General features: G+C 74.5%; 331 protein-coding genes and 4 pseudogenes (2 of these 335 cut by a window edge). 205 read left to right on the forward strand and 130 right to left on the reverse strand.

Annotated elements, in window-relative coordinates; translation table 11 throughout:
- From OG767_RS14445 to OG767_RS14455, 3 genes are all read right to left on the reverse strand, one after another.
- Positions 1-798, reverse strand: the 5' portion of a protein-coding gene (locus OG767_RS14445) for a DegT/DnrJ/EryC1/StrS family aminotransferase (protein WP_405093867.1). Its footprint begins 516 nt before the window's first position; only the first 798 of its 1314 coding nucleotides appear in the window; the start codon lies at positions 796-798; its stop codon lies beyond the left edge, outside the window.
- A gap of 857 nt (positions 799-1655) precedes the next feature.
- Positions 1656-2660, reverse strand: coding sequence for an Acg family FMN-binding oxidoreductase (locus tag OG767_RS14450; RefSeq protein WP_405093868.1), 1005 nt, complete (start codon positions 2658-2660; stop codon positions 1656-1658).
- Between the two features lie 134 nt (positions 2661-2794).
- A complete protein-coding gene (locus OG767_RS14455; protein WP_405093869.1) occupies positions 2795-4024 on the reverse strand; it encodes a PucR family transcriptional regulator in 1230 nt (409 codons plus the stop codon).
- 83 nt (positions 4025-4107) lie between these two features.
- Between OG767_RS14455 and OG767_RS14460 the strand changes: the two genes are divergently transcribed.
- The 5 genes from OG767_RS14460 to OG767_RS14480 all read left to right on the forward strand — a co-directional run bounded on the left by OG767_RS14460 (position 4108) and on the right by OG767_RS14480 (position 11023).
- Positions 4108-5199, forward strand: coding sequence for a ferredoxin reductase (locus tag OG767_RS14460; protein ID WP_405093870.1), 1092 nt, complete (start codon positions 4108-4110; stop codon positions 5197-5199).
- A gap of 15 nt (positions 5200-5214) precedes the next feature.
- Complete coding sequence (locus OG767_RS14465; RefSeq protein WP_405093871.1) at positions 5215-6354, forward strand: fatty acid desaturase family protein; 1140 nt, start codon at positions 5215-5217, stop codon at positions 6352-6354.
- A 145-nt stretch (positions 6355-6499) separates the two neighbouring features.
- The gene (locus OG767_RS14470) at positions 6500-8014 is read left to right on the forward strand and encodes a glycosyltransferase (RefSeq protein WP_405093872.1); all 1515 of its coding nucleotides are present in this window, start codon (positions 6500-6502) and stop codon (positions 8012-8014) included.
- A 278-nt stretch (positions 8015-8292) separates the two neighbouring features.
- Positions 8293-9468, forward strand: coding sequence for an alanine--tRNA ligase-related protein (locus OG767_RS14475; RefSeq protein WP_405093873.1), 1176 nt, complete (start codon positions 8293-8295; stop codon positions 9466-9468).
- 67 nt (positions 9469-9535) lie between these two features.
- Entirely contained in the window at positions 9536-11023 is a 1488-nt protein-coding gene (locus OG767_RS14480) for an ATP-binding protein (RefSeq protein ID WP_405093875.1), read from the forward strand.
- 101 nt (positions 11024-11124) lie between these two features.
- On the opposite strand, the gene OG767_RS14485 is transcribed toward OG767_RS14480, so the two are convergent.
- Positions 11125-12561 carry a hypothetical protein gene (locus tag OG767_RS14485; RefSeq protein WP_405093876.1) on the reverse strand — a complete coding sequence of 479 codons (1437 nt, stop codon included), beginning with the start codon at positions 12559-12561 and terminating at the stop codon, positions 11125-11127.
- Positions 12562-12815: 254 nt separating this feature from the next.
- On the opposite strand from OG767_RS14485, the pseudogene OG767_RS14490 reads away from it, so the two are divergent.
- Both OG767_RS14490 and OG767_RS14495 read left to right on the forward strand, forming a co-directional pair.
- A pseudogene (locus OG767_RS14490) lies at positions 12816-13010 on the forward strand (helix-turn-helix domain-containing protein); the annotation flags it as partial.
- A gap of 15 nt (positions 13011-13025) precedes the next feature.
- Entirely contained in the window at positions 13026-16271 is a 3246-nt protein-coding gene (locus OG767_RS14495; protein WP_405094220.1) for a BTAD domain-containing putative transcriptional regulator, read from the forward strand.
- Here the strand turns inward: OG767_RS14495 and OG767_RS14500 are convergent.
- Positions 16259-17638, reverse strand: a complete 1380-nt coding sequence (locus OG767_RS14500; RefSeq protein ID WP_405093877.1) for a hypothetical protein — start codon at positions 17636-17638, stop codon at positions 16259-16261. The two genes, OG767_RS14495 and OG767_RS14500, sit on opposite strands and share 13 nt — an antisense overlap.
- Positions 17639-17878: 240 nt before the next feature.
- On the opposite strand from OG767_RS14500, the gene OG767_RS14505 reads away from it, so the two are divergent.
- The 8 genes from OG767_RS14505 (at position 17879) to OG767_RS14540 (ending at position 23985) form a co-directional block, all read left to right on the forward strand.
- The gene (locus OG767_RS14505; protein WP_405093878.1) at positions 17879-19690 is read left to right on the forward strand and encodes an acyl-CoA dehydrogenase; all 1812 of its coding nucleotides are present in this window, start codon (positions 17879-17881) and stop codon (positions 19688-19690) included.
- A gap of 308 nt (positions 19691-19998) precedes the next feature.
- Positions 19999-21189 carry a helix-turn-helix domain-containing protein gene (locus tag OG767_RS14510; protein WP_405093879.1) on the forward strand — a complete coding sequence of 397 codons (1191 nt, stop codon included), beginning with the start codon at positions 19999-20001 and terminating at the stop codon, positions 21187-21189.
- Positions 21190-21750: 561 nt separating this feature from the next.
- Complete coding sequence (locus OG767_RS14515; protein WP_405093880.1) at positions 21751-21969, forward strand: hypothetical protein; 219 nt, start codon at positions 21751-21753, stop codon at positions 21967-21969.
- Positions 21966-22154 (forward strand): hypothetical protein, encoded by a 189-nt coding sequence (locus OG767_RS14520; protein WP_405093881.1) that lies wholly within the window; start codon positions 21966-21968, stop codon positions 22152-22154. Before OG767_RS14515 ends, OG767_RS14520 begins: the two co-directional genes overlap by 4 nt.
- On the forward strand, positions 22139-22573 hold the full coding sequence (locus tag OG767_RS14525; protein WP_405093882.1) for an NUDIX domain-containing protein: 435 nt from the start codon (positions 22139-22141) through the stop codon (positions 22571-22573). The genes OG767_RS14520 and OG767_RS14525 overlap by 16 nt, the downstream gene beginning before the upstream one ends.
- Before the next feature lie 74 nt (positions 22574-22647).
- The gene (locus OG767_RS14530; protein WP_405093883.1) at positions 22648-22848 is read left to right on the forward strand and encodes a hypothetical protein; all 201 of its coding nucleotides are present in this window, start codon (positions 22648-22650) and stop codon (positions 22846-22848) included.
- Positions 22849-22947: 99 nt separating this feature from the next.
- A complete protein-coding gene (locus OG767_RS14535; RefSeq protein ID WP_405093884.1) occupies positions 22948-23499 on the forward strand; it encodes a YciI family protein in 552 nt (183 codons plus the stop codon).
- Positions 23500-23574: 75 nt separating this feature from the next.
- Entirely contained in the window at positions 23575-23985 is a 411-nt protein-coding gene (locus OG767_RS14540; RefSeq protein WP_405093885.1) for an SRPBCC family protein, read from the forward strand.
- A gap of 37 nt (positions 23986-24022) precedes the next feature.
- Here OG767_RS14540 and OG767_RS14545 read toward each other — a convergent pair whose 3' ends face one another.
- A complete protein-coding gene (locus OG767_RS14545; protein ID WP_405093886.1) occupies positions 24023-24382 on the reverse strand; it encodes a MerR family transcriptional regulator in 360 nt (119 codons plus the stop codon).
- Between the two features lie 58 nt (positions 24383-24440).
- Here OG767_RS14545 and OG767_RS14550 point away from each other — a divergent pair, with 58 nt between their 5' ends.
- Complete coding sequence (locus OG767_RS14550) at positions 24441-25361, forward strand: NAD(P)-dependent oxidoreductase (protein ID WP_405093887.1); 921 nt, start codon at positions 24441-24443, stop codon at positions 25359-25361.
- Between the two features lie 16 nt (positions 25362-25377).
- Here the strand turns inward: OG767_RS14550 and OG767_RS14555 are convergent, their stop codons facing one another.
- Complete coding sequence (locus OG767_RS14555) at positions 25378-25983, reverse strand: YdeI family protein (protein WP_405093888.1); 606 nt, start codon at positions 25981-25983, stop codon at positions 25378-25380.
- Between the two features lie 22 nt (positions 25984-26005).
- Between OG767_RS14555 and OG767_RS14560 the strand changes: the two are divergent.
- Together OG767_RS14560 and OG767_RS14565 are read left to right on the forward strand one after the other, a co-directional pair.
- Positions 26006-26227 (forward strand): annotated as a pseudogene (locus tag OG767_RS14560) (aminoglycoside phosphotransferase); the annotation flags it as partial.
- A gap of 144 nt (positions 26228-26371) precedes the next feature.
- The gene (locus OG767_RS14565; RefSeq protein ID WP_405093889.1) at positions 26372-26977 is read left to right on the forward strand and encodes a class I SAM-dependent DNA methyltransferase; all 606 of its coding nucleotides are present in this window, start codon (positions 26372-26374) and stop codon (positions 26975-26977) included.
- A gap of 21 nt (positions 26978-26998) precedes the next feature.
- Here the strand turns inward: OG767_RS14565 and OG767_RS14570 are convergent, their stop codons facing one another.
- From OG767_RS14570 to OG767_RS14580, 3 genes are all read right to left on the reverse strand, one after another.
- Positions 26999-28453 (reverse strand): IS110 family transposase, encoded by a 1455-nt coding sequence (locus tag OG767_RS14570; protein WP_405093890.1) that lies wholly within the window; start codon positions 28451-28453, stop codon positions 26999-27001.
- Positions 28454-28820: 367 nt separating this feature from the next.
- Positions 28821-29816, reverse strand: a complete 996-nt coding sequence (locus OG767_RS14575; RefSeq protein WP_405093891.1) for a HEAT repeat domain-containing protein — start codon at positions 29814-29816, stop codon at positions 28821-28823.
- 29 nt (positions 29817-29845) lie between these two features.
- Positions 29846-30112, reverse strand: a complete 267-nt coding sequence (locus OG767_RS14580; protein WP_107162431.1) for a helix-turn-helix domain-containing protein — start codon at positions 30110-30112, stop codon at positions 29846-29848.
- Positions 30113-30187: 75 nt separating this feature from the next.
- Here OG767_RS14580 and map point away from each other — a divergent pair, with 75 nt between their 5' ends.
- Positions 30188-31006 (forward strand): type I methionyl aminopeptidase, encoded by an 819-nt coding sequence (gene map / locus OG767_RS14585; RefSeq protein ID WP_405093892.1) that lies wholly within the window; start codon positions 30188-30190, stop codon positions 31004-31006.
- On the opposite strand, the gene OG767_RS14590 is transcribed toward map, so the two are convergent.
- Entirely contained in the window at positions 30939-32204 is a 1266-nt protein-coding gene (locus OG767_RS14590; protein ID WP_405093893.1) for an MFS transporter, read from the reverse strand. The genes map and OG767_RS14590 overlap by 68 nt on opposite strands.
- Before the next feature lie 91 nt (positions 32205-32295).
- On the opposite strand from OG767_RS14590, the gene OG767_RS14595 reads away from it, so the two are divergent.
- The 3 genes from OG767_RS14595 to OG767_RS14605 are packed head-to-tail and all read left to right on the forward strand — an operon-like array spanning position 32296 to position 34619.
- On the forward strand, positions 32296-33246 hold the full coding sequence (locus tag OG767_RS14595; protein ID WP_405093894.1) for a LysR family transcriptional regulator: 951 nt from the start codon (positions 32296-32298) through the stop codon (positions 33244-33246).
- Positions 33247-33281: 35 nt separating this feature from the next.
- Complete coding sequence (locus OG767_RS14600; RefSeq protein ID WP_405093895.1) at positions 33282-33920, forward strand: class I SAM-dependent DNA methyltransferase; 639 nt, start codon at positions 33282-33284, stop codon at positions 33918-33920.
- 18 nt (positions 33921-33938) lie between these two features.
- On the forward strand, positions 33939-34619 hold the full coding sequence (locus OG767_RS14605; RefSeq protein ID WP_405093896.1) for a hypothetical protein: 681 nt from the start codon (positions 33939-33941) through the stop codon (positions 34617-34619).
- Between the two features lie 21 nt (positions 34620-34640).
- Here the strand turns inward: OG767_RS14605 and OG767_RS14610 are convergent, their stop codons facing one another.
- The 11 genes from OG767_RS14610 to OG767_RS14660 form a co-directional block, all read right to left on the reverse strand.
- A complete protein-coding gene (locus OG767_RS14610) occupies positions 34641-35732 on the reverse strand; it encodes a winged helix DNA-binding domain-containing protein (protein WP_405093897.1) in 1092 nt (363 codons plus the stop codon).
- Between the two features lie 95 nt (positions 35733-35827).
- On the reverse strand, positions 35828-36058 hold the full coding sequence (locus tag OG767_RS14615) for a hypothetical protein (protein WP_405093898.1): 231 nt from the start codon (positions 36056-36058) through the stop codon (positions 35828-35830).
- A gap of 163 nt (positions 36059-36221) precedes the next feature.
- Entirely contained in the window at positions 36222-36590 is a 369-nt protein-coding gene (locus OG767_RS14620; protein WP_405093899.1) for a nuclear transport factor 2 family protein, read from the reverse strand.
- A 59-nt stretch (positions 36591-36649) separates the two neighbouring features.
- The gene (locus tag OG767_RS14625; RefSeq protein WP_405093900.1) at positions 36650-38329 is read right to left on the reverse strand and encodes a long-chain-fatty-acid--CoA ligase; all 1680 of its coding nucleotides are present in this window, start codon (positions 38327-38329) and stop codon (positions 36650-36652) included.
- A 90-nt stretch (positions 38330-38419) separates the two neighbouring features.
- Entirely contained in the window at positions 38420-38599 is a 180-nt protein-coding gene (locus OG767_RS14630) for a hypothetical protein (RefSeq protein ID WP_281940483.1), read from the reverse strand.
- Positions 38600-38700: 101 nt separating this feature from the next.
- Positions 38701-39411: a spermidine synthase gene (locus OG767_RS14635; protein WP_405093901.1), complete on the reverse strand. Its 711-nt coding sequence runs from the start codon at positions 39409-39411 to the stop codon at positions 38701-38703.
- A gap of 101 nt (positions 39412-39512) precedes the next feature.
- Complete coding sequence (locus OG767_RS14640; protein WP_405093902.1) at positions 39513-40121, reverse strand: class I SAM-dependent methyltransferase; 609 nt, start codon at positions 40119-40121, stop codon at positions 39513-39515.
- Complete coding sequence (locus OG767_RS14645; RefSeq protein ID WP_405093903.1) at positions 40060-40956, reverse strand: sulfite exporter TauE/SafE family protein; 897 nt, start codon at positions 40954-40956, stop codon at positions 40060-40062. The genes OG767_RS14640 and OG767_RS14645 overlap by 62 nt, the downstream gene beginning before the upstream one ends.
- A complete protein-coding gene (locus OG767_RS14650; protein WP_107162415.1) occupies positions 40953-41543 on the reverse strand; it encodes a rhodanese-like domain-containing protein in 591 nt (196 codons plus the stop codon). Before OG767_RS14650 ends, OG767_RS14645 begins: the two co-directional genes overlap by 4 nt.
- 84 nt (positions 41544-41627) lie before the next feature.
- Positions 41628-43028, reverse strand: a complete 1401-nt coding sequence (locus OG767_RS14655; RefSeq protein WP_405093904.1) for a rhodanese-like domain-containing protein — start codon at positions 43026-43028, stop codon at positions 41628-41630.
- A gap of 124 nt (positions 43029-43152) precedes the next feature.
- Positions 43153-43422 carry a metal-sensitive transcriptional regulator gene (locus OG767_RS14660; RefSeq protein WP_281940493.1) on the reverse strand — a complete coding sequence of 90 codons (270 nt, stop codon included), beginning with the start codon at positions 43420-43422 and terminating at the stop codon, positions 43153-43155.
- Between the two features lie 243 nt (positions 43423-43665).
- On the opposite strand from OG767_RS14660, the gene eccB reads away from it, so the two are divergent.
- On the forward strand, positions 43666-45048 hold the full coding sequence (eccB, locus tag OG767_RS14665) for a type VII secretion protein EccB (RefSeq protein WP_405093905.1): 1383 nt from the start codon (positions 43666-43668) through the stop codon (positions 45046-45048).
- A 102-nt stretch (positions 45049-45150) separates the two neighbouring features.
- Here eccB and OG767_RS14670 read toward each other — a convergent pair whose 3' ends face one another.
- From OG767_RS14670 to OG767_RS14690, 5 genes are read right to left on the reverse strand one after another with little or no spacing between them, the layout of a single operon-like run.
- The gene (locus OG767_RS14670) at positions 45151-45753 is read right to left on the reverse strand and encodes a class I SAM-dependent methyltransferase (RefSeq protein WP_405093906.1); all 603 of its coding nucleotides are present in this window, start codon (positions 45751-45753) and stop codon (positions 45151-45153) included.
- Between the two features lie 23 nt (positions 45754-45776).
- Positions 45777-46379: a phosphatase PAP2 family protein gene (locus OG767_RS14675; protein WP_405093907.1), complete on the reverse strand. Its 603-nt coding sequence runs from the start codon at positions 46377-46379 to the stop codon at positions 45777-45779.
- Between the two features lie 30 nt (positions 46380-46409).
- Positions 46410-47276, reverse strand: coding sequence for a carbohydrate ABC transporter permease (locus tag OG767_RS14680; RefSeq protein WP_405093908.1), 867 nt, complete (start codon positions 47274-47276; stop codon positions 46410-46412).
- Positions 47276-48235, reverse strand: coding sequence for a carbohydrate ABC transporter permease (locus OG767_RS14685; RefSeq protein WP_405093909.1), 960 nt, complete (start codon positions 48233-48235; stop codon positions 47276-47278). Before OG767_RS14685 ends, OG767_RS14680 begins: the two co-directional genes overlap by 1 nt.
- The gene (locus OG767_RS14690) at positions 48232-49623 is read right to left on the reverse strand and encodes an ABC transporter substrate-binding protein (protein ID WP_405093910.1); all 1392 of its coding nucleotides are present in this window, start codon (positions 49621-49623) and stop codon (positions 48232-48234) included. Before OG767_RS14690 ends, OG767_RS14685 begins: the two co-directional genes overlap by 4 nt.
- Positions 49624-49745: 122 nt before the next feature.
- Here OG767_RS14690 and OG767_RS14695 point away from each other — a divergent pair, with 122 nt between their 5' ends.
- The 3 genes from OG767_RS14695 to OG767_RS14705 are packed head-to-tail and all read left to right on the forward strand — an operon-like array spanning position 49746 to position 52943.
- Positions 49746-50783, forward strand: a complete 1038-nt coding sequence (locus tag OG767_RS14695) for a zinc-binding dehydrogenase (RefSeq protein WP_405093911.1) — start codon at positions 49746-49748, stop codon at positions 50781-50783.
- A gap of 1 nt (position 50784) precedes the next feature.
- The gene (locus tag OG767_RS14700) at positions 50785-51603 is read left to right on the forward strand and encodes a sugar phosphate isomerase/epimerase family protein (protein WP_405093912.1); all 819 of its coding nucleotides are present in this window, start codon (positions 50785-50787) and stop codon (positions 51601-51603) included.
- Entirely contained in the window at positions 51600-52943 is a 1344-nt protein-coding gene (locus tag OG767_RS14705) for an MGH1-like glycoside hydrolase domain-containing protein (protein WP_405093913.1), read from the forward strand. Before OG767_RS14700 ends, OG767_RS14705 begins: the two co-directional genes overlap by 4 nt.
- 30 nt (positions 52944-52973) lie before the next feature.
- Here OG767_RS14705 and OG767_RS14710 read toward each other — a convergent pair whose 3' ends face one another.
- On the reverse strand, positions 52974-53678 hold the full coding sequence (locus OG767_RS14710) for a CBS domain-containing protein (protein ID WP_405093914.1): 705 nt from the start codon (positions 53676-53678) through the stop codon (positions 52974-52976).
- Between the two features lie 167 nt (positions 53679-53845).
- A complete protein-coding gene (locus OG767_RS14715; protein WP_405093915.1) occupies positions 53846-55990 on the reverse strand; it encodes a molybdopterin-dependent oxidoreductase in 2145 nt (714 codons plus the stop codon).
- A gap of 224 nt (positions 55991-56214) precedes the next feature.
- Between OG767_RS14715 and OG767_RS14720 the strand changes: the two genes are divergently transcribed.
- The 10 genes from OG767_RS14720 (at position 56215) to OG767_RS14765 (ending at position 84750) form a co-directional block, all read left to right on the forward strand.
- Complete coding sequence (locus OG767_RS14720; RefSeq protein ID WP_405093916.1) at positions 56215-56607, forward strand: DUF2267 domain-containing protein; 393 nt, start codon at positions 56215-56217, stop codon at positions 56605-56607.
- A gap of 329 nt (positions 56608-56936) precedes the next feature.
- On the forward strand, positions 56937-60404 hold the full coding sequence (locus tag OG767_RS14725) for an AMP-binding protein (RefSeq protein ID WP_405093917.1): 3468 nt from the start codon (positions 56937-56939) through the stop codon (positions 60402-60404).
- On the forward strand, positions 60401-63664 hold the full coding sequence (locus OG767_RS14730; protein WP_405093918.1) for a thioesterase domain-containing protein: 3264 nt from the start codon (positions 60401-60403) through the stop codon (positions 63662-63664). Before OG767_RS14725 ends, OG767_RS14730 begins: the two co-directional genes overlap by 4 nt.
- Positions 63661-65967: a lantibiotic dehydratase gene (locus tag OG767_RS14735; protein ID WP_405093919.1), complete on the forward strand. Its 2307-nt coding sequence runs from the start codon at positions 63661-63663 to the stop codon at positions 65965-65967. Before OG767_RS14730 ends, OG767_RS14735 begins: the two co-directional genes overlap by 4 nt.
- Positions 65964-69476, forward strand: a complete 3513-nt coding sequence (locus OG767_RS14740) for an amino acid adenylation domain-containing protein (protein WP_405093920.1) — start codon at positions 65964-65966, stop codon at positions 69474-69476. The genes OG767_RS14735 and OG767_RS14740 overlap by 4 nt, the downstream gene beginning before the upstream one ends.
- Before the next feature lie 32 nt (positions 69477-69508).
- Complete coding sequence (locus OG767_RS14745) at positions 69509-74968, forward strand: SDR family NAD(P)-dependent oxidoreductase (RefSeq protein ID WP_405093921.1); 5460 nt, start codon at positions 69509-69511, stop codon at positions 74966-74968.
- A gap of 33 nt (positions 74969-75001) precedes the next feature.
- Complete coding sequence (locus OG767_RS14750) at positions 75002-75955, forward strand: TauD/TfdA family dioxygenase (protein WP_281940522.1); 954 nt, start codon at positions 75002-75004, stop codon at positions 75953-75955.
- Between the two features lies 1 nt (position 75956).
- Entirely contained in the window at positions 75957-76145 is a 189-nt protein-coding gene (locus OG767_RS14755; RefSeq protein ID WP_043324625.1) for an MbtH family NRPS accessory protein, read from the forward strand.
- Positions 76142-79264 (forward strand): non-ribosomal peptide synthetase, encoded by a 3123-nt coding sequence (locus tag OG767_RS14760; RefSeq protein WP_405093922.1) that lies wholly within the window; start codon positions 76142-76144, stop codon positions 79262-79264. The genes OG767_RS14755 and OG767_RS14760 overlap by 4 nt, the downstream gene beginning before the upstream one ends.
- The gene (locus OG767_RS14765; RefSeq protein WP_405093923.1) at positions 79264-84750 is read left to right on the forward strand and encodes an amino acid adenylation domain-containing protein; all 5487 of its coding nucleotides are present in this window, start codon (positions 79264-79266) and stop codon (positions 84748-84750) included. Before OG767_RS14760 ends, OG767_RS14765 begins: the two co-directional genes overlap by 1 nt.
- Before the next feature lie 92 nt (positions 84751-84842).
- On the opposite strand, the gene OG767_RS14770 is transcribed toward OG767_RS14765, so the two are convergent.
- The gene (locus OG767_RS14770) at positions 84843-85595 is read right to left on the reverse strand and encodes a GNAT family N-acetyltransferase (protein WP_405093924.1); all 753 of its coding nucleotides are present in this window, start codon (positions 85593-85595) and stop codon (positions 84843-84845) included.
- Between the two features lie 264 nt (positions 85596-85859).
- Between OG767_RS14770 and OG767_RS14775 the strand changes: the two genes are divergently transcribed.
- Complete coding sequence (locus OG767_RS14775; RefSeq protein WP_405093925.1) at positions 85860-86147, forward strand: DUF2277 domain-containing protein; 288 nt, start codon at positions 85860-85862, stop codon at positions 86145-86147.
- 116 nt (positions 86148-86263) lie between these two features.
- Here the strand turns inward: OG767_RS14775 and OG767_RS14780 are convergent, their stop codons facing one another.
- The gene (locus tag OG767_RS14780; RefSeq protein ID WP_405093926.1) at positions 86264-86872 is read right to left on the reverse strand and encodes a TetR/AcrR family transcriptional regulator; all 609 of its coding nucleotides are present in this window, start codon (positions 86870-86872) and stop codon (positions 86264-86266) included.
- 54 nt (positions 86873-86926) lie between these two features.
- Between OG767_RS14780 and OG767_RS14785 the strand changes: the two genes are divergently transcribed.
- On the forward strand, positions 86927-87694 hold the full coding sequence (locus OG767_RS14785) for an SDR family NAD(P)-dependent oxidoreductase (RefSeq protein WP_405093927.1): 768 nt from the start codon (positions 86927-86929) through the stop codon (positions 87692-87694).
- A 9-nt stretch (positions 87695-87703) separates the two neighbouring features.
- On the opposite strand, the gene OG767_RS14790 is transcribed toward OG767_RS14785, so the two are convergent.
- The 3 genes from OG767_RS14790 to OG767_RS14800 are packed head-to-tail and all read right to left on the reverse strand — an operon-like array spanning position 87704 to position 90122.
- The gene (locus OG767_RS14790; protein WP_405093928.1) at positions 87704-88921 is read right to left on the reverse strand and encodes a hypothetical protein; all 1218 of its coding nucleotides are present in this window, start codon (positions 88919-88921) and stop codon (positions 87704-87706) included.
- A gap of 42 nt (positions 88922-88963) precedes the next feature.
- Positions 88964-89476: an NUDIX hydrolase gene (locus OG767_RS14795; protein ID WP_405093929.1), complete on the reverse strand. Its 513-nt coding sequence runs from the start codon at positions 89474-89476 to the stop codon at positions 88964-88966.
- Between the two features lie 25 nt (positions 89477-89501).
- On the reverse strand, positions 89502-90122 hold the full coding sequence (locus tag OG767_RS14800) for a hypothetical protein (RefSeq protein ID WP_405093930.1): 621 nt from the start codon (positions 90120-90122) through the stop codon (positions 89502-89504).
- Between the two features lie 106 nt (positions 90123-90228).
- On the opposite strand from OG767_RS14800, the gene OG767_RS14805 reads away from it, so the two are divergent.
- Positions 90229-90966: a methyltransferase domain-containing protein gene (locus OG767_RS14805; RefSeq protein WP_405093931.1), complete on the forward strand. Its 738-nt coding sequence runs from the start codon at positions 90229-90231 to the stop codon at positions 90964-90966.
- Positions 90967-91031: 65 nt separating this feature from the next.
- Here the strand turns inward: OG767_RS14805 and OG767_RS14810 are convergent, their stop codons facing one another.
- Entirely contained in the window at positions 91032-91628 is a 597-nt protein-coding gene (locus tag OG767_RS14810) for a DUF4291 domain-containing protein (RefSeq protein ID WP_405093932.1), read from the reverse strand.
- 74 nt (positions 91629-91702) lie between these two features.
- Here OG767_RS14810 and OG767_RS14815 point away from each other — a divergent pair, with 74 nt between their 5' ends.
- Positions 91703-92197, forward strand: a complete 495-nt coding sequence (locus tag OG767_RS14815) for a type II toxin-antitoxin system PemK/MazF family toxin (RefSeq protein WP_405093933.1) — start codon at positions 91703-91705, stop codon at positions 92195-92197.
- A 60-nt stretch (positions 92198-92257) separates the two neighbouring features.
- On the opposite strand, the gene OG767_RS14820 is transcribed toward OG767_RS14815, so the two are convergent.
- The gene (locus OG767_RS14820; protein WP_405093934.1) at positions 92258-92893 is read right to left on the reverse strand and encodes a GGDEF domain-containing protein; all 636 of its coding nucleotides are present in this window, start codon (positions 92891-92893) and stop codon (positions 92258-92260) included.
- A gap of 220 nt (positions 92894-93113) precedes the next feature.
- Between OG767_RS14820 and OG767_RS14825 the strand changes: the two genes are divergently transcribed.
- From OG767_RS14825 to OG767_RS14845, 5 genes are all read left to right on the forward strand, one after another.
- On the forward strand, positions 93114-93371 hold the full coding sequence (locus tag OG767_RS14825) for a DUF397 domain-containing protein (protein ID WP_107155466.1): 258 nt from the start codon (positions 93114-93116) through the stop codon (positions 93369-93371).
- A gap of 105 nt (positions 93372-93476) precedes the next feature.
- Complete coding sequence (locus tag OG767_RS14830) at positions 93477-94364, forward strand: helix-turn-helix transcriptional regulator (protein ID WP_107155467.1); 888 nt, start codon at positions 93477-93479, stop codon at positions 94362-94364.
- Between the two features lie 94 nt (positions 94365-94458).
- On the forward strand, positions 94459-95304 hold the full coding sequence (locus OG767_RS14835) for an SAM-dependent methyltransferase (RefSeq protein ID WP_405093935.1): 846 nt from the start codon (positions 94459-94461) through the stop codon (positions 95302-95304).
- 72 nt (positions 95305-95376) lie between these two features.
- Entirely contained in the window at positions 95377-96798 is a 1422-nt protein-coding gene (locus tag OG767_RS14840) for a protein kinase domain-containing protein (protein ID WP_405093936.1), read from the forward strand.
- A 118-nt stretch (positions 96799-96916) separates the two neighbouring features.
- Complete coding sequence (locus OG767_RS14845) at positions 96917-97678, forward strand: DedA family protein (protein WP_405093937.1); 762 nt, start codon at positions 96917-96919, stop codon at positions 97676-97678.
- Here the strand turns inward: OG767_RS14845 and OG767_RS14850 are convergent.
- Positions 97663-99018, reverse strand: coding sequence for an alpha/beta hydrolase family protein (locus OG767_RS14850; RefSeq protein WP_405093938.1), 1356 nt, complete (start codon positions 99016-99018; stop codon positions 97663-97665). The two genes, OG767_RS14845 and OG767_RS14850, sit on opposite strands and share 16 nt — an antisense overlap.
- 219 nt (positions 99019-99237) lie before the next feature.
- On the opposite strand from OG767_RS14850, the gene OG767_RS14855 reads away from it, so the two are divergent.
- Together OG767_RS14855 and OG767_RS14860 are read left to right on the forward strand one after the other, a co-directional pair.
- Positions 99238-100074: a hypothetical protein gene (locus OG767_RS14855; protein ID WP_405093939.1), complete on the forward strand. Its 837-nt coding sequence runs from the start codon at positions 99238-99240 to the stop codon at positions 100072-100074.
- 16 nt (positions 100075-100090) lie between these two features.
- Positions 100091-101062 carry a pirin family protein gene (locus OG767_RS14860; RefSeq protein ID WP_405093940.1) on the forward strand — a complete coding sequence of 324 codons (972 nt, stop codon included), beginning with the start codon at positions 100091-100093 and terminating at the stop codon, positions 101060-101062.
- A gap of 293 nt (positions 101063-101355) precedes the next feature.
- Here the strand turns inward: OG767_RS14860 and OG767_RS14865 are convergent, their stop codons facing one another.
- On the reverse strand, positions 101356-101625 hold the full coding sequence (locus OG767_RS14865; protein ID WP_107155473.1) for a DUF2795 domain-containing protein: 270 nt from the start codon (positions 101623-101625) through the stop codon (positions 101356-101358).
- Between the two features lie 143 nt (positions 101626-101768).
- Between OG767_RS14865 and OG767_RS14870 the strand changes: the two genes are divergently transcribed.
- Entirely contained in the window at positions 101769-102176 is a 408-nt protein-coding gene (locus OG767_RS14870) for a DUF2267 domain-containing protein (protein ID WP_405093941.1), read from the forward strand.
- 370 nt (positions 102177-102546) lie between these two features.
- Here OG767_RS14870 and OG767_RS14875 read toward each other — a convergent pair whose 3' ends face one another.
- Positions 102547-103704 (reverse strand): CaiB/BaiF CoA transferase family protein, encoded by a 1158-nt coding sequence (locus OG767_RS14875; RefSeq protein ID WP_405093942.1) that lies wholly within the window; start codon positions 103702-103704, stop codon positions 102547-102549.
- A 245-nt stretch (positions 103705-103949) separates the two neighbouring features.
- Between OG767_RS14875 and OG767_RS14880 the strand changes: the two genes are divergently transcribed.
- From OG767_RS14880 to OG767_RS14895, 4 genes are all read left to right on the forward strand, one after another.
- On the forward strand, positions 103950-104984 hold the full coding sequence (locus tag OG767_RS14880) for a TerC family protein (RefSeq protein ID WP_405093943.1): 1035 nt from the start codon (positions 103950-103952) through the stop codon (positions 104982-104984).
- 63 nt (positions 104985-105047) lie between these two features.
- On the forward strand, positions 105048-105638 hold the full coding sequence (locus OG767_RS14885; protein WP_405093944.1) for a sulfite oxidase-like oxidoreductase: 591 nt from the start codon (positions 105048-105050) through the stop codon (positions 105636-105638).
- 1 nt (position 105639) lies between these two features.
- Positions 105640-106398, forward strand: a complete 759-nt coding sequence (locus OG767_RS14890; RefSeq protein WP_405093945.1) for a ferredoxin reductase — start codon at positions 105640-105642, stop codon at positions 106396-106398.
- Between the two features lie 17 nt (positions 106399-106415).
- Entirely contained in the window at positions 106416-106709 is a 294-nt protein-coding gene (locus tag OG767_RS14895; protein WP_107155648.1) for a DUF6510 family protein, read from the forward strand.
- Positions 106710-106725: 16 nt separating this feature from the next.
- Here the strand turns inward: OG767_RS14895 and OG767_RS14900 are convergent, their stop codons facing one another.
- The gene (locus OG767_RS14900; RefSeq protein ID WP_405093946.1) at positions 106726-108414 is read right to left on the reverse strand and encodes a glycosyltransferase; all 1689 of its coding nucleotides are present in this window, start codon (positions 108412-108414) and stop codon (positions 106726-106728) included.
- A 170-nt stretch (positions 108415-108584) separates the two neighbouring features.
- Positions 108585-109241 carry a C39 family peptidase gene (locus OG767_RS14905; RefSeq protein ID WP_405093947.1) on the reverse strand — a complete coding sequence of 219 codons (657 nt, stop codon included), beginning with the start codon at positions 109239-109241 and terminating at the stop codon, positions 108585-108587.
- A gap of 273 nt (positions 109242-109514) precedes the next feature.
- Here OG767_RS14905 and OG767_RS14910 point away from each other — a divergent pair, with 273 nt between their 5' ends.
- A complete protein-coding gene (locus OG767_RS14910) occupies positions 109515-110042 on the forward strand; it encodes a GNAT family N-acetyltransferase (RefSeq protein WP_405093948.1) in 528 nt (175 codons plus the stop codon).
- 12 nt (positions 110043-110054) lie between these two features.
- On the opposite strand, the gene OG767_RS14915 is transcribed toward OG767_RS14910, so the two are convergent.
- The gene (locus tag OG767_RS14915) at positions 110055-111500 is read right to left on the reverse strand and encodes a M20/M25/M40 family metallo-hydrolase (protein WP_405093949.1); all 1446 of its coding nucleotides are present in this window, start codon (positions 111498-111500) and stop codon (positions 110055-110057) included.
- A 101-nt stretch (positions 111501-111601) separates the two neighbouring features.
- Here OG767_RS14915 and OG767_RS14920 point away from each other — a divergent pair, with 101 nt between their 5' ends.
- The gene (locus OG767_RS14920; RefSeq protein WP_405093950.1) at positions 111602-112900 is read left to right on the forward strand and encodes an NAD(P)/FAD-dependent oxidoreductase; all 1299 of its coding nucleotides are present in this window, start codon (positions 111602-111604) and stop codon (positions 112898-112900) included.
- Between the two features lie 11 nt (positions 112901-112911).
- On the opposite strand, the gene OG767_RS14925 is transcribed toward OG767_RS14920, so the two are convergent.
- The 3 genes from OG767_RS14925 to OG767_RS14935 all read right to left on the reverse strand — a co-directional run bounded on the left by OG767_RS14925 (position 112912) and on the right by OG767_RS14935 (position 116038).
- Positions 112912-114090 (reverse strand): AI-2E family transporter, encoded by a 1179-nt coding sequence (locus tag OG767_RS14925; RefSeq protein ID WP_405093951.1) that lies wholly within the window; start codon positions 114088-114090, stop codon positions 112912-112914.
- 105 nt (positions 114091-114195) lie between these two features.
- Positions 114196-114981 carry a spermidine synthase gene (locus tag OG767_RS14930; protein ID WP_405093952.1) on the reverse strand — a complete coding sequence of 262 codons (786 nt, stop codon included), beginning with the start codon at positions 114979-114981 and terminating at the stop codon, positions 114196-114198.
- Between the two features lie 85 nt (positions 114982-115066).
- Positions 115067-116038 (reverse strand): DUF2267 domain-containing protein, encoded by a 972-nt coding sequence (locus OG767_RS14935; protein ID WP_405093953.1) that lies wholly within the window; start codon positions 116036-116038, stop codon positions 115067-115069.
- 184 nt (positions 116039-116222) lie between these two features.
- Here OG767_RS14935 and OG767_RS14940 point away from each other — a divergent pair, with 184 nt between their 5' ends.
- Complete coding sequence (locus OG767_RS14940) at positions 116223-116537, forward strand: hypothetical protein (protein ID WP_405093954.1); 315 nt, start codon at positions 116223-116225, stop codon at positions 116535-116537.
- A 74-nt stretch (positions 116538-116611) separates the two neighbouring features.
- Here OG767_RS14940 and OG767_RS14945 read toward each other — a convergent pair whose 3' ends face one another.
- Positions 116612-116959, reverse strand: coding sequence for an STAS domain-containing protein (locus OG767_RS14945; protein ID WP_405093955.1), 348 nt, complete (start codon positions 116957-116959; stop codon positions 116612-116614).
- Between the two features lie 43 nt (positions 116960-117002).
- Positions 117003-117335: an STAS domain-containing protein gene (locus tag OG767_RS14950; RefSeq protein WP_405093956.1), complete on the reverse strand. Its 333-nt coding sequence runs from the start codon at positions 117333-117335 to the stop codon at positions 117003-117005.
- Positions 117336-117591: 256 nt separating this feature from the next.
- Here OG767_RS14950 and OG767_RS14955 point away from each other — a divergent pair, with 256 nt between their 5' ends.
- The 5 genes from OG767_RS14955 to OG767_RS14975 all read left to right on the forward strand — a co-directional run bounded on the left by OG767_RS14955 (position 117592) and on the right by OG767_RS14975 (position 121945).
- Positions 117592-119355 carry a PP2C family protein-serine/threonine phosphatase gene (locus OG767_RS14955; protein WP_405093957.1) on the forward strand — a complete coding sequence of 588 codons (1764 nt, stop codon included), beginning with the start codon at positions 117592-117594 and terminating at the stop codon, positions 119353-119355.
- Complete coding sequence (locus tag OG767_RS14960) at positions 119352-120404, forward strand: B12-binding domain-containing protein (protein ID WP_405093958.1); 1053 nt, start codon at positions 119352-119354, stop codon at positions 120402-120404. Before OG767_RS14955 ends, OG767_RS14960 begins: the two co-directional genes overlap by 4 nt.
- Before the next feature lie 78 nt (positions 120405-120482).
- A complete protein-coding gene (locus tag OG767_RS14965) occupies positions 120483-120830 on the forward strand; it encodes an STAS domain-containing protein (RefSeq protein WP_405093959.1) in 348 nt (115 codons plus the stop codon).
- 70 nt (positions 120831-120900) lie between these two features.
- Positions 120901-121347 carry a response regulator gene (locus OG767_RS14970; protein ID WP_405093960.1) on the forward strand — a complete coding sequence of 149 codons (447 nt, stop codon included), beginning with the start codon at positions 120901-120903 and terminating at the stop codon, positions 121345-121347.
- Between the two features lie 121 nt (positions 121348-121468).
- On the forward strand, positions 121469-121945 hold the full coding sequence (locus tag OG767_RS14975; RefSeq protein ID WP_405093961.1) for an ATPase: 477 nt from the start codon (positions 121469-121471) through the stop codon (positions 121943-121945).
- A gap of 16 nt (positions 121946-121961) precedes the next feature.
- Here the strand turns inward: OG767_RS14975 and OG767_RS14980 are convergent, their stop codons facing one another.
- Positions 121962-122798 (reverse strand): hypothetical protein, encoded by an 837-nt coding sequence (locus OG767_RS14980; protein ID WP_405093962.1) that lies wholly within the window; start codon positions 122796-122798, stop codon positions 121962-121964.
- Between the two features lie 353 nt (positions 122799-123151).
- Here OG767_RS14980 and OG767_RS14985 point away from each other — a divergent pair, with 353 nt between their 5' ends.
- Positions 123152-124102, forward strand: a complete 951-nt coding sequence (locus tag OG767_RS14985; RefSeq protein ID WP_405093963.1) for an endonuclease/exonuclease/phosphatase family protein — start codon at positions 123152-123154, stop codon at positions 124100-124102.
- Positions 124103-124111: 9 nt separating this feature from the next.
- Here OG767_RS14985 and OG767_RS14990 read toward each other — a convergent pair whose 3' ends face one another.
- Positions 124112-124540: an OsmC family protein gene (locus tag OG767_RS14990; RefSeq protein ID WP_107155495.1), complete on the reverse strand. Its 429-nt coding sequence runs from the start codon at positions 124538-124540 to the stop codon at positions 124112-124114.
- A gap of 64 nt (positions 124541-124604) precedes the next feature.
- Positions 124605-125552 (reverse strand): serine/threonine-protein kinase, encoded by a 948-nt coding sequence (locus OG767_RS14995; protein ID WP_405093964.1) that lies wholly within the window; start codon positions 125550-125552, stop codon positions 124605-124607.
- 135 nt (positions 125553-125687) lie between these two features.
- Here OG767_RS14995 and OG767_RS15000 point away from each other — a divergent pair, with 135 nt between their 5' ends.
- Positions 125688-125912, forward strand: coding sequence for a hypothetical protein (locus OG767_RS15000; protein WP_405093965.1), 225 nt, complete (start codon positions 125688-125690; stop codon positions 125910-125912).
- 35 nt (positions 125913-125947) lie between these two features.
- Here OG767_RS15000 and OG767_RS15005 read toward each other — a convergent pair whose 3' ends face one another.
- On the reverse strand, positions 125948-126745 hold the full coding sequence (locus OG767_RS15005) for an alpha/beta fold hydrolase (protein WP_405093966.1): 798 nt from the start codon (positions 126743-126745) through the stop codon (positions 125948-125950).
- Positions 126742-127635: an SDR family oxidoreductase gene (locus tag OG767_RS15010; RefSeq protein WP_405093967.1), complete on the reverse strand. Its 894-nt coding sequence runs from the start codon at positions 127633-127635 to the stop codon at positions 126742-126744. Before OG767_RS15010 ends, OG767_RS15005 begins: the two co-directional genes overlap by 4 nt.
- Before the next feature lie 123 nt (positions 127636-127758).
- Between OG767_RS15010 and OG767_RS15015 the strand changes: the two genes are divergently transcribed.
- The 5 genes from OG767_RS15015 to OG767_RS15035 all read left to right on the forward strand — a co-directional run bounded on the left by OG767_RS15015 (position 127759) and on the right by OG767_RS15035 (position 134433).
- On the forward strand, positions 127759-128505 hold the full coding sequence (locus OG767_RS15015) for a response regulator transcription factor (protein WP_405094221.1): 747 nt from the start codon (positions 127759-127761) through the stop codon (positions 128503-128505).
- Complete coding sequence (locus OG767_RS15020; RefSeq protein WP_405093968.1) at positions 128483-129976, forward strand: sensor histidine kinase; 1494 nt, start codon at positions 128483-128485, stop codon at positions 129974-129976. Before OG767_RS15015 ends, OG767_RS15020 begins: the two co-directional genes overlap by 23 nt.
- A gap of 45 nt (positions 129977-130021) precedes the next feature.
- On the forward strand, positions 130022-132376 hold the full coding sequence (locus OG767_RS15025) for an ArnT family glycosyltransferase (RefSeq protein ID WP_405093969.1): 2355 nt from the start codon (positions 130022-130024) through the stop codon (positions 132374-132376).
- A 3-nt stretch (positions 132377-132379) separates the two neighbouring features.
- Positions 132380-133603 carry a glycosyltransferase gene (locus tag OG767_RS15030; RefSeq protein ID WP_405093970.1) on the forward strand — a complete coding sequence of 408 codons (1224 nt, stop codon included), beginning with the start codon at positions 132380-132382 and terminating at the stop codon, positions 133601-133603.
- 92 nt (positions 133604-133695) lie between these two features.
- A complete protein-coding gene (locus OG767_RS15035; protein ID WP_405093971.1) occupies positions 133696-134433 on the forward strand; it encodes a helix-turn-helix domain-containing protein in 738 nt (245 codons plus the stop codon).
- Positions 134434-134554: 121 nt separating this feature from the next.
- Here OG767_RS15035 and OG767_RS15040 read toward each other — a convergent pair whose 3' ends face one another.
- Complete coding sequence (locus tag OG767_RS15040; RefSeq protein ID WP_405093972.1) at positions 134555-134953, reverse strand: VOC family protein; 399 nt, start codon at positions 134951-134953, stop codon at positions 134555-134557.
- 180 nt (positions 134954-135133) lie between these two features.
- Here OG767_RS15040 and OG767_RS15045 point away from each other — a divergent pair, with 180 nt between their 5' ends.
- The 4 genes from OG767_RS15045 to OG767_RS15060 all read left to right on the forward strand — a co-directional run bounded on the left by OG767_RS15045 (position 135134) and on the right by OG767_RS15060 (position 140174).
- Positions 135134-135283, forward strand: coding sequence for a hypothetical protein (locus tag OG767_RS15045; protein ID WP_343441732.1), 150 nt, complete (start codon positions 135134-135136; stop codon positions 135281-135283).
- A 4-nt stretch (positions 135284-135287) separates the two neighbouring features.
- A complete protein-coding gene (locus tag OG767_RS15050) occupies positions 135288-136703 on the forward strand; it encodes a class I SAM-dependent methyltransferase (protein ID WP_405093973.1) in 1416 nt (471 codons plus the stop codon).
- Positions 136696-138738 (forward strand): sulfatase-like hydrolase/transferase, encoded by a 2043-nt coding sequence (locus tag OG767_RS15055; RefSeq protein WP_405093974.1) that lies wholly within the window; start codon positions 136696-136698, stop codon positions 138736-138738. The genes OG767_RS15050 and OG767_RS15055 overlap by 8 nt, the downstream gene beginning before the upstream one ends.
- A gap of 152 nt (positions 138739-138890) precedes the next feature.
- Positions 138891-140174, forward strand: coding sequence for a citrate synthase (locus tag OG767_RS15060; protein WP_405093975.1), 1284 nt, complete (start codon positions 138891-138893; stop codon positions 140172-140174).
- 178 nt (positions 140175-140352) lie between these two features.
- Here the strand turns inward: OG767_RS15060 and OG767_RS15065 are convergent, their stop codons facing one another.
- Positions 140353-141750, reverse strand: coding sequence for a glycosyltransferase family 4 protein (locus OG767_RS15065; RefSeq protein WP_405093976.1), 1398 nt, complete (start codon positions 141748-141750; stop codon positions 140353-140355).
- 293 nt (positions 141751-142043) lie between these two features.
- On the opposite strand from OG767_RS15065, the gene glgX reads away from it, so the two are divergent.
- From glgX to OG767_RS15105, 8 genes are all read left to right on the forward strand, one after another.
- The gene (gene glgX / locus OG767_RS15070; RefSeq protein WP_405094222.1) at positions 142044-144164 is read left to right on the forward strand and encodes a glycogen debranching protein GlgX; all 2121 of its coding nucleotides are present in this window, start codon (positions 142044-142046) and stop codon (positions 144162-144164) included.
- Between the two features lie 2 nt (positions 144165-144166).
- Positions 144167-146467, forward strand: a complete 2301-nt coding sequence (gene treY / locus OG767_RS15075) for a malto-oligosyltrehalose synthase (protein WP_405093977.1) — start codon at positions 144167-144169, stop codon at positions 146465-146467.
- Positions 146464-148197: a malto-oligosyltrehalose trehalohydrolase gene (treZ, locus tag OG767_RS15080; protein ID WP_405093978.1), complete on the forward strand. Its 1734-nt coding sequence runs from the start codon at positions 146464-146466 to the stop codon at positions 148195-148197. Before treY ends, treZ begins: the two co-directional genes overlap by 4 nt.
- Positions 148198-148732: 535 nt before the next feature.
- Positions 148733-149380 (forward strand): maleylpyruvate isomerase family mycothiol-dependent enzyme, encoded by a 648-nt coding sequence (locus OG767_RS15085; protein ID WP_405093979.1) that lies wholly within the window; start codon positions 148733-148735, stop codon positions 149378-149380.
- 62 nt (positions 149381-149442) lie between these two features.
- Positions 149443-150114 carry a class A beta-lactamase gene (gene bla, locus OG767_RS15090; protein WP_405093980.1) on the forward strand — a complete coding sequence of 224 codons (672 nt, stop codon included), beginning with the start codon at positions 149443-149445 and terminating at the stop codon, positions 150112-150114.
- Positions 150115-150139: 25 nt separating this feature from the next.
- A complete protein-coding gene (locus OG767_RS15095; protein WP_405093981.1) occupies positions 150140-150751 on the forward strand; it encodes a DUF6518 family protein in 612 nt (203 codons plus the stop codon).
- Positions 150752-150828: 77 nt separating this feature from the next.
- Complete coding sequence (locus OG767_RS15100; RefSeq protein ID WP_405093982.1) at positions 150829-151938, forward strand: FAD-dependent oxidoreductase; 1110 nt, start codon at positions 150829-150831, stop codon at positions 151936-151938.
- 162 nt (positions 151939-152100) lie between these two features.
- On the forward strand, positions 152101-153000 hold the full coding sequence (locus OG767_RS15105) for a hypothetical protein (RefSeq protein WP_405093983.1): 900 nt from the start codon (positions 152101-152103) through the stop codon (positions 152998-153000).
- 47 nt (positions 153001-153047) lie between these two features.
- Here OG767_RS15105 and OG767_RS15110 read toward each other — a convergent pair whose 3' ends face one another.
- The gene (locus OG767_RS15110; RefSeq protein ID WP_405093984.1) at positions 153048-154526 is read right to left on the reverse strand and encodes a glutamate--cysteine ligase; all 1479 of its coding nucleotides are present in this window, start codon (positions 154524-154526) and stop codon (positions 153048-153050) included.
- Between the two features lie 224 nt (positions 154527-154750).
- On the opposite strand from OG767_RS15110, the gene OG767_RS15115 reads away from it, so the two are divergent.
- The gene (locus tag OG767_RS15115; protein WP_405093985.1) at positions 154751-155092 is read left to right on the forward strand and encodes a DUF3817 domain-containing protein; all 342 of its coding nucleotides are present in this window, start codon (positions 154751-154753) and stop codon (positions 155090-155092) included.
- A gap of 47 nt (positions 155093-155139) precedes the next feature.
- Here OG767_RS15115 and OG767_RS15120 read toward each other — a convergent pair whose 3' ends face one another.
- Entirely contained in the window at positions 155140-155688 is a 549-nt protein-coding gene (locus OG767_RS15120) for a hypothetical protein (RefSeq protein WP_396774382.1), read from the reverse strand.
- A 143-nt stretch (positions 155689-155831) separates the two neighbouring features.
- On the opposite strand from OG767_RS15120, the gene OG767_RS15125 reads away from it, so the two are divergent.
- The 4 genes from OG767_RS15125 to OG767_RS15140 are packed head-to-tail and all read left to right on the forward strand — an operon-like array spanning position 155832 to position 159800.
- Positions 155832-156956, forward strand: coding sequence for a Vms1/Ankzf1 family peptidyl-tRNA hydrolase (locus OG767_RS15125; RefSeq protein WP_405093986.1), 1125 nt, complete (start codon positions 155832-155834; stop codon positions 156954-156956).
- The gene (locus tag OG767_RS15130) at positions 156949-157833 is read left to right on the forward strand and encodes a thiamine pyrophosphate-binding protein (RefSeq protein ID WP_405093987.1); all 885 of its coding nucleotides are present in this window, start codon (positions 156949-156951) and stop codon (positions 157831-157833) included. Before OG767_RS15125 ends, OG767_RS15130 begins: the two co-directional genes overlap by 8 nt.
- Positions 157834-158697: a thiamine pyrophosphate-dependent enzyme gene (locus tag OG767_RS15135; RefSeq protein WP_405093988.1), complete on the forward strand. Its 864-nt coding sequence runs from the start codon at positions 157834-157836 to the stop codon at positions 158695-158697.
- 56 nt (positions 158698-158753) lie between these two features.
- Positions 158754-159800, forward strand: coding sequence for an iron-containing redox enzyme family protein (locus OG767_RS15140; RefSeq protein WP_405093989.1), 1047 nt, complete (start codon positions 158754-158756; stop codon positions 159798-159800).
- Positions 159801-159814: 14 nt separating this feature from the next.
- Here the strand turns inward: OG767_RS15140 and OG767_RS15145 are convergent, their stop codons facing one another.
- Positions 159815-160024 carry a CDGSH iron-sulfur domain-containing protein gene (locus OG767_RS15145; RefSeq protein ID WP_405093990.1) on the reverse strand — a complete coding sequence of 70 codons (210 nt, stop codon included), beginning with the start codon at positions 160022-160024 and terminating at the stop codon, positions 159815-159817.
- Positions 160025-160185: 161 nt separating this feature from the next.
- Between OG767_RS15145 and OG767_RS15150 the strand changes: the two genes are divergently transcribed.
- Positions 160186-161601 (forward strand): hypothetical protein, encoded by a 1416-nt coding sequence (locus OG767_RS15150; protein ID WP_405093991.1) that lies wholly within the window; start codon positions 160186-160188, stop codon positions 161599-161601.
- Between the two features lie 254 nt (positions 161602-161855).
- Positions 161856-162989, forward strand: coding sequence for a SigB/SigF/SigG family RNA polymerase sigma factor (locus OG767_RS15155; RefSeq protein ID WP_405093992.1), 1134 nt, complete (start codon positions 161856-161858; stop codon positions 162987-162989).
- A 118-nt stretch (positions 162990-163107) separates the two neighbouring features.
- On the opposite strand, the gene ctaD is transcribed toward OG767_RS15155, so the two are convergent.
- The 5 genes from ctaD to OG767_RS15180 all read right to left on the reverse strand — a co-directional run bounded on the left by ctaD (position 163108) and on the right by OG767_RS15180 (position 169152).
- Positions 163108-165111: a cytochrome c oxidase subunit I gene (gene ctaD / locus OG767_RS15160; protein ID WP_405093993.1), complete on the reverse strand. Its 2004-nt coding sequence runs from the start codon at positions 165109-165111 to the stop codon at positions 163108-163110.
- A gap of 88 nt (positions 165112-165199) precedes the next feature.
- Positions 165200-165931: an ATP-binding protein gene (locus OG767_RS15165; protein ID WP_405093994.1), complete on the reverse strand. Its 732-nt coding sequence runs from the start codon at positions 165929-165931 to the stop codon at positions 165200-165202.
- Between the two features lie 216 nt (positions 165932-166147).
- Entirely contained in the window at positions 166148-166600 is a 453-nt protein-coding gene (locus OG767_RS15170) for a DUF4383 domain-containing protein (protein WP_405094223.1), read from the reverse strand.
- A 388-nt stretch (positions 166601-166988) separates the two neighbouring features.
- A complete protein-coding gene (locus tag OG767_RS15175; protein ID WP_405093995.1) occupies positions 166989-168143 on the reverse strand; it encodes a glycosyltransferase in 1155 nt (384 codons plus the stop codon).
- Between the two features lie 28 nt (positions 168144-168171).
- Positions 168172-169152 (reverse strand): glucosyl-3-phosphoglycerate synthase, encoded by a 981-nt coding sequence (locus OG767_RS15180; protein WP_405094224.1) that lies wholly within the window; start codon positions 169150-169152, stop codon positions 168172-168174.
- Positions 169153-169372: 220 nt separating this feature from the next.
- Here OG767_RS15180 and OG767_RS15185 point away from each other — a divergent pair, with 220 nt between their 5' ends.
- From OG767_RS15185 to OG767_RS15215, 7 genes are all read left to right on the forward strand, one after another.
- Positions 169373-170386, forward strand: a complete 1014-nt coding sequence (locus OG767_RS15185; RefSeq protein WP_405093996.1) for a Gfo/Idh/MocA family protein — start codon at positions 169373-169375, stop codon at positions 170384-170386.
- Complete coding sequence (locus OG767_RS15190; protein ID WP_405093997.1) at positions 170379-171467, forward strand: zinc-binding dehydrogenase; 1089 nt, start codon at positions 170379-170381, stop codon at positions 171465-171467. Before OG767_RS15185 ends, OG767_RS15190 begins: the two co-directional genes overlap by 8 nt.
- A gap of 43 nt (positions 171468-171510) precedes the next feature.
- Positions 171511-173256, forward strand: a complete 1746-nt coding sequence (locus tag OG767_RS15195) for an ABC transporter ATP-binding protein (RefSeq protein WP_405093998.1) — start codon at positions 171511-171513, stop codon at positions 173254-173256.
- A gap of 109 nt (positions 173257-173365) precedes the next feature.
- Positions 173366-175660, forward strand: a complete 2295-nt coding sequence (gene secA2 / locus OG767_RS15200; RefSeq protein WP_405093999.1) for an accessory Sec system translocase SecA2 — start codon at positions 173366-173368, stop codon at positions 175658-175660.
- Positions 175661-175845: 185 nt separating this feature from the next.
- A complete protein-coding gene (locus tag OG767_RS15205; RefSeq protein ID WP_405094000.1) occupies positions 175846-176586 on the forward strand; it encodes a GAF and ANTAR domain-containing protein in 741 nt (246 codons plus the stop codon).
- A 76-nt stretch (positions 176587-176662) separates the two neighbouring features.
- Complete coding sequence (locus OG767_RS15210; protein ID WP_405094001.1) at positions 176663-177160, forward strand: DUF2231 domain-containing protein; 498 nt, start codon at positions 176663-176665, stop codon at positions 177158-177160.
- 252 nt (positions 177161-177412) lie between these two features.
- On the forward strand, positions 177413-178174 hold the full coding sequence (locus OG767_RS15215; RefSeq protein ID WP_405094002.1) for a class I SAM-dependent methyltransferase: 762 nt from the start codon (positions 177413-177415) through the stop codon (positions 178172-178174).
- Here the strand turns inward: OG767_RS15215 and OG767_RS15220 are convergent.
- Both OG767_RS15220 and OG767_RS15225 read right to left on the reverse strand, forming a co-directional pair.
- The gene (locus OG767_RS15220) at positions 178152-179126 is read right to left on the reverse strand and encodes a DUF3500 domain-containing protein (RefSeq protein ID WP_405094003.1); all 975 of its coding nucleotides are present in this window, start codon (positions 179124-179126) and stop codon (positions 178152-178154) included. The two genes, OG767_RS15215 and OG767_RS15220, sit on opposite strands and share 23 nt — an antisense overlap.
- 37 nt (positions 179127-179163) lie before the next feature.
- On the reverse strand, positions 179164-179556 hold the full coding sequence (locus tag OG767_RS15225; protein WP_107155535.1) for an ankyrin repeat domain-containing protein: 393 nt from the start codon (positions 179554-179556) through the stop codon (positions 179164-179166).
- Between the two features lie 67 nt (positions 179557-179623).
- Here OG767_RS15225 and OG767_RS15230 point away from each other — a divergent pair.
- The 11 genes and pseudogenes from OG767_RS15230 to OG767_RS15280 form a co-directional block, all read left to right on the forward strand.
- Positions 179624-179779 (forward strand): annotated as a pseudogene (locus OG767_RS15230) (signal peptidase I); the annotation flags it as partial.
- An 87-nt stretch (positions 179780-179866) separates the two neighbouring features.
- Positions 179867-180319: a cysteine dioxygenase gene (locus tag OG767_RS15235; RefSeq protein ID WP_405094004.1), complete on the forward strand. Its 453-nt coding sequence runs from the start codon at positions 179867-179869 to the stop codon at positions 180317-180319.
- 47 nt (positions 180320-180366) lie between these two features.
- The gene (locus OG767_RS15240; RefSeq protein WP_281940676.1) at positions 180367-180858 is read left to right on the forward strand and encodes a rhodanese-like domain-containing protein; all 492 of its coding nucleotides are present in this window, start codon (positions 180367-180369) and stop codon (positions 180856-180858) included.
- A 52-nt stretch (positions 180859-180910) separates the two neighbouring features.
- Complete coding sequence (locus OG767_RS15245; RefSeq protein ID WP_405094005.1) at positions 180911-181501, forward strand: winged helix-turn-helix domain-containing protein; 591 nt, start codon at positions 180911-180913, stop codon at positions 181499-181501.
- Between the two features lie 290 nt (positions 181502-181791).
- A complete protein-coding gene (locus OG767_RS15250) occupies positions 181792-182400 on the forward strand; it encodes a winged helix-turn-helix domain-containing protein (protein ID WP_405094006.1) in 609 nt (202 codons plus the stop codon).
- Between the two features lie 101 nt (positions 182401-182501).
- A complete protein-coding gene (locus tag OG767_RS15255) occupies positions 182502-183131 on the forward strand; it encodes a uridine kinase (RefSeq protein WP_405094007.1) in 630 nt (209 codons plus the stop codon).
- A 175-nt stretch (positions 183132-183306) separates the two neighbouring features.
- Positions 183307-183705: a TraR/DksA family transcriptional regulator gene (locus OG767_RS15260; protein WP_405094008.1), complete on the forward strand. Its 399-nt coding sequence runs from the start codon at positions 183307-183309 to the stop codon at positions 183703-183705.
- Between the two features lie 108 nt (positions 183706-183813).
- A complete protein-coding gene (locus OG767_RS15265; protein ID WP_405094009.1) occupies positions 183814-183999 on the forward strand; it encodes a hypothetical protein in 186 nt (61 codons plus the stop codon).
- Positions 184000-184004: 5 nt separating this feature from the next.
- On the forward strand, positions 184005-184433 hold the full coding sequence (locus OG767_RS15270) for a DUF2267 domain-containing protein (protein ID WP_405094010.1): 429 nt from the start codon (positions 184005-184007) through the stop codon (positions 184431-184433).
- Positions 184434-184629: 196 nt separating this feature from the next.
- Positions 184630-184932 carry a hypothetical protein gene (locus OG767_RS15275; protein ID WP_107155543.1) on the forward strand — a complete coding sequence of 101 codons (303 nt, stop codon included), beginning with the start codon at positions 184630-184632 and terminating at the stop codon, positions 184930-184932.
- Between the two features lie 3 nt (positions 184933-184935).
- Entirely contained in the window at positions 184936-186213 is a 1278-nt protein-coding gene (locus tag OG767_RS15280; RefSeq protein ID WP_405094011.1) for a cupin domain-containing protein, read from the forward strand.
- Positions 186214-186293: 80 nt separating this feature from the next.
- Here OG767_RS15280 and OG767_RS15285 read toward each other — a convergent pair whose 3' ends face one another.
- The 5 genes from OG767_RS15285 to OG767_RS15305 form a co-directional block, all read right to left on the reverse strand.
- Positions 186294-186965, reverse strand: coding sequence for a hypothetical protein (locus OG767_RS15285; RefSeq protein WP_405094012.1), 672 nt, complete (start codon positions 186963-186965; stop codon positions 186294-186296).
- Positions 186962-189634, reverse strand: coding sequence for an FtsK/SpoIIIE domain-containing protein (locus OG767_RS15290; RefSeq protein WP_405094013.1), 2673 nt, complete (start codon positions 189632-189634; stop codon positions 186962-186964). Before OG767_RS15290 ends, OG767_RS15285 begins: the two co-directional genes overlap by 4 nt.
- Positions 189627-190505: a hypothetical protein gene (locus OG767_RS15295; protein ID WP_405094014.1), complete on the reverse strand. Its 879-nt coding sequence runs from the start codon at positions 190503-190505 to the stop codon at positions 189627-189629. The genes OG767_RS15290 and OG767_RS15295 overlap by 8 nt, the downstream gene beginning before the upstream one ends.
- A gap of 10 nt (positions 190506-190515) precedes the next feature.
- Positions 190516-190776 carry a hypothetical protein gene (locus tag OG767_RS15300; protein ID WP_030504016.1) on the reverse strand — a complete coding sequence of 87 codons (261 nt, stop codon included), beginning with the start codon at positions 190774-190776 and terminating at the stop codon, positions 190516-190518.
- 186 nt (positions 190777-190962) lie between these two features.
- The gene (locus OG767_RS15305; RefSeq protein ID WP_396774438.1) at positions 190963-191340 is read right to left on the reverse strand and encodes a hypothetical protein; all 378 of its coding nucleotides are present in this window, start codon (positions 191338-191340) and stop codon (positions 190963-190965) included.
- 113 nt (positions 191341-191453) lie between these two features.
- On the opposite strand from OG767_RS15305, the gene OG767_RS15310 reads away from it, so the two are divergent.
- Genes OG767_RS15310 through OG767_RS15320 form a run of 3 tightly spaced genes read left to right on the forward strand, consistent with a single transcriptional unit; the run spans position 191454 to position 194560 of the window.
- Complete coding sequence (locus OG767_RS15310; RefSeq protein ID WP_405094015.1) at positions 191454-194006, forward strand: ATP-dependent Clp protease ATP-binding subunit; 2553 nt, start codon at positions 191454-191456, stop codon at positions 194004-194006.
- 30 nt (positions 194007-194036) lie between these two features.
- Positions 194037-194210 (forward strand): hypothetical protein, encoded by a 174-nt coding sequence (locus OG767_RS15315; RefSeq protein ID WP_281940697.1) that lies wholly within the window; start codon positions 194037-194039, stop codon positions 194208-194210.
- The gene (locus OG767_RS15320) at positions 194210-194560 is read left to right on the forward strand and encodes a DUF3140 domain-containing protein (RefSeq protein ID WP_405094225.1); all 351 of its coding nucleotides are present in this window, start codon (positions 194210-194212) and stop codon (positions 194558-194560) included. The genes OG767_RS15315 and OG767_RS15320 overlap by 1 nt, the downstream gene beginning before the upstream one ends.
- A gap of 52 nt (positions 194561-194612) precedes the next feature.
- Here the strand turns inward: OG767_RS15320 and OG767_RS15325 are convergent, their stop codons facing one another.
- The 3 genes from OG767_RS15325 to OG767_RS15335 are packed head-to-tail and all read right to left on the reverse strand — an operon-like array spanning position 194613 to position 196523.
- The gene (locus OG767_RS15325) at positions 194613-194849 is read right to left on the reverse strand and encodes a hypothetical protein (RefSeq protein WP_405094016.1); all 237 of its coding nucleotides are present in this window, start codon (positions 194847-194849) and stop codon (positions 194613-194615) included.
- Positions 194850-194869: 20 nt separating this feature from the next.
- Positions 194870-195856 carry a LysR substrate-binding domain-containing protein gene (locus OG767_RS15330; protein WP_405094017.1) on the reverse strand — a complete coding sequence of 329 codons (987 nt, stop codon included), beginning with the start codon at positions 195854-195856 and terminating at the stop codon, positions 194870-194872.
- Positions 195857-195905: 49 nt separating this feature from the next.
- Positions 195906-196523 (reverse strand): hemerythrin domain-containing protein, encoded by a 618-nt coding sequence (locus OG767_RS15335; protein ID WP_405094018.1) that lies wholly within the window; start codon positions 196521-196523, stop codon positions 195906-195908.
- A 132-nt stretch (positions 196524-196655) separates the two neighbouring features.
- Here OG767_RS15335 and OG767_RS15340 point away from each other — a divergent pair, with 132 nt between their 5' ends.
- Positions 196656-197975, forward strand: coding sequence for a M20/M25/M40 family metallo-hydrolase (locus OG767_RS15340; RefSeq protein WP_405094019.1), 1320 nt, complete (start codon positions 196656-196658; stop codon positions 197973-197975).
- A gap of 61 nt (positions 197976-198036) precedes the next feature.
- Entirely contained in the window at positions 198037-198690 is a 654-nt protein-coding gene (locus OG767_RS15345; RefSeq protein WP_405094020.1) for a hypothetical protein, read from the forward strand.
- Between the two features lie 54 nt (positions 198691-198744).
- Here OG767_RS15345 and OG767_RS15350 read toward each other — a convergent pair whose 3' ends face one another.
- The gene (locus OG767_RS15350; RefSeq protein WP_107155556.1) at positions 198745-198936 is read right to left on the reverse strand and encodes a DUF5703 family protein; all 192 of its coding nucleotides are present in this window, start codon (positions 198934-198936) and stop codon (positions 198745-198747) included.
- 82 nt (positions 198937-199018) lie between these two features.
- Complete coding sequence (locus OG767_RS15355) at positions 199019-199990, reverse strand: aldo/keto reductase (protein ID WP_107155557.1); 972 nt, start codon at positions 199988-199990, stop codon at positions 199019-199021.
- Between the two features lie 162 nt (positions 199991-200152).
- Between OG767_RS15355 and OG767_RS15360 the strand changes: the two genes are divergently transcribed.
- Positions 200153-201205: an LLM class F420-dependent oxidoreductase gene (locus tag OG767_RS15360; protein ID WP_396774447.1), complete on the forward strand. Its 1053-nt coding sequence runs from the start codon at positions 200153-200155 to the stop codon at positions 201203-201205.
- A complete protein-coding gene (locus tag OG767_RS15365; protein ID WP_107155559.1) occupies positions 201202-202038 on the forward strand; it encodes an undecaprenyl-diphosphate phosphatase in 837 nt (278 codons plus the stop codon). Before OG767_RS15360 ends, OG767_RS15365 begins: the two co-directional genes overlap by 4 nt.
- 57 nt (positions 202039-202095) lie before the next feature.
- Here OG767_RS15365 and OG767_RS15370 read toward each other — a convergent pair whose 3' ends face one another.
- On the reverse strand, positions 202096-202677 hold the full coding sequence (locus OG767_RS15370; RefSeq protein WP_405094021.1) for a hypothetical protein: 582 nt from the start codon (positions 202675-202677) through the stop codon (positions 202096-202098).
- Between the two features lie 410 nt (positions 202678-203087).
- Here OG767_RS15370 and OG767_RS15375 point away from each other — a divergent pair, with 410 nt between their 5' ends.
- The 4 genes from OG767_RS15375 (at position 203088) to mshC (ending at position 206609) form a co-directional block, all read left to right on the forward strand.
- Positions 203088-203801, forward strand: coding sequence for a histidine phosphatase family protein (locus OG767_RS15375; protein WP_405094022.1), 714 nt, complete (start codon positions 203088-203090; stop codon positions 203799-203801).
- A 96-nt stretch (positions 203802-203897) separates the two neighbouring features.
- On the forward strand, positions 203898-204488 hold the full coding sequence (locus tag OG767_RS15380; RefSeq protein WP_405094023.1) for a DUF3090 domain-containing protein: 591 nt from the start codon (positions 203898-203900) through the stop codon (positions 204486-204488).
- On the forward strand, positions 204485-205303 hold the full coding sequence (locus OG767_RS15385) for an SCO1664 family protein (RefSeq protein WP_405094024.1): 819 nt from the start codon (positions 204485-204487) through the stop codon (positions 205301-205303). Before OG767_RS15380 ends, OG767_RS15385 begins: the two co-directional genes overlap by 4 nt.
- 67 nt (positions 205304-205370) lie before the next feature.
- The gene (mshC, locus tag OG767_RS15390) at positions 205371-206609 is read left to right on the forward strand and encodes a cysteine--1-D-myo-inosityl 2-amino-2-deoxy-alpha-D-glucopyranoside ligase (protein WP_405094025.1); all 1239 of its coding nucleotides are present in this window, start codon (positions 205371-205373) and stop codon (positions 206607-206609) included.
- Between the two features lie 65 nt (positions 206610-206674).
- On the opposite strand, the gene OG767_RS15395 is transcribed toward mshC, so the two are convergent.
- Together OG767_RS15395 and OG767_RS15400 are read right to left on the reverse strand one after the other, a co-directional pair.
- Entirely contained in the window at positions 206675-207466 is a 792-nt protein-coding gene (locus tag OG767_RS15395; RefSeq protein ID WP_281940721.1) for a GntR family transcriptional regulator, read from the reverse strand.
- Positions 207467-207579: 113 nt separating this feature from the next.
- Entirely contained in the window at positions 207580-208449 is an 870-nt protein-coding gene (locus OG767_RS15400) for a PAC2 family protein (protein WP_030504102.1), read from the reverse strand.
- Positions 208450-208701: 252 nt separating this feature from the next.
- Between OG767_RS15400 and metH the strand changes: the two genes are divergently transcribed.
- Entirely contained in the window at positions 208702-212205 is a 3504-nt protein-coding gene (gene metH, locus OG767_RS15405) for a methionine synthase (RefSeq protein ID WP_405094226.1), read from the forward strand.
- A gap of 100 nt (positions 212206-212305) precedes the next feature.
- On the opposite strand, the gene OG767_RS15410 is transcribed toward metH, so the two are convergent.
- Positions 212306-213475 carry a helix-turn-helix domain-containing protein gene (locus OG767_RS15410; protein ID WP_405094026.1) on the reverse strand — a complete coding sequence of 390 codons (1170 nt, stop codon included), beginning with the start codon at positions 213473-213475 and terminating at the stop codon, positions 212306-212308.
- Positions 213465-213650 (reverse strand): hypothetical protein, encoded by a 186-nt coding sequence (locus OG767_RS15415; RefSeq protein ID WP_405094027.1) that lies wholly within the window; start codon positions 213648-213650, stop codon positions 213465-213467. The genes OG767_RS15410 and OG767_RS15415 overlap by 11 nt, the downstream gene beginning before the upstream one ends.
- Before the next feature lie 244 nt (positions 213651-213894).
- On the opposite strand from OG767_RS15415, the gene OG767_RS15420 reads away from it, so the two are divergent.
- Positions 213895-214593, forward strand: coding sequence for an XRE family transcriptional regulator (locus OG767_RS15420; protein ID WP_405094028.1), 699 nt, complete (start codon positions 213895-213897; stop codon positions 214591-214593).
- Positions 214590-215060, forward strand: a complete 471-nt coding sequence (locus OG767_RS15425) for an NUDIX hydrolase (protein ID WP_405094029.1) — start codon at positions 214590-214592, stop codon at positions 215058-215060. Before OG767_RS15420 ends, OG767_RS15425 begins: the two co-directional genes overlap by 4 nt.
- Here OG767_RS15425 and OG767_RS15430 read toward each other — a convergent pair.
- A complete protein-coding gene (locus OG767_RS15430; protein ID WP_405094030.1) occupies positions 215057-215602 on the reverse strand; it encodes an HD domain-containing protein in 546 nt (181 codons plus the stop codon). The two genes, OG767_RS15425 and OG767_RS15430, sit on opposite strands and share 4 nt — an antisense overlap.
- A gap of 92 nt (positions 215603-215694) precedes the next feature.
- On the opposite strand from OG767_RS15430, the gene OG767_RS15435 reads away from it, so the two are divergent.
- Positions 215695-216165, forward strand: a complete 471-nt coding sequence (locus OG767_RS15435) for a hypothetical protein (RefSeq protein WP_405094031.1) — start codon at positions 215695-215697, stop codon at positions 216163-216165.
- Between the two features lie 122 nt (positions 216166-216287).
- Positions 216288-217790 carry an FAD-binding oxidoreductase gene (locus OG767_RS15440; RefSeq protein ID WP_405094032.1) on the forward strand — a complete coding sequence of 501 codons (1503 nt, stop codon included), beginning with the start codon at positions 216288-216290 and terminating at the stop codon, positions 217788-217790.
- Position 217791: 1 nt separating this feature from the next.
- Here the strand turns inward: OG767_RS15440 and OG767_RS15445 are convergent, their stop codons facing one another.
- The gene (locus tag OG767_RS15445) at positions 217792-218547 is read right to left on the reverse strand and encodes a helix-turn-helix domain-containing protein (protein WP_405094033.1); all 756 of its coding nucleotides are present in this window, start codon (positions 218545-218547) and stop codon (positions 217792-217794) included.
- A gap of 232 nt (positions 218548-218779) precedes the next feature.
- Here OG767_RS15445 and OG767_RS15450 point away from each other — a divergent pair, with 232 nt between their 5' ends.
- Both OG767_RS15450 and OG767_RS15455 read left to right on the forward strand, forming a co-directional pair.
- Positions 218780-219445 (forward strand): DUF4097 family beta strand repeat-containing protein, encoded by a 666-nt coding sequence (locus tag OG767_RS15450; protein ID WP_405094034.1) that lies wholly within the window; start codon positions 218780-218782, stop codon positions 219443-219445.
- Between the two features lie 31 nt (positions 219446-219476).
- Positions 219477-220280 carry an alpha/beta fold hydrolase gene (locus OG767_RS15455; RefSeq protein ID WP_405094035.1) on the forward strand — a complete coding sequence of 268 codons (804 nt, stop codon included), beginning with the start codon at positions 219477-219479 and terminating at the stop codon, positions 220278-220280.
- A gap of 58 nt (positions 220281-220338) precedes the next feature.
- Here OG767_RS15455 and OG767_RS15460 read toward each other — a convergent pair whose 3' ends face one another.
- From OG767_RS15460 to OG767_RS15470, 3 genes are all read right to left on the reverse strand, one after another.
- A complete protein-coding gene (locus tag OG767_RS15460) occupies positions 220339-221274 on the reverse strand; it encodes an alpha/beta hydrolase family protein (RefSeq protein ID WP_405094036.1) in 936 nt (311 codons plus the stop codon).
- Between the two features lie 2 nt (positions 221275-221276).
- Positions 221277-221612, reverse strand: coding sequence for a YnfA family protein (locus tag OG767_RS15465; RefSeq protein ID WP_405094037.1), 336 nt, complete (start codon positions 221610-221612; stop codon positions 221277-221279).
- 99 nt (positions 221613-221711) lie between these two features.
- On the reverse strand, positions 221712-222371 hold the full coding sequence (locus tag OG767_RS15470) for an HNH endonuclease family protein (protein ID WP_405094038.1): 660 nt from the start codon (positions 222369-222371) through the stop codon (positions 221712-221714).
- Between the two features lie 61 nt (positions 222372-222432).
- Between OG767_RS15470 and OG767_RS15475 the strand changes: the two genes are divergently transcribed.
- A complete protein-coding gene (locus OG767_RS15475) occupies positions 222433-222579 on the forward strand; it encodes a hypothetical protein (protein ID WP_405094039.1) in 147 nt (48 codons plus the stop codon).
- A 52-nt stretch (positions 222580-222631) separates the two neighbouring features.
- Positions 222632-222811 carry a hypothetical protein gene (locus tag OG767_RS15480; RefSeq protein WP_281940737.1) on the forward strand — a complete coding sequence of 60 codons (180 nt, stop codon included), beginning with the start codon at positions 222632-222634 and terminating at the stop codon, positions 222809-222811.
- Between the two features lie 84 nt (positions 222812-222895).
- Here OG767_RS15480 and OG767_RS15485 read toward each other — a convergent pair whose 3' ends face one another.
- Positions 222896-223312, reverse strand: a complete 417-nt coding sequence (locus OG767_RS15485) for a hypothetical protein (protein WP_405094040.1) — start codon at positions 223310-223312, stop codon at positions 222896-222898.
- 56 nt (positions 223313-223368) lie between these two features.
- Here OG767_RS15485 and OG767_RS15490 point away from each other — a divergent pair, with 56 nt between their 5' ends.
- From OG767_RS15490 to OG767_RS15500, 3 genes are all read left to right on the forward strand, one after another.
- Complete coding sequence (locus OG767_RS15490; protein WP_146179871.1) at positions 223369-223866, forward strand: hypothetical protein; 498 nt, start codon at positions 223369-223371, stop codon at positions 223864-223866.
- Between the two features lie 85 nt (positions 223867-223951).
- Complete coding sequence (locus tag OG767_RS15495; protein WP_405094041.1) at positions 223952-224701, forward strand: neutral zinc metallopeptidase; 750 nt, start codon at positions 223952-223954, stop codon at positions 224699-224701.
- 115 nt (positions 224702-224816) lie between these two features.
- A complete protein-coding gene (locus OG767_RS15500) occupies positions 224817-225455 on the forward strand; it encodes an HAD family hydrolase (protein WP_405094042.1) in 639 nt (212 codons plus the stop codon).
- 52 nt (positions 225456-225507) lie between these two features.
- On the opposite strand, the gene OG767_RS15505 is transcribed toward OG767_RS15500, so the two are convergent.
- The 3 genes from OG767_RS15505 to OG767_RS15515 all read right to left on the reverse strand — a co-directional run bounded on the left by OG767_RS15505 (position 225508) and on the right by OG767_RS15515 (position 229762).
- Positions 225508-228054: an ABC transporter permease gene (locus OG767_RS15505; protein WP_405094043.1), complete on the reverse strand. Its 2547-nt coding sequence runs from the start codon at positions 228052-228054 to the stop codon at positions 225508-225510.
- Entirely contained in the window at positions 228054-228821 is a 768-nt protein-coding gene (locus OG767_RS15510; protein ID WP_405094044.1) for an ABC transporter ATP-binding protein, read from the reverse strand. The genes OG767_RS15505 and OG767_RS15510 overlap by 1 nt, the downstream gene beginning before the upstream one ends.
- Before the next feature lie 257 nt (positions 228822-229078).
- Entirely contained in the window at positions 229079-229762 is a 684-nt protein-coding gene (locus OG767_RS15515) for a response regulator transcription factor (RefSeq protein WP_107155581.1), read from the reverse strand.
- A 453-nt stretch (positions 229763-230215) separates the two neighbouring features.
- Here OG767_RS15515 and OG767_RS15520 point away from each other — a divergent pair, with 453 nt between their 5' ends.
- Positions 230216-231502 carry an IS256 family transposase gene (locus OG767_RS15520; protein ID WP_405094045.1) on the forward strand — a complete coding sequence of 429 codons (1287 nt, stop codon included), beginning with the start codon at positions 230216-230218 and terminating at the stop codon, positions 231500-231502.
- A gap of 480 nt (positions 231503-231982) precedes the next feature.
- On the opposite strand, the gene OG767_RS15525 is transcribed toward OG767_RS15520, so the two are convergent.
- On the reverse strand, positions 231983-232900 hold the full coding sequence (locus OG767_RS15525) for a RecB family exonuclease (RefSeq protein WP_396774483.1): 918 nt from the start codon (positions 232898-232900) through the stop codon (positions 231983-231985).
- A gap of 82 nt (positions 232901-232982) precedes the next feature.
- Here OG767_RS15525 and OG767_RS15530 point away from each other — a divergent pair, with 82 nt between their 5' ends.
- The 3 genes from OG767_RS15530 (at position 232983) to OG767_RS15540 (ending at position 235788) form a co-directional block, all read left to right on the forward strand.
- Entirely contained in the window at positions 232983-234125 is a 1143-nt protein-coding gene (locus OG767_RS15530; protein ID WP_405094046.1) for a M50 family metallopeptidase, read from the forward strand.
- On the forward strand, positions 234122-235066 hold the full coding sequence (locus OG767_RS15535; protein ID WP_405094047.1) for a tRNA (adenine-N1)-methyltransferase: 945 nt from the start codon (positions 234122-234124) through the stop codon (positions 235064-235066). Before OG767_RS15530 ends, OG767_RS15535 begins: the two co-directional genes overlap by 4 nt.
- A gap of 149 nt (positions 235067-235215) precedes the next feature.
- Complete coding sequence (locus OG767_RS15540) at positions 235216-235788, forward strand: hypothetical protein (RefSeq protein WP_343447548.1); 573 nt, start codon at positions 235216-235218, stop codon at positions 235786-235788.
- A 103-nt stretch (positions 235789-235891) separates the two neighbouring features.
- Here OG767_RS15540 and OG767_RS15545 read toward each other — a convergent pair whose 3' ends face one another.
- A complete protein-coding gene (locus OG767_RS15545; RefSeq protein ID WP_107155586.1) occupies positions 235892-236185 on the reverse strand; it encodes a ferredoxin in 294 nt (97 codons plus the stop codon).
- A gap of 177 nt (positions 236186-236362) precedes the next feature.
- On the opposite strand from OG767_RS15545, the gene arc reads away from it, so the two are divergent.
- The 8 genes from arc to OG767_RS15585 all read left to right on the forward strand — a co-directional run bounded on the left by arc (position 236363) and on the right by OG767_RS15585 (position 244213).
- Entirely contained in the window at positions 236363-238144 is a 1782-nt protein-coding gene (gene arc / locus OG767_RS15550) for a proteasome ATPase (protein WP_107155587.1), read from the forward strand.
- 141 nt (positions 238145-238285) lie between these two features.
- A complete protein-coding gene (gene dop, locus OG767_RS15555) occupies positions 238286-239803 on the forward strand; it encodes a depupylase/deamidase Dop (RefSeq protein ID WP_405094048.1) in 1518 nt (505 codons plus the stop codon).
- Between the two features lie 106 nt (positions 239804-239909).
- Positions 239910-240116, forward strand: a complete 207-nt coding sequence (locus tag OG767_RS15560) for a ubiquitin-like protein Pup (protein ID WP_073836803.1) — start codon at positions 239910-239912, stop codon at positions 240114-240116.
- 5 nt (positions 240117-240121) lie between these two features.
- Positions 240122-240790: an endonuclease VII domain-containing protein gene (locus OG767_RS15565; protein ID WP_405094049.1), complete on the forward strand. Its 669-nt coding sequence runs from the start codon at positions 240122-240124 to the stop codon at positions 240788-240790.
- Complete coding sequence (prcB, locus tag OG767_RS15570; protein ID WP_199199544.1) at positions 240709-241548, forward strand: proteasome subunit beta; 840 nt, start codon at positions 240709-240711, stop codon at positions 241546-241548. Before OG767_RS15565 ends, prcB begins: the two co-directional genes overlap by 82 nt.
- Positions 241549-241611: 63 nt before the next feature.
- On the forward strand, positions 241612-242445 hold the full coding sequence (gene prcA / locus OG767_RS15575; RefSeq protein ID WP_405094050.1) for a proteasome subunit alpha: 834 nt from the start codon (positions 241612-241614) through the stop codon (positions 242443-242445).
- A 124-nt stretch (positions 242446-242569) separates the two neighbouring features.
- Positions 242570-243928 carry a Pup--protein ligase gene (pafA, locus tag OG767_RS15580; RefSeq protein WP_107155591.1) on the forward strand — a complete coding sequence of 453 codons (1359 nt, stop codon included), beginning with the start codon at positions 242570-242572 and terminating at the stop codon, positions 243926-243928.
- 60 nt (positions 243929-243988) lie between these two features.
- Positions 243989-244213, forward strand: a complete 225-nt coding sequence (locus tag OG767_RS15585; protein ID WP_405094051.1) for a hypothetical protein — start codon at positions 243989-243991, stop codon at positions 244211-244213.
- A gap of 19 nt (positions 244214-244232) precedes the next feature.
- On the opposite strand, the gene OG767_RS15590 is transcribed toward OG767_RS15585, so the two are convergent.
- Both OG767_RS15590 and OG767_RS15595 read right to left on the reverse strand, forming a co-directional pair.
- The gene (locus OG767_RS15590; RefSeq protein ID WP_405094052.1) at positions 244233-245318 is read right to left on the reverse strand and encodes a DUF3866 family protein; all 1086 of its coding nucleotides are present in this window, start codon (positions 245316-245318) and stop codon (positions 244233-244235) included.
- Between the two features lie 44 nt (positions 245319-245362).
- A complete protein-coding gene (locus tag OG767_RS15595; protein ID WP_405094053.1) occupies positions 245363-246352 on the reverse strand; it encodes a cation diffusion facilitator family transporter in 990 nt (329 codons plus the stop codon).
- A gap of 126 nt (positions 246353-246478) precedes the next feature.
- Between OG767_RS15595 and OG767_RS15600 the strand changes: the two genes are divergently transcribed.
- The 5 genes from OG767_RS15600 (at position 246479) to tatC (ending at position 250226) form a co-directional block, all read left to right on the forward strand.
- Positions 246479-247477 carry a YafY family protein gene (locus tag OG767_RS15600; RefSeq protein ID WP_281940772.1) on the forward strand — a complete coding sequence of 333 codons (999 nt, stop codon included), beginning with the start codon at positions 246479-246481 and terminating at the stop codon, positions 247475-247477.
- Entirely contained in the window at positions 247474-248484 is a 1011-nt protein-coding gene (locus OG767_RS15605; RefSeq protein WP_405094054.1) for a helix-turn-helix transcriptional regulator, read from the forward strand. The genes OG767_RS15600 and OG767_RS15605 overlap by 4 nt, the downstream gene beginning before the upstream one ends.
- A gap of 15 nt (positions 248485-248499) precedes the next feature.
- Entirely contained in the window at positions 248500-248742 is a 243-nt protein-coding gene (locus OG767_RS15610) for a hypothetical protein (protein ID WP_405094227.1), read from the forward strand.
- A gap of 189 nt (positions 248743-248931) precedes the next feature.
- Positions 248932-249252 (forward strand): Sec-independent protein translocase subunit TatA, encoded by a 321-nt coding sequence (gene tatA, locus OG767_RS15615; RefSeq protein WP_405094055.1) that lies wholly within the window; start codon positions 248932-248934, stop codon positions 249250-249252.
- 20 nt (positions 249253-249272) lie between these two features.
- Positions 249273-250226, forward strand: coding sequence for a twin-arginine translocase subunit TatC (gene tatC / locus OG767_RS15620; protein WP_405094056.1), 954 nt, complete (start codon positions 249273-249275; stop codon positions 250224-250226).
- Positions 250227-250305: 79 nt separating this feature from the next.
- On the opposite strand, the gene OG767_RS15625 is transcribed toward tatC, so the two are convergent.
- Positions 250306-251190: an ABC transporter substrate-binding protein gene (locus OG767_RS15625; protein ID WP_405094057.1), complete on the reverse strand. Its 885-nt coding sequence runs from the start codon at positions 251188-251190 to the stop codon at positions 250306-250308.
- A 150-nt stretch (positions 251191-251340) separates the two neighbouring features.
- Here OG767_RS15625 and OG767_RS15630 point away from each other — a divergent pair, with 150 nt between their 5' ends.
- Positions 251341-252039, forward strand: coding sequence for a hypothetical protein (locus OG767_RS15630; RefSeq protein ID WP_405094058.1), 699 nt, complete (start codon positions 251341-251343; stop codon positions 252037-252039).
- A gap of 103 nt (positions 252040-252142) precedes the next feature.
- A complete protein-coding gene (locus tag OG767_RS15635; RefSeq protein WP_107155602.1) occupies positions 252143-252793 on the forward strand; it encodes a fasciclin domain-containing protein in 651 nt (216 codons plus the stop codon).
- A 58-nt stretch (positions 252794-252851) separates the two neighbouring features.
- On the opposite strand, the gene OG767_RS15640 is transcribed toward OG767_RS15635, so the two are convergent.
- The gene (locus OG767_RS15640; RefSeq protein WP_405094059.1) at positions 252852-253598 is read right to left on the reverse strand and encodes a hypothetical protein; all 747 of its coding nucleotides are present in this window, start codon (positions 253596-253598) and stop codon (positions 252852-252854) included.
- A gap of 95 nt (positions 253599-253693) precedes the next feature.
- Here OG767_RS15640 and OG767_RS15645 point away from each other — a divergent pair, with 95 nt between their 5' ends.
- Entirely contained in the window at positions 253694-254620 is a 927-nt protein-coding gene (locus OG767_RS15645) for a diacylglycerol kinase (protein WP_405094060.1), read from the forward strand.
- Here the strand turns inward: OG767_RS15645 and OG767_RS15650 are convergent.
- Together OG767_RS15650 and OG767_RS15655 are read right to left on the reverse strand one after the other, a co-directional pair.
- Positions 254583-255509, reverse strand: a complete 927-nt coding sequence (locus tag OG767_RS15650; RefSeq protein WP_405094061.1) for an EamA family transporter — start codon at positions 255507-255509, stop codon at positions 254583-254585. The genes OG767_RS15645 and OG767_RS15650 overlap by 38 nt on opposite strands.
- 99 nt (positions 255510-255608) lie before the next feature.
- Positions 255609-256373, reverse strand: a complete 765-nt coding sequence (locus OG767_RS15655) for an HAD family hydrolase (protein WP_405094062.1) — start codon at positions 256371-256373, stop codon at positions 255609-255611.
- Positions 256374-256459: 86 nt separating this feature from the next.
- Between OG767_RS15655 and OG767_RS15660 the strand changes: the two genes are divergently transcribed.
- Together OG767_RS15660 and OG767_RS15665 are read left to right on the forward strand one after the other, a co-directional pair.
- Entirely contained in the window at positions 256460-259240 is a 2781-nt protein-coding gene (locus tag OG767_RS15660) for a DEAD/DEAH box helicase (RefSeq protein ID WP_405094063.1), read from the forward strand.
- Between the two features lie 166 nt (positions 259241-259406).
- A complete protein-coding gene (locus OG767_RS15665) occupies positions 259407-260360 on the forward strand; it encodes an MHYT domain-containing protein (RefSeq protein WP_405094064.1) in 954 nt (317 codons plus the stop codon).
- 248 nt (positions 260361-260608) lie between these two features.
- On the opposite strand, the gene OG767_RS15670 is transcribed toward OG767_RS15665, so the two are convergent.
- Positions 260609-261532 (reverse strand): 5'-3' exonuclease H3TH domain-containing protein, encoded by a 924-nt coding sequence (locus OG767_RS15670; RefSeq protein WP_405094065.1) that lies wholly within the window; start codon positions 261530-261532, stop codon positions 260609-260611.
- Positions 261533-261631: 99 nt separating this feature from the next.
- Between OG767_RS15670 and OG767_RS15675 the strand changes: the two genes are divergently transcribed.
- Both OG767_RS15675 and OG767_RS15680 read left to right on the forward strand, forming a co-directional pair.
- Positions 261632-262708 (forward strand): DUF4037 domain-containing protein, encoded by a 1077-nt coding sequence (locus OG767_RS15675; RefSeq protein WP_405094066.1) that lies wholly within the window; start codon positions 261632-261634, stop codon positions 262706-262708.
- A 172-nt stretch (positions 262709-262880) separates the two neighbouring features.
- Positions 262881-265457: a discoidin domain-containing protein gene (locus OG767_RS15680; protein WP_405094067.1), complete on the forward strand. Its 2577-nt coding sequence runs from the start codon at positions 262881-262883 to the stop codon at positions 265455-265457.
- Positions 265458-265523: 66 nt separating this feature from the next.
- On the opposite strand, the gene OG767_RS15685 is transcribed toward OG767_RS15680, so the two are convergent.
- From OG767_RS15685 to OG767_RS15710, 6 genes are all read right to left on the reverse strand, one after another.
- Positions 265524-266276 (reverse strand): glycosyltransferase family 2 protein, encoded by a 753-nt coding sequence (locus OG767_RS15685; RefSeq protein WP_405094068.1) that lies wholly within the window; start codon positions 266274-266276, stop codon positions 265524-265526.
- A 60-nt stretch (positions 266277-266336) separates the two neighbouring features.
- On the reverse strand, positions 266337-266999 hold the full coding sequence (locus OG767_RS15690) for a YdcF family protein (RefSeq protein WP_405094069.1): 663 nt from the start codon (positions 266997-266999) through the stop codon (positions 266337-266339).
- A gap of 75 nt (positions 267000-267074) precedes the next feature.
- Positions 267075-268517, reverse strand: coding sequence for a cellulase family glycosylhydrolase (locus OG767_RS15695; protein ID WP_405094070.1), 1443 nt, complete (start codon positions 268515-268517; stop codon positions 267075-267077).
- A 136-nt stretch (positions 268518-268653) separates the two neighbouring features.
- Entirely contained in the window at positions 268654-268944 is a 291-nt protein-coding gene (locus OG767_RS15700; RefSeq protein WP_281942650.1) for a BON domain-containing protein, read from the reverse strand.
- Between the two features lie 23 nt (positions 268945-268967).
- The gene (locus tag OG767_RS15705) at positions 268968-269504 is read right to left on the reverse strand and encodes an STAS domain-containing protein (RefSeq protein ID WP_405094071.1); all 537 of its coding nucleotides are present in this window, start codon (positions 269502-269504) and stop codon (positions 268968-268970) included.
- Positions 269501-269815, reverse strand: a complete 315-nt coding sequence (locus OG767_RS15710) for a hypothetical protein (protein ID WP_405094072.1) — start codon at positions 269813-269815, stop codon at positions 269501-269503. Before OG767_RS15710 ends, OG767_RS15705 begins: the two co-directional genes overlap by 4 nt.
- Before the next feature lie 177 nt (positions 269816-269992).
- Between OG767_RS15710 and OG767_RS15715 the strand changes: the two genes are divergently transcribed.
- The 4 genes from OG767_RS15715 to OG767_RS15730 all read left to right on the forward strand — a co-directional run bounded on the left by OG767_RS15715 (position 269993) and on the right by OG767_RS15730 (position 273553).
- Positions 269993-270667, forward strand: coding sequence for a response regulator transcription factor (locus OG767_RS15715; RefSeq protein WP_396774536.1), 675 nt, complete (start codon positions 269993-269995; stop codon positions 270665-270667).
- A complete protein-coding gene (locus OG767_RS15720; protein ID WP_405094073.1) occupies positions 270664-272013 on the forward strand; it encodes an ATP-binding protein in 1350 nt (449 codons plus the stop codon). The genes OG767_RS15715 and OG767_RS15720 overlap by 4 nt, the downstream gene beginning before the upstream one ends.
- The gene (locus tag OG767_RS15725; RefSeq protein WP_405094074.1) at positions 272010-272615 is read left to right on the forward strand and encodes a GerMN domain-containing protein; all 606 of its coding nucleotides are present in this window, start codon (positions 272010-272012) and stop codon (positions 272613-272615) included. The genes OG767_RS15720 and OG767_RS15725 overlap by 4 nt, the downstream gene beginning before the upstream one ends.
- Before the next feature lie 128 nt (positions 272616-272743).
- Entirely contained in the window at positions 272744-273553 is an 810-nt protein-coding gene (locus OG767_RS15730) for a SigB/SigF/SigG family RNA polymerase sigma factor (protein WP_107155617.1), read from the forward strand.
- A gap of 60 nt (positions 273554-273613) precedes the next feature.
- Here OG767_RS15730 and OG767_RS15735 read toward each other — a convergent pair whose 3' ends face one another.
- Positions 273614-275644, reverse strand: a complete 2031-nt coding sequence (locus OG767_RS15735; RefSeq protein ID WP_405094075.1) for a glycosyl hydrolase family 28-related protein — start codon at positions 275642-275644, stop codon at positions 273614-273616.
- A gap of 206 nt (positions 275645-275850) precedes the next feature.
- Between OG767_RS15735 and OG767_RS15740 the strand changes: the two genes are divergently transcribed.
- Positions 275851-276861 (forward strand): LacI family DNA-binding transcriptional regulator, encoded by a 1011-nt coding sequence (locus tag OG767_RS15740; protein WP_405094076.1) that lies wholly within the window; start codon positions 275851-275853, stop codon positions 276859-276861.
- Here the strand turns inward: OG767_RS15740 and OG767_RS15745 are convergent.
- Positions 276858-277139, reverse strand: a complete 282-nt coding sequence (locus OG767_RS15745) for a winged helix-turn-helix transcriptional regulator (protein WP_405094077.1) — start codon at positions 277137-277139, stop codon at positions 276858-276860. The genes OG767_RS15740 and OG767_RS15745 overlap by 4 nt on opposite strands.
- Positions 277136-277540, reverse strand: a complete 405-nt coding sequence (locus tag OG767_RS15750) for a VOC family protein (protein WP_219469847.1) — start codon at positions 277538-277540, stop codon at positions 277136-277138. Before OG767_RS15750 ends, OG767_RS15745 begins: the two co-directional genes overlap by 4 nt.
- Before the next feature lie 218 nt (positions 277541-277758).
- Between OG767_RS15750 and OG767_RS15755 the strand changes: the two genes are divergently transcribed.
- From OG767_RS15755 to OG767_RS15830, 16 genes and pseudogenes are all read left to right on the forward strand, one after another.
- On the forward strand, positions 277759-279135 hold the full coding sequence (locus tag OG767_RS15755) for an ABC transporter substrate-binding protein (RefSeq protein ID WP_405094078.1): 1377 nt from the start codon (positions 277759-277761) through the stop codon (positions 279133-279135).
- A gap of 57 nt (positions 279136-279192) precedes the next feature.
- On the forward strand, positions 279193-280152 hold the full coding sequence (locus OG767_RS15760) for a carbohydrate ABC transporter permease (protein ID WP_405094079.1): 960 nt from the start codon (positions 279193-279195) through the stop codon (positions 280150-280152).
- A 3-nt stretch (positions 280153-280155) separates the two neighbouring features.
- On the forward strand, positions 280156-281043 hold the full coding sequence (locus OG767_RS15765) for a carbohydrate ABC transporter permease (RefSeq protein ID WP_405094080.1): 888 nt from the start codon (positions 280156-280158) through the stop codon (positions 281041-281043).
- Between the two features lie 58 nt (positions 281044-281101).
- Complete coding sequence (locus OG767_RS15770; RefSeq protein ID WP_405094081.1) at positions 281102-282727, forward strand: glycoside hydrolase family 13 protein; 1626 nt, start codon at positions 281102-281104, stop codon at positions 282725-282727.
- A 157-nt stretch (positions 282728-282884) separates the two neighbouring features.
- Complete coding sequence (locus OG767_RS15775) at positions 282885-285770, forward strand: discoidin domain-containing protein (RefSeq protein ID WP_405094082.1); 2886 nt, start codon at positions 282885-282887, stop codon at positions 285768-285770.
- Between the two features lie 99 nt (positions 285771-285869).
- A complete protein-coding gene (locus OG767_RS15780) occupies positions 285870-290156 on the forward strand; it encodes a discoidin domain-containing protein (protein WP_405094083.1) in 4287 nt (1428 codons plus the stop codon).
- Between the two features lie 140 nt (positions 290157-290296).
- On the forward strand, positions 290297-291712 hold the full coding sequence (locus OG767_RS15785) for a DNRLRE domain-containing protein (RefSeq protein WP_405094084.1): 1416 nt from the start codon (positions 290297-290299) through the stop codon (positions 291710-291712).
- A 542-nt stretch (positions 291713-292254) separates the two neighbouring features.
- The gene (locus OG767_RS15790; protein WP_405094228.1) at positions 292255-293403 is read left to right on the forward strand and encodes a helix-turn-helix domain-containing protein; all 1149 of its coding nucleotides are present in this window, start codon (positions 292255-292257) and stop codon (positions 293401-293403) included.
- Positions 293404-293538: 135 nt separating this feature from the next.
- Positions 293539-293703 carry a hypothetical protein gene (locus OG767_RS15795; RefSeq protein ID WP_405094085.1) on the forward strand — a complete coding sequence of 55 codons (165 nt, stop codon included), beginning with the start codon at positions 293539-293541 and terminating at the stop codon, positions 293701-293703.
- Positions 293693-293864, forward strand: a pseudogene (locus tag OG767_RS15800) (helix-turn-helix domain-containing protein); the annotation flags it as partial. The gene OG767_RS15795 and the pseudogene OG767_RS15800, both read left to right, overlap by 11 nt.
- An 897-nt stretch (positions 293865-294761) precedes the next feature.
- On the forward strand, positions 294762-297311 hold the full coding sequence (gene lanKC / locus OG767_RS15805; RefSeq protein WP_405094086.1) for a class III lanthionine synthetase LanKC: 2550 nt from the start codon (positions 294762-294764) through the stop codon (positions 297309-297311).
- Positions 297312-297386: 75 nt separating this feature from the next.
- Complete coding sequence (locus OG767_RS15810) at positions 297387-297506, forward strand: SapB/AmfS family lanthipeptide (protein ID WP_269692070.1); 120 nt, start codon at positions 297387-297389, stop codon at positions 297504-297506.
- 41 nt (positions 297507-297547) lie between these two features.
- Entirely contained in the window at positions 297548-297667 is a 120-nt protein-coding gene (locus OG767_RS15815) for a SapB/AmfS family lanthipeptide (RefSeq protein ID WP_269692070.1), read from the forward strand.
- 41 nt (positions 297668-297708) lie between these two features.
- On the forward strand, positions 297709-297828 hold the full coding sequence (locus OG767_RS15820; protein ID WP_269692070.1) for a SapB/AmfS family lanthipeptide: 120 nt from the start codon (positions 297709-297711) through the stop codon (positions 297826-297828).
- Between the two features lie 64 nt (positions 297829-297892).
- A complete protein-coding gene (locus OG767_RS15825; RefSeq protein WP_405094087.1) occupies positions 297893-299560 on the forward strand; it encodes an ABC transporter ATP-binding protein in 1668 nt (555 codons plus the stop codon).
- Positions 299557-301371, forward strand: coding sequence for an ATP-binding cassette domain-containing protein (locus OG767_RS15830; RefSeq protein ID WP_405094088.1), 1815 nt, complete (start codon positions 299557-299559; stop codon positions 301369-301371). Before OG767_RS15825 ends, OG767_RS15830 begins: the two co-directional genes overlap by 4 nt.
- Here the strand turns inward: OG767_RS15830 and OG767_RS15835 are convergent.
- From OG767_RS15835 to OG767_RS15845, 3 genes are all read right to left on the reverse strand, one after another.
- On the reverse strand, positions 301267-301878 hold the full coding sequence (locus tag OG767_RS15835) for a LuxR C-terminal-related transcriptional regulator (RefSeq protein WP_405094089.1): 612 nt from the start codon (positions 301876-301878) through the stop codon (positions 301267-301269). The genes OG767_RS15830 and OG767_RS15835 overlap by 105 nt on opposite strands.
- A gap of 114 nt (positions 301879-301992) precedes the next feature.
- On the reverse strand, positions 301993-302625 hold the full coding sequence (locus OG767_RS15840) for a LuxR C-terminal-related transcriptional regulator (RefSeq protein WP_405094090.1): 633 nt from the start codon (positions 302623-302625) through the stop codon (positions 301993-301995).
- A 109-nt stretch (positions 302626-302734) separates the two neighbouring features.
- Positions 302735-304126, reverse strand: a complete 1392-nt coding sequence (locus tag OG767_RS15845) for a PLP-dependent aminotransferase family protein (RefSeq protein WP_405094091.1) — start codon at positions 304124-304126, stop codon at positions 302735-302737.
- 28 nt (positions 304127-304154) lie between these two features.
- Between OG767_RS15845 and OG767_RS15850 the strand changes: the two genes are divergently transcribed.
- Both OG767_RS15850 and OG767_RS15855 read left to right on the forward strand, forming a co-directional pair.
- The gene (locus tag OG767_RS15850; RefSeq protein ID WP_405089245.1) at positions 304155-305087 is read left to right on the forward strand and encodes a DMT family transporter; all 933 of its coding nucleotides are present in this window, start codon (positions 304155-304157) and stop codon (positions 305085-305087) included.
- Between the two features lie 36 nt (positions 305088-305123).
- The gene (locus tag OG767_RS15855) at positions 305124-305945 is read left to right on the forward strand and encodes a CPBP family intramembrane glutamic endopeptidase (protein WP_405089246.1); all 822 of its coding nucleotides are present in this window, start codon (positions 305124-305126) and stop codon (positions 305943-305945) included.
- On the opposite strand, the gene OG767_RS15860 is transcribed toward OG767_RS15855, so the two are convergent.
- The 3 genes from OG767_RS15860 to OG767_RS15870 are packed head-to-tail and all read right to left on the reverse strand — an operon-like array spanning position 305920 to position 307420.
- A complete protein-coding gene (locus OG767_RS15860; protein ID WP_405089247.1) occupies positions 305920-306327 on the reverse strand; it encodes an arsenate reductase ArsC in 408 nt (135 codons plus the stop codon). The genes OG767_RS15855 and OG767_RS15860 overlap by 26 nt on opposite strands.
- On the reverse strand, positions 306324-307061 hold the full coding sequence (locus tag OG767_RS15865) for an aquaporin (RefSeq protein WP_405089248.1): 738 nt from the start codon (positions 307059-307061) through the stop codon (positions 306324-306326). Before OG767_RS15865 ends, OG767_RS15860 begins: the two co-directional genes overlap by 4 nt.
- Positions 307058-307420 carry an ArsR/SmtB family transcription factor gene (locus tag OG767_RS15870; protein ID WP_405089249.1) on the reverse strand — a complete coding sequence of 121 codons (363 nt, stop codon included), beginning with the start codon at positions 307418-307420 and terminating at the stop codon, positions 307058-307060. Before OG767_RS15870 ends, OG767_RS15865 begins: the two co-directional genes overlap by 4 nt.
- Positions 307421-307499: 79 nt before the next feature.
- Between OG767_RS15870 and OG767_RS15875 the strand changes: the two genes are divergently transcribed.
- Together OG767_RS15875 and OG767_RS15880 are read left to right on the forward strand one after the other, a co-directional pair.
- Positions 307500-307916, forward strand: a complete 417-nt coding sequence (locus tag OG767_RS15875) for an ArsI/CadI family heavy metal resistance metalloenzyme (protein WP_405089250.1) — start codon at positions 307500-307502, stop codon at positions 307914-307916.
- Positions 307917-308128: 212 nt separating this feature from the next.
- The gene (locus OG767_RS15880; RefSeq protein ID WP_405089251.1) at positions 308129-309709 is read left to right on the forward strand and encodes a polysaccharide lyase family 1 protein; all 1581 of its coding nucleotides are present in this window, start codon (positions 308129-308131) and stop codon (positions 309707-309709) included.
- A gap of 48 nt (positions 309710-309757) precedes the next feature.
- Here OG767_RS15880 and OG767_RS15885 read toward each other — a convergent pair whose 3' ends face one another.
- The 5 genes from OG767_RS15885 to OG767_RS15905 all read right to left on the reverse strand — a co-directional run bounded on the left by OG767_RS15885 (position 309758) and on the right by OG767_RS15905 (position 316133).
- Complete coding sequence (locus OG767_RS15885; RefSeq protein WP_405089252.1) at positions 309758-311485, reverse strand: cellulose binding domain-containing protein; 1728 nt, start codon at positions 311483-311485, stop codon at positions 309758-309760.
- A gap of 19 nt (positions 311486-311504) precedes the next feature.
- Positions 311505-312923, reverse strand: a complete 1419-nt coding sequence (locus tag OG767_RS15890; protein WP_405089253.1) for a non-reducing end alpha-L-arabinofuranosidase family hydrolase — start codon at positions 312921-312923, stop codon at positions 311505-311507.
- Between the two features lie 139 nt (positions 312924-313062).
- Entirely contained in the window at positions 313063-314127 is a 1065-nt protein-coding gene (locus tag OG767_RS15895) for an SRPBCC domain-containing protein (RefSeq protein ID WP_405089254.1), read from the reverse strand.
- A gap of 47 nt (positions 314128-314174) precedes the next feature.
- On the reverse strand, positions 314175-315491 hold the full coding sequence (locus OG767_RS15900; RefSeq protein WP_405089255.1) for a low temperature requirement protein A: 1317 nt from the start codon (positions 315489-315491) through the stop codon (positions 314175-314177).
- Between the two features lie 12 nt (positions 315492-315503).
- Positions 315504-316133 (reverse strand): TetR/AcrR family transcriptional regulator, encoded by a 630-nt coding sequence (locus OG767_RS15905; protein WP_405089256.1) that lies wholly within the window; start codon positions 316131-316133, stop codon positions 315504-315506.
- Between the two features lie 122 nt (positions 316134-316255).
- Here OG767_RS15905 and OG767_RS15910 point away from each other — a divergent pair, with 122 nt between their 5' ends.
- Both OG767_RS15910 and OG767_RS15915 read left to right on the forward strand, forming a co-directional pair.
- A complete protein-coding gene (locus tag OG767_RS15910) occupies positions 316256-317893 on the forward strand; it encodes an MDR family MFS transporter (protein ID WP_405089257.1) in 1638 nt (545 codons plus the stop codon).
- 85 nt (positions 317894-317978) lie between these two features.
- A complete protein-coding gene (locus OG767_RS15915; RefSeq protein WP_405089258.1) occupies positions 317979-318830 on the forward strand; it encodes a phosphatase PAP2 family protein in 852 nt (283 codons plus the stop codon).
- 28 nt (positions 318831-318858) lie between these two features.
- Here the strand turns inward: OG767_RS15915 and OG767_RS15920 are convergent, their stop codons facing one another.
- Complete coding sequence (locus OG767_RS15920; protein ID WP_405089259.1) at positions 318859-320937, reverse strand: cellulose binding domain-containing protein; 2079 nt, start codon at positions 320935-320937, stop codon at positions 318859-318861.
- A gap of 227 nt (positions 320938-321164) precedes the next feature.
- Between OG767_RS15920 and OG767_RS15925 the strand changes: the two genes are divergently transcribed.
- The 7 genes from OG767_RS15925 to OG767_RS15955 all read left to right on the forward strand — a co-directional run bounded on the left by OG767_RS15925 (position 321165) and on the right by OG767_RS15955 (position 327419).
- Positions 321165-321917, forward strand: a complete 753-nt coding sequence (locus OG767_RS15925; protein WP_281940874.1) for a lytic polysaccharide monooxygenase — start codon at positions 321165-321167, stop codon at positions 321915-321917.
- A 140-nt stretch (positions 321918-322057) separates the two neighbouring features.
- Positions 322058-322621, forward strand: a complete 564-nt coding sequence (locus OG767_RS15930; RefSeq protein ID WP_405089260.1) for a DUF305 domain-containing protein — start codon at positions 322058-322060, stop codon at positions 322619-322621.
- Positions 322622-323069: 448 nt separating this feature from the next.
- Entirely contained in the window at positions 323070-324659 is a 1590-nt protein-coding gene (locus tag OG767_RS15935; protein ID WP_405089261.1) for a DHA2 family efflux MFS transporter permease subunit, read from the forward strand.
- A 191-nt stretch (positions 324660-324850) separates the two neighbouring features.
- Complete coding sequence (locus OG767_RS15940; RefSeq protein WP_405089262.1) at positions 324851-325078, forward strand: hypothetical protein; 228 nt, start codon at positions 324851-324853, stop codon at positions 325076-325078.
- Between the two features lie 36 nt (positions 325079-325114).
- On the forward strand, positions 325115-326197 hold the full coding sequence (locus tag OG767_RS15945; RefSeq protein WP_281940907.1) for an NYN domain-containing protein: 1083 nt from the start codon (positions 325115-325117) through the stop codon (positions 326195-326197).
- A gap of 14 nt (positions 326198-326211) precedes the next feature.
- The gene (locus OG767_RS15950) at positions 326212-326685 is read left to right on the forward strand and encodes a molybdenum cofactor biosysynthesis protein (RefSeq protein WP_405089263.1); all 474 of its coding nucleotides are present in this window, start codon (positions 326212-326214) and stop codon (positions 326683-326685) included.
- A gap of 167 nt (positions 326686-326852) precedes the next feature.
- Positions 326853-327419 (forward strand): sigma-70 family RNA polymerase sigma factor, encoded by a 567-nt coding sequence (locus OG767_RS15955; protein ID WP_405089264.1) that lies wholly within the window; start codon positions 326853-326855, stop codon positions 327417-327419.
- 104 nt (positions 327420-327523) lie between these two features.
- Here the strand turns inward: OG767_RS15955 and OG767_RS15960 are convergent, their stop codons facing one another.
- From OG767_RS15960 to OG767_RS15970, 3 genes are all read right to left on the reverse strand, one after another.
- On the reverse strand, positions 327524-328261 hold the full coding sequence (locus OG767_RS15960; RefSeq protein WP_405094229.1) for a zf-HC2 domain-containing protein: 738 nt from the start codon (positions 328259-328261) through the stop codon (positions 327524-327526).
- A 287-nt stretch (positions 328262-328548) separates the two neighbouring features.
- The gene (locus OG767_RS15965; RefSeq protein WP_405089265.1) at positions 328549-328818 is read right to left on the reverse strand and encodes a hypothetical protein; all 270 of its coding nucleotides are present in this window, start codon (positions 328816-328818) and stop codon (positions 328549-328551) included.
- The gene (locus OG767_RS15970) at positions 328815-329198 is read right to left on the reverse strand and encodes a hypothetical protein (RefSeq protein ID WP_405089266.1); all 384 of its coding nucleotides are present in this window, start codon (positions 329196-329198) and stop codon (positions 328815-328817) included. The genes OG767_RS15965 and OG767_RS15970 overlap by 4 nt, the downstream gene beginning before the upstream one ends.
- Before the next feature lie 180 nt (positions 329199-329378).
- Between OG767_RS15970 and OG767_RS15975 the strand changes: the two genes are divergently transcribed.
- The 3 genes from OG767_RS15975 to OG767_RS15985 all read left to right on the forward strand — a co-directional run bounded on the left by OG767_RS15975 (position 329379) and on the right by OG767_RS15985 (position 331200).
- Positions 329379-330179: a helix-turn-helix domain-containing protein gene (locus OG767_RS15975; protein ID WP_405089267.1), complete on the forward strand. Its 801-nt coding sequence runs from the start codon at positions 329379-329381 to the stop codon at positions 330177-330179.
- On the forward strand, positions 330170-330361 hold the full coding sequence (locus tag OG767_RS15980) for a DUF397 domain-containing protein (protein WP_405089268.1): 192 nt from the start codon (positions 330170-330172) through the stop codon (positions 330359-330361). The genes OG767_RS15975 and OG767_RS15980 overlap by 10 nt, the downstream gene beginning before the upstream one ends.
- A 206-nt stretch (positions 330362-330567) precedes the next feature.
- The gene (locus OG767_RS15985) at positions 330568-331200 is read left to right on the forward strand and encodes a dihydrofolate reductase family protein (protein WP_405089269.1); all 633 of its coding nucleotides are present in this window, start codon (positions 330568-330570) and stop codon (positions 331198-331200) included.
- Positions 331201-331207: 7 nt separating this feature from the next.
- Here the strand turns inward: OG767_RS15985 and OG767_RS15990 are convergent, their stop codons facing one another.
- Positions 331208-332107 carry an EamA family transporter gene (locus OG767_RS15990; protein WP_405089270.1) on the reverse strand — a complete coding sequence of 300 codons (900 nt, stop codon included), beginning with the start codon at positions 332105-332107 and terminating at the stop codon, positions 331208-331210.
- 150 nt (positions 332108-332257) lie between these two features.
- Between OG767_RS15990 and OG767_RS15995 the strand changes: the two genes are divergently transcribed.
- Positions 332258-332638, forward strand: a complete 381-nt coding sequence (locus OG767_RS15995) for a VOC family protein (protein ID WP_405089271.1) — start codon at positions 332258-332260, stop codon at positions 332636-332638.
- Between the two features lies 1 nt (position 332639).
- Here OG767_RS15995 and OG767_RS16000 read toward each other — a convergent pair whose 3' ends face one another.
- The 5 genes from OG767_RS16000 to OG767_RS16020 all read right to left on the reverse strand — a co-directional run bounded on the left by OG767_RS16000 (position 332640) and on the right by OG767_RS16020 (position 335794).
- Complete coding sequence (locus tag OG767_RS16000) at positions 332640-333431, reverse strand: shikimate dehydrogenase family protein (protein ID WP_405089272.1); 792 nt, start codon at positions 333429-333431, stop codon at positions 332640-332642.
- Positions 333428-334000 carry an NADPH-dependent FMN reductase gene (locus OG767_RS16005; protein ID WP_405089273.1) on the reverse strand — a complete coding sequence of 191 codons (573 nt, stop codon included), beginning with the start codon at positions 333998-334000 and terminating at the stop codon, positions 333428-333430. The genes OG767_RS16000 and OG767_RS16005 overlap by 4 nt, the downstream gene beginning before the upstream one ends.
- Complete coding sequence (locus OG767_RS16010) at positions 333997-334938, reverse strand: ROK family protein (RefSeq protein WP_405089274.1); 942 nt, start codon at positions 334936-334938, stop codon at positions 333997-333999. Before OG767_RS16010 ends, OG767_RS16005 begins: the two co-directional genes overlap by 4 nt.
- Before the next feature lie 7 nt (positions 334939-334945).
- The gene (locus tag OG767_RS16015; protein ID WP_107161132.1) at positions 334946-335299 is read right to left on the reverse strand and encodes a DoxX family protein; all 354 of its coding nucleotides are present in this window, start codon (positions 335297-335299) and stop codon (positions 334946-334948) included.
- 63 nt (positions 335300-335362) lie between these two features.
- Complete coding sequence (locus tag OG767_RS16020) at positions 335363-335794, reverse strand: type II 3-dehydroquinate dehydratase (protein WP_107161134.1); 432 nt, start codon at positions 335792-335794, stop codon at positions 335363-335365.
- Between the two features lie 183 nt (positions 335795-335977).
- On the opposite strand from OG767_RS16020, the gene OG767_RS16025 reads away from it, so the two are divergent.
- From OG767_RS16025 to OG767_RS16045, 5 genes are all read left to right on the forward strand, one after another.
- Positions 335978-337135, forward strand: a complete 1158-nt coding sequence (locus tag OG767_RS16025) for a DegT/DnrJ/EryC1/StrS family aminotransferase (protein WP_107161136.1) — start codon at positions 335978-335980, stop codon at positions 337133-337135.
- On the forward strand, positions 337132-338253 hold the full coding sequence (locus OG767_RS16030; protein ID WP_405089275.1) for a Gfo/Idh/MocA family protein: 1122 nt from the start codon (positions 337132-337134) through the stop codon (positions 338251-338253). Before OG767_RS16025 ends, OG767_RS16030 begins: the two co-directional genes overlap by 4 nt.
- A gap of 34 nt (positions 338254-338287) precedes the next feature.
- Positions 338288-338977, forward strand: coding sequence for an HAD-IA family hydrolase (locus OG767_RS16035; protein WP_405089276.1), 690 nt, complete (start codon positions 338288-338290; stop codon positions 338975-338977).
- A gap of 275 nt (positions 338978-339252) precedes the next feature.
- The gene (locus OG767_RS16040; RefSeq protein WP_405089277.1) at positions 339253-340251 is read left to right on the forward strand and encodes a papain-like cysteine protease family protein; all 999 of its coding nucleotides are present in this window, start codon (positions 339253-339255) and stop codon (positions 340249-340251) included.
- Positions 340252-340305: 54 nt separating this feature from the next.
- Positions 340306-340836 carry a hypothetical protein gene (locus tag OG767_RS16045; protein ID WP_405089278.1) on the forward strand — a complete coding sequence of 177 codons (531 nt, stop codon included), beginning with the start codon at positions 340306-340308 and terminating at the stop codon, positions 340834-340836.
- Between the two features lie 24 nt (positions 340837-340860).
- Here OG767_RS16045 and OG767_RS16050 read toward each other — a convergent pair whose 3' ends face one another.
- Both OG767_RS16050 and OG767_RS16055 read right to left on the reverse strand, forming a co-directional pair.
- Positions 340861-341868 carry a 3-dehydroquinate synthase family protein gene (locus tag OG767_RS16050; protein WP_405089279.1) on the reverse strand — a complete coding sequence of 336 codons (1008 nt, stop codon included), beginning with the start codon at positions 341866-341868 and terminating at the stop codon, positions 340861-340863.
- Positions 341865-342641, reverse strand: a complete 777-nt coding sequence (locus tag OG767_RS16055) for a hypothetical protein (RefSeq protein ID WP_405089280.1) — start codon at positions 342639-342641, stop codon at positions 341865-341867. The genes OG767_RS16050 and OG767_RS16055 overlap by 4 nt, the downstream gene beginning before the upstream one ends.
- Positions 342642-342825: 184 nt before the next feature.
- On the opposite strand from OG767_RS16055, the gene OG767_RS16060 reads away from it, so the two are divergent.
- Genes OG767_RS16060 through OG767_RS16070 form a run of 3 tightly spaced genes read left to right on the forward strand, consistent with a single transcriptional unit; the run spans position 342826 to position 359870 of the window.
- Positions 342826-357360, forward strand: a complete 14535-nt coding sequence (locus tag OG767_RS16060) for an SDR family NAD(P)-dependent oxidoreductase (protein WP_405089281.1) — start codon at positions 342826-342828, stop codon at positions 357358-357360.
- Between the two features lie 29 nt (positions 357361-357389).
- A complete protein-coding gene (locus OG767_RS16065; protein ID WP_405089282.1) occupies positions 357390-358952 on the forward strand; it encodes a bifunctional 3-(3-hydroxy-phenyl)propionate/3-hydroxycinnamic acid hydroxylase in 1563 nt (520 codons plus the stop codon).
- A 30-nt stretch (positions 358953-358982) separates the two neighbouring features.
- Positions 358983-359870 (forward strand): class I SAM-dependent methyltransferase, encoded by an 888-nt coding sequence (locus tag OG767_RS16070; RefSeq protein WP_405089283.1) that lies wholly within the window; start codon positions 358983-358985, stop codon positions 359868-359870.
- A gap of 52 nt (positions 359871-359922) precedes the next feature.
- Here the strand turns inward: OG767_RS16070 and OG767_RS16075 are convergent, their stop codons facing one another.
- Entirely contained in the window at positions 359923-360678 is a 756-nt protein-coding gene (locus tag OG767_RS16075; protein WP_405089284.1) for a thioesterase II family protein, read from the reverse strand.
- A 230-nt stretch (positions 360679-360908) separates the two neighbouring features.
- On the opposite strand from OG767_RS16075, the gene OG767_RS16080 reads away from it, so the two are divergent.
- The 8 genes from OG767_RS16080 to OG767_RS16115 all read left to right on the forward strand — a co-directional run.
- On the forward strand, positions 360909-366344 hold the full coding sequence (locus OG767_RS16080; RefSeq protein ID WP_405089285.1) for an SDR family NAD(P)-dependent oxidoreductase: 5436 nt from the start codon (positions 360909-360911) through the stop codon (positions 366342-366344).
- A gap of 21 nt (positions 366345-366365) precedes the next feature.
- On the forward strand, positions 366366-380261 hold the full coding sequence (locus OG767_RS16085; RefSeq protein WP_405089286.1) for a type I polyketide synthase: 13896 nt from the start codon (positions 366366-366368) through the stop codon (positions 380259-380261).
- Positions 380258-381139 (forward strand): metallophosphoesterase family protein, encoded by an 882-nt coding sequence (locus OG767_RS16090; protein WP_405089287.1) that lies wholly within the window; start codon positions 380258-380260, stop codon positions 381137-381139. The genes OG767_RS16085 and OG767_RS16090 overlap by 4 nt, the downstream gene beginning before the upstream one ends.
- A 194-nt stretch (positions 381140-381333) precedes the next feature.
- Entirely contained in the window at positions 381334-405003 is a 23670-nt protein-coding gene (locus tag OG767_RS16095; RefSeq protein WP_405089288.1) for a type I polyketide synthase, read from the forward strand.
- A gap of 21 nt (positions 405004-405024) precedes the next feature.
- Positions 405025-434586 carry a type I polyketide synthase gene (locus OG767_RS16100; protein WP_405089289.1) on the forward strand — a complete coding sequence of 9854 codons (29562 nt, stop codon included), beginning with the start codon at positions 405025-405027 and terminating at the stop codon, positions 434584-434586.
- 298 nt (positions 434587-434884) lie between these two features.
- A complete protein-coding gene (locus OG767_RS16105) occupies positions 434885-445210 on the forward strand; it encodes a type I polyketide synthase (RefSeq protein WP_405089290.1) in 10326 nt (3441 codons plus the stop codon).
- 23 nt (positions 445211-445233) lie between these two features.
- Positions 445234-459996 carry a type I polyketide synthase gene (locus tag OG767_RS16110; RefSeq protein WP_405094230.1) on the forward strand — a complete coding sequence of 4921 codons (14763 nt, stop codon included), beginning with the start codon at positions 445234-445236 and terminating at the stop codon, positions 459994-459996.
- A 49-nt stretch (positions 459997-460045) separates the two neighbouring features.
- On the forward strand, positions 460046-461373 hold the 5' end (the start) of the coding sequence (locus tag OG767_RS16115; protein WP_405094231.1) for a type I polyketide synthase. 10063 nt of this gene lie beyond the right edge of the window; only the first 1328 of its 11391 coding nucleotides appear in the window; it begins with the start codon at positions 460046-460048; the stop codon falls past the right edge of the window.

Genomic DNA, 461373 nt, shown 5'->3' on the forward strand with positions numbered 1-461373 from the left:
TTCGCCGTCCGGGAAGTGCCGGCGCAGCCGCCCCTCGTACGCCCCGGACAGCGCGACCGCCCGGGCGAACAGCGCGCTGTCGTCGGTGATCAGGAAGCCGCCCTCGCCGCAGTTGAGCGCCTTGTCGGACTGGGTGCTGAACGCCCCGGCGGCGCCGAACGTGCCGAGCTTGCGGCCGTTGAGCTCGGCGCCGAGCGCCGGCACGGCGTCCTCGATGAGCGGCACGCCCATCTCGGCGGCGAAGGCGGCCAGGGCCTCGACGTCGGCGGCGAAGCCACGCATGTGGACGACCATGATGGCCCGGATGTCCGGTCGCCAGCGGCGGCGCAGGTCGTCGAGGTCCATCCGCAGGTCGTCGTCGACCTCCACCAGGAATGGCCGGCACCCGGCCAGCACAATGGCGCTCGGAGTGGCGACGAAAGTGAATCCGGGACAGGCGACCAATGACCCGGCCGGCACCCCGGCGCCCATCAGGGCGAGGGCAAGTGCGGCAGTGCCGCTGGAAACGGCGAGCGCGTGCCGGGTGCCGAAATAACGGCACAGTTCGTCCTCGAACCGCCCGCATTCGGTTTCTTTCTGCGCGCGATGGTCGTATCGGAAGTAGAGATGGCTGCGAATGGCCCGAATTGCGGCGTCCTCGTCGTCGGGGTGCACGAATACCGCGCCCTTGTCGTAGGTGGGCCACGGCGTGTCCCGCACCGGCCGGCCGCCGTGCAGTGCGAGCGGTTCTTCCAGCTCAGCGCTGTGCGAGGCCGGCCTGGGCCGGCTCGCCGCGGGAGCGTCGTTGTTCCCGTTCACCGGCGGACTCCTCGAGGCGAGCGGTGGATTTCCTATTCCTTCGATAGGATTTACCGAGCGCGCGCCGGGCAGGGTCGCCCGGCGGAATCTCGCGTCCGGCGCGATCCCGTCGAGGGGTGGGAAAAGCCACCAGATCCGACATTGGCGTTAGGTGGATCCAGTGACCATCATGATTGCCCCCGGACTGGCGGCCGTCAACATGCGATTGGGAATGTGCACAAGGGTTGCTGACAGTGACAGTGGACAATAAGGAATAGTTCCTGGTGGGCGCTCGCCGGCGCCGCCGGCGCCGCCTGTACCGCCCGCCCCGGAGGCGATCGTGTCCGGCGTGGACCAGCAGGGTGCCCGCCGGTCGCTGCTCTCGTGTTACCCAGGGTGAGGGCGGCGGTGGGGATGGTGTTCCGCCGCGGCGCCCCTTTGCTCTGCACCCACGGACGCATCGGTGACCGAGCGCTACCGCTGCGCCCGTGGCTGCAGAGCAAAGGGGCGAGGGGTGGATCCCGACCACCGAGTGCGCCGGAGGATGTCCCCTGGTCAGCGCGATGCGTCGCGAGACGACACACGGCGCGCGTTCAGTCCCTGATCACGTTGAGTAATTTTGCGGGCAGGCACAGAAATCTCACGGAATGTAATCGCCTGAGGGTCGCGGTTTCTCGGCACCGGCTCCCGGCTCCCGGCGCCACGGCGCCACGGCACCGCGGCGTCCCTGGGCGTGGCCCTGCCCCGGTTCGCCCGGGACGGCCGGCCGGTCGCGTTCCTCGTCCCGTGGGCGGTAGCCGTCGTCGCGATCTCCGGCTCCAACCTCTGGACGGCGTTCCGTGAGCCGGGACGCGGAGCGCGTGGTGACGCCGGGCAGGTCACTCCGCCGGCGCTACCACCTCGATGACGTCGGCCGGCGCGCGGCGCGGGGCCGGCGGCAGGTCGGCGTCCGGTCCCCAGCCGACGCGCACCACCAGGTAGGGCTCGCCGATGCCGGCGAGCAGGTCACGCATCATCCGGCGCGGCCAGGCCAGCTCGATCGCGTCGCTGAGCGGCGCGCTGGCCAGGCCCTCGGCGGTGGCGGTGAGCAGCAGCGCCGACAGTGCCTCGCCGCCGCGCAGCCAGGCCGCCGGGTCGTCGCGCTCACCGAACAGGATCAGGTACGCCGCGCCCCGGTCGAAGTCCGCGCCGGCGGTCAGCCCGGCCGCCCCACCGGGAGCGTGGTCACGCAGCGGCACCCGCCGTGGTGCGGGCCGGACCGCGGTGGCGGTGGGCACGCCGTCGCCGCTGCCCGCCGGGCGGTTGGTCCAGCGGCGCAACTCCTCCCGGTACGCCGGGTCGGCCAGCTCGGCGTCGGCGGCGCGGCCGGTGGAGACCGCCAGCATCGGCATCTGGTCCGGGCGGACCACGTGCAGGTGCGCGCCCTCGGCCTCGACCGCGTCCCCGAGCCGGGCCAACACCGGTTCGGGGACCGGGCGGTCGCCGTACGCGCGCCGGTCGGTGCGGCGGCGCGGGATCGCGTCGACCAGCCGGCCGGCCGGCACGTCCAGGGCGGTCGGGCCGGTGGTGCGCAGCCGGGCGAGCAGCGTCGGGTCGGCCCGGTCCGGCAGCCGCTCGACGTCGACCGTCCAGCCGGCGGCGGCGAGCGAGACGCGGGCGTGGTGCAGCGCCGCGCCGCAGCTCAGGACCAGCAGTCGACCGTCCGGGTCGGTGTGCGCGAGCTGCCGGTCCGGGTCCGTGCGCAGCTCCAGCGCGTCCGCGGTGACCCGCCAACGCCAGGGCTGGGTGTTGAACACCGAGGGAGCGTGCAGGGACTGCCGGGCCGCCGCCTCCAGCACCCGTACCGTCGGGTTCTGTTCGGTACGCGTCGATGACCGGTCCATGGCGGCGCCTCCTCGTTGCTCGTCCCCTTCCGAGGTTGCCGGCCGCCGTACCCCCGGGACAGGGCCGGAGGGCCCGACCGGCCGGGACCCTGCGTCCCGAGTGTTGACAGGGGGCCCCTGCTCTGCCGGAGGCGTTAAGCGGGGGCCCCTCCTTGCGCGGGTGGGACCGCGAGGGCGATGGTCAGGTCGAGGATGGTGGCGGGGTCGTGCAGGCGGTCGCCGAACAGTTCGCGGAGCTTGCCCATCCGGTAGCGGACGGTCTGCGGGTGCACGAACAGGTCCGCCGCCACGTCGTCGCGCCGCCCCTGGTGCAGCAGCCAGGACCGCAGCGTCTCGGCGAGCCGGTGCGCGGTGGCCGGGGGAAGCGCGGCGAGCGGCGCGAGGGCCTGGGTGCGCAGGTCGGCAAGCGCTTCCGGGTCCATGCTGAGCAGCAACGCGGAAAGGTGACACTCGGTGTCGACCGGCCCGGCGTCCGGCTCGCCGAGGCCGAGCGTGAGCGCCCGGGTGGCCCGCTGGTAGGACGCGGCGACCCGGTGCCACGGGCGGGCCGGGCCGAGCACCGCCCGGTGCCCGTGCAGCAGCCGGACGAGTTGACGGCGTCGTCCGCCGTGCGCGTCCGGCACCAGCAGCACCGCCAGCTCCTCGGCCGGGTTCATGCCGGGCAGGTCCTCGCCGCTCTCCAACGTCTGCGGGCCGAGCAGGGCGAGCACCGCGCGCAGGTGCCGGCGGGGCAGCAGCACCACGGTCAGCGTCTGGGGCGGCGGCCAGTCGGCCCGTTCCGCGCTGCGCCGCAGCGACTCCTCCGGCTCGCCGGCGAGCAACTGCTGGGTGAGCCGTTCCAGGTCGCGGCGGCGGACCCGGCCGGCGCTGGCCAGCTCGTCGGCGTGCCCGGCCACGCTGGCCGCGGACAGCTCGTCGATGTACGCGAACATCAGCTCGGCGAACTCGGCCACCGTCTCGGCGGCCAGTCCGCTCCGGACCGTGGTGGTGGAGACCTCCCGCCAGGCCACCCGGGCACCCACCCGGTACGCGGCCAGCAGCGCGTCCATGCTCCGCCCGGCGCGCGCCTCGCCGCTGCCCAGCGCGTACGCTGCCTCCAGCGCGGGGGCCAGGGGAGTGCTCGGGTCGAACGCCTGGGTACCCTCGATGAGCTGGAGGAACGTGCCGAGCGCGATGCGTACCGCGTTCTCGATCTTCTCCCGCATGGTGCCGGTGAGCGCGCCGGAGTAGTCAGTCACCTCGGCGGTGATCGCGCTGACCGTCCGCTCGGCGACCATGGGCAGCCGGTCGCGCAGCAGCGCCGCGACGCCGGCGTCGAGATCGAGATGGGCGGCCCGCGTCCCGGTCCCGGTCTCCCGCGTCATGTTGTTCCCTTCGAACAAAAACCTGTGACCTTTTCACCTTTGCTGGTCAAGATGTTATGCGATTCCGCAGCCACGCTGGTCATATGACCACAACTGCGCCCCGCCGCTCCCAGAAGGCATCCTTCCGGGACAGGCTGCTGCGGCTGGCCGGCACGGTCACCACCCCGCTGCTGCCGGGCGACTACCTCGACATGATCGCGCCGCTGCGCGCGGGTGCCCCGCTGCGCGGCCGGATCGTCGCGGTCCGCCCGGAGACCCGCGACGCGGCGACGCTGGTGATCCAGCCGGGTCGCGGCTGGCACGGCCACCTGCCGGGGCAGTACGTGCGCCTCGGCGTGGACGTCGACGGCGTACGCCAGTGGCGCGCGTACTCGGTCACCTCGGCGCCGGGCGCGGCGGACGGCCGGATCAGCGTGACGGTCAAGGCGATCCCGGACGGCAAGGTCAGCAACCACCTGGTCCGCCGGATCCGGCCCGGCACGATCGTCCAGCTCGACCAGGCGCAGGGCGACTTCGTGCTGCCCACCGCGACACCCGAGCGGGTGCTGTTCCTCACCGCCGGCAGCGGCATCACCCCGGTCATGGGGATGCTGCGGGCCGGGCTCACCGAACGGGCCGACGTGGTGCTGGTGCACTCGGCGCCCACCCGTAACGACGTCATCTTCGGCGCGGAGCTGCGGGCGCTGGCCGACCGGGGCGCGGTGCGGCTGGTCGAGCGACACACCGCCACCTCCGGCCTGCTCGACGTGGCCGAGCTGGACCACCTCGTACCCGACCACGCCCAGCGGCACACCTGGGCCTGCGGCCCGATCGGCATGCTCGACGCCGTCGAGGGGTACTGGACGTCGAACGGCGTCATCGAACGTCTGCACACCGAGCGGTTCCGTCCTACGGTGATTACGCCGGGCGACGGCGGCACGGTGACCTTCACCGGGGCGGGGGTGACCGTCGAGGCCGACGGCGCCACCACCCTGCTCGACGCGGGGGAGAACGCGGGGGTGCTCATGCCCTCGGGCTGCCGAATGGGGATCTGCTACGGCTGTGTCGTGCCGCTGCGGCAGGGCGCGGTACGCGACCTGCGCAACGGCGACGTCACCACGGCCGTGCCGGGAGACGGCGTGCGGATCCAGACCTGCGTGTCGGCGGCAGCCGGTACCTGCGACATCGAACTCTGACAGGGAGCCACCGACGTGACCGTGATCCAGAAGAAGGCCGACAACCCGATCGCCCACCTGAGCGCCGAGGACATCGAGATCATCGGCAAGGAACTGGACGCGATCCGGGACCGGGTCATCGCCGACCGGGGGGAGCGGGACGCCCGCTACATCCGCAAGGTGATCAAGACCCAGCGGACGCTGGAGATCAGTAGTCGCGCGGTGCTGCTGTTCTCGCTGTTCCCGCCGGCCTGGATCGTCGGCACGGCCGGCCTCACCGTCGCCAAGATCCTCGACAACATGGAGATCGGGCACAACGTCCTGCACGGCCAGTGGGACTGGATGCGCGACCCGAAGATCCACTCGACCACCTGGGACTGGGACCACGTCTCCCCGGCCGACCAGTGGAAGCAGTCGCACAACGAACTGCACCACCGCTTCACGAACGTGGTCGGCAAGGACAACGACCTCGGGTACGGCATCATGCGCGTGGACGAGGACCAGCCGTGGCACCCGATGCACCTGGGCCAGCCGGTGTGGAACCTGCTCAACGCCGCCTTCTTCGAGTACGGCATCGCCGCGTACGACATGGAGCTGGGCGACCACCTCAAGCAGAAGCGGCTCAAGGAGCCGGCGTTCCGGGCCAAGGCGAAGGCGGTCGGCCGCAAGATCCGCAAGCAGGTGCTCAAGGACTACGTGGTGCACCCGCTGCTCTCCGGCCCGTCGTTCCTGTCCACGCTCGCCGCCACGTTCACCGCGAACCTGATCCGCAACGTGTGGAGCCACTCGGTGATCATGTGCGGGCACTTCCCGAACGGCGTGGAGACGTTCGAGAAGACCTCCATCGAGGGCGAGACGCGGGGCGAGTGGTACCTGCGGCAGATGCTCGGCTCGGCCAACATCAGCGGCCCCCGCCTGCTGCACATCATGACCGGGAACCTGTCGTTCCAGATCGAGCACCACCTCTTCCCGGACCTGCCGAGCAACCGCTACCAGGAGATCGCCCCGCAGGTGCGGGCGCTGTTCGACAGGTACGGGCTGCGGTACACCACCGGCCCGCTGCCCAAGCAGGTCGCCTCCGCCTGGTGGAAGGTGATCCGCCTGTCGCTGCCCAACCGACGCGACCGCCGGCAGTCGGTCGCCCCGGGCCCGCTGGTCCCCTCCGGCGCGGCCTGACCGACCGGTGCACGGCGGGTGAATTCCCGCCCGCCGGCACCTGCACAACCGGTGTCCGCCCAGCTCAGCGCGGCTTCCGTGCGCTTCGGGACGGCCGCCGGCCCCCGTACACTCGCGCCGTCGAGCTGAGGGGGTGTGGTCGTTGATGCCGTACGACGCCGCGACGCCGCCGGCCGCCGGCCGGCGGGTGGTGATGCTTGTCGACAACGCGGTCGAGGGTGACTCGCGGGTGCAGAAGGCCGCCCGGTCCGCCGCCGACGCCGGCTGGGACGTCACGCTGCTCGGCTGCGCCCGGGTCGACGCCGAGCGTCGCTGGCGACTCGGCGCCGCCGAGGTACGCGTGCTGCCGCTCGACGCCCCCCGCGACACCCGACCGGCCGTCGGTGACCCGGGCGACGGCGTACCCGGTCCGCGCGACGACCTGCCTCGGCCAGTGGGCGGGATGTCCGGTCTGCGACGGCGGCTGGTGGCCCGGGGCGGTCTGCCGCTGCGCGCCGCCCGGCTGGCCCGCCGGCCGGTGGAGCACGCCCAGGTCCGCTACTGGCAGGCCCGGCTCGGTGACCGGGCCTGGCGTCGGCTGGAGCCCGGCCTCTGGGACTACGAGCGGGTCGCCGGCCCGGTCGTCGACGCGCTGCGCCCGGACCTGATCCACGCGCACGACTTCCGGATGCTCGGTGTGGCCGCCCGCGCGGTCGACCGGGCCCGGGACCGGGGCCGCGTCGTGAAGCTGGTCTGGGACGCCCACGAGTGGCTGCCCGGCGCCCGGCCCCGCCGCGACAACGCCCGCTGGCTGCCCGCCCACCTCGGCTACGTCCGCGAGTACGTCGGCCACGCCGACGCGGTCGTCACCGTCTCCGACACGCTCGCCGACCTGCTGGTCCGCGACCACGCCCTGCCCGAACGCCCCACCGTCGTGCTCAACGCGCCGGTCACCGCCACCGAACCGGTCTCCGCCGCCGAACCGGTCGTGGCCGCCGAACCGGTCACCGGGGTCGGGTCCGTCCCGGTCGACGCGGGCGAGGCGGACGACCGGGACGCACCCGACCTCCGGGCCCGCTGCGGCCTGACCGCCGGCACCCCGCTGCTGGTCTACAGCGGGGCGATGGCCGTCCAGCGCGGCGTGGACACCGTGGTCGAGGCGCTGCCCCGGCTGCCCGGCGTACACCTGGCCCTGGTCGTCGCCGACCCGGCCGCCGGCTACGTCCGGCAGGTCGTGGCGGGTGCCGCCCGGCTCGGCGTGGCCGACCGGGTGCACGTGCTGCCGTACGTGCCGCACCGGCAGCTCGTCGCGTTCCTCGCCGCCGCCGACGTCGGGCTCATCCCGCTGCACCACTGGCCCAACCACGAGATCGCGCTGATCACCAAGTTCTTCGAGTACGCGCACGCGCGGCTGCCGATCGTGGTCAGCGACGTCCGCACCATGGCCGACACGGTCCGGGCCACCGGCCAGGGTGAGGTGTTCCGTGCCCGCGACGCCGCCGACCTGGCCCGCGCGGTCCGGGCGGTGCTCGCCGACCCGGCCCGCTACCGCGCCGCCTACGACGGCCCGGACTCGCCGCTGTCCACCTGGACCTGGGAGGCCCAGGCCGCACGCCTCACCACCCTCTACCACCACCTACTAACCCCCACCCCCACCCCCACCCCCACCCCGCTGCCCTGAGCGCGCTGATTCACGGAAAGCGTGGCCATCCGGCCGCTGACAGCCACGCTTTCCGTGAATCAGTGCGAGGCGAGGGGTGGGTGTGGGGTAGCGTGGACGGCATGCAGGGTTGGCGATCTCTCACCGCCGCGGCCGCGCGAGCTTCCCGCTCGCCGGTTGCCGCCGCCTGACCTGCCCCATCCCACGCCGGCGACCGGAGACGGTCCGCCGGCGTCGTCGTGTGTCACGGCCACCGTCGGGTGGGCCGTCCGGTCGCCCGTACCCGGAAGGCACCCGCCATGACACCCGACGAGATCATCCGTACCTTCGGAGAGCACTACCATCGCCTCGGCCACTCCGACGCGCCGGAGAGTTCCCTGGTGCCGCCGCCCGGCGACCCGGTGCTGTTCACCACGTCCGGCATGCACCCGCTCACGCCGTACCTGCTGGGGCACCCGCACCCCGGCGGACGCCGCCTGGTCAACGTGCAGCGGTGCCTGCGCACCACCGACCTGGACGAGGTGGGCGACCGGACCCACCTGACCGTGTTCCAGATGCTCGGCTCCTGGTCGCTCGGCGACTACGACATCGCGACCAGCCTGCGCTGGGGCTTCGACCTGCTCACCGACGGCTACGGCATCGCACCGGGAAAGCTGCACGCGACGGTCTTCGGCGGCGACGAGCACGGACTCGGGCCGGACGAGACGGCGCGCGACACCTGGACCGCGCTCGGTGTGCCGGTGGAGGCGCTCGGCGCGGACAACTGGTGGTCCAACGGCCCGACCGGCCCGTGCGGCCCGGACTCGGAGATCTTCGTGTGGACCGGTGACGGCCCGCCCACCGGCACCCCGAGCGGCGACGACCGCTGGGTGGAGGTGTGGAACCACGTGCAGATGCGACACCACCGGCACCCCGACGGCCGGCTCACGCCGCTGCCGGTGTCCAGCATCGACACCGGCATGGGCCTGGAACGGCTGGAGATGGTGCTGCGCGGCGACCGGTCCGTGTTCACCGGCGACGGGCTGTGCCCGTGGGTGGGCGCGGTCCGCGACCGGTGGGGCCTGCGCGGCGCGGACCTGCGCGTGGTCGCCGACCACCTGCGGTCCGCGGTGGTCGTGCTGGGCGACGGGGTACGCCCGGGCAACACCGGCCGCGGGTACGTGCTGCGGCGGCTGCTGCGCCGCGCGTTGACCGTGCTGTGGCGCGACGACCCGACGCGGAGCCTGGACGAGCTGCCGCTGACCGGATACGACGACACGCTGCGTCGGTTCCGCCAGCCGGTCCAGCCCGGCCCGCTGCGGGCGGTGCTGCGCGACGAGGAGCGCCGGTTCCGGGGGCTGCTGCGGCGCGGCCGGCCGCTGGTGGCGCGGGTCCGGGCGCGCGGCCCGTTGACCGAACCCGACTACCACTGGCTGCACGACACCCACGGGCTGCCCCGCGACCTGGTCGACGCGCTGCTCGCCGACGCCGGCTGAGCGGTTGGCCGCCCGGCCCGGCCGGTGCCAGACTCGGGGCAGACATCGCCGCGAGGGAAGAGGCCCCATGACCGGGTACGACGTGCGGCCGGACGAGGAGTCGGTGCCGCTGCTGGGCGCCGAGGTGCGCATCGCCGACCCGGCCGGGCTGCTGGCCGCCGCCCAGAACGGGCCGGTGGAACTGCTGGCCGGGACCGACTTCCCCGCCCCGGTGCGGGAGGTCCGCTGCACCGTGCGCGCCGACACCGTCGACGGGCGGCCGGTGCACCGCTTCGAGGCGTACCTGCGGGTGGAGGCCGCCCCGGCCGGCCTGCTCGCCCTCGGCCTGGCCGGCCCGGTCGGCCTGCTGCTCGCCGAGCGGTTCGCCGCCCGCGCCGTCGACGGCCCGGCCGCCGCGGTGGGCCGGGCCGCCGCGGAGGCGACCCGCCGCCTGGGGCTGCGACCGGCCGGCACCGCGCTGGCCACGCCGCCGCGCGACCCGGCCGGCCGGGCCGTGCTGCGCGCCGCCGAGGAAGCCGGCGTGCGTCCCCGCGTCGAGCAGGACAACGGCACCGTACGCATCCGCGTCGACGTGCCCAGCGCCGAGGTGGGACCGGAGCACCTGCGCGTGGTGCTCGGCGTGCTGCTCCAGGCCGTCCGTGAACTGACCGGGGACACCCTGGAGCCGACGGTGCTGCGCGGGCGGACGTACCGGGTGGGGCGGCGACCGGTCGCGGCGCCGCGCGGCGCGACGGTGGCCGCGCCGCGCAGCGAGACGGTGACGCTCGACCAGGTCGGCGGCCTGGCCGAGGTGGTCGCCCGGTTCCGCGAGGTGGCGGTGTCGTTCCGGCACCCGGCCGCGATGGCCCGCTGGGGCGCGCGCCGGCCGCAGGGCATCCTGATGTACGGCCCGCCGGGCACCGGCAAGACCATGCTGGCCCGGGCGCTCGCCAACGAGGTCGGCGCGGACTTCGTGGAGATCCGCACGCCGGAGATCCTGGACAAGTACCTCGGCGGCTCCGAGCGCAACATCAAGCGCATCTTCCGCGACGCCCGCCGCTACCGCCGGCCCACCGTGATGCTCTTCGACGAGTTCGACTCGATCATCAGCTACGCGGGCGCCGGCGGCGACGCGGCCAGCCAGGCGGTCAACGCCGTCGCCGGCATCTTCAAGCAGGAGATGAACACGCTGTTCGAGGAGAATCCGGACGTCATCGTGGTGGCCACCACCAACTTCCCGCAGCGCGTCGACGCCTCGTTGATCCGCTCCGGCCGCTTCGACCTGAAGATCGCCATTCCGGCGCCGGACGACACCGGCCGCGCGGAGATCCTCACCAAGATGATCCGCGAGTTGATCGACCGGCACGAGCGGCCCGGCTTCCGGATGTTCGCCGACGACCTCGACCCGGCCGCGCTGGCCGCCGACACGGCCGGGCTCACCGGCGCGGACCTGCGCGAGGTGCTGCGTCGGGTGCAACTCGCCAAGGCGCTGCGGGAGGCCGCGGAGGGTGCGCCGCCGGCCCCGATCGGCCAGGACGACCTGCGGGAGGCCGTCGCCGGGCTGCGCCGCGGCTGACCGTGGCCCCGCTTCCGACCGACCGCCGCGGGACCAGGACCGGGCGCGCCGCCACGGCGGGATCCGGTGGTGTCCGGGTCCCGCCGTGGTGGGTGTGGTGGTCAGATGCCGTAGATGAATTGGGTGTCGACGGGGCCGCCGCTGTTGGTGTTGCGGAGGTAGACGGTGTTGTTGCTGGGGCGGCGGACGCCGGGGGTGGTGTTGGTGTTGGTGTTCCATTGGCCGGGTACGGCGATGTCGCCGGAGGGGCCGTGTCCGAAGATGAATTCGTGGTCGGTGGTGTTGGTTGCGGTGGTGGTGCCGTTGGTGAGGTACCAGGTGGAGGTGGTGGGGCGGAAGACGCCGACGGAGTCGTAGCCGTTGTTGTTCCAGTCGCCGGCGATGGGTTGGTCGCCGGAGGGGCCGTGTCCGAATTTGAATTCGTAGTTGGTGTCGTTGGTTGCGGTGGTGGTGCCGTTGGTGAGGTACCAGGTGGAGGTGGTGGGGCGGAAGACGCCGACGGAGTCGTAGCCGTTGTTGTTCCAGTCGCCGGCGACGGGTTGGTCGCCGGAGGGGCCGTGTCCGAAGATGAATTCGTGGTCGGTGGTGTTGGTTGCGGTGGTGGTGCCGTTGGTGAGGTACCAGGTGGAGGTGGTGGGGCGGAAGACGCCGACGGAGTCTTTGCCGTCGTTGTTCCAGTCGCCGGCGATGGGGATGTCGCCGGAGGGGCCGTGGCCGAATTTGAAGATGCGGGTGGCGTCGCCGCTGTTGGTGTCGCGGAGGTAGAAGGTGGAGTTGCTGGGTCGGAAGACGCCGATGGTGTCGATGCCGTCGCCGTTCCAGTCACCCGAGATCGGCACGTCCTCCGGGGAGACGTCCTCGAGGATGTTGTCGTAGCGGACCGGGGTGTAGAGCCCGGCGTAGCTGGACGACCAGGTCCGCTCGATCGTGTCCGAGCTGCCCGTCTGCTCGATCACCACCGGAGCGGTGTGCGCGGAGTCGCTCCACTTCACGAACAGCGCGACGTGGTTCTCGCTGGGATCCCCGGTGTGCCGGAGCAGCGCGTCGCCCGGGGCGAGGTCAGCACGCGCGATCGTGTGTGACCTGCTGTCCAGGTTTCCGGTCCAGAACGCGCTTCCCGAGCCGCCGAGGCCCCACGCCATCGCCACGAACCCCGAACAGTCGGTGCGGTAGTCGCCGTACTGGTTCTCGTAGCAGCGGCTCTGGCTGTAGGGGACACCACCCACGCTCAGCCAGCTGCGTGCCCGCTTGACCGCGTCCGATCGCTGCATGTCCTTGTCGGAACCGTTGTCGCCGCAGGGTGTCGGCGTGGTGCCCACCGCGGCGGCCGCTCCCACCCGCGGCGTCAGGCCCGGGTACTCGGGCAGGGCCGGATCACCCGGGACCGCGGTGACCACCAGCCCGGCCGGGTCCACCGCCGAGGTGCCCGGCGTCGCGGACGCCACAGTCGGCGTCGCGGCCAGGGCCGCGGCCAGCACCGCCACCGGCACCATCGACCGGCGGGCCCACCAGCCACTTCGTCGAGCGTATGAGTGCAAGATGTTCTCCTCGTCTGTTCCGGCGTGCTTGCCGCCTCGCCTTGCCCCAGAGTGTGAGGAGCGCTCCTGACGCCTGACTGGAGGGACAGATCCTGTAGTGAAACTCGTACTACGATCTTCCGGACAGAGGTAGGAGTCGGATCGTCACACCGCCGGCGGGCATCGATCGCCGGCTACCCGTCGATGAGCCAGCCGCCGGGGGCGCCGCGGGGCGGCCCTACGGGTTGACGATCATGCGTACGGGGGAGTCGACGATGGACGACGGGGGGAATGGCGGCCTCAGCGAGCTTCTCCGACGAGCCCGGGTCGGCCGCGGCCTGACCCAGGCCGATCTCGCGGACCGGGCCGGGGTCAGCGTCGGTGTGGTTCGTGACCTCGAACAGGGGCGTAGCGGGAGGCCACGAGGACGTTCCCTGCAGGCGCTCGCGGACGCTCTGGGCCTTCACCACGAGGACCGCGTGCGGATGACACAGCTCGCCCGGCCGCCGCAGCGGGAGCGACCGGAGGCGACCGGTCCGGCCCGGATCTCTGTGCTGGGGCCGCTGCTGGTCACCCGGAGCGGTCAGCCCACCGATCTCCGGACCGGACGGCACCGTGTCGTGTTGGCCCGCCTCGCGCTGACCCCCGGCCGCCCGGTGAGCCGCGCGGAGCTGATCCATCTTCTGTGGGGGGACACGCCGCCGACGTCGGCGACGAACGTGGTGCAGACCCACATCAGTCGGATCCGTCGCCTGCTGGAGCCGGCACCGCACCCGGACGGGCCCTCGTCGGTGATCCTGGGATCGGGCGGGTACCAACTGCGGGCCGATGCCGAGAAACTCGACCTGGTGGCCTATCGGTCCCGTCTTCTCGACGCGGGCGCGCCGGCCCTGCCCGCCGGGCGCGCCTTCGAGCTGCTCCTCGACGCGTTGGACATGTGGCGCGGCGACGACGCCGCCCAGGACGTGCCGGAACTCGCCGGTGATCCGTTGATCACCGCGCTGGCCGAGGAGCGCGTGGAGGCGGCCGTGCGCCTGGCGGCGCTCGGGGAGGTGGTGCACCGGCAGCGGCAGGTCCTCCCGCTTCTGCGCCGGCTGGCGGGGCGGTTTCCGTGGCACGAATCGTTGCACGCGCGGTTGGTCGTCGCGCTCGCCGCCTCGGGTCAGCAGGCCGCCGCGATCGAAGTCTTCGAGAGCGTCCGCCAGCGGCTCGCCGAAGAGCTGGGCGTCGACCCCGGCCGCGAATTGATCGAGGCGCGGCAGGCGGTGATCCGCGGCCCGGGGGATCGGAGCGCGGGTACGCCGGTGGACATCCGTGGTGCCGTCACGCCGCAGCAGGTGCCGGCGCCGCCGGTGGACTTCTGCGGACGCGCTCGGGAGCTGCGCGAGATCGAACGCGCGTTCCGCTATCCGGAGCACGGCTCACCCGTCGTCCGCGTCATCTCCGGCATGGCCGGCGTCGGCAAGACCAGCCTCGCGCTGAAGGCGGCCTGGGGGCTCCGGCGGGACTTCCCGGACGGGCAGCTCCACATCGACCTCCGCGGTGGCGACGACCGGCCGGTCGCGGTCGCGTACGGGCTCGCCCGACTGCTGAAGGCCCTCGGGGTCGAGGCGCGTGCCATCCCCGGTGACGAGGACGAGGCCGCCGCGCTCTATCGCAGCGTGCTCGCCGGCCGACGGGTGCTGATCGTGCTCGACAACGCGCACAACGCCGCCCAGATCCGCCTGCTGCTGCCGGGTCCGGGTGGAAGCGCGGTCCTGGTCACCAGCCGTAACCAGTGTGCGGAGTTGGACGGCGCCACCACGACGCTCCTGCCGGTGTTCACGTCGGACGAGGCGCTGGACCTGCTGCGGGTCAAGCTCGGTGCGGCCCGGGTCCACACCGAGCGCGGGGACGCCGAGGCCCTGGTCGACGCGTGCGGCCGACTGCCGATCGCGGTGCGGCTGATGGCGGGCCGGTTGTCGGGCGGATCGGGGAGCACGGTCGCCGAGGTCCTCCAGGGCCTGACCGACGAGCGGCTGCGGCTCGCCCGACTCAGCCTCGGTGACCGTACCGTGACGAGCAGCTTCGCCATCAGCTGCCGCGCCCTGCCGGCGGCGGCTGCCGAGGTCTTCCACGCCGCCGCGCTGATCCCCGGTGAGGACTTCTCGGCCACGGCGGTCGCCGCGCTGATCGGCGCGGAGCCGCGCGGTGTGCGGACGGCGCTGGAGCACCTTGTCGCGGAGAATCTGCTCCAGTCCGGCGGTACGGGCCGCTACCGGTACCACGACCTGCTGCGCCTCTACGCGCTGCGAGCCGGCGAGACCCGCGAGACGCCCGTCGACCGCGCCGCAGCCCTGGGCCGGCTCTACACCTGGTACCTGACGCGAACCGCATCGGCGATGGACCTGCTCTATGCCGACATGGTGCGGCTGCCGATCGATGTCGACCCGACCGGGCACCCGTTTCCCGACCTCGACGCCGCGACGGGATGGCTCAGCCAGGAGGCGGCGAACCTCTTCGCCGCGGTCGAGGCCGCCGCGGCTGACGGACACGGCGCACGGTCCTGGCAACTGGCCGACCAGCTCCGCGGCTACTTCTTCGTCTCGGGAGACGTGCTCGCCTGGCTCGCGACCGGGTCCGCCGGGCTCGCCGCCGCGGAGGCCGCGGGCAACATGCTGGCTCAGGCCGCCATGCACCAGACCATCGGGCAGGCGCACTGGGCGGCCGGGAAGCACCACCTGGCCGCCGATGCCTACCGCCGGGGTATCGAGGCCGCCCGCGTCAGCGGCTGGCTCGTCGGCGAGGCGTACCTGTCGCACAACCTCGGGCTCGTGCAGGCCGAGTTGGGCCATCCGGACGAGGCGCAGGAGCTCTACCAGCGGGCACTGACCCTGGGGGACGGGCCCGAGTTCCACCACGTTCGGGCGGTGACCCTGAACGACCTGGGCACCCTGTGCCACGAACGGGGGCAGCTCGCCGAGGCGGCCGGTTACCTGACGGCGGCTCAGCAGTTGAACGAGAGGTCGGCGCGCCATCCGTCGGCGATGGCCAACCGGCACAACCTGGCGATGGTCCTGCGACAGATGGAAGACTTCGAGCCCGCACGCGCCCACTTCGAGACCGCACTCGACCACTACCGTCGTACCGGGTCGACACTGCGTGAACTATCGGTGCTCGATGAGCTGAGCCAGCTCGACCGACAGTTGCACGAGTGGGTGTCGGCCGTGCGCAACGCCGCCGAGGCGTTGCGGCTGGCCCGGAAACTGCGCAACCTGCGGGCCGAGGCGGCCACCCTCAACACGCTGGGCTTCGCGCTGTTGGGAAGCCGGGCTGTCGATGACGCCCGTGCCCGGTTCACCGAGAGCCTGTCGATCAGCCGGAACCGGGGCTTCCGGTACTTCGAGTGCCAGGCGGCCATCGGCCTCGCTGAGGCCGCCCTGCTCGAGGGCGCCGCCGAGGAGGCCGACCGGACCGCGGGGGATGCCGTCCTCATCGCCTCCCGCAACGCCTACCGGGCACTGCACAGCGATGCCCTCATCGTGCGGGCGAAGGTGGCGATCCGCCAGGGTGAGCCGGAGACGGCCCGGCAGCACTGCGCGGCTGTCCGGGACCTGCTCGGGACGACGTTCCTTCCGGACCGGGAGCGCGAGTGCGGCGCGATCGAGGCGCGCTTGACCCCACTGCCGCCACGGCGGGATCCGGTGGTGTCCGGGTCCCGCCGTGGTGGGTGTGGTGGTCAGATGCCGTAGATGAATTGGGTGTCGACGGGGCCGCCGCTGTTGGTGTTGCGGAGGTAGACGGTGTTGTTGCTGGGGCGGCGGACGCCGGGGGTGGTGTTGGTGTTGGTGTTCCATTGGCCGGGTACGGCGATGTCGCCGGAGGGGCCGTGTCCGAAGATGAATTCGTGGTCGGTGGTGTTGGTTGCGGTGGTGGTGCCGTTGGTGAGGTACCAGGTGGAGGTGGTGGGGCGGAAGACGCCGACGGAGTCGTAGCCGTTGTTGTTCCAGTCGCCGGCGATGGGTTGGTCGCCGGAGGGGCCGTGTCCGAATTTGAATTCGTAGTTGGTGTCGTTGGTTGCGGTGGTGGTGCCGTTGGTGAGGTACCAGGTGGAGGTGGTGGGGCGGAAGACGCCGACGGAGTCGTAGCCGTTGTTGTTCCAGTCGCCGGCGACGGGTTGGTCGCCGGAGGGGCCGTGTCCGAAGATGAATTCGTGGTCGGTGGTGTTGGTTGCGGTGGTGGTGCCGTTGGTGAGGTACCAGGTGGAGGTGGTGGGGCGGAAGACGCCGACGGAGTCTTTGCCGTCGTTGTTCCAGTCGCCGGCGATGGGGATGTCGCCGGAGGGGCCGTGGCCGAATTTGAAGATGCGGGTGGCGTCGCCGCTGTTGGTGTCGCGGAGGTAGAAGGTGGAGTTGCTGGGTCGGAAGACGCCGATGGTGTCGATGCCGTCGCCGTTCCAGTCACCCGAGATCGGCACGTCCTCGGTGCGAGGGCCGGCGGCGTCCCAGAGCGCATCGACGATGATCTGCGCGTCCGGCGCCTGGACCTGGTAGCGGTCCGGGTAGGCCGACACCTGCACCGCCTGGCAGACCTCGCCGATCGGGGCGCTGGCCCAACTGCCGTTGGGATACTTCCGCACCATCGCGTCGAGGAAGGCGTTCGTGGCCGAGGCCGGGTTGAGCCGCTCGGCCCGGGTGCCCCACCACTCCTGCTGCTGGAACAGGCCGAGGCTGGTGTGGTCCACCTCCTCGCTGATGTTCTGCAGGTGGGTCTCGACGATCACGGTGGTGATCGCGATGACCGCCGCGCGCGACGCCAACCCCCGGGCCCGCACCGCCTCGACCACCTCCCGCGCGCAGGACACGCGGTACGCCGTCAGGTAACCCCGCATGTCCGAGTTCAGCCGCGAGTTCAGTTGGGTGGCGAGCGTCCCGTCGCTCGTGGTGGGACCGGCGGGATCGCACGCGGCCGTCTGGTACTGGGCGGTCAGCGGAGCGAGGGCCGGTGGCAGGTCCGGTCCCGACTCCGCGCCCAGGGCGGGCGACGCACCCAGTAGCGCGGATGTGGTCAGGGCGGCGGTGACGCAGAGGGCCGCTGCCGTGCAGGAGGGGTTCTTCACCAGTGATGATCCAATCGCCGAGGGTCCGAGGACCGGCCCGGTTCCTTCGACCGGGCGGTGCCCAGAGACTCGCGGAGCCTGCTGACGGCAGGCTGGCGCGACGCTTCCAGGACCCATCCCGTACTCGGCGGGCGCCGCGACGCGAGGCGGTGGAGGGTGCGCGGCCGGCCCCGATCGGCCAGGATGACCTGCGGGAGGCCGTCGCCGGGCTGCGCCGCGGCTGACCGGAAGGAGTCGCTCGTGTCCTCGTCCGACCTGCTGCTGTCCCGCCGCGACCTGGCGTTCCTGCTGTATGACTGGCTGGACGTGTCCCGGCTGACCGAGCGGCCCCGCTACGCCGAGCACTCCCGGGAGACGTTCGACGCGGTGCTCGACCTCGCCGCGCGGGTCGCCGCCGAACGGTTCGCCCCGCACAACCGCGCCGTCGACACCGCCGAACCCACCGTCGAGGGTGGGCACGTGCGTACGATTCCCCAGGTCAAGGCCGCGCTGGACGCGTTCGCCGGGACCGGGCTGTTCGCCGCCACCCTGGACGAGTCGGTGGGCGGCATGCAACTCCCGCACGCGGTGGCCGCCGCCGCGTTCGCCTGGTTCCAGGCCGCCAACGTGGGCACCTCGGCGTACCCGTTCCTCACACTCGGCAACGCCAACCTGCTGCTCGCCCACGCCGGTCCGGAACAGGTCGACACCTGGGTCCGGCCGATGGTGGAGGGCCGGTTCTTCGGCACCATGTGTCTGTCCGAGCCGCAGGCCGGCAGCTCGCTGGCCGACCTCACCACCCGCGCCGAGCCGCAGGACGACGGCACCTACCGGCTCACCGGCACCAAGATGTGGATCTCCGCCGGGGACCACGAACTCGCCGAGAACATCGTCCACCTGGTGCTCGCCCGCATCCCCGGCGGGCCGCCCGGCGTGAAGGGCCTGTCCCTGTTCATCGTGCCGAAGGTGCTGCTCGACGAGGACGGCTCGCTCGGCCCGCGCAACGACGTGGTGCTGGTCGGGCTCAACCACAAGCTCGGCTACCGGGGCACCACCAACACGCTGCTCAACTTCGGCGAGGGCGTGCACCGCCCGTACGGACGGGCCGGCGCGGTCGGCTACCTGGTCGGGCAGCCGCACCGAGGGCTGGCGCTGATGTTCCACATGATGAACGAGGCGCGTATCGGCATCGGGGCCGGTGCCACCGCGCTCGGCTACACCGGCTACCTGAAGTCCGTCGCGTACGCCCGGCAACGGCCGCAGGGCCGGCCGGTCGCCGACAAGGACCCCACCGCGCCGCAGGTGCCGATCGTCGCCCACGCCGACGTACGCCGGATGCTGCTGGCCCAGAAGAGCTACGTGGAGGGCGCGCTCGCGCTGGTCCTCTACTGCGGACGGCTGCTCGACGAGGAGAGGACCGCGCCCGAGGGAGCGGACCGGGAGCGGGCGCACCTGCTGCTGGAACTGCTCACCCCGATCGCCAAGAGTTGGCCGTCCCAGTGGTGCCTGGCCGCCAACGACCTGGCCATCCAGGTGCACGGCGGGTACGGCTACACCCGCGACTACGACGTCGAGCAGCACTGGCGGGACAACCGGCTCAACGCCATCCACGAGGGCACCCACGGCATCCAGGCGCTCGACCTGCTCGGCCGCAAGGTCACCATGCGCGACGGCGCGGCGCTGGAACTGCTGCTGGAGACCATGCGCGCCACGGTGAACCGGGCCTGGAAGGCGGACGGGCCGGCCGCCGAGATGGCCGGGCGGCTCGGGACGGCGCTGGACCGGATCGCGGTGGTGACCCGGCGGCTCTGGGCGACGGGCGATCCGGAGCTGGCGCTGGCGAACGCCTCGGTCTATCTGGAGGCGGTCGGGCACGTGGTGATCGCCTGGATGTGGCTGGAGCAGGTGCTGGCGGTGGAGGCGCTGGGGTCGCCGGAGGGGGATTTCTTCGCCGGGAAGCGGGCGGCGGCGCGGTACTTCTACCGGTGGGAGCTGCCGAAGGTGGCGGCCCAGTTCGACCTGCTGGAGAGCCTGGACCGCACCACACTGGACATGCGGGAGAGTTGGTTCTGATCCGCCGGCGGTATGGTGCCGGCCCGGATGCCCGTTGTGGCGTCACACTGCGTGACGCTCCCCCGAGGACTTGGGGTGGAGAGCGATATACCCTCCTGTCATACTTATGACTTGATGTCATATCGCTTGCGAGGAGAGCCTTCTACCGGTGCCGCTCCCCAAACAGGCGCCACCTCATCGACGTTGTCGGTGTGCCCGCGTGAGGCTGTCTGCGCGGTCAGACGATGCGGATATCTCGGGGAAGTCGCTCAATTGGTAGGCTGAATAGCTGCCAGATCTCAGCCCCTCATCCGGGAGGCAGGCGACACGTGGCCAGGAAGGCCGACACGATCGGAGCCCGGATCCGCTACTGGCGGATGCGCCGTGGCGGGATGAGTCAGGCCGTCCTCGCCGGGCTTGCCGGGGTCAGTCAGCCATACATCTCGCAGGTCGAGTCCGGGCGCAAGACGATCGACCGACGATCCACGCTGGTCGCCGTCGCAGCCGCGTTGCAGGTGACGGTTGCGGATCTTCTCGGTCAGGGCACCGAGACCGGCGATCCGGCCCGTGAGCGCGCAGCCGAGTGCGTGCCGGCGATCTGGTCGGCGCTCATCGAGATTGAGGACGGCGCGCGGCGGTTGTCAACCCGCAGTCCGGAGGAGTTGACTGCCGGCATAGCGCGTAGCGACCAGTTCCGGCACCGTTCGAACTTTCCAGCCATGGCCCAGTTGCTGCCGGGTTTGCTGGTGGAGGCTGCCGCGCGAGGAGGGCCGGAACTCGTTCAGGTGGCGTACCAGGCGTCGGCGTGCCTACGGCATCTCGGGTATCGGCATCTGGCGTTGAACGCGGCGCGGGTCGCCGTGTCAGCCGCCGAGGACGTCGAGGAGGCGGCGTGGCTGGGCGCGTCCCGCTTCGCGTACGCGCAGAGTCTGCCCATCGAGTCGGCGTCGCTGGCGGCCCGGGCGGCTGATCGCTCGCTGGCGGAACTCCAGTCCGCCGCCGCTGACGAGCGGGTCCGGCAAATGCTCGGCCAGCTACACCTGTCGGCGGCACTGGCCTCGACGGTCAGCGGTCGACTGGACGTCGCCCGTGACCACGTGACCGAGGCGGCTCGGGAGGCCGCCACCCTGGGGGATCCCGAGGACGGCATGGGATTCAACGGCTGCGGATTCGGGCCGACCAACGTGGCGCTGTGGGAGATGTCCATCGCGGGCGAGTCGGGAGAGCCGGGCCGTGTCATCGAGCTGTCCCGAACCGTGCGGCCCCAGGTCCTGGCGGCGTCGATCCGGCAGATGTCGTACTGGCTCGACCTCGGTCGTGCGTTGGCCGATTCCGGTCGCCGGGACGCCGAAGCGCTTGCGGCCTTCATCCGCGCCGAGCAGGCCGCGCCGGTGCCGTTCTCGCTCAACCCGCTCGCCCAGGATGCCGTCCTCGCGATGGCGCAGCGGGCCAAGCGTCGGGCCATCCCCGACGAACTTCGTCTGCTGGCTGGACGGCTCGGCATCACCGTGGCGCTATAACCAGGTGTAATTCCCCGAACACGGTCAGCTCTTAACGTCTGTCTCAGGCGATGCGGATGCTTCGCTCGGGCCGGGTGCGGCGTCACCACAACCTCTGAGGAATGGTCGCCGCGCCCCAGCAGACGGAGGTGGCCATGGGTGGTCGGAGGGGCCAAGCCGGAGGTGACAGGGGTCAGGAGATCCAGGCCGCCGAGTGGGAGGCCGCCAGGCGGCGGCTCCTCGCTCTGGCCCGATCGGATCACCCCCAGCGCTTCCCGCTGGCCCCGGATTGCAGCACTCGCACGGTCGGGAACGCCGAGCGCTCCGTGCGCCGCCTCTTGCCCTACGAGAGTTACCTGCTCGCGGTGGCACTGGGACTCGTTCGTCGCCATCGGCCGACCTGGTCATGGCGGAAGTGGAGATGGTTGTGCCGTTGTGGCGGAGAACTGCCGTGCCGGAACTGCCACCGGATACCGATCAGTCGTGGTCACTGGCCAGCGCAGGAGGACCGGTGAACGTTGCGGGGCGTCGGGCGTGGCGGGCGCTGTTGACTCCGTACCCCTGGTGGAAGGCGGCGCTGGGGTGAGCGCGCACGGGCCGGTGCTGCCAATCTGGATGTGCGGTGGGTGCGACGCGCCGTGGCCGTGCGCGGAGCGGCGGCGGGAGCTGCGGGCCGAGTACGAGGGCGCGTCGGTCTCGTTGGCGATGTATCTGGGGGCGCAGTTGGTGCGCGCGACGGCGGATCTGAGTTGGGCGCCGGCGGGGGCGTTGCACCGGCGGTTCCTGGGCTGGCTGCGGTGAGCGTGCTGCGGGCGGGGGACGAGAAGTTCCACTACAGCGACGGGTCGCACCGGTGGATCCCGCCGGATCCCGACTACGACCAGGCGGTGTGGGGCGAGCAGGTGCGCCAGCACAAGCTGGGGCACCTGCGCAACGAACGGCCGAGGGCGGACGGGAGGAGGCCGGCACCATGCCCGAGAAGGTGATGGTCACCAAGGCGCTCTGCTACGTGGTGCGGGCGGGGCGGTTGCTCGTCTTCCGGCACACCGATTTCAGCTACGAGGAGGTGGGTCTCCAGGTGCCGGGCGGCAGCGTCCGCGCGGGGGAGGACCCGGCGGACGCCGCGCTCCGGGAGGCCCGCGAGGAGACCGGGCTGCGGGCCTTCACCGTCGTGCGCGAGCTGGGAGTGATCGAGTACGACATCAGCCCGCTTCGCTTCGAGATCCAGCGTCGGCACGTCTTCGAGCTGGCACTGCACGAGGCGACGCCCGAGCGGTGGGCGAGCCGGGAGGACCACGACGGTGAGCGGGAGCCCACCCGGTTCGAGTGCTTCTGGATCCCGTTGCGGGCGGCGCACGTCCTGCAGTCCGGCCAGGGTGCCCTCGTCGGCCGGTTGTTCGAGTGACCAGGAAACCAATGGCGGTAACGGGAAACTGCGCGGAGCGGGTACAAGAGGCGGAGCCGGGGTACTGCCGACGCATGGCTGAACTTCCCACACACATCCTGACCGACGCGGGTTTCACGACCGACGAGGCGGATGCCATCGTCAAGGCCCTGGTGGCGGGTGACAACCTGCACGGCGACACGAACGCCGCCGAGCCGATCAACATCGACGACCTCCCGCCCGAGAAGAAGGAGGCGCTCGACCGGTTCAACCTGGCGGTCGCCGCTGACGCCTGAGCCGGCTGCCCCCGCCTCCATCCAGTGCCCGGGGCGCCATCCGTAGCCGGGTGGCGTCCCGGTTGGCTCACGGCTCGACGCCGGTCGAGACTGTGGCGCATGGAGTTCCTGTGTTACCACCGCGACCGCCCCGGTTCCGCCGCCCTTCGGGAGGAGCTGCGGGATGAGCACTGGTCCTACATGGACCGGTACGCGGACGCGATGATCGCGCGTGGGCCGACACTGGCCGACGACGGCGTCACGCCAACCGGGAGCCTGCACATCGTCGACGTGGCCGGTCCCGCCGCCGCCCGCGCCTTCGCCTTCGACGAGCCGAATTATCAGGCCGGCGCATACCGCGACGTGCTGCTGCGCCGCTGGCGCAACACGCTCGGGCGCACGATGTGGGACTTTCCGGGCGGCAGCGCCGGCGGCAACCGGTACCTGGTGCTGGGCCTGGGCGCCGGGCCGGCGGGCGACCTGACCGTACCGGACCGTCCGGACGAGCTGGTCGCGTACGGGCCGCTGCTGTCCGACGACGGAACCCGGTGGTTGGGCACCGCTGCGGTGGTCCGGGCCGCGGAGCCCGGCGCGGCCCGCGCCGTCCTGACCCCGAGCCGGTACGCCGGGATCGAGGTGCACAACTGGCAGTTCGGCGGGCGGCGCGGGTAGTCCGGCCAACGCGGCGGGTCGGGGTCGGTAGGCTGCGTCCCTGCCTGCCTCAGCGACGCGAGGGGAACGCCCGTCATGGCCATGGTCCGTGTCGAAGCCGTCGTCGACGCGCCCGCCCGGCAGGTCTGGGACGCTGTCGCGGATGTCGGCGCGGTGCACCGGCGACTGCTGCCCGGCCGGGTCGCCGACGCCCGGCTCGACGGTGACGTCCGAATCCTGACCATGCCGGACGGACATCAGATCCGGGAACTCATCCTGGGCGTCGATCACGACCTGCGCCGGATGGCGTACGCGGTGGTCGAGGGGCAGCGCCTGCCGTTGACCTACCACCACGCGGCGTTCCAGGTGCTCGACGAGGGCCGCCGCAGCCGGCTCGTCTGGCTGACCGACGTCCTGCCGCACCACATGGCGGACGTGGTGCGGCCGCGGGTGGAGCGGGGGATCACGGAGATGAAGGCGGCCCTGGAACGCGACGCGACGTCGTGACGGGCTGCCGCGTGTCCGGATCGGGTCCGGACCGCGGTCAGTGACGGTCGGGGGCGCCCTGGATGATGCGGTCCAGGATGGCGCGTGCCGTCGTGAGCTTCTCGATGGACCCGGTGAGGCGGTGGCGTTCCTCGGCCAGGGCATCGAGAAGTTCGGGGCAGGTGGGCGCCAGCACCGTCCGGTCGTCGGGGATGCAGGGCAGGATCTCGGCGATGGCGGTGGTGCCCAGGCCGGCGGAGAGCAGCAGTTGGATGTGCCCCACGACGCGTACGGCCTGTTCGTCGTAGTCCCGGTACCCGCTCGCGTGCCGGTCGGGCCGCAGCAGCCCCTGTTCCTCGTAGTAGCGCAGGGCGCGGGGGGTGGTGCCGGTCTGCCGGGCCAGTTCACTGATCCGCATGTCCGGAGCCAAACAGGACTTGACCTTCACGTCAACGTGAAGGTTTACCGTCGCTGCTGTGACAGACCATGACATCCCCATCGACCAGCGGTCCACCGTCGCCGTCCTGGGCCTCGGCCCGATGGGCCGGGCACTCGCCACCGCCGCGCTCGCCGCCGGGCACCCGACGGTGGTGTGGAACCGTACGCCGGGCCGGGCCGACCCGCTCGTGGCGCGGGGAGCCGTGCTCGCGCCCTCGGTGGGCGACGCGGTACGGGCGGCCCCGGTCACGATCGCCTGCATGATCGACTATGCCGCGGTCCGCGCGAGCACGTCCGACCTCACCGACCGGCCCGCAGGCACGCTGGTCAACCTGAGCAGCGGGCACGCCGCAGAAGCCCGCGCCATGGCCGACCTCGCCGCACGGCGTGGCGTCGACTACCTGGACGGCGCCATCCTGACCCCGGCGCCCACGATCGGCACACCCGCCGCGACGATCCTCTACAGCGGACGGCACGCGCTCTACCAGCGGCACCGAGCTCTGCTGGACGCGTTCGGCGGCACCGGCATCCACCTCGGCGACGACGTCGGCGGCGCGGCGGCGTACGAGACGGCGCTGCTCGACCTGTTCGCCATGTCCGTCGGTGGGCTTGCGCACGCCTTCGCCCTGGCCGTCGCCGAGGGCATCGCACCGGCCGCATTCGCCCGCTTCGCCAAGGGGATCGGCGGGCTGCTGCCCGATCTCACCGACCGGTTCGCCGCTCAGCTTGCCGCCGGGCAGTTTCCGGCCGACGTCTCCAGTGTCGCGTCGGCGGCCTCCGCGCTGACGCACGTGCGGGCCGCCGCCGCCGTGCACGGAATCGACGCCGCCCCGCTGGAGGCCGTCCACCGCATCATCGAACAGGCGGTCGCGGCCGGCCACGGCGGCGACAGCTACGCCCGGCTCGCCCAGCAGCTCGCCGGAGCCGGAGTCGACGACGTGGCCCCGCGGGCGGGCTGACACGTCGACCGCCGGATCACCCGGTGGTCGGAGGTTTCGCCTTCTGCGGATGGGGCGTCTCGTGGCGGGCCAGCATGGCGACGAACTCGCGGATCTTCCGCTCCCGGGTCTCGGCCCGTTTGACCGCGTTGAGCCGGTGGATGAGCGCGAACCGGTTGGTGCTGGTGAGGACGTCGAACATGGCCTGGGCGGCCGGGTCGGCGGCGACGGCGGCGAGCAGGTCGGCCGGCACCTCGGCCTCCGAGGGCGGGGCGTAGGCGGCGGCCCAGCGCCCGTCCGCCTTCGCGGCCTCCACCGCCGCCCGGCCCGAGGGTCGCATCCGCCCCGCCGCCTCCAGCCGGGCCACGTGCTCGACGTTGCGTCGGGACCAGGAGCTGCGGGGCCGGCGCGGGGTGAACCGGATCCAGGAGCTCTCCTGGTCGCGCTTGCGGGCCTGCCCGTCGATCCAGCCGAAGCACAGCGCCTCGTCGACGGCCTGCTGCCAGGTCAGCGTGGTGACCGTGCCGCCCTTGCGGGTCAGGGCGAGCCAGACGCCGGGTGAGGTGGCATGGTGGGCCGACAACCACGCCCGCAGCGCCTCGGCGTCCGCGACGACCAACTCTTCCAGCTCGATGCCCGGCATGACGGAAGGCTAACCCCTCGGTATGACACACGAGATCACCGCCGACCTGGTCCGGGAACTGCTCCACGACCAGCATCCCGATCTCGCCGATCGACCGCTCCGGCCGGGTGCGCGGGGATGGGACAACCAGTTGTGGCGGCTCGGTGACGACCTGGCCGTCCGGCTTCCCTGGGCGACCGCGGCCGCCGACGCGTTGCTGCGCAAGGAACACCGCTGGGTGCACGCCGCGCCCGCCCCGGCGCCTTATTTCACGGAAATAGTGGCTAACTGGGCCCCGAAGGCCACTCTTTCCTTGAAACAGGCGCGTGGGGCGGCGCGTGGTGGGAACGCCGCACTCCGCCGGGTCGGCGCCGACGTCCCGGCCCGGCCCGGCCCGTAGGGTCGGCGCATGACGACCGAACAGGTCCGCCGGGCGTACGCGGCCATGGCGGACCGCTACATCGCGTTGTTCGGCACGAGTGGCCAGGTGCACGCCGACGACCTCGCGTTCCTCCGGCGGCACCTGACCGGCCGGCCCGGCCCGGTGCTCGACCTGGGCTGCGGGCCCGGCCACCTCACCGACTTCCTCCGCGCCCACGGCGCCGACGCGACCGGAGTCGACATCGTCGCGGAGTTCATCGCCCACGCCCGGGCCGCCCATCCGACCGGTCGCTACCTGCTCGGGTCGATGACGGATCTCCCGGTCGCCGACCAGTCGGTCGCCGGCATCCTGGCCTGGGGTTCGGTGATCCACCTGCCCCCGCCCGACCTGGACCGGGTGCTCGCCGAATTCCGCCGGGTGGCCGCGCCGGGCGCGACCGTGGTGCTCGGGATCTTCGTCGGCGAGGAGGTCGCCGCGTTCGACCACAAGGTCGTCACCGCCTACCGCTGGCCGGTCGACGCGTTCGCCGAGCGGCTGGCCCGGGCCGGCTTCACCGAGGTGGAGCGCCTGCACCGGCCCGGCGACGCCACCCGCCGGCCGCACGCCGCCGTCGCGGCGGTCGCCGCCGGCTGATTCCCTATCGGGGATCGGCTGTCAAGGTGCCGGTTGCTTGACCTTGTGGGTGGGCTGGTTGGACGATCGTTGGTGGGGAAGGTCGCCTCGTTTGTCGGCGCTTCGCGCGTCTGACCTGACATGTCCCGTGAGGACTCGTTGAGGGGCCTTCCCCGCCTTCGGGCTGGTGGGTTTGGTGCTGCGTCGGCGGGCGCGGACGTCGGCGGGGACGGTCCACTGCTCGGCGATGATCGTTTTCGCCTCGTATGGGGTGACCGGTGTGCCGTCGGTGTCGCAGATGACATAGGGCATCCGGCGGTGCATGACGGTCCAGGCGCGTTCGGCGAGGCGGCTGGCGACCACGCAGAGGGCTTTGAGGTGTTCGGCGCCGCGTTCGACCATCTGCGTGTAGTAGACCTTCGCCAGTTGGGGGTCTTGTTTGCGGGCGTGGTCGGCGGCGCGGATCAACGCGGCGCGGGCCAGCCGGGACCCGGCCTTGGACATCGGTTGACCCTTGCGGTCGGTGTTGCCGGTTTCCGACGCGCGGGGGGCGAGGCCGAGGTAGGACTTGAAGTGCGCGCCGGAGGGAAACCGGTCGGCGTCGCCGATGACTGTGGCCAGGATCGGGCCGCCGACGGTTGCCAGGCCGGGCAGGCTGCGGGCGAGTTGGCCTGGGTCGGCCCACCGGTAGGCGTCCTCGCGCATGGCGGCGTGTGCGGCCAACTCCGTGTCGATCGCGGCGAGCAAACGCACTTCGGTGGCGACTTCGGCGGCCAGGTCGGCGAACGCCACCGCGGGGTGATCGCCGTAGAGGTCAACCGCGGCGCGGGCCGCGGTGATCCACTGCTGTGCGCGGGCGGTTCCCTGATGGTTGTTCGACGCCTTGACGATCACTGCGTTCAGCCGGGCGGTTCCGGCTTTGAGCAGGGCCCGCGGGTCGGCCCACCGGGATAGCACCGCCATGTCGGCCCTGCCCAGGTCCCCGGTCAACGGGGTCAGCGGCATCAATTGCCGGACCAGGTCCTTGATCCGTACCTTGTGCTCCGAGGCGGCCTGCGTCAGCCGGTCACACGCCCGCACCCGCCGGTCCAACGCCGCCTGCTGCGCCGTGGGCAATCGCAGCGGCTGGACCCCGTTCGGATCGACCAGCGGCAGCCGAGCCAGGGTGTCGGCGTCGATGCCGTTGGACTTGGCATGCCGGGACAGGAACCGGCGCAGGTCTGCTGCCTTCGCCGAGGACACCCGGAACACCGTGTGTCCCCGCGAGACGAAGAACACCGCCACCGGCAGCCACGCCGGGCCGGTCGGCTCGATCACCACCTCCAACCGGGTCCCGTCCGCCGCCCCCGCCAACGCCGCCTGCTCGATCGCCGACAGACTCTCCACGCTCGGTTCACACCGTCGCCGACAGACCTGCCGGCCAGCCTCGTCGAGAACCCGGACCGTGTGCGCCGAGGCGATACCCAGATCAACGCCTACCAGCCGCCGCTGCACCATCCCTACCCCTTCCCGCTGACCAGTCACCATCGACTCCGGCAGCCCGAGTAAGCAGACGTCTCTATCGGCCACGGTCCCAAGGAGGCAGAGCGCCCTGACGACGGCTCCCACTCATGCGCTGCAACCGGACCCGGCCTCGACAGGGCCGGCCCACTTCCCTCATCCGGGGCATCCGTGGCCAGACCAGCGATGGCAATCAGTCGGACGAGGCGAAACCCTCAGAGCCGTACTCAACGCCACTCACCGGACCAACCGGGATGCTCATGCAACCCCAGGACCACCGGGCTGATCAAGCACCGGAGTCCTTTACATGAGCCGCCCGTCGTCAGTTGGGTGCCGCCCGCCCCAACGACGCGCCACCCCGCCGTCAGGACGCCGGCTCGGAGTTCCGGAGCGCCGCCGACGCCGTCGCCCGTACGGTCGGGTTGCTGTCCTCGCTCAGGTGGGCGAGCAGCGGTCGGGCCGGTGGCCAGCGTGGCAGCGCGGCGGCGAGGACGCCGGCGACGGCCGCCCGCACCCACCAGTCCGGATCGTCGACCCGGGACCGCAGCGCGTCCGGTGGCACGCCGAGCAGGCCGAGGCCGCGCACCGCCCCGGCGCGTACCGACGACTCGGGGTCGTCGAGGAGCACGCCCAGCGCGGCTGCCGCCACCGGGACGCGGTCGGAGTGCGCGGCGCGGCGGCCGATCGCCTCGCCCAGCACGGTCCGGACCGGCCAGGCCGGGTCCGCCGTCAATTCGACCAGGTGGTCCACCACCGCCGGCGGGGCGGACCAGGCCAGCAGCAGCACGGCCTGATCACGGACCCAGGCGTCCGGGTCCCGCAGCGCGGTGACGACCAGCGCGTACGCCCGCGGGTCGAGGTGGACCGCCGGCAGCGCGCCGAGCGCGGTCCGCCGGATCTCCGGGTCGGGGTCGGCCGCCGCCGCGCGCAGCGGCTCCAGGTCCGACGCCTCGAACATGTGCCCGAGCGTCTCCAACGCGGCCCGCCGGAGGTACGGGTCGCCGTCGTCGAGCAGCGGCAGGACGACCGCCCGGCAGGCGGGCGGGTCCGCGCGGGTGGCCAGGCCCACCGCCATCCCCAACTGTTCGCCGTCGTCGTCACCGTCGCGCAGCGCGTCGGCGTAGAGCCGCAGCAAGCGGGGGAGCACGTCGGCGCCGGACAGCCGGGCCAGCAGGTGGGCCATCAGGTTCCGGCCGTACCCGTTGCGCTCGTGCACGTAGCGTTCCAGCTCGGTCCGGGCCGATGCCGCGGTGGCAGGGGCGCCCGCCGCGGCCAGCTCCCGCAGGAGCGGCCACGGATCGTCGTCCCGGCTGCCGTCGGGGTCGTCGTCGACGATGCGCAGCAGATCGGCCAGCGTCACGCGGACCTCCGTCGGCGCGGGCCGGGCGGTCAGGACGCCTGGCGGACGGGCGTGTCGGCGAGCCAGGTGTCGGCCAGCTCGGCGAGCGGGACGTCGAGCGCCTGACTGAGGCAGACCACGGTGCCGAACGCCGGCGCGGGCAGCCGGCCCGCCTCGATCTTGCGGAGCGTCTCCGGGGAGATGCCGGCCGCCAGGGCCACCTCGCCGAGGCTGCGGCCGGCTCGCGCGGATCGCAGGGCGACGCCGAGGCGTCGGCCGGCGGCGATCTGTTCGGCGGTGAGTGGCTGGCGAACCATGGCAGCAGGATATCCCCTCGGGACGCCCGCAGCGGGCGTGGTATAAAAATACCGGACCGGGAGAGGGAGGCTGTCGTGATCGAGCTCAAGTCCGCCGAGGAGATCGGCCGGATGGCGGTGACCGGCCAGTTCGTCGGTGAACTGCTCGCCGAGCTGAAGGGCGTCGCCGCGGTCGGCGTCAACCTGATGGACATCGAGCACCACGCCCGCCGCCGGATCGCCGAGCGCGGCGCCGAGTCCTGCTACTGGGACTACGCCCCGTCGTTCGGCCGGGGCCCGTTCCGCAACGTGCTGTGCCTGTCGGTCAACGACGCGGTGCTGCACGGCCTGCCGCACGACTACGTGCTGCGCGACGGCGACCTGCTCAGCATCGACATGGCGGTCGGCATCGACGGCTGGGTCGCCGACTCCGCGCTCTCGTTCGTCGTCGGCACCCCCGACCCGGCCGACCTGAAGCTGATCGAGGCCACCGAGGTCGCGCTGGAGGCCGGCATCGCCGCCGCCCGGCCCGGCGGTCGCCTCGGCGACGTCTCCGCCGCGATCGGCGAGGTCGCCCACGCCTACGGCTACGGCGTCAACGGCGAGTTCGGCGGCCACGGCATCGGTCGCACCATGCACGAGGCCCCGCACGTGGCCAACAGCGGGCGCGCCCGCCGCGGCATGAAGCTCACCCCCGGCCTCACCATCGCCATCGAACCCTGGCTGTGCCGCACCACCGACAAGATCAGGGTCGACGAGGACGGCTGGACGATCCGCTCCGCCGACGGATCCCGCACCGCCCACTCCGAACACACCGTCGCCGTCACCGAGTCCGGTCCGCAGGTCCTCACCCGCCGTCCCACCGACGCCGCCACGCCGGGCGACCCCACCCGGAAGCCCGCCGCCGCCTCCTGAGCCGGGCCCGGACGGAAGTCCCGCCCGGCAGCAGCAGCGGGGTGCCGAGCAGCAGCACGCCGGAGACGGTGATCGCGGCGAGCGGGCCGGTGAGCGAGGCGAGGCCACCCCAGACCACCGTCAGCGTGGCCGACGTGAGCCGGCTGCCGACGCTCCACGCGCCGAGCACCCGGGCGACGTGGTCGGTGGGGGTCCGCCGCAGCCGCTCGGTGGCGTAGATCGGGTTGAACACGCCCATCGCCACGATCAGCAAGCCCTCGACCACGATCACGGTGACGAGCCCGCCGACGCCGGGTCGGACGAACGCCAGCCCGAGCGGGAAGACCGACCGCAGCCAACCGCTGACGGTCAGCACCCGCCGCCCGCCGTACCGCCGCACCAGGCGGGGGGAGAGGCGCGCGCCCACGAAGCCGCCCAGCGCCGGCACGCCGAACGCGAGACCGTACTGCCAGGCCGGGAACGCGTACTCACCGAGCAGGAGCACGGCCAGCAACGGGACGGTGGCCGTGATCAGGCCGTTGACCAGTACCGAGTTGAGGAACAGCCGCCGCAGGACCGGATCGCGGCGGAGGAACCGCCATCCGCCGAGCAGATCCGCGCCGCGCGGCGTCGCCGCCCAGGCCGTCGCCACGTCGCCGCCGGAGATCCGGTGGACCGCGAGCGCCGACAACAGGTAGCTCAGCGCGTCGGCGGCGACGGTGACGACCGGGCCGAGCAACCCGACCAGCGCGCCGCCCAGCGGCGGGCCGGCCGCCGTCGCCACCCAGGCCGTGCCCTCCAGGCGACCGTTCGCGACCAGCAGCCGGTCGGTGGGCACGAGATGCTTCAGGTACGCGCCGGACGCGGCCGTGAACGCGATCCCCGCGCTCCCGCAGACCACCGCGACGACCAGCAGGTGGCCGAAGGTCAACACCCCGAGCACGTACGCGACCGGCACGCTCGCCGTCGCGGCGAACCGGACCAGATCGGTCCCGATCATCACCGGGCGCTTCGGCCGGTGCTCCACCCACGGCCCGAGCGGAAACGCCACCACCGCCGTGACCGCGAGGCCGGCCGCCTCCAGCAGCGACACCGCGAACGCCGACGAGTGCAGCTCCCGCACCGCGAGCAGCGGGAACGCGCCGAACGCGAGCCACGTGCCGTACGTGCTGACCGCGTACGCCGACCACAGCCGGTGGAAGTCCTGATCCCGTGCCACCGCCGCATCAGACCGGTCGCCGGCGCGCGTGATCAAACAACCGCGCCCGGGCGAGCCACAACCAGCGGTTGGACGGCCATAGGCTGAGCCGGTGGACTCCGAGGCAGTGCGATCGTTCGTCCGGGCCGCCGACGTCGGGCAGTTCCAGCATGCCGCCGACGAGCTGGGCGTCACCCAGCAGGCCGTCTCCAAACGGGTCGCCGCGCTGGAACGTGAGTTGGCGGTCCGCCTGTTCACCCGCACCGCCCGCGGCGTCGACCTGACCCCCGACGGCCGGGCGTTCCTCCCGCACGCCCGCGGCATCGTGGCGAACGCCGACCGGGCCGTCGCCGCGCTCCGGCCCGGCTCCCGGGCGCTGCGCGTCGACGTGCTCGGCCTGCGCAGCGCACAGGCCGTCGTCCTGCACGACTACTGGCGCGCCCACCCCGGCACCCGTCTGGACGTGGTCACGCTCCGGGTCGACGACCCGCACCGGGTGGCCGCCGCCGTCCGGGCCGGCGACCTGGACGCCGCGTTCCGCTCCGTCACCGACCCGGCCACGTTGCCGCCCGACGTCCGGATGATCCACGCGTTCGACTCGCCGCTGGAACTGCTCGTCGGTCCCCGGCACCCGCTCGCCGCCGCCCGCACCCTCACCCCGGCCCACCTGCGCGGGCTGCGCATCTGGGTGCCCGGCATCGTGGCGCACAGCGAGTGGTCGGAGTTCTACGACCAGCTCGCCACCGCCTTCGACCTCCGCATCGACGCGGCCGGCCCGAACTTCGGCGACGAGGTGCTCCTCGACACGCTGGCCGACGCCGCCGACGTGGCCACAGTGGTCGGCGCGCGCGACAGGTACCTGTGGCCGGCGAGCCACGACCTGCGCCGCATCCCGATCCGGAACCCGACGCTCGCGTACCCGATCTCGCTGATGCTGCCCACGACGAACCCGCACCCGGGTCTCCGGGCGATCGTCGACCACCTCGCGGCCCTGACGCCGCCGCCCGACCCGGTGTGGCGACCGTCCTGGGCCGCCGTCACCCCGGCGGCGGGCCGGCGCTGACCCGGCTCCGGCGGGCGCCGGTTACCCTGCGGCCCGTGGACGTCTCCGACTGGCTCGCCGACACCCGTGCCTCCTACGACACGGTGGCGGTCAGCTACGCCGACCTGCTGCGGGACGCGCTCACCGAGGAACCGTTCCAGCGGGGCATCCTGGCGCTCTTCACCGAGCTGGTGCGGGCCCGGGGCAGCGGGCCGGTCGCCGACGTCGGCTGCGGCCCCGGCCGGATCACCGGCCATCTGCACGGGCTCGGCCTGGACGCGTTCGGCGTCGACCTGTCACCGAGCATGATCGAGGTGGCCCGGCGGGACCACCCCGGGGTGCGGTTCGCGGTGGGTTCGATGACCCGCCTCGACCTGGCCGACGAGTGCCTGACCGGGCTGCTCGCCTGGTTCTCGCTGATCCACGTCCCCGACGACGAGGTGCCCACGGTGCTCGCCGAGTTCCGCCGCGTGCTGCGGCCCGGCGGCGTCGTGCTGCTCGGCTTCCACGCCGGCGACGGCAGCCGGCTCAAGACCGAGGGGTACGGCGGTCTGCCGATGCGCGTCCACGTGCACCGCCGCCCGCCGCAGCGGGTCGCGGCCTGGCTGGACGCCGCCGGCTTCACCGTCGAGGCGGAGCTGACGCACCATCCGGCCCCGGGTGTCGAGGGCGGGTTCGTCTTCGCCCACCGGTGACGGCGGTACCGTGCCCTGGTGTCCGCCACCTCGGTGACGTCGTCCGCCGTCACGTCCGCGTTCGACTACTACCTGCTCTGCCCGGCCGGTGCGCCGATCGCGCCGCTCGGGCTGCTGGTGGAGGAGTTCGTGCTGGCCGGCGACCTCTCGGCGACGCGCCTGCGGACCGCCGGTTGGACCCCGGCGGACGGCGGCTGGTGGAGTTCCGCCGCGTTCACCCGCGCGGTCCGCGCGGACGCGGACGTGCGGGCCCGGCTGCGGGCGGTCACCCGGGCCGACGCCGAGGAGGTCTACCTCCGGCTGGGCGGCGGGACGCTGCCGGGCGAGGACGTGTTGCGCGGCCACTTCCGGGACGACGTGTCGTTGGCGACCGCGGCGCCGCTGCGGCTCGGCGGCGGACCGCCGGTGTGGCGGGTGCTGTTCGCCGGGGACCTCGACAACGGGCGGCTGGCCGGCCTCCGAACCGCCCTGCGGCTGTCCGACGGCACCGGGCCGGGGGTCGCCGGCAGCGGGCGACTGCGCGTCGACGACACCACCTTCCGCTGGGACCTGCGCCGCGTCGCCGGCGGGGTGGCGTGGTGCCTGGACGTGACCGCCGAGCCGGCGCAACCGGACGCGCTGCGTCCGCTGCTCCGCCGGCTCACCGACGTGGTCCGCCGGCACGGCCTGGTGCCCGCGACGATCGAGTGCTTCGCCTGACCACACCCGCCACGGCTCCCGTCAGTCGGCGAACTCGACCCCGGCGAGCGCGGCCGAGCGGTGCGCGGCGAGGCGTTCGGCCTGCTCGACGACCGCCCGGCGCCGGCTGTCGGGGAGCTTCTGCCACGGCTGGACGGCGACCGTCAGCTTCGCGCCGGACTTGCGGGGCCGCCAGGTGCCGACCAGGTCGCCGTCGACCAGGACCGCGCCGGGACGACCCAGCACCGGCCACAACTCCTTGGCCCGGGCCGGGTCCGGCACCAGCGTCGCCCGGTCCTTCGCCTGGAGGAACAGGTCGTACGGGCCGAGCAGCCGGGTCACCGTGCCCCCGGCCGTCGCCGTTGCCGTCTCGTCCTCGGCCAGGAGCCAGCGCGTCTCGCCGTCGACCGGCACCTCCACCACGTCCTGCGGCCAGCGCGCCCGCACGTCCTTGACCGGGGCGTCGAGGTAGTCGGCCACGTGCTTCGGCGTGGCCGGGCCGAGCAGCCGGAGGTAGGCGCGGACCAGGTCGAACCGGTCGCCGGGGTCCGCCGCCCGGCGGAAGCCCGGGATGCGGCGCAGCACCGGTGGCGACGTGCCGGGCGTCAGCTCCAGCCCGGCGCGCACGGCGGCCAGCCGAAACGGCATCTCGAAGAGGTGGGTGGCCTGGCACGGCCGGCAGAACCGCAGGTAGGGCTCGGGGAGCAGCGCGGCGAGGCGGGCCGAGACGTCGCCCTTGACGGTCGGCTCGGCGACGATCGCGCGCATCCGCCCGGCCACCTCGTCGAGTGCGGCCACGATGCCGATGCCGGCCGCCTTCAACGGCTTGGCGGCGTCGTAGATGCGCTTGCCGGCGTCGGCGTCGGTGAACGGCTCGACCGCGGCCGCCACCCGGCCGACGTCGGCGCGGCGGTAGAGGTGGGGCGCGCCGCGCACCGTCCACAGCAGGACCACCTCGTCGTCGGGGAGCGCCGACGCGTCGACCCCGCGCAGGGCCAGCGCCCACCGGGCGCCGTCCGGGCCGGTGTCCTGCACGCCGAGGTCGAGCACGGCGGTGTCGGCGAGCGTGCCCTCGACGCGGTCGAGTTGCTGGGCCCGTACGCGGAAGCTCATCACCTGACGCCGGTCGACCATCACCCCAGCCTAGGCGTCGGCACCGACACCGGTTGCGAGACGCGACCGGTGTCGGCGCGACCACCACCGCGCCGCCCGACCGGCGGGCGGCCGGTTCAGTGCGCGCGCTGGCCGGTGACCGGCGTGGAGGTCGCGCTCTCGCGCGGACCGCCCGAACGCTTGAGCGCGAACACCCCGCCGCCGATGAGCACGGCGCTGAGCACGATGCCGACGAGGTTGCCGTCGGTGAGACTGCTGAACGCCATGAGCAGACCGATGATCACCGACACCCCGCCGACGAGCCGCAGGAGGTAACGCCCGACCGCCTTGCCCCGTGAATCCATCATGGACCGCCGTCTACCCGGGGTGCCGACGCGGCAAACCGCTCACCGGACGCGGCGCAACACCGTCAACGTGGCCGCGCCGGCCGGCTCGACCACCGTGAAGCGGAAGTCGGCGGGCACGCTGGTGGCGAACAGGCGGTCACCGACATGTGCACCTGACGGGCGGTCAGGGCCCTGGGCGGATCTCCATCTCGGCCACCAGGCCGTCGACGAGGCGGTAGACGTGCGTGACGGTGTGGTCCGCCAGCTCGACGCCGGCCCGGTCCCGCACCACCTGGCGGACCGACACGGCGACCCGGCCGTCGGGTTCCACCGCGAAGGCGGTCGGCGTCACCGACGGGTCGAGTTCGGCCCACTGCCGCCGCCAGTAGTCGCCCACCTCGGCCCGGCCCCGGAGCACCCCACCCTCCCAGCCGTTGGGCCAGGAGACATCCGGCGTCATGGCCGCCAGCAGGGTCGGCACGTCGCGTTCGTTGAACGCCGCGTAGAGCGCCGTGAGCCGGGCCTGTGCCGGGTCGGATCCGAGGGTCGTCATCCCCCGAGTGTGGCCCGCGCGGACCGGTCGCGGCCGGTGACTTCGCGCTGGGCAGAACGTCAGCCGTCGGCGAGGAGCCGGTCGCGGACCTCGCGGCGCAGGATCTTGCCGATCTGGGAGCGGGGCAGGTCCTCGACCACCACGATCCGGCGGGGCACCTTGTAGCCGGCCAGGTGGGTGCGGCAGGCGGTGCGGATCGCCTCCGGGGTGGCGGCCACGGCGGGGTCGAGCACCACCGCGGCGACGACCTCCTCGCCATCCGCGGTGGGCACGCCCACGGCGGCGGCCTCGCGGACGCCGGGTACGCGGCGCAGCGCGTCCTCCACCTCGGACGGGTAGACGTTGAAGCCGCCGGTGATGATGAGTTCCTTGATCCGGTCGACCACCGTCACGAAGCCGTCGGCGTCCATGGTGACGATGTCGCCGGTGCGCAGCCAGCCGTCGGGCAGCAGCACCTTCGCCGTCTCCTCGGGCCGGTTCCAGTAGCCGGTGAACACCTGCGGGCCGCGTACCAGCAGCTCACCGGCCTCGCCGGGGGCGCGGTCGCGGCCCGGGTCCTCGGGGTCGACGATGCGTACGTCGGTGGACGGGAACGGCACCCCGACCGTGCCGGGCCGGCGGGTCGGCGCGACCGGGTTGCCCAGCGTGATCGGGGACGTCTCGGTCATGCCGTAGCCCTCGACCAGCAGCCCGCCGGTCACCGACTCCCACAGCTGGACGGTGGTCGGCGGCAACGCCATCGCGCCGGAGATGGCGTACCGGATCGAGGTGAGGTCGACGCCGCGCTCGCGGGCGGCGGTGGCCAGCCGCGCGTAGACCGGCGGCACGGCGGGCAGGAACGTCGGCGGGCGGCGGCGGGCCGCGTCGAGCACCTGGTCGGCGTCGAAGCGGGGGAACAGCACCAGCGTCGCCCCGATGCCGACGGCGAAGGTGAGGCAGAGCGTCAGGCCGTAGGCGTGGAACAACGGCAGCACCGCGTACACGGTCTCCGCGCCGTCGCGCAGGCCGGGCACCCAGGCCCGGCCCTGCGCGGCGTTGGCCCGCAGGTTGCGGTGGGTGAGCACGGCGCCCTTGGGCTCGCCGGTGGTGCCGCCGGTGTACTGGAGCAGCGCCACGTCGTCGACGCCCGGGCCGGGATGCGCGGCGGGCAGCGGTGCGGCGGCGGCGACCAGCTCCGACCAGGCCCGCGCGCCGGGCGCCGGGCCGGTCATGGCCGCGCGGGCGGCCCGGACCTTCGGCAGCGGCAGTCGCAGCGCCCACCGCTTGAGCCGGGGCAGCGCCGCGGTCAGGTCGACCGACACCACGGTACGCACGGCGCCGCGTCCCGCCACCAGCGGCGCGACCTTGTCCCACGCGATCGCGACGGCGGCGCCGTGGTCGGTGAGCTGCCGGTCCAGCTCGTCGGCCGTGTAGAGCGGGTTGTGCTCGACGACCACCGCGCCGAGGCGCAGCACCGCGTAGAACGCGACCACGTGCTGCGGGCAGTTCGGCAGCACCAGCGCGACCCGGTCACCGGGTCGGACGCCGAGTCGGCGCAACGCCTCGGCGGCGCGGGCCACCTGGTCGGCGAGTTCGGTGAAGGTGGTGGTGGCGCCGTAGAAGTCGAGCGCCACCCGGGGCCCGAACCGGCCGGCCGCGTCGGTGAGCAGGTCGACGAGGGAGCCGTCCGGTTCCGGGACCTCGGCCGGCACGCCCGGCGCGTAGCTGTGGGTCCAGGGCCGCCGGTCGGTCGCGTCCATCGCCGTCTCTCCTCGCTGCGCGGATGACGGCCCCAGCCTAACTTGACCGGCCGGTAACCTACGTTGGCGTAAGTTGCCGGGTTCGTCACATCAGCGGTGCGACGCCGAGTGCCGGTGCGCTATTCGCCGGGTCTTCACGATCGCGAAGATGACGACCGCGGCCAGCGCGACCACGCCGATGATGATGAGCCAGCGGACCGCCTCCAGCAGCAGCCCGAGCAGGATGAGCACGCCGGCGACCACGCCGACCACCCAGAGCAACGCGCGCATGTCGGTGCCTCCCGTCTCCTCCGGTCGGCCGCGCGCTTTCCCACATCCCGGCCGGACATGCCCGGCCCGACATGCCCGGCCGGACCTGTCGCCGGCGGACGTCAGCGCCGGGCCACGTAGACGGTGTTCGCCGCCTCCCGCCCCTGCAACGGGTTGGGGAACCGGACGACGTGCGCGACCGAGGTCGGGAACACCTCGGTCAGCGTCCGCTGGAACGCCGAATCCGGCGGGTCGTTCGACCAGAGCGCGAAGACGCCCTCCGGGTGCAGCAGCGCGGCCAGCCGGCGCAGGCCGTCGACCGTGTAGAACGGCGCGTGGTCGGGGTGCAGCACGTGCCGGGGGGAGTGGTCCACGTCGAGCAGCACCGCGTGGAACCGCCGCCCGGGCTCGTCCGGGTCGAAGCCGCCGCCGGCCACCGCGGCGAAGAAGTCGGCCCGCACGAACCGGGTACGCGGATCCGCGGCCAGCCCGGCGGCGAACGGCAACAGCTCCTGCCGGTGCCAGTCGATCACGTCCTCGATCGCCTCGACCACCAGCATCGAGCGCACCCGGGGGTCGGCAAGCGCGGTGCGCGCGGTGTAGCCGAGCCCGAGCCCGCCGACCACCACGTCCAGTTCCTCCCCGGGCAGCGGCGCCAGCCCCAGCCGGGCCAGCTCGATCTCCGCGACCGGGAACGCGCTGGACATGAGGTACTCGTCGCCGAGCTTCACCTCGTACACGTCGGCGTCCAGCGCCGGGTCGCGACGCCGGCGCAGGCTGATCTCCCCGATCGGCGTCTCTCGCCAGGCCAGTTCCTCGAAACGCGTGCCCACCCGGTGTCCCCTCCGCCGATCCGTTCCCGGATGCTACCGGCCGCCCGCGACCCGGCCGGCGGGAACGGGCCGGTCCGGCCGCCTCGGTCGGCGGGTCCGCCTCAGTCGGCGGGTCGGGTGGCCACCACCACGGTGTCCAGCGCGTCGACCGTGCCGCCGTCGGCGGTCGGCACCGGCCGGCGGGCCGTCTCGGCGCGCCCGATGCGCAGCCCGGCCAGCCCGTCGACCACCGCCTCCGGGGTGAGCAGCACGCTCGCGTCCTGCGGACCCCCGGTGCCGGCGTCGAGGTTGGCCAGGTCGTGACCGACCACCACCAGCGTGCCGCCCGGGCGCAGCGCCGACCGGGCCGCCGCGAGCACCCCGGCGAAGTCGGCGGCGGGCAGGTGCAGATAGCTGATCAGCACCAGGTCGTAGCTGCCCGGCACCGGCCGGTACGCGGTCACGTCGGCGACCCGCCAGTCGACCGTGACGCCCCGCGCGGCGGCCAGCTCACGCCCCCGCTCGACGGCCATGGCCGAGAAGTCGACCGCGTTGACCCGCCAGCCCTGCCCGGCCAGCCACACCGCGTTGCGCCCCTCGCCGGCGGCGACGTCCAGCGCGGAGCCGGGACTCAGCCCGGACACCGACTCGACCACGAAACGGTTGGGTTCAGCGCTCCACACCAGTCCCGACGCGTTGGCGTACCGCTCGTCCCAGGCGCTGCTGTCCACTGTGTCCCCTCCTTCGGCGGCCCCACACCGCCACCGTGACCGTACCGGCTGCGACAAGAATGACCAGCCCGAGTCCCGCGAGCGGCGGCAACTGCCGGGCCAGCACGAACCCGCCCATCGCCACCACGAACCAGCCGAACGACAGGCGGAGCACGTGCTCCGGGATCCGGCCGGCGAGCCGCCCACCGAGCAGGCTGCCGACGATCGCGGCGACGGTGACCGCCGCGGCCAGCGTCCAGTCGATCCGCACGCTGGACAGGTAGCCGGCCAGGCCGGCGAACGACTTCATCGCGATGACCACCAGCGACGTGCCCACCGCCACCGGCATCGGCAGGCCGCCGAGCAGCGCCAGCGCGGGCACGACCAGGAACCCGCCGCCGGCGCCGACCAGGCCGGTGACCAGCCCGACGACCACGCCGTCGAGGATCACCCGCAGCGTCGGCAGCTCGCGCGGCGTGGGCCGCCCCTCGACCGGGCGTCGGCCCCGGATCATCGCCGCGGCGGTGGCGAGCATCATCAGCGCGAACGCGGTGAGCAGCACGCCCGCCGGGACGAACCCGGCCAGCCGGCCGCCGGCGTACGCGCCGGTCATGCCGGCCGCGCCGAAGATCAGCCCGGTTCGCCAGCGGACCCGGTGGGCGCGGGCGTGCGGCAGCACGCCGACCGCGCTGGTGGCGCCCACGACGAGCAGCGAGGTGGCGATCGCCTCCTTGGCCGGCAGGCCGGCGACGTAGACCAGCAACGGCACGGCGAGGATCGACCCGCCGCCGCCGAGCAGGCCCAGGCTCACGCCGATCAGCACCGCGCCGGCCAGCGTGAGCACCAGCGCGGTCACGACCGCCGCCCGGCGTCGTCGCGGAGCCGGCCGACGACGGTGTCCAGGTCGCAGCTCGCGCCCCGGTTGTACGGCAGCCGGCCGAGCAGCATGCCCATGGCGCAGGTGTTCGAGACCGCCGCGACGGTGAGACCGGCGCCGATGGCGCCCGCGACCCACTTCAGGCCCGGCACGAACACCGAGCCGAGCACGCCGGCCAGCACGATCGAACCGGCGACCAGGCGGACCTGACGCTCCAGCTCCCAGCGCGGCCGGCCCTGGACGACCGGGGCGCTCGCGGCCTGCCAGGCCAGCATGCCGCCGTCGAGCACCCGGAGGTTGGGCAGGCCGACGGTGGCCAGCGCCCGCTCCGCCTGGCCGGCGCGGGCGCCGGAGCGGCAGATCAGCACCACGTCCTCGTCCAGGTGGGCGCGCAGCTCCGCGCGGTGCTCCCGGAGCAGGTCCAGCGGCACGTTGTAGGCGCCGGGGATGTGCGTGGCCTCGAACTCGCCCGGGGTGCGGACGTCCAGCAGCCGGGGCGCGCGGCCGGCGGCGATCAGCTCGCCCAGCGTCGCCGCGTCGACGGTCGACGGGTTGGTGGTGGTCATGTCTGTTCTCCTTCGGTGGTTTGCGGGCAGGGGTCGTCGCCGGCCGGCGCGTCGCGCGCCGGCCGGGCGGGGTGGCAGGGCGGGTCAGCCGGTCGGGGCCATCCGGACGCCGGCGGACTCGGCGCGGCCGAACGCGTCGTCGATCAGCACCACGTCGCGGCCGGCGTTGGCCAGCAGGGACGCGGCGGCGGTGGCCCGGTAACCGGAGCCGCAGTGCACCCAGACCGTCCCGGCGGGTACGTCGGTGAGCCGGCCGGGCAGGTCGGGCAGGGGGACGTGCACCGCGCCGTCGACGTGCCCGGCCCGCCACTCGTTGCTCATCCGGACGTCGAGCACGACCTGCGGGGCGGGCAGTCCGGCCGGGGTGTCGCCGGCCTGCGCGGCGGCCAGCGCCGCGAAGTCGGCCACGGTCAGCTCGCGCAACTCCGTGCGGTCGCCGGCCCACCGCCCGGGGTCGCCGGTGGCCTGCGCGGCCGGCCGGTCGATGCCGATCCGGACCAGCTCCCGCTGGGCGTCGGCGACCTGCTCCGGCGTCTCCGCCAGGAGCGTGATCGGCACGCCCCACTCGATCAGCCAGCCGAGCCAGGTCGACATCGGCCCGTCCAGGCCCAGGCTGACGGTGCCGGCCAGGTGCGAGGCCGCGTACGCCTTGCGGTGCCGCAGGTCGACCACCCACTCGCCGGCGGCGATCCGGCGGCGCAGCTCACCGGCGTCGGCGCGGGCCACCGGCGTGAGGTCGACCGGGGCGGGGCCGGCGGCGTTGGCCACGCCCATGTGCGCGTAGTAGGCCGGGTAGGCGTCCAGGCCGGCGAGCGTCTCGGTGACGAACCGGTCGGCGGCCAGCCGCAGCACCGGGTTGGCCGCCTTCTCCCGGCCGATGGTGGACTCCGGGGCGTCGGCCTGGCTGGCCGAGCAGAAGCTGCCGAAGCCGTGCGTCGGCCACACCTGCGCGCCGTCGGGCAGCAGGTCGACCAGCTTGCGGGCGGAGGCGTGCTGGTGGTGGGCCAGTTCGTGGGCGTGCCGCTGGCCGAGCAGGTCGGTGCGGCCGGTGGTGCCGAACAGCAGCGACCCGCCGGTGAACACGCCGACGGGGGTCCAGCCGCCGTCGCCCGCCTCGTCCAACACGTACGACAGGTGGTGGAAGGTGTGGCCGGGGGTGCCGACCACCCGCAGCCGCAGGCCGTCCGACACCGGCACCACGTCGCCGTCGGTCACCGGCATCCGGTCGAAGCCGACCTCGTCGGCGGCGGCCACCAGGTAGTGGGCGCCGGTGATCCGGGCCAGCTCCAGGCCACCGGAGACGTAGTCGTTGTGCAGGTGCGTCTCCACCACGTGGGTGATCCGCACCCCCTGCGCGCCGGCCAGGTGCAGGACGCGGTCGATGTCGCGCTGCGGGTCGACCACGACCGCCACCCGGCCGTCGGACGCCAGATAGCTGCGGTCGCCGAGCGAGGACGTCGCGATGACTGTCACCTCGGTGCTCACGTGCGTTCTCCTCTCCTCGTCCCACATACCCCCGGGGGTATGTGGGAGGCAGACTCCGGCCCGGTTCCGGGCGCGGATTACCCGCCCGCGTCGCGATCAGGCGGCGCGGGCGGAAGTCGGTGGGTCAGGCCAGGGCGAGGAAGAGCTTCTCCAGCTCCTCCTCGGTCATCTCCGGTTCCTCGCCCGCCCGGCGGGCGGCGCCGCAGTGGCGCATACCGGAGGCGATGATCTTGAAGCCGGCCCGGTCGATGGCCTTGGAGACGGCGGCGAGCTGGGTCAGCGCGGCGCGGCAGTCCTCGCCGTTCTCCATCATCTCGATCACGGCGTTGAGCTGCCCGCGGGCCCGCTTGAGTCGGGTCAGCGCGTCACTGGTCATCTCGGGTCGAAGCTTCACGTCCCACCTCCTGCCCCCACCATACCCCCGGGGGTACCCCACCCGCCACCGCCCCACCCGCCCGGGCTCCGACCACCCCCCTTCCCGGTGATCAAGGGATGTGCGTCACCGCGGGCGGCCGTCCTGGACGCGAACTCCTTGGTCAACTCCGTGGGGCGGGGGCGGGGGCGGGGGCAACGCAGGGTGGGCGGGGGATCGACGGAGCGCTTATCCTGTGCGGCGACTATCCCGGTGGAGGGCCCGATGGCGTCGCGGCAGGACCAGCTGCACTCGTACCAGTTCACCGTGCAGCGGGCGGTCGCCGCACTGGTGATGCGGGAGACCGATCCGGCGCAGTCGCCGTTTCGCCGGTTGGCCGGCGCCGGCCTGGCCAGCGTGCTGGTCGCGGTGATCGCGCTCGGCGGGGTGGCGTTGTACGGCCTGTTCACCGGCGGCGGCAGCTCCTGGCGGGACACCGGCGCGGTGATCGTGGAGAAGGAGTCCGGCGCCCGGTTCGTCTACCGCGACGAGAAGCTGCACCCGGTGCTCAACTACGCCTCGGCCCTGCTGATCATCGGGGCGGAGCGGCCGAAGACCGTGCTGGTCACCCGCCGGGCCATCGACGGGGTGCCCCGTGGGCTGCCGCTCGGCATCGCCGACGCGCCGGATTCGCTGCCCGCGCCGAACCGGCTGGTCGGCGACGGCTGGACGCTCTGCTCGTCGGTGACCGTGGAGGCGGGCCGGCCCGAGGCCCGCTCGGCGCTGCTGATCGGCCGGGCCACGACCGGTGGGCGGACGCTCGGCGACCAGGGCCTGCTGGTCCGTCACCCGGACGGCGGCCTGCACCTGCTCTGGCACGACCGGCGCTACCTGCTGCGCGACACCGACCGGGTGCTCGCCGCGCTGGCCGCCACCCGGGAACGGGCCGTCCCGGTCGCGGCGGCGTTGCTCAACACCGTGCCGGCCGGCGCCGACCTGGTCCCACCGCCGGTGGGCGCGCTCGGCGCTCCCTCGGCGCGGGTCCCCGACGCCACCGTCGGCGACGTCTACCTGGTGCGCAACTCCGGCGGCGGCCGGCAGTACGCGGTGGTGGCGCGCGACGGGCTGGCCGGCATCACCGAGTTGCAGGCCGCGCTGCTGCTGGCCCGCACCGGGCAGGGCGAGCCGGCGCCGATCACGCTCGGCCGGTTCGCGGCGCTGCCGAAGCTGCCCGACCTGGTGCCGGCCGGGCCCGACGCGCCGCCCGCCGTACCGCCCCGGCTCGCCACCGCCGATCCGGGCGCGCTCTGCGCGCGGGCCGGTGACGACACCGGCGTACGCGAGATCCGGCTCGGCGTCACCGCACCGGACCCGGCCGCCGCCACGCGTACCGCCGGGGGTCGGGGTGGGCTCGCCGACCAGGTCGTGGTGGAGCCGGGGCGCGGCGCGCTGGTGGAGGCGGTGGCCGCCCCGGGCGCGACCGGCGGCACGGTGTGCGTGGTCACCGACCTGGGCCGGCGGTACGCGCTGGCCGGCGCGGACGTGCCGGGCATGCTCGGCTACTCCGGGGTGCGGCCGGTGCGGCTGCCGGCGGGCCTGGTGGACCTGCTGCCGGCCGGCAGCCCGCTCGATCCGGCAGCGGCCCGCGCCGTGGCCGCCCCGGCCTGACCGGGCACAACCCGGGCGCGGCCCAGCCCGGCACGAGTCAGGCCGGCGTGACCGAGGCCGGGCGTGACCGAGGCCGGTGCGGTCCGGGCCGGGCGGGCCGGCTCAGGCCGGGCGGCGCAGCACGGTCACCGCGAACCCGGCGTCGTCCTGCCAGGGGCGCAGGTCCCAGGTGGCGAAGCGGTGCTCCCGGCGCAGGCCGGCAGTGACCGCGTCGGCGTCCAGCTCGGCGACCGGGTAACCCCGGTCGGTGCCGAAGCCGACCACCACCACGCCGTCGGGACGCACGTGCGCGGCGATCCGGGCCAGCACGGCGCGCTCGGTGCCGGGGGCGACGAAGGTCATCACGTTGCCGGCCACCACGGCCGCGTCGAACGGCTCGGGCTCGCCCTGTGCGGGCAGGTCCAGCTCGGCCAGGTCGGCGACCAGGAACCGGGGACCGGGGTGGTCGGCGCGGGCGGCCTCGACAAGCGTCGGGTCGGCGTCGACACCGACGACGGTGTGGCCGCGGTCGGCCAGCACGGCGGCGACCCGGCCGGTGCCGCAGCCGGCGTCGAGGATCCGCGCGCCGGGTGGCACCAACGCGTCCACCAGGCGGGCCTCGCCGGCCAGGTCCGCCCCCTCGGCGGCGAGGCGGCGGAACCGGTCGACGTACCACTGCGAGTGGCCGGGCTTGGTGTCGGTCACCCAGCGGGTCGGCTTGCTCATGGGCCAACCGTAACTGATCTTGTTCAGGTCAGCGCGAGGAACGTGGCGGCGGCCAGCGGCGCGCCGAGCGCGGCGCCGGCCAGCACCTGCGGCCCGGTGTGGTCACGCAGCCGCACCCGGGACCAGCCGACCGCCGCCGCCAGCGGCCAGCCCAGGTGCGCCACCGGCCCGAGCAGCAGCACGAGCACGGTCACCGTGGCGGCGGCCACCGCCGCGTGGATGCTCAGCTTCCACCAGTGGTTGACGAGCGTGCAGGCCGCGCCCACCACGAAGATGACCACGAGCACCGCGAACAGTTCGGCAGGCGCGTCCAGCGCCGCCAGCAGCAGCAACCCGACCGCCACCGAGGCCAGACCGATCGACAGCGGCCGGGCCCGCTGCCGGTGGTCGCCGACGTGCCGGTCGGTGAGCCGACCCCGGCGTACGCCGTGGACGATCACCCCGACCGGGATGATCGCGCAGCACAGCAGCGCGGTGCCGCCCCAGAGCAGGAACTGGGCCGGGGAGCGGCTGACCCGGGCGGCGGCCACCAGCGGCAACGCGGTCACCAGGACGCCCGGTGCGAACACCTCGGTGAGCAGCCGGGCCAGCCGCGCGCCGGCCGGGCGCTCCCGTGGTGATCGCACCGGGTCATCCTGGCATGCCGCCGCCCCGGCTCAGCCCTTCTCGGCCCCACTGGTGAGGCCCTCGGTGAGCAGCCGTTCGCCGGCGAAGAAGAGCACCACGATCGGCAGGGTGAGGATGACCGAGCCGGCCATCAGCACCGTCTTGGGCACCTCGACGCCGTCGGCGAGCAACGACAGCCCCAACGAGACGGTCCACCGGTCCGGCCGGTCGACCAGGAACAGCAGCGCGAACAGGAACTCGTTCCAGGCGATCATGAAGTCGTAGAGCGCGACCGCCATCACCGACGGCGCGGCGAGCGGCAGACTGACCCGGCGGATGATGCCGAGCCGGCCGGCGCCGTCGATCGCCGCGGACTCCTCCAGGCTGACCGGGATGGTCTCGAAGTAGTTCTTGAGCATGTAGACCGAGACCGGCAGCGTCTGCGAGATGTAGACGAGCACCAGCCCGAACAACGACCCCCGCAGCCCGGCGCGGCTGAAGACCACGAACAGCGGGATCGCGATGACGATCGACGGGAACAGGTAGACCGCCAGGAACAACGCGCTGACCTGCCGGCGGCCGAAGAACCGCAGCCGGGAGACCGCGTACGCGCCGGGGATGGCGACCACCAGCGTGAGCGCGGTCGCGGCCAGCGCTACCAGGCCGCTGTTGCGGATGAACGTGAGGAAGCCCTGGCCGCCGCTCTCCACCGACTTCAACACCTCGGCGTACGTGGCGACGGTCAGCTCGCCGAACGGCACCCAGAGCGAGCCGGGGTCGAGCAGCAGGCGCTCGATCGGGCGTACCGACAGCACCAGCATGTACCAGAACGGCAGCAGCGTGACCAGCAGGAAGCCGGCGATCACCAGCCGGCGAAGCCAGCGCAGGCTGACCGTCTCGATCCGGTCCCGGTCCATCACGCCTCCCGTTTCGCGCCGAAGAAGCGCAGGTAGATGGCCACGAACACGAGCAGCACCACGGCCAGTACGACCGCCTGGGCGGCGGCGGCGCCGATGTCGGTACGCGCGGTGAGGAACTGGTAGACCCGGACGCTTACCACCTCGGTGCCGGCCGAGCCGCCGGTCAGCAGGTAGACGTCGTCGAACTTGTTGAACGTCATGATGAACCGCAGCACGCCGAGCAGCGCGATCACGGGCATGAGCTGCGGTAGCAGGATGTGCCGGAAGCGCTGGGTCGGGGTGGCGCCGTCGACCCGGGCGGCCTCCTCCAGCTCCGCCGGCACGGCCTGGAGCCGGGCCAGCAGGAACAGGAACGCGAACGGGAAGTAGCGCCACGCTTCGAACGCGATCACCGTCCACAGCGCGGTGGACTCCTGGGACAGGAACGCCACCGGGGCGTCCCAGCCGAGGAAGCGCCGTCCCCAGTCGTTGACGATGCCGAGCTGCGGGTCGAGCATCACCTGCCAGACGAACGTCATGGCGACCACCGGCGCCACGTACGGCAGCAGCATCGACGCGCGCACCAACGTACGGCCCCGGAACGGCCCCCGGACGGCGAGCGCCGCGACCAGGCCGACCACTATCGAGCCGGCGGTGCCGCCGACGCTGTAGACCACCGTGGTCCAGAGCGTGTCGGCGAACCCCGGGGTGTGCAGCGCCCGGTCGATGTTGTCCAGCGTCAGCTCGCCGAACAGGCCGGTCTTGCGCAGCGTCGCCAGGCGTACCCGCTGGAAGGCCAGCACCACGGTCCAGACGATGGGTATGCCGATCACCGCGAGCACGACGAGCAGCGTCGGCGCGACCAGCGCGAGCCCGGCGCGGGACTCCCGGCGGCGCAGCGTCAGCGGGCGGCGGCCGGGCCGGCGGGGCCGCTGCGGGCTGGGGGAGCGGCCGGCCTCCGGCGCGACGGTGGTCAATTGACACCCTTGGCGATGGCCTCGACGTCCTTCTTGGCGCGCTCGGCGGCGGCCCGGGCGTCGGACTTGCCGCCGACCACGTCCGCGAGCGCCTTCGGCACCGGCAGCTCGCCGAGGATGGCGCCGACCAGCTTGCCCTGACCCTGGGTCAACCCCCAGCGCTGGAACGTGTCCGGGCTCTTGCGCAGCGTGGCCAGCACGTCGTCGCCGTAGACGTCGGAGAGCGGCTTCCTGGTGTCCACCCCGGCCGGGCTGGTGTTCCACAGCGTGCGGAACTTCTGCTTGTCCTCCGGCGTCCCGGTGCGCACCGGGAACCGCCCCTCGGGGGACATGCCGAACCAGCGCGGGTAACCGTCGGAGAGCATGTACTCCACGAAGGACGTCGCCGGGTCGGCCGCGCCGTCGAGCACCGCCCAGGAGCTGACCTCGCCGTACTGGGCCGGCTCGGTGCCGTTCGGGCCCTTGATCGCGGTGACGAAGCCGCTGTTCTTCGCCAGCCACGCCGGGTCGGACTGGCACTGCGGGCAGGTGGGCCGCGCGTCGTCGCGCAGGCCGGCCAGCTCGTCGAGGACGAACGGCGACCAGATCAGCATGGCCGCCCTGCCGGCGAAGTAGGTGGCCCGGGTGGTGTCGACGTCCTGCGCGCCCTTGACCGAGTTGTTCCGCATCAGGTCGCCGTAGAACCGGAACGCCTCCACGCACTCCGGCGAGTCGAGCGTGACCTTGCCGGCGTCGTCGGTGAGCTGGCAGTTGTTGGCCAGCGCGAGGTGCTCGAAGGTCTGCTGGGTGAACACGTCGCCGGGGGCGGTCGCCGCGGTGATGCCGGCGACGCCGCCGGTGTTCAGCTTCGCCGCGGCGGCGGCGATCTTCTCGTACGTGTCGGGGGCGGGCAGGCCGGCGGCGTCGAACAGGTCCTTGCGGTAGACGAGCAGTTGGCCCCAGCCGTCGCTGGGCACCGCGAGCTGGGTGCCGCCGTCGCTGGTCAGCTCCAGCGCCCGGGGGGAGAACGTGTCCCGCCCGAGCTTGTCCACCACGGCCTTGTTGGCGTCCGGCTCCAGCAGCTCGTTGGCGGCGAGCGTGCGGACGCCGGCGAGCGACACCGAGCCGACCACGTCGGGCAGGTCGCCGGCGGCGGCGCTGGACGCGATCAGTGACGGGAACTGGTCCTCGTTGACGGTGACCAGGTTGACCTTCACGCCGGTCCTCGCGGTGTAGTCGGCGATGATCGCCTTGGTGGCGGTGACCCGGTCGGCCACGTCCTCCAGGCTCCAGACGGTGATCTGGGAACTGTCGGATTTCTGCTCGTCGTCGCTGCAGGCGGTCGTGCCGACCCCGGCCAGTGCCAGGATCAGGCTCGAAGCGAGCAGCCGTGTGGAGGGTGATGGCATCGGCGGCACTCCTTCTCGAAAATACACGGCACGCCATCAATACCCGCAGATTCATCAATCTAATCACATATGCCCATTTTTTGGGTTAGGATTGAGGCCGGCACTTTCCTCGGAGCGACGCCATGGCCAACTGGGTTGTCTCGCTCGCCGGGCCCCGGAGCATCCGCCTGGAGCCCTGCCCCCCGGACCGGCTCGGCCCGGGTCAGGTCCGCGTCCGCACCTGCTACTCCGGCATCTCCGCCGGCACCGAGCTGACCCTCTACCGGGGCAGCAACCCCCGGCTCCACAAGGACTGGGACGCCACCGCCCGGATGTTCGTGCCCCGGCAGGCCGCGCCCGCGTACCCGGTGGTCGGCTTCGGCTACGAGGAGGTCGGCGAGATCGTCGAGGTCGCCCCGGACGTCGCCGACCGCCTCGCCGGCCAGCTCGTCTGGGGCATCTGGGGGCACCGCGCGGAGGCCGTGCTCGCCGCCGCCGCGACGCACCCGCTCGCCCCCGGCCTCGACCCGCTCGCCGCCGTCTTCGCCCGTCCCGGGGCCATCGCGCTGACCGCGGTGCTCGCCGGTGACCTGCACCTCGGCGACTGGGTCGGCGTCTTCGGCCAGGGCGTGATCGGGCTGCTCGGCACCCGGCTCGCGGTGCTGTCCGGCAGCCGGGTGGTGGCCGTCGACCGGGTGCCCGGACGACTCGCGCACGCCACCCGCCTCGGCGCCCGCCGGGTCGTCGACGCCGCCGGCGACTCGGCCGCCGCCGCGCTGCGGGCGGCCACCGACGGTCGCGGCGCCGACGTCTGCCTGGAGCTGTCCGGCGCGTACCCGGCGCTGCACGAGGCGATCCGGGCCACCGCGCACGCCGGCCGCGTCGTCGCCGCCGGCTTCTACCAGGGGTACGCCCACGGGCTGGAACTCGGCGAGGAGTTCCACCACAACCGGATCCAGCTGGTGGCCGCCCAGGTCTCCGGCCCCGACCCGGCCCCCGGCACGGCCGGCCGGTGGTCCGGGACGCGGATCGCGCACACCTTCATGGACCTGGTGGCGGAGGGCAGCGTCGACCCGCTGCCGCTGGTGAGCCACGTCGTCGACGCGGGCGCGGTGGCCGACGCGCTGGCGTTGCTCGACCGCGGTGACGGTGACGTCCTCCAAGTGGTGCTGAGGTTCTGACATGGACATCCCACTGGCCTGCCAGGAGCAGTTGCTCCCCGGCGCCGACCTGATCGACAAGTACGCCCTCGCCGTCTCCCTCGGCTACCGGGGCATCGAGCTGCGCGGGCGGGGGGAGCTGGCGTTCGCCAGGCGGCTGCCGGAGCTGCGCCGGGCCCGCGCCGCCGGGGTGGTGACGCCGACCGTCTGCGTCGAGATGGACCACTTCATCGGCGACTTCGACCCGGCCCGCTCCCGGGACGCGGTGCGCAACCTGCGCTCCCAGCTCTCCGTGATCGCCGAGCTGGGCGGCGTCGGCGCGATGACGCCGGCCGCCTGGGGCATGTTCTCCCGCCGGCTGCCGCCGCACGAGCCGCCCCGGTCGCCCGAGGCCGACCGGCGGGTGCTCGTCGACGCCCTGGGCGAACTGGGCGAGCACGCCCGGTCCGAGGGGGTCACCCTGTTCCTGGAACCGCTCAACCGGTACGAGGACCACATGGTCAACCGGCTCGACCAGGCGGTCGACCTGTGCCGTGCGGTCGGGTCGCCAGCGGTCCGAGTGGTCGCCGACACCTACCACATGAACATCGAGGAGGACGACCCGTGCGCCGCGCTGCGCGCCGCCGCGCCGTACCTCGGGCACGTGCAGGTCAGCGACTCCAACCGGCACCAGCCCGGCGCCGGGCACCTGGACTGGGCCGCGCTGCGGGACACGCTCGCCGGGATCGGCTACCCCGGCTGGCTGGCGCTGGAGTGCCGGCTGCGCGGTGAGCCGGTCGCCGCGCTGCGCCAGGCCGCCGCCGTGCTGACCTCCACCCGGCCCCGGCGGGCCGCCGCGTGACCGGCAGCCTGGCGGCCGGCGTACGGGCCGGCGCGGAACGGGACGCCCGACTGCGTCGGCTCGCGCTGGCCACGTTGGACGCCAACTGGGAACACGACCACACCGTCCCGTCCCGCACGCTCTACCCGCACCAGTGGAGCTGGGACTCGGCGTTCATCGCGGTCGGGCTGGCGCACGTGCGACCGGACCGGGCCTGGCGCGAGCTGCGTACGCTGTTCGCCGCCCAGTGGGTCGACGGGCGGGTGCCGCACATCGTGTTCAACCCGGCGCCGCACCTCGGCCCGTACTTCCCCGGGCCGACGTTCTGGGACTCGGCGTGCGCCGACGGCGCGCCGTCGGTGGCCACCTCCGGCATCGTCCAGCCACCGGTGCACGCGCCGGCCGCCTGGCTGGTGCACCGCCGCGCCCCCTCCGAGGCGTCGGTGGCCGCGCTGCGCCGGCTCTATCCCCGGCTGGTCGCCCAGCAGCGCTACCTGACCGGGCGGCGGGACGTCGGCGGCGGCGGCCTGGCCGCCATCGTGCACCCGTGGGAGTCCGGCCTGGACAACAGCCCCGCCTGGGACACCCCGCTGGCCGCGGTGCCGGCCGACGAGGCGGTGATGCGCGCGTACCGCCGGCACGACACCGCGCACGCCGACGCCACGCACCGGCCCACCGACCTGGACTACGCGCGGTACGTCGCGCTCGTGGACAGCTACCGGGCCGGCCGCTACCGGGACGAAGGGCTGCTCGGGCGGCACCCGTTCCTGGTGGAGTGCCCGCTGGTCAACGCCGCGCTCGGGGTCGCCGAGTACGCGCTGGCCCGGATCGCGACGGTCATCGGCGCCGACCCGTGCCCGCACCGGGACCGGGCCGCCCGCCTCACCGAGGCGCTGGTGAACCGCCTCTGGGACCCGGTCACCGGCACGTTCCGGCCGCGTGACGTCCGCACCGACCGGCTCGTCGGCCCGCGTACCGTGCTCGGGCTGCTGCCCCTGGCCCTGCCCGACCTGCCGGAACCGCAGGTGCGGGCCGTGCTGGCCGAGGCGTGCTCGTCCCGGTTCGGCCTGGCGGCCCGGATGGACCGGCCGCTGCCCACCTACGACCGCACCGCGGCGGGCTTCGAACCGCTGCGGTACTGGCGCGGGCCGAGCTGGGTGAACACCGGCTGGCTGCTCTGGCAGGGCCTGCGGACCCACCGCCGGGCCGACCTGGCCGCCGGGCTGCGGGAATCCCTGCTCGACCTGGTCGACGGCGCCGGCTGCCACGAGTACTTCCACCCGGACACCGGCGCCGGCCTCGGCTCGCCGGCGTTCAGTTGGACCGCCGCGCTGGTGCTGGACGTGCTCGCCGAGGGCTGACCCGCCCCGGTCCGGCCGCCGGCCCGGTGGTCAGGCGATGCCGGCCGGCATGCCGCCGCCGAGCCGCAGCGCCGACATCGGCGCGTCGTCGGTCGCGTAGCCGAGCGCGTCGACCACCTCGACCACGCCGCTGACCTGCCGGGTCAACCGCAGCGCCAGGTGCACCGTGGACCAGCGCTCCACCTGCCCGGTGAGCGTCACCACGCCGCCGTGCACGGCCACGTCCACCACGCCGTCGCGCACGCCGAGCGTGCGGCGCAGCACCTCGTCGACCACGTCCCGCCGGATGTCCGCATCCGGGCGCAGGTGCACCTTGAGCAGGTCGCCGCGGGTCACGATGCCGACCAGCCGGCCCAGGTCGTCGACCACCGGCAGTCGCTTGACGCCGCGCGTGTCCATCAGCCGGGCCGCCTCGACGAGCGTGGCGTCCGGCGCGACGGTGACCGGGGGAGCGGTCATCAGGTCGGCCGCGAGCGTCGCGCCGGCCTTCGCCCGCGCCTCCCGGCGGTGCCGGTCGGGCCGGAGCCGCCGTTCGTGGGGCTGTCCGGACAGCTCCACCTTGTACATCAGGTCCGCCTCGGAGACCACCCCGAGGACCCGCCGGCCGCCGTCCACCACCGGCGCCGCCGTGACGTGCCGGTCGGTCAGCAGGTCGACGATCTCCCGGTACGCCGTGCCCTCCCGTACCGTCGCCACGTCGGTGGTCATCACGTCCTGCACCTGCCACGTCCGCATGTCGACCTCCCGGTGTCCGCGACGCCGCGCTCCGGCGCCTCCGGCAGCTCCCGCTCGGCGCGTCTGACGCCGCGCCACGACCTGGCGCTACCGTCTCCGACGTTAGGCGGCGGTGGCCGCGACGAGCAGGGGCGCACGGACCCGCCGACCGGGCCGTAGGTCCCGGCTCAGCCGAGGGGCGCGGCGGCGCCGGCGTCCGTGGCCGGCCCGGTGGCCGGGTCGACGGCCGGGTCGACGGGCGGGTCGGTGGTCAGCAGGTCGGCCGGCACCGGCTCCACCTCGACCCGGCAGTCGTGGAACGTGGGCGCCCCACCCAGGTCGGCGTCGCGGACCGCGGTCACCGCGTTCACGGTGGACCGACCGGGGCTCAGCCGCGCCCAGTACGCCTTGTAGGTGAACGCCAACCCGGGCCGGGTCGCCTCGTCCACCGCGACCGCGGCCAGGAACGCGCCCCGGTCGTTGTGGACCCGCACCGCGTCGCCGTCGGCCAGGCCGCGCGCCACCGCGTCGGCCGGGTGCAGGTGCACCCGGGGCGGGCCGGCCTGACGGGCATGCCAGGGCAGCGAGGCGAACGTGGAGTTCATCAGGTAGCGGCCGGCCGGGGCGAGCAGCACCAGCGGGAAGCGCCGGGCCAGCGCCGGGTCGGCGGCCTCGACCGGTGGGGTGTAGCCGGGCAGCGGGTCCACCCCGAGCCGGGCCAGGGCCGGGTCGTGCAGCCGGGCCCGCCCGTCCGGGGTGGGGAAGCCACCGTCGGCGAACGGCGCGGTGCCGACCGGCACGCCGGTGAGCCGGGCGTACGTGCGGTCGCGTAACTCCTCGAACCCGATCGGCGAACCGGACAGCAACTGCCGGGCCAGGTCCTCGTCGCTGTCCCGGAACGCCGGGTGGTCGATGCCGAGCGCCGCGGCGATGCGCCGAAAGATCTCGGTGTTCGGCAGCGCCTCGCCGGGCGCCCGGGTGACCGGCAGGTTCAGCGTCGTGTAGTGGTGCCCGTAGGAGGTCTGGAGATCGAGGTGTTCGGGCTGCATGGTGGCCGGGAGCACCACGTCGGCGTGGTCGCAGGTGTCGGTCCAGCGCTGCTCCAGCACCACGGTGAACAGGTCGGCGCGGCGCAGGCCGGCGAGTAGCCGGGTCTGGTCCGGCGCGGTGGCCGCCGGGTTGGCGTTGAACACCACCAGCGAGGTCACCGGCGGGTCGGCCTCCCCGGTGAGCACGGCGGCGAGGCGGCTCATGTTCACCGACCGGGCCGGCGGGGCCGGCATGCCGGCGGGGCGGATCACCGGGCCGTTGTCGACCGGGTGGTGCCCGCTGGTGGTCACCAGCGCGCCGCCGCCGGCGTACCGGAAGTCGCCGGTGACCAGCGGCAGCGCGCAGATCGCCCGGATCGCTTGGCCGGCGCCGGCGTGCCGTTGCAGGCCGAGGCCGGCGCGTACGGCGGTGGGCCGGGTGGTGGCGATCCGCTCGCCGAGCCGGCGCACCGTCTCCGCGGGCAGCCCGCACTCGGCGGCGGCGCGTTCCACCGGCCACTCGTCGAGCCGGGCGGACAGCTCGGGCCAGCCGACGGTGTGCGCGGCCAGCCACGGCTCGTCGGCCGCCCCGGCGTCGCGGACGTGCCGCATCAGCCCGAGCGCGAGCGCCGCGTCGGTGCCGGGCAGCGGCGCGACGTGCTCGTCGCTGCGGGCGGCGGTCTCGGTGCGCAGCGGGTCGATCGTCACCAGGTACGCGCCGCGCTCGCGGGCCTGCTGCACGAACGGCCACAGGTGCAGGTTGGTGGCGAGCGGGTTGGCGCCCCACAGCACGATCAGCCGGGCGTCGACGATCGACTCCGGCTCGAAGCCCACCGCGCGGCCGTAGACGGACCGGGTGGCCGCGTTCGCCGCCGCCGTGCAGATCGTGGTGTCCAACCGGGACGCCCCGAGGTACGCGAACAGCCGCGGCCCCATCGTCCAGCCCTGGACCAGCCCCATCGTGCCGGCGAAGTAGTAGGGCAGCACCGACTCCGGCCCGTCGCGTTCGATGCTGGCCCGCAGCCCGGCCGCCACCCGTTCCAGCGCCTCCGCCCAGCTCGCCGGCCGGTAGGCGACCGGACCGACGCCCTTGGGGCCGGTGCGGATCCAGGGGGTGGTCAGTCGGTCCGGGCCGTTGACCGCGTCGAGGTAGCGGTTGACCTTGCCGCAGAGCGCGCCCCGGGTGAACGGGTGGTCGCGGTCGCCACGCAGCGCGACGGCCCGACCCTCCTCTACGGTGAGCTGCCAGACGCAGGTGTCGGGACAGTCCAGGGGACAGGCGCCGGGATGGGTGACGGTGGCCATGCGCGGATGCTACCCACCCCGCCCTCCCCGCCCCTCTCCTCGCTGATCCTGCAGTTGCTGCCCGCGAGACGTCGGATCGGTCGCTTTTGCCGGGGCGGCAAGTGCAAGATCGCGGGCGGGGTCGGGGCGGGGGCGTTTGGTGGAGGTGGGGGTGGGTACTCGCGGGGGCCGGCGGGGCGGGGGGTTCCCGGGATGTCGGCGACCGGCTGCCAGGGGAGGGCGGGATGCGGTTTCCGCTGTTCGTCGACGCGGTGGCGCGTCGTGCCGAGCTGCCCACCGACGACGCGGCGACGATCTCCCGCGCGGTGTTGCAGACCCTCGCCGAGCGGATCACCGCCGACGAGTCGGCCGACCTGGCCGCCCAGCTCCCCGACGACGTCGGCGGCTACCTCGCGACGACCGGGCCGCCGGCGACCGGGGCCGCGGTGGACTTCCTCTACCGGGTGGCCGACCGGGCCGCGGTGGACCCGGCGCTGGCCGAGGTGGGGACGCGGGCGGTGCTCGCCACGCTTCGGGAGACGGTCACGGTCGGCGAGTTCCAGGATCTGGTGGCGCAGCTACCCCGGGGGTTCGACGCGATGGTGGACCCGCTTCCGCGTCCGCCGTACGATGTCTGAGCAGGGCTCCCCGCGACCCGGGTCGAGCTGCGGCGCGGCCGCCCATGAGGCGAAGATTTCACCGCTCAGAAGTACTTTCACCGTAAAATAACTCGCGAGTAGCCATCTACGCTGAAAATCGTCTACGCGCTAGAGGGATGATCGGACGAATTCCTCCGTCCCAGGTACCAGGGGTCGTCCCCCCTTCGGCTCGACCCGGATCGATCCTCTTCCGGTCGAGAGATTGAGCTTTATTCTGCTTCCAATGTGAAGTCCTGGGGGGGATCAATGGTCACATTCGTCGATTGCTGCTGCGCGCCCGCCGTCAGTGGAGCACATTCCGTTTCCTGATGGCAGAGACGATGATCATCAATCGTTTCAGCGCGGTCGCAGCGGTCCACGGTGGCCGTCCGGCCCTGCTCGGCGAGACCCACGAGGTCGGTTACGCCGAGTTGGCCGAGACGGCCGGGGGGTACGCTGCCGTGCTCGTCGCCGCCGGTTTCCGGCCCGGCGACCGCATCGCGCTGCTCACCGCGCACGGCGCGCCGACCGTCGCCGCGCTGCTCGGCACGCTGGCCGCCGGCTGCGCGTACGTGCCGCTGGACCCGGGTTTCCCGGTCGCCCGGCTGCGACACATGGTCGCCGCCGCCGACGTCACCGCGGTGGCCTGCGCCGCCGAACACCGCGAACTGGCCCTGACGGTGGCCGACGGTCGTGCCGTGGTGCCCCTGGACGAGGTGCCGCCGGCCCCGCTGCGCCCGGTGCCGGTCGACCCGGACGCGCTGGCGTACGTGCTGTTCACCTCCGGCTCCACCGGCGTGCCCAAGGCGGTCGGGCAGACCCACCGCAACCTGGCCCACGTCGTCGACAACCAGATCGACGCGCTCGACGTCGGCCCGGCCGACCGGCTCAGCCTGCTCGCCTCGTTCAGCTTCGACGCCGCCATCCCGGACCTCTACCCGGCGCTGCTCACCGGCGCTGCCGTCGTCCCGGTCGACCTGCGCCGGCACGGCCTCGCGTACGCGGTGGAGCAGCTCGACCGGCACGGCGTCACCGTGCTGCACTGCACGCCGACCGTCTACCGCTTCCTGCTCGACACGCTCGACGACCGGCGGCTGGCCACCGTGCGCGCGGTGCTGCTCGGCGGGGAACAGGCCACCTGGGCCGACGCGGCCCGCGGCCGGGACCGGTTCGCCGGCGACTGCGTGCTGGTCAACGGCTACGGCGCCACCGAGATGACGTTCGCCGCCCGGCACGTGCTTCCGCTGTCCGAGGTGGACCCGGCCACCGTCGGGCCGCTGCCGGTCGGCCACGCGTTCCCCGGCTACCACCTCGACCTCGCCCCGGGCACCGGCGAGATCGTGGTCCGCAGCCGGCACCTCGCCCCCGGCTACCTCAACCAGGACAGCGACCGGTTCGCCACGGACGCCGACGGGACGCGGTCGTACCGCACCGGCGACCTCGGCGCGCGGCTGCCCGGCGGGGAACTGGTCTGCCTGGGCCGGCTCGACCGGCAGGTCAAGGTGCGCGGGCACCGGGTGGAGCTCACCGAGATCGAGACCGTGCTCGCCGCCCAGCCCGGCGTCGCCGGGGTCCGCGCCATCGCCCGCGACGGCGAGCTGCTCGCGTACGCCCGCCCGGCCGGCGCCCGCCCCGACCCGGCGGCGCTGCGCGCGGCGCTGGCCGCCGCGCTGCCCGACTACGCCGTGCCGCGCGCGGTGGTCGTGGTGGACGAGTTCCCGCTCACCGTCAGCGGGAAGGTCGACGAGCGGGCGCTGCCCGACCCGGTCGTCGAGGTGCCCGCCGGGGCGGCGCCGGCCACCGACACCGAACGCGTCGTGCACGACATCTGGTGCGCGGTGCTGGGCCGCCCGGCGGTCGGCCGCACCGACAGCTTCTTCGACGTGGGCGGGCAGTCGCTGCTGCTGGGCCGGGTGCAGCAGCAGATCGCCGAGCGGTTCGGCGTCCGGCTGCCGATGCTGCGCCTGTTCGACCACCCGACCGTGGCCACCCAGGCGGCGCTGCTCGACGCGCCGCCGGAGGCGGTCCGCGCCCCGGTGCTGCCCGCGCCCGCCGCACCGGTCAGCGCGTCCCGCGAGTACACCGGCGACGAGATCGCCGTGGTCGGGATCGCCGGCCGGTTCCCCGGCGCGCCGGACGTGGCGACGTTCTGGTGGAACCTGTGCACCGGGGTCGACTCGGTGCACGACCACACCGACGAGGAGCTGGCCGCGCTCGGCATCGGGCCCCGGCTGCGCGCCGACCCCCGGCACGTCCGCGCCGCCGGCCGGCTCGACGGGGTGGCCGACTTCGACGCCGAGTTCTTCTCCTTCGGCGCTGACGAGGCCGCCCGCACCGATCCGCAGCACCGGCTCTTTCTGGAGACCGCGTGGGAGGCGCTGGAGGACGCCGGGCACGATCCGCAGCGCTTCCCCGGGCTGGTCGGCGTCTACGCGGCCACCTCCGCCAACCGGTACTTCCTGTTCCATCTGATGGACAACCCGGCGGTGGTCGGCGACGTCGACCCGGACGACTGGGAGGCGCGGCTGGTCGGCCGGCAGTTCCCCGACCACCTGCCCGGCCAGGTCGCCTACCGGCTCGGCCTGACCGGGCCGGCGCTGGCCGTGCAGAGCGCCTGCTCCAGCTCGCTGGTCGCGGTCTGCCTGGCCGCGCAGAGCCTCGCCGACTACCAGTGCGACCTGGCGCTGGCCGGCGGATCCACGGTCATGTGGCCCCGGCACCGGGCCACGCCGGGCGGGCTCGCCTCCCCGGACGGCCGGTGCCGTGCCTTCGACGAGGCCGCGGAGGGCTCCGGGTTCGGCTCCGGCGCGGGCGTCGTCGCGTTGCGCCGGCTCGCCGACGCGCAGGCCGACGGCGACCGGATCTACGCGATCCTGCCCGGGTGGGCGGTCACCAACGACGGCCCGGACCGGGCCGGTTTCGCGGTGCCCGGCCCGGCCGGGCAGGCCGCCGCCGTGGCCAACGCGCTCGCCACCGCCGAGGTCGCCCCGGGCGAGGTCCGCCTCGTCGAGGGGCACGGCAGCGGCACGCCGCTCGGTGACGCCATCGAGGTGGCCGCGCTGCACGAGGTGTACGCCGGCGCCGCGCCGGCCGAGACGTGCGCGCTCGGCTCGGTGAAGACGAACATCGGCCACCTCGACGCCGCCGCCGGCGTCGCCGGGCTGATCAAGACCGTGCTGGCCGTCCGGCACGGCGTGATCCCGCCGAACCTGCACTTCACCCGCCCGCACCCGGAGATCGACCTGGCCGCCGGCCCGTTCTACGTGCCCACCAAGGCCCGGGACTGGCCGGACGGCGGACGCCGGGTGGCCGGGGTGAGCGCGTTCGGCCTGGGCGGCACGAACGCGCACGTGGTGGTGGAACAGCCGCCGCCGGTCGAGCCGGCCGACCCGCCGGGGGAGGGGCCGTGGCTGCTGCCGGTCTCCGCGCGTACGCCGGCGGCGTTGCGGGCCGCGCTGGTCCGGCTGCGCACCCACCTGGCCGGCACCGCGCCGGCGCTGCCCGAGGTGGCCGCCACGCTGGCGCTCGGCCGCCGGCCGTTCGCGCACCGTGCGGCGGTGGTCGCCGCCGACCTGCCCGCCGCGTTGTCCGCGCTGGACGTGCTGCTCGACACCGACGCCCGGCTCGCCGGTGACGCCGGGCCGCTGCGCGAGACGGCCGCCGACTGGGTGGCCGGCCACGACATCGACTGGGACGCCCTGCACCCCGAGGGCACGGTCCGGCGTACCGGGCTGCCCACCTACCCGTTCCAGCGCCGCCGGCACTGGATCGACCCCGTGCAGAGAGGTCCGCGGTGAACTGGTTCGCCTCCACCGGAAGCCGCCCCGAGGCGCCGGTGCAGTTGTTCTGCCTGCCCTACGCCGGCGCGGGCGCCAGCGCGTTCCGGCACTGGCCGGCCGCGTTCGGTCCCGACGTCGAGGTGCTGCCGGTGCAGTTGCCCGGCCGGGAGAAGCGGATCAGCGAGGACCCGCACTTCACCGTCGCCGAGGTCACCGACGCCATCGCCGCCCGGGCCGACCGCCCGTACGCGATCTACGGCCACTCGATGGGCGGCCGGCTCGGGTTCGACGTGGTCCGCAAGCTGCGCCGTACCGGCCGTCCGCTGCCGCTACGGCTCTACGTCGGGGGCGCCCGCGCGCCGCACATCACCGAGCCGGGCGGCTTCATCGGGCTGTCCCGGGTCAGCGACGACGAGCTGCTGCGCCGCCTCAGCGACGGCGGCGGCCTCCCCGCCGAGGCGTTCAACCACCCGGAGCTGCTGGAGCTGATGCTGCCGCTGCTACGCGCCGACTTCGGCCGGGTCGACGACTACCGCCACGTCCCGGAGGATCCGCTGCCGGTGCCGATCGTGGCGTTCGGCGGCGACGCGGACGCGGCGGTCACCCGCGCCCAGACCGCCGCCTGGGGCGAGCACACGGCGGCCGGGTTCACCATGCACGAGCTGTCCGGCGGGCACTTCTTCCTGCACGACCGGCTCGCCGAGATGGCCGCGCTGATCCGGGCCGACCTGGCCGCCGCGCCCGGCGCCACGACCGCCGCGCCCGGCGCCACGACCGCCGCGCCCGGCGCCACGACGACAGCGCCCGGCGGCCTGACCACCGCTACCGGCACCTCGACCACCGCGCCCGGCGTCGCCGCCGCCGGGCCCGGCACCTCGACCGCCCGCGCCGGAACCCCGGACGCGGGTCCGGGCCCGGTGCGCGCCGTCGGCCGCGGGACCGCCGGCGGTGCGCACCGGGTGCCGCTCGGGGACACCGGATGGTCCGTGTGGCGCGACGCGATGCTGCGGACCACCGGCTTCCCCGCCGACGGGCTGGTGGCGCTGAGCGCGCCCCGGGCCGCCGCCGCCGCTGACGCGCTGCTGGCCACCGGCACCGGCGAGGAACGGTTCGACACGGAGTTCGACGAGGCGGTGCGCGCCGGCGCCGCCCGGCTCAGCGCGTTGGCCGCCGACCCGCTGCTGCGCGAGGCGGTCACCTGGCAGAACCGGGGCGCCCTGGTCGCGTTGGACGGGCTGGCGCGTGGCGGCGCCGACGCGCCCCGCAACGTGCGGCGACGGGACCGGGAACGGGCGCTGCTGAAGTACTGGCAGCGCTACTGCGGCAAGAACGAGACGGTCGGGTTCTTCGGGCCGGCCTGCTGGGTCACCGTCGACCCCGACCAGCCGGAGGTTGCCCTGGTCAACCCCGGGGAAGGGCTGACCGGGCGACGGTGGGTGTGGTTCGAGTCCTGGGCGCTGGCCGCGTACGCCGACCGGCTCGGCGCGGACCTGGCGGTCCGCCGTTGGTGGCCGCCGATGCTCCGGCCGCACCTGGCGATCCGGGACCGGGACGTGCTCCGGCCCGGCCGCCCGCCGCTGACGCTGACCCCGGTCGAGGCGGCGCTGCTGCGGGCCGCCGACGGCCGCCGCCACGCCGCCGCCCTGGTCACCGACCCGGCGATCGGGCTGCGCCGGCCCGAGGACGGCTACGCGCTGCTCGACCGGCTGGTGGAACGGGAGCTGATCACCTGGGACGCGGCGCTGCCGGTGAGCCCGGACGCCGAGCGGGTGCTGGCCGAGCGGATCGCGGCGATCGGTGACGAGCCGGCCCGCGCCACCGCCCGCGCCGGCTTCGACCGGCTGTGCGCCGCCCGCGACGCGGTGGCCACGGCGGCCGGCGACCCGGACTCGCTGCGCGCCGCGCTGGACGCCCTCGACGCCACGTTCACCGAGCTGACCGGCGTGCCGGCGGTGCGCCGCGCCGGCCAGATGTACGCCGGCCGCACCATCTGCTACGAGGACACCGCCCGCGACCTGGACGTGGTCTTCGGCGCCCCGCTGCTGGCCGAGCTGGCCGCCCCGCTCGACGTGCTGCTGCGCGCCGCCCGCTGGCTGGCCAACGCGCTCGCCGACGCGTACCTGGCGGTGCTGCGCGGCCTGCACGACGAGCTGCGCGCCGAGTCCGGTGGCCCGGTGGCGCTGGCCGACCTGTGGTTCCTGGCCCAGGGCCTGTTCTGGGGCGGCGGCGAACGGCCCGTCGACGCGGTCGCCGCCGACTTCGCCGCCCGGTGGGCCGGCCTGTTCGGCCTGGACACGCTGCCCGCCGGCACCACCGACGTGCGGCTGCGCGCGGCCGACCTGGCCGAGAAGATCGACACGGTCTTCCCGGGCGACCGGCCGACCTGGTCCAACGCCGCCATGCACAGCCCCGACCTGCAGATCTGCGCCACCGACGAGGCGGCGCTGCGGCGCGGCGACTACACCGTGGTGCTCGGCGAACTGCACGCGGCCTGGTCCTCGTTCGACTGCGCGGTCTTCACCCCGTCGCACCCGGACGTGGAGCGGCTGCGCGACGCGCTGGCGGCGGACCTCGGTGAGCGGCGGGTCCGGCTGCTGTTCCCGGCCGACTGGCCGCGCCGCACCAGCCGCACCGCCGAGTCGCTGACCGGCCCGACCGACCGGCAGCTCGCCTTCCTCGACGCGCCCGGCGCGGACCCGGCCCGGGTGCTGTCCACCGTGGATCTCACCGTCGACGACGTGGCCGGCGAACTGGTCGCCACCGCCTCGGACGGGCAGCGCTGGCCGCTCGCGGAGATCTTCGCCGAGCCGTTCAGCGCGCACGCCGTGGACGGCTTCAAACTGGTCGCCGCCGCGCCGTACACGCCGCGGATCACGGTGGACCGGCTGGTGGTGGCGCGGCAGACCTGGCGGACCACGGTCGGGGAGAGCGGCCTGGCCGCCGTCACCGGCGAACGGCAGCGGTTCCTGGCCGTGCGCGACTGGCGTCGCCGGCTCGGGCTGCCCGAGCAGGTCTACGTCAAGCTCGGCACCGAGACCAAGCCGTGCTTCGTGGACCTGGCCGCGCCGGGGTTCGCCGCGATGCTCTGCGCGCTGGTGCGCGCCGCCCGGGTCGACGGCGGCGACGACGTCTCGCTCACGGTCAGCGAGATGCTGCCCGGCCCGGAGCAGGCGTGGGTGCCCGACGGCGCGGGGCGCCGCTACTTCAGCGAGCTTCGCCTGCACCTCACCGACACCGGAGCGCTCGGCACCGACAGCGGAGTGGAGGACGCGCGATGAGCCATCTGCTGCCCCTGGGCACGACCGGCTGGTCGGTGTGGCGCGACGTGGTGCTGCGGACCGCCGGGTTCCCGGCCGCCGGTCTGGACCGGTTCGCCGCGCCCGGGTGCGCGGTCGCCGCGGACGCGCTGCTGGCGGGCGCGAGCAGCGCCGAGGTGTTCGACAAGACGCTGCGGGAGGCGTTCGCCGAGTCGTCCGCGGTGGCCGGCGAACTCGCCGCCGACCCGCTGCTGCGCGAGGCGGTCACCTGGCAGAACCCGGACATGCTCATCGCGTTGGACGGTCTGCTGCGCACCGACCCGCAGGTGCGCAACGTGCGCCGGCGCAAGCGGGAGCTGAGCCTGTTGCGCTACTGGCAGCGGTACTGCGGCAAGGCGGAGACCATCGGCTTCTTCGGCCCGGTCTGCTGGGGCACGTTCGACCCGGCCGTGCCCGGTGTACGGACCGTGCCGGGCGCCGCGCTGGTGCGCCGCCGCCGGGTGTTCTTCGAGGCGTGGGCGCTCATCGCGTACGCCGACCGGCTCGCCGACGACCTGGCGGTGCGCCGCTGGTGGGCGCCGGCGCGGCAACCGCACCTGACCGTGGTCGGGCGGGAGCTTCGCTGGCCGCTGCACCCGCCGATCGCGCTGACGCCGGTCGAGGCCCGGCTGCTCGCCGCCGCCGACGGGCGTACCCCGGCGGTCGAGCTGGCCGAGCGGCTGTACGCCGAGGGCGCGGTACACGGCGTCGACGACGTCTACCTGCTGCTCGACCGGTGGGTGGAACGCGGCCAGTTGAGCTGGGGCGCGAACCTGCCGGTCGCCCCGGACGCGGAGGACGTGCTCGCGGCGCGGATCGCCGCGATCGGCGACGAGCCGGTGCGCGCCGCCACGGCGGCCGAGTTCGACCGGCTCCGCGCCGCCCGCGACGAGGTGGCCGCCGCGGCCGGCGACCCGGACCGGCTCGGCGCCGCGCTCGCCGCGCTCAACGCCGGGTTCACCGCCGTCACCGGCCGTCCGGCCACCCGCAACAGCGGACAGATGTACGCCGGCCGCACCATCTGCTACGAGGAGACCGCCCGTGACCTGGACTTCCAGGTCGGCGCCGCGGTCACCGAGGCGCTCGCCGAGCCGCTCGCGGTGGTGCTGCGCACGGCCCGCTGGTTCACCGTCGAGGTCGCCGAGCGCTGCGCCGGGCTCTTCACCGAGCTGCACGAGGAGCTGGCGACCGGCGGAGAGCCGGTGCGGCTGGCCGACCTGTGGCTGCTGGCCCAGGGCACGCTGATCGCGTCGGACGGCCCGATCGCCGGGGCCGGCGCGGAACTCACCCGCCGGTGGGCCGAGCTGTTCGACCTGCGTGACCTGCCCGCCGACCAGGCGGAGCTGCGGGTCCGCGCGGCGGACCTGGCCGGGCGGGTGGCGGAGCTGTTCCCGGCGTCGGGGCCCGGCTGGCCGTCGGCCCGGCTGCACAACCCGGACGTCCAGCTCAGCGCCGCGTCCCCGGAGGCGGTCGCGCGGGGCGACTTCCTGCTCGTGCTCGGTGAGCTGCACCCGGCCACCGTCGCGTTCGACAGCGCGGTGCTCAGCCCGTTCCACAGCGACCCGGCGGCGTTGCGCGCCGACCTCGACGCCGACCTGGGCCCGGTGCGGCTGCGGGTGCTGTGGCCGGAGAGCTTCCCCCGGCGGACCACCCGCACCACGTACGCGCTGACCGGCCCGGCGGACCGCCAGCTCGGCATCGACACCGCGCACGGCGCCGACGCCGACCGCCTGGTCCCGGCCACCGCGGTGCTGGTGGAGCGCGCCGGCGACCGGCTCACCGCGGTCTTCCCCGACGGCGCCCGCTGGCCGCTGATGGAGGTCTTCGCCACGCTGCTCGGCTCGCTGCTGCTGGACGCGTTCAAGCTGTTCGGCGCCGCGGCGCACACGCCCCGGATCACCATCGACCGGCTGGTGGTGGCGCGGCGCACCTGGCGCACCACGGCCGGCGCGTGCGGGCTCGGCGGTCACGCCGACGAGACCGCCCGCTACCTGGCGGTACGCCGTTGGCGGGCGGCCACCGACCTGCCCGAGCGGGTGTTCGTCAAGATCGGCACCGAGATCAAACCCTGCTACGTGGACCTGACCGGCCCGCTGTACGCGCAGTCGCTCTGCGCCATGGTGGACGCCGCGCTGCGCACCGGCCCGGACGTGCCGGTGGTGGTCTCCGAGCTGCTGCCGGCCCCCGACGAGGCGTGGGTGCCCGACGCCCGGGGCCGCGGCTACGTCAGCGAACTCCGCCTCCAGATCACCGATCCGGCCGAGCACCTGGGAGCACACCGGTGACCCACACCCTGACCGTCAGCGCCGTCTCCGGGCCGGACCTGCCCTGGCCGGACGCCACCCTCGCCGACCTGATCACCGACCGGGCGGCCCGCGTCCCGGACGCGGTGGCGGTACGCCAGTGGGACACCCGGCTCACCTACCGGCAGCTCGTCGACCGGGCCGCCGGGGTGGCCGCCGCGCTGCGCGCGCACGGTGTCGGCCGCGGCGACCGGGTCGGGGTGTGCGGCGCGCGTACCCCCGACCTGGTGGTCACCGTGGTCGGCGTGCTGCTGGCCGGCGCCGCGTACGTGCCGCTGGAGCCGGGCGGCCCGCGTGACCGGCTGCGGGAGATCGTCCGCGACGCGGACATCCGGGTGGTGGTCGGCGACGCGGCGGCGGCCGAGTTCGGCGACGAGCCCGGCGTCGAGGCGCTCGGCCTGCCCGACCCGGCCCCGCTCGCGCCCTGCCCGGCCCGCCCCGGCGACCCGGCGTACGTGCTGTTCACCTCCGGCTCCACCGGCCGCCCCAAGGGCGTGCTCACCACGCACCGCAACGCGGTCCAGTTCGTCACCGGCGTCACGGCGCTGACCGGCGCGGACGCGACCACGCGCAGCCTCGGCATCGCCTCGCTCGGCTTCGACGCGGCCACCATGGACCTGTTCGTGCCGCTGATCCTCGGCGGCACGGTGCAGCTGCTCGGCGCCGACGACCGGGCCGACCCGGTGCGGCTCGCCCGGTTCGTCGCCGCGCACGAGGTGAACTGGGGGTTCGTCACCCCCACCGTGCTGGCCCTGCTCGACCCGGCGGACCTGCCGTCGTGGCGGGTGCTGCTCTGCGGCGGCGAGGCGGTCCCGGCCGAACTGGCCGCCCGCTGGGCGCCCGGCCGGCGGTTCCTCAACGGCTACGGCCCGACCGAGACCACCGTGCTGGTGGTCCTCGGCGACCTCACCCCGGCCGACGCCGACCCGGCGCCGATCGGCCGCCCGCTGGCCAACCACCGCGCGTACGTGGTCGACGCCGACCTGCGGCCGGTGCCGCCGGGGGAGACCGGTGAGCTGCTGATCGGCGGGCCGGGTCTGGCCGACGGCTACCTCAACCGGCCCGGCCTGACCGCCGAGCGGTTCGTGCCCGACCCGTTCGGCGCGGTCCCCGGCGAGCGGCTCTACCGCACCGGCGACCTGGTCCGGCAGGCGCCGGACGGCCGGATCGTCTACCTCGGCCGGGCCGACCGGCAGGTCAAGGTGCGCGGCCAGCGCATCGAGCTGGGCGAGATCGAGGCGGTGCTGGCCGACCACCCCGGCGTCGAGCGGGCCGCCGTGGAGGCGCTGCCCGGCCCGGCCGGCACCGAGCTGGTCGCGTTCCTCACTCCGGCCGGCGCGCCGGACGACGACGCGCTGCGGGCGTACGCCGAGCAGCGGCTGACCAGCGCGATGCTGCCGGCCCGGACGGTGCGGCTGGCCGCGCTGCCGGCCAGCCCGGTCACCGGCAAGCTGGACCGGTCCGCGCTGCGCGAGCTGGCCACGGCCGCCGCGCCGGCCCACGACGTGCCCGACGACCTGCCCGACGGCGGCGACCCGGTGGCGGCGGCGGTCCGGCGGGTCTGGACCCGGCTGCTCGGCGCGGCCCCCACCCCGGACGCCGACTTCCTCGCCGCCGGCGGCAACTCGATCGCCGCGATGCGGCTGGTCGCCGCGCTGCGCGCGGAGACCGGCCGGCAGGTGGACACCCGGGTGCTGTTCACCGACCGCACGTTCGCCGCGCTGGTGGACCGGGTCCGGGCCGCCGACCCGGCCGGCGGCGACGGGCTGACCACCGGTAACCCGCCCACGCTGTCGCCGCCGCAGCGGCGGCTGTGGTTCATGGACCAGCTCGCGCCGTCCAGCGCGCCCTACAACATCGCGGTCGCGCACCGGCTGCGCGGGCCGCTCGACACCGGCGCGCTCGGCGCCGCGCTGCGCGCCGTGGCCGAGCGCCACGACGTGCTGCGCTGGCGCATCCCGCAGCAGGGCGGCGTGCCGTACGCGGTCCGCGAGGAACCGACCGACGTGGCCGTGCCGGTGGTCGACCTGACCACCGCCGCCGACCCGGACACCGAGCTGGCCACCATGCTCACGGCCGGCGCCGGGCACGCGTTCGACCTGGCCACCGGCCCGCCCTGGCAGGTCACCGCCTACCGGCTCGCGGCCGAGGAGCACGTGCTGGCGGTGACCGTGCACCACGCGGTCTTCGACGGCTGGTCCGAGGCGCTGCTCTACGACGAGCTGGCCGCCGCGTACGCCCGCGCGCTCGGCCGGCCGACGCCGGGCCGCCCGCCGCTGCCCGCCACGTACGCCGACTACGCGGTCTGGCGGGAAGAACGCGACAGGCGTCGGGGCGAGGCCGACCTGGCCTGGTGGACCGGGCACCTGGCCGGCGCGCCGACCGTGCTGGAGCTGCCCCGCGACCGGCCCCGCCCGGCCGTGCAGACGTACGCCGGCGCGGAGGCAGCGGTCCGGCTGGACGCCGCCGCCGACCGGGCGGTACGCGACCTGGCCGCCCGGCGCGGCACGACCGTCGCGGCGGTGCTGCTGGCCGGCTTCGGTGAGCTGCTGCGCCGGCTCACCGGCGGCGACGACCACGTGCTCGGCGCGATCGTCGCGGACCGGCGGCTGGCCGCGTTCGACGAGGTGATCGGCTTCTTCATCGACACCGTGCCGGTGCGGGTGCGCGCCGGCGGCAGCTTCGCCGCGCAGGTCGACCGGTGCGCCGCCGAGCTGCACGAGGTCACCGCGCATCCGGGCGCGCCGCTGGAACGCCTCGTCGAGGCGCTCGGCGTCGGCCGGGACACCTCCCGCGCCCCGCTGGTGCAGGTGCTGTTCAACGTGCTCAACTTCGTCCCGCCCCGGCTGGCGCTGGCCGACCTGACCGTCGAGCCGGTGCCGGTGCCGAAGCCCGGCTCGCCGTTCGACCTGACCGTCTACGTGGTGGAGCGGGACGGGCGGGCCGGCGTCGAGGTGGTCTACAACCCGGACCTGTTCGACGGCGACCGGATCACCGCGCTGCTGGCCGACCTGGCCGCCCTGGTCGGCGCGCTCGCCGCCGACCCGGACGTGCCGGCCGGTGAGGTGGCCCCCGAGCTGCCCCGTCCGGCGGTCCGGGTGGCCGCGTTGGGCGCGATGACGGTGGCCGCCGCCGAGCCGGCCCGGGCGCCGCTGCCGGTCGGGTCGGACGCGCTCACCGGGACCGAGGAGCTGATCGCCGGCATCTGGCGGGACGTGCTCGACCGGGAGACGGTCGGCGTCACGGACAACTTCTTCGACATCGGCGGCCACTCGATGGCGCTCGCCGCCGTGCACGCCCGGCTCGTCGAGGCCACCGGCCGCTCGATCACCATGCTCGACCTGTTCCGCCACCCGACCGTGCGGGCGCTCGCCGCCAGCCTCGACGGCGCCGCCGACCGGCCGGAGCTGGCCCGCGCCGCGATGCGCGCGGCCGCCCGGCGGGGCCGCGCCCGCCGTACCCCGCCACCCCGCCGACCGCACCAGCCGTGATGCCGCAACCCCTTGTGAATGAAGGACCTCCCATGCAGAACGACATTTCCGCCGCCGACGACGGCGTCGAGCCCATCGCGATCGTCGGGCTGGCCGCCCACCTGCCCGGCGCGGCCGACATCGACGAGTTCTGGCGCAACCTGGTCGACGGGGTGGAGTCGACGACCGAGCTGACCCGCGAGGAGCAGCTCGCCCGGGGCGTCAGCGCCGACGAGGTCGACGACCCGAGCTGGGTGAACCGGGCCCCGCTCGTCGACGGCTACGACGAGTTCGACGCCGGCCTGTTCGGGATGACCGCCCGCGAGGCCGAGACCACCGACCCGCAGCACCGGCTGTTCCTGGAGACCTGCTACACCGCGTTGCAGGACGCCGGCTACGACCCGGGCCGCTACGAGGGCGCGGTCGGCGTCTACGCCGGCAGCGGCGGCACCACCTACCTCAACCGCTACGTGCTGCGCAACAAGCGCGTCGGCGGCAACCCGCACGGCGCGGTCTCCATCGCCACCGGCAACTCGCCGAACTACGTGGCCACCAACGTGTCGTACCGGCTGGACCTGCGCGGCCCGAGCATGACCGTGCACACCGCCTGCTCGACCTCGCTCGTCGCGTTCCACCTGGCCTGCGAGGCGCTGCGCAACGGCGAGTGCGACATGGCGCTCGCGGGCGGCGTCAACATCGAGCTGCCGCACGCCGGCTACCTGGGCATGGACGGCTTCACCTCGCCGGACGGCCGGTGCCGGCCGTTCGACGCCGACGCCAACGGCACGGTGTGGGGCAGCGGTGTCGGCGTCACGCTGCTCAAGCGACTCTCCGACGCGATCGCCGACGGCGACACGATCCGCGCGGTGGTGCTCGGCAACGCGATCAACAACGACGGCGCCGGCAAGGTCGGCTTCACCGCCCCCAGCATCGACGGGCAGATGGAGGCCGTCGCCCAGGCCGTCGGGCTGGCCGGGATCGACCCGCGCACCATCAGCTACGTCGAGGCGCACGGCACCGGCACCGCGCTGGGCGACCCGATCGAGGTCGCCGCGCTCTCCGCCGTCTACACCAAGGACACCGACGACCGGGGCTGGTGCGGCATCGGCTCGGTGAAGTCCAACATCGGCCACCTCAGCCAGCCCTCCGGCATCGTCAGCGTGATCAAGACGGTGCTGGCCATGGAACACGGGCTGATCCCGCCGACCATCAACTACGAGTCGCCGAACCCGGCCATCGACTTCGCCGACACCCCGTTCTACGTGGCGAACACGCTGACCAAGTGGGACGCCGAGGGCGGGCCGCGCCGGGCCGGGGTCAGCTCGTTCGGCATCGGCGGCACCAACGCGCACGTGGTGCTGGAGGAGGCGCCGGCCGCGTACCGGTCCGAGCGGCGGGTGCGTCCGGCGCACCTGCTCCAGGTGTCGGCGAAGACCCCGACCGCGCTGGACACCGCCGTGCGCGACCTCGCCGACCACCTGGAGCGCGCCACCGCCGGCGGCCCCGACCTGCTCGCCGACGTCGCGCACACGCTGCGCGTCGGCCGTCAGCGGTACGCCCACCGCGCCGCCGTGGTCGCCGGTGACCCGCAGACCGCCGCCGCCGCGCTGCGGGACAAGCGCAAGGCGCACCGGGGCGTCGCCGACGGTCCGGCCCCCCGGGTGGCGTTCCTGTTCAGCGGGCAGGGCTCGCAGTACGCCGGCATGGGCGCCGAGCTGTACGCCGAGGACCCGGCGTTCGCCGCCGCCGTGGACGAGTGCGCCGAGCTGCTCCGCCCCGAGCTGGGCCTGGACATCCGGGACCTGATCCTGGGCCGGGACCCGGAGGCGGCGACGAAGCTCACCGAGACCCGCTGGACCCAGCCGGCCCTGTTCACCGTCGAGTACGCGCTGGCCGCCGCCTGGCGGGCCGCCGGCGTCACCCCGGCCGCGATGGTCGGCCACTCGATCGGCGAGTACGTCGCCGCCACGCTCGCCGGCGTGCTCGACCTGGCCGACGCGCTGCGGGTGGTGGCCGCCCGGGGCCGGCTCATGCACGCGCTGCCGGCCGGGTCCATGCTGGCCGTCACGCTCGACGAGTCGGCGGTGGCCGAGCGGCTGCCCGAGGGCCTGTCGGTGGCGACCGTGAACGGCCCCGGCACCTGCGTGGTGGCCGGCGAGACCGCGCTGGTCGAGGCGTTCGCGGAGAGCCTGGGCAGCAAGCAGAAGTCGAAGCTGCTGCGCACCTCGCACGCGTTCCACTCGCCGATGATGGACCCGATCCTGGACGAGTTCACCGCGTTGATGGCGAGCGTGCCGCTGCGCGCGCCGGTGGTGCCGTTCGTGTCCAACGTGACCGGCACCTGGATCACCGAGGCGGAGGCCACCGACCCGGCGTACTGGGCCGCGCACCTGCGCCGGCCGGTCCGCTTCGGCGCGTGCGTGGCCACGCTGCTCGCCGAGGGCACCTGGGCGCTCGTCGAGTGCGGCCCCGGGCGGCAACTGGCCAACCTGGCCCGGATGCAGGTCGCGAAGGCCGGCGAGGCGCAGCGCGCGCTCACCCCGCTGGGCAGCCTGCCCGGCCCGGGGGAGCCGGTCGGTGACCTGGCCACGCTGCTCGGCACCGCCGGCGCGCTCTGGTGCGCCGGCGTGCCGGTGACGCTCGCCGTCGACCCCGACGCGCGGCGGGTGCCGCTGCCCACGTACCCGTTCGAGCGTCGCCGCTACTGGGTCGAGCCGGACCCGGTGGAGCAGGTGGCGGCGGCCCCGGCCGAGACCGGCCCCCGTCCGCTGCCGGAGTGGTTCGCGGTGCCGGTGTGGCGGCAGGCCGCGCCGGCCCGGACCGTCGAGCCGCTGGGCCGGTGCCTGGTGCTGGCCGACGGTCCGCGCGGCGAGGCGCTCGTCGCGGCGTTGCGGGCCGCCGGCGACGACCCGGTCGAGGTACGCGTCGGCGGCGTGTTCGCCGCCACCGCCAACGGCTTCCGGCTGCGCCCCGGCGTCCGCGAGGACGCCGAGGCGCTGGTCGCCGCGCTCGGCGCGGACCTGCCCCGGCGGATCGTGCACGCGTTCGCGTTGGACGGCGAGCCGGCCGGCACCGACATCGCCGCCGCCTGGGCCGCCCAGGAGCGCGGCTTCTTCGGCGCGCTGCACCTGGTGCAGGCGCTCGCCGGCGCCGGCCTGACCAGCGACGAGGCGGGCGTCCGACTCGACCTGGTCACCGCCGGCATCGGCGACGTGCGCGGCGACGACCTGGTCCGGCCGGAGCACGCCGCGCTGGCCGGTCTGGCCCGGGTGCTGCCGGCCGAGCTGCCCGGCCTGACCGTCCGGCTGCTCGACGCCGACCCGGCGGCGCGCGGCGTGGCCGCCCTCGCGGTGGAGCTGCGCAGCCCGGTCGACCCGGAGCACCCGGAGGTGGCGCTGCGCCGCGACCGGCGCTGGGTGGGCGGCTACGAGCAGGTGACCGTGGCCGCCGAGGACGAGCCGGGCGTGCTGCGCGAGGAGGGCCGCTACCTGATCACCGGCGGGCTCGGCGGCATCGGCGTCACGCTGGCCGAGGACTTCGCCCGCCGGGCCCGCGCCAAGCTGGTGCTGCTGGCCCGCTCCGGTCTGCCCGAGCGCGACGACTGGGACGCGCACCTGGCGGTGCACGGCGGCGCCGACCGGGCCGGCCGGGCCATCGCGGCGATCCGCCGGATGGAGGCGGCCGGCGCCGAGGTGCTGGTGCTCGCCGCGGACGTCACCGACGCGGACGACCTGCGCCGGGTACGCGCGGAGGCGGAGCGCCGGTTCGGCGGCCTGGACGGCATCGTGCACGCCGCCGGTCTGCCCGGCGGCGGCATGGCCGAGGTCAAGGAGCGGGCCGAGGCGGAGCGGGTGCTCGCCCCGAAGCTGGCCGGCACGCTGGCCCTGGCCCAGGTCTTCGGCGACCTGCCGCTGGACTTCGTGGTGCTCTGCTCGTCGATCACGGCGGTGATCGGCGGCTTCGGTCAGGTCGACTACTGCGCCGCGAACAACGTGCTGGACGCGTTCGCGCGCTCCGGCGCCGGGTTCCGCGCGCCGGTGGTGTCGCAGAACTGGGGCGGCTGGGCGGAGGTCGGCATGGCCGTGGAGACGGCCGCGCCGGCCGCGTTCCGGGCCGCCGGTCGGGACACCCTGACCAGCCCGGTCACCCACCCGGTGCTGACCACCATGGTCACCGGCCCGGACGGCGTCGTGCTGCACGGCCTGGTCGCGGCCGACACCCACTGGCTGCTCGACGAGCACCGGATCGGCGGGGTGCCGGTGGTGCCGGGCACCGCCCACCTGGAGTCGGTGCGCGCCGCCGTGGTCGCCGCGCTGCCCGCGCCGACCCCGGACGCCGCGGTGGAGCTGCGTGACGTGGTCTTCCTGGAGCCGTTCTCGGTGCCGGACGGCACCGTCGCGCAGTACCGGGTGGAGCTGGCCCCGACCGAGGAGGGCGTGGACTTCACCGTGGCCAGCCTCGCCGCCGGGCGGCTGCGCGCCCACGTGCGGGGCACGGCCGGCTGGACCACCGAGCCCGCGCCGCCGGCCGCCCCGGCCGAGGTGGCCGGCCGGCGGGTCGACGACGACGCCTCGTTCGGCCGGGGCCGCACCAGCATGCTCACGTTCGGGCCGCGCTGGGCGGCGCTGGCCGAGCACCACCTCGCCGACGGCGAGGAGTTGGCCCGGGTGGAGGCGCCCGCCGCGGCGCTGGCCGACCTGCCGTCCTGGGGGATGCACCCGGCGCTGCTCGACGTGGCCACCGCGTTCGGCCGGGGGCAGGGCGACGGCACGTACCTGCCGCTGTCGTACGGCCGGATCACGGTGCGCGGGACGCTGCCGGCGACGTTCCACAGTCACCTGCGGCACCGGCCGGCCGCCACCGACGAGGTGGTCGCCGCCGACCTGTCGCTGCGCGACCCGGACGGTCGGGAACTGGTCGCGATCAGCGACTTCGTGCTGCGCCGGGTCGACCAGAGCGCGGTCACCGGCAACCTCGCCGAGGCCCCGGCGACGGCCGACGCGCCGGACGCGGTCACCGAGGACATCCGGCCGGTCGACGGCGCGGAGGCGTTCCGCCGCAGCCTCGGCGCGGGCCTCGGCGCGCAGGTGGTGATCGCCACCCGCACGGTCGCCGACATCCGGCGTCGGGCGGCCCGGGTCACCACGGACAGCCTGGCGGAGGAGGCCGACGCCCCGGTCGTCGCGTCGGCCGCCACCGGCGGCGGCTCGGCCGCCCCGCGTACCGAGCTGGAGAAGACCGTCGCCCAGGTGTGGCAGGACGGCCTCGGCGTCACCGACGTCGGCGTGGACGACGACTTCTTCGCCCTCGGCGGCAACTCGCTGGTCGCCGTGCAGCTCATCGCCGCGATGCGCAAGGCGACCGGGGTGCGGCTGCCGATGCGCAGCCTCTTCGAGACCCCCACCGTGGCCGGCCTGGCGGCCCGGATCGAGGAGCTGCGCGCCGAGGCGCCCGCCGACCAACCGGCCGCCCCGGCGGCGATCCCGGCCATTCCGCGGCTGCCCCGCGGCTGACATCCCCCCGACGGAACAAGGAGACACCGCACCATGAGCGAGACAACCGCCACGCTCCCGGTGGTCGTCGAGAACGACGGCCGGGCGCTGACCGACCTGATCGCGGCCCGGCGCGCCGAGCTGCGGGACACGCTCGTCGCCAGCGGCGGGCTGCTGTTCCGCGGCTTCGACCTCGGCGGCGTGGACGGCTTCGACGCCGCCGTGCGCGCGCTGGCCGGCGAGCCGCTGACCTACACCGAGCGTTCCTCGCCCCGGCACTCCATCAAGGGCCGGGTCTACACCTCGACCGACTACCCGCCGGACGAGGAGATCTTCCTGCACAACGAGAACTCGTACCAGGCGCGGTGGCCGTTGACGTTGTTCTTCTACTGCGTCACCCCGCCGGAGACCCGGGGCGCCACCCCGCTGGCCGACGTGCGCCGGGTGTACGAGCTGATCGACCCCGCGGTCCGGGAGGAGTTCGTCAGGCGTCGCTGGATGCTGATGCGCAACTTCCACGGCGACTTCGGCACCCGCTGGCAGGAGGTGTTCAACACGGAGAGCCGGGCCGAGGTGGAGGCGTACGCGGCGGCCAACGGCATCACCGTGGAGTGGGTCGGCAAGGACGGCCTGCGCACCCGCGCGGTCCGGGACGCGGTGCACCACCGGCCCGGCTCGGACACGCCGCGCTGGTTCAACCACGCCACCTTCTTCCACCTGAGCACGCTGCCGGCGGACTACCAGGAGGGGCTGCTGGCCATGTTCGGCGCCGACGGGCTGCCGTCGAACACCTACTACGGCGACGGCGGCGAGATCCCCGCCGACGTCATGGACCACCTGCGGGCCGCCTACCGGGCGGCCACGGTCCGCTTCGACTACCAGCGCGACGACGTGCTGGTGGTCGACAACATGACCGCCGCGCACGGCCGGGAGCCGTTCACCGGCCCCCGCAAGATCGCCGTGGCGATGGCCGAGGCGTACACCCCCGACACCGCTGGAGCGAACTGACATGGCCGAATCCCGATTCCTGGTCGTCCGCAACGACGAGGAGCAGTACTCGATCTGGTCGGCCGACCGGGAGCTGCCCGCCGGCTGGCACGACACCGGCTTCGCCGGCAGCCGCGAGGAGTGCCTGGCCCACGTGGACGAGGTCTGGACCGACATGCGCCCCCGCTCGGTACGCGAGGCGCTCTCATGAGCCAGCAGGAGTGGACGTTCCCGGCCTCGTACGCCCAGGAGCGGGTGTGGATGGCCAACCAGCTCGACGCCCGCTCGCCGGTGTTCAACGTCTCCATCCCGTGGGCCTTCCCGGCCGGCGTGGACGCCGAGGCGGCGAGCGACGTGGTCAACCGGATCGTGGCCCGGCACGAGACGCTCCGGACCCACCTGCGGGTCGACGACGGCGCGCTGGTGCAGGTGGTGCGTGCCCACGAGCCGGTGCCGCTGCCCACCACCGACCTGAGCCACCTGCCGGCCGACGAGCGGCTGGCCGAGTTCGAGCGGCTCCGCACCGACCTGGCCCGCACCCCGATCCCGCTGGACGCGCCGCCGCCGTGGCGGGCCCGGCTGATCCGCCTCGACGACGCCTGGGCGCTGGCGTTCGTGGCCCACCACGCGGTCTTCGACAGCCACTCGGCGGTGCTGTTCCACGCCGAACTCGCCGCGTTCTGCGAGGCCGCGCGCACCGGCGCCGAGCCCGCCGTGCCGGAGCTGCCGATCCAGTACGCCGACTTCGCGGTCTGGCAGCGCCAGCAGCTCACCGGCGCGGAACTGGACCAGCAGCTCGCGTTCTGGACCGGCCACCTGGCCGGCGCCCCGGCGGTCACCGGCCTGCCGCTGGACCGGCCCCGCCCGGCTCAGCTCGGCTTCGCCGGTGACGAGGTGCGCTTCACGCTGCCCGACGGGCTGCTCGACCGGGTCGGCGCGCTGGCGCTCGGCGCGCAGGCCACCCCGTACATGGTGCTGCTGGCCGGCTTCGCGGCGCTGCTGTCGCGGATCTCCGGTGAGACCGACGTGGTGGTCGGCGTCTCCACCGCGGGCCGTGACAACCCGGAGCTGGCGTCGCTGATCGGAATGTTCGTCAACCCGGTGGCGCTGCGCTGCGACGTCTCCGGCGACCCGACCTTCGCCGACCTGCTCGGCCGGGTGCGCAACGGTCTGATCGACGCCATGGAACACGGGCAGACCCCGTTCCAGAAGATCGTCGAGGCGGTGGACCCGCAGCGTGACCCGTCCGTGCAGCCGATCTTCCAGACCGCGCTGAACTGGATCCCGGACTCCGGCCTCGACCCGATCGAGCTGGGCACCACCAAGGACGACCTGGCGTTCGACATCACCACCGGCGAGTGCCGCCTGGTCTACCGGACCGCGCTGTTCGACCACGCCAGCGCCGAGACGGTGGCGCGGCGCTACGTGCGGCTGCTCACCGCCGCGGTGGCCGAGCCGGAGCGCCCGGTCGGCGCGCTGCCGCTGCTCACCGACGACGAGCGGGACCTGGTGCTGCGCGCCGGGGCCGGCGCCACGCACGACCTGCCGGCGGCCACCGTCACCGACGAGGTGCAGCGGCAGGCCGCCGCCACCCCGGACGCGCCGGCGTTGGTCTGCGACGGCGTGACGCTCAGCTACGCCGAGCTGAACACCGCCGCGAACCGGCTGGCCCGGCTGCTGGTGGCGCGTGGCGCCGGCCCGGAGACCCGGGTCGCGCTCGCCCTGCCCCGCTCCTGCGAGCTGGTGGTGGCGATGCTCGCGGTGCTCAAGTCCGGCGCCGCGTACGTGCCGGTGGACACCGCGTACCCGGCCGGGCGGATCGCCTACCTGCTGGCCGACGCCGCTCCGGCGCTGGTGGTGGCCACCGCGGACACCGCCGCGTCGGTGCCCGGCGACGCGCTGGTGCTCGACGGGGAGATCGGCGCGGACCAGCCCGGCGACGACCTCACCGACGCCGACCGGGTCGCCGCGCTGCGTCCCGACCACCCGGCGTACGTGCTGTACACCTCCGGCTCCACCGGCCGGCCGAAGGGCGTGGTGGTCGAGCACCGGGCGGTGACCGCCTACCTGGCCTGGGCCCGGGCGACCTACCCGGGGCTGGCCGGCACCGCGTTGCTGCACTCGCCGGTCTCGTTCGACCTCACCGTCACCGGCCTGCTCGGCACGCTCACCGCCGGCGGCACGGTCCGGCTCGCCGCGATCGACTCCCCGGCCGCGCGGGCCGGTGGCCGGCCGTCCTTCCTCAAGGTCACCCCGAGCCACCTGCCGCTGCTCGACGGCGAGCTGTCGCCGACGGTCGACCTGGTGATCGGCGGCGAGGCGCTCAGCGGCGAGCAGCTCGCCGGCTGGCGGTCCGCGCACCCCGACGTGGCGGTGGTCAACGAGTACGGCCCGACCGAGGCCACCGTCGGCTGCGTCGCGGCCCGGATCGCCCCCGGCGAACCGGTCCCGCCCGGCCCGGTGCCGATCGGCACGCCCACCTGGAACACGGGCGCGCTGCTGCTCGACGCCGCGGGCCAGCCGGTCCCGCCGGGCGTGGTCGGCGAGCTGTACGTCACCGGCGCGCAGCTCGCCCGCGGCTACCACGACCGGCCCGGCCTCACCGCCGAGCGCTTCCTGCCCTGCCCGTACGGCCCGCCCGGCGCGCGCATGTACGCCACCGGCGACCTGGCCCGCTGGCGTCCCGACGGCACGCTCGACTACCTGGGCCGCCGCGACGACCAGGTCAAGGTGCGGGGCATGCGGATCGAGCTGGGCGAGGTCGAGGCCGCGCTGCTCGCCCACCCGGACGTACGGGCCGCCGCCGCGGCGGTGCGCACCGACGGTGGCGAGCCGACGCTGGTCGGCTACCTGGTCGGGCCCGCCCATGAGGACTCGGTCCGCGCCGAGCTGGCCCGCGAGCTGCCGGCGCACCTGGTGCCGGCCGCCCTGGTCCGGCTGGACACGTTGCCGTTGACGCCCAACGGCAAGCTGGACCGCGCCGCGCTGCCCGCCCCGGCGGCCACCGAACCGGCCGAGGACAGCTACGTCGCCCCGCGTACCGAGGCCGAGGCGCTGGTCGCCGAGGTGTACGCCGACATCCTCCAGGTGGAGAAGGTCGGCGCGCTGGACGACTTCTTCGCGCTCGGCGGCAACTCGCTGCGCGGCATGCGGGCGATGGCCCGGATCCGCGCCGAGGTGGACGTCGACCTGCCCATGCGGGCGCTGTTCTCCAGCCCCGTGGTGGCCGACCTGGCCGGCCAGATCGAACAGCGGATCGCGGCCGAACTCGACGGCCTCTCCGACTCCGAGGTCGCCGCGCTGCTCGCGGCGGAAGAGGGAACCAACTGATGACCGACCTGAAGGATCCGGCCCGCGAGGCGGCCCGGCAGGCGCTGATCGCCAAGCGGTTGCGCGCCCGCCAGTCCGCCCCCGCGGCCCGGATCACCCCCCGGCCCGACGGCGCGCCGGTGCCGCTGTCCTACGCCCAGGAGCGGGTCTGGTTCATGGACCAGATCGCCCCGGGCGAGGCCGCGTACCACATCGCGGTGCCGCTGCGGGTGCGTGGACCGCTCGACGTCGACGCGCTGCGCGCGGCCCTGACCGCGCTCGCCGCCCGGCACGAGTCGCAGCGCACCCGCTTCCCGGCCGACGCCGACGGCCGCCCCACCGTGGTGGTCGCCGACACCCCGGACGTGCCGCTGACCGTGGTGGAGGCGCCCGACGAGACCGCCGCGCAGGCGCTCGTCGACGCCGCGGCGGCCGAGCCGTTCGACCTGGCGCACGGCCCGCTGCTGCGCGCGCTGCTGATCCGGCTGAACGTCGAGGACCACGTGCTGTTCCTCGGTCAGCACCACATCGTCGGCGACGGCTGGTCGGTGGACGTGCTGCTGCGCGACCTGATCACGCTGTACTGGGGCGGCGAGCCGCCGGCCCTGCCGATCCAGTACGGCGACTTCGCCGTCTGGGAGGCCCAGGAGCTGGACGGTCCGCAGGCCCGGGCGCACGTCGACTACTGGAAGCAGCGCCTCGCCGGCATCACGCCGCTGGAGCTGCCGCTGGACCGGCCCCGCCCGGCCACCCAGACCTACCGGGGCGACTTCGTCGAGTTCCAGCTCGACCCGGCGGCCACCGAGGCGCTCAACGCGCTCACCCGGGACAGCGGCGGCACGCTGTTCATGACGCTGCTGTCGGCGTACCAGGTGCTGCTGGCCCGGCACGCCGGTCAGGACGACTTCGCGGTCGGCGCGTCGGTGGCCGGCCGGTCTGCGCCGGAGCTGGAGAACGTGGTCGGCATGTTCATCAACATGCTGCCGCTGCGGGCCGAGCTGGCCGGGGACCCGACCTTCACCGAGCTGCTGGCCCGCACCCGGCGCAACGTGCTCGACGGCTTCGAGCACGCCGAGGTGCCGTTCGCCAAGGTGGTGCACGAGCTGGGCCTGCCGCGCGACGTGAGCCGCTCGCCGGTGTTCCAGACCATGTTCGTGCTCCAGAACTACGAGATGGGCCGCTTCCGCGGCGTGTCCCGCTCCGACGAGGTCACGTTCGAGTGGACCCCGATGGAGTTGCAGGCCACCCGGTTCGACTTCGAGCTGCACGCGGTGGAGACCGTCGACGGGCTCTGGGGCAAGCTGGTCTTCAACACGGACCTGTTCGACCGGGCCACGGTCGAGCGGATGGCCCGGCGGTGGACCGCGCTGCTGGACGCGATCGTCGCCGCGCCGGACACTCCGGTGTCCCGGCTGCCGCTGCTGTCCGACGTCGAGCGGGAGCTGCTCGCCGGCTGGAACGACACCGCGGCGGACTTCCCCCGCGACGAGACGCTGCACGGCCCGGTCGAGGAGCGCGCCGCCATCACCCCGGACGCGGTCGCGGTCACCATCGACGGGACCAGCCGCACGTACGCGGAGCTGAACGCCGAGGCCAACCGGATCGCGCACCGGCTGCGCGCGGCCGGCGTGGGCCCGGAGACGCTGGTCGGGGTGTGCGCGGAACGCTCGGTGGAGCTGGTCGCCGGCCTGCTCGGCGTGCTCAAGGCCGGCGGCGCCTACCTGCCGCTGGACCCGGAGTACCCGGCGGACCGGCTGGCCTTCATGGTCACCGACGCGGACGCGCCGGTGGTGCTGGTCCAGTCGCACCTGCGCGACGTGCTGCCGGCCACTTCGGCCACCGTGCTCGACCTCGACGACGCGGCGGTCTGGGCCGACCAGCCGACCACCGACCCGACGCCGGTGGCCGGACCGGAACACCTGGCGTACGTCATCTACACCTCCGGTTCCACCGGCCGCCCGAAGGGGGTGCCGAACACCCACCGGGGCATCGTCAACCGGCTCGACTGGATGCAGCGGACCTACGGTCTCGGCGCCGACGACGCGGTGCTCCAGAAGACACCGGCCAGCTTCGACGTGTCGGTCTGGGAGTTCTTCTGGCCGCTGCGCACCGGCGCCCGGCTGGTGCTGGCCAAGCCCGGCGGGCACAAGGACGCCGGCTACCTGCGCGACCTGCTGGTGTCCGAGCGGATCACCACCACCCACTTCGTGCCGTCGATGCTGACCGTGTTCCTGGCCGAGGAGGGCGTCGAGGCGGCCACCGCGCTGCGGCGGGTGATCTGCTCCGGCGAGGAGCTGCCGCTGACCTCGGCGGTCGACTTCACCGCCCGGCTGCCCTGGTGCGGCCTGCACAACCTGTACGGCCCGACCGAGGCGGCCATCGACGTCACCTCCTGGGCGTGTGAGCCGGACCGGCTGGCGCAGGTGACGAGCGTGCCGATCGGCGCGCCGATCGCGAACCTGCGGCTGCACGTGCTCGACGCGTCCGGGGCGCAGTGCCCGGTCGGCGTCGCCGGTGAGCTGCACATCGGCGGCGTCGGCCTGGCCCGCGGCTACCACCGGCGGCCGGCGCTGACCGCGGAGAAGTTCGTTCCCGACCCGTTCTGCGGCGAGCCGGGGGCCCGGCTCTACCGCACCGGCGACCTGGCCCGCTGGGTCGTCGGGCCGGACGGCGCCGGGGTGATCGAGTTCCTCGGCCGGATCGACCACCAGGTCAAGCTGCGCGGCCTGCGCATCGAGCTGGGCGAGATCGAGAGCGCGCTGCGCGAGCAGCCCGACGTCACCGAGGCCACGGTGATCGTCCGCGAGGACAGCCCGGGCGACAAGCGGCTCACCGCGTACCTGGTGGGGGCGGCCGAACACGCCGCGCTGAAGGCGGCGCTCAAGGACACGCTGCCGGAGTACATGGTGCCGGCCGCGTTCGTCACGCTCGACGCGCTGCCGCTGACCCCGAACGGCAAACTCGACCGCAAGGCGCTGCCCGCGCCGGTGGTCACCCGCGAGGCGTCGGTGGCGCTCGTCGAGCCGCGGGACGACACCGAGCGGGCCCTCGCGGCCATCTGGTCGGAGGTGCTGGGCGTGGAGACGCTCGGCATCGACGACGACTTCTTCGACCTGGGCGGGCACTCCATGCTCGCCACCCAGGTGGTCGCCAAGATCCGCAAGGCGGAGCTGGGCGGCCGGGCGGTCGGCGTGATGGACCTGTTCCAGAAGCGCACCATCCGGGACCTGGCCGCGTTCATCTCCGGTGACGCCACCCAGGAGGGGCCGCGCCGGCTGCTCTACGAGCTGACCAAGCCGATCCCGGTGGCCAAGCGGGTGCTGACCTACGTCTGCGTCCCGTACGGCGGCGGCAGCGCCATCGTCTACCAGCCGCTCGCGGACGCGCTGCCGGCCGGGTACGGGCTGTGGTCGCTCGCCATCCCCGGCCACGACGTCGGTCTCACCGAGGACGCGCTGCCGTTCGACGAGCTGACCACCCGGGTCGCGGACGAGATCGTGGAGCGGGTCGAGGGCCCGATCGCGCTCTACGGCCACTGCGGCGTGGGCAGCGCGATCGTCGCCGAGGTGGCCCGCAAGGTGGAGGCGGCCGGCCGGGACCTGGCCGCCGTCTACATCGGCGCGATGTTCCCGTTCGCCCGCCCGAAGGGCCCGTTCGCCGCCGCGCGCAACCGGCTGGAGCAGCTCCGCAGCAACAAGCACTACGCGAGCTGGCTGAAGTCGATGGGCGTGGACACCGACGAGCTGGACCCGGAGCAGGCCGACCGGATCATCAGCAACATGCGGGCCGACTCCCGCGCCTCGGAGGAGTACTTCACCCGGCTGCTGGACCGGCAGGCGACGAAGCTGCGCGCGCCGATCATCTCGGTGGTCGGCTCCGAGGACCCGGTCACCGACTACTACCGCGAGCGGTACGCCGAGTGGCAGTTCCTCAGCGACACGCTCGGGCTGGTGGTGCTCGACCAGGCCGGGCACTTCTTCCTCAAGTACCGCGCCGAGGAGCTGGCCGAGATCGTCACCCGTACCCACCCCGCGGTGGTGGCCGGTGACCTCACCGGACTGGATCCGGCGGCCCGGGGCGAGGACGCCGGCTGGGCGGTGCACGACATGCTCCGGGTCGGCGCGGACCGCAAGCCGACCACCACGGTCAAGCCGAGCATGGGCCGGTTCCTGGCGGTCACGATCGGGCAGCTCGTCTCCAGCACCGGGTCGGCGCTGACCGCGTTCGCGTTGCCGATCTGGCTGTTCAACCGCACCGGCTCGGTGGCCGACCTCGGTCTGCTGTGGGCGTTGGCGCTGATCTGCGGCGTGCTCATGCTGCCGGTGGCCGGCGCGCTGGTCGACCGGGTCAGCCGGCGCCGGATCATGATGCTGGCGAGTTCCGTGGCCGGTTCGGTGCAACTGGTGCTGGCCGCCCTGCTGTGGACCGACAACCTGGTGCTCTGGCACATCTACCTGCTGGTGGCGTTCAGTTCGGTGGCCGGGTCGTTCCAACGGATCGCGTTCCAGTCGGCGGTGCCGCAGCTCGTGCCGAAGCGCTACCTCGGGCACGCGATGGGCATCACCCAGCTCTCCACCGGTGTGGCCACGCTGCTCATGCCGGCGTTCGCCGCCGGCCTGCTCGCCGCCATCGAACTCAAGGGCATCCTGATCGTGGACGTGGCCAGCTACGTGGTCGCGGTGCTCACGCTGGCCGTGGTCCGCTTCCCGGACCTGCTCGGCTGGCGGCCCCGGGAACGGCTGCTGGTGGCCATCGCGAACGGCATGCGCTACTCGTGGCAGCACCGCGGGTTCCGGCTGATGCTCGGCTACTTCGCGCTGGGCAACATCTTCCTGGCGCCGGCGCTGGTGCTGACCACCCCGCTGGTGCTGTCGTTCGGCAGCCCGACGCAGGTGGCGCAGGTCGCGCTCGCCGAGGCGGTGGGCGCGGTGCTCGGCGGCGTGCTGATGTCGCTGTGGGGCGGGCCGCGCAAGCGCCGGATGATCGGCGTGCTGATCGGCAACCTGGGCACCGCGATCGGCTGCGTGCTGATCGGGCTGGACGCCTCGATCGTGATGATCTGCGTGGGCTTCTGCTGGCTGGCCATGGCGATGACCACCGCGCAGTCGATCTACGCGACCATCGTCCAGGTGAAGGTGCCGCAGCGTTTCCACGGTCGGGTGTTCAGCCTGAACCAGACCATCTCGTGGTCCACGCTGCCGATCGGGTTCGCGCTGCTGGCGCCGGCCGCCACCGCGCTGTTCGAGCCGATGCTCGCCCCGGGCGGGTCGCTGGCCGGCAGCGTGGGCGAGGTGATCGGCACCGGTCCGGGCCGGGGCATCGGCTTCGCGTACGTCTGCTTCGGGGTGATCCTGATCCTGATCACCCTGGGCGGCTTCGGGATCCGGTTGCTGCGTCGCTTCGACCTGGAGGTCGAGGACTCCCTGCCGGACGACCTGATCGGCGCCCAGGAGCGGGAGAAGCGCCTGGCCGCCAAGGCGGAGACCCGGGAGGCTGTCCCGGTCTGACCGGGCCTGTTCCCACCCCACGCGGTTGATCAAGGAGTTCGCGTCGGTTCCCGAGCCCGGGGCCGACGCGAACTCCTTGATCGTCGGGGGGTTCAGTTCATGACGAGGTAGAGGCGCTCACCGGCGGGCCGGTAGCCGACGCGCTGGTACACCCGCCACGACTCCGCGCCGCCGGCCTCCAGCCAGGCGACCTCGGCCCCCGCGGCGAAGAGCCGCCGGGTCGTCTCGGCGGTGATCGCGCCGGCCAGCCCCCGGCGGCGGTAGGGCTCGCGGACGGCGATGCCCGCCACCTCGCTCACCCCGTCGGTGGGCCGGGCCGCCCCACCGCCACCCAGGCAGGCGCCGGACCCGGCGACCGCCATGACGGCCACGCCGCCGGCCCGCTGCTGGCGCCGGAGTCGGGCGACGTCCGCGGCGGAGGCAGACGCGGCCTCCCCGAAGGCGTCGTTCTGCGCGCCGATCAGCGCGGCCCGCTGCTCGTCGTCGCCCGGTTCGACCAGTGCGACGTCGTCGGGCGTGGGTGGTGTCCGCAGGGTGTCGGGCACACAGAGCAGGTAGGTGTGCCGGGCTTCCGGGACGAACCCGGCGGCGAGCAGCAGCGACTCCAGGGCGGGGGCGCAACTGGCGACGTACTCCAGGCGGGGGCGACGACCCGCCGCCCGGAAAGCGTCGATCAGCGCGGTGACGTCGGCCGCGGTGACGGCCTCGCCCGGACGCGGCGTGGCGTAGTTGATGTGCGGGCTGACCGTGGTCGGGTCGATACCCACCACGAACGGCCCCACTTCCAGGGCCGCGGGTCGCGTCGACAGGGTGGCGACGACGCTCCGTTGGACGCGAGCATCCATGATCAACTTAGCACCTCGAGGCAGGAGAGAAACGACGGTGGACGGACATGCGTCGGACCGCCGAACCGTTGCCGTACGGCGCGACGGGTCATCCGTCGCGCGGTCGACACTCAGGCGGCCGCTCGGCCTACCTGGATCACAGGCGTCATTCCCTCATGCGCAGTGCCACGCCGATCGCGTGGTCGGGCAACGGTGCCGCACCCGGCGGCGGCCTGTCAAGCCTCGGTCGGTGCGGGTGTCGGTGCGGGCTGGCATGGTGGAGGCATGTGCCGGAACATTCGCGTGCTCCACAACTTCGAGCCGCCCGCGACCGATGACGAGATCGAAGCCGCCGCCGTGCAGTACGTGCGCAAGGTCAGCGGCGCCACCCGGCCGTCCGCGGCCAACCAGGCGGCGTTCGACGAGGCGGTCCGTGCCGTCACGGCGGCCACCCGGACCCTGCTGGACAGCCTCGTGACGACGGCGCCGTCCAAGGATCGCGAGGTGGAGGCCGCGAAAGCCAAGGCGCGTGCCGCCGAGCGGTACGGGCCCCGGGCCGCGACCTCCGGCTGACGGCTCCCGGTCGGGCGTCGCGGCCCCGCCGGCCGCGTGGCCGTTCCGACGTGCGGCTCGGGGCGAACGCCCAGGCCGATCTCGGACCAGCCGCATCCCGTCGACCAGGCCGGTGGTCAGGAGTCGCCGGTCCGGAGGGTGTCGTCGCCGAAGGCCGCCGCCAGCGCGGTCGCGATCAGGTCGGGCAGGTCGCTGCGGCCGTCGTCCTGCGCCCACCGCACCAGCGCGATGTGCATGGCGGCCAACGCGGCGCCGGCCGCCGCCGCGGCCCGGAACGCCGCCTCCGGCTCGCCGGCCTCGTCCCCGAGGCCGGCCACGATGGCCTGTTGCAGCGCGTGGTGGTTGTCCAGGTGCCGGGCCCGCAGCGCGGGCGTCGAGATCATCAGCCGCAGGCGGGCCAGCAGGAACCGGTCGTCCTCCGTGACCAGCGCCCGCGCCGAGTCGATGAGTGCGCTGCCGATGCGACGCACGAGCGGCTGGCCGGCCGGCGTGGCGGCGATCCGGGCCGCCACCAGCGGGCCGTTCTGGTCGACGAGGACGAGATCCTCCTTCGTGGGGAAGTGCCGGTACACCGTCATCGGCGACACGCCCGCCGCGTCCGCGACGTCGTTGACCGTCGTGCCGTCGTACCCGCGCTCCGCGAACAAGCGCACCGCGTGCGCCTGGATCATCCGCTGCGTCTCCGCCCGGCGCTGCGCGCGCAGCGTGGAGTGCCGCTCTCTCATGTGGTAGACACTATCGTAGTGATAGTGACTACCATATTGGGAGCGGCTAACATCATGACTGAGCTGAGGGGCCGGACCGCGCTGGTGACCGGCGCGTCACGCGGCATCGGGCAGGTCGTCGCGACCCGGCTGGCCGCGCGCGGAGCGGCCGTCGTGGCGCACTACGGCACGGACCGCGGCGGCGCCGAGGCGACGGTCGAGCGGATCACCCGGGCCGGCGGCACGGCGTACGCCGTGCGCGCGGAACTCGGCGTGGACGGCGACGTCGAGACGCTGTTCACCGGCGTCGAGGCCGCCCTGGCCGGCCGGCCGCTCGACATCCTCGTCAACAACGCGGCGGCGCCACCGGTGGGGCCGCTCGGCGCCACCACCCCGGCCGCCTTCGACCACCTGTTCGCGGTCAACGTCCGCGCGCCGTACTTCATCATCGAGCGGGCGTTGCCGCTGTTCCGCGACGGCGGCGGGCGGATCGTCACGGTCTCGTCCGCGGCGACCCGGATGGCGAACGCCACCCAGACCTCGTTCGCCATGACCAAGGGCGCGGTCGAGACGATGACCCGGACCCTGGCCAACCAACTCGGCGCGCGGGGCATCACGGTGAACGCGGTCGCGCCCGGCGCCACCCGGACCGCCACCAACGGCCCCGCGTTCTCCACGCCCGGCCTGGTCGAGCTGATCATCGGCATGACGGCGCTCGACCGGCTGGGCGAGCCCGACGACATCGCCGACGTGGTCGCCTTCCTCGCCTCGGACGCCGCGCGCTGGGTCACCGGGCAGGTCATCGACGCGAGCGGCGGCCTGTTCCTGGGCCCGCGCGCCTGACGGTCAGCCTCACCCGGCCTCGTCGGCGGGGACCTCCGCCGGGTCCGTGACCCACGCGGAGTAGACGGGCAGGGCGTGCCACGGACCGCCGGCGGTGTCCGTGGCCACCGCCACCACCGCGTACGGGTGGCCGAAGCGCAGGTCGGCGACCCGGGCCACGCCCTCCGGAGGCAGCCCGGCCACCATTCCGAACGCGGTCACCGCGGCGGCCTCGAAGCCGTAGCGACCGAACCGGGCCACCGCCGACTGCGCCGCGGAGAACGGCGGCTCGGCCAACCCGAGCAGTCCCCCCAGCGCCCGCGCCGCCGCGTCGAAGCCGAACCCGGCCGCCGTCAGGTCGTGCCGGCTCTCCGCCGCCCAGCACGGCAGCACGGCGGTGGCGCGCTCCTCCCGGCCGTCCCGGGCGAACGTCCGGGTCGGCTGCTCGCGCACCGTCCAGAGCGGGCTCTCGCCCAGCGGCAGGTCGAACAACGACCGCTGCCCGGGCACCGGCCCGTCCGGCACGTCGGCGACGGTCACGGCCACCTGCTGCGCGGCGGCCAGCACCACGTCGGACGGCACCTGCGGCGCGGCGGCCACGGACACCACAAGCATCCCGGCGCCGTCGTCGCCCGCGCGCGCCGGCGCCACGTGCACCGCGACGTCACCGGCCCGCTCGGTGCCCACCACCGCGCAGCGGTGCCCGACCGGGGGCGTCCGCAGCACCTGCCGCAGCCGGTCGGCCCACGCGCTGCCCGCGCCCAGCTCCCCGGCCGGCGCCAGCTCGAACGGGTCGGCCCAGGACACCCGGGTGGCCAGCGCGCTCGCCAGGACGAGCAGCGTCTCCGGCGCGACGTCGACCGGGAACCGCCGCACCAGGCCGCCGGTGCGTTCCCGGGCCCACGCGTCCAGCGCCGCCTGGTCCGGCAGTGGTCCGCGCTCGGTCTGCTCGGGCAGGCCGGCCCGCCACCGGGTCAACTCCTCGAACGGTGTCCGCTCCCACAGCGCGGTGGCCGCGGCGACCATCGGGTGCGGCGCGGCCAGCAGCGCCCGGGCCGACGCGGCGGCGTCGTCCGGGTCGACCCCGAGCGCCTCGCCGAGCGTCGCCCGGGCCTGCCCGGTGGCGGCCGGACCGGTGAGCGCCAGCAGCAGCCAGGCGCCCAGCGGCGACGCGACGTGGTGGGTGTCGCCGGCGGCGGTGTGCAGCCGCTCGGCGTACCGGGCCAGGGGGGTGTGGAGTGGATTCACCCGTCCCACTCTGCCGGTTGACGCGCCCGTCGGCACGCCGGCTCAGGACCACAGTTCGAACGGCTCGTCGATCTCCTCGCCGGCCAGGAACGTCGGCAGCAGCTCCGGCAGTCGGCCGGGATAGCAGCGCGGCCGCTCCGCGAGCACCTCGGCCACCGGCCACCAGCGGAATCCGAAGTAGTCCTCCACCTCGTAGTCCATCCGCTGGGCGCCGTCCACATCCGGCCCCGGCCCGGGCAGCCGCACCGGCACCACCACCTCGTCCTGGAGGTGCCGGCGCTGCCGGTGCCGGAAACTGGCCCGCCGCCGCCAGGTGGGCGCGCCTATTTCCTCCGGCGCGACCACGATGCCCGTCTCCTCGCGCAGCTCGCGCACCGCCGCCTCCCGGTACGTCTCACCCGGGTCCAGCCCACCGCCCGGCAGTTCCCACCACACGCCCAGGTCGGAATGCTCCGGGTCGCGGGTGTGGAACAGCAGCAGCCGGTCGGCGGCGTCGAGCACCACCAGCCGCACGGCGCGGCGCTCGAACAGCGGCAGATCGCGTGGCAACTCCATGCCGGGCAGCGTAGACAGGCCCCGCTCAGCGCTTCCGGGAGCGGAAGGGGACCCGCGTGACCCGTGCCGCCACGGTGGGCGCGGCCTGTTCGGCGCCGCAACGGGGACAGCGCACGCGGACCCCGGGCGGCCGTCCCGGCGCGCGCAGGCGCTGGCCGCACCGGCAGGCGAACACCACCGACCGCACCATCCGCAGGTACTCCGCCCGGTCCCGCCGGGGCCACCGGCCGTGGCAGCGCCGGCACAGCCGCGGCGGAAAGCTGTGGTACCAGGCCATCGCGGCGGCGCCCGCGAGCATCAACGCCCCGGACACCGCGAGGCCCAGCGGCGCGGCCAGGGCCGGCAGCGCCGCCGCCGGATCACCCGCCCACGCGGTACGCACCCCGACCGCGACGAGCAGCACGACCACGGGTACGCCGAGCACGGTCGCGGTGAATCCCCACCCGAACACGATCACGCCGAGCACGAACACCGTCGTGGCCCGCCGCGGCGCCCACCGTGCCACGCCGTACCCACCGCAGCGCGGACAGTCCGGCGGGGCCGGATGCGGCACGGACCGCAGCACCCTCGGGGCGAGCCACCCGAGAAGCAGCTTCATCAGCTCCTCGGCCAACTTCGTGACAAGCGCCTGAAGGAATGCACCCACGGTCGTCCCCCTCACCCCTCTGCCATCGTGGCGACCGGAGGCGGGTGGGCCGAGCGTGGCGCGTGACGGTCATCCGACACCGTCCGGATCTGGGAGGATGGCGGCCATGTCGCAACTGTTCGGGGAGACGGCCGGCACGTACCACGAGGCCCGACCGGGCTACCCGACCGCGCTCGCGGACGCGATCCGCGCCTACCACGGCGGCGCGCCCGGCACCCTTGTCGAGATCGGCGCCGGCACCGGGCTGGCCACCGCCGTGCTGCTCGGTCTCGGCGCGACCACGACCTGCGTCGAGCCGGACGCGCGGATGGCCGGCGTGCTCGCCGAGCGGTTCCCGGGCGTCCACGTGGTGACCGCGAGCTTCGAGCAGTGGCCCCCGCCGGCCGGCGGCGTCGACGTGCTGGCCTGCGCGATGGCCTGGCACTGGCTCGACCCGGCCACCCGCAACCGGCGCGCGCACGACGCGTTGCGTCCCGGCGGCACGCTCGCCGTCCTCAGCCACCGCTACGCCTACGTCGAGGCGGCGCAGGCCGAGGCGATCCGCGCCGCGTTCACCGCCGCCGACCCGGACGACCGGGGCGACCGGGCCGACGGCTGGTTCCACGACGACATCGTCGACAGCGGCTGCTTCACCGACCTGCGACTGTCCCGGTTCCGCCGGTCGGTGCCGCTGGACACCGCCGCCTACCTGCGGCTTGTCGACACGTTCTCACCGCAGTTGCGCCGCCCGCCCGAGCTGCGTGAGCGGGTCCGCGCCGCGGTCGGCGCCGCGGTCGACGGCTTCGGCGGCACGGTCCTGCTGGACCTGCGCACCACGCTCGTCCTGGCCCGCCGCCCGGGCTGACCGCCACCCGGACCGCCGTCGGGGTGTCGCTGGTCCGGCCCGGCCCGGCCCGCCGGCCCGGACGGTCAGTCGGCGTCGATCACCCGGGCCACCTCCGGCGGCAACGGGTACGGCCGTTCCCGCGGGAGCAGCGCTGCCGCGCCGGCCTCGTCGCCGGCGGTGAGCCGACCGTGCACCGACCGGGCCAGCGCGGTGACGTCGGTGAGGCCGACCAGCCACTCGTCGACGTACCGCCGGACCGCCTCGCCGGAGAGTCCCACCTGCACCGACCGGTGGGACAGCGGGGCCAGCAGCAGCGACCGTTCCGGGTCCCACTGCACGCGGACCGGGCTGGCCCGCAGGGCCCGACGCCAGGCGTCCCGGTCCGGGTGCAGCCGCGGGTCGTGGTCGCTGAGGCAGGCGTGCCGAAGCGCCCACTCGAACCCGGCGCGGCTGATCTCGACCGCGAGCACCCGTTCCTGGCCGGGCTTGAGCGCCCAGCCGCAGCGGTACATCATCCAGCGGAACGACGGCTTGATCCAGGTCATCCGCTCCCGCTTGAACGGCGGCACGAACCGGCCGGCGGCCAGCGCCGCGTCGGCGATCTCCGCCGGGTACGCCTGGTAGACGGTGACGGTGCCGTCGGTGAAGGCGGCCCGGATCTGGTGGCGGGGAACGGTCACCGCTGCATGGTGGCGAACCGGGCGGTGGGCCGCCACCGGTTTCCCCCGCGCGCCGACCCGCTAGGCTGCCGGCCGTGGCAGGTCTGTTGAGGAACGTGGCGTCCCGGCTGGGTCGGATCACCGGGGGCGCCGCCGCGCCGGCCCGCCCGGGCGGGCCGATCCCGGCCCAGGTCGCGCGCCGGCGCCAGGTCAGCGCGTTGCAGCGCCGCGAGCTGTCGTACGCGCCGGAGCCGGACGGGCAGGCCGACCCGGGGGAGATCGTCTGGACGTGGGTGCCCTACGAGGACGACCCCCGGCAGGGCAAGGACCGGCCGGTGCTGGTGGTGGGCCGGCAGAGCCGCACGCTGTTCGGGCTGATGTTGTCCAGTCAGGGCGAGCGGGACGGCCAGCGGCACTGGCTGTCGCTCGGCCCGGGGGAGTGGGACCGGGACCGACGGCCGAGCTGGGTCCGCCTGGACCGGGTGCTCACCATGCGCGAGGACAGCATCCGCCGGGAGGGCGCGGTGCTGGACCGGCCCCGGTTCGAGCGGGTCGGCCAGGCGCTGCGCACCGGCTACGGCTGGCGCTGAGCCACCGGTCCGGAGTCCACGCCCGCCCGGAGGACCGGCCGGCGCTGACCGTGGGGCGGGTCAGTGCTCGGCGACGAGTTGGCGTGGTGGGCGGACGGCACCGAGCGTCTTCGCCTCGTACATGGCGGCGTCGGCGCGGCACAGTGCGTCCGCGAGCTGGGCGGGGCCGTGCACCGGGGCGAGCCCGACCGAGGCGGTGACCCGGATGCTGCGCCCGCCGAGCGGGATCGGCGCGGCCAGCGCCTCGCAGAGCCGGCGGGTGGCGTGCTCGATCCAGCGCCGGTCGGCGGTGGGACTGGCCAGCAGGCCGGCGAACTCGTCACCGCCGAGTCGGGCCACCAGGTTGTTGCCGGCGAAGGCGGCCAGTCGTTGGGCCACGCTGACCAGGACCTGGTCCCCGGCGGCGTGCCCGTAGCGGTCGTTGACCTGTTTGAAGCCGTTCAGGTCGAGCACCACCGCCACCAGCGGCTGCCCGGCGGGATCGGTGAGCAGGGTGGCGGCCAGCCGGAAGAAGGCGCGGCGGTTGGGCAGCCCGGTGAGCGGGTCGTGGCTGGCGGCGTGCCGCTCGGCGGCCAGCTCCGCCTGGAGCAGTTCCAGCTCGGCCTCGGCGCGTACGGCCCGGCGGCGGAGCTGCCAGGCGGAGAGCAGCGCGCCGGCGGCGGAGATGCCGGAGGCGACGGTAATCGGATCCGGCACGCGCCCTCCTCACCAGTCCCCGGCCGCGCGCAGCGGCTTCCGAGGGCCGGGTTCAGGTCACCGAAAGTGAGCGACCCGGCACACCGTAGTTCGGTTATCATGCTCGCTGTCCATTGCAGATGCAATAGCAGATGCACGTGCATTCCAAACCTCAGTCGACAGACGTCGCCACCCACCGCACCTCCCCGCGGCCTCGGCTGGCTCTTCCCGAAGGACGCCCATGCAATCGCCCCCGAATGGCGTACCCGTGACCGAGTTGCCCCCGATGCAGTGGTTGAAGAGTCGCCGCAGCAATCCCAGCGGAAACTGCGTCGAGCTGGCCGAGCTGCCCGGCGGCAGCGGCATCGCGGTACGCAACTCCCGCCACCCCGACGGGCCGGCGTTGATCTACACCGTGGACGAGATCGAGGCGTTCGTGCTCGGCGCCCGGGACGGGGATTTCGACCACCTGATCCCGCCGTCCCGTGGACGGGACTGATTCCACCGTCCGGAGGAGTTCACCTCACTGTCGGTTCATGGCATGCTTACTCGTCGGCCGGGAGGGCACCCGGTCGGGGAGCAGCCGGGATGCGAGGGCGGTCAGGTGGTCACGGTGCCCGTCGAGGGTGGACCGACAAGTGGTCCCACGGTGCTGCGCATGCTGCTCGGCGCGCAGCTGCGCCGCCTGCGGGAGGGCGCCGGGGTCAGCCGGGAGGGCGCCGGCTGGGAGATCCGCTCCTCCGAGTCCAAGATCAGCCGGATGGAGCTGGGTCGGGTCGGGTTCAAGGAACGCGATGTCGCCGACCTGCTCACGCTCTACGGCGTCACCGCGCCGGACGAGCGCGCCGCGCTGCTCAAGCTGGCCCGGGACGCGAACAGCCCGGGCTGGTGGCACCGCTACGGCGACGTGCTGCCCGCCTGGTTCCAGTCCTACCTCGGGCTGGAGGCCGCCGCCGCGCTGATCCGCACGTACGAGGTGCAGTTCGTGCCGGGCCTGCTGCAGACCGCCGCGTACGCGCGAGAGGTGATCCTGCTCGGGCACCGCGGCGCCGCGCCGATGGAGCTGGACCGACGCGTCGACCTGCGGATGGAGCGCCAGGAGCTGCTGCGTCGCGCCAACCCGCCGCAGCTGTGGGCGGTGCTGGACGAGGCGGTGCTGCGTCGGCCGATCGGCGGCGCCGCGGTGATGCGCGAGCAGTTGGACGCGCTGATCGAGGCGACCGCCGCGCCGCACGTGCGGCTCCAGATCGTCCCGTTCACCGCCGGCGGGCACGCGGCCGCCAGCGGCGCCTTCAGCATCCTGCGCTTCGGCGACGAGGACCTGCCGGACATCGTCTACATCGAGCAGTTGACCAGCGCCATCTACCTCGACAAGCGCGACGACCTCGACTACTACGCCGAGGCGATGGAGCGGCTGTGCGTCGAGGCCGCGCCGCCGGAGCGCACCCCGGAGCTGCTGGCCCGGGTCCGCGACGAGCTCTACCCGGCCTGACCCCCGCCGCGGCGGGCTATACCATGACCGACGACCGGAGACAGTGGACGCACGTCCGCCCCGCAACGGTGGCGTGCGAGTCGTGGAGGCGGCCTTGACCAGCGAGACGAGCGGCACGGCGACCGAGCCGGGCCACCCGGCCGACCGGATCGACACCTCGGTGGCCCACCCGGCCCGGCGGTACAACTACTGGCTCGGCGGCAAGGACAACTTCCAGGCCGACCGGGAGTCCGGCGACGCGATGGCCGCCGCCTTCCCGACGATCCGGCTCAGCGCGCTGGAGAACCGGCGGTTCCTGCGGCGCGCGGTCCGGCACCTGGCCGCCGAGGCGGGCATCCGGCAGTTCCTCGACATCGGCACCGGCATCCCGACCGCGGACAACACGCACGAGGTGGCCCAGGCCGCCGACCCGCGCGCCCGCGTGGTCTACGTCGACAACGACCCGATCGTGCTGGCCCACGCCCGGGCGCTGCTCACCAGCTCACCCGAGGGCGCCACCGCCTACCTCGACGCGGACCTGCGCGACCCGGAGAAGATCCTGGCCCACCCCGACCTGCGCCGCACGCTGGACCTGTCCGAGCCGGTCGCGTTGATGCTCATCGCGGTGCTGCATTTCGTGCCGGACCCGGACGACCCCTACGCCACGGTCGCCCGGCTGCTGGACGCGCTGCCGGCCGGCAGCTACCTGGTCGCCTCGCACGCCACCCACGACCACCTGCCGGTCCCGCTCGCGAACGAGGCGAGGGCGGCGGCCCGGGGCGGCCCGCACGGCACCATCAACCTGCGTGGCCGGGACGAGTTCGTGCGCTTCTTCGACGGCCTCGACATGGTCGAGCCGGGCGTCTGCTCGGTGGCCGAGTGGCGCGCCGACGGCGAGCCCGAGCCGCGGCCCTCGGCGGCCGACGTCAGCATGTACGGCGGGGTGGCCCGCAAGCCCTGACCGACGCGCCGCCCGGCCCGAGCCGGATGCGGGTTGGTGCGGCCCGGGGGTGGCCGGGCAGACTGGGGGATCATGTCGCCGTTCACGCCCGACCTCCGGCTGCACGACCGGTACATCCTGCGCGAGCGCATCGGGCTCGGTGGGATGTCCGAGGTGTGGCGCGCCGACGACGAGGTGCTGCACCGCCCGGTCGCGGTCAAGGCGCTCGCCGGCCGGCTCGCCGCCGACCCGCAGCTGCGCGCCACCATCCAGCGTGAGGCCCGCGCCGCCGCGCGGCTCACCCACCCGCACGTGACCCAGGTGTACGACTACGGCGAGGCCACGCTGCCCGGCGGGGTGGTCACGCCGTACCTGGTGATGGAGCTGGTGGCCGGTCAGACACTTGCCGACCGGCTGGCCGGTGGGCCGCTGGCCTGGCCGGACGCGCTCCGTACGGCCGGGCAGGTGGCCGCCGCGCTGGCCGCCGCGCACCGGATCGGCGTGGTGCACCGGGACGTGAAGCCGGCCAACGTGATGCTCACCGAGACCGGCGCGAAGGTGCTCGACTTCGGCATCGCCGCGCCGGCCGGCCCGCACCAACCGGCTGCCGGGCCGGCCGGCGAACCGCTGGCCGGCACCCCGGCCTACTTCGCCCCGGAACGACTCGATCCCGGGCCCACCCATCCGGCCGGCGACGTGTACGCGCTCGGCGCGCTGCTCTACCGCAGCCTCACCGGTCGGCCCCCGCTGCCGGTGCGGACCTGGGACGACGTGGTCGACCTGCGGGACCGGCGTCCCCCGGTGCCGCCGCTGCGGGTGCCCGGGCTGCCCGCCGACGTCGCCGACCTGGTGCTGGCCTGCCTTGCCCTCGATCCGGCCCGGCGACCCACCGCCGCCCGGGTCGCCGACCGGCTCGGCGCCGGCCGCCCGGTCGACCCGCCGACCGCGGTCCTGCCCACGGTGTCCCGGGTGGCGCACCCCGCCACGTTGATCGCGCGGCCAGCCGGGGCGGCCCGCCCGGTCCCGCCGACCCGCCCGGAGGTCCCGCCGAACCGGCTCACCGGCGTGCTGGTCGCCGGCGCGGTGGTGCTGCTGCTCGCGCTGGTCGGCGCGTTGGTCTTCGACAGCCGCTCCGGGACGCCGCGGGCCGCCACGCCGCCGGCCGTGGCCCCACCGTCCGCGCCCGCGTCGAGCAGCGCCCGCCCGGCGCCGACGCGCGTCGCGCCGTCGTCGGCGGCGGCCGAGCCGGTCACCGCCCGACAGCTCGCGGACCGCTTCACCGCCCTGCTGGACCGCGCCGAGGCGGCCCGGCTGATCGACCGCAAGACCGCCGACGACCTGCGGAAGAAGGCCGCCGAGCTGGACCGGGGCAAGCTCAGGGACCGCGCCAAGCGGGTCGAGGACCTGCACGAGCGGATCGAGGACGCGGCCGAGGACGACAAGCTCGACGGCGCCACCGCCGCCGCGCTGCGCCGACTGCTCGACGCCTACGACCGGTTGCGTGGCGGCGGCTGACCGGCCGGCGTCGGACGGTCCGGCCGGGTAACCGCGACCCGGCCGGGTGACCGCGGTTCGACCGTAACCGGTGCCGCTTTCCGTGGTCGCCGGCCGGGTCGCCCCGTACCGTGGTCGGATGATCGGAAACGCACAGCTGCTCGCCGGCCCCCGGGTGAGTGCCGCGCGGGCCGCGGAGCCGGCCGGCGAAGGACCCGTCGGCTGGGTCACCGGCCTGGTGGAACGCCTCGGCGGCCCCGGGGCCGGGCTCGCGGTGGCGCTGGAGAACCTGTTCCCGCCCATTCCCAGCGAGGTCATCCTGCCGCTGGCCGGGTTCACCGCCAGCCAGGGCCGGATGAGCCTGTTCGGCGCGATCGCCTGGACCACGCTCGGGTCGGTGCTGGGCGCGCTGGCGCTCTACTACGTCGGGGCGGCGCTCGGGCGGGACCGGATGCGCGCCCTGGCCGGCCGGCTGCCGCTGATCAAGCTGGCGGACGTGGACCGCACCGAGGCGTGGTTCCTGCGGCACGGCGTCAAGGCCGTGTTCTTCGGCCGGATGATCCCGATCTTCCGGAGCCTGATCTCGATCCCGGCCGGCGTGGAACGGATGCCGGTGCCGGTGTTCCTGCTCTTCACCACGCTGGGCAGTCTGATCTGGAACACCGCGTTCGTGCTCGCCGGCTATCTGCTGGGCGAGAACTGGCACGTGGTCGAGGCGTACGTCGGCACGCTCCAGAACGTGGTCATCCTGGCGGTCGTGGGCGGCGTCGGCTGGTTCGTGGTGAGCCGGGTCCGCCGCAACCGCCGGTCCACCCCGGACGCCCCGGAGGCCCCGCCCCGGTCGGGCACGGTCTACCGGGGCGGCTGGTACGGCACCGACGACGATCAGCAGGCCGGGTAGAGGCGGCGGGTGCCGGTGCCGGCGGTCCAGGCGGCCGGGTCGCTGAACCGGCAGCCGAAGCCCGGCGCCGCCACCGCCCGGGGGTCGGTGACCGGGTCGCCGGCCGGGCGCTGGCCGGTGCGTACCCAGCGGGTCAGGTCGTCCCAGGCGGCGCCGGCCTCGGCGGGGCTGAACTCGCAGTGCTGCGTGCTCCGCACCGCCCGCTGCACCAGCAGCCGGGACCGGCCGTGCCGGGCCACGTCGCGGGCGTACGCCTGCTCCATCCGGAACGGCACGAAGAGGTCACCGAGGCCGTGCAGGCTGAGCACCGGCACGGTGGGGCGGCCGGCGATCCGGGGCACCTCGGTCAGGCCGGGGGAGAGCCGCTCCCGGAGGTTCTCCGGCGCGACCCGCTGCACGGTGGCGTTCAGGTCCACCGGCTGGTTCGGGGCGTACCTGGTGAACAGGTTCGTGGCGAGCTGGCCGGGCCGCTGGGCGGGGGAGTCGCCGCCGTTGGTGGTGGCGATGCCGAACAGGAAGTCCTTCCACACCGCGAACGCCGCGTCCGCGCCCGGCCGGACGCCGCCGGAGCGGGCCACGGTGACCGCGCGCAGCTGCCTGCCGAGCGCGTTGGTGGTGTCCGGGCCGGTGGGCGTGAGGCCGGCCAGCCCGGTCGCCACCTGGATGCGGGGGACCGCGTTCGTCAGGTAGTCGGCCGGCGGTGGGTAGGCGCGCACGCCGGTCAGCGCCTGCGCGACCAGGTTGTAGTCGAGCAGGTAGTCGAACAGCTCCTGGTCGCCGAGCACTCCGCACATCGGCAGCGCGCCGGCGTAGTAGCCCGGGTACTGCTCCAGCGAGCGGCCGATGACGTGCCCGCCGAGGGAGACGCCGGCGATGAGCACCCGGTGCGGCCGTCGCACGGTGCGGGCGAACAGGTCGGCGAGGGCCCGGGTGCCGAGCACGCCGGAGCGGACGTCGTAGCCGTTGCGGTCGTACGAGGAGGACGCCCAGGCGTACCCCTGGGACAGCAGGCGCTGCCGCAGGTCGAACGCGGGCGGCTCGGGGGAGAGTTCGGTGCCCTGGCCGCGGTAGCCGTGCGCCCACATCACCAGGTCGCCGTTCCACTTCGCCGGGACCTCGACGACGTAGCCGGCGTGCGCGTGCACGCCCTGCCGGACGGTGGTGGCGGCGCCGTCCACGACCAGCGGCGGCAGCGGCGGGTTGACGATGGTGTAGCCGGGCAGCGGCTGGCTGCCGTCGTCGTGGCCGGCGGCGTGCGCGGGCGCCGCGCCGACCAGACCGAGCGCGAGCGCGAGCGCGGCGCCGGCGGCGAGCAGCCGGCGGGTGGGTGAGGTCTGCATCGCTGCTCCCCGGGGACGGGTGCCGCCCCGGGGCGCGGGACGGCGGGGCGGGACGGATGCCTACCGGCCGGTAGCGACCTGAACCTAGGCCCGAGGTTGAGGACTGTCAATCACTGACCGGTCGCTCGGTCGACCCGTCCGGCCACAGTGGCCGCCGGAATGAACCGTGGCGGAAACGGAGACGTATGACCCGGTGGGGACCGGCGAGAGGGGACGACCATGACGGCATCCGGGGACGACGCTGACCGGCCCGACACACGGTGGTCCGGCGCCGCCCGCTGGCTGTCCGCCGCCGCCGTGCTGGTGGTCGTGCTCGGCGCGGTGGCGGTCGCGGTGACGCTGTCCAATCCGGCCCGTCTCGGGGTGGTCTTCTCGGGCGGCCCGCCGCCCTCGCCGGCCGCCGACCCGGGCGGCTCCGGCGGTGTCGGCGGCGCCGAGGTGGCCGCCATCGAGACGCTCACCGCGCCGCGCGGGGACCGACGGCGGGCCGACTTCGAGCTGGTCGACGGCCTGACCAGCTTCACGCTGCGGGCCGCCGACCTGGGCGACGACCTGTACCGGATCGGCGCGCCGGACGACGCCGGCGTGACGCCCCGCCCGCGGGTGGACGGTGACCGGGTCCGGCTGCGGATCGTCGAGAACGGCCGCGCCGGGCCGGCCGCCGTCGAGGTGGTGCTCAACGCCCGGCTGACCTGGCGGGTACGACTTGTCGGCGGCGTGCGTGAGCAGCGGCTCGACCTGGGCGCGGCCCGGCTCGCGGGGATCGAGCTGATCGGCGGCGCGTCGCGTACCCGGTTGCGGTTGCCCCCGCTCGACGGCACGCTCACCGTGCGGATGACCGGTGGGGTCAGCGAGCTGACGGTGACCGTGCCGGGCGGGCCGCCGGCCCGGGTGCGGGTGGCGTCCGGCGCCGGCTCGCTGGCCGTGTACGACGAGCGCCGCGCCGGCATCGCCGCCGGGGACGTGGTCAGCTCACCGGGCTGGGACCGGGCGGCGGACCGGCTCTACCTCGACCTGGTGGCCGGCGCGAACGCGGTGAGCGTCACCGCGGACTGAGCGTACAGTTCGGGCGGTGGACCGTACCGAATCGTTGCCCGCGCAGACGCTCCCACCCGGCGTCGGCGCCACCGACCCGGGCAGCGTGCTGCTGCCCGGCCACGACGTGCCGCTGGGCCGCTACACCACGGTGCGTCGGCTGCTGCCGCAGCGGCAGCGGCGGATGGTCGGCGCGTGGTGCTTCGTCGACCACTTCGGCCCGGACGACGTGGCGCAGCGGCCCGGCATGGAGGTGCCGCCGCACCCGCACACCGGCCTCCAGACCGTCACCTGGCTGCTCGACGGCGAGATCCTGCACCGGGACAGCCTCGGCAACGTGCAACCGATCCGCCCCGGCCAGCTCAACGTGATGACCTCCGGCCGGGGCATCGCCCACTCGGAGCGCTCACCGCTGGTCCACCCGCCGCTGATGCACGGCGTGCAGCTCTGGGTCGCGCTGCCCGACCCGGCCCGGGCCGGCGACCCGGACTTCGCCCACCACGCCGAGCTGCCCCGGTGGCGCGACGGCGACCTGGAGCTGACGCTGCTCGTCGGGGAGTTCGGCGGGGAACGCTCACCGGCCGTCGCGCACACCCCGCTGCTCGGCGCGCAGCTCGAGGCGCGCGGTCCGGCGGCAGCCACGCTGCGGTTGCGCCCCGACTTCGAGTACGGGCTGCTGGCGATGTCCGGCTCGGCCGAGGCCGACGGGGTGGCATTCGCCCCGGGGTCGCTGCTCTACCTGGGCGCCGGCCGGACGGCGCTGACGGTGGGCGCCGCGCCGGGCAGCCGGCTGCTGCTGCTCGGCGGCGCGCCGTTCGACGAGCCGCTGGTGATGTGGTGGAACTTCGTCGGTCGCTCGCATGAGGAGGTCGCCGCCGCGCGGGAGGACTGGATGGCCGGTCGCCGGTTCGGCACGGTCGCCGACGACGCCGCCCCGCCGCTGCCCGCGCCCGCGCTGCCCACCACCCGGCTCAAGGCCCGCGACCGCAGCGGCGACGTCCGCGGCTGAGGCACGTGCCGCCGGACACACTTTCCGGAATCTCACCCGTTCGGCTGATGGCTCGTCGTATGATGATCGTGGCAGTGATGCCCGCCCGGTTCGGGCGAACATCCACCGCCTGGTGATCGCGACCCGGTTCGGGCGCGCACCGTCAGGGCCAGGTGTTGCGTGGCGCCCCAGGTCGCGGTTCGTGACCCGGGGCGCCCGCCTGTCGCCGGCCCCCCGGCCCCCCGGTGAGCCGCCGCGCCGCCGCGCACGGCGTCGCGCCCGGCCGCGACGCGACCGGGCGGCGCCGGACGGGCTCAGATGCGGCGCACGTGCTGCGAGACGCGGGAATGGTCGTCCCGGGCCTGGGCGGCCCGCTGCGACCGGCTGACCTCGGGGGCCGCGTCGATCCCGGCCGACCGCGCCACCTCGGTGCCGTTGGCGTAGTCCACCGGCGGCAACGCGCGCAACGCCCGCAACACGTCGGGCGGCGCGCCCTCCCGTTCCGCCTCGCGGATGACGTCGTTCTTCCCGGCCGGGTAGTCCAGCGCGGACAGGTACTCAAGGACGTCCGAATAGCTCGCCATGGGTCGGGCTCCTCGCGCCAGTCGTCGGGGTCGTGACCGCGCGGCGGTTACCCGCAACGCGGCGGCTCACGCCCCGATCTCCCGCGGTTTCCGTCGCGCCGTGACGGGTAGCCGCCCTGCGCGCACCGAAGGGGGTACCACCGATGGACCACCACATGTTCGTGGCCCGGGTCGCTCGGCTCACCGGCACCGCCGAGGACCGGTCCGCGACGCTCACCGCCGCCACGCTGGGGACGCTGGCCGAGCGGCTGACCGGCGGCGAGGTGCTGGACCTCGCCGCGCAACTGCCGAAGCCGCTGCGGGGGGCGCTCAACCCGCAGCCGCACACCGAGGCGGCCGAACGGTTCGGGGCGGTCGAGTTCGTCGCCCGGGTCGCCCACCGGGCCGGCTGCGACGAGAACACCGCCCGGGGCGCGGCGCGGGCGGTGTTCGCCACGCTGCACGAGGCGATCAGCGGTGGCGAGTTCGCCGACGTGGTGGTGCAACTGCCCCGGGACTACCGGGACCTGGTGGAGCCGGCGCTCGCGCCCGCCACCACCCGCCGGCGCTGACGCCGTCCGGCGCCGGCGGGTGGTGGCACCGTCCGGCGCCGGCGTTGGCCGGCAATGGCCGGCGTGGCCCACGCTGGATCCGGCCCGCGCCGAAGGTGGATACCGTCCGTCACGACGGCCGGGCCGGCGCGGTCACCCGGAACCGCCTTTGCTCTGCAGCCATGGGCGCATCCCACACCTGGAGTAACCACGCCGGCTCGATCGTCCGCCGCACGGGAACCCTTCGCGACCAGCTCACGGCCCCGATGCGCTGATGGCTGCAGAGCAAAGGGGTCAGCGGCTGCACCTGCCGCCCGTGCCGCGGGGCAACGGAGAGTGACCGCGGCGACAGTTGCGAAGAGTGAGGCGTCGCGGCTCGCGCGGCGCGCGCTCAGCCGACCGCGCCGGCGGCGCGCAGCGCGGCGATCCGGGCGGCGTCCACGCCGGCGTCGGCCAGCACCTCGTCGGTGTGCTCGCCCGGTCGCGGCGGCGGGCGGCGGACCGCGGTCGGCGTGGCCGAGAAGCGTGGCGCCGGGGCCGGCTGGACGACCCCGTCCGGCGCGACGAAGACGTCCCGGGCGGCCAGATGCGGATGCCGGGGTGCCTCCGCCCAGTCGAGCACCGGCGCCACGCAGGCGTCCGTGCCGGCCAGCAGCTCCGCCCACTCGTCCCGGGTCCGGGTCCGGAACAGCCGCGCCCAGGCCGCCCGCAACGCCGGCCAGTTCGCCGGGTCGTCGCGGTCCGGCGCGTCGTCGCCGTCCAGCGGGAAACCGGTGAGCCGGACCAGTTCGGCGTAGAACTGCGGCTCCAACGCGCCCACCGCCACGTAGCGCCCGTCGGCGCACTCGTACGTGTCGTAGAACGGCGCGCCGCCGTCGAGCAGGTTCCCGCCCCGCGGGTCCTGCCACAGGCCGAGGCCGCGCAGCGCGTGGATCTGGGTGGCCAGCACCGAGACCCCGTCCACGATGGCCGCGTCGACCACCTGGCCGGGCGCGCCGCCGCGGACCGCGTACACGGCCGCGACCACGCCCAGGGCCAGCATCATGCCGCCGCCGCCGAAGTCGCCGAGCAGGTTCATCGGCGGCACCGGACGCTCGCCGGCCCGGCCCACCCCGTGCAGCGCGCCGGTCAGCGCCAGGTAGTCGATGTCGTGGCCGGCGGTCCGGGCGAGCGGCCCGTCCTGCCCCCAGCCGGTCATCCGCCCGTACACCAGGCGCGGGTTGGCGGCGAGGCACTCCTCCGGGCCGAGACCGAGCCGCTCGGCCACCCCCGGCCGGAAGCCCTCCACCAGCGCGTCCGCGCCGGCCACCAGCGACAGCAGCAGCTCCCGGCCGTCCGGGTGCTTGAGGTCCAGCGCGACCGAGCGCCGGTTGCGGTTCAGCAGGTCGCCGGGGAACGCGCCGAACCCGCCGCCGCCCACCCGGTCCACCCGGACCACGTCCGCGCCCAGGTCGGCAAGCATCATGGCGGCGAACGGCCCCGGGCCGATGCCGGCCAGCTCGATCACCCGTACGCCGGTCAGCGGTCCGGTGTTGGTCACCCGCGTCACCCTAGGGCTCCGGACCCCGGCACGCCACGGCCCCGACCGCCCGTACAGCGGTTGACCAGGGCAATCATCCGGTCCTCGACTTGGCGTCCGGCTCCGGGTGGCCTAGCCTTGGAACCGCGAGGGGAGTACTTCCCACGAACCATTCCGGTCAGTACGGCGAGCCCCGGGGGCGAGCCTCGGGTGGTTGCCCACGAAATCGTGGGTGAAGGAGACCTCGAACATGACACGGTGTTCGAGGAGGCCCCATGACCGAAGTGTCCTACCTGTCCGCCGCCGGCCTGTCGTCGGTGGGCACACCCACACTGTGGGCGGTGACGATCGCCGGCGTGCTCGCGCTGCTGGTGCTGGACTTCCTGGTCACCCGCAAACCGCACGAGGTCTCCATCCGGGAGGCGCTCGGCTGGTCGGCCTTCTACATCGCCCTGCCGCTGGCGTTCGGCGCGTGGATCTGGTCCCGCTACGGCAGCCAGCAGGGGGTCGAGTACCTCACCGGTTACCTGGTCGAGAAGTCGCTCTCGGTCGACAACCTGTTCGTCTTCATGCTGCTGCTGGCCGCGTTCGCGGTGCCCGCCGTGCTCGCCCAGCGGGTGCTGCTCTACGGCATCGCCGGCGCGCTGGTGCTGCGCGCGATCTTCATCGCGCTCGGCGCCGCCGCCCTCCAGACGCTCGACTTCGCCTTCCTGCTCTTCGCGATCATCCTGATCGCCACCGCGGTCAAGCTGCTGCGCGACGCCCTCTCCGGGCACGAGCAGGAGGTCGACATCAACAAGATGCGGTCCGTGCGGCTGCTGCGCAAGGTCATGCCGGTGGTCGAGGAGTACCACGGCACCCGGATGACCATCCGGCAGCACGGCCGGCGGGCGCTCACCCCGTTCGCGCTGGTCGTGGTCGCGGTGCTGGCCACCGACATCGTCTTCGCGGTCGACTCGGTGCCCGCCGTCTACGGCATCACCGAGGACCCGTACCTGGTCTTCGCCACCAACGCGTTCGCGCTGCTGGGCCTGCGCGCGCTCTACTTCGTGCTGCACGCGGCGCTCAGCCGGCTGGTGCACCTCAGCTACGGGCTCGCCGTCATCCTGGCCTTCATCGGGATCAAGCTCGGCCTGCACTGGGCGCACGGCATCTGGAAGGGCGTGCCGGAGATCCCGACGCTGGCCTCGCTCGGTGTGATCATCGGAGTCCTGGTGATCGTCACCATCACCAGCCTCCGCGCCACCCGGGGCAGCGGCGACGGCGACCGCGCCGTCGTGCACGAGACGCAGGGCGGGGGCCACGCCTGACGCCTTGCCCCGGGAAGCGGTGTGCGGTCGCGGCCGGGGTGGTAGGACTGACGGGTGGGAATCGTGTCGCCGGGATTTCAGGGCCGGCCCCGTTCGTCCGCGCCGGACCTGCCACCGGGGCAGTACCTCACCGAGGACTTCCCGGTGCTCTCCGCCGGCCCGACACCGCGCGTGGCGCCCGACACCTGGGAGTTCGTGCTGACCAGCGAGACCGGCGCGGAACACCGCTGGTCCTGGGACGAGCTGATGCGCCTGCCGCAGGACACGCCGACGGTGGACCTGCACTGCGTCACCCGCTGGTCCAAGCTCGGCACCACCTGGCAGGGCGTCTCGCTGGACACGCTGCTCGACGGCGTGGACACCGACGCGCGCCACGCGCTGGCGCACTCGTACGGCGGCTACACCACCAACCTGCCCCTGGACGACCTGCGCGGCGGGCGGGCCTGGGTGGTGCACACGTACGACGGGCGCCCGCTGCCGGCCGAGCACGGCGGCCCGGCCCGGCTGCTCGTGCCGCACCTCTACCTGTGGAAGTCCGCCAAGTGGGTGCACGGCATCCGGCTGCTCGTCGACGACCGGCCCGGTTTCTGGGAGACGGCCGGTTACCACGACTACGGCGACCCGTGGCGCGAGCAGCGCTACCAGGGCGACTGAGGTGACCGCGCCGACCGCCGGCGGCCGGGCGGCCCCGCTGACCTGGCGGGTGGCCCGGCTGGTCGAGCGGCGGGTCGAGACGGCGACCGCCCAGACACTGGTGCTGGACGTGCCCGGTTGGCCGGGGCACCTGCCCGGCCAACACGTCGACCTGCGGCTGACCGCCGCCGACGGCTACCAGGCGGCCCGCTCGTACTCGCTCGCCGGCCCGGCGCGGGACGGGCGGATCGAGGTGACCGTGCAGCGGGTGACCGACGGCGAAGTGTCGCCGTACCTGGTCGACACGTACGCCGAGGGCGACCCGGTGGAGGTCCGCGGCCCGGTCGGCGGCTGGTTCGTCTGGCGGACCGACGGGGCCGCGCCAGTGCTGCTGGTGGCCGGCGGTTCCGGGGTGGTGCCGTTGATGGCGATGATCCGGGCCCGCCGGGCGGCCGGCAGCCGGACGCCGTTCCGGCTCATCTACTCGGTACGGACCGCGGACGACGTGATCTACGCCGACGAGCTGCGCCGCCGGGCCCGCGACGACCAGGGCCTGGACGTCGCGTACGTCTACACCCGGCGGGCGCCCGAGGGCTGGCGGGGCGAGCCGCACCGGATCGGGCTGGCCGACGTGAACAGTCACGGCTGGCCGCCGGCGCTGGAGCCGCTCTGTTACGTCTGCGGTCCGACCGGATTCGTGGAGACCGTGGCCGACCTGCTGGTGGGGCTCGGCCATCCGACGCGGCGGGTGCGGACCGAACGGTTCGGCCCGACCGGCTGACGACCCGAGGAGGGCGCATGACGGAACTGTCCTACCTGGACGGCAACATGCTCGACGGACCGCTGCGGGAACTCCTCGCGGTCGACCTGAGCGCCACCACCGGGCGGTGCGACACCTGCGGCATGACCGGCCCGATGGCCGGCCTGCACGTCTACTCGCACGCCCCCGGCCTGGTCGGGCGGTGCCCGGCGTGCACCGGCGTGATGGTGCGCCTGGTCCGCGCGCCGGAGCGGGCCTGGCTGGACCTGCGCGGCACCACGTACCTCCAGGTCCCCATGCCGCTGGAGCAGCGCCTCCGCCCCGCCCCCTGACCGGACGCGGCCGGCCTCAGGACGCGACGGTCAGGTGGTCCAGCTTCGCCGGCGCGGGTTCGGCGTGGTGGCCCGCGCGTTCGGGGACGCTCCCCGCCGGGACCACCCCGGGCCGGGGCGGCGCGCCCGCCGGCCGTGTCGCGCCGGAGAGGCGACGTCGTACCCGACTGACGAGCTGCCCCACGGTCACCGGCACCACCGACAGGACGAGCTGCCCGTTGCGCGGATCGACGGTCGCGGCCACCCCGTACAGCCGGGCGCCGTGCCGCAGCAGCCGGGGCCGGCCGGCGGCCAGTCGGGGCGCCCGGACCGGCGCGCCGCCGCGGCCGTGCCCGCCGTCCACGTCGGCGCGGACCGGATGCCGTTGGCCGCTGGCCGCGCTGGCGGCGAGGAGCCGGTCGACCGGGAAGTCGGTGCGCACGGTCCGCCCGGTCGGGTCGGTGGCGTCCAGCCGGGTGGTCCCGGCGACCGGGCCGGCCACCAGCCGGACCGGCCCGGCCTCCGCGGCGAACCGGGGGTACGGGCTGCGCGCGGTCACCGTCACGGTGTGCCCGTCGACCCAGCTCACCTCGACGGTGTCCAGCCGGGCCAGCCAGTCGGCGCGGACGTCGGTGACGTCGGTCCACGCCGCCGGAGCACCCGGGTAGCCGGCGTGCCACCGCCCGGCCGCCACCACCGTCGCCGGTACGCCCCGGTCGGTGTCCTGCGCGATGACCGCCAGCAACTCGTCGACGCCGCCGCCGGTCACCGCGCCCAGACGCAGCCGGGCCTCGATGTCGAGCCGGTTGCGGACGCCGTCGGTGACATGCTGGTCGACCAGCCGACGGACCGTCGCGTGGACCCGTTCCTGGGTGGCCCGGTCCAGCCGGCGGAAGTCGTCGCCGACCAGGTGGGCCAGCTCCAGCCCGACGTGCCGGCTCAGCACGGCGTCCCGACGCTCGCCGGCCGGGATCAGGTCGGCGACGAACGCGAACAGCCGCTCCACGCTGACCAGCCGCTGGTCGACCCGACTGTGGTAGGTGATGTTGCGGGCGTCCAGCCGGCGTACCGCGTGGTAGTAGTCGTAGTCGGCCAGCACCGAGATCCGGCGGGCGTGGTAGCAGGCCGCCAGCGTGAACGGCTGGTCGCTGAGGACCGGCATGTCCTCGGGGAACCGCAGCCCGAGCCGGTCGACGAGGTCGCGGCGGAACAGCTTGGTGTTCGCCAGCGACCAGGGCAGCGCCGAGTCGAACAGGCTCACGTCGACCGCGTTGCCGGCGGCGAACACGTCGGCGAAGACGTGCCGGCCGTTGACGCCGACGACCTTGCCGAGCACCACGTCGGAGCCGTACCGGTCGGCGGCGGCGACCAGTCGTTCCAGCGCCTCGGGGCCGAGCCGGTCGTCCGAGCCGAGGAAGAAGACGTACCGGCCGGTGGCCAGCTCCAACCCTCGGTTGCAGGGCGCGGCCGGGCCGCCCGAGTTGGCCTGGTGGATCACCCGCAGCGTGCCGGGGTGCCGGGCGGCGAGCCGGTCCAGCAGGCGACCGCTGCCGTCGGTGGACCCGTCGTCCACCGCCACGATCTCCATCCGGTCGGGCCCGATGGTCTGCCGCAGCAGCGAGTCGAGGCAGGGCCGCAGGTAGCGGAGCGTGTTGTAGACCGGCACGACCACGCTCACGTCGGGTCGGGTGGTCGGTGGGCGGTCCGTCGCCTCCTCGACTGCCACAGCTGATCCTCCGTTGGTCGCGCGGCTGGTCCGACGCGACCGAGCGTGGTGGAGCGACCGGTCCGGGTGACGACACCGACGTGACGGCCAGATGACCGGCAGGCAGCCGTTGGATACGCCGAACGGGCCCGACCCCCGGTGCGTGGGGGTCGGGCCCGTTCGGGTGTTGCTCAGCTGGTGCTGTAGCCGCGGGTGGCGATCCAGTCGGCGAGGTTGTCGATGCTCATCCGGTAGGAGGCCATGGTCGGGTCGGCGCTGTCGGCGATGGTGACGGTCCTGCCGTCGTCGCGGTAGCCGATGACGCTGATGTAGTGGCCGCCCTCGAAGGAGTGGGTGTTGCCGTCGGTGTCGGTGGCGGTGCCGGCGATGTTGGCGACCACGGCCCGGCCGGCGTCGACGGTGCGGACGACGTCGGCGCGCAGCTTGTCGGTCTGCTTGTCGTCGGCCTTGGGCGTGCTGATCTCGACCGACTTGTAGGCGTCCTTGGCGCCGGTCTCCTTGTTCAGCACGGGGGTGATGTCGTTGATGCTGTTGGTGCCGGCCTCGGTGGTGCCCATCTCCTTGGCCATGGTCTGCACGTCGATGTCCTTGCCCTGCACGGACAGCGCGTTGCGGGCGGCGGCGGGGCCGCAGAAGTAGAAGTTGGGCTGGGCCTCGTAACGCACGTTCAGCTCCCGCTCGCCGTGACCCTTGCGGTCGGTCACCACGGCGCTGGTCGGGCCGGTGGGGGCGGCGTGGGCGGCGATGGCGGGGCCGGCGACGCCACCGGCGGTCGCGGCGATGCCGGCAGCGGTCAGCACGGTCTTGCGCAGCAGGGTGGTAGCCATGATGGTTGCCTCCCAGGGGGAAGACGCGGCGGGTACCGCGTGCGGGGGACGTCTCGGGACAGGCCCGGCCGGCGGACGAGGGTGCCTGCGCGGTGCCCGGGATGCCGGCACGGGCGGGGCCACGGGGTGGCCGGGTGGGCCCGCGGTCTGCCCGGTACAACGCCCGCCCCCCGGCCCCGATTCCGCCGCGCCGGTGACCCCCGCCACCCCATATCCCCACGAATCGGACATCGGGTATGGATGTGGGTGGCGGATGGGTGAGAGTGGTGCCTCGTGAGATACCTGCGTAGTGACGGCCGCGTCGCGATCCGCCGCCCCCGTCCCGGCGACGAGGCGGAGTTCGTGGCCGCCGCCCGGCGCAGCCGCGACCTGCACCACCCGTGGCTGACCGCACCGGACGACGCCGAACGGTACGCGGCGTACCTGCGCCGGATCCGGCGGCAGGACACCTCCGGCTTCCTGTTCTGCGACCGGGCCAGCGGTGCGATCGCCGGGTACGCGAACATCGGCGGCATCGTGCGGGGCGCGCTGCGCGGCGGCTACCTCGGCTACGCCGCATTCCGCCCGTACGCGGGCACCGGGCACGCCTCGGCCGGGGTGCGGCTGGTGATCGCGCACGCGTTCGGCGCGCTCGGGCTGCACCGGTTGGAGGCGAACATCCAGCCCGGCAACGCGCCGTCGAAGCGACTGGCCCGCCGCCTCGGGTTCCGGCTGGAGGGGTTCTCCCCGGACTACCTGTTCGTGGACGGCGCGTGGCGGGACCACGAGCGCTGGGCGATCACGGCCCCGCCGACACCCTGACCGGACGGCGTCTCAGCTTCCCGGCTTCGGGAACGCGACCGGGCTGCGGTGCCCGGCCCGGTCCACCGCGCGTACGCCGAAGAACACGTTGTCCTTGGACAGGTCAATCGTCACCTCGGTGACGTCGCCGACCGCCAGCACCTTCTGCCACTCGGCGGCCGTGGTCTCCCGCCACACCACCTCGTATCCGGCCAGGTCCGGTTCGGGGCCGCGCTGCCAGCGCAGCGTGGTGTCGTTGGTCAGGTTCGTGGTGACCACGGTGACGCCCTTCGGCGTGCCCGGGGCCTGGGCGAGCGACCACAGCGCCGCGCCGTTCACCCGGGCCACCCGGGTGATGTAGTCGAAGTCGCAGAACTCCGGCAGGTCGCCGTACTGCACACCGTCGACCACCCGGACGTCCTGGTGCTGGTGGGCGAAGTCCTCGGCGGGCTCGGTGAACCGGCCGGCCGGCCAGCCCTCGCGCAGGAACGAGATGTGGTCGCTGCCGCGCAGGTAGCGGTCCCGCCGGTAGATCACCCGGACGTCCATCCCGGTCACGCCGTGGTCCGCCACGTCGGTGACGAACCGGGCGAGCTGCCGGGACGGGGAGTCGTTCTCGCCGCCGACGGACTGCCGCACGCTCGCCTCGGCCGGCGTCTCGGCGGTCGGCACGCCCTCGGCGAACAGCCGCACGGTCCGCGGGTCACGGGTGCCGTCGTCGGCGGTGCTGCTGCCGACGATGTCGTTGCTGAACATGCCCTGCACGTCCACGCCGGCCGCCTTCAACCGGCCGGCCAGGTACGCCGAGCCGTACAGGCCCTGCTCCTCGCCGGCGACGGCGGCGAGCACGATCGTCGCCTCGGTGCGCCGGCTCGCCAGCACCCGGGCCAGCTCCAGCACCACGGCCACGCCGGACGCGTCGTCGTCGGCGCCCGGCGCGTCGCTGACCGCGTCCATCACGTCGGTGGCGCGGGAGTCGTAGTGGCCGGTGATCACGTACACCCGCTCGGGCGTGACGTCGCCGCGCAGCGTGGCCACCACGTTGGTGATGGTGGTGGCGGTCGGGATCCGGGAGGCGGGCTCCTGCACGTACGACTGGAGTTCCACGGTCATCCGGCCGGCGGAGGCGGCGGCGTACCCGGTCAGTTGGGCGTGGATCCAGTCCCGGGCGGCGCCGATGCCGCGTACCGGATCGGTCTGGCTGGAGAGCGTGTGCCGGGTGCCGAACGCGGCCAGGCGGCGGACGGTGGCCTCGATCCGGGCCCGGTCGATCTCGCGCAGCAGCGCGGTCAGCTCGCGGTCCGGCGGCTGCGGCCGGGCCGGCCGCCCCGGACCGCGCGGCGCGTCGGTCGCCGCTACCGCCGGGCTCGCGGCGAGCGGCGTCGCGACGGCGGCGGCGGTGGCCGCGGCCGAGGCGGTGAGGAAGGTACGCCGGCTCGACCTCGTGGGTCGGCCCTCGGCGGTCTCGTGGTTTCCCATCCCGGCATCCTCGCGCCGGTCACGAGGAATGTCCATATCGTTCACCGTGGATGGACTGGCCGGGACGTTTGTCGGAGGTCTGCCCGGGAACGGCAGCAGACATGACGAAACCACGTGTGGTGATCGTGGGGGCCGGGTTCGCCGGGTACCACGCGGCCAAGACGTTGCGCCGGCTGGCCCGCGACCGGGCCGAGATCGTCCTGCTGAACACGACCGACTACTTCCTCTACCTGCCGCTGCTGCCCGAGGTCGCGGCCGGCGTGGTCGAGCCGACCCGGATCTCGGTGCCGCTCGCCGGCACGCTCGACGGCGTCCGGGTGGTGGTCGGCGAGGCCGACCGGGTGGATCTCCAGAACCGCTGGGTCGGCTACCGCTCCGCCGAGGGCGAGCACGGCCAGCTCGCGTACGACCGGCTGATCCTCTCCGTGGGCAGTGTCAACAAGCTGCTGCCCATCCCCGGGGTCACCGAGTACGCGCACGGCTTCCGCGGCCTGCCCGAGGCGCTCTACCTGCACGACCACGTGGTCCGGCAGGTCGAGCTGGCCGAGCTGACCGACGACCCGGCCGAGCAGCGGGCCCGCACCACGTTCGTGGTGGTCGGCGCCGGCTACACCGGCACCGAGGTCGCCGCGCACGGCCAGTTGTTCACCGACCGGCTGGTGGCCCAGCGCCCGCACCTGAACGTCCGGCCCCGCTGGATGCTGCTCGACGTCGCCCCGCGCGTGCTGCCCGAACTGGACCGGCGGATGTCCGTCACCGCCGACCGGGTGCTGCGCCGCCGTGACGTGGACGTGCGGATGGGCACCTCGGTCGGCGAGGCCACCCCGGACGGCGTGATGCTCACCGACGGCGAGTACGTGCCCACGTGCAGCCTCATCTGGTGCGTCGGGGTACGCCCCGACCCGTTCGTGGCCGAACTGGGCCTGCGTACCGAGAAGGGCCGGTTGGTGGTGGACGAGTTCCTCAACGTCCCCGGGTACCCGGAGGTGTTCGCCTGCGGCGACGCCGCCGCCGTCCCGGACCCGACCCGCCCCGGGCAGGTGTGCGCGATGACCGCGCAGCACGCCCAGCGGCAGGGCAAGCTGGCCGCGCACAACATCGCCGCCTCGTACGGGCAGGGCACCCGCAAGTCCTACCAGCACCACGACCTGGGCTGGGTGGTGGACCTGGGCGGCAAGGACGCGGCGGCCAACCCGCTGCACGTGCCGCTGTCCGGCCTGCCGGCCAAGGCGGTCACCCGCGGCTACCACCTGTTGGCGATGCCCGGCAACCGGCCCCGCGTCGCCGCGGACTGGGCGCTCGACGCGACCCTGCCCCGGCCGGCCGTGCAGCTCGGCCTCGTACCGGCCAACGCGGTGCCGCTGGAGAGCGAGTCGCCGGAGCTGGTCCGCCGGCCCTGACACCCGCAGGCTCATCCGCCGGCCGGCGGCCGGTCCCGCGCCACGGGATCCGGCCCGCCGGCCGGCTCCTTGTTCTCCCCCGGCGCACCGTCGCCCTGGGCCATGCCCTCGGCGGCGCCCGTGCCGTCGGCTGCGTCCGTGCCGTCGGCCGGGGCGCCCAGTGCCAGCCGCCCGGCCGGGACGAACTCGCGCAGCAGCACCTGCACGACGCCGGCCGCCGGGATCGCCAGCAGCGCGCCGACCAGACCGGCCAGCTCGGCCGCCAGCAGCACGCTGACCAGCACCGTCAACGGGTTCAGCCGGACCGCGCGGGCCATGATCACCGGTTGCAGCAGATGGTTCTCCACCTGCTGGTAGACCACGAAGAAGACCAGCACCACGACGCCGGCGGTGGGGGATTTCGCGAAGCCCGCGCCGGCCGCGACGATCGCGCCCAACGTGGCGCCGACCAGCGGGATCAGGTCGAACACGGCGACCACCAGCGCGATCACCGCGGCGAACGGCACCCCGAGCAGGAGCAGCACCACGAAGGTCAGGCCGCCGCAGATCAGGCTGATCACCAGGTTCCCGCTCAGGTAGCCGGTGACGATCCGGGAGGAGTCCCGCCCGATGCGCCGCAGCCGCTCGGCCGGGCCGTCCCCGACCAGCCGCAGCGTCGTCGCCACGATCCGGGGCGCCTCCAGCACCATCAGGTACGCCAGCACCACCACCGTGACCAACGCGGCGACGGCCTGCGCCACGCCCCGGACCAGCCCGACGGTCGGCTCGCCGAGCCGCGAGCCGTAGCGGCGCAACTGTCCGGGTTCGGCGTACCGGAGCAGGTGCAGGCGGTCCAGCAGCCGGCCGACCGGTCCCCGCCCGGCCTGGGCGTCGTGCACCAGCTCCGGCACCCGGTCGGCGAGCCGGCCCAGCTCGTCGACCAACGGCAGGACGATCACCGTGCCCAATGCCGCGAGCAGCACGAACGTGGCCAGGAAGACCAGCAGGGTGGCCAGCGCCCGCCGGTGCACCCGACGCTCCAGCCGGTCGACGAGCGGCTTGAGCGCGACCGCGAGGAACGCCGCGACCAGGCCCCAGACGAGCACCCGACGGGTCGCCCAGACCAGCGCCAACCCGACCACGGTGGCCAGCACCAGACCGATCACGATCACCGTCCGGCGGGCGGTGGACCGGTCGTCGGCGACGCTCATCCGGCGCGGCTACCCGCCCTGCCGGTGGAGAAACCCGGGGCTCACCCCGGGTTGGCGTCGGTCAGCCGGCGCGGCTCCGCCCTGCCGGTGGAGAGGCCCGAGGGCTCACCCCAGGTCGGCGTCGGTGACCGGCCAGGCGTCCGCGGCGAACGTGTCGAGTGCCGCCGCGTGCAGCACGGTGCCGGGCACCGGGTCACCGGCGACCCGCGCGGCGAGCCGGCGTACCGGCAGTCGCCCCGGCCGGAGCACGCCGGCGAGCACCACGTTGCCGTAGCGCCGGCCGCGCAGCATCCGCCGGTCGGTGAGCAGGCACACCTCGGCGAAGACGGCGCGCAGCGTGGCCACCTGCGCCCTGGTGTGCGCCAGCGGCGGCAGGTCGGTCAGGTTCACCAGGTAGACGCCGTCCGGGCGGAGCACCCGGGCCACCTCGGCGGCGAACTCGAGGGCCGCCACGTGCGCGGGCATCCGGGCCGCCCGGTAGACATCGCCCACCACCACGTCGTACGCGGCGTCCGGCGCCCCGGTCACCGCGTCGCGGGCGTCGCCCAGCGTGACCACCACCTCGGGCGGCAGCGGCGGCAGCTTCCGGCGGACCAGCTCGACCACTCCGGGATCGCGTTCGACCACCCGCTGCGCCGAACCGGGCCGGGTGGCGGCCAGCCAGCGGGGCAGCGTGAGCGCGCCGCCGCCCAGGTGCAGGGCGGTCACCGGCTGCCCGGGCGGGGCGCTCAGGTCGATCACCGTGGCGATCCGCCGCACGTACTCGAAGTGCAGGTGACGGGCGTCGGCGACGTCCACGTAGGACTGTTCGACCCCGTCGGCGAGCAGCGTACGCCCGGTGGGGCGGGCCGGGTCGACGACGATCTCCAACACCTCGGTGTCGCTCTCCACCTTCGGCACGCTACCGGCGCGCGTGCGGTGTCGAGCGGGGCCCCCGCCTCTACCGGAGGCGTTGAGCGGGGGCCCCTCCTTCGGGTCAGCCGGCGGCCATGCCGGCGCCGGCCTCGTTGATGGCGTCGTCGACGCGGTGGGCCAGGGCCACGTCCGCCGTGGTGACGCCGTCGGTCTGCTGGGTCCGGACGGTGAGCACCGCGTTGTCCGGGTCCGGCCGGCCGATCTGCGGACCGCGCCCGCCCTCGGCCCGGAGCCGGTCCAGCCGGTCCAGCACCCGGTCCAGGTTGCCGCCGGGCAACTCGATGGTGCGCACCAGCGAGCGCCGGTCACTGGACCAGTACGGCAGCGTGGCGAGCGCGTCGCGCAGCTCCGACTCGGTCAGCGGCGCGGTGGCGGAGCTGGCGCCCACCAGACCGCCGCCGTAGTCGGCCGGTCCGAGCAGGTCCCGCAACCCCTCGGGTACGCGCAACGACCCGACCAGTTCGGCGTCCGCGTCCGCGAGCGCGGCCAGGGTCGCCTCCGCCTGGTAGCGCGCCTGTTCCGGGGTGAGCCGGCTGCGCCGCCCGACCTCGGCCAGGAAGCCCGGCAGGTCCTGCCGCCGTTCGACGCCGTCCACCGGGACCACGTCGTGCAGCTTCACCGGCACGGCCGCGAGCAGCCGTTCCCGCTCCGCCTCGTCGAGCGCCCAGGCCAGGGCCAGCACGGTGGCCTCCGCCGCGACCTTCGCCTCGGCGAAGTCGACGCCGGCGCGCCGGCTCACGTCGTCGACGAGGTCCCGGTAGCCCCGTGGGACACCCCGGCCGGACGGCGGGTCCGGCAGCGGTCGCGGTCGCTCCGCCACCCCGACCGCGGGCGGCGCCGGCCCACCCCGCGTGCTGTCCGGCTTGTGTCGACCGGCCGGCGGCGGGCCGGACCGCTCGTGCTGGTCCAGCGAGGTGACCTGCTTGGACGCGCTCAGGCTGGCGCCGGTCTGGCTGGGTCGCCGTCCCTGCTCCCGGGCCTGGCGGGCGAGGGCCCGGCGGCGCTGGTTGTCGCCCTCCATCTGCTTGCGCATCGTCGCACCTCGTTCCTGGTCGGTTGCGCTTGCGCCGGTCGCCTTCCCGGTGCCGCCGGGAAGCTAACGACGTCCGGCGGGGCGACCGGCTTCATTCGCTGCGGGTGAGGGGCGGTCACCCGATGGCGTCGCACGATCGGGGCGGACCGGACAACTTCCGACGCACGCGGAAGGGCAGGTCGTCATGAAACGGATCGTGGAGATCGTCCCCGCTCGTCCCGGTTGGTACGCCCGCTGGCGCGTCGGCCCGGAGGTCACCCGCTGCTATCCGGTGACCCTCTGGGCGCTTCTGGAGGGCGCGGACGGCGGTGGACGCGAGGTGGTCGGCGTCGACTGCGTCGGGCAGTGGCCCGGCGCGGACGACGACGGGGCCGGAGATTTCGTCCGTTACCTGTTCCAGACGCCTGATTCCGGTGTGCCGGAGGACGCCGACTCGTCGGCGGTGGGGGAGCCGCGTGACGGCGCTCCCCGCCGGCCGGCCGTGGCGCCCGTCGTCTGAGCTTTCCTCCAGGCCCCCGGCCCCTGGTCCCAGGGTCGGGGGCCGCCCCCTGCCCGGGGCGCGACGCGGGTCGGTCAGCCCACCTCGCGGGCGCCGCCGGCCGCCGTGTGCGGCGGGGCGGTGAGCAGCTCGGCCAGGCCGGTGCGGTCCAGCAGCTGTCGGATCTGCGCGTTCACGCCGCGCAGGTGGATCGCGCCGGTGCCGGCACGGTGGATCAGCACCAGCGCGCTCAGGCCGGAGGAGTCGCAGAGCGTCACGTCGGTGAAGTCGAGCCACAGCTCCTGGTGGCCGTCGCGGCGCAGCCCGGCGGCGGCCTCGACGAGTTCCGGCGCGGTGTCGAAGTCCAGCTCGCCGGCCAGCCGGAGCCGGGCGGAGCCGGCGTCGAGCCGGTCCACCTCGATGATCAACAGCGGGGAGAGCACAGGACCATGTTCCCAGCCGCCGGTGGTCGGGAAACCTCCGGGGTCAGGCGGACGCGGTGGAACCGGATGCCCGGCCGTCGGCCGGCCGGCGGGCCAGCAGACCTGTCACGCCGGTCATGTCGAGGATGGTCGCCAGGAAGCGCGGGACCGCCCGGAGCTCGATGCCGGTGCCGGCCTGCTGCCCCTCGCGCCAGGCGTGCACGATCACCGACAGGCCGGTGCTGTCCAGGAAGACCAGGTCACCGAAGTCCAGCACCAGCCGGGAGGGACCCGCGGCGAGCAGGCGGTCGATCTCGGCGCGCAGCGGCGTCGCGGTGGCGTAGGCCAGGTCACCGCCGACGCGGACGATCGGGACGTCCGGGTCGGAACGGTCCACGGAGATGCTCAGCGGCGTCGCTTCGGGCTTTCTCCGTTGAGGAACCACCATCACGCCTTTCCGCAGGCTGCCGGTCTGGCAGGGACGTCCGGATCGTAACAACCCCACCGCCGGGGCGCTCGGCGTGTGTTCGCGGGCGAGGGCCGTCGTCGGGTGGCGCCGCGGGCATACCGGCGTAGGGTGGGGAGGCGAGATATGACCACACGCGCCACTTCCGGCGCTCCGCCGATGTCGACGAGGAGAGTGGGCTCAGCTGGTGACTGCTGCCGACGTCAGGGGTTCCGACCCGGGCGACGGACGGATCTCCACGCCGAGTGCCGACCGGGCTCGGGTGTGGTCCGCCGACGCTCTCACGACGTCTGCGCTCCCACCGCTGGCCCCTGACCACGACGCGCCGGTCGTCCCCGACTGGTCCGAGGTCGTGGAGCACTTCCGTGAGGGTCTCATCGTCTGCGACGCCGACGGCGTGGTGCGGCACGTGAGCCCGGTCGCGGAGCGGCTGGTGCCCGAGGTCGTGCCGGGCGAGGTGCTCGCCGCCGCCGGCGTCGCGGCGCTGGGCGGCGACGGTCGGGTCGAGTTCACCCACCACGACCGGCGGCTGCGGCTGCGCCCGGTCGCGCTCTCCCACGCCCGACGTTGCTGGTACGTGGAGGACGTCACCGAGAGCGTCAGCCGGGCCGACGCCCTGCTCGCCGAGCGGGCCCGCTCGTTGTTCCTCGCCGTGGTCGGCGAGAAGCTCGGCAACCCCCTGCACCCCGACCGGGCCGCCGCCGCGGTGGCGCGGCTGGCGGTGCCCACGGTGGCCGACGTGGCGGTGCTGGTGCTGGCCCCGCGTTCCGGCCGGGCCCGCTGGTGGCGGGCGGTACGCGCCGAGGACGAGGTGCCCGCCGTGGACAGCGGTGTGCTGCCCGCCGCCGCGCTGCCCGCGGCCATCGAGGCCGGTCTCGCCGGGACCGAGCCGCACGCGCTGGACTGGCTCGTCGAGCAGGCCGCCGAGGCGGGCTGGCTGCCCGGCCTGGACGTGACCGGCGCGACCGCCCGGGTGGTGCCGCTGCCGGGCCGGGACGAGCCGGTCGGCGTGCTGCTGGTGGCGCGCCGGGCCGGCCGCTGGTACGACGAGGCCGACATCGACCTGGTGCGCGCGTTCGCGGCCCGGGCCGGCGCGGCGCTGACCACCGCCATGCTCTACCGCGACCAGGCCGAGGTCGCCGACACGTTGCAGGCCAGTCTGGTGCCGGTCGAGCCGGCGGAGGCATCGGGCGTGCAGTGGGGCACGGCGTACCGGCCGGCGCAGGCCGGTCTGCGCATCGGCGGCGACTTCTACGGCTCGCACCGGCTGCCAGACGGTGGCTCGGTCTTCTTCCTCGGCGACGTGTCGGGCAAGGGCGTGGAGGCGGCCGTCTTCACCGGCCAGCTCCGTCAGTGCCTGCACGCGTTGCACCGGGTGGAGACGCAGCCGGGGCGGTTGCTGAAGCTGCTCAACGACGCGTTGCTGGAAACCACCCAGGCCCACGGGCAGGGCCGGTTCGCCACCATGGTGCTCGGGGTGGCCCGGCCGCACCGCGACGGCGGGCTGACGCTGACGCTGGCCGGGGGCGGTCACCTGCCGCCGCTGGTGTTGCGCGCCTCCGGCGAGGTCGAGGTGGTGCCGTTGAGCGGCATGCTGATCGGCGTGGTGCCGGACCCGCGGATCGGCGAGGCCACCGTGCACCTGGCGCCGGGCGAGACCTGCCTGCTCTACAGCGACGGCGTGACCGAGGCGCGGGGCGGGTGGCGCGGCGACGAGCAGTTCGGCGCGGACCGGCTGCTCACCGCCGTGACCGGCTGTCACCGGATGCCCGCCCCGGCGCTGGCCGAGCGGGTCGAGCAGGTGACCTGCGACTGGCTCGCCCACGGCGACCACGACGACATCGCGGTGCTGGCGTTACGGGCGACCGGTGCGGCCGGCCGCGCGTCCCGCCACCTGCACGCGGTGCCCGGCCCGACGAGCGCCGAACCGACGAGGGAGCTGCCCGAGTGACCGCGACGACCACCGCAGCCGACCCGGCGCACGCGTTCGCCGGCTATCTGGAGTGCCTGGCCGAGGCCGACGAACAGGGTGCGGTGGGGGTCGCCCGGGGGCTGCTGGAGGCGGGCGTGCCGGCCGAGCGGGTGCTGCTCGACCTGGTCGCCCCGGCGCAGGCCGAGGTGGGCGAGCGGTGGGCGCGCAACGAGTGGAGCGTGGCGCAGGAGCACGCCGCCACCCACATCAGCGAGCGGGTGGTGGCGGCGGTCGCCGCGTACGCCGATCCGCGCGTGACCCGCGGCCGGATCGTGATGGCCTGCATGGACGGTGAGTGGCACGCGTTGCCGGCCCGGCTGGTCGCCGAGGTGCTGCGGCTGCGCGGCTGGCAGGTGGTCTTTCTCGGGGCCAGCGTGCCGGCCGCGCACCTGGTGTCCTACCTGCACCGGTACGACGCCGACGCGGTGGCCCTGGCCTGCGCGCTGCCGATGCGACTGCCGCACGCGCACCGGATGATCGAGGCGTGCCGCCGGTCCGACGTGCCGGTGGTGGTGGGCGGGCGCGGGTTCGGCGTGGACGGCCGCTGGGCGCGGGTGCTCGGCGTGGCGTGGGCGCCGGACGCGCCGGCCGCGGCCGACCTGGTCGCCGACGACCGGGCGCTGCGCGCGACGCCGCCCGCGCGGCTGGACCACCTCGCCGACGACGAGTACGCCAGCCTGGTCAAGCGGCGGGGCGAGCTGATCGACAGCGCGCTCGCCGACCTGCGCGCGCGGGTGCCGGCGGTGGTCGACTACACGCCGGCGCAGCTCGACTCGACCGTGGGCGACCTGGGCTACATCGTCGACTTCCTGGCCGCCGCGCTCTACGTGGACGACGGGACGCTGTTCGCCGAGTTCGTCGAGTGGTTGGTGGAGATCCTGGTCAGCCGCGGTGTGCCGGCGAACGCGGTCGGCCTCACGCTCGACCACTATGGACAGCAACTGCGGGACTTCCCCCGCGCGGCCGGTTTCCTGGAGCGGGGGCGGGCCGTGGTGGGCGGCCGGGTGGCGGCGACGGCGGGCCGCTGATCCGGATCGGGCCGAATGCCCCCTATACTTGCTGCACTGCAAGGGTTGGCCTGCGGTGGGAGCGAGAGAGGGGCCACGGTGACGTTCACCGTCACGTCCGCCCGTTGGGACCAGGGCGTCACCTGCCTCCGGCTCGCCGGTGAACTGGACCTGAGCACGGCCGGGGAGCTGACCGCCGAGATCGACCGGCTGGTCGCCGACGGCCGCCGCGAGTTGCTGCTCGACCTCACCGAGCTGACGTTCTGCGACTCGACGGGCATCGCCGCCTTCGTCCGTGGGGACAATCTCGTCGCCGCCGACGGTGGCTGGCTGCGGCTCACCGGGGCGACCGGCCGGGTGGCCCGGGTGCTTCAGGTGACCGGGCTGGCCGAGGTGCTGCGCCACGACCGCGACACGGCCGACCCGACGCGGTCGGCCGGCTCCTGATCGGATAGATTTCCCCGCCAGCGTCCGGCCGCGCGGCCGGTGCCCTCCCCGAGACGAAGCAGGTAGCCCCATGGGTCAGCCCAGTCCGAGCCCGGTCCGCATCCTGGTGGTGGACGACGACCCGGGCGACGTCCTGATGATCGAGGAGGCCCTCGAGGAGTCGGACGTCGAGAAGGTCATCGACGTGGTCGCCGACGGCGAGGAGGCGATGGAGTTCCTCCGTCGCGAGGGCCGGCACACCGGGGCGCAGCGACCGGACGTCATCCTGCTCGACCTCAACATGCCCCGGATGGACGGGCGGCAGGTGCTCGGCGAGGTCAAGCGGGACGAGAACCTCCGGAGCATCCCGATCGTGGTGCTGACCACCTCGAACGCCGACACGGACGTGGTGAGCAGCTACACCCTCCAGGCCAACGCGTACGTGACCAAGCCGATCGACCTGGACGACTTCAACGACGTGGTGCGCCGCATCGACGAGTTCTTCGGCCGGGTGGTCGTGCTCCCCAAGCGCTCCTGACGACCCGCGCGTCCCGGTGTCCGGATGCTGAACATTTCCGGTGAACGGCCGCCGGCGGTCCGGCCCGCCCCGCAGGATCGTCAGGTGGGGGACGCACGCCGGCTGCCTGGGGGGCGACAGCATGAGGTTCTCGGTGGTGGAGGCCGGTTACGACCGGCGTCAGGTGGATGCCTGCCTGGACGAGCTGGATCTCCGGCTGCGCCGGCTGGCGGCGCGTGCGGAGGGCGTCGCGGGGGCGGGTCGGGAGTGGGACCGGATCCGGCTGGACGCCGGGCACCTCTGCGACTATCTGCGCCGCCGCGCCGCGCCGGCCGACCGGCCTGTTCCGGCCGGCCCGTCGGACGCCGACGTCCCGGCCGGACCGTCGGCCGCTGAGCGGGAGGCCGCCGACCTGTTGGCCCGGGCGCGCGCCGAGCTGGACGCCGCCCGCGAGGAGGCCCGCCTGGTGCGGGAGGAGGCGTACGCGGAGGCGCTACGGGCACGCCGCGAGTTCGAGGCCGCGCTGCTGGCCCGCCGCCACCGCGAGGCCCGGGTCGACGAGATCCTCTCCGGCGCCCGCGTGCCCGCCGACACCCCCACCGCCGCCGCCGGCCGGTGAGACGACGCTCCGGGCCTCAGGACAGCGCCGCCACCACCGCGGTGGCCCGCTTCTCGTGCTTCGCGTACGCGTCGGGGAACGCGGAGATCTGCACCGCCTGGGCCGCGCCGGTGACGCTCATGTCCGCCCAGCCCGGCACGTCGGCCAGCGCGGCGTAGAACGCCCGGGCCGCGTACGCCGGTCGCATGAGTTCGGCGACCGTGCCCCACCCGCTGCTCGGGCGCTGCTGGAACAGCCCGACCGAGTCGTGGTCGGAGCCGCTGCCCTGGTGCGGCTGGTCGAACGACTCGGGCAGCACGTCGCTGGCCAGGTTGTACAGGTCGCTCTCCTGCATGGCGGTGGCCACCGCCACCACCATCGCCCGGCGCGGCAGGCGCATGTCCCGGCCGACGTCGACGATGGCCTTCGCGTTGTCCATCTGCCGCTGGTCCAGGCCGGCGACGGGACGCGGGTGCTTCGGGCGGACCACCTTCCGCGGTGGCTGCTTCCGGGCCGGCGTCGGGCTCGGCGTGGCGACCGGGACGGGCGACGCCGGGACGACGGCGGGCGGCGCCACCCGGGTGAAGTCGCGGGAGGCGCGCTGCTCGACGGCGACCCGGTCGGCGAGCGCCTCGCGTACCTCCACGGTCGGCGGGGCGGCCTCGCCGACGCCGGCCACGCCGATCAGGCCGAGGCAGCAGGTGACGCCGGTGGCCACCGCGATCCGGCCGGGGACGGAGCGGGCCGCGCCGCGCCGGGGCGGCTCCGGGGCGCGGTGCCGTCCCACTCGCCGTTCGGCCGATGCCGGGTCGATCGTTCGGCCAACCGGGCGGTTCGCGGGCGATGACTGGGGGGCGCGGTGGTCGGGATGCACCCGCCGAGGCTAGGCAGCTTCTCGGCGCTTGCCATCGGGGTGGTTGGTGGCATGCGCCACAGTTTGCCGGAATCCGCTGCGGCATAACCGTCAGTGGATCACCAAACTGTCGAACCTCTGGTCTCCGTCAAGTCGGTCGTGACGGATTCGACGTGACGATCCGGACGCGTGACGGTCAGCGCGTCGCGGCGTGGCGACCTCCTCCGATCGGGGGAGGAGCCGCCGGTCGCCCGGCCACGTGATCGACTCCGACCCGCCGAGGCCGGCCGTCTGCACCCGCCACCGTCCCGGGGCCGGTGCGGGTACCGGAATCCGGCGCACCGGTCGCCCGGGCGCTCGATACGATTCCGACGGTGACGGAGCAGATGGTCGACGACCGGGCCGCCGGTGAGCCCGCCGGCCGGCGGGGACGGCGGGGCCTGATCATCGTTTCCTGCGCCGTGCTGCTCACCGTGCTCCTGGTCGGGCACCGGGCGGTGCCCAACGTGCACGGCCTGGGCAGCCTGGTGGACAGCGCCACCCCGCTGCTCGGTCTCGGCGTACCCCTGCTCGGGCTCGCGGCGCTGCTGCGCCGCTCCCGCCGCGCGCTGCTCGCCGTGCTGGTGCCGGCGCTGGTCTGGGCCGGGCTCTTCGGCCGGGCCTGGCTGCCCCCGGCGGCCGGCGCCGACGGGACCGCGGTGCGGGTGGCCAGCCAGAACCTGCGGGCCGGCAACCCCGACCCGGCCGCCACCGTCGGCGCGCTGGCCGCCGACGCCCCGGACCTGATCGGGTTGCAGGAGGTCGCCGACGGGGAGCGGATCGCGCCCGTGCTGGCCGGCCGCTACCCGCACCGGACGGCCGTCTCCACCGTGGCGCTGTGGAGCCGCTGGCCGATCCGCGAGACGCACGGCGTGGACACCGGCCTGGGCTGGGACCGCGCGCTGCGCGCCGTGGTGGCCGCCCCGCAGGGCGACCTGACCGTGTACGTCGTCCACCTCGGCTCCGCCCGCGCCGGCCACACCACCACCCGCGACGAGACGGTGGCGGCGCTGGCCCGTGCCGTCCGTGCCGACCCGGCCGATCGACTGGTGGTGCTCGGCGACCTGAACACGGCCACCACCGACCGGGTCTTCGACCCGCTGACCCGACTGCTCGGCGACGCGCAGGCCGAGGCCGGCCAGGGCTTCGGCTTCACCTGGCCGGCGGAGGTGCCGGTGACCCGCCCGGACCACGTGCTCTACCGGGGGCTCACCCCGACCGCCGCCGGCGTGGTGCACACGCCGGACACCGACCACCGTGCGGTGACCGCCGGCTTCCGATGGTGAGCCGGGCGCTCAGTGGCGGCCGTTCTCGGCCGGGGTGACCGTGAGCCGGTGCCGGCTCGGGTCACCGCTGGAGAACGGCCAGAGCCGGTCGGCGTACGCGACCAACTCGGCCAACTGGTCCCGGCTGAGCCCGGCCGAGGAGATCTCGGCGTGCACGTCGGCCCGGTAGCGGCCGTCGTCGTCGCGACCCAGCTTCGCCTCGGCGGTCACCTGCACGGTGTGCGCCTCGTCGGTGATCTCGCCGGCCGCCTCCACCGCGGCGTGGTGCAGGCAGGAGGCGAACGCGGCGGCCAACAACTGCTCCGGCGTCAGGCCGGAGCAGTGCGGCGCCAGCGGGGACGCCAGGGCGGAGGACAGACCGCCGTCGTCGGTGCGTACGTGACCGCCCGCCGCGGTCGCCGTGGCCGTCTCGGCCAGCCAGGAACTCGGATCCGGCATCGCGTTCCTCCCGTCACTCACCGGCCCGCGTTCCCGGCCGCCGACGAGCGAAACCGCAGTACGCTCAGCGGATCCGTCCGCTCGTGGCGGCGTCCAGGGCCATCGCCTCGGTCGCCTCGGCGGCGGCCCGCCCGGTCCACGGCGAGGTCTCGCCGATCCGCTGCCGGGGCAGTACCACGGTCATCGGCACGTAGATGCGGGCGTCGACCGCCTCGGCCAGCAGCAGCGCGGCCATCGGGCTGGTCGGCCGCGCGGCGGGGTCGGAGTCGAGGCAACGCTCGCACAGCTCGGCCACCTCGGCCGGCAGCCCGGGCACCTCCGGCAGCGGCCGGGGCGGCAGGCGGCGACGCGCGCCGAGCAGCTGGATGGTGCTGGCGGCGTCGTACGGCAGCCGGCCGCTCAGGCAGTAGTAGAGCAGCACGCCGAGCGCGTACATGTCGGCGGCCGGGGTGGCCGGCTGCCGGTCGAGCTGCTCCGGGGCGAGGTACGCCGGGGTGCCCACCACGACCCCCTCCGGGGTGTGGTCGGGGGCGCCGGCCGGGGTGGCGATGCCGAAGTCGAGCACCTTCACGCCGGACGGGGTGAGGATCACGTTCGCCGGCTTCACGTCCCGGTGCACGATGCCGTGCCCGTGCGCGGCGGCCAGCGCGGCGCACACCTCGGCGCAGACCCGCACCGCGATACGCCAGTCCAGCGGGCCGGCGCGCAGGTGCGCGGCGAGCGTCTCGCCCTCGGCCAGCTCCATCACGATGTAGGGCACCGGCCGGCCGTCCGGCAGCGTGGCGGTGCCGAAGTCGTGCACGCTGGCCACGTTCGGGTGGACCAGTCGCGCCGCCGAGCGGGCCTCGGCCTGGATCCGTTCCACCGAGCCGGCGTCGCCGTCCAGCCCCGGCGAGATCAGCTTGATCGCGACGGTCCGGTCCAGCACCCGGTCGTGTGCCCGCCACACCTCCGACATGCCGCCCACGGCCGCGCGCTGTTCGAGCTCGTACCGCCCGCCCAGCGTCCTCATCGACCACTCCCTGTTCTCGTCCGGTCCCCCCGGACCCGCTACCCGGGCTCCGAGCTGTGCAAACCGCCGGGAGCGGCCCGGTCGGCGGGGTAGCTTCGCGAGCGGGAGTGTCGACGTCGGAACGGAGAGTGAGCGGTGGCGCTGGTGCGCGTACGGTTCGTCGGCGGTCCGGCCGACGACGTGGCCCGGGACCTGCCGGCGGATCCGGACGGCGCGCCGCCGCGCCGGTGGATCCTGCGCCTCCCCGAGCAGTCGCCCACCGACGTGGCGGACCATCTCTACGAGCGGGGTGACCGGGCCGGCCCGGAGGGCTGGACGATGCGCTACGTGCGCACCGACCCGTTCGGCGCCACCGAGTGAGGCGGCGACGTGCCGGAGGTGGCGGCGCGGACGGTTCAGCCCGGCCGGACGCCGGTGGTGGCGAGGATGACCGAGGCGACCAGCTCCGGGTCGTCGTGCATCGGCACGTGCCCGCAGCCGGGCAGGTCCAGGTGCCGGGCGGTGGGCAGTCGGGTGCGGGCCAGCGCCGCCTGTCGGTAGGGCAGGATCCGGTCCCGGGTGCCCCACGCCACCGTCACCGGGACGGCGGGTGTGCCGGCGAACGCGTACCCCCGGCCGGCCCGGGCGACGGCGCGGAACGCGCGGGCCCGGCGCAGCGCGCGGGCGTCCGCGAGCGCCACGTCCGGCGTCAACCGGTCCGGCCGGGCCAGGATCATGCCCATCGCCAGGGCCCGCAGCGCCGGCGCGGCGAACAGGTGACGCAGCACCGGCTCGGGCAGCCGGGCCGCGCTGCGGTGCAGGCTGAGCACGGTGAGCGCCCAGCGCAGCTCGCGTGCGGTGCAGAAGCCGGCCGGCGACAGCGCGGTGGCCGAGGCGACCGCGCCGGTGGCGGCCAGCTCCAGCGCGATCGCCCCACCGAGGCTGTTGCCGGCCACGTGCGGCCGGTCCAGCCCGAGCGCGGCGAAGAGTTCCACCATGCCGGCCACCAGCCCGGGCATGTCGGCGGGCAGGCCGGCGGCGGGCACCGGGGAGCGGCCGAAGCCGGGCAGGTCGACGGCGATCACGTCGTGCGTCCCGGCGAGCCGGTCCAGCACCGGCAGCCAGGCGCCGCCGTGGTGGCCGATGCCGTGCAGCAGCACCAGCGCCGGCCCGGCGCCGCGCCGCTCGAAGGCCACCTCCACCGGGGCGGTCACGGCCGGACCTGCGGCGTGCTCACCCCGAAACCCCGGCCGAGCGCCCGGGCCTGCTCCTCGATCAACGGCACGGTGACCCGGGCGGTGCGCCCCACCAGGCGGTCGGCCAGCGGGCTGACCAGCAGCGACCGCACCGCCTGCACCGCGCCGACCGCCCGCGGCACGTAGACGCGGCGGCTGCGGCGCTCGATCGCCCGGACGAACGCCTCGGCGCACTCGGCCACCGTGGTGGTGCGCCGCATCGGCCAGGGCAGTTTCGCCAGTGCGGTGTCGAACGCCGGCAGGTCGGCCCGCGCCTCCCGGACCAGGTCGGTGTCCACCCAGGACGGATGGGCGGTGCCCACGGCCACCCCGCGGTGCGCCAACTCCAGCCGGATCGCGGTGCCGAAGTGTTCGACGCCGGCCTTCGAGGCGCAGTAGGCGGCCATGCCCGGCAGCGCGGCGAACGCCGCCGCCGACGATACGATCAGCAGGTAGCCGCCGCGGTCGATCAGCGCCGGCACCGTCGCCGCCGCCGTCCGCATCACGCCCACCAGGTTGACCTGGACGGTGTGCACCAGCGCCTCGACGTCGCCGACGGCGATGGTGCCCCGGTTCGCCACCCCGGCGTTGGCCACCACCGCGTCGATCCCGCCGAGCGCGGCGACCGTCCCGTCGACCGCCCGGGCGAGGGCGGCCTGGTCGGTGACGTCGGCGGTGAACCAGGCGTGCCCGGGGCCCAGCTCGGCGGCGAGCGCGGCGAGCCGGTCGGGTTCCAGCCCGACCAGCGAGAGCCGTGCGCCCCGGGCCGCGGCGAGCCGGGCGGTGTGCGCGCCGATGCCCCGGGCCGCCCCGGTCACCAGCACCACCCGGCCGGCCAACCGGCCGGTGGGACCACCGTCGATGGACATGCCGGCAAGTTACCACCGGGTAGCCCGCCGGGGAAGCCTCGATCGACCCACCGGGAGCCCCGCACAGCTGGTACACAGGAACGGGACAGCGCCGGTACAGTCGGCGCGCCCACGATGGGGAGCATGGTCATGAACGGGCAGGCCGCGCAGGGCCGGATCGAGCTGCGCCGACCGGACGGCGAGCCGGTGCGCGTGCTGGTGGTGGACGACGAGCCGACGCTCACCGACCTGCTCTCGATGGCCCTGCGCTACGAGGGCTGGCAGGTCACCACCGCCGGCAACGGGTTGTCGGCGATCAGCGCGGCCCGCCAGTTCCGGCCGGACGCCGTGGTGCTCGACGTGATGCTGCCCGACCTGGACGGCTTCCAGGTGCTGCGTCGCCTGCGCGAGCAGTCGCCGAGCGTGCCGGTGCTGTTCCTGACCGCCCGGGACGCGGTGGAGGAGCGCGTCGCCGGGCTCACCGTCGGCGGCGACGACTACGTCACCAAGCCGTTCAGCCTGGAGGAGGTGATCGCCCGGTTGCGCGCCCTGCTGCGCCGCTCCGGGTTCGCGGTCGCCGCCCGGGAGGAGGCGGTGCTGACCGTCGGTGACCTCAGCCTCGACGAGGACAGCCACGAGGTGCGCCGCGGCGACGCCCTGATCACGCTCACCGCCACCGAGTTCGAGCTGCTGCGCTACCTGATGCGCAACCCGCGCCGGGTGCTCAGCAAGGCGCAGATCCTCGACCGGGTCTGGAACTACGACTTCGGCGGCCAGGCCAACGTGGTCGAGCTGTACATCTCGTACCTGCGCAAGAAGATCGACGCGGGTCGCGCGCCCATGATCCATACGCTGCGCGGCGCGGGCTATGTCCTCAAGCCCGCGGAGTGACCACGGCGGGCGGCTGCGTCGCCGGCTGGCCGGCTGGTCGCTGCGCCGCCGCCTGGTGCTCTCCGTGGTGGCGCTGCTGGCGCTGGTCAGCGTCGGTATCGGCGGCCTGACCACGGTCGCGCTGCGACACTTCCTGGTCGGGCGGATCGACGACCAGCTCACCGGCGGCGAGTCCCGCCGGCACGTGCGGCAGCCCTCGCCGTTCGAGCTGCCGCAGGAGCGACCGAACGCCTTCCGTCCGGGGTTCCCGCCCGGCTACCCGGCCGAGTCCGTGGCGGCGCGGGTCGTCGACGGGAAGGTCGACCTGGCGTTCCGGCAGGCGGCCACGCAGCCGGCCGCGGTGCCGGTGGGGGAGGTGGCGCCCCTGGCTCGGCTCCGCCCCGACGACGCGCCGCGCACGGTCGCGCTCGCCGGGCGCGGTGACTACCGGGCGGTGGCCCGGCAGATGCCCGACGGCGACGTCCTCGTCTTCGCCATCCCGCTGTCCGAGGTCGACGAGACGGTCATGTGGATGGTCGTCGCCCAGGCCGGGGTGATCGGCGCCGGCCTGGTCATCGCCGGCGGCCTCGGCGCGCTGATCGTCCGGGGCACGTTGCGGCCGCTGAACCGGGTCGCGGCCACCGCGGCCCGGGTCGCCGAGCTGCCGCTGGACCGGGGCGAGGTGGCGCTGTCGGTCCGGGTGCCGGCCGCCGACACCGACCCGCGCACCGAGGTCGGGCAGGTCGGGGGCGCGCTCAACCGGATGCTCGGCCACGTCGCCGCAGCGCTCGCCGCCCGGCAGGCCAGCGAGACCCGGGTACGCCAGTTCGTCGCCGACGCCAGCCACGAGCTGCGGACGCCGCTGGCCGCCATCCGGGGGTACGCGGAGGTGGCCCGGCGCGGGCGGCAGGAGGTGCCACCGGACGTGGCGCACGCGTTGCGCCGGGTCGAGTCGGAGAGCACCCGGATGACCAGCCTCGTGGACGATCTGCTGCTGCTCGCCCGGCTGGACTCCGGCCGACCGCTGGCCGCCGAGCCGGTCGACCTGACCGCCATGGCGGTCAACGCGGTCAGCGACGCGCACGTGGCCGGCCCGGAGCACCACTGGCAGCTCGACCTGCCGGACGAGCCGCTCACCGTCACCGGCGACGGCCACCGCCTGCACCAGGTGCTGACGAACCTGCTCGCCAACGCGCGGGTGCACACCCCGGCCGGCACCACCGTCACCACCCGGCTGTCCCCCGCCCCGGACGGCGTGGAGCTGCGGGTCACCGACGACGGGCCGGGCGTCCCGGCCGAGCTGCAACCGGAGGTGTTCGAACGGTTCGCCCGCGGCGACAGCTCCCGCTCCCGCGCGCACGGCAGCACCGGCCTGGGGCTGGCCATCGTCGCCGCCGTGGTGGAGGCTCACCACGGCCGGGTCGAGGTGGCCAGCCGCCCCGGCCACACCGCGTTCACCGTCTGGCTGCCGGGATCCACAGCGGACGCATAGGTCGTTCACGGGGGTGGGTCAGCGGGCCCTTCGAGGCTTGCCGGCATGGACAGAACCGAGAGCCTGCTGACCGCGCCGACGGGTGGACCGTCCGCGACCGGGCCGGCCCCCACCCCCGTACCGGAGTCGGCCCCCACCGCGGCGGACCCGCCCGGCCACGACCCGCGCTGGGCGCGTCCGGCCCTGTTCGGCCTGCTGGTCGCCACCGGCCTGCTCTACCTGTGGGGACTGGGCGCCTCCGGCTGGGGCAACGCGTTCTACTCGGCCGCCGCGCAGGCCGGCTCGGAGAGCTGGCAGGCGTTCTTCTACGGCTCCTCGGACGCGGCCAACTCGATCACTGTGGACAAGACGCCGGCCTCACTCTGGCTGATGGCGCTGTCGGTACGCGTCTTCGGGTTGAGCAGCTGGTCGATCCTGGTGCCGCAGGCGCTGCTCGGCGTCGCCTCGGTCGCCGTGCTGTACGCGACCGTCCGCCGCTGGTACGGCCCGACGGCCGGCCTGCTCGCCGGCGCGGTGCTGGGGCTCACGCCGGTGGCCACGTTGATGTACCGGTTCAACAACCCCGACGCGTTGCTGGTGTTCCTGCTGCTGGCCGCCGCGTACGCCACGGTCCGGGCGGTGGAGACCGCGAGCACCCGGTGGATCGCGCTGGCCGGCGTGCTGGTCGGCCTCGGCTTCCTCACCAAGATGCTCCAGGCGTTCCTGGTGATCCCGGTGTTCGCCGTCGTCTACCTGCTGGCCGCGCCGACCGGACTCGGCCGACGGATCCGGCAACTGCTGCTGGCCGGGCTGGCGGTGCTGGTCTCCGCCGGCTGGTGGGTGGCGGTCGTGGAGCTGGTGCCGGCGAGCGCCCGCCCGTACATCGGCGGCTCGCAGCACGACAGCATCCTGGAGCTGACGCTCGGGTACAACGGCCTGGGCCGGATCACCGGCGACGAGGTGGGCAGCGTCGGTGGGGGCGGCCGGCCGGGCGGTGGGGGCGGCGGACCGTTCTCCGGCCAGACGGGTCTGCTGCGGATGTTCGACACCGAGGTCGGCGGGCAGATCTCCTGGCTGCTGCCGGCCGCGCTGATCCTGCTGGTGGCCGGCCTGTGGCTGGCCGGGCGGGCGGCGCGTACCGACCGGCGGCGGGCCGGCCTGCTGCTCTGGGGCGGCTGGCTGCTGGTCACCGGGTTGATCTTCAGCTTCATGTCCGGCATCTTCCACGCCTACTACACGGTCGCGCTGGCGCCCGCCGTCGGCGCCCTGGTCGGCATCGGGGTCACCCAGCTCTGGCGGGCCCGCACGGCGCTCACCCGGTCCGCTGCCGGCCACGCCCCGGCCGGGCGCGTCCCGGCCTGGGCCCGCTGGCGCGGATACGCCGCCACGCTGGTGCTGGCCGGCGCGTTGGCGGTCACCGCGTGGTGGTCCTGGCGCCTGCTCGGCCGCAGCCCCGACTGGCAGCCCTGGCTGCGCCCGGCCGTGCTGGCCACCGGCCTGACCGCCGCCGTCCTCCTGGCACTCCTCGACCTCCCGGTGATCAAGGACTTCCGGCCGGCCAGGGCGCCGCGCGATGACGCGAACTCCTTGGTCACCTCGGGCCGGGCGGGCCGGTGGTGGACGCGCGGGGTGGTGACCGGGGTGGCGGCGCTGGGGATGGCGGCGGGAGTGGCCGGGCCGGCCGCGTACGCGGTGCAGACCGCGGCGACCCCGCACACCGGTTCGATCCCGAGCGCGGGCCCTGACGTGGTGGGTGGCTTCGGGCCGGGCGGCCGGGGCGGCTTCCCCGGCGGGCGGATGCCGGGCGGCGGGGAGTTTCCCGGCGGCGCGTTCCCCGGCTTCCCGGGCGGCGGGAACGGTCAGTTCCCGGGCTTCCCGGGCGGCCAGAACGGCGCGTTCCCGGGTTTCCCCGACGGCGGCCAGGCACCCGGCACTCCCGGCGGTCCGAACGGCGGGACCGGGCCGAACGGCGGGACCGGGCCGAACGGCGGGACCGGTCCGGACGGCGGCGCGGGTCAGCGCGGCGGGCGCGGGCAACGCGGTGGCGGCATGGGCGGACTGCTCGACGCGCGCGAGCCGAGCGCCGAGATGACGGCGCTGCTCAAGGCCGACGCCGAGGACTACACCTGGGTCGCGGCCACGATCGGCTCGAACAACGCCTCCGGCTACCAACTCGCCACCGGCGAGCCGGTGATGCCGATCGGCGGCTTCAACGGCAGCGACCCGTCGCCGACGCTCGCCGAGTTCCAGCGGTACGTGGCCGACGGCCGGATCCACTGGTTCCTCGGCGGCGGCGGGTTCCGGGCCAACGGCGGCAGCAGCGCGTCGACCGAGATCGCCGCCTGGGTCGCCGAGCACTTCACCGCGACCACCGTCGACGGGGTGACCGTGTATGACCTGAGCAGCGGAAAGCAGGGCTGATCCATGATCCTCATGCCGGAGCCCCGGGCCGCCGTGCAGGCCCGGCCCACCGCCGAGGGCGCGGTGCTGGACGTGGTGGTCCCGGTCTACAACGAGGAGGTCGACCTCGGCCCCTGCGTCCGGCGGCTGCACGCGTACCTGACCGCCCAGTTCCCGTACCCGTTCCGGATCACGGTGGCCGACAACGCCAGCTCCGACGGCACCCTGGCGGTGGCCGAGGCGCTCGCCGCCGAGCTGCCCGAGGTCGGTGTGCTGCACCTGGCGGAGAAGGGCCGGGGCCGGGCGCTGCGGGCCGCCTGGTCGGTGTCGCCGGCGCCGGTGCTGGCGTACCTGGACGTGGACCTCTCGACCGACCTGGCCGCGCTGCTGCCGCTCGTCGCGCCGCTGCTGTCCGGCCACTCCGATCTGGCCATCGGCACCCGGCTGGCCCGCACCAGCCGGGTGGTCCGGGGTGCCAAGCGGGAGGTGATCTCCCGCGGCTACAACCTGCTGCTGCGCGGCACGCTGGCGGTGCGTTTCTCCGACGCGCAGTGCGGGTTCAAGGCGATCCGCGCCGACGTGGCAGCCGAGCTGCTGCCGCTGGTCCAGGACACCGGCTGGTTCTTCGACACCGAGCTGCTGGTGCTGGCCCAGCGGGCCGGGCTGCGGATCCACGAGGTGCCGGTGGACTGGGTGGACGACCCGGACAGCCGGGTCGACATCGTCGCCACCGCCCTGGCCGACCTGCGCGGCATCGGGCGGCTGGTCCGGGCGCTGGTCACCGGCGCGTTGCCGCTGGCCCGGCTGCGCGCCCAGCTCGGCCGGGCGCCGCTGCCGGCGCCCCCGGCCCAGGTGCCGGTCGGGCTGCCCGGCCAGCTCGTCCGCTTCGCCGCGGTGGGGGTGGCCAGCACGCTCGCGTACCTGGTGCTCTTCCTGCTGGCCCGCGGCCCGCTCGGCGCGCAACCGGCGAACCTGCTGGCGCTGCTGCTGACCGCGGTGGCGAACACGGCGGCCAACCGCCGGCTCACGTTCGGCGTCACCGGCCGCCGCCACGCCGGCCGGCACCACCTCCAGGGGCTGCTCGCGTTCGCGCTCGGCCTGGCCCTGACCAGCGGCTCGCTGGCCGTCCTGCACGCCGTCACGGTCCCGCCGCGCGCCGTCGAGCTGGCCGTCCTGGTGGCGGCCAACCTGGCCGCCACCGCGCTGCGCTTCCTGCTGCTCCGCCTGGCGCTGCACCACCGCCCCTGACCCGCACCTCGTCGATCATGAGGTTGGCGGCGCGACACGCCGCGGCGCCGGCCGCCAACCTCATGATCGACGGTGGGTGGCAGGGTGGACGGATGTACCGGGAACGGGCGGCGGTGGGGATTCCGGCGGCGGTGCGGTGGGTGAGCGTCTCGTCCGTCGCCGGGCCGGTCCGCGTGCTGCCGGACGGGTGCCTGGACCTGCTCTGGTCCAGTCGGGCCGGGCTGCTGGTGGCCGGGCCGGACCGGGTGGCCCAGGTGTCGTGGTCGGCGCCGGGGGAGCGGTGGATCGGGCTGCGCCTGCCGCCGGGCGTCGGCCCAGCCGTGTTCGGGGTGCCCGCCGAGGAGGTGCGGGACCGCCGCGTCCCGCTCGCCGACCTGTGGGGCCGCGCCGCCGTGGAGCCGGCCGAACGGATCCGGGCGGCCATCGACCCGGGCGGTGCGCGATGCGCCGCCGACTGGTCGGACGCCGGCGCCACGATCCTGGAGGAGGTGGCGCGGGCGCGGCTGCGGGCCGGCGGTGGGCCCGACCCGCTCGGCGCGCACGTGGCCGCCCGGCTGGCCGCCGGGGCCACGGTCGCGGCGACCGCCGCCGAGGTCGGCCTCGGCGCGCGGGCGCTGCACCGGCGCAGCCGGGCCCTCTTCGGGTACGGCCCGAAGACGCTGGCCCGCATCCTGCGCATGCGCCGCGCGCTGGAGCTGGCCCGGCGCGGCGTGCCGCTCGCCGAGGTCGCCGCGCGATCCGGGTACGCCGACCAGGCCCACCTCACCCGCGACGTGCGCGAGCTGACCGGAGTCCCACCGACCCGGCTGCTCACCTCGCCTCCCGACTGAGCGGCGGTTCCGGACCGTGCTGCTCGCCTCGCCTCCCGACTGAGCGGCGGTTCCGGAGCGCGCCGACGCGTGGCCCGACCGGGTCGCCGCACCGTCGTCCGGCGACGGCGGGCGCGTGCGGTCAGGCGGTCGGCAGCGGCGCGAACAGGTCCACACCGTTGCCGTCCGGATCGTGCAGGACCGCGTACCGCTGGCCCCAGACCGCGTCCCACGGCGGCAGTTCCCCGTGGTGGCCGGCGGCGGTCAGCTCGGCGTACCAGCGGTCCACCTCGGCCGGGTCGGCGCAGCGGAAGGCCAGGCTCATCCGCGGGCTGCCGGCGGGCGGCGTGAAGCCGGGATGGAAGCCGCGGATGGTTTCGACGGTGTCCCAGGCCAGCCGTACCCCGGTGGGAAGGGTGACCTCGACGTGCGGTTCCGTCTCGGCGTCGGCCGGGATCGGCAGCCCCAGCCGGCGGTAGAAGTCGAGGGTGCGGGCCATGTCGGTGACGACGGTCCCGACGAGATCGAACTGCGGTGTCATGCCACCACGGTAGGCGGCCCCGGGCCGGCCCGTCTTGAACGGATCGGACGGGGGAGGAGTGCCCGGTGTGGCCGCGCGTGTCCGGACAGGCGCGTACCGTAGGGGACAAGCCCGGCGTTGAGGAGTAAAGCTCGCGTTCCGGGCGGTGCTCCGATGACCGGCGAGGGAAGGAAAGCAGCCGTGACGCACCTGGCCTACCTGGACGCGGGATCCGGCAGTCTCATCGTGCAGGCGGTGGTCGGCGGGGTGGCCGGAGTGGCCGTGGCCGCCAAGCTCTACTGGCGGCGCCTGGTGACCCGGTTCCGTCGCCAGCCCACCGACCAGGGCTGACGGCATGACGGTTCCCGACACCGGCGTCCGTGTCGAACCCGGCTCCTTCCGCGACCCCGGCAACCAGGTCTTCCACCGGGCCGGGGAGGTGCTGCGCGGCCTCGACGAGCGGTCCGCCCGGGACTGGCGGGCGCTGTCCGCCAGCGACCTCTTCCGCGACCTCACCGCCGCCGGCCACCTGGTCGGCACCGAGGAACTCGTCCCGACCCCGGTCGACGTGCCCTGGGCCGCGGTGCTGCGGCACGACCGCATCCCGTTCGTCTCCCACCCCTACGAGTGGTCGTACGCGATGCTGCGCGACGCGGCGTTGCTGCACCTGGACGTGCTGCGCGCCGCGCTGGAGGCCGGCTTCACCACCAAGGACGGGTCGGCCTACAACGTGCAGTGGCGCGCCGCCCGGCCGGTGTTCATCGACGTCGGCTCGTTCGAGGCGCTGCGCGACGGCGAACCCTGGGCCGGCTACCGGCAGTTCTGCCAGACGCTGCTCTACCCGCTGCTCATCCAGGCCCACCTCGGGCTGGACTTCCAGCCGTTCCTGCGGGCCCGGATCGACGGCGTCGAGCCGGACCAGATGCGCCGCCTGTTCGCCGGCACCCGCCGCTGGCGGGCCGGGGTGCCCACCCACGTGCACCTGCACGGCGCGATGCAGGCCCGCCACGCGGACGCCAGCAGCAGCGACGTCCGCGCCCAGCTCCGAGCCGCCGGGTTCTCCCGCGAGCTGGCCCTGGCCACCGTACGCGGGCTGACCCGGCTGGTCCGCCGGCTCGACCACCGGCCCGGCGACAGCCACTGGGCGGACTACCAGCGCACCTGCGCGTACTCGGTGCCGGACCGGCAGGCCAAGGAGGACTTCGTCGACCGGGTGGTGGCCGCCACCGCCCCGCACTCGGCGTTGGACCTGGGCGCCAACGACGGCCGGTACGCCCGCATCGCGGCCCGACACGCCGCGTACGTGGTCGCCGTCGAGCAGGACCCGGGCGTGGTCGACGCGCTCTACCGCGCGCTGCGCGACGAGGGCGAGGGGCGGATCCTGCCGCTGGTGATGGACCTGGCCGATCCGTCGCCGGGCGGCGGCTGGCGCGGCGTCGAGCGGGCCGCGTTCGTCGACCGGGCGCGCGCCGACCTGGTGCTCGCCCTGGCCCTGGTGCACCACCTGGCGATCGGCCGAAACGTGCCGCTGCCCGACGTGCTCGACCAGCTCGCCGCGCTCACCGAGCCCGGCGGCAGCCTGGTGGTGGAGTTCGTCCACCCGGACGACCCGATGGCCCGCCGGCTGCTGGCCAACAAACCGGACGGCCTCTTCCCCGACTACCGGCGGGACGCGTTCGAGGCGCTGCTGGCCCGGCGCGGGCGGGTGGTGGCGCGCGCCGAGCTGCCCTCCGGCACCCGCACGCTCTACCAGGTGGTGGTGGGTGGCTGAGGGCACCCTCGCCCCACCACGGGACCGTCCGGCCGGCACCGGCGCGCCCCGGCGGCGGGGCCCGTGGCGGGCCGAGGCGGCGCGACTGGCCGAGGTGTCGGCGCTGGTCGGCCTCGTGGTCACCCAGCCGCTGTTGGACGTGCTCGGTCGCAGCCCCGACTTCTTCCTGTTCCACCGCGCCTCCCGGGCCGACGTGCTGCTCCTGGTCGCGCTGATCACGCTGGCGCCCACGCTGCCGTTCGCGGCGCTCGGCGCACTGGCGCTGCTCGGCGGCCGGGTCACCCGGGCGGCGGTGCACACCGTGCTGGTCGGGCTGCTGCTCGCCGCGCTCGCGGTCCAGGTGGGCCGCCACCTGACGCCACTTCGGGGCGTACCGCTGCTGGTGGTGGCCGGCGGGGCCGGTGCGCTCGCGGCGGTCGCGCACCGGCGGTGGCGGGCGCTGCGCCGGGTGCTGCGGGTGACCGCGGCCGGCCCGGTGGTCTTCGTCGGACTGTTCCTGTTCGCGTCGCCGGCCTCGGCGGTGGTGCTGCCCCGCGGCGACGGCGGCGCCGCCGGCACGGCCGGCGCGGGCAGCCACCCGCCGGTGGTCATGATCGTGCTGGACGAGCTGCCGCTGGTGTCGCTGCTCGGCCCGGACGGGGGGATCGACGCCGCCCGCTACCCGAACTTCGCCGCGCTGGCCGCCGGCTCGACGTGGTACCGCAACGCCACCGGCGTCAGCGGCTGGACGCCCTACGCGCTGCCGGCCATGCTCACCGGCCGCTACCCGGACCGGGCCGTGGCACCGCACTACTCGCAGTATCCGGACAACCTGTTCACCGCGCTCGGCGGCCTCTACCAGATCAAGGCCGAGGAGAGCATCACCCGGCTCTGCCCGCCCAGCCGCTGCGAGCAGCCGGCCAACCCGCAGCAGGGGATCGGCGTGCTGACCCGGGAGAGCGGCAAGCTGCTGCGCCAGCTCACCGCGCCGGTGGACAGCCGGGTCGACCCGGAGGACTCGTACCGGGAGCAGACCGCGGCCGAGGCCGGGCTGGACGCCGCCGAACCGGTGCCCGACGACCCGAAGTTCCGCTGGGACACGCTCGACGACAACCAGCCGGCCCGGTTCACCTCGTTCCTCGCCGGGCTGCGCCCCGCCGACCGCCCCACGCTGCACTTCCTGCACCTGCTGATGCCGCACTCACCGTGGGCGTACCTGCAGTCCGGGGCGCACTACGACGCGCCGGAGGACCTGCCCAACGACGGCGTCGGCTGGGTGGACGTGGCCCGCGCCCGGCACCTGGCCCAGCTCGGCTACACCGACCGGCTGATCGGCGAGACGCTGCGCACGCTGCGCGCCACCGGCCTCTACGACCAGGCGCTGGTGCTGGTCACCGCGGACCACGGGGTGAGCTTCCGCCGGGACTGGCAGGGCCGGGGGATGGACGCCATCACCCACGCCGCGAACGAGGTGGCCTGGGTGCCGATGTTCGTCAAGGAGCCCGGCCAGCGGGCCGGCCGGGTCGACGACCGCAACTGGGAACACGTCGACCTGCTGCCCACCATCGCCGACGAGACCCACGTCCGGGTGCCCTGGCGGATGGACGGCGTCCCGGCGAGGGCCGCCCCCCGCGCGCGGGCCGACAAGCGCTTCTACGACCGGCCCGGCCAGCCGGTGACGATCACCGGCGGGGTGCCCGCACCGGTGCCGTTGCCGGCCGTCGACCCGCTGGTCGGCACGCGGCTCTCCGGCGCGCCTTCCGGCGGCACGGCCACGGTCGCGAACCGGGCCGCGTTCGCCGCGGTCGACCCGGCGCGGGGGCTGCCGGCGTTGGTCTGGGGCAGCGTGCCCGACACCGTGCCGGACGGCACCCGGCTCGCGGTGGCGGTCAACGGCACGGTCGGCGCCGTGGTGCCGGTGGTGCCCCGGGACGCCGGCGGCCGGCGGTTCGCCGCGTTCCTCCCCGACGACCGGATCTTCGCTGCCGGCGCCAACCGGCTCGACCTGTACCGCCTCGACGCCGGCGGGACGCCGCGGCGGCTCGACCTGTCCTGACCGGCCCCGCGGCCGGTTTCCGCCCCGGCAAGTCGGGAATCAGTGACGCATACCTCACCTGCGAAACCATGCCGAGCGTTGTCCCCCATACCGTGATTACGGTAGAAGCGAAGGCAATTCAACGAAGATCTTGCCGGCGAAGCGAGGAACAGATGACGGAAGTCAAGCTCGACCACCCCGGTGGGCAGCTGTCGATGCCGGTGCAGTCCGCGGTCGAGGGCCCCGCCGGGATCGGGGTGAGCAAGCTGCTCAAGGAAACCGGGATGACCACGTACGACCCCGGTTTCGTCAACACCGCGTCCTGTTCGTCCGCGATCACCTACATCGACGGTGACGCGGGCATCCTGCGGTACCGCGGCTACCCGATCGACCAGCTGGCCGAGAAGTCCTCCTTCCTGGAGGTCTCCTACCTGCTGATCTACGGCGAGCTGCCGTCCCAGACGGAGCTCACCGAGTTCAGCGAGCGGATCCGGCGGCACTCGCTGCTGCACGAGGAGATGCGTCGTTTCTTCGACGGTTTCCCCCGCGACGCGCACCCGATGGCGGTGCTCTCCTCGGCCGTCAGCGCCATCTCCACCTTCTACCAGGACAGCCTGGACCCGTTCGACTCCGAGCACGTCGAGATGTCCATGGTGCGGCTGATGGCGAAGGTCCCCACCATCGCCTCGTACGCCTACAAGAAGTCGATCGGCCAGCCGCTGCTGTACCCGGACAACTCGCTCGGCTACGTCGAGAACTTCCTCCGGATGACGTTCGGCGTGCCGGCCGAGCAGTACGAGGTCGACCCGATCGTCGCCCGCGTGCTGGACATGCTGTTCGTCCTGCACGCCGACCACGAGCAGAACTGCTCCACCTCGACCGTACGGCTGGTCGGCTCCAGCAACGCCAACCTGTTCGCCTCCGTCTCGGCCGGCGTGAACGCGCTGTTCGGCCCGCTGCACGGCGGCGCCAACCAGGCCGTGCTGGAGATGCTCCAGAAGATCCAGGCCGACGGCGGCGACGTCCGCACCTTCGTGCAGAAGGTGAAGGACAAGCAGGACGGCGTGAAGCTGATGGGCTTCGGCCACCGGGTCTACAAGAACTACGACCCGCGGGCCGCGATCGTGAAGAAGGCCGCCCAGGACGTGCTCGGCCGGATGGCCAAGCCGGACCCGCTGCTGGACCTCGCGATGCAGCTGGAGGAGATCGCGCTCGCCGACGACTTCTTCGTCTCCCGGCGGCTCTACCCGAACGTGGACTTCTACACCGGCCTGATCTACAAGGCCATGGGCTTCCCGACGAAGATGTTCACGGTGCTGTTCGCGCTCGGCCGGCTGCCCGGCTGGATCGCCCAGTGGCGCGAGATGATCAACGACCCGGAGACCAAGATCGGTCGCCCGCGACAGATCTACACCGGCGCCCCGGAGCGCGACTACGTCCCCGCCGCCAACCGCTGACGCGTAAGGAGGGGCCCCCTGTTAACGCCTCAGGCATAGATGGGGCCCCTTCTCACACGACGGCCGACGCGAAGGCCGCCGACCCGATCGGGTCGGCGGCCTTTTCCGTGCTCCGGGGCGCGGGGTGGTGAGAAGGGGCCCCATCTATACCGCAGGCGTTAACCGGGGGCCCCTCCTTTCACCGCAGGCCGGCGGCCGTCAGGAGGTTGCCGGCGGGGAGAGGGGGGAGGGTGCGGCCGGCGGCCATCCGCTGCTCGGTACGGGCGGCGGTGAACGCCGGGTCGCCGGCGATCGCGGCGGCGTACGCGGCGGCCGTGCGGGACGCGATCGCGGCCCAGCCGTACCGCTCGTGCACCATGGCGCGGGCCCGGCGGGCCAGCGCGCGGGCCCGGTCGGTGTCGGAGAGCAGCGCGTGCACCGCCTCGGCCAGCCCGTCCGGATCCTGCGGGGCGAACGTCATCCCGGTGACGCCCGGCTCGACGATCTCGGCCAGCCCACCGGTACGCGACACCGCCAGCGGCGCGCCCGCGGCGGCGCCCTCCAGCGCGACCATGCCGAACGGCTCGTAGATGCTGGGCACCGCGAAGCAGTCCGAGGCGGCCATCACCGCGGGCAGGTCGGTGCCGCCGAGGAACCCGGGCATGCTGACCGTGTCGCCCAGCCCGAGCCGGTGCACCTCGGACTCCAGCTCCGCCTTGTACGGCCCGTCGCCGACGATCACCGCGCGCAGCCCGGGGTGCCGGTCCCGCAGCCGGGGCAGCCCGGCCAGCAGGTGCTGCACGCCCTTCTCGTAGACCAGCCGACCGGCGAACGTGACAAGCGGCCCGTCGGCGGCGAAGCGGGTCCGGGCGGCGGCGACCGCCGAGGCGGGCACCCGCCAGCGGTGCGGCTCGACGCCGTTGGGCACCACGTCGACCCGGGCCGCGTCCACGCCGAACAGCGCGCCGACCTCGTCGCGCATGTAGCCGGAGCAGACGATCACCCGGCCGGACTCGCTGGCCAGCCAGTGCTCGACGCCGTGGATGGTGCGGTTCATCTCCGCGGGCAGCCAGCCCTGGTGCCGGCCCGCCTCGGTGGCGTGGATGGTGGTCACCAGCGGCACGTCCAGGTGCTCACGCAGCGTCATGGCGGTGTGCGCGACCAGCCAGTCGTGGGCGTGGATCACGTCGTACGCGCCGGACTCGGCGGCGCGCAGCGCGGCCCGGGTGAGCGTGTGGTTGAACGCCATGGTCCAGGCCAGCAGCGACCCGGTGGCGAGCGGGAACGTGACCGGGTCCTCGGCGGCGCGGACGACGCGCACGCCGTCGGCGTACTCCTCCAGTGGCGCGCCCTCGGCGTGCCGGGTGACCACGGTGACCTCGTGCCCGGCGGCGGCCAGGGCGACGGAGAGCGCGTGCACGTGGCGGCCGAGGCCGCCGACGAGCACCGGTGGGTACTCCCACGACAGCATCAGGATGCGCCGCTTCCGGGACGCGGCGCCGGACTGCGGCGGCACGGTCGGGCGGGAGGTGAGGGTGGGCCGGTGGAGCCGGTCCGTCGCGGTGGCGGTAGGCGCGCCGACCCGCAGAGTGGTCACGTGTCGTTCTCCGTCCATGCAGGGTGGGACACGCCGGCATCGGTGGCGGCGGTGGGGCGGTGGTGGGGAATGGCCGAGCGGCCGGGTGGACACGCGCGGACGCGCGTCCGCGGTCCAGGAAAGTCCATTCGGCGCGAACCCGCACCTCGAAACGGTCGATCGTGACGGACGACACCAGAACCTTTCGGTTACCGTCCGAACGGGTGGATTGGCGGCGGGCACGGCGGGGCATCAACGGCGTGCGCGCCGGCCGCCCGTCCGGCGCGCTGACGATCATGGGCCGAAGGAGCGACATGCAGGTCTGGCCGGGCGAGAGCTACCCCCTCGGCGCCACCTATGACGGGATGGGCACCAACTTCGCGATCTTCTCCGAGGTGGCGGAGCGGGTCGAGCTCTGTCTGTTCGACGAGTGGGACATCGGCACCGAGCGCCGGGTCGAGCTGCGCGAGGTCGACGCGTACGTCTGGCACGCCTACATTCCCGGCGTCGAGCCCGGCCAGCGGTACGGCTTCCGGGTGCACGGCCGGTGGGACCCGGCCAACGGGGTGCGGTGCAACCCGCACAAGCTGCTGCTCGACCCGTACGCGAAGGCGGTCGACGGCGAGGTCTCCTGGGACCCGGCGGTCTACGACTACGAGGTGGGCGGCGACCCGGACCGGATGAACACCACCGACTCGGCGCCGTTCATGCCGAAGTCGGTGGTGGTGAACCCGTACTTCGACTGGGGCAACGACAAGCCGCCGCGCACCCCGTACCACCACTCGGTCATCTACGAGGCGCACGTGCGCGGGCTGACCATGCGCCACCCGGACATCCCGGAGGAGCTGCGCGGCACGTACGCGGCGATCGCCTCACCGGTGATGATCGAGCACTTCCAGCGGCTCGGGGTGACCGCGGTCGAGCTGATGCCGGTGCACGAGTTCGTGCACGACCACCGCCTGTCCGACCTGGGGCTGCGCAACTACTGGGGTTACAACACCATCGGCTTCTTCGCCCCGCACCACGGCTACTCCGCGCTGGGCCGGCTCGGCCAGCAGGTGCAGGAGTTCCGCGGCATGGTCAAGGCGCTGCACGCCGCCGGCATCGAGGTCATCCTCGACGTGGTCTACAACCACACCGCCGAGGGCAACCATCTCGGGCCGTCGCTGAGCTTCAAGGGCATCGACACGCCGAGCTACTACCGGCTGTCCGAGGAGGACCGGCGTTACTTCGTCGACTACACCGGCACCGGCAACAGCCTGAACGTGCGCAGCCCGCACTCGCTGCAACTGATCATGGATTCGCTGCGCTACTGGGTCACCGAGATGCACGTCGACGGCTTCCGGTTCGACCTGGCCGCCACGCTGGCCCGCGAGTTCTACGAGGTGGACCGCCTCTCCACGTTCTTCGAGGTGGTGCAGCAGGACCCGGTGGTCGGCCGGGTCAAGCTGATCGCCGAGCCGTGGGACATCGGCCCGGGCGGCTACCAGGTGGGCAACTTCCCGCCGCAGTGGACCGAGTGGAACGGAAAGTACCGCGACACGGTCCGCGACTTCTGGCGCGGCGAGCCGGCCACGCTCGCCGAGTTCGCGTCCCGTATCTCCGGCTCCGCCGACCTCTACCAGGACGACGGCCGCCGCCCGTTCCACAGCATCAACTTCGTCACCTGCCACGACGGGTTCACGCTCACCGACCTGGTGTCGTACAACGACAAGCACAACGAGGCCAACGGCGAGGAGAACCGGGACGGGGAGAGCCACAACCGCTCCTGGAACTGCGGCGTCGAGGGCGACACCGACGACCCGGGCGTACGCGCGCTGCGGGAGCGGCAGCGGCGCAACTTCCTGGCCACGCTGATCCTGTCCCAGGGCGTGCCGATGCTCGGCCACGGCGACGAGCTGGGCCGCACCCAGCACGGCAACAACAACGCCTACTGCCAGGACAGCGAGCTGGCCTGGGTGGACTGGGAGCGGGCCGACGACGAGCTGCTCACGTTCGTGCGGCGGCTCACCGACTTCCGCAACCGCCACCAGGTGTTCCGCCGTCGGCGGTTCTTCACCGGGCTGCCGGTCGGCGGTCGGGCCGCCGGCTCCGGCCTGCCCGACCTGGCCTGGTACACCCCGGACGGCCGGGAGATGACCGGCGAGGACTGGGGCAACGACTTCGGCCGCTCGGTGGCCCTGTTCGTCAACGGCGACGGCATCCCGGAGCGCGGCCAGTACGGCCAGCGCCACCGGGACAGCTCCTTCCTGCTGCTGTTCAACGCGCACGACGCGGCGTTGGACTTCACGCTGCCCGGGGAGGAGTTCGGGCCCCGGTGGGAGCTGGTGATCAGCACCGCGGAACCGGATCCGGAGAAGACGACAGTGGTCGAGGCGGGTGGCACGGTGTGCGTGCCGGACCGCTCGCTGCTGGTCCTGGAGAGGACGCCCTGACCATGCCCGACACCCCCCGTTCGACCTACCGCGTCCAGGTGCGGCCCGGCTTCGACCTGGACGCCACCGCCGAGCTGGTCGACTATCTGGCCGCGCTCGGCGTCACCCACCTCTACACCGCGCCGCTGCTCACCGCCACCCCCGGCTCGCAGCACGGCTACGACGTGGTCGACCACCGGTCGGTCAACCCGGAGCTGGGCGGCGAGGCCGGTCGGCAACGCCTGGTCCGGGCGCTGCGCGCGGCCGGGCTGGGCCTGGTCGTGGACATCGTGCCGAACCACGCCGGGGTGGCCCGGCCGGCGGCCAACCCGGCCTGGTGGGACGTGCTGCGGGCCGGGCGGGACTCGGCGTACGCGGACTGGTTCGACATCGACTGGGACCGCGGCCGGCTGCTGCTGCCGGTGCTCGCCGACGCCCCCGACGCGCTGGACGACCTGAAGCTGGTCGACGGGGAGCTGCGCTACCACGAGCACCGCTTCCCGCTCGCGGACGGCACCGGCGACGGCACGCCCCGCGAGGTGCACGACCGGCAGCACTACGAGCTGGTGGACTGGCGGCGCGGCGACACCGAGCTGACGTACCGCCGGTTCTTCGCCGTCTCCGACCTGGCCGGCCTGCGGGTGGAGGACCCGGCGGTCTTCGACGCCACCCACGCGGAGATCCTGCGCTGGTCCGACGCCGGGGACGTCGACGGCATCCGGGTGGACCACCCGGACGGGCTGCGCGACCCGGCCGGCTACCTGGCCCGGTTGCGCGCCGCCGCGCCGGACCGCTGGCTGGTGGTGGAGAAGATCCTGGAGTACGGCGAGGACCTGCCGGACTGGCCGGTCGACGGCACCACCGGCTACGACGCGCTGGCCGCCGTGTCCGGCCTCTTCGTCGACCCGGCCGCCGAGCCGGACTTCACCGCGCTCGACGGGCGGCTCACCGGCCGGCACACCTCCTGGGAGGACCTGACCCACGGCACCAAGCTGGAGGCCGCCACCCGGCTGCTCGCCGCCGAGCTGACCCGCCTCGCCGCACTCGTGCCCGAGCTGCCCCGCGAGCAGGTCCGGGACGCGCTGGCCGAGCTGGCCGCCTGCTTCCCGGTCTACCGCGGCTATCCGCCGGAGGGGGCCCGGCACCTGGCCGCCGCCCGCAGCGAGGCCGGCCGCCGCCGGCCCGACCTGACCGCCGTGCTGGACCAGGTCACTGCCCGGCTCCGGGACCCCGGTCACGAGCTGGCCGCCCGGTTCCCGCAGTTGACCGGCGCGGTGATGGCCAAGGGCGTGGAGGACACCGCCTACTACCGGTGGAGCCGGTTCGTCGCGCTCAACGAGGTGGGCGGCAGCCCGGCCCACTTCGGCGTGCCGCCGGCCGAGCTGCACCGGTTCGCCGCCGCCCGCCAGGTGCGCTGGCCGGCGAGCATGACCGGGCTCTCCACCCACGACACCAAGCGCGGCGAGGACGTCCGCGCCCGGCTCGCGGTGCTGAGCGAGCTGCCCGGCCGGTGGGCCGACCGGGTCACCGACTGGATGTCCCGGGCGCCGCTGGCCGACCCGGCGCTGGCCCACCTGCTCTGGCAGACCGCCGTCGGGGCCTGGCCGCTCGACCGGGACCGGCTGCACGGGTACGCCGAGAAGGCCGCCCGGGAGGCGTCGGTCAGCACGAGCTGGGCCGACCCCGACCCGGCCTTCGAGCACGAGATGCACGCCCTGGTCGACCGGATGTACGACGACCCGGAGCTGCACGCCCAGATCACCGCGTTCGTCGACGAGATCACGCCGGCCGGCTGGTCCAACGCGCTCGGGCAGAAGCTGGTGCAGCTCGCCATGCCCGGCGTGCCGGACACCTACCAGGGCACCGAGCTGTGGGAGAACTCCCTGGTCGACCCGGACAACCGCCGCCCGGTCGACTTCGCCGTACGCCGGGAGCTGCTGGCCCGGCTCGACGCCGGCTGGCAGCCGACGGTGGCCGCGGACGGCGCGGCCAAGCTGCTCGTGGTCTCCCGCACGCTGCGGCTGCGCCGCGACCGGCCGGAGCTGTTCACCGGCTACCGGCCGGTGCCGGCGCGCGGCCCGGCCGCCGCGCACGCGGTGGCGTTCGACCGGGGCGGCGCGATCGCGGTGGCCACCCGGCTGCCGGTGCGGCTGGTCCGCGACGGCGGTTGGCGGGGCACGACGTTGTCACTTCCCGTTCATCAGGTGACCGACGTGTTCACCGGCCGGGTCTACAGTGGTGAGGAGGTGCTCCTGGAAGATCTGTTGAGCACCTGTCCCGTCGCCCTCCTCGCACCCACCGACCCAGCGGAGGCCGCCGCATGACCGAGTTCACGGTGTGGGCGCCCGAGGCCGCCCGGGTGCGGTTGCGTCTGCCCGGCGTGGCCGACCACGACATGCGTCCCGGGCCGGACGGCTGGTGGCGGGTCGAGGCGCCCGACGCCGGGCCGGGCGCCGACTACGCGTTCCTGCTCGACGACGACGAGCAGGCGCTGCCGGACCCGAGGTCGGCCTGGCAGCCGGCCGGCGTGCACGGCCCCAGCCGGGTGTACGACCACACGGCGTTCCCCTGGACCGACACCGCGTGGACCGGCCGGCAGTTGCCCGGCAGCGTGCTGTACGAGCTGCACATCGGCACGTTCACCCCGGAGGGCACGTTCGACGGCGCCATCGCCCGGCTCGACCACCTGGTGGAGCTCGGCGTCGACCTGGTCGAGCTGCTGCCGGTGAACGCGTTCAACGGCGAGCACAACTGGGGTTACGACGGCGTCTGCTGGTATGCCCCGCACGAGCGCTACGGCGGGCCGGACGGCCTGAAGCGGTTCGTGGACGCCGCCCACGCCCGAGGGCTGGGGGTGATCCTCGACGTCGTCTACAACCATTTCGGGCCCTCCGGGGCCTACGCGCCGCGCTTCGCGCCGTACCTCACCGAGCAGAGCAACACCTGGGGCCGCACGGTCAACCTGGACGGCCCGCACTCCGACGGCGTGCGCCGCTACATCGTCGACAGCGTGCTGATGTGGCTGCGCGACTACCACGTCGACGGGCTGCGACTGGACGCCGTGCACGCGATGCCGGACGGCCGGGCCACCCACTGGCTGGAGGAGGTGGCGGTCGAGGTCGAGTCGCTGTCGACCGCGCTGGGCCGGCCGCTGTCGCTGATCGCCGAGTCCGACCTGAACGACCCGACGCTGATCACGCCGCGCGAGTCCGGCGGCTACGGCCTGCACGCTCAGTGGAACGACGACGCCCACCACGCGCTGCACACGCTGCTCACCGGCGAGCGGCAGGGCTACTACGGCGACTTCGGCTCGCTGGAGTGCCTTACCGACGTGCTGACCGGCGCGTTCTTCCACGCCGGCACCTGGTCCAGCTTCCGCAACCGCAGCCACGGCCGCCCGGTCGACCGGCAGCGCACGCCCGGCCACCGGTTCGTCGCCTACCTGCAGAACCACGACCAGATCGGCAACCGGGCCACCGGCGACCGGATCTCCGCCACGCTCTCGACCGGGATGCTGCGGGTCGGCGCCACGCTGCTGATGACCGCGCCGTTCACCCCGATGCTCTTCATGGGGGAGGAGTGGGCCGCGACCACGCCGTGGCAGTTCTTCACCAGCCACCCCGAGCCGGAGCTGGCGGTCGCGGTCGCCGCCGGCCGCCGACGCGAGTTCGCCGACCACGGATGGGCCACCGACGACGTGCCCGACCCGCAGGATCCGCAGACGTTCCTGCGGTCCCGGCTGGACTGGGCCGAGCTGGACAAGCCCGACCACCGCGAGATGTACGAGTTCCACCGGCGGCTGATCGCGCTGCGCAAGTCCTGCCCGGACCTGTCCGACCCACGGCTGCACCGGGTCGAGGTGCGCCACGGCGACCAGTTCCTGGTGGTGCGACGCGGCGACACGCTGGTGGTGGCAAACCTGGCGGAGCGACCGCAGCGGGTGAACCTGCCCGGGGCGGTACGCCGGGTGCTGCTCGCCTCCTCCGAGGGCGCCACGGTGATGCGCGGCGGCATCGAGCTGCCGGCGGAGAGCGCGGCGATCGTCGCGCTCTGACGTCTCGCCCCGGTCCTCGCGGCGGCGAGGCATGCCGTTTGCCGGTCTAGCTGCGCCGGCCGCCCGCTGAGGTCCGGCAGCACGTCAACGCACTGCCCGACCGGGAGTCGGGCGGGCAGGGGAGTCGACATCCTGCCTACGAACCTGATGGCCCGAACGGTGGCACCTAGCAGCCGGTCATCGGTGACCTTGGCCAACCGGAGAGCGATGGTCAGGTGGGTGACGCTGGGGAAGCGGTGTGCCGGCACGAGCGGGTGCACCGGCGGGAGGCGTGGCGACGTCTGCCGACCGAGTTCCGGGCCGCCTACCTGGTGGACGCCGCGCGGGCGTATGTCCGGATGGGTGATCCTCGCGGAGCCGGTCGCGCCGATCTTGGAGTTGTGGTGGTTCGCAAAGCCGACATGCGACGCTTTTCCTGGCACCACAACTCCAAGATCGACGAGAGGGGCGAGGCGGCGGCGAGGCGGCGGAGCGATGAGTTCGCCGGACGGGGGCGGTCTGAGTGGGGGGACGGGGCCGACAACTGGGGGTTTTCATGTCCGACACGCTGAGCCGGGACGAGTTGTGGGCGCTCGCGCACGCCGAGCGGGCCGCCCTCGCCGACGACCTGGCCGGGCTCGACGCGGCGCGGTGGGCGCACCGTTCGCTGTGCGGCCGGTGGACGGTGGAGCAGGTGGTCGCGCACCTGACCGCGGCGGCGAGCGTCGGCCGGGCCCGCTGGGTGGCCAGCGTGCTGGGCGCGCGCTTCGACTTCGACAAGCACAACGACCGTCGCCTGGCCGAGCACCGGGGCGCTGACCCGGCGGAGACGCTCGACCGGTTCCGTCGGATCATCCGCAGCACCACGTCCACGTTCGGCCCGACCGAGGCGTGGCTCGGTGAGGTGGTCGTGCACGCCCAGGACATCCGGCGACCGCTCGGGCTCGGCCGTACGCCGCCGGTCGAGGCCGTGACGCCGGTCGCCCGTTTCTTCGCCGGCCGGGACTTCACCGTGAGCGGACGCAGCGCCATCCGAGGGCTGCGGGTGGCGGCCACCGACGGACCGTTCGCCGCCGGCGCCGGCCCACTGGTCAGCGGCACCACGCTGGCACTGACCATGGCGATGGCCGGCCGGGCGGCATACTGCGATGACCTGACCGGGCCCGGCGTGCCCACGCTGCGTCAGCGGTGCGCCCCCGCCTGAGGACGGTCGCCCCCGCCTGAGGACGTCCACGCCGCCGGTGTGCCGGCGTGGAGAGGAGCACCATGAAGCACGTTCGGCGGGCAGCGGCGGCGCTCGCGGCCGGCGCGTTGCTGGCCGCCACGTCCGACGCCGACCTGGACCGGGTGGTGCGTTACCGGCGGGCGGACCTGGTGTCGTACTCGCCGGTCACCGAGCGGCACGTCGGGTCCGGGATGACGCTGCGGGCGGTCGCCGAGGCGGCGGTGCGGCAGAGCGACAACACCGCCGGCAACCTGATGTTCGCCGAACTCGGCGGCCCGGCCGGGTTCGAGCGCGCGTTGCGGGGCGTCGGCGATCGGGTCACCGACCCCGCCCGCACGGAGCCGGACCTCAACGAGACCGCGCCGGGCGACGTCCGCGACACCAGCACCCCCCGCGCGTGGGCCGGTTCCCTGCGGGCGTACGCGCTGGGCGACGTGCTGCCGCCGCCGGACCGGGCGGTGCTGCTCGACTGGATGGGGAGCAGCACCACCGGCGCGGGCCTGGTCCGGGCCGGTGCGCCGGCCGGCTGGCGGGTCGCGGTCAAGAGCGGCACCGGCGGGTACGGCACCCGAAACGACATCGCCGTGGTGTGGTCGCCGGACGCCGCGCCGATCGTGCTGGCGGTGCTCACCACCCGGGCCGACCGGAACGCGTCGCCGGACGACGCGCTGGTGGCCGGTGCCGCTGCGGCGGCCCTGGCCGCGATACGCTGACTGCATACCGAGTATGCTCGCCGGCATGCCGCCCACCCGTCGCATCCTGGCGCTCGTCGCCCCCCTCGCCGGTTTCCTGCTCGGCTTCCTCGACTTCGTCTGGATCACGAGGGTGCCGTACCCGTTCGCCGAACTCGGCAACTCCACCGCCACCTGGGCGGTCGCCGCGTTCGCGCTCGGCTGGTGGGTCCGGGTGGGCGAGCTGCGGGCGGCCGTGGCGGGCGTGGTCCTGCTGGTCGTCGCCGTGCCCAGCTACTACCTGGCGGCGGCGCTGCTCCAGGGTGACGACCTGGCCGTGATCACCGCGCCCACCTCGTTGCTCTGGATGGCGTCCGGGGTGCTCGCGGGCGTGGTGTTCGGCGTCGCCGGTGTCTGGGCCCGGTCGTCCGGGTGGCGGCGGGTGGTGGCGACCGCGCTGCCGGCGGCCGTGTTCGTCGAGGAGGCGCTGCGCTTCGCCGACCGGGCCCGCACCGGCTACTACCCCGGCGCCTGGTGGAACGTGGCCATCGACCTCGTGCTCGCCGCGCTCGTGGTCCTGCTCGTCGCCCGCGCCGCCCGGACCCGGTTGCTCGCCGCGACGGTGGCGTTGCCGCTGGCCGTGCTCGGCGCGCTGGTCTTCGCCGCCGTCTCCGGCTGAGGCCGACCTCGACGTCGACCACGCCATCGATTGACATTCGATAGCTAGCTAGCGAAACTCGATCCATGGATGATCGAGTGAGCGCGGACGTCCTTGTCGTCGGCGCCGGGTTGGCCGGGCTGCACGCCGCCACGTTGCTCGCCGCGCGCGGGCACGACGTGCTGCTGGTCGACCGTCGGCCCGCCCTGAGCCGCGCGATCCGGACGACCGGGATCTTCGTCCGGCGCACGCTCGACGACTTTCCGCTGCCCGCCGGGCGCCTGGGGCCGCCCATCCGGCGGGTGGTGCTCTACCCGCCCGGCCTGCGTCGTCCGGTGACCCTGGTCAGCGCGCGCGACGAATACCGGGTGGGCGACATGGCGGGCCTCTACACGGACGCCGCTCGCGCCGCCGGCGACGCCGGGGTGCGGATCGCGCTCGGCACCCGTTACGCCGGTCGCCGGGGGGACGCCTACGTGCTGACCGCTCCGGGTGGCCCGGTCGAGGTCCGGGCCCGATTCGTCGTCGGCGCCGACGGCGCCCGTTCCCGAGTGGCCCGGGATCTGCGCCTGGACCGCAACCGGCACCTTCTGGTCGGCGCCGAGGAGGTCTTCTCCGTCGCCCCGGGCGACGGGCCGCCCACGTTCCACTGCGTGCTCGACCCGACGCTCGCGCCCGGCTACCTGGCCTGGGTGGTCAACGACGGCCGGCACGCCCACGTCGGCGTCGCCGGCTACGCCGACCGCTTCCCCGGTGGCCTGCGGCACGCGCTGCGGCGGTTCGCCGCCTCGGCTCCCGGGTTGCCCGCCGGTGGCCGGCCCGACGAGGTGGAACGGCGGGGCGGGCCGATCCCGGTCGGTGGGGTGCTGCGCCGCATCGGCTGTCCGGACGGACTGCTGGTGGGTGACGCGGCGGGCGCGGTCAGCCCGCTCACCGCCGGCGGCCTCGATCCGTGCCTGCGGTTGTCGGCGTACGCGGCGGTCGTGCTCGACGAGGCGCTGCGCACGGGCCGCCGCGACGTCGTGAGCCGCTACGACGGCGCGAGCCTGCGGAGCCGGTTCCGGGGCAGGTTGACGCTGCGGCACGGGCTGGCCCAGGTGCGTACCCCGGCCGTCGCGTCGGCGGCGTTCACGCTCCTGCGTACGCCGCTCGGACGAGCGGCGGCCCGAGGTGTCCTCTTCGGCGACCGGTCGTTCCCCGCGCCGTGACCGGTGCCCGAGCCCCGGTACCTGCGGCGAGTGTCGACTACCCAACGTAGTCAGATCTTGGATATGCCCTGTTCGCCTTGTTACCTAACGTGATGGCGTCATTCCGGTACACCCGGCCCGTCGCCCACCATGCGCCTGGCCGGTAGGGAACAGGAGCAGCCCATGTCAGAGCACGTCAGACGCTGGCGCCACGCCACGGTCGTCCTCGCCCTCAGTGGCGCCGCCGCGGTCGTGGTGGTCGCCCCCGCCACCCCGGCCTCCGCCGCCGTCCCCGGCCTGGTGCGGATCTCCGCGGTCAGCGCCACCAACTCGACCGACTTCAAGACGGTCACCGCGACCTGCCCGGCCGGCAAGGTGCTCACCGGCACCGGCTACGAGGTCAACGGCGCCGCCGGTGAGGTGATCGTGGACGACCTGCGACCCAACGGTGGACCGGCCACCGCACCCACCTCGGTCACGGTCGGGGCGTACGAGGCCGACGCGTTCGCCGGCAACTGGAGCCTCACCGGGTACGCGATCTGCGCCAACCCGGTGCCCGGTCTGGTCCGGGCCACGGTGACCAGCGCGAGCAACTCCAACGACTTCCGCAGCGCCATCGTGTCCTGCCCGCTGGGCAAGGTGCTCACCGGCACCGGCTACGAACTCAACGGCGCGACAGGCGAGGCGGTGGTGGACGACTTCCGGCCCAACGGTGGCGTCGCCGCCGCGCCCACCGCGCTCACCGTGGAGGCGTACGAGGCCGACGCGTTCGCCGGCAACTGGAGCCTCACCGGGTACGCGATCTGCGCCAACCCGGTGCCCGGCCTGGTCCGGGCCGCGGTCACCACCGCGACCAACTCCAACGACTTCCGCAGCGCCGTCGCGGTCTGCCCGGCGGGCAAGGTGCTCACCGGCGCCGGCTACGAACTCAACGGCGTCACCGGGGAGGGCGTGGTCGACGACTTCCGCCCCAACGGCAGCAGCATCGCCCCACCCACCGCGGTCACGTCCGGCGCCTACGAGGAGGACGCGTTCGCCGGCAACTGGAACCTGACGTCGTACGCGATCTGCGCGACCGCGTAGGCCGCCCGCGGGCCGTCCCCGGTCACCGAGGGACGGCCCCGGACCGGTCAGGGGATCGGCCACTCGTGCACCGGGCGGTTGCTGTGCATCAGGTCGACGTAGTGGCGGACCACCTCGCGCAGCGCGGCCGGCCGGTCCAGGTGGTCGGCGGACTCCAGCCGGTGCAGCGTCTCCACCTGCCAGGTCGCGCCGTTGCGGCCGGTCAGGCAGCGCTGCTCGACGATGCCGAGCAGCCGGTCCCGCTCGGCCGGGTCGAGGCCCCACCGGTCCAGGCCGTGATGGGCGATCGGCAGCAGCCTGCGCAGCACCAGCTCGGTCACCGGCAGGTAGCCCAGGCCCGGCCAGAACACCTGGGCGTCGATGCCGTGCCGGGCGCAGGCGTTGAAGTTCTCCTCGGCGGCGCTGAACGACATCTGCGACCAGAGCGGACGGTCCGACTCGGCCAGCGCCCGGACCAGTCCGAAGTAGAAGGCGCCGTTGGCCACCGTGTCCAGCACGGTCGGGCCGGCCGGCAGCACCCGGTTCTCCACCCGCAGGTGCGGACGCCCGCGCGACACGTCGTAGACCGGCCGGTTCCAGCGGTAGATGGTGCCGTTGTGCAGGCGCAACTCGGCGAGTTTCGGCACGCCGCCGCTGGCCAGCGTCGCCGCCGGGTCCTCCGGGTCGCACACCGGCAGCAGCGCCGGGAAGTAGCGCACGTTCTCCTCGAACAGGTCGAACACCGAGGTGATCCAGCGTTCCCCGAACCACACCCGCGGGCGTACCCCCTGGGCTTTTATCTCTTCCGCCCGGGTGTCGGTGGCCTGCTGGAACAGCGGGATGCGGGTCTCCCGCCACAGCTCCCGGCCGAAGAACAGCGGGGAGTTCGCGCCGAGCGCCACCTGGATGCCGGCGATCGCCTGGGCGGCGTTCCAGTAGTCGGCGAACTGCGCCGGGCTGACCTGGAGGTGGAACTGGGTGCTGGTGCAGGCCGCCTCCGGCGTGATGGTGTCGGCGGTGGTGGCCAGCCGCTCCACCCCGCTGATCGCGATCGGCAGGTCCTCACCGCGGGCGGCGAAGATCTGCTCGTTGAGCAACGCGTACCGGGGATTGGCGGAGAGCGAGTCGGCGGTCAGGTGCTCCGGGCGCAGCGTCGGCAGGACACCGATCATCACCATGTGCGCGCCGACCGTCCGGGCCTTCTCCTCGGCGGCGTTGAGGCTGGCCCGCACGTGCTCCTCGAACTGGGCGGTGCCGGTGCCGGTGAGCCGGCGCGGCGCCACGTTGATCTCCACGTTGAACTGGCCCAGCTCGGTCTGGAACGCCTCGTCGGCGATCGCCGCCAGCACGTCGGCGTTGCGCATCGCCGGGTCGAAGCGCTCGTCGACCAGGTTCAGCTCGATCTCCAGGCCGGTCATCGGCCGCTCCACGTCGAACCGGGACTCGCGCAGCATCTCGGCGAAGACGTCCAGACAGCGCCGGACCTTCTCCCGGTAGCGGGCCCGATCCTCCCGGCTGAAGGTGCGTGCGCCGACGTCTTCGCCCATGGTCACCACCTTGTCACCGTTGGTCTTCCCAACCTCGCACGGAGCCACGGGTCAGGAAAAGGTCTAAGGAACCTTTTCTGTACCCCGAACCACCCCCACTCATCCTGCGGAGTGAAGGCCGGGCCCCCTTTTAACGCCTTCTGCATAGGCGGGGGCCCCGCTTAACAGTTCGCCGCCAGGTGGGCCGGCTACCATGGCCGCCGCGACGGAGAAGGAGTTGAGTGATGCGCGACGGGTGGATCCGGGCGTTCGTGTGGGCGGCGATCGCCGAGGCGTGCTCCTGGGCGGCGCTGCTGGCCGGCATGGCGGTCAAGTACGGGCCGCCGCGCAACGAACTCGGCGTGCAGGTGTTCGGCCCGATCCACGGCGCGCTCTTCGTCGCGTACGGGCTGCTGGTCCTCGTGGTGGCCCGACGGCGACGCTGGTCGCTGGTGTGGACCGGGCTGGCGCTGGCCAGCGCGGTGCCGCCGTTCGCCACCGTGCTGTTCGAGCGCTGGGCGCGCCGCCGCGGGCTGCTCGACGCCCCCGCTCCCGCCGAGCGTCCGCTCGCGAATGTCGGTGGTTAAGAGGGGGCCCCGCCTCTACCGCAGACGTTAAAAGGGGGCCCGTCCTTTCACGTCAGGGCGGAGCAGGCGGCGACGCCTAGCACCAGGACCAGGCCGAGGGTGGCCTGGAGCAGCAGCGCCGGGCCCAGGTGCGACCAGAGCGTCGCGGTACGCGGGGTGAGCAGCTGACCGGTGGTCAGGTTGACGATCCGCTCGATCCGGGGCGGCAGGTCCGCGTCGCGCTGCGGGCGCAGCGTGAGCTGCACGTGGTCACCGGGGTGCAGCGCGCTCTGCGGCAGGTGGCCGTGCAGTTCGACCTCGACCAGCCGGTCCGCGGCGTCGCGTACCCGGACCGGGGTGACCAGGAACTCGGGCCCCTTCTTCAGGTCCTTGAAGCTGCGCTTCGCGCCGCCACCGCCGCTGCTGAGCAACGCGCGGACCACCCGTAGCAGCAGCCCCACCACCCCCGCCGCGGTCAGCACCGTGACCAGCACCGGCTGGCCCACGCGCACCTCGCGGGCGTACCCCTCCATCAGCCGGACCAGCCGCCCGGTGACGATGCGCTCCGTCGGCCGGACGACGCGTCGGGTGTGTAGTTCCGTGTCCATGTTCACCACCGAGAGTTCCGTTCCGTGCACAGATGGTATCGGCCCTTCAGGTTGAACGACGTGAATGAACGAACGGTCACGCCCGACGGACCGGAAGGTGACATCGGCCGGGGCGCGGGTATGCGTGCGGCCGAGCTGGAAAGGGGTCGAGCATGCAGCTGTCCTTCCTGCGCCCGCTCTACGACCGTCCCGGGCCCTGGTGTTCGGTGTACCTGGACGCCTCCCGGGACACCCACGACTCGCGCCCACAGGTCGACCTGCGCTGGCGGGCCCTGAAGGGGGACCTGCTGGCCCAGGGCGCCGATCAGGTCACCGTCGAGGCGGTGGAGGAGGTGGTCCGCCGGCACCAGCCGATGCCCGGCGACTACGGCATCGCGGTCTTCGCCAGCCGGGGCCGGGTGGTGCTCACCGAGTACCTCTCCGCGCCGCCGCTGCGCGACCTGGCCACCTGGGCCGCGTTGCCGCACACCATGCCGCTTGTCGCCCAGCGCGGCGAGCAGGTCGCCTGGGTGCGGGTGCTGGCCGACCGCACCGGCGCCGACGCGATGGCGGTCAGCGCCGGCGGGGTGCCCCGGCGGGCCCAGGTGACGGGCCGGCAGAGCCGCCAGGTGCGCCGGGTGCAGCCCGGCGGCTGGTCGCAGTCCCGCTACCAGCGGGCCGCCATGGAGGCGTGGCACCACAACGCCGGCGACGCCGCCGCGGCCACCGCCGAGCTGGCCGACCGCGTCGGCGCCGACGTGGTCGTGGTGGCCGGCGACATCCGGGCCACCGGCATGATCGCCGCCCAGCTCCCGGAACGCTGGCAGGACGTGCTGGTCCGCACCGACGCCGGCTCCCGGGCCGGTGGCGCCGAGGACACCCTGATGGACGACCTCACCGTGCAGACCGTCGCCGAGGTCGCCGACCGGCGGATCGCCGCCGCGCTGGACCGGTTCGGCGTGCAGGAGGACGTCGGCGCCGGGCTCGACGCGGTGGTCGCCGCGCTGCAACGCAACCAGGTCGACACCATGCTGATCGTCGACGACGCGTCCGCCGACGGCGAGCTGTGGGTCGGCCCCGAGCCGACCGAGATCGCCACCGACCCGGCGCAGCTGGCCGACATGTCGGTGGCCGACCCGCAGAAGGTACGCGCCGACGCCGCGCTGCTGCGCGCGCTGATCGGCACCGACGCGGAGGTGACCGTGCTCGCGCCGGAGGAGGCGCCGGAACTGACCGACGGGGTCGGCGCGGTGCTGCGGTACGTCGACGCCGGCACCCCGGGGCGGGACGATGGCTGACCGTACCGTCGCCGACCTGGTGGTCGAGCGGCTACGGGCCTGGCGGGTGCCGCGCGTCTTCGGCTATCCCGGCGCGGCGCTCGACCCGCTGCTGGCCGCGCTCGACGACGCCGGCGGCGATCCGGCGTTCGTGCCGGCCCGGCACGAGGAGACCGCCGCGTTCATGGCCACCGGGCACGCCAAGTTCACCGGCGGGATCGGGGTGTGCCTGGCCACCCAGGGGCCCAGCGCGGTGCACCTGCTCAACGGCCTCTACGACGCGAAGCTGGACAGCAAGCCGGTGGTGGCGATCATCGGGGAGGACGTCAGCGGCCCGCTCGGCGGGGCGCACGAGGAGATCGGGCTGAGCCGCCTCTTCGGCGACGTGTGCAACCAGTTCGTCCGGTACGGCCGCACGCCCGACCAGGTGCCGGCGCTGCTGGACCAGGCGTTCCGGACCGCGGCGGCGACCCGCAGCCCGACCTGCGTGGTGCTGCCCCGGGCGTTGCAGGTGACGCCCGTGCCCGACCGGCTGCCACCGAATGCCGGCGTCATCACCGAGACGCCCGGCGAGCCGCTGGCCCGGGTGCTGCCGCACGACGCCGACCTGGACGCCGCCGCCTCGCTGCTCAGCGCCGGGCAGCGGGTGGCCGTGCTGGTCGGCCAGGGGGCGCACGGCGCGGCCGGGGAGGTCGTCGCGCTCGCCGACCGGCTCGGCGCGGGCGTGGCCACGTCGCTGCTCGGCAAGCCGGTGCTGGACGAGCGGCTGCCGTTCCACACCGGCGTGCTCGGCGAGGTCGGCACCACCGCCGCCGCCCAGCTCATGGGCGGCTGCGACACGCTGCTGCTGGTCGGCACGAACGATCCGTGGACCGACTGGTTCCCGCTGCCCGGCTAGGTGCGCACCATCCAGATCGACATCGACGGCCGGCGGATCGGCGCCCGCTACCCGGTCGACGTGCCCCTGGTCGGCGACGCCGCCGAGACGCTGCGGGCGCTGCTGGCCCGGGTGCCGGAACGGCGCCACGCGCAGTGGCGCGGCGTGGTGGAGAGCGCGGTGGACCGCTGGCGGACGGTCGCCGCCGACCGCGCCGCCGCCCCGGCCGAGCCGCTCAACCCGCAGCTCGTGCTCCGGGAACTGTCCGCCCGGCTGCCGCAGCGCGCGGCGGTCGCCGTCGACGTCGGCTCGGTCATCTACTGGTACGCCCGCCAGCTGGAACTGCCGCCGGGGGTGCAGGCCCGGCTCTGCGGCACGCTCGGCTCGATGGGATGCGCGCTGCCGTACGCGGTGGCCGCCAAGCTGGCCTGGCCGGACCAGCCGGTGCTGGCGCTGCTCGGCGACGGCGCGATGCAGCTCAACGGCCTGGCCGAGCTGATCACCGTGGCGCACCACTGGACGGAGTGGCCGGACCCCCGGCTGGTCGTGCTGGTGCTGAACAACCGCGACCAGTCCGGCGTGGGCGGCGGGCGTACGCCGGGCGACCGGCGACCCGACGTGCCGTACGCCGGATGGGCCCGGCTGCTCGGGCTGCACGGCGTCCGGGTGGACCGGCCGGACCTGATCGGACCGGCCTGGGACGAGGTGCTCGCCGCGGACCGGCCCAGCGTGCTGGAGGCGGTGGTGGACCCGGCCGTGCCGCTGGACGTGCCCGAGCCCGCGCTGGCCGACCTGCGCGGCCTGATGACGGACGGCGACGCGGCCCGGCGGGTGCGGGACCGGGTGATCCAGACCGAGGCCATCGCCGCCGAGGACCTCGTTTAGCCGGACCCGGGTGGGGCACTGCGACCAGGCGTTCGCCGGTCCCCGGGAGGTCCCGCTTGTCCATCGTCACCGATCGTCGCTACGGTCCCGCCCCGCTGCCGGCGGCCCGCGGGCCGGTCTCGGCCGCGCTGCTCACCGCGCTGCGCGGCTCGCCCGGCGCGTTGCCGGCCGGGTTGGGCGACCGGTTCGACGAGACGGCGGCGTCGCTGACCGACGAGGATCTCCAGCTCACCCTCTTCCTCTGCTACGAGCTGCACTACCGCGGGTGGCGGGGCGTGACCGACGAGTGGGAGTGGGAGCCGTCCCTGCTGGCGCTGCGGGCCCGGGCGGAGCGTCCGTTCGAGGCGGCGCTGCGGGAGCTGGCCGGGCCACTGCCGGCGGTGCTGCCGGCCGCCCTGCCGGCGACGCTGATCGACGTGGTGGCCGCGGACGACGGTCCCGCGCTCGCCGCCACCCTGCAACGCCGTGCCGACCTGGCGCAGTTCCGCGAGTTCGTCGCGCACCGCTCGATCTACCACCTCCGGGAGGCCGACCCGCACAGCTGGGCGTTGCCCCGGCTCGGCGGCCCGGCGAAGGCGGCGCTCGTCGAGATCCAGATGGACGAGTACGGCAACGGCCGGCTGGACCGGATGCACGCGGAGCTGTTCCGCGCCACCATGGACCGGCTCGGCCTGGACACCGGCTACGCCGCCCACCTGGACCGGGTGCCGGCGGTGACACTGGCGCTCAACAACCTGATGTCGCTGTTCGGGCTGCACCGGCGGCTGCGCGGGGCGCTGCTCGGCCACCTGGCCGCGTACGAGATGACCTCGTCGCTGCCGAACCGCCGGTACGGTAACGGGTTGCGCCGGCTGGGCTTCGACGCCGTCGCCACCCGCTTCTACGACGAGCACGTCGAGGCGGACGCGGTGCACGAGCAGATCGCGGCGTACGACCTGTGCGGCGGGCTGGTCCGCGCGGAGCCGGCGCTCGCCGGGGACGTGCTGTTCGGGGCCGCCGCCGCGCTGGCGCTGGACCGTCTCTTCGCCACCCACCTGCTGTCCGCCTGGTCGGCGGGGCGTTCGTCGCTGCGGCCGGCCACCGCCGCCCTGGCCGCCGCCTGAGCCATCCGCGTGGATCAGGGGGCGCGGAAGTCGGCGACCTTGTGGGTGCCGTCGCAGAACGGCTTGATCGCGCTCTTGCCGCAGCGGCACAGCGCCACCGTGCCCCGGCGCGCCGCGATCGGCTCGCCCTCCGGCGTGACCAGCGCGAAGTCGCCGCGCACCAGCAGCGGTCCGTCCCGGTACGGGGTGATGGTCGCCGCCGGGGCGCTCTGGTCGTCGGGCATGCGCGGTGCAGTGCCCGTCCCGCCGCGGCCCAAACCCGCACCCGGCGTGCCGTTGCGCCCGTGGCGGCGGGGGAGCGGCGCGACGGCACCCGACCGGGGATTGGTCCGGCGCGTGGGGAGATGACCCGTTTAGACCCCAGACGGACGGGAAGCCGGCCCGCGTGGTGAGCGAACGAGTCGAGCGCGGACCGGCGGCCGGGACCACGTTGCCCGGTGACCGGGCGGTCGCGGCGGGCAGCGCGGCCCGGATCCTGGTCGCCGCGACGGCCCGGGCGCTGCGCGGCGACGACTGCGGCGACCTCGGTCACGCCGGCTCGCTGTCCCGGCTCGGCGGGGCCCCGGAGGCGGTACGGCGCGTCGCCGCCGGCCGCGCGGCCGGTCGGGCGGCGCTCACCGCCGCCCAGGTCACCCGCGTCGACGCCGAGCGGGTGGCCGACTGGTTCGTCGCCCAGTACCCGGGCCGGCGCTGGCCCGGGGCGGTGCTCGGCTCGCCGCACGGTGCCGCGGCCCACCTCGCGGTGGTGCTCGGCGTGCCCTGGCTGCCCGCCGGCTTCGAACTCGCCGGGCAGTGGGGCCGGGGCGCGGTGGACCGCCCGGACGCCGCGCTCGACCACGGTGCCGCGCTGGCCGGCCGGCTGCTCGCCGGCAACCCCCGGGTGCACGTGCGGCAGGTGCACTGCCCGGCCAGCCGGGGCGTGGCGGTCGGCGCCGCGGTCACGCTCGCGGTCCGCTGGCGGACCCTGCCCGAGGCGTACGCGCGGTTCCTGGCCGACCGGCTGGAGCCGGCCGCGCCCGTGCTGCTGTTGCACGACGCGCGTACGTGGCCGGTGCGGGACGACGGCGGCGGCCACAGCTTCCAGGCCGGCTGCCCGGCCAGCGGCCTCGACCCGGTCGACTTCCACCCGGACGCCCCGGCGCTGCGCCACGTGCTGCGCGCGGCCGGCGGTGACGAGACGCGCTGGCGCGCCCCGGAGGTCACGGCGTCGGGGGCGTTCGCCGAACACGGCGTGGAGTCCGGTTTCGAGCACGGCGCCCGGGAGTGGGGCGACACCCGGGGCCACCCGCTGCACCGGGTGGTCGTGCCGCAGCCGGACGCGCTGAGCGCGGCCACCGCGGACCTCTACCGACGCTGGCTGCGCCGGGCCGGCAAGACCGGGGACCGGCTGGTGGTGGAGTGCGGCCGGCTGCTCGACCCGGGACAGGTGCTGCGCGCCGGCCTGGTGCCCTACTGGTGCGAGAACGCCACCCGGCGTCGGGTGCAGGGCGCCGAGTGGTGGCTCGCCGGCAGTGAGCCGTTCAGCTCGGTGGACGTGCTGCCGGAACCGCCCGGCCTGCGTTCGCCGGCGCTCGCCGGCCTGTCCCAGTGGCTGGCGGTGGCCGGCTTCGGGCGCCGGCGGCGCGCCCTGGACCGGGGCACGGCCCGCGGATACCCGGTCACCTCGGTACCGACCCGACGTGCCACGGAGGTGTTGCGCAACCAGCCCTGTGACCTGCCCGCGCCGCCGCCGATGCCGATGGCGGAGGCGCTCGCCGCGCTCCGGGACGCGGGCGCCCACCAGGGCCTGCTGGTCTGCTGAGCGCGGGCCACCACGCCGACGGGCACGGCCCGCCGGCCAACCTGGCGAAACATCCTCGCGAACCGACGGTCCGTGATTGAGTACCTACGGAGCGGGAAGACCGCTCGCCGCGACCCGGCCACGACGCCGCGCGGCGGGCAGCCACCGCTTCCGACGTATCCGTCACGTAACCAACTTCCTCACCCGGGACGTGGCTTGACCACGTGCGCAACCGGTTCCGGCCGGGCGGGGGATCTTCGGCGAGGGAGGCGCGGATGTTCGGACAGACCACCACACCCACCCCACCGACCACCGACCGGGGTCTGGAGGACCTCGACGCGGCGGCGCTCGCGTACGCGGCCCGGATCGAGGGGCTGCCACCCGAGCGGCGGCAGGAGGCACGGGACGACCTGGTCCGCTTCGCGTTGCCGTTCGCCGGGCGGCTGGCCCGCCGGTACCGGGGTCGCGGGGAGCCGTTGGAGGACCTGGAACAGGTCGCCCGCCTCGGCCTGGTCAACGCCGTCGACCGGTACGACCCGGAGCGCGGCTCGTTCACCGCGTACGCGGCGATCACCATCGTCGGTGAGATCAAACGACACTTCCGCGACCGCACCTGGGGCGTGCACGTGCCACGCCGGCTGCGCGACCTGATCCTCGAGGTGGGGCAGGCGACCGCGACGCTGACCAGCGAGCTGTCCCGGGCCCCGTCGGTCGCCGAGCTGGCCGAGCGGCTGGAGACGCCGGAGGAGGAGATCCTCGCCGCGCTGGAGTCGGCGGCCGGCTACAGCCCGGCCTCGCTCAACGCGCCGGTCGGTGGCGAGAGCTCGGCCGAGTTCGGGGACCTGGTCGGCGAGTCCGACAACGCGCTGGAGTCGGTCGACGACCGGGTCACGGTCAGCGGCCTGCTGCACCGACTGCCCTGGCGGGAGCGGCGGATCCTCGCCATGCGCTTCTACGGCAACCAGACCCAGGCCGAGATCGCGGCCCGGTTCGGCATCTCCCAGATGCACGTGTCCCGGTTGCTGTCCCGGGCGCTGACCTGGCTGCGCCAGGCGATGCTCGCCGACGCCCCGCAGCCCTGGCAGAACGGCACGGCCGAGGCGGAGCCGGCCAGGTCCCGGATCTCGGTGCGGCAGAACGGCGACCGGGTGGTCGTCGAGGTCGGCGGCGAGGTGGACCGGGCCGGCGCGGACCAGCTGCGCCGGGCGGTGCTGGAGGCGGTCACCGGGCAACCCCGCGAAGTGGTGGTCGACCTGGTGGGCGCGGGCGGCTTCGACGCCGGCGGGATCGCCGCGCTGATGGCCGGCCGGGACGCCGCCGCCCGGACCGGGGTGCCGTTGCGGCTGACCCGGGTGCAGCCCGCGGTGCGCCGCTCGCTCACCGCCGCCGGCCTGCCCGCCGCCGACTGAGCCGCCGTACGCCACACGCCGGCCCGTCGACGACGACGGGCCGGCACGGTGCGCGGCATCCGTGGTGTTAAGCGGGGCCCCCTGCTCTGCCGGAGGCGTTAACAGGGGGCCCCTCCTTTCAGTTCTCCGGGGTGTCGCCGTGCCCGCGCGGGTGCCGCCACCTTTCGTTCGGCTGGTCCTCGCGCGGGGCGCCGAGGGTCGTCTCCTCCGGCTCGTCGGTCTCCTCGAAGCTGGGGCGGCGTACGTCCTCGGGCTCCGGCACGTCCACCGGCCGGGCGCCGGACTGCGGCGCGGGCTGGTACTCGACGGCCTCCCGGGCCCCGTGCGCGCCCTCGGCGGCCGGCGACTCCTTCGCGTACCGCACGTGGTGGAACTCCTCGGCGAGACTCTGCGGCGGCTTGGTGGTGCGCTGCGGCAGGTCGCGGCCGAGGTCGGAGACGAGCGGGCCGTACTTGGCGTCGAACGCCGGCCGTTCCGAGCGGATCCGGGGCATCCGGTCGAAGTTGCGCAGCGGCGGCGGGCAGGTGGTGGCCCACTCCAGCGAGTTGCCGAACCCCCACGGGTCGTCCACGGTGACCATCGCGCCGTACCGCCAGGACTTCCAGACGTTGTAGATGAAGAACAGCGTCGACGCGCCGAGCACGAACGACCCGACGGTGGAGATCTCGTTGAGCCCGGTGAAGCCGTCGCCGGGCAGGTAGTCGGCGTACCGGCGGGGCATGCCCTCGTTGCCGAGCCAGTGCTGCACCAGGAACGTGGCGTGGAAGCCGAGGAACATGGTCCAGAAGTGCATCTTGCCCAGCCGCTCGTCGAGCAGCCGGCCGGTCATCTTCGGGAACCAGAAGTAGATGCCGCCGAACGCGGCGAACACGATGGTGCCGAAGAGCACGTAGTGGAAGTGCGCCACCACGAAGTACGAGTCGGTGACGTGGAAGTCGACCGGCGGGCTGGCCAGCAGCACGCCGGTCAGGCCGCCGAGCAGGAACGTGACCAGGAAGCCGACGGCGAACAGCATCGGCGTCTCGAACGTGAGCTGTCCCTTCCACATGGTGCCGATCCAGTTGAAGAACTTCACCCCGGTCGGCACCGCGATCAGGTAGCTCAGGATGCTGAAGAACGGCAGCAGCACCTGGCCGGTGGCGAACATGTGGTGCGCCCAGACCGCCATCGACAGCACCGTGATGGCGAGCGTGGCGAGCACCAGCCCGGTGTAGCCGAAGATCGGCTTGCGGGAGAAGACCGGGATGATCTCGGTGATGATGCCGAAGAACGGCAGCGCGATGATGTAGACCTCGGGGTGCCCGAAGAACCAGAACAGGTGCTGCCACAGCATCGGCCCGCCGGTGGTCGGATCGTAGACGTGCGAGTGCAGGATCCGGTCCGAGGCGAGCGCGAACAGCGCGGCCGCCAGCAGCGGGAACACGAAGATCACCAGCACGCTGGTGAGCAGCAGGTTCCAGGTGAAGATCGGCATCCGGAACATGGTCATGCCGGGCGCGCGGAGGGTCAGGATCGTGGTGATCATGTTGACCGCGCCGAGGATCGTGCCCAGACCGGAGACGGCCAGCCCGACCACCCACATGTTCGCGCCCACACCCGGCGAGTGCTGCGCGGTGCTCAGCGGCGTGTACGCGGTCCAGCCGAAGTCCGCCGAGCCCTGCGGCGTGAAGAACCCGCCCACCGTGATGGCCGCGCCGAAGAAGTAGAGCCAGTACGCGAACGCGTTGAGCCGGGGGAACGCCACGTCCGGCGCGCCGATCTGCAACGGCACCAGGTAGTTGCCGAACCCGAACACCATCGGCGTCGCGAACAGCAGCAGCATGATCGTGCCGTGCATGGTGAACATCTGGTTGTACTGCTCGGGGGAGAGCAGTTGCATCCCCGGCCGGGCCAGCTCGGCGCGGATCAGCATCGCCATGAAGCCGCCGATGATGAAGTACGCGAACGACGTGGCCAGGTAGAGCAGGCCGATCAACTTGGCGTCGGTGGTGCGCAGCAACCGCCACAGCGAGTTGCCCTTCACCGCCTCCCGGACCGGGCCGGGATATCCGCCGAACCGGGCCGGCGCGAGGATCGCCGGCCCGCGGTCGTGTGCCGGATCCGTGACTACTCGCTTGGGCATGGCATCTCACCCCAGGTGACGACAGACAGGACGGGCGCGCGTACCCGTCCCCTCTGCCCATGAAACCAGGCGAGAGCGGAGAATTCGGTCAGTTCGCCGGGAGCATGGCCCAGACGACCTTGCCGGCGCCGACCGGCGTGCTGCCCCAGCGCTGGGTCAGCTCCCGCACCAGCATCAGCCCCCGGCCGCCCTCCGCGCGGGGATCACGGCCGGTCGCCGCGTACGCCTCGGCGGGGCTGCCGTCCATCACCGCCACCCGCAGGTACGGTCGGCGCAGCGTCAGCGTGACGTGCATCGGCGTGCCGGCGTGCCGGACCACGTTGCCGACCAGCTCGCTGAGCACCAGCGAGGCCGGCCCGGCCAGCTCCGGCACGTTCCACCGGCCGCACGCCTCGGTGACCAGCTCCCGGGCCCGCCGGCAGGCCCCGGCGACCGGCTCCAGCCGGGCCCGCAGCCGGGGCGCCGCAGCGGTGCCGGCCAGCGCCGTCGCCTCCGCGCAGTCCCGGCGCACCGGCACCACCCGGCAGGCGGTGGTCTCGTTCAGCCAGGCGGCGGTCTCCCGGGGCGGGGCGGAGAGCACCATCGGCACCGCCGGCCAGTCGGCCGCCCGCCGGGCCGCCGCCGCGAACACGGACAGCGCCAGCGGGTCGGTGACGTCGATCTCCTGAAGGTCGACCACGAGCGCGTCCGGTTGCGCGGCGAGGCAGCGGTCCAGCACCTCGTGCACCGCACGCATCGTGCCCAGGTCGAGCAGCCCGGCCAGCCGTACGACGGTGACCGGGGACTCGTCGCGGACCTCGCACCTGATCCGGGTCGACATCGGGCCCTCGTTTCCAACTCGTCGGGAGGCTACCGACGTACCCGCCGTCCGAACCACCGAAACCGGCCATCCGGCGCGTCCCGTCGCAGCTCACGCCAGCAGCGCACCGCCGCCCGCCGCCCAGCGGGCTGCAGATTCACGGAAAGAGGGGCTATCCGACGCCGGATAGCCCCTCTTTCCGTGAATCTGCGTGGGGGGCGTTGGGGGTGGGTGGGGTCAGCGGTGGTGGTTGCGGCGGGAGGCGAGCAGGGCCAGCGTCAGCATGGCGGCGCCCAGCAGCAGGTGCAGCCATGTGTCGGCGCCGTTCACCGCCAGCACGTTCGCCTCGGTACGCCGGTCGACGGCCAGGCCGAACAGCCAGAGCACCAGGTAGACCGCGCCGCCGCCGAGCAGGAACGCCCGGGCGCCGGGGACCGTCCGGGACAGCAGCAGGCCGGCGACGCCGAACGCCAGGTGGACGACGTTCTGCACCACCGACACCTGGAACAGCCCGAGCAGTCGGGCGCCGGACGCCGGACCGGCGAACCGCAGGTCGGCGAAGGAACTGGTGACGCCCGGCACGAAGCCCAGCACGCCGAGCAGCAGCAGGAGCACCGCGACGCCGGAGGCGGCCCGGCGCACCGGCGCCCGGCCGTCGGCCGGGTTGCGCCGCGCCCGGGAGTGCGCCATCGAGTTCGTCACGCCGGCCTCCTCGCCACCGCGGGGAAGCCGACGGTTTCCCCAGCCCACCGGCGGCAAACGCCGACCCACCCGCGCCGAAGGCCGGGCCACGCCGACCCACCCGCGCCGAAGGCCGGGCCACGCCGACCGACCCGCGCCGAAGGCCGGGCCACGCCGACCGACCCGCGCCGAAGGCCGGGCCACGCCGACCGACCCGCGCCGAAGGCCGGGCCACGCCGACCGACCCGCGCCGAAGGCCGGGCCACGCCGACCCACCCGCGCCGAAGGCCGGGCCACGCCGACCGACCCGCGCCGAAGGCCGGGCCACGCGGGCCTGCCGGCGGCAAACGCCGGCCCGGCCACGGGAGGGCGGCCGGGCCGGCGGGGGTGCCGTCGATCAGGCGGGCTGCAACGGTCGTGCGGCGCCCTGGCGGACCCGGTCGTAGAGCGCGACGTAACGCTCGGCCATCCGGGCCGGGGTGAACCGGTCGGCCGCCTCGCGCCGGCACTCGTCGGCGTCCAGCCGGCCGGCGGCGAGCACCAGGTCGCCCAGCTCGTCCTCGTCGGCGGTGAGCAGGCCGGTGCGGCCGTGCTCGATCAGCTCCGGCAGGCAGCCCCGCGAGGTGGCCACCACCGGCGTGCCCAGCGACAGGGACTCGACCACCGCCGTGCCGCCCGGCTCCTCCCAGCGCAGCGGGAACAACGACGCGCGCGCGGAAGCGACCAGGTCGTCGCGCTCCTGCCCGGCCACCGTGCCGACCCAGCGCACCCGGTCACCGTCGACGTACGGGGCGACGTGGTCGTGGAAGAACCGCACGTCCGGGTTCTGCCGCGCCTCGTCGCCGGCCGCGGCCAGGTCCTCCGGGCGGTGGTACGGCCCGACCGGGCCGGCCAGCACCAGCCGGAAGCCGGCCTCCCGGGCCAGCCGGGCGCCAAGGTCCTGCCCCTTCCCCGGGTTGATCCGGCCGAGGATCACCACGTGGTCGCCCTTGGGCGTCCCCGGACGGCGGTCCGCGTCGACCGCCAGCGGGGTGGACAGGTGCACGTGGCCGACCGAGTGCTCCCGCAGCGCGCGGGGAGCGCGGGCGAGCTGCGAGGCCGACACCCCGTTGACCCGCACCCGGTCACCGCCGTCGAGGTTGCCGTACAGCTCCGGATGCTTGGCCAGGTCCCAGTGCAGGGTGTGCAGCACCGGCGGCGCGTCCGGGCCCATCGCGGCCAGCGTGGCCAGCCCGACCGCCTCCACGTGGTCGTGCACCAGGTCGATGTCGTCGCGGGCGTGCACCGCCCGCACCACATGCGCCAGGTGCGCCTGGGACACGCCGCAGACCTGGTTGTACGGCCGCTGCAACGCGTGGAACTGCCCGTCCGGGAAGACCGCGATCTTCTCGTCGACCGGCAGCGTGCTGCTCTCCACCGAGGCGAGCACCACCCGGACGCCGAGGCGGCGCAGCTCCGGCACCAGCGTGGCCACCACGTTCTCGATCCCGCCGTACCCGGGCGGTGGCACGGACAGCCACGGCCCGGCGTTCATCAGCACGGTGAGCGTCATGCGCTGCCTCTTCTCTCGGCTGTCGGAATCACGCGGCGACCCGGCGGCGCGGGACGCGGTGCCGCAACTGGGCCAGCGGCGGGCGTTCCTCGACCGAGACGTCGTTGACCACGATCTCCCGGTCCAGGTTGGGCAGCGCCTCCGAGCCGCCCCGACGGAACTGGGTGAGCAGCGGGGTCGGCATCGTCCCGGGCGCCGCCCAGCCGCGCCGCTGGAGCCGGGACCAGGCGGTCAGCATGATCTGCGCCGACATCCGGCCCAGCGCGGCGGTGTCCTGGTGCCGGTGCTTGCGCTCGCCCAGGTCGACCTGGGCCAGCGCGTCCAGCCCGACCAGCTCCAGCAGGTCGATGAGCATCGCCGTCTCGACGCCGTACCCGGTGACGAACGGCACCCGTTCCAGCACGGTGCGGCGGCCCGCGTACTCGCCGGCCAGCGGCTGCACGAAGCCGGCCAGCTCCGGCCAGAACAGGTTGAGCAGCGGCCGGGCCATCAGCTCCGTCACCCGGCCGCCACCGTCGGGCTCGACCCCGGTGGCACCGACCAGCGGCCGGTGGTAGAAGCCCTTGACGAACTCCACGCTGGGGTCGGTGAGCAGCGGCCCGAGCAGCCCGGTGACGAAGTGCGGCCGGAACTCGCGCAGGTCGGCGTCGACGAACGCGACCACGTCCCCCTCGGCCGCGGCCAGCCCGGCCCACAGCGCGTCGCCCTTGCCGGTGAGCCGCGGCAACCCGCGCGTCATCGCGTCCTGCCCCACCACCTCGGCGCCGGCCGCGCGGGCCACCTGGGCCGTCCGGTCGGTGGACCGGGAGTCCACCACGATCAGCTCGTCGACGAGCGGCACACGGTCCATCAGGTGCTCGCGGATGGTCGACACGATCGCGCCGACCGTGGCCTCCTCGTTACGCGCCGGCAGCACCACGCTGACCCGGCTGGTTCCCTTGGCCCGGACCAGCCGGTCGGCCGTCCAGTCGTCGGCCGCACTGGTGCGGTACGTGGCCCACGCCTCCACCACAGGTGAGACGATCGAATCTGACTCCCGCACGGGCACCCCCCATTGGTTGCGGAATCGCAAGTATGTGTTTCCCAGTTCCGGACCCGCGCTAACCGATCCTGCCCAATGGTGTGATCACGGGGATGAACGTCACGTTGCGCGCGAGGTCGCGTTTGCCGCGTCACCGCCGGGGGGAGTGCTGTCCGCAGTCTTTCAGTCACGTCGAGAGGGCGGCAGGATGCGGGTGGGACTGGTCGGAGCCGGTGGGGTGGCGCAACGCCACGCCCGGGTGCTCACGGGCTTCGAGGACGTGGAACTACTCGGCGTGACGGATGTCGCGCCGGAGGCGGCGGAGGCGCTCGCCGGCACGTACGGCGGCCGGGTCTTCGCCGACGTGGCCGAGCTGCTCGCCGCCGGCCCGGACGCGGTGTACGTCTGCGTGCCGCCGTTCGCGCACGGCCCGGCCGAGGAGGCGGTGATCGCCGCCGGCGTGCCGATGTTCGTGGAGAAGCCGGTCGCGGTCGACCTGGAGACGGCCGAGCGGGTCGCCGCGCTGGTGGAGCAGCGCGGGCTGCGCACCGGCGTCGGCCACCACTGGCGCTACCTGCGCGTGGTGGAGGAGGCCCGGCGGCTGCTCGCCGACCGTCCGGTGCGGATGGTCAACGGGGCCTGGCTGGACAAGGTGCCGCCGGTGGCCTGGTGGGCGCGGCGGGAGCGGTCCGGTGGTCCGGTGGTGGAGCAGGCCGCGCACGTGCTCGACCTGATCCGGGTGCTGGTCGGCGAGGTCACCGAGGTGACCGCGTACGGCGACGGCACCCCGCCGCCGGTCGACGGCGCCGACATCGACTCGGTGACCGCGGCCACGCTGCGGTTCGCCTCCGGCGCGGTCGGCACGCTCGCCGCGGCCTGCGTGCTCACCTGGAAGCACCGGGCCGGCCTGGAGATCCTCGCCGACGGGCTGGCGTTGTCGCTGGCCGAGGACGGCCTGACGATCTCCGACGCCGACGGCGAGCGGCACGTGCCCGCCGACCCGGACGACGCGCGGGTCGCCGTCGACCGGGCGTTCGTCGACGCGGTCCGCGGCGTCGGCGACGACGTCCGCGTCCCGTACGCCGAGGCGTTGCGCACCCAACGGCTGGCGCTCGCGGTGGCCGAGTCGGCGCGGACCGGCCGGCCGGTGGCGCTGCCGACCGGCCCGGCGGCCCGGCTCACCGCCGCGGTGGCCGACGCGGGGGTGACCGTCGATGCGTGACCGGGTGGTGGTGGTCAGCGGCCCGGGCCGGGTCGAGCTGGTCGAGCAAGACGCGCCCGAGCTGCGCGAGGGCACGTTCCGGGTGGAGACGCTCTACAGCGGCGTCTCCGCCGGCACCGAGCTGAGCTACGTCAAGGGCACCAACCCGTACCTGCACGTCACCTGGAACGCCGGTCTCGGCCTGTTCCAGCCGGGCGAGGCGAGCACCCCGTACCCGGTGACCCGGCTCGGCTACATGCAGGTCGGCCGCGTGGTGGAGAGCCGGACCCCGGCGGTCGCGGTGGGCACGGTCGGCGCGATGACGTACGGGCACCGCAGCGGCTGGGTGGCCGATCCGGTCGCCGAACGGTTCGTGCCGCTGCCCGACGACCTCGATCCGCTGCTCGGCGTCTACGTGGCGCACATGGGGCCGATCTGCGCCAACGGTCTGCTGCACGCCGCCGCCGACCTGTGCGGCACCGACGTCCGGACGCTGGGCGACGGGGTCCGTGGCCGCCGGGTGGCGGTGGTCGGCAGCGGCGTGGTCGCGCTGCTCACCGCGCTGTTCGCGCGCCGCCACGGGGCCGCCTCGGTGGTCGTGGTGGACCCCACCCCGGCCCGCCGGCAGGTGGCCGAGGCGCTCGGCCTGGAGACGCTCGACCCGGAGGCGGACGACCCGGCCATGGTGCTCAAGACGCGGTGGAACCATACCGCCGGGGACCGCGGCGCGGACGTGGTCTTCCAGTGCCGCGGCCAGGACTGGGCGTTGCAGCTCGCGCTGCGGCTGCTGCGGCCCCAGGGCACGGTGATCGACCTGGCGTTCTACCAGGGCGGCGCGGACGCGGTCCGGCTCGGCGAGGAGTTCCACCACAACGGACTGTCGCTGCGCTGCGCGCAGATCGGCCGGGTGCCGCGCGGGCTGGCCCCGACCTGGGACCGGGAGCGGCTCTCCGCGGAGACGGTGGAGCTGCTGCGCCAGTACGGCGACCAGATCCGCAAGCATCTCGTCTCCGCGGTGGTGCCGCTGGACGAGGCGCCGGCGCTGCTCACCGACCTGGCCGAGCGTCGCCGCTCGGAGCTGCAGGTGGTGCTGACCGGCTGACCGGGCGCCCCGGGCCGGCCCGGCGGCCGGCTACCGTTCGGTCATGACCGCCGACGCCGGCCCGACGCCGGGACTCGCCGCTCTGCTGCCCTACCTGCGCGCCCACCGCGGCACCCTCGTCGCGGTGGGCGCGTTGTCGCTCACCGGGGCCGCCGCCGCGCTGGCCCAACCGCTGCTCACCCGCACCGTGCTGGACCGGATCACCGCCGACCGCCCGGCCACCACGCTGGTGGTGGCGCTGGTCGCGCTGGTGCTGGTCGGCGCGTTGCTCGGCGGGCTCCGCGACTACCTGTTGCAACGCACCGCCGAAGGGCTCGTGCTGGGCCTCCGGCGGCGGCTCGCCGGCCACCTGCTGCGCCTGCCGATCGCCGAGTACGACCGGCGCCGCACCGGCGACCTGCTGTCCCGGGTGGGCGCCGACACCACGTTGCTGCGGGCGGTGGTCACGTCCGGCCTCTTCGAGACCGTCACCGGGGCGGTGATGGTGGTCGGCGCCGGCACCGCCATGCTGCTGCTGGACCCGCTGCTGTTCGGGGTGACGCTGGCGTCGGTCGCGGTCGGCGTGGGGTTCGCCGTCACGGTCGCCCGCCGGGTGCGCGGGCTGTCCCGCCGCGCCCAGGAACGGGTCGGCGAGATGACCTCCGCCGTCGAGCGGGCCATCTCCGCGGCCCGGACCATCCGGGCCAGCCGCGCCGAGGAGCGGGAGACCGGCACGGTGGTGGCGAGCGCGACCGCGGCGTACGACGCCGGGCAGCGGGTGGCCCGCGCCCAGGCGGTGGTGGGACCGGTCAGCGCGGTCACCGTGCAGGGCGCGTTCCTGCTGGTGCTGGCCGTGGGCGGGGCGCGGGTGGCGGCCGGGGCGATCAGCGTGGGCGACCTGGTCGCGTTCGTGATGTTCCTGTTCTTCCTGGTGCTGCCGCTGGGCCAGGCGGTGCACGCGTACACCCAGTTGCAGAGCGGGCTGGGCGCGCTGGCCCGGATCGAGGAGATCCTCACCGTGCCGGGCGAGAGCGCCGGCGACCGGCCCGGGCGGGTGGACGTGCCGGCCGCCGCCGCGCCGGCCCGGGTGGAGTTCGACCGGGTCGGCTTCGGTTATCCCGGTGGCCCGCCCGTGCTGCACGAGGTGAGCTTCACGGTGCCGGCCGGCACCCGCACCGCCCTGGTGGGCCCGTCCGGCGCCGGCAAGTCCACCCTGCTGGCGCTCGTCGAGCGCTTCTACGAGGCGGGCGAGGGCGCGGTCCGCCTGGACGGCGTGGACGTGCGGGAGCTGCCCCGGGACGCGTTGCGCGCCCGGCTCGGCTACGTGGAGCAGGAGGCGCCGGTGCTCGCCGGCACGCTACGGGACAACCTGCTGATCTCCACGCCCGGCGCCACCGACGACCGGTTGCGCGCGGTGCTCGACGAGGTCAACCTGGGCCACCTCGCCGACCGGACCGCGGACGGGCTGGACGTGCAGGTGGGGGAGGGTGGCGTGCTGCTCTCCGGCGGGGAGCGGCAGCGGCTGGCCATCGCCCGGGCGCTGCTGGCCGGGCCGCCGGTGCTGCTGCTCGACGAGCCGACCAGCAACCTCGACGCCCGCAACGAGGCGGCGCTGCGGCGGGCGATCGACGCGGTGGCGGTGCGCCGCACCCTGCTGATCGTGGCGCACCGGCTCTCCACGGTGGTGGACGCCGACCAGATCGTGGTGCTCGACGGCGGCCGGGTGGTGGCGGTCGGCACCCACGACGAGTTGACCACCACCAGCCCGCTCTACCGGGAGCTGGCCACCCACCAACTGCTCGTGGCCTGATCCGCCCGGACGGTCGGGAACCGGTCGGGCCGGTGATTTCCGGACACGGTCCGGCTCCGGCGGTGGGCGGGGGTCACAATCGGCTGCGGTTCGCGTACCGTTGCGGCTCATGGGTGTGTCGCAACGGTTCAAGACCAGGTTCCGCCGGTTCCTCCAGCGCCCGGGGACGACGGTCGACCTGGCCCCGCTGGAGAAGCTGCTGCCGGCGATCGAGTCCCGCGAGGCGGAGCTGGAGCAGCTCTCCGACGCCGAGCTGACCGAGGCCGCCGGCCGGGCCGAGAAGTACGAGGAGATCTGCGCGATCGGCCGCGAGGCGGCCCGCCGCGGGCTCGACCAGCGCCCCTACGACGTGCAGCTGCTCGGCGCCATGGCGCTGCTCTCCGGCAAGGTCGCCGAGATGGCCACCGGTGAGGGCAAGACGCTCACCGCGACCGTCGCCGCGTACGGGCACGTCCGGCTCGGCAACGGCCCGGTGCACGTGCTCACCGTCAACGACTACCTGGCCCGCCGCGACGCCGAGTGGATGCAGCCGGTCTACACGCTGCTCGGGCTCACCGTCGGGTGGGTCAACGAGGCGTCCACCCCGGAGGAGCGCCGCGCCGCGTACCGCTGCGACGTCACCTACGTGTCGGTCAGCGAGGCCGGCTTCGACTACCTGCGCGACCAGCTCGTCACCGACGTGGCCGAGCGGGTGCAGCCGCCGCTGAAGACCGCGATCGTGGACGAGGCCGACTCGATCCTGATCGACGAGGCGCGGGTGCCGATGGTGCTCGCCGGCGCGGTCCCCGGCGAGCAGGACCCGGTGCACGCCGCCGCCGCGCTGGTGCGTGGCCTGCGCAAGGGCAGGCACTACACGGTGGCCGAGGACGGCCGCAGCGTCGCCTTCACCTCGGTCGGCCTGGCCACGGTCGAGGCGAAGCTCGGCGGCATCGACCTGTACGACGAGGAGCACGTCGGGCAGCTCTCCGCGGTGAACGTGGCGCTGCACGCGCACGCGCTGCTGCACCGCGACGTCGACTACATCGTGCGGGACGACTCGGTCGAGCTGATCGACGAGATGCGCGGCCGGGTCGCGCAGCGCCGCCGTTGGCCGGACGGGCTCCAGGCCGCGGTCGAGGCGAAGGAGGGGCTGGACGCCAGCGCCGAGGGCGAGGTGCTGGGCACCGTCACCGTGCAGGCGTACATCGCGCTCTACCCGACGGTCTGCGGGATGACCGCGACCGCGGTGCTCGTCGGCGACCAGCTCCGGGAGTTCTTCGGCCTCGAGGTGGCGGTGATTCCACCGAACACCCCGTGCGTCCGGGAGGACGAGCCGGACCGGATCTACGCCACCCGCGCCGAGAAGGAGGAGGCGCTGGTCGACGAGATCACGCGCTGCCACCGGGCGGGGCGTCCGGTGCTGGTCGGCACGCTCGACGTGAAGGAGTCCGAGGGGCTGGCCGCCGCGCTGCGCGCCGCCGACGTGCCGTGCGTGGTGCTCAACGCCAAGAACGACGACGAGGAGGCCGGCATCATCGCCGAGGCCGGCGCGTACGGCGCGGTGACGGTCTCCACCCAGATGGCCGGCCGGGGTGTCGACATCCGGCTCGGCGGCAGCGACCAGTCCGACCAGGAGCGGGTCGCCGAGCTGGGTGGCCTCTACGTGATCGGCAGCGGCCGGCACGACAGCCGCCGGGTCGACGACCAGCTTCGTGGCCGGGCCGGCCGGCAGGGCGACCCGGGCGGGTCGGTCTTCTTCGTCAGCCTGGAGGACGACCTGGTCGTCAGGCACGCCGGCGACACCGTGCCGGCGTCGCCCCGGATGAACGCCGACGGCCTGGTCACCGACCCGCAGGTGGACTACGCGGTCGAGCACGCCCAGCGGGTCGCCGAGGGCGTCAACCACGAGATCCACCGCAACACCTGGCGCTACAGCCACGTGATCGAGCAGCAGCGCAAGGCGCTCGCCGAGCGGCGGGAGCGGCTGCTGACCTCCGACATCGCCGCGCTGATGCTGTTGGAGCGGGTGCCGGAGAAGGCCGGCGAGATGGACGAGGACCTGCTCGCCGAGGTGTCCCGTTCGATCGCGCTCTACCACCTGGACCGGCTCTGGGCCGAGCACCTGGCCGAGCTGTCCGAGGTGCGCGAGGGCGTGCACCTGCGAGCGCTGGGCCGGCTCGACCCGCTCGACGAGTTCCACCGCAGCGCGGTGCCGGCGTTCAACGCCCTGATGCCGGAGATCGAGACGCGCACCATCGCCACGTTCGAGGAGACCGAGTTCGACGAGGGGTGGGAGCCGGACGCGTCGAAGCTGGTGCGGCCGAGCGCCACCTGGACGTACCTCGTGCACGACAACCCGTTCGGCTCGGAGCTGGACCGGCTGATCGCCTCGGTGGGCCGGCGGCTCATCTCCGGGTCCCGCTGACCCGGTGCGCAGGGGCCCCTCCGGTCGGGCACGGCCGGAAGGGGCCCTTTTGCGCGGTTTCGAGGTCGGCCGGCGGGGGTAGTAGGCCGAGGCTCGGTCGAAGAGAGGACGAACATGGCACAGGCAACGGCGCCGGACGGGAACACCGCGTGGACGGACGCGGGGGCGGTGGGGGCCGTGGTGCGGTGAACCTCGACACCCGTCTACCCATGACCGACGACCTGGGCGTGCTGGAGACCGCCGCGCTGCTGCGCGAGCTGACCGCCGGCCTGATCGGTGTCGCGGAGTTCGACGAGGCGCTGGACCGCCTGGTCCGGATCGCCCGGGACGCGGTGCCCGGCGTGGACTGCTGCGGCTTCACCGCGTTGCGCGCCGGCGAGCCCGCCGGGGTGGCCGCCTCCGACCCGCGGTTCGCCGAGCTGGACGACCTGCGGCACGGCCCGGACACGCCGGCCCTGACCGCCATCCGCCGACGCGAAATGATCATCGCGGGCGGCCTGGCGGAGGAGTCGCGCTGGCCGACCTGGAGCATCCGCGCCCGCGCGCTCGGCGTGCACGGCGTGATCTCCGCGCCGGTCGACGTGGACGAGCAGGTCATCGGCGCGATCAACCTGTACGCGTCGGCGCCCGGCGCGCTCACGCCGAGTCACCAGCTCACCGCGATGCTGCTCGCCGAGCACGCGGGCCTGCTGCTCGCCGCGGTCCGCGACCGCGAGCGGGCGGTCGCCCGGGCCGGCCAGCTCGACGGCGCGTTGCTGGCCGAGGGTGTGATCGGGCAGGCCGTCGGCGTGATCATGACGCAGCGGGGCTGTCCCGCGGCGGAGGCGCTGGACGTGCTCCGCAGCGCGGCGTCCTCGTTGGACATCCCGCTGCGCGAGGTGGCCGAGCGGCTGGTGCTCACCGTCTCCCGTCCCCGGGACAACTGACCGACAGTCGTTTCGCCCCACCGGGGGTCGGGTAGCACCCTGGACTGGTGAACCGCGCCGACGTGGGGAGGACGCGATGGAGAGCCGACTTCGGGTGCAGGGGCACCCCATTCAACCGATGCTGGTGACGTTCCCGTTCGGGCTCTTCGTCAGCGCCGCGGTGTTCGACCTGGCTGATGTGGCGGGCGGTCCGGCCTTCCTCGGCGAGGTGGGCTACTGGACGGCGGTCGCCGCGCTGGTCGCCGCCGGGCTCGCCACGGTCGCCGGGCTGGTCGACCTGTGGGACGTGCGGATTGGCCGCGCCAACCGGACCGCCATCACGTTCAACCTGGTCAACGCCGTGATGGCGGCGATGTTCCTGCTCACCTGCCTGATCCGGGCGCACGCGCCGCAGCGCGGCGCGACCGGTGGCCAGCTCGCCACCGAGCTGGTGGCGCTGGCGGTGGGCGCGGTCGGGGTGGGCCTGGGCGCGCGGCTGATGCAGCAGTCCGACCGGGGCCGAGCCGCCGAGCCGACCGGCCTGGAGACGATTCCCGGGGCCACCGTCGAGATCGTCCGTCCACGCCCCTTCTGACCATCACCGGCAGCCTGTTCGGTGGCGGCGCCGGGCGGGTCGCGGCGGGCAGACAGGTGAGGTGAGCGCGGTATGCCTCCTGGTCATAATTATGACCAGGAGGCATACCGCTGGTGGGTGGACTGTCCTCCCCGGCCGTCACGTCGCGTGAGCACGTCGACCCGCACGCGCGGACCGGGAAGGGCCACGGCCCGGGGAGCGGCACGGAAATCGCGTTGCCGGCCGTCGTCCACCGGCGGCAGGCTCGGGCCCATGGTCACCGAACGCGGGTTCGACGAACTGGTCGCCGAGGCCGAAGCGGCGTCGGTCGAGGGATGGGGCTTCTCCTGGCTGGCCGGGCGGGCCACCGAGGAGCGCCCGCCGTGGGGCTACGCCCGTCTCCTCGGGGCCCGGCTGGCGGCCGTCGACGCCGCCCTGGACATCGACACCGGCGGCGGCGAGGTGCTGGCCGAGGCGGCGTCCGCGCCGCCACCGCTGCTGGTCGCCACCGAGGCCTGGCCGCCGAACGTGCCGGTGGCCCGGCGCAACCTGAGCCGCGTCGGTGGTCACGTCGTCCGGGTCGGCGACCGGCCGCCGCTGCCGTTCCGCGACGCGGCGTTCGACCTGGTGGTCAGCCGGCACCCGGTGGACACCCGGTGGGACGAGGTGGCCCGGGTGCTGCGCCCCGGCGGCAGCTTCCTCTCCCAGCAGATCGGCCCCGGCACGGTCCGGGAACTCAGCGAGGCGATCCTCGGGCCGCTGCCGCCACCGGAGCACCGCCATCCGGAGCACGCGGTCGCCGCCGCCGAGGCCGCCGGACTGACCGTGGTGGACCTGCGGACCGCCACGCTGCGTACCGTCTTCCAGGACATCGGCGCGGTGGTCTGGTTCCTGCGCAAGGTGGTCTGGACCGTGCCCGGCTTCACCGTCGACCGGCACCGGGCCGCGCTGCGCCGGCTGGACGAGCGGATCCGGGCCGAGGGGCCGTTCGTGGCCCACGCCCGGCGGTTCCTCATCGAGGCGCGTCGCCGGTGACCGGGCGGTGCGCGGCGGCGTGGTGCGCGGCCAGCACGTCGGCGCCGAAGTCGCCGGCCGGGCGGCGCAGCACGGTGTGCGCGTGGTTGCCGTCGTCGGTGGTGTTGTCGTACTCGATCAGCAGGTCGTCGCCCTGCACCCGGTAGTAGTGCCGCAGGCCCGGCTCCACCGGCCCGGCCCAGGCGAAGTGCAGCTCGCCGCCGTCGAGCCGGGCCGCCTCGCGAGCGGCCAGGTCGGCCGGGAGCCGGTCGAGGTAGAGCGCGACCAGGCGGTCGAGCAGCGCGCGCCCGGTCGGCCCGAGCCGGCCCCGGGGCACGCCGAGCGGGTCGAGCCGGCCGGGCGCGGTGGCCCGGGTGGCGCTGATGATGTCGGCCGGGGCCTCCTCGGCGATCACCGCGGCGGCCCGCCCGCCGGGGCCGAGCGCGTCCAGCAGTTCGCGGGCCAGGTCCTCCTCCGGGCCCAGCGGCCGGGAGACCGGGCGGCCGCCGTGCCGCACGGTGGCCGGGTTCGCGCCGAGGAAGATCGGGGCGGGGGAGACCCGGTCGTCGGCGACCGTCATGCTCACCGACAGGTGGTGCCCCTCGAACCGCCACGCCCAGCGGTCGTCGCGGGCCGGGTCGCCGAAGATCGCCACCCAGTAGTCACCGCTGTGCCGGCCGCGCCGCCAGCCCTCCGCCCGGTCCAGCACCTCTTCGAGCGCCACCACGGCCATGGCCTGCGCGTACGCGGCGGGGCTGAGCGCGGTGGCGAGCAGCCGGTGGGCGGCCTTGCGGGCGGCGACGTCGAGGTCGGCGACCGGGACGCCGGGCCGGGGCCGGGGCCGGTACTCCAGCCACCGGCGGGCCGGCGCGTCGTCGAACTCGTGCCGGGCGCGTCGCCGGGCCGGCTCGTCCAGCGCCGCCAGCAGCGCCGTGGCCGCGGTGCGCATCTGCTCGGGTACGGGATCCTCCACCGCACCTGTATACGCCCCGCGCGGCGGGCCCGGGTGCTCAGTCGCGCCCGAGCTGCGTCAGCATCTCCGGCAGCGTGAAGAACCGGGCGGTCTCCACCGCCGAGGGGGCGCCGTGGTCCGGGTCGGCGCCGGCGTCGAGTAGCGCCCGGACCGCTGCCGCGTTCTGCCGGAACACGGCCGCGGCCAGCGCGGTCTGCCCCCGGTCGTTGACCCGGTCCGGGTCGGCGCCACGGTCGAGCAACGCGGCCACGGTCTCCGGCCGGGCATGGTAGGCGGCCAGGATCAGCAGCGTGTCGCCCTTGGCGTTGGTCAGGTTGACCGGCAGTCCCGCGTCCACGTTGGCCGCCAGTTCCGCGGTCTCGCCGGCGCGGGCCAGGTCGAACATCCGGTGGGCGAAGGCGACGGTCTCGGCGTCCAGTTCGTCGGGCACCCGCCCAGGTTAGGGCGTCGCGGCCGGCGTCGCCTGGTAGCTTGCGCAGCCGGCACGGGAGGGCGACATGGACGATCGGGTGTACGTGGGCAACGCGGCGGTGGACGGGGCGACCGACGCGGGGTGGCTGCTGGGGCACTTCAAGCCGGCCGGCGACGTCCGGCACAGCGCCGAGGTCGAGGTGAAGTGGGGCGTGCACCCGGCGGGGGAGACCGCGTCCCGCCATGTGGTATTACCTACTAAACCTATAGGGTTTGCCGTCTAAAGTGTGTGAGCACGCTCCGCTCCGCACCGTGAGGACGCTCCGCCGATGACCAGCTCCGACCCGACCGACCTGCTCACCGTCGCCGCCCGTTGGGTCGACCCGACCGGCTGGCCGGTGCCGCTGTGCTTCGACCGGTCCGAACGGTGGTACGCGCGGCTGCACGCCGACGCCGCGTACGAGGTGTGGGCGCTGAGTTGGCTGCCCGGACAGGGCACCGACCTGCACGACCACGGTGGTTCGTCCGGCGCCTTCCTGGTCGTCGCCGGCGTGCTCGTCGAGGAGACGGTCAGCGGTGGCCGGCTGCGTCCGCACCGCCTCGCCGCCGGGGCCGGCCGGCGCTTCGGCGCCCGGCACGTGCACCAGGTCACCAACCGCTCCGCCGAGCCGGCGGTCAGCGTGCACGTCTACCGGCCCGCGCTGAGCCGGATGACCCGCTACCACCTCGACGCCGGCCGGCTCCGGGTCGCCGAGGTGGCCGAGGCCGGCGTCGCCTGGTGAGCCCGGCGACCCCGCCCCCGATTCCCGCCGAACGGAAGGACGCCACCATGGCGCAGAACCCCGCCCCCGCCGAGAGCTGTCCGGTCCCTCCGTCCGGCTCGCGCGGCATCGACGAGATCCTCGCCGCCGCCCGCGCCCGGCTGCGTCGCCTCGACCCCGAGCAGGCGCACCTCGCCCACCGGGGCGGCGCGCTGCTCGTCGACATCCGCCCGGCCGGCCAGCGGGCCGCGCACGGCACCGTGCCCGGCGCGCTCACCGTCGAGCGCAACGTCCTGGAGTGGCGCTTCGACCCGCGGTGCGCGGCCCGACTGCCGCAGGCGGTCGACTACGACGTACCGGTGGTCGTCCTCTGCCAGGAGGGCTACACCTCGTCGCTGGCCGCCGCCGCCCTCCAGGACCTCGGCCTGCACCGCGCCACCGACGTGGCCGGTGGCTTCGCGGCCTGGCGCATCGCCGGCCTGCCCACCCTCGGCCCCACCCCGCCGCCCCGACCCTCGTCCACCGCGCCCCCGGTCACCGCCGGCCGGGCGCTCCGCTGACCGTCCCGCCGCACCCGGCGGGGCGGGGCGACCGCCCGCACAGGAGGCTCCCATGTCCGTCGTCGCCCTCAACACCCGTCCGGCCCGCACCGGCCGCCCCGACCGGGCGCCGGCGCCCAGGCCGCGTACCGCACCGACCCTGACCATCACGCTCGACCTGAGCGCCGGCCCGCTCACGCCCGGCCTGGCCCGGCTGGCCGACCTGCTGGACGAGTTGGCCGCCTCCGGGGAAGGGCTGGTCCGGCCGGACGAGCACCGGGCCGCCCGGGCCGTGCTCGACCTGCGTCGCGTCCCCGCGCCACCGGCCGAGCCGACGCCGGCGTCACCGGCCACCGGGTCGGACGGGATACGCCTGCTCACCGGCACCCGACGGGTCCGGCACGGCGGCGTCGAGATCGGCCTGACCCGGATCGAGTTCGACCTGCTGCTCTTCCTCGCCGAGCACCCGCGCCGGGTCTTCACCCGACTGCAACTGCTCAGCAACGTCTGGGGCTACGAGCACGCGGTGGCCCGCACCGTGGACGTCCACGTCCGGCGTCTACGGGCCAAGTTCGGCCCGGACACGCCGCTGGTGACCACCGTCTACGGCGTCGGGTACCGGCTCGCCGACGACGCCCCGATCGAGGTGGACCGCGACGCCTGAGCCGGCCCGGACCGACCCGCGGCGCACCCGGACTCCGGGTGCGCCGCGTTCACGTCGCCGTCGCACCCGCCATTGTGAACCGGCCGGGGACCCCCCGTACCGGCGCGTGTCGTCGCTCTGCTGTAATCAACGGACCTCGTACGCAGAGCGAGCACTCGGCTCCGATGTGTTCGCCAATTGTCACATTCATGCAACGCAGTGGCCCCTTGACCCTCGCACAAGCGCCGGGAAGCATCGATGAAGCGGCGTCCCGGGCCGTGGGGAGATACCCGGACCAGCCAAGGAGGACCATGTCGGTCAGCCCCGCCTCGTCGCGCGCCGGATGGCATACGTCCCAACCAGCGGTCCCCGGCCGTCCGCCCGGCGGCCAGCGTCGCCCCGCCAACGCCGCCGCCACCCCCGTGCTCACCGTCACCCTCAACATCCCGCTGGCCTGCGAGGAGTCGCTCACCCCGGCCGCCCGCCGGCTCCTCGACGCGGCCCGCGAGCTGCTCGAACGCGGCGACGCGGTGGTCAGCACCGGCCCCGCCGCCGCGGACCGCCGACCCGACGTGCCGGCCGGGCGCGGCCCGGCCCGTCCGCTGGCCCCGACCATCCCGACGCTGCACATCCTGGCGTCCTCCCGGTCGGTGCTACGCGACGGCGAGCCGCTGCCGCTGACCCGCCTGGAGTTCGACCTGCTGCTGCACCTGGTCGCCCATCCGCGCCGGGTGTTCACCCGGCTGCAACTGCTCAACGCGGTCTGGGGGTACGAGCACGCCGGCGTCCGCACCGTCGACGTGCACGTCCGTCGGCTGCGCGGCAAGGTCGGGGTGGACGTCCCGCTGGTCACCACCGTCTACGGCGTCGGCTACCGGCTCGCCGACGACGCCCGGGTGACCATCGACCGCACCGGCTGACCACCGCGTCCGCCACCGTCGACCGCGCACCGGACGGAGCCCCGACCGCCCGGACGCGAACCGGTGGTGGACCGACGCCGCCAGCCGGGCAGGATGGACGGATGCGCGTCCGCCCGATCAGCCCCGACCGGCTCGTCGCCGAGCTGACCGGCCGCCTCGCCCGCACCGAGGCGTCCGGCCGGTTGCGGGTGGCCGTCGACGGGCCGCCCGCCGCCGGGCCGGACGCGCTCGCCGCCGCGCTCGTCGACCCGCTGCGCGCCGCCGGCCGGCCAGCCCTGCACGTCCGCGCCGCCGACTTCCTCCGCCCCGCCTCGGTCCGCCTGGAGCAGGGCCGCACCAACCCGGACGCGTACTACGAGGGGTGGCTCGACGAGCCGGGCCTGCGCCGCGAGGTGCTCGACCCGGCCGGCCCGGACGGCACCGGCCGGGTGCTGCCGTCGCTCTGGGACGCCGACGCGGACCGGGCCAGCCGGGCCGCGTACCAGGATCTGCCGGTCGGCGGGGTGGTCCTGGTCAGTGGCGCGTTGCTGCTCGGCGGCACGCTGGCGTTCGACGTCGCCGTGCACCTGGTGCTCTCCCCGGCGGCGCTGGCCCGGCGCACCGACCCGGCGTGGCGCTGGACGCTGCCGGCGTTCGCCCGCTACGCCGACGAGGTCGACCCGGCCTCCTTCGCCGACGTGGTGGTCCGCGCCGACGACCCGCGCCACCCGGCGCTCGTGGAACGGGCCTGACCAGGCGGTCCGAACTCACGGGAAAGTGCCAGGAAATCTCCGGTTTGGCCCGCCGGGGGCAGGGGTAATCGCCCGGCTCACAGAGCACGGGCGATCTCGCCCGTGCGTTCCCGTTCGGACCGGGCCGTCGGCATCGCCGCAGGGCTGGGTCGAGCCGCAGGAAAGGCAGGCAGCGATGCTCGTCCACGACACGACAGCCACGGGCCGCTCCCAGGCGGAGGCCGACCAGATCCGGCAGTCCCTGCGGTCCCGGTACGACGAGCTGACCGCGGAGTACGACCAGGCCGTGATGCAGAGTCAGGTGCTGCGGCTGGTCGAGGTCGGTGACACCGCCGGCGACGACCAGGCCGACAGCGGCACCAAGACCGCCGAGCGGGACACCGCACAGTCGCTGCTGCGCACCATCCTGGACCGGCGGGCCCAGTTCGAGCGCGCGTTGGCCCGACTCGACGAGGGCACGTACGGCTTCTGCGAGGGCTGCGCCGCGCCGATCCCGGTGGAGCGGTTGGAGATCTTCCCGTCGGCCACCTCCTGCGTGGCCTGCAAGCAGACCCGCGAGCGACGCGCGGCCTGAGGTTCCGCGCACTCACCCGCTCCGGGTGAGGCCGGCTCACCCGGCCGCCGCGCAGCATGGACGGTGCGCGCGGACGCACCGGCCCGCGCCCGACGAGGAGGTGGGGTCATGACGGTACGGGTGGTGGCGGATCGACGCCGCGGCGGCGTCCTGCACGTGGTCGGCAGCGCCGACGTGCCGCCGGAGCGGGGCGGGCGGCCCGGCCGGTTCAGTCCGACCCGGCTGTGGCGGGGGCCCAGCGGCCCACCGCGACGCGCCGACGACCGACGCTGGGAGACCGACACCCGGGGGTGAGCCCGATGGCTGAGCAGCTGATGTCCGCGTTCGAGTCCTCGCTGGACAAGACGAACGTGATCCTGAAGGAGATCGAGTCGGCGTACGGCTGGCCGCCGGAGCGCCGCAACCAGTCGTACGCGGCCCTGCGCACCGTGCTGCACCTGCTGCGCGACCGGTTGCCGGTGCCGGAGAGCGCCGAGTTCGCCCAGCAGTTGCCGGTGCTGCTGCGCGGCATCTACTTCGACGGCTGGCAGCCGGAGAACGTGCCGATCAAACTCAACCGCGACGACTTCCTCTACGAGGTCCGGCAGGGCTTCCCGTACGACGTGTCGGGCGGCCCGCAGCGGGTGGTGCAGGTGGTGCTGGACACGCTGCGCCGGCACGTCACGCAGGGCGAGTGGCAGGACGTGAAGTCCGCCATGCCGCGGGACCTTGCTCAGCTCATTCCCTGAGCCGGCGCCACCCCGGTCCGTCCCGCCCCCTCGGCGGGGCGGGCCGTCGGCGTCCGGGGCGACGCCCTTGAACGCGAACCGTCCGTGCGCCCGGGTTCGGGCGTCTACGGTGGGGTTAGAGACGATCGGACGTGGGGTACCACCCGCTGCACACGGACCCCGGGAACACGCGGGGCGGCACACCGAGGGAGCACCCATGGCTTTGAACGACGACGACATCCAGACCAGCGGCGGCAGCGGCCTGGAGGGCCCGGCCGACGGCGGTGCGACCCCGGGTCAGCACGACGGTGGCGCGGACGGTGGCGCGGAGGGTCCGGCCGACGGCGGCGCCACTCCGGGTCAGCACGACGGTGGCGCGGACGGTGGCGCGGAGGGTCCGGCCGACGGCGGCGCGACCCCGGGTCAGCACGACGGTGGCGCGGACGGTGGCGCGGAGGGTCCGGCCGACGGCGGCGCGACCCCGGGTCAGCACGACGGTGGCGCCGACGGCAGCGCCTGACCGATGAGCCGCACGCACGTCGACCCGCCGGGTGGCCACGGCCACCCGGCGGGTTCGTCCTCCGCCGACGCGGCGTTGGCCCGCTGCGTGGCGGTCGAGCCGGCCAAGTTCGCCGCCGACCACTGGGGGCGCAGCCCGCTGCTGTCCCGGGCCGCCGACCTGCCCAACCCGGACGGCTTCACCGACCTGCTCAGCCCCGCCGACGCCGACGAGCTGCTCAGCCGCCGCGGCCTGCGTACCCCGTTCCTGCGGGTGGCCAAGGACGGCCAGCTCGTGCCGGCGGCGCGGTACACCGGCGGCGGTGGCGCCGGCGCCGAGATCGGCGACCAGGTGCTGGACGAGAAGGTGCTGGCGCTCTACGCCGACGGTGCCACGCTGGTGCTCCAGGGCCTGCACCGCACCTGGCCGGCGATCGTCGACCTGGCCCGCGACCTGGGTGCGGCGCTGGCCCAGCCGTTGCAGGTCAACGCCTACCTGACGCCGGCCGGCAGCCAGGGCTTCGCCACCCACTACGACACCCACGACGTGTTCGTGCTCCAGGTCGACGGCCGCAAGCACTGGCGCATCCACCCGCCGGTGCTCGCCGACCCGCTGGAGCGCCAGCCGTGGGGCGGCCGGGCCGACGAGGTCGCCGCCACCGCCGACGGCCGACCCGCGCTGGACGTGGTGTTGGAGCCGGGCGACGCGCTCTACCTGCCGCGCGGCTGGCTGCACAGCGCCCAGGCCCAGGAGTCCAGCTCGCTGCACCTGACCGTGGGCATCCGGGCGCTGACCCGGTACGCCATGGTGGAGGAGCTGCTGGCCCTGGCCGCCGAGGACGCCCGGCTGCGCGCCGGCCTGCCGTTCGGTCTCGACCTGGCCGACCCGGACGCGATCGAGCCGGAACTCACCGAGACCGTCGAGGCGCTGCGCGACTGGCTGCTGCGGGCCGACCCGGCGGCGGTGGCCGCGCGGCTGCGGTCACGGGTGTGGCCGGCGGCCCGACCGGCCCCGATCCGCCCCCTCGCGCAGGCCGACGCGCTGGCCCGGCTCGTCCCGGACAGCCGGGTCGCGCTCCGGGACGGGCTGCGCTGGCAGCTCACCCGGACCGACGCCGGCACGGTCGCGCTGCGCCTGACCGACCGCACGCTCACGCTGCCCGGCACCTGCGAGCCGGCGCTGCGCGCGCTGCTCACCGGCGCACCCACCCGGGTGCGCGACCTGCCCGGCCTGGACGACGACGCCGACCGCCTGGTCCTCACCCGCCGCCTGCTCAAGGAGGCGGTCCTGGTCCCGGCCTGACCCACCTCGGTGATCATGAGGTTGGCCGGCCCCGCGACGGCGTGTCGCGCCGCCAACCTCATGATCACCGCGTCGGGCGGTCAGCGGGTGTAGGTGACCGTCAGCAGGAGCAGCGTGGTGGCCAGGCCGCTGGCAGCCACCAGGATCATCGGGCGGGGGGTCAGCACCGCGTGCCGGCGGTCGGCCAGCAGGCGGGCCGGCGCCAGGCCCACCAGCGGGCCGAGCAGCGTCACCACCAGCGCCAGCACGGGCAGGCCGACCGCCAGGTCACCGCCCGAGCCGGCGCCCAGCGCCCGCGCTCCGGTCCCCAGCAGGAACGCCACCAGCGCGCCGCCGACCCCGCACGCGATCAGCAGCGGGTTCACCGAGCCGGGCAGCTCGCCCGGCGTTCCGGTGCGGTCCAGCAGCTCCCGTACGCCGCGCAGCAGCGGCACCGGGTCACCGGCGGCGTCCCGTACCGGCCCGGGCGGGTCGCCCAGCCGCCGCGTGCCGCCGCCGAGCCGGGCCCGCAGCTGCGCCCACAGGTGCGTGACCTCGCCGTCCACCCGGTCCACCATCCGCTGGGCGTCGGCCAGCTCCGCCTCGGCGAGCCGGACCTCCTCGGTCGCCTCGGCCACCGCCCGGTCGGCGGCGGCGACCTGTTGGGCGTACCAGGTGTGCGCCTCGGCCCGCTGGGCGGCCACCCGGGCGGTCAACTCGGCGAGCCGGCGGATCTGGGCAGGGTACGTCTCACTGGAGACCGGTTCGTTCATCGGGAGGGACCATAAGGGATGATCACCTGTCCGGTGCGGTGCACCGCGCGGTCGAAGTAGAGACCGCGCCACGGTCGGGGATACCAGTCCGGCCCGCCGCTGCCCGGGTAGAGCGACGAGCCCAGCTCACCGCCCTGCACGTCGAGCGCCACCCACGCGCCGATCTGGTCCGTGCGCGCGCCGGCGCCGCCCAGGTCGGCCCGCATCCGGGCCACGCCGCGCCACCAGGCCAGCACGTGGGTCCGCCGCTCCGGGCCGTCGTGCAGGATGCGGCGCAGCTGCTCCAGCCCGGTCCGGGCGCCGGCCCGGCCGGCCAGCGCGCCGGCCGCCGCGTCCACCGCGTACAGCAGCAGGAAGTGCGGGGTACGCGGGGTGCCCGGCGCGCCCAGCCCGTCGCCCACCTCGGCCATCAGCTCGGCGACCGTCTCCTCGTCGTACCAGGAGGCGTCGCCGGCCAGGTCCTCGTAGAGCGCGCGGGCGGCCGGGTCGGCGTCCGGGTCGAGACAGGCGATGGAGAACCGGGCCGCGCCGGGCGGGTACTGCCGGGCCAGCGAGCGGGCGGCGGCGTCGAGCACCGCGCACGCCTCGTCCACCCGGGTGCCCAGCACGGCCAGGTTGCGGCCCGGCGCGCGGGGCAGCCGCAGCGCCGCCGAGCGCGACTGCACGTCGATGATCTCGCCGAGCAGCGCCACCGGACTGCGCGGCGCGCCCTGCTCCGGCGCGGTCAGGGCACGGAAGTCCGGCGCCTCGGCCAGCCGGGGGATCGCGTCGCCGTCGAAGAGCCGGGCCGGCGCGGCGTCCTGCGGGCGCATCCGCCACAGCCGGTGCTGCAACTCGCTCCAGGTCTCCCAGTCGCTCGCCGACGGGATGCGGGCCACCTCGTTGCCCTCGGCCAGGCCGGACTCGGCGTTGACCACGGCGTGGTGGCGGGGCAGCGACTGCGCGGCGTCGTTGCGTTCGGCCAGGATGCGCAGCGCCTTCGGCAGCGCGATCCGCAGGGTGAACTGGGCGACCAGCGCGGGCCGGCCCCAGAGCGCCTCGATGCCGCGCACGTCCTGGGAGGCGAGCACCAGGTGGATGCCCTGCGAGCGACCCCGCCGGGCCAGGTCCTCCAGCAGGTCGGCGGCCTCCCGGGCGACCACGTCCCGGCCGGCGAGCAGCGCCTGGAACTCGTCGACCACCGCGACGATCCGCGGCCAGTGCCCGGTCGGGTCCACCGCCCGCAGCTCGGCCAGCTTGGTGACCTCGTGCTTCTTCGCCGCGTCGGCCCGCCGGCGCAGCTCCTCGGCGAGGAACCGCAGCAGCGCCAGGCCGAACTCGCGGTCGGTGTTGACGTTGATGCCGACCAGCCGCATGTGCGGCAGCCAGCTCGGGTCGCGCCGACCCTGGGCGAACCGGGCGAAGGACACCCCCTCCTTGAAGTCGAGCAGATAGAACTCCAGCTCGGCGGGGGAGTAGCGGGCGGCGAGCGCGCCGATCCACGCGAAGATCAGGTTCGTCTTGCCGGTGCCGGACGGGCCGCCGATCAACGCGTGCGGCGGGTAGTCGCCGAGCGTCAGCAGCACCGGCCGCCCGTGCGGGCCCTCGCCGATCGGCGCGGTGAGCCCGTGCGCCGAGTCCTCCCGCCAGTAGTCGTCCGGCGGGGGCAGCAGATCGGTGAACGGCGTCGGCGGCGGGCCGGCGGCGACCCGGGAGGCGACCGTCCGGCAGGTCTCGGTGACCAGCGTGGGCGGTGGCGGGGCGTCGAGCACCACCGGCAGCCCGGCGATGCGGGCGTCGTCCGGGTCCACCACGATCCGGGTGACGGTCGGGTCGTCGGGCAGGTCGATGCCGCGGACCACCAGGTGCACCCCGCACGCGGCACCGGTGCGGACCACCCGGTCGAGTTGGCCGCGCTCGTGCCGGGACAGCTCGTCGCCGCCGAGCAGCACCGCCACCCGCCACGGCTCCGGGCGCCGGCCGGTGGCAGCGGCCAGCTCCCGCAGGGACGCGTACTCGCCGGCCAGCACCGTGGCGTTGATCCGGCGGATCTGCTCCACCAGGTCGTCCAGCAGCCGGCCCAGCCCACCCGGGCCGACGAACGTGAGCAGGCCGGCGGTGCCCAGGGGCGCGAACCCGGCCAGGCCGCCGCCCAGGTGCTCCGGGTCGTATCCGTGCAGCCGGACCGCGCCCGGGTCGGCCCGGCCGACGGAGCGCAGCAGCAGCGCGGGCACCACCGCGGCGAGGCCGTCCCGGTCGCCGCCGGCCAGGTGCGCGTGCCCGGCGTCGAGCAGCGGGACCAGCGCCGGCACCGGTTCGGCGCCGGTGATGCGTACCGTGCCGATCCGGACCGCGCCCGGCGGCTCGGCCCGGCCGGCGGGGGTGACCGTCCACCGGTCCCAGGGCGCGGACGCCGCGCCCGGCGCCTCCCGCTGGGCCGCGGCGGCGGCGCGGCGCGCCAGCTCGGCCAGGCGGGCGGTGTGCCGGGCGTCGATCTCGGCGAGCCGCCGGTCGCGGGCCGCGCCGACCCGGCCGGGCACCGCCGCGGCGGCGCGCCGGGTACGGGCCAGCCGTTCCCGGCCGGCGGCCAGCTCCGCCTCGGCGGCGGTGAGCCGGTTCCGGGTGGCGCCCAGGGCCTCGGAGAGCATGCCCCGGACCCGCGTCACCAGTTGGGCGCGGACGTCAGCCACGCGACGGCTCCCGTTCCTCGGTGTCCTTCGGCAGGTCCCGGCCGAGCCGGTCGAGCAGTACGCCGGTGAGCACCCCGGCGGTGACCGCCGGGTCGGCCGCGTGCGGCTGCTCCTGCCCGTCGTCGCGGCGCGGCGGGGGCATCCGGCAGATCCGGGTGAGCAGCGTGTCCAGCACCGGCGGCGGTAGCCCGGGCAGCAGGTCGCGGACCCGCCCGTCCAACTCGCGGCGCAGCCGGGCCAGGTCGTCCGCGCGGGGCGGGTGGCCGAGCAGCTCGCCGGCCAGGTCGCGCAGCATCGGCGGGGCGATCGCGGCCAGCCCCAGCCCGACGTCGGAGTGGGCCCGCCGCAGTTCGGCGTGCAGCCGGTCCCGGTCGCCGGAGCGGATGCCGGCCACCACCCGGCGCAGCAGCTCGTGGGCGTTCTCGACGCGCTCGTCCGGCTCGTCCGGCGCGCCCTCCCGCCCGCCGGTCAGCTCCGCCACCCGCACCGCCCACCAGCGGCGTACCGCCGGCTGTTCGCCCGGGTCGGGCGCCGGGCCGGGCGCGGGCGTCGCCTCGCCGCGTGGCGCGTCGTGCCGGGGTCGCCGCTCGCCCGTCGTCGCGGCCGGCGCGCCGTCGGCGGCCAGCCCGATCGCGGCCAGGTACGCGCTGAGCTGCTCCTGGGCCACGCGCAGCGCGTAGCCGGCGGTCTCGGCGTGCTCGGTGGCGGCGGTCAGCTCCGGCACACCCATCGGGTCGGCCGACTCCTGGCGCACCCAACGCAGCCGTTCCTGCGCCTGGCCGAGCTTCTCCAGCGCGGCGGCGAGCTGCGCCAGCGGCAGCTCCTCGGCGGCGGCGCGGACCTGCGCGCCGATGTCCTCGACGATGGACACGGCCGGCCCTTCAGAGCGTCGCGACGTAGAGCTGTGCCTGCTCCACCGCCACCAGTGTCGCGGCGAGGCACTCCTCCAGCTCCTGGCTGGCCTGGGTCAGCGAGGCCTGGGCCGCCTCGACGGTCTCGTGGCCGCTGCCCTCCAGCGCGCCGGCCAGGGTCTGCTGCGCCTCGGCCAGCTTCTCGCCGGCCGCCTGCACCGCTGTCTGGCCGTCACCGATCTGCTGGAGAGCGACATCGATGGCGGCCTTCAGCTCGGCGACGCTCGCCACAAGGACCTCCTGGGGGCAGGGGAGATCTCCATTACAACCCATCCCATCCGGTGGGCGAACATCCACCCTCGCGCCGTTCCTGCCCGGGTGTCCGATTGCGGCCCTGACGTGCGGGAAGGCCGGGCAGGGGCCGGGTCGGCGGTCCCGCCGGCGGTCGGTCTGGTCCTGTTGACGGGACTCGGGGCGTCAGCGGCCCAGCCAGCGCGGGCCGCGTACCTCCGCGCCCAGCGCGCTGACCCGGGCCCGCAGCTCCCGGTCCGCGGTGACCACCACCCGCCGGCGTTCCGGCGCGGCGGCGACCAGCTCCACCACGGTGTCGTCGCCGGACCCGGCCGCGGACACCACGTCGACCCCGGGCGTCGGCGCCACGTGCCGGGCCGCGCCCTCCACCACCAGCACCACCTGCACCGGCGGCGGCAGCTCCGGCGGCACGCCGGCGCCGGCCAGCGGGGCCAGCGCGTCGCGCAGCCGCACCGCCGCGCCGGCCCGGTCGCGCCACCAGCCGTCCGGCCGGGAGCCCACCACGTTCGCGCCGTCCACCACCAGCAGCGGTCTGCTCTCCATCCGCCCAGCCTGCCATCCGCGGGCGTTTGTCGCGCACACCGCCGGGTAGCCACCGCCGACCGTGCCGCGCGTGCCGCGTCCCGGTCGTGCCGACCGACTGCGGAGGACGAAACATGATGGGACCCGGCGACTTCGGCAACGACCCGTGGGACGAGTTCCTGGCCCGGTACTTCGGTCGGGGCGAGGGCGGTCGCCGGCCGGCCCACCGGGTGGACATCACCCGCCTGATGACCGCCGACGCCCGGGAGATGCTGGCCGACGCGGCCCGGCGGGCTGCCCAGAAGCACAGCAACGACCTGGACACCGACCACCTGCTCTGGGCCGCGTTGCAGCGTGAGCCGCTGCGGGACCTGGTCCGCCGCGCCGGCGCCGACCCGGACGCGCTGGTCAACGCGCTGGGCGGACGCGCCGAGGGGGGCGCGCCCGGCGGCGAGGTGCCGCCGAACCTGTCGCTCACCCCGGCCGCGAAACGGGCGCTGCTCGACGCCCACCAGCTCTCCCGCGCCATGGGGGCGAACTACATCGGCCCCGAGCACATCCTGATGGCGTTGCCGCTCAACCCGGAGTCGCCGGCCGGCCGGATGCTGGCCGCCGGCCGGATCCAGCCGGAGTCGTTGCAGGCGGCCAGCGCCGAGCGCGGCGCCGCCGGCGGCCCGCGCCCGGACCGCGGCACGCCCACCCTCGACCAGTACGGCCAGGACCTCACCGAGCTGGCCCGGATGGACCAGATCGACCCGGTGATCGGCCGGGCCGACGAGATCGAGCAGGCGGTGGAGATCCTGTCCCGGCGCACCAAGAACAACCCGGTGCTGATCGGTGAGGCCGGCGTCGGCAAGACCGCCATCGTGGAGGGCCTCGCGGAGCGGATCTGTGACGGCGACGTGCCGCAGACCCTGATCGGCAAGCGGGTCATCCAGCTCGACCTCTCCGGCCTGGTCGCCGGCACCCGCTACCGGGGCGACTTCGAGGAACGCCTGAAGAAGGTGATCGACGAGATCCGGGCCCACCGGGAGGAGCTGATCATCTTCCTGGACGAGATCCACACGCTGGTCGGGGCCGGCGGCGCCGGCAGCGAGGGCGGGATGGACGCGTCCAACATGCTCAAGCCGGCGCTCGCCCGCGGCGAGCTGCGGGTGATCGGCGCGACCACGCTCGACGAGTACCGGCGCACCATCGAGAAGGACGCCGCCCTGGCCCGCCGCTTCCAGCCGGTGCTGGTGCCCGAGCCGGACGTCGAGAACACCGTCGCCATCCTGCGCGGCCTGCGCGACCGCTACGAGGCGCACCACCAGGTCCGCTTCACCGACGAGGCGCTGGTCGCCGCCGCCGAACTCTCCGACCGGTACGTCACCGACCGGTTCCTGCCGGACAAGGCGATCGACCTGATCGACCAGGCCGGCGCCCGGGTCCGGCTGCGCACCCGCACCCCCGCCTCCGACGTGCGCGACCTGGAACAACAGCTCGACGAGGTACGCCGGAACAAGGAGCAGGCCGTCTCCGACGAGCAGTACGAACGCGCCTCCTCGCTGCGCGACAGGCTCGCCGAGCTGGAGGACCAGATCCGTCGCGCCCGCGGCGACGAGGGGCCCAACCACGTGCCGGAGGTCGGTCCGAAGGAGATCGCCGAGGTGGTGTCCCGGGCCACCGGCATCCCGGTCACCCAGCTCACCGAGGAGGAACGCGACCGGCTGCTGCGCCTGGAGGGGCACCTGCACCAGAAGGTGATCGGGCAGGACGACGCGGTCGGCGCGGTCGCCGAGGCGGTCCGGCGCTCGCGTACCGGGCTGGCCGACCCGAACCGGCCGATGGGCAGCTTCCTGTTCCTCGGCCCCACCGGCGTCGGCAAGACCGAGCTGGCCCGCGCGCTCGCCGAGGCGCTGTTCGGCGAGGCGGACCGGATGGTCCGGGTGGACATGAGCGAGTTCCAGGAGCGGCACACCGTCAGCCGGCTGGTCGGCGCCCCGCCCGGCTACGTCGGCTACGAGGAGGCCGGCCAGCTCACCGAGGCGGTCCGCCGCCGCCCGTACGCGGTGGTGCTGCTCGACGAGATCGAGAAGGCGCACCCCGATGTGTTCAACATCCTGCTCCAGGTGCTCGACGACGGCCGGCTCACCGACAGCCAGGGCCGGACCGTGAACTTCAAGAACACCGTCCTGATCATGACCAGCAACCTCGGTTCCGAGCTGATCACCGGCACCCAGCGCACGGTCGGGTTCGCCACCGGCGAGCCGGGCGAGCAGGAGTCCACCGAGCTGCGGGACCGGCTGATGCGCCGGCTCCAGGAGAACTTCCGCCCGGAGTTCCTCAACCGGATCGACGAGGTGATCATCTTCCAGCGGCTGGAGGCCGAGCAGCTCCGGGAGATCACCGGCCTGCTGCTGGAGGAGACCCGCCGCCGGCTGCACGCCCAGGACATCCAGGTCGAGATCAGCACCGCCGGCGTCGACTGGCTCGCCGAGCACGGCTACCAGCCGGAGTTCGGGGCCCGCCCGCTGCGCCGGGTGATCCAGCGCGAACTCGACAACCGGCTGTCCCGGATGCTGCTGGAGAACGAGATCTCGCCGGGGCAGAAGGTCACCGTCGACGCCCGCGACGACCAGCTCGTCCTCGACGTGTCCGCCGGTGAGCGCGGCTACTCGGCCGCCACCACCTCCCATCCCCGGTGAGGGGACGGGCGCAAGGATCGGAGGGCGGACATGACCGAACCCGAGGAGACCCGGGAGGACGCCGCGGCCGGTGAACCGATCGAGGCGCCGCCGACGGCGAACCCGTCCCGGGTCCGGGTGCCACCGGAGGGACTGACCCCGCAGACACCGAGCGGCGAGGGCGAGCCGGAACCGTCCGGGCCGCCGCCGGGAGAGGAGGCGTGATGGTACGCGAGGCGCGACTCGACCCCGAGGTCGAGATCATCTGGGACGACTTCCACGCCGAGGTGAACGTTCCCTCCGAACAGCTACGGCAGTGGCTGCTGACCCGCGGGTCGGGGGAGGAGGCGTTCGGCCCGGACCCCGACCTGGACCTGCCCGAACCCGGCCGGCAGATCCTCGCCGTGCTGCGCAAGCGCAAGGTGGACCTGACTCCGGAGGACATCGCGGTGATGCGCGAGGCGATCACCCGGATCCGGGAACTCGCCGCCGACCGGCCGGACCGGGGCGCCGCCGACGACGAGTGGCGGCACGCGCTGCTCGACCTCGGTCACGACGTGCTGGTGGAACGCTGACCCGTCGCTGGATGCCCGGGCGGACACCCCGCCCGGGCCGACCGGCTACGGCCTACTCGGACTCCATGCTGGGCAGCTCCAGGCCGGCGGCGTCGGCCGCGGCCTGCCGGTCCGTCCGCGCCCGCTCCTCCCGGCTGAGCAGGGTGGCGTACTCGGTGACGTCCGCCGGGTCCGGCACCTCGGGCAGCCGGCGCAGGAACGCCTCGACGTCGGCGGCGGCGGCGGTGTGCGCGGCGGCCGCCTGACGCAGCAGTTCCCGCTGGTCGGCGGCCGGATACAGATCAGTCATGCCGCCGGTGATACCCGCGTTCAGGCGGTTCGCACCCCACCCGTGCCGGTGGGCTGCACGCCGAAGTCCGGATGGCCCAACAGCCAGCCCAGATAGTCCGGATGGTTGGCCAGCGCGTCGGTGTACGCCGCCACCGCCTGCTCCAGCACCGGCTCGGCCACCACCGCGGCCGGCGCCTCCGGATGCCAGCCGAACAGCAGCCGCCAGCGCAGCGGCACCCCGGCCAGCCGGCGGGTCACCAGCCCCGCCACCGGACGGAAGGTAGCCTGGCACAGCGCCACCGCGGTGCCCGCGTCCACCAGGTCCAGCGCGGCCCGCACGTCCGCCTCGTACACCTTGCGGGGGGTGAAGCCGGCGCGCGCGCACGCGGCGGCGAAGCAGTCGCCGAAGCAGCCGTCGCCCGGCGCGGCCACCCACTGCTCCCGGCGCAGGTCGAGCAGGTCGATCTCGTCGCGGGCGGCCAGCGGATGGGTCTGCGGCAGCAGCACGAAGACCGGGTCGACAGCCACCTCCCGCCAGCTCAACCCGAACACCGGCGACGGCGTGGCGTCCCCGCACACCCCGGCCAGGGCGAAGTCGAGCCGACCGCCGGCCACCAACTGGGCCAGCTCGTCCACCGACCACGACGCGTACGTGGAGATCTGCGCGTCGGAGCGCTCGGCGGCGAGCCGGTGCACCAGCCGGCCCAGGATCGGGCTGTTCACCCCGCCGAACCGGTAGCGGCGCAGCGGGTCGCCCGCGCCCGCCAGCCGGGCCGCCTCGTCCTGCAGGCCCTTCATCGCCGGCAGCAGCACCCGGGCCCGGTCCAGCACCAGCTCACCCAGCGCGGTGGGCCGGGCGCCCCGGCGGTCCCGTTCGAACAGCGGCCCGCCGAGGACCCGCTCGATCCGCTGGAGCTGGGCGGTCAGCGCCGGCTGGGCCAACCCGAGCAGGGACGCCGCCTTGGTGACGCTCCCCGTCTCGGCGATCGCGCAGACCACCCGCAGGTGTCGCAGCTCCAGATTCATACGGTGACGGTAGGACCACGAACGGGTGTCCGGGAAGGGGCGGATCGGCTCAGGCCTCCCGGCGGGGCTCCAGGTCGGCCAGGCGGGTCCGCCGTCCGCTGACCGCGTCGCGCACCTTGTCCAGCACCCCCACCGCCGGCTCGACGATCTTGTTCCACGGCGGCGTGGCCGGGGTGCCCGGGTGCGGCCGGGTGGGCGCCGCCTCCTCCGCGATCTCCCACCGGTTGCCCAACCGGATCAACTCGGCGTCGCTGGCCACCTCGCGCAGCGGCGTGACCAGCGCGGCCACCCGGCTGACGTGCCGGCGGACCCGCTCCGCCACGTCGGCCAGCGCCGCGTCGTCCGGACCGGACAGCCCCTTCAACGCGGTCAGCAGCGCGGCGTCGGCCTCGATCTCCCGGGTGACCAGCTCGGCGCTCTCCGGCACCGCGGCCCGGGCGGCGGGGAAGAGGTACTGCTCCTCGGCGGAGAGGTGCCGCGACACCGCGGCGGTCAGCACGTCCAGCACCCGAGCGCGGTCGGCCGGGTCCAGCCCGGCGTCGGTCACCCGGTCGGCCAGGTCGAGCAGCGTGCGGTGCTCGGCGTCCACGAGGTCGGCCAGGCTCCGCCCACCCGGCCGGTACCGGTCGTCGGCGGCGGGTGGGAGCGGCGGCAGGGGGACGGTCATGGTGCCCTCCTCGTGGGTGGCCGGAATCGTGGTGGCCGGAATCGATGTTCGGCGTTACCCTGCCGCGCGTCGGGCGAAACCGGGCCGCACCGCGCCGGCCGCCGCGACCGGTCCGACTGGTATAAGGAAGCGATGACGACCTCCGCCTCACCCGAGCCCACCGACGAGGTCGTGGACCTCTGCCGGGACCTGCTGCGCATCGACACCACCAACACCGGGGACAACGACACCAGCGTGGGGGAGCGGCGCGCGGCGGAGTACGTCGCGGAGAAGCTCGCCGAGGTCGGCGTGGCCGCCGAGATCCACGAGTCGGCGCCCGGGCGGGCCAACCTGGTCGCCCGCATCCCCGGCACCGAGCCCGGCCGGGACGCGCTGCTGGTGCACGGCCACCTCGACGTGGTGCCCGCCGACCCCGACGAGTGGTCGGTGCACCCGTTCTCCGGCGAGATCCGCGACGGCTACCTGTGGGGCCGCGGCGCGATCGACATGAAGGACTTCGACGCCATGGTGCTGGCCGTGGTGCGCGACTGGCAGCGCGCCGGCGTCCGTCCCCGCCGCGACATCGTGCTCGCCCTCACCGCCGACGAGGAGGCCGGCAGCGACTACGGCGCGCACTTCCTGGCCCAGCGCCACCGGGGCCTGTTCGACGGCTGCACCGAGGCGATCGGCGAGGTGGGCGGCTTCTCCTACTCGGTCGACGAGCAGCGCCGGCTCTACCTGATCGAGACCGCCGAGAAGGGCATCGACTGGCTGCGCCTGCACGCCCGGGGGCGGCCCGGCCACGGCTCGATGATGCACGACGACAACGCGGTGACCGCGCTCGCCGAGGCGGTCGCCCGGATCGGCCGGCACCGCTTCCCGGTGGTGATGACCGACACCGTACGCGCGTTCCTGGCCGAGGTCTCCGACGTGCTCGGCATCGAGATCGACCCGGACGACCCGGAGACCGCGATCGCCAAGCTCGGCCCGATCGCGAACATCATCGGCGCGACGATCCGCAACACCGCCAACCCGACCCGGCTGGCCGCCGGCTACAAGGACAACGTCATCCCCGGCCGGGCCACCGCCACCATCGACTGCCGCAGCCTGCCCGGGCAGAGCGAGGAGCTGGAACGGCAGCTGCGGGAGCTGGTCGGGCCGGACATCGCGATCGAGTACGTGCAGCGCCAGCCGGCCCTGGAGACCACGTTCGACGGGGACCTGGTGGCGCAGATGTCCGCCGCGCTGCGCGCCGAGGACCCGGGCGCCCACCCGGTGCCGTACATGCTCTCCGGCGGCACCGACGCCAAGGCGTTCTCCCAACTCGGCATCCGCTGCTTCGGGTTCGCGCCGCTGCGGCTGCCGGCCGACCTCAATTTCTCCGGCCTGTTCCACGGCATCGACGAGCGGGTTCCGCTGGACGGACTACAGTTCGGCGTGCGGGTTCTCGACCGCTTCCTCCGCAACTGCTGACCGCGCCCGCCGCGGCGCCGTCGGCGCGGAACCTGCCCCCATCGCGAAGGGACTGCCTCACATGACCGACCAGCACGGTGAGCTGGACGCCGCCCTCGAGCGGGTGATCGACGCGGCCCGCGCCCACCTGGCCGCCGTCCGGGCCGCCCAGGGCCGGATCGACGACGACGCCGTCTGGCAGGCGTACGTCGCGTTGAACAACGCCTCCTTCGCCTACGACGAGCGGTTGCTCGACGCGTTCGGCGAGGTGACGCCCTGGGACGTCGAGTCGATCGACCCGGACGAGGCCGACGAGCGCTTCGGCGCGGTCGAGGGCGGCGAGCCCACCGACCCGCACCCCCGGGTGATCTCGGTGCGGCAGCGCCGCGACTACCGGGTCCCCAGCGTCGCGGCGCTGCTCCGGGTCGCCGAGGCGGCCCGCCGGGAGGGCACCCCGGAGGAGGACGAGCCGGCGCCGGTCGAGGGCGTCGGCGAGGCGGTGCTGGAGCTGTTGCAGAGCGGCGACGGCTCGCTGTCCGCGCTCGACGTGCCGGAACTGGAGCCGCTCGACGGCGTGGTCATGGTCAGCGAGGTCGGCACCCCGGTCGACCTGGAGTCGTTCGACGACGACGACCCGGTCGGCCCGTTCCAGCCGGCCGTCGACGACCGGCTGGTCGGCCGGCTCGACGAGCACCCGTTCCTGGAGGTCGACGAGGAGCACGACCACGCCCACTAGGCCGTGCTCGCCCCGGGGCCGCACCGCACGGCGCGGCCCCGGGGGCGGCCCGGCTCAGTACGACAGGCCGGGCTGCGGCTTGTTCACCACCCGGCGTCGCAGCATCACCTGCCGGGTGCCGTCCCGGTAGAGCCGCACCCGGGCCAACTCCCAACCGGAGAACTCCGCCTGGATCGCCAGTTGCGCCGCGGCGGTCAACCGATCGACATTCGAAGGCAACCGCAGCGGCGCGTACTCGTAGTCCATGGCATCCATGCTGCCCAGCCCGGCGGCGCTCCGCCACCCCCGGACGGTGACCCCGGTCGCCCCCGCCGCCGCCGGCGACCGGTCAGCCGTCCCGCTCCGGATACCCGATCGGCACCGCGGAGACGTCGTCCAACGCCGTGACGATCTCGTCCGGCAGCGTCATCCGTTCCACCTGGAGCGCGCCGAGGAGCTGCCCGACCGTGCGCGCGCCGAGGATCGGCGCGGTCACGCCCGGCCGGTCCCGGATCCAGGCCAGCGCCACCTCCAGCGGCGACACGCCGAGCCCGCCGGCGGCGATCGCCACCGCCTCCACGATGCTGGAGCAGCGGGGCTCCAGGTACCTGCCGACGAACCGGTCGAAGTGCGGCGACACCGCCCGCGAGTCCGCCGGGCGGCCGTTGCGGTACTTGCCGGTGAGCACCCCCCGGCCCAGCGGCGACCAGGGCAGCACGCCCAGCCCCATCTCGGCGCAGGCCGGCAGCACCTCGCGCTCGATGCCGCGCTCCAGGAGTGAGTACTCCACCTGGGCGGCGACCACCGGGGCGCGCCCCGGCCAGGCGGCCTGCCAGGCGGCGGCCCGGGCGGTCTGCCAGCCGGAGAAGTTCGACACACCGACGTACCGGGCCCGGCCGCTGGACACCGCGTGGTCCAGCGCGGCGAGCGTCTCCTCCAGCGGCGTGTCCGGGTCGTACCCGTGCGCCTGCCACAGGTCCACGTGGTCGGTGCCGAGCCGGCGCAGCGACGCGTCGAGCGTGCGCAGCAGGTGCCCGCGCGAGCCGTCCCGGCGTCGGCCGCTGCCCGGCCGCAGCCCCGCCTTGGTGGCGATGAGCAGCTCGTCGCGGTCCACCAGGCTGCCCAGCAGGGAGCCGATCACCGACTCGGCGTCGCCGTCGGCGAACACGTCGGCGGTGTCGACGAGGTTGCCGCCCGCGTCGAGGTAGCTCTTCAGCTGGGCGGCCGCGTCGTCGGCGTCGGTGTCCCGTCCCCAGGTCATGGTGCCGAGCGCGAGCCGCGAAACCGCCAGCCCGCTTCGGCCGAGCGGTCGCTGTTGCATGCGTGAACCTTATTTCGAAGCCGGCGTCACGGATATCCTCGCCGCAGTCAACTTCCCGCGCGACCGCTGGCGGGTGTGACGTGTTCGGGCGAGCCGGTCGTCGGTGGCCCCACCGGCATTGCGTAACCTGATGCGACCTGTGGTGCGGACGGTGGGAGGATCATGCGACTCGGGCTCAGCCTCGGATACCAGACGGCGTGGAGCACGCCCGCCGACCACCTGGCGCTCGCCCAGGAGGCGGACCGCCTCGGCTACTCGGTGGTGTGGGCCGCGGAGGCGTACGGCTCCGACTCGCCGAGCATGCTGGCCTGGATGGCCGGGCAGACGGAGCGGATCGACCTGGGCTCCGCGGTCATGCAGATCCCGGCCCGCACCCCGGCGATGACCGCGATGACCGCGACCACCATCGACGCGCTCTCCGGCGGCCGGTTCCGGCTCGGCCTGGGCGTCTCCGGCCCGCAGGTCTCCGAGGGCTGGCACGGCGTGCGGTTCGCCAAGCCGCTGGCCCGCACCCGGGAGTACGTCGACATCGTCAAGCTCGCGGTGGCCCGCAAGGAGGTCGCCTACGACGGCGAGCACTACACGCTGCCGCTGCCGGACGGGCCGGGCAAGGCGCTGCGGCTGGGCTTCCATCCGCCGCGCGCGCACATCCCGATCTACCTGGCCGCGGTCGGCCCGAAGAACCTGGAGCTGGCCGGCGAGATCGCCGACGGCTGGCTGGCCGTCTTCTACGCCCCGGAGTTCGCCGAGGAGCAGCTCGCCTCGGTCCGGGCCGGGCGGGCCGCCGCCGGCAAGGAGCTGGCCGGCTTCGACGTGGTGCCGTCCGTGCCGGTGGTGGTCGGCGACGACGTCGCCACCTGCGCCGAGCTGGTCCGCTGGTACGCCGCGCTCTACGTGGGCGGGATGGGCAGCCGGAAGCAGAACTTCTACAACCAGCTCGCCACCCGGATGGGCTACGGCGACGCGGCCCGCGAGGTGCAGGATCTCTACCTGGCCAAGCGGCAGCGCGACGCCGCCGCCGCGGTGCCGATGGAGTTCATCGACCGGACGTCGCTGCTCGGCCCGAAGGAGCGCATCGCCGAGCGGATGCGGGAGTACGCCGCCGCCGGCGTGACCACGCTGTCGGTGACGCTGTTCGTGGCCGACCGGGACAGCGGCGTGCAGACGCTGCGTACCGTCGCCGAGGCCCTCGACCTGTCCGGGGTCGGCGAGTGACCTGGATCGAGGCCATCGTCCTGGGCGTCGTCCAGGGGCTGACGGAGTTCCTGCCGGTGTCGTCCTCCGGCCACCTGCGGATCACCTCGGCGATCTTCTTCGGCCGCGACGCGGGCGCGTCGTTCACCGCGGTGACCCAGCTCGGCACCGAGGCCGCGGTGCTGATCTACTTCTTCAAGGACATCTGGCGGATCGTCCGGACCTGGTGCCTGGGCCTGGTGGACCGTTCGGTGCGCTCCAGCCTCGACTACCGGATGGGCTGGTACGTCATCGTCGGCACGATCCCGATCGGGATCCTCGGGCTGCTCTTCAAGGACCAGATCCGCACCGCCGGCCGCAACCTCTACCTCATCTCCTTCACGTTGATCTTCTTCGCCCTGGTGCTCGCGTTCGCCGAGTACTGGGGGCGGCAGACCCGCACGCTGGAGAACTTCCGGATGCGTGACGGCGTGGCGATGGGGCTGGGGCAGGCGATGGCGCTCATCCCCGGCGTCTCCCGGTCCGGTGGCACGCTGACCGTCGGCCTGTTCCTCAACCTCACCCGGGAGACCGCGGCCCGCTACTCGTTCCTGCTGGCCATTCCCGCCGTGGTGATCTCCGGCGTGTTCAGCCTGCCGGACGTCTTCGAGCCGTCCGCGCCGGGCACCGCTGCGCCGAGCGTGGCCCAGATGGTGGTGGCCACGCTGATCGCGTTCGCCATCGGGTACGCGGCCATCGCCTGGCTGCTGCGCTATGTCGCGCACCACACGCTCTACCTGTTCGTGATCTACCGGGTGGCGCTTGGCACGCTGGTGCTCTGCCTGCTGCTCACCGGCACGATCAGCGCCACCTGATCCGGTCCGGACACGCCGAAGGCCGGCACCCCGCCCGGGGTGCCGGCCTTCGCGGTGTCAGCTGTTCCAGTGCTCGGCGACGAGGTCGGCGGCCTGCTGCTCCCACTGCGCGTAGTGGTCGGGGTAGGCGCTGACCTGGACGGTCTGTGCGGCCTGGGTCAGCGGCATGTCCTGCCAGCCGTCGACCTGCTTGAGGCCCTTGAGGAAGGCCAGGGTGGCGTACTCGGGGTCGGTGATCTGCTCGACCGTGCCCCACCCGGAGGACGGGCGCTGCTGGAACAGGCCCTGCGAGTCGTGGTCGTTGCGGTCGCCGAGGTGGCCGAGGTTCTCCAGCTTCGACTCCTGCAGGGCGGTGGCGATGGAGACGACCGCGGCGCGCTCGTCCATGCCGGCCTTCTTGGTGGCGGCGATGATCGCCTTGACGTTGGCGGTCTGCTCGTCGTCGAGGTCGATGCGGGACTGGGCGCCCTGCACGCCGTGCGGGATGAGCGCGGCGGTGTCGAGCTTCGTCTGCACGGCCACGGCGCTCTCGCGCGGGGTGGGCGTGGTGTCCTGGTGGTTCAGCGGGCCGGCGGCCAGGCCACCGGCGACGGTCAGACCGGCGATACCGAGGATGCTCTTGCGCAGCATGGTGTTCATGGGGGCTCCGTTCGGGGGTCGACGCACCGGGTGGGGTGCGTGGCACCGTCAGGCGCTCGTCTCGGGGGATCCGGCCGGGCCACGGGGCGGGGGCCTCGTCGTGGCTGCCGAACCGGGTGCAACGACCGGCGCCCCACCGTCATTCCCGGGGTCTGCCCGGGGGCGGGACAGCTGCGCGGCCGTTCACCCGGTTACAACGCCGCCCACCCCCCGCCGATTCCGCCCGGCGGGTGTCACCCACCACCCCCGAACCGGACACCCACCCCAAACGGCCCGTCCGCCCCGGTGACCATGAAGTTGGCGGCGCGCGGTGTCCGTTTCGTCACCGTCAACCTCATGATCACCGTGGCGGCGACGTCGGGTGGGTGGGGCGGTGGTGGGTCGGCTGTCGGGGGTGGGTACGGCCTAGGGTGGTCAGCGTGGCGACCCTTCTGCTCTTGCGACACGGCCGGACCTCCGCGAACGCCGACGGCGGCCTGGCCGGTCGGCAACCGGTCGAGCTGGACGACACCGGCCGGGCCCAGGCCGCGGCCGTCGGCGGGCGCCTCGCCGGGTTGCCGCTCGCGGCGGTGGTGAGCAGCCCGCTGATCCGCTGCCGGCAGACCCTCGACCTGGCGTTGCCCGGCGTCGAGCCGGTGGTCGAGGAGGGCCTGATCGAGTGCGGCTACGGCGCCTGGGAGGGGCAGGCGCTGAAGAAGCTGGCGAAGGAGCCGCTCTGGCCGGTGGTGCAGCAGCATCCCAGCGCCGCCGCCTTCCCGGAGGGCGAGTCGATGGCGGCGATGTCCGCGCGGGCGGTCGCGGCGGTGCGGGCGTGGGACGCGCGCGTCACGGCGGAGCACGGGCCCGAGGCGGTCTGGCTGGCGTGCAGCCACGGCGACGTGATCAAGGCGATCGTGGCCGACGCGCTCGGCGTACACCTGGATCTCTTTCAGCGGATCGTGGCCGACCCGGCGTCGGTCACGGCGATCCGCTACACGCCGCTGCGGCCGTTCCTGGTGCGGCTCAACGACACCGGCGGCGACCTGTCGACGCTGGTCCCGCCGCCGCGCAAGCGGCGCCGGCGGGCGGTGCGGGCGACCGAGTCGGACGCGGCGGTGGGCGGCGGCGCGGGGGCGGCGCGGTGAGCCGGCCGGCCGCGGCGGCCCGGCGTGTTGCGCTCTGGGCGGATTCGGCGTCGGTGGGCTGCGCGGTGCTTCCGCGCTCCGGATAGGGTCGTGGGTATGACGCACCAGGTGCATGCGTTCGAGCCGCCGGAGCGGTTCGTCGCCGGAACGGTCGGCCCGCCTGGGGAGCGCACCTTCTTCCTCCAGGCGCGTGGCGGCGGCCGGCTGGTCAGCGTCGCGCTGGAGAAGGTCCAGGTGTCGCTGCTCGCCGAGAAGCTGGAGGAGTTGCTCTCCGAGGCGCAACGCCGGTTCGGGGTGAAGCTGCCGGAGGCCGCTCCGGTGGTGCTGGGCGACAACGAACCGCTCGACACCCCGGTCGACGAGGAGTTCCGGGTCGGCACGCTCGGCCTGGCGTTCGACGTGGACACCGCCACCGTGGTGATCGAGGCGATCGCCGTGGGCGAGGCGGAGGCCGAGGTCGAGCTGGGCGACGCGGAGACCGACGAGGTCGAGATCGACGAGGAGCCGGACGAGCCCGACGACGACCTCGACCGGCTCCGGGTGCGGCTGACCCCCGAGGCGACCCGCGAGTTCATCGAGCGCGCCAAGCGGGTGGTCAACGCCGGCCGGCCGCCCTGCCCGCTCTGCGGCCAGCCGCTCGACCCGGCCGGTCACCTCTGCCCCCGGCACAACGGCTATCACCGGTGACCTCGTCGGAGCTGCAACCCCGACAGGACGCCGCGCAGGCGCTGCGGCTGCTGACCGACGGCGAGCTGACCCTGGAGGGGCGGCTGGTCGACGCCTCCAACGCCACGCTGCGCGGCGCGGTCGCGCTCGGCGAGACCACCGCGCACTGTGTCTACAAGCCGGTCCGTGGCGAGCGCCCGCTCTGGGATTTTCCGGACGGCACGCTCGCCGGCCGGGAGGTGGCCGCCTACCTGGTCTCCCGGGCCACCGGGTGGGACCTGGTGCCGCCGACCGTGCTGCGCGACGGCCCGTTCGGTCCCGGCTCCTGCCAGCTCTGGATCGACGAGCCGGCGGACGCCGAGCCGCTTGTCGGCTTCGTCCCGGCCGGGTCGGTGCCGCCGCGCTGGTTCCCGATCGCCGCGGCCCGTGACGACGACGGGGCGGCCTACGCGCTGGCGCACGCCGACGACCCGCGGCTGGCCCGGCTGGCCGTGCTCGACGCGGTGATCAACAACGCCGACCGCAAGGGCGGGCACGTGCTCGTCGGCGCCGACGACCGCATCTACGGCGTGGACCACGGCGTCAGCTTCCACGTCGAGGAGAAGCTGCGCACGGTGCTCTGGGGCTGGGCGGGCCGCCTGCTCCCGCCGGACGCGGTGGAGATGCTCGACGCGCTGGCCGGCCGGCTCGCCGGCGCGCTCGGCGAGGAGCTGGCCGAGCACCTCACGCTCGGCGAGGTCGCGGCGGTCGCGGCCCGGGTGGAGCGCCTGCGGGCCGACGGCCGGTTCCCGCTGCCGCCGGAGGAGTGGCCGGCCATGCCCTGGCCGCCGATGTGAACCGGTGTCGTGTTGATCACCCGAGGGGTGGCACCCGAGCGCCTGACGGATCGTTAGGCTGGCGGTCATGGAGTCTTGGACGGGACACGAGGTGCCACGGCTGCCCGGTGAAGGCGTGCCGCTGAGGTTGTACGACTCGGCGCGGCAGGGCGTCCACCCCTCCCGGCCCGACGGCGTCGCCACGCTGTACGTCTGTGGCATCACCCCGTACGACGCCACCCACCTCGGGCACGCCGCCACCATGATCACGTTCGATCTGGTGCAGCGGATGTGGCGCGACGCCGGCCTGACCGTGCGGTACGTGCAGAACGTCACCGACATCGACGACCCGCTGCTGGAGCGCGCCGAGCGCGACGGCGAGGACTGGAAGGTCCTGGCCATGCGGGAGACGGCGCTGTTCCGCGAGGACATGGAGTCGTTGCGCATCATCCCGCCGGCGCACTACGTCGGCGCGGTCGAGTCGATCCCGGACATCGCCGACCGGGTGCTCGTGCTGCTCAAGGACGGCGCGGCCTACCGGCTCGACGACGGCACCGGCGACGTCTACTTCGACATCTCCGCCACCGGCACGTTCGGCTACGAGTCCAACCTGTCCCGGGCGCAGATGCGGGAGATCTTCCCGGAGCGTGGCGGCGACCCGGACCGCGCCGGCAAGCGGGACCCGCTCGACCCGCTGCTGTGGCGCGGCGCCCGCGAGGGCGAGCCGTCCTGGCCCGGCGGCGACCTCGGCCCCGGCCGTCCCGGCTGGCACATCGAGTGCGCCGTCATCGCGCTGAACCTGCTCGGCGACCGGATCTCCGTGCAGGGCGGCGGCAACGACCTGATCTTCCCGCACCACGAGTGCTCCGCGGCGCACGCCGAGCGGCTGACCGGCGCGGCGCCGTTCGCCGACCACTACGTGCACGCCGGCATGATCGGCCTGGACGGTGAGAAGATGTCGAAGTCCAAGGGCAACCTGGTCTTCGTGTCCCGGCTGCGCGCCGACCGGGTCGACCCGATGGCGGTGCGGCTGGCCCTGCTCGCCGGCCACTACCGCACCGACCGGTCCTGGACCGACGAGCTGCTCGTCGAGGCGCACGAGCGGCTGGACCGCTGGCGGCGGGCCGCCGCCGCGCCGTCCGGCCCGTCGGGCGAGGCGTTCCTGACCGAGCTACGCGCCCGCCTCGCCGACGACCTCGACACCCCGGGCGCACTGGCCGCAGCCGACACCTGGGCCGCCCAGACGCTGGCCGGCGCCCCCGACGACCCGTCCGCCCCCGCCCTGTTCGCCGACGCGCTCGACGCCCTCCTCGGCATCCGCGTGTAAGGAGGGGCCCCCTGTTAACGCCTCCGGTATAGACAGGGCCCCTTCTCACCACCCCATCGGGCGGATCAGCCGAGGACGAGGCCCGGGTCGGGGCTGGGGTCGGGGGCCGGGGCGGGGATCTTGTACTCCTCGGTGAGCGTGGTCATCGGGCCCGGCCAGGTGGCCTGGGCGACCTCGATCGGTTTGCGCCGCTCGTCGTACGCGACGTGCAGCAGGTGCAGCACCGGCGTGTCCGGGCGGATCTGGAGGATCTCCGCCTCCTCCCGGCTGGGCTGGCGGGCGCTGATGGTGTCCGTCGCGGTGACGTAGCGGCGGCCGGTGGCCTCCTCGGCCTCCTGGTAGAGCGGCCGGCCGAACGCCTCGGCCCGTTCCAGTGAGCTGCCGGCGGTGTCGGCGGGCAGGAACCAGGACGCGCCGACCTCGACCGGGGAGTCCTCGGTGCGGACCAGGTGCCGCCGGCAGAGCAGCTCGGTGCCGTCGGCGACGCCGAACGCGTCGGCGACCTCCGGCGGGGCGGCGGCGCGACCGACGGAGACGAGCTGCTGGCGGTACCGGGCGGCCAGGTCGGTGTGGTAGCCGCGGAAGCCGCCGTACCGGCCCCGGGCCAGTCGGTTGAGTCGGCGGCGGGTGCCCCGGACGTACGTGCCGGAGCCCGGTTTGGTGATCAGGATGCCCTCGACCCGGAGCTGGTCGACGGCGCGCTGGACGGTCTGCTTGGCCACGCCGAACAGCTCCGCGATGGCCGGGATGGACGGCAGTCGCTCGCCCGGCGCCCAGTCGCCGCGCCGCACCCGGTCCTTGAGCTGCGCGGCGATCTGCCGGTGCGGGAACTCGGCCGCGCCGGGGTTGATCTGCATGTCCGCCTCCTCAGAACAGCTAGGTTCCTAGGATGCCCTACCGGACGTGACGCCGCCACCCCGAACACACGAAAAGGCCGGGCCCACGGGGACCCGGCCTTCGAACGAACCAGCTACCAGGAACCCGCGGTGGGCCCGGCGGAACCGCCCCGACGGCGCAGGTACTTCTCGAACTCCTGCGCGATCTCGTCCCCGGTCAACGGCGTGATGCCCGCGTCGCCGACGCGTTCCTCCAGCTCACGCACGTACTCACCGAGCTCGGCGTCCTGCTCGGCGGCGCTGCGCACCCGCTGCTCCCACTCGGCGGCCTCCTCGGCCAGGTCGGCCATCGGCACCGGCAGGTCGAGCACCTCCTCGACGCGGTGCAGCAGCGCCAGCGTCGCCTTCGGGCAGGGCGGGTTGTTGGCGTAGTGCGGCACGTGCACCCAGAACGACACCGCGTCGACCTCGGCCCGGGTGCACGCGTCGTGCAACACCCCGACGATGCCGGTCGGCCCGTCGTAGCGGGTGGGGGTGAGCTGATAGCGCTTGGCCGCGTCGGCGTCGGACGCGCTGCCGCTGATCGGCAGCGGCCGGGTGTACGGCACGTCGGCCAGCAACGCGCCGAGCAGCACCACCCGCTCGACCTCCAGGCTGTGGCAGATCTCCAGCACCTGTTCGCAGAACGTGCGCCAGCGCATGCTCGGCTCGATGCCGCGGATCAGGACCACGTCCCGCTCGGTGCCCTCCGGGCTGGCCACCATGAACCGGGTGGTGGGCCACTCGACCCGGCGGGTCTCCCCGTCGGCCATGGTGATGGTCGGCCGGCTCACCTGGAAGTCGTAGAAGTCCTCCGGGTCCAACTCGGTCACCTGCCGGGCCTGCCAGACCTGTTCGAGGTGCTCCACGGCGGCGGTGGAGGCGTCCGCGGCGTCGTTCCAGCCCTCGAAGGCCGCGATCGCGACCGGTGAGCGCAGAACCGGCAGCCCGTCGAACTCGGTCACGCCGTCACCTCACCCTGCTCGTCGGGAGCGGTGCCGCCCTGTCGCACGGTCGCGTCCCTGATGTCCTTCACGTCCGCCAGCCTACGTGTCGCCGCCGGAGCCGGCCCGTCGGCCGCGCCGGTCACCCGGCCGGACCACTCGGCCGAACCGGATGAAAGGTACGCGGTGATCCGGCCGACATTATGTGGGATGGCGTGATGGGAGTGACCGTGGCGTCGCTCGGCGCACTAACCTGACCGGGTGGCTACTTCGTTGCGCGACCTTCTGGCGGACCGGATCCTCATCGCCGACGGGGCCATGGGGACGATGCTCCAGGCCGCCGACCTCACCATCGACGACTTCGACGGCCTTGAGGGCTGCAACGAGATCCTCAACGTCACCCGACCGGACGTGGTCCGTGGCGTGCACGAGGCGTACCTGGCGGCCGGCGCGGACTGCGTGGAGACCAACACGTTCGGCGCGAACCTGCCGAACCTCGCCGAGTACGGCATCGCCGAGCGCATCCGGGAGTTGTCCGAGGCCGCCGCGCGGATCGCCCGTGAGGCCGCCGACGCGTACACGACGCCGGAGCGGCCCCGGTTCGTGCTCGGCTCGATGGGCCCCGGCACCAAGCTGCCCACGCTGGGGCACGCCAGCTACGCCTCGCTGCGCGACGCGTACCAGGAGAACGCCGCCGGCCTGATCGCCGGCGGGGCCGACGCGTTGATCATCGAGACCTGTCAGGACCTGCTCCAGGTCAAGGCAGCGGTGGTCGGCTCGAAGCGGGCCCGCGACGCCGCCGGCCGGGACGTGCCGATCATCTGCCAGGTGGCCGTGGAGACCACCGGCACCATGCTGCTGGGCAGCGAGATCGGCGCGGCGCTCACCGCGATCGAGCCGCTCGGCGTCGACCTGATCGGCCTCAACTGCTCCACCGGCCCGGCCGAGATGGGCGAGCACCTGCGCTACCTGTCCCGGCACTCGCGCATCCCGGTGTCCGTCATGCCGAACGCCGGCCTGCCGGTGCTGACCGCCGACGGGGCGTACTTCCCGCTCGGCCCCGAGGAGATGGCCGACGCGCTGGAGCAGTTCGTCGACGACTACGGCGTGGGCCTGATCGGCGGCTGCTGCGGCACCACGCCGGAGCACATCCGGGTGCTGGTGGAGCGGCTCGGCGGGCGGCGCCCCTCGGTCCGGGCGCCGGAGCCGGAGGCGGGTGTCTCCTCGATCTACCACCACGTGCCGTTCGCCCAGGACGCCAGCGTCCTGATGGTGGGGGAGCGGACCAACGCCAACGGCTCGAAGGCGTTCCGCGAGGCGATGCTCGCCGCCGACTGGCAGGCCTGCGTGGAGATCGCCCGCAACCAGGCCCGCGATGGTTCCCACCTGCTCGACCTCTGCGTCGACTACGTCGGCCGGGACGGCACGCAGGACATGCGGGAGCTGGCCGGCCGGTTCGCCACCGCGTCCACGCTGCCGATCGTGCTGGACTCCACCGAGCCGGCGGTGATCGAGGCGGGGCTGGAGATGCTCGGCGGCCGGTGCGTGGTCAACTCCGTCAACTTCGAGGACGGCGACGGCCCCGACTCCCGCTACGCGCGGGTCATGCCGGTGGTGAAGGAGCACGGCGCCGCCGTCGTGGCGCTGCTCATCGACGAGGAGGGCCAGGCGCGTACCCGGGAGTGGAAGGTCCGGGTGGCCAGCCGGCTGATCGACGACCTGACCGACCGCTGGGGGATGCGCCGGGAGGACATCCTCATCGACGCGCTGACGTTCCCGATCGCCACCGGGCAGGAGGAGACGCGCCGCGACGGCATCGAGACGATCGAGGCGATCCGGGAGATCGTCGCCCGCTACCCGGGGGTGAACTTCACCGCCGGCATCTCGAACGTCTCGTTCGGGCTCAACCCGGCGGCCCGGCAGGTGCTCAACTCGGTGTTCCTGCACGAGTGCGTCCAGGCCGGTCTGAGTTCGGCCATCGTGCACGCCAGCAAGATCCTGCCGATGTCGCGGATCCCGGACGAGCAGCGTGAGGTGGCGCTGGACCTGGTCTACGACCGCCGCCGCGAGGGCTACGACCCGGTGCAGCGGTTCATCGAGGCGTTCGAGGGCGTCGACGCCGCGTCGGCGCGCGCCACCCGGGCCGAGGAACTGGCCGCGCTGCCGCTGGAGGAACGGCTCAAGCGGCGGATCATCGACGGCGAGCGCAACGGCCTGGAGGCCGACCTGGACACCGCGATGGCCGAGGGGCGCACGCCGCTGTCCATCATCAACGACCTGCTGCTCGACGGTATGAAGGTGGTCGGCGAGCTGTTCGGCTCGGGGCAGATGCAGTTGCCGTTCGTGCTCCAGTCCGCCGAGGTGATGAAGACCGCGGTGGCCTACCTGGAGCCGCACATGGAGAAGGCCGACGACGACGGCAAGGGCCGGATCGTGCTCGCCACCGTCAAGGGCGACGTGCACGACATCGGTAAGAATCTCGTCGACATCATCCTGTCCAACAACGGCTACGACGTGGTCAACATCGGCATCAAGCAGCCGATCAACGCGATCCTCGACGCGGCCGAGGAGCACCGGGCCGACGCCATCGGCATGTCCGGGCTGCTGGTCAAGAGCACGGTCATCATGAAGGAGAACCTGGCCGAGATGGCGTCGCGCGGCGTCGCCGAGCGCTGGCCGGTGCTGCTCGGCGGGGCGGCGCTGACCCGGGCGTACGTCGAGGACGACCTGCGGTCGATCTACCCGGGGCAGGTGCACTACGCCCGGGACGCGTTCGAGGGTCTGTCCCTGATGGACCGGGTGATGACGGCCAAGCGGGGCGGCGCGCCGGTGGTGGACCCGGAGCGGGAGGCCGCGCTGGCGGCCCGCCGGGAGCGTCGGGAGCGGCAGCGCGCGCAGGTGCGTGAGGCGCTGCCGGAGCTGGACGACGCCTCGGTCCGCTCGGACGTGGCGGTGCAGGTGGCGGTGCCCACGCCGCCGTTCCTCGGCACCCGGGTGGTCAAGGGTCTGCCGCTGGCCGACTACGCGGCGCTGCTCGACGAGCGGGCCACGTTCCTGGGGCAGTGGGGGCTGCGCGGCGCCCGGGGCGGCACGGGCCCGACGTACGAGGAACTGGTGGAGACCGAGGGTCGGCCCCGCTTGCGATACTGGCTGGATCGGCTGATCGCCGACCAGGTGTTGGAGGCGGCCGTGGTGTACGGCTACTTCCCGGCGTACGCCGAGGGCAACGACCTGGTGGTGCTGGACGAGAACGGGCACAGCGAGCGGGCCCGGTTCTCCTTCCCCCGGCAGCGGCAGGAGCGTCGGCTGTGCCTGGCGGACTTCTTCCGCCCGAAGGGCGACCAGTTGGACGTGGTGGCGTTGCAGCTGGTCACCGTCGGGCAGCCGATCAGCGAGTACACGGCGAAGATGTTCGCCGCGAACGAGTACCGCGACTACCTGGAGGTGCACGGCCTGTCGGTGCAGCTCACCGAGGCGCTCGCCGAATACTGGCACCGGCGTGTCCGGTCGGAGCTGGTGCTGCCGGGCGGTGGCACGGTCGCTGACGACGACCCGGCCGACCTGGCCGGCCTGCTGCGCAACGACTACCGCGGCTGCCGGTACGCGTTCGGCTATCCGGCCTGCCCGGACCTGGAGGACCGGGCGAAGGTGGTGCAGTTGCTCGGCGCGGAGCGGATCGGCGTGCAGTTGTCGGAGGAGTTCCAGCTCGTGCCGGAGCAGGCCACCGACGCGATCGTGGTGCACCACCCGGAGGCGAACTACTTCAACGCCAAGTAGCCCGATCTCGGCGCTTGATCCACTCCACATCGTCGAGGTGGCGGTATCACCGTCGCCCGCATATCACCATCTCCCCGAGCCGGTGTGGATCAAGCGGTGGTCAGGTCACGCCGAGCATCGCGGCGAGTTGGATGACGGTGACGGGGGCGTGGGAACTCCGGACCACCTCCGAGAGCACCGCGCGGGCGTGTGGCCGGTGACGTAGTTCGTCCGGTGCGAGGTGGGCGGCGTCGGCCAGGGCACGGCCCGCGCCGTCCGGTTGGCCGATCTGAAGGTACGCCCGGGCGGCCTGCACGAGATGGCCGGCGCGGTGCTCAGTGGCCAGCCACCGCCAGCCGTCACGGGTGCTGGCCTTCTCGTGCCAGGCGACCGCGTCATGGCCGGCTCCCAGGTCGAGGGCCGCGTGTGCCCGAGCCAGCATGACGGTTGTCGGCCCGAAGCCGGTCCGGAAGTGGTCGTGACCGTCGCCCACCCGGTCGGCGAGGGCATCGGCCTCGGTGAGCAGTTCTGCCACCTTCCGGTCGTCCCCGCGCCGGGCCGCTGCCAGCGCGGCCTGAATCAGCAAGGCTCCGCGCAGCGACGCATCGTCCGGAGCGCGGTACGCGGCGCGCAGCGCAGTCGACATGGCGGCACGGCTCCGATCGCACACTCGTAGCGCCTGACTGACCTGTATGGCGGCGATCGTGGTCATCTCCCGGTCGCCGGCGGCGACTCCCATGGCCCGGTCGGCGGCGAGCCAGGCCAGCTCACCGGCACCGAGCTTGGTCAGCAGCGAGGCGGTCACCCGATATGCCTGCATCAGCGGTGAGCGGCCGGGTCCGGGTTCATCCGCGTAGGTGTGCTGCGCCTGAACCAGCAACTCGGGGAGAAGCGCGGTCACCTGCGGGTAGCGCGCGTGCTGAAACGTCGTCCAGGCGTGTTCGACCGTGCGGGCCATCCGGTCGGCGGGCACCATCGGTCGTCCGGCCGGCTGGCCGAGGGCTACGTCGTACGTCGACAGTGCTGCGGCGATCCGGTTCACGCCTGCGGGCCTGTGGATCGTGTCGGCTGGCGAGTCGGCGCGGCCGAGTAACACGGCGGCGTCGATGCGCAGCACGCTGGCGACGTCGTAAAGAGTGGACACCCGGTCGAGGGAACGGACGCCGCGTTCGACCTTGTCCACCCAGCTTTTGGACTTGCCGAGGCGATCGGCGAACATCTGCTGGGACATCTTCCGCCGGCTGCGCCAGTGCGCTACCCGCCGGCCGATCGGCAGAGCGTCAGTCGTCACGGCGCCACCGTCGATCCGGCACCGCGCGGGTCGTCTCCTCGACCGGTACGCGATCCGCCTCGGCCTGCACAAGTAGCCGCCGCCTGGCGGCCTCCCGCTCGGCAGCCTGGATCTGCTCGCCCCGGTCCACCTCCGCACTGTGGTCACGCCGGGGTCTTCTTCTCGAACGTTCCATCGACTGCTCCTGGGCCCTGAGAACGGCGGCCCGCTGGCAGCCGTGTCGGACATCAGAATCTGTCGGGCTGTAGCGACGACTTCACCTCAGGTGATGGACGGCATGGGACGTCCTTGGTAGGTTCGATCGTCCCGGCAAGTCGTCCGCAGCTCTCCGACCAGGGGTTTCGATGCCGAACGACCGTCTTCGCAGTGGTTTGCTGAAGAAGGGGCTGACGCCAGCCTCGCTCGCCGGGGAAATCGGTGTGGATCCGAAGACCGTGGAGCGCTGGATCACGCAGGGCCGTAACCCGTACCCGCGTTACCGCCACACCATCGCGGAACTGCTGGACGAGAGTGAGTCGTACCTCTGGCCGGACGCCCTGCCGAAGCAGCGGGCGGTGCAGGTCAGCCAGTCCGAGGTCGTCCACATCTACCCGCGTCGCGGGGCCGTCCCGACGGACCTCTGGCAGCAGCTCCTCGAGAAGGCCACCCGGCAGGTCGGAGTCCTGGTCTATGGTGGCTTGTTCCTGCCTGAGTTCAACCACCGATGGGTGTCCACGCTGCGCGAGAAGGCGTTGGCTGGCACCCGGGTGGACCTGCTGTTCGGCGACCCGGACGGCAAGAACATCACCGAGCGCGGCGCCGACGAGGACATCGGCGCGGCCATGTCGAGCAAGATCCTCAACGCGCTGGCGTTCTACCGGGAACTGCGGGGCCTGGACAACGTCGGGATCTACTACCACGACACGATCCTCTACAACTCCATCTACCGCTTCGACGACGAGATGCTGGTGAACACTCACCTCTACGGCACACCGGCCGCCTATGCCCCGGTGCTGCACCTGCGCCGCATCGGCGGTGGGGAGTTGTTCGACGGCTACGTCGCGAGCTTCACGCAGGTGCTGGGGAAGAAGCGGGCCGTCTGGCCTGAGCGGTCGACGGCCAACGGGCTGGGGCCATGAGTCGGATCGACCACTTCGAGAACCCCGATGCGCCGAAGCCGAACAGCATCGTCGCTGCGGTGTCGGTCTTCGTGCAGGACGGGCAGGGGCGGGTGCTGCTCATCGAGCGCACCGACAACCACCTGTGGGCGCTGCCCGGTGGCGCCCAGGAGTTCGGGGAGTACATCGCCGAGGCGGCCGTCCGTGAGACGCGCGAGGAGACCGGGGTCGAGGTCGAGGTGACCGGCATCGTGGGGATCTACACCAACCCGAGTCACGTGGTCGAGTACAGCGACGGCGAGGTGCGGCAGCAGTTCTCCGTCTGCCTTCGCGCGCGCTACGTCAGCGGCCAGCCCGCACCGAGCGACGAGTCGTCGGAGGTGCGATGGTTGGCGCCCGGCGAGTTGTCTGATCTGACGATCCACCCGTCGATGCGGCTGCGGATCGACCACGGTCTCGAAGACCGGCAGCAGCCGTACATCGGTTAGGTCGCCAGTCGTTGTTCCGTGCGGCGGATGGCGTCGAGCAGCGGCGGCTCCGCCTTGGCCCAGAAGCGGGTCACCAGGTCGTCCGGGCCGTACCGGTCACGGATCTCCGCCAACCGCTCTTCCACGGTCAGGTCCTGACCGTCGGGCCCTGTCGTCATGTCGGCGTACCAGAGAGCGTCGGATGTCGGCGACTCCTCGAAGGGGAACTCCGCCATGAGGTCGGGCTTCATCCCTCTCTCCTCGGCCTCGTACGACGCGCAGGAGTGATGAGCGACCAGGCCCGCCAGACGCGGGGGAAAGCCCTGGCGGAGCAGCCATCGGGCGCCGTCGAGCGCGTGGAAGCCGGTGTCCGCGACGGCCGGGGCATAGCCGACGTCATGCAGCCACCCGGCAGCGGCGAGCAGTTGCGCGTCCTCCCCGACCAGCCGGCCAAGGCGCTCAGCCTTCACACCGACGGCGCGCACATGCTTCCACCTGCGCGGGAGCGCCACGGCCAGGCATCGCCCCGCAAGCCGCGCGGCGTGGTCAGCCAGAGGGGTCACGCTGCCAGGCTACGGGGCCGTCGAACACGTTGTCGGGATTGGGTTCGACCGCCTGAGTGGACATGATCGGCCCGGCTGGGGACCATGCGTGCGTGGCGGTGGAGGTGTGGACGGCGGTGACGTCGTTGGGCGGCGTGGCCATCGGCGGCGGGCTCTCCTATCTGGTGCAGCATTCGACCCAGCGGATGGCGGCCCGGACCGAGCAGCGTAAACAGGATCTCGCCCGGGCGGAGGCCCGGCGGGCCGAGCGGCTGGCGCTGGTGGAGCGGTTCGTCACGGTGGGGGCCGACGCCGAACGGTGCGCGTTCACCCGCCCCGACTGGTGGGAGGACGGCGAGGAGTGGCCGACGCAGACGCAGTCGGTGATGAACCAGTTCTGGGTCGCGGAGCGGATGATCCGCCTGCTGTTCCCGATCCCGGTGCACGACGCCGCCCGGGCGTACTTCCTGGTGCTCAACGGCGCCGTGTGGGAGGGCGTGCCGGAGGGGCAGGACCCGCGGGACCTGTTCGAGTGGCCGCGCCTGGCCTTCCTGGACGCGGTGCGGGAGGCGCTCGGCGCCTGACGTCGAAATCTGTCCCAGATCGGCATCACTCGGAAGGGTTCTCACATCCTCTTCCGGTTATATGGGCAACTGTCCGGTCCTAACGTGAGGGCGCACGCCGACCCGATCGAGAGGCCACGACCATGCATGACATCTCGCGTCGCAAGCTGCTCCAGGCGACGGCCGCCGTGGGCGCCGGGGCGGTCGTCGCCCCGGCCGTGCTCGGCGGGCCCGCCCAGGCGGTCACCGGCACCGACGGCTCCGGGGTGCCCGTCTGGGCCGAGTGCCCGCCGGCGCAGCTGACCGGCCGCATCGTGCGGTTCGGCGACCCCGACTATCCGACCGCGAGCCTCGGCTGGGACGAGCTGTTCGTCCGCAACCCGCTGGTCATCGTGTTCGCGCAGAACACCCAGGATGTGGTGAACGCGCTCGCCTGGTCGCGGCAGAACAACGTCGCGCTGCGGGTACGCAGTGGCCGGCACAGCCTTGAGGGCTGGTCGAACGTGGACAACGGCATCGTGATCGACGTCAGTGAGCTGAAGTCGGCCGACATCAACCCGGCCACGCTCACCGCGCGTGTCGGCGCCGGGCTCAACCAGTTGGAGGCGGTCACCGCGCTCGCCCAGCAGGGTCTCGCGGTGACGACCGGTACGGAGGGCAGCGTGGGCCTGTCCGGGGCGACCCTGGGCGGGGGTTTCGGCTTCCTGACCCGCTGGCTCGGCATGGCCTGCGACAACCTGATCGGGGCGGAGGTCGTCGTCGCGTCGGGCGCCAACGGCGCCAGGGCGGTCGAGGTGGACCTGAGAAACCACGCGGACCTGCTCTGGGCCCTGCGCGGGGCGGGTAACGGCAACTTCGGCATCGTCACCTCGCTGACCTACCGGGTGGCCCCGCTGCGCGGCGTCGCCTACCTTCAGGCGACCTGGTCGGGCCTGGACGACCTGCGGGGCGTCTTCGACCGGTGGCAGCGCACCGCGCCTTTCACCGACGTGCGCCTCGGCTCCCAGTTGGAGATCCACCGGTCGCAGATCCTGCTGTTCGGCGTGCTCGCCGAGGGCACCGAGGCGGAGGTGCGGAGGCTGCTGGCGCCGGTCCTGTCGGTCGGCAGTCCGCAGGTCACGGTGCAGATCGGCGGCTGGGGCGACATCTACGCCGGGTTCCAGATCCCGACCCAGGACGAACCGGCGAACTGGAAGTTCTTCTCCCAGTTCACCCGCCGGCCGTTCCCGCCGGAGGCGATCGAGATCATCCGCTCGTTCATGGCGGTCGCGCCCACCGACGACAGCAACTTCTTCACCCAGGCGTTCGGAGTCGGCGCGCAGGCGAAGCAGCCGGCCGGCGGGTCGGCGTTCCCGCACCGCGACGCGATCTTCTACTCCGAGCCGGGCGCCGGCTGGGGGACCCGGGGAGTGCCGGACAGCGGCGACGCCCTGACCCCGGCGGCCCAGGCGTGGATCGCCGAGTTCAGCCAGGCGCTGCGGCCCTACGTGGACGGCGCCTACGTCAACGTGCCGAACATCGGCATGCAGGAGTGGGAGACCGCCTACTGGGGGCCGAACGTGGAGCGCCTCCGCCGGATCAAGGCGATGTACGACCCGCACAACGTCTTCCAGTACGAGCAGAGCATCCCGCCCGCGTCCTGCTGAGCTAGTCGCGAGCGGGCTCACCGTCCGGCATGTTCTCCCCGGGCGCCCGGGGAGCGGTGCGGAGGATGTCGCGGGCCTGTTCCGCGGCGCGGGTGATGTTCTCGCTGATGAAGTCGAGGAAGCGGGCGATGTTCTCCAGTCGGGCGGCGGCTGGGGTGTCGGGTCCGAGCAGGGCGACGCCCTGGCGGGCGACGGTGACGAGTTGGTCGTTGGCCCGTGCGCTGGCGATCGTCGCCTGGTAGAAGAGGTCGTCGTCGACGACGTAGCGCTCCCGGCGGCTGTCGTCGCGTTCCCGGCGGACCAGGCTCTGCCCCGCGAGGAAGGCGATCGCCTTGGAGACGGAGGCGGGGCTGACCTGGAGGTGCCGGGTGAGGTCGGCCGCGGTGAGGCTGCCCTCGTCGCTGGTGAACAGGCAGGTCAGGACCCGGGCAGCCATCGTCGGCAGGCCTGAGGCCAGGAGGACGGTGGTCAGCGTCTCCTCGTACTCGGTCAAGGCCTCGGCGTCGCGTCCTCGCGGCTGGGGGAGTGACTCCGACCCCCGGGGGGCGGCGGTCGTGCGCCGCCGGGCGCGACGTTCGGTGGCGCGGTGGGCCAGTTCGGCGCGGTAGGCGGTGGGGCCGCCGTTGCGCATCACCTCCCGGGTGATCGTGGAGGTCGGACGATCGAGTCGTCGCGCGATCTCCGCGTAGGCGAGGCTCTCGGCCAGCCCCGACGCGATCCGCTGGCGCTCCTGCTGGGTGAGTCTGCTGCCCGGCACGTCGTACTCCTCCCGTCCGGCCCGCGTTCGGTGGGCAGCATAGCGTTCGCCACCAGGCTGTTGCAACGGAAGTTGTTGGCCATGTTGCATTACGTCGCGACCTGTTGCAATGATTGAAACGATCTGAGCTGGATAAACGCTCTCTGGGTGCAACGAGTTTGTTGCCGCAATGCGGAAAGCAACGTAGCGTTTCCGGTGTTGGAAACAAGCACCGAAACCCTGGGAGAGCACCGTGCCGACGTTCGCCACCCCCGCCCCCATCTCCGCCGTCCTGGACGTCCCCGCCGGGCGTATCCAGGTCATCGCCGCGGACCGCGCCGACACCAGCGTCGAGGTCCGACCCGCGGACGCCGCCCGCAGCCGCGACGCCCGCAGCGCGGAGCAGGCGGTCGTCAGCTACGCCGACGGCGTCCTGCGGCTCCACGTCCCCGAGCCCGCCGCCCGGATCATCGGCGCCCCCGGATCCGTCGAGGTCACCGTGCGGATGCCCGCCGGCTCCGACCTCCAGGCCACCTCCGGCGCCGTCGAGGTACGCGGCGTCGGCCGCCTCGGCGACGTCACCGTCGACGGCGCGTACCGGCAGGTAAAGATCGACGAGGCCGCGAGCGTGCACCTGACCGCGACCGACGGTGACGTCGAGATCGGCCGGCTCACCGGCGCGGCGGAGATCAGCACCGCGCGGGGCGACATCCGGATCGCCGAGGCGGTACGCGGCACGGTCGTGCTCCGCACCCGCTCCGGCGACATCACCGTCGCCGCCGCCAGCGGTGTCCCGGCCAGCCTGGACGCCGGCACCGACCACGGCCGCGTCAGCAACGCCCTGCGCAACGACGGCGCCCCCGTGCTCGACATCCGGGCCACCACCTCGCACGGCGACATCACCGCCCGCAGCCTCTGACGCACCCCCACTCAACGGCAGGAGCAGGATCATGATGAAGAACGCGTGGACCGGGAAGGTGCCCGTCGAGGACACCGCCCTGGCGGTCACCGACACCGGCGGCGACGGCGTCCCCGTGCTGTACCTCAACGGCCAGTTCGCCACCCAGGGCTACTGGCGGCGGGTCATCGCCGACCTGGGCGACGGCTGGCGGCACATCACCTACGACGAACGGGCCCGGGGCCGGTCGCAGCGGTCGGCCGACTACTCCTTCGCCGCCGCCGTCCGCGACGTCGACGCCGTGCTCGCGGCTCGGGGCGTGCACCGGGCGCTGCTGGTGGGCTGGTCCTACGGCGCCGTCGTCGGCGCGCACTGGGCCGAGCGCAATCCCGACCGTACGGTGGGCGCGGTCCTGGTCGACGGCGCGTTTCCCTACGACTGGCTCGACGAGGCCATGGAGCTGCGGATTCGAAAGCTGTTCAAGCGGATGGGCTGGTTCACGCCGCTGCTGCGCCCCACCGGCCTGACCCCGCGGATGAGCGCCGCGCAGCAGGCCGAGAGCAACATCGAGCTCGGCCGACTGTCCCGGGAACGCGAACTGGGCCCGGTGCTCGACCGGATCACCGTCCCGGTGCGTTACGTGGTCGCGTCGGGCACGTCTCTCGGCAGCCGCGGCGACGAGCAGGAACGGATCCGCGCCGGGCTGGACGCGGTGACCGCCCGCAACCCGAACATCCGGATCAGCGCGAAGGTCGCCAGCAACCACGGCGCGCTGCTCAAGAAGGATGCCCCGGCCATCGTCGCGGCCGTCCGCGAGGTCGCCGCCCTCGCCGACGTGGCGACGACCGACCGGTGACGGGCGATCATGACGGTGGCGGTGGCGAGTCGGACGGCGGTCGCCGCCACCGTCATGGTCAGCGGTCCGGCGCGGAGTAGCCACGGCGGTGGGAGAGCCGGTGCTGGAGCCAGGTCACGACCAGCTCGTCGAAGCCGGGCGCCCGCGCACCCCGGACCCGGATACCGTGGTCGGCGCCCGGGAACACCACGATCGTGTGGTCGGTGTGCCGGGCGTCGACGAGGATCCGGTCGAGGGCGCGCACGCTGGCCCCGACCGGGACCTGCACGTCGTCGGCGCCGAAGATCGCCAGCAACGGGCAGCGCAGGGCGGCGAGCGCCGGCTCCGGGTCGTGCTCGGCGATGCCGGCGAGGAAGGCGATCGAGGCGGGCGAGGTGCCGGCGAGCAACGCGTACCAGGGCGCGTCATGCCAGCGGGCCTGCGCCGCGTGCACAGCGGCCGGGTCGTCGCCGGCCCGAACCCGATCGATCTGCTCGTGGAACAGTGCCAGCGCCTGACGGGCGTCGTCGGCGGTGAAGCCCGTCGCGGTGAGTTGGTGACCCAGCCGGTACTCCTCCTGCGCCACCACGCCGACGCCGGGACCTGACACGCTCACCACCGCGGCGACGGCGGCAGGGGAGCGGGACGCGGCGAGCGGCGCCACCCATCCACCCTGGCTGCCGCCGATCAACGCGACGGCGCCCGCGTGCACGTCCGACCGTGCCCGCAGCGCGTTCACCCCGGCCAGGGTCTCGTCGGCCCGGTCGGTCATGCTCTGTCGGGTCCAGTCGCCGGTGGACGCGCCGGAGCCGGGCTTGTCGTAGGCGAGGCTGGCGAAGCCGGCGGCGGCCAGCCGGGTCTGCCACTCCCGCTGGTCGCGACCGCCCGGGCCGGAGCCCTCGACGAAGACCACCGCCGGGTACGGCCCCGGCCAGGGTGGCCGGACCAGATCGCCGACCAGCACGTCGTCGCCGTGGCGGAAGGACAGTTCCGTCGTCTCCGGGGCGAACAGCACGGTCAGCTCGTGCGCGGCGCGTACATGATGATCGCGACGCCGACCAGGCAGATGGCCGCGCCGGCGAGGTCGTAGCGGTCGGGCCGGAACTTGTCGACGAGCATGCCCCAGGCGAGCGACCCGGCGACGAAGACGCCGCCGTAGGCGGCGAGGATGCGCCCGAAGTTCGGGTCGGGCTGGAACGTGGCCACGAAGCCGTAGACGCCGAGCGCGATGATCCCGCCCGCGATCCAGAGCAGGCCGCGGTTCTCCCGCCAGCCCTGCCAGACCAGCCAGGCGCCGCCGATCTCGGCCAGCGCGGCGACCAGGAACAGCAGGATGGATCGCGCGACGGTCATGGGTCCGACCGTACCGTCATCGATCTTGCCGCTGGAGCGGAGGTGCGGGCAGGGGCGAAAGTGGCGCCCGGGCCGGTCGGGCCCGGGCGCCGCAACGCCTCAGTACGCGTAGGTGACCGAGATGGTGGCGGCCGGGCAGTTGTTCGCCCAACTGGTCAGCGCGCTCTTCTCCGCGCTGTCCACGGTGAGCCGCCAGCGGATCTTGACCGCCACCCACTCGCCGACGTAGCGGCAACGGGCCGAGGCGTACGGCGGCAGCCAGGTGGCCGGGTCCTGGTCGCCCTTGGCCTGGTTGACGTTGTCGGTCACCGCGGCCAGGGCGCGCGCGTCACCCAGGTCGTTCGCGTACGCCTGGCGGCGGCTGGTGGTCCAGTTCCGGGCGCCGGAGTCCCAGGCCTCGGCGAGCGGGACCATGTGGTCGATGTCCAGGTCGCCGGTGGCCGTCCAGGTGGCGTTGTCGTAGTAGGAGTACCACCGGCCGCCGGAGAGCGTGCAGGTGCCGCTGATCGTGGGCTTCGTGGTGGCCTCGGCGTAGAGCACCTCGTTGCGGGTGTGGCAGCCGTCGCCGTCGGCGTCGATCCAGTGCGGGAACAGGTCACGGCTGTAACCGGTGCGGACCTCGGTGGCGACGGACAGGCCGGCGACCGCGGTGGTGAGCGACGCGGAGTAGCCGGCGGCGGGGGCTGGCTGGGCGAGGCCGAGGGTGGTGGCCAGGATCGCGGCGAGGCTGATGGCCGTGGCGCGCAGGTTGCGGGACATGGGACTCCATCCGTACGGGAATGGCGCGACTGTCCCATCCATATAGACAGATGTGGACGTCATGGTCCAGGTCGATCTCGGTGAACATCGCCTGACCATCGGCGCCGCGCCCGAGGACGACACGAATTCGACTGTGCCGGCCGGCCCGGCGGGCTACCTTCGCAGAAGAGGCGGCAGCGCCGCGTCCACGCCCGCGCCGTCCGATTGACGCGGTCGAGACGGCCGGTGACGAGCCTGGGGTACGACGAAAGGGGCGCCAGATGGCCGACGAGGTGACGTCGAAGGTGCCGCCCGACCAGGGCCCCGTCCTGGCCGCGCCGGTCCGGTCGACGCCGGCCGGCCCGCCGAGCAGCCTGGACCTGTGGGCCCGCGCCCAGATCCTGCACCGCTGCTTCGGCGACGACGACGGCGAGCCGCACATCATGCGCGGCCTGGACTAGACGCCCGTCCCACGGCCCCGCGCGACGGCGCCGGCCGAGGGCCGGCCCGGCGGCGCACCCGGTGAGCCAGCTCGTCGACGTCGGTCAGCGCACCGCCGCGCCCGCGCGGGCCAGCGCGTCCCGCCAGGACCGGGTGTGGAACGCGGCAGCCCCGTTGAACGCCAGGTCGAGGAAGCCCGGCCCGTCGCCGGAGGGCGGCCTCCGGTGCGCCCAGAACTCGTCCAGCCCGCGCCGCTGATCGGGGCTGGGCGACGGCGAGATGTCCGACCCCCGCCCGACCACGTCGTACCGCCGACCGTCGACGGTCAGCAGCAGCGTGCCCAGCCGGGTCAACCGCCCCCGCACCTGGCCGACGGGCGCCGCGAACACCTCCGCGCCGTGCCGGTCCCGGGCGCGCAGCCGGCCCTGGTCGAGCGTCATCAGCACCGGCACGCACCGCCGGCCGTTCCAGAGGCTGCGCCGCCAGTAGACGACGCTGGCGAGTGTCACGTCGGGATTCACGGCCGGGACTGTACCGGGGGCGCTCCACGGTGGCCGGCGGTGGCTACCCTGCCGGCGTGACCCGACGATCATGGTTCCTCGTGCTCGCCGCCGCGCTCGGCGTCGCGCTGCTGGCCGCCTGCGGCGGCGTGACCTGGCTGGCCCGCACCGGTGACGGCGAGGAGCGGGACTGCGCGGCACGGGTCGCCGCCGAGGAGGCCAAGGTCCGCACCGACCGGCGGTGGACCGACGCCGACGTGCCGGGCATCGGCGCGTACCCGGAGATCCACTGGCAGGTCGACTATCCGAGTTTCGCCTGCTCCCGTGCGCCCGGCCCGACCGACCGGCGCTACCAGGCGGTGGTGCGGCTGACCCCGGCCGACGCCCGCGCGCTCGCCGCCGCGTACACCTGGACGCCGGTGACCGGCGCGGCGCCCGAGGTGTGGCCGGCGCTCGCCGGGTACGTGCCGGCCGGCGTGCGTTGGCACCGCAGCGTCGACCACGACGCGGGCGCCGCCGAGGTGCGCTTCGACCCCGGCGCGGCGCTGCTGCTGATCACCGCCGTCGACACCTGATGAACGTTCGCCGCCGCCGATGCGTGAGAGCCGGTGGATACCGGGGTACTGCGCGGAACACAGGTTGGACAGCCGGGAGGTAGTCGTGGGGGACAGGACGGGACGTCGGCGGCTCGGGCCGCTCGCCGGGCTGGTGGTGGCCGCGGTGGTGGCCGCCGGCTGCATGGGTGGCGGGCTCGACCAGGGCGAGCCGCAGCAGCCCGCCCCCGAGCGCAGCGGGCGGGCGGCGTCCCCCGGCGCGGAGACCACCCGGGCCGACGGCACCACCAGCGTCGCCGAGTTCAAGCAGGACTTCTCCGACGCGGTGGCCGGCGCCGAGCAGTACTGGACCGCGCAGTTCCGCTCCTCCGGGGAACGCTTCCGGCCGGTTCGACGGGTGGTGGCGTACACCCGGGCCGGTGAGGTGTCCTGCGGCGGGCAGCCGCTGCCGCGCAACAACGCCGTCTACTGCTCGGCCGGCGACTTCATCGCCTACGACGTGAACTGGTCGGTGTCGGCGTTCCGGCAGATCGGCGACGCGTTCCTGTTCTACCTGCTCGGCCACGAGTACGCGCACGGCGTGCAGACCCGGCTCGGCATCCGCTACGACTACACCATCCAGCAGGAGTTGCAGGCCGACTGCATGGCCGGGGCCTACCTGGGCGACAGCGTGCGCGCCGGGACGCTCAAGGTGGAGGACGGCGACCTGGACGAGTTCCGGGAAGGGCTGCTGGCGGTCGGCGACGACCCGGACCAGCCGTGGTTCGCCGAGGGCGCGCACGGCACCGCCGAGCAGCGCAGCGAGAAGTTCTTCGCCGGTTACGAGAACTCGCTGAAGGTGTGCGACCTCGGCTGATGCCACAGGTCACCCCGGCCGGCGGCGCCGCCGGCCGGGCCGGGTCCGGCTGGCAGGATCGGTGGGGCACACCCACCGAAGGAGGCCCCCGCTGAGCAGCCCACACCCCGCCGCCGTGCTCTTCGACATGGACGGCACGCTCGTCGACAGCGAGAAGCTGTGGGACGTCGCGTTGCAGGAGCTGGCCGCCGTCTACGGCGGCACGCTCTCCGCCGAGGCCCGTCACGCGATCATCGGCACCGCGATGGCCGACTCCATGCGGATCGTGCACGCCGACCTGGGCCAGCCGGACCGCGACCCGCAGGCCAGCGCCGACTGGATCAGCGCGCGGATCCTCGACCTGTTCCGCACCGGGCTGCGCTGGCGTCCCGGCGCGTTGGCGTTGCTGCGCGCCGTCCGGGCCGCCGGCATTCCCACCGCGCTTGTCACCTCCAGCGGCCGGTCCCTGGTCGAGGTCGCGCTGGAGACCCTCGGCCGGGACAGCTTCGACGCGGTGGTCTGCGGCGACGAGGTGGGCGAGGCCAAGCCGCACCCGGAGCCGTACCTGACCGCCGCGAAGCTGCTGGGCGTGCCGATCGAGCGGTGCGTGGCGATCGAGGACTCACCGACCGGCGTGGCGAGCGCGTTGGCCGCCGGCGCGGCGGTGCTGGCCGTACCGGCCGAGGTGCCGCTGCCGCCGACCGACGGCGTACACCAGGTGGAGAGCCTCACCGCGGCGGACCTGGAGCTGCTCGCCGCGCTGCTGAACCGGTAAGGAAGGGCCCCTTCTTAACGCCTGGCGTTAAGAAGGGGCCCTTCCTTACACCTCAGTCGTGGGCGATGGCGCCGAGCACGTTGATCCGCGCGGCCCGGATCGCCGGCAGCACCGCCGCGACCACACCGATGATCGCGGCCAGCACCAGGAACGTCACCATCTGGCCCCAGGGCAGGACCAGGTCGGTGATGCCCTCGTCCTTGAGCGCCCGGACCACCGCCGCGCCGAGACCGGTGCCGACCACCACGCCGAGCAACGCGCCGAAGATCGAGATCACCACCGCCTCGACCGTGATCATCCGCATGGTCTGGGCCCGACGCAGGCCGATCGCCCGCAGCAGGCCCAGCTCACGGGTGCGCTCCAGCACCGACAACGCGAGCGTGTTGATGATGCCCAGCACCGCGATCACGATGGCCAGCGCCAACAGGATCTGGATCATCCGCAGCGGCGTGTCGAGCTGGCTGGTCTGCTGCTTGATGAACGCCGCCCGGTCCGCCACCGACACCTCCGGGCTGTCCGCCAGCAGCCGCTCGACCTGCGGCTGCACCGCGCCCACCGAGGTACCCGGGGTGAGCTGCACGAAGCCCTGGATGGGCTGCGGGATGGCGAAGTCGGCGGTCGCCTGCGGCGGCAACACCACCGGGTTGGTGAGCTGGGAACTCTCGTAGATGCCGCTGACCGTGTACGTGCGGGCCTCGCCGCGGGACAACTGCACCGGCACGGTCGAACCGACCGACAGGTTGCGGGACTTCGCGGTGTCCGAGCTGAGCAGCATCTGGTCCGGGGCCAGCCGGCTGATGTCACCGGCGGTGGCCTTCGCCCCGAAGATCCGCTCCAGCGCCGCCACGTTGCTCGACGCCGCCACCCAGGTCCGCTCGCCGCCCACCGTGGCCATGTCGCCGTACTCGCCGTCGACCAACTGCACGCCTGGGATCGCGGCGGTCTTCTCCAGCACCGCCGCGTCGAAGCTCGCCGGACGCGGCCCGGACGAGGCGCCGGAGATCACCAGCTCGGCCTTGATCCGGTCCTCGGCGAGCGCGCTGATGCTGCCCTTCGCCGAGTCCAGGATCACCGTCACGCCGGTCACCAGCGCGATGCCCACCATCAGCGCGGCGGCGGTGATCGCGGTCCGGCGCGGGTTACGGCCCGAGTTCAACCGGCCCAGCTTGCCCGGCACCGACCAGGAGAAGATCGCGCCGAGCAGCGACACCACCGGCCGGCTGATCACCGGCGTCAGCAGCGCCACCCCGATGAACGCGAACAGCACGCCGCCGAGGATGGTCGCCAGCGTGTTGCCGCCGGCGTTGCCGCTGAGGCCGAGGAAGAGCAGCACCGCGCCGACCGTGGTGACCACCGCGCCGCCGACGGTCACCTTGGTCAGCGGCCGGTCCGGCGTGGCGACGTCCTGCATCGCGGCGATCGGGGGGATCCGCGCGGCGCGCAGCGCCGGCAGCAGCGCCGCGACCACCGTGATCAGCAGACCGACCGCGAACGCGCCGATCACCGCCGCCGGCGGCACCCCCAGCCCGGCCAGCGTGAGACCACCGGCGAGCTTCCCGAACAGGTACGCCAGCAGCGCGCCCACCCCGATGCCGGCGGCCAGGCCGAGCACCGAGGCGATCAGGCCCACCGCGACCGCTTCCAGCACCACCGAGCCGATGACCTGCCGGCCGCTGGCCCCGATGGCCCGCATCAGCGCCAGCTCACGCGTGCGCTGGGCCACGATGATCGAGAAGGTGTTGAGGATCAGGAACGTGCCGACCAGCAACGCCACCGCGGCGAAACCGAGGAGGATCTTGTTGAAGAACGACAACCCCTCCTTCAGCCCGGCCGAGGCGTCGTCGGCGAGCTGGTCGCCGGTCTTGACGTCGTAGGCGCCGCCCAGCGCGCCGGACACCTCGTCGCGCAGCGCCTCCGGCGTGGTGCCGTCCGCCCGCGCGGTGACGTTGGAGAACACGTCCGGCTTGCCGAGCATCAACCGCTGCGCGACAGGCGTGGTGAACGCGACCTCGTTCGCGCCGCCCACGGAGTCCCGGCCACCGCTGTAGCCGAACACGCCGACCAGCGTGAACTCCTTCTTCGGTGACAGGGTCAACACGCCGACCCGGTCACCGACCTTCACTCCGGCCGCCTTCGCCAGCGCGGCGTTGACCACGATCTCGTCGTCGGCCTGCGGGCCGCGCCCCTCGCGCAACGACACCAGGTCGCTCTCGCCCAGCCAGTTCTCGCCGAGCTGCGGCGGCCCGAACGAGGTGACCACCTTGCCGTTGCCGCCGATCAGCCGCGCGCCGTCGGCCGCCACCACGCCGCGCACGTCCGCCGCGCCCGGCACCGCCTTCACCCGGTCCACGAGCGACGCCGGCACCGGGCCGGCCACCTGCTCGCCCTCGGTCTCGGAGACCTCGACCTTCGGCTTCGCCGCCACGTTCACGTCCACGTCGGCGTAGGCGTCGGCGAAGACCGCGTCGAACGAGCGGCCCAGCGTGTCGGTGAGCACGAACGCGCCGGAGACGAACATGACGCCGAGCACCACCGCCAGCCCGGACAGCAGCAGGCGCAACTTGCGCGCCAGCAGGCTCTTCAGCGTTGCCCGGAACATCAGTTGCCCACCTCGACCGGCGCGTCCAGCTTCTTCATCGTGTCCAGCACCGTGTCGGCGGTCGGCTCGATCAGCTCCGAGACGATCTGCCCGTCGGCCAGGAAGACCACCCGGTCGGCGTACGCGGCGGCGGTCGGGTCGTGGGTCACCATGACGATCGTCTGGCCGTGCTCGCGTACCGAGCTGCGCAGGAAGTTCAGCACCTCGGCGCCGGACCGGGAGTCCAGGTTGCCGGTCGGCTCGTCCGCGAAGATCACCTCGGGGCGGGCGACAAGCGCCCGCGCGCACGCCACCCGCTGCTGCTGGCCGCCGGAGAGCTGCGCCGGGCGGTGCCCGAGCCGATCCCGCAGCCCGACCGTGTCGATCACCGTGTCGTACCAGGCCGGGTCGGCCCTGCGGCCGGCGATCGACAGCGGCAGCAGGATGTTCTCCTGCGCGGTGAGCGTCGGCAGCAGGTTGAACTGCTGGAAGATGAAACCGACCTTGTCCCGGCGCAGTTTCGTCAGGCCCGAGTCGTTGAGCCCGGTCACCGTCGTCTCACCGATCATCACGGTGCCCCGGGTCACCGAGTCCAGACCGGCGAGGCAGTGCATCAACGTCGACTTGCCCGAGCCCGACGGCCCCATGATCGCGGTGAACCGGCCGCGTTCGAACTCGGCGCTCACCCCCCGCAGCGCGATGACCTGCGCCTCGCCGCTGCCGTACACCTTCCACACGTCGTTCGCCCGGGCCGCGGCCTGCGCCTGCCGGCCTACCGTCGCGGTCACGTCATCTACCTCTTCCGTCTGGCTTGCTGATCCGCACCGCCCCCGCTGGTCGGTGCGGCAGTTCCATCCTCGGTGCCGCCGGGCCCGGAACCGTCCGACCCCGGGCGGACTCCGTGCCGAATTTCCGGTGAGGGTCGCCCCCCAGGCCCGCTCAGGGTGATCCCTGACCGACCGGCGACGCCGACGGTAGAACCTCACGCCGCGTCACGGTCAACCCCACGCCGCCGCCGTTGGTCACGGTACGTGAGCGCCGCCATCTATTTCCCCGGCCGCACCAGCCCCGTCTCGTACGCCAGGACCACCGCCTGCACCCGGTCCCGCAGCTTCAACTTGGTCAGCACGTGCCCGACGTGCGTCTTGACCGTGGTCTCGCTGACCGACAGCGCCCGGGCGATCTCGGCGTTGGACAGCCCGCGCGCCACCTGCACCAGCACCTCCCGCTCCCGGTCGGTCAGCGGGTCCAGCACCCGCGGTCGGCTGGCCGCCGGATCCGGCAGCACGTCGGCGAAGCGGTCCAGCAGCCGGCGCAGGATCCGCGGCGCCACCACCGCCTCCCCGGCCGCCACCGTGCGGATCGCGGTCACCAGGTCCTCCGCCGGCACATCCTTGGCCAGGAAGCCGCTCGCCCCGGCGCGCAACGCGCCGACCACGTACTCGTCCAGTTCGAACGTGGTCAGCACCAGCACCCGTACCGGCAGTCGGGCGTCCACGATCGTCCGGGTCGCGGCCACCCCGTCCATCCGCGGCATCCGGATGTCCATCAGCACCACGTCGGGCAGCAACCGCCGGGACAGCTCCACCGCCTCCACGCCGTCGCCCGCCTCGCCCACGATGTCCAGGTCGTCCTCGACCCCCAGCACCATCCGGAACCCGGCACGCAGCAGCGGCTGGTCGTCGGCGAGCAGGACCCGAACCGGTCGGGGCGCGGCGGCGTCGGTCATCGTCTCCCTCGTCTTGCTGGACGGCGGTCAGCCCGGAACCGGGTCGGCCGGGCGCGGCGGTCGCCGGGCGCACACCCGGAGACCACCGCCCGGCGTCGACCGGTCCGCAGGAACCCACCGTAGAGGGCGACCGGTTCCCGCATACCGACCGCACCGGATCCGATCCAATCGCCCCACCCACCGCCCCCACCCGCCCCGTCCCGCCCCGCCCCGCGCTCACCCGCCCCGCCCTGCGGCTCCACCCACCGCTTTCACGGAAAGCGTGCTCATGAGGGTTCCTGGGCGCCCGCTTTCACGGAAAGCGTGCTCATCGAGGTCTCTTGACGCACGCTTTCCCGAAGGCGGCCTCATCGGGGTCCGCGTGACCCGCCGTCGGGAGAAACGGGTCTGTGGATCTAAAGGTGTTTCCGGCCTGACCTGCCGGGCGTTGTGCCTGGTGAGGAGGGTGCCGTGATGACCGCGACACTGAACGACCAGACCGGACGCAGGAAGCGGCCCGAGCCGTCGGCGGAGGCGAAGGCCGCCGCCGAGCTGGTCCGGGCCGCGAAGGAGCAGGGCCTGTCGTTGATCGGCCCGGACGGCCTGCTGAAGCAGTTGACCAAGACGGTCCTGGAGACCGCCTTGAACGAGGAGATGACCGAGCACCTCGGTTACGCCAAACGCGACCAGGCCGGCGCCGGGTCGGGCAACATCCGCAACGGCACCCGGGCGAAGACGGTCCTGACCGAGGCCAACGGGCCGGTGCAGATCGACGTGCCGCGGGACCGGGCGGGCACCTTCGAGCCCCAGATCGTGCGTAAGCGGCAGCGCCGCTTGTCGGGGGTCGACGAGGTGGTGTTGTCGTTGTATGCCAAGGGCTTGACGACCGGGGAGATCTCGGCGCACTTCGCCGAGATCTATGGGGCTTCGGTATCGAAGGAGACGATCTCGCGGATTACCGACAAGGTGATCGAGGAGATGGTCGACTGGTCCCACCGCCCGTTGGACGAGATCTATGCGGCGGTGTTCATCGACGCGATCGTGGTGAAGGTGCGGGACGGGCAGGTCGCGAACCGGCCGTTCTATGCCGCGATCGGAGTCACCCTGGACGGGGAGAAGGACATCCTCGGGTTGTGGGCCGGCACGGGTGGTGAAGGCGCGAAGTTCTGGATGAGTGTGCTGACCGACCTGCGCAACCGGGGCGTCAAGGATGTGTTCTTCCTGGTCTGTGACGGCCTCAAAGGGCTGCCCGAGGTCGTGACGAACGTGTGGCCCCGCACGGTGGTGCAGACCTGCGTCATCCACCTGATCCGCAACACGTTCCGGCTCACCTCCCGTAAGTACTGGGACGAGATCAAGCGCGACATCAAGCCGATCTACACCGCCGTCAACGCTGACGCGGCCAGAGCCGCGTTCGACAACCTGGCCGGCAAGTGGCGCGGCCGGTATCCGGCGGTGATCCGCTTGTGGGACAACGCCTGGGCGGAGTTCATCCCGTTCCTCGACTACGACCTGGAGATCCGCAAGGTCATCTGCTCGACCAACGCAATCGAGTCCCTCAACGCCCGCTACCGGCGGGCGGTCAAGGCCCGCGGCCACTTCCCCAACGAGCTGGCCGCGTTGAAGTGTCTGTACCTGGTGACCCGGTCTCTGGACCCCACCGGGGACGGCCGAACCCGATGGACGATGCGCTGGAAACCTGCGTTGAACGCCTTCGCCATCACCTTCAGCGACCGCTTCCCAGCCGCTGAAACCTACTAACCAAGATCGCCGGAAACACCGTTAGCGAGACAGCCCCGGAGAAACGAGCCCGCCCGGAGCGGAGTGACACTTTCTGGGAAAGCGTGGGTATCAGCGCCGGCATGGCCCCACTTTCCGGGAAAGCGGGGCCATGTCCGGGGGAGAGAGGCGGGCGCGCGGCGTCGGGTGGGCGCACGGGCGGCGGGCGTGGGTGGGAGAGGACAAGGCGCGCACGGGCGGGATAGGTGGGCGCGCTGCCCTTGGTGGATCGGGGTGCACGGGCGGGGATGGGTGGGCGTGCTGCCCCGGCAGATCGAGGGCCCGGGCGGGGAAGGGGTGGGCGTGCTGCCCTGGTGGATCGGGGGGCCGAGCGCGGGTGGGTGGGCGCGCTGCCCTGGTGGATCGGTGCACGGGCGGGGTGGGCGCTGCGCTGGCGTAGCGGGGACGACCCGCCCGTCGACGGATCCGGGCCCCGGAGGGCTCACCCGGCGGGGACGGGCCTCACTCGTCGGCCCCGGGGCTGGCTGGTCGGGAACGGGCGTCCACCAGCGGGTCGGGCGCGGCGGCGGCCACCGGGAACGGCGGCGGCGTGCCGCCGAAGGTCGGGCAGAGCGCCTGGTGGCTGCACCAGTCGCAGAGCCGGCTCGGCCGGGGACGGAAATCCTGCCGCGCGGTGGCCTGCTCGATCGCCCGCCACAGCGCCACCACCGTGCGCTCGAAGCGCACCAGCTCGTCGGCGTCGGGCGCGTAGTCGCAGACCTCGGCGTCCTTGAGGTAGAGCAGGCGCAGCACCCGCGGCACCACGCCCCGGGTCCGCCACAGCACCAGCGCGTAGAACTTGAGCTGGAACAGCGCCCGCGCCTCGAACGCCTCGCGCGGCGCGCCGCCGGTCTTGTAGTCGACCACCCGCAGCGCGCCGTCCGGGGCCACGTCGAGCCGGTCGAGATAGCCGCGGATGAGCAGCTCGTCGTCGACCACCGCGGAGATCAACGCCTCGCGCTCGGCCGGCTCCAGGCGGCGCGGGTCCTCCACCGCGAAGTAGCCCTCCAGCAGCCCCGCCGCCGACCGCAGGAAGCCCTCCACGCCGGCCGGGTCGTCGTCGGCGAACAGCGTCGCCAGCTCCGGCTCCTCGGTGACCAGCCGGTCCCACTGCGGGGCGACCAGATCGCCGGCCGACTCCGGGGTGCGCGCCGGGGCCGGCAGGTCGAACAGCCGCTCCAGCACGGCGTGCACCAGCGTGCCCCGGGCCTGCTCGACCGTGGGGCGTTCCGGCAGCCGGTCGATGCTGCGGAACCGGTAGAGCAGCGGACAGGTCTTGAAGTCGGCCGCCCGCGACGGCGACAACGACGCCCGCACCGTGACCGGCGTCGGTGCCGCCGTCGGGTCGCCCTGCGTGTCGATCACCGGTTCCGCCGTCATGCCCGGAAGGTTAGGCCACCGGTGTGACACCACCACCGTCGCCGTGCCGGACCATGATCTACAGACGCGTAGCATCGCCGGGGTGGAGCAGCGGACCCGACGGCCGCGCCGGCCCGGGCTGAGCCTCGGCCGGGTCTTCGGCGTGCCGCTGCGCGCCGACGCGTCGATGCTGCTGCTCACCGTCGTGGTCACCGTGCTCTACGCGGCGCTGGCCCGCCGCCAGCTCGACCTCGGCCCGCTCGGCGGTTACCTGGTCGGCTTCGGCTTCGTCGTCTCGCTGCTCGGCTCCGTGCTGCTGCACGAGCTGGGACACGCGCTCACCGCCCGCCGGTTCGGCATCGGTGTGCGGGGAATCACGCTGGAACTGCTCGGCGGCTACACCGAGATGGACTCCGACGCCCCCGACCCCCGGACCGATCTGCTGATCTCCCTGGCCGGCCCGGCCGTGTCCGCGGTGCTCGGCGCCGGCGCGGTCGCCGCCACGCTCACGCTGCCCGCCGGCACCCTCGGCCACCAGCTCGCCTTCCAGCTCGCGGTCAGCAACGTGGTGGTGGCGATCTTCAACAGCCTGCCCGGGCTGCCGCTGGACGGCGGGCGCGCGCTGCGTGCCGCGGTCTGGGCGCTCACCCGGGACCGGCACCGGGGCACCGAGGTGGCCGGCTGGGTCGGCCGGGCCGTGGCGCTGGGCACGCTGGCCCTGGTGGTGGCGCTCACGCTGCGCCGGGCGCTCGCCCCGCTGGCGTTGCCGCTGCTCCTGCTGGTCGCGCTGACGCTGTGGCGGGGCGCCGGGCAGTCCATCCGACTGGCCCGCATCGGTCGCCGGCTGCACCTGGTCGACCTGACCCGGCTGGCCCGCCCGCTGCTGCCGGTGCCCACCGGCACCCCGCTGGCCGAGGCGCAGCGTCGCCGCGCCGAGGCGGGCACGCCGGACGCCGCGCTCGCCGTGGTCGACTCCGCCGGCCGGACCGTGGCGCTTGTCGACCCGGCGCGCGCCGCCGGCGTACCCCCGGAACGGCGGCCGTGGCTCGCGGTGGACGAGGTGGCGCGCGGCCTGGCGGCGTTGCCCGCCCTGCCGGTCGGCGCGGACGGCGAGCGGGTGCTGGAGACCGTCCGCACCCACCCGGCCGCGCAGTACCTGGTGACGGCAGGCGAAGATGTGGTCGGCGTGCTCCACGTCGCGGACCTCGCCCAGCTCCTCGAACCGAAACGGAAGACGAACACGTGACCGTAGAGAACTCCACCGTCCCGGCGCTGCCCCCGGTCCACCGCGGCCCGTTCCGGATCGGCGACCGGGTCCAGCTCACCGACCCGAAGGGCCGGATGCACACCGTGACGCTGGAGCCCGGCAAGGAGTTCCACACCCACCGCGGGATCCTCAAGCACGACACGCTCATCGGCCTGCCCGACGGCAGCGTGGTCACCACCTCCGGTGGCGGCACCGCCTTCCTGGCGCTGCGACCGCTGCTCTCCGACTACGTGCTCTCCATGCCCCGCGGCGCGCAGGTGATCTACCCGAAGGACTCGGCGCAGATCGTCGCGATGGGGGACATCTTCCCCGGCGCCAAGGTGCTGGAGGCCGGCGCCGGCTCCGGCGCGTTGTCCTGCTCGCTGCTGCGCGCCGTCGGCACCGAGGGGGAGCTGCACTCCTTCGAGCTGCGCGACGACTTCGCCCAGATCGCCCGGCGCAACGTCGAGGCGTTCTTCAACGGCCCGCACCCGGCCTGGCGGCTGCACGTCGGCGACGTCGCCGACTGCGCCGAGACCGGCTTCGACCGGATCATCCTCGACATGCTGACCCCGTGGGAGATGCTCGACATGGTCGAGCGGGCGCTGGTCCCCGGCGGCGTGCTGATCGGTTACGTGGCCACCACGCCGCAGCTCTCCGAGCTGGTCGAGGCGCTGCGCGAGCGCGGCGGCTGGACCGAGCCGCGTGCCTGGGAGTCGATGGTCCGCGACTGGCACGCCGAGGGCCTCGCGGTCCGGCCGGACCACCGCATGATCGCGCACACCGCGTTCCTGGTCTCCGCGCGCAAGCTCGCCCCCGGGGTCACCGCGCCGCCGCGCCGGCGCAAGCCCAGCAAGGGCGCCGAGGCGTACGCGCAGCGCCGCGACGCCCTGCGCGCCGCGGCGGCGGCCCGGCCGGTGGAGGAGCCCGACCAGTCCTGACCCCCGCCGCGCGAACCGCCACGGTCGGGCGGATCATGTGTGCCCGTGGGGACGACGACACCGGAGACGGTAAGCATGACAGAGCGGACCGGGACGCGCGGTGGGCGCGTCCGTCCCGGCCCCGGCGGTACCGGTCGACGGGAGGTGGCGTGAGCAGTCCCGGCTACGGCAACGGCGAGATGCCCGCCGTCTTCCCCGACTGGTCGCCCTACGCCGACCTGGAATCGGCCGCCCGGGCCTACCTGCGGGACCCCGACATCGCCCTGGAGGCGCTCGGCGGGGTGCTGCGCGGGGCCTCCGTGCTCGGCTTCACGCTGGAACGCTTCGTCAACGAGGTCAACGGGGTGTGGCAGGAGGTCGTCGTCTGCGACGGCAGCCGGCTGGTGCTCTGGCACGGCGAGGACGTGCCGCCGGGGGAGGGGCCGCCCGGCGCGATGACCTCGTCGCTGCGGGTGGTGCCGGTCTCCACGGTCACCGAGGTCGGCTGCCGGCGCCGGCTCACCCGCGCCGAGGACGGCACGGTCCGGGTCGACAGCATCGACGTGTACCTGCTGCTCAGCTCGCTTGACGAGGCGCCGCCGAGCGACGAGGCGGCCGGCACCCCGCGGCACGACGCGCTGCGCTTCGGCAAGACGCTCGACGACGGCGGCGCCGGGCAGATCACCCGGCTGGAGGAGTTCGCCCGGCTGGTGGCCTCGGTGGTCGGCCGGCCCATGCTCTGAAGCCGGCCCATGCTCCGAGTCGACCGGGGGCTCTGAGCCGGTGACGGCCCAGGCGGCACGACGCGGGCCGGGGACGGCGTCCCCGGCCCGCGTCAGCCGTGCGTCAGTCCTCGGCCTCCGGGCCGGCCACCTCGACGCCGTCGCTGCCCCGCGTCACGTGGATGCACTCGCCCGGACACTCCTTCGCCGAGTCGATCACCTCGAGGCGCAGGTGCTCCGGCACGTCCACCCGGGCGCCCGGGGCCTGCCGCAGCTCGCCGTCCGGGCCCTTGACGTACGCCAGGCCGTCGACGTCGAACTCGAAGACCTCCGGCGCGTACTGCACACACAGTCCGTCACCCGTGCAGAGGTCCTGGTCGACCCAGACCTGCAACTGGTCTGTCGCGACGTCGGTCACGAAGCACCCCCCATGTTCTCCCGTCCCGGACTCTGACGGTACCCGAACGCCCGTACCCGCCCGTCGACCAGCCCTTGGCGATCAAGCTTCGGTGACGAGCGCGTTGCGGAGGACCGAATCGGGCTCATAGCGGCTAGTGTTAGCTCAGAACGTTCAAGCCCCCCGGGGAGGTGGGACGTGGCACGCAGCGACGACGCGGACTCGCGCGCCGCACGGTGGGAAAAGGAAGCCCACGATCTCTCCACGCAGGTCGCGTTCCTGCAAGAGGAACTCGCTCTGGTGCGGCGCAAGTTGACCGAAAGCCCCCGACACGTCCGGCAGCTCGAAGAGCGGCTGGCGGCCACCCAGGCACAGTTGGCGCGGCTGACCGAGAACAACGAGCGGCTCGTGAGCACCCTCAAGGAGGCTCGCGCGCAGATCGTGACGCTCAAGGAGGAGATCGACCGGCTCGCCCAGCCACCCAGTGGCTACGGCGTCTTCCTGGCGAAGCACGACGACGGCACGGTGGACGTGTTCACCGGCGGGCGCAAGCTCCGCGTCGCCGTCTCGCCCTCGCTGGAGACCGACGAGCTACGCCGTGGGCAGGAGGTGCTGCTCAACGACGCACTCAACATCGTCGACGCGTTCGGCTTCGAGCGGGTCGGCGAGGTGGTGATGCTCAAGGAGATCCTGGTCGGTCCGGACGGCGCGCCGGGTGACCGGGCGCTGGTGGTCTCCCACTCGGACGAGGAGCGCATCGTGCACCTCGCCGAGACGCTGATCGGCAGCCCGATCCGGGCCGGCGACTCACTCATGATCGAGCCCCGCTCGGCGTACGCGTACGAGCGGATCCCGAAGAGTGAGGTCGAGGAGCTGGTCCTGGAGGAGGTGCCCGACGTCGACTACGAGGACATCGGTGGCCTCCAGGCGCAGATCGAGCAGATCCGCGACGCGGTGGAGCTGCCGTTCCTGCACGCCGACCTGTTCCGCGAGCACCAGCTCCGGCCACCGAAGGGCATCCTGCTCTACGGTCCGCCCGGCTGTGGCAAGACGCTGATCGCCAAGGCGGTGGCCAACTCGCTCGCCAAGAAGATCGCCGAGCGGTTGGGCAAGGACCGGCACACCAGCTTCTTCCTCAACATCAAGGGTCCCGAGCTGCTCAACAAGTACGTCGGCGAGACCGAGCGGCACATCCGGCTGATCTTCCAGCGCGCCCGGGAGAAGGCCGGCGAGGGCACCCCGGTGATCGTGTTCTTCGACGAGATGGACTCGATCTTCCGCACCCGCGGCTCCGGCGTCTCCTCCGACGTGGAGAACACCATCGTTCCCCAGCTGCTCAGCGAGATCGACGGCGTGGAGGGGCTGGAGAACGTCATCGTCATCGGCGCCTCCAACCGGGAAGACATGATCGACCCGGCGATCCTGCGGCCCGGTCGGCTCGACGTGAAGATCAAGATCGAGCGGCCGGACGCCGAGGCGGCCAAGGACATCTTTACGAAGTACGTCCTGGCCGACCTGCCGTTGCACGCCGACGACCTGGCCGAACACGGCAGCGACCCGCAGGCCACCGTGGCCGCGATGATCGACGCCGTCGTCCTGCGGATGTACTCCGAGACCGAGGAGAACCGCTTCCTCGAGGTCACGTACGCCAACGGCGACAAGGAAGTCCTCTACTTCAAGGACTTCAACTCCGGCGCGATGATCCAGAACATCGTCGACCGGGGCAAGAAGATGGCCATCAAGGAGTTCCTCACCTCCGGGCGCAAGGGGCTGCGGTTGCAGCACCTGCTCGACGCGTGCGTCGACGAGTTCCGGGAGAACGAGGACCTGCCCAACACCACCAACCCGGACGACTGGGCCCGCATCTCCGGCAAGAAGGGCGAGCGGATCGTCTACATCCGTACGCTCGTCTCCGGCGGCAAGGGCACCGAGGCCGGCCGGTCCATCGAGACCGCCAGCAACACCGGCCAGTACCTCTGAGGACGGCCCGACCGGGGCGGCGCCACACCGGCGCCGTCCCGGTCGGTCGTCTCCGAGCGGGACGGCGCGCCACCTACCGTCGATGTGCCGACTACGCTCGACGTGACGGGGACCGGGACGGCGAGCGGAGCGGGCAGGTCGATGAGCGTCAGACGGATCATGGGCACCGAGGTCGAGTACGGCATCTCCGTGCCCGGCCAGGCCGGAGCCAACCCGATGGTCACCTCCTCGCAGGTGGTCAACGCCTACGGGGCGCGACCGGAACTCAACCGGGGCGGACGGGCCCGCTGGGACTACGAGGAGGAGTCGCCGCTGCGCGACGCCCGCGGGTTCACCTACTCCGGGGCGGCGTACGACCCGGCCGAGGCGCTCGCCGACGAGGACCTCGGGCTGGCCAACGTGATACTCACCAACGGCGCCCGGCTCTACGTCGACCACGCCCACCCCGAATACTCCACCCCGGAGGTGACCACCCCGCTCGACGTGGTCCGCTGGGACAAGGCGGGCGAGCGGGTGATGGCCGAGGCGGCCCGACGGGCCGCCACGATCCCGGGCACCCACCCGATCCACCTCTACAAGAACAACACCGACAACAAGGGCGCCAGCTACGGCGCCCACGAGAACTACCTGATGCGCCGGCAGACACCGTTCGCCGACATCGTGGCGTACCTGACGCCGTTCTTCGTGACCCGGCAGATCGTCTGCGGCGCCGGCCGCGTGGGCATCGGCCAGGACGGCGGCCAGAGCGGCTTCCAGATCTCCCAACGTGCTGACTTCTTCGAGGTCGAGGTCGGGCTGGAGACCACGCTCAAGCGGCCCATCATCAACACCCGCGACGAGCCGCACGCGGACGCGGACAAGTACCGCCGCCTGCACGTCATCATCGGCGACGCCAATCTCTCCGAGATCTCCACGTTCCTCAAGGTCGGCACCACGTCGCTGATCCTCGCCATGATCGAGGAGAAGGCGCTCGGCGCCGACCTGGGCATCGCCGACCCGGTGGGTGAGTTGCGCGCGGTCAGCCACGACCCGTCCCTGAAGCACCTCATGCGGATGCGCGACGGTCGCCGGCTGACCGCGCTGGACGTGCAGTGGGCCTACCACGAGCGGGTTCGTTCCTTCGTGGACCAGCGGTACGGCCCCGACGTGGACGCGCAGACCGCCGACGTGCTGGACCGCTGGGAGAGCGTGCTGGACCGGCTCGGCCGCGACGCCTTCGAGTGCGCCGACGAGCTGGACTGGGTGGCCAAGCTGCGGGTCCTGGAGGGCTACCGGGAGCGGGAGAAGCTCGGCTGGGGCTCGCACAAGCTGCAACTGGTCGACCTGCAGTACTCCGACGTGCGGCCGGAGAAGGGCCTCTACCACCGGCTGGTCCAGCGCGGCTCGATGAAGACGCTGCTCACCGACGAGCAGACCCGCACCGCGATGACCGAGCCGCCGGAGGACACCCGGGCCTACTTCCGCGGCCGGTGTCTGGCCCAGTACGCCTCCGAGGTGGTGGCCGCGAGCTGGGACTCGGTCATCTTCGACGTGGGCCGGGAGTCGCTGGTCCGGGTGCCGATGATGGAGCCCGAGCGGGGCACCCGCGCGCACGTCGGTCAGCTCTTCGACAGGTGCGAGAGCGCCAAGGATCTGCTGGAGCTGCTGACCGGCGGCTGAGCCGGTTGCCGGAAGGCCCGTTGCGTGCCCAACCCGGCGCGCGGCGGGCTTTTCGTCGCCCGCGCGAGGTAAGTTGATCGCAGGCGATCGTGGAGGAGGCACCACCATGGCGACGCAAGAGGGTGGTCAGACCCAGTCCGGCAAGTCCCACGAGGAGGTCGAGGAGGTCACCGCGCAGGCCAATCCCGAGGTGGCCGAGCGGCACGCCGAGATCACCGAGGACGTCGACGACCTGCTCGACGAGATCGACTCCGTCCTGGAGGAGAACGCAGAAGAGTTCGTGAGGGGATATGTGCAGAAAGGGGGTCAATGAGGCTTATGTCCGATTTGCCGCAGGCTTCGGACAAGCTCTGCCCCCAGTGTGGTCGGTCGCTGCCGGCGTCGGCGTTTCACCGTAACCGGCGGCGGCCAGATGGCCTGGCCTTCTACTGCAAGACCTGCGCACTCGCGCGCTCGGAGGCGAGCCGCCGTAGGCGCGGGATCACGCCGCAGAAGAAGGCTGCCGTGCCGGTCGCGGACGGCCTGAAGTGGTGCCCCGACTGTGCGCAGATCAAGCCGGTCGACGACTTTCCTCGAACCACCAACGCGAGCGGTCGCCACAGCTACTGCAAGCCCTGCCACATCGCACGGGGCAACGAGAGCAAGCAGCGGCTCTACGGCGGCAATCGCGAGTACCACCTGCGTCGCCGCTACGGGGTCGGGGAGAAGGAGTTCCAGGAGCTCCTGGCCGAGCAGGGCGGCGTGTGCGCGATCTGCCGGCGTCCCGATCCGGAACATCTGGACCACGATCATCGCACCGGATGGGTCCGCGGGATACTCTGCTTCAACTGCAACGGCGGTCTCGGCCAGTTCAAGGACAACCTCGACAACCTGGCCGGGGCGATCACATACCTGAGAGGAACCACGTGGCAGCGGGTTTTGATCCATCCGGGCGTCTTCCAGATGTGTTCACCAACGCGGGGACGTCCTCCTTCACCACGTTCCTGAGCAAGGCGGCCCCCGAGATGCTGCCGGGTCGTCGGCCGCTGCCGCCCGGCATGGCCGCCGACCTGGCGCCGCACGCGACCACGATCGTGGCGATCGCGGCCGCGAACGGCGTGGTCATGGCCGGCGACCGTCGCGCCACCATGGGCAACCTGATCGCCCAGCGTGACATCGAGAAGGTGCACCCGGCCGACGCGTACTCGCTTGTCGGCATCGCGGGCACGGCGGGCATCGGCATCGAGCTGATGCGACTGTTCCAGGTGGAGCTGGAGCACTACGAGAAGATCGAGGGCGCGATGCTCTCGCTCGACGGCAAGGCCAACCGGCTGGCCTCGATGATCCGGGGCAACCTGGGCGCGGCCATGCAGGGCCTGGCCGTGGTCCCGCTGTTCGCCGGCTTCGACCTGGCCGCGAGCGACCCGGCGCGGGCCGGCCGGATCTTCAGCTTCGACGTGACCGGCGGTCCCTACGAGGAGACCGGTTACGACGCGATCGGCTCCGGTTCGCTGTTCGCCAAGTCAGCGCTGAAGAAGCGCTTCCGGGCCGGCCTGTCGGTCGACGACGCGACGCGGCTGGCCGTCGAGGCGCTCTACGACGCCGCGGACGACGACACCGCCACCGGCGGCCCCGACCTGACCCGGCGGATCTACCCGGTCGTGATGACCGCGACGGCCGAGGGCACCCACCGGCTCACCGACGCCGAGACGGCGGCGATCGCGGAGAGCGTGGTGTCCGGTCGGATGGAGAACCCCGGCGGCTGACCCCGCTCGCACGTCCACCGAGTCAGCAGTCCCGCACCACAGGTACGAAGGAGAACCGCCGCCGTGGCCATGCAGTTCTACGCCTCGCCCGAGCAGATCATGCGCGACCGCTCCGAGCTGGCCCGCAAGGGCATCGCCCGGGGCCGCAGCGCGGTGGTCCTGAGTTACGCCGGCGGGGTGCTCTTCGTCGCCGAGAATCTGTCCAGCACGCTGCACAAGGTCAGCGAGATCTACGACCGGATCGGCTTCGCCGCGGTCGGCCGGTACAACGAGTTCGAGAACCTGCGCCGCGCCGGGGTGCGGATGGCCGACCTCAACGGCCTGAGCTACGACCGGCGCGACGTGACCGGGCTGGCGTTGGCGAACGCGTACGCGCAGACGCTGGGCGCCATCTTCACCGAGCAGTCGAAGCCGTTCGAGGTGGAGATCTGCGTGGCCGAGGTGGGCGCCACGGCGGAGGACGACTCGCTCTACCGGGTGACCTACGACGGCTCGGTCAACGACGAGCCGGGCCGGATGGCGATGGGCGGTCAGGCCGAGGCGATCACCGGGGTGCTGAAGAACGAGCACCGGCCGGAGATGTCGCTGTCGGAGGCGGTACGCGCCGCGATGAAGGCGCTGAGCAGCGTCGGCGGTGAGGGCGGGGCGGCCCGGACGATCGCGGCGAACCAGTTGGAGGTGGCGGTCCTGGACCGGCGCCGGGTGGGCCGGACGTTCCGGCGGATCACCGGGGCGGCGCTGACCGCGCTGCTGGACGGCGACGCGGAGGGTGACGTCGCGCCGGCGCCGGGCCGGGCGAAGACGCCGACGGTGCCGACCGAGGAGGCGAAGAAGCCGATCACGTCGGCGGGTTCGGCCGACCTGGAGGGCAATCGGGAGGACGCGCCCGGCGAGTGACGCCGGTTTCCGGACCCCGCCACGTCGCTGAGGTGGCGGGGTTCGTCGCTGTCCGGGGGTCCCGGCGTACGACGCTGACGGCGGGCGCTGCCCATCGGGGGCTCCGGGCGGCTAATGTCTCATCATGGAGCGGCGAATCTTCGGCCTCGAGACCGAGTACGGCGTCACCTGCACCTATCGCGGGCAACGCCGGCTTTCCCCCGACGAGGTCGCGCGGTACCTGTTCCGACGGGTGGTGTCGTGGGGCCGGTCGAGCAACGTTTTCCTGCGTAACGGGGCTCGCCTCTATCTGGACGTGGGCTCGCATCCGGAATATGCGACGCCGGAGTGCGACTCGGTGACCGATCTGGTGGCGCACGACCGGGCCGGCGAGCGGATCCTGGAGGGGCTGCTCGTCGACGCGGAGAAGCGGCTGCACGACGAGGGCATCGCGGGCGAGATCTATCTGTTCAAGAACAACACCGATTCGGCCGGCAACTCGTACGGCTGCCACGAGAACTACCTGGTGTCCCGGCACGGGGAGTTCGGCCGGCTGGCCGACGTGCTGATCCCGTTCCTGGTCACCCGGCAGTTGATCTGCGGTGCGGGCAAGGTGTTGCAGACGCCGCGCGGCGCCGTCTACTGCCTGTCGCAGCGGGCGGAGCACATCTGGGAGGGCGTCTCGTCGGCGACCACCCGGAGCCGGCCGATCATCAACACCCGGGACGAGCCGCACGCGGACGCGGAGCGCTACCGCCGGCTGCACGTCATCGTGGGCGACTCCAACATGAACGAGGTCACCACGCTGCTGAAGGTCGGCACCGCCGACATCGTGCTGCGGATGATCGAGGCCGGCGTGGTGATGCGGGACCTGACGTTGGAGAATCCGATTAGGGCCATCCGGGAGGTGTCGCACGACATCACCGGCCGGCGCAAGGTTCGGCTGTCCTCCGGCAAGGAGGTCTCGGCGCTGGAGATCCAGCAGGAATACCTGGCGAAGGCGACGGAGTTCGTGGAGCGCCGGGGCGGGGACCAGACCGCGAAGCGGGTGGTGGAACTGTGGGGGCGGGTGCTGCGGGCGGTGGAGACCGGTGACCTGGACCCGGTGGCACGCGAGATCGACTGGGTGAGCAAGCTCAAGCTGATCGAGCGTTACCAGCGCAAGCACGACCTGCCGCTGTCGCATCCGCGGGTGGCGCAGATGGATCTGGCCTATCACGACCTGCGTCGTGGCCGGGGCCTGTACGGGTTGCTGGAGCGCCGGGGCGAGGTGGACCGGGTGGCGAACGACCCGGAGATCTTCGAGGCGAAGGAGACGCCGCCGCAGACCACCCGGGCGCGGCTGCGTGGTGAGTTCATCCGGCACGCGCAGGAGAAGCGGCGTGACTTCACCGTCGACTGGGTGCACCTGAAGCTGAACGACCAGGCGCAGCGCACGGTGCTCTGCAAGGACCCGTTCCGCGCGTACGACGAGCGGGTGGAGCGGCTGATCGCCAGCATGTGAGCGCGGCGGCGGCCGGTGCCTTGGTGCCGGCCGCCGCGGCCCCGGTAGGCTGGCCCCGCCATGGACACTTCCGAACCGCAGGGCCGCGAGCGCGGCCGTACCTCCGGCCGCGAGCGGGACGGCGGCGCCGAGAAACTCAACTGGATCGACCGGCGGCGGGAGAAGATCCGCGCCGAGATCGCGCGCAACCGCCGCGGCGACCACAAGGTGCCGACCTGGGCGATGGCGGTCGCGCTGGTGGTGATCGTGGCGGCCTGGGTCGGGCTGATCGTCTTCTTCGGCTGAGGCCGGCCGGCGAGGTGGCTCAGCCGAGCAGGCCGGCGGCGTACCGGCCGGCGGCGGCGGCGGCCAGGAAGTAGGCGTGGTCGGCGTCGAGGCCGCGGCCCATCGTCGACAGCCCGACCGGGCTGGCGCGCAGCGCCGCGTCGAGGCCGTCGGTGGGCACCGTGACGACGCGGTGCCGGTCCGCCAGCGGTGCCAGCGCCGCCGTCACGTCCGCCGCCAGTTCCGGGTCGAGGCCGTCGGGCACGACCAGTTCCGCGGGGGCCAGCGCGACCCGGCCGTACGCGGTGAGGCTGTGGTGGGAGACGCCGCGGTGCCGGGGGCGGGGATCGGCGTCGGAGATCCGCAGTGAGCCGACCGGGCGTCCGCCCAGCGTGGCGACCGCGTTGACGGCTTCACCGACGGCGACGCCGGAGAAGCCCCAGCGGGTGCCGGTGCCGAGGTTGCCCGGCCCCTGGGCGACGATCGCCAGGTCGGCGTGGAGCACGTGTCGGGCGGCGAGCAGGCCGCTGTGCAGCGTGCTGGCTTCCAGGTCGCCGCCGAACGCCTGGCCGACGCTGACCGTGCCGGCGAGGTGGCCGGCGAGGCCGGCGAGGGTGCGGGAGAACCAGGCGGGCAGCGCGCCGCCGTCGGTGAGCAGGTACGCGACCCGGGCGTGCGGGGCGTCGGCGTGCACGCCGGCCAGGATCGCCGGCAGGGCGGAGTGCAGGTCGGCGGTGACCACCGGCATCCCGTCGACGGACTCGGCGGTGGCCAGCCGGTGGTGGTGCGGGGAGGCTTCCTCGTCGACGCCGAGCAGGATCGGTTGCAGCGGCGTGTAGCGGGCCTTGACGAGGTGCCCGGCGTCGCGGCTGTCGCCGGCCTGCGGCGGGTCGGCGGGGAGCCGGTCGGGCAGCGCGACGACCAGGGCGTAACCGCCGGTCCCGAGGCCCATCAGCAGCGCGCCGGCGTTGAGCAGCACGCGGTCGCCGGGTTCCGGGTCGCCGACCAGCGCCGGGTAGGCCAGGGCCCGCATCCGGGCGCCGTCGGGCAGGTCGACGTCGAGTTCCACGGCGCCGGCCCACCGTCGTCGTACCGTCGTGACCGTGCCGGACCGCCATCGCACCATGACCGGCAACCTATCGGCCGGCGGCGGGGCGGGCGACGGCCGGGTCAGGCGTCCTGGTCGACGGGTCGACCGGGTTCGTCCTGGGTGGTCCGGGCGCGCCGGCCGGTGGCGCGGGACCGGGTGGGGTCGAGGAAGACGTACGCGATCTCCGGGAACCGCCCGGTGAGTCGGCGTTCCGCCTCGTCGGCGGCGGCCTCGATCTCGGCGCCGGTGGCGTCGTCGCGGAAGTCGACCTTGGCGGCGACCAGGATGTCCGCCGGGCCGAGGAACATGGTCATCAGCGTGTCGACCCGGTCGACCGTCGGCAGCGTGGCCAGCTCCTGCTCGATCTGCCGGTGGGTGCGTTCCGAGACGGCGCGGCCGACCAGCAGCGAGATGTTGCTGTGCGCCAGGATCGCGGCGACCACCAGCAGCAGCACGCCGATGAGGATGGAGGCGACGCCGTCGTAGAGTTCGTCGCCGGTGAGGTGGGACAGGGTGAGCCCGGCGGCGGCGATGAGCAGGCCGATCAGCGCGGCGCTGTCCTCCAGGAAGACGGCCTTGACCGTGGTGTCGGCGGTGAGCCGCAGGTAGCGGCGGGGGGTGGTGCGCCAGCGCCGGGACTCGCCGCGCACCTGCCGGACGGCCCGGGCCAGCGACACCGACTCGATGGCGAACGAGATCGCCAGCACCACGTACGCGACCAGGTAGTCGCCGGTGTGTTCGTGCACGAGGATGGTGGTGACGCCGTGGGTGATGGCGAAACCGGCGCCGGCCACGAACGTGAACAGCGCGGCGAGGAACGCCCAGACGTAGCTCTCCTTGCCGTACCCGAACGGGTGCCGGGGGTCGGCGGGCCGCGCGCCGCGACGCAGCGCCAGGTAGAGCAGCACCTCGGTGGTGGTGTCGGCGACCGAGTGGGCGGCCTCGGAGAGCATCGCCGCGGAGCCGGAGAGCAGGCCCGCGACCAGCTTGGCGATCGCGATGGCGAGGTTGGCCGCGCCGGCCACCACGACGGTGCCGACGCTCTCGGTCTTGACTTCCGGTTCCGCCATGGGCTCACCCTATGGCCGGTCCGGACGGGCCGCCCGGTGAGCTGGACGGGGCCGCTCGGGTGGTGACCGCGCGCCGCGCCCGCGTGGGTGCCCGCGTCGGACGCGCGGGCTGCTAGCGTTCGGTACGTGTCCCGGACCCGTACCGAACGCCTGGTCAACCTGGTGATCTGCCTGCTGTCGACGCGGCGTTTCCTGACCGCCGCCCAGATCGCCGCGACCGTGCCCGGCTACGAGCACGACCCGGACGACGCCAAGGACCATGAGGCGTTCCAGCGCAAGTTCGAGCGCGACAAGGCCGAGCTGCGGGAGCTGGGCGTGCCGCTGGAGACCGGCACGGCGAGCGTCTTCGACGCCGAGCCGGGCTACCGGATCGCCCACCGGGAGTACGCGCTGCCCGACATCCCGCTCGAACCGGACGAGGCCGCCGCGGTGGGCATCGCGGCCCGGCTGTGGCAGCACGCCGGCCTGGCCGCCGCCGCCTCGTCGGGGCTGGCGAAGCTGCGCGCCGCCGGCATCGACGTGGACCCGCAGGCCACGCTGGGTCTGGAGCCGATGGTGACGGTCGATCCGGCGTTCGCCCCGCTGACCGCCGCCGCGCGGGACCGCCGGGAGGTCGCCTTCGACTACCGGGTGCCGGACCGGGACGCGCCGACCCGCCGCCGGGTGCAGCCGTGGGGCGTGGTGTGTTGGCGCGGCCGGTGGTACGTGGTCGGTCACGACCTGGACCGGGCGGCGACCCGCTGCTTCCGGCTCTCCCGGGTCGTCGGCGCGGTCCGGGCGACCGGCGAGCCGGGTGCCTACCAGCCGCCCGCCGGGGTGGACCTGATCAGTCACGTGGCCCGCTGGTCGGGGCCGGTGGAGCGCACCGGCCGGGCGACCGTGCTGGTCACGCCGGGCCGCGCCGCCGGGCTGCGGCGCTGGGCGGTGGAGAGCCACGCCGGGCCGGACGGGGACCGGCTGGTGCTGCCGTACGCCGACGCCGAGTTCCTGGCCGGCCAGATCGTCGGGTACGGCCCGGACGTGCGGGTGCTGGAGCCGCCGGAGGTTCGGGAGGCGGTCATCCAGCGGTTGAAGGAGGTCGCGGCCCGGCACGACGAGCTGGCGGTGGCCGGGGGTGCCCGGTGACCCGGCCGGCGGCGGCCCGCGCCGGCCGTGCCTCGGCCGACCGGCTGGCCCGGCTGCTCAACCTGGTGCCCTACCTGTTGGCCCGCCCCGGCATCGAGATCGCCGAGGCGGCGCACGACCTGGGCGTGACCGAGCGGCAGCTCCGGGAGGATCTGGAGCTGCTCTGGGTGTGCGGGCTGCCGGGTTACGGCCCCGGTGACCTGATCGACATGGCGTTCGACGGCGACCGGGTGACGATCACCTACGACGCCGGCATCGACCGGCCGCTGCGGCTCACCCCCGACGAGGCGTTGGCCCTGGTGGTGGCGCTGCGAATGCTCGCCGAGACGCCCGGGGTGGCCAACCGGGAGGCGGTGGAGCGGGCCCTGGCGAAGATCGAGAGCGCGGCCGGTGACCTGGGCGGCGCGCCGGTGGAGGTGCTGCTGCCCGGCGACACCGACCGGGTGCGGGAGCTGCGCGCCGCGGTCGAGCGGGGCCGCGCGCTGCGGATCACCTACTACACGCCGGCACGGGACGAGTCCACCGAACGCACCATCGACCCGTTACGGATGCTGTCGGTGGGCGGCCGGGCGTACGTGGAGGCGTGGTGCCGCCGTGCCGAGGCGGTCCGGCTGTTCCGGGCCGACCGGATCGACGCGGTCACCGAGCTGCCGGAGCGGGCCGTGGTGCCGCCGCAGGCCCGCCCGCACGACCTGCGGGACGGCGTGTTCCGGCCGTCGGCCGACCTGCCGTTGATCACGCTGCGGATCGGCCGGGGCGAGCGGTGGATCACCGAATACTATCCGTGCGAGCGGGTCGAGGCCGACGGTGAGCAGTGGCTGGTGTCGCTGCGGGTCACCGACCTCGGCTGGGCCCGCCGGTTCGTGCTCGGGCTGGGCCCGGACGCGACCGTGGTGGCCCCGGCCGAGCTGGCCGAGCAGGTCCGCGCGCAGGCGGTCGCCGCGCTGGACGCGTACGCGGTCCCGACCGGCACCGCCGGTCCGGCGGCCACCGGCGTCACCCGATAGGCTGACCGCGTGGTGATGTGGATCGTGCTCGGGGTCGTGCTGTTCGCGCTGGTCGTGCTGGCCCTGGCGGTCCGCCCGGTGGTGGCCCGGCTGCCCCGGCTGCGCCGTTCGGCGGTGGCGTTGCAGCGCCGGGCCGTCGAGGCGGAGTCGCTGCGCTCGGCCGCCGAGGAGTTGCAGGCGCGGGCCGAGGCGCTCCAGGAGCGGGCGACCGTCGCGCAGGAGCGGATCACGTTGATCAAGGCCAAGCGCGGGGAGTAGTGATCGACGCGTGCCGTTTCCCACCCGAATGCGCCGGGACGGGTGGTTGACGGGACACTTCGGGTTGGCCGAGACTTCACCGACCGGGTCGGCACCAGCGGGCCCGGCGGGGGTGGCAAGCCGCTGCGACGCACGTACGATGGGCGGCGACCCACCTTCACCACCGACACAGAGCGACTGGAGCTTCCCATGGGTGCCCTCAAGCCGTGGCACATCGCCGTACTCGTGGTCGTGCTGATCCTGCTGTTCGGCGCGAAGCGGCTTCCGGACGCGGCCCGCTCGCTGGGCCGTTCGCTGCGGATCATCAAGGCCGAGACGAAGAGCCTGCACGACGACGACCGTGACCTGGCCGAGAAGGCCGACGCGCAGGCCGCCTACCAGCCTCTCCCGCCGCAGCAGCCGCTCCAGGGCCAGCAGCAGTACGCGCAGCCCCAGCAGCAGTATGCTCCGCAGCCGCAGCAGCCGGTCGCCCCGCCGGTCGACCCGGTGCAGCGCGTCCGCGAGAACTGATCCGAAGGGGCCTCATCACCGTGGCCTTCGGGTTGAAGAAGCGCGGGCCGAGCACGTTCGCGCGCGCCGCCGACGGCTCGATGACGCTCATCGAGCACATCCGCGAACTGCGTAATCGACTGTTCCGGGCTTCCCTGGCGGTCGTGGTCGGCTTCGGCTTCGGTTTCTGGCTGGCCGAGCCGGTCCGGAAGTTGCTGTCGCAGCCCTACTGCGACCTGCCGCAGTCGGTCGATCCGGACACCGGCAAGTGCCTGTTCGTGCAGCTCGGCGTCGCCGACGTCTTCCTGCTGAATCTGAAGATCGGTCTCTGGGTCGGCCTGATCATCGCCGCCCCGGTCTGGCTCTACCAGCTCTGGGCGTTCATCGCGCCCGGCCTGCACCGGCACGAGCGGCGGTACGCGTACATCTTCACCGCGCTCGCCGCCCCGTTGTTCGCCGCCGGTGCGGTGCTGGCGTTCTTCGTCACCACCAAGGGACTCGAGTTCCTGCTCAACGTCTCCGGCGACGACATCGCGACCAACCTCGAGGTCACCCGCTACATCTCCTTCGTCACCAACCTGATCCTGCTGTTCGGGGTGGCGTTCGAGTTCCCGCTGATCGTGCTGATGCTCAACTTCGTCGGCCTGGCCAGCGCGAAGCGGCTGCTGAGCTGGTGGCGCGTGGCGATCTTCGTGTTCTTCGCGTTCTCCGCGGTGGTCACGCCGACGCCGGACCCGTTCGGCATGACGGCGCTGGCGATCTGTCTCTCCGCGCTCTACTTCGGCGCGGTCGGGGTGGCGTTCATCAACGACCGACGGCGCGGTCGGGGCCGGGAGGTCTACGCGGGCATCGCCGACGACGAGGTGTCGCCGCTGGACCTGTCCGACGAGCCGGTGCCGACCGGCGCCCGGATCGAGGCGTCCGCCCCGGTCGCGGCCCCCGAGCCGGTCGCCGCGCCGGCGCCGATCGAACGCCGCTACGACGACATGACCTGACCGTCCGGTCCGCAGTCGAACGCCGTCCCCGCCGCTCGGGGGCGGCGTTCGTCGTCCCGGGAGGTGGGTGGATCGGGGCTCAGGCCACCCGGCGGGCGGCGGTGGGGGACAGCGCCGGAACGGCGTCGGGGTGCAGGATCGCGGCGATCGCCTCGGCGCCGTCGACCAGGCGGGGACCGGCCCGCACGATGAGCGCGTCCGCGTCCACCGCCCAGACCTCCGCGCCGGGGAAGTGCCCGGCCACCGCGCCGGCCTGGTCGGCGGCCCCGTCCAGCCGGAAGCCGCACGGCGCGACCAGCACCACCTCCGGGTCGGCGGCCCGCAGCTCCGCCCAGGTCGTCGGCGTGGACCGGGCCCCCGCACTGGTGGCCACCGGCTCGCCGCCGGCGACGTCCACCAGGTCCGGGATCCAGTGCCCGGCGCCGAACGGCGGGTCCACCCACTCGACCACGGCGACCCGCCGCCGGGGCCGGCCGGCCACCGCCGACCGGATCGCCGCCAGCCGGGCGCGCAGGCCGTCCACCAGGGCCTCGGCGCGGTCCGGCACCCGGGCCGCCGCGCCCACCGCGCGGATCGTGCCCAGCACGTCGTCGAGCGTGTACGGGTCGAGCGACAGCACCTCCGCCCGCGCGCCGAGATGCTCGACCGCGTCGGCCACCCGGCCGGACGGCAGCGCGCAGACCCGGCACAGGTCCTGGGTGAGGATCAGGTCCGGGTCCAATCCGGCCAGCGCGCCGGCGTGCAACGTGTACAGGTCGTCGCCGGCGGCGACCCGCTCCCGCACGTACGCGTCGATCTCGCCGGGGCTCATGCCGCGGGTGTCCCGTCCACCCACCACCACCGTGACGCCGGCCCGGTACGACGGCGGCACCTCGCACTCGAACGTCACCCCGACCAGGTCGTCGCCGAGGCCCAGCGCGTAGACGATCTCGGTGGCGGACGGGAGCAGGGAAACCAGACGCATGCCGCCCATCATGCCGGGCCGGCGCGCGGCTGCACATTCGAGTCGCCCTCGGGCCTTGCCGCCACCGCCGGCCCGCTTAGACTCTGCTGACTCCGCCGAGTCCCACGCCCGTCCCGGTCAGCGCGCTGACCTCCGCTCCGGAGAGCCCCGATGAAAAGCCGTACCGCCGCCGTCCTGACCGTCCTCTGTGCCGTCACCGCGCTCACCGCCTGCGGCGACGACGAGCCCGCGCCGAAGGGCGAGCAGGTCCCGGTGACCGCCACCGACACCAGCTGCGAGGTCACCACCACGCTGTTCACCCCCGGCACGGTGACCTTCACCGTGACCAACCGGGGGCAGCAGGCCACCGGCGTCTACGTCTACGGCCGGGAGGGCGACGGCTTCACCAAGGTGATCGCCGAGGTGGCCGACGTGCCGGCGGGCCGCACCGGTGACCTGCGCGCCACGCTCGCCACCGGCTCCTACGAGGTGGCCTGCAAGCCCGGCCGGCAGGGCGACGGGGTGCGCACCCGGATCACCGTCTCCGACGACGGCAACGTGGCCAGTGCCGCGGCCGAGACCGCGTACGACCGGGCGGTCGCCGTCGAGCTGACCGGTGACACGCTCACCGGCGCGGACGGGCTGATCGCCGAGCCCGGCGAGAAGCTCTCGCTGAAGGTGACCAACAAGACCGCCGGCGCCCGGACGCTGTACGTGCTCAATCCGGACGGCAAGCGGATCGCCGAGCTGAAGGCGGAGCCGAACGGCACCGCCGAGACGGTGGTGGCCCTGGGCGCGGCCGGGAACTGGACGCTCAAGGTCAAGGGCGACGGGGTGCCGTCGGTGAGCAAGCGGCTGGTGGTGCGCTGACCGGAAGAGTTACGACGCGGGTGCATCCATCGGGGACGGTGCGGGCGAAGCAAGGGTCGTGACGACAGTCACGGACCTGGTCGCCTCGACGAAAGGCTCCCCGATGAACATCGCTCGTCTCGCCGCCCGGCTGGCCGTGGGCGCCACGGCCGCGGCGGTGGCCACCGCCGTCGCCGCCGCGCCCGCCCAGGCCGGCGCGAAGCAGCCCGGCACGCGTTCGCTGGCCGCGGTGCTCACCGCCGACAAGAGCGGCTTCGACCGCAACGCGCGGGACTTCGACGTGCTCACCAAGGCGGTCCTGACCGTGTTGGAGGCGAAGCCGAACTCGCCGGTGAAGGTGCTCACCGACGGCACGGTCGCGCTGACCGCGTTCGTGCCGAACGACTACGCGTTCCGCGAGCTGGTCCGCGACATCACCCACGCGCGGACGCTGCCGAGCGAGAAGGCCGCGTTCGACGGGGTCGCCGGCCTGGGTGTGGACACCGTGGAGAACGTGCTGCTCTACCACGTGGTGCCGGGCGCCACGATCGACCGGAAGGCGGCGCTGAAGGCCGACGGCGCGGAGCTGTCGACCGCACTCGGCGCCTCCGTCGAGGTCGACGTGCGGCACTGCTGGTACGGCAAGCAGGTGCGCCTGGTCGACGCGGACACCAACGACCGTGACGCGCGGGTGGTCCGCTACGACATCAACAAGGGCAACAAGCAGATCGCCCACGCGGTGGACCGGGTGCTGCGCCCGGTCGACCTGCCCTGACCCACGTACCGTCCGACGGCGTCCGGCTCCGTGCCGGGCGCCGTCGTCGTGTCGCCGGTCAGCGGACGGAGTGGCCGAACTGGCTGCTCAACGCCAGCCCGGCGGTACAGCTCAGCTCACCGGGGGCGAGCTGGACGTGGGAGGGCCGCCACGTCTCGGCGGCGCCCGTCGGGCCGACGCGGGCGAGCAGGCAGTCGTACTGGCTGGCCCGCAGCGCCACGCCGACCGTGCCGCCCCGCACGGCGATCTCCTGCCGCACGGCCGGGTCGAGTTCCAGGCCGGCCACGGCGGCACGGACCGCCGCCTCGTCGGGGCCGGACCGGGTGAGCGCCGCCCGGAGCCGAGCGTCGACGCCGGTGAGGGACGGGTCCCGGGGGACCGGAAGCGGGTCGCCGGTGGGGCAGTCGATGTCGTCGTCGCGGTCGTCCCGTTCGGGGCCGAGGTTCAGCCGGAAGCAGACGGGTTCGGTGCCCTCGACCCGTTCGCCCCAGTCGTTGACGCCGACCCCGTGCCCGGTCACCCGCAGCACCAACGTCACCCCGGTCTGCCAGTGCGTCTCGCCGCGCACCTGGAGCACCTCCACCGCCTGCTCCTGCCCGGCGGCGTGCACGAACTCGTCGGCCTGGTAGAGGTGGTCGACGTCGAACCGGCTCTCCAGCCGGTCGACCGTCCCGGTCGCGTCGGCGACCGCGCTGTCGTGCCAGGGCGTCTCGCCCGGCCGGTGCGCCCACCACAGCCCGGCGGCCAGCGCGAACGGGGCGAGCGCGAACGGGGCGAGGACGGCGATCAGCGTGCGGGAACGCATGGCGCGGAGTATGCCGTACGGTCGTCCGCGCCGTGGCCCCGTCGATCACCGACGTCGGTGTCTCCCCTGGTGGGCGGTGCGCCCCGTGTCGTACCGTGCTCGCCGTGACCGCGCCCGATCATGTTCCGCCCGGCCCGGTGGCCGTGCTCGCCAACCCGACCGCCGCCCGGGGCCGGCACCGGGGCCTGCTGCCGGAGGTCCTGGCGCGCCTCGGCGTCGCCGGCCGCCCGGTGGAGCTGCTGCGCGCGCGTACCGCCGGGGAGGCGGAGGCGGCGTGCCACGCCGCGGTGGCCGGCGGCGCCGGGGCGCTGGTCTCGGTCGGCGGCGACGGCACCGTGCACCGTGCGGTGCAGGCGGTCGCCGGCACGGCGGTGCCGTTCGGGCCGGTCCCGGCCGGCACCGGCAACGACTTCGCGGTGGACACCGGCTACCCGGCCGACCCGCTCGCCGCCGTCGACGTGATCGCCGCCGCGCTGGCCGCCGGCCGGACCCGCCCGGTGGACCTGGCCCGGCTGTCCCGGCCCGGCGACGACGACCGCTGGTTCGGCGCGGTGCTCGCGGCCGGCTTCGACGCGATCGTCAACGAGCGGGCCAACCGGATGCGCTGGCCGCGCGGTCGGCGCCGCTACGACCTGGCGATCCTGGTCGAGCTGGCCCGGCTGCGCCCCCGCCGCTACCGGCTCACCCTCGACGGCGAGCCGCACGAGGTGGACGCGGTGCTGGTCGCGGTCGGCAACGCGGCCAGCTACGGCGGCGGCATGCGGATCTGCCCGGACGCCGACCCGACCGACGGGCTGCTGGACGTGGTGGTGGGCGGTCGCTTCGACAGGCGCACGCTGATGCGGGTCAAGCCTCGCATCTACCGGGGCACCCACGTCACGCACCCGCTGGTGCGGACCTACCGGGCGCGGACGGTGGAGCTGGTCGCCGACGGCATCACCACGTACGTGGACGGCGAGCGGGCGTTCCCGTTGCCGGTGACCGTCACCGCCGTGCCGGCGGCGCTGCGGCTGCTGCGCTGACCACGGCCGGTGGTGGGGCGGCGGCGCGGACCGCGCCCGCGCTCGCGGCCACCACCAGCGCGATGGCGAGCACCTCGACCGGGTGCAGCGCCTGACCGAGCACCAGCCAGCCGGCCAGCGCGGCGATCGCCGGTCCGAGGCTCATCAGCACCGCGAACGTGGCGGTGGGCAGCCGTCGCAGCGCCGCCAGCTCCAGGCTGTAGGGCAGCACCGAGGCGAGCAGCGCCAGCCCGGCGCCGAGCCCCAGCACCGCCGGGTGGACCAGCCGACCGCCCGCGTCGACCAGCCCGATCGGCAGGGTGACAAGCGCCGCCACGGTGAGGGCCAGGGCCAGCCCGTCGGCCCGGGGGAACCGCGCGCCGACCCGGGCCGAGCAGACGATGTACGCCGCCCACATCGTGCCCGCCGCCAGCGCCAGCGCCGCGCCGACGGGGTCCAGCCGGTCGAAGCCGCCCTGCCCGAGCAGGGCGACGCCGGCCAGCGCCAGCCCGGCCCAGCACCACGCGGCGACCCGGCGTGCCCCGACCACGGAGAGCGCCAACGGGCCGAGCACCTCCAGCGTCACGGCCGGCCCGAGCGGGATCCGTTCGATCGCCTGGTAGAAGATCGAGTTCATGCCGGCCAGGGCCAGCCCGAACGCGACCACGGCGGCCCAGTCGCCGCGCCGGTGCCCGCGCAGCCGGGGCCGGCACACGACGAGCATCAGCAGCGCGCCGAGAGTGAGCCGCAGCGTGACCGCCCCGGCCACCCCGGTCCGCGGGAACAACGACGCGGCCAGCGCGGAGCCGAACTGCACGGACAACGCCCCACCGAGCACCAGCGCCACCCCACCGAGCCGGCCCGGCGGTAGGGGGTGCCGGGCGGTGCCGCCGCTGACCTCAGCCGGCATGCCGGACATCGGGCCGGGCACGTCGGCCCCGGGGCTCCGCCGCGCGGCCGGCCCGACGCTCCGCCGCGCGGCCAGCTTGACGACCCGACGCGTGGCCGGTCACCGGATGCCGGCCAGGTCGAGCACGGCGCCCAGCCCGTTCGGCCGGCCGGGTTCGGCGCACGGCAGCACCAGCACGCCGCAGCCGGCCGCCACCGCGCCGGCGTCGGCCGGGGTGTCGCCCACCATCAGCGTGTGCTCCGGGTCGACGCCGAGCAGCCCGCAGGCCCGCAGGAAGATGCCCGGGTCCGGCTTGCAGCGCCCCACCTCGTACGACAGCGCGTACGCGTCGACAAGCGCGTCCAGGTCCCAGGCGGTGAAGAGTGGTCGCAGGTCGAAGCCGATGTTGCTGACCACCGCCACCTTCACGCCGGCGGCCCGCAGTGCGCCGAGCACCGGCGCGGTGTCCGGGTACGGCAACCAGCCCTCGGGCACCAGCACCCGCTCGTAGAGCGCGTCGGCGAGCCCGTCGATGCCGGCATCGACGGTCTCGGCCAGCCCGGTGTAGGCCCCCCGGTGGGCGTGCGGGTAGAGGTCGCGGTCGGCCCACAGCTCGGCCAGCCGGGGCGGCACCCGGGCGGGCAGCGGGCCGCCGGCCCGGCCGGCGGTGAGCAGCCGGTCGGCGAGCGAGGTGGCCTTGATCCGGTCCAGTTCGACCCCGCAGGCGGCCGCGGCGGCGCGCACCCAGGCCAGCGGCTCCTCGACCTGGGCGAGGGTGCCGTGGAAGTCGAAGAGCACCGCCTCCACGGGCCGGCGGGACGGGCTCGGGCGGACGGCGTCGTCGGCGCCGCGCGAGGCGTGGGGCAGTTCGGTACGGTCCGGCACGTCGTGCACCCTACCGACCCGCTCCGACGGCCCTGCCGGACGGCCTTGACCGGTGGTCGTCGGCGGTACCGATTAATCTTGGATGCATGTCGAGCCCCGCCGAGCGGTACGCCGCGGCGCGCCGCCGGGCCGCGCAGGCCTCCGCCTTCCCGGCCCTGGACGAATTCTCCCGCGATCTCGGGTTCGACCTCGACGACTTCCAGCGGGAGGCGTGCGAGGCCCTGGAGCGGGGCAGCGGCGTGCTGGTCTGCGCGCCCACCGGCGCCGGCAAGACGGTGGTGGGTGAGTTCGCCGTGCACCTGGCGCTGCGCGGCACGCCTGGTGGCGACGGGCCGGCCGTGCGGCGCAAGTGCTTCTACACCACGCCGATCAAGGCGCTGTCCAACCAGAAGTACCACGACCTGGTCGACCGCTACGGCGTCGCGCAGGTCGGCCTGCTCACCGGCGACAACGCGATCAACGGGGACGCGCCCGTGGTGGTGATGACCACCGAGGTGCTGCGCAACATGCTCTACGCCGGCTCGGCCACGCTCGAGGGCCTGGCCTACGTGGTGATGGACGAGGTCCACTACCTGGCCGACCGGTTCCGGGGCGGTGTGTGGGAAGAGGTGATCATCCACCTGCCGGAGTCGGTGACCCTGGTCTCGCTGTCGGCCACCGTCTCCAACGCCGAGGAGTTCGCCGACTGGCTGGTCACCGTGCGCGGCGAGACCGCGGTGGTGGTCTCCGAGCACCGGCCGGTGCCGCTCTGGCAGCACATGCTGGTCGGCAAGCGCATGTTCGACCTGTTCCACGACGCCGACGCGGCCCGCAAGCACGACGTCCACCCCGAGCTGCTGCGCCACACCCGGGACACGGTGCGCCGGCTGGAGCTGGGCGAGGGGCGCAGCGCCGGCCCCGGCGGCGGGCGGCGGGGCCCGCGCTGGCGGGGCCCGATGCGCCCGGACATCGTCGACCGGCTCGACCGGGAGGGGCTGCTCCCGGCGATCCTGTTCATCTTCAGCCGGGCCGGCTGCGACGCCGCCGTGCAGCAGTGCCTCGCCGCCGGGCTGCGGCTGACCTCGCCCGACGAGCGCGCCGAGATCCGCCGCGTGGTCGAGTCCAAGGTCACCGCGATCCCGGGTGAGGACCTGTCCGTGCTGGGCTACTGGGAGTGGCTCGACGGGCTGGAGCGCGGGCTCGCCGCCCACCACGCCGGCATGCTGCCCGCGTTCAAGGAGGTCGTCGAGGAGCTGTTCGTCCGCGGCCTGGTCAAGGCCGTCTTCGCCACCGAGACGCTCGCGCTGGGCATCAACATGCCGGCCCGCTGCGTGGTGCTGGAGCGCCTGGTCAAGTTCAACGGCGAGGCCCACGTCGACCTCACCCCGGGGGAGTACACCCAGCTCACCGGCCGGGCCGGCCGGCGGGGCATCGACGTGGAGGGGCACGCGGTGGTGGTCTGGTCGCCGGAGACCGACCCCCGGCACGTGGCCGGCCTCGCCTCCACCCGCACCTACCCGCTGCGGTCCAGCTTCCGGCCGTCGTACAACATGGCCGTCAACCTGGTCGGCAGCGTCGGCGCGGCGCCGGCCCGGGAGCTGCTGGAGTCCTCGTTCGCGCAGTTCCAGGCGGACCGTTCGGTGGTCGGCCTGGCCCGGCAGGTGCAGCGCAACACCGAGACGATCGAGGCGTACGGCGCGGAGGCCACCTGCCACCAGGGCGACTTCGACGCGTACTTCGCGCTGCGGGTGGCGATCGCCGACCGGGAGCGGGCCATCGCCCGGCAGGGGCAGACCCAGCGCAAGGCGGCGGCCGTCGCGTCGCTGGAGCGGCTGCGGGTCGGTGACGTGATCCGGGTGCCGTCCGGGCGGCGGGCCGGCCTGGCCGTGGTCCTCGACCCGGCGACCGGTGGGTTCGGGGAGCCGCGCCCGCTGGTGCTCACCCAGGACCGCTGGGCCGGCCGGGTCAGCCCCGGCGACTTCACCACCCCGGCCGAGGTGCTCACCCGGATCCGGGTCCCGAAGCACTTCAACCACCGGTCCCCGGCGGCCCGGCGCGACCTGGCCGCCGCGGTCAGCGGCACCGGGCTGGACCGGCACGGCGGCCGGCGCGGCGGCCGGTCCCGCCAGGCGGTGGGGGAGGACCACCGGCTCAGCCAGCTCCGCGTCGAGCTGCGCGGGCATCCCTGCCACGCCTGCCCCGACCGCGAGGAGCACGCCCGCTGGGCGGAGCGCCGCCGCCGGTTGGAGCGCGACACCGAGGAGCTGCGGGAGCGGGTCAGCGGGCGGACGGGCTCCCTGGCCCGTACGTTCGACCGGATCGTGGCGCTGCTGACCGCGCGCGGCTACCTGGCCCCCGACGGTGAGGTCACCGACGCCGGCCGGACGCTGGCCCGGATCTGGACCGAGGCCGACCTGCTGGTCGCCGAGTGCCTGCGCCGCCGGGTGTGGGACGGGCTGTCCCCGGCCGAGCTGGCCGCCGCCGTGTCGGTGGTGGTCTTCGAGGCCCGGCGGGACGTCGACGAGCGGGCGTCGCTGCCGCGCGGCGCGGTCGGCGACGCGGTCGACGAGACGCTGAAGCTGTGGGGCGACATCGAGGCGGACGAGGCGGCCCGCGGCCTGGCCGTCACCCGCGAGCCGGATCTCGGCTTCGCCTGGCCGATCTACCGGTGGGCGCGTGGGGAGGCGTTGGCCAAGGTGCTCGCCAGCGGGCACCAGATCGACGGCGAGATGCCGGCCGGCGACTTCGTCCGGTGGGCCCGGCAGGTGGTCGACCTGCTCGGCCAGCTCGCCGACTCGGGCGGCGCGTCGACCGAGCTGCGTTCCACCGCGCGGCAGGCGATCTCGGCCGTGAACCGGGGCGTCCTGGCCTACCACGCCTCCGCCTGACGATCACTTTCGGTCACTGCCAGCGGTAAATCGACGCATCGCTCCGTCATCGCGACGGCACCCCCCGAACATCCGGGGGGCCGCCGTCATGCCTGGTCAGACGCTGCCGGATCATTGCCGTGGCGCGTCGGGTCACGCGTCGGTAGCAGATCGGGGGAAGGTCACCGTGGGCGAGATCAATCACTTCGAGTACGGGTGGATCACACCCGCGCTCAGCTACGCGCTGTCCGTGCTCGGCTCGGCGCTCGGCCTGGTCTGCGCGGGGCGGATCCGGACCGCCACCGGCGCCGGCCAGCGGGCCTGGTGGGGTCTGCTCGCGGCCTGGGCGCTGGGCGGCACCGCCATCTGGGCGATGCACTTCATGGCCATGCTCGGCTTCGCCGTCGCCGGCACCCGGATCCGGTACGACGTGCCGCTGACCGCCGCCAGCACGGTGATCGCGATGGGTGCGGTCGGCATCGGCCTGGCCATCGTGGGCACCGGTCGGCTCACCGCGACCCGGCTGCTCGCCGGCGGCTTCTTCACCGGCGCCGGGGTGGCCGCCATGCACTACACCGGCATGGCGGCGATGCGGCTGGACGGCACGCTCGGCTATGACCCGTTGCGGGTGACGCTCTCCGTGGTGATCGCGCTGGTGGCCGCCACGGTGGCGCTCTGGCTGGCGATGACCGTCCGGCGCGGCGTCGCCATCATCGCCTCCGCGCTGGTCATGGGCATCGCCGTGAACGGCATGCACTTCACCGGCATGAGCGCGCTGTCGGTGCACCTGCACGAGGGCCGGGGCGCGACCTCCGGTGGCACCGAGGTCAGCGGTCTGCTGGTGCCGATCGTGCTGGCGGTGGTCTTCGGCGTGGTCGGGCTGGTCTACGCGTTGCTCGCCGCGCCGTCCGACGACGACCGGGCCGGCGCCGCGTACGTGGCGGCCCGGCTGGACGGCGCGTCGCCGGTGGCCGAGGCCGAACCGGCGCCGGACCCGGTGGGCCTGCGCGCCCGGTCGGCACCGGGCTCCTCGACACCGCCCCCCGCGACACCGGACCCGGTCGGCCTGCGGGCCCGGTCGACGCTGGCGCAGCCGGGTGCGCAGTTCCCCTCCCGCCGGAACACCGACCGACGCCCCTAACCCGCTCCCGCCCTCCCCCGCCCTCCCCCCTCGTCCCCCCGCGCCCCCCAGGGCCCACGGCCCAGAGCACTAATTCACGGAAAGAGTGGCCATCCCGCTCGGAATGGCCACTCTTTCCGTGAAACAGCGCGGAGCGGGGCGGGGGCGAGGCGCGGCGGGGGCGGCGCGGCGGGTGCGGCGCGGAGCGGCGCGCCGGGGTGCGGCGCGCCGGGGTGACGGGGTGCGGGGGCGAGGGCGGGAGGGGTGGGTCAGGGGCGGGGGGTGGCGAGCGCGTCGACCAGGCGTCGGCAGGAGCCGGCCAGGTTCCAGCGCTGCGCCAGGTCGAGCAGCCGGTCCGGGTCGGCCGGGGACGTCGGCAGCGTCGGGTCCAGCTCGGGCAGCGGCACGTCGGTGGCGACGCGGACCACCTTGGGCGCCACGGCCAGGTAGTCGCGGGCGGCGTCGAGCTTGCCGCGCAGGCCCGGCGCGAAGCCGGAGCCGGGATCGTCGAGCGCGGCCAGGATGCCGTCGAGGCCGCCGTAGCGCTCGATCAACCGGGCGGCGGTCTTCTCGCCCACCCCGGGAACACCCGGCAGGCCGTCGCTCGGGTCGCCGCGCAGCGCGGCGAAGTCGGCGTACCGGTCGGCGGGCACGCCGTAGCGGGCCCGCACCGCGGCGTCGTCGCAGTCGTCGAGCTTGGCCACGCCCCTCCCGACGTAGAGCAGGCGCGTCGGGTGCTCGTCGTCGACGAGCTGGAACAGGTCGCGGTCGCCGGAGACCACCTCGACCGGCCCCGGCTGGGTCACCGAGAGCGTGCCCAGCACGTCGTCGGCCTCGTAGCCGGTCGCGCCGACCGCCGGGACGCCGAGCGCGTCGAGCACCTCGAGGATCATCGGCACCTGCGGGGAGAGCGTGTCCGGTACGACCTCGCCGCCCTGCGGCGCGACCCGGTGCGCCTTGTACGACGGCAGCAGCTCCACCCGCCAGGCCGGCCGCCAGTCGTGGTCCAGCGTGCAGATCATCCGGTCCGGCCGGCGGGTGCGCACCAGTTGGGCGAGCATGTCGAGGAAGCCGCGCACGGCGTTGACCGGCTGGCCGTCGCCCGTCTTCGCGGCCGACTCGGGAATGCCGAAGTAGGCGCGGAAGTAGAGGCTGGGGGAGTCGATCAGCAGGATCGGGGGTCGGTGTGCCACGCCGACCAGGGTGGCACAGCCCACCGACGAGGTGGGGGACGCACCCGTGCGGCTGGAAACGGGCGGCCCGGCGAGCGCCGGTGCGCGCAGACTGGCCCGGTGAGCTTCGTACCCGGTCTGATCCTGGCCCGCCGGTTCCACGACGAGGTGGTGGCCCCGCTGCTGGCCCGCCGGCTGCCCGGCCTGCGGTACGCCGCCGGCCTGCTCGACGGCGGCTCCGAGCTGTTCGGCCTCGACACGCCCCGCTCCACCGACCACGACTGGGGGCCGCGTACCCAGGTGTTCGTGGCGGACGCGGCGCGGCTGCCCGAGGTGCGGGCGGTGCTCGACGCGGAGCTGCCGGGGGAGTTCCTCGGCTGGCCGGCCCGGTTCGCCGGTGGCCCGACGGTCCGGCTCGGGGTGGTCCGGGCGGACGGTGACCGGCACGGGGTGAGCGTCGACGAGCTCGGGGCGTGGCTGCGGGACCGGCTGGGCGTCGATCCGCGGGCCGGCCTGACGGCGGCGGACTGGCTGGCCACGCCGACGCAGCGGCTCGCCGAGCTGACCGGGGGCGCGGTGTTCCACGACGGGCTGGACGGGGCGCTCACCGCCGTCCGCGCGCGGTTGGCGTGGTACCCGGAGGACGTGTGGCGGCACGTGCTGCTGGCCGGCTGGCAGCGGGTGGCGCAGGCTGAGCACCTGGCCGGCCGGTGCGCCGAGGTCGGCGACGACCTGGGCAGCCGGATCGTCGTCGCCGGGCTGGCCCGTGACCTGATGCGCCTCGGCCTGGTGCTGCACCGCCGCTGGCCGCCGTACCCGAAGTGGCTCGGCACGGTCTTCGCCGGCCTGCCGGCGGCGGCGCCGGTCCGGGACGCGCTGGCGGTCGCGCTCGGGCCCGGCGACTGGCCGGTCCGGCAGGCCGGTCTGGTGCGGGCCCTGGAGACGGTGGCGGCCTGGACCAACGACGCCGGGCTGGCCGCGCCCGTGGACCCGACCGCCCGTCCGTTCCACGACCGACCGTTCCTGGTGCTGCACGCGGGTCGGTTCGTCGAGGCGTTGCGCGCGGCGATCGACGACCCGGACCTGCGCGACCGGCCACCGGTCGGCGCGGTGGACCAGTACGTCGACAACGTCGACGTGCTCACCCACCCGGACCGGGTCCGGCGGGTCGCGGCGGCGGTGACCGCGACCGGGTGAGGCGCGACCAGTCTGCTTTGTTCCGGACTTTTCACAAGGTGCGAAAAAAGCAGCGGAAGCCGCTGCGGGGAATTGACATGCGCCACTGCGTGCGGGGATGGTCCACCGCACGGGCGGCCACCCCGGCACGCCCGTGCCCGTTCCCCGCACTCCATCCGTCCCGGAGCTGCCCATGTCACCCCTTCCGCCCGTCCGCCGCCGGCCGGTCCGCCGGCTGCTCGCCGCGCTGGCCGCGCTGCTCGCCGCCGGAGCGCTTACCGCTCCGGCGGGGCCGGCCCGCGCCGCCGACCCGCTGCTGTCCCAGGGCCGGCCCACCACCGCCTCCTCGACCGAGAACGCCGGCACCCCGGCGTCCAACGCCACCGACGGCAACACCGGCACCCGCTGGTCCAGCGCGTTCGCCGATCCCCAGTGGATCCAGGTCGACCTCGGCGCGACCGCCACCGTCTCCCGGGTCAGCCTGGCCTGGGAGGGGGCGTACGCGCGGGCCTACCAGGTGCAGACCTCCACCGACGGCGCCACCTGGACCACCGTGTTCAGCACCACGAACGGGGACGGCGGCACCGACGACCTGACCGTCAACGGCACCGGCCGCTACGTGCGGGTGTACGGCACCGCGCGGGCCACCGCCTACGGCTACTCGCTCTGGGAGTTCCAGGTCTACGGCACCACCGGCGGCGGCAGCGGCTGCGACACCGCGACGAACGCAGCCCAGGGCCGGCCGGCCACCGCCTCGTCGACCGAGAACGCCGGCACCCCCGCCTCGGCGGCGGTCGACGGCGACCCGGGCACCCGCTGGGCCAGCGCCGCCGCCGACCCGCAGTGGCTCCGCGTCGACCTGGGCAGCGTGCGCACCGTCTGCCGGGTGGTGCTCACCTGGGAAGCCGCGTACGCGCGGGCGTACCAGATCCAGACCTCGACCGACGGCACCACCTGGACCTCGGTCTACAGCACCACCAGCGGCGACGGCGGCACCGACGCGGTGACCGTCAGCGGTTCCGGCCGCTACCTGCGGGTGTACGGCACGGCGCGGGCCACCGGCTACGGCTACTCGCTCTGGGAACTCGTCGTCAACACCACCGGCGGCGGCACCGTGCCCGGCGGCGGACCACTCGGGCCCAACGTGCTCACGTTCGACCCGTCGATGTCGGCCACCACCATCCAGACCCAGCTCGACGCCGTCTTCCGCACCCAGGAGTCGAACCAGTTCGGCACCGAGCGGTACGCGCTGCTGTTCAAGCCGGGCGACTACTCCGGCATCAACGCGCAGATCGGCTTCTACACCTCGATCATGGGGCTCGGCCGGAACCCCGGGGACGTGCGCATCCACGGCGACGTCACGGTGGACGCCGGCTGGTTCGGCGGCAACGCCACTCAGAACTTCTGGCGCTCGGCGTCGAACATGCAGGTCTTCCCGTCCGCCGGCTTCACCCGCTGGGCGGTGTCGCAGGCCGCGCCGTTCCGCCGGATGGACATCCAGGGTGACCTGAACCTGGCCCCGAACGGCTACGGCTGGGCCAGCGGCGGCTACATCGCGGACAGCCGGGTGACCGGCGTGGTCCAGCCGTACTCCCAGCAGCAGTGGTACACCCGGGACAGCAACGTGGGCGGGTACCTCAACGCGGTCTGGAACGTGACCAACTCCGGCGTGGTCGGCGCGCCCGCGACCAGCTTCCCGAACCCGCCGTACACCACGCTGGCGCAGACCCCGGTCAGCCGCGACGTGCCCTACCTCTACCTCGACAGCGGCGGCGCCTACCAGGTGTTCGTGCCGTCCACCCGGACCAACGCGGTCGGCGCGTCCTGGCTGGGCGGCGCCACCCCCGGCACGTCGATCCCGCTGAGCCAGTTCTACGTGGCGAAGCCCGGTGACTCGGCGGCCACCATCAACACCGCGCTGGCCCAGGGGCTGAACCTGCTGTTCACGCCCGGCGTCTACGCCGTCGACCGGACCATCGCGGTCAACCGGCCCGGCACGGTCGTGCTCGGCATCGGCTACCCGACGCTGGTGCCGCAGAACGGCGTGGTGCCGATGACGGTCGCCGACGTCGACGGGGTCCGGCTCGCCGGGCTGCTGTTCGACGCCGGCGCGGTGAACTCGCCGGTGCTGTTGCAGGTCGGTCCCGCCGGCTCGGCGGCCCGGCACGCCGCCGACCCCACCTCCGTGCAGGACGTGTTCTTCCGCATCGGCGGCGCGCACGCCGGAAAGGCGACCACCAGCCTGGTGGTCAACCAGGACGACGCGCTGATCGACCACATCTGGGCCTGGCGGGGCGACCACGGCACCGGCATCGGCTGGACCGTGAACACCGCCGACACCGGCCTGATCGTCAACGGCGACAACGTCACCGCGCTCGGGCTCTTCGTCGAGCACTACCAGAAGCACGAGGTGATCTGGAACGGCGAGAACGGGCGCACCATCTTCTTCCAGAACGAGCTGCCCTACGACCCGCCGAACGCCGCCGCCTGGACGAACGGTTCCCGGGTCGGGTACGCGGCGTTCAAGGTCGCCGACGCGGTCACCTCGTTCGAGGGCTGGGGGATGGGCAGCTACTGCTACTTCAACGTGGACCCGACCATCGCGGCCTACCACGCCTTCGAGGCCCCGACCCGGGCCGGCGTGCGGTTCCACGACCTGCTCACCGTCTCGCTGGGCGGCAACGGGTCGATCACCCACGTCATCAACGACACCGGTGGCCCGGCACAGGGCACGAACACCGTGCCGGTCAACGTGGTCAGCTACCCCTGACCGGGCCCGGGGCGGCCGGCACGCGCCGGCCGCCCCGCCGGCTCGGGATCCCCGGCCGCCGCCGGCTCAGGAGCTCCGGGCGGGGGCCGGATCGGGCGTCGCGGCGTGCCCGCCGGGCGCGACCGGGGCGAGCGAGAGCGCCCGCGCGGCGGCGAAGCCGACCAGCGGGCGGTAGATCCGGACCGAGTCGGCGAGCGCCGAGAAGTGCGATCCCGAGTTGCCGGCGTGGTAGCGGGTGGCGATGTCGACCTGTTCGATCGGCAACCCGGCCCGGACGGCGTCCAGCAGCACGTTCATCTCGTACTCGAAGCGGTCGCCGGGGACCGTGGTGAGCCGGTGCAGCAGCCCGGCCGGGTAGGCCCGCAGCCCGGTCTGGGTGTCCCGCACGTCCCGGCCGGTGGCCAGCCGGAACACGGCCCGGGTCGCGGCGTTGCCGAACCGGCTGCGGGCCGGGACCTCGCCGTCGAACCGGCGCACCCCCAGCGTCTGGGCGCCGGTGTCGCGCATCCGGTCGACCACCCGGACCACATCGGAGACCTGGTGCTGACCGTCGGCGTCCACACAGACCACGTCCTCGTCCGGGCGGTGCGTCAGGGCGTACCGGAAACCGGTGCGCAGCACCACGCCCTTGCCCCGGTTGACCCGGCGGTGCAGCACGGTCGCGCCCCGGGCGCGGGCGTCGGCGAGCACCGCGGCGGCGTCCGGGCCGCTGCCGTCGTCGACGACCAGCACGGACGCCCCGGGCAACGCGGCGATCAGGTCGGTGACGAGCGGCGGCAGCCGGTCACCCGGCCGGTACACCGGCACCAGCACGATCACGGAACCTCCCGGGGTGGCGTCGTCCGCCGGCGCGGCCCGCCGGGTGGATCGAGGAGCGTTCTACCCCGCGCGTCGGGCCGCGAATCCCCGTGTGCCGAGCAGCCGTTCCACGCGGTGGGCGGCGCGGGTCAGCCCACGTTCGCGGCGCAACAGCGCCTCCGGGGTACGCAGGCCCAGATAGCCGATCCGGCAGGCCACCCGGGCCGCCCGTTCGCGTCCGGCGGGCACCGCGTCCGGGCCGGTCACCGGCACGTCCAGCAACTGCGCGCCGCGCAGCCGGAGCGCCCGCGCGGCGAGTAGCCGGATGCGGGGCAGGTGCCACGGGTGGGAGACCAGCCCGAGCGGGTGGGCGGGGGTGAACCCGGCCGCGCCGAGCAGTCCGTCCTGGACGGTGAGCGCGAGGTTCTGCAACGTGGTGCGGGAGCGCGTCTCGGCGTCCAGCCGGGCGTACGCGTCGAGGCCGGCGTCGCGGGCGAGCGCCCGCATCAGCTCACCCTCGCGGCAGTCCGCCGGCGGGTCCGGCGCCCCGGCCGGCCCGTGCGGCCAGCCACCGGTGAACACCACCCGGGCGTCGGGCGCGGCCCGGAACTCGGCCGCGTGGGCACGGACGTACGCGGCGGCGGCCCGGGTGCGGGCGACACCCTCGGCGGTGAGCCGGTAACCGTGGTCGTCGGCCACCACTCCCCGGCCGAAGACCAGCAGCACGGTCGCGGTCGGCGTCATGTGCTCACGCTACGGCCCGGGCGGGGGCGGGCCGGCGGCGGCCCGAAGGGGGGAGGGCCGCCGCCGGCCGCCCGGTCAGGAGGTGGGGAAGTTGTCCGGGGTACGGATCCGGTTGCGCAGGTACGCGCCGGACTCGGTCAGCACGGAGGTGCCGGTGAAGTTCCCCGCCGCGCAGGTGCCCGGCCGCAGCGCCGCGCTGCCCTCGGGCGCGTCCGAGAACGTCCAGTTGGCGTAGCTGATCTTCAGCCGGTCGAGCAGGTCGAGCCAGGCGTTGCTGCTGGCCGTGTCCACCGCGCCGTCGCCGGTGTAGGTCACCGTGCCGAACTCGGTGACGAACAGCGGCAGCCGGGCGGCGGCCCGCTGCACCTCGTTGCGGTAGTTGTCCTTGTGCGACGCGGCGTAGAAGTGGAACGTGTACATGATGTTCTCCGCCCGGACCGGGTTGTTGACGATCTCGTCGGAGTTGCCGCCGTCGGACACGCCCAGCGAGGACCAGCCCCGGGTGCCGACGATGATCACGGCGTCCGGGTCGTTCGCCCGGATCACCGGGATGACCTGCTCGGCGTAGTTGCGGATGGTCGACCAGCTCACCCCGTTGGGCTCGTTGGTGATCTCGTAGATGACGTTCTTCTTGGCCGCGTTGCGCGCCGACACGGTGGCGAAGAACGTCTTGGCCCGGTCCAGGTTGTAGGTCGGGTCGCCGGGGGTCAGCGTGTGGAAGTCGATGAGCGCGTACATGCCCCGGGCCTCGGCCTTGTCGACGAGCGTGTTCACCTGGTTGGTGAAGGCGGCCGGGTTCGTCTCGTAGCCCTGCTCCTGCACGTACATCGCGATGCGCAGCAGGTCGGCCTGCCAGTCGTCGGCGAGCGCGTTGAGCGAGGTGTCGGTGTAGCAGTTGGCGAACCACTGCAACCCGTGCGTGCTCATGCCGCGCAGTTGGATCGGGCGGCCGTACTGGTTGCAGAGGTTGACCCCGCAGACCCGGAGCTGCCCGTTGATCGCGACCGGTGTGGTGCCGGTGGGCGGCGGGGTGGTCGGCGGGGGAGTGGTCGGGGGCGGCGGCGGCGTGACGGTGGGGGGCGGCGTGCTGGTGCCGCCGGTGCAGACCGTGCCGTTGAGCGTGAACGCGGTCGGGTTCGGGTTCGACCCGGTCCAGGAGCCGTTGAAGCCGACGGTGGTGCTGGCGCCGGTGCCGAGCGCGCCGTTGTAGTCCAGGCTGCGCGCGGTCACCGCGGCGCCGCTCTGCTGCCAGGTGGCCGACCAGCCCTGCACCAACCGCTGGCCGCCGTCGGGGAAGCTGAAGCCCAGCGTCCAGTTGCTCACCGGGTCGCCCAGGTTCTTCACTGTCACGTTGGCGGTGAAGCCGCCCTGCCAGGAGTTGGTGGTGTAGGTGACGGCGCAGCCGGTCGCCGCCATCGCGTCCGTCGTCGGCAGGACGGCGGTCGCCGCCAGGGCGAGCGCGCCGACCGCGCCGCCGACGAGCAGATGCCGCCGGGACGGGCGGGAAGTCGAGAACATGCGGGAAGGTCCCATCTGGTGGGTGGTGATCGGACGGTGCCCGTCGTCAACCTGCCCGGAAAGCCCGACGTGGCGGCCTGGGGAGCGCTCCCACGCCAGAGGGTAGAGGCGTACGCCGATACGTGCAACCGGCGGATCAGCGCCGGGAGCGTCGCCCGCCGTAGAGCCGAAGCGCGTTGCAGACGTCGAACACGCCGGGCACGTCCCAGGCCAGCTCGGCGGCGACCCGGCGGGTCTCCGGATCGGCGACCAGGCCGGCGAGGATGACCACCCGGTTCTGCACGGTGACCGTGATCTGCTGCCGCCGGGTGGTCCAGTCGGCACTGAGCCGCTGGGCGACCAGGGAGGCCAGCCGCACGTCCGCGCCGTCGGGCTCCGGCCCGTCGCCGGCGAACGGGAAATCGGGGTACGGCCAGGGCATCATCACTGCGGGAGGCTCCTTCTGCTCGCTCATGACCTCGGATCGGGTGCGGCACCCGACGCCGGGACGCGGTCGTCGACGACGGAGAACACGCCGTCGAGCCGCATGGTGTGCAACACGGTCAGCACGAACCGCGACGGCGCCACCAGGCACAGCCGCCGGCCGTCCCGCCGGGCCTCCTGGTGCGCACGGACCAGCAGGCCGAGGCCGACGGAGTCGATCACCTCCAGGCCGGTGAGGTCGACCAGCACCCGCTCGCCCCGGACGTGCCGGTCGGTCAGCGCCCGGCGTACCGCCTCGGCGGAGTCCGTCTCCGGCGCGGCCGGTTGCCCCCCGACCTGCTCCAGGTCGTCCAGGCCCAGCCCGTCGTCGGCGACCACCGCCCGGGCGCTGCACCGGGGGCAGTGGTGCGGTCCGGAGGCGAACGGGGAACCGACCCAGTCGTGCTCGAAGACCAGCGTCCACACCACCTCGGCGTCCGGCAGCGTGGCGCCCGTGCCGGTCACGCTGTCGCCGCAGGCGTCGCAGATCAGCATCATCAGGTGTTCCGCCGGTACGACCGTCACACCTCCTCCTTCCGCCGGGCCCCCGGGTCGGGCGGCGCCGGCCGTTCCGCCCCGGGCCGGCCGGCGGCCAGCACCGCCAGGATGACGGCCAGGGCGGCGAAGCCGCACTGCACCAGCAGGGACACCAGCACGGTGCCGTCCGGCCGTCGGTCGACCAACCCGGTCACGATCGCGCCGAGCAGCGCGGCGGCCACCCCGAGCGCGAGGGTCAACCAGACCGGTACGGCCTTTCGTCCCGGTACGGCCAACCGTCCCAACCCGCCCACCGCGAGTCCCACGACGAGCGCCCCGACCAGCGTGCTGACGGTCACCACTCCTCCTCAGCGCGGCGCGGACGAGACCCGGGCCCGGCCGCGCGTGGCCGGGCCGCTCCCACTCTGGGCGGTGACCGTGGAGGTCACCGGACGGTTGGATGACGGTTCGATGACAAAAGCCACGAACGGCCGGCGCGATTGGGCGACCCGTGCTGGGCCGGTCATGATGCCCATATGACGGCCGTACTGGTGATCGAGGACGACGACCGTATCCGGCTCGCGCTCCAGCTCGCGCTGGAGGAGGAGGGCTACCAGGCCGACGGGGCGGCGACCGCGGAGGAGGGGCTGCGTCGGCAGCGGGAGAACCCGGCCGACTACGTGCTCGTCGACCTGATGCTGCCCGGCATCGACGGCTTCGACTGCATCCGCCAGTTGCGCCGCGACGACGACGTCCCGGTCGTGGTGATCAGCGCCCGCGACGACACCCACGACATCGTCGCCGCGCTGGAGGCCGGTGCCGACGACTACGTGGTCAAGCCGGTCGCGATCAAGGAGCTGTCGGCCCGGCTGCGGGCGCTGCGCCGGCGGGTCCGGACCGTGGCCGGCCCCGCCCCCGCCCAGTTCTTCGGCGACCTGGAGATCAGTGCGGAGGCCGGCGAGGTGCGCCGCTCGGGCCACCCGGTGCCGGTGACCCGCACCGAGTTCCGGCTGCTCTGCGAGCTGGCCGAACACGCCGGTCGGGTGCTGTCCCGGCAGCAGCTGCTGAGCCGCGTCTGGGGCTACGAGACCGGTGACGAGCGGCTGGTCGACGTGCACGTGGGCCGGCTGCGGCAGAAGATCGAACCGGATCCGGCCAACCCCCGCCACCTGGTCACGCTCCGGGGCCTCGGCTACAAGCTGCAACGATGAGTCGACCCGGACTGCGCGCCCGGGTCACCGCCGCGTTCGCCGTCGGCGCCCTGCTGCTGGCCGCGCTGATGGCGCTCTTCTCGTACGACCTGACCCGTCGTTCGCTGCTCGACGAGCGTGAGCGCACCGCGGTCCGGGCCGCGTACTACGACGCCGGGGTGGTCCGGTCGGGGCTGGACACCGGTGCGCCGGACGTGGTGGCGGTGCTGCGCTCGCTGGACACCGGCAGCGCGCGGCGTCCGCTGCTGCACCTGCGCACCGGCTGGTACGCCCGCACCGCCGACGTGGGCGCCGGCTCGGTGCCGGCGGAACTGCAACGCGTGGTCGCCGACGGGCAGCCCGCCGTGCAGCGGATCCGCCTCGACGGGCAGCCGACGCTGCTGGTCGGGGTGCCGCTCCCGGGCGAGCTGGGTTACTACGAGCTGACCTCGCTGCGTGAGGTGGAGGACACGTTCCAGGTGGTCGGGCTGGCGCTGACCGCGGTGGCCATCATGATCGCCGGGGCCGGCGCGGCGCTGGGCTGGTACGCCACCCGCAGCAGCCTCCGCCCGCTCACCGCGGTCGCCGACGCCGCCGAGCGGATCGCGGCCGGCGACTTCGCCACCCGACTGGACCCGACCACCGACCCGGATCTCACCCGCCTGTCCAGCTCGTTCAACGAGATGGTCGACAAGCTGGTGCAGCGGATCGACCGGGACCGGCGGTTCGCCGCCGACGTCAGCCACGAGCTGCGTTCCCCGCTCCAGACGCTGGCCGCGGCGGCGAGCGTGCTGAACCGTCGCAAGGAGCACCAGGACGAGCGCACCGCCACCGCGGCCGGCCTGGTCGCCGACGAGGTGGCCCGGTTCCAGCGGCTGGTCGACGACCTCATCCAGCTCGCCCGCACCGAGCAGCCCGCGCACCGGCAGACCGTCGACGTGGCCGAGCTGGCGCGGGCCGCCTGCCGGGAACGGGCGTTGCCGGAGCGCCTGGTGGAGGTGGCCGACGGGGTGCCGCACCAGTGGTGGATCGACCGCCGCCGGTTCGCCCAGGTCCTGCTGAACCTGCTGGAGAACGCCGAGCGGTACGGCGGCGGGCCGGTCGCGGTCCGCCTCGGCGCGGCGGACGGGGTGGGCGTCCTGGAGGTCGACGACGAGGGGCCGGGGGTGCCGCCGGCGGACCGGGAGGCCATCTTCGACCGGTTCGTCCGCGGTCGGGCCGCACACGCCCGGGCCGGCACCGACGGTACCGGCCTCGGGTTGGCCCTGGTGGCCCAGCACGCCGCCGCGCACGGCGGCACGGCCACCGTGCTGGACCGCAACCGGGGCGCCCGGTTCCGGGTCGAGCTGCCGGGAGCGGTCCGGTGACGCGGCGGGCGGTTCCGGTTCGCGCCGCCGGCGGGCGACCGACCGTTCGACGGCTGGTGCCGGCGCTGCTCGCGGTCGTGCTGCTGGCCGGCTGCGGCGTGCCGGTCGACGACGAGCCCCGGCTGGTGCAGCCGCCGCCCGGGCGGTTCCCGACGCCGGCGGGCACCACGACGGCGGACCCGGACGGGCGGGTGGACGAGCCGTTCTGCTTCGTGCGCGACGACGGGCTGGCGGTGGTGACCCGCCGGGTGGACGGCCTGCCCGGGGTGGACGCCCACCTCCAGCACCTGCTGGCCGGGCCGGACCAGACGGAGCGTCGGCGAGGGCTGGCCACCGCGTTGCCGGGCACGGTGGCGGTGGCCGGCGCGGCGCTGGCCGGCACCGTCGCCACGGTCGACGTGCGGCAGGCCGGCGAGGAGACCGGCCGTAACGACGAGGTGCTCGCGTTCGGGCAGATCGTGTGCAGCCTGACCCAGCGACCGGACGTGGACAGCGTCGCGTTCCGTAGGGACGGCGAGCCGCTGGAGGTGCCGCGCGCCGACGGAAGCGTGTCGGCACTGCCGCTGACCGCGGCTGATTACCGTCCGCTGCTACCACGCTGATTTTTTGTCCATTTATGCGGCAAACATCCATCGGCCGTTCGGTTGATTTGCTGGTGAACTTTGGTCTAGTGTTGCTCCCACGACCGGTGTGGGGGTCCCACCCGTTCTTCGAGGACAGGAAGGGCAGCATGACCACGATGACCATGGCACCGTCCGCCACCGAGGTGCACCGCGCGCCGCAGACCGGTGAGGAGTCCCGTGCCAGCGAGCTGATCGCGGCGCTCGCCGAACTGCCGGCGGACCACCCGAAGCGGGCCGCCCTGCGTAACCAGGTCATCGAGGCGTGGCTGCCGCTGGCCAACCACCTGGCCGCCCGCTACAGCGGTCGCGGCGAGCCGGCCGGTGACCTCGCGCAGACGGCCGCGCTGGGCCTGATCAAGGCGGTGGACCGGTTCGACGCCTCCCGCGGCGTCGACTTCGCCGGCTTCGCCATCCCGACCATCCTCGGCGAGATCAAGCGGCACTTCCGCGACCGCACCTGGAACATCCGGGTGCCGCGCCGCCTCCAGGAGCTGCGGCTGCGCATCTCCGAGGCGAACAGCTCGCTGACCCAGACGCTCAACCGGGCGCCGACCGTCGCCGACATCGCCACGCACCTCGGCGTCACCGAGGAAGAGGTCCTGGAGGGCCTGGAGGGCGCGCGCGCCTACAACGCGGTCTCGCTCTCGACCCCGATCGGCGACGGCGACAGCGCCACCGAGCTGGGCGACACGCTCGGCATCGACGACAACGAGTACGAGCTGGCCGACCTGCGCGCCTCGCTCGGCCCGGCGCTGGCCACGCTCGACGAGCGGGAGCAGAAGATCCTCACGCTCCGCTTCTACGGCAACCTGACCCAGAGCGAGATCGCCGCCAAGGTCGGTGTCTCCCAGATGCACGTGTCGCGGCTGCTCGCCCGCGCCCTGACCAAGCTGCGGGGCCAGCTCACCGAGGCCTGATCCACCGCGCTGATGCCGCCACCTCGCCGAGGTGGCGGCATCACGCGTGTCAGCGGCCGATCACCAGGTCGACGGCGGGGGCGGCGGCACCACCGGGGGGCGGTCGTCGCAGGTGATGGTGTTGGGCAGCAGCCACGGGGCGAGCCATCCGCCGTCGTTGCCGCCGAGGTCGGTCACGGTGAACTCCGACCCGGCCGGGGTGAAGTGGAACGAGCCGCAGTTGTTCACCCCGACCGCGCCCACGTTGCGCGCGTCCACGCCGGCGAAGCTCGCGCCGCCGGCGGTCCGGGCGCTCACCACCGACGTGCCGGTGCCGTCGACCCGGACGTCGCGGAACACGACGCCGTCGATGCGGACCTGATCCTTCACCGGCCAGTCGCTGACCAGCATGATCGCGTTGTAGGTGCTGTCCAGGTAGGCGTCGCCGGTCACCTGGATGTCGGCGTCGATGCTGCGGTCCAGCGCGTAGAACCAGATCGCGCCGAGGCCGATGTTCCAGTTCAGGTCGTAGGTGCCGGCCCGGACCGTGGTGTTGCCGGTGATCCGGATGCGGCCGGCGAACGGCTCGGCCCCGAACCGGGAGCCCACCTGGATCGCGCTGCCCTCGCGTACCGGGTCGGCGATCAGGTTGTGCGCCACGGTCAGGTCGACGCCGCCGTACAGCGCGATGCCGTTGGCCAGCACGGGGGACTGCACCGTGTTGTACGCGAACGTGTTGCCCGCGTTCGCGGTCCCTTCCGACCACATGGCCAGCGCGTCGTCGCCGCTGTTGCGGACCACCGAGTTGGTCACCGAGGAGTGCGTGACGCCGGTGTGGAAGTTCAGGCCGTCGGCGATCTGGTCGGCGATGACGGTGTTCGTGACCCGCAGCCCGGTCATCGGCCCGTCGAACCACATGCCCACCTTGGTGTGGTGCAGGTAGAGGCCGTCGATCGTGCTGTGGTTGAGCGCGCCGCCGAGCGCGTTGACCTGGTCGGTGTCGATCCGCTCGCGGACGTCGCCCTCGATGGTGAAGCCGGAGAGGTGGACGTCGCGGCTGCCGCCGTCGGCGGCGTCGCGTCCGTAGAAGCCGACGCCGGTGTGCCGGGAGCCGTCGGGCGCCGGCGTGTCCAGGGCGACCTCACGTCCCGTCACGACGGTGTACCAGCTTCCGGCGCCCACGATCGTCACGTCGTCGACGATCACGTGCCGGTTGACCTGGAACCGGCCCGGCGGCAGGTAGAGCGGACGGTCCACCCGCCGGGCGTACGCGACGGCCCGGTCGAACGCGTCGGCGGACTCCCGCCGCCCGGTCGGGTCGGCGCCGAAGGCGAGCACGTCTACCGCGCGGGGCACCACCCGGGGCGGGGCGATCAGGTGTGCGTCCAGCAGGTCGATCACCGTCCAGGCGGCGGCCGTCCCGGTCGGCGCGGTCAGTCGGACCACCTCGCCGGCGCGGTGGGTGCGCCCGAGCAGCAGCCGCTGCTCGTCGTAGAAGTGGTGCGGCCGGAACGGCTTGGCGATCACCGGGGCGGGCGTGGTGGCGGCCGGCACGCAGGAGCACTCGGTGATCCACCAGTCCGGGTGCAGCAGGTCGGCCTCGGGGTCGTTGGTGAACGGGTACTGGTTGTAGAGCCAGGCGTACGCCGAGGTGAGCCGCATCGTGCGGGCGGGCGCGCGCCCGACGTCGACCCGCAGCGGCGCGGTGATGCCGCCGCCGCCCGGCGCGTCCGGGATGCTGTACCGCACGGTCAGCGCGTTGGTGGCCCGGGGCAGCGTGAACTCGACGTGCTGGCCGGGGAGCAGGCGCACGGCCCGGCGGCCGGACGCCTCGCCGGCGAGCGTGTAGGCGGAACGGTCGGGGCCGATCACCGTGCCGGTGGTCCGCGCGTGCTCCGCCTCCTGCTCGACGTAGTCGACGGTGGCGCCGCGACCGGCGGTCAGCGCCGGGTCGAGGGCGGCCCGCGTCACCACCGGCGCCGGGCCGGGCGACCTCGTCGCGGCGGTGGCAGCACCCGGCGGTACGACGAGGGCGGCGGCGGTGACCGCCACCGCGAGAACTCTCGGCAGGGACGGGCGACGGCCCGACCTGCTCTCCACGCTCCGCTGCATCGGAGCACCCACTTTCGCGAGGAGGGACGGGGCCTCGGCGGAGGCGAGGGGTGCCCGCCGACAAGGTGCCTCATGTTATTCCTGGCACTTGTCGAGTTTCAAGCATGCATATGCTCGGATCTTTCGGCCGCGCGACGGCGGAGTTGGGCCGGCGCGATGCCGAGTGGCTGTTCATTTCTTGCAAGAATCTGACGTACGATGCCGCGGTGACGAAGCGCTTGACGGAGGTGGCCCGCAAGGCGGGTGTCAGCGAGGCGACCGTGAGCCGGGTGCTCAACGGCCGAGGCGGCGTGTCCGAGGCGACCCGCACGGCCGTGCTGACCGCGCTCGACGTGCTCGGCTACGAGCGCCCGACGAAGCTGCGCGGGGAGCGGGCCCGACTGGTCGGGCTGGTGCTGCCGGAACTCCAGAACCCGATCTTCCCGGCGCTGGCCGAGGTGGTCACCGGCTCCCTCGCCCAACGGGGCTTCACGCCGGCGCTCTGCGCCCGCACCATCGGCGGCGTGCCGGAGTCCGGCTACGTGGAGATGCTCCTCGACCACCAGGTCAGCGGCGTCATCTTCGCCGGCGGCTCGTACGCGCTCGCCGACGCCTCGCACGAGCACTACCGGCGCCTGACCGACCGGGGCCTGCCCGTGGTCCTGGTCAACGCCGGCGTCGAGGAGCTGGGCTTCCCGCGCGTGTCCACCGACGACGCGGTCGCGGTCGAGCAGGCGTACGGGCACCTGCGCTCGCTCGGGCACGAGCGGATCGGCATGGTGCTCGGCCCGGAGGACCACGTGCCCTCGCGGCGCAAGCTGGACGCCATGGTCCGGGCCGCCGGCTGGGGCGCGGACCGCCGCTTCGTCGAGCGGTCCAGCTTCTCCATGGAGGGGGCGCGGGTCGCCGCCACCAAACTGATCGAGCGCGGGGTGACCGGCATCGTCTGCGCCAGCGACGTGCTGGCGCTCGGCACCATCCGGGCGGCCCGCCGGCTCGGCCGCGCGGTGCCGGCCGACGTGTCGGTGGTCGGCTTCGACGACTCCGCGTTCATGACCTGCACCGATCCGCCGCTGACCACGGTCCGGCAGCCGATCGAGACGATGGGACAGGCCGCGGTGGACCTGCTGGTCACCCAGATCGAGGGCGCCGGCGTCCTGCACGACGAGCTGCTCTTCGAGCCCGAGCTGGTGGTACGCGGCTCCACCGCCCCCGCACCCCGCAGAGACGCTTCCTAGGCGTCGTTCCTGCCCCAGGTGCCGAGCGCGACGATCGCCTCGCGCAGGGCCAACCCGCGATCGGTCAGCGCATAGGCCCGGGTGTTGTGTCGAAGCGGCAGGCGGAACAGCACGCCAGCCGCTTCGAGTTCGCGCAGGCGTGTCGCGAGCATGTTCGTCGGCGCGCCGAGGTCACGCTGCAGATCGCCGTAGCGTTGTGGCCCGTCGAGCAGCCGTTCCACGATGAGCAGGGCCCACCGTGCTCCGACGATGTCGAGGGCCGCGGCGAGGTCGCTCACGCGGTCGGATCGGCGTCCGTCTTCATCCAGAACGGTGAGTAGTGGTAGCCGTCGGGGTCGTCGAACTGGCGCTGGTACATGAAGGGGTAGTCGTCGGTGTCGCCGATCCGCCCGCCGGCGGCGCCGGCGCGGTCGACGAGCTCGTCGACCGCCTCGCGGCTGCCCAGGTCGAACGAGACCGTGACCTTCGAGGGCGTCCGAGGTCCGCCGATCAGCTCTTCGACTCCGCCGACGCTCGCGTACATCTCGCGGCTGCCGAGCATGACGTACTGCTCGGGGGCGATCGCGAAGCACGACACGTTGTGGTCGGACATCTCGGCGTTGAGGGTCCAGCCGAGGGCGGTGTAGAAGGCGGTCGCGCGCTCGACGCTCTCGACCGGGCAGGTGATGAAGAGGCTCATGGGAGCCATGCTTGCAAAATGCAAGTAGACCGTCAAGTGGCACGCGCCGGGCTCGGCTGCCGTGATCGTCCCGATCATCCGTCATCAAGTCGTGTTCTTTCGTCATCACGTTGAAACCTTGCCGTGAAGAGTCGGCGTCGCTACATTGACTCCACTCACCGGGGGTCACCCACACCAGTGCAGGTCATCGATATAACCGTTCCCGAAGGGATGGACAGATGTCCGTACCGCAATATCGGAAGGTCGCGGCGGCGGCGCTCGCGGCCGGCCTCGGGCTCAGCCTCGCGGCGTGCTCCACCAAGAGCGACGACTCCGCCGACGCCGGCGGCAAGGTCACCATCACTGTCGACTGCCAGCCGGTCGGCGCGCAGAAGGAACTGCTGAAGAACTGGAACGACGACGTCGCCGAGTTCCAGCGGCAGAACCCGACCATCGTGGTGAAGAGCGTCAGCGTCGGTGAGCAGTGCAACAACCCGCCGGACTTCACCGCCCGCCTCGCCGGCGGCACCGTCACCGACGTCTTCTACGGCTACATGACCGACCTCCAGCAGGTGCTGGACTCCGGCCAGGCGATGGACATCACCGGGTACGCCACCAAGGACACCATCCCGACCTGGGACAGCGTGGACCCGGCGCTCAAGGAGGTCTTCACCGACGGCGGCAAGCTCTACGGCGTACCGGTGAAGAACTACTCGATGGGCCTGATCTACAACAAGGCCCTGTTCCAGCGCGCCGGGCTCGACGCGGCCAACCCGCCGAAGACCTGGCCCGAGGTGCGGGCCGCGGCCAAGAAGATCTCCGCGCTCGGCGGCGGCGTCGCCGGATACTCCGAGTACAGCGCCGGCAACACCGGCGGCTGGCACTTCACCTCGCTGCTCTACTCCCAGGGCGGCCAGGTGCTCAGCGCCGACGGCAAGAAGGCCGACTTCAACAACCCGACGGGCAAGCAGGTCCTGCAGAACCTCAAGGACATGCGCTACGGCGACAACAGCATGGGCAGCCGGCAGCTTCTCCAGTGGGGTGACCTGCTCACCAACGCCGGCGCCGGCAAGGTCGGCATGTTCATCGGCGCGCCGGACGCCACCCAGGCGATCGTCAGCCAGTTCCAGGGCAAGTACCAGGACTGGGCGATGGGCCCGCTGCCCGGCCAGGACGGGCCCGCCAAGGCGACGCTCGGCGGCGGCGAGGGCTACTTCTTCAAGAAGGGCCTGAGCCCGGAGCAGGTCAAGGCCGGTCTGAAGTGGATCGCGTACCAGAAGCTCACGCCCGGCAAGGGCCAGTTCGACTACGTCCGGGCCAAGCCGCAGAACTACCCGGTCGGTCTGCCCCAGCCGCTGCTGTTCACCAACGGCAGCGACGCGCAGAAGCAGGAGCTGGACCTCCGCAAGGCCAACGCCAACGTGGACACCACCAACTTCACCGCCTTCGAGGCGAACCCGGTGCCGATCAAGGGGGAGCCGCGCAACGCCCAGGCCATCTACGCGGTGCTCGACGCCGCGATGTCCGGGGTGCTGACCAACCCGAACGCGAACATCGACGCCCTGCTCAAGACCGCCGAGGACAAGGTCAACCAGCTCCTCGCCGCCGGTAGCTGACCCGACCGGGGTGGGGGCCGGCCGCGCCGGCCCCCACCCACTACCGCAGGAGTTGCCTTGGCGCTCACCACCGCCCCGGGTGCCACCCGCCGGCCCGGCCGTCCCGCACCGCCACCGCGGCAGACCACCGCGCGCCGCGCCGGGCTCGGCCGGAAGGTACGGGACAACCTGACCGGGCACACGTTCCTCATCGGCGCGGTCGCCTGCTTCGCCGTCTTCTCCTGGTACCCGATGGTCCGTGGCGTGGTGATGAGCTTCCAGCGCACCCGGCGCGGCGAGACCACCTGGGTCGGCTGGGACAACTACACCCGGATCATCGCCGACCCGAGCTTCTGGACCGCCTGGAAGAACACGTTCGTCTTCACCGGCCTGGCGCTCGTGCTCGGCTACGCGGTGCCGTTCTTCGTGGCGATCCTGCTCAACGAGCTGCGCCACGCCAAGGGCTACCTGCGGGTGCTTGTCTACCTGCCGGTGATGCTGCCGCCGGCGTCCGCGCTGTTCCTGTTCAAGTTCTACGCGTACGACCCGAGCGAGGCGGGACTGTTCAACGCGGTGCTCACCGCGCTGGGGCTGCCCACCTCGGAGTGGATGCAGTCGCCGACCATGACGATGCCGGCCATGGTGCTGGCGTCGACCTGGATGAACATGGGCGGCGCCGTGCTGATCTACCTGGCCGCGTTGCAGAACATCCCCGGCGAGCTGTACGAGGCCGCCGAGATCGACGGCGCCGGCGTGTGGCGGCGGATCGTGCACGTGACGATCCCGCAGACCCGGCTGATCCTGGCGCTGCTGGCGATGCTCCAGATCGTGGCCACCATGCAGCTCTTCATCGAGCCGCTGATCCTCGCCAACGGCGCCGGCACCCAGGACTCGGCGACGTCGGTGGCGTACCTGATCTATCAGCACGGGTTCTTCCAGAACGATCTCAACGGCGCCGCCGCGCTCGGCGTGATCATGCTGGTGGTGCTGGCCGGGTTCTCCGCCGTCTACGTGCGACTGACCGCGAGACAGGACTAGGACATGGCAGTCGACTCCACCACCCGTACCCTCATCTCCCCGGCCCAACTGCGGCGCGGACGCGGCCGGGTCCTCTACTGGGCCGTGCTCGCCGTCGTGGTGGTGGCGTTCACGTTGGTCTTCCTCGGCCCGCTCTACTGGATGGTCACCGGCGCGCTCAAGAGCGGCCAGGAGATCGCGCAGACGCCGCCGTCGCTGTTCCCGCGCGACCCGCAGCCGCAGAACTACGTCGACGCGTGGACCAACCTCGACCTGGCGAAACTGCTGTTCAACACGTTCTACTACGCCACCGGCGCGGTGCTGTTCCAGCTCGTGTTCGACACCGCCGCCGCGTACGCGTTGTCGAAGCTGCGCCCGGTGCTGGGTGGCGTGATCCTCGGCCTGATGCTGGCGACGTTGATGATCCCGGCGATGGTGCTGATCGTCCCGCAGTACGTGACCGTGATCGACCTACCGATCGTGCACGTCAACCTGCTCGACTCACCGTTCGCGATCTGGCTGCCGCTGGTCGCCAACGCGTTCAACATCTTCCTGCTCAAGCGGTTCTTCGACTCGATCCCGGAGGACCTGATGTCGGCCGCCGTGATGGACGGCGCGTCACCGCTGCGCACGCTCTGGTCGATCGTGCTGCCGATGTCCCGCCCGATCCTCGGCGTGGTGGCGATCTTCGCGGTGACCGCGGTGTGGAAGGACTTCCTCTGGCCGAAGCTGGTCATGCCGTCGCCGGAGACGCGCACGGTCAGCGTCGGCATCTACGCCTTCGCCGGCGGCACCCCGATGAACGTGGTGATCGCCGCGTCGGTGATCGCCGCGATCCCGACCGTCGTGCTGTTCCTGATCTTCCAACGGAACATCATGTCCGGCCTGACCACCGGCGGACTCAAGGGCTGACCGGGCACCGCCGCCCGTCGTATCAGAACCGACCCGCAGAAAGCAGGTGACCGTGTCCATGGTCGACACTAGCCCGTGGTGGCGCTCCGCGGTGATCTACCAGGTCTATCCGCGTAGCTTCGCCGACGGCAACGGCGACGGGATCGGTGACGTCGCCGGCATCCGGTCCCGCCTGGACCACCTCGCCGCGCTCGGCGTCGACGCGATCTGGTTCAGCCCCTGGTACCCGTCGCCGATGGCCGACGCCGGCTACGACGTGGCCGACTACCGCGACATCGACCCGGTCTTCGGCACGCTCGCCGAGGTCGAGGCGCTGATCACCGAGGCGCACGCGCTCGGCATCCGGACCATCGTCGACGTGGTGCCCAACCACTGCTCGGACGCGCACCCGTGGTTCCAGGCGGCGCTGGCCGGCGGCCCGGACGCGCCGGAACGGGACCTGTTCTGGTTCCGGGCCGGCCGGGGCCCGGACGGCTCCCGGCCGCCGACCGACTGGACCGGCGAGTTCGGCGGCCCGACCTGGACCCGCACCACCGACCCGGACGGCTCGCCCGGCGACTGGTACCTGCACCTGTTCGCGCCGCAGCAACCGGACTTCAACTGGGACCACCCCCGGGTGCGCGCCGAGTTCGAGGACGTCCTGCGGTTCTGGTTCGACCGGGGCGTGGACGGCATCCGCATCGACTCGGCCGGCCTGCTGGTCAAGGACGGCACGCTGCCCGAGGTCCACCCGGACCGGCCGCACCCGTTCCGCGACCAGGACGGCGTGCACGACGTCTACCGCGCCTGGCGGCGGATCGCCGACAGCTACCCGGGCGAGCGGGCCCTGGTCGGTGAGGTGTGGCTGCCGGACCGGCAGCGGTTCGCGAACTACCTGCGCCCGGACGAACTGCACACCGCGTTCAACTTCGACTTTCTCGGCTGCGCCTGGGACGCCGCCGCGATGCGGGACAGCATCGACGGCACGCTGGCCGCACACGCGCCGGTCGGCGCGCCGGCCACCTGGGTGCTGTCCAACCACGACGTCACCCGGCACGTCACCCGCTACGGCCGGGCGGACACCACGTTCAGCTTCGCCGCCAAGCGTGAGGGCATCCCCACCGACCTGGAACTCGGCACCCGCCGGGCCCGCGCCGCCGCGCTGCTCAGCCTCGCGCTGCCCGGCGCCGCCTACGTCTACCAGGGCGAGGAACTGGGGCTCTGGGAGGTCGAGGACATCCCGTACGAGCTGCGGCAGGACCCGATGTGGGAACGCTCCGGACGGGTCGACCCGGGCCGGGACGGCTGCCGGGTGCCGCTGCCCTGGCAGGGGGACACGCCGCCGTTCGGGTTCAGCCCCGACGACGCCACCGCCGCGCCGTGGCTGCCGCAGCCGGCGGACTGGAAGGACCGTACGGCCCGCGCCCAGACCGGCGACCCGCACTCGATGCTGGAGCTGTACCGGGCGGCGTTGGCCGCGCGCCAGGCCGAACCGGCGCTCGGTGACGGCGCGTTGCGCTGGCTGCCCGCGCCGGACGGGGTGCTCGCGTTCGCCCGTGAACCGGGCTTCGCCTGCCTGGTCAACCTGGGCCGCGAGGCCGTGCCGCTGCCCGCGCACGACCGGTTGCTGCTGGCCAGCGGCCCACTCGACGACGACCGGCTGCCACCGGACACCGCGGTCTGGCTGCGTACCGGATCGCGCTGAACCGCGGTGGCGCCGGCGGCTCCGTCCCGCCGTCGGCGTCACCGCGCCGCACCACGACCGGCGGCCCGTCCCGGCTGCCGCAGGAACACCTGGGGAGGAAGGAACCGCACCGCCGCAACGGGGGACCTGGCCACCGACGAAAGGGAGCACACCCCGCATGGCCGAGCACCGCACCGCGCACCGCCACCGCACCACCGGGCTGGCGGCCCTGGCCGCCGCCGCGCTCGCCGCCTCGACACTCACCGTCGTGGCGTTGACCTCCACCGCCACCCCGGCGCAGGCCGCCGGGCTGTCCCCGTTCGACATCGCCGGCCGCGGCGCCACCGTCCCGTTCCGGGAGCAGGAGGCGGAGCAGGCCGCGCACACCGGCACGAAGATCGGCCCGGACCGACGCTACGGCACGCTGCCGTCCGAGGCGTCCGGCCGGGAGGCGGTCACGCTCGACGCGGTCGGGGAGTACGTCGAGTTCACGCTCGCCGCTCCCGCGAACGCGGTCACGTTCCGTTACAGCCTGCCGGACAACGCCGCCGGCACCGGCCGGGACGCCAGCATCGACCTGCGCGCGAACGGCACCCTGGTCAAGGCCGTGCCGGTCACCTCCCGGTACGGCTGGTACTACGGCGGCTACCCGTTCAACAACAACCCGGGCGACACCAACCCGCACCACTTCTACGACGAGACCCGGGCGATGTTCGGCACGACCTATCCGGCCGGCACGAAGATCCGCCTCCAGGTCTCCTCGACCGCGCAGTCGCCCACGTTCACCATCGACCTGGCCGACTTCGAGCTGGTCGCCACGCCGATCAGCAAGCCGTCCGGCGTGCTGGACGTGGTCACCGACTTCGGCGCGGACCCGACCGGCGCCAGCGACTCCACCGCGAAGTTCCAGGCCGCGGTGGACGCCGGCAAGGCGCAGGGGAAGGCGGTGTGGATCCCGTCCGGCACGTTCACGCTCTGGGACCACGTGGTGGTCGACGGCGTGACGCTGCGCGGCGCCGGGCCGTGGTACTCGGTCCTCGGCGGCCGGCACCCCACCGACCGCAAGCGCGCCGCCGGCATCTACGGCAAGTACGTGCCCGGCGGCGGCTACTCCGGGGAGATCCGCTCGCACGAGGCCGGCGGGCCGAGCCGCAACGTCACGCTGCGGGACTTCGCCATCATCGGCGACATCCGGGAGCGGGTCGACGAGGACCAGGTCAACGCGCTCGGCGGCGCGATGACCGACTCGGTGGTGGACAACCTGTGGTTGCAGCACACCAAGGTCGGCGCCTGGATGGACGGGCCGATGGACAACTTCACCATCCGCAACAGCCGCATCCTGGACCAGACCGCCGACGGGGTGAACTTCCACTGGGGCGTCACCAACTCCACGGTGACGAACACGTTCGTCCGCAACACCGGTGACGACGCGCTGGCCATGTGGGCGCAGAGCGTGCCGAACGTCGGCAACTCGTTCACCCACAACACCATCGGCGTGACGATCCTGGCGAACCACCTGGTCACCTACGGCGGGCGGAACATCACCATCGCCGACAACGTGACCGCCGACTCGGTGACCAACGGCGGCGGCATCCACGTGGCGAACCGCTACCCCGGCGTCACCGGGTCGACGGCGGTGGCCGGCACCATCACGGTCGCCCGTAACACGCTGATCCGCAACGGCAACTCCGACTACAACTGGCAGTTCGGGGTGGGCGCGATCTGGTTCTCCGCGCTCAACGAGCCGATCCAGGGCGCGGCGATCAACGTCACCGACACCGACATCCTGGACAGCTCGTACGCGGCGCTGCATTGGATCGAGGGGCAGACCAGCGGCATCTCGTTCAACAACGTGCGGATCGACGGCGCGGGCACGTACGCGCTCCAGGTGCAGGCGCCCAGCCAGGTCAGCTTCACGAACGTGCGGGCCACCAACATCGCCCAGGCCAACCCGATGCACAACTGCGTGGGCAGCGGCTTCCAGATCACCCAGGGCAGCGGCAACTCCGGCTGGTACACGGCCACCCCGTACTGCGGGCCGTGGCCGCAGCCGCAGTGGGGCAACGGCCCGTCCAGCCCGCCGCCCACAAGCGTGCCCCCGACCACCGCGCCCCCGACCACGGCCCCGCCGACCACCGCGCCGCCGACCACGCCGCCGCCGACCGGCGGGAACCTGGCCCTCGGCCGGCCGGCGACCGCCACCAGCGTCAACCAGACGTACGCGGCCGGCAACGCGGTCGACGGCAACGCGGCCAGCTACTGGGAGAGCGTCAACAACGCGTTCCCGCAGTCGGTGACCGTCGACCTCGGCGCGTCGCGCACGGTCGACCGGGTGGTGCTCAAGCTGCCGGCCGGCTGGGAACGCCGCACGCAGACGCTGTCCGTGCTCGGTTCCACCGACGGCTCCTCGTACAGCACGCTCGCCTCGTCGGCGGGCCGGGTGTTCGACCCGGCGGCCGGCAACAGCGTCTCGATCGCGCTGCCGTCCGGCGCCCGCCGGTACGTCCGGGTCACCGTCACCGGCAACACCGGCTGGCCGGCGGCCCAGCTCAGCGAGCTGGAGGTGTACGGCGGCGGCACGACCACCCCGCCGCCCACCACCACCCCGCCGCCGTCGACCCCACCGCCGACCACCGCGCCGCCGACCGGCAACCTGGCCGCCGGCCGGCCGGTCGCGGAGACCAGCCACGCCGACGTCTACGGCGCCGGTAACACGGTCGACGGCAACGCCAACACCTACTGGGAGAGCGCCAACAGCGCGTTCCCGCAGTCGGTGACCGTGGACCTGGGCAGCGCCCGGCCGGTGGCCCGGGTCGTGCTCAAGCTGCCGCCGTCGGCGGCCTGGCAGACCCGCACCCAGACGGTGTCCGTGCTCGGCTCCACCGACGGCGCGTCGTTCACCACGCTCAAGGCGTCCGCCGGCTACACGTTCGACCCGGCAGGCGGCAACACCGTGTCGATCCCCCTGCCCGCCGGTGACCGCCGCTTCGTGCGGCTCACGTTCACCGGCAACACCGGCTGGCCGGCCGGCCAGCTCTCCGAGTTCGAGGTCTACGCCTCCTGACCCGGCGCGGCGGGGACCGGTCCGGGTCCCCGCCGCACCACATCCCCCACCTCCGTCAACGCCTCTCCACGTCCCCCGGGAAGAAGGTGTCCGTCCACCATGTCCAGACTCCGTACCAGAATCGTCGCGGTGCTCGCCGCGGTCGGCCTGGCCGTCACCGCGGCGCCGGCCCCGCCGGCCCTGGCCGCCGGCGGTCCGAACCTCGCCGCCGGCCGCCCCGCCAGCGCCAGCAGCGTCAACGGCCCCTACGTCGCGGCCAACCTGACCGACGGCAACCAGGGCAGCTACTGGGAGAGCAGCGGCGCGCTGCCCCAGTGGGCGCAGGTCGACCTCGGCACCAGCCGCGCCGTCGACCAGGTGGTACTCAAGCTCCCCGGCGCCTGGGAGGCCCGCAACCAGACGCTGTCCGTGCAGGCCAGCGCCGACGGCAGCGGCTTCACCACGGTCGTCGCGTCGGCCGCCCGCGCGTTCAGCCCGGCCGCCGGCAACACGGTGACGCTCGGCTTCAGCGCCACCAACGCCCGCTACCTGCGCGTCGTCGTCACCGCGAACACCGGCTGGACCGCCGCCCAACTCGCCGAGCTGGAGGTCTACGGCACGGCCAGCTCCTCGACCAACCTGGCGCTCGGCAAGACGATGGCCGAGAGCGGCCACTCCGACGTGTACGGGGCCGGCAACGCCAACGACGGCAACGCGGGCACCTACTGGGAGAGCCCGAACAACGCGTTCCCGCAGTGGATCCAGGCCGACCTGGGCGCCGCGACCAGCGTCAACCGGCTGGTGCTGCGGCTGCCCAGCGGCTGGGGCGCGCGCAACCAGACGCTCACGGTGCAGGGCAGCACCAACGGCTCCACGTTCGGCACGCTCGTCGCGTCCGCGTCGTACGCGTTCGACCCGGCCGGCGGCAACACGGTCACCGTCACGGTGCCCACCGCGTCCACCCGCTACCTGCGGCTGCTGTTCACCGCGAACAGCGCCTGGCCCGCCGGGCAGCTCGCCGAGCTGGAGATCTACGGCGCGGCGACCGGCGACACCCAGGCGCCCAGCGCGCCGGGCAGCCTGGCGTTCACCGAGCCTGCCACCGACCAGGTCCGGTTGACCTGGACCGCGTCCACCGACAACGTCGGCGTCACCGGTTACGACATCTACGCCAACGGCGTGCTGCGCACCAGCGTCGGCGGCAGCACGCTGACCTACACCGACACCCAGCCCGCCGGCAGCACCGTGTCGTACCACGTGCGGGCCCGCGACGCCGCCGGCAACGTGTCCGCCAACAGCAACACGGTCACCCGCACCGGCAACACCGGGGACACCACCGCGCCGACCGCGCCCGGCGGCCTCGCCTACACCCAGCCGGCGAGCGGCCAGATCCGGTTGACCTGGACCGCGTCCACCGACAACGTCGGCGTCACCGGCTACGAGGTGTGGGCCAACGGCACGCTGCGGACCACCGTCGGCGGCTCCACGCTGACGTACACCGACAGCCAGCCGGACAGCGCCACCGTCTCCTACCAGGTGCGGGCCCGTGACGCCGCCGGCAACGTGTCCGCGAACAGCAACACGGTCACCCGCACCGGCAGCACCACCGGCGGCACCAACCTGGCGGTCGGCAAGCCGGCCACCGCCTCCTCCGTGGTGCACGTGTTCAACGCCGCCAACGCGGTCGACAACGACGTCACCACCTACTGGGAGGGCGCGCCGGGCGCGTACCCGAGCACGCTGACCGTGGCGCTGGGCGCGAACGCCAGCATCAGCGCGGTGGTGGTGAAGCTCAACCCGGATCCGGCGTGGGGCGCGCGTACCCAGACGTTCCAGGTGCTCGGGCGGGAGCAGTCCGCGTCCGGGTTCACCAGCCTGGTCGGCTCCGCGACGTACTCGTTCAACCCGAACACCGGCAACACGGTGACCGTTCCGCTCTCCGCGACCACCGCGGACGTCCGGTTGCAGTTCACCGCGAACTCCGGCTCGTCCAACGGCCAGGTCGCGGAGTTCCAGGTCATCGGCGTGCCGGCGGCCAACCCGGACCTGACCGTCACCGCCCTGACCGCCTCGCCCACCGCGCCGGTCGAGACCGACGCGATCACGCTGTCCGCCACCGTGCGCAACGCCGGCACCGCGGCGTCCGCCGCCACCAGCGTCAACCTCTACCTGGGTACGACGAAGGTCGGCACCGCCGCCGTCGGCGCGCTCGCGGCCGGCGCGTCCACCACCGTCTCGGCGACCATCGGCGCGCGCGACGCCGGCAGCTACCAGCTCACCGCCAAGGTCGACGAGTCGAACACGGTGATCGAGCAGAACGAGGCGAACAACTCCTACACCAGCCCGACCGCGTTGCCGGTCAGCCCGGTGGCCAGCTCCGACCTGGTCGCGTCCGCGGTGACCTGGTCGCCCGGCACGCCGGCCGCCGGCGCCACGGTCAGCTTCGCGGTGACGCTGCGCAACCAGGGCACGATCGCGTCGGCGAGCGGCGCGCACGGCATCACGCTCACCGTGCTCAACGACTCCGGATCCGTGGTCCGCACGCTGACCGGCTCGTACTCCGGCACGATCGCCGCCGGGGCCACCGCCGGCCCGGTGTCGCTCGGCACCTGGACCGCCGCCAACGGCCGCTACACGGTCCGGGTGGTGCTCGCCGACGACGCCAACGAGTTGCCGGTGAAGCGGCAGAACAATGCAAGCGACCGGCCGCTGTTCGTCGGTCGCGGCGCGAACCTGGGGTACGACGCGTACGAGGCCGAGGACGGCTCGGTCGGCGGCGGCGCGCAGGTCATCGGCCCGAACCGCACCATCGGCGATCTGGCCGGCGAGGCGTCCGGCCGGCGCGCGGTCACGCTCAACACCACCGGCGCGTACGTCGAGTGGACCACCAAGTCGGCCGCGAACGCGCTCGTCACCCGCTTCTCCATCCCGGACGCGCCGGGTGGCGGCGGGATCGACTCGACGCTCAACGTCTACGTCAACGGCGTGCTGCACAAGCCGATCAGCCTCACCTCGAAGCACATCTGGCTGTACGGCGCGGAGGCCGCCCCCAGCGACTCGCCCAGCGCGGGCGCGCCCCGGCACCTCTACGACGAGGCGAACGTGCTGCTGAACTCCACCGTCCCGGCGGGCAGCCGGATCCGGCTCCAGAAGGATCCGGCCAACAGCACCACGTACGCGATCGACTTCGTCAACACCGAGCTGGTGTCGCCGCGCGCCAACCCGGACCCGACCCGCTACAAGGTGCCCACCGGCTTCAGTCACGCCGACGTGCAGAACGCGCTGGACGCGGTGCGGATGGACACCACCGGCACGCTTGTCGGCGTCTACCTGCCGGCCGGCACCTACGAGACCGCGCAGAAGCTCCAGGTGTACGGCAAGGCGGTGAAGGTCGTCGGCGCGGGCATGTGGTACACCCGCTTCCAGACGCCGACGAACCAGCAGAACACCGACGCCGGGTTCCGGGTCGAGTCCTCGGCCAGCGGGTCGACCTTCGCCCACCTGGCGTTCTTCGGCAACTACACCAACCGGATCGACGGGCCGGGCAAGGTGTGGGGCGAGCTGAAGGACGTCGACAACCTGACGCTGGACAGCGTCTGGGTGGAGCACACCGTCTGCGCGTACTGGGGGGTGAGCGTGGACGGGCTGACCATCCGGGACAGCCGGTTCCGCAACACGTTCGCCGACGGGGTCAACATGACAAACGGCAGCACCAACGCGGTGGTCACCAACACGGAGGGCCGGTCCAACGGCGACGACGCGTTCGCGTTGTTCTCCGCCACCGACCAGGGCGGCTCCGGCGGCAACCACGGCAACGTGTTCGAGAACCTGACCGCCACGCTGACCTGGCGGGCCGCCGGCCTCGCCGTGTACGGCGGCTACGACAACATCTTCCGCAACCTGTACATCGCGGACCAGTTGACGTACTCGGGCATCACCATCAGCTCGCTGGACTTCGGCTACCCGTTCGTCGGGTTCGGCGCGAGCCCGCCCACCCGGTTCGAGAACATCTCGCTGATCCGCTCCGGCGGGCACTTCTGGGGCGCGCAGACGTTCCCGGCGATGTGGTTGTTCTCCGCGTCCAAGGAGTTCCGGGGCATCCGGGTGAGCGACGTGGACATCGTGGACCCGACGTACTCCGGGATCATGTTCCAGACCAAGTACACCGGCAGCCAGCCGGAGAACCCGATCACCGACACGGTGCTCACCAACGTGTCGATCTCCGGGGCGCGGCGCAGCGGTGACGCGTTCGACGCGAAGTCCGGCTTCGGCATCTGGGTCAACGAGATGCCCGAGGCGGGTCAGGGCCCGGCCGTCGGCGCGGCGACCTTCACCAACCTCCGCCTGACCGACAACGCCCAGGACATCAAGAACACCACCACCACATTCACCATCACCCGCAACTGACGTAAGGCGGGGCCCCTTCTTAACGCCTCCGGTAGAGAAGGGGCCCCTTCTCACACGCCCAGCGGGGACGCGTTCGAGCGTCACCGGGGCCGGTCGACGTGGTGACGTCCCGCTCACGGCGGTCCGGGTGTACTCCACGGATGCGCCTCCGTACCCGGCTCGTTCCGTCCCGGACCTCCGGGACCACCCGCGCCCTGCTCGCCGCGATCCTCAGCGCGGTCGTGGTCGGTGCCGCCCTGACCGTCGGCTCGCCTGCCGAGGCGGCCATCACGACCCAGGTCTTCGCCGCCACCAACGACAGCTACGTCAACGCCGCCGCGCCCACCACGAACTACGACACGTCGTCGAGGCTGGCGGTGGCCGCGGGTCCGACCCGGATCTCGTACGTGAGTTTCGCGGTCACCGGCCTGACCGCACCCGTGGTGCATGCCCGGTTGGTGATGCACACCAGCAGCGCGAGCTTCGCGGGCAGCCTCACGGGTGGCACGATCGAGCGCACCGGCGCGAACTGGGTCGAGACGACGTTGACCTACGCCAACCGACCGTCCCCGATCGGATCGCCGTTGTCCCGGTTCGGCATCGTCAAGCCCGATCGCTGGTACCAGGCCGACGTGACCGCCGCGGTGACCGGCAACATGGTGGTCAGCTTCGCCATCTCCTCCACCGACCCGGACGGTGCCTACTACGACGCCCGGGAGAGCGCCGAGAACTGGCCTCGACTCGCCGTCGACACCGGTGTGCCCCCCAGCCCCGACAACATCCTGCTGGCCGCCGGGGACATCGCGAGCTGCACCACCGACCGGGACGAGGACACCGCGCGGATCCTGGACAACCAACCGGGCACGGTGGCGACGCTCGGCGACTCCGTCTACGAGTCCGGCACCACCGCCGAGTTCGCCAACTGCTACCAGCCAACCTGGGGGCGACACAAGGCCCGTACCCGTCCCGCGGTCGGCAACCACGAGTACCTCACCGCCAACGCCGCCCCCTACTTCGCCTACTTCGGGGTGGCGGCCGGCCCTGCCGGACTGGGCTACTACTCGTACGACCTGCCCGGCTCCTCCGACTGGCACATCGTCGTGCTGAACTCCAACTGCGCCAAGGTGGGTGGCTGCCAGGCGGGCTCGGCCCAGGAGCGGTGGCTGCGTGCCGACCTCGCCGCCCACCCCAGCCGCTGCACCCTGGCCTACTGGCACCACCCCCTGTTCAGCTCCGGCGAGCGGCAGGCGCCCAACGTGTTACCGCTGTTCCAGGCGCTCTACGACGCCGGCGCCGAGATCGTGCTGAACGGGCACGCCCACCAGTACGAACGGTTCGCCCCCCAGTCCCCGGACCGGACCGCCGACCCCGCCCGGGGCATCCGCGAGTTCGTAGTGGGCACCGGCGGTCGTTCCCTCCAGTCGGACTTCGGCACCGTGGCACCCAACAGCGAGGTACGCAACGGCACCACCTACGGCGTCCTGCGGCTCACCCTGTACAACGGCGGATACGACTGGCGCTTTCTGCCGGTGACCGGGCAGACCTTCACCGACGGCGGCAGCGGCACCTGCCACTGAACCCGGCCGGCTGAAGGGAGCGGCGCCGCTCGGGCGCGAGCACGGCGGGGTGGCCCGGCCCGGACCGGGCCACCCCGGGTGCTGGTGGTGTCGTAGTTGACGCCCTGCAGGTTGTACGCCGGGGTCGCCGGGGTCGCCGGTTCCACCCCCGCCCCCGCCGTCACAATTGAGAGAACAGTCGGGTTCCGAGGCGTACGCCGGCACTGCCACCGCTCCGGTGGCCGCGAGTCAGGCCAACAGGGCGATTCCGGCGGTTGCAAAGCGTCTGAGCACGTTGTCTCCTGTCAGTGGACGCCCGAGAAGACAAACCCCGTGGCGCGTGATCGAAGGCGTAGGGGCATATTTGCTGGTCGCAGGCTTTGGTCATCACGAGCGCGCGGTGACCTTCCGAGCGTGGTTTCCGCTCGTGCCGGCAGCGCAGACTGGCGCTCGGTTCGTGTACCGTCCGCTGTGGCAGCCTGTCGCAGCGTATTCAGACAGAATCCTCATGTCGTATCGGAGCGCCGCTGATGCCTCGCCGTCCGGTCCCCGCCGATCCGTCGATCGGTGACCGCATCCGCGCCCGCCGCGAGTTGCGCGGATGGAGCATTCGTCACGCGGCCAGCCGCGCCGGCATCTCGCACACGTCCTGGTCCCGGATCGAGCGCGGTCAACAGCGCACCGACCGGTACATGGTCGTGGACCTGGCCGCCGCGCTCGAATGCTCGGCGGTCGACCTGACCGGGCAGGCGTACACCCCGGCGGATCGGCAGCTCGACGCCGCCCGCATCGATGCCGAACGGGTCTGGCGGGCCATGATGGATTCGCCCATGGACGCGCGATCCGGTGCGGCTGCCACGGTCGAGCAGGTGCACCGTGAGGCGACTCTGGTGCGCGACCTGTACGGGCGGTGTGACTACGCCGGCGCGCTGCGGCGGCTCGTCGATCTGGTGCCGGCGATGCACGGCCTGACCGATCGTCGGGCCGCGTTGACGGAGATGGTGCCGGTGTACGGCGTCGCGATGGGCTCGCTCCTGAACATGAGCTACCCGGCCCATGCCTGGCTGGCGGCGGAGCGGTGCGCCGAGGCGGCCGGGCTGCTCGACGACCCGGTCGCGGTCGGCGTGGCGACGGCCAACCGGGCACGGGTGTCCGCCTACTCCGGGGCGTACCGGCCGGCGTGGGCGTGGTGTGACGCGGCGGCGGCCGACCTCGCGGGCAGCGCGGCGGAAGGGGCGTTGGACGTGCTGGGGTTCCTGCATCTCGCGCGGGCGCTGCACCTCGCCGGCCTGCGTGACCTCGTCGGCGCCGAGGGGCATCTCGCCGAGGCGGCGCTGATCGCCGCGCACACCGGGGAGACGGACAGATGGGACCTGGCCTGGGGGCCACGGAACGTGGCGATGTGGCGGATGGCGTTCCTGCTCGACACGGGCCGTCCGGAGGCGGCCATGGCGGCGGCGGCCGGAGTGGACCTGACCGGCCTGCCGGCGGTGCGGCAGGTGTACTTCTGGCTCGACATGGGGCGCGCCACCGAGGCGGTCGGCCGGGATCGTGAGGCGGTGCGGATGCTGCTCACGGCCGAGCGCGTCGGCCCGCAACATGCCCGCTCGTCGGTCGCGGCCCGCGAAACGGCGCGGTCGTTGCTGCGCAGGGGAGCGGCATCACCGGAGCTGCGTGGACTCTGTGAACGAATGAGTCTCACGACACAATAGTGGTGCGTAAGCGTTCCAGCCGATCCCTGCACATTCCGTAGCGTTCCGATCACAGGGATGCGGTGAATCGGTCGCGTCTTCTTCCGGCGCGACGGTGGCGGGCCCATCGCCGTGCCCATCTCGAAGGGGCCACCGATGGGCAACCGGCGTGATCAGGAAAACCACCGAGGCGAAGAGGCGGAAGCCGCCGAGCAGGAGGCGGCCCGGCAGCGGATCATCGCGCAGGCCGAGGCGGACCGGACACCGGTCGAGGACACCACCCGCGCGGTGCCGGACCGGCGGTGGCGTCGTGACCGGTGAGCGGGTGCCGATCGGTCGACGCGTCGGCCTACCTGCGGGTGCGCCGCAAGCTGTCGCAGCAGACGTTCGCCGACGGGCTGGGTAAGTCGAAGAGCGGGGTGGACAAGGTGGAGCGCGGCGTCAGGTCCCTAGAACGGTTGTCGACGATCCGGGAGATCGCGGTGAGGGCGTCGCGCGCATCCGGGTGGCCCTGTCCACGTACGGGATGACGGCCGGCCGGGACACGCCGCCGGCCCGGTGGGGCCGGGGCGGTGGTGGTGGACGCGTACCGGGTGGCGGCGGCGTTGCTGACCACGCTGGACGAGGCGGGTCTCGCCTGGCTGGCCGCCGACCGGGCGATGGCGGCAGCGGCGGGGACCGGGTTCTGTCGGCCTGCGCGGCGGTGCAGCTCGGACCGGTGCCGCGGGCGTCGGCGCGGGCACGGTCGGTGCTGTCGGCCGCCGCGTAGCGGGTCGCGCCGCGCGACCTCGATTCGGGTACGCCCGGGGAGTTGTCGCTGTGCGGGACGCTGCTGGCGCAGGCGGCGTTGACGGCGGCGCGGGCCGGCGACGGGCGTGCCGCCGGTGAGCCGGTGGACGAGGCGGCGGAGATGGCCGCCCGGGTGGGCGACGGACACGACCATTGTCGGACCGCGCTCGGGCCGGCGGCGGTGGACGTCGCGCGGGTGGTCGCCGCCGTGGAACGGGGCGACGGTGCGGAGGCGGTGGCCCGGCACGAGGTGGCGATCGCGGGGACGGCTGCCACTGGAGCATCGCGCCGCGCATCTGGTGGACGCCGCGCGCAGGCTCTCGACCGAAGCGCCGATCTTGGAGTTGTGGCACCTCCGATAAGGAGCGAAACCGGCATACCGCGGCACCACAAGTCCAAGATCGGCGGGGAGAGGGCGAGGGTGGGCGCGCTCCGGGACTGGTCACGCGGTATTCGTGAGTTCAAACTCCGCTGTTGTCACGACTTCGGGGGGTGAAACTCATCGGTCGGTCGTGACTTGTCGCACTGGGCCCGCGCCTCCCCCATCCGCAGGATTGACCTCAACCGATCAGCCGGTGGAGGCAACCGACATGGACGAACGGTACGACTCGTACTGCGCGGTCGATCCGCTCTTCTACGACTCGCTGGCCGGCACCACGGCCGACGCGGACGCCTACCCGACCGGCCCGGTGCCGGACGGCTGGGAGTGCGAGGTCAAGGACGACTGGCTGATCCACGGCCCGGTCGGCGGGACGCTCCCCGCGCAGGGCTGGAAGATCCACGTGTCGGCCCGGCTCGACAACGCGGAGCGCGTGCTGGCCCGGGTGGCGGACTACTGCCGGCCCCGTGGCATCGCGTTCAAGCACCTGCGCGGCCCGCGGCTGCTGCTCATGCGCAACAGCAAGTACGCCCGGCGCGGCGCCAGCGGGAAGTTCGTCACCGTCTACCCGCGTGACGACGCCGAGCTGGAGCTGACCGCCAAGGAACTCGCCGACCTGCTCGACGGCGAGCAAGGGCCGTACATCCTCAGCGACCTGCGCTACGGCGACGGCCCGGTGCACCTGCGCTACGGCGGCTTCGCGGCCCGCTACTGCGTCTCCGACGACGGGCAGACCGTGCCGGCGATCGAGACCCCGGACGGCACGCTGGTGCCGGACCGGCGGGACCCGGTGTTTTACGTGCCGGAGTGGGTGACGCTGCCCGACTTCCTCGCCCCGCACCTGGCCGCCCGGAACGCGGCCAGCACCACCGACCTGCCGTACCGGATCGAGAAGGTGATCCACTTCTCGAACGGCGGCGGCCTCTACGAGGCCCGTGACACGCGGACCGACCAGCGGGTGGTGCTCAAGGAGGCCCGGCCGCACGCCGGACTGGACGCCACCGGCACCGACGCGGTCACCCGGCTGCGCCGGGAGGCGCGGACGCTGCGCCGGCTGGCCGACGTGCCGCACCTGGTCCGGGTGCACGACGAGTTCGAGTTCGGCGGGCACGAGTTCCTCGCCCTGGCGTACGTCGAGGGTCGGCCGCTCAACCAGGTGGTCGTCGAGCGGTACCCGCTGGTGCACCTCGACGCCGACCGGGCCGACTACACCCGCTGGGCGCTCGACGTGCACCGCCAGGTCACCGAGGCGGTCGCCGCCATCCACGCGCACGGCGTCGTCTACGGCGACCTGCACATGTTCAACATCATGGTCGGCGACGACGGCGCGGTGACGCTCATCGACTTCGAGGTCGCCGCCGACGTCGCCGAGGCGACCCGGCCCGCGCTGCGCAACCAGGCGTTCGCCGCGCCCCGCGACCGCACCGGCGTCGACGTCGACAGGTACGCGCTGGCCTGCCTGCGGCTCGCCCTGTTCCTGCCGTTGACCGCGATGCTGCGGCTGGCCCCGGCCAAGGCGGCGCATCTGGCCGACGTGGTGGCCGAGAACTTCCCGGTGCCGCGCGAGCTGCTGGACGAGTCGGTCGAGGTGATCGGGGGCGGCCGACCGGCGGACCTGCGACGCGCGGTCACGATCGATCCGGACGACTGGCCGGGCCTGCGCGACCGGCTCGCCGAGGCGATCACCGCCAGCGCCACCCCGCACCGCGACGACCGACTGTTCCCCGGCGACATCCGCCAGTTCGCCGGCGCCGACGGCGGCCTCAACCTCGCGTACGGCGCGGCCGGGGTGCTCTGGGCGCTGCACGTCAGCGGCGCCGGCACGGACCCGGCGCACGAGCGGTGGCTGATCGACCGGGTCCGCCAACCCGCCTCCGGCAGCCGGCTCGGCTTCTACGACGGGCTGCACGGCATCGCGTACGTGCTGGACCTGCTCGGTCACCGGGACGAGGCGCTGCGCCTGCTCGACCTCTGCCTGGACCAGCCCTGGACCGAACTGCGCGACGACCTGACCGGCGGGCTGTCCGGCGTCGCGCTCAACCTCGCCCACTTCGGCGCGCTCACCGGCGAGCGGCGCTACGCCGACGCGGCCCGGCAGGCCGTCGACGTGGTGGTCGGCCGGCTCGGCGATGTCGACTCGGTCGCCGAGATCAGCGGCGGGCGGCACCCGTACGCCGGGCTGACCCGGGGCGGGGCCGGCGTGGCGCTGATGCTGCTGCGGATGTACGAGCGGCACGGCGACGACGACCTGCTCGACCACGCGGGCACCGCGCTCCGCCAGGATCTCCGCCGCTGCGTCCGCCGCGACGCCGGGCACCTGGAGGTCAACGAGGGCTGGCGGACCATGCCCTACCTGGCCGAGGGCAGTGTCGGCATCGGACTGGTGCTCGATCACTATCTGCGGCACCGGCCCGACGACGAGCTACGCGACCAGGCCGCCGCGATCCGCCGCTGCGCCGACTTCCCGTTCTACGCGCAGTCCGGCCTCTTCGCCGGCCGCGCCGGGATCGTCGCGTACCTCGCCGAGCGGGGGGAGCGGGACGCGGCCCGGGAACAGGCCCGGCTGCTCGGCTGGCACGCGTTGCCGTACCGGGACCGGACCGCGTTCCCCGGCGACCAACTGCTGCGACTCTCCATGGACCTGGCCACCGGCACCGCCGGCGTGCTCGCCGCGCTCGCCGCCACCCGGCCGGACGACGCGCTCCACCTGCCGTTCCTGACTCCGCTGCCCGGCGCGACGCGCGTCGCGGGCGCGGACTGAACGGCCACCGAACCCCCCGGTTCCCCCGGGGCGACCCGACCTGATCAATCGAGATGTGGAAGGAGGTGAATCGACATGGCTCTGCTCGACCTCCAGGGGATGGAGCTGCCGGCCGCCGAGCGTACCGGTGGTGGCAGCCAGGCCAGCCTGCTGCTGTGCGGTGACAGCTCGCTGAGCGTCACCACCTGTAACTGACCTGCCCGATCATCGACGTCACGAGAGAAAGAGGAATCGACATGGCTCTGCTCGACCTCCAGGGGATGGAACTGCCGGCCGCCGAGCGTACCGGTGGCGGCAGCCAGGCCAGCCTGCTGCTCTGCGGCGACAGCTCGCTGAGCGTCACCACCTGTAACTGACCTGCCCGATCATCGACGTCACGAGAGAAAGAGGAAGCGACATGGCTCTGCTCGACCTCCAGGGGATGGAACTGCCGGCCGCCGAGCGTACCGGTGGTGGCAGCCAGGCCAGCCTGCTGCTGTGCGGTGACAGCTCGCTGAGCGTCACCACCTGCAACTGACGATCAGTCGCTTGGCCCCGGGCCGGCTCACGCCGGTCCGGGGCCCGCGCCCGTGGGAGGCCCGATGACCCCCGCCGACCGGCTCGCGCTGCGCGCCGTCGCGTTCGCCGGCTGGTGGACGCCGGTGTTGGCGGTGCTCGCCGTGGTGGAGGCGGCGGCCCAACTCGCGCTTCCCACCGTGCTGGGCCGGGCGGTGGACGCCGCCGTCGGAGCCGCGCCGCAGTCCCCGCCCGGCCGGTGGCTCGCGGTGGTCGTCGCCCTGGTGCTGGTGCTGATCGGCGCGCGGGCGGCCCACGACTACGGCACCGGCGCGGCCGGCGCCCGCTCGGTCGCCGCGCTGCGGCACGCCCTGATCCGTCACCTGTTCGCGCTCGATCCGCGCACCGTGGGCCGCCGGCCCGTGGGTGACCTGGTCGGCCGGCTGGTGGGGCAGGTCGCCGACGCCGGGCAGGCCGCCCCGACAGCCGTGCTCGCCGGCAGCGTGCTGCTGCCACCGCTGGGCAGCCTGGTCGCGCTGACCCTGCTCGATTCCTGGCTCGGCCTGACGTTCGTGGTCGGGCTGGTGCTGCTGGCCGTGCTGCTGCGGCGGTTCGTCAGCGAGGCGTCCGGCGCGGTCGCCGGCTACCAGCGGGCCCAGGGCGACCTGGCCGGACGACTGGTCGAGGCGCTCGCCGGGGCGCGGACGATCACCGCCGCCGGCACCGCCGGGCACGAGGTCGAGCGGGTGCTCGCGCCGCTGCCCGAGCTGCGCCGCCACGGCCTGCGTACCTGGCGGGTGCTCGCCGGCGCGGCGGCCCGGGGCGCCCTGCTGAACCCGCTGCTGCAACTGGCGGTCGTCGCCGTCGGCGGCTGGTCCCTGTCCGCCGGTCGGCTGACGCCCGGGGAACTGCTGGCTGCCCTCCAGTACGCCACGATCGGCGCCGGACTGGGCGCCGCGATCGCCGCCGTCAACACCGCCGTGCGGGTCCGTGCCGGCTGCGGTCGGGCCGCCGAGATCCTCGACGAGCCGCCCCGCCCGTCCGGCGGCCGGGACCTGCCGCCCGGGTCGGGCCGGCTGGAGCTGAGCGGCGTGGAGGTCCGCGACGACGACGGGCGTCCGCTGCTCGACCGGGTCGACCTGCGGGTGCCCGGCGGCACGCTGCTCGCCGTCGTCGGGCCGTCCGGCGCCGGCAAGTCGCTGCTCGCGGCCGTCGCGGGCCGGCTGCGTGATCCGGACGCCGGCGAGGTACGCCTGGACGGCGTGCCGCTGCCGGAGTTGACGCCGACCGCGCTGGGCCGGGCGGTCGGCTACGGTTTCGAGCGGCCGGTGCTGGTCGGTGACACGGTCGGCGCGGCGGTCGGCTGCGGCGGCGACCCGGTGCCGCTGGCCCGCGCCGCCGAGGTCGACGACGTGGTGCAGCGGCTGCCCGAGCGGTACCGCACCCCGCTGGCCGGGCTCGCCCTCTCCGGCGGCGAGCGGCAGCGCCTCGGTTTGGCCCGCGCGCTGCGCGCCGAACGGCTGCTGATCCTCGACGACGCCACGTCCAGCCTGGACACGGTGACCGAGCACCGGGTGGTGGACACGCTCACCGGCCGCGACGACAGGCGTACCCGGGTGGTGGTGAGCCACCGGGTCGGCACCGCGGCCCGCGCCGACCTGGTGGCCTGGGTGGATGGTGGCCGGGTACGCGCGGTCGCCCCGCACCGGGAGTTGTGGGACGACCCGGCGTACCGGGCGGTGTTCCGGTCGTGACCACCGTCGGCGCGGTGGTCCGCGCGGAGCTGTCCACGCGACGCCGTCCGTTGCTGCGGCTGGCCGGCTGGTCGCTGGCCGAGGCGCTACCGGCGGCGTTGACCGGCCTGCTGACCGCCCGGGCCGTGGACGGCGGCTTCCTCGCCGGCCGGCCCGGTGTCGGGCTGCTCTGGCTGGGCCTGCTGGCGCTCGCGGTGCTGGTCGGCGCGCTCGGCACCCGGCAGGCGTACGGGCTGCTGGGCGACGTGGTGGAGCCGTTCCGGGACGACCTGCTGCGGCGGGTCGTCGCGGGCACGCTGGCCGGCGCGGGCGACGGACGGGTCGACGACGCGGCGGTGACCCGGCTGACCCACCAGGTGGAGATGGTCCGGGACACCTGGGCCGGCCTGCTGATGGTGGTCCGGGGCTTCGTGTTCGCCGCCGGCGCGGCCGTGGTCGGCCTCTGTTCCCTGGCGGTCCCGGTCGCGCTGCTGGTGACCGTGCCGGTCCTCGCCGGCCTGCTGCTGTTCGTCGCGGCGTTGCCGGCGATGGTGGCCCGGCAACGCGACTACGTCCGGGCCGGTGAGCGGCTCGGCCGGGACGCGGTGGTCGCGGTGAGCGGCCATCGTGACGTCCTGGTCAGCGGCACCGGGGACCGGGTCGTCGACTGGCTCGGTGGGCACGTCGACGCGCAGGCGCGGGTGGAGCGGCGGCTGGCGACCATGGCCGCCGCGCGCAGCCTGAGTCTGGCCGTCGGCGGGTGGCTGCCGGTGCCGGTGCTGCTGCTGGCCGCGCCGTGGCTGCTCGGGCGCGGTCTCGGGGCGGGCGCGCTGCTCGGCGCGCTGGTCTACGTCGTGCACGGCATCCAGCCGGCGCTGCACACGCTGTTCCAGGGGGTGGCGGCCGGCGGCCTGCGCTTCGTGGTCACCCTCGACCGGCTGCTGCGCACCTGCGTACCCCCGGCGGAGAGCGGCGTGGCGACGGCGGCGCCGCCGCCCGATCCCGCCGCGCCCGCGCTGTCGCTGCGGGCGGTGACCTTCCGGTACGGGCCGCACGCCGCGCCGGTGCTCGACGGCTTCGACCTGACCGTGCCGGCCGGCGATCACCTGGCGATCGTCGGCGCGAGCGGGATCGGCAAGTCCACGCTGGCGGGGCTGATGGCCGGCGTGCTGCGCCCCGACTCGGGCACGGTCCGCGTCGCGGGCACGCCGACCGGCGCGGCGACGCCGGCCGAGCTGGCCGCCCGCCGGGTGCTGATCCCGCAGGAGGCGTACGTGTTCACCGGCACGGTCCGGGACAACGTCCGCTACCTGCGGCCGGACCTGGACGACGCGACGATCAGCCGGGCGGCGGACCGGCTCGGCCTGGCCGAGTTGGTGGCCCGGCTCGGTGGCCTCGACGCGACGCTGCGGCCGGCGGGGCTGTCCGCCGGGGAGCGCCAGCAGGTGGCGTTGCTGCGGGCCTGGCTGTCGCCGGCGCCGTTGCTCATCCTCGACGAGGCGACCTGCCACCTGGACCCGGCCACCGAGGCGCGCCTGGAGCTGGCGTTCGCCGCCCGGCCCGGCACCCTCGTGGTGATCGCGCACCGGATCAGCTCGGCGGTGCGGGCCCGGCGCGTGCTGCTGCTCGACGGCGGGCAGGCCCACCTGGACAGTCACCACGGGCTGCTGGCCGGTTCGGCGGCGTACCGGGAGATGGTGGGTTACTGGGAGGGCGGCGGCGACCGGTCAGATCCAGCAGGACTCCCGGGCGGTCCGCACCGCTTCCCAGCGGGTCCGGGCACCGGTCTTGGCCATGATGTGGGACAGGTGGTTGCGGACCGTGCCCGGTGAGACGCCCAGCTTCTGGGCGACCTCGCGGACCGGCAGGCCCTCGGCGACCACGTCCAGCACCTCCCGCTCCCGGGGGGTCAACGGATTGTCGGCCACCTCGAGCGCGGCGACGACCAGGTCCGGGTCGAGCACGACCTGACCGTCGGCGATCTGCCGGACCCCCTCGGCGATCCGGTCGGGCGGCACGTCGTGGTTGAGGAAACCGATCCACCCGCGATGCTCGGCGAGCATCGCGCGCAGCCGCCCGGCCCGCCGCTGGTCCACCAGCACCAGCAGCCGGCCGCCGTGGCTGCCGTCGGCCGCGGCGGCGAGCCGGGCGAGCTGGTTCACCGGTACGACGTCGACGTCGACCACCGTGACGTCGGGGCGTTCGCCGAGCAGCGCGGCCCGGACGGCGTGGGGAGTGTCCGCCTCAGCGACCACGTCGATGTCGCCCTGGGCGGTCAGCAGGTGGGCGAGCGCGCCCCGGACCAGCCGTCCCTTGAGCGCGAGCAGCGTGCGGACCATGTCGACTCCCTGCCATGACCCCCGTCTTCCTGACCTATCGTGAACAACTGATAACCAGCCGTCAGGAATCTTATTTAAGTCACTGTGCCGACGACACCCGGTGTCGGCCTGTTGTCAGATCCAGCCGGCCTCCTGGGCGCGTTGCACCGCCTCCCAGCGGTTCCGGCCACCGGTCTTGCGCAGCAGGCTGGACAGATGGTTGCGGACCGTCCCGGGAGCGAGGTGCAGCACCGCGGCGATCTCCCGGCTGGGCAGACCCTTCGCGGCGGTGGCGGCCACCTCCCGCTCCCGCTCGCTCAGCGGGTTGACCACGGTGTCCAGCGCGGCGACGGCGGTCAGCGGGTCGATCGCGCGGCGCCCCTGGGCGACGGTCCGCAACTGGGCGAGCATCTCCTCCGGTGGCACGTCCTTGGCGACCACCCCACGCACGCACAGTTGCAGCACCAGGCGCAGCACCCGGGCGCTCGGCCGGTTCGTCAGCACCACGACCGCGCAGTCCGGCGCGGCGGCGCGCAGCGCGGCGACCACCGTCGCCGGCTCGTCCTCCGGGTTGAGGTCGAGCAACGCCAGGTCGGCGCGGCGGCACAGGTCGCCGGCGTCCGTGTCGCCCTCGGCCACCACCTCGAAGTCGGCCGCCGCCGCGACCACCCCGGCCACGAGCGTCCGGCACAGGCTGGGTGTGCCGAGCACGGCGACCCGGATCGCTGGTGTCGAGCCGGCTGCCGATTCGCTACGAGTATCGTTCACGGGACTACTGTGCCCGACACACCGTAACCGGTCACCCCCTGTGCTGTGCGTTTCCGGCGCGATCCCGCCATGTGGTTGCCGCCGGGCGTGGCGGGGCGGGGCCGGGCCGTCAGCGTCCGAGTGCGACGGCCAGCCGGCGGACCGCCTCGTCCATCACCTCCGGCCGGGCGGCGGCGTAGGTGAGGCGCAGGTGCGGCGCGGGCGGTTCGGCGGCGTACCAGGGCCGTCCGGGGAACACGGTGACCCCCTCGGCGGCGGCCCGCGTGGTCACCGCGACGTCGTCGGCGCCGTCCGGCAACCGGACCCACAGGTGCAGGCCGCCGCGGGGGACGTCGGGCGGGGTCAGCGCCGGCAGGTGGCGGTCCAGCGCCGCGAGCAGCGCGTCCCGGCGGGCCCGCAGCTCCTTGCGCAGCGTACGGCGGTGCCGGTCCCAGGCCGGCGCGGCGACGAACTCCAACGTGGCCTGTTGCAGCGGCCCGGCCACGAAGAAGTCGTCGAGCAGCCGGGCGGCGCGCAGGCGTTCCCCGGCCGGCCCCCGCGCGGCCAGCGCGGCGATCCGCAGGCCGGGCGCGGCGGGCTTGGTCAGCGAGCGCAGGTAGACCACGTGCCCGTCCGGGTCGTCGGCGGCCAACGGTGGCGGCGCCTCGCCGTCGATGGTCAGGTCCCGGGCGTAGTCGTCCTCGACCAGGAACGCGCCGGCCTCGCGGATCGCGGTCGCCACCTCGGCCCGCCGGGCGGGGCCGAGCGTCGCGCCGTGCGGGTTGGCGTGCAGCGGCTGGCAGTAGAACAACCGGGCGCCGGTGCGGGCGAACGCGGCGGCGAGCTGGTCGGGGCGGACCCCGTCGGCGTCGGCGGGCACCGGCACCACCCGCAGCCCGGCGGCATGCGCGGTGGCCAGCGCGCCCAGGTAGGTGGGGGACTCGACGAGCAGCGTGTCGCCGGGCACGGTGAGCGCTCGCAGGGTGGACGCGAGCGCGGCCTGCCCGCCCGGGCAGATCACCACGTCCTCGGCCCGCAGGCCGCCGCCGGTCTCCCGGGCGAACCAGGCCCGCAGGTCGGTCCGCCCCTCGACCGGGCCGCGTTGCCAGGCCGCCGGGTGGCGGGCGGCGCGGGCGAGCGCCGCGCCGAGCGCGGCGGCCGGCTGGAGTTCCGCGTCCAGGTAGCCGCCGGTCAACGGGATGGCCCCGGCCGGCGGCAACGCCAGGAGCGCCTGCATCTCCTCGCCGCCGGAGCGCCGGGAGCCCAACGCGACGGTCTGCCAGGACAGGTCCGGGCGGGGCGGCTCGACGCGCCGGGCCGCCACGAACGCGCCCCGCCCCGACCGCGTCTCGACCAGCCCCTCCGCGACGAGCCGCCGGGTCGCCTCGGCGACCGTCACCGGGGAGGCGTGGTGGTGGGCGGTCAGCTCCCGCACCGACGGCAGCCGCGTCCCGGGCGCGGCGGCCCGCACCAGCGTACGCAGGTGGTGGACAACGCGGTCGGTAGCGCTACCATCGTTCATGACGGAACAGAGTAGCGCTACTGAACCCATGACGGTAACAGCCCGGCCGGGCGCCGGTGTCGCGCTCGGCGCGCTGGGCGTGCTGGCGTTCAGCATGTCGCTCCCGGCCACCCGCGTCGCCGTGCACACGCTCGACCCGTGGTTCGTCGCGTTCGGACGGGCCGTCGGCGCGGCGCTGCTCGCGGCGGCGTACCTCCGCCTGACCCGAGCCCCGCGCCCCACCCCGGGCCAGTGGCGACGACTGGCCGTCGTCGCGCTCGGCGTGGTCGTCGGCTTCCCGCTGTTCACGTCGCTCGCGCTCACCACGCAGACCTCCGCGCACGGCGCGGTCGTCGTCACCGTGCTGCCCGCCATGACGGCGGTCTTCGCGGTGCTCCGGGCCGGCGAACGACCGCCACCGCTGTTCTGGCTCGCCAGCGCCGCCGGGCTGGCGCTGGTGCTCGCGTTCCTCGCCACCGGCGGTTCGATGCGCGGCACGCTCTCCCTGGCGGACCTGTTCCTGCTCGCCGCCGTCGTGCTGTGCGGCCTCGGGTACGCCGAGGGCGGCGTGCTGGCCCGCCAGCTCGGTGGCGCCCGGACGATCTGCTGGGCGTTGCTGCTCTCGCTGCCGGTCACGATCCCGGTCACGGCGGTGGCCGCCGCCGCCCACCACCCGCGGGCCGGTGCCGCCGGCTGGACCGCGTTCGGCTACCTCACGCTGGTCTCGATGTTCCTCGGCTTCTTCGCCTGGTACGCCGGGCTGGCCCGGGGCGGCATCGCCAAGGTGGGGCAGATCCAGCTCGTCCAGCCGGTGCTCACGCTGCTCTGGTCGGCGCTGCTGCTCGGCGAGGCGATCACCCCGGCCACCGTCGCCGTGGCCGGGGCGGTGCTGGTCTGCGTGGTGCTCATCCAACGCACCCGGGGCGCCGCCCGCCCCCGCGACTACACCCCGCCCCACCCCGAACAGGCCGTCCAGCGGTAGTGCTCGCGCCGCCGTCCTGATGATCAGCTCAGGGGCATGTCACATCGCGTACGGGGCATCGTCGTCTTCCTGGCCATCGCGTTCGGCGGCACCTGGCCGTACCTCTTCCTCGCCCGGTCGGTGCTGGGCTGGTCGCTGGTGAACCCGCTGGTCCAACTGCCGGTGGCGATGATGCCGGCGATCGGGGCCGTGGTGGTGCGCCGGTGGGTCACCCGGGAGGGGTTCGCCGACGCGGGGCTGCGGTTGCGGCTGCGGAGCGCGTGGCGACACTGGCTGATCGCCTGGTTCGCGCCGCTGGCCGTCACGTTCCTCGCCTTCGGCTGCGCCGCCGCGTCGGGGTGGTGGCGGCCGGACCTGTCCCCGGTGGGTGGGCCGGGCGGCGTCGCGCTGCTGCTGATCCTGCAACTGGTGACGACGCCGGTCTACTGGGGGGAGGAGTTCGGCTGGACCAGCTTCCTCTGGCCCCGCCTGCTGCCGGGCCGTCCCCGTGCGTCGGTGCTCGCGACCGGGCTCGTCTGGGCGGTGTGGCACTACCCGCTCGCCTACCTCGGGTACGCCGAGTTCCCCGACCACACGGTGAGCATGGCGCTCTGGACGCTGATGTTCGTGTTGTTCCAGGTGATGCTGTGCTGGCTCTACGCCCGGACCGGTTCGGTGTGGGTCACCAGCCTGGCGCACGCCGGCAACAACATGGTGGCGGGCCTGCTCGTCGAGCGGGTGTTCGGCGAGCTGGGGGCGGTGCGGAACATGATCTGCGTCGACGTGGCGCTGGCGCTGGTGTGCGTGCCGTTGCTGTGCGCCGCCGCGTTCCGGCCCCGGCCGGTACGGTCGGCTACGCCGGAGCGTCGAGGCTGCTGATCAGGTGCGCCACCCGCTGCCGGATCTCGTCGCGGACCTGACGGACGACGTCCAGCGACCGGCCGGCCGGATCGGTGAGCTGCCAGTCCTCGTACCGTTTGCCGGGGAACACCGGGCAGGCGTCGCCACACCCCATGGTGACGATGACGTCGCTGGCCTCGGCGGCGTCCCAGGTGAGCCGGGCCGGCGTCCGGTCGGTGATGTCGATGCCGACCTCGCGCATGGCCTCGACGGCGACCGGGTTGATCCGGTCGGCGGGTTCGCTGCCGGCGGAGCGCACCTCGACGGTGTCCCCGGCGAGGTGGCGCAGCCAGCCGGCGGCCATCTGGGAGCGGCCGGCGTTGTGGACGCAGACGAACAGGACGGTGGGTTTGTGACTCATCGGGCTTCGGTCTCCGAGGTGAGGTGGGGCACGACCACGGCGTCGGCGTCGTCGCCGGCGTGGGGATACCAGAGGGCGAGCGCGGCGACGGCGACCAGGCCGCCGACGACCTGGGCGACCAGGAAGCCGGGCACCGAGGCCGGGGCGATGCCGGCGAACGTGTCCGAGAACGCCCGGCCGACCGTGACGGCCGGGTTGGCGAACGAGGTCGACGACGTGAACCAGTAGGCCGCGCCGATGTACGCCCCGACCGCGGCCGGCGCGGCGGCGGTGCGGCCGGAGCGGGCCAGCGCGAAGATCAGGAGGACCAGGCCGGCGGTGGCGACCACCTCGGCCAGCCACAGGTGCCCGCCGCCCCGGTCGGTGCGGGACCAGGCCACCGCCGGCAGGTCGAACATCAGGTGGGCGAGGACGGCGCCGGCTGTCGCGCCGGCGGTCTGGGCGATCGCGTACGCGGCGAGGTCGCGCCCGGTCAGGCCGGTGCCGGCGCGGCGGCCGAGCCACCAGTCGACGGCGGAGACGACCGGGTTGAGGTGCGCGCCGGAGACCGGGCCGAACGTCAGGATGAGCGCGCCCAGGGCGAGGGCGGTGGCGATCGCGTTCTCCAGCAGTTGCAGCCCGGTGTCGGTGGGGGACAGCCGGGTGGCGGCGATGCCCGAGCCGATGACGGCGGTGACCAGCAGTGCGGTGCCGGCGAACTCGGCCGATGCCCGCCGGGACAGGGGGAGACTCACGCCGGTTGCCCGTCGCCGGAGGCGGCCGTGATCTCCAGCAGCGCGCCGAGCTGCCGGAGCGCCTCGGGCCGGACGCGGTACCAGACCCAGGTCCCGCGCCGGTCGGTGTCGACCAGTCCGGCCTCGCGGAGGACCTTGAGGTGGTGCGAGATGGTCGGCCCGGACAGGTCGAAGGCAGGGGTGAGATCGCAGACGCAGATCTCCGGCACCGAGGCGATCATCGACATCAGCCGCAGCCGGATCGGGTCACCCAGCGCCTTGAACAGGGGCGCGATCACCGCGGCCTGGTCGGGCCCCAGGGGGCGGGCCGCGATCGGGGCGCAGCAGGCGACCGCGTCCCGGGCTGCTTGTTTTGACATGCGTCTAGCTTGACAGATGTCAAAACAACAGGCAACCTGGGGCTGCTTCGACAGTCATCTAGACAAGGAGAAAGTCGCCATGTCCCGAGTCCAGCTCGCCCTGCGCGTGTCCGACCTCGAAGGCTCCGTCGCGTTCTACGCAAAGCTGTTCGGCGTCGAGCCGGCCAAGCGTCGCCCCGGCTACGCCAACTTCGCCATCGAGAACCCGCCCCTGAAGCTCGTCCTCCTCGAGGGCGAGGCCGAGCAGCCCACCGCGCTGGACCACCTGGGCGTCGAGGTGCCCAGCACCGACGAGGTCGACGCCGCCACCCGCCGCCTCACCGACTCCGGCCTCGTCACGCTGGCCGAGAACGACACCGAGTGCTGCTACGCGTTGCAGGACAAGGTGTGGGTGCGCGGCCCCGGCGACGAGCGCTGGGAGGTCTACACCGTCAAGGCCGACTCGCCGCGGCTGGAGAAGCCCGCCGAGAACGCCTGCTGCGCCCCCGCCGTCTAGGAGGCGGTGCAAAAAACCTGCAAACGCCAGCCCTTGCCCTGAGCGAAAGCGCTTTCTTACGATTGCGTCACATCGATGTTTCATTCGCGGGCCGGGCGCCGCGAATGGATGGAAATCGCTGGTGACGCGGTCGATCGTGTCGCCGCAATTCACCTTTCCTGTTCGGCGGCAGCCGGTCGATCCGGCATGCGCGAAAACGAATCGAGGCGTCCATGGAACGACCAGTCACACGGCGAATGCAGGCCACGTTGGCCACGGCGGCGGTGGGGGTCGCGGTCGCCGTGGCCATGCCGACCCCGCAGGCGTCGGCGGCGGCCGGGACCGCCACCGGCTTCGCGACCCAGAACGGCGGGACCACCGGCGGCGCGGGCGGGCAGACGGTGCGCGCCACCACCGGGACCGCGATCCACGCCGCGCTCTGCAACCGGGCCAGCAGCAGCACCCCGATCACCATCGAGGTCTCCGGGACCATCAACCACGGCAACACCAGCAAGGTGTCCGGTTCGAGCTGCAACACCGCGGACGGCGTGATCGAGCTGAAGCAGATCAGCAACGTCACCATCATCGGGGTGGGCGGCGGCGCGGTCTTCGACCAGCTCGGCATCCACATCCGCGACTCCCGCAACATCATCATCCAGAACGTCACGGTGCGGAACGTCAAGAAGTCGGGCTCGCCCACCTCCAACGGCGGCGACGCCATCGGCATGGAGAGCACGGTCCGCAACATCTGGGTCGACCACGTCACGCTGGAGGCGTCCGGCGGGGAGGCGGAGGGCTTCGACGGCCTCTTCGACATGAAGGACGACACCCAGTACGTGACGCTGTCCTACAGCATCCTGCGCAACTCCGGCCGCGGCGGGCTCATCGGCTCCAGTGAGAGCGACCGGTCGAACAGCTTCATCACGTTCGACCACAACCTCTACGAGAACATCGACTCCCGCACGCCGCTGCTGCGCGGCGGTGTCGCGCACATGTACAACAACCACTACTCGGGGCTGCACGAGTCCGGCATCAACTCCCGCGCCGGCGCCCGGGCCAAGGTGGAGAACAACTACTTCCGCAACTCCAAGGACGTGCTCGGCACGTTCTACACCAACGAGCGCGGCACCTGGCAGGTCGGCGGCAACATCTTCGACAACGTGACCTGGTCGGCCCCGGGCAACGAGAACTACCCGGCCGGGCCGAACCCGACGTCCACCACCACGGTCGCCATCCCCTACTCGTACCGTCTCGACGGGGCGAGCTGCGTGCCGGACATCGTCCGCCAGACGGCGGGCGCCAACACCGGCCTGCGGACGTCGGACGGCAACTGCACGCCGCAGTCCCCGCCGCCCACCACGCCGGCGCCGACCACGCCGGCGCCGACCACGCCCGCGCCGACCACCCCGCCGCCGACGACCACCAGTCCGCCGCCGCCCAGCGGGACCAACCTGAGCCTCGCGTCCGGCGCCGGCGCGGACGGTTCCAGCAAGGCCGACGGCACCAGCTACGGCAACGTGCGCGACGCCAACCTCGGCACCTGGTGGTCGCCGTCCGGTTCGACCGGCACCATCTCGATCAAGTGGGGCTCCGCCACCCGGGTGTCCCGGGTGATCATTCGGGAACCGTCCGGCACCCAGGGCTCGATCGGGTCCTGGCAGCTCGTCAACAACGACACCGGCGCGGTCCTCGCCTCGGGGAGCGGGGCGGGTGCGATCAGCTTCGCCGCCACGTCGCTCCAGAAGATCAACTTCAGGATCAACAGCTCGAACGGTACGCCGAGGGTCGGCGAGTTCGAGACGTACGCGAGCTGAGCCGGCGTGGGGCGGGAGCGGCGCAGCCGCTCCCGCCCCCCACCGTTTTCAGAGGGTCAGCACCACGGTGGAGATGCTGCGGGCGCCGACGTTCACGGAGACCTGGTTTCCGTTCACGCCGGCCGACTGGCTCGCCGCGCTCGCGTTCTGCGAGGTGGCGACGTACTCCGCCTTCGACACGTTCTGCGGCGCCTGGATGACGGCGTTGTTCACCGCGCTGGTCGAGCGGTTCAGGATGACCAGCGTGACCTTGCCGTCGCCCTGGTAGGCGGTCACCTCCAGCGGCGAGGCCTTGCTGCTCTTGGTCAGGCCGATCCGCTGGTAGCCGGGACGGACGTACTTGGCGTACTGGGAGAACGCGTACCCGCGCTTCAGCGGCGCGCCCGCCGTCGTGCCGTACGCGGCCTCGCCGTCACCGATGAACGAGTAGTAGCGCTTGCCGTACCACCAGACGTAGGCGCTCCAGTTGGACTCCATCGACTTGTGCACGGTGCGCATGATGTCGTCGAGCGTCTCGTTCCAGACCGCCGCGTTGCCGGGGTTGCCCCAGATGTTGGAGCCGCTGCCGTCGGCCTCGTGCAGGTTCCACTCGGTCATCCACACCGGCTTGTTGTACTGCTGCGCCAGCGTGTACGGCTTCAGCCGGCCGGACGCCTCGGTGCCGTAGAGGTGCCCGCCGACGTAACCGATGTTGTTGCGGGCCGCCGCGTCGTTCAGCGTCGGGTCGGTGTAGCTGTAGTTCAGGTTCACCGCCTCGGCGACCATCAGCTTGGTGTTCTGCACCTTCGCGCCCTGCTCGCGCACGAAGGTCTGCAACTCGGTGCCGCTCCAGTCCATCGAGTCGTAGTCCGGGTGCCAGTCCGGCTCGTTCTGCACCGAGGTGACGTCGATGGTCACGCCCTGGTTGCGCATGTACTGGACGTAACTGTTGAGGTGGTTGGCGTAGTCGTCGTAGTAGTCGGTCTTCAACTTGCCGCCGTTGGTCCGGCTGTTGTTCGTCTTCCAGGCCGCCGGCGCCGTCCAGGGCGACGCCATGATCTTCACGTTCGACCCGTACGACTTCGCCGTCTTCAGCGCGCTGACCTGCGTACCCCACTCGCTCGACACCGGCGACAGGCCGGTGCGCACGATGGACAGGCCGAGCTGGTTGGGGCCCAACCCGACGAGCGTCTGCGTCTCCGCCGTCGACCACGCGCCACCCCAGATCGACACCGCCGCGCCGAACCCGTCCACGGTCTGGTACTTCGTGGCGGTGTTCACCGTGATGTCCGCCGGCCCGTTCGGGGGCGGCGTGGACGGCGACGACGTCGGCGTCGGCGTCGGGGTGGGCGAGCTGGTCGGCGACGTGGTCGGAGCGGTGCCGCCGGTGCAGGTGACCCCGTTCAGCGCGAAGCTGGTGGGGGCCGGGTTGCTGCTGGTCCACGCGCCGTTGAAACCGAACGACGCGGTGCCGTTGGTGGGGATGGAACCGTTGTAGTCGACGTTCTTGGCGGTGACGTTCGCGCCGCTCTGGGTGACCGTGGCGCTCCACGCCTGGGTGACGGTCTGACCGGCGCCGTAGGACCAGGTGAGCGTCCAGCCCGAGACCGGGTCGCCGAGGTTGGTGATGGTCACGTTGGCGCCGAAGCCGCCCTGCCACTGCGACGCCACCGCGTAGTTCACCGAACAACCGGCGGCGGCGGCCCCGGCCGGCATCGCCACGGCGGCCGCCGCCGAGGCGAGCAGCACCGTGCCGGCCGTCACCAGCGCGGTACGGGGCAGTCTGAGTTTCCTCATCGAATCTCTCCTCGTCCGACTAGCGCTGGAGCGTCAGCAGACCCGGCCGGTACGGCAGCAGGCCGTAGTCGCCGCCGGAGTTGGTGGCCCGACCCTGGTAGAGCAGTTGGAGGTTGCACGGGTCGACGGTGAAGGTCTGGTCGGCGGTGGTGCGGATCAGCTCTCCGTGGCTGATGTCGTTGGTCCAGGTGGCGCCGCTGTTGGCCTTGCCGGCGAACGGGTTGCTCTCGGTGGCCGCGTTCGGCGTCCACGAGCCGTTCAGGCTGGTCGCGGTGAAGGACCGGAAGTAGCGGCCCTGCGCGCCGATGGCCTCGACGATCATCAGGTAGCGGGTCTGGCCCTGGAGCTTGTAGACCTGGACGGCCTCGAACAGGTTGTTCGTGCTGTCGCTCATGATCGTCGTGTAGTTCGAGCCGAAGTTGCCGGGGAAGTTCCCGATCGGCATGCTCGCCCGGTAGATCTTGCCGTTGTCACCGGCGAAGAAGAGGTACATGTTCTGGTCGTCGGCGATGAGCGTCTGGTCGATCGGGCCGGTGCCGGAGCCGGAGATGCTGCCGGTGAACAGCGGCTGCGCCGAGGACCAGCCGTTGGGGTTGGTCGGGTTGGTGGAGGTCTTGTACGAGAACGCCGTGCCGCCCCACTGGTAGGCGAGCACCCAGATGTTGCGCGGGGCGAAGTAGAACAGCGTTGGCGCGACGGTGCCCTGGGACATGCCGTTCTGGCTGGCCGAGGCCATCTCCGACCAGTTGGTGAACGGGCTGAAGTTCATCGAGCCCCACGACGAGCCGAAGTCGTGCGTGGTCGCGTACACCAGGTGCTTGCCCTGATAGGGGGCGACGGTGAAGTCCTTCAGCGACGCCCAGCCGGACTTCGGCTGCGCCAGCGCGCCGGTCGAGGACCACCGGTAGCTCGACGGCAGCGAGCAGGTGCCGCCCGGCGGTGGTGTCGTGGTGGGCGGCGGGGTCGGCGAGCTGGTCGGTGACGTGGTGGGCGACGACGTGGGCGGCGTGGTGGGGGCGGTGCCGCCGGTGCAGGTGACGCCGTTCAGCGCGAAGCTGGTGGGGGCGGGGTTGCTGCTGGTCCACGCGCCGTTGAAGCCGAACGAGGTGGTGCCGTTGGTGGGGATGGCGCCGTTGTAGTCGACGTTCTTGGCGGTGACGTTCGCGCCGCTCTGGGTGACGGTGGCGTTCCAGGCCTGGGTGACGGTCTGGCCGGCACCATAGGACCAGGTCAGCGTCCAGTTGTTGAGGGGGTCGCCGAGGTTGGTGATGGCGACCTCGGCGCCGAAGCCGCCGCCCCACTGCGACGACACGGTGTATTTCACCGAACAACCGGCGGCTGCCGCGCCGGCCGGCAGCGCCGCGACGACACCGGCCGAGGCCAGCAACGCGACACCGGCCGACACCAGGCCGACATGGGCCGCTCTGGATCTGGACATGGGGCTTCCTCCTGTGGTGGTGGCGGCTCGCGCATTCGCGGGGGCGATTGTGTTGTGAGCGTTAACAGCCGCGTCAGGTATGTTACGGGAGCGCTCCCATGACCTCAACGATAGAAATATGTGAATGATCCCCCGAGGGTCAGGACGTGGTGCAGGGGGCGCCGTCGGCGGCGCAGGACTCCGGGGCGTCGTGCAGCGGGTCCGGGTCCCGGACGTCGAAGCGGATGGTGGTGGAGCCCGCGGGCGGCAGCTCGGGGCCGGTGAACGTGACCACGACGCCGTCCTGCGCCGCCTCCGCACCGTTGACCGAGCCCACGGTGGCCCCGTCGCCGAGCGTCACGGTCACCGTCCACTCCGAGCGGGGGGCCGGTCCGGGATTGCGCAGCACCACCTCGCCCCGGTAGCCGAAGACCCGGTCGCTGACGGTCTGGTACGTCGCGGTCAGCCCGACGGCGGCCACCGACGGCGTCGGACTCGGCGTACGGCTGGGGGAGCGCGACGGCGACGGCGAGGGGGAGGCGCTGCGGCGGCTGGCGCTCGGCGTGGGCCGGGCGGTGGTGGGCCGCGGCGACGCGGCGGGCGCGGTGGTGGGCAGGATCAGCGCCGGTGACGACGGCGGCGGGGCGGCCGGCGACGGCGGGGTGGCCCGGGTCGCCCACAGCGCCGCCCCGGCCGCGCCGGCGAGCAGCGTCACCGCGCCCGCGGCCAGCAGGACCCGCCGTCGGGGGCGACCGCGCTCGTCGCCGAGCAGGCGGATCACCGGCAGCTCCGCGGTCAGCCCGCCCTCGGCGCGGCGCAGGTCCACCTCCTGGAACGCGAGCCAGTCGAGGATCGCCGGCAGTCGCCCGGTCAGCGCCCGCTCGTGCTGCTCGGCCCGCGCGTCGGCGTCCCAGTCGCCCTCCTCCAGCACCTCGCGGACGGAGAGCCGGGTGCCGTGCCCGCTGGGGGTGAGGTCGCAGGCCAGCCGGGTGGCCCGGTCGCCCTCCCGGCACCGCACCACCAGCCGTCGGGGCGCGCGCAGCTCGACCAGCTCCACCTCGGTGTCGGCGTCGTAGCCGGGCAGCGCCGCGGTCGCCAGTGTCCAGCGGTCGTCCCGCGGTGTGCTGTCGGCGAACCACTTGGCCAGCAGCGCCCGCTCGGTCAGCGCCCGCCAGATCCGGGCGGGCTGGTGGAACAGGTCGACCTCGGTGGCGATCTCGATCACCCGGAGACTCTACGGCCCGCGTCGAGCGGCGGACCGGCGCGGTCAGGTCACTCCGACTCGCCGTCGTGCCACCGGGCCCGCCAGGCGGCCTCGTTCTCCTCGGCGCTGGTCCGCTCCTGGTGCACCGCCCGGCGCAGGGCCACGCGGGCGTCCGCGAAGGTCACCAGCTCGACCGCGACCAGCGCCAGGCAGATCGCGGTGAGCAGGCCGAGCGCGCCGAGCGCGGACAGGTGACGGCCGACCGGCAGCGTGACCGCCAGCACGACCAGCGTGCCGACCCGGGTCCACGACAGCGTCCGGAGCGTGCGCCACTGGAACGCCATGTTGGCGGCCAGGTAGACCATCACGCCGACGAAGAGCAGCGGCACCGCCGGCCCGTGGCCCCGCTCCGCCGCGCCGCCCACCGGGTCGGTGACGGTCCGGACCAGCTCCTCCGCGCCGAGCGCGAACAGGATCACCCCGGCGATCATGGGCAGGTAGAGATAGGCGTACGCGTCGCGCGCCATCGCCACCCGCGGGTGGCCCCGGGCGGCGTGCAACGCGATCCGGGCGGCCGGCCCGATCATGTCGAAGTGGGCCCACCAGAGCGCGGCGGTGAACAGGATGCCGAAGATCGCCGCCGGGATGGCCGGCCAGGTCACCGGCTTGCCGAGCAGGTTGCCGCCGACGCCGATCGAGATGACCGACTCGCCCAGCGCGATGATCAGGATCAGGTCGTAGCGTTCGGTCCAGTGCTCCGCCGAGGTGATCCGCCAGCCGTCGGTCCCGGCCAGCAGCCCGCTGCTGTACTGGATCACCACCACGGCGATCCACAGCGCGTCGCGCAGCCACGGCCCGGTCTCCGGGTCCACCTGCGGCGGCAGCAACGCGGCCACCAGCAGCAGGCAGGTGGAGAGCAGCACCTCGGGCAGGAACAGCCACACCTTGCGCCGGGCCGCCGGGTCGTCGCGGGTGGCGTACCAGTAGAGCGACGTGTGCACGACCCGGATGACCACGTAGCTGACCGTGACCAGGATCGGCCCGGCGGTGCCCTGGCGCAGGTCGCCGAACGCCTGCGGCAGGGCCAGCGCGAACGTGAACAACGCGACCATGCCGATCACCATGAGGATCGGCACGAAGCCCTCGCCCAGCCGGAGCCGGGCGGCCACCGCGCTGTGCACCACCCAGCACCACCAGAGCACGGCGAGCGCCAGCAGCGCGTGCAGCAGCTCCCGTCCGGTCACGTTGGCGGCGGTGGCCCGCGTGATGATGAAGAACGACACCACGAAGACGAGGTCGAAGAAGATCTCGAACTTGTCGACCCGGGTGGCCGGGGCGACCCGCGCCGAGGGCCCGAGCCCCTTGCGCCACCGGTCGCCGCCCACCGGCCGAGTGTGTCAGCCCAGCTCGGCCGCCATGGGTGATTCAGCGGGCAGTCCCTCGGCCACGGGGGTGGCGTGGGCGAGCACGTCGCGCAGCACGTCGTGCAGCGGCGCGTCCGGGTGCTCGATCCACTGCTGGGCGGCGACGCGGAGCGTGGCCAGGAACGTGGCGGCCAGCACCCGCGCCCGCAGCGGCGCGTCGGCGCCGGTGAGCCGGCGGGTGATCTCGGCGGACAGCTCCCGCTCGATGGCCGTGTACGCGCCGACCTGGTGGGCCGCCAGGCTCGGGTGGCCGTGCAGTCGACGGCGCCGGCTCAGCCACGGCTCGGCCGGGTCGTCGTACCCCTCGTCGGCCTGGGCCAGGGCGGCCCGGGTCAGCGCGGCCCAGGGCGGCAGCTCGGTGGGCTGCGCCGCGACCAGTTCCAGCATCCGACGCAGCCGCATCGTGTCGCCGTGGAAGAGCGCCTCCTCCTTGCCGGCGAAGTAGTTGGAGAACGTGCGCCGGGAGACGTTGGCGGCGTCGGCGATGGCCTCGACGGTGACCCGGTCCGGGCCGTGCTCGACGGCCAGCCGTAGGGCCGCCTCGTGCAGTGCCAGGCGGGTGGCCGCCTTCTTCCGCTCCCGCAGGCCGGTGCACTCGTCCATGCCGGCCAGCGTACGTGATCCTTTTCTCAACGGGCAAAGTTGCCTGATGGGCAACATTTGTAGATGATTGCTTGAGGCAACCAAGCGGCCACCCCCCATCCGACACCCCAGGAGGACGCGCGATGAGCGCACCCACCATGACGGCCGAGGCCGCGCCGATGAGCCGGCGGCAGACGCTGGAGGCACTCAGCGGCCTGCTGCTGGTGCTCTTCGTGGCCATGTTGAGCAGCACCGTCGTCTCGACGGCCCTGCCGAAGATCATCGGCGCGCTCAACGGCTCGCAGACGCAGTACACCTGGGTGGTCACCGCCACCCTGCTCACCGCCACGGCCACCACCCCGATCTGGGGCAAGCTGGCCGACCTGTTCAGCAAGAAGCTGCTGATCCAGGTCGCCATCGTGGTCTTCCTGGTCGGCTCCGTCGCGGCCGGCTTCTCGCAGAGCGCCGGCCAGCTCATCGCCGCCCGGGCCTTCCAGGGCATCGGCGTCGGCGGCCTCCAGGCGCTGGTCCAGGTGGCCATCGCGGCGATGATCCCGCCGCGCGAACGCGGTCGCTACAACGGCTACCTGGGCGGCGTCATGGCGCTCGCCACGGTCGGCGGCCCGCTGCTCGGCGGCCTCATCGTCGACACCTCCTGGCTCGGCTGGCGCTGGTGCTTCTTCGTCGGCGTGCCGGTCGCGATCATCGCGCTGTTCCTGCTCCAGATCACGCTGAACCTGCCCACCGTGCGCCGGCAGAACGTCAAGATCGACTACCTGGGCGCCGCGCTGATCGCGGCCGGCGTCAGCGTGCTGCTGATCTGGATCTCCTTCGTCGACGACTCGTTCGCCTGGCTCTCCTGGCAGACCGCCGCCATGGTCGGCGGCGCGGTGCTGCTGCTGGCGCTCGCCGTCCGGGTCGAGGCGCGGGCCGCCGAGCCGGTGGTGCCGCTGCACATCGTCCGCGAGCGCACCACCGCGCTCGCCATCCTGGGCAGCCTCGCGGTCGGCATGGCCATGTTCGGTGGCGCGGTCTTCCTCGGCCAGTACTTCCAGATCGGCCGCGGCTACAGCCCGACCGAGGCCGGCCTGCTCACCATCCCGATGATGGCCGGCGTGCTGATCTCCTCGATCGTGGCCGGCCGGATGATCACCACCAGCGGGAAGGTCAAGCCGTACATCGTGTTCGGGGCGATCCTGCTGGTCGCCGGGTTCGCGCTGCTCGGCACCATCGACCACGAGACCTCGCTGGTCATCGTCGGCGTGGCCATGTTCGTCGTCGGCGTCGGCGTCGGCACGACCATGCAGAACCTGGTGCTCGCGGTGCAGAACACGGTGGCGCTCAAGGACATCGGCGCGGCCAGCGCCAGCGTGGCCTTCTTCCGGTCGCTCGGCGGCACCATCGGCGTCTCGGTGCTCGGCGCGGTCCTGGCCCGGCGGGTCACCGACCGGATCACCCACGACCTCGCCGCGGCCGGCATCCCCACCACCGGCGGTGGCGGCAGCACGCTCAACCTGGACGCGCTGCCCGAGCCGGTACGCCAGATCGTCCGCGCCGCGTACGGGGACGCGACCGGGCACATCTTCCTCATCTCGGCCGCGATCGCGGTGGTCGGTGTCGTGGCGGCGCTCTTGCTGCGCCCGGTTACCCTGCGCTCCAGCCTCGACCTGCCGGACCCCGGCCGTGCGGTGGCGGTGGGTGCCGACGCGGTCGACGGAGCGCCCGCGTTCGACGGGGTGGACACCGACCCGGCCGGCCGGGAGGAACACGCCCGCCGCTGAGCCGGTAACCCCAGGGCCGTCGCCGACCCCGGCGGCGGCCCTGGTCCGTGCCGGCCGGCCGGGCGGACCCAGGCGAAGGAGGAGCATGGACACCAGGCGAGGCGCGTCCCGGCCCGGTGGCGCGCTGCGCCGGGCGGCCCGTGAACTGACGCTTGTCGCGGTGCTCTTCCTCGCCTACAAGGCGGGCCGACAACTGGTCGCCGGACGGGCCGGCACCGCGCTGGCCAACGGGGAGCGGATCTGGTGGCTGGAACGGCTGCTGCACCTGCCCGACGAGGCGCTCGTGCAGGCGCCGCTGCTGGCGCACGAGCTGCCGGTACGGCTGGCCAACAGCTACTACGCGTACGTGCACTTCCCGGCCACCGTGCTCTGCCTGGTCTGGCTCTACCTGCGCCGGCCGGCCCACTACCTGCGGCTGCGACGGGCGCTCGCGGCGCTCACCGGCGCGGCGATGGTGCTGCACGTCTGTGTCCCGCTCGCGCCGCCGCGACTGACCGCGCTCACCGGCCTGATCGACACCGGCCGCCGGTACGGCCCCAGCGTCTACGGGCCGCCCGACGCCGACCAGCTCAGCAACCAGTACGCGGCCATGCCCTCGCTGCACGTGGGTTGGGCGCTGGCGGTGGCGCTGGCCCTGGTGGCGGTCACCGCCGGGCGGTGGCGCTGGCTCTGGCTGGCGCACCCGCTGGTCACCATGGTCGTGGTCGTCGGCACCGGCAACCACTACTGGCTCGACGGGGTCGTCGCGGTGGCGCTGCTCGGGCTGATCCTGGCCGCGCTGCCCCGACCGGCCACGGTGGACCGCCGGCCCGTCCCGCCCGTGGTGGGGCCGTCCCGCCCGCACGTGGTGCCGCCGCCGCGCCGCGCCGGCCGCCGCCGGACCACGAAGGTCCCGACGGCGGCCGACGTCCGACTCCGCCCACCCGGCCGGGGCTGACCCCCGGCTCAGGGGGCGGGCCGCCGGCTCAGGGCCGGACGGTGCAGACCGTGCCGTTGAGCCGGAACACGCCGGGCGGCACGTTCGGCCCGCTGTACGCCCCGACGAACCCGACGCTGGTGCTCCCACCGTCGGCGGCCAGCCGGCGGTTGTCGGCGGTCGGGGTCACCCGGACCTCCGTGCCGGTCTGCGTCCAGGTGCCGTTCCAGCCGCTGCTCACCTGCTGCCAGCCGGTGGGCCAGGTCCAGGTCAGCGTCCAGCCGTCGACCGGGTCCGGGCCGGTGTTGACCACCTCGACGGTCGCCACGTAGCCGTTGCCCCAGTCGGTGTCGTTGTGGAAGCGGACCGCGCAGCCGCTGTCGGCCGGGCTGCCGGTGGCGAACGTCAGCGGTGGGGACGACCAGGACACCCGGCCGGCGGTGTCCCGGGCCAGCACGTTGACCGTGTAGCGGGTGCCCGGTTCGAGGTTGCGCACCGTGAACGAGGTGCCGGCGGTCTCGCCGAGCTGCTCGCTGACGGCGCCGTACTGCCGGTACACCTCGTACTTCGCGATCGGCGCGGCGCCCACGGCGGCGGCCGGCCAGGAGAGGGTCGCGGCGCGGTCGGTCACCGCGCTCGCGGTCGGCCGGCCCGGCGCGCCCGGCCGCCCGGCGGAGCTGCCGGCCGGTCGGAGCACGAGCGTGGTCAGCGAGTACGGCGGCAGCGTCCGGGTGGTGGCGCTGCCGGAGCGGTCGGTGGTCACGCCGCTCGCGCCGTTGGTCAGCGTGTGCACGGTCGGCGCCTCGTCCGCCGGGGTGAAGCCGGCGTAGTCGACCGCCACCGGGTACGCGGTGTCCGGGTCCTTGTTGAGCAGCAGCACCGCGAGGCTGCCGTCCGGCCGACGTACCGCGTGCGCGCTGACCAGCGGCTGGTCGGTGCCGGCGCGGACGAACTGGTCACCGGGGCGGGCGAACGTGTTCATCATGGACAGCGCGTGGTACGGCGCGAACGGCGTGTTGAACGGCGGCTCGCACACCTCGCCGTCGCCTGTGCAGCCGCCGCTGGAGAGCAGCCCGAAGTCGCCGTAGTCGGTCTGGCCGGCGACCTCGGAGACGGTGCCGATGCCGTTGTGCACGTTCCACCACTGCACGGTGAAGACACCCTGCTCCAGCAGGCCGCTGTAGGCGTCGGCGAGGAACAGCGCGCCGGGCTGGGTGGTGCGGCCGGCGTCGACGTTCAGCTCGGTGAGGCTGATCCCGATCCGGTCGGCGTTCGCGCCGGCGTACCTGTCGATCTGCTGGCGCAGCAGCCAGGTGGCGTCGGAGATCTGGTTGGTCCGGGTCAGCGACTCGGCGGCGGTGCCGCCCGGGTACCAGTGCACGTCCACGAAGTCGATCTTCGGGCCGGCGAGCGAGAGCACGGTCCGGTTCCACGGGCCCGGGTCGCCGCCGGCGGTGATGCCGTCCGGCCAGTTGCCGGGCATGGTGAGCACCGCGCCGACCTTGACGCTCGGGTCGACCGCCTTCATCGCGTCGGCGTACTCGATCACCAGCTTGGCGTACTGGGTGGCGCTCTTGTCGGCGTGGTCGTCGGCCTCCCAGGCCGAACCGTAGAGGCCGTTGCCGTAGTTCTCGTTGCCGACGGTCCACCACTTCGCGCCGTAGCCCTTGGTGATGTTGGCGTACCGCACCCAGTCGGCCGCCTCGGCCGGCGTGCCGGTGCCGTAGTTGGCGATGATCATCGGTTGGGCGCCGACCCGACGGGCCGCCGCCATGAACGTGTCGAAGTCGGTGTCCGGCGCGACGTAGCCGCCGGGCGCGGTGTGCGTCTTCCAGTGGTAGATGTCGGCGTACGAGCCGCCGGGGTAGCGCAGCATCCGCACGCCGGCGGCCTTGAGCAGGTCGGACGTCTCGGTGCTGCCGAGCTTCGCGTCCCAGATGGCGTGGTTGACGCCGAGCGCGGTGTCCGGCACGGTGGCCAGCCCGGCGCGGGCGTTCACGGTCACCGCGACCGGGTCGGCGGCGGCCTCGGCGGCGGGTGGTCCGACGGTGGCGAGCGCGGTGGTGACGAGCAGCAGGCTCGCCGCGTACGCGGTCCACCGGCGTGGGCGGGGCAGGGATCTCCTCATGCGGGTGTCCTTCGAGAGGCGGGTTCTCCCGGATCGGTGCCGCCGTCCTCCCGGATGCCTGCCGGCGTCCGGGTGCCCAGGGACGACGATCGGCTCCGCGCGCTGATCAGAATTCCACGCGTGGCGCACTCGACTCAAGGCTTAATTTATAGATAGGAGTCTTTACTGTTAACAAGGTTTAATTTATGTTCATGGCACCTTCCGTTCCCCCCGAAGGAGTTGCCACCATGCGCCGAAGAATCACACTTCCGCTGCTCAGCGCCGGTGCCGTCACCGCGGCCCTGGCGCTCGCCGCGCCCGCCCAGGCCCACGGCTACGTCTCCTCGCCGCCCAGCCGGCAGGCGCTCTGCGCGCAGAACCGGGTGCCCGACTGCGGCCAGATCCGGTACGAGCCGCAGAGCGTCGAGGGGCCCAAGGGCCTGAAGAGCTGCCACGCCGGCATCGCCCAGTTCGCGGTGCTCAACGACGACAGCCGCAACTGGCCGGCCACCACGGTCGGCAGCACCGCCACGTTCACCTGGGTCAACACCGCCCGGCACGCCACCGCCAACTGGGAGTACTGGATCGGCAACACCCGGGTCGCGGTGGTCGACGGTGGTGGCCGGCAACCCGACGCCACCGTGTCGCACACCGTCAACCTGGGCGGCTTCTCCGGCCGGCAGAAGCTGCTCGCGGTCTGGAACATCGCCGATACCGCGAACGCGTTCTACGCCTGCGTGGACCTCCAGATCGGCGGCGGGGGCGGCAACCCGACCCCCACGCCGTCGCCGACCCCGTCGCCCACCCGGACCGCCACGCCGTCACCGACGCCCGCCCCGACCGGCTCGCCGGTGCCGGGCGGCACCTGGACCGCCGGCCGCGCGTACCAGGTCGGCGACACGGTCACCTACGACGGCCGCAGCTACCGCTGCCGCCAAGCGCACACCGCGATCGCCGGCTGGGAACCCCCCAACGTCCCCGCCCTCTGGCAGCAGCTCTGACCCCTCTCACCCTCACCCCAACCCCCGCTCCGGCTCGCACTTTCACGGAAAGAGTGGCCATGCCGCGCGGAATGACCACTCTTTCCGTGAATCAGCGGGGTGGGGGGAGGGGGGAGGGGAAGTTTCGATTGGAGGAATGGATGCGTCGGGGTGTGGTGATGGTGGTGGTGGTCGGGGTGCTCGGTGTGGGCGGGTGTGGTGGTGGGGCGGTCGCGCCCGTGGCGTCCCGGTCCGCGCCGGCCGTCGACGGTGCTGCCAGCGGCATCGACGCGCTCTTCCTGGCCATGATGGTGGCGCACACCGGGCAGACGCTGGAGATCGTCCGTGTCGGCCTCGACCGGGCCACCGACCCGGGGGTGCGGACGTTGATCGCCGCGATCCGGGCCACCGAGACCGACGAGTTGGCCACCATGCGCCGATGGCTGCGCGAGGCCGGCCCGTCGGCCGCGGCCGCCGCCACGCGGCACGACCACTCCGGGCACAGCGACGCCGTGGCCGGGCTGACCCGGCTGCGGGCCGCCCGGGCCGCCGACGTCGACCGGGTGCTGCTCGACGTGCTCACCCGGCACCAGCGCACCGCCGCCGCGCTGGCCCACGCCCAGGTCACGGCCGGCACCAGCGAACGGGTACGCGACCTCGCCACCCGCATCGACCGCTCCCGTACGGCCGAGATCGCCCTGATGGCGGACCTGTCCCCGGCGTGACGCGGCCGTCGACAGTGGAGCGGCGGCACCGTGGGAGCGGCCCGGTGTGTCGGTGCCGCAGCCGGCAAGGTGGCACGCCGCTTCCCCGGCGTCGGAACTCCGACATCGGATCCGTATCGACGCCGCGCCGTAAACATGACGTTCGTCACGGTGACGGACGGGTCCCGGACCGGTCGAGAGGCGTCGACCCGAGCGGCGAATCCGGGCGTAGGGGTGCTTACGGTGCGGCTTCTCGGAGGCGAGTGGGGCGGAACCCGGGCGACGCCCCGAGTGACGGGCGGGTGTCCGGAAGCACGGCCGTTCGCCTCCTGGCAAAACCGGCCGCACGATGTCGCACTCCGTGACTAGGCTTCCGTGCCGGACGTCGCCCACCGCACGTCCGTCCGCGCGCCGCACGGCGCGCGGCGTCGCCACCGCATCGAGCCGGACCGGAACCAGGAGACTGTCTGTGACCCAGCAATCCGTAGCGACATCGAACAAACTCGACGCCGCGGTGCTCAAGGTGGCCGGTGTCGTCGTGCTCGGCGCCGTCATGTCGATCCTCGACGTGACCGTCGTCAGCGTGGCCATCCCCACTTTCCAGCGCGAGTTCGACGCCTCCTACGCGCGCGTCGCCTGGACCATGACCGCCTACACCCTCGCGCTTGCCACGGTGATCCCGCTCAGCGGCTGGGCCGCGGACCGGTTCGGCACCAAACGGCTCTACATGGTGGCGCTGGCGCTGTTCACCATCGGCTCCGGGCTCTGCGCCACCGCCGACTCCATCGGCGAGCTGATCGCCTGGCGGGTGGTCCAGGGCCTCGGCGGCGGCATGCTCATGCCGCTCGGCATGACGATCATGACGCGGGCCGCCGGTCCGCACCGGATCGGCCGGTTGATGGCCGTGCTCGGCATCCCGATGCTGCTCGGCCCGATCGGTGGCCCGATCCTCGGCGGCTGGCTGATCGACACCGCGAGCTGGCACTGGATCTTCCTGATCAACGTGCCGATCGGCGTGGTCGCGCTCGTCTACGCCCAGCTCGCCCTGCCGAAGGACGCCCCCGAGCCCTCGGAGTCCTTCGACTTCCTCGGCATGCTGATGCTCTCGCCGGGCCTGGCCCTGTTCCTCTACGGCGTCTCCTCGCTGCCGGAGGCCGGCACGGTCACCGACCCCGAGGTCTGGCTGCCCATGGCGGCCGGCGCCGCGCTCGTGGTCGCGTTCGTCCGCTACTCGTTCCGGCCCCGGCACCCGCTGCTCGACCTGCGGCTGTTCCGCAACCGCAACCTGACCATCGCCGCGCTGACCCTGGTCGTCTTCATCATCGCGTTCATGGGTGCGGGCCTGCTGTTCCCGAGCTACTTCCTCCAGATCCGGGGCGAGACCACGCTCAACGCCGGCCTGCTGATGGCGCCGCAGGGCATCGGCGCGATGCTCACCATGCCGATCGGCGGCATGCTCGCCGACCGGGTGCCGATCGGCCGGACGGCGCCCTTCTCGCTGGTGCTCATCGCGGCCGGGTTCTTCACCTTCACCCAGGTCGGCACCGACACGTCCTACGTTCTGCTCTGCGGCTCGCTGTTCGTGATGGGCCTCGGCATGGGCGGCACCATGATGCCGATCATGACCTCGGCGCTGAAGACGCTGAACGCGGCCGAGGTGGCCCGCGGCTCGACGCTCGTCAACATCCTCCAGCAGATCGCCGGGTCGGTGGGTGCCGCGACGATGTCGGTGATCCTCACCAGCGAGCTGAACGGCTCCCGGCCGATCCCCGGCGTGACCGATCCGGGCACCGGCGCGCCGGTCACCGAGGCCCAGCTCGCCATCGCGGTGCAGCAGCAGCCCGAGCTGGCGCAGCAGTTCCCGGTGCCGCCGTCGCTGATCGAGCGCGGGCTCGACTTCGCGGCCAGCTCGTTCGCCACCACGTTCTGGGTCGCCTTCGGGCTGGCGGTGCTCACCTTCGTCCCGGCCGCCTTCCTGCCCCGTCGGCGGGAGCCGTCGCACCTGCTGGACGGCGAGTCGGGCGAGGAGCAGCGCCCGACGCCGGTGCCGATGCACTGATCAGCCCTGTCCCGTGGGGGCCGACCGCCGACGGCGGCCGGCCCCCACGGCGCTTCCGGCGGGTGATCCCGGTCCCCGTCGTCGGCCGGGCAGCGCGGACGGCGCTTCCGGCAGCCGATCCCGGATCCGCCACCGGCGGGCCGGGCAGCACCTAGGCTCGAACCGGGAGAGCCGGGGGAGAGGCGGGCGGGGTGAGCGCAGGCGGCGGGGACCGGTCGGCGCGGCGGCGTACGCGGCTGCTGCTGGCGGGCCTGCTGGCCGTGGTCGGGCTGATCCTGCTGCTGCTCGGTCTCACCGTCGCCAACGGCACGGTCGCCGGGGTCGAGGTGGTGCTCGCGCTGGCGCTCCTGGTGGCCAGCTACGCCGTCCAGCGAGTCGCCCGCCGAGAGATCGTCTACCGCGACGAGCGGCGGCGCTGACCGGCGCGCCGGTCCGACCCCGCTAGGCTGGCCGACGTGGATCAGGAAGACCGGATCGCGCTGTTCCTCGACTACGAGAACCTGGCGCTGGGCGTACGAGACCATCACGGCGGTCGGCCGTTCGACCTTCGTCCGATCGCCGACGCCCTGGCCGAACGCGGCCGGGTGGTGGTGCGCCGGGCGTACGCCGACTGGTCGTACTTCGACGAGGACCGGCGGATGCTGACCCGGTCGCACGTCGAGCTGATCGAGATCCCGCAGCGGATGGGCTTCTCCCGCAAGAACGCGGCCGACATCAAGATGGCCGTGGACGCGGTCGAGCTGGCCTTCGAACGGGGCTACATCTCGACGTTCGTGATCTGCACCGGGGACAGCGACTTCACCCCGCTCGTGCACAAGCTGCGGGAACTCAACAAGCGGGTGATCGGCGTCGGGGTGGAGAAGTCGACCTCCGCGTTGCTGCCGCCGGCCTGCGACGAGTTCCTCTACTACGACCGCCTCGAAGGGGTGGACGTGCCGCCGCCCGCCGCGCGCCGCGCGCGCCCGAACCGGTCGGGCGGGCCGACGGTGGCGGAGCCGCCGCCCGAACCGGTGGTGGAGACCGCGCCGGGTGAGGAGGAGTCGCCGCGCGACGTCGACACGCTCGCCGTCCTGCTGGTGCAGACCGTGGCCGGCATGCAGGGCAGCGGCGGTGGTGAGGTGACCGCGTCCGGCCTGAAACGCGCGCTGCTCCGCAAGGACCCGACGTTCAGCGAGTCCAACTACGGCTTCCGCACGTTCGGGGAGCTGCTGCGGCACCTGGCCGGGTCGAACGTGGTGGAGTTGGCCGCCGGCCCGGCCAAGGGCGACCCGGAGGTGTCACTGCCCGAGCGGGGCGACCGGGAGGTCACGTTCGGGCTGCTCCGCGCCGTGGTGGCGGACCTCGCCGGCGAGGGCGGCGCGGTGGCGCTCTCCGGCCTGAAGGACCAGCTCCGGCGCGCCCGGCCGGACTTCAGCGAGAAGAAGCTCGGGTACCGCAGCTTCCTCCAGTTCTGCAAGGCGGCTGCGACCGACGGCGTGGTGGAGCTGCGGTGGAGCCCGGACGACGGCGACTACCTGCTCACCCCGCAGTCCTCCTGAGCGCGGTCGTCGCCGTGCCGCACATCGTCCAGTTGCTGGCCTCGCCGGTGCACCGCTACGTGGGCCGGCCGGCGGACGGGCCGGCCCCGGCGCCTCCCGGTGAACTGGTCGACCAGGTGCGGCTCCGCGCCGGGCTGGGCATCGTCGGGGACCGCTACTTCGGTCGGCCGGCGCACCGCGCCGCCAGCGTCACGCTGATCGCGCAGGAGTCGCTGCCGGCCGGCGCCGATCTCACCCAGCTTCGGCGCAACGTGCTGACCAGCGGCATCGCGGTGGACGACCTGGTCGGGCGAGTGCTCACCCTGGACTCCGGCGACGGTCCGGTCCGCCTGCGGGTGCACCGGGCCGCGCCGCCGTGCGCCTGGCTGGACGTGGTGGTCGCGCCCGGCACCTGGAAGGCGCTGCGCCGCCGGGGCGGCGTCCGCTGCGCCCCGCTCACCGACGGCGTCCTGCGGGTCGGCCCGGTCGCGGTCTCCGTCGACGACTGACCGTCGGTGCCCGGGAACTTTTCCCGCCCCCCGGCCGACCAATGTCGGGCCACCCCGATCGTCGCGGTCGGTGGCCAGGTGACGGAGAGGACGCCAGGGATGAACCGAGCGAGCGCCGCATCCGTACCGTCCGGCATGACCGGGGCGGACCGACGGGTGGGCCCGGGATGAGCCTGGACGCCGACGACGATCAGGTGACCCGGTGGGCGCACCGGGCCGGCCGGGGTGACCAGCAGGCCGCCGCCGCGTTCGTCCGCGCGCTCCAGGGACCGGTGTGGCGGTTCCTGGTCCACCTGGCCGGGCCGGCCGAGGCCGAGGACCTCGCCCAGGAGACGTTCCTGCGCGCGCTGCGCAGCCTGCCCGGGTTCGCCGGCCGCTCCTCGGCCCGGACCTGGATCTTCACCATCGCCCGCCGGGTGGCCGTGGACCACGTACGGGCCGCGACCGCCCGCCCCCGGGTGGCCGCGCTGCCCGACTGGCAGACCGCCGCCGAGGCGGCCGGGGCGGTGACCGCCGGCGGGGACGACGGGGTGGCGCTGCGCGGACTCATCGCCGGGCTCGCCCCGGACCGCCGGGAGGCGTTCGTCGCCACCCAGGTGCTCGGCCTCTCCTACGCCGAGGCGGCCGAGGTGTGCGGCTGCCCGGTCGGCACCATCCGGTCGCGGGTCGCCCGCGCCCGCGAGGACCTGGTCGCCGCCTGGGCCGGGGACGCCCGCGGTCGCCGCGCCCGCTGAGGCACCCGGGCGACGACAGGCCGAACGCGGTGGCGTCGGCCGGCCCGGGTGACCGGCCGGGCGCTCGCCGGCCCGCGTTGGGGTACGGGCGGGCCGCTCGCGGGTCAGGCGGCGCGGCGTTCGCGGGCCTGCGCGGGGTACGGGCCCGGCGGCACCAGCCGCAGCGGCGTCGGCGCGGCCGGCTCCTCGGCACGCAGCGTCCAGCGCGAGCCGGTCGACCGACCCCGTCCGGGCGGTGTGTCCCCGGGACGCCACCAGGGCCGGGACAGCACCAGCATCACCGCCCAGCCGACCAGCAGGAAGCCGTGGCTGACCAGCCGGGTCATCGCCACCTGCCCGGTGATCAGGTCGTTCACCGACAGCAGCACCAGCGTGGCGACGAACGCGCTGAGCATCGGCAACAGGCCGGACGGGGTGGACCGGCGCACCGCCACGTAGAGGAAACCGGCGCCCACCGCCACGTTCCACGCCGCCGACTCGTGCCACAGGTGCTGGCCCGAGGCGTGCGCGTGGGCGACCACCGCCTCCCGGCCGATCTGCGCCAGGCCCAGCACCAACTGCACCGCGCCGAGCAGACCGAGCGCCGCGCGGAGCCCGAGCGCCACCCGCCGGCGTCGGCTCGGCCGGGGCGGCGGCGCGGCGGCCAGCACGGACGCCACCAGATCGGGCACCTGTGGGGCGAGGTGGGTACGGGCCCGGCGGGTGACCGCCGCCGCGGAGTCGAACCAGCCCCGGCAGCCGGCGCAGCCGGCCAGGTGCGCCTCGGCCGCCTCGCTCTCCGACCGGGACGCCTCACCGTCCAGCTGTGCCGACAGGATCTCCCGCCACTGCTCACACGCCATGTAGGGATAGTCGTCCGGGCCGCCCACCTGGTTCCCGGCGGGGTCCCGATCCGGCACACGACTACTGACGGTGGGCGCGGGTATGCGGGCCGGAACGGCGCCGGGGGAGGGATCGAGGTGGCACGCCCGTTCGTGAACTGGTCCGGGAGCCTCTCGTTCACCCCTGCGGAATGGGCCGAACCGGCCGACGAGGACGAGGTCAGCCACCGGCGTCGCACCGGACGAGGCACGTCACCTGGTCCGCCGGGCCGCGGCAGCCCGGTGACGCCGCTGGCCGCCCCGCCGGGCTACCGGGCGGCGCGACGCGAGCGGTCGAGCCACGCCAGGAAGCGGTCCCAGAGGACGGCCGGCTCCGGCGCGTCGTCGGGATTCAGCGCGTACAGGTCGCGGACCGCGTCGTGCAGCGTCGCCGCCAGGTAGACGGCCAACCCGACCAGGTCACCGTCGTAGTCGCGAAGCAGCGCGGCCCGCGCCGGTGGGCAGGGCCAGGGCTGCCCGTCGACGCGGCAGAGCCAGCCCGGGCGTACGGGGTGGTGCGGCTGTCCGCTGTCGCTCACCGCAGCCTCAGCGCCACGGCGCGGGCCTCCTGATCGGTCAGCGGCAGAAACCACAGGAAGCGACGCACGATCGCGACCGGGTCCGGGCCGTCGATCCGCCCTCGCAGGTCGCGGATGGCGTGGCGGGTGATTCGGGAGAACTCGGGGAGCAGCTCCGCCCGCCGCGCCGCACCGGTCGGCGCGGACCGCAGCGTCGGGCAGGGCCAGTCCCGCCCGCATTCGTCGCACACCCAGGCGGGGCCGCAGGCGCGGTGGGCGGACAGCCACCCCGGCCGCCCGCTGTTCGTCGCGGGCCGGGCGGTGCAGCGGTACGGCGACACGGGCGGCCTGAACCGCCGGGCTGCCGGTCCACGGTGCCGTCTCGACTTCTCCTCGGCCATGCGCACTCCTCAGGTCGCCGGTGGGATCGGGCCGGGTGGTCCCCGCGCGATCCGGATGGTGACACTCTGCGGTGGAGGCACTACGGTCGGAAGGGGGTTGCCTGGTCCGTCACGGGCTGGGAGAACCGCTCGGTTCATGCGTGGCCCCGGGCAGTCGATCTCTGGTTTGGAGCGCGCTGAATGGCTGAGGTGCCGGGACCTCTCGCGGGTTTCATCGTTACCGAGATCCGGCGGGCCCGGGGCGCGGCGGGCCTGACGCAGGAGGCGTTCGGCAAGCACGCCGGGTTCAGCGCGTCGCACGTCAGCGCCGTCGAGGGCCGAACCCGGGCGTTGACCGTCGACTTCATCCGGGGCACGGACCGGGCCCTGCGCAACGGCGGGCTCTTCGAGCGGCTGGCGGCCGAGTTGGGCATGCCGTCGTGGTTCCGGCCGTGGCTCGACGCCGAACGCGGCGCGACCCAACTCCGCTACTTCGAGCCCACCCTGATCCCCGGCCTCCTCCAGACGGAGGAGTACGCGCGTCTTGTGCTGCGGCTCGATCCGCGACTCACCGACAGTGAGGTGGAGCGTCGGGTCGCCGCCCGGATCGAACGGAGGGAGATCCTGACGCGGGACACCCCGCCTCGGGTCGTCGTGGTCACCGACGAGAGCGCGATCCGGCGCGCGGGGCTGGGCGAGGAGAAGATGATGCGCGAGCAACTGTTGCACCTCATCGAGTGCGCGGAGCGACCCACCATCAACGTGCACATCGTTCCGGCCGACGTCGGCCTGCACGCCGGTCTGTCCGGTCCGCTCTCGCTGGCTCACCTGCCCGACGGCAGTTGGTTGGGCCATCTTGAGAGCCAACTCGGCGGCGACGTCATCGATCGGCCGGCCGACCTCGATACCCTGTTCGAGCGGTGGGAGAGCGTCCGTACCGAAGCGCTGCCACGACGGCAGTCCATGAATCTGATCAAGGAAGTGGCGAATCAATGGACCTGACTGGCGCGAAGTGGCGGAAGTCCACGCGGAGCGGCACCAGCGGCGGCAACTGCGTCGAGGTGGCCGGCGACCTTCCCGGTGGGGTCGGCGTACGCGACTCGAAGGACCCGTCCGGTCCGGTGCTCGTGTTCGGCCCGACGACGTGGCGCGCGTTCGTCGCCCAGCTTCCCGAACGGCGGTAACCGGCCGCCGCGCGGAGATCGTGACGCCGCGTACAGGAACCCGCCCAAGATCCGCCGTGGGTGGAACACCATGGCTGTCTCCGACCCGGTATGACAGCCGTGGTGTTCCACCGGCTGCTTTTCCCGGTCACCGGCAGCGATGAGTTCGGCGAGTGGCAACGGTCTACCTCCCCGACCGAGATGACCAGACGACCGGAGCACGGGCCATGGGGCTGATCCACATCGAGCTGTTCGCCACCCTCGACCTCGTCGGGCAGTCGCCCGGCGGTCCCGAGGAGGACCCGGTGGGGTTCCCGTTCGGCGGCTGGCAGGCGCCGCTGCTGGACGAGACCACCGGCGCGCAGGTGATGGCCGCGTACCAGGGCACTGACGCGCTGTTGCTCGGCCGGCGGACGTACGACATCTTCGCCGCCTACTGGCCGCACCAGGAGGGCGGCGAGGACAACGAGATCGCCACGCTGTTCAACCGCGTCCCGAAGTACGTGGCCTCCCGCGGTCGGCCCGACCTGTCGTGGCAGGGGTCCACGGTGCTCGGCCCGGACCTGGCGACGGCGGTACGCGAGGTCCGGGACCGGCACGAGCACGTGAAGGTGGTCGGCAGCCTGAACTTGGTGCAGACGCTGCTGCGCGAGAAGCTGTTCGACCGGATCGACCTCTGGGTGCACCCGATCGTGCTGGGCGTCGGCAAGAAGGTGTTCGACGGCGGCGCGGTGCCCACCAACGTCACGCTCCTCGAACCGCCGGTCGCCAACCGGAAGGGCACCGTCTACCTGCGCTACGGGCTCGCCGACGGCACGCCGGGCACCGGGGACATGAGCGCGCCCGGCCGCGACGACTGACCTCGGGTCAACGGCGGCGGACCAGGGTGGCGCCGAGGGCGGCGCCCACCACGCAGGCCACCCCGAGCAGTTGCGGCCCGGCCAGCAGTTCGCCGAGGAGTAGCGCGCCCACCAGCGCCGCCACCGCCGGCTCCAGGCTGAGCAGCACCGCGAACACCCGCGCCGGCATCCGGCGCAGCGCGGCCAGTTCCGCCGAGTACGGCAGCACCGACGACAGCAGGGCCACCCCCAGCCCGAGCGCCACGATCCGTGGGTCCAGCAGACCGGCACCGTCGGACGCCACGCCGAACGGCAGGACGCAGAGCGCGCCCACCGCCATGCCCAGCGCCAGCCCTCGGGTGCCCGGCACGTGCTCGCTCATCGCCTTGCCGAGCAGCACGTAGCCGGCCCAGCCGACCGCGATCAGCGTGCAGAGGAGCAGACCCAGCGGATCCACACCGACGCCGCCGAGCCCGGCCAGCAGCAGCACGCCCCCGCCGGCCAGCAGCGCCCACAGCACGTCGGCCACCCGGCGGCTGCCCAGCAGCGACACCAGCAGTGGTCCGGCGAAGCCGACGGTCACCGCCACCCCGAGCGGCACCCGTTGCAGCGCCGCGTAGAAGGCGAGGTTCATCGCGGCCATGGCCATGCCGAACGCCGCGATCAGGCCGGTCGCCCGCCAGCCGGGCCACCGGGCCGGTCGGGTGACCGCGAGGAGGATCAGCGCGCCGAGGCCGAGCCGCAGGGTGGTGGTGCCACCGGCGCCGGTGGTGCCGAAGAGCTGCTTGGCCACTGCCGCGCCGACCTGGGTGGAGACCATGCCGAGCAACATCAGCAGCGGCGGGGGCACGGCCTCCGGCCGGCCCAGCACGGCCACCAGCCGAGCGGCCGACGGGGACGCCGGGACACGGGAAGCATGCGCGTACACCGGGTCACGATGGCGGCCGGCGATACCCGACGCAACCGGCTTTCCCGGAAAGCGTGGTGGCGTGCGCACCGGCCCGTCCGGAAGGCTGGGCGTACGGTTCCGGCGTCCGACCGGGCTGCGACGACGAACGCGGGAGAGTAGGTTCCGGTCATGGCCTGTCGGATCAGCGAACTCGTGCTCGACTGCCGCGACCCCGAGGCGCTGGCGCGGTTCTGGTGCGCGGTCCTCGACTTCGTGGTGCTCGACCGCGAGGGCGACGGCAGCATCGAGATCGGGCCGCGCGACGGGTTCGGCGGCCCGCAGCCGACGATCATCCTCAGCCCCACGGCCGAGCCGGAGCGGGCGAAGCCCCGCCTGCACATCGACGTCAACGCCACCGACCGCGATCAGGACGCCGAACTCGACCGCCTGCTGAAGCTCGGCGCACGCCCGGCCGACGTCGGCCAGACCGGCGAGGAGTCCTGGCACGTCCTCGCCGACCCCGAGGGCAACGAGTTCTGCCTGCTCAAGGCGCGTCTCGCGCCGCTGTGACTCAGAGGCCGAAGAAGTCGAGGTAGCCGTCGATCTGGTGGGTCAGCATGGGCTCACCGGGATGCGCGGGCAGGCCCCGGTCGCGGGCGGCGCGCAGCAGCGTCGTCTCCGCCGGGGTCATGATGATGTCCGCGACCACCGCCCGCGCCGGCAGCTCCGACACCGGGAACGGCGGCGGGTCGGTCGGGCGCAGCCCCACCGGCGTCGCGTTGACCGCGAGGTCGGCGTCGGCCAGTCGCGGCCGGGCCGCCGCATCGACCCGGCCGGGGTACGCGGCCGACAGCCGCCCGCCGAGCGCGGCCAGCCGGGCCGGGTCGGTGTCGGCCAGGTGCAGCGCGGCCACCCCGGCGTCGAGCAGCGCCACCGCGATGGCGCTGCCCGCGCCACCGGCGCCCACCACGCAGACCCGCCGGCCGCGCGGGTCGTGTCCGGCCGCGACCAGTCCGCGGACGAACCCGTCGCCGTCGAACGTGTCCGCCGACCAGGTGCCGTCCGCCTCGCGGCGCAACGCGTTGACGCTGCCGGCCCGGTGCGCCCGGTCGGTGGCCCGGTCGGCGAGGTCGAGCAGGGCCGCCTTGTGCGGCACGGTCACCAGCATGCCGTGCAGGTTGGCCACCTGCCGTAGCCCGGCCACCACCTCCGGCAGCGCGGCGGCGGGCACGTGCACCGGCACCAGCACCGCGTCCGTGCCCCGCCGGGCCAGCACCGGGTTGAGCAGGCCGGGCGCGCGTACCTGCGCGATCGGGTCGCCGAGCAGCGCGTAGAGGCGGGTGGCGCCGCTGATCGCGATCATCGCACCGGCTGTGGGCGGCGCAGCGTCCGCAGCGCGCCCGCCCAGGCCACCACCTCGTCGAGCATGGTGCCGACCGCCTCCCGCTGGTGCGGGCCGGGGCGGAAGTCGCGGAACGCCACGAAGTCGGTGTGCAGGGAGAGCGCCACCTGGGAGCGGACCACCGGCACCGACACCTGCCCGAGCACCAGCCGCAGGTGCTCGGCGGCCCGGGTGCCGCCCTGCACGCCGTAGCCGACCAGCCCGGCCGGCTTGTGGTGCCATTCCTGGTAGAGCACGTCGATCGCGTCCTTGAGCACACCCGGGATGGAGTGGTTGTACTCCGGGGTGACGAAGACGAACGCGTCCAGCGCGCCGACGACCGCGCCCCACCGGCGGATCGCCGGTCGGCTCGACGGCGCCATCGACGGGGGCAGCGGCTCGGCGAAGTGGGGCAGCGGATGGTCCGCCAGGTCGACGAGTTCCGCGTCGACGTCCGGCCGCGCGCCAGCGATGTCGCACACCCAGCGCGCCACCGCGTCGGCCTTGCGGCCCGGGCGGGTGCTGCCGGCGACGACCCCGATCCTGATCATTGGCTGTTCTCCCTTGGTCGAGCCCCGGTCCCGGGCGGGACCGGGGCGCCCGCGAGGTCGCGGGCGAGGTGGAGCGCGCCGTGCAGCGAGGAGAGCCCGCCGAGCGCGGCGGCGACGACGCGGGGCGCGGGCCGCCCCGGACGGCCGACGGCGAGGTCTCCGACCAGCGGCACGAAACCGGGCAGGCCGGTGGCGAACCCGCCGCCGACGATCGCCAGGTCGGCGGCGAGCAGCTCGCCGAGGCTCACCACCGCGGCGGCCAGCGCGGCGCAGGCCGGTCGGATCGCCGCCACCGCCCACTGTCGGCCGTCGTCCAGCCCGGCGCGCAGCCGGTGGTGGTCGACCGGCCCGCCCCGCAGCCGGGCGGCGCGACGCAGGGTGGCCGGCCCGGACGCGACCGCCTGGAGGCAGCCGGACCGTCCACAGTCGCACCGGTCCCCACCGAGGTCGACCACCATGTGCCCGACCTCGGCGGACGCGCCGGCCGGGGCGTTGCGCCCGCCGAGCACGAGTCCGCCGCCGACGCCGGTGCCGACCCCGAGATAGAGCACGTCGTCGCGGCCCGCGTGCCGGGCCTCGGCCAGCGCCGCCAGGTCGCCGTCGTCGGCGTACCCGGTCGGGGTGTCGGGGAACAGGCGACGCAGCGCGCCGGCCAGGTCCAGGCCGACCCAGCTCGGCCGGCCGGGCCAGGCCACGACCGCGCCGGCCCGGTCGACGGTCGCCGGCATGGCCACGCCGACCGCGTCGACCGGGCCGAAGCCGGCGCGCAGCGCGGCCACCTCGGCGGCCAGCACGGCCAGGTCGGCGGCCGGGTCCGCGCCGGCCGGCCAGGTGACGATCCGTTCGTACGCGGGCCGGCCGGCCGCCTCGGCGCGCAGCGCGACCTTGGTGCCCCCGACGTCGACGCCCAGCAGCGCGGCGCCCGGCCCGCCCGTCACGCCGGCCTCAGTGCGCCAGCAGGTGCAGGAACGCCAGCGCGGCCGAGGCGAACGCGAAGAACAACGGCACCATGATCACCTTGCCGTCGTCCTTGGCGCGCAGATGGTAGGCCACGGCGGCGATCAGCAGCACGGTGATCGCCACCGCGGCGACCACGCCGAGCTGCCAGAACTTCAGGCCCAGCAGCAGCCCGGCGACGCCGGCCAGCTCCAGCAGGCCGATGACGCGGGTCAGCCCGGCGGAGACGCCGAGGTGCGACATCCGCTGGCGCATCTGCGCGTTGCCGGTGAGCTTCTGCACGGCCAGCGGAATCAGGATGATGGCCAGCAGGATGGTGAGAACGATGATCGCGACGGTCACGGGGTTCCTCGGGGGTCGGGTCGCCGCGGCGGACGACCGGTACGGGTGCGACGGGGTGGACGGTCAGGGCACGGTCGCGACGAGCGCGCGGGCCGCCAGCCGGTAACCGAGCGCACCGAGGCCCACGATCACCCCCGAGGCCAGCGGGGCGAGCACCGAGTCGTGCCGGAAGCTCTCCCGGGCCCACACGTTGGACAGGTGGACCTCCAGCCACGGATGGGGATAGTTGGCCAGCGCGTCGCGCAGGCTCCAACCGGCGATCATCAACGCGCCCGGGTTCACGATCGCGCCCACCGTCTCATAACTGTCCTGGATGGTACGGATCATCTCGCCCTCGCAGTCGTGCTGCCTCGCGACGACCCGCCATCCCCGTCCGGCGACCTCCTCGCCGACCGCCCGCTCGATGTCCGCCACCGTGTCGGTGCCGTAGATCTCCGGTTCCCGTTTGCCGAGGATGCCCAGGTTCGGGCCGTTGAGCAGGAGCACCTCGGGCACGTTGCACCTCACCGGGGACGGACGACGACAGGTCATCGGAGTATCGACCCCGTTGCCCGTGCGGACCCCCGCCGGCAGGGGGCGGTTAGGGGCGGCTAGGGGCCGTTAGGGGAGGTCAGCGCCGTGCCGGCTCGGTTAGCGTCCTGCCGGGCCGTTCCAATCTGGATCAGGGAGTGGGACATCATGAGTGATCTGTCGGCACCGGAGTTCCCCGAGTGGCCGCAGTTCGGCGACGAGGAACGGACCGGCCTCATCCGGGCCCTGGAGCAGGGCCAGTGGTGGCGTGTCGGAGGCAACGAGGTCGACACGTTCGAGGCCGAGTTCGCCGCGTACCACGGGTCGTCGCACGCGCTGGCCGTCACCAACGGCACGCATGCGCTGGAGGTGGCGCTGGAGGTCCTGGGCGTCGGACCGGGCACCGAGGTGATCGTCCCGGCCTTCACGTTCATCTCGTCGTCGCTTGCCGCGCAGCGCCTCGGCGCGGTGGCCGTGCCGGTCGACGTGGACCTGGACACCTACTGCGTCGACCCGGACGCGGTGGCCGCCGCGATCACCGACCGGACCCGGGTGGTGATGCCGGTGCACATGGCCGGGCAGTTCGCCGACATGGACGCGCTCGACAAGATCACCTCCGACGCCGGCGTCGCGTTGCTCCAGGACGCCGCGCACGCGCACGGCGCGCAGTGGCAGGGCAAGCGGGTCGGTGAACTCGGGTCCGTCGCCGCGTTCAGCTTCCAGAACGGCAAGCTGATGACCGCCGGCGAGGGCGGCGCGGTGCTCTTCCCCGACGAGGAGAGCTACGAGAAGGCGTTCCTGGTGCACAGCTGCGGCCGGCCCCGCACCGACCGGGACTACCTGCACCGCACCACCGGCTCGAACTACCGGATGAACGAGTTCAGCGCCGCCGTGCTGCGCGCCCAACTGTCCCGCCTGGACGGTCAGATCGCGGTGCGCGAGCAGCGCTGGCCGCTGCTGGCGAGCCTGCTCGCCGAGATCCCCGGCGTGGTGCCGCAGGGACGCGACCCGCGCGGTGACCGCAACCCGCACTACATGGCCATGTTCCGGATCCCCGGCATCACGTCGGAGCGCCGCCGGGTCGTGGTCGACGAGCTGATCGCCCGGGGCATCCCGGCGTTCGTCGCGTTCCGCGCCATCTACCGCTGCGACGGCTTCTGGCTGGCCGGCGCGCCGGACGAGACCGTCGAGCAGATCGCCGAGCGGTGCCCGAACGTCGAGCAGATCCACGCCGACTGCGTCTGGCTGCACCACCGCACGCTGCTCGGCACCGAGGAGCAGATGCACCAGATCGCCGCCGTGCTCGCCGACGTGCTGGCCGGATGACCGGGCCGCAGCCGGCCGCCGCGCCGGGGCGTACCGTCCGGGTCGCGGTGGCCGGTCTCGGCTGGGCCGGGCGGCAGATCTGGCTGCCCCGGCTCGCCGCGCACCAGCGGTTCACGGTGACCGCCGTGATCGACCCGGACGCCGCCGCCCGGGACCGGGCCCGTGCCGCGCACGGCGTGCCCGACGCGTACGCCGACGTGGCCGACCTGCCCCCCGACGCCGCCGATCTGGTGGTGGTGGCGGTCCCCAACCACCTGCACGCCACCGTGGCGGCCCGGCTGCTGCGCCGGGGCGTACCGGTGTTCCTGGAGAAGCCGGTCTGCCTCACCTCCGCCGAGGCCGACGAGCTGGCCGACGCCGAACGCGCCGGTGGCGCGGTGCTGCTGGCCGGCAGCGCCGCCCGCTACCGCGCCGACGTGCGGGCCCTGCTGCGGGCCGTGGTCGACCTCGGGCCGGTCCGGCACGTCGACGTCGCCTGGGTACGCGCCCGGGGCGTGCCCGACGCCGGCGGCTGGTTCACCCGGCGGGACCTCTCCGGCGGCGGCGCGCTCGTCGACCTGGGCTGGCACCTGCTCGACACGGTGCTGCCGCTGCTCGGCCCGGCGCCGATCGCGCACGCGGTGGGCAGCGTCTCCGACGACTTCGTCAACGACGGCGCCGCGCAGGCCGCCTGGCGTGGCACCGCCGGGCCCGGTGGACGCGGTGACGTCGAGGACACCGCCCGCGCGTTCCTGCTCACCGCCGACGGCGCGTCCGCCGCGCTGCACGCCTGCTGGGCGTCGCACGAGGCGACGGACCGCACCACCATCTCCGTGCACGGCACCCACGGCTCGGCGACGCTGCGCTGCACGTTCGGGTTCAGCCCGAACCGGGTCGGCGCGCCGGAGCTGACCCGTACCCGCGACGGCGAGACCGTCGCGCTGCCGCTGCCCGCCGAGACCATCGGCGCCGAGTACGACCGGCAGCTCGACGCGCTGCCCGGCCTGCTCGCCGACCCGGCCAGCCGGGGCGTGGCCGCCGCCGACGCCCGCCGCACCATCGACGCCATCGAACGTGTCTACCGCTGCGCCCGGCCCACCCCGCCGGTGCCCGCGCTGGCGGGAGCGCGCGACCGGTGAGAACCACCGGGCGACCTCACCTTCGGGAGCAGCCATGAGTCAGCCGCCGTCGACCGCCGGCACCACCGTCCTCGCCCGGCGTACGGGCCCGATCCGCGCGGTCGTGTTCGACCTCGACGGGGTCGTGGTCGACAGCTCGGCGGTGATGCGCGAGGCGTTCAGCATCGCGTACGCCGAGGTGGTGGGCGGCGGACCGGCGCCGTTCGAGGAGTACAACAAGCACATGGGGCGGTACTTCCCGGACATCATGCGGCTGATGGGGCTGCCGCTGGAGATGGAGGCGCCGTTCGTCCGGGAGAGCTACCGGCTGGCGCACCGGGTGCCGCTGTTCCCCGGCGTCCGGGAGACGCTGGAGGCGCTGCACGAGCGTGGCGTCCGGATGGCGGTCGCCACCGGCAAGAGCGGCCCCCGCGCCCGGTCCCTGCTGGACCTGCTCGGCGTGCTCGCGCTCTTCGACCACGTGATCGGCTCGGACGAGGTGCCCCGCCCCAAGCCGGCGCCGGACATCGTGCTGCGCGCGTTGGAACTGCTCGACATGCCGCCCGGCGTGGCCATGATGGTCGGTGACGCGATCACGGACCTGACCAGCGGCCGGGACGCCGGCGTGACCACGGTGGCCACCACCTGGCACGGCGGTGACGTGACCGCGCTGCTGGCCGCCGGCCCCGACCTGGTCGCGCACAAGCCGGAGGAGCTGCTCACCCACTGCCCGGCGGTGCGCTGAGGCTCGGCCGGGAGCCTGCCTGTCATCCGGGTATGCCGACCGTCGCGGCGGGTGTCAATGCTCGGTAATGAGTTCGTGTAAAAGATTTAATGCAAAAACACTCGCTTGTGCTGATCTTCGCATCGATCGATACTGATGACCGAGCGTGGGGTGTCGCATACATCGAGTAAGCCCTCACCTTGTCGCCGTGTCGCGTCCTCTGCCTCTGCGTCACGGATATCGGCCTGCTCAAGAGCAGTCTCAAGACGGAGAGGGGGGCGGATATGCCCTTGTCGTTGGCGGACCTCAGGAAACTCGGGGACACCCCGATCACGATCGAGTCGAAGACCTACCCCGAAGTGTGCCTGCGCATGGACGGGACCGGAGTGCCCACCACCATGGCGGGTGGCGGGACGGTCAACTGCAACTTCCGCGCCGCGGACCAGGAAAAATTCAAGCTCCGCGATCACGGCAACGACACCTTCTCGATCGAGTCGATCGCTTTCCCCGGCATCTACCTGCGAATGGTCGCCGTCGACGTCAATTCCCAAACCACCACCGGTGGTGTCGTCAACTGTCAACTCAATGCCGACGGCGGCGGTCACGAGACGTTCAAGTTCCGCGTCCAGGCCGACGGTTCCTACTCCATCGAGTCGCTCGCCTTTCCGAACGTCTTCCTGCACCTGGTCGGCACCGGGGTGACGGCGCACACGGCCCAGGGCGGTGGGAAGGTCGACTGCCGCTTCAACGCCAACGGCGGTGCCGAGGCGACGTTCGCCGTCAGCATGGCCAGTCAGAGCCTGGACTTCTCCAACGCCCAGTTGCAGTCGCAGACCATGTGGTGCTGGGCGGCCAGCTCGGTCAACATCGCGAGATTCTACAATCCGAACACCACGCAGACCCAGTGCGCCCAGGCCAACGCACAGTTCAGCCAGGACAAATGTTGCAACGCCGCCGACGCCGGTGGTGCGGCCTGCAATCGGGGATCCTGGCCGACCGATGCCCTGACCCGGATGCGCCACCTCAAGGAGGAGCTGTTCCGGGCACTGACGCCCGTGGAGGTCGCGGCCGAGTTGGCGAAGTCGCAACCGGTCGGGGTCGACACGCATTGGCGGAACGGCGGAGGCCACATCGTCGTGATCCGGGGACGGTGGGAATCGGGCGGCACCGAATGGCTGAGAATCCACGATCCCTGGGATGGATTCGTGGACGTGACATTCGATAGCTTCGTGAACAACTACACCGCTGCCGGCGGGGTCTGGTCCCGCAGCTATCGGACCGTGCGCCAAGCATGAGGAGCTGAGATGCCACTACACGTTCCGGAGCCACCGCACGGCCAGGCCGACCAGGTGAAGTCGAAGCTCCACAGGTTCGCCGACGAGGGAAGATTCACCGGCAAGGCGCTACGCGGCGCCCGAAAAGAACAGCTCGACGTGTCCACCCCCCACCAGGTCTTCACGATGGGGCTCGACGACGTCCTTGCCGGGGGCGGTGTCGACCGGACGCAGCCCGCGGGTTGGCGCTATCTGATCGAGGACAGCGGGCAGCCGATTGCCAGCGCCGAGACCTCGGCCGGCCCGGAGGGGACGCAGGAGGTGTCGAAGTTCACCGAGGGGCCGTTCGTGGCCGCCACCGACAAGGCCATGAAAATCGTCCGGAGGCTGCCCAAGCTGGCCGCCGCCGGCTTCGAGCTGCGGCTGTTGCGCGTTCCCGCCGTGTACCAGATGGCACTGTGGCTGCACTCCGCGGAAGAAGACCTGCTGGTGCCGTTGGAACCGTCGCCCATCGGCAAGGAGGGCAAGGCCATGCCGGCGGGCGAGTTCTTCAGCGACCTGGCGGAGCTGGCCCGCGCCACGTCCTTCCGGACCGAACCGAACTGATCGCGCCTCCGGATCCGGTACCGCCTACATCCCGGCCAGGGCGGCGCGGACCTCGTCCTCCGGCACGTCGGCGACCAGCTCCGGGCCGGCCTGGCCGTCCAGCACGAAGGTCAGGCCGGCGGTGGACTTCTTGTCGCGGCGCATGAACGCGATCAGCGCGTCGTGCGTCACCCCGGCCGGCAACGCCGTGTCCAGGCCGTAGCCGGCCACCACCTCGTGGTGCTCGGCGACCCGGGCGGGAGTGATCCGACCGAGCCGGCCGGCCAGCCGCCCGGCGAACACCGTGCCCACGCCGACCGCCTCGCCGTGCCGCAGCCGGAAGTCGGTGGCCCGCTCCAACGCGTGGCCGAGCGTGTGACCGTAGTTGAGGATGTGCCGCAGCCCGGCGTCGCGCTCGTCGGCGGCGACCACCCGGGCCTTGAGCGCCACGCACGCGGTGATCTGCTCGGTCACCGTCCGGCCGCGCAGGTCGCCGGCGCCGATGAAGTGCGCGCGGGCGATCTCGCCGTAGCCGTTGCGCCGCTCCACCTCCGGCAGCGTGTCCAGGTGCTCGGTGTCGCAGAGCACCGCGCGTGGCTGCCAGTAGACGCCGACCAGGTTCTTGCCCTCCGGCAGGTTCACCGCGGTCTTGCCGCCCACGCTGGCGTCCACCTGGGCCAGCAGCGACGTCGGCAGGTGGAGCACCGCGACGCCCCGGTGGTAGAGACCGGCGGCCAGGCCGACCACGTCGGTGGTGGTGCCGCCGCCGCAGGAGACCACCGCGTCGGCCCGGGTCAACCCGAACTCGGCGAACGCCCGGCACAGCGCCTCCACGGTGGCCAACGTCTTGTCGTGCTCGCCGTCGCGGGCCGGCACCACCCGGTGCGGCACGCCCGGGTCGGGCGTCCACTCCGGCGGCCGGGCCGAGACCACCACGACCCGGCGGGCCCCGATCCGCGCCACCTCCGCGGCCAGCCGGTGCCGCACGCCCGGGCCCACCAGCACCGGGTACGCGCGGTCGCCCAGTTCCACGTCGACCCGTTCCACGGTCATCCGGCTCTCCCACCTGGTGCGGCGACGGTCTGCCCGGCCAGCCGCAACGCCAGCGCGGCCAGCGAGTCGACGGCCGGGTCGATGCCCCAGCGGCGGTGGCTGAGCTGGGCGTGCTCGGCGATCAGGAAACCGCGCGGCGCGGCCGGGTGGTCCTCGGCGATCACCTCGGTCACCCGGTCCAGATAGCGCCGCCAGGCCGCCGACACCGGATCGTCGGCGAGCGGCAGGTCGGCGGCGGCCAGCACGATCTTGTCGGCGCCGGCGTGCGCCTGCGCGGCGAGGTCCCGGCGCTGCGCCCCGGTCAGCGCGCGACTGCGGTCCTGCCAGTGCAGGAACAGGAAGGACGCCCGGTCGCCGGCCGGCAACAGCCCGCACAGGTGTCGCAGGTGCGCCACCGCGAGCGGCAGCTCCAGCCCGGCCAGCCACGGTGGTTCACCGCCGAGCAGACCCAGCGCCACCTCGCTGCCGGCGTGGGCGAGCGGTCCGCCCCGGGCCGGGTCGCGCACCGCGTACGCCGGGGGCGCCGGCCGGACCGACGGGCCGAGCCGGTCCCGCGCCAGGTCCAGCGCTGCGGGCCCGGCGTGCAGGCCCAGCCGCAGCCGGGTCGGACCGGGGGAGTCGAGCCGGTCGAAGAACCAGCAGCCGCCCGGGTCGGCGGCGCGCAGCTCGGACACCAGCCCCGCCAGCACCGTGCCGACCAGCTCGGCCGCCCGCACGTCGACGCATCCCCCACCGGGCACGGCGAGGTCGGCGAACAACCAGGAGCGTTCCATGGCACCTCGACTGTCGGCGGTGGTACGCGGCGTCCTCGGGGCGTGCCCATCATCACCGCGCCGGCCCGCCGGAGGGCCCGCACGCGGCCGGGAACCGGGGTCCGGTTAGGGGGCGACAGGGGTAGGTCACCGCCGGGCCGCTGGCCAGACTTGGGCCGTTACGGCGAAGGACGGATGTGCTGACATGCTTCGGAGTGACCTGGTCCAGCCGTTGCCCGAACTGCTCCGGGCCCACGCCGGCCGGCTGCCGGACCAGGTGGCGTTCCGCGACGCGGACCGGGCGGTGTCCTGGGCCGCGCTGGAGGCGGTCACCGCCCGGCTGGCCGGCCACCTGGTCGACGCGGGCGTCGGCCGGGGCGAGCGGGTCGCGTTCTGCCTGGGCAACCGGGTGGAGACGGTGGAGACCTGGCTGGCCGTGACCCGGGCCGCGGCGGTCGGCGTACCGCTGAACCCGCGCAGCACGGACGCCGAGCTGGCCCACCTGCTCGACGACTCCGGCGCGGTGCTGGTGGTCACCGACCCGCAGCACCTCGACCAGCTCCTGCGGCTGCGCGCGGACCGGCCCGACCTGCGGATCTGGGTGACCGGCGACGGGCCGTACCCGGACCCGGCGACGGCCTGGCCGGCGCTTGTCGACGCGCCGCCGACCGCCGACGCCCGCGACGACCTCGGCCTGGACGAGGTCGCCTGGATGCTCTACACCTCCGGCACCACCGGCCGGCCCAAGGGCGTGCTCTCCACCCAGCGCACCTGCCTCTGGTCGGTGGCCGCCTGCTACGTGCCGGTGCCCGACCTGACCGCCGCCGACCGGGTGGTCTGGCCGCTGCCGTTGTTCCACAGTCTCTCCCACATCGGTTGCGTGCTGAGCGTGACCGCGGTCGGCGCGAGCGCCCGCCTGGTCGACGGCTTCGCCGCCGCCGACGTGCTGCGCGCGGTCGCCGAGGACGAGGCGACCGTGCTGGCCGGCGTGCCCGCCATGTACCACCACCTGGTCGACGCGGCCCGCGCCGACGGGTTCCGCGCGCCCGCGCTGCGGGTCTGCCTGGTCGGTGGCGCGATCACCACCGGGGAGCTGCGCCGCGCGTTCGAGGAGGTCTTCGACGCGCCGCTGCTCGACGCGTACGGCAGCACCGAGACGTGCGGCTCGATCGCGGTGACCCGGCCGGACGAGCCCCGGGCCGAGGGCTCCTGCGGCCGGGCCGTGGACGGCGTGCAGGTGCGCCTGGTCAGCCCGGACACCGGCCGCGACGTGCCGACCGGCGACGAGGGCGAGGTGTGGGTCCGCGGCCCGGGCGTCATGCTCGGCTACCACGGGCTGCCCGAGGCCACCGCGGCGGCGCTGCGCGACGGCTGGTACCGCACCGGAGACCTGGCCCGCCGCGACGCCGACGGGAACCTCTTCGTCACCGGCCGGCACCGGGAACTGATCATCCGGGGCGGCGAGAAGGTGCACCCGGTCGAGGTGGAGGACGTGCTGCGCGCGGTGCCCGGCGTGGCCGACGTGGCGGTCACCGGCCGCCCGCACGAGGTGCTCGGCGAGGTGCCGGTCGCGTACGTGGTGCCCGCGCCGGAGGGCTTCGCGCCGGCCGCCGCGTACGCCGCCTGCCGCGAGCGGCTCGCGTACCACAAGGTGCCGCAGGAGCTGTACGAGATCGACGCGGTGCCGCGGACCGCCTCCGGGAAGGTCACCCGGCGGCTGCTGGCGGAGACGCCGGCCCGGCTGCGCGCGGTCAACGGCACACACCACGAGGCGCTGACCCGGCTCACCTGGCGTCCACTGGCACCTGTCGACCGCGCGCCCGGCCGGCGCTGGGCGGTCGTCGGGCCGCACGCCGGGGCGGTCGCCGACGCGCTGACCGCCGAGGGCGAGGACGTCCACACCGGCGCCCACTCCACCGACACCGACGCGGACGTGCTGGTGCTGGCCGGCGTCGACCCGGCGGCGCTGCCCGGCTGGCTCGACGACGCGCGCTACGCGACCGCCCGGGTGGTGGTGCTGACCAGCGGCGCGGTGGACGCGTCCACCGCCGACACGCCCGACGACCCCGACCTGGTCCCGGCCGCCGCCGTCGCCTGGGCGCAGGCGCGCTGCCGGCAGGCGGCCCGGCCGGACCGGATCGTGCTCGTCGACGCCGATCCCGCCTCGGCGGCGTTGCTGCCGTCCGTGGTGGACGCCGGCGCCGCCCAGGTCGCGCTGCGCGCCGGCACCGCCCGGTACGCGGCGCCCGCGCCGGCCGCCGCGCCGGCCCCGGAACACGCCGCCACGGTGCTCGACCCGGCCGCGCCGGCGGTGCTGGCCGGCGCGGACACCGCCGAGCGGGCGGCGCTGGCCCGACACCTGACCGGCGCGTACGGCGCCCGGTCGCTGCGGCTGCTGCCGGTCGACGGCCCCGCCACCGACCTCGCGACCCGGGACGGGGAACCGGTCGGGGCGGCCGTGCTGCGGGTCCGCGACGCCGACCTGACCGACCACGACCGCAGCGCCCGGCTGCTCGACCTGGCCGGCCGGCTGGACCGGGACACCCGGCACGCCGCCGCCACCGCGTACACCGTGCTGGTCCCCGCCGACGTGCTGCTCGGCGCGGCCGGACGGGAACCGGCGGCGGGCGCGGTCGCCGCGCTGCACGCGCTCGTCGCCCGGCGGCACGCGGCCGGGCTGCCGGCCCGGCTGGTCGGGGTGACCGGACCGGCGTGGGCCGAGACCGCCGCGTTCGACGTCGCGCACGACGGCGACGACCTGGTGCTGGTGGCCGGCCCGGCCGAGCGGGTGGCCGCCCACCCGGCCTGGCGCGGCCCGAGCCGGCCCGACGACGACGCGGACACGCTGCGCCGCCGGTTCGCGGCGCTCACCACCGCCGACGGCGACCGCCTCCTGGCCGACCTGGTCCGGGCCGCCACCGCCGAGGTCGCCGGGCTGCCCGGCGCGGGCGCGGTCCGGCCCGGCCGGGCGTTCACCGAACTCGGGTTCACCTCGGTCCGCGCGGTCGCGCTGCGCGACCGGCTGAACCGGGCCACCGGCGTCCGGCTCTCCGCCACCGCCGCGTTCGACCATCCGACACCCGCCGCGCTCACCCGGCACCTGGCCACGCTGCTGCGCGGCGCCGGCCCGACCGACGCCGCCACCGGCCCCGCCGCCGGAATCGCGGACGCCGCCGCCCGGACCGGCCCGGTCGCCGCCGACGACCCGGTGGCGATCGTCGCCATGGCCTGCCGGCTGCCCGGCGGCGTCACCGGCCCCGACGAGTTGTGGGAGCTGCTCGAATCCGGCGGCGAAGGGCTCACCGGGTTCCCCACCGACCGGGGCTGGGACCTGGCGCACCTGTTCGCCGACGACCCCGACCGGGCCGGCACCTCGTACGTGCGGGTGGGCGGGTTCCTGGCCGGCGCCGGGGACTTCGACGCCACCCTGTTCGCGATCAGCCCGCGCGAGGCGCTCGCCATGGACCCGCAGCAGCGACTGCTGCTGGAGACGTCCTGGGAGCTGTTCGAGCGCGCCGGGATCGACCCGACCGGGCTGCGCGGCAGCGCCACCGGCGTGTTCACCGGCGTGATGCACCACGACTACGCGGCCAACGTCGGCCAGGCGCCGCCCGGCACCGAGGGCTACCTCGGCGTCGGCACCGCCGGCAGCGTGGTCTCCGGGCGGGTCGCGTACGCGCTGGGCCTGGAGGGGCCCGCGGTGACCGTGGACACCGCCTGCTCGTCGTCGCTCGTCGCGCTGCACCTGGCCGCGCAGGCGCTGCGCGCCGGGGACTGCGCGCTCGCGGTGGCCGGCGGCGTCGCGGTGATGGGCACCCCGCAGGCGTTCATCGAGTTCAGCCGCCAACGCGGACTCGCGCCGGACGGCCGGTGCAAGGCGTTCGCCGAGGCCGCCGACGGCACCGGCTGGTCCGAGGGCGTGGCCGTGCTGCTGCTGGAACGGCTCAGCGACGCCCGCCGCCACGGCCACCCGGTGCTGGCGCTGCTGCGCGCCAGCGCGGTCAACCAGGACGGTGCGTCGAACGGGCTCACCGCCCCGAGCGGGCCGGCCCAGGAACGGGTCATCCGGCGGGCGCTGGCCACCGCCGGCCTCGGACCGGGCGACGTGGACGCCGTCGAGGCGCACGGCACCGGCACCCGGCTCGGCGACCCGATCGAGGCCCAGGCGCTGCTCGCCACGTACGGGCAGGGCCGGCCCGCCGACCGTCCGCTGCTGCTCGGCTCGCTCAAGTCGAACCTCGGGCACACCCAGGCGGCGGCCGGCGCGGCCGGGGTGATGAAGATGGTGCTCGCGCTGCGCCACGGCACGCTGCCGCGCACGCTGCACGTGGACGCGCCGACCGGCGAGGTCGACTGGTCGGCCGGCGCGGTCGAGCTGCTCACCGACGCCCGGCCGTGGCCCGACGTGGACCGGCCCCGCCGCGCCGGCATCTCCTCGTTCGGCATCAGCGGCACCAACGCCCACGTCGTCGTCGAGGCGGCCCCCGCCGCGCCCGCCCCGCCGCCGGTCACCCGGCAGCACCCGGCCGGCGTCGTGCCGTGGCTGCTCTCCGCGGCCAGCCGGGAGGGCCTGCGGGACCAGGCGGCCCGGCTGCTGAGCCGGCTCGACCGGATCGACGCCGACCCGGCCGACGTGGCGTACGCGCTGGCCACCACGCGGGCGGCGCTGGACCACCGGGCGACGCTGCTGGTCGGCGACCCGGCCGACGCCCGCGCCGCGCTGACGGCGCTGAGCCGCGGCGACACCGACCCGGCCGGCGTGCTCACCGACCGCGTCTCCGACGGCCGGCTCGCCGTCCTCTTCGGCGGGCAGGGCGGACAACGCGCCGGCATGGGCCGGGAGCTGCGCGCGGCGTACCCGGTCTACGCGGAGGCGTTCGACGCCGCCTGCGCCGAACTGGACCGGCACGTCACCGGCCAGTCGGTCGCCGACGTGGTCCTCGCCCCGGACGGCGACACGCGGGCGGCGCTGCTGCACGAGACCCGCTACACCCAGCCGGCGCTGTTCGCCGTCGAGGTGGCGCTGCACCGGCTGCTCGAATCCTGGGGCGTCCGCCCGGACCTGCTGCTCGGCCACTCGATCGGCGAGATCGCCGCCGCGCACGTGGCCGGCGTGCTCACCCTCGCCGACGCCGCCGCGCTGGTCGCCGCGCGGGGCCGGCTCATGCAGGCGTTGCCGGCCGGCGGCGCGATGGTCGCGGTGGAGGCCGACGAGACCGAGGTGCTGCCGCACCTGACCGACCGGGTCGGGCTGGCCGCCGTGAACGGGCCGACCGCCGTGGTGCTCTCCGGCGACGCCGACGCGGTCGAGGCGGTCGCCGCGACGCTGCGCGCCGCCGGCCGCCGCACCAGCCGGCTGCGCGTGTCGCACGCGTTCCACTCGCCGCGCATGACGCCGATGCTGGACGCGTTCCGGGAGGTCGCCGCCGGGCTGACCTACCGCGCGCCGCAACTGCCTGTGGTGTCCACGTTGACCGGCGCGCCGGTCGACGCGGCCCGGCTCACCTCGCCCGAGCACTGGGTGGCCCACGTCCGCGACACCGTGCGCTTCGCCGACGGCGTCCACGCCCTGCACGCCGAGGGCGCCACCACGTTCCTGGAGATCGGCCCCGGCGGCGTGCTCACCGCGCTGGCCGCCGAGTGCCTCGCCGACGCCGGCGACGACCTGGCGTTCGTGCCCACGCTGCGGGCCGGCACGCCCGAACCGGCGGCGCTGCTCACCGCCGCCGCCCGGCTGCACGTGCGCGGCGTGCCGGTGGACCGGGCCGCGCTGGCCGGCCCCGGCCCGCACGCGCCCGTCGCGCTGCCCACCTACGCGTTCCGGCACCGGCACTACTGGCTGCCCGCCACCCCCGGCGCACCGACCGGCGACGCCGGGCACCCGCTGCTCGCCGCCGTGCTGCCGGTCGCCGGCACCGGCCAGGTGCTCGCCACCGGACGGTTCACCGCCACCCGACCGGCCACCCCGGACGGCGCAGCGCCGCTGCTGCCCGCCACCGTGCTGCTCGACGCGCTCGGCCACCTCGGCGAACGACTCGACACCCCGGTCCTGGCCGACCTGCGGATGCCGGAGCCGGCGCCGCTGCCCGCCGGCCTCGCGGTCGACCTCCAGTTCGACGTCGCCGGCCCGGACGCCGCCGGCCGACGCGCCGCCCGCTGCCACGTCCGCGCCGGCGAGCACGAGCCGTGGCGGGCGGTCGCCGACGCGGTGCTCGCCCCGGCCGACCCGCTCGCCGCGCCCGGCGTACCGGCCCCGGCCTGGCCGCCGGCCGGCGCCCGCCCGGTCGAGGCGGCGCATCCGCTGCTGCGGGCCGCCTGGACCGCCGGGGACCGGCTGCACCTCGACGTACGGCTGCCCGACGACGCCGCCGACCCGGACGCCGAGCGGTACGGCGTGCACCCGGACGTGCTCGACGCCGCGCTGGACCTGCTCCCGCTGGCCGGGTTCGCCCCGCCGGCCGGGCCGGGGGAGCGGATCGTGCCCACCGACTGGACCGGCGTGCGCCGGCACGCCACCGGCGCGTACGCGCTGCGGGTCAGTCTCGCCCCGGCCGGCGCGGACGCGGTCACGCTCACCGCCGTCGACGACGCCGGCCGGCCGGTGCTCGACGTCGACCGGATCGCGCTGCGCGCCGTGACGCTGCCGTCCGCCGCCGCCCCGGCGCCGGAGACCGGCCCGGCCGGGCTCTACACGGTGGACTGGTTGCCCGCCCCGACCGGCCCGGTGCCCACCTGGACGCTCGCCGACGCGGTCCCGGCGACCGGGTCGCTGCCGCCGGTGCTGGTGCTGCGCCTGCCCGACGGCGACCCGGACTGCACCGTCGCGCAGCGCGCCGACGCGATCGGCCTGGACCTGCTCGGCGTGCTGCACCGCTGGCTCGACGACCCGCGCGCCGTCGACACCCGGCTCGCGGTGGCGGTCCGCGACGGCGACCCGGCGCACGCCCCGGCCGCCGGCCTGCTCCGGGTGGCCCGCGCCGAGCACCCCGACCGGTTCCTGCTGCTGCACCTGGACACCGTCGACGACACCACGGTCCGCGCCGCGCTGGCCGCCGCCGACGACGAACCCGAGGTCGCGGTCCGCGACGGCCGCGCGTTGCTGCCCCGGCTCCGCCCGGTCACCGAGCCCGACGCCGCCGCGCGGCCCGCGCTGGCCGGCGGCGCGGTGCTGCTCACCGGCGGCACCGGCGGCCTCGGCCGGCACGTCGCGGTCCACCTCGCGCAGGCGTACGGCGTGCGGGAACTGGTGCTGCTCAGCCGCACCGGCCGGCCCGCCCCCTGGACCGACGAGCTGGCGGCGACCGGCGTCGACGTCCGGGTGGTCGCCGCCGACGTGGCCGACCGGGACGCGCTCGCCGCCGTGCTGGCCCCGCTCGCCGACCGGCTGGTGGCCGTCGTGCACGCCGCCGGCGCCACCGACGACGCGCTGCTCACCGACCTCGACCCGGACCGCTGGACCGGCGCGCTGCGGGCCAAGGTGCACGGCGCCTGGCACCTGCACGAGCTGACCGCCGGCCTCGACCTGGCCGCGTTCGTGCTGTTCTCCTCCGCCTCGGCCACGTTCGGCAGCCCCGGCCAGGGCAACTACGCCGCCGGCAACGCGTTCCTCGACGCGCTCGCCGCGCACCGCCGCGCCCGCGGGCTGCCCGGCACCGCGCTCGCCTGGGGCCTGTGGGCCGAGACCGACGGGATGGCCGGCCGACTCACCGCCGCCGACCTGGCCCGGCTCGCCCGCACCGGCACCCGTCCGCTGGACGCCGCCGCCGGGCTGGCGCTGTTCGACGCCGCGCTGCGCGCCGAACCGGCGACGCTGGTGCCGATCGGACTGGACCTGGCCGCCGTCCGCGCCACCGGGGAGGTGCCGGCGCTGCTGCGGGCGCTGCTGCCGCCGGCCCCGCGCCGGGCCGTCGTCGCCGAGCCCGGCACCAGCACCGGAACCGGCTTCGCCGACCGCCTGGCCGGCCTCGGCGAGCCGGAACGGGCCACGCTCCTGCTCGACCTGGTCCGCACCCGCTGCGCCACGGTCGTCGGGCACGCCGGGCCGGACCAGATCGAACCGCGCCGGCCGTTCAAGGAACTCGGCTTCGACTCGCTGATGGCGGTGGAGCTGAGCAACCGGCTCTCCGCCGCCACCGGCGTCCGGCTCGCCCCGCACGCCGTGTTCAACCATCCCACCCCGGAACTGCTCGCCGCGCACCTGCACGCCCGGCTGCTCGGCACCGCCGCCACCGAGGTCGCCGACGCCACCACCGTCGCGCTCGACGAGCCGGTCGCGGTCGTCGCGATGGCCTGCCGGTTCCCCGGCGGCATCGGCTCCCCGGAGGAGCTGTGGCGGCTGCTCGACGCCGGTGGCGAGGTGATCGGCGACCTGCCCACCGACCGGGGCTGGCCGCTTGCCGACCTGTACGACCCGGAGCCCGGCACGCCCGGCCGCACCTACACCCGGGCCGGTGGCTTCCTCACCGGCCTCGCCGACTTCGACGCCGCGTTCTTCGGCATCAGCCCCCGCGAGGCGCTCGCCATGGACCCGCAGCACCGGCTGCTGCTGGAGACCTCCTGGGAGGCCCTGGAACGGGCCGGCATCGACCCGGACACGCTGCGCGGCAGCCGCACCGGCGTGTTCGCCGGCACCCACGGCCAGGACTACGCCGACCGGATCACCCCCGGCGCCACCGCCGACGACGGCGAGACCGTCGCCGACGAGGGACACCTGCTCACCGGCACCGCCGCCAGCGTGCTCTCCGGGCGGGTCGCGTACGCGCTGGGGCTGGAAGGGCCGGCGGTCACCGTGGACACCGCCTGCTCCGCCTCGCTGGTGGCGCTGCACCTGGCCGCGCAGGCGCTGCGTCAGGGCGACTGCGACCTGGCGCTCGCCGGTGGCGTGTCGGTGCTGTCCGGTCCGGCCGGGCTGACCGGGTTCAGCCGCCAGCGTGGCCTCGCCCCGGACGGCCGGTGCAAGGCGTTCGCCGAGGACGCCGACGGGTTCGGCATGTCCGAGGGCGTCGGCGTGCTGGTGGTGGAACGGCTCTCCGACGCCCGCCGACGCGGCCACCCGGTGCTGGCCGTGGTGCGCGGCTCGGCGGTCAACTCCGACGGCGCGTCCAACGGCCTCACCGCCCCCAACGGGCCGTCCCAGGAACGCGTGATCCGGGCCGCGCTGGCCGCCGCCGGGCTCGACCCGGCCGACGTGGACGCGGTCGAGGCGCACGGCACCGGCACGCCGCTCGGCGACCCGATCGAGGCCGAGGCGATCCTCGCCACCTACGGCCGCCGGCCCGACGGCGTCCCGCCGCTGCTGCTCGGCTCCGTGAAGTCCAACCTCGGCCACACCCAGGCCGCGGCCGGCGTCGCCGGGATGCTCAAGGTCGTCCTCGCCATGCGGCACGGCCGGCTGCCCCGCACGCTGCACGCCGAGCACCGCACCAGCCGCGTCGACTGGGCGGCCGGCGCGGTCGACCTGCTCACCGAGGCCCGGCCGTGGCCGCGTACCGACCGGCCGGCCCGCGCCGGCGTCTCCTCGTTCGGCATCAGCGGCACCAACGCCCACGTGGTGCTCGAGGCCGTGCCGGACGAGCCGGCCGTCGACGCCGAGCCGCCGGCCGGGCCGGTGGCGCTGCCGTGGCTGCTCTCCGCACGTACCCCGGAGGCGCTGGCCGGGCAGGCCCGCCGGCTGCGGGACCACCTCGCCGACCGGCCCGACCAGCGACCGCTGGACGTGGCCTGGTCGCTGGCCACCACCCGGGCCGGATTCGACCACCGGGCCGCGCTGGTCGGCGGCCCGGCCGAGATCACCGCCGGCCTGGACGCGCTCGCCGCCGGCGAGCCCGCCACCGACCTGGTACGCGGCGACGTCACCGCCACCGGCAAGCTGGTGTTCGTCTTCCCCGGCCAGGGCTCCCAGTGGGCCGGCATGGCGCTGGACCTGCTCGACGAGGCGCCCGTGTTCGCCGAGCGGATGGCCGCCTGCGACGCCGCGCTGCGGCCCTGGCTGGGCCACCCGCTGCGGGACCTGCTGCGCCAGGCGCCCGGCACGCCCGACGCCGAGCGGGCCGACGTGGTGCAGCCGCTGCTGTTCGCGGTGATGGTGTCGCTGGCCGAGCTGTGGCGCTCGTACGGCGTGCAGCCCGCCGCCGTGGTCGGCCACTCGCAGGGCGAGATCGCCGCCGCCTGCGTGGCCGGCGTGCTGTCGCTGACCGACGCCGCCCGACTGGTGGCGCTGCGCGCCCGCGCGCTGCGCAAGCTGGCCGGCGCCGGAGTGATGGCCGCCGTGCCGCTCCCGGCCGAGGTGGTCCGCGAACGGATCGCCCGGTACGGCGACCGGCTGGCCGTGGCCGCGGTCAACGGCCCGGCGAACGTGGTGGTCTCCGGCGAACCGGACGCGGTCGACGCGTTCGCCGCCGAGCTGGACGCCGACCGCATCCGGCTGCGCCGGATCCCGATCGACTACGCGTCCCACTCCCCGCAGGTGACGCGGATCCGCGCCGAGCTGGCCGAGGCGGTCGCCGGCATCACGCCCGGACCGGCGGCGGTGCCGATCTATTCCACCACCGACCTGTGCTGGCTCGGCGGCGAGGAGATGGACGCCGACTACTGGTACCGCAACCTGCGCCAGCCGGTCGAACTGGCCGACGCGGTACGCGCGCTGACCGCCGAGGGCCACCACACGTACGTCGAGTGCAGCCCGCATCCGGTGCTCACGCCGGGCATCGAGCAGACGGTCCAGGAGCACGACCACCCGGCGGTGGTGGTCGGTTCGGTGCAGCGCGGGCGGGGCGACCGGGCCCGGTTCCTGCTCTCCGTGGCCGCGCTGCACGTGCGCGGCGTACCCGTCGACTGGCAGCCGGTGCTGGCCGGCGGACGCCGGGTCGACCTGCCCACGTACGCGTTCGCGCACCGCCGCTACTGGCCCCGCCCGGTCACCGGCGCCGCCGACGTCGGCGCGGCCGGGCTGGCCGCCGCCGGGCATCCGCTGCTCGGCGCGTCGGTGCCGCTGGCCGACGGGCGGGGGCACCTGTTCACCGGCCGGCTCGCGGTCGCCGAGCAGCCCTGGCTGGCCGACCACCGGGTCGCCGGCCGGGTGCTGGTGCCCGGCACCGGGCTGGTCGAGCTGTGCCTGCGGGCCGGCGACGAGGTCGGCTGCCCCGCCCTCGACGAGCTGGTCATCGAGGCGCCGCTGACGTTGCCCGAGGACGCGGCCACCCAGGTGCAGGTCGCGGTCGGTCCGCCCGCCGACGACGGCCGCCGCCCGGTCACCGTGCACTCCCGGCCCGCCGCCGGCCCGGCCGACGCGCCGTGGACCCGGCACGGCAGCGGCACGCTCTCCGCCGCCGAAGCCACCCCGGCGACGCCGGCCGGGCCGCCGCCGGACGCCCACGCCGTCGACCTGACCGGCTTCTACGACCGCCTGGTCGACGAGGGGTACGGCTACGGCCCGGCCTTCCAGGGCCTGCGCGCGGTCCGGACCGGCGACGACGAGGTGTACGCCGAGGTGGAGCTGCCGGCCGGCCCGCGCGCCGACGCCGACCGGTACGCGCTGCACCCGGCGCTGCTCGACGCCGCGCTGCACGCCGCGCACTTCGGTGGTCTCGCCGACGCCGGCGGCGAGAAGATCCTGCTGCCGTTCGCCTGGAACGGGCTCACCGTGCACGCCACCGGCGCCACCACGCTGCGGGTCCGGCTGCGGCGGGTCGGCCCGCACGCGTTCGCGCTGTCCGCCACCGACCCGGCCGGCGCGCCGGTGGTCGAGGCGGCGTCGCTGGCCATGCGTCCGATCTCCCGCGCCGAGCTGGGCGCCCGCGACGACGCGGTCACCGACGCGCTGTTCCACCTGACGTGGCAGCCGCTGCCGACGCCCACCGCGCCGACCCCGGCCCGGATCGCCGTGCTCGCCGCCCCGGACGCCGACCCCGCCGACCCGGCCGCGCACGTGTCGACTGTCGACGCCGCCGACGCGGATCTGTCCCACGTGGCCGACCTGTCGCGCCACGCCGACCTGTCCGCCCTCGTCGCCGCGCTCGACGCCGGTGCCGCGACGCCGGACGCGGTGCTCGCGCCGCTCACCGCCGGGGCCGGTGCGCACCGGACGACGACCCGCACCGACCCCGCCGCCCCGGACCGGGCGCGACGGCTCGCCGGGGACGCGCTCGCGCTGGTGCAACGCTGGCTGGCCGAGCCGCGCTGGGCCGAGACCCGGCTGGTGCTGCTCACCCGTGGCGCGGTCGGCGTACACGGGCCCGGTGAGGTCGACGACCCGGCCGCCGCCGCCGCGTGGGGCCTGGTCCGTTCCGCCCAGTCCGAACACCCGGACCGGTTCGTGCTGCTCGACGCCGACGCCGAGCCCGACGCGGCGACCCTGACCGCCGTGCTCGCCGCCGACGAGCCGCAGGTGGCGCTGCGCGACGGCGGCGCGTACGCGCCCCGGCTGGCCCGCCGCGCCGACGCGCCGACGCTCGTCCCGCCCGCCGACGCGACCGCCTGGCGGCTGGACGTGCCCCGCCGGGGCAGCCTCGACCACCTGGCGCTGGTGCCCACCGACGCGGCCGACGCGCCGCTCGGCGCGTACGACGTGCGGGTCCGGGTCCGCGCCGCCGGCCTGAACTTCCGCGACGTGCTCAACGCGCTCGGCCTCTACCCGGGCGATCCCGGCCCGCCCGGTGGGGAGGCCGCCGGTGTCGTCGCCGAGGTCGGCGCGGCGGTCACCGACCTGCGCCCCGGCGACCGGGTGCTCGGCGTGTTCACCGGCTGCTTCGGCCCGGTCGCGGTCACCGACCGGCGGCTGCTCGCGCCGGTGCCGGACGGCTGGACGTTCGCGCAGGCCGCGACCGTGCCGGTGGTGTTCCTCACCGCCTGGCGCGGGCTGGTCGGGCTGGGCCGGCTGCGGGCCGGGGAGTCCGTGCTGGTGCACGCCGGCGCCGGTGGCGTCGGCATGGCGGCGGTGCAGATCGCCCGCCACCTCGGCGCGGACGTCTTCGCCACCGCCAGCGAGGGCAAGTGGCCCGCGCTGCGGGAGCTGGGCGTGCCCGCCGACCACCTGGCGTCGTCCCGGACGCTCGACTTCGAGGCGCGTTTCCTCGACGCCACCGGCGGCCGGGGCGTGGACGTGGTGCTCGACTCGCTGGCCCGCGAGTTCGTCGACGCGTCGCTGCGGCTGCTGCCGCGCGGCGGCCGGTTCCTGGAGATGGGCAAGACCGACCTGCGCGACCCGGCCCGGGTCGCCGCCGACCACCCCGGCGTCGACTACCAGGCGTACGACCTGACGCAGGTCGAGCCGGACGAGATCCAGCGGATGCTCACCGAACTGCTGGCGCTGTTCGCCGCCGGCGCGTTGCGCCCGCTGCCGGTGCGCGCCTGGGACGTCCGGCAGGCCCCGGACGCGTTCCGCTACGTCAGCCAGGCCCGGCACGTCGGCAAGGTGGTGCTCACCATGCCCGAGACGTGGGACCCGGACGGCACGGTGCTGCTCACCGGCGGCACCGGCCTGCTGGGCGGCCTGGTGGCCCGCCGGCTCGTCACCGGGCACGGCGTCCGGCACCTGCTGCTGGCCAGCCGCGGCGGCCCGGACGCGCCCGGCGCGGCCGAGCTGACCGCCGAGCTGACCGCGCTCGGCGCCACCGTCACCGTGGCCGCCGCCGACGTCGCCGACCGGGACGCGGTGGCAGGGCTGCTGACCGCCGTGCCGGCGGCGCATCCGCTCACCGCCGTGGTGCACCTGGCCGGCGTGCTCGACGACGGCGTGGTCACCGCGCTCACCCCGGAACGCCTCGACACCGTGTTCCGCCCCAAGGTGGACGCCGCCCGTCACCTCGACGAGCTGACCCGCCACCTCGACCTCGCCGGGTTCGTGCTGTTCTCCTCCGGGGCCGGCGTGTTCGGCGTGCCCGGCCAGGGCAACTACGCCGCCGCCAACGCCTGGCTGGACGCGTTGGCCCGGCGGCGACGCGGCGCCGGACTGCCCGCCCGCGCGTACGCCTGGGGCCTGTGGGCGCAGGCCAGCACGCTGACCGCCGGCGTGGACCGGGCCGGCACCACCCGCGACGGGCAGCTCGCGATCCCGTCCGACCTGGGCATGGCGCTGTTCGACGCCGGCCTCGCCGCGCCGGAGGAACACCTGGTGCCGACCCGCGTCGACCGGGCCGCGCTGGCCGGCCGGCCGCACGTGCCGGCGCTGATGCGCGGCCTGGTCCGCGTCGACCGGCCGAAGGCCCGCGCCGCCACCACCGGCGGCGCCGACCTGGCCGGGCGGCTGCGCGCGCTCACCGGCGCGGAACAGTCCGCGCTCCTGCTCGACCTGGTCCGGGCCACCGCCGCGGCGGTGCTCGGCCACGGCAGCCCGGACGCCATCCGCGAGGGCCAGGCGTTCCACGAGCTGGGCTTCGACTCGCTGACCGCGGTCGAGCTGCGCAACCGGCTCACCGAGGCGACCGGGGAACGGCTGCCGGCCACCGCCGTCTTCGACTACCCGGACCCGGCGGCGCTGGCCGGCTACCTGCGCTCCCGGCTGGTGCCCGACGGCGCGCAGGCCGCCCCGGCGGTGCTCGCCGAGCTGGAACGCCTGGAACGGGCGCTCGCCGAGACCACCGTCGAGGCGGACCTGCACACCCAGGTGGCGGCGCGGCTGGAAGTGCTGGTCGCCAAGTGGCGGACCATGCGCGGCGCCTCCGCCACCGACGACGACCTGGACCTCGACCGGGCCAGCGACGACGAGATCTTCAGCCTGATCGACACGGAACTCGGGCTGTGACGGCCCAGGCGGACGAACGAGGGACGGCGATGACCGACGTACTGATCGTGGGCTACGGCCCGGTGGGCCAGGTGGCCGCGATCCTGCTGGCGCAGCGCGGCTTCACGGTGCGGGTGCTGGAGAAGTGGACCACCCCGTACAGCATGCCGCGCGCCGTTTCCTACGACGGCGAGGCCAGCCGGATCCTCGCCGCCTGCGGCGTGGCCGACCGGCTCGGCGACGTGACCGAACTGTCCGGCGAGTACACCTGGAAGAACGGCTTCGGCCGGACGCTGCTGCACGTGCGCGCCGCGCCGGACGGCCCCTCCGGGTGGCCCGACTCCACGTCGTTCTACCAGCCCGGCGTGGAGGAACGGCTCGCCGAACGCGGTGCGGAGCTGCCCGGCGTGCAGGTGCAGCGGGGCGTCGAGGTGACCGGCCTGACCGACCACGGCGACCGGGTCGAGGTGACCGCCGTGGACGGCGACGGCGGCCCGCACACCTACACCGCGTCCTGGGTGCTCGGCTGCGACGGCGCGAACAGCTTCGTCCGGGGCTGGCTCGGCGCCGGCGTCACCGACCTGGACTTCACCCACGACTGGCTGGTCTGCGACGTGGTGCTGCACACGCCGCGCGAGTTCACCCCGAACAACCTCCAGATCTGCGACCCGGCGCGCCCGCGTACCGCCGTCTCCGCCGGGCCGAACCACCGGCGGTGGGAGTTCATGCGGGTGCCGGGGGAGACCCTGGAGGAGTTCCGCACCGAGGCCAGCGCGTGGCGGCTGCTCGGCCTGTTCGACATCACCCCGGACAACGCCCGGCTGGACCGGTACGGCGTCTACACCACCCAGGCCTGCTCCGCCGACGTGTGGCGGCGCGGTCGGGTGTTCCTGGCCGGCGACGCCGCGCACGTCATGCCGCCGTTCCTCGGGCAGGGCATGAGTTCCGGTTTCCGCGACGTGGTCAACCTGGCGTGGAAACTCGACCTGGTGCGCCGCGGCCGGGCCGGGGAGGCGCTGCTCGACACGTACCAGGTGGAACGGCGCGCGCACGTGCAGCACGCGATCCGGATGTCGATGGACTCCGGGGCGGTGATCTGCGAGACCGACCAGAAGAAGGCCGCCGGCCGGGACTCGGTGATGCTGGCCGCGCTGCGCCGGCGTACCCAGCAGCGGCACGTCCGCTCGCTGCGCGAGGCGATCGTCGACGGGGTGCTGCACCGCGCCGGCGACGGCACGCCCACCCCGCGCGCCGGTGAACCCGCGCCGCAGGGTCGGGTGACCGTCGACGGGCGCACCGGCGGCTTCGACGACGTGGTGGGCGTCGGCTTCACGCTGCTCACCCGGGAACCCGCCACGCTCGACGACGACGCGGTCGCGTTCCTCGACGACCTCGGCGCGTACCGGCTGGTCGTGCGGCCGGCCGACGACGACGCGGCGGCCGGCGACCTGGCCGACCTCGACGGCGTCTACTCGACCTGGCTGGGCGGCGCGGACGCCGCGCTGATCCGGCCGGACTTCTATCTCTTCGGCGTGGCCGCCGGCCCCGACGCCGCCGCCACCCTGGTGGCCGACCTGCGCCGGCAGGTCGCCGCGCCCGCCCTGCAGCCCTGACCAACCCCCGCACAGCCCTGAGGAGCTGACATGCTGGAGAACCTCCGCACCCTCGGCCGGGTCATCCGGACCCTGGCCACCAAGGACCCGGTGACCCGGGTCCGCCGGTTCTACGAGATCCAGTCGCCGGACGTCGAGTTCGCGGCCCGCACCTCCCGCTACATGAACGTCGGCTACTGGGAGGAGGGCGTCACCAGCATCGACGTGGCCGGCCAGGCGCTGGCCGACAAGCTCGCCGACGCCGCCGGGTTCAAGCCCGACGACACCGTGGTCGACGTCGGCTTCGGCTACGGCGACCAGGACTTCGCCTGGCTGCGGGACCGCCGGGTGGCGAAGGTGCACGGCATCAACGTGACCCCCCGGCACGTCGAGCACGCCCAGGAACGGGCCCGCCGCGAGGGCCTCGCCGACCGGGCCGACTTCCAGCTCGGCACCGCCACCGCGCTGCCGTTCCCGGACGCCAGCGTGGACCGCGTGGTGGCGCTGGAGTCGGCGTTCCACTTCCACCCGCGCAGCGCGTTCTTCGCCGAGGCGTTCCGGGTGCTGCGGCCGGGCGGCACCATCGCCACCGCCGACATCATCCCGCTGAGCAACGACACCCCGCGCATGTCGATCAGCTCGGGCCCGCTCAGCTTCGTCAAGTTCAGCCTGCCGGACGAAAACTGGCACGACCGCAAGACCTACGGCGAGCAGCTCGCCGCCGCCGGCTTCGGCGCCGTGGAGGTGCACTCCATCGCGGACCGCACCTGGGAGGGCTGGCGCCGGTTCCAGTCCGCCCGCCCGTCCGACCCGGCGTTCCGGGCCGCCGCCGACGGCAGCGCGGTCAAGGGGATGGCCAACCACTGGCGCGACACCGAGCTGATCAAGAAGGAGCTGGGCCTGCTCGACTACGTCATCGCGGTGGCGCAGAAGCCGTGAACCGCCACGGTCCCCGCCGCCCGGACCGGGCGGCGGGGACCGGCATGCGGAATCAGCGGACCGCCGCGCCGGTCAACGCCGCCGAGAGGGTACGCAGGATCGCCGGCTGGTGGGACGCCAGGAAGAAGTGCCCGCCCGGGAAGACGTGCAGGTCGAACGCGCCGGTGGTGTGCTCCGACCACGTCCTTGCCTCGTCCACGGTGGTCTTCGGGTCGGCGTCCCCGGTGAACACCGTGACCGGGCAGCTCAGCTTCGGCCCCGGCGCGTACGTGTAGGTCTCGGCCGCCCGGTAGTCGCTGCGGATCGCCGGCAACGCGGCACGCAGCATGTCCGGGTCGCCGAGCACCGCCGAGTTGGGGCCGCTGAGCTTCTTCACGTCGGCCAGCAGCCCCTCGTCGTCGAGCAGGTGCACCGTCTCGTGCCGGTGACACGACGGCGCCCGACGGCCGGACGGGAACAGGTGCGCCACCGTTCCACCCTCGGCCTCGATCAGCCGCGCCACCTCGAAGCCCAGCGTCGCGCCCATGCTGTGCCCGAAGAACGCCAACGGCCGGTCCCGCCAGGGCCGCAGCACGTCGGCCACCTGCCGGGCCAGCTCACCGATGCTCGGCACGCACGGCTCGTGCCGGCGGTCCTGCCGGCCCGGGTACTGGACGCTGAGCACCTCCACGGCCGGTGACAGCGCCCGGGACACCGGGAAGAAGAAGCTCGCGGAGCCCCCGGCGTGCGGCAGGCACACCAGTCGCGGGGCGTCGTCCGGGGCCGGGTGGAACCGGCGAACCCACAGGCCGTTGTCGTGGTCGGTCATCGTCACGCGGTCCTTCCGGCGGTGGCGCCCGCGACCCGGGCGCCAGGGCGGTCCACCGGACGGTAACCGGGCCGCCGCCGGCCCGGCCACCCCCTAGCCCGCCGGGCGTACGGGTTAGGGGTTGTCGCAGCTCAGCGCGACGCCATAGCTTCCCCGCAAAGGGGACCCGTGGCTCCCGGATGACGCGTGCGCGCCGGACGACGGCAGGTCCCCGCCGACCGAGGGTCAGGTTGATGGACACCGAAGAGAAGCTCCGGGAGTATCTGAAGAGGGTCACCACCGACCTGCGGCGGACCCGGCAACGGCTCCGCGACGTGGAGGACTCCGCCCGCCAGCCGATCGCCGTGGTCGGCATGGCGTGCCGCTTCCCCGGCGGGATCACCTCGCCGGACGCGCTGTGGGACCTGGTGGCCGCCGGTGGCGACGCGATCGGCCCGTTCCCCGACGACCGGGGCTGGGACCTCGCCACGCTCTACGACCCGGAGCGGGAACGCCCCGGCACGTCCTGCGTCCGCGACGGCGGCTTCCTGACCGACGCCGCCGGCTTCGACCCGGCGTTCTTCGGCGTCTCGCCCCGCGAGGCGCTCGCCATGGACCCGCAGCAGCGGCTGCTGCTGGAGGTGTCCTGGGAGGCGTTCGAAACCGCCGGTGTCGACCCGACCGGGCTGCGCGGCGCACGCGTCGGCGTCTTCGCCGGCCTGACCCACGCCGACTACGCGGCCGGCGCCGCCGACGTGCCCGACGGGGTCGCCGACTACCTGGGGCTTGGCAGCGCCGGCAGCGTCAGCTCCGGCCGGGTGTCGTACGCGTTCGGGTTCGAGGGGCCGGCCGTCACCGTCGACACCGCCTGCTCGTCGTCGCTTGTGGCGCTGCACCTGGCCGTGCAGTCGCTGCGCGCCGGCGAATCCGACCTGGCCCTGGCCGGCGGCGTGACAGTGCTGCCGACCCCGTCGATCTTCGTGGACTTCACCCGGCAGAACAACCTGTCCCGGGGCGCCCGCTGCCGGGCGTTCGCCGACGCCGCCGACGGCACCGCGCTCGGCGAGGGCATCGGCGTGCTCCTGGTCGAGCGTCTCGCCGACGCCCAGCGGCTCGGCCACCGGGTCCTCGCCGTGGTGCGCGGGTCGGCGGTGAACCAGGACGGCGCGTCGAACGGGTTGACCGCGCCGAACGGGCCGTCGCAGCAGCGGGTGATCCGGGCCGCGCTCGCCGACGCCCGGCTGTCCGCCGCCGAGGTGGACGTGGTGGAGGCGCACGGCACCGGCACCACGTTGGGTGATCCGATCGAGGCGCAGGCGTTGCTGGCCACGTACGGGCAGGAGCGGGAGACGCCGCTGCTGCTCGGCTCGATCAAGTCGAACATCGGCCACACCCAGACCGCCGCCGGCGTGGCCGGCGTGATCAAGATGGTGCAGGCGATGCGGCACGGCACGGTGCCGGCCACGCTGCACGTGGACGCGCCGTCGACCAAGGTGGACTGGACGGCCGGTGCGGTCGAGCTGGCCACGTCGGCGCGGGACTGGCCGGCCACCGACCGGCCCCGCCGCGCCGCGGTGTCGTCGTTCAGCATCTCCGGCACCAACGCCCACGTGATCCTGGAAGCGCCCGCCCCAGCCGACGACGAGCCGCCGGCCACCCTCGCCGCGGCGGCGTTGCCGGTGCTGCCGTGGCTGGTGTCGGGGCGGTCGCCGGACGCGCTGGCGGGTCAGGCGGCGCGGCTGCGCGACCACCTGCGCGCGAACGCCGACCTGTCGCCGGCCGACGTCGGCTTCTCGTCGGCGACCACGAGGGCCGCGTTGGCGCACCGGGCGGTGGTGGTCGGCGCGGACCGCGACGCGCTGCTGGCCGGCCTGGCCGCGCTGGCCGAGGGCGGTGCGGCTCCCGGTCTGGTGACCGGCGAGGCGTCGTCGGGTCGGCGGGCGGTGTTGTTCACCGGTCAGGGTGCGCAGCGGGCCGGTATGGGTCGGGAGTTGTATGCGGCGTTTCCGGTGTTCGCGGACGCGTTCGACCGGGTGTGCGCGTCGTTCGCGGGCCGGCTGGAGCGGCCGTTGCGGGAGGTGGTGTTCGACGGCGGTGACCTGGTGAACCAGACCGTCTACGCGCAGGCGGGCCTGTTCGCGGTCGAGGTTGCCCTGTGGGAGTTGCTGTCGTCGTGGGGGGTGCGGGCGGACTATCTGGCCGGGCATTCGATCGGTGAGGTGACCGCCGCCCACGTGGCGGGTGTCCTGTCGTTGGCGGACGCGTGTGCTCTGGTGGCGGCGCGGGGGTCGTTGATGCAGGCGTTGCCGGCCGGTGGCGGGATGCTGGCGGTGGGCGCGTCGGAGCCGCAGGTCCGGGCGTTGGCGTCCGGCGTCGATGTGGCGGCGGTGAACGGGCCGTCGTCGGTGGTCCTCTCAGGCGCGGTCGAGGAGCTGGACCGGGTCGCGGGGGAGTGCACCGCCGAGGGTTGGCGGGTGAAGCGGTTGACGGTCAGTCACGCGTTCCACTCGCGGTTGATGGAGCCGATGCTGGGCGAGTTCCGGGCCGCGATCGCCGGCTTGGACTGGCAGGCTCCGCGTCTGCCGATCGTGTCGAACCTGACCGGCCGGCTCGCCGACCCCGCCGAGATCGCGGGTCCGGACTACTGGGTGCGGCACGTCCGGGACGCGGTGCGGTTCGCCGACGGTGTCGCCACGCTGCACGAGCTGGGTGTGGGCACGTTCCTGGAGGTCGGTCCGGACGCGACGTTGACGGCGATGGCCGCCGACACCCCGGCCGACCGGCCGGTGCACCACATCCCCGCGATGCGGCGGGACCAGGACGAGGTCACCGCGCTGACCACCGCGCTGGCTCGGCTGCACGTGACCGGCACACCTGTGGACTGGGCGGCCTGGTTCACCCGGGACGGGCGGCGGCCGGCCACCGTCGACCTGCCCACCTACGCGTTCCAGCACCAGCGGTACTGGATCGACGCCCGCACCGCCGGCCACGACGCCGCCGGCCTGGGCGCCCGCGCCGCCGGTCACCCGCTGCTCGACACCGCGCTCGCCACCGCCGCCGGCGACGTCCGCGTCCACGGCGGCCGGCTGTCGGCGCGTACCCAGCCGTGGCTCGCCGACCACGTCGTGCGCGGCCGGATCGTCGTCCCCGGCACCGCGCTGGTCGAGCTGGCGCTGCACGCCGGCGCGCAGGCCGGCTGCGACACCGTCGAGGAACTCACGCTCGCCGCGCCGCTCGTCCTGCCCGACGACGGCGCCCGCACGCTCCAACTTCAGCTCGCCGCGCCCGACGAGGACGGCCGACGCCGGATCACCGTCCACTCCCGGCCCGCCGACGACAGGCACGCCGACTGGACCGCCCACGCCGACGGCGTCCTCGCCCCCGGCGCGGGCGAGACCGCCGAGCCGCTGACCGCCTGGCCACCGCCCGGCGGCGTCGCCGTGCCGGTCGAACCGATCTACACCCGGCTCCGCGAACTCGGCGTCGCCCACGGGCCCACGTTCCGCGGGCTGCGCGCCGCCTGGCGTACGCCCGACGGGGTCTTCGCGGAGGTGGAACTGCCCGACGGCACCGCCACCACCGGCTACGCGCTGCACCCGGCGCTGCTCGACGCCGCGCTGCACGTCGTCGGCCTCGCCGACGACCCGGCCGCCGACGACGCCGGCGCCCGGCTGCCCTGGGCCTGGAGCGGCGTCACGCTCACCGCCGAGGGCGCCACCCACCTGCGGGTACGGCTCACCCGCAGCGGCCCGGCCAGCACGCTGACGCTCGCCGACGCCGCCGGCGCGCCGGTGGCCCGCATCGACGCGCTGGTGTCCCGCCCGCTCGCCGCCGACCAACTCGACCCCGGCACCGCCGACCTGCCCCTCTACGACCTGCGCTGGAACCCGGTGCCGCTGACGGCCCGACCGGCCACCGGAATCGCGCCGCTCGACCCGGGCACCGGCCTCGCCGGGACCGCCGACGACGCCCGGCTGGTGCTCGTCCCCGTCCACGACACCGCGTCGGACGACCCGCTCGCCGACACCCGCACCCGGCTCGCCGACACGCTCACGCTGATCCAGGACTGGCTGGCCGACGACCGGCATGCCGACCGGCGGCTCGTGGTGCTCACCCGGGGCGCGGTACCCGCCGACGGTCACGTCACCGACCTGGCCGGCGCCGCCGTCTGGGGGCTCGTCCGCGCGGCGCAACTCGAACACCCCGGCCGGTTCGTCCTCGCCGACCTGGCCGGTGACGACGACGCCGACCTGCTCGCCCGCGCGCTCGCCGCCGACGAACCCCAGTTCGCGCTCCGCGACGGCCGGCTGCTCGTCCCACGCCTCGCCCCGGCCGAACCCGACCCGACCGGCGCCGTCGACCTCGTCCCCGACGGCACCGTACTGATCACCGGCGCGACCGGCGCGCTCGGCGGCGTCGTCGCCCGGCACCTCGTCAGCCACCACAAGATCCGGCACCTGCTGCTGGTCAGCCGGCACGGCGCCGACGCCCCCGGCGCGGCCGACCTGCTCGCCGACCTCACCCGCCTCGGCGCGCGGGCCAACCTCATCGCCGCCGACGTGGCCGACCGCGACCAACTCGCCGGGCTGCTCGCCGCCGTGCCCGCCGAACATCCGCTCGCCGGCGTGGTGCACGCCGCCGGAGCGCTCGACGACGCCGTGGTCACCGCGCTCACCCCGGACCGCACCGAGACGGTGCTGCGCCCCAAGGCCGACGCCGCCTGGCACCTGCACGACCTCACCCGCCACCTCGACCTGCCCATGTTCGTGCTGTTCTCCTCGATCGCCGGGCCGCTCGGCGCACCCGGGCAGGGCAACTACGCGGCGGCCAACGCGTTCCTCGACGGCCTCGCCCACCACCGCCGCGCCGCCGGGCTCGCCGCCACGGCACTGGCCTGGGGACCCTGGGCGGAAACCGGCGGCATGACCCGCGACCTGGGCGCCGCCGGCCGGGACCGCCTCGCCCGCCAGGGCATCGTCCCGCTCCCCACCGACCGGGCGCTGGCCCTGTTCGACGCCAGCCGGCACGGCCGGCAGCCGCTGCTGCTCCCGGTCCACCTCGACGTGGCGGCGCTGCGGACCCGCACCGGCCGCGACGAGCTGCCGGCGCCGCTGCACGGCCTCGCCGGCGGGCCCGCGCGCCGCGCCGCCGCGACGACCACCGGCGGCCTCGCCGACCGGCTCGCCGGGGCGTCCGCCGAGGACCGGGCCCGCCTGGTCGGCGAGCTGGTCGCCGGCCAGGTCGCCGACGTGCTCGGGTACGCGTCACCGGCCGCCGTCGGACCCGACCGCTCCTTCACCGAACTCGGCTTCGACTCGCTCACCGCCGTCGACCTGCGCAACCGGCTCACCGCCCGGACCGGGCTCACCCTGCCGGCGACGATGGTCTTCGACCATCCCACCCCGGCGGCGCTGACCGGGCACCTGCTGGGCCGGCTCGGACCGGCCGCGACCGCGCCCACCGTTCTCGACGAGCTGGACCGCCTCGAAGCCGCGTTCGCCGCCACTGGAGCCGACACGCTCGCCGAACTGACCGCCGACGACGAGACCCGTACCGCCGTCGCGGCCCGGCTCCGCGCCCTGCTCGCCCGCTGGGACGGCGACGGCGGCGAGGTGGCCGCCAGCCTCGACGACGCCAGTGACGACGAACTGTTCGACTTCATCGACAGCCGCTTCGGCCGGTCCTGACCCGCGACAGGTGAATACCCGATGGCGAACGAAGCCAAGCTCCGTGAGTACCTCAAGCGCGTCACCGCCGACCTGCACGAGACCAGCGAACGGCTGAGGGCGGCCGACGCCAAGGACCACGAACCGATCGCCATCATCGGGATGAGCTGCCGCTACCCGGGCGGCGTCCGCTCACCCGAGCAGTTGTGGGAACTGGTCGCCGCCGGCGGCGACGGCATCACCGGCTTCCCCACCGACCGGGGCTGGGACACCGAGCGGGCGTACGACCCGACCGGGGAACGGCGGGGCAGCACGTACGCCCGGGAAGGCGGCTTCCTGCACGACGCCGGGAACTTCGACCCGGAGCTGTTCACCATCTCCCCGTACGAGGCGCTGGCCATGGACCCGCAGCAGCGGCTCGTGCTGGAGGCGTCCTGGACGGCGATCGAGGACGCCCGGATCGACCCGCTGTCGTTGCGCGGCAACCGGGTCGGCGTGTTCGCCGGCATGATGTACCACAACTACGCGGCCGGGCTCGACGAGGTGCCCGACACGGTCGACGGGTTCATCGGCGGCGGCACCGCCAGCAGCGTGCTCTCCGGCCGGGTCGCCTACACGCTCGGCCTGGAGGGCCCGGCGCTCACCGTCGACACCGCCTGCTCGTCGTCGCTCGTCGCGCTGCACCTGGCCGTGCAGTCGCTGCGCTCCGGCGAATCCGCGCTGGCCCTCGCGGGCGGTGTCACCGTGATGACCACGCTGGAGACGTTCGTCGACTTCAGCCGGCAACGCGGCCTCGCCCCGGACGGCCGGTGCAAGTCGTTCGCCGACAGCGCCGACGGCACCGGCTGGTCCGAGGGCGTCGGCGTGCTGCTGCTGGAACGACTCTCCGACGCCCGCCGCCACGGCCACCGCGTCCTCGCCGTGGTACGCGGATCGGCGGTGAACCAGGACGGCGCGTCGAACGGGTTGACCGCGCCGAACGGTCCGGCCCAGCAGCGGGTGATCCGGGCGGCCCTCGCCTCGGCGCGGCTGTCACCTGTCGAGGTGGACGTGGTGGAGGCGCACGGCACCGGCACCAGACTGGGTGACCCGATCGAGGCGCAGGCGCTGCTGGCCACGTACGGGCAGGAGCGGGCCGAGCCGCTGCTGCTCGGGTCGGTGAAGTCGAACCTGGGCCACACCCAGGCCGCCGCCGGGGTCGCCGGGATCATCAAGATGGTCCTCGCCATGCGGCACGGATTCGTGCCGCAGACCATCCACGTCGACGCCCCCTCCTCCCACGTCGACTGGTCGGCCGGCGCGGTGGACCTCGTCACGTCGGCGCGTCCCTGGCCGGCGGTGGACCGGCCGCGTCGGGCGGCGGTGTCGTCGTTCGGTATCTCCGGCACCAACGCCCACGTCATCATCGAGGCCCCGGAACCCGAGCCGTCGCCGGAGACGCCGCCGGCCGGGTTGCCACCGACCACCCCGTGGGTGCTGTCGGCGCGGTCGACGGCGGCCCTCGCCGGCCAGGCCGCACGGCTGGCCGACCACCTGCGGGCGCACGCCGAGCTGCCCCCGGCCGAGGTGGGCTGGTCGCTCGCGACGACGCGCGCCGCGCTGGAACACCGCGCGGTGGTGCTCGGCCCGGACCGGGAGTCGCTGCTCACCGGCTTGTCCGCGGTGGCCGACGGCGGGACGGCGTCCGGTGTGGTGACCGGGGAGGTGTCGTCGGGTCGGCGGGCGGTGTTGTTCACCGGTCAGGGTGCGCAGCGGGCCGGTATGGGTCGGGAGTTGTACGCGGCGTTTCCGGTGTTCGCGGACGCGTTCGATCGGGTGTGTGCCGGGTTCGCGGGCCGCCTGGACCGGCCGTTGCGGGACGTGGTGTTCGACGGCGGTGACCTGCTCGATCAGACGGTTCACACGCAGGCGGGCCTGTTCGCGGTGGAGGTGGCGTTGTGGGAGTTGCTGTCGTCGTGGGGGGTGACGGCTGATTTCCTGGCGGGGCATTCGATCGGTGAGGTGACGGCCGCCCATGTGGCGGGTGTGTTGTCGCTTGCGGACGCGTGTGCTCTGGTGGCGGCGCGGGGGTCGTTGATGCAGGCGTTGCCGGCCGGTGGCGGGATGCTGGCGGTGGGCGCGTCGGAGTCCCAGGTCCGGGCGTTGGCGTCCGGTGTGGATGTGGCGGCGGTGAACGGGCCGTCGTCGGTGGTGCTCTCCGGGCCGGTGGCGGAGCTGGACCGGATCGCGGGGGAGTGCACCGCCGAAGGTTGGCGGGTCAAGCGGCTCACGGTCAGTCACGCGTTCCACTCGCGGTTGATGGAGCCGATGCTGGACGGGTTCCGGGCCGCGATCGCCGGCCTGGACTGGCAGGCTCCGCGTCTGCCGATCGTGTCGAACCTGACCGGCCGGCTCGCCGATCCCGCTGAGATCGCGGGTCCGGACTACTGGGTGCGGCACGTCCGGGACGCGGTGCGTTTCGCCGACGGGGTGGCCACGCTGCACGAGTTGGGCGTGTCCACGTTCCTGGAGGTCGGTCCGGACGCGACGTTGACCGCGATGGCCGCCGACACCCCGGCCGACCGGCCGGTGCACCACATTCCGGCGTTGCGGCGGGACCAGGACGAGGTCACCGCGCTCACCACGGCGGTGGCCCGACTGCACGTGAGCGGTACCCGCATCGACTGGGCGGCCTGGTTCACCCGCGACGGGCGGCGGCCGGCCACCGTCGACCTGCCCACCTACGCGTTCCAGCACCGGCGCTACTGGCTCGACGCCCGCACCCGCCACCACGGCGGCGAGCCCGACGACACGGCGTTCTGGCAGGTGATCGAGAACGAGGACGTGGACGGCCTCGCCGCCGCGCTCGCCGTCGACCCCGACACGCCGCTCGCCGACGTGCTGCCCGCGCTCTCCGCGTGGCGACGCCGCCGGGAGAGCGAAGCCACACTCGACTCCTGGCACTACCGGGTCACCTGGCAGCCACTGCCGGACCCCACCGGGCCCGACGTCGATGACCTGCTTCTCGTCGTACCGGCCGAGGCGGACGAGGCGGGCCGGCGGTGGATCGACGCGCTGACCGGGCCCGGCGTCCGGGTCCTGACCGTGCCGGCCGGTCACGGCCGCGCCGACCTGGCCCGGGAACTCACCGCCTCGCCGCCGGCCGGGACCGTGCTGTCGCTGCTCGGCCTGGCCACCGGCGCCCACCCGGACAGCGTCTCCGTGCCCGCCGGGCTCGCCGGCACGGTCACGCTCGCGCAGGCGTTCGGCGACGCCGGCAGCACCGCCCGGCTCTGGGTCGCCACCCGCGACGCCGTCGCCGTCGAGCCCACCGACCCGGCCGTCGCCCCCGACCAGGCGCTGCTCTGGGGACTCGGCGGCGCGCTGCGCGCCGAACACCCGTACCGCTGGGGTGGTCTCGTCGACCTGCCGCCGACGCCCGACCCGCGTGCCGTACCCCAGTTGCGCCGGCTGCTCGGCGGCGCGCCGGCCGAGGACCAGGTGGCGGTACGCGCGGCCGGCGCGTACACCCGACGGCTGGTCCGGGACACCCGACCCGCCGCCGCGCCGCAGAGCTGGACCCCGCGCGGCACCGCGCTCGTCACCGGCGGCACCGGCGCGCTCGGCGCACACGTCGCCCGGGCCCTCGCCGCCGCAGGCGTCGAGCACCTGCTGCTGATCAGCCGGCGCGGTCCCGACGCGCCCGGCGCGGCCGAGCTGCGCGACGAACTGACCGCCCAGGGCACCCGCGTCACGATCACGGCCTGCGACGCCGCCGACCGGGACGCGCTGCGCGACCTCCTCGCCGCCGTCCCCGCCGACGCGCCGCTGCGCACCGTCGTGCACACCGCCGCCGCCCTCGACGACACCGTCACCGACGCGCTCACCGTCGACCGGATGGCCACCGCGCTGCGCGCCAAGGTCGACGCGGCCCGCCACCTCGACGAGCTGACCCGCGACCACGACGTCACCGCGTTCGTGCTCTTCTCCTCCCTCGCCGGCACCATGGCCGGCCCCGGCCAGGGCAACTACGCGCCCGGAAACGCCTGGCTCGACGCGCTCGCCCACCGCCGCCGCGCCGAAGGGCTGCCCGCCACCGCCGTCGCCTGGGGGCTCTGGGCCGACGGCGGCGTCAGCGCCGGCGAGTTCGAACGCCGGATGGCCCGTGGCGGCGTCCGCGCCATGGACCCCGACCGCGCGATCCGCGCGTTCCACCGGGCGCTCGACCGCGACGAGACCCACCTCGTCGTCGCCGACGTCGACTGGGACCGGATCGCCGCCGCCCCCGGCCAGCGACCCGACCCGCTGCTCCGCGACCTGCTCACCACCACCCCCGTCGCCGCCGAGGAGGACCGTTCCGCCGCGCTGCGGCGTCGGCTCGCCGGCCGCACCCCGGCTGAACAGCAGGACGCTCTCGGCGAACTGGTCCGGAGCGAGATCGCCGCCGTCCTCGGACACGGCGGCGCCGACCAGGTGCCGCACCGGCGCGCGTTCCGGGACCTCGGCTTCACCTCCCTCACCGCCGTCGAGCTGCGCAACCGGCTCGACGCCGCGACCGGACTCACGCTGCCCGCCACGCTGGCGTTCGACCATCCCAACCCCGAGGCCCTCGCCGCCCACCTGCGCGCCGAGCTGGCCGGCGGGCCCGCCGGGACCACCACCACGGCGGTACGCCCGGTCGACGACGACCCGATCGTCATCGTCGGCATGGGCTGCCGCTTCCCCGCCGGAGCCGCTTCCCCGACGGAGTTCTGGCGGATGCTCGCCGACGGCGTCGACGCCATGACCGACCTGCCGCGCGACCGGCACTGGGACCTGGCCGCGCTGCCGCCCGACGTCACCCGGGGCGCCTTCCTGGACGACGCCGGCGCGTTCGACGCACAGTTCTTCGGCATCTCGCCCCGCGAGGCGGTCGCCATGGACCCGCAGCAGCGGCTGCTGCTGGAAACGTCCTGGGCGGCGATCGAGGACGCCCGGATCGACCCGTCCTCGTTGCGCGGCAGCCGGGTCGGCGTCTTCGCCGGCACCAACGGGCAGGACTTCGACCACCTCATCCGGTACGGCGGCGAGCACCTCGCCGGCTACGGCGCGACCGGCGCCTCCGCCAGCGTGCTCTCCGGCCGCGTGTCGTACGCGCTCGGCCTCGAAGGGCCGGCGCTGACCGTGGACACCGCCTGCTCGTCGTCGCTGGTGGCGCTGCACCTCGCCGCCCAGTCGCTGCGCGCCGGCGAATGCGACCTGGCACTCGCCGGTGGCGTGACCGTGATGGCCACCCCCGGCGCGTTCGTCGAGTTCTCCCGGCAGGGCGGGCTCGCCGCTGATGGGCGGTGCCGGTCGTTCGCCGAGGGCGCCGACGGCACCGGCTGGGGTGAGGGCGTCGGTGTGCTGCTGGTGCAACGACTCTCCGACGCCCAGCGCGACGGCCGGCGGATCCTCGCCGTGCTGCGCGGTTCGGCGGTGAACCAGGACGGCGCGTCCAACGGGTTGACCGCCCCCAACGGGCCCGCCCAGCAGCGGGTCATCCGGGCCGCGCTCGCCGACGCCCGACTGTCCGCCGCTGAGGTGGACGTGGTGGAGGCGCACGGCACCGGCACCACGTTGGGTGACCCGATCGAGGCGCAGGCGCTGCTGGCCACGTACGGGCAGGAGCGGGCCGAGCCGTTGCTGCTCGGGTCGGTGAAGTCGAACCTGGGCCACACCCAGGCCGCTGCCGGGGTCGCCGGGATCATCAAGGCGGTCCTGGCCATGCGGCACGGCGTGGTGCCGGCCACGCTGCACGTGGACGCACCCTCGTCCAAGGTGGACTGGTCGGCCGGGGCGGTGGACCTCGTCACGTCGGCGCGTCAGTGGCCGGCGGTGGACCGGCCGCGCCGGGCGGCGGTGTCCTCGTTCGGAATCTCCGGCACCAACGCCCACGTCATCCTGGAAGCGCCCACACCGGTCGAGGACGCACCCACGCCGGACGCTGTCGCCCCGCTGCCGGTCACGCCGTGGCTGCTGTCGGCCCGCTCGGCCCCGGCGCTCGCCGGGCAGGCGGCCCGGCTGCTCGACCACCTGCGCGAGCACGCCGAGGTCACCCCGGCCGAGGTCGGATGGTCGCTGGTCGCCACGCGCGCCGCGTTGGAGCACCGGGCGGCCGTCGTCGCTCCGGACCGGGAGTCGCTGCTCACCGGCCTGTCCGCGGTGGCCGACGGGCATGCCGCCCCGGGTGTGGTGACCGGGGAGGAGCTGTCGGGTCGGCGGGCGGTGTTGTTCACCGGTCAGGGTGCGCAGCGGGCCGGTATGGGTCGGGAGTTGTACGGGGCGTTTCCGGTGTTCGCGGATGCGTTCGATCGGGTGTGTGCCGGGTTCGAGGGTCGCCTCGACCGTTCGCTGCGGGAGGTGGTGTTCGACGGCGGTGACCTGCTGGACCAGACGGCCTATACGCAGGCGGGCCTGTTCGCGGTCGAGGTGGCGTTGTGGGAGTTGTTGTCGTCGTGGGGCGTGATCGCCGACTATCTGGCCGGGCATTCGATCGGTGAGGTGACCGCCGCCCACGTGGCGGGTGTGTTGTCGCTCGCGGATGCGTGTGCTCTGGTGGCGGCGCGGGGGTCGTTGATGCAGGCGTTGCCGGCCGGTGGCGGGATGTTGGCGGTGGGCGCGTCGGAGTCGCAGGTTCGGGAGCTGCTGTCGTCCGGCGGTGGTGGTGCGGAGTCGGGAGTCGGCCTGGGGGCGGTTCCTGGTTCCGGGGTGGATGTGGCGGCGGTGAACGGTCTGTCGTCGGTGGTGCTGTCCGGGCCGGTGGCGGATCTGGACCGGATCGCGGGGGAGTGCACCGCCGAGGGTTGGCGGGTGAAGCGGCTCACGGTCAGTCACGCGTTTCACTCCCGGTTGATGGAGCCGATGCTGGCCGGGTTCCGGGCCGCGATCGCCGGTCTGGACTGGCAGGCTCCGCGTCTGCCGATCGTGTCGAACCTGACCGGCCGGCTCGCCGACCCCGCTGAGATCGCCGGTCCGGACTACTGGGTGCGGCACGTGCGCGAGGCCGTCCGTTTCGCCGACGGGGTGGCCACGCTCCACGAACTGGGTGTGGGCACGTTCCTGGAGGTCGGTCCGGACGCGACGTTGACCGCGATGGCCGCCGACACCCCGACCGACCGGCCCGTGCACCACATTCCGGCGTTGCGGCGGGACCAGGACGAGGTCACCGCGCTGACCACGGCGCTGGCCCGACTGCACGTGACCGGCACCCGCATCGACTGGGCGGCCTGGTTCACCCGGGACGGGCGGCGGCCCGCCATCGTGGACCTGCCCACCTACGCGTTCCAGCGCACCCGGTACTGGCCGGAGACCGCGCCCGTCACCCGGACCGGCGGTGGCGACCTCGACGACCGGTTCTGGGCGGCGGTGGAACGGGAGGACCTCACCGGCCTGGGCGACGAGCTACGGCTCGCCGCCGACCAGCCGCTGCGGGACCTGCTGCCGGCGTTGGCCCGTTGGCGGCGGGCCGGACGGGACCGCGCCACCGTCGACTCCTGGCGCTACCGGGTGGAGTGGCGGCCACTGGCCTCCGTACCCCCGACCGGCCTGACCGGGACGTGGCTGGTGTTGACCACGGCCGACCAGGTCGATCACCCGCTGGTCGCCGGCCTGGCCACGCACGGCGCCCACGTCGTGCCGGTGGTGCTCGACGTGCCCACCGATCGGCGGGAGACGGCCGACCGGCTCCGCGCCGCCGCCACCGGCGGCGACGTCGCCGGGGTACTGACGCTGCTCGACCCGCAGCCCGGGGCGGCACTGGCCACGGTGCAGGCGTTCGCCGACAGCGACGTCACCGGCCGGCTGTGGTGGGTGACGCGGGGCGCGGTGGCGGTGAGCGCCACGGACACCGAAACCGATCCGATCGCGGCGGGGGCCTGGGGGCTCGGCCGGGTGGCGGGGTTGGAGGTGCCGGGCCGTTGGGGTGGTCTGGTGGATCTGCCGGTGGTGCTGGATGACCGGGCGGTGCGTCGGGTGTGTGGCGTGTTGGCCGGTGGTGGTGAGGATCAGGTGGCGGTGCGGTCGTCGGGGGTGTTCGCCCGGCGGCTGGTGCGGGCCACGGATGATCCGGTGCGGCGGGAGTTCCGGTTCTCCGGGACGGTCCTGGTGACCGGTGGCACGGGGGCGTTGGGTGCGCGGGTCGCGCAGTGGGCGGCCGACAGCGGTGCCGAGCATGTGGTGTTGACGAGCCGGCGTGGGCCGGATGCGCCGGGTGCGGCGGAGTTGGTCGAGCGTCTGGGTGCCGGTGGGGTGCGGGTGACGGTGGCGGCGTGTGACGTGGCCGACCGGGCCGCGTTGGCCGGGCTGCTCGACGGGCTGGCCGCCGAACCGGTCCGCGCCGTCGTGCACGCCGCCGGCGCACCGCAGTTCACCCCGCTTGTCGACGTCACCGCCGACGAGCTGCGCGACGTGCTGCGTGCCAAGGTCGACGGCGCGGCGAACCTGGACGCGTTGCTGCCCGAGGTGGACGCGTTCGTGGTGTTCTCCTCCATCGCCGGTGTGTGGGGCTCCGCCGGGCAGGCCGGCTACGCCGCCGCGAACGCGTATCTCGACGGGCTCGTCGCCCGGCGACGTGCTCGTGGCGCGGCCGGCACCGCCGTGGCGTGGGGACCGTGGGCCGGTGGCGGCATGGCGGAAGGCGGCGAGGCGCGGGAGCACCTGGCCCGACGCGGCCTGCCCGCGCTCGACCCGGACCTGGCGGTGACCGCCCTTCAGGGTGCGCTCGACCGGGACGACAGCGCAGTGGTCGTCGCCGACGTCGACTGGGAGCGGTTCGCCGCCGCGTTCACCGCGCTGCGCTCCAGCCCGCTGCTCGACGAACTCCCCGAGGCCCGGCCCGCCCAGGCCACGCCCGCCGAGGGCCCGTCCCCGCTCGCTCGCCGGCTCGCCACGCTCACCCCCGCCGAACGCGCCGGCCACCTGCTCGACCTGGTCCGGACCCAGGCCGCGGCGGTGCTCGGCCATCCGGCCGCCGACGCGGTGGCCGCGGACCGGGCGTTCCAGCAGCAGGGCTTCGACTCGCTCACCGCCGTCGAGCTGCGGAACCGGCTCACCGCCGAGACCGGACTGACGCTGCCGAGCACGCTCGTCTTCGACCAGCCGACCCCGGCGGCCCTGGCCACGTACCTGGCCGCCACGCTGACCGGGGAGCCGGCGGACACCGAGACGCCCGGCGCCGCCGTCGCGGTCGACGGTGACCCGATCGTCGTCGTCGGCATGGCGTGCCGCCTCCCCGGCGGCGTGACCGGCCCGGACGAACTGTGGGAGCTGCTCGCCGCCGGACGGGACGGCATCGCCGACTTCCCGCTCGACCGGGGCTGGGACCGGTTCCTCGCCGGCCGCCTCTCCGACACCTCGTTCCCCCGGCAGGGCGGATTCGTCTACGACGCGGCGGCGTTCGACGCCGACTTCTTCGGCATCTCCCCCCGCGAGGCCCTCGCGATGGACCCCCAGCAGCGGCTGCTGCTGGAGACGTCGTGGGAGGCGGTCGAGTCGGCCGGCATCGACCCGGCCCGGCTGCGCGGGGAACGCGTCGGCGTCTTCGCCGGCGCCAGCTTCCAGGGGTACGCCTCGACCGCGATGGGCCGCGACCAGGACGTCGGCGGGCACCTGCTCACCGGTACCGCCACCAGCGTGCTGTCCGGCCGGGTGGCGTACGCGCTCGGCCTCGAAGGGCCGGCGGTGACCGTGGACTCGGCCTGCTCGTCGTCGCTTGTCGCGCTGCACCTGGCCGCCCAGTCGCTGCGCAGCGGGGAGTGCACGCTGGCGCTGGCCGGCGGCGTGACCGTGATGGCCTCGCCGGCCACCTTCGTCGAGTTCTCCCGGCAGGGCGGGCTCGCCCCGGACGGGCGGTGCCGGTCGTTCGCCGAGGGCGCCGACGGCACCGGCTGGGGTGAGGGCGTCGGCGTGCTGCTGGTGCAACGACTCTCCGACGCCCAACGCGACGGCCGACGGATCCTCGCTGTGCTGCGTGGCTCGGCGGTCAACTCCGACGGCGCCTCGAACGGGCTCACCGCGCCGAACGGGCCCGCCCAGCAGCGCGTCATCCGGGCCGCGCTCGCCTCGGCGCGCCTCACCACCGCCGACGTGGACATGGTGGAGGCGCACGGCACCGGCACCACGCTCGGCGACCCGATCGAGGCGCAGGCGCTGCTCGCCACGTACGGGCAGGACCGCACCGAACCGCTGCTGTTGGGCTCGATCAAGTCCAACATCGGGCACATCCAGGCGGCGGCCGGCGCGGCAAGCGTCATCAAGGCGGTGCTCGCCCTGCGGCACGGCGTGGTGCCGGCCACGCTGCACGTCGACCGACCGTCGTCGAAGGTGGACTGGTCGGCCGGTGCGGTGGACCTCGTCACGTCGGCGCGTCAGTGGCCGGCGGTGGACCGGCCGCGCCGCGCGGCGGTGTCCTCGTTCGGCATCTCCGGCACCAACGCCCACGTCATCCTTGAGGAGCCACCGTCGGTCGAGGCCGAGCAGGCTCGTGCCACCGTCGCGGTGCCGGTCGTGCCGTGGCTGGTGTCGGGCCGGTCGGCGGAAGCCCTGGCGGGTCAGGCGGCCCGGTTGCGCGACCACCTGCGGCGGCACCCCGAGGTGTCGCCGGTCGAGGTCGGCTTCTCGCTGGCGACCGCGCGGGCCGGGTTGACGCACCGGGCGGCGGTGGTCGGTACGGATCGGGACGCGCTGCTGGCCGGCCTGTCGGCCGTCGCGGAGGATGCGTCCGCGCCCGGCGTGGTGACCGGGGAGGTGTCGTCGGGTCGGCGGGCGGTGTTGTTCACCGGTCAGGGTGCGCAGCGGGCCGGTATGGGTCGGGAGTTGTATGCGGCGTTTCCGGTGTTCGCGGATGCGTTCGATCGGGTGTGTGCCGGGTTCGAGGGTCGCCTCGACCGTTCGCTGCGGGAGGTGGTGTTCGACGGCGGTGACCTGCTGGACCAGACGGCCTATACGCAGGCGGGCCTGTTCGCGGTCGAGGTGGCGTTGTGGGAGTTGTTGTCGTCGTGGGGCGTGACCGCCGACTACGTGGCCGGGCATTCGATCGGTGAGGTGACCGCCGCCCACGTGGCGGGTGTCCTGTCGTTGGCGGACGCGTGTGCTCTGGTGGCGGCGCGGGGGTCGTTGATGCAGGCGTTGCCGGCCGGTGGTGGGATGCTGGCGGTGGGCGCGTCGGAGTCGCAGGTTCGGGAGCTGCTGTCGTCCGGCGGTGGTGGTGCGGAGTCGGGAGTCGGCCTGGGGGCGGTTCCTGGTTCCGGGGTGGATGTGGCGGCGGTGAACGGTCTGTCGTCGGTGGTGCTGTCCGGGCCGGTGGCGGATCTGGACCGGATCGCGGGGGAGTGCACCGCTGAAGGTTGGCGGGTGAAGCGGTTGACGGTCAGTCACGCGTTCCACTCCCGGTTGATGGAGCCGATGCTGGCCGGGTTCCGGGCCGCGATCGCCGGTCTGGACTGGCAGGCTCCGCGTCTGCCGATCGTGTCGAACCTGACCGGCCGGCTCGCCGACCCCGCTGAGATCGCCGGTCCGGACTACTGGGTGCGGCACGTGCGCGAGGCCGTCCGTTTCGCCGACGGGGTGGCCACGCTCCACGAACTGGGTGTGGGCACGTTCCTGGAGGTCGGTCCGGACGCGACGTTGACCGCGATGGCCGCCGACACCCCGGTCGACCGGCCGGTGCACCACATTCCGGCGTTGCGGCGGGACCAGGACGAGGTCACCGCGCTCACCACGGCGGTGGCTCGGCTGCACGTGAGCGGTACCCGCATCGACTGGGCGGCCTGGTTCACCCGCGACGGCCGGCGGCCCGCAATCGTCGACCTGCCCACCTACGCGTTCCAGCGCACCCGGTACTGGCTGTCCGAGGAGGACACCCCGCAGGCGGCGCCGGGCGGAGGCGGCGAGACGGACGCCGAGTTCTGGGCCGCCGTCGAGCAGGCCGACCTCACCGCCCTCGACCCGGAGTTCCGCACCGAGCGGCCGGTCGCCGAACTGCTGCCGGCGCTCGCCCGGTGGCGGACCGCCGGCCGGCGACGCGCCACCGCCGACTCGTGGCGCTACCGGGTCGACTGGTCGGGGGTACCCGAGCCGACCGCGACGCTGACCGGGACGTGGCTGCTGCTGATGCCGTACGCCGGCATCGACGACACGCTGGTCGCGGCCCTGACCGCCGGGATGACCTCGGCCGGCGCGAACGTGCGGCCGGTACGGCTGGACGGGCCGGACGATGACCGGGAACTGCTCGCCAAGGCGCTGCGCGACGCCGAACCGGCCGCCGGGATGGTGTCGCTGCTCGCGCTCGGCGGCGCCGGTGCCGGCGCGGCACTGGCCACCGTGCAGGCCGCCACGGAGGCCGGCCTCTCCGGTCCGGTGTGGTGGGTGACGCGGGGTGCGGTGGCGGTGGGTGCCACCGATGCGCTGGTTGATCCGGTCGCGGCGGGGACCTGGGGGCTCGGCCGGGTGGCGGGGTTGGAGGTGCCGGGCCGTTGGGGTGGTCTGGTGGATCTGCCGGTTGTGCTGGATGACCGGGTGGTGCGTCGGGTGTGTGGCGTGTTGGCCGGTGGTGGTGAGGATCAGGTGGCGGTGCGGTCGTCGGGGGTGTTCGCCCGGCGGTTGGTGCGGGCCACGGATGATCCGGTGCGGCGGGAGTTCCGGTTCTCCGGGACGGTGCTGGTGACCGGTGGTACGGGTGCGTTGGGTGCGCGGGTCGCGCAGTGGGCGGCCGGTGCGGGTGCGGAGCATGTGGTGTTGACGAGCCGGCGTGGGCCGGATGCGCCGGGTGCGGCGGAGTTGGTCGAGCGTCTGGGTGCCGGTGGGGTGCGGGTGACGGTGGCGGCGTGTGACGTGGCCGACCGGGCCGCGTTGGTCGGGCTGCTCGACGGGCTGGCCGCCGGCCGGCAGCCGGTTCGCGCCGTCGTGCACGCCGCCGGCGCCGCCCAGGCCACCCCGCTCGCCGCGATGACCGGCGCGGAACTGGCCGACGTGCTGCGCGCCAAGGTCGACGGCGCGGCGAACCTGGACGCGTTGCTGCCCGAGGTGGACGCGTTCGTGGTGTTCTCCTCCATCGCCGGTGTGTGGGGCTCCGCCGGGCAGGCCGGCTACGCCGCCGCGAACGCGTATCTCGACGGGCTCGTCGCCCGGCGACGTGCCCGTGGCGCGGCCGGCACCGCCGTGGCCTGGGGACCGTGGGCCGGCGCCGGCATGGCCCAGGGCGAACAGCGGGACCAACTCGCCCGACGCGGCCTGCCCGCGCTCGACCCGGACCTCGCGGTGACCGCCCTCCAGGGCGCGCTCGACCGGGACGACACCGCCGTGGTCGTCGCCGACGTCGACTGGGAACGGTTCGCCGCCGCGTTCACCGCCCGCCGGCCCAGCCCGCTGCTCGCCGGCATCCCGGAGGCCACCGCCGACCGCGCCGGCACCCCGGCGGCCGACGCGGACGCCCCGGCGGCGCTGCGCGACCGCCTCGCCGCCGCCGGCCCCACGGAACGGGACCGGATCCTGCTCGACCTGGTACGCGCCGAAGCCGCCACCGTGCTCGGGCACCGCACCCCGGCCACGGTCCGGGCCGGACGCGGTTTCCTGGACCTCGGCTTCGACTCGCTCACCGCGGTCGAGCTGCGCAACCGGCTCACCGCCGCGACCGGTCTGGCGCTGCCCACCACGCTGGTCTTCGACCACCCCACCCCGGCCGCGCTCGCCGAACACCTGGGTCGGGAACTACGGCCCGGGACGGACGGCGTCACCGCCGAGATCGACCGCCTGGCGCGGCTGCTTGACGCGGTGCCGGACGAGCGGCGTGACGCCCAGGTCACCCACCGGCTGGAGGAGTTGCTGGCCCGCTGGCGGGGTGACGCCGCGCCGCCGGCCGCCGCTCCGGTCGCCGACGACCTGGCCGACGCCGGTGAGGACGACATCTTCGCCATCATCCAGCGAGAGTTCGGCAAGTCGTGACCGGTGCCGGAGCTAGGGGTGCGGACGGGGCTAGGGGTGGCCGGCTGCTCGCCATCAGCGACCTGCACGTCGGGTACGCCGAGAACCGTGAGCTGGTCGAACGGCTGCGCCCCGACGGCGACGACGACTGGCTGATCGTCGCCGGGGACGTCGGTGAGTACCTGCACGACGTCGAATGGGCGCTCGGCCTGCTCGCCCGGCGCTTCGCCCGGGTGGTGTGGGCGCCCGGCAACCACGAGCTGTGGACGCCCCGCGACGACCCGGTGCAGTTGCGCGGCGAGGCCCGCTACCGGCACCTGGTGGCGCTGTGCCGGCGGCTCGGCGTCCTCACGCCCGAGGATCCCTACCCGGTGTGGGACGCCGACGGCGACCCGGTGCTGGTGGTGCCGCTGTTCGTCGGGTACGACCACTCGTGGCGGCCACCGGGCACCTACAACCGGGCCCAGGCGCTGGCGTTGGCGCACGAGACCGGGGTGGTGTGCACCGACGAGATCCTGCTGCACCCGGACCCGTACCCGAGCCGGGACGCGTGGTGCCGGGCCCGGGTCATCCGCACCGAACGGCGGCTGGACGCCGAGCGCAACGGCCTGCCCACCGTGCTGGTCAACCACTACCCGCTGGTCCGCGAGCCGACCCGGATCCTGCGCCACCCCGAGTTCGCCCAGTGGTGCGGCACCGACCTCACCGCCGACTGGCACCTGCACTACGACGCCCGCGTCGCCGTCTACGGGCACCTGCACATCCCGCGCAGCACCCGCTACGACGGCGTCCGGTTCGAGGAGGTGTCCGTCGGCTATCCCCGCGAGTGGCGGCGCCGCGCCACTCCGGCGGGCCGGCCCCGGGCCATCCTCCCGGCGCTCGCCGGGCAGCTCCGCTGACGGTCCGCCGGCCCGGCTCGGACACCTGCCGGGGACGGTGAATGAGGGGTCCCTAGGGGTTGGGTCCCAGGTCAGCGCTCAGTAGCGTCCACTCACGGTGACGGGCCGGGTGCCGGCGTACCCCCGTGTGCCGCACCGGCGGCTAACTCGGTGTTCGACGGAATCGATCGGCAGCAACTGCGGGCGGGTGGATCATGGCGGACGAAGAGAAGCTTCTCGAACACCTCAAGTGGGTGACCACCGAGCTCCGTCAGGCGCACCGGCGCCTGCGGGAGCTGGAGGAGCCCGAGCCGATCGCCGTGGTGGCCATGGCCTGCCGGTTCCCCGGCGGCGTGAGCTCCCCGGAACAGCTCTGGGACCTGGTCGCCGCCGGCACCGACGCGACCGGGCCGTTCCCCACCGACCGCGGCTGGGACCTGGCGGACCTGTACGACCCGGACCCGGACCACCAGGGCACCTCGTACAGCGACCGGGGCGGCTTCCTCACCGACGCCGGGCACTTCGACCCCACCCCGTTCGGCATCAGCCCGCGCGAGGCACTCGCCATGGACCCGCAGCAGCGGCTGCTGCTGGAGACCACCTGGGAGGTGTTCGAACGGGCCGGCATCGACGCCGGCACGCTGCGCGGCAGCCGCACCGGCGTGTTCGTGGGCACCGCCGGGCAGGACTACGCGTCCGTGCTGCGCCGGCTGCCCACCGGCGTCGAGGGGTACGTGCTGACCGGCACCGCCGCCAGCGTCATCTCCGGCCGCCTCGCCTACACGTTCGGCCTGGAAGGGCCGGCCGTCACCATCGACACCGCCTGCTCGTCGTCGCTCGTCGCGCTGCACCTGGCCGCGCAGGCGCTGCGCGACGGCGAGTGCACGCTGGCCGTCGCCGGTGGCGCCAGCGTGATGGCCACCCCGGGCGGCTTCGTCGAGTTCTCCCGGCAACGCGGCCTGGCCGCCGACGGCCGGTGCAAGGCGTTCTCCGCCGCCGCCGACGGCACCGGCTGGGCCGAGGGCGCCGGCCTGGTGCTCGTCGAACGGCTCAGCGACGCCCGCCGGCTCGGTCACCCGGTGCTGGCCGTGATCCGCGGCAGCGCGGTCAACTCCGACGGCGCCAGCAGCGGGCTCACCGCCCCCAACGGCCCCGCCCAGCAGCGCGTCATCCGGGAGGCCCTGGACAACGCCGGGCTCACCCCGGCCGACGTCGACGTGGTCGAGGCGCACGGCACCGGCACCACGCTCGGCGACCCGATCGAGGCGCAGGCCCTGCTGGCCACGTACGGCCGGGACCGGCCCGCCGACCGGCCGCTGCGGCTCGGCTCGCTGAAGTCGAACCTCGGCCACACCCAGGCCGCCGCCGGCGTCGCCGGCGTGATGAAGATGGTGCTGGCGCTGCGCCACGGCCTGCTCCCCGCCACGCTGCACGCCGACGAGCCCACCCCGCACGTCGACTGGTCGGCCGGCGCGGTCGCGCTGCTCACCGAGCCCCGACCCTGGCCTGCCGACCCGGAGCGGGTCCGCCGGGCCGCCGTCTCCTCGTTCGGCATGAGCGGCACCAACGCCCACCTGGTCATCGAGGAGGCCCCGGCGGTCGAGCCGGCACCCGAGCCGACGGCCACCGTGGACCGGCCGGTCGTGCCGGTGCTGCTCTCCGCCGCCGACCCGGCCGCGCTCGCCGCGCAGGCCGGCCGCTGGGCGTCCCGGCTGGACGCCGACCCCGCGCCCCGGCCGGTGGACGTCGCGTACGCGTCGGTCACCACCCGGACCACGCTGGACCGGCGGGCCGTGCTCGCCGCCGCCGACCCGGACGGCCTGCGGGCCGCGCTGCGGGCACTGGCCGCCGGTGAACCGGCCGGCGCGCTGGTCACCGGCGAGGCGACCGACCGCGGCCCCACCGCCATGCTCTTCTCCGGGCAGGGCGCGCAACGCGCCGGCATGGGCCGCGAGCTGTACGCGCAGTTCCCGGTGTTCGCCGCCGCGCTGGACGCGGTGTGCGCGCATCTGGACCGGGCGTTGCCCCGGCCGCTGAAAGAGGTGCTGTTCGCGGCCGAGGGCACGCCCGAGGCGACGCTGCTGGACGAGACCGCGTTCACCCAGGCCGGTCTGTTCGCGGTCGAGGTGGCGCTGTTCCGCCTCGTCGAGTCGTTCGGCGTCACCCCGGACCTGCTGGCCGGCCACTCGATCGGCGAGGTCACCGCCGCGTACCTGGCCGGGGTGCTGTCGCTGAAGGACGCCTGCCTGCTGGTGGCGGCCCGGGGCGCGCTGATGCAGGCGCTGCCGGCCGGCGGCGGCATGCTCGCCGTCGCCGCCACCGAGGAACAGGTCCGCGCCGCCCTGGCCGGACACGCCGACCGGGTCGGGATCGCCGCGGTCAACGGCCCGTCGTCGATGGTGGTCTCCGGCGCGGTCGACGCGCTTGACGAGCTGGCCGCGCGCTGGACCGGGCAGGGCGTCCGGGTGCGGCGGCTCGCCGTGTCGCACGCGTTCCACAGCCCGCTGATGACGCCGATGCTGGACCGTTTCCGCGCGGTGCTGGCGCGGCTGGACTTCGCCGCCCCGACCGTGCCGGTGGTGTCCAACCTGACCGGTGCGCTCGCCGAGGGCGACGACCTGTGCACCCCCGACTACTGGGTGCGGCACGTCCGTGAGGCGGTCCGTTACGCCGACGGCGTGGCCGCGCTGCGCGCCGCCGGCGCGGACACGTTCCTGGAGATCGGCCCGCGCAGCGTGCTCACCGCGCTGACCGCCGAGGCGCTGCCCGACGCCGACGGCGTACTCACCGTCGCCGCCCAGCGCCGCGACCGGCCGGAGACCGAGGCGCTGCTCGCGGCGCTCGCCGAACTGCACGTGCACGGCGTGCCTGTCGACTGGACGCCCTGGTTCGCCGACACCGGCGCCCGCCCGGCCGACCTGCCCACGTACGCGTTCCAGCGGGAGCGGTTCTGGCCGGACGCGCCGGCCTGGCAGGCCGGGGACGTGTCCGGGGCCGGGCTCGGCGTGGCCGGGCACCCGCTGCTCGGCGCCGCCGTCCGGCTCGCCGGGGACGACGAGGTGGTGCTCACCGGGCGGCTGTCCGTGTCCACCCACCCGTGGCTGGCCGACCACGTGGTCGCCGGCGCGGTGGTGGTGCCCGGCACCGCGCTGCTGGAGCTGGTGGTGCGTGCCGGCGACGAGGCCGACGCCGGCCGGATCCGCGAGCTGACCGTGGCCACCCCGATGACCCTGCCGGCTGCCGGCGCGGTCCGGGTGCAGGTGCGGGTCGGCGCCGCCGACGACACCGGCGGTCGACCGGTGACCGTGCACGCCCAGCCCGACGACGACCCGGACGCCGAGTGGGTGCGGCACGCCGAGGGCCTGCTGGAACCGGCCGCCGCCGGGGAACCCACGGTCGGCGCGTGGCCGCCCGCCGGGGCGTCCGAGGTGGACGTCACCGACTGGTACGACGCGTTCGCCGCGCACGGCCTGGCGTACGGGCCGGTGTTCCGGGGCGTCCGTCGGGTCTTCTCCGGCCCGGACGAGGCGTACGCCGAGGTGACGCTCCCCGACGGGGCCGACCCGACCGGCTTCGGCGTGCACCCGGCGCTGCTCGACGCGGCGCTGCACCCGATCGGCCTGCTCGACGCCGGCACCGGCGACGGTCCCCGGGTCCCGTTCGCGTTCGAGGGCGTGCAGGTGCATGCCGCCGGCGCCCGGGTGCTGCGGGTGCGGCTGACCCGCGCCGGCTCGTCGGTGCGGCTGGTCGCGGTGGACGCCACCGGCGCGCCGGTGGTCTCGGTGGACGCCTTGACGCTGCGCGAGCTGGGCGGGTCCGCGCCGGCCACCGCCGCCGACCGGTCGCTGTACGCGCTGACCTGGCCGGTCGAGCCCGTCACCGCGCCGGCCACCGCGCCGGTGTGGGCGGCGCTGCGGACGACCGACGGGGACACGACCGGCCCTACCGGGTCCGGCGCGTCCGCGTCCGACAGCGGTGACGTGGCGGAGTATCCGGACGTGGCGGCGCTCGTCGCCGCCGTGCCGGCCGGTGGCCCGGCCCCGGCGGCGGTGCTGCTGCGGCTGCCCGCCGACCCGGCCGACAACCGGCGCACCGACGACGGGTCCGCCGCCGGCCCGGCCGACGACGCGGGCACGACGGCAGCCGCGACCGGTGACGGCACCGGCCTGCCGGACCGGGTCCGGTCCGTGACCACCGCCGTGCTGGCGACGCTCCAGGAGTGGCTGGCCGCCGACGTGCTCGCCGACTCGCGTCTGGTGGTGCTCACCCGGGGCGCGGTCGCGGCCACCGACGACGACCGGATCACCGACCTGGCCGGCGCGGCGGTGTGGGGGCTGCTGCGCTCGGCGCAGTCGGAGCACCCGGGCCGCATCGTGCTGGTCGACCTGGACCGGGAGCCGGACGCCGAGGCGCTGGCAGCGCTGGCCGGAGTGGTCGCCGACCCGACGGCGACCGCCGGTCAGGTGGCGCTGCGCGGTGACGCGGTGCGCGTACCCCGGTTGGCGCGCCCGGCCGACGACGAGCTGAACCCGCCGGACGGCCGGTGGCATCTCGCGGCGGTCGCGCCCGGCACGCTGGACGGCGTCGTGCCGGTGCCGGCGTCGGTCGCCGAGCCGGGACCCGGCCAGGTCCGCATCGCGGTGCGGGCCACCGGCGTGAACTTCCGCGACGTGCTCATCGCGCTCGGCATGTACCCGGATCCGGCCGCCCGGATGGGCAGCGAGGGCGCCGGCGTGGTCCTGGCCGTCGGTCCGGACGTCACCGACCTGACCCCCGGCGACCGGGTGCTGGGCATGTTCGAGCCCGGCTTCGGGCCGGAGGTCCTCGCCGCCCGCGAGCGGGTGGCCCGGATGCCGGCCGGCTGGACGTTCACCGAGGCGGCGTCCGTGCCGCTGGTGTTCCTGACCGCCTGGTACGCGTTGCGGGACCTGGCCGACCTGCGTTCCGGTGAGTCGGTGCTGATCCACTCCGGTGCCGGCGGCGTGGGCATGGCGGCGATCCAGATCGCCCACCACCTCGGCGCGACGGTGTACGCGACGGCCAGCCCGGCCAAGTGGGACACGGTGCGGGGTCTGGGCGTCGCCCCGGAGCGGATCGCGTCGTCGCGGACCACCGACTTCGAGGGCGTGTTCGTCGCCGCGAGCGACGGCGCCGGTGTCGACGTGGTGCTGGACGCCCTGGCCGGTGAGTTCGTGGACGCGTCGTTGCGGTTGCTGCCGCGCGGCGGCCGGTTCGTGGAGATGGGCAAGACGGACCTGCGGGACCCGGCGGTGGTGGCGCGGGAGCATCCGGGCGTCGGCTACCGGTCGTTCGACCTGAACGACGCGGGTGGGGCGCGGATCGGGGAGATGCTGGCCGAGCTGCTGGCGCTGTTCGAGCGCGGTGTGCTGTCGCCGCTGCCGGTGCGGGCCTGGGACGTGCGGCAGGCGCGGACCGCGTTGCGGCACCTGAGCCAGGCCCGGCACGTCGGCAAGGTGGTGCTCACCGTGCCGGCGTCGGTCGACCCGGACCGGGTCACGTTGGTGACCGGCGCGTCCGGCGCCCTCGCGGGCATCGTCGCCCGGCACCTCGTCGCCTCCGGCCAGTCGCGCAACCTGCTGCTGGCCGCCCGCCGGTCCCCGGCCGACGACCCGGCGTACGCGGCGCTCGTCGACGAGCTGACCGAGGCCGGGGCCACGGTCCGGGCCGTCCCGGTGGACCTCGGCGACCCGGCGCAGGTGACCACGCTGCTGGCCGGTGTGGACCTGACCGCCGTGTACCACTGCGCGGGTCTGGTCGCCGACGCGACGATCGCGTCGCTGGACGCCGACGCCGTCGACCGGGTGCTGCGGCCCAAGGTGGATGCCGCCTGGGCGCTGCACCGGGCCACCGCCGGTCACGACCTGGCGGAGTTCGTGCTGTTCTCCTCGTTCGCGGCGACGCTCGGCTCACCCGGGCAGGGCAACTACGCCGCCGCGAACGCGTTCCTCGACGCGCTCGCCACCCACCGCCACGCGACCGGACTGCCGGCCACCAGCATCGGCTGGGGCATGTGGGCCACCAGCAGCGCCATGACCGCCCACCTCGACCGGGACGACGCGCGTCGGCTGCGCCGCCTCGGCATGACCCCGCTCACCGCCACCGAGGGCGCCGCCCTGCTCGACGCCGCCACCCGCCGCGCCCGGCCCGCCGTCGCGGCGGCCCGGCTGCAGCTCACCGGCGACGCCGACCGCTACCCGGCGATCCTGCGCGGGCTGGCCCGCGCCGGAACCCGCCGCGCCGCCGCGCAGGCCACCGGCGGCGGCCAGAGCGGCTGGGCCGAGCGGCTCGCCGGCCTGGCCCCGGACGAGGCGACCGCGTTGCTCGTCGAGCTGGTCCGGGCGCAGGCCGCGGCGGTGCTCGGGCACGCGTCCGCGCAGGCGGTGCCCGGTGCGCGGGCGTTCAAGGACCTCGGGTTCGACTCGCTGACCTCGGTGGAGCTGCGTAACCGGCTCGCGTCGGCCACCGGGCTGCGGCTGCCCGCCACGCTGGTCTTCGACCACCCCACCCCGGAACGCGTCGCCGGCCTGCTGCACGGGCAGCTCGCCGCCGCCGCGCCCGCCGCGCCGGCCAGCCGTACCGCCGGGCCCGCCCGCGCCGACGAACCGCTCGCCATCATCGGCATGGCCTGCCGCTACCCGGGCGGCATCGCCACCCCCGAGCAGCTCTGGGACCTGGTCGCCGCCGGCGGGGACGCGATCGGCGGGTTCCCCGCCGACCGGGGCTGGGACCTCGACGCGCTCTACGACCCGGACGCCGACCGGGCCGGCACGTCCACCACCCGCCACGGCGGGTTCCTCGCCGACGCCGGCGACTTCGACCCGGCGTTCTTCGGCATCAGCCCGCGCGAGGCCCTGGCCATGGATCCGCAGCAGCGGCTGCTGCTGGAAACCGCGTGGGAGGCGTTCGAGTCCGCCGGCCTCGACCCGGCCACCCGCGCCGGCACCGCCACCGGCGTCTTCGTCGGCGCCGCCTCCTCCGGGTACGCCGCCGACGGCGCCGAAGGGCTCGAAGGCCACCTGCTCACCGGCACCGCCGGCAGCGTCGCCTCCGGCCGGCTCGCCTACACGTTCGGCCTGGAAGGGCCGGCCGTCACCGTCGACACCGCCTGCTCGTCGTCGCTTGTCGCCCTGCACCTGGCCGCGCAGGCGCTGCGCTCCGGCGAGTGCGACCTGGCGCTCGCCGGCGGCGTGGCGCTGATGGCCACGCCCGGCATGTTCTCCGAGTTCTCCCGGCAGGGCGGCCTGGCCCCGGACGGCCGGTGCAAGGCGTTCGCCGCCGGCGCGGACGGCACCGGCTGGGGCGAGGGCGTCGGCATCCTGCTGGTGCAGCGCCTCGCCGACGCGCGCCGCGACGGACGCCACGTCCTCGCCGTGGTACGCGGCACCGCCGTCAACTCCGACGGCGCGTCCAACGGCCTCACCGCGCCGAACGGCCCGTCGCAGCAACGCGTCATCCGCGCCGCGCTGGCCGCCGCGCGGCTGTCCCCGGCCGACGTGGACGTGGTCGAGGCGCACGGCACCGGCACCACGCTCGGCGACCCGATCGAGGCGCAGGCGCTGCTGGCCACGTACGGGCAGGACCGGGAGACGCCGCTGCTGCTCGGGTCGATCAAGTCGAACATCGGCCACACGCAGGCCGCCGCCGGCGTCGCCGGGATCATCAAGATGGTCCTCGCGATGCGGCACGGCGTGGTGCCGCCGACGCTGCACGTGGACGCGCCCTCGTCGCACATCGACTGGACCGCCGGCGCGGTCACCCTGGTCACGGACGCCGCGCCCTGGCCGGCCGTCGACCGGCCCCGCCGCGCCGCCGTCTCCTCGTTCGGCATCTCCGGCACCAACGCGCACGCCGTCATCGAGGCGGCTCCCGCCGCGCCGCCGGCCGGCCCCGCGCCCGCCGCCGGCCCCGGCCTGGTCGCCGCCGACGCCGTGCCGCTGCTGCTGTCCGCCCGCAGTGCCCGCGCGCTGCCCGCCCAGGCCGCCCGGCTGCGCGACCACCTCGACGCCCACCCCGACCTGGACCTCGCCGACGTCGGCTGGTCGCTGGCCACCGGCCGCGCCCACCACCCGTACCGGCAGGTCACCGTCGCCGCCGGCCGGGACGACGCGCTCGCCGCGCTCACCGCCGCCGCGCCGCCGACCGCCCCCGCCGACGGTACGAAGGTCGTCTTCGTCTTCCCCGGCCAGGGCTCCCAGTGGCCCGGCATGGCGCTCGACCTGCTCGACAGCTCCCCGGCCTTCTCCGACCGGATGCGCGAGTGCGCCGCCGAGCTGGCCGGGCTCGTCGACTGGACGCCCGAGGACGTGCTGCGCGGCGCACCCGACGCCCCGCCGCTGGACCGGGTCGACGTGGTCCAGCCGCTGCTGTTCGCCGTGATGGTGTCGCTGGCCGAGGTGTGGCGCTCCTGCGGCGTACGCCCCGACGCGGTGATCGGCCACTCGCAGGGCGAGATCGCCGCCGCGTGCGTGGCCGGCGCGCTCACCCTGCCCGACGCGATGCGGCTCGTGGTGGCCCGCAGCCGGGCGCTGCTCGCCCTCGCCGGCCGCGGCGGCATGGTCTCCGTGCCGCTGTCCGCCGCCGACACCGCCGACCTCGTCGCGCCCTGGGGCGACCGGCTCGGCATCGCCGCGCTCAACGGCGCCACCGTCACCGTCGTCTCCGGCGACGCCGACGCCGTCGACGAGCTGCTCGCCGTCGCCGCCGACCGCGACCTGCGGGCCCGGCGGATCGCCGTCGACTACGCCTCGCACTGTGCGCACGTCGACGCGGTCCGCGACGACCTGACCGCCGCGCTCGGCACGCTCACGCCGCGCCCGAGCCGGGTGGTGTTCCACTCCACCGTCACCGGCGAGCCGATCGACACCACCGACCTGGACGCCGACTACTGGTTCCGTAACCTGCGCGAACCGGTCCGCCTCGCGCCGGTCGTGGACGCGCTTATCGACACCGGACACCGGGCGTTCGTCGAGATCAGCCCGCACCCGGTGCTCAAGGTCGTGGTGCAGGACGCGCTCGACCGGACGCCCGCCGGGACGCCCGGCGTCGTCGTCGGCTCGCTGCGCCGCGACGAGCACGGCCCCCGTCAGCTCCTCACCGCGCTCGGCGGCCTGCACACCGCCGGCGTACCTGTCGACTGGGCGGCCGTCTTCGCCGGCTCCGCGGCCGCCCGGGTCGACCTGCCCCCGTACGCGTTCCAGCGGGAACGGTTCTGGCCCGAACCGGGCGCGACGCACGGCGGCGACGTCACCGGCGCCGGCCTCGGCGCCGCCGGGCACCCGCTGCTCGGCGCCGCGGTCCGGCTGGCCGACGCGGACGAGGTGGTGCTGACCGGACGGCTCTCGCTCGCGGCGCAGCCGTGGCTGGCCGACCACGCGGTCGCCGGCACCGTGCTGCTGCCCGGCACCGCGCTCGTCGAACTGGCGGTCCGGGCCGGCGACGAGGTCGGCGCCGCCCGGGTCCGTGAACTGACGCTCGTCGCCCCGCTGGCCCTGCCGGACACCGGTGGCGTCCGGGTGCAGGTACGCGTCGGCGCGCCCGACGACGCCGGCACGCGCCCGGTTACCGTGCACGCCCAACCCGACGGGACCACCGACGACGGGTGGACCCGGCACGCCGAGGGTGTGCTGGAACCGGCCACCGCCGACGAGTCGACGCTCGACGCCTGGCCCCCCGCCGACGCCGCCGAGGTGGACCTCACCGGCTGGTACGACACGCTCGCCGGGCACGGCCTGGCGTACGGGCCGGCGTTCCGGGGCCTGCGCCGGGCCTGGACCGCCGACGGCACGGTCTGCGCCGAGGTCGCCCTGCCGGACGGGCCGGCCGACCGCGCCGGCCGGTTCGAGGTGCACCCGGCGCTGCTCGACGCCGCGCTGCACGCGATCGGACTGCTGGCCGGCGGCGACGCGACGCCCGGACCGCGGGTGCCGTTCACGTTCGGTGGCGTGCAGGTGCACGCGGCCGGCGCGGCGGTGCTGCGGGTGCGGCTGTCCCGCGCCGGTGACGCCGTGCGGCTGGTCGCCGCCGACGAGACCGGCGCGCCGGTGGTGTCGGTGGACGAGCTGGTGCTCAAGGAGCTGGGCGCGTCCGTCGTACCGGCCGCCGCCGACCGGTCCGTCCTCGAGGTGACCTGGACGGTCCGGGACGTCACGCCGGCGGACCGGCCGACGGCCTGGGCGACGCTGGCCGGCGTCGACGGCGCGGAGTACCCCGACATGGACGCGCTGGTGGCCGCCGTCGCGGCCGGCACGCCGGCCCCCGAGGCGGTGCTGCTGCCGGTCGGGGGCGGTCAAGAGACCGTCGACGGCGCGGCCGGCGACGGCCGGGCCGGCACGGCCGGCGGGGACCTGCCGGACCGGGTGCGGTCGGTGACGCTCGCGGTGCTGGCGGCGGTGCGGAGCTGGCTGGCCGCCGACGAACTGGCCGACTCGCGACTGGTGGTGACCACCCGGGGCGCGGTGGCGGCCCGGGACGGCGACCGGATCGCCGACCTGGCCGGCGCGGCGGCGTGGGGGCTGCTGCGGTCCGCGCAGTCCGAGCACCCGGGCCGGATCCTGCTGGCCGACCTGGACCGGACGCCCGACGCCGACGTGCTGGCGCTGCTCGCCGCCGCGCCGGCCGGCGGGCAGATCGCGCTGCGCGACGGCGACGTGCTCGTCCCGCGCGTGGTCCGCCCGGCCGGTGACCGGCTCGTCCCGTCGACCGAACGCTGGCACGTGGCGGCCGTCGAGCCCGGCACCATCGACGGCGTCGCCCTGCGGCCGACCGACACGCCGCCGCTCGCGGCCGGTGAGGTGCGGGTGGCGGTGCGGGCGGCCGGGGTGAACTTCCGGGACGTGTTGATCGCGTTGGGGATGTATCCGGATGCGTCGGCGGTGATGGGCAGCGAGGGTGCTGGGGTGGTGGTGGAGGTCGGTCCGGGGGTGTCCGGGTTGGCCGTGGGTGATCGGGTGTTCGGGTTGTTCGAGCCCGGGTTCGGTCCGGTGGTGGTGGCGCGGCGGGATCGGGTCGCGCGGGTGCCGGCGGGGTGGTCGTTCGTTGAGGCGGCGTCGGTGCCGGTGGTGTTCCTGACGGCGTGGTACGCGTTGCGTGACCTGGCGGACCTGCGTTCGGGTGAGTCGGTGTTGATCCACTCCGGTGCTGGTGGGGTGGGGATGGCGGCGATTCAGATCGCCCGGCATCTCGGTGCGACGGTCTACGCCACTGCCAGCCCTCCGAAGTGGGACACGTTGCGGGGGCTGGGGGTGGCGGCGGAGCGGATCGCGTCGTCGCGGACCACGGAGTTCGAGCAGTCGTTCCTGGCCGCCAGTGGTGGTGCCGGGGTGGACGTGGTGTTGGATGCCCTGGCCGGTGAGTTCGTGGACGCGTCGTTGCGGTTGCTGCCGCGCGGCGGCCGGTTCGTGGAGATGGGCAAGACCGACCTCCGCGACCCGGACCAGGTCGCCGCCCAGCACCCCGGCGTCACGTACCGGGCGTTCGAACTCAACGGGGCCGGCGGCGAACGCCTCGGCCAGATGCTCACCGAACTGCTCGACCTGTTCGAGACGGGCGCGCTGACGCCGCTGCCCACCCGGACCTGGGACGTCCGGCAGGCCCGCACCGCGCTGCGGCACCTCAGCCAGGCCCGGCACGTCGGCAAGGTCGTGCTCACCGTGCCCGCGCCCGCCGAACCGGACCGCGTCACGCTCGTCACCGGCGCGTCCGGCACCCTCGCCGGCCTGGTCGCCCGCCACCTCGTCGCCACCGGCCAGACCCGCAACCTGCTGCTGGCAGCCCGCCGGTCCCCGGCCGACGACCCGGCGTACGCGGCGCTCGTCGACGCGCTGACCGACGCCGGGGCCACGGTCCGCGCCGTCCCGGTCGACCTGACCGGACCCGGCCGGGCCGCCGAGCTGGTGGCCGGCGTGGACCTGACCGCCGTGTACCACTGCGCCGGCGCCATCGCCGACGCCACCATCACCTCCCTGGACGCCGACGCCGTCGACCGGGTACTGCGGCCCAAGGTGGACGCCGCCTGGGCGCTGCACGAGGCCACCGCCGGCCGGGACCTGACCGCGTTCGTGCTGTTCTCGTCGATCGCCGCCACGCTCGGCTCGCCCGGGCAGGGCAACTACGCCGCCGCGAACGCGTTCCTCGACGCGCTCGCCGCCCACCGCCGGGCGACCGGACTGCCGGCGGCCAGCCTCGCCTGGGGACTCTGGGCCACCACCAGCACCATGACCGCCCACCTCGAGGACGGCGAGCACCGGCGCGCCATCCGCGCCGGCAGCGCCCCGCTCACCGACGCCGAGGGGCTCGCGCTGCTCGACGCCGCCCAGCGGCACGGCGGCGCGCACACCGTGCTCATGAACGTGCCGACCAGCCCCGACCCGGCCCGCGTGCCGGAGCTGCTGCGCGAGCTGATCCGGCCGGCCCGGCGGCGGGCCGCCGCGCGTACCGGAGGGGAGCTGTCGCTGGCCGACCGGCTCGCGGCGCTCAACCCCACCGCCCGGCACAACCAGCTCCTCGACCTGGTCGCCGGCAGCGTCGCCGCGGTGCTCGGCCACCGCTCCGCCGACGGCGTCGACCCGCAACGCCCGTTCAAGGAACTCGGCTTCGACTCGCTGACCTCGGTGGAGCTGCGCAACCGGCTCGCCGCCGCCACCGGGCTGCGACTGCCCGCCACCGTGGCGTTCGACCACCCGACCCCGGTCGTGCTCGCCGCGCACCTCGACCGGGAGATCGGCGGCCGGGCCGCACCGGCCGCCACGCCGGCCGGCACCGCGACCACCGCCGTCGACGAGCCGATCGCCGTCGTCGGCATGGCCTGCCGGTTCCCCGGCGACGTCCGCAGCCCCGAGGACCTGTGGAACCTGGTCACCGCCGGCGCGGACGTGATCGCGCCGTTCCCCACCGACCGGGGCTGGGACCTGGCCGGCCTGCTGAACGACGGCGACGACCGGCCCGCGCCCCGGCACGGCGGCTTCCTGTACGACGCCGCCGACTTCGACGCCGCGTTCTTCGGCATCAACCCGCGCGAGGCGCTCGCCATGGACCCGCAGCAGCGGCTGCTGCTCGAGACGTCGTGGGAGGCGCTGGAACGTGCCGGCGTCGACCCGGCCACCGTGCGCGGCAGCAGCACCGGTGTCTACGTCGGCCTGATCTACCACGACTACGCCGGCACCGCCGTCGGCGCCGACGACGAACTCGACGGGTACGTGGGCAACGGCAGCGCCGGCAGCGTCGCCTCCGGCCGCATCTCCTACCTGCTCGGCCTGGAAGGCCCGGCGGTCACCGTCGACACCGCCTGCTCGTCGTCGCTCGTCGCGCTGCACCTGGCCGCCCAGGCGCTGCGCCAGCAGGAGTGCGGCCTGGCCCTGGCCGGCGGTGTCACGGTCATGTCCAGCCCCGGCATGCTCGCCGAGTTCTCCCGCCAGCGCGGCCTGTCCCCGGACGGGCGGTGCAAGGCGTTCGGCGCCGACGCCGACGGCACCGGCTTCGCCGAGGGCGTCGGCATGCTGCTGCTGGAACGCCTCTCCGACGCCCGCCGCAACAATCGCCGGATCCTCGCCGTGCTGCGCGGCAGCGCGGTCAACCAGGACGGCGCGAGCAGCGGCCTCACCGCCCCCAACGGCCCCTCCCAGCAGCGGGTCATCCGGGCCGCGCTGGCCAACGCGCGGCTGTCCCCGGCCGACGTGGACGTGGTCGAGGCGCACGGCACCGGCACCGCGCTCGGCGACCCGATCGAGGCGCAGGCGCTGCTCGCCACGTACGGGCAGGACCGGTCCACGCCGCTGCTGCTCGGCTCCGTCAAGTCGAACATCGGCCACACCCAGGCCGCCGCCGGCGTCGCCGGCATCATCAAGATGGTCCTCGCCATGCGGCACGGGGTGGTGCCGCCGACGCTGCACGCCGACCAGCCGTCCCCGCACGTCGACTGGACCGCCGGCGCGGTCACGCTGGCCACGACGGCGGCGCCCTGGCCGGCCGTCGACCGGCCCCGCCGCGCCGCCGTCTCCTCGTTCGGCATCTCCGGCACCAACGTGCACGCCATCCTGGAACAGGCCCCCGAACCGACAGCCGCCCCCACCACGCCACCGGCCGTCACCGGCGACCTCGGCACCCCGTGCGTGCTCTCCGCCCGCACCCCGGACGCGCTGCGCGCCCAGGCCGACCGGCTGGCCGCCTGGATCGAGGCGAACCCGGCGGTGCCGCTGACCGACCTCGCACACGCGCTCGCCACCGGACGGTCCGCGTTCGAACACCGGGCCGTGCTGCTGCCCCGCGACCGGTCCGGCCTGCTCGCCGGCCTGGCCGCCGTCGCCGCCGACGAACCGTCGTCCACTGTGGTACGCGGCACCGCCGGCACCGGCCGGCTCGCGGTGCTCTTCTCCGGTCAGGGCGCCCAACGCCCCGGCATGGGCCGCGAGGCGTACCGGGCGTTCCCGGTCTTCGCCGCCGCGCTGGACGAGGTCTGCCGGCACCTCGACCCGCTGCTGCCGCAGCCGCTGCGGCCGGTGCTGTTCGGCGACGGCGACCTGCTGGACCGCACCGAGTTCACCCAGCCGGCGCTGTTCGCCGTCGAGGTGGCGCTGTTCCGCCTGATCGAGTCGTTCGGGATCACCCCCGACGTGGTCGGCGGGCACTCCGTCGGCGAGATCACCGCCGCGTACGTGGCCGGGGTGCTCTCCCTGCCCGACGCCGCCACGCTGGTCGCCGCGCGCGGCCGGCTCATGCAGGCGCTGCCCGACGGCGGCGGCATGCTCGCGGTCGCCGCGCCCGAGGACGAGGTGACCGCCGCGCTCGCCGGGTACGCCGACCGGGTCGGCGTCGCCGCCGTCAACGGCCCGTCGGCCGTGGTCGTCTCCGGTGCCCTCGACGCCCTCGACGAACTGGAACGCGCCTGGCGGGAGCGCGGCCTGCGGACCCGCCGGCTGCGCGTCAGCCACGCGTTCCACAGCCCGCTGATGACGCCGATGCTGGACGAGTTCCGGGCCGTCGTCGACGGGCTCACCCTCGACCCGCCGCGCCTGCCGGTGCTGTCGAACCTGACCGGCCGCGTCGCCGAGCCGGACGCGCTGCGCGATCCCGACTACTGGGTGCGGCACGTCCGCGACGCGGTCCGCTTCGCCGACGGCATCGCCGACCTGCGGCAGCGCCACGTCGGCACGTACCTGGAGGTCGGGCCGGACGGGGTGCTCGCCGGCATGATCCGCGACTGCCTCGGCGACGACGCGACGCCGGTGGTGGTGCCGACGCTGCGCGCCGGACGTACCGAGGGGGCCGCGCTGCTCACCGCGCTCGCCGAGGCGTACGCCGGTGGCGTGCCGGTGGACTGGACGCCGCTGACCGGCGGCGGGGCACCGCTCGACCTGCCCACGTACCCGTTCCAGCGGCGGCGCTTCTGGCCCGACGCCACCGGCTGGCGGGCCGGTGACCTGACCGGCGCCGGGCTGGCCGCGCCCGGCCACCCGCTGCTCGGCGCCGCGGTGCGGCTGGCCGGTGCGGACGAGACGGTGCTGACCGGCCGGCTCGCGGTGTCCGCGCAGCCCTGGCTGGCCGAGCACGTCGTGGCCGGCGCGGTGCTGCTGCCCGGCACCGCGCTGGTGGAGCTGGTGGTGCGCGCCGGCGACGAGGTCGGCGCGCCCCGGGTACGCGACCTCACCGTCACCGCCCCGCTGGTGCTGCCCGCCACCGGCGGTGTCCGGGTGCAGGTGCGCGTCGGCGCCGCCGACGACACCGGCGGCCGGGACGCCGCCGTGTACGCCCAGCCGGACGACGACCCGGACGCGGAGTGGACCCGGCACGCCGAGGCGGTGCTGGAGCCGGCCGCCGCCGACGAGCCCGGCCTCGCCGCCTGGCCGCCGCCGGGCGTCACCGAGACGGACCTGACCGGCTGGTACGAGACGCTCGTCGGCCACGGCCTGACCTACGGGCCGACGTTCCAGGGCCTGCGCCGGGCCTGGACCGGCCGCGACGAGGTGTACGCCGAGGTGGCGCTCCCGGACACCACGGTGGCCGGGTTCGCGGTGCACCCGGCGCTGCTGGACGCCGCGTTGCACCCGATCGGCCTGCTGCCGGGCGGGACCGAGACGACCGGGCCGCGTGTGCCGTTCGCGTTCGAGGGCGTCCAGGTGCACGCCGCCGGCGCCCGGCTGCTGCGCGTCCGGCTGAGCCGCGCCGGTGCCGGGGTGCGTCTGGTGGCGGTCGACGAGACCGGCGCGCCGGTGGTGTCGGTCGACACGCTGGTGCTGCGCGAACTGGCCGGCGCCCCGGCCCCCGGCGCGGGTTCCCGCTCGCTGTACGCGGTGACCTGGCCGGTCGAGGAGATCCCGCCGGCCGAGGCGGATCTGACCTGGGCCGCGCTCGCCCCGGCCCGGCCGGACGACGCCGCCGCGGACCGCCCGGCCCGGGGCCGGAAGGCGACCCGACGCGACGCGGCCCGGCCGAACACCGGACCCCCGAACGCCGGCTGGCTCGACCCGGCCGAAGCGGTGCCGGCGTTCCCGGACGTCGCGGCGCTGGTGGCAGCCGTCGAGGCCGGCACGCCCGCCCCCGACGCGATCCTGCTGCCGATCGGTCTCCCGGCGCGCACCACCGACGCCCTGACCGGCGCGGCGGGCAGCGGCGTGGCCGATGCGGTGGCCGACGGCGTGGCGGGCGTGGACGGTGCGGTCGATCGGGCGGCCGAGGGGGCGGGCGTCCACGGGGACCTGCCCGCCCGGGTGCGGTCGCTGACGGCGGCGGTGCTGGCGGCCGTGCAGGCGTGGCTGGCCGCGGACGCGCTCGCCGACTCGCGGCTGGTGGCGGTGACCCGGAACGCGGTGACCACCGGCGACGACCGGGCCGTCGACCCGGCCGCCGCGGCGGTGTGGGGACTGCTGCGCTCGGCACAGTCCGAACACCCGGACCGGATCGTGCTCGTGGACGCCGACGCCGCCCTCGACCCGCGCGCGCTCGGCGTACTGGCCGCCGTGGTGGCCGACCCCGCCACCGTGGGCGGTCAGCTCGCGCTGCGCGGCGACCTGGTGTGCGTACCCCGGTTGACGCGACCGGCGGGTGCGGAGTTGGCGCCGCCGGCGGCGGGTGGCTGGCACGTCGCCGCCGCCCGGCCCGGCACGCTCGACGGCGTCGAGATCGTCCCGGCCACGCCGGCCCCGCTCGCGGCCGGTGAGGTGCGGGTGGCGGTGCGGGCGGCCGGGGTGAACTTCCGGGACGTGTTGATCGCGTTGGGGATGTATCCGGATGCGTCGGCGGTGATGGGCAGTGAGGGCGCTGGGGTGGTCCTGGAGGTCGGTCCGGGGGTGTCCGGGTTGGCCGTGGGTGATCGGGTGTTCGGGTTGTTCGAGCCCGGGTTCGGTCCGGTGGTGGTGGCGCGGCGGGATCGGATCGCGCGGGTGCCGGCGGGGTGGTCGTTCGTTGAGGCGGCGTCGGTGCCGGTGGTGTTCCTGACGGCGTGGTACGCGTTGCGGGATCTGGCTGGGCTGCGTTCGGGTGAGTCGGTGTTGATCCACTCCGGTGCTGGTGGGGTGGGGATGGCGGCGATCCAGATCGCCCGGCATCTCGGTGCGACGGTGTACGCGACGGCGAGTCCCGGTAAGTGGGGCGCGTTGCGGGGGCTGGGGGTGGCGGCGGAGCGGATCGCGTCGTCGCGGACCACCGAGTTCGAGCAGTCGTTCCGGACCGCCAGTGGTGGCGCCGGGGTGGACGTGGTGTTGGACGCCCTGGCCGGTGAGTTCGTGGACGCGTCGTTGCGGTTGTTGCCGCGCGGCGGCCGGTTCGTGGAGATGGGCAAGACGGACCTGCGGGATCCGGCGGTGGTGGCGCGGGACCATCCGGGCGTCGCGTACCGGTCGTTCGACCTGAACGAGGCCGGCGGCGAGCGCATCGGCCAGATGCTGTCCGAGCTGCTCGCGCTGTTCACCAGCGGCGCGTTGCGGCCCCTGCCGGTCCGGACCTGGGACGTGCGGCAGGCGCGGACCGCGTTGCGGCACCTCAGCCAGGCCCGGCACGTCGGCAAGGTGGTGCTCACCGTGCCGGCGTCGGCCGACCCGGACCGGGTCACGCTGGTGACCGGCGCGTCCGGCGCCCTCGCGGGCATCGTCGCCCGGCACCTCGTCGCCACCGGCCGGTCCCGGAACCTGCTCCTCGCGGCCCGCCGCGCGCCGGCCGACGACCCGACCTACGCGGCCCTCGTCGACGAGTTGGAGACGGCCGGCGCGACCGTCCGGGTCGCCACCGTCGACGTGGCGGACGACACCCAGGTCGCCGCGCTGCTGGCCGGCGTGGACCTGACCGCCGTGCACCACTGCGCCGGCGTCATCGCCGACGCCACGATCGCGTCGCTGGACGCCGACGCCGTCGACCGGGTGCTGCGGCCCAAGGTGGACGCCGCCTGGGCGCTGCACCGGGCCACCGCCGGCCACGACCTGGCGGAGTTCGTGCTGTTCTCCTCCATCGCGGCGACGCTCGGCTCACCGGGGCAGGGCAACTACGCTGCCGCGAACGCGTTCCTCGACGCGCTCGCCACCCACCGCCACGCGACCGGACTGCCCGCCACCAGCATCGGCTGGGGCGCGTGGGCCACCGGCGGCATGGCCGGGCGGCTCGACGCGGGCGACCGGCAGCGACTCGGCCGGATCGGCATGACCGGGCTCAGCGCCGCCGAGGGGGCGACCCTGCTCGACGCCGCCGCCGCGCAACCGCTGCCCGCCGTGGTCGCCGCCCGGCTGCGCATCACCGGCGACCGGACGCAGCTCCCGCCGCTGCTGCGACTGCTGGCCCCCACCGGCGTACGCCGGCAGGCCCGCACCGCGGACACGAACACCGCCGGCTGGGCCGAGCGGCTCGCCGGCCTGGCCCCGGACGAGGCGACCGCGTTGCTCGTCGAGCTGGTCCGGACGCAGGCCGCGGCGGTGCTCGGGCACGCGTCCGCGCAGGCGGTGCCCGGCACCCGGGCGTTCAAGGACCTCGGGTTCGACTCGCTGACCTCGGTGGAGCTGCGCAACCGGCTCGCGTCGGCCACCGGGCTGCGGCTGCCCGCCACGCTGGTCTTCGACCACCCCACCCCGGAACGCCTCGCCGAACACCTGCACGAACGACTCGGCCACCGGCCGGCCGCCGTCGCCGCCGCGACCCGGGCCACCGCCACCGAGGACGACGACCCCATCGCCATCATCGGCATGGCCTGCCGGCTCCCCGGCGGCGTCACCACCCCGGACCAACTGTGGGACCTGGTCTCCACCGGCGGCGACGGGATCGCCGAGTTCCCCGCCGACCGGGGCTGGGACCTCGACGCGCTCTACGACCCGGACGCCGACCGCGCCGGCACCTCCACCACCCGGTACGGCGGGTTCCTCGCCGACGCGGCCGACTTCGACCCGGCGTTCTTCGGCATCAGCCCCCGCGAGGCGCTCGCCATGGACCCGCAGCAGCGGCTGCTGCTGGAAACCTCGTGGGAGGCGTTCGAGTCCGCCGGCCTCGACCCGCACGACCGCACCACGACCACCGGCGTCTTCGCCGGACTGATCCACCACGACTACGCCGGCCGGCTCGACGCCTCCGCGGAACTGGAGGGCTACCTGGTCAACGGCACCGCCGGCAGCGTCGCCTCCGGCCGCGTCGCGTACGTCTTCGGGCTGGAAGGACCGGCCGTCACGGTGGACACCGCGTGTTCGTCGTCGCTTGTCGCGCTGCACCTGGCCGCCCAGGCGCTGCGGGCCGGGGAATGCGACCTGGCCCTCGCGGGCGGCGTGACCGTGATGGCCACGCCCAGCGCGTTCGTCGGCTTCTCCCGCCAGCGTGGACTGGCCCCCGACGGGCGGTGCAAGTCGTTCGCCGCCGGCGCCGACGGCACGAGTTGGGGCGAGGGCGTCGGCATGCTGCTCGTCGAACGGCTCAGCGACGCCCGCCGTCGCGGCCACCGGGTCCTCGCGGTGGTGCGGGGCACGGCCGTGAACCAGGACGGCGCGTCGAACGGCCTGACCGCGCCGAACGGGCCGTCGCAGCAGCGGGTGATCCGGCAGGCCCTGGCGAACGCGCGGCTGAGCACCGCCGACGTGGACGCGGTCGAGGCGCACGGCACCGGCACCACGCTCGGGGATCCGATCGAGGCGCAGGCGGTGTTGGCGACGTACGGGCAGGACCGGTCGACGCCGCTACTGCTCGGGTCGGTGAAGTCGAACATCGGCCACACCCAGGCCGCGGCCGGCGTCGCCGGGATCATCAAGATGGTCCTCGCCATGCGGTACGGGATCATGCCGCCGACGCTGCACGTGGACGAGCCGTCGCCGCACATCGACTGGACGGCCGGGGCGGTGACGCTGGCGACGGCGCCGACGCCGTGGCCCTCGGTGGACCGGCCGCGTCGGGCGGCGGTGTCGTCGTTCGGGATCTCCGGCACCAACGCCCACGTCATCCTGGAACAACCCACCGACGTCATCGAGCCGGCGGGCGTCGGGGAGCCGGCCGGTGGGCCGGTGCCGGTGCTGCTGTCGGCGCGTACCGACGCGGCGCTCGCCGCGCAGGCCGACCGCTGGGCGCGCTGGCTCGCCGCCGACGGGACGCTCCGCCCGGTCGACGTCGGATGGTCCGCGCTCACCACCCGGCCGACGCTGGAGCAGCGGGCCGTACTCGGCGTCACCGACCGGGACGAACTGCTGGCCGCGCTGCGCGCGCTGGCCGGTGGCACGTCCTCCGGCGCGGTGACCACCGGCCCGGCCGGCCCGCGTGGACGACTGGCGGTGCTGTTCTCCGGGCAGGGTGCGCAGCGTGCCGGCATGGGTCGGGAGTTGTCCGAGGCGTTCGGTGTGTTCGCCGCCGCGATGGACGAGGTGTGCGCGCAGCTCGATCCGTTGCTGCCGCAGCCGTTGAAGCCGGTGCTGTTCGGCGACGGTGATCTGCTGGACCAGACGCAGTTCACGCAGGCCGGGCTGTTCGCGTTCGAGGTGGCGCTGTTCCGTCTGGTCGAGTCGTTCGGGGTGAGCCCGGACTTCGTGGGTGGGCACTCGATCGGCGAGGTCACCGCCGCCTACGTGGCGGGGGTGTTGTCGCTGCCGGACGCGTGCGCGCTGGTCGCCGCGCGGGGCCGGCTCATGCAGGCGTTGCCGGCCGGTGGCGGGATGCTGGCGGTCGCCGCGCCGGAGGCCGACGTGACGGAATCGGTTGCCGGACATCCGAGCCTGGGGATCGCGGCGGTCAACGGACCGTCGTCGACGGTGGTGTCCGGTCCGGTCGACGCGCTGGACGAGATCGAGCGGACCTGGCGGGACCGGGGTGTCCGGGTTCGTCGGTTGACGGTGTCGCACGCGTTCCACAGCCCGCTGATGGAGCCGATGCTCGCCGAGTTCCGCACCGCGCTGGACGGGTTGACGTTCGCCGCGCCGCTGCTGCCGGTCGTGTCCAACGTGACCGGTGCCCTCGCTGGGTCCGACGAGATCACCAGCGTCGACTACTGGGTGCGGCACGTGCGGGAGGCGGTGCGTTACGCCGACGGGGTGACCGCGCTGCGGGCGGCTGGGGCGGACACGTTCCTGGAGGTCGGCCCGCAGAGCGTGCTGACCGCGCTGACCGCGGAGATCCTGCCCGACGACGACACCGTCGTCGCGACCGCGGTGCAGCGTCGGGACCGGGACGAGACCGGGGCGTTGCTGGCCGGCCTGGCGGAGTTGCACGTGCATGGTGTGCGCGTCGACTGGGCGCCGTGGTTCGCCGGCACCGGCGCGACCCGCGTCGACCTGCCCACCTACGCGTTCCAGCACGAGCGGTTCTGGCCGGACACGCCGACCCGCGCCGACGCCTCCGACGCCGAGTTCTGGGCCGCCGTGGAGAGCGGCGACCTCACCGCGCTCGCCGGTCACCTCGCCGACGACGCCCTCGACACGCTCGCCCCGGCGCTGCCCGCGCTCACCACGTGGCGGCGGGCCCGCACCCGGCGTACCCCGGCCGACCGGTGGGCGTACCAGGTCACCTGGAAGTGGCTCGACCTCGACGAGCGGCCCGCCACCGGCGGCGCCTGGCTGGTCGTCGCCCCGGCCGGCGAACCCGCCACCGCCGACGTCGCCGCCGCGCTGGCCGGCGCGGAACTGCGGCCGGTCACCGTCGACCCGGCCGGCACCACCCGGACCGACCTCGCCGCCGCGCTCGGCAAGGCGCTCGCGGACGGGCCGGTCGACGGCGTGGTCTCGCTGCTCGGCCTGCACGACGCGCCGCACCCGGACCATCCGGCGCTGCCCGCCGGCACCGCCGCCACGCTGCTGCTGATCCAGGCGCTGCACGACACCGGCGACACGCCGCCGCTGTGGTGCCTCACCCGGGACGCGGTCGCCACCGACGGCGGCGACCCGGTGCACGGCGTCGCCCAGGGCGGCCTGTGGGGCCTGGCCCGGGTCGCCGGGCTGGAACTGCCCCGGCTGCGCGTCAACCTGCTCGACCTGCCCGCCGGCGACACCGACCCGGCCCGGCTCGCCGCCGCGCTCACCAGCGGCGGCGACGAGGACCAGTTCGCGCTGCGCGGCGGCGGCCTCTACGCGCGCCGCCTGGTCCGCGCCACCCCGGCCGCGCCGGCCGCCGCCGACCGGTGGCAGCCCAGCGGCACGGTGCTGGTCACCGGCGGCACCGGCGCGCTCGGCGCGCACGTCGCCCGCTGGGCGGCCGGCGCCGGCGCGGAGCACCTGGTGCTCACCAGCCGGCGCGGCGACGCCGCCCCCGGCGCGGCCGAGCTGCGCGACGAGCTGACCGCAACCGGCGTACGCGTCACGATCGCCGCCTGCGACGTGGCCGACCGGGACGCGGTCGCCGCGCTGCTGACCCGCCTCGACGCCGACCCGGCGCCGCTGACCGCCGTCGTGCACGCCGCCGGGCTCAACGACGTGGCGCCGCTGCTCGACACCGACCCGGACCGGCTGGCCGGGGTGCTGACCGGCAAGACCGCCGGCGCGGTGCACCTCGACGAGCTGCTCGGCGACCGGCCGCTCGACGCGTTCGTGCTGTTCGCGTCCATCGCCGGGGTGTGGGGCAGCGGCGGGCAGGCCGGCTACGCGGCCGGCAACGCCCACCTCGACGCGCTGGCCGCCCGGCGGCACGCCCGCGGCCTCGCCGCCACCTCGGTGGCCTGGGGACCGTGGGCCGACGGCGGCATGGCCACCGACGATGCGCAGCGGGAACTGGCCCGACGTGGCCTGCGGGCGATGGCCCCGGCCGACGCGGTGCACGCCATGCGCGTCGCGGTCGGGCGCGGCGACGCCACCCTCACCGTGGTCGACGTGGACTGGGCGACGTTCGCCCCCGCGTACGCGTCGAGCCGTCCCCGGCCGTTCCTGGCCGACCTGCCCGAGGCCCGGCAGGCGATCCGCGCCGCCGCGGAGGTCCCCGCCGACGGTGGCGCGGCGCTACGCGACCAGCTCCGCGACCTGTCCGCCGAGGACCGGGACCGGCGGCTCGTCGAACTGGTCCGCGCCGAGGCGGCGGCCGTGCTCGGCCACGGCGGCCCGGAGCGGGTCAAGCCCCGGCGGGCGTTCAAGGACCTCGGCTTCGACTCGCTGACCGCGGTCGAGCTGCGTAACCGGCTCAACCGGGCCACCGGCCTGTCGCTGCCCACCACGCTGGTCTTCGACCACCCCGACCCGGCCGCGCTCGCCGACCACCTGCGCGCCACGCTGCTGCCCGACGCGTCGACCACGCCGACGGCGGACCCGGCCGAGACCGCGGTACGCGAGGCGCTGGCCACCGTCCCGCTCGCCCGCATCCGCGAGGCCGGGCTGCTGGAGTTGCTGCTCGGCCTCGCCGACGGCGACGGCCCCGCGCCCGAGCCGGACGGCGCGGAGGTCGACCTCGACGACCTCGACACCGACACCCTGATCCGGCTGGCCCTCGACGGCTCCGAGTCCTGACGCCCACGTACGGAGTAGATGATGTCCACGTCCGCAGACAAGGTCGTCGAGGCGCTTCGGGCCTCCCTCAAGGAGACCGGCCGGCTCAAGCAGCTCAACCAGCAGCTCACCGCCGCCGCCCGGGAACCGATCGCGATCGTCGCGATGTCCTGCCGCTACCCGGGCGGGGTGTCCACCCCGGAGCAGTTGTGGGAGCTGGTGGACGCCGGCGGCGACGCGATCGCCGGTTTCCCCACCGACCGGGGCTGGGACCTGGCCAACCTCTACGACCCGTCCGCCGACCGGGTCGGCCGCTCCACCACCCAGCAGGGCGGCTTCCTCTACGACGCGGCCGGCTTCGACGCCGAGTTCTTCGGCATCAGCCCGCGTGAGGCGCTCGCCATGGACCCGCAGCAGCGGCTGCTGCTGGAAACGTCGTGGGAGGCGTTCGAGACCGCCGGCATCGCCCCCTCGTCGGTACGCGGGCAGAAGGTCGGCGTGTTCGTCGGCACCGCCGCCAACGGATACGGCGTCGCCGCCGACGGCGGCGCGACCGACGCCGACGAGGGCTACCTGCTCACCGGCACCGTCACCAGCGTCGTCTCCGGGCGGATCGCGTACGCGCTGGGCCTGGAAGGGCCCGCCGTCACCGTGGACACCGCCTGCTCGTCGTCGTTGGTCGCGCTGCACCTGGCCGCGCAGGCGCTGCGGGCCGGCGAGTTCGACCTGGCGCTCGCCGGCGGCGTGACGGTGATGGCCAGCCCCAGCGCGTTCGTCGGCTTCTCCCGCCAGCGGGGCCTCGCCTCCGACGGGCGGTGCAAGTCGTTCGCCGCCGCCGCCGACGGCACCGGCTGGGCCGAGGGCGTCGGCCTGCTGCTCGTCGAACGGCTCGCCGACGCCCGCCGCAACGGCCACCCGGTCCTCGCGGTGCTGCGCGGCAGCGCCGTCAACCAGGACGGCGCGTCCAACGGGCTCACCGCCCCCAACGGCCCCTCCCAGCAGCGGGTCATCCGGCAGGCGCTCAGCAACGCCCGGCTGGACACCGCCGACGTGGACGCGGTCGAGGCGCACGGCACCGGCACCACGCTCGGCGACCCGATCGAGGCGCAGGCGCTGCTGGCCACGTACGGGCAGGACCGCGACGGCCGCGACCCGCTCTGGCTGGGCTCGATCAAGTCGAACCTGGGCCACAGCCAGTCCGCCGCCGGCGTCGCCGGCGTGATCAAGATGGTGCAGGCCATCCGGCACGGCCGGCTGCCCGCCACGCTGCACGTCGACACGCCGTCGCCGCACATCGACTGGTCCGCCGGCGCGGTGGAGCTGCTCACCGAGGCCCGGAGCTGGCCGGCGGTGGACCGGCCGCGCCGCGCCGCGATCTCCTCGTTCGGCATCAGCGGCACCAACGCCCACGTCATCCTGGAACAGGCCGACCCGACGCCCACCCCGGCGCCGGACACCGACCGGCCGCCCCTGGTCGCCGGCGCCGCCACCGTGTGGCCGCTCTCCGCCCGGTCCGCCGACGCGCTGCGCGAGCAGGCCGCCCGACTGGCCCGCCACGTCCGCGCGCACGCCGACCTCGACCCGGCGCGGCTGGCCTGGTCGCTGGCCACCACCCGGTCGGTGTTCGAGCACCGGGCCGCCGTGGTGGCCGCCGACCCCGAGCAGCTCCTCGCCGGCCTGGACGCGGTCGCCGCCGGCACCCCCGCCGCCACCGTCGTCGCCGGCCAGGCCGGCGAGCCGGGGGAGGGCCCGGTCTGGGTGTTCCCCGGCCAGGGCGCGCAGCACGTCGCCATGGCCGCCGAGCTGATCGGCGCCGCGCCGGTCTTCGACGAGGCGCTCGCCGAGTGCCAGGCCGAACTGGACCGCTGGCTCGACGTCGACGTGGTCGCCGTGCTCACCGGCGGCGACGACTCGTGGCTGACCCGCTCCGAGATCGCCCAGCCGGCGCTGTTCGCGGTCGGCGTGGCGCTGGCCCGGCTGTGGCGGCACGCCGGGATGAGTCCGCGCGCCGTGATCGGCCACTCCCAGGGCGAGATCGTCGCCGCCCACGTGGCCGGCGCGCTCACCCTCGCCGACGCGGCCCGGGTGCTGGCGCTGCGGCTGCGGGCGCTGGCCGACGTCGCCGGCACCGGCACCATGGCCGCCGTCGACCTGCCCGCCGCCGAGCTGGCCGCCCGGCTGCCCGAGGGCGTCACCGTCTCGGTGGTCAACGGCCCCGCCACCACCGCCGTCGCCGGACCGTCGCAGGCCGTCGCCGACCTGATCGCCACGCTGGTCGCCGACGGCGTACGGGCCCGGCCGGTGGCCGTCGACTACGCCTCGCACTCGCCGGCCGTGGCGCCGGTCGCCGACCGGCTCCGCACCGAACTGGCCGGCCTGACGCCGCGTCCCGGCGACGTGCCGATCATCTCCACCGTCACCGGCGACCGGCTCGACGGCACCCGCTTCGACGCCGACCACTGGGCCGACAACCTGCGCCTGCCGGTGCTGTTCGACACCGCCGTGCGGACCGCGATCGACGCCGGGCACACCGACTTCGTGGAGGTGTCCCCGCACCCGGTGCTCACCATGTCGGTCGCGGCCATCCTGGACGACACCGGCACCACCGGCCGCGCGCTGTCCACGCTGCGGCGCGGCGACGACGCCCGGCTGCGGCTGCTGACCAGCATCGCTCACGCCCACGCGCACGGCCTGCCGGTGGACCTGACCCGGGTCCTCGCTCCCGCGCCGGTGCTCACCGGCCTGCCCACGTACGCGTTCCAGCGGCGGCGCTACTGGCCGGAGCGGATGGCGGCGACCGCCGCCGGTCCGGTCGGCCCGGACGTCGTCGACGTGGAGTTCTGGTCGGCCGTGGAACGCGCCGACGTTGCCGCGCTCACCGCCGGCGACGCCGACCCGGAGGTGCTCGCCCCGGCGCTGCCGCTGCTGTCGTCCTGGCGTCGCGCCCGGCTCCAGCGGGCCGTGCTGGACGGCTGGTCGTACCGGGTGGTGTGGCAGCCGGCCACCGCCGTCGCCACCCCGGCCGCCGCCGACCTGCTGGTGGTGTCGCCGGCCGGCGACGACCGGGCGGACACCTGGCTGGCCGCGCTCGCCGCCGCGCTGCCCGACGGGTCGACGCTGCGCACGCTGCCCGTCGACCCGGTCCACGTCACCCGCGCGGAGCTGGCCGCGTCGCTCACCGACGAACCGACCGCGATCGTGTCGCTGCTCGGGCTCGCCGACGCCGACCACCCGGGCCACCCCGGCATCTCCACCGGTCTGGTCGCCACCACCCGGCTGGTGCAGGCCGCCCAGGACGCCGGCCGCACCGCCCCGCTGTGGTGCGTCACCCAGGGCGGCGTGGGCACCGGCCCGGCCGAGCCGGTCACCAGCGCCGCCCAGGCCGCGCTCTGGGGCCTGGCCCGGGTGATCGGCCTGGAACACCCCCGGCAGTGGGGCGGTGTGCTCGACCTGCCCGCCGCGCCCGACGCCGCGACCTGGGCCGAGGTGGCCCGCGTCCTCACCGGCGGCGGTGACGAGGACCAGTACGCGGTCCGCCCGTACGGCACGTTCGTCCGCCGGCTGGCCCGCACCACCGCCCGCACCGCCGGGCAACTCGCCGGCTGGCAGCCGCGCGGCACCGTGCTGATCACCGGCGGCACCGGCGCGATCGGCGCCCAGGCCGCCCGCTGGCTGGCCGCCAACGGCGCCGAGCACCTGGTGCTCACCAGCCGCCGGGGGCTCGACGCCGCCGGGGCCCGCGAGCTGGCCGACGAGCTGACCGCCGACGGGGTACGGGTCAGCGTGGTCGCCTGCGACCTGGCCGACCGGGAGCAGGTCGCCGCGCTCGTCGCCGGCCTGGACGACGTCGCGCCGCTGACCGCCGTGCTGCACGCCGCCGGCATCACCCGGCTGACCGCGCTCGTCGACACCGACCTGGACGTGTTCGACCACGTGATGGCCGGCAAGGTCGCCGGCGCCGCGTACCTCGACGAGCTGCTCGGTGACCGGCCGCTCGACGCGTTCGTACTGTTCGCGTCCATCTCCGGCGTGTGGGGCAGCGGCGGGCAGGGCGCGTACGCGGCCGCGAACGCCTATCTGGACGCGCTCGCCGAGCAGCGCCGCGCCCGGGGACTGACCGCGACCTCGATCTCCTGGGGCGCCTGGGCCGAGGGCGGGATGGCCACCACCGAGGAGGCGCAGCGGCTGCTCAGCCGGCGTGGCCTCAACCCGATGCAGCCGGCCGCCGCGCTGCTGGCCCTGCGCCGGGCCGTCGAGCACGGCGAGACCACGCTGGTCGTGGCCGACGTGGACTGGGCCCAGTTCGCGCCCGCGTACGCCTCCGCCCGGCCCCGGCCGCTGCTCGCCGACATCCCGGAGGCCCGGGACGCGCTGACCGAGCGGCCCGCCACCGCCGACGTCGACGACCGGGCCGGCGGACTGCGCCGGGAACTGCTCGACCTGCCCCGCGCCGACCGGGAACGCCGCCTCACCGACCTGGTCCGCGACCACGCCGCCGCGGTCCTCGGCCACGCCGGCAGCGACGCGGTACGCCCCCGGCGCGCGTTCCGCGACCTCGGCTTCGACTCGCTGACCGCGGTGGAGCTGCGTAACCAGCTCACCGCCGCCACCGGCCTGTCGCTGCCCACCACCGTCATCTTCGACTACCCCAGCCCGGCCGTGCTGGCCGGTCAGCTCGCCACGCTGCTGCGGCTGCCCGAAGCCGGCGACGCCGCCGCCGACGTCCCCGCCGGCCCGGTGACCGCCGACGAGCCGATCGCGATCGTCGGCATGAGCTGCCGCTACCCGGGCGGTGTCGCCGACCCGGACGGGCTGTGGGAGCTGGTCGCCGAGGGCCGCGACGGCATCACCGAGTTCCGCACCGACCGGGACTGGGACCTCGACCGGCTCTTCGCCGACGACCCGGACGCCCCCGGCCGCTCGTTCACCCGCCACGGCGGGTTCATCGACCGGGCCACCGAGTTCGACCCGGACTTCTTCGGCATCAGCCCGCGCGAGGCGCTCGCCATGGACCCGCAGCAGCGGCTGCTGCTGGAGGCCACCTGGGCGGCGTTCGAGCAGGCGGCGCTCAACCCGGACTCGCTGCACGGCACCGCCACCGGCGTGTTCGTCGGCGCGTCCCCGTCCGGCTACGGCGCCGGCGACGAGACCCGCGACCTGGACGGCTACCGGCTCACCGGCGGCGCGCACAGCGTCATCTCCGGCCGGGTCGCCTACACGTTCGGGCTGGAGGGCCCGGCGGTCACCGTGGACACCGCCTGCTCGTCGTCGCTCGTCGCGCTGCACCTGGCCGTGCAGTCGCTGCGCCAGGGCGAATGCGACCTGGCCCTGGCCGGCGGCGTGAACGTGCTGGTGACCCCCGGCGCGTTCGTCGAGTTCACCCGCCAGGGCGGGCTGGCCGCCGACGGCCGCTGCCGGTCGTTCGCCGCCGCCGCCGACGGCACCGGCTGGTCCGAGGGCGTGGGTGTGCTGGTGGTGGAGCGGCTCTCCGACGCCCGCCGCAACGGCCACCGGGTGCTCGCCGTGGTCCGGGGCTCCGCGGTCAACCAGGACGGCGCGTCCAACGGCCTCACCGCCCCGAACGGGCCGTCCCAGCAGCGCGTCATCCGGGCCGCGCTCACCGCCGCCGGGCTGACCACCGCCGACGTGGACGCCGTCGAGGCGCACGGCACCGCCACCACGCTCGGCGACCCGATCGAGGCGCAGGCGCTGCTGGCCACGTACGGGCAGGAGCGGGCCGGCGAGCCACTGTGGCTGGGCTCGATCAAGTCGAACATCGGGCACAGCCAGGCCGCCGCCGGCGTCGCCGGGGTGATCAAGATGGTGCAGGCGCTGCGCCACGGTGTGCTGCCCCGCACGCTGCACGTGGACGCGCCGACCCCGCACGTCGACTGGTCGGCCGGCGCGGTGGAGCTGCTCACCGAGGCCCGGCCGTGGCCGGCGGTGGACCGGCCCCGCCGGGCGGCGGTCTCCTCGTTCGGCGTCAGCGGCACCAACGCCCACGTCATCATCGAGCAGCCGCCCGCCGTCGAGCCCGAGGTGACCGACCGGCCCGCGCCGCCGTCGCTGGTGCCGGTGCTGGTGTCGGCGCGCGGTGACGGCGGGCTGGCCCGGCAGGCGGCCCGCTGGGCCGACGCGTTCGCCGCGCCGGACCGCCCCGACCTGGCCGACGTGGGCCGCACGTCGCTGACCGCGCGGACCGCGCTGGAGCACCGGGCGGTGCTGCTTGCCGCCGACCAGGACGAGTTGACCGCCGGGCTGCGCGCGCTCGCCGCCGGTGGGGCGGCCGACAACCTGGTCACCGGCCGCGCCACCGACCGGGGCCCGGTCGCGGTGCTGTTCTCCGGGCAGGGCGCGCAGCGTGCCGGCATGGGTCGGGAGTTGTCCGAGGCGTTCGGTGTGTTCGCCGCCGCGTTGGACGAGGTGTGCGCGCAGCTCGATCCGTTGCTGCCGGAGCCGTTGAAGCCGGTGCTGTTCGGCGACGGTGATCTGCTGGACCAGACCCAGTTCACGCAGGCGGGGCTGTTCGCGGTCGAGGTGGCGTTGTTCCGCCTGGTCGAGTCGTTCGGCGTGAGCCCGGACTTCGTGGGTGGGCACTCGATCGGTGAGGTCACCGCCGCGTACGTGGCGGGCGTGTTGTCGCTGCCGGACGCGTGTGCGCTGGTGGCGGCGCGGGGCCGGCTGATGCAGGCGTTGCCGGTCGGCGGTGGGATGTTGGCGGTTGCGGCGCCGGAGGCCGAGGTGGCCGCGTCGATCGAGGCGCACCCCGCGCTGGGGATCGCGGCGGTGAACGGGCCGTCGTCGACGGTGGTGTCCGGTCCGGTCGACGCGCTGGACGAGATCGAGCGGACCTGGCGGGACCGGGGTGTGCGGGTTCGTCGGTTGACGGTGTCGCACGCGTTCCACAGTCCACTCATGGAGCCGATGCTCGCCGAGTTCCGCACCGTCCTCGACGGGTTGACGTTCGCCGCGCCGCTGCTGCCGGTCGTGTCGAACCTGACCGGCGCGCTGGCCGACCCGACCGAGATCACCACCGCCGACTACTGGGTGCGGCACGTGCGGGAGGCGGTCCGGTTCGCCGACGGCGTGACCGCGCTGCGCGCCGCCGGGGTGGACACGTTCCTGGAGATCGGCCCGCGCAGCGTCCTCACCGCGCTGGTCCGCGACACCGCCGACGACCCGGCCGGGCTGGCCGTCGCCACCCAGCGCGCCGACCGGCCCGAGCCCCGCGCGCTGCTCACCGCGCTGGCGGAACTCTTCGCCGGCGGCGCGCACGTCGACTGGACCCCGCTGTTCGCCGGCGCCCCGGCCACCGCCGCCGACCTGCCGACCTACGCGTTCGGCGGCGACCGCTACTGGCTGCGCCCGGCCGGGCCCGCCGCCGACGTCACCGGCGCCGGTCTCGGCGCCGCCGGCCACCCGCTGCTCACCGCCGCCGTCCGGCTGGCCGGCGAGGACGCCGCCGTGCTCACCGGCCGGCTGTCCCTGTCGACCCAGCCGTGGCTCGCCGACCACGAGGTCGCCGGCGCGGTCCTCGTCCCCGGCACCGCGCTCGTCGAACTCGTGCTGCGCGCCGGCGAGGAGTTCGGCCCCTGCCGGGTCCGCGAGCTGACCGTCGCCGCGCCGCTGGTGCTCCCCGCCCGGGGCGGGGTGCGCGTACAGGTGCGGGTCGGCCCCCGCGACCACGCCGGCTGGCGCACCGTCGCGGTGCACTCGCAGCCCGACGACGACCCCGACGGCGACTGGATCCGGCACGCCGAGGGTCTGCTCAGCGCCGCCGCCCCCGCCGAGGGGGCCGGCCTCGGCGCGTGGCCCCCGCCGCACGCGGTCGAGACCGACCTCACCGGCTGGTACGACGCGCTCGCCGGCCACGGCATGACCTACGGGCCGGCGTTCCAGGGCCTGCGACGGGCCTGGACGACCGGCGACGACACCGTCTACGCCGAGGTGACGCTGCCGTCCGCCGGCACCGACCAGGTCGGCGGGTTCGGCGTGCACCCCGCGCTGCTCGACGCCGCGCTGCACCCCACCGCGCTGCTGCCCGGCGACGGCACCACCGGCCCGAAGGCGCCGTTCGCGTTCACCGGCGTCCAGGTGCACGCCGTCGGCGCCCAGACGCTGCGGGTCCGGCTCACCCGGGCCGGCACGGCGGTGCGGCTGCTCGCCGTCGACCCCACCGACCGGCCCGTCGTCACCGTCGACGCGCTGGTGCTGCGCGAGCTGACCGGCGTCACGCCGCCGGCCGCCACCCGCGCCGCCCGCTCGCTGTTCCGGGTCGCCTGGCCGGCCGAGCCGCTCACCCCGGCCACCCCGCCCGCCACGGCGGTGCTCGGCGCGCCGCTGCCCGCCCTGCCCGACGCCGCCGCTTACCCGGACGTGGCCGCGCTGGTCGCCGCCGGCGGCGTACCCCCGCTGGTGCTGCTGCCGGTGCCGCCGGCCGGGCCGACGCCGGCCGCGGTCCGGGCCGCCGCCACCGGCGTGCTCGTCGCGCTGCGCGACTGGCTGACCGCCGACGCGACCGCCGACGCGCGGCTCGTCGTGACCACCCGCGACGCGATGCCCGCGACGTCGGACGACAGCGCCGCCGACCTGGCCGGCGCCGCCGTCTGGGGCCTGGTCCGCTCCGCCCAGTCCGAGCACCCCGGCCGGATCGTCCTGGCCGACCTGGACCGCGACCTCGACGCCGGCGTGCTGGCGCTGCTCGCGGCCGCCGCCGCTGACCCGGCCGCGGCGCAGCTCGCGGTCCGCGGCGACACCACCCACACCCCCCGACTGGTACGCGCCGACGCCCCACCCGCGACCACCCCGGCCACCTACGACGGCACCGTCCTGGTCACCGGCGGCACCGGCGCGCTCGGCGCGCTGCTCGCCCGGCACCTCGTCACCGACCGGGGCGTCGACTCGCTGGCCCTGGTCAGCCGGCGCGGACCCGACGCCGACGGCGCGGCCGACCTGGTCGCCGAGCTGACCGCGCTCGGCGCTGACGTCCGGGTGCTGGCCTGCGACCTCACCGACCGCGTTGCCGTCGACCGGCTGGTCGCCGACCTCACCGGCGCCGGCCGGCTCGCCGGGGTGGTGCACACCGCCGGCGTGCTCGACGACGCCGTGATCACCGGCACCGACGCCGACCGGCTGGCCCGGGTGCTCGCCCCCAAGGTGGACGCCGCCTGGCACCTGCACGAGGCCACCGCCGGTCTCGACCTCGACCTGTTCGTCACCTACTCGTCGATCGCCGGGGTGCTCGGTTCCCCCGGCCAGGGCGCGTACGCCGCCGCGAACGCCTACCTCGACGCGCTCGCGGTCCACCGCCGCGCCCAGGGCCGGCCGGCGCACGCGCTGGCCTGGGGCATGTGGGACACCGACGGGATGGCCGCCGGTCTCGACAGCGCCGACCGTTCCCGGGTGGCCCGCGCCGGGCTCGGCGTGATCACCGAGGCGGTCGGCGTCGCGCTCTTCGACACCGCCGTCGCGTCCGACACCGCCGCGCTCGTGCCGGCCGTGCTGGACCTGCCGGCGCTGCGCGCCGCCGCCGGTGTACCCCCGATGTTGCGTGCCCTGGCCGGCACGCCCGCCCGGCGGCAGGCCGGCGCGGCGGCCGACGGATGGGCCGACCGGCTCGCCCGACTCACCGACGACGAGGCCCGCGCCGAGGTGGGCCTGCTGGTCCGGGGCCTGGTCGCACAGGTGCTCGGCCACGGCGGCGCGGACGCGGTGCCGGCCGACCGGGCGTTCCAGGAGCTGGGCTTCGACTCGCTGACCGCGGTGGACCTGCGCAACCGGGTCAACGCCGCCACCGGGCTGCGGCTGGCGTCCACGCTGGTCTTCGACTACCCGACCCCGGCCGCGCTCGCCGCGCACGTGCACGAGCAGCTCACCGGCGCCACCGCCGTGACCCGCGCCGACGCGGCAACGGTCACCGGCGTGGACGAGCCGATCGCGATCGTCGGCATGGCCTGCCGCTATCCGGGCGGCATCGACAGCCCCGAGGCGCTGTGGGAGCTGCTGGCCGCCGACGGCGACGGCATCGGCGCGTTCCCCACCGACCGGGGCTGGGACCTGGACACGCTGTTCCACGACGATCCCGACCACCCGGGCACCTCGTACGCCCGGGAGGGCGGCTTCCTCGCCGGCGCCGCCGACTTCGACCCGGGCTTCTTCGGCATCAGCCCGCGTGAGGCGCTCGCCATGGACCCGCAGCAGCGGCTGCTGCTGGAGGCGTCCTGGGAGACGTTCGAGTCCGCCGGGGTCGACCCGGCCCGGCTGCGCGGCTCGCGCACCGGCGTGTTCGCCGGCCTGATGTACCACGACTACGCCGCCGGGTTGGGGGAGCTGCCGGAGGGCGTGGAGGGCTACCTCGGCACCGGCAACTCCGGCAGCGTCGTCTCCGGGCGGGTGGCCTACACGTTCGGGCTGGAGGGCCCGGCGGTCACCGTGGACACCGCCTGCTCGTCGTCGCTCGTCGCGCTGCACCTGGCGGTGCAGGCGCTGCGGTCCGGGGAGTGCGACCTGGCGCTCGCCGGCGGCGTGACGGTGATGGCCAACCCGGGCACGTTCATCGAGTTCTCCCGGCAGCGCGGTCTCGCCGCCGACGGCCGCTGCAAGTCGTTCGCCGCGTCGGCGGACGGCACCGGCTGGTCCGAGGGCGTCGGCGTGCTGCTGGTGCAGCGCCTGGCCGACGCCCGCCGCGACGGGCGGCGCATCCTCGCCGTGGTGTCCGGCACCGCGGTCAACCAGGACGGCGCGTCCAACGGCCTGACCGCGCCGAACGGCCCGTCGCAGCAGCGCGTCATCCGGCAGGCCCTGGCGAACGCGCGGCTGACCACCGCCGACGTGGACGCGGTCGAGGCGCACGGCACCGGCACCACGCTGGGTGACCCGATCGAGGCGCAGGCGCTGCTCGCCACGTACGGGCAGGAGCGGGCCGGTGAACCGCTCTGGCTGGGCTCGGTCAAGTCGAACCTGGGCCACACCCAGGCCGCGGCCGGCGCGGCCGGCATCATCAAGATGATCATGGCGATGCGGCACGGCGTGCTGCCCCGCACGCTGCACGTGGACGCGCCCTCCCCGCACATCGACTGGGACGCCGGCAACGTCTCCCTGCTCACCGCGGCCCGGCCCTGGCCACGGTCGCACCGGCCCCGCCGCGCCGCGGTCTCCTCGTTCGGGGTGAGCGGCACCAACGCGCACGTCATCATCGAGGCGCCGCCGGCCGAGCCGGCCCCCGTCGCCGCCGAGCCGCCGCGCCGACCCGCGCCGGTGCTGCTCTCCGCCCGCGACCCGGAGGCGCTCGCCGCGCAGGCCGACCGCTGGGCCCGCCGGCTGGCCGCCGACACCGCCGTCCGGCCGGTCGACGTCGGCTGGTCGTCGGTCACCGGCCGGGCCGTCCTGGATCACCGCGCCGTCGTAGTCGCCACCGACCGCGACGACCTGCTCGCCGGGCTGCGCGCGCTCGCCGCCGGCACGCCGGCCGGCACCGTGCACACCGGTACGGCTACCACCCGGGGCCGGCTCGCGATCCTCTTCTCCGGGCAGGGCGCGCAGCGCGCCGGCATGGGCCGCGAGCTGTCCGACGCGTTCGGTGTGTTCGCGTCCGCGCTGGACGAGGTGTGCGCGCAGTTCGACCCGCTGCTGCCGCAGCCGCTCAAGCCGGTGCTGTTCGACGACGGTGACCTGCTGGACCAGACCTGGTTCACCCAGGCCGGGCTGTTCGCGGTCGAGGTGGCGCTGTTCCGGCTCGTCGAGTCGTTCGGCGTCACCCCGGACTTCGTCGGCGGGCACTCGATCGGCGAGGTCACCGCCGCGTACGTAGCCGGCGTGTTGTCGCTGCCGGACGCGTGCGCGCTCGTCGCCGCGCGGGGCCGGCTCATGCAGGCGCTGCCGGCCGGCGGCGGGATGCTGGCCGTCGCCGCGCCGGAGCGGGACGTCCTGGCATCCCTCGACGGCACCCCCGAGCTGGGCGTCGCCGCCGTCAACGGGCCGTCGTCGGTGGTGGTGTCCGGGCCGCTCGACGCGCTGGACGAGGTCGAGCGCGGCTGGCGGGAACGGGGCGTCCGCACCCGCCGGCTGACCGTGTCGCACGCGTTCCACAGCCCGCTGATGGAACCGATGCTCGCCGAGTTCCGGGCCGTGCTCGACGGGTTGAGCTTCTCCGCGCCGCTGCTGCCGGTGGTGTCCAACCTGACCGGCGCGCTCGCCGACCCGGCCGACCTGACCCGCGCCGACTACTGGGTGCGGCACGTCCGCGAGGCGGTCCGCTACGCCGACGGGATCACCGCGCTGCGCGACGCCGGCGCGGACACGTTCCTGGAGATCGGCCCGCAGAGCGTGCTCACGGCGCTGACCGGCGACATCCTGCCCGACGCGCTCGCGGTCGCCGCCCAACGACGGGACCGCGACGAGACCGCCGCCCTGCTGGCCGCGCTGGCCGACCTGCACGTGCACGGCGTCCCGGTCTCCTTCCCGCAGTGGTTCGCCGGCACCGGCGCGACCCGCGTCGACCTGCCCACGTACGCGTTCCGGCACCAGCGCTACTGGCTGCCCACCGGCCGCCCCCGCGGCGGCGACGTCAGCGGCGCCGGGCTCGGCGACGCCGCCCACCCGCTGCTCGGCGCCGCCGTCACCGTGGCCGGCGCGGACCTGGTGGTGCTGACCGGCCGGCTGTCGCCGGCCACCCACCCGTGGCTCGCCGACCACGTGGTGGCCGGCGCCGTCCTGGTGCCCGGCACCGCGCTCACCGAACTGGCCGTCCGGGCCGGCGACGAGGCCGGCACCCCCCGGGTACGCGACCTCACGCTCACCGCGCCGCTGGTGCTGCCGGCGACCGGCGGCGTGCGGGTGCAGGTCAGCGTCGGCGCCCCCGACGCCACCGGCGGCCGTCCCGTGGCCATCCACTCCCAGCCCGACGGCGACGTCGAGTGGACCGCGCACGCCGACGGCGTGCTGGAACCCGCGTCCACCGTCGAACCCACCGTCGACGCCTGGCCGCCCGCCGGGCTGACCGAGGTGGACCTCACCGACTGGTACCCGGCGCTGGCCGGACACGGCCTCACCTACGGGCCGGTGTTCCAGGGCCTGCGCCGGCTCTGGACCGGCGACGGCGAGGCGTACGCCGAGGTCGCGCTCGGCGACGACGCGGCCGGTGAGGCGTCCCGGTTCGGCGTCCACCCGGCGCTGCTGGACGCCGCGCTGCACCCGGTCGGGCTGCTGCTCGCCGGCGACGGCCCGCGCGTGCCGTTCACCGTCGAGGGCCTCCAGGTGCACGCCACCGGGGCCCGCGCCCTGCGGGTGCGGCTCACCCGCACCGGCACCACCGTCCGCCTGGTCGCCGCGGACACCGCCGGCGCGCCCGTGGTGTCGATCGACACGCTGGCGCTGCGGGAGCTGACCGGCACGGTCGTCCCGAACGTCGCGGCCCGGTCCCTGTACGCGCTCCACTGGCAGCCCGAGGACGTCACGCCGGCCGACTCGCCGTCCGGCTGGGCCGTACTCAGCACCGGTGCCGACCCGGCCGGGTCCGACATCGGGTTGCCGGCGTACCCGGGCGTCGCCGCGGCGGTCGAGGCGGACTCGCCGCCCTCGGCCCTGGTCCTGCCGCTGCCCGCCGCCGACCTGCCGACTCCGGACGCGGTGCGCGCGGTCACCACCGACGTGCTCGGCACCGTGCGGTCCTGGCTGGCCGCCGACGCGCTCGCCGGCACCCCGCTCGTGGTCCTCACCCGGGGCGCGGTCTCCGTCGGCGACGACGACCCGGTGACCGATCTGGCCGGTGCCGCCGTGTGGGGTCTGCTGCGCTCCGCGCAGTCCGAACACCCCGGCCGGATCGTGCTGGCCGACCTCGACGCCGATCCGGACGACCGGACGCTCGCCGTGCTCGCGTACGCGGTCACCGACCCGACCGGCGGTCAACTCGCGGTACGGGACGGCCGGGTGTTCGTGCCCCGCCTGGTCCGCGCCGCCTCGACGCCTGGCGTTCCGGCCCCGACCGACCCGACGTCGGACGGTGCCGAGCGGGTGGTGCGGGACGGCACGGTGCTGGTGACCGGTGGCACCGGCGCGTTGGGTGCGTTGGTGGCGGAGCGCCTCGTCACCGGGCACGGGGTGCGGTCGCTGGTGTTGGTGTCGCGGCAGGGGCCGGCCGCGCCGGGCGCGGACGCGCTTGTCGAGCGGTTGACCGGCCTGGGTGCGTTGGTGTCGGTGGTGGCGTGTGACGTGACCGATCGGGATCAGGTGTTCCGGTTGGTGTCGGGTGTGCCGGGCCGGTTGGCCGGGGTGGTGCACACCGCCGGAGTGCTGGACGACGGGGTGGTGTCGTCGATCAGCCCGGAGCGGCTGGCGGCGGTGCTGGCGCCGAAGGCCACGGCGGCGTGGTGGCTGCACGAGGCGACCCGCGACCGTGAGCTGGACCTGTTCGTGTTGTTCTCGTCCGTCGCCGGGGTGCTCGGCTCGCCGGGCCAGGCGGCCTACGCGGCGGGCAACGCGTTCCTGGACGCGCTGGCGACGCGACGCCGGCAGGACGGACTGCCGGCGGTCAGCCTGGCGTGGGGAATGTGGGACACCGCCGGAATGGCGGCGTCGTTGTCGGAGGGGGAACGGCAGCGGTCGGCGCGGGCCGGGTTGACGCCGATGAGCGCGCAGACCGGTCTGGACCTGTTCGACGCCGCGCTCGCCGAGGGCCGTCCGGTGCTCGTGCCGGCCGTCGTCGACGTACCGGCGCTGCGGTCCGCGCTCGGCGCCGGCCCGGTGCCGGCGGTGCTGCGTACCCTGGTCGGTCCGACCGCGACCCGACGGCAGGCCGGCGCGGGCGGCGACTGGGCCGACCGGCTCGCCGGCCTCGACCCGCAGGACGCGCGCGCCGAGGTGGACCTGCTGGTCCGGGGCCTGGTCGCGCAGGTGCTCGGTCACGCCGGGGCCGGCGCGGTGCCGGCCGACCGGGCGTTCCGGGAACTCGGGTTCGACTCGCTGACCGCGGTGGACCTGCGGAACCGGGTCAACGCGGCCACCGGGCTGCGGTTGCCGTCCACGCTGGTCTTCGACCACCCCAGCCCGGCGGCGCTCGCCGAGCACCTCTACGAGCAGGTCTCCGGCCGGATCAGCGCCCGCCGCGCGGCGGTGCGGGCGGTCGACACCGACGAGCCGATCGCCATCGTCGGCATGGCCTGCCGGTATCCCGGCGGCGTCGACAACCCGGAGCAGCTCTGGCAGCTCCTGTCGTCGGGGCGGGACGGCATCGTCGAGTTCCCCGCCGACCGGGGCTGGGACCTCGACACGCTCTACGACCCGGACCCCGACCACGCCGGCACCTCGTACGCCCGGCACGGCGGCTTCCTCGCCGGCGCCGCCGACTTCGACCCCGACTTCTTCGGCATCTCGCCCCGCGAGGCGGTCGCCATGGACCCGCAGCAGCGGCTGCTGCTGGAGGCGTCCTGGGAGAGCTTCGAGTCCGCCGGCGTGGACCCGGCGGCGTTGCGCGGCTCGCGGACCGGCGTGTTCGCCGGGGTCATGTACCACGACTACGCCTCCCGGCTGGCCGACCTGCCGCCGGACGCCGAGGGCTACGTCGGCACCGGCACCTCCGGCAGCGTGCTGTCCGGCCGGGTCGCGTACACGTTCGGGCTGGAGGGCCCGGCCGTCACCGTGGACACCGCGTGTTCGTCGTCGCTCGTCGCGCTGCACCTGGCCGGGCAGGCGTTGCGCTCGGGCGAGTGTGACCTGGCGCTCGCCGGTGGCGTGACGGTGATGGCGACCCCGGGCACGTTCATCGAGTTCTCCCGGCAGCGGGGCCTGTCCCCGGACGGCCGCTGCCGCTCGTTCGCCGCGTCCGCCGACGGCACCGGCTGGTCCGAGGGCGTCGGCGTGCTGCTGGTGCAGCGGCTCTCCGACGCGCGCCGTGCGGGTCGGCGGATTCTCGCGGTGGTGCGGGGTACGGCGGTGAACCAGGATGGCGCGTCGAACGGCCTGACCGCGCCGAACGGGCCGTCGCAGCAGCGGGTGATCCGGCAGGCTCTGGCGAACGCGCGGTTGACCACCGCCGACGTGGACGCGGTGGAGGCGCACGGCACCGGCACCACGTTGGGTGATCCGATCGAGGCGCAGGCGCTGCTGGCCACGTACGGGCAGGACCGGGAGACGCCGCTGCTGCTCGGGTCGGTCAAGTCGAACCTGGGTCACACGCAGGCGGCGGCCGGCGTCGCCGGGATCATCAAGATGGTCCTCGCCATGCGGCACGGGGTGGTGCCGCCGACGCTGCACGTGGACGAGCCGTCGCCGCACGTCGACTGGACGGCCGGGGCGGTGAGCCTGGCGACGGAGGCGACGCCGTGGCCGGCGGTGGACCGGCCCCGTCGGGCGGCGGTGTCGTCGTTCGGGATCTCCGGCACCAACGCGCACGTCATCCTGGAACAGCCCACGGACGTCATCGAGCCGGCGGGCGTTGGGGAGTCGGCCGGTGGGCCGGTGCCGGTGCTGCTGTCGGCGCGTACCGACGCGGCGCTCGCCGCGCAGGCCGGCCGTTGGGCGGCCTGGTTGGCCGGCGACGGGACGCTCCGTCCGGTCGACGTCGGATGGTCGTCCGCCACCACCCGTACCCCGCTGGAACAGCGCGCCGTGCTCGCCGTCACCGACCGGGACGGCCTGCTGGCCGGGTTGCGGGCGTTGGCGGTCGGTGAGCCGTCCGGCGTGGTGGTCGTCGGTGGTCGGGAGCGGCGGGACCGGCTGGCGGTGCTGTTCTCCGGGCAGGGTGCGCAGCGTGCCGGCATGGGTCGGGAGTTGTCCGAGGCGTTCGGTGTGTTCGCCGCCGCGTTGGACGAGGTGTGCGCGCATCTTGATCCGCTGTTGCCGCAGCCGTTGAAGCCGGTGCTGTTCGGTGATGCCGATCTGTTGGATCAGACGCAGTTCACGCAGGCGGGTCTGTTCGCGGTCGAGGTGGCCCTGTTCCGCCTGGTGGAGTCGTTCGGGGTGATTCCGGACTTCGTGGGTGGGCACTCGATCGGTGAGGTGACCGCCGCGTACGTGGCGGGTGTGTTGTCGCTGCCGGACGCGTGCGCGCTGGTCGCCGCGCGGGGTCGGTTGATGCAGGCGCTGCCGGCCGGCGGCGGGATGCTGGCGGTCGCCGCCCCCGAGGCCGAGGTGGCCGCGTCGATCGCGGACCACGGAACGCTGGGCGTCGCTGCCGTCAACGGCCCGTCGTCGACAGTGGTCTCCGGTGACCTGGACGCGCTCGACGAGGTCGACCGGGCGTGGCGGGACCGGGGGGTGCGGACGCGCCGGCTGACGGTGTCGCACGCGTTCCACAGCCCGCTGATGGAGCCGATGCTTGCCGAGTTCCGCTCGGTCCTCGACGGGTTGACGTTCGCGGCGCCGCTGCTGCCGGTCGTGTCCAACGTGACAGGCGCGCTGGCGGCGGGCGACGACCTGCGCACGCCGGACTACTGGGTGCGGCACGTGCGGGAGGCGGTGCGGTTCGCCGACGGTGTGACCGCGCTGCGGGCCGCCGGGGTGGACACGTTCCTGGAGATCGGCCCGCAGAGCGTGCTCACCGCGATGACCGCCGAGATCCTGGCCGACGACGAGACCGTCGTCGCGACCGCGGTGCAGCGCCGGGACCGGGACGAGGCGGACGCGTTGCTGGCCGGGCTGGCCGAGCTGTACGTGCAGGGCGTCCGCGTCGACTGGACGCCCTGGTTCGCCGGCACCGGCGCCACCCGCGTCGACCTGCCCACCTACGCGTTCGCGCACCGGCGCTACTGGCCCACGACCGGCCGCCGCCGGGGCGACGTGTCCGGGGCCGGGCTGAGCGACGCCGCGCACCCGCTGCTCGGCGCCACCGTCGACCTGGCCGGCGACGGCGAGGTGGTCCTCACCGGCCAGCTCTCCCTCGCCACCCACCCCTGGCTGGCCGACCACGCGGTGGCCGGCACCACGCTGCTGCCCGGCGCGGCGCTCGTCGAACTCGCCGTCCGGGCCGGCGACGAGGCCGGCCTGTCCCGGCTCCGCGAACTCACCGTCGCCACGCCGCTGGTCCTGCCGGACACCGGCCGCCTGCGCATCCAGGTACGCGTCGACGGCGCCGGCACCCGCCGCGCCGTCACCGTCCACTCCCGCCCCGACGACGACCCCGAGGCGGGCTGGACCCGGCACGCCGACGGCATCCTCGAACCGCCCACCGCCGACGAACCGGCCGTCGGGGCCTGGCCGCCGGTCGACGCGACCGAGGCCGACCTGACCGGCTGGTACGACACGCTCGCCGCGCACGGCCTGGCGTACGGGCCGGCGTTCCGGGGTCTGCGCCGTGCCTGGACCGGCGACGGCGAGGCGTACGCCGAGATCGCCCTGCCGGACGACATGACCGCCGACGCGGCCCGGTTCGGGCTCCACCCGGCGCTGCTGGACGCCGCCCTGCACCCGATCGGGCTGCTGCCGGACGGCGGGACCGGCGGCCCCCGGGTGCCGTTCGCGTTCGAGGGCGTCCAGGTGCACGCCACCGGCACCACCCTGCTGCGGGTCCGACTGTCCCGCACCGGAGACGCGGTCCGGCTGGTCGCCGCCGACGAGAGCGGCGCACCTGTCGTGTCGGTGGACTCCCTGGTCCTGCGCGAGATGACCGGCCTGCCCACGTCCGGCGCCGCGACCCGGTCCCTGTACGAGGTGCGATGGCAGTCCGCGGAGACGTCGGCCGGTCAGGCGACCGGCTGGGCGGTGCTCGGCGCGTCCGTCGACGGGCTGTCGTCGTATCCGGACGTGTCGGCGGTGGTCGAGGCGGGGGAGGGGTTGCCGCACACGCTGGTGTTGCCGGTGGTCGGGTTGTCCGACGTGGATGTGCCTGACGCGGTGCGGGTGGTGGCGTCGGATGTGTTGGCGGTGGTGCAGACGTGGTTGGCGGCGGAGCCGCTCGCGGAGTCGCGGTTGGTGGTGGTGACCCGGGGCGCGGTGGCGGTGTCCGAAGCCGATCGGGTCTCTGATCTGGCGGGCGCGGCGGTGTGGGGTCTGCTGCGGTCGGCGCAGTCGGAGCATCCGGAGCGGATCGTGTTGGCCGATCTGGATCGGGATGTCGACGGTGGGGTGCTGTCGGTGCTGGCCGGTGTGCTGGGTGACCTGCCGGCGACGGGCGGGCAGGTGGCGGTACGCGGCGACGTCGTGTTGACGCCGCGCCTGGTCCGCGCCGCGCCCGCCGGGCACACGCCGGCGGTCGACGGTCTGGCCGCCACCGACGAAGCGTCGGTGCCGGACCACGTCGGGCGCGGGATCGGCGCCGGCACGGTGCTGGTGACCGGCGGCACCGGGGCGTTGGGCGCGTTGGTGGCGGAGCGCCTCGTCACCGGGCACGGGGTGCGGTCGCTGGTGTTGGTGTCGCGGCAGGGTCCGGCCGCGCCGGGCGCGGACGCGCTTGTCGAGCGGTTGTCGGGCCTGGGTGCGTCGGTGTCGGTGGTGGCGTGTGATGTGACCGATCGGGATCAGGTCGTGCGTCTGGTGGCGGGTGTGGCGGGTCGGCTCGCCGGGGTGGTGCACACGGCGGGGGTGCTGGATGACGGGGTGGTGTCGTCGATCAGCGCGGAGCGGTTGGCGAACGTGCTCGCGCCGAAGGCCACGGCGGCGTGGTGGCTGCACGAGGCCACCCGGCATCTCGACCTGGACCTGTTCGTGTTGTTCTCGTCCGTCGCCGGGGTGCTCGGCTCACCGGGTCAGGCGGCCTACGCGGCGGGCAACGCGTTCCTGGACGGGCTGGCGGTGTGGCGTCGGCACGAGGGTCTGCCGGCGGTGTCGTTGGCGTGGGGAATGTGGGACACCGCCGGGATGGCGGCGTCGTTGTCGGAGGGGGAACGGCAGCGGTCGGCGCGGGCCGGGTTGACGCCGATGAGCGTGGAGACCGGTCTGGACCTGTTCGACGCCGCGCTCGCCACCGGTCGACCGCAACTCGTGCCCACCGTGATCGACGTGCCCGCGCTGCGCGCGGCGACCGCCGGCGCACCCGTACCGGCGATGCTGGCCACGCTCGTCGGCCGCCCCGCCGGCCGGCGCCTCGCCGGGGCCGGTGGCTGGGCCGACCGGCTCGCCCGACTCACCGACGACGAGGCCCGCGCCGAGGTCGACCTGCTGGTCCGGGGCCTGGTCGCGCAGGTGCTCGGCCACGCCGGGGCCGGCGCGGTGCCGGCCGACCGGGCGTTCCGGGAACTGGGCTTCGACTCGCTGACCGCGGTGGACCTGCGGAACCGGGTCAACGCGGCCACCGGGCTGCGGCTGTCGTCCACGCTGGTGTTCGACTACCCGACGCCGGCCGCGCTCGCCGGACAGGTGTGGTCCGAGCTGGCCGGAAGCCGGCCGGACCCGGCAACCGCGCGGGCCGCCGTCCCGACCGGTCTGGACGAGCCGGTGGCGATCGTCGGCATGGCGTGCCGCTACCCCGGCGGGGTGGAGAACCCGGAGCAGCTCTGGGAGTTGCTGGCCGCCGGTGGCGACGGCATCTCCGAGTTCCCGGCCGACCGGGGCTGGGACCTCGGGTCGCTGTTCGACAGCGACCCGGACCGCAGCGGCACGTCGTACGCGACGCAGGGCGGCTTCCTGTACGACGCCGCCGACTTCGACCCCGGCTTCTTCGGCATCTCGCCGCGTGAGGCCCTGGCGATGGACCCGCAGCAGCGGCTGCTGCTGGAGACGTCGTGGGAGGCGTTCGAGTCGGCCGGGGTGGACCCGGCCGGGTTGCGCGGCTCGCGGACCGGTGTGTTCGCCGGGGTCATGTACCACGACTACGCCACGCGGCTGGTGGCACTGCCGGCCGAGGTCGAGGGCTACGTGGGCGTCGGCACGTCGGGCAGCGTGCTGTCCGGGCGGGTGGCGTACTCGTTCGGGCTGGAGGGCCCGGCGGTGACCGTGGACACGGCCTGTTCGTCGTCGCTTGTGGCGTTGCACCTGGCGGTGCAGGCGCTGCGGTCCGGGGAGTGTGACCTGGCCCTGGCCGGCGGTGTGACGGTGATGGCGACGCCGGGCACGTTCATCGAGTTCTCCCGGCAGCGGGGCCTGTCCCCGGACGGCCGCTGCAAGTCGTTCGCGGCCGCTGCCGACGGCACCGGCTGGGGCGAAGGTTCCGGTGTGCTGCTGGTGCAGCGGCTCTCCGACGCGCGCCGTGAGGGCCGGCGGATCCTCGCGGTGGTGCGAGGCACGGCGGTCAATCAGGATGGCGCGTCGAACGGCCTGACCGCGCCGAACGGTCCGTCGCAGCAGCGGGTGATCCGGCAGGCTCTGGCGAACGCGCGGTTGACCACGTCGGACGTGGACGCGGTGGAGGCGCACGGCACGGGTACCACGTTGGGTGATCCGATCGAGGCGCAGGCGCTGCTGGCCACGTACGGGCAGGACCGGGAGACGCCGCTGCTGCTCGGGTCGGTGAAGTCGAACCTGGGTCACACGCAGGCGGCGGCCGGGGTCGCCGGGATCATCAAGATGGTCCTCGCCATGCGGCACGGGGTGGTGCCGCCGACGCTGCACGTGGACGAGCCGTCGCCGCACGTCGACTGGACCGCCGGCGCGATCACCCTGGCCACCGCCCCGACGCCGTGGCCCGACCGGGGCCGGCCCCGTCGGGCGGCGGTGTCGTCGTTCGGGATCTCCGGCACCAACGCGCACGTCATCCTGGAACAGCCGGCGGACGCCACCATCGCCTCGGCGGGTGTGGGTGAGTCGACCGGTGGGCCGGTGCCGGTGTTGCTGTCGGCGCGTACCGACGCGGCGCTCGCCGCGCAGGCCGGCCGTTGGGCGGCCTGGTTGGCCGGCGACGAGACGGTCCGACCGGTCGACGTGGCCTGGTCGTCGGTGGTCACCCGGGCGGCGTTGGAGCAGCGGGCCGTGGTCACCGCCGCCGACCGGGACGGCCTGCTGGCCGGGTTGCGGGCGTTGGCGGTCGGTGAGCCGTCCGGTGCGGTGGTCGTCGGTGGTCGGGAGCGGCGGGATCGGCTGGCGGTGCTGTTCTCCGGGCAGGGTGCGCAGCGTGCCGGCATGGGTCGGGAGTTGTCCGAGGCGTTCGGTGTGTTCGCCGCCGCGTTGGACGAGGTGTGCGCGCATCTCGATCCGTTGCTGCCGCAGCCGTTGAAGCCGGTGCTGTTCGGTGATGCCGATCTGTTGGACCAGACCCAGTTCACGCAGGCGGGTCTGTTCGCGGTCGAGGTGGCGCTGTTCCGCCTGATCGAGTCGTTCGGCGTGATCCCGGACTTCGTGGGTGGGCACTCGATCGGCGAGGTCACCGCCGCCCACGTGGCGGGGGTGTTGTCGCTGCCGGACGCGTGCGCCCTGGTCGCCGCGCGGGGCCGGCTGATGCAGGCGCTGCCGGCCGGCGGCGGGATGCTGGCGGTCGCGGCCCCCGAGGCCGAGGTGGCCGCGTCGATCGCGGACCACACGGAGGTCGGGATCGCGGCGGTCAACGGACCGACGGCGGTCGTGGTGTCCGGACCGCTCGACACCCTCGACACGCTCACGCGCCACTGGCAGGAGCGCGGCGTACGCACCCGGCGGCTGACCGTCAGCCACGCGTTCCACAGCCCGCTGATGGAACCCATGCTGGCCGAGTTCCGCTCGGTCCTCGACGGGTTGACGTTCGCCGCGCCGCTGCTGCCGGTCGTGTCCAACGTGACAGGCGCGCTGGCGGCGGGCGACGACCTGCGCACGCCCGACTACTGGGTGCGGCACGTGCGGAAGGCGGTGCGGTTCGCCGACGGCGTGACCGCGCTGCGGGCGGCCGGAACGGACACGTTCCTGGAGATCGGCCCGCGCAGTGTGCTCACCGCGCTGATCCCCGACCAGACCGACGGCGTACGGGCGGTCGCCAGCCAGCGCCACGACCGCGACGAGCGGGACGCGCTGCTGGCCGCGCTTGCCGAACTGCACGTGCACGGGGTGCCCGTCGACTGGACGCCCTGGTTCGCCGGCACCGGCGCGACCCGCGTCGACCTGCCCACGTACGCGTTCCAACGGCAACGGTTCTGGCCCGACACGCCCGCCCGCACCGACGGGCCGGACGCCGAGTTCTGGGCCGCCGTCGAGCACGGCGACCCGGCCGCGCTCGCCGCGCACCTCGGCGACGACACCGCCGCCGACGCGCTCAGCGCCGCGCTGCCGGTCCTGGCCGACTGGCGTCGGGCGCGGACCCGGGGCACCGGCTCGGCGTACCGGATCGGGTGGGAGCCGGTGCGTCCCGCCCCCGTGTCCGGACTGACCGGCCGGTGGCTGGTCACCACCGTCGGTGGCGGCGCCGACGCGGGCGTCGCGAAGACGCTCGCCGCGGCCGGCGCCCAGGTGGACACGCTCACCGTTCCCGCCGGCATCGACCGGCCCGAGCTGGGGGAGCGGCTGCGGCGGCTCGGTGACCAGGGCTGGGCCGGCGTGCTCTGCGTCCTGCCCCGCCAGGACCGGCCGACCCCCGACCAGCCGGCCGTCCCGGTCGGCACCGCCGCGCTGCTCACGCTCGTCCAGGCGCTCACCGACACCGGTCTGCCCGGCCGGGTGTGGGCGCTCAGCCGGGCCGCGCTGCCGGTGACCCCCGGTGACCGGGGTGGCGACGTCCGCGCCGCAGCCGCCTGGGGCCTCGGCCGGGTCGTGGCGCTGGAACGGCCCGACCGGTGGGGTGGCCTGATCGACCTGCCCGGCCGCGCCGACCGCACCACCCGCGCCGCGCTCGTCGCGGTGCTCGCCGACGGCGGCCACGACCAGGTGGCCGTACGCCGCACCGGCGTCCTCGCCCGACGCCTCCTCCCGGCGGCGCCACCGGCCGGCGGCGGCTGGCAGCCGCGCGGCACCGTGCTGGTCACCGGCGGCACCGGCGCACTCGGCCGGCACGTCGCCCGATGGCTGCTGGCCAACGGCGCCGACGAGGTGGTGCTGGCCTCCCGGCGCGGCCCGGACGCCCCGGGCGCCGCCGACCTGGCCGCCACGCTCGGCGCGGTACGGGTGGTCGCCTGCGACGTCAGCGACCCGGTCGCCGTCACCGATCTGGTCGACGACCTGCCGGAACTGACCGCCGTCGTGCACACCGCCGGCGTCGCCGGCGACCCCGCCGCCGTGACCGACCTGACCACCGACGCCCTGGCCGGCACCCTGTCCGGCAAGGCGCTCGGCGCGATCCACCTGGACGCCGCCTGCCAGGGCCGCGACCTGGACGCGTTCGTGGTGTTCTCCTCCGTCGCCGGCGTGTGGGGCGGCGGCGGGCAGGCCGGCTACGCCGCCGGCAACGCCCTGCTCGACGCGCTGGTCGCGGCCCGCCGCGCCGCCGGCCGGCCGGCCACCGCGCTCGCCTACGGGCCGTGGGCCGCCGACGGCATGGCCGCCGGGGAGACCGCGGACGGGCTGCGCCGGCGCGGCCTCGACCCGCTGCCGCCCGCCGCCGCCGTCGCCGCGCTGGGCCGCTGGGTCAACGCCCCCGAGCCGGCCCCGGTGATCGCCGGCGTGGACTGGTCCCGGTTCGTCGCCGCGTACACCGCGGCGCGGCCCAGCCACCTGTTCGACCGGGTGGCCCCGGCCGTCGCCGTCGACCGGACGCAGCCGGAAACCGCCGACGGTGGCCTCCGCGCCCGGCTGGCCACGCTGCCGGCCGCCGGGCAGGAGACGCTCCTGCTCGACCTGGTACGCGCCGAGGCCGCCGCGGTGCTCGGGCACACCTCCACCGACCAGGTGCCCGCCGGCCGGGCGTTCCGCGAACTCGGCTTCGACTCGCTGGCCGCCGTGCAACTGCGCGACCGGCTGGGCCGGGCCACCGGCGCCACGCTGCCCTCGACAGTGGTCTTCGACCACCCGTCGGCAGCCGAGCTGGCGCGCTTCCTGCGTACCGAGATGGTGGCCGGCGCGGACGCCCCGGCCGAGGCCACCCGGGTGATCCGGCCGGCCGCCGACGAACCGATCGCCATCGTCTCGATGGCCTGCCGCTTCCCCGGCGGGGTGTCCTCCCCGCAGGAGCTGTGGCGGCTGCTCGCCGACGGCGGGGACGCGGTCACGCCGATGCCCACCGACCGGGGCTGGGACCTCGACGGGCTGTTCGACAGCGACCCGGAACGCGTCGGCACCAGCTACACCCGCAGCGGCGGCTTCCTGGCCGACGTGGCCGGCTTCGACGCCGCGTTCTTCGGCATCAACCCGCGCGAGGCGCTCGCCATGGACCCGCAGCAGCGGCTGCTGCTGCACACCACCTGGGAGGCGTTCGAGCACGCCGGCCTGGACCCGCAGCGGGTACGCGGCTCCGCCACCGGCGTGTTCATGGGCACCAACGGGCAGGACTACGCCACGTTGCTGCTCGGCGCCCGGTCCGAGGTGGAGGGCTACCAGGCCACCGGCAACGGCGCGTCAGTGGTCTCCGGCCGGCTGGCGTACGCGTTCGGCCTGCACGGACCCGCCGTCACCGTCGACACGGCCTGCTCGTCGTCGCTGGTGGCGCTGCACCTGGCCGCGCAGGCGCTGCGCTCCGGCGAGTGCGACCTGGCACTGGCCGGCGGCGTCACCGTGATGTCCACGCCCGGCGCGTTCCTGGAGTTCTCCCGGCAGCGTGGGCTCGCCGAGGACGGCCGGGTCAAGGCGTTCGCCGCCGCCGCGGACGGCACCGGCTGGGGCGAGGGCGTCGGCGTGCTGCTGCTGCAACGCCTCTCCGACGCGGAACGCGACGGCCGGCGGATCCTCGCCGTGGTCCGCGGCAGCGCGGTCAACCAGGACGGCGCGTCCAACGGGCTGACCGCCCCGAACGGGCCGGCGCAGCAGCGCGTCATCCGGGCCGCCCTGGCCAACGCTGGCCTGACCCCGGCCGACATCGACGCGATCGAGGCGCACGGCACCGGCACCACGCTCGGCGACCCGATCGAGGCGCAGGCGCTCGCCGCCGCGTACGGGCCGGACCGGCCGGCCGACCGGCCGCTCTGGCTCGGGTCGGTCAAGTCGAACCTGGGCCACACCCAGGCCGCCGCCGGCGCGGCCAGCCTGATCAAGATGGTGCTGGCGCTGCGCCACGCGACGCTCCCGGCCACACTGCACGTCGACGCGCCCACCCCGCACGTGGACTGGGCGTCCGGCCCGCTGGCGCTGCTCACCGAGGCCCGCCCGTGGACGCCCGGTGACGCGCCGCGCCGGGCCGGCGTCTCGTCGTTCGGCATCAGCGGCACCAACGCCCACGTGATCCTGGAGGAGGCGCCGACCACCGGTGCCGCCGACGACCGCCCCGCCACCGTGGCGGCGGGCCACGCCACCGGCGACACCGGGCCGGAGCGGGTGGACGTGGCGCTGCCGTGGCCGGTCAGCGCCGCGACCAGCGCCGGCCTGCGGGACCAGGCCGACCGGCTGGCCCGGCGGCTCGCCGACCCGACCGACCCGCTGGCCGCGGCCCACCCGGGCACGACCGCGTGGGCGCTTGTGGAGGGCCGGGCGCACCTGGCCCACCGGGCCGTCGTGGTCGCCGCCGACCCGGCGACCCGGCTGGCCGCGCTGACCGCGCTCGCCGCCGGCGACACGCATCCGGCGCTCGTCCCGGCCGCGCCCGCACGGACCGGCCGGACCGCGATCCTCTTCTCCGGGCAGGGCGCGCAGCGCGCCGGCACGGGCCGCGAGCTGTACGCGGCGTTCCCGGAGTTCGCCGCCGCGCTGGACGAGGTGTGCGCGCACCTCGACCCGCTGCTGCCGCAGCCACTCAAGCCGGTGCTGTTCGACGACGGCGACCTGCTGGACCAGACCCGGTTCACCCAGGCCGGGCTGTTCGCGGTCGAGGTGGCGCTGTTCCGCCTCGTCGAGTCGTTCGGGATCGTGCCGGACGCCGTCGGTGGACACTCGGTCGGCGAGATCGTCGCCGCCCACGTGGCGGGTGTGCTGTCCCTGACCGACGCGTGCACGCTCGTCGCCGCGCGCGGCCGGCTCATGCAGGCGCTGCCGGCCGGCGGCGGGATGCTGGCGGTCGCCGCCCCCGAGGCCGAGGTGGCCACGTCGGTCGCCGGGCACCCGGAGGTCGGGATCGCGGCGGTCAACGGCCCCTCGTCGGTGGTGGTGTCCGGCCCGACCGACGCGTTGGACGAGATCGAGCGCGCCTGGCGGGACCGGGGTGTCCGCACCCGCCGGCTCACCGTGAGCCACGCGTTCCACAGCCCGCTGATGGCGCCGATGCTGGCCGAGTTCCGGACCGTGCTCGACGGGTTGAGCTTCGCCGCGCCGCTGCTGCCGGTGGTGTCCAACCTGACCGGCGCGCTCGCCGCGGGCGACGACCTGCGGACGCCTGACTACTGGGTACGGCACGTCCGCGAGGCGGTCCGGTACGCCGACGGGATCGCCGCGCTGCGGGACACCGGCGTGGACACGTTCCTGGAACTCGGGCCCGCCGCGGTGCTCACCCCGATGAACGCCGACCTGCTGCCCGACGACACCACCGCGGTCGCCGCGCTGCGCGCCGGCGTACCGGAGGTCACCAGCCTGCTCACCGCGGTCGCCACCGGCTACGCGGCCGGACGGGACCCGCACTGGCCGGCGCTGCTGACGCCGCTGGCCGGCCCCCGCCCCGCCGCCCGGGACCTGCCCGAGCTGCCCACGTACGCGTTCCAGCCGCAGCGGTACTGGCCCACGTTGACCACCCCGGTCGGCGGCGCGGCGGCGGACGACGGCGAGTTCTGGCGGGCGGTCGGCGACGGCGACCTCGACCGGCTCGGCATCGACACCGGGCAGCCGCTGCGTGACGTGCTGCCACAGCTCGACGCGTGGCGACGCCGGCGCCGCCAGGACGGCGTGCTGGCCGGCTGGCGCTACCGGGTCACCTGGCACCGGCGTCCGTTGACCGGTGGCGAGCCGGGCCGCTGGCTGCTTGTCGCGCCGCCCCGCGAGACCGCCGACACGGTCGCCGACGCGCTGCGGGCCGGCGGCGCCGACGTACGGCTGCTCACCGTCGACCCGGCCACCGCGGACCGGGACGGCCTCGCCGACGCCCTGGCCCGGGCCGAGGCTGACCACCGGCCCACCGCGCTGCTGTCGCTGCTCGCGCTCGACGAGGCCCCGCACCCCGGGCAGGACGCCCTGCCGGCCGGGCTCGCGGCCAACCTGCTGCTGCTCCAGGCGCACGTCGCCCGCGACGGCGGCGCACCGCTGTGGCTCGCCACCGCCGGGGCCGCCGCCACCGACGACGAACCCGCCACCCGGCCGTGGCAGGCCACCACCTGGGGCCTCGGCCTGGCCGCCGCGCTGGAACACCCCCGGCACGTCGGCGGGCTCGTCGACCTGCCCGGCACGGTGACCGCCGACGCCGCCGCCGGGCTGCTGGCCGCGCTGACCAACCGGGAGGGGGAGGACCAGATCGCGGTGCGCGGGTCCGGTCCGCTCGTCCGCCGGCTGGTCCGGGCCACCGGCCCGGGCACGGGTACCGGCGGCGGCTGGACGCCGCAGGGCAGCGTCCTGCTCACCGGCGGCGCCGGACCGGTCGCCCGGCACACCACCGCCTGGCTCGACCGGGCCGGCGCGTCGGTGGTGCCGCTGGACGAGACGGCCGGCGGCAAGCTGGCCGACCGGATGGCGCAGCTCGCCGCCGACGGGCGACCGGTGACCGGGCTGGTGCACGTGCCGGCCGACACCGGCACCGCGCCACTTGTCGACCTCACCCTGGCCGACCTCGCCGCCGACCTGACCGCCACCGTCGGTGACCTGCCCCGGTACGCCGACGAGGTGGAACAGCGCGCGCTCGGCGCGCTGGTGGTCTGCTCGTCCACCTCCGGCGTGTGGGGCTCCGGCGGGCGCTACGGGCAGGCGGCCGGCGACGCGCTGCTGCACGTCCTCGCCGCCGGTTGGCAGCACGCCGGGCTGCCGGTGACGTCGGTGGCGTTCGGGCCCTGGGCGGACGGCCTCACCGACACCGACCTGGCCCACCTGGGCCGCAGCGGCCTGCCCGGCATGGACCCGGAGCTGGCCGTCGCCGCGCTCCGTCAGGCGGTCGTCGACGGCGACCGACTCGTCGTCGCCGACGTGCGGTGGGACCGGTTCGTGCCGGCCGTCGCGGCGGTCCGGGACCGGCCGCTCTTCGCCGACCTGCCCGAGGCCGCCGAGGCGCTGCACGGCCTGCACGCCGAGCAGCCCGCGGACGAGGCCGCCGCGGCGGCGCTGCGGGACCGGCTGCGTCCGCTCGGTGACGCGGAGCGGGACGCGATCCTGGTCGACCTCGTCGCCGGCCAGGCCGCGGCGGTGCTCGGTCTCCCGGACGCCGCCGACCTCGGCCCCGGCCGAGCGTTCCGCGAGGTCGGATTCGACTCGATGACCGCGGTCGAGCTGCGTAACCGGCTGCGCGCCGCGACCGGGGCCACGCTGCCGGGCAGTGTGGTCTTCGACTACCCGACCCCGCTGGCGCTCGCCCGGCACCTGCGGACGCTGCTGGCGCCCGACGGCGCCGCCACCACCGGCCTGCTCGCCGAACTGGAGAAGGTGGACGACCTGTTCACCGCCGGCACGCCGGACCCGCTGACCCGGCAGAAGCTGCTGGTGCAGATGCAGGCGTTCATCGCCCGCTGGGGCGACGAGCGCGCGGGCATGCCGGAGGCGCCGGTGACCGACACGCTCGACGCGGCCAGCGACGCCGAACTGTTCGATTTCATCCACCGCGAGCTGGGCGGGCCGGGCGGCGAATTCTGAACGAATTCGCGCGCCATTGTGGGCGCCCCGGCCCCGCCGGTCGCGAGGGCTTGGCGGACGCCGCCGCGACCGGTCCGGCCGGGTCGGTCGCGGCGGCGTACCGGCCCAGCCTGCGCACCTCGCGGCGGCGTCCCTGCTAGGGGCGGCCCTAGGGGCGGGCTAGGGGTTGTGACGCGTCTGGCCAGGCAATTACCTTCCTCACCGTAAGTGAGACCTGGTGGGCGCTGGTCAACGCAATTCGTGATCGCGCCGAACGGTATTGGGTCGCCTGTTGTTCCGGCCCGAAAAGGTGGCGCTGATGGCGACTGAGGACACCCTCCGGGAATATCTGAAATGGATGACCGCCGACCTGCACCAGACCCGGCGGAAGCTCGGCGAGCTGGAGGCCGCGAACCGCGAGCCCATCGCCGTCGTCGGCATCGGCTGCCGGTTCCCCGGCGGGGTTCGCTCCCCGGAGGACCTGTGGCGGCTGGTCGACAGCGGCACCGACGCGGTCTCGGCGTTCCCCACCGACCGTGGCTGGGACCTGGAGCGGCTCATCCACCCGGACCCCGACCACCCCGGCACCTCCTACGTCGGTGAGGGCGGCTTCCTGGACTCGGCCACCGAGTTCGACGCCGGCTTCTTCGGGATCTCACCCCGCGAGGCGCTGGGCATGGACCCGCAGCAGCGGCTGCTGCTGGAGACGTCGTGGGAGGCGTTCGAGCACGCCGGCATCGACCCGGCGACGCTGCGCGGCCACCAGGTCGGCGTGTTCGCCAGCACCACCGGTCAGGACTACGCGGCGTTGCTCCAGACACCCCCGCCCGGCGTCGAGGGATACGTGCTCACCGGCACCGCCGCCAGCGTCGTCTCCGGCCGCATCTCGTACGTGCTGGGCATCGAGGGACCGGCCGTCTCCGTCGACACCGCGTGTTCGTCGTCGCTTGTCGCGATGCACCTCGCCGGGCAGGCGCTGCGGCAGGGCGAGTGCACGCTCGCGCTCGCCGGCGGCGCCACCGTCATGTCCACCCCGGCCGCGTTCGTCGGGTTCAGCCGCCAGCGCGGGCTGGCCGCCGACGGCCGGGTCAAGGCGTTCGCCGCCGCCGCCGACGGGACCGCCTGGGGCGAGGGCGTCGGCGTGCTGCTGCTGGAGCGGCTCTCCGACGCCCGCCGCAACGGCCATCCCGTCCTCGCCGTGATCCGGGGCAGCGCGGTCAACCAGGACGGCGCGTCCAACGGGCTCACCGCCCCCAACGGCCCGTCCCAGCAGCGGGTGGTGCTCCAGGCGCTGGCCAGCGCCCGGCTCGCCCCGGAGCAGGTCGACGCCGTGGAGGCGCACGGCACCGGCACCAACCTCGGTGACCCGATCGAGGCCACCGCGCTGCTCGCCACGTACGGGCAGGGCCGGCCGGCCGACCGGCCGCTGCGGCTCGGGTCGGTGAAGTCGAACATCGGCCACACCCAGGCCGCCGCCGGCGTCGCCGGTGTGATCAAAATGGTCATGGCGTTGCAGCACGACCGGCTGCCGGCCACGCTGCACGTGGACGCGCCCACCCCGCACGTCGACTGGTCCGCCGGCGCGGTGTCCCTGCTGAGCGAGCCGCTGCCCTGGCCGCCGGGGGAGCAGCCCCGCCGGGCCGGTGTCTCCTCGTTCGGGATGAGCGGCACCAACGCCCACGTGATCGTCGAGGAGGCCCCACCGCCGCCGGAGCCGGCCACCGCCACCCCGGCGACCCCGGACGCCGGCGCCGCCACGTCGAGCGCTGCCGCCACGTCGAGCGCTGCCGCCACGTCGGGCGCCGCCGCCTCGACGGACGACGCGCCGATCGCCGGTCCGGCGCCGGTGGAGGCCGCCGGCCTCGTGCCGGTGCTGCTCTCCGCGCGCGACGCCGCCGGGCTGGCCGCCCAGGCCGCCCGCTGGGCCGACTGGCTCGACGCCGAGGCCACCGAGGCCGCCACCGCCACCGCCACCGCCGAGGCGACCGGCGACGGACAGACCGCGCCTCTGGTCGACATCGGCTGGTCGTCGGTCACCACCCGGGGCGCGCTCGACCACCGGGCCGTGGTCCTCGCGCCGGACCGCGACGCGCTGCGCGACGCGCTGGGTGCCCTGGCCGCCGGTGACACTACGTCCGGCCTGGTCACCGGCGCCGGCCCACGCGGCGGGCAGGTGGCGTTCCTGTTCAGCGGGCAGGGCGCGCAGCGCGCCGGGATGGGCCGGGAACTGGCCGCCGCGTTCCCCGCCTACGCCGACGCGCTCGCCGAGGTCTGCCGCGAACTCGACAGGCACCTGCCCCGCCCGCTCCGGCCGATCCTCGCCGCCGAGCCCGGCACCGCCGACGCCGCGCTGCTCGACCGGACCGAGTACACCCAGGCCGCGCTGTTCGCCGTCGAGGTGGCGCTGTGCCGGCTGCTGGACTCGTGGGGCGTACGGCCGGACCTGCTCGCCGGCCACTCCATCGGCGAGGTGGTCGCCGCGCACGTGGCCGGCGTGTTCAGCCTCGCCGACGCCGCCACGCTGGTCGCCGCGCGCGGCCGGCTCATGCAGGAGCTGCCGGCCGGCGGCGCGATGCTCTCCGTGGCCGCCGCGCCCGCCGACGTCGAGGCGCTCCTCACCGACGTCGACGGGCCGATCGGCGTCGCCGCCGTCAACGGACCGGCCGCCGTCGTGGTCTCCGGCGCCGCCGACGCGATCGCCGACGTCGAGCGCCGCGCCGCCACCCAGGGCGTACGCACCAAGCGCCTCACCGTCAGCCACGCGTTCCACAGCCCGCTGATGGAGCCGATGCTCGCCGCGTTCGCCGCCGTGGTCGAACGGCTGGAGCGGCACGCGCCGACGCTGCCGATCGTGTCCAACCTGACCGGCGAGCCGGTCGACCCGGACGAGATCCGCACCCCCGCGTACTGGGTGCGGCACGTCCGGGAGACGGTCCGCTTCGCCGACGGCGTGACCCGGCTGCGCGCGCTCGGCGCCGGCACGTTCCTGGAGGTCGGGCCGAGCGGCGTGCTGACCGCGCTGACCCGGGAGCTGACCGGCCCGGACGCCACCGCCGTGGCGCTGCTGCGCCGCGACCGCCCGGAACCGGAGGCACTGCTCACCGCGCTCGCCGAACTGCACGTCGCCGGCGTCCCGGTCGGCTGGCGGGAGCTGTTCGCCGGCACCGACCCGCACCGGGTCCGGCTGCCCGGGTACGCGTTCCACCGCCAGCGGTTCTGGCCCGAGCCGCCGGCCGCCGCGCCCGCCGTCGAGGAAAGCGGCGCGGACGCCGAGTTCTGGGCCGCCGTGGAACGCGCCGACGTCGACGCGCTGCGCGACCAGCTCGGCGCCGCCGCCGGCGGTGACCCGGTGGAGACGCTGCGACCCGCGCTGCCGGTGCTCTCCGCCTGGCGTCGCGGCCGGCACGACCGGTCCGTGGTGGACGGCTGGTCGTACCAGGTGCGGTGGCAACCGGTAGCGGTCGCCGAGGGTGACCGGCCGACGGGCCGCTGGCTGGTGCTGCTGCCCGCGGACGCCGCTCCCGGCTGGGCCGACGACCTGCCCGCGCTCGTCGACGACGCGACAGTGCTGCGCCTCGGCGCCGACGACCTGGACCGCCCGGCGCTCGCCGACCGGCTGCGCGCCGCGCTCGGTGACGCGCCGGTGGCCGGCGTGCTGCACCTGGTCGCCGGCCAGGACCGGCTGCTGCCCGAGCACCCCGGCGTCAGCGTCGCCGCCGCCACCACGCTGGTGCTGCTCCAGGCACTGACCGACCTCGACCTTCCCGCGCCCGTCTGGTGCCTGACCAGCGGCGCGGTCAAGGCCGGACCCGCCGACCGGCTCACCGACCCGGTGCAGAACCTGGTCTGGGGCCTCGGCCGGGCCGCCGCCGTGGAACAGCCGCACCGGTGGGGCGGCCTGATCGACCTGCCCGCCACGCCAGACGACGCGGTCCGCCGCCGCCTCGCCGCCGTGCTCGCCGGCGGCAGCGGCGAGGACCAGGTCGCGGTCCGCGCCGGCGGCGTCTGGGGCCGGCGGCTCGTCCCCGCCCCCGCGCCCGAGCAGCCGACCGGCGACCGCTGGACCGACGCGACCGTCCTGGTCACCGGCGGCACCGGCGCGCTCGGCGGACACGTCACCCGCTGGCTGCTGGAGCGCGGCGCCCGGCGGGTCGTGCTGGCCGGCCGGCGCGGCGCCGACACCCCCGGCCTGGCCCCGCTGCTCGCCGAGCACGGCGCCGACGGCCGGGTCACCGCCGCCGCCTGCGACATGATCGACCGTACGGCGGTCGCCGCGCTGCTCGACTCGCTGCCCGACCTGACCGCGGTGGTGCACGCCGCCGGCACCGACCAGCTCACCCCGCTGACCGGCACCACGCTCGACGAGTTCGCGCACGTCGTCGCCGGCAAGGTGCTCGGCGCGCTGCACCTCGACGAGTGCCTCGCCGACCGGCCGCTGGCCGCGTTCCTGCTCTTCTCCTCCGTCTCCGGCACCTGGGGCAGCGCCGGCCAGTGCGCGTACGGCGCGGGCAACTCGCTGCTCGACGCGCTCGCCGTGCACCGCCGCGACCGGGGGCTCACCGCCACCGCCGTCGCGTGGACCGCGTGGGGCGGCGCCGACGGCATGGCCGCGAAGAACACCGCCACCGAGCAGTTGCACCGGATGGGCCTGCCCACCATCGACCCGGCGCGGGCCCTGGTGGCGCTGGACCGGGCGCTGGACCGGCCCACCGCCGGCGTCACGGTCGCCGACGTCGACTGGAGCCGCTTCCACCCGGCGTTCACGCTCACCCGGCCCAGCCCGCTGCTGTCCGAACTGCCGCAGGTCCGCGCGTTGACCGAGGCCGAGGCGGCCCGGGACGCCGCCGCGCCGGCCGGCGTCACCGAGGCGCTGCGCCACCTGGCCGGCCGGCCCGAGGCCGAGCAGGAGCGGGAGCTGCTGCGGCTGGTCGACGAGCAGACCGCCCGCGTCCTCGGCCACGCCACCGCCGACGACCTGCGCGGCCGACCGTTCAAGGACCTCGGCTTCGACTCGCTGACCGCGGTGGACCTGCGGACCCGGCTGAACGAGGCCACCGGCCTGCGGCTGCCGTCCACCCTGGTCTTCGACCACCCCACCCCGGCCGAGCTGGCCCGGCACCTGCGGGTCACCGCGTTCGGCGCGGACGCCACCGCGCCGGCCGCGCCGACCGTCACCGCCGGCGCGGACGAGCCGATCGCGGTGGTCGGCATGGCCTGCCGTTACCCGGGCGGCGTGGACGGCCCGGAGGAACTGTGGCGCCTTGTCGCCGACGGCGTCGACGCGATCGGCGGATTCCCCACCGACCGGGGCTGGGCGGTGCCGGCGCCGGACAGCGGCTACACGCCGGCCGGCGGGTTCCTGCCCGAGGCGACCGGCTTCGACCCGGCGTTCTTCGGCATCTCGCCGCGCGAGGCGCTCGCCATGGATCCGCAGCAGCGGCTCACCCTGGAGGCCGCCTGGGAGGTGCTGGAACGGGCCGGCGTGGACCCGACCGGCCTGGCCGGCAGCCGTACCGGGGTGTTCGTCGGCGCGTCCACCTCCGGCTACGGCACCGGGCTGACCGAGGTGCCGGAGGGCACCGAGGGCTACCTGATGACCGGCGGGGCGCACAGCGTCATCTCCGGGCGGGTCGCGTACACGCTCGGCCTCGAAGGGCCGGCGGTCACCGTGGACACCGCCTGCTCGTCGTCGCTTGTCGCGCTGCACCTGGCCGGGGAGTCACTGCGCCGGGGCGAGTGCGACCTGGCACTCGCCGGCGGCGTCGCCGTGATGGCCACCCCGGACACGTTCGCCGAGTTCTCCCGCCAGGGCGGGCTGGCCGGCGACGGGCGGTGCAAGTCGTTCGCCGCCGCCGCCGACGGCACCGGCTGGGCCGAGGGCGTCGGCATGCTGCTTGTGGAACGGCTCTCCGACGCCCGCCGGCACGGCCACCGGGTGCTCGCGCTGGTCCGCGGTTCGGCCGTCAACTCCGACGGCGCGTCGAACGGGCTGACCGCGCCGAACGGTCCGTCGCAGCAGCGGGTGATCCGGGCGGCGTTGGCGGACGCGGGTCTGTCCACGTCGGACGTGGACGTGGTGGAGGCGCACGGCACCGGCACCACGCTGGGTGACCCGATCGAGGCGCAGGCGCTGCTGGCCACGTACGGGCAGGACCGCGAGACGCCGCTGCTGCTCGGCTCGATCAAGTCCAACATGGGCCACGCGCAGGCCGCCGCCGGCGTCGCCGGCGTGATCAAGATGATCCTCGCGATGCGCCACGCGACCGTGCCGGCCACGCTGCACGTGGACGAGCCGTCGCCGCACATCGACTGGTCGGCCGGCGCGGTGGAGTTGGTGACCGAGGCGCGGGAGTGGCCGGCGGTGGACCGGCCGCGTCGGGCGGCGGTGTCGTCGTTCGGCATCTCCGGCACCAACGCCCACGTGGTCATCGAGGCGCCCGACGCCCACGTGGTCACCGGGCAACCCGACGCGCCCGCGTCGGGGCTGGTCCGGACCGACGCGGTGCTCTGGCCGCTGTCCGCCCGCTCGACCGCCGCACTGACCAGCCAGGCGGAACGCCTCGCCCGGCACGTCCGCGCACACCCGGACCAGCCGCCCGCGGCGGTGGCCTGGTCCCTCGCGACCACCCGCGCCGCGCTCGACCAGCGCGCCGCGATCGTGGGCACCGACCGCGACGACCTGCTGGCCGGCCTGGACGCCCTCGCCTCCGGTACGCCGGCGGCGAATGTCGTGACCGGCACCAGCGTCGAGCGCGGTCCGGGTCCGGTGTTCGTGTTTCCGGGTCAGGGTGGTCAGTCGGTGCGGATGGCGGCCGGTCTGGTGGGTCGGTGTGCGCCGTTCGACGTGCGTCTTGCGGAGTGTCAGCGGGCGTTCGCGCCGTTCCTGGACGTGGATCTCGTGTCGGTGTTGACCGGTGACGATGATGCCTGGTTGGACCGGGTGGAGATCCTGCAGCCGGTGTTGTTCGCGGTCGGTGTGTGTCTGGCGGAGGTGTGGCGGGCTGCCGGGGTGGAGCCGTCGCTGGTTATCGGTCATTCGCAGGGTGAGATGGCCGCGGCGTGTGTGGCCGGGGTGCTGTCGTTGGACGACGCGGCGAGGGCGGTGATCCTGCGGGCGCGGTCCCTGGCCACTCTCGCGGGTTCCGGCGGGATGTTGGCGGTGGATCTGCCCGCCGATGAGGTGCGGGCGCGTGTCGAGGGTGTGCCCGGCACGGTGGTGGCAGTGCTCAACGGTCCGGGGCATGTGGTGGTGTCCGGTCCGCCGGAGACGCTTGCGGAGTTGCGTCAGCGGTGGGAGGTCGAGGGGGTGCGGGCGAAGCCGGTGCCGTTCAACTACGCCTCGCACAACCCGACCGTGGAGCGGATCCGTGAGCGGATGCTCACCGATCTGGCGGGGTTGTCGCCGCGGGCGGGTCAGGTCCGGATGGTGTCGACGGTGACGGGGGACTGGGCTGACCCGGAGGGTATGGATGGTGGGTACTGGTTCACGAATCTGCGGCAGCCGGTGCGGTTCGAGCAGGCGGTGCGGACCGCCATCGCGGCTGGGCATCGCACGTTCGTGGAGGTGTCGGCGCATCCGGTGCTCACGATGCCGGTGACCGCGATCCTCGACGACGCCGACACGGCGGGGCACACGTTGTCCACGTTGCGCCGCGGTGACGACGATCCGACCCGGCTGCTGACCAGCCTCGCGGTCGCGCACACCCTCGGCCTGCCCGTCGACCTGACCCGCGTCCTCGCCCCCGCGACCACCGTCGACCTGCCCACCTACCCGTTCGCGCGGGACCGGTACTGGCTGGCGCGCGGCGGCTCCGGCCCGGTCGGGCTGCCCGCTGCCGGCCTCGACGCGGTCGACCACCCGCTGCTGCACGCCGTGGCCGACCTGCCCGGCGACGAGGGCCTGCTGTTCACCGGCCGGCTCACCCTGGCCACCCACCCCTGGCTGGCCGACCACGCCGTGCTCGGCACCGTCCTGCTCCCCGGCACCGCAGTGGTCGAGCTGGCGTCCTGGAGCGGACGCGCCGTCGACACCGCCCACGTCACCGAACTGGTCCTGGAAGCGCCGCTCGTCGTCCCGCCCACCGGCGGCGTCGACCTGCGGGTCCGCGTCGGCGCCGTCGACGGCGACGGCTGCCGGCCGGTCACCATCCACTCCCACCTCGACGACGGCGACGCCCCGGGCGCCGGCCGCACCTGGCAGCGGCACGCCACCGGCCTGCTCGCCCCCACCCGCCCGGTCACCGTGGCCGCCGGCGGGGCGTGGCCGCCCGCCGACGCCGAACCGATCCCGCTGGACGCGCTCTACCCGCACCTCACCACGCAGGGCTACGGCTACGGCCCGACGTTCCAGGCGCTGCGCGCCGCCTGGCGCAGCGGCGACGACCTCCTCGCCGAGGTGGCGCTCGACACCGACGCCCCCGCCGACCCGTTCACGCTGCACCCGGCGCTGCTCGACGCCGCGCTGCACACCATCGGCGCCGACGCGCTGCACCGCGCCACCACGACCGCGCCGGCCGGACACGCCGCGACCACGCCGACCGCGGCGCCCGGGCTGCCGTTCTCCTGGACCGGGCTCGCGATCCAGCCCACCCGGGCCCGGGAACTGCGGGTCCGGCTCACCCCCACCGACGGCGCGGTCGCCGCCACCGTCACCGACACCGGCGGCGTGCCGGTCGCCTCCCTCGACGCGCTCGTGCTGCGCCCGATCAGCGCCGACCAACTCGACACCGCCCGCCGGACCGCCGCCCGGTCGCTGCACCGACTCGACTGGATCAGCCCCGAACCGGGCGACCGCCGGCCGTCCCGCCTCACCGTGCTCGGCGACGCCGACGAGTGGCCCGGCGTCGAGGCGTACCCGGACCTGGACGGGCTGGTCGCGGCCGTGACCAGCGGCGCGGCCCGGCCCGACGCGGTCGTCGCCACCGTCACCGGGCAGCGCGCCGACGAACCCGACCCGGCCCGTGCCGCGCACCTGCTCACCCACGAGACGCTGGCGCTGGCGCAGGACTGGCTCACCCGCGAACCGCTCGCCGACATCCCGCTGGTCGTGGTCACCCGCAACGCGGTCCGCGCCGAGTCCGGCGACCGCCCCACCGACCTGCCGGCCGCCGCCGCGTGGGGCCTGATCCGCTCCGCGCAGTCCGAGAACCCGGGCCGGTTCGTGCTGCTCGACCTCGACGACGACCCCCGTTCCCCGGTGGCGCTGCCGGCCGCGCTCGGCACCGGCGAACCGCAGCTCGCGCTGCGCGCCGGCCAGGTCCGGGTGCCCCGGCTGGTCCGGCTCGGCCCGCCGCCGGAGCGGCGCGAACCGGAGCTGTCCGCCGGCACCGTGCTGGTCACCGGCGCCACCGGCGCGCTGGGCCGCCTCGTCGCCCGGCACCTGGTCACCCGGCACGGCGTGCCGCGCCTGCTGCTGGCCAGCCGCAGCGGCCCGGACGCGCCCGGCGCGGCCGACCTGGTCGCCGAGCTGACCGCGCTCGGCGCCGCCGCGCAGGTCGTCGCCGTCGACGTCAGCGACCGGGACGCGCTCGCCGTGCTGCTCGACGAGATCCCCGCCGACCGGCCGCTGGTCGGCGTGGTGCACGCCGCCGGCGTCCTCGACGACGGCGTGCTGCCCGCGCTCACGCCGGCCCGGTTCGACACCGTCCTCACGCCCAAGGTGGACGCCGCCTGGCACCTGCACGAGCTGACCGAGAAGCTGGACCTCGCCGCGTTCGTGCTGTTCTCCTCCTCCGCCGGCCTGTTCGGCGGGCCCGGCCAGGCCAACCACGCCGCCGCGAACGCCTTCCTCGACGGGCTCGCCCACCACCGCCGGGCGCGCGGCCTCGCCGTCACGTCCATGGCCTGGGGGCCGTGGGCCAACCCGGCCGAGCCCGGCGGCCCGCAGGGCCACGTCGACGAGCAGCGGATGAGCCGGGCCGGCTTCCGGCCGCTCGGCCCGGACGAGGGTATGGCGCTGTTCAGCGAGGGACTGCGCCACGACGAACCGGCGATCGCACCGGTCAGCCTGGACCACGCGGTGCTCGGCCGGCTCGGCCCGGCGCTGCCCCGGCTGCTGCACGGCCTGGTCCGTACCACCGCCGGCGCCGGACCGGCCGCGGCCCCGGCCGGCGACGCGGCGGCGGCGCTGCGCGACACGCTCGCCGCCACCGCCGAGGCGGACCGCGACCGGGTGCTCTCCGACCTGGTCCGCACGCACGCGGCGGCGGTGCTCGGCTACGCCTCGATCCGCGACGTGGACGAGGAGAAGGGCTTCGTCGAGCTGGGCTTCGACTCGCTGACCGCGGTCGAGTTCCGCAACCGGCTCAGCGCCGCCACCGGGCTGCGCCTGCCGTCCACGCTGATCTACGACCGGCCCACCACCGCCGCGATGGTCACGCACCTGCGCGGCGCGCTGCTCGCCGAGCGGAGCACCTCCGCGCTGACCGTGCTCGGCGAGCTGAACAAGCTGGAGACCGCGATGCGCGCCATCGCCGACGACGACACCGACCGCGCCGCCGTCGCCGTCCGGCTGCGCGAACTGCTGTCGCTCTGGACGTACGCCGACGGCGGCGCCGACGACCCCGCCGCGGGTGACGGCAACCTCAGCTCCGCCAGCGCCGAGGAACTGTTCCACCTCCTCGACGACGAACTCGGAACCGCCTGAGATGCCCCGGACCTCTGATCCCGATACGGAGCGCCCCGATGCCCACTGAGGCAGAGTTCCTCGACTACCTCCGCCGCGCCACCACCGACCTGCGCGAGGCGCGGCGGCGCGTCCGCGAGGTGGAGGCCAAGGACCGCGAGCCGATGGCCATCGTGGGCATGGCCTGCCGCTACCCGGGCGGCGTGCACGGCCCGGACGAGCTGTGGCAGCTCGTCGCCGACGGCCGCGACGGGGTGGGCGACTTCCCGACCGACCGGGGCTGGGACCTGGAGCGGCTCTTCTCCGTCGACCCGGACAACCCGGGCACGTCGTACACCGACAAGGGTGGCTTCCTCTACGAGGCCACCGAGTTCGACCCGGCGTTCTTCGGCATCTCGCCGCGCGAGGCGCTCGCCATGGACCCGCAGCAGCGGCTGCTGCTGGAGAGCACCTGGGAGGCGTTCGAGTCCGCCGGGCTGGACGCGCACCGGCTGCGCGGCAGCCGGACCGGCGTGTTCGCCGGCGTGATGTACCACGACTACGCGTCCCGGGTGCTGGACCTGCCGGAGGGCGTGGAGGGCTACCTCGGCACCGGCAACTCCGGCAGCGTGGTGTCCGGGCGGGTCGCGTACACGTTCGGGCTGGAGGGCCCGGCCGTCACCATCGACACCGCGTGCTCGTCGTCGCTGGTCGCGGTGCACCTCGCCGTGCAGGCGCTGCGCCAGCGCGACTGCGACCTGGCCCTCGCCGGTGGCGTCACCGTGCTCTCCACCCCCGGCGTGTTCGCCGAGTTCTCCCGCCAGCGCGGTCTGGCCGCCGACGGGCGGTGCAAGTCGTTCGCCGCCGCCGCCGACGGCACCGGCTGGGCCGAGGGCGTCGGCATGCTGCTGCTGCAACGCCTCTCCGACGCGCAACGCGACGGCCGCCGCATCCACGGCATCATCCGGGGCAGCGCGGTCAACCAGGACGGCGCCAGCAGCGGCCTGACCACCCCGAACGGCCCCAGCCAGGAACGCGTCATCCGGCAGGCCCTCGCCAACGCGCGGCTGTCCCCGGCTGACGTGGACGTGGTCGAGGCGCACGGCACCGGCACCACGCTCGGCGACCCGATCGAGGCGCAGGCGCTGCTCGCCACGTACGGGCAGGACCGCGACGGGCGCGACCCGCTCTGGCTCGGCTCGGTCAAGTCGAACCTGGGCCACACCCAGGCCGCGGCCGGCGCCGCCGGCATCATCAAGATGGTCCAGGCGATGCGGCACGGCGTGCTGCCCCGCACGCTGCACGTGGACGAGCCGTCCCCGCACATCGACTGGTCGGCCGGCGCGGTCACCCTGCTCACCGAGGCACGGCCCTGGCCGGAGTCGGACCGGCCGCGCCGGGCGGCGGTGTCGTCGTTCGGCATCAGCGGCACCAACGCGCACGTCATCGTCGAGCAGCCGCCGGCCGTCGACGAGCCCGAGCCCACGCCCGGCACGCCGCCGCCGCTGGCGCCGGTGCTGCTCTCCGCCCGCGACCCCGAGGCGCTCGCCGCGCAGGCCCGCCGCTGGGCCGACCACGTGACCGCCGACGCCCGGCCGGTCGACTGGGCCGCCGCCGCCCGCCGTCGCGCCAACCTGGACGCGCGGGCCGTGGTGCTCGCCGCCGACCGCGACGAGCTGCTCGCCGGGTTGCGCGCGCTCGCCGACGGTGAACCCACGCCGACCGTGGTCACCGGCGCCGCCGCGCCGCGCGGCCGGGTCGCGTTCCTCTTCTCCGGGCAGGGCGCGCAACGCGCCGGCATGGGCCGCGACCTGTACGACGCGTTCCCCGTCTTCGCCGCCGCGCTGGACGAGGTCTGCGCGCACCTCGACCCGCTGCTTCCGCAGCCGCTCAAGCCGGTGCTGTTCGACGCCGGTGACCTGCTGGACCAGACCCAGTTCACCCAGGCCGGCCTGTTCGCCGTCGAGGTGGCGCTGCACCGGCTGGCCCGCTCGTTCGGGCTGACCCCGGACTACCTCGTCGGCCACTCGATCGGCGAGCTGGCCGCCGCGCACGTCGCCGGCGTGCTGTCGCTGGCCCACGCCGCCCGGCTGGTCGCCGCGCGCGGCCGGCTCATGCAGGCGCTGCCCGCCGGCGGCGCGATGCTCGCCGTGGCCGCCGGCGAGACGGACGTGACCGCGTCGCTGGCGGACGTGACCGGACGGGCCGGCATCGCCGCCGTCAACGGGCCCGCCGCGGTGGTGGTCTCCGGCGACGCCGAGGCGATCGACGCGCTCGCCGCGCACTGGGCCGACCGGGGTACGCCCACCCACCGGCTGCGGGTCAGCCACGCGTTCCACAGCGCGCTGATGGAACCGATGCTCGCCGAGTTCGCCGCGGTCGCCGCCGGCCTGGACTACGCCCCGCCGAGCCTGCCGATCGTGTCGAACCTGACCGGCCGCATCGCCGAAGCCGACGAGATCACCACCGCCGACTACTGGGTGCGGCACGTCCGCGAGGCGGTGCGCTTCGCCGACGCGGTGGACCGGCTCGCCGAGGCCGGCGTCGGCACGTACGTCGAACTCGGGCCCAGCGGGGTGCTCACCGCGATGGCCGAGGGCGCCCTCGCCGACCCGGCGGCCGTGCTGGTGCCGCTGGTACGCAAGGACCGCGCCGAACCCCGCGCCGTGCTGGAGGCGCTGGCCCGGCTGCACACCGCCGGCCTGACCGTCGACTGGGACGCCCTGCTCGCCGACGCCGGCGCCCGCCCGGTCGACCTGCCCACGTACGCGTTCCACCACGAGCGGTACTGGCTGGAGCCGGTCGGCCGGCTCGCCGACGTCTCCGGCGCCGGTCTCGGCGCGGCCGGGCATCCGCTGCTCGGCGCCGCCGTCTCCGTGGCCGGCGAGGACATGGTGCTGCTCACCGGCCGGCTCTCCGCCGGCACCCACAGCTGGCTGGTCGACCACCAGGTCGGCGACGTGGTGGTGCTGCCCGGCGCGGCGCTTGTCGAGCTGGTGGTCCGGGCCGGCGACGAGGTCGGCGTGTCCCGGCTGCGTGAGCTGGCCATCGCCGCGCCGCTGGTGCTGCCCGCCGCCGGTGGCGTCCGGGTGCAGGTGCGGGTCGGCCCGGCCGACGAGGCGGGCGCCCGCGCGGTGACCGTGCACGCCCAGGCCGAGGACGACCCGGACGCCGGCTGGGTGCGGCACGCCGAGGGCGTGCTCGAACCGGCCGTTGCCGACGAGCCCGGCCTGCCGGCCTGGCCGCCGACCACCGCCACCGAGGTCGACCTGACCGGTTGGTACGACACCCTGGCCGAACACGGCCTGGCGTACGGGCCGGCGTTCCGGGGCCTGCGCCGGGCCTGGACCGGCGACGGCGAGGTGTACGCCGAGGTCGCGCTCCCCGAGGACGTCACCGGCACCGGCTTCGCGGTGCACCCGGCGCTGCTGGACGCCGCGCTGCACCCGATCGGCCTGCTGCTCGCCGCCGACGGCGGGGGCCCTCGGGTGCCGTTCGCGTTCGAGGGCGTGCAGGTGCACGCCGTCGGCGCCACCGCGCTGCGGGTCCGGCTCTCCCGCGACGGCGCTGCGGTGCGCCTGGTCGCCGCCGACGACGCCGGTGCGCCGGTCGTGTCGGTGGACTCCCTGGTCCTGCGGGAGATGACCGGCCTGACCGCGCCCGGCGCGGCGGCCCGCTCCCTGTTCGAGGTGTCCTGGCAGCCGGAGCCGGTGCCGGCCGGCGACGACCTCGCCGGCTGGGCGGTGCTCGGCGCGTCCGTCGACGGGCTGTCGTCGTATCCGGACGTGTCGGCGGTGGTCGAGGCGGGGGAGGGGTTGCCGCACACGCTGGTGTTGCCGGTGGTCGGGTTGTCCGACGTGGATGTGCCTGACGCGGTGCGGGTGGTGGCGTCGGATGTGTTGGCGGTGGTGCAGGCGTGGTTGGCGGCGGAGTCGCTTGGCGAGTCGCGGTTGGTGGTGACGACCCGGGGCGCGGTGGTGGCGGCGGGCGACGATCGGGTGACCGATCTGGCGGGTGCGGCGGTGTGGGGGTTGGTGCGGTCGGCGCAGTCGGAGCATCCGGAGCGGATCGTGTTGGCCGATCTGGATCGGGATGTCGACGGTGGGGTGTTGTCGGTGCTGGCCGGTGTGCTGGGTGACCTGCCGGCGACGGGCGGGCAGGTGGCGGTACGCGGCGACGTCGTGTTGACGCCGCGCCTGGTCCGGGCCGCGCTCCCGGCGACGGAGACGGCGTCCGCCCCGGTGGCCGGCGCCGCGACGGCCGGTGACCCCGACCGTGGCCGGGGTGTCGGGGCCGGGACGGTGCTGGTGACCGGCGGTACCGGCTCGCTCGGTGCCCTGGTGGCGGCGCACCTGGTCACCGGGCACGGGGTGCGGTCGCTGGTGCTGGTGTCGCGGCAGGGTCCGGCCGCGCCGGGCGCGGACGCGCTTGTCGAGCGGTTGACCGGGCTGGGTGCGTCGGTGTCGGTGGTGGCGTGTGATGTGACCGATCGGGATCAGGTCGTGCGTCTGGTGGCGGGTGTGGAGGGTCGGCTCGCCGGGGTGGTGCACACCGCGGGGGTGCTGGATGACGGGGTGGTGTCGTCGATCAGCGCGGAGCGGTTGGCGAACGTGCTGGCGCCGAAGGCCACGGCCGCGTGGTGGCTGCACGAGGCCACCCGGCATCTCGACCTGGACCTGTTCGTGTTGTTCTCGTCCGTCGCCGGGGTGCTCGGCTCACCCGGCCAGGCCGCGTACGCCGCCGCGAACGGTGTGCTCGACGCGCTCGCCACGCAGCGCCGGCAGGACGGACTGCCGGCGGTCAGCCTGGCCTGGGGCATGTGGGACACCGACGGCATGGCTGCCGCCCAGTCCGACGTCGACCGGGCCCGCTCCACCCGCGCCGGCCTCGGCGCCATGAGCCCCGAGGTCGGCCTGGAACTGTTCGACACCGCGCTCACCGCCGGGCGGGCCACCCTCGTGCCGGCCGTCATCGACGTACCCGCGATGCGGGCCCAGATCGTCGGCGGCCGGGTGCCGTCGCTGCTGCGGGCGCTGCTCGGCCCGGTCACCACCCGCCGCCAGGCCGGCCGGGGCAACTGGGCCGACCGCCTCGCCGGCCTCGACCCGCAGGAGGCCCGCGACCAGATCGACGCGCTGATCCGTGGCCTGGTGGCCCAGGTGCTCGGGCACGGCGGCGCGGACGCGGTGCCGACCGACCGGGCGTTCCGGGAACTGGGCTTCGACTCGCTGACCGCGGTGGACCTGCGGAACCGGGTCAACGCGGCCACCGGGCTGCGGCTGCCGTCCACGCTGGTGTTCGACTACCCGACGCCGCAGATCCTGGCCGGCCAGGTGTACGCCGAACTGGCCGGCGCCCGCACCGACACCACCGGCGCCCCGGAGGCGGCCACCACCACCGGCCTGGACGAGCCGGTGGCGATCGTCGGCATGGCGTGCCGCTATCCCGGTGGGGTGGAGAACCCGGAGCAGCTCTGGGAGTTGCTGGCCACCGGTGGCGACGGCATCTCCGAGTTCCCGGCCGACCGGGGCTGGGACCTGGAGTCGCTGTTCGACAGCGACCCGGACCACAGCGGCACCTCCTACACCCGACACGGCGGCTTCCTCTACGGCGCGCCCGAGTTCGACCCCGGCTTCTTCGGCATCAGCCCGCGTGAGGCCCTGGCGATGGACCCGCAGCAGCGGCTGCTGCTGGAGACGTCGTGGGAGGCGTTCGAGTCCGCCGGCCTCGACCCGGCCGGGCTGCGCGGCTCCCGTACCGGGGTGTTCGCCGGCGTCATGTACCACGACTACGCGTCCCGCCTGATGGAGCTGCCCGCCGAGGTCGAGGGCTACATCGGCACCGGCACCTCGGCCAGCGTGCTCTCCGGCCGCGTCGCCTACTCGTTCGGCCTGGAAGGCCCCGCCGTCACCGTCGACACCGCGTGTTCGTCGTCGCTCGTCGCGTTGCACCTGGCGGTGCAGGCGCTGCGGTCCGGGGAGTGTGACCTGGCCCTGGCCGGCGGTGTGACGGTGATGGCGACGCCGGGCACGTTCATCGAGTTCTCCCGCCAGCGTGGCCTGTCCCCGGACGGCCGCTGCAAGTCGTTCGCCGCGTCCGCCGACGGCACCGGCTGGGGCGAGGGCACCGGCGTGCTGCTGGTGCAGCGGCTCGCCGACGCGCAACGCGAGGGCCGCCGCGTCCTGGCCGTCGTGCGGGGCAGCGCGGTCAACCAGGACGGCGCGTCGAACGGGTTGACCGCGCCGAACGGGCCGTCGCAACAACGCGTCATCCGGCAGGCTCTGGCGAACGCGCGGCTGACCACCGCCGACGTGGACGCGGTGGAGGCGCACGGCACCGGCACCACGCTGGGGGACCCGATCGAGGCGCAGGCGCTGCTGGCCACGTACGGGCAGGACCGCGACCAGCCGTTGCTGCTCGGCTCGGTGAAGTCGAACATCGGGCACACGCAGGCGGCGGCCGGGGTCGCCGGGATCATCAAGATGGTCCTCGCGATGCGGCACGGCATCGTCCCGCCGACGCTGCACGTGGACGAGCCGTCCCCGCACGTCGACTGGACGGCCGGCGCGATCACCCTGGCCACCGCCCCGACGCCGTGGCCCGACCGGGACCGGCCCCGCCGCGCGGCGGTGTCGTCGTTCGGGATCTCCGGCACCAACGCCCACGTCATCCTGGAACACGCCCCCGCGACCGCCGCCCCGGCCGAGTTCCGGCCCGGCGCCGCCGTCGACGCCGGCGTGATCCCGTTCGCGCTCTCCGCCGCCGACCGGGCCGCGCTGCCCGACCAGGCGGTCCGGCTGCGCGCCCACCTCGCCGCGTACCCCGAGTTCGCGCCCGCCGAGGTGGCCCACGCGCTGACCAGCAGCCGGGCGACCTTCCCGCACCGCGCCGTCGTGCTCGGCCGGGACGCCGACGAACTGACCCGCGGCCTCACCGCGCTGGCCGACGGCGAAACCGTGCCCACCGTGGTCACCGGCACCGCGCTACGCAACCCGGCGCCCGTCTTCGTCTTCTCCGGCCACGGCGGCCACTGGCCCGGCATGGCCGTCGACCTGCTGGACACCTCGCCCGTCTTCGCCGCGTCCATCGCCGAGTGCGAGGCCGTCCTCACGCCCTGGGTCGACTGGTCGCTGACCGACGTGCTGCGCGGCGCCGACGGCGCACCGCCGCTTGTCGCCTCCGGCGTCGTCCAGCCCGCGCTGTGGGCCGTCATGGTCTCGCTGGCCCGGCTCTGGCGCTCCCTCGGCGTCCGGCCCGGCGCCGTGGTCGGGCACTCCCAGGGCGAGATCGCCGCCGCCTGCGTGGCCGGCGCGCTCTCCCTCGAGGACGCCGCCCGGATCGTGGCGCTGCGCAGCCAGGTGCTCGCCGACATCGCCGGCAAGGGCGGCATGGCCTCCGTCGGCCTGCCCGCCGAGCGGGTCGAACGGATGCTCGACCGCTGGCCCGGCCGGCTCTGCCTGGCGGTCGTCAACGGACCCGGCTCGGTGGTGGTCGCCGGTGACCCGGACGCGCTCGCCGAGCTGGTCGCCGCCTGCGCCGCCGACGACGTGCGGGTCCGCCCGCTCGACGTCGACTACGCCTCCCACTCGCCGCACGTCGAGCCGGTCGCCGACCGGCTCCTGGCCAGCCTGGCCGGGATCACCGCCCGCCCCGCCGAGGTGCCGTTCTACTCCGCGCTCACCGGCCAGCCCGTCGACACCACCACGCTCGACGCCGACTACTGGTACCGCAACCTGCGCCAGACGGTGAACTTCGAGCAGGCCGTGCGGACCCTGCTCGCCGACGGCCACCAGGTGTTCCTGGAGGTCGGCCCGCACCCGGTGCTCAGCTTCGGCATGCAGGAGACCATCGACGACGCCGAGCACGACGCCGCCGTGGTGAACACGCTGCGCCGCGACGCCGGCGGCTGGCCGCGCGTGCTCACCGCGCTCGCCGAGCTGCACACCCACGGCGTCGGCGTGGACTGGGCCGCGGTCTGCGGCGTCAGCGCCGCCGCGCCCGTGCCACTGCCCACCTACGCGTTCCACCGGCAGCGCTACTGGCCCGAGTCGCCGGTCCGCACCGGCCCGGTCGCGGCCGTCGAGGACCAGGCCGACCGGCAGTTCTGGGACGCCGTCGAACGCGCCGACGCGGACGCGCTCGCCGCCACCCTCGACGTCGACGGCGGCGCCGCCCGGGCACTCGGCGAGGCGCTGCCGCTGCTCACCGAGTGGCGGCAACGCCGCCGCGACGAGTCCACCGTGGACGCCTGGCGGTACCGGGTGCGCTGGACGCCGCTCACCGCCGCGACATCCGCCCGGCTCACCGGCACCTGGCTGCTCGTCGCCCCCGCCGCGTACGCCGGTGACCCGCTCGTCGGTCAGGTCGTCGCCGCCCTCGGCGAGGCCGGTGCCGGCGTCGTGCCGGTCACCGTCGACGACCCGGACCGGGCGGCCCTCGCCGGGCAGCTCGCCGGGCTCGACACCGACGCGCTCACCGGCGTGCTGTCCCTGCTCGCGCTGGACGAGATCGGCCACCCGGACCGCCCGGTCGTGCCCGCCGGGCTCGCCGGCACGCTCGCGCTCGTGCAGGCGCTCGGCGACGTCGGCTGTGCCGCGCCGCTGTGGTGCGCCACCCGGGGCGCGGTCACCACCGGCCGCGCCGACCCGCTCGACCACCCCGCGCAGGCCCTGGTCTGGGGCCTCGGCCGGGTCACCGCGCTGGAACACCCGGACCGCTGGGGCGGCCTGGTCGACCTGCCGGCCGTCCTGGACCGTCGCGCCCGGGGCCGGCTCGCCGTCGTGCTGGCCGGCGTCGGACACGAGGACCAGCTCGCGGTCCGCCCCTCCGGGCTGTTCGGCCGCCGGCTCGCCCGCGCCGGCGGCGACACCCCGCCCGGGACCACCGGCTGGCGGCCCGCCGGCACGGTCCTGGTCACCGGAGGCCTCGGCTCGCTCGGCGCGCACGTGGCCCGTTGGCTGGCCACCGACGGCGCGGACCATCTCGTGCTCACCGGCCGGCAGGGCCCGGCCACCCCCGGCGCCGCCGAGCTGGAGGCGGAGCTGACCGCGCTCGGCGCCCGCGTCACGGTGGCCGCCTGCGACGTCGCCGACCCCGACTCGCTGCGCGACCTCGTCGACCGGCTCGCCGGGCAGGACGTCCGCGTCGACGCGGTCTTCCACGCCGCCGGCGTCGCCCACGCCGGACCGCTCGACGGCACCGACCTGGCCGCGCTCGCCGACGGCCTGCACGCCAAGGTGGCCGGCGCGGTCAACCTCGACCGGACGTTCGGCGACGACGTCGCCGCGTTCGTGCTCTTCTCCTCCGGCGCGGGCGTCTGGGGCGGCGGCCTCCAGGGCGGCTACGCCGCCGGCAACGCGTTCCTCGACGCGCTCGCCGAGGACCGCCGCCGACGCGGCCGGCCCGCCACGGCCGTCGCCTGGGGCGCCTGGGACGGCGGCGGCATGATGGACACCGAGGGCGCCGCCGACCAGATGTTCCGCTCCGGCGTCCGGCCGATGCGCCCCGACCTGGCCGTCGCCGTGCTCGCCCGGGCGCTCGCCACCGACGAGGTCACGCTCGCCGTCGCGGACATCGCCTGGGACCGGTTCCACCAGACGTACGCGCTCGCGCGCCCGCGCCCGCTGATCGAGGACCTGCCCGAGGTGGCCCGCCTGCTCGCCGCCACCCGCGGCGACGACGAGCCGGCCGAGGCGTCCCCGCTGCGCGGCCGGCTCGCCGGCCTGGCCGAACCGGACCGCCGTCGCGCCCTGCTCGAACTGGTGCGGAGCAACGCCGCCGCCGTGCTCGGCCACGCCTCCGCCGAGGCGGTCGGCGCGGACCGGCCGTTCCGCGACATCGGCTTCGACTCGCTCAGCGCGGTCGAGATGCGCAACCGGATCGCCGAGGCGGTCGGGCTGAAGCTGCCCGCCACGCTGGTCTTCGACCGGCCCACCCCGGCGCTGCTCGCCGGCTGGCTCGCCGACCGGATCCTCGGCGTCACCGACGCGGCGCCCACGCCCACCCGGGCCGTCGCCGCACTCGACGAACCGATCGCCGTGGTGGCGATGAGCTGCCGCTACCCGGGCGGCGTGGACAGCCCCGAGGAGTTCTGGCGGCTGGTCGCCGAGGGACGCGACGCGATCGGCCCGTTCCCCGCCGACCGGGGCTGGGACCTCGACGCCATCTACGACCCCGACCCGGACACGCCCGGCACCTCGTACGCCCGGGAGGGCGGCTTCGTCACCGACGTCGGCGGCTTCGACGCCGGCCTGTTCGGCATCTCGCCCCGCGAGGCGCTGGTGATGGACCCGCAGCAGCGGCTGCTGCTGGAAACCGGCTGGGAGCTGTTCGAACGCGCCGGCCTGGCCCCGGCCGACATGCGGGAGAGCAGCACCGGCGTGTTCGTCGGCACCAACGGGCAGGACTACGCCACGCTGCTGATGGCCGCCCGCGCCGACACCGAGGGCTACCAGGCCACCGGCAACGCCGCCGCCGTCGTCTCCGGCCGGCTGTCCTACACGTTCGGGTTGCAGGGCCCCGCCGTCACCGTGGACACCGCCTGCTCGTCGTCGCTTGTCGCGCTGCACCTCGCGGTGCAGGCGCTGCGCGCCGGCGAGTGCGACCTCGCGATGGCCGGCGGCGTCACCGTGATGGCCACCCCCGGGCCGTTCCTGGAGTTCGCCCGGCAACGCGGCCTCGCCGCCGACGGCCGGTGCAAGTCGTTCGCCGGCTCGGCCGACGGCACCGGCTGGGGCGAGGGCGCCGGCCTGGTGCTGCTGCAACGACTCTCCGACGCCCGCCGCGACGGCCGCCGGGTGCTGGCCGTGGTGCGTGGCTCCGCCGTCAACCAGGACGGCGCGAGCAACGGCCTGACCGCCCCGAACGGCCCCGCCCAGCAGCGGGTCATCCGGCAGGCCCTGGCGAACGCCGGGCTCACCCCGGCCGACGTGGACGCGGTCGACGGGCACGGCACCGGCACCCGCCTCGGCGACCCGATCGAGGCGCAGGCGCTGCTCGCCACGTACGGGCAGGACCGCCCCGCCGACCGTCCGCTGCTGCTCGGCTCCGTCAAGTCGAACATCGGTCACACCCAGGCCGCGGCCGGCGTCTCCGGCGTGATCAAGATGGTGCTGGCGCTCCAGCACGGCCAGCTCCCGCCCACGCTGCACGTGGACGAGCCCACCCCGCACGTCGACTGGTCCGACGGCGGCGTGGCGCTGCTCACCGAGGCCCGGCCCTGGCCGGAGACGGACCGGCCGCGCCGCGCGGCGGTGTCCGCGTTCGGCGTCAGCGGCACCAACGCCCACGTCGTCCTGGAAGCGGCCCCGCCCGCCGACGACGCCCCGACCGAGCCGGACCACGCCGCGCCCCGGCCGGCGCTGCCGCTGCTGCCCTGGCCGCTCTCCGCCGCCGACGACGAGAGCCTGCGCGCGCAGGCCGCCCGGCTGGCCGCGACGGACCTCGACGACGAGGCCGCCGCGGTGGCGCGGACACTCGCCACCGCCCGCTCCCACCTGCGGCACCGCGCGGTGCTGCTGGCCGCCGACCCGGACACCCGGTCGGCCGCGCTGCGCGCGCTGGCGGCGGGGGAGAGCCACCCCGCCGTGCGGCGGGACGTGGCCACCCCCGGCACGCTCGCCATGCTCTTCTCCGGGCAGGGCGCCCAGCACGCCGGCATGGGCCGCGAGCTGTACCAGGCGCTGCCCGCGTTCGCCGAGACGCTCGACGAGGTCTGCCAGCACCTCGACGCGTACCTGCCCCGCCCGCTGAAGAGCGTGCTGTTCGCGCCCGACGGCAGCGCCGAGGCCGCGCTGCTCGACCAGACCGCGTTCACCCAGGCCGGGCTGTTCGCCGTCGAGGTGGCGCTGCACCGGCAGCTCGCCGACTGGGGCGTCCGCCCCGACCTGGTCGCCGGGCACTCCGTCGGTGAGATCACCGCCGCGCACGTCGCCGGCGTGCTGTCGCTGCCGGACGCCTGCACGCTCGTCGGCCAGCGCGGCCGGCTCATGCAGGCGCTGCCGGCCGGCGGCGGGATGCTCGCCGTCGCCGCCGGGGAGGCCGAGGTGACCGACGCGCTCGCCGGGCACGCCGACCGGGCCGCCGTCGCCGCCGTGAACGGACCGGCCGCCGTCGTGGTCGCCGGCGCCGACGAGGCGCTGTCCGCGCTCGCCGACCACTTCACCACCCTCGGCGTACGCACCAAGCGGCTCACCGTCAGCCACGCGTTCCACAGCCCGCTGATGGAGCCGATGCTGGCCGAGTTCGCCACCGTCGCCGCCGGCCTGGACTACGCCGCGCCGGTCGTGCCGCTGGTGTCCAACCTGACCGGTCGCGTCGTCGACGCCGACCTGATCCGCACCCCCGACTACTGGGTGCGGCACGTGCGGGAGGCGGTGCGCTTCGGCGACACGGTCACCCACCTGCGCGACCTCGGCGTCGGCACGCTGCTGGAGGTGGGCCCGGACACGGTGCTCACCGCGCTCGCCGCCGACCTGCTGCCGGACGGCGGGCCGCTGGTCACCGGCGTGCAACGTCCCGGCCGGGACGAGGTCGCCACGCTGCTCGGCGCGCTGGCCCGGCTGCACTGCCACGGCACGCCGGTGGACTGGGCGGCGCTGCTGCCCGCCGCCGACCCGGTCGCGCTGCCCACCTACCCGTTCCGCCACCGGCGCTTCTGGCCGGTCGCCGACGGCGAGCTGGTCGGCGTCGCCGCCCCGGCCGCCGCCGACCCCGCCGACGACGCGTTCTGGCAGGTCGTCACCGCCGGCGACGGCGACGCCCTGGCGGCCCGCTTCGGCGTGGACCCGGACCGGCCGCTGCGCGACCAGCTCCCCACGCTCGCCGACTGGCACCAGCGGCGTCGCGCCGACGCGGTCGCCGACGGCTGGCGCTACCGGATCACCTGGCCGCGGCGGCAGCTCACCGCCGGCCCCGCCACCGGGGACTGGCTGCTCGTCGTGCCCGCCGACGCCACGGACAGCCCGGCGGAGCGGATCGCCGAGCTGCTCGGCGCGTACGGCGCCACGGTGCGCACGCTCGCCGTCGACCCGGCCACCGTCACCCGCGCCGACCTGGCCGGTGACCTGCCGGACGGGCCCGGCCGGATCGTGTCGCTGCTGGCGCTGGACGAGCGCCCGCACCCGGCGTACCCGGGTGTGCCGGCCGGTCTCACCGGCAACCTCGCGCTGGTCCAGGCCGTCACCGACGTCGCGCCGACCGGGCCGCTGTGGCTGCTCACCCGGCAGGCCGTCAGCACCGGCACCGGTGACCCGCTCGCCCGGCCGGAGCAGGCCACCACCTGGGGCCTCGGGCTGGTCACCGCGCTGGAACACCCGGCGCACGCCGGTGGCCTGCTCGACCTGCCGGCCGACCTCGACGCCGGGACCGGGGAGCACCTGCTGCGGGCGCTGACCAACACCGACGGCGAGGACCAGCTCGCGGTCCGCCCGGCCGGCGTGCACCTGCGCCGACTGGTCCACGCGCCCCGCCCGGCCCGGCCGGACGCCCCGACCTGGACGTCGCCGGACACCGTGCTCATCACCGGCGGCACCGGCGCCATCGGCCGGTACGCCGCCGGCTGGCTCGCCCGGCACGGCGCCCGCACGCTGATCCTGGTCAGCCGGCGCGGCCCGGACGCGCCCGGCGTCGCCGAGACGGTGGCCGAGCTGGCCGCCCTCGGCGCGCAGGCCCGGGTGCTCGCCTGCGACCTGGCCGACCGCGCCGCCGTCGCCGCGCTCGTCGACGGGCTGCGCGCCGACGGCGAGACGGTCCGCGCGGTGGTGCACGCCGCCGGCGTCGGCCGCCTCAACCCGGTGCGCGCGGTCACCACCGACGAACTGGCCGACGTGGTCTCCGGCAAGACCGCCGGCGCCCGCCACCTCGACGAACTGCTCGACCCGGCGGCGCTGGAACTGGTCGTCTACTTCTCCTCCATCGCCGCCGCGTGGGGCGTCGGCGACCACGGCGCGTACGCCGCCGCCAACGCGTTCCTGGACGCCTGGGCGCAGTCCCGCCCGGCCGGGCCGGCGCGCGTGGTGTCGGTCAACTGGGGACCGTGGGCCGGCGGCGGCATGGTCGACGCCGACCACGCCACCGCGATGAGTCGGCGCGGCGTCACGCTGCTCGACCGGGAACCGGCGATGGCCGCGCTGCGCGCCGCGATCTCCGGCGACGACCCGGTGCTCACCGTCGCCGACGTGGACTGGACGCGCTTCGCCCCGGTCTTCGCCGCCGCCCGACCCCGACCGCTGATCGGCGACCTGCCCGAGGTGGCGGCCCCGCCCGCCGGCGCCGACCCGGCCGACACCGGCGGCGCGGAGACGCTCGCGGAACTGCGCAAGCGCCTCGCCGACCTGACCGCCGCCGAACAGAACCGGCTGCTGGTCGACCTGATCCGCACCGCCGCCGCCGAGGTGATCGGCCACGACAGCCCGTACGCGCTGGAGGCCGACCGGCCGTTCCGGGACCTCGGGTTCGACTCGCTGACCGCGGTGGAGCTGCGCGGCCGGCTGGCCCGGCTCACCGGCCTCGCGCCGGCCAGCTCGGTGGTGTTCGACTACCCCACCCCGCAGGCCCTCGCCGAGCACCTGCGCGCCCAGCTCGTCGACGAGTCCTCGGAGCGGGAACTGCCCACCGTGGAGGAACTGGACCGGCTGGAGGAGGCGCTCACCCTGCGGGAGCGCGACGACCTCGGCCGGGTGCGGATCACCATGCGGCTGCACCGGCTGCTGGAGCGGCTCGGCGCCGACGAGCCGGCGGAACCGGGCGAGGACGTGGCCGACCGGCTGCGGACGGCCAGCAACCAGGAGCTCTTCGACCTTCTCGACCGCGATCTCGGGTTGTCCTGAGGCACGCGTGGCACACCAGGGAGCGGAATCGACCATGGCGGACACGGCAGTGGGCACCACCGGACCGGCCGGGGACGAGGCACGGCTCCGGGAGTATCTGACCCGGGTCGTCACCGAGCTGCACCAGACCCGCCAGCGGTTGCGCGAGGTCACCGCCGAGGAGTCCGAGCCGGTGGCGGTGGTGGCGATGAGCTGCCGCTACCCCGGCGGGATCAGCTCGCCGGAGGAGCTGTGGCGGTTCGTCGCGGACGGCGGCGACGCCATCGGCGACTTCCCCGCCGACCGGGGCTGGAACCTCGACCTGCTGCACCACCCCGACCCGGAGAACGCCGGCACCTCCTACACCGCGGCCGGCGGGTTCCTGGCCGACGCCGGGCAGTTCGACGCCGCGCTGTTCGGCGTCTCGCCCCGCGAGGCGGTCGCCATGGACCCGCAGCAGCGGCTGCTGCTGGAGGTCACCTGGGAGCTGTTCGAACGCGCCGGACTGGCCCCGCTGTCGCTGCGCGGCAGCCGCACCGGCGTCTTCGTCGGCACGTCCGGCCAGGACTACGCCGCCGTGCTGCACCGCGCGCCGAACGCCGAGGGGTACGTGCTCACCGGCACCGCCGCCAGCGTGGTCTCCGGCCGGCTCGCCTACACGTTCGGGCTGGAGGGCCCGGCGATCACCGTGGACACCGCCTGCTCGTCCTCGTCGGTCGCGGTGCACCTCGCCGCCCAGGCGCTGCGGGAACGCGAGTGCGGGCTGGCGGTGGCCGGCGGCGCCACCGTGATGGCCACGCCCGGCCCGTTCGTGGAGTTCTCCCGGCAGCGCGGACTGGCCGCCGACGGCCGGTGCAAGTCGTTCGCCGCCGCCGCCGACGGCACCGGCTGGGCCGAGGGCGTCGGCGTGCTGCTGCTGGAACGGCTCAGCGACGCCCGCCGCAACGGCCACCCGGTGCTGGCCGTCATCCGCAGCTCGGCGGTCAACCAGGACGGCGCGAGCAACGGCCTCACCGCCCCCAACGGCCCGTCCCAGCAACGCGTCATCCGGGCCGCGCTGGCCGGCGCGAAGCTCACCCCCGACCTGGTCGACGTGGTGGAGGCACACGGCACCGGCACCACGCTGGGCGACCCGATCGAGGCGCAGGCGCTGCTGGCCACGTACGGCCAGGACCGGCCCGCCGACCGGCCGCTGCTGCTCGGCTCGATCAAGTCGAACCTCGGGCACGCGCAGGCCGCCGCCGGCATCGCCGGGATCATCAAGATGATCCACGCCATGCGGCACGGGATCGTCCCGGCCACGCTGCACGTCGACGAACCCACCCCGCACGTCGACTGGACCGCCGGCGCGGTCCGGCTGGTCACCGAGCCGACGCCGTGGCCGGCCGTGGACCGGCC

Source organism: Micromonospora sp. NBC_01392 (genome assembly GCF_045040125.1).
Taxonomy (GTDB): domain Bacteria; phylum Actinomycetota; class Actinomycetes; order Mycobacteriales; family Micromonosporaceae; genus Micromonospora.

Bases quoted from the DNA above. Each gene is read 5' to 3' on its own strand.
- OG767_RS14450 (WP_405093868.1), bottom strand. From the start codon at position 2,660: ATGGACCGGTCATCGACGCGTACCGAACAGAACCCGACGGTACGGGTG.
- OG767_RS14455 (WP_405093869.1), bottom strand. From the start codon at position 4,024: ATGACGCGGGAGACCGGGACCGGGACGCGGGCCGCCCATCTCGATCTC.
- OG767_RS14460 (WP_405093870.1), top strand. From the start codon at position 4,108: ATGACCACAACTGCGCCCCGCCGCTCCCAGAAGGCATCCTTCCGGGAC.
- OG767_RS14470 (WP_405093872.1), top strand. From the start codon at position 6,500: ATGCCGTACGACGCCGCGACGCCGCCGGCCGCCGGCCGGCGGGTGGTG.
- OG767_RS14475 (WP_405093873.1), top strand. From the start codon at position 8,293: ATGACACCCGACGAGATCATCCGTACCTTCGGAGAGCACTACCATCGC.
- OG767_RS14480 (WP_405093875.1), top strand. From the start codon at position 9,536: ATGACCGGGTACGACGTGCGGCCGGACGAGGAGTCGGTGCCGCTGCTG.
- OG767_RS14495 (WP_405094220.1), top strand. From the start codon at position 13,026: ATGACACAGCTCGCCCGGCCGCCGCAGCGGGAGCGACCGGAGGCGACC.
- OG767_RS14525 (WP_405093882.1), top strand. From the start codon at position 22,139: ATGCCCGAGAAGGTGATGGTCACCAAGGCGCTCTGCTACGTGGTGCGG.
- OG767_RS14530 (WP_405093883.1), top strand. From the start codon at position 22,648: ATGGCTGAACTTCCCACACACATCCTGACCGACGCGGGTTTCACGACC.
- OG767_RS14535 (WP_405093884.1), top strand. From the start codon at position 22,948: ATGGAGTTCCTGTGTTACCACCGCGACCGCCCCGGTTCCGCCGCCCTT.
- OG767_RS14540 (WP_405093885.1), top strand. From the start codon at position 23,575: ATGGCCATGGTCCGTGTCGAAGCCGTCGTCGACGCGCCCGCCCGGCAG.
- OG767_RS14545 (WP_405093886.1), bottom strand. From the start codon at position 24,382: ATGCGGATCAGTGAACTGGCCCGGCAGACCGGCACCACCCCCCGCGCC.
- OG767_RS14555 (WP_405093888.1), bottom strand. From the start codon at position 25,983: ATGCCGGGCATCGAGCTGGAAGAGTTGGTCGTCGCGGACGCCGAGGCG.
- OG767_RS14565 (WP_405093889.1), top strand. From the start codon at position 26,372: ATGACGACCGAACAGGTCCGCCGGGCGTACGCGGCCATGGCGGACCGC.
- OG767_RS14570 (WP_405093890.1), bottom strand. From the start codon at position 28,453: ATGGTGCAGCGGCGGCTGGTAGGCGTTGATCTGGGTATCGCCTCGGCG.
- OG767_RS14580 (WP_107162431.1), bottom strand. From the start codon at position 30,112: ATGGTTCGCCAGCCACTCACCGCCGAACAGATCGCCGCCGGCCGACGC.
- OG767_RS14610 (WP_405093897.1), bottom strand. From the start codon at position 35,732: ATGGTCGACCGGCGTCAGGTGATGAGCTTCCGCGTACGGGCCCAGCAA.
- OG767_RS14615 (WP_405093898.1), bottom strand. From the start codon at position 36,058: ATGATGGATTCACGGGGCAAGGCGGTCGGGCGTTACCTCCTGCGGCTC.
- OG767_RS14620 (WP_405093899.1), bottom strand. From the start codon at position 36,590: ATGACGACCCTCGGATCCGACCCGGCACAGGCCCGGCTCACGGCGCTC.
- OG767_RS14625 (WP_405093900.1), bottom strand. From the start codon at position 38,329: ATGGACGCGACCGACCGGCGGCCCTGGACCCACAGCTACGCGCCGGGC.
- OG767_RS14630 (WP_281940483.1), bottom strand. From the start codon at position 38,599: ATGCGCGCGTTGCTCTGGGTGGTCGGCGTGGTCGCCGGCGTGCTCATC.
- OG767_RS14650 (WP_107162415.1), bottom strand. From the start codon at position 41,543: ATGACCACCACCAACCCGTCGACCGTCGACGCGGCGACGCTGGGCGAG.
- eccB (WP_405093905.1), top strand. From the start codon at position 43,666: ATGGCGTCGCGGCAGGACCAGCTGCACTCGTACCAGTTCACCGTGCAG.
- OG767_RS14670 (WP_405093906.1), bottom strand. From the start codon at position 45,753: ATGAGCAAGCCGACCCGCTGGGTGACCGACACCAAGCCCGGCCACTCG.
- OG767_RS14680 (WP_405093908.1), bottom strand. From the start codon at position 47,276: ATGGACCGGGACCGGATCGAGACGGTCAGCCTGCGCTGGCTTCGCCGG.
- OG767_RS14690 (WP_405093910.1), bottom strand. From the start codon at position 49,623: ATGCCATCACCCTCCACACGGCTGCTCGCTTCGAGCCTGATCCTGGCA.
- OG767_RS14695 (WP_405093911.1), top strand. From the start codon at position 49,746: ATGGCCAACTGGGTTGTCTCGCTCGCCGGGCCCCGGAGCATCCGCCTG.
- OG767_RS14700 (WP_405093912.1), top strand. From the start codon at position 50,785: ATGGACATCCCACTGGCCTGCCAGGAGCAGTTGCTCCCCGGCGCCGAC.
- OG767_RS14710 (WP_405093914.1), bottom strand. From the start codon at position 53,678: ATGCGGACGTGGCAGGTGCAGGACGTGATGACCACCGACGTGGCGACG.
- OG767_RS14715 (WP_405093915.1), bottom strand. From the start codon at position 55,990: ATGGCCACCGTCACCCATCCCGGCGCCTGTCCCCTGGACTGTCCCGAC.
- OG767_RS14720 (WP_405093916.1), top strand. From the start codon at position 56,215: ATGCGGTTTCCGCTGTTCGTCGACGCGGTGGCGCGTCGTGCCGAGCTG.
- OG767_RS14725 (WP_405093917.1), top strand. From the start codon at position 56,937: ATGGCAGAGACGATGATCATCAATCGTTTCAGCGCGGTCGCAGCGGTC.
- OG767_RS14735 (WP_405093919.1), top strand. From the start codon at position 63,661: ATGAGCCATCTGCTGCCCCTGGGCACGACCGGCTGGTCGGTGTGGCGC.
- OG767_RS14745 (WP_405093921.1), top strand. From the start codon at position 69,509: ATGCAGAACGACATTTCCGCCGCCGACGACGGCGTCGAGCCCATCGCG.
- OG767_RS14750 (WP_281940522.1), top strand. From the start codon at position 75,002: ATGAGCGAGACAACCGCCACGCTCCCGGTGGTCGTCGAGAACGACGGC.
- OG767_RS14755 (WP_043324625.1), top strand. From the start codon at position 75,957: ATGGCCGAATCCCGATTCCTGGTCGTCCGCAACGACGAGGAGCAGTAC.
- OG767_RS14760 (WP_405093922.1), top strand. From the start codon at position 76,142: ATGAGCCAGCAGGAGTGGACGTTCCCGGCCTCGTACGCCCAGGAGCGG.
- OG767_RS14765 (WP_405093923.1), top strand. From the start codon at position 79,264: ATGACCGACCTGAAGGATCCGGCCCGCGAGGCGGCCCGGCAGGCGCTG.
- OG767_RS14770 (WP_405093924.1), bottom strand. From the start codon at position 85,595: ATGGATGCTCGCGTCCAACGGAGCGTCGTCGCCACCCTGTCGACGCGA.
- OG767_RS14775 (WP_405093925.1), top strand. From the start codon at position 85,860: ATGTGCCGGAACATTCGCGTGCTCCACAACTTCGAGCCGCCCGCGACC.
- OG767_RS14780 (WP_405093926.1), bottom strand. From the start codon at position 86,872: ATGAGAGAGCGGCACTCCACGCTGCGCGCGCAGCGCCGGGCGGAGACG.
- OG767_RS14785 (WP_405093927.1), top strand. From the start codon at position 86,927: ATGACTGAGCTGAGGGGCCGGACCGCGCTGGTGACCGGCGCGTCACGC.
- OG767_RS14795 (WP_405093929.1), bottom strand. From the start codon at position 89,476: ATGGAGTTGCCACGCGATCTGCCGCTGTTCGAGCGCCGCGCCGTGCGG.
- OG767_RS14805 (WP_405093931.1), top strand. From the start codon at position 90,229: ATGTCGCAACTGTTCGGGGAGACGGCCGGCACGTACCACGAGGCCCGA.
- OG767_RS14825 (WP_107155466.1), top strand. From the start codon at position 93,114: ATGCAATCGCCCCCGAATGGCGTACCCGTGACCGAGTTGCCCCCGATG.
- OG767_RS14840 (WP_405093936.1), top strand. From the start codon at position 95,377: ATGTCGCCGTTCACGCCCGACCTCCGGCTGCACGACCGGTACATCCTG.
- OG767_RS14845 (WP_405093937.1), top strand. From the start codon at position 96,917: ATGATCGGAAACGCACAGCTGCTCGCCGGCCCCCGGGTGAGTGCCGCG.
- OG767_RS14850 (WP_405093938.1), bottom strand. From the start codon at position 99,018: ATGCAGACCTCACCCACCCGCCGGCTGCTCGCCGCCGGCGCCGCGCTC.
- OG767_RS14855 (WP_405093939.1), top strand. From the start codon at position 99,238: ATGACGGCATCCGGGGACGACGCTGACCGGCCCGACACACGGTGGTCC.
- OG767_RS14865 (WP_107155473.1), bottom strand. From the start codon at position 101,625: ATGGCGAGCTATTCGGACGTCCTTGAGTACCTGTCCGCGCTGGACTAC.
- OG767_RS14870 (WP_405093941.1), top strand. From the start codon at position 101,769: ATGGACCACCACATGTTCGTGGCCCGGGTCGCTCGGCTCACCGGCACC.
- OG767_RS14880 (WP_405093943.1), top strand. From the start codon at position 103,950: ATGACCGAAGTGTCCTACCTGTCCGCCGCCGGCCTGTCGTCGGTGGGC.
- OG767_RS14895 (WP_107155648.1), top strand. From the start codon at position 106,416: ATGACGGAACTGTCCTACCTGGACGGCAACATGCTCGACGGACCGCTG.
- OG767_RS14905 (WP_405093947.1), bottom strand. From the start codon at position 109,241: ATGGCTACCACCCTGCTGCGCAAGACCGTGCTGACCGCTGCCGGCATC.
- OG767_RS14915 (WP_405093949.1), bottom strand. From the start codon at position 111,500: ATGGGAAACCACGAGACCGCCGAGGGCCGACCCACGAGGTCGAGCCGG.
- OG767_RS14920 (WP_405093950.1), top strand. From the start codon at position 111,602: ATGACGAAACCACGTGTGGTGATCGTGGGGGCCGGGTTCGCCGGGTAC.
- OG767_RS14925 (WP_405093951.1), bottom strand. From the start codon at position 114,090: ATGAGCGTCGCCGACGACCGGTCCACCGCCCGCCGGACGGTGATCGTG.
- OG767_RS14935 (WP_405093953.1), bottom strand. From the start codon at position 116,038: ATGCGCAAGCAGATGGAGGGCGACAACCAGCGCCGCCGGGCCCTCGCC.
- OG767_RS14940 (WP_405093954.1), top strand. From the start codon at position 116,223: ATGAAACGGATCGTGGAGATCGTCCCCGCTCGTCCCGGTTGGTACGCC.
- OG767_RS14970 (WP_405093960.1), top strand. From the start codon at position 120,901: ATGGGTCAGCCCAGTCCGAGCCCGGTCCGCATCCTGGTGGTGGACGAC.
- OG767_RS14975 (WP_405093961.1), top strand. From the start codon at position 121,469: ATGAGGTTCTCGGTGGTGGAGGCCGGTTACGACCGGCGTCAGGTGGAT.
- OG767_RS14990 (WP_107155495.1), bottom strand. From the start codon at position 124,540: ATGCCGGATCCGAGTTCCTGGCTGGCCGAGACGGCCACGGCGACCGCG.
- OG767_RS14995 (WP_405093964.1), bottom strand. From the start codon at position 125,552: ATGAGGACGCTGGGCGGGCGGTACGAGCTCGAACAGCGCGCGGCCGTG.
- OG767_RS15010 (WP_405093967.1), bottom strand. From the start codon at position 127,635: ATGTCCATCGACGGTGGTCCCACCGGCCGGTTGGCCGGCCGGGTGGTG.
- OG767_RS15015 (WP_405094221.1), top strand. From the start codon at position 127,759: ATGGTCATGAACGGGCAGGCCGCGCAGGGCCGGATCGAGCTGCGCCGA.
- OG767_RS15020 (WP_405093968.1), top strand. From the start codon at position 128,483: ATGTCCTCAAGCCCGCGGAGTGACCACGGCGGGCGGCTGCGTCGCCGG.
- OG767_RS15025 (WP_405093969.1), top strand. From the start codon at position 130,022: ATGGACAGAACCGAGAGCCTGCTGACCGCGCCGACGGGTGGACCGTCC.
- OG767_RS15030 (WP_405093970.1), top strand. From the start codon at position 132,380: ATGATCCTCATGCCGGAGCCCCGGGCCGCCGTGCAGGCCCGGCCCACC.
- OG767_RS15035 (WP_405093971.1), top strand. From the start codon at position 133,696: ATGTACCGGGAACGGGCGGCGGTGGGGATTCCGGCGGCGGTGCGGTGG.
- OG767_RS15040 (WP_405093972.1), bottom strand. From the start codon at position 134,953: ATGACACCGCAGTTCGATCTCGTCGGGACCGTCGTCACCGACATGGCC.
- OG767_RS15050 (WP_405093973.1), top strand. From the start codon at position 135,288: ATGACGGTTCCCGACACCGGCGTCCGTGTCGAACCCGGCTCCTTCCGC.
- OG767_RS15060 (WP_405093975.1), top strand. From the start codon at position 138,891: ATGACGGAAGTCAAGCTCGACCACCCCGGTGGGCAGCTGTCGATGCCG.
- glgX (WP_405094222.1), top strand. From the start codon at position 142,044: ATGCAGGTCTGGCCGGGCGAGAGCTACCCCCTCGGCGCCACCTATGAC.
- treY (WP_405093977.1), top strand. From the start codon at position 144,167: ATGCCCGACACCCCCCGTTCGACCTACCGCGTCCAGGTGCGGCCCGGC.
- treZ (WP_405093978.1), top strand. From the start codon at position 146,464: ATGACCGAGTTCACGGTGTGGGCGCCCGAGGCCGCCCGGGTGCGGTTG.
- OG767_RS15085 (WP_405093979.1), top strand. From the start codon at position 148,733: ATGTCCGACACGCTGAGCCGGGACGAGTTGTGGGCGCTCGCGCACGCC.
- bla (WP_405093980.1), top strand. From the start codon at position 149,443: ATGAAGCACGTTCGGCGGGCAGCGGCGGCGCTCGCGGCCGGCGCGTTG.
- OG767_RS15095 (WP_405093981.1), top strand. From the start codon at position 150,140: ATGCCGCCCACCCGTCGCATCCTGGCGCTCGTCGCCCCCCTCGCCGGT.
- OG767_RS15105 (WP_405093983.1), top strand. From the start codon at position 152,101: ATGTCAGAGCACGTCAGACGCTGGCGCCACGCCACGGTCGTCCTCGCC.
- OG767_RS15110 (WP_405093984.1), bottom strand. From the start codon at position 154,526: ATGGGCGAAGACGTCGGCGCACGCACCTTCAGCCGGGAGGATCGGGCC.
- OG767_RS15115 (WP_405093985.1), top strand. From the start codon at position 154,751: ATGCGCGACGGGTGGATCCGGGCGTTCGTGTGGGCGGCGATCGCCGAG.
- OG767_RS15125 (WP_405093986.1), top strand. From the start codon at position 155,832: ATGCAGCTGTCCTTCCTGCGCCCGCTCTACGACCGTCCCGGGCCCTGG.
- OG767_RS15130 (WP_405093987.1), top strand. From the start codon at position 156,949: ATGGCTGACCGTACCGTCGCCGACCTGGTGGTCGAGCGGCTACGGGCC.
- OG767_RS15145 (WP_405093990.1), bottom strand. From the start codon at position 160,024: ATGCCCGACGACCAGAGCGCCCCGGCGGCGACCATCACCCCGTACCGG.
- OG767_RS15155 (WP_405093992.1), top strand. From the start codon at position 161,856: ATGTTCGGACAGACCACCACACCCACCCCACCGACCACCGACCGGGGT.
- ctaD (WP_405093993.1), bottom strand. From the start codon at position 165,111: ATGCCCAAGCGAGTAGTCACGGATCCGGCACACGACCGCGGGCCGGCG.
- OG767_RS15165 (WP_405093994.1), bottom strand. From the start codon at position 165,931: ATGTCGACCCGGATCAGGTGCGAGGTCCGCGACGAGTCCCCGGTCACC.
- OG767_RS15170 (WP_405094223.1), bottom strand. From the start codon at position 166,600: ATGGCGCACTCCCGGGCGCGGCGCAACCCGGCCGACGGCCGGGCGCCG.
- OG767_RS15175 (WP_405093995.1), bottom strand. From the start codon at position 168,143: ATGACGCTCACCGTGCTGATGAACGCCGGGCCGTGGCTGTCCGTGCCA.
- OG767_RS15185 (WP_405093996.1), top strand. From the start codon at position 169,373: ATGCGGGTGGGACTGGTCGGAGCCGGTGGGGTGGCGCAACGCCACGCC.
- OG767_RS15190 (WP_405093997.1), top strand. From the start codon at position 170,379: ATGCGTGACCGGGTGGTGGTGGTCAGCGGCCCGGGCCGGGTCGAGCTG.
- OG767_RS15195 (WP_405093998.1), top strand. From the start codon at position 171,511: ATGACCGCCGACGCCGGCCCGACGCCGGGACTCGCCGCTCTGCTGCCC.
- secA2 (WP_405093999.1), top strand. From the start codon at position 173,366: ATGGGTGTGTCGCAACGGTTCAAGACCAGGTTCCGCCGGTTCCTCCAG.
- OG767_RS15210 (WP_405094001.1), top strand. From the start codon at position 176,663: ATGGAGAGCCGACTTCGGGTGCAGGGGCACCCCATTCAACCGATGCTG.
- OG767_RS15215 (WP_405094002.1), top strand. From the start codon at position 177,413: ATGGTCACCGAACGCGGGTTCGACGAACTGGTCGCCGAGGCCGAAGCG.
- OG767_RS15235 (WP_405094004.1), top strand. From the start codon at position 179,867: ATGACCAGCTCCGACCCGACCGACCTGCTCACCGTCGCCGCCCGTTGG.
- OG767_RS15240 (WP_281940676.1), top strand. From the start codon at position 180,367: ATGGCGCAGAACCCCGCCCCCGCCGAGAGCTGTCCGGTCCCTCCGTCC.
- OG767_RS15245 (WP_405094005.1), top strand. From the start codon at position 180,911: ATGTCCGTCGTCGCCCTCAACACCCGTCCGGCCCGCACCGGCCGCCCC.
- OG767_RS15250 (WP_405094006.1), top strand. From the start codon at position 181,792: ATGTCGGTCAGCCCCGCCTCGTCGCGCGCCGGATGGCATACGTCCCAA.
- OG767_RS15255 (WP_405094007.1), top strand. From the start codon at position 182,502: ATGCGCGTCCGCCCGATCAGCCCCGACCGGCTCGTCGCCGAGCTGACC.
- OG767_RS15260 (WP_405094008.1), top strand. From the start codon at position 183,307: ATGCTCGTCCACGACACGACAGCCACGGGCCGCTCCCAGGCGGAGGCC.
- OG767_RS15265 (WP_405094009.1), top strand. From the start codon at position 183,814: ATGACGGTACGGGTGGTGGCGGATCGACGCCGCGGCGGCGTCCTGCAC.
- OG767_RS15270 (WP_405094010.1), top strand. From the start codon at position 184,005: ATGGCTGAGCAGCTGATGTCCGCGTTCGAGTCCTCGCTGGACAAGACG.
- OG767_RS15275 (WP_107155543.1), top strand. From the start codon at position 184,630: ATGGCTTTGAACGACGACGACATCCAGACCAGCGGCGGCAGCGGCCTG.
- OG767_RS15280 (WP_405094011.1), top strand. From the start codon at position 184,936: ATGAGCCGCACGCACGTCGACCCGCCGGGTGGCCACGGCCACCCGGCG.
- OG767_RS15285 (WP_405094012.1), bottom strand. From the start codon at position 186,965: ATGAACGAACCGGTCTCCAGTGAGACGTACCCTGCCCAGATCCGCCGG.
- OG767_RS15305 (WP_396774438.1), bottom strand. From the start codon at position 191,340: ATGGAGAGCAGACCGCTGCTGGTGGTGGACGGCGCGAACGTGGTGGGC.
- OG767_RS15310 (WP_405094015.1), top strand. From the start codon at position 191,454: ATGATGGGACCCGGCGACTTCGGCAACGACCCGTGGGACGAGTTCCTG.
- OG767_RS15315 (WP_281940697.1), top strand. From the start codon at position 194,037: ATGACCGAACCCGAGGAGACCCGGGAGGACGCCGCGGCCGGTGAACCG.
- OG767_RS15320 (WP_405094225.1), top strand. From the start codon at position 194,210: ATGGTACGCGAGGCGCGACTCGACCCCGAGGTCGAGATCATCTGGGAC.
- OG767_RS15325 (WP_405094016.1), bottom strand. From the start codon at position 194,849: ATGACTGATCTGTATCCGGCCGCCGACCAGCGGGAACTGCTGCGTCAG.
- OG767_RS15330 (WP_405094017.1), bottom strand. From the start codon at position 195,856: ATGAATCTGGAGCTGCGACACCTGCGGGTGGTCTGCGCGATCGCCGAG.
- OG767_RS15335 (WP_405094018.1), bottom strand. From the start codon at position 196,523: ATGACCGTCCCCCTGCCGCCGCTCCCACCCGCCGCCGACGACCGGTAC.
- OG767_RS15340 (WP_405094019.1), top strand. From the start codon at position 196,656: ATGACGACCTCCGCCTCACCCGAGCCCACCGACGAGGTCGTGGACCTC.
- OG767_RS15345 (WP_405094020.1), top strand. From the start codon at position 198,037: ATGACCGACCAGCACGGTGAGCTGGACGCCGCCCTCGAGCGGGTGATC.
- OG767_RS15350 (WP_107155556.1), bottom strand. From the start codon at position 198,936: ATGGACTACGAGTACGCGCCGCTGCGGTTGCCTTCGAATGTCGATCGG.
- OG767_RS15355 (WP_107155557.1), bottom strand. From the start codon at position 199,990: ATGCAACAGCGACCGCTCGGCCGAAGCGGGCTGGCGGTTTCGCGGCTC.
- OG767_RS15360 (WP_396774447.1), top strand. From the start codon at position 200,153: ATGCGACTCGGGCTCAGCCTCGGATACCAGACGGCGTGGAGCACGCCC.
- OG767_RS15370 (WP_405094021.1), bottom strand. From the start codon at position 202,677: ATGAACACCATGCTGCGCAAGAGCATCCTCGGTATCGCCGGTCTGACC.
- OG767_RS15380 (WP_405094023.1), top strand. From the start codon at position 203,898: ATGACGCACCAGGTGCATGCGTTCGAGCCGCCGGAGCGGTTCGTCGCC.
- mshC (WP_405094025.1), top strand. From the start codon at position 205,371: ATGGAGTCTTGGACGGGACACGAGGTGCCACGGCTGCCCGGTGAAGGC.
- OG767_RS15395 (WP_281940721.1), bottom strand. From the start codon at position 207,466: ATGCAGATCAACCCCGGCGCGGCCGAGTTCCCGCACCGGCAGATCGCC.
- OG767_RS15415 (WP_405094027.1), bottom strand. From the start codon at position 213,650: ATGGAACGTTCGAGAAGAAGACCCCGGCGTGACCACAGTGCGGAGGTG.
- OG767_RS15425 (WP_405094029.1), top strand. From the start codon at position 214,590: ATGAGTCGGATCGACCACTTCGAGAACCCCGATGCGCCGAAGCCGAAC.
- OG767_RS15440 (WP_405094032.1), top strand. From the start codon at position 216,288: ATGCATGACATCTCGCGTCGCAAGCTGCTCCAGGCGACGGCCGCCGTG.
- OG767_RS15455 (WP_405094035.1), top strand. From the start codon at position 219,477: ATGATGAAGAACGCGTGGACCGGGAAGGTGCCCGTCGAGGACACCGCC.
- OG767_RS15465 (WP_405094037.1), bottom strand. From the start codon at position 221,612: ATGACCGTCGCGCGATCCATCCTGCTGTTCCTGGTCGCCGCGCTGGCC.
- OG767_RS15470 (WP_405094038.1), bottom strand. From the start codon at position 222,371: ATGTCCCGCAACCTGCGCGCCACGGCCATCAGCCTCGCCGCGATCCTG.
- OG767_RS15475 (WP_405094039.1), top strand. From the start codon at position 222,433: ATGGTCCAGGTCGATCTCGGTGAACATCGCCTGACCATCGGCGCCGCG.
- OG767_RS15480 (WP_281940737.1), top strand. From the start codon at position 222,632: ATGGCCGACGAGGTGACGTCGAAGGTGCCGCCCGACCAGGGCCCCGTC.
- OG767_RS15505 (WP_405094043.1), bottom strand. From the start codon at position 228,054: ATGTTCCGGGCAACGCTGAAGAGCCTGCTGGCGCGCAAGTTGCGCCTG.
- OG767_RS15515 (WP_107155581.1), bottom strand. From the start codon at position 229,762: ATGACCGACGCCGCCGCGCCCCGACCGGTTCGGGTCCTGCTCGCCGAC.
- OG767_RS15520 (WP_405094045.1), top strand. From the start codon at position 230,216: ATGACCGCGACACTGAACGACCAGACCGGACGCAGGAAGCGGCCCGAG.
- OG767_RS15525 (WP_396774483.1), bottom strand. From the start codon at position 232,900: ATGACGGCGGAACCGGTGATCGACACGCAGGGCGACCCGACGGCGGCA.
- dop (WP_405094048.1), top strand. From the start codon at position 238,286: ATGAGCGTCAGACGGATCATGGGCACCGAGGTCGAGTACGGCATCTCC.
- OG767_RS15560 (WP_073836803.1), top strand. From the start codon at position 239,910: ATGGCGACGCAAGAGGGTGGTCAGACCCAGTCCGGCAAGTCCCACGAG.
- OG767_RS15565 (WP_405094049.1), top strand. From the start codon at position 240,122: ATGTCCGATTTGCCGCAGGCTTCGGACAAGCTCTGCCCCCAGTGTGGT.
- pafA (WP_107155591.1), top strand. From the start codon at position 242,570: ATGGAGCGGCGAATCTTCGGCCTCGAGACCGAGTACGGCGTCACCTGC.
- OG767_RS15585 (WP_405094051.1), top strand. From the start codon at position 243,989: ATGGACACTTCCGAACCGCAGGGCCGCGAGCGCGGCCGTACCTCCGGC.
- OG767_RS15590 (WP_405094052.1), bottom strand. From the start codon at position 245,318: ATGGTGCGATGGCGGTCCGGCACGGTCACGACGGTACGACGACGGTGG.
- OG767_RS15595 (WP_405094053.1), bottom strand. From the start codon at position 246,352: ATGGCGGAACCGGAAGTCAAGACCGAGAGCGTCGGCACCGTCGTGGTG.
- OG767_RS15610 (WP_405094227.1), top strand. From the start codon at position 248,500: ATGTGGATCGTGCTCGGGGTCGTGCTGTTCGCGCTGGTCGTGCTGGCC.
- tatA (WP_405094055.1), top strand. From the start codon at position 248,932: ATGGGTGCCCTCAAGCCGTGGCACATCGCCGTACTCGTGGTCGTGCTG.
- OG767_RS15625 (WP_405094057.1), bottom strand. From the start codon at position 251,190: ATGCGTCTGGTTTCCCTGCTCCCGTCCGCCACCGAGATCGTCTACGCG.
- OG767_RS15630 (WP_405094058.1), top strand. From the start codon at position 251,341: ATGAAAAGCCGTACCGCCGCCGTCCTGACCGTCCTCTGTGCCGTCACC.
- OG767_RS15635 (WP_107155602.1), top strand. From the start codon at position 252,143: ATGAACATCGCTCGTCTCGCCGCCCGGCTGGCCGTGGGCGCCACGGCC.
- OG767_RS15640 (WP_405094059.1), bottom strand. From the start codon at position 253,598: ATGCGTTCCCGCACGCTGATCGCCGTCCTCGCCCCGTTCGCGCTCGCC.
- OG767_RS15650 (WP_405094061.1), bottom strand. From the start codon at position 255,509: ATGCCGGCTGAGGTCAGCGGCGGCACCGCCCGGCACCCCCTACCGCCG.
- OG767_RS15660 (WP_405094063.1), top strand. From the start codon at position 256,460: ATGTCGAGCCCCGCCGAGCGGTACGCCGCGGCGCGCCGCCGGGCCGCG.
- OG767_RS15680 (WP_405094067.1), top strand. From the start codon at position 262,881: ATGTCACCCCTTCCGCCCGTCCGCCGCCGGCCGGTCCGCCGGCTGCTC.
- OG767_RS15690 (WP_405094069.1), bottom strand. From the start codon at position 266,999: ATGACGCCGACCGCGACCGTGCTGCTGGTCTTCGGCCGGGGAGTGGTG.
- OG767_RS15695 (WP_405094070.1), bottom strand. From the start codon at position 268,517: ATGTTCTCGACTTCCCGCCCGTCCCGGCGGCATCTGCTCGTCGGCGGC.
- OG767_RS15715 (WP_396774536.1), top strand. From the start codon at position 269,993: ATGACGGCCGTACTGGTGATCGAGGACGACGACCGTATCCGGCTCGCG.
- OG767_RS15720 (WP_405094073.1), top strand. From the start codon at position 270,664: ATGAGTCGACCCGGACTGCGCGCCCGGGTCACCGCCGCGTTCGCCGTC.
- OG767_RS15730 (WP_107155617.1), top strand. From the start codon at position 272,744: ATGACCACGATGACCATGGCACCGTCCGCCACCGAGGTGCACCGCGCG.
- OG767_RS15735 (WP_405094075.1), bottom strand. From the start codon at position 275,644: ATGCAGCGGAGCGTGGAGAGCAGGTCGGGCCGTCGCCCGTCCCTGCCG.
- OG767_RS15750 (WP_219469847.1), bottom strand. From the start codon at position 277,540: ATGAGCCTCTTCATCACCTGCCCGGTCGAGAGCGTCGAGCGCGCGACC.
- OG767_RS15755 (WP_405094078.1), top strand. From the start codon at position 277,759: ATGTCCGTACCGCAATATCGGAAGGTCGCGGCGGCGGCGCTCGCGGCC.
- OG767_RS15765 (WP_405094080.1), top strand. From the start codon at position 280,156: ATGGCAGTCGACTCCACCACCCGTACCCTCATCTCCCCGGCCCAACTG.
- OG767_RS15770 (WP_405094081.1), top strand. From the start codon at position 281,102: ATGGTCGACACTAGCCCGTGGTGGCGCTCCGCGGTGATCTACCAGGTC.
- OG767_RS15775 (WP_405094082.1), top strand. From the start codon at position 282,885: ATGGCCGAGCACCGCACCGCGCACCGCCACCGCACCACCGGGCTGGCG.
- OG767_RS15780 (WP_405094083.1), top strand. From the start codon at position 285,870: ATGTCCAGACTCCGTACCAGAATCGTCGCGGTGCTCGCCGCGGTCGGC.
- OG767_RS15785 (WP_405094084.1), top strand. From the start codon at position 290,297: ATGCGCCTCCGTACCCGGCTCGTTCCGTCCCGGACCTCCGGGACCACC.
- OG767_RS15795 (WP_405094085.1), top strand. From the start codon at position 293,539: ATGGGCAACCGGCGTGATCAGGAAAACCACCGAGGCGAAGAGGCGGAA.
- lanKC (WP_405094086.1), top strand. From the start codon at position 294,762: ATGGACGAACGGTACGACTCGTACTGCGCGGTCGATCCGCTCTTCTAC.
- OG767_RS15810 (WP_269692070.1), top strand. From the start codon at position 297,387: ATGGCTCTGCTCGACCTCCAGGGGATGGAGCTGCCGGCCGCCGAGCGT.
- OG767_RS15815 (WP_269692070.1), top strand. From the start codon at position 297,548: ATGGCTCTGCTCGACCTCCAGGGGATGGAACTGCCGGCCGCCGAGCGT.
- OG767_RS15820 (WP_269692070.1), top strand. From the start codon at position 297,709: ATGGCTCTGCTCGACCTCCAGGGGATGGAACTGCCGGCCGCCGAGCGT.
- OG767_RS15825 (WP_405094087.1), top strand. From the start codon at position 297,893: ATGACCCCCGCCGACCGGCTCGCGCTGCGCGCCGTCGCGTTCGCCGGC.
- OG767_RS15835 (WP_405094089.1), bottom strand. From the start codon at position 301,878: ATGGTCCGCACGCTGCTCGCGCTCAAGGGACGGCTGGTCCGGGGCGCG.
- OG767_RS15845 (WP_405094091.1), bottom strand. From the start codon at position 304,126: ATGAACGATGGTAGCGCTACCGACCGCGTTGTCCACCACCTGCGTACG.
- OG767_RS15850 (WP_405089245.1), top strand. From the start codon at position 304,155: ATGACGGTAACAGCCCGGCCGGGCGCCGGTGTCGCGCTCGGCGCGCTG.
- OG767_RS15855 (WP_405089246.1), top strand. From the start codon at position 305,124: ATGTCACATCGCGTACGGGGCATCGTCGTCTTCCTGGCCATCGCGTTC.
- OG767_RS15860 (WP_405089247.1), bottom strand. From the start codon at position 306,327: ATGAGTCACAAACCCACCGTCCTGTTCGTCTGCGTCCACAACGCCGGC.
- OG767_RS15870 (WP_405089249.1), bottom strand. From the start codon at position 307,420: ATGTCAAAACAAGCAGCCCGGGACGCGGTCGCCTGCTGCGCCCCGATC.
- OG767_RS15875 (WP_405089250.1), top strand. From the start codon at position 307,500: ATGTCCCGAGTCCAGCTCGCCCTGCGCGTGTCCGACCTCGAAGGCTCC.
- OG767_RS15880 (WP_405089251.1), top strand. From the start codon at position 308,129: ATGGAACGACCAGTCACACGGCGAATGCAGGCCACGTTGGCCACGGCG.
- OG767_RS15885 (WP_405089252.1), bottom strand. From the start codon at position 311,485: ATGAGGAAACTCAGACTGCCCCGTACCGCGCTGGTGACGGCCGGCACG.
- OG767_RS15890 (WP_405089253.1), bottom strand. From the start codon at position 312,923: ATGTCCAGATCCAGAGCGGCCCATGTCGGCCTGGTGTCGGCCGGTGTC.
- OG767_RS15905 (WP_405089256.1), bottom strand. From the start codon at position 316,133: ATGGACGAGTGCACCGGCCTGCGGGAGCGGAAGAAGGCGGCCACCCGC.
- OG767_RS15910 (WP_405089257.1), top strand. From the start codon at position 316,256: ATGAGCGCACCCACCATGACGGCCGAGGCCGCGCCGATGAGCCGGCGG.
- OG767_RS15915 (WP_405089258.1), top strand. From the start codon at position 317,979: ATGGACACCAGGCGAGGCGCGTCCCGGCCCGGTGGCGCGCTGCGCCGG.
- OG767_RS15920 (WP_405089259.1), bottom strand. From the start codon at position 320,937: ATGAGGAGATCCCTGCCCCGCCCACGCCGGTGGACCGCGTACGCGGCG.
- OG767_RS15925 (WP_281940874.1), top strand. From the start codon at position 321,165: ATGCGCCGAAGAATCACACTTCCGCTGCTCAGCGCCGGTGCCGTCACC.
- OG767_RS15930 (WP_405089260.1), top strand. From the start codon at position 322,058: ATGCGTCGGGGTGTGGTGATGGTGGTGGTGGTCGGGGTGCTCGGTGTG.
- OG767_RS15955 (WP_405089264.1), top strand. From the start codon at position 326,853: ATGAGCCTGGACGCCGACGACGATCAGGTGACCCGGTGGGCGCACCGG.
- OG767_RS15960 (WP_405094229.1), bottom strand. From the start codon at position 328,261: ATGGCGTGTGAGCAGTGGCGGGAGATCCTGTCGGCACAGCTGGACGGT.
- OG767_RS15970 (WP_405089266.1), bottom strand. From the start codon at position 329,198: ATGGCCGAGGAGAAGTCGAGACGGCACCGTGGACCGGCAGCCCGGCGG.
- OG767_RS15975 (WP_405089267.1), top strand. From the start codon at position 329,379: ATGGCTGAGGTGCCGGGACCTCTCGCGGGTTTCATCGTTACCGAGATC.
- OG767_RS15980 (WP_405089268.1), top strand. From the start codon at position 330,170: ATGGACCTGACTGGCGCGAAGTGGCGGAAGTCCACGCGGAGCGGCACC.
- OG767_RS15985 (WP_405089269.1), top strand. From the start codon at position 330,568: ATGGGGCTGATCCACATCGAGCTGTTCGCCACCCTCGACCTCGTCGGG.
- OG767_RS15995 (WP_405089271.1), top strand. From the start codon at position 332,258: ATGGCCTGTCGGATCAGCGAACTCGTGCTCGACTGCCGCGACCCCGAG.
- OG767_RS16000 (WP_405089272.1), bottom strand. From the start codon at position 333,431: ATGATCGCGATCAGCGGCGCCACCCGCCTCTACGCGCTGCTCGGCGAC.
- OG767_RS16005 (WP_405089273.1), bottom strand. From the start codon at position 334,000: ATGATCAGGATCGGGGTCGTCGCCGGCAGCACCCGCCCGGGCCGCAAG.
- OG767_RS16025 (WP_107161136.1), top strand. From the start codon at position 335,978: ATGAGTGATCTGTCGGCACCGGAGTTCCCCGAGTGGCCGCAGTTCGGC.
- OG767_RS16030 (WP_405089275.1), top strand. From the start codon at position 337,132: ATGACCGGGCCGCAGCCGGCCGCCGCGCCGGGGCGTACCGTCCGGGTC.
- OG767_RS16035 (WP_405089276.1), top strand. From the start codon at position 338,288: ATGAGTCAGCCGCCGTCGACCGCCGGCACCACCGTCCTCGCCCGGCGT.
- OG767_RS16050 (WP_405089279.1), bottom strand. From the start codon at position 341,868: ATGACCGTGGAACGGGTCGACGTGGAACTGGGCGACCGCGCGTACCCG.
- OG767_RS16055 (WP_405089280.1), bottom strand. From the start codon at position 342,641: ATGGAACGCTCCTGGTTGTTCGCCGACCTCGCCGTGCCCGGTGGGGGA.
- OG767_RS16060 (WP_405089281.1), top strand. From the start codon at position 342,826: ATGCTTCGGAGTGACCTGGTCCAGCCGTTGCCCGAACTGCTCCGGGCC.
- OG767_RS16065 (WP_405089282.1), top strand. From the start codon at position 357,390: ATGACCGACGTACTGATCGTGGGCTACGGCCCGGTGGGCCAGGTGGCC.
- OG767_RS16070 (WP_405089283.1), top strand. From the start codon at position 358,983: ATGCTGGAGAACCTCCGCACCCTCGGCCGGGTCATCCGGACCCTGGCC.
- OG767_RS16075 (WP_405089284.1), bottom strand. From the start codon at position 360,678: ATGACCGACCACGACAACGGCCTGTGGGTTCGCCGGTTCCACCCGGCC.
- OG767_RS16085 (WP_405089286.1), top strand. From the start codon at position 366,366: ATGGCGAACGAAGCCAAGCTCCGTGAGTACCTCAAGCGCGTCACCGCC.
- OG767_RS16095 (WP_405089288.1), top strand. From the start codon at position 381,334: ATGGCGGACGAAGAGAAGCTTCTCGAACACCTCAAGTGGGTGACCACC.
- OG767_RS16100 (WP_405089289.1), top strand. From the start codon at position 405,025: ATGTCCACGTCCGCAGACAAGGTCGTCGAGGCGCTTCGGGCCTCCCTC.
- OG767_RS16105 (WP_405089290.1), top strand. From the start codon at position 434,885: ATGGCGACTGAGGACACCCTCCGGGAATATCTGAAATGGATGACCGCC.